The organism is Stackebrandtia albiflava (assembly GCF_007994225.1).
In the GTDB taxonomy this organism is placed as follows: domain Bacteria; phylum Actinomycetota; class Actinomycetes; order Mycobacteriales; family Micromonosporaceae; genus Stackebrandtia; species Stackebrandtia albiflava.
Map to the genome: position 1 here is coordinate 228,323 of NZ_VLLL01000005.1, position 457,867 is coordinate 686,189.

Annotated in this window: 431 protein-coding genes, 4 tRNA genes, 9 pseudogenes and 1 riboswitch (2 of these 445 cut by a window edge); of the genes and pseudogenes, 255 read left to right on the forward strand and 189 right to left on the reverse strand. The window is 70.6% G+C overall.

Translation table 11 applies throughout. The annotated features are described in order from the left end of the window. Both LX16_RS01870 and LX16_RS01875 read right to left on the reverse strand, forming a co-directional pair. Positions 1-506, reverse strand: the beginning of a protein-coding gene (locus tag LX16_RS01870; RefSeq protein ID WP_147132149.1) for a glycoside hydrolase family 36 protein. Its footprint begins 778 nt before the window's first position; 506 of the gene's 1,284 nt are visible here — the first part of the coding sequence; the start codon lies at positions 504-506; its stop codon lies off the left edge, out of view. A 290-nt stretch (positions 507-796) separates the two neighbouring features. Continuing rightward, on the reverse strand, positions 797-1,165 hold the full coding sequence (locus LX16_RS01875) for a DUF6188 family protein (protein WP_147132152.1): 369 nt from the start codon (positions 1,163-1,165) through the stop codon (positions 797-799). Positions 1,166-1,401: 236 nt separating this feature from the next. On the opposite strand from LX16_RS01875, the gene LX16_RS01880 reads away from it, so the two are divergent. Continuing rightward, entirely contained in the window at positions 1,402-1,911 is a 510-nt protein-coding gene (locus LX16_RS01880) for a DinB family protein (protein ID WP_158645449.1), read from the forward strand. A gap of 50 nt (positions 1,912-1,961) precedes the next feature. Further along, positions 1,962-2,372 carry a hypothetical protein gene (locus tag LX16_RS01885; RefSeq protein ID WP_147132157.1) on the forward strand — a complete coding sequence of 137 codons (411 nt, stop codon included), beginning with the start codon at positions 1,962-1,964 and terminating at the stop codon, positions 2,370-2,372. A gap of 11 nt (positions 2,373-2,383) precedes the next feature. On the opposite strand, the gene LX16_RS01890 is transcribed toward LX16_RS01885, so the two are convergent. Continuing rightward, positions 2,384-3,475: a DNA glycosylase AlkZ-like family protein gene (locus tag LX16_RS01890; protein ID WP_147132160.1), complete on the reverse strand. Its 1,092-nt coding sequence runs from the start codon at positions 3,473-3,475 to the stop codon at positions 2,384-2,386. A 72-nt stretch (positions 3,476-3,547) separates the two neighbouring features. Next, complete coding sequence (locus LX16_RS01895; protein WP_147132164.1) at positions 3,548-3,847, reverse strand: DUF427 domain-containing protein; 300 nt, start codon at positions 3,845-3,847, stop codon at positions 3,548-3,550. A gap of 139 nt (positions 3,848-3,986) precedes the next feature. Between LX16_RS01895 and LX16_RS01900 the strand changes: the two genes are divergently transcribed. Together LX16_RS01900 and LX16_RS01905 are read left to right on the forward strand one after the other, a co-directional pair. Further along, positions 3,987-7,004 carry an AfsR/SARP family transcriptional regulator gene (locus LX16_RS01900; RefSeq protein ID WP_147132167.1) on the forward strand — a complete coding sequence of 1,006 codons (3,018 nt, stop codon included), beginning with the start codon at positions 3,987-3,989 and terminating at the stop codon, positions 7,002-7,004. Positions 7,005-7,029: 25 nt separating this feature from the next. Then, complete coding sequence (locus tag LX16_RS01905; protein WP_147132170.1) at positions 7,030-9,990, forward strand: AfsR/SARP family transcriptional regulator; 2,961 nt, start codon at positions 7,030-7,032, stop codon at positions 9,988-9,990. Positions 9,991-9,996: 6 nt separating this feature from the next. On the opposite strand, the gene LX16_RS26985 is transcribed toward LX16_RS01905, so the two are convergent. The 3 genes from LX16_RS26985 to LX16_RS01920 all read right to left on the reverse strand — a co-directional run bounded on the left by LX16_RS26985 (position 9,997) and on the right by LX16_RS01920 (position 12,065). Then, positions 9,997-10,935, reverse strand: a complete 939-nt coding sequence (locus LX16_RS26985) for a hypothetical protein (protein ID WP_158645450.1) — start codon at positions 10,933-10,935, stop codon at positions 9,997-9,999. A 275-nt stretch (positions 10,936-11,210) separates the two neighbouring features. Next, positions 11,211-11,645, reverse strand: coding sequence for a GNAT family N-acetyltransferase (locus LX16_RS01915; protein WP_211354232.1), 435 nt, complete (start codon positions 11,643-11,645; stop codon positions 11,211-11,213). A gap of 45 nt (positions 11,646-11,690) precedes the next feature. Beyond that, positions 11,691-12,065 carry a VOC family protein gene (locus tag LX16_RS01920; protein WP_147132176.1) on the reverse strand — a complete coding sequence of 125 codons (375 nt, stop codon included), beginning with the start codon at positions 12,063-12,065 and terminating at the stop codon, positions 11,691-11,693. A gap of 168 nt (positions 12,066-12,233) precedes the next feature. Between LX16_RS01920 and LX16_RS01925 the strand changes: the two genes are divergently transcribed. From LX16_RS01925 to LX16_RS01935, 3 genes are all read left to right on the forward strand, one after another. Beyond that, on the forward strand, positions 12,234-12,734 hold the full coding sequence (locus tag LX16_RS01925; protein ID WP_147132179.1) for a SigE family RNA polymerase sigma factor: 501 nt from the start codon (positions 12,234-12,236) through the stop codon (positions 12,732-12,734). Then, positions 12,731-14,047 carry a hypothetical protein gene (locus tag LX16_RS01930; protein ID WP_147132184.1) on the forward strand — a complete coding sequence of 439 codons (1,317 nt, stop codon included), beginning with the start codon at positions 12,731-12,733 and terminating at the stop codon, positions 14,045-14,047. The genes LX16_RS01925 and LX16_RS01930 overlap by 4 nt, the downstream gene beginning before the upstream one ends. 103 nt (positions 14,048-14,150) lie before the next feature. Beyond that, entirely contained in the window at positions 14,151-14,726 is a 576-nt protein-coding gene (locus LX16_RS01935) for a hypothetical protein (protein ID WP_147132187.1), read from the forward strand. A gap of 69 nt (positions 14,727-14,795) precedes the next feature. On the opposite strand, the gene LX16_RS01940 is transcribed toward LX16_RS01935, so the two are convergent. The 7 genes from LX16_RS01940 to LX16_RS01970 all read right to left on the reverse strand — a co-directional run bounded on the left by LX16_RS01940 (position 14,796) and on the right by LX16_RS01970 (position 23,023). After that, the gene (locus tag LX16_RS01940) at positions 14,796-16,355 is read right to left on the reverse strand and encodes a DHA2 family efflux MFS transporter permease subunit (protein ID WP_147132190.1); all 1,560 of its coding nucleotides are present in this window, start codon (positions 16,353-16,355) and stop codon (positions 14,796-14,798) included. A gap of 410 nt (positions 16,356-16,765) precedes the next feature. Continuing rightward, positions 16,766-17,290 (reverse strand): YbaB/EbfC family nucleoid-associated protein, encoded by a 525-nt coding sequence (locus tag LX16_RS01945; RefSeq protein ID WP_147132193.1) that lies wholly within the window; start codon positions 17,288-17,290, stop codon positions 16,766-16,768. Between the two features lie 40 nt (positions 17,291-17,330). Then, positions 17,331-17,906: a hypothetical protein gene (locus LX16_RS01950; RefSeq protein ID WP_147132196.1), complete on the reverse strand. Its 576-nt coding sequence runs from the start codon at positions 17,904-17,906 to the stop codon at positions 17,331-17,333. A 114-nt stretch (positions 17,907-18,020) separates the two neighbouring features. Further along, positions 18,021-19,763, reverse strand: coding sequence for a hypothetical protein (locus tag LX16_RS26425; RefSeq protein ID WP_158645451.1), 1,743 nt, complete (start codon positions 19,761-19,763; stop codon positions 18,021-18,023). Positions 19,764-19,875: 112 nt separating this feature from the next. Beyond that, entirely contained in the window at positions 19,876-20,748 is an 873-nt protein-coding gene (locus LX16_RS01960; protein WP_147132199.1) for a carbohydrate ABC transporter permease, read from the reverse strand. Beyond that, positions 20,745-21,665: a carbohydrate ABC transporter permease gene (locus tag LX16_RS01965; RefSeq protein WP_147132203.1), complete on the reverse strand. Its 921-nt coding sequence runs from the start codon at positions 21,663-21,665 to the stop codon at positions 20,745-20,747. The genes LX16_RS01960 and LX16_RS01965 overlap by 4 nt, the downstream gene beginning before the upstream one ends. Then, entirely contained in the window at positions 21,650-23,023 is a 1,374-nt protein-coding gene (locus tag LX16_RS01970) for an ABC transporter substrate-binding protein (RefSeq protein ID WP_147132207.1), read from the reverse strand. Before LX16_RS01970 ends, LX16_RS01965 begins: the two co-directional genes overlap by 16 nt. A 190-nt stretch (positions 23,024-23,213) precedes the next feature. On the opposite strand from LX16_RS01970, the gene LX16_RS01975 reads away from it, so the two are divergent. From LX16_RS01975 to LX16_RS01990, 4 genes are all read left to right on the forward strand, one after another. Then, positions 23,214-23,573 carry a TraR/DksA family transcriptional regulator gene (locus LX16_RS01975; protein WP_147132210.1) on the forward strand — a complete coding sequence of 120 codons (360 nt, stop codon included), beginning with the start codon at positions 23,214-23,216 and terminating at the stop codon, positions 23,571-23,573. A 62-nt stretch (positions 23,574-23,635) separates the two neighbouring features. Further along, the gene (locus LX16_RS01980; RefSeq protein WP_147132213.1) at positions 23,636-24,826 is read left to right on the forward strand and encodes a zinc-dependent alcohol dehydrogenase; all 1,191 of its coding nucleotides are present in this window, start codon (positions 23,636-23,638) and stop codon (positions 24,824-24,826) included. Between the two features lie 59 nt (positions 24,827-24,885). Next, positions 24,886-25,866, forward strand: coding sequence for a glycosyltransferase (locus LX16_RS01985; protein WP_147132216.1), 981 nt, complete (start codon positions 24,886-24,888; stop codon positions 25,864-25,866). An 18-nt stretch (positions 25,867-25,884) separates the two neighbouring features. Then, positions 25,885-27,093: a glycosyltransferase gene (locus LX16_RS01990; RefSeq protein ID WP_147132219.1), complete on the forward strand. Its 1,209-nt coding sequence runs from the start codon at positions 25,885-25,887 to the stop codon at positions 27,091-27,093. Between the two features lie 213 nt (positions 27,094-27,306). Here the strand turns inward: LX16_RS01990 and LX16_RS01995 are convergent, their stop codons facing one another. Together LX16_RS01995 and LX16_RS02000 are read right to left on the reverse strand one after the other, a co-directional pair. Then, positions 27,307-28,206: a glycosyltransferase family 2 protein gene (locus LX16_RS01995; protein WP_147132223.1), complete on the reverse strand. Its 900-nt coding sequence runs from the start codon at positions 28,204-28,206 to the stop codon at positions 27,307-27,309. Beyond that, positions 28,203-29,102, reverse strand: coding sequence for a glycosyltransferase family 2 protein (locus LX16_RS02000; protein ID WP_147132226.1), 900 nt, complete (start codon positions 29,100-29,102; stop codon positions 28,203-28,205). The genes LX16_RS01995 and LX16_RS02000 overlap by 4 nt, the downstream gene beginning before the upstream one ends. A 130-nt stretch (positions 29,103-29,232) precedes the next feature. On the opposite strand from LX16_RS02000, the gene LX16_RS02005 reads away from it, so the two are divergent. The 7 genes from LX16_RS02005 to LX16_RS02035 are packed head-to-tail and all read left to right on the forward strand — an operon-like array spanning position 29,233 to position 36,969. Continuing rightward, positions 29,233-30,858 (forward strand): carbamoyltransferase family protein, encoded by a 1,626-nt coding sequence (locus LX16_RS02005; protein WP_147132229.1) that lies wholly within the window; start codon positions 29,233-29,235, stop codon positions 30,856-30,858. After that, positions 30,855-32,333: an HAD-IIIA family hydrolase gene (locus LX16_RS02010; protein WP_147132233.1), complete on the forward strand. Its 1,479-nt coding sequence runs from the start codon at positions 30,855-30,857 to the stop codon at positions 32,331-32,333. The genes LX16_RS02005 and LX16_RS02010 overlap by 4 nt, the downstream gene beginning before the upstream one ends. Positions 32,334-32,365: 32 nt before the next feature. Then, positions 32,366-33,376, forward strand: coding sequence for a glycosyltransferase family 9 protein (locus LX16_RS02015; protein WP_147136859.1), 1,011 nt, complete (start codon positions 32,366-32,368; stop codon positions 33,374-33,376). Continuing rightward, positions 33,373-33,954, forward strand: a complete 582-nt coding sequence (locus LX16_RS26845; RefSeq protein ID WP_170283838.1) for a D-sedoheptulose-7-phosphate isomerase — start codon at positions 33,373-33,375, stop codon at positions 33,952-33,954. The genes LX16_RS02015 and LX16_RS26845 overlap by 4 nt, the downstream gene beginning before the upstream one ends. Next, entirely contained in the window at positions 33,951-35,354 is a 1,404-nt protein-coding gene (locus LX16_RS02025) for a PfkB family carbohydrate kinase (protein ID WP_147132236.1), read from the forward strand. Before LX16_RS26845 ends, LX16_RS02025 begins: the two co-directional genes overlap by 4 nt. Continuing rightward, complete coding sequence (locus LX16_RS02030; protein ID WP_147132238.1) at positions 35,351-36,034, forward strand: SDR family oxidoreductase; 684 nt, start codon at positions 35,351-35,353, stop codon at positions 36,032-36,034. The genes LX16_RS02025 and LX16_RS02030 overlap by 4 nt, the downstream gene beginning before the upstream one ends. Then, entirely contained in the window at positions 36,025-36,969 is a 945-nt protein-coding gene (locus tag LX16_RS02035; RefSeq protein ID WP_147136862.1) for a glycosyltransferase family 9 protein, read from the forward strand. The genes LX16_RS02030 and LX16_RS02035 overlap by 10 nt, the downstream gene beginning before the upstream one ends. Before the next feature lie 30 nt (positions 36,970-36,999). On the opposite strand, the gene LX16_RS02040 is transcribed toward LX16_RS02035, so the two are convergent. The 3 genes from LX16_RS02040 to LX16_RS02050 form a co-directional block, all read right to left on the reverse strand. Continuing rightward, on the reverse strand, positions 37,000-37,773 hold the full coding sequence (locus tag LX16_RS02040) for a SigB/SigF/SigG family RNA polymerase sigma factor (protein ID WP_147132242.1): 774 nt from the start codon (positions 37,771-37,773) through the stop codon (positions 37,000-37,002). 169 nt (positions 37,774-37,942) lie between these two features. Continuing rightward, entirely contained in the window at positions 37,943-38,446 is a 504-nt protein-coding gene (locus tag LX16_RS02045) for a hemerythrin domain-containing protein (protein ID WP_147132245.1), read from the reverse strand. 50 nt (positions 38,447-38,496) lie between these two features. Next, positions 38,497-39,705: a hypothetical protein gene (locus LX16_RS02050; protein WP_147132248.1), complete on the reverse strand. Its 1,209-nt coding sequence runs from the start codon at positions 39,703-39,705 to the stop codon at positions 38,497-38,499. 213 nt (positions 39,706-39,918) lie between these two features. On the opposite strand from LX16_RS02050, the gene LX16_RS02055 reads away from it, so the two are divergent. The 5 genes from LX16_RS02055 to LX16_RS02075 all read left to right on the forward strand — a co-directional run bounded on the left by LX16_RS02055 (position 39,919) and on the right by LX16_RS02075 (position 46,345). Next, a complete protein-coding gene (locus LX16_RS02055) occupies positions 39,919-40,839 on the forward strand; it encodes an alpha/beta fold hydrolase (protein WP_147132251.1) in 921 nt (306 codons plus the stop codon). A gap of 571 nt (positions 40,840-41,410) precedes the next feature. After that, complete coding sequence (locus tag LX16_RS02060) at positions 41,411-42,100, forward strand: RICIN domain-containing protein (protein WP_147132254.1); 690 nt, start codon at positions 41,411-41,413, stop codon at positions 42,098-42,100. 312 nt (positions 42,101-42,412) lie between these two features. Next, positions 42,413-42,787 carry a hypothetical protein gene (locus tag LX16_RS02065; RefSeq protein WP_147132258.1) on the forward strand — a complete coding sequence of 125 codons (375 nt, stop codon included), beginning with the start codon at positions 42,413-42,415 and terminating at the stop codon, positions 42,785-42,787. Positions 42,788-42,995: 208 nt separating this feature from the next. Beyond that, positions 42,996-43,673, forward strand: a complete 678-nt coding sequence (locus LX16_RS02070) for a RibD family protein (protein WP_147132261.1) — start codon at positions 42,996-42,998, stop codon at positions 43,671-43,673. Between the two features lie 101 nt (positions 43,674-43,774). Further along, complete coding sequence (locus tag LX16_RS02075) at positions 43,775-46,345, forward strand: tetratricopeptide repeat protein (protein WP_147132264.1); 2,571 nt, start codon at positions 43,775-43,777, stop codon at positions 46,343-46,345. Here the strand turns inward: LX16_RS02075 and LX16_RS02080 are convergent. From LX16_RS02080 to LX16_RS02100, 5 genes are all read right to left on the reverse strand, one after another. Next, positions 46,302-47,603, reverse strand: coding sequence for an adenylosuccinate synthetase (locus LX16_RS02080; RefSeq protein WP_211354234.1), 1,302 nt, complete (start codon positions 47,601-47,603; stop codon positions 46,302-46,304). The two genes, LX16_RS02075 and LX16_RS02080, sit on opposite strands and share 44 nt — an antisense overlap. Next, positions 47,600-48,595: a hypothetical protein gene (locus LX16_RS02085; protein WP_147132267.1), complete on the reverse strand. Its 996-nt coding sequence runs from the start codon at positions 48,593-48,595 to the stop codon at positions 47,600-47,602. Before LX16_RS02085 ends, LX16_RS02080 begins: the two co-directional genes overlap by 4 nt. An 18-nt stretch (positions 48,596-48,613) precedes the next feature. Then, a complete protein-coding gene (locus LX16_RS02090) occupies positions 48,614-49,657 on the reverse strand; it encodes a molecular chaperone DnaJ (RefSeq protein WP_147132270.1) in 1,044 nt (347 codons plus the stop codon). Then, positions 49,654-50,430: an NUDIX hydrolase gene (locus LX16_RS02095; protein WP_147132274.1), complete on the reverse strand. Its 777-nt coding sequence runs from the start codon at positions 50,428-50,430 to the stop codon at positions 49,654-49,656. The genes LX16_RS02090 and LX16_RS02095 overlap by 4 nt, the downstream gene beginning before the upstream one ends. Before the next feature lie 76 nt (positions 50,431-50,506). Beyond that, positions 50,507-51,865: an MFS transporter gene (locus LX16_RS02100; RefSeq protein WP_147132277.1), complete on the reverse strand. Its 1,359-nt coding sequence runs from the start codon at positions 51,863-51,865 to the stop codon at positions 50,507-50,509. 143 nt (positions 51,866-52,008) lie between these two features. Between LX16_RS02100 and LX16_RS02105 the strand changes: the two genes are divergently transcribed. After that, positions 52,009-52,977 (forward strand): TIGR03557 family F420-dependent LLM class oxidoreductase, encoded by a 969-nt coding sequence (locus LX16_RS02105; RefSeq protein ID WP_147132280.1) that lies wholly within the window; start codon positions 52,009-52,011, stop codon positions 52,975-52,977. A gap of 59 nt (positions 52,978-53,036) precedes the next feature. Here the strand turns inward: LX16_RS02105 and LX16_RS02110 are convergent, their stop codons facing one another. The 3 genes from LX16_RS02110 to LX16_RS02120 form a co-directional block, all read right to left on the reverse strand. Next, positions 53,037-55,079 (reverse strand): CocE/NonD family hydrolase, encoded by a 2,043-nt coding sequence (locus LX16_RS02110; RefSeq protein ID WP_147132283.1) that lies wholly within the window; start codon positions 55,077-55,079, stop codon positions 53,037-53,039. Further along, on the reverse strand, positions 55,076-56,377 hold the full coding sequence (locus LX16_RS02115; protein WP_147132286.1) for an ATP-grasp domain-containing protein: 1,302 nt from the start codon (positions 56,375-56,377) through the stop codon (positions 55,076-55,078). The genes LX16_RS02110 and LX16_RS02115 overlap by 4 nt, the downstream gene beginning before the upstream one ends. Positions 56,378-56,610: 233 nt before the next feature. After that, positions 56,611-57,192, reverse strand: coding sequence for a TetR/AcrR family transcriptional regulator (locus LX16_RS02120; RefSeq protein WP_147132290.1), 582 nt, complete (start codon positions 57,190-57,192; stop codon positions 56,611-56,613). Positions 57,193-57,261: 69 nt separating this feature from the next. Between LX16_RS02120 and LX16_RS02125 the strand changes: the two genes are divergently transcribed. Beyond that, positions 57,262-58,746 carry an MFS transporter gene (locus LX16_RS02125; protein ID WP_147132293.1) on the forward strand — a complete coding sequence of 495 codons (1,485 nt, stop codon included), beginning with the start codon at positions 57,262-57,264 and terminating at the stop codon, positions 58,744-58,746. An 11-nt stretch (positions 58,747-58,757) separates the two neighbouring features. Here the strand turns inward: LX16_RS02125 and rnhA are convergent, their stop codons facing one another. Continuing rightward, positions 58,758-59,216 carry a ribonuclease HI gene (gene rnhA, locus LX16_RS02130; protein WP_147132296.1) on the reverse strand — a complete coding sequence of 153 codons (459 nt, stop codon included), beginning with the start codon at positions 59,214-59,216 and terminating at the stop codon, positions 58,758-58,760. Further along, on the reverse strand, positions 59,197-59,514 hold the full coding sequence (locus tag LX16_RS02135; RefSeq protein ID WP_147132299.1) for a hypothetical protein: 318 nt from the start codon (positions 59,512-59,514) through the stop codon (positions 59,197-59,199). Before LX16_RS02135 ends, rnhA begins: the two co-directional genes overlap by 20 nt. Before the next feature lie 209 nt (positions 59,515-59,723). On the opposite strand from LX16_RS02135, the gene LX16_RS02140 reads away from it, so the two are divergent. From LX16_RS02140 to LX16_RS02150, 3 genes are all read left to right on the forward strand, one after another. Then, entirely contained in the window at positions 59,724-60,635 is a 912-nt protein-coding gene (locus LX16_RS02140; protein WP_244615642.1) for a pseudouridine-5'-phosphate glycosidase, read from the forward strand. A 1-nt stretch (position 60,636) separates the two neighbouring features. Then, on the forward strand, positions 60,637-61,518 hold the full coding sequence (locus LX16_RS02145) for a carbohydrate kinase family protein (RefSeq protein WP_147132302.1): 882 nt from the start codon (positions 60,637-60,639) through the stop codon (positions 61,516-61,518). Positions 61,519-61,652: 134 nt separating this feature from the next. Then, a complete protein-coding gene (locus LX16_RS02150) occupies positions 61,653-61,859 on the forward strand; it encodes a hypothetical protein (RefSeq protein WP_147132305.1) in 207 nt (68 codons plus the stop codon). On the opposite strand, the gene LX16_RS02155 is transcribed toward LX16_RS02150, so the two are convergent. Further along, positions 61,839-62,846 carry a hypothetical protein gene (locus LX16_RS02155; RefSeq protein ID WP_147132308.1) on the reverse strand — a complete coding sequence of 336 codons (1,008 nt, stop codon included), beginning with the start codon at positions 62,844-62,846 and terminating at the stop codon, positions 61,839-61,841. The two genes, LX16_RS02150 and LX16_RS02155, sit on opposite strands and share 21 nt — an antisense overlap. Positions 62,847-63,159: 313 nt before the next feature. On the opposite strand from LX16_RS02155, the gene LX16_RS02160 reads away from it, so the two are divergent. Both LX16_RS02160 and LX16_RS02165 read left to right on the forward strand, forming a co-directional pair. Beyond that, a complete protein-coding gene (locus LX16_RS02160) occupies positions 63,160-63,933 on the forward strand; it encodes a YaaA family protein (RefSeq protein ID WP_147132311.1) in 774 nt (257 codons plus the stop codon). 58 nt (positions 63,934-63,991) lie between these two features. Then, positions 63,992-64,900 (forward strand): helix-turn-helix domain-containing protein, encoded by a 909-nt coding sequence (locus tag LX16_RS02165; protein ID WP_147132314.1) that lies wholly within the window; start codon positions 63,992-63,994, stop codon positions 64,898-64,900. 43 nt (positions 64,901-64,943) lie between these two features. Here LX16_RS02165 and LX16_RS26430 read toward each other — a convergent pair whose 3' ends face one another. Continuing rightward, positions 64,944-66,410: a DUF6923 family protein gene (locus tag LX16_RS26430; protein ID WP_158645452.1), complete on the reverse strand. Its 1,467-nt coding sequence runs from the start codon at positions 66,408-66,410 to the stop codon at positions 64,944-64,946. A gap of 127 nt (positions 66,411-66,537) precedes the next feature. On the opposite strand from LX16_RS26430, the gene LX16_RS02175 reads away from it, so the two are divergent. Both LX16_RS02175 and LX16_RS02180 read left to right on the forward strand, forming a co-directional pair. Beyond that, a complete protein-coding gene (locus tag LX16_RS02175) occupies positions 66,538-67,308 on the forward strand; it encodes a bestrophin-like domain (RefSeq protein ID WP_147132317.1) in 771 nt (256 codons plus the stop codon). Between the two features lie 89 nt (positions 67,309-67,397). Continuing rightward, a tRNA-His gene (locus LX16_RS02180) sits at positions 67,398-67,473 on the forward strand. A 45-nt stretch (positions 67,474-67,518) separates the two neighbouring features. On the opposite strand, the gene LX16_RS02185 is transcribed toward LX16_RS02180, so the two are convergent. Continuing rightward, positions 67,519-68,163 carry a transcriptional regulator gene (locus tag LX16_RS02185; protein ID WP_147132320.1) on the reverse strand — a complete coding sequence of 215 codons (645 nt, stop codon included), beginning with the start codon at positions 68,161-68,163 and terminating at the stop codon, positions 67,519-67,521. Continuing rightward, positions 68,160-68,555 carry a DNA-binding protein gene (locus LX16_RS02190; protein ID WP_147136871.1) on the reverse strand — a complete coding sequence of 132 codons (396 nt, stop codon included), beginning with the start codon at positions 68,553-68,555 and terminating at the stop codon, positions 68,160-68,162. Before LX16_RS02190 ends, LX16_RS02185 begins: the two co-directional genes overlap by 4 nt. Positions 68,556-68,614: 59 nt before the next feature. Between LX16_RS02190 and LX16_RS02195 the strand changes: the two genes are divergently transcribed. The 3 genes from LX16_RS02195 to LX16_RS02205 all read left to right on the forward strand — a co-directional run bounded on the left by LX16_RS02195 (position 68,615) and on the right by LX16_RS02205 (position 71,330). Next, positions 68,615-69,751 carry a PEP/pyruvate-binding domain-containing protein gene (locus tag LX16_RS02195; RefSeq protein WP_147132322.1) on the forward strand — a complete coding sequence of 379 codons (1,137 nt, stop codon included), beginning with the start codon at positions 68,615-68,617 and terminating at the stop codon, positions 69,749-69,751. A gap of 46 nt (positions 69,752-69,797) precedes the next feature. Next, positions 69,798-70,400 carry a histidine phosphatase family protein gene (locus LX16_RS02200; RefSeq protein WP_147132325.1) on the forward strand — a complete coding sequence of 201 codons (603 nt, stop codon included), beginning with the start codon at positions 69,798-69,800 and terminating at the stop codon, positions 70,398-70,400. A gap of 96 nt (positions 70,401-70,496) precedes the next feature. After that, complete coding sequence (locus LX16_RS02205; RefSeq protein WP_147132327.1) at positions 70,497-71,330, forward strand: SMP-30/gluconolactonase/LRE family protein; 834 nt, start codon at positions 70,497-70,499, stop codon at positions 71,328-71,330. 28 nt (positions 71,331-71,358) lie between these two features. Here the strand turns inward: LX16_RS02205 and LX16_RS02210 are convergent, their stop codons facing one another. Then, positions 71,359-71,640, reverse strand: coding sequence for a hypothetical protein (locus tag LX16_RS02210; protein WP_147132330.1), 282 nt, complete (start codon positions 71,638-71,640; stop codon positions 71,359-71,361). A gap of 125 nt (positions 71,641-71,765) precedes the next feature. On the opposite strand from LX16_RS02210, the gene LX16_RS02215 reads away from it, so the two are divergent. The 9 genes from LX16_RS02215 (at position 71,766) to LX16_RS02255 (ending at position 79,935) form a co-directional block, all read left to right on the forward strand. Then, positions 71,766-72,086: a hypothetical protein gene (locus tag LX16_RS02215; protein ID WP_147132333.1), complete on the forward strand. Its 321-nt coding sequence runs from the start codon at positions 71,766-71,768 to the stop codon at positions 72,084-72,086. A gap of 6 nt (positions 72,087-72,092) precedes the next feature. Further along, positions 72,093-73,742, forward strand: coding sequence for an alpha/beta hydrolase (locus tag LX16_RS02220; RefSeq protein ID WP_147132336.1), 1,650 nt, complete (start codon positions 72,093-72,095; stop codon positions 73,740-73,742). A 61-nt stretch (positions 73,743-73,803) separates the two neighbouring features. Then, complete coding sequence (locus LX16_RS02225; protein WP_147132338.1) at positions 73,804-74,274, forward strand: hypothetical protein; 471 nt, start codon at positions 73,804-73,806, stop codon at positions 74,272-74,274. A 254-nt stretch (positions 74,275-74,528) separates the two neighbouring features. Next, the gene (locus tag LX16_RS02230) at positions 74,529-74,879 is read left to right on the forward strand and encodes a YciI family protein (protein WP_147132340.1); all 351 of its coding nucleotides are present in this window, start codon (positions 74,529-74,531) and stop codon (positions 74,877-74,879) included. 34 nt (positions 74,880-74,913) lie between these two features. Further along, positions 74,914-76,152 (forward strand): RNA polymerase sigma factor, encoded by a 1,239-nt coding sequence (locus tag LX16_RS02235; RefSeq protein ID WP_147136874.1) that lies wholly within the window; start codon positions 74,914-74,916, stop codon positions 76,150-76,152. A gap of 198 nt (positions 76,153-76,350) precedes the next feature. Beyond that, a complete protein-coding gene (locus tag LX16_RS02240) occupies positions 76,351-77,337 on the forward strand; it encodes an aldo/keto reductase (RefSeq protein WP_147132343.1) in 987 nt (328 codons plus the stop codon). 51 nt (positions 77,338-77,388) lie between these two features. Beyond that, positions 77,389-78,363, forward strand: coding sequence for a hypothetical protein (locus LX16_RS02245; RefSeq protein WP_147132346.1), 975 nt, complete (start codon positions 77,389-77,391; stop codon positions 78,361-78,363). 85 nt (positions 78,364-78,448) lie between these two features. Further along, entirely contained in the window at positions 78,449-79,477 is a 1,029-nt protein-coding gene (locus tag LX16_RS02250; RefSeq protein WP_147132349.1) for a hypothetical protein, read from the forward strand. 68 nt (positions 79,478-79,545) lie between these two features. Continuing rightward, positions 79,546-79,935 (forward strand): cupin domain-containing protein, encoded by a 390-nt coding sequence (locus LX16_RS02255; protein WP_147132352.1) that lies wholly within the window; start codon positions 79,546-79,548, stop codon positions 79,933-79,935. 1,252 nt (positions 79,936-81,187) lie between these two features. Here LX16_RS02255 and LX16_RS02260 read toward each other — a convergent pair. Further along, positions 81,188-81,496, reverse strand: a complete 309-nt coding sequence (locus LX16_RS02260; RefSeq protein WP_147132354.1) for a hypothetical protein — start codon at positions 81,494-81,496, stop codon at positions 81,188-81,190. Between the two features lie 364 nt (positions 81,497-81,860). Here LX16_RS02260 and LX16_RS02265 point away from each other — a divergent pair, with 364 nt between their 5' ends. From LX16_RS02265 to LX16_RS02275, 3 genes are all read left to right on the forward strand, one after another. After that, complete coding sequence (locus LX16_RS02265; protein WP_147132357.1) at positions 81,861-82,685, forward strand: helix-turn-helix domain-containing protein; 825 nt, start codon at positions 81,861-81,863, stop codon at positions 82,683-82,685. Next, complete coding sequence (locus LX16_RS02270; RefSeq protein WP_147132361.1) at positions 82,682-82,852, forward strand: DUF397 domain-containing protein; 171 nt, start codon at positions 82,682-82,684, stop codon at positions 82,850-82,852. Before LX16_RS02265 ends, LX16_RS02270 begins: the two co-directional genes overlap by 4 nt. Before the next feature lie 194 nt (positions 82,853-83,046). After that, complete coding sequence (locus LX16_RS02275; protein WP_147132364.1) at positions 83,047-83,217, forward strand: DUF397 domain-containing protein; 171 nt, start codon at positions 83,047-83,049, stop codon at positions 83,215-83,217. 101 nt (positions 83,218-83,318) lie between these two features. Here the strand turns inward: LX16_RS02275 and LX16_RS02280 are convergent, their stop codons facing one another. Then, on the reverse strand, positions 83,319-83,687 hold the full coding sequence (locus LX16_RS02280) for a winged helix-turn-helix transcriptional regulator (protein ID WP_147132367.1): 369 nt from the start codon (positions 83,685-83,687) through the stop codon (positions 83,319-83,321). A gap of 98 nt (positions 83,688-83,785) precedes the next feature. Between LX16_RS02280 and LX16_RS02285 the strand changes: the two genes are divergently transcribed. From LX16_RS02285 to LX16_RS02295, 3 genes are all read left to right on the forward strand, one after another. Further along, positions 83,786-84,412, forward strand: coding sequence for an NAD(P)-dependent oxidoreductase (locus tag LX16_RS02285; RefSeq protein WP_147132370.1), 627 nt, complete (start codon positions 83,786-83,788; stop codon positions 84,410-84,412). 345 nt (positions 84,413-84,757) lie between these two features. Continuing rightward, entirely contained in the window at positions 84,758-85,312 is a 555-nt protein-coding gene (locus LX16_RS02290; RefSeq protein WP_147132373.1) for a dihydrofolate reductase family protein, read from the forward strand. Between the two features lie 90 nt (positions 85,313-85,402). Beyond that, positions 85,403-86,860 carry a DUF7782 domain-containing protein gene (locus LX16_RS02295; protein ID WP_147132375.1) on the forward strand — a complete coding sequence of 486 codons (1,458 nt, stop codon included), beginning with the start codon at positions 85,403-85,405 and terminating at the stop codon, positions 86,858-86,860. A gap of 52 nt (positions 86,861-86,912) precedes the next feature. Here the strand turns inward: LX16_RS02295 and LX16_RS02300 are convergent, their stop codons facing one another. Genes LX16_RS02300 through LX16_RS02310 form a run of 3 tightly spaced genes read right to left on the reverse strand, consistent with a single transcriptional unit; the run spans position 86,913 to position 88,708 of the window. After that, on the reverse strand, positions 86,913-87,689 hold the full coding sequence (locus tag LX16_RS02300) for an SRPBCC family protein (protein ID WP_147132378.1): 777 nt from the start codon (positions 87,687-87,689) through the stop codon (positions 86,913-86,915). Continuing rightward, a complete protein-coding gene (locus LX16_RS02305; RefSeq protein WP_147132381.1) occupies positions 87,682-88,101 on the reverse strand; it encodes a VOC family protein in 420 nt (139 codons plus the stop codon). Before LX16_RS02305 ends, LX16_RS02300 begins: the two co-directional genes overlap by 8 nt. A gap of 1 nt (position 88,102) precedes the next feature. Further along, positions 88,103-88,708: a winged helix-turn-helix domain-containing protein gene (locus tag LX16_RS02310; protein ID WP_147132385.1), complete on the reverse strand. Its 606-nt coding sequence runs from the start codon at positions 88,706-88,708 to the stop codon at positions 88,103-88,105. 110 nt (positions 88,709-88,818) lie between these two features. On the opposite strand from LX16_RS02310, the gene LX16_RS02315 reads away from it, so the two are divergent. Then, positions 88,819-89,418 carry a PadR family transcriptional regulator gene (locus tag LX16_RS02315; protein ID WP_147132388.1) on the forward strand — a complete coding sequence of 200 codons (600 nt, stop codon included), beginning with the start codon at positions 88,819-88,821 and terminating at the stop codon, positions 89,416-89,418. Between the two features lie 28 nt (positions 89,419-89,446). After that, positions 89,447-90,325 (forward strand): SDR family oxidoreductase, encoded by an 879-nt coding sequence (locus LX16_RS02320; protein WP_147132391.1) that lies wholly within the window; start codon positions 89,447-89,449, stop codon positions 90,323-90,325. Between the two features lie 10 nt (positions 90,326-90,335). On the opposite strand, the gene LX16_RS02325 is transcribed toward LX16_RS02320, so the two are convergent. After that, a complete protein-coding gene (locus tag LX16_RS02325) occupies positions 90,336-91,631 on the reverse strand; it encodes a serine hydrolase domain-containing protein (RefSeq protein ID WP_147132394.1) in 1,296 nt (431 codons plus the stop codon). Positions 91,632-91,777: 146 nt separating this feature from the next. Here LX16_RS02325 and LX16_RS02330 point away from each other — a divergent pair, with 146 nt between their 5' ends. The 6 genes from LX16_RS02330 to LX16_RS02355 all read left to right on the forward strand — a co-directional run bounded on the left by LX16_RS02330 (position 91,778) and on the right by LX16_RS02355 (position 96,880). Continuing rightward, positions 91,778-92,731 carry an ATP-binding cassette domain-containing protein gene (locus tag LX16_RS02330; RefSeq protein ID WP_147132397.1) on the forward strand — a complete coding sequence of 318 codons (954 nt, stop codon included), beginning with the start codon at positions 91,778-91,780 and terminating at the stop codon, positions 92,729-92,731. Between the two features lie 10 nt (positions 92,732-92,741). Beyond that, positions 92,742-93,497, forward strand: coding sequence for an ABC transporter permease (locus LX16_RS02335; RefSeq protein WP_147132402.1), 756 nt, complete (start codon positions 92,742-92,744; stop codon positions 93,495-93,497). Between the two features lie 83 nt (positions 93,498-93,580). Next, positions 93,581-93,874, forward strand: coding sequence for a DUF503 domain-containing protein (locus tag LX16_RS02340; protein WP_147132407.1), 294 nt, complete (start codon positions 93,581-93,583; stop codon positions 93,872-93,874). Between the two features lie 16 nt (positions 93,875-93,890). After that, entirely contained in the window at positions 93,891-94,334 is a 444-nt protein-coding gene (gene rbfA, locus LX16_RS02345) for a 30S ribosome-binding factor RbfA (protein WP_147132410.1), read from the forward strand. 216 nt (positions 94,335-94,550) lie between these two features. Beyond that, a complete protein-coding gene (locus tag LX16_RS02350) occupies positions 94,551-95,882 on the forward strand; it encodes an MATE family efflux transporter (RefSeq protein ID WP_147132413.1) in 1,332 nt (443 codons plus the stop codon). A 104-nt stretch (positions 95,883-95,986) separates the two neighbouring features. Then, positions 95,987-96,880 carry an arylamine N-acetyltransferase family protein gene (locus LX16_RS02355; protein ID WP_147132416.1) on the forward strand — a complete coding sequence of 298 codons (894 nt, stop codon included), beginning with the start codon at positions 95,987-95,989 and terminating at the stop codon, positions 96,878-96,880. Between the two features lie 44 nt (positions 96,881-96,924). Here LX16_RS02355 and LX16_RS02360 read toward each other — a convergent pair whose 3' ends face one another. Continuing rightward, positions 96,925-97,773, reverse strand: coding sequence for a P1 family peptidase (locus LX16_RS02360; RefSeq protein ID WP_147132419.1), 849 nt, complete (start codon positions 97,771-97,773; stop codon positions 96,925-96,927). A gap of 614 nt (positions 97,774-98,387) precedes the next feature. On the opposite strand from LX16_RS02360, the gene LX16_RS02365 reads away from it, so the two are divergent. After that, entirely contained in the window at positions 98,388-98,612 is a 225-nt protein-coding gene (locus LX16_RS02365) for a hypothetical protein (protein ID WP_147132422.1), read from the forward strand. Between the two features lie 48 nt (positions 98,613-98,660). Here the strand turns inward: LX16_RS02365 and LX16_RS02370 are convergent, their stop codons facing one another. From LX16_RS02370 to LX16_RS02380, 3 genes are all read right to left on the reverse strand, one after another. Further along, positions 98,661-101,855 carry a S41 family peptidase gene (locus tag LX16_RS02370; protein WP_147132425.1) on the reverse strand — a complete coding sequence of 1,065 codons (3,195 nt, stop codon included), beginning with the start codon at positions 101,853-101,855 and terminating at the stop codon, positions 98,661-98,663. A 210-nt stretch (positions 101,856-102,065) separates the two neighbouring features. Next, positions 102,066-102,137 (reverse strand) — tRNA-Gln (locus tag LX16_RS02375). An 88-nt stretch (positions 102,138-102,225) separates the two neighbouring features. After that, a complete protein-coding gene (locus tag LX16_RS02380; protein WP_147136877.1) occupies positions 102,226-102,912 on the reverse strand; it encodes an IclR family transcriptional regulator domain-containing protein in 687 nt (228 codons plus the stop codon). 64 nt (positions 102,913-102,976) lie between these two features. On the opposite strand from LX16_RS02380, the gene leuC reads away from it, so the two are divergent. From leuC to LX16_RS28080, 3 genes and pseudogenes are all read left to right on the forward strand, one after another. After that, positions 102,977-104,395 carry a 3-isopropylmalate dehydratase large subunit gene (gene leuC, locus LX16_RS02385; RefSeq protein ID WP_147132428.1) on the forward strand — a complete coding sequence of 473 codons (1,419 nt, stop codon included), beginning with the start codon at positions 102,977-102,979 and terminating at the stop codon, positions 104,393-104,395. A gap of 205 nt (positions 104,396-104,600) precedes the next feature. Further along, entirely contained in the window at positions 104,601-105,197 is a 597-nt protein-coding gene (gene leuD / locus LX16_RS02390) for a 3-isopropylmalate dehydratase small subunit (protein WP_147132433.1), read from the forward strand. Positions 105,198-105,368: 171 nt separating this feature from the next. Next, a pseudogene (locus LX16_RS28080) lies at positions 105,369-105,851 on the forward strand (HU family DNA-binding protein); the annotation flags it as partial. A 221-nt stretch (positions 105,852-106,072) separates the two neighbouring features. Here LX16_RS28080 and mraY read toward each other — a convergent pair. The 5 genes from mraY to LX16_RS26995 all read right to left on the reverse strand — a co-directional run bounded on the left by mraY (position 106,073) and on the right by LX16_RS26995 (position 109,697). Then, positions 106,073-107,149 carry a phospho-N-acetylmuramoyl-pentapeptide-transferase gene (mraY, locus tag LX16_RS02400; protein WP_147132436.1) on the reverse strand — a complete coding sequence of 359 codons (1,077 nt, stop codon included), beginning with the start codon at positions 107,147-107,149 and terminating at the stop codon, positions 106,073-106,075. A 477-nt stretch (positions 107,150-107,626) separates the two neighbouring features. Beyond that, positions 107,627-108,514, reverse strand: a complete 888-nt coding sequence (locus tag LX16_RS02405) for an NUDIX hydrolase (protein WP_158645453.1) — start codon at positions 108,512-108,514, stop codon at positions 107,627-107,629. Positions 108,515-108,518: 4 nt separating this feature from the next. Beyond that, entirely contained in the window at positions 108,519-108,770 is a 252-nt protein-coding gene (locus LX16_RS02410) for a cold-shock protein (protein ID WP_147132441.1), read from the reverse strand. Between the two features lie 55 nt (positions 108,771-108,825). Further along, complete coding sequence (gene cofC / locus LX16_RS02415; protein ID WP_345740709.1) at positions 108,826-109,494, reverse strand: 2-phospho-L-lactate guanylyltransferase; 669 nt, start codon at positions 109,492-109,494, stop codon at positions 108,826-108,828. Then, a complete protein-coding gene (locus LX16_RS26995) occupies positions 109,491-109,697 on the reverse strand; it encodes a hypothetical protein (protein WP_211354237.1) in 207 nt (68 codons plus the stop codon). Before LX16_RS26995 ends, cofC begins: the two co-directional genes overlap by 4 nt. Positions 109,698-109,933: 236 nt before the next feature. Here LX16_RS26995 and LX16_RS02420 point away from each other — a divergent pair, with 236 nt between their 5' ends. From LX16_RS02420 to LX16_RS02430, 3 genes are all read left to right on the forward strand, one after another. Then, entirely contained in the window at positions 109,934-110,590 is a 657-nt protein-coding gene (locus tag LX16_RS02420; RefSeq protein ID WP_147136885.1) for a 1-acyl-sn-glycerol-3-phosphate acyltransferase, read from the forward strand. A gap of 10 nt (positions 110,591-110,600) precedes the next feature. Then, entirely contained in the window at positions 110,601-111,581 is a 981-nt protein-coding gene (locus LX16_RS02425) for an NAD(P)H-dependent glycerol-3-phosphate dehydrogenase (protein ID WP_147136880.1), read from the forward strand. A 186-nt stretch (positions 111,582-111,767) separates the two neighbouring features. Further along, positions 111,768-112,865, forward strand: coding sequence for a D-alanine--D-alanine ligase family protein (locus LX16_RS02430; RefSeq protein WP_147132447.1), 1,098 nt, complete (start codon positions 111,768-111,770; stop codon positions 112,863-112,865). A gap of 103 nt (positions 112,866-112,968) precedes the next feature. Here LX16_RS02430 and LX16_RS02435 read toward each other — a convergent pair whose 3' ends face one another. The 3 genes from LX16_RS02435 to LX16_RS02445 all read right to left on the reverse strand — a co-directional run bounded on the left by LX16_RS02435 (position 112,969) and on the right by LX16_RS02445 (position 114,852). Then, complete coding sequence (locus LX16_RS02435; RefSeq protein WP_147132451.1) at positions 112,969-113,688, reverse strand: PadR family transcriptional regulator; 720 nt, start codon at positions 113,686-113,688, stop codon at positions 112,969-112,971. A gap of 153 nt (positions 113,689-113,841) precedes the next feature. Beyond that, positions 113,842-114,450, reverse strand: coding sequence for a DUF3515 family protein (locus LX16_RS02440; RefSeq protein ID WP_158645454.1), 609 nt, complete (start codon positions 114,448-114,450; stop codon positions 113,842-113,844). 168 nt (positions 114,451-114,618) lie between these two features. Next, positions 114,619-114,852: an Lrp/AsnC ligand binding domain-containing protein gene (locus LX16_RS02445; RefSeq protein ID WP_147132457.1), complete on the reverse strand. Its 234-nt coding sequence runs from the start codon at positions 114,850-114,852 to the stop codon at positions 114,619-114,621. Positions 114,853-115,241: 389 nt separating this feature from the next. Here LX16_RS02445 and LX16_RS02450 point away from each other — a divergent pair, with 389 nt between their 5' ends. After that, positions 115,242-116,198, forward strand: coding sequence for a thiamine-phosphate kinase (locus LX16_RS02450; protein WP_211354239.1), 957 nt, complete (start codon positions 115,242-115,244; stop codon positions 116,196-116,198). An 89-nt stretch (positions 116,199-116,287) separates the two neighbouring features. Here the strand turns inward: LX16_RS02450 and rpmB are convergent, their stop codons facing one another. Then, positions 116,288-116,482 (reverse strand): 50S ribosomal protein L28, encoded by a 195-nt coding sequence (gene rpmB / locus LX16_RS02455; RefSeq protein ID WP_147132463.1) that lies wholly within the window; start codon positions 116,480-116,482, stop codon positions 116,288-116,290. Positions 116,483-116,687: 205 nt separating this feature from the next. Here rpmB and LX16_RS02460 point away from each other — a divergent pair, with 205 nt between their 5' ends. After that, entirely contained in the window at positions 116,688-117,686 is a 999-nt protein-coding gene (locus LX16_RS02460) for a YrzE family protein (RefSeq protein WP_147132467.1), read from the forward strand. Between the two features lie 238 nt (positions 117,687-117,924). Here the strand turns inward: LX16_RS02460 and LX16_RS26435 are convergent, their stop codons facing one another. Beyond that, complete coding sequence (locus LX16_RS26435) at positions 117,925-118,416, reverse strand: hypothetical protein (protein ID WP_158645455.1); 492 nt, start codon at positions 118,414-118,416, stop codon at positions 117,925-117,927. Positions 118,417-118,485: 69 nt separating this feature from the next. Between LX16_RS26435 and LX16_RS26440 the strand changes: the two genes are divergently transcribed. The 10 genes from LX16_RS26440 to rnc all read left to right on the forward strand — a co-directional run bounded on the left by LX16_RS26440 (position 118,486) and on the right by rnc (position 127,196). Further along, a complete protein-coding gene (locus LX16_RS26440; protein WP_158645456.1) occupies positions 118,486-119,637 on the forward strand; it encodes a hypothetical protein in 1,152 nt (383 codons plus the stop codon). A gap of 135 nt (positions 119,638-119,772) precedes the next feature. Beyond that, positions 119,773-121,386 carry a DAK2 domain-containing protein gene (locus LX16_RS02470; protein ID WP_211354240.1) on the forward strand — a complete coding sequence of 538 codons (1,614 nt, stop codon included), beginning with the start codon at positions 119,773-119,775 and terminating at the stop codon, positions 121,384-121,386. Then, entirely contained in the window at positions 121,383-123,545 is a 2,163-nt protein-coding gene (gene recG / locus LX16_RS02475) for an ATP-dependent DNA helicase RecG (protein ID WP_147132470.1), read from the forward strand. The genes LX16_RS02470 and recG overlap by 4 nt, the downstream gene beginning before the upstream one ends. Before the next feature lie 4 nt (positions 123,546-123,549). Then, on the forward strand, positions 123,550-123,903 hold the full coding sequence (locus LX16_RS02480) for a DUF952 domain-containing protein (protein ID WP_147132473.1): 354 nt from the start codon (positions 123,550-123,552) through the stop codon (positions 123,901-123,903). Next, positions 123,900-124,466 (forward strand): 16S rRNA (guanine(966)-N(2))-methyltransferase RsmD, encoded by a 567-nt coding sequence (gene rsmD, locus LX16_RS02485; protein ID WP_147132476.1) that lies wholly within the window; start codon positions 123,900-123,902, stop codon positions 124,464-124,466. The genes LX16_RS02480 and rsmD overlap by 4 nt, the downstream gene beginning before the upstream one ends. A gap of 50 nt (positions 124,467-124,516) precedes the next feature. Continuing rightward, entirely contained in the window at positions 124,517-124,984 is a 468-nt protein-coding gene (gene coaD / locus LX16_RS02490; RefSeq protein ID WP_147136891.1) for a pantetheine-phosphate adenylyltransferase, read from the forward strand. 51 nt (positions 124,985-125,035) lie between these two features. Continuing rightward, on the forward strand, positions 125,036-125,539 hold the full coding sequence (locus LX16_RS02495; RefSeq protein ID WP_147132479.1) for a hypothetical protein: 504 nt from the start codon (positions 125,036-125,038) through the stop codon (positions 125,537-125,539). 93 nt (positions 125,540-125,632) lie between these two features. Further along, complete coding sequence (locus tag LX16_RS02500) at positions 125,633-126,187, forward strand: YceD family protein (RefSeq protein WP_211354242.1); 555 nt, start codon at positions 125,633-125,635, stop codon at positions 126,185-126,187. Positions 126,188-126,264: 77 nt separating this feature from the next. Continuing rightward, positions 126,265-126,438 carry a 50S ribosomal protein L32 gene (gene rpmF / locus LX16_RS02505; RefSeq protein WP_147132482.1) on the forward strand — a complete coding sequence of 58 codons (174 nt, stop codon included), beginning with the start codon at positions 126,265-126,267 and terminating at the stop codon, positions 126,436-126,438. Between the two features lie 17 nt (positions 126,439-126,455). Continuing rightward, positions 126,456-127,196, forward strand: coding sequence for a ribonuclease III (rnc, locus tag LX16_RS02510; protein WP_345740708.1), 741 nt, complete (start codon positions 126,456-126,458; stop codon positions 127,194-127,196). 80 nt (positions 127,197-127,276) lie between these two features. Here the strand turns inward: rnc and LX16_RS02515 are convergent, their stop codons facing one another. From LX16_RS02515 to LX16_RS02530, 4 genes are all read right to left on the reverse strand, one after another. Next, complete coding sequence (locus LX16_RS02515; RefSeq protein WP_147132488.1) at positions 127,277-128,338, reverse strand: DUF4349 domain-containing protein; 1,062 nt, start codon at positions 128,336-128,338, stop codon at positions 127,277-127,279. 68 nt (positions 128,339-128,406) lie between these two features. After that, the gene (gene mutM, locus LX16_RS02520; protein WP_147132491.1) at positions 128,407-129,258 is read right to left on the reverse strand and encodes a bifunctional DNA-formamidopyrimidine glycosylase/DNA-(apurinic or apyrimidinic site) lyase; all 852 of its coding nucleotides are present in this window, start codon (positions 129,256-129,258) and stop codon (positions 128,407-128,409) included. Positions 129,259-129,267: 9 nt separating this feature from the next. After that, the gene (locus LX16_RS02525; RefSeq protein ID WP_147132495.1) at positions 129,268-129,885 is read right to left on the reverse strand and encodes a response regulator transcription factor; all 618 of its coding nucleotides are present in this window, start codon (positions 129,883-129,885) and stop codon (positions 129,268-129,270) included. A 111-nt stretch (positions 129,886-129,996) separates the two neighbouring features. Continuing rightward, positions 129,997-130,614 (reverse strand): CAP domain-containing protein, encoded by a 618-nt coding sequence (locus tag LX16_RS02530; protein WP_147132499.1) that lies wholly within the window; start codon positions 130,612-130,614, stop codon positions 129,997-129,999. A 432-nt stretch (positions 130,615-131,046) separates the two neighbouring features. Here LX16_RS02530 and LX16_RS02535 point away from each other — a divergent pair, with 432 nt between their 5' ends. The 5 genes from LX16_RS02535 to LX16_RS02555 all read left to right on the forward strand — a co-directional run bounded on the left by LX16_RS02535 (position 131,047) and on the right by LX16_RS02555 (position 139,214). Continuing rightward, a complete protein-coding gene (locus LX16_RS02535) occupies positions 131,047-131,241 on the forward strand; it encodes a hypothetical protein (RefSeq protein ID WP_147132501.1) in 195 nt (64 codons plus the stop codon). Positions 131,242-131,393: 152 nt separating this feature from the next. Then, entirely contained in the window at positions 131,394-134,957 is a 3,564-nt protein-coding gene (gene smc, locus LX16_RS02540; RefSeq protein ID WP_147132504.1) for a chromosome segregation protein SMC, read from the forward strand. 127 nt (positions 134,958-135,084) lie between these two features. Then, positions 135,085-136,296: a signal recognition particle-docking protein FtsY gene (ftsY, locus tag LX16_RS02545; protein ID WP_147132507.1), complete on the forward strand. Its 1,212-nt coding sequence runs from the start codon at positions 135,085-135,087 to the stop codon at positions 136,294-136,296. A 208-nt stretch (positions 136,297-136,504) separates the two neighbouring features. Beyond that, positions 136,505-137,293, forward strand: a complete 789-nt coding sequence (locus tag LX16_RS02550) for an aminoglycoside phosphotransferase family protein (protein WP_147132510.1) — start codon at positions 136,505-136,507, stop codon at positions 137,291-137,293. 226 nt (positions 137,294-137,519) lie between these two features. Then, positions 137,520-139,214 carry a M14 family zinc carboxypeptidase gene (locus LX16_RS02555; protein ID WP_158645457.1) on the forward strand — a complete coding sequence of 565 codons (1,695 nt, stop codon included), beginning with the start codon at positions 137,520-137,522 and terminating at the stop codon, positions 139,212-139,214. Between the two features lie 39 nt (positions 139,215-139,253). Here the strand turns inward: LX16_RS02555 and LX16_RS02560 are convergent, their stop codons facing one another. Together LX16_RS02560 and LX16_RS02565 are read right to left on the reverse strand one after the other, a co-directional pair. Beyond that, positions 139,254-139,862, reverse strand: a complete 609-nt coding sequence (locus LX16_RS02560) for a LysE family translocator (RefSeq protein WP_147132513.1) — start codon at positions 139,860-139,862, stop codon at positions 139,254-139,256. 54 nt (positions 139,863-139,916) lie between these two features. Then, on the reverse strand, positions 139,917-140,660 hold the full coding sequence (locus LX16_RS02565; RefSeq protein WP_147132516.1) for a metallophosphoesterase: 744 nt from the start codon (positions 140,658-140,660) through the stop codon (positions 139,917-139,919). Between the two features lie 98 nt (positions 140,661-140,758). On the opposite strand from LX16_RS02565, the gene LX16_RS02570 reads away from it, so the two are divergent. After that, positions 140,759-141,340 carry a CGNR zinc finger domain-containing protein gene (locus LX16_RS02570; RefSeq protein WP_147132519.1) on the forward strand — a complete coding sequence of 194 codons (582 nt, stop codon included), beginning with the start codon at positions 140,759-140,761 and terminating at the stop codon, positions 141,338-141,340. Here the strand turns inward: LX16_RS02570 and LX16_RS02575 are convergent. Beyond that, on the reverse strand, positions 141,323-141,766 hold the full coding sequence (locus LX16_RS02575; protein WP_147132522.1) for a MarR family winged helix-turn-helix transcriptional regulator: 444 nt from the start codon (positions 141,764-141,766) through the stop codon (positions 141,323-141,325). The genes LX16_RS02570 and LX16_RS02575 overlap by 18 nt on opposite strands. An 83-nt stretch (positions 141,767-141,849) precedes the next feature. Between LX16_RS02575 and LX16_RS02580 the strand changes: the two genes are divergently transcribed. The 20 genes and pseudogenes from LX16_RS02580 to LX16_RS02675 all read left to right on the forward strand — a co-directional run bounded on the left by LX16_RS02580 (position 141,850) and on the right by LX16_RS02675 (position 159,469). After that, on the forward strand, positions 141,850-142,224 hold the full coding sequence (locus LX16_RS02580) for a cupin domain-containing protein (RefSeq protein WP_147132525.1): 375 nt from the start codon (positions 141,850-141,852) through the stop codon (positions 142,222-142,224). A 193-nt stretch (positions 142,225-142,417) separates the two neighbouring features. Next, complete coding sequence (locus tag LX16_RS02585) at positions 142,418-143,695, forward strand: ammonium transporter (protein WP_147132528.1); 1,278 nt, start codon at positions 142,418-142,420, stop codon at positions 143,693-143,695. Between the two features lie 210 nt (positions 143,696-143,905). Beyond that, on the forward strand, positions 143,906-145,537 hold the full coding sequence (gene abc-f, locus LX16_RS02590) for a ribosomal protection-like ABC-F family protein (RefSeq protein WP_147132531.1): 1,632 nt from the start codon (positions 143,906-143,908) through the stop codon (positions 145,535-145,537). Between the two features lie 193 nt (positions 145,538-145,730). Next, entirely contained in the window at positions 145,731-147,317 is a 1,587-nt protein-coding gene (gene ffh, locus LX16_RS02595) for a signal recognition particle protein (protein WP_147132535.1), read from the forward strand. A 260-nt stretch (positions 147,318-147,577) separates the two neighbouring features. Next, complete coding sequence (locus LX16_RS02600) at positions 147,578-148,657, forward strand: amidohydrolase family protein (RefSeq protein WP_147132538.1); 1,080 nt, start codon at positions 147,578-147,580, stop codon at positions 148,655-148,657. A 26-nt stretch (positions 148,658-148,683) separates the two neighbouring features. Further along, a complete protein-coding gene (locus tag LX16_RS02605) occupies positions 148,684-149,691 on the forward strand; it encodes a P1 family peptidase (RefSeq protein ID WP_211354243.1) in 1,008 nt (335 codons plus the stop codon). Between the two features lie 70 nt (positions 149,692-149,761). After that, positions 149,762-150,214: a DUF4190 domain-containing protein gene (locus tag LX16_RS02610; RefSeq protein ID WP_211354244.1), complete on the forward strand. Its 453-nt coding sequence runs from the start codon at positions 149,762-149,764 to the stop codon at positions 150,212-150,214. Positions 150,215-150,305: 91 nt separating this feature from the next. Next, on the forward strand, positions 150,306-151,712 hold the full coding sequence (gene proS, locus LX16_RS02615) for a proline--tRNA ligase (RefSeq protein ID WP_147132544.1): 1,407 nt from the start codon (positions 150,306-150,308) through the stop codon (positions 151,710-151,712). Positions 151,713-151,980: 268 nt separating this feature from the next. Further along, on the forward strand, positions 151,981-152,487 hold the full coding sequence (gene rpsP / locus LX16_RS02620; RefSeq protein WP_147132547.1) for a 30S ribosomal protein S16: 507 nt from the start codon (positions 151,981-151,983) through the stop codon (positions 152,485-152,487). A gap of 1 nt (position 152,488) precedes the next feature. Continuing rightward, a complete protein-coding gene (locus tag LX16_RS02625) occupies positions 152,489-152,716 on the forward strand; it encodes an RNA-binding protein (RefSeq protein ID WP_147132550.1) in 228 nt (75 codons plus the stop codon). 36 nt (positions 152,717-152,752) lie between these two features. Beyond that, positions 152,753-153,259: a ribosome maturation factor RimM gene (gene rimM, locus LX16_RS02630; RefSeq protein WP_345740707.1), complete on the forward strand. Its 507-nt coding sequence runs from the start codon at positions 152,753-152,755 to the stop codon at positions 153,257-153,259. 38 nt (positions 153,260-153,297) lie between these two features. Next, positions 153,298-154,068: a tRNA (guanosine(37)-N1)-methyltransferase TrmD gene (gene trmD, locus LX16_RS02635; RefSeq protein WP_147132556.1), complete on the forward strand. Its 771-nt coding sequence runs from the start codon at positions 153,298-153,300 to the stop codon at positions 154,066-154,068. Between the two features lie 154 nt (positions 154,069-154,222). Further along, positions 154,223-154,567, forward strand: coding sequence for a 50S ribosomal protein L19 (gene rplS / locus LX16_RS02640; protein WP_147132559.1), 345 nt, complete (start codon positions 154,223-154,225; stop codon positions 154,565-154,567). 131 nt (positions 154,568-154,698) lie between these two features. Further along, on the forward strand, positions 154,699-155,493 hold the full coding sequence (locus tag LX16_RS02645) for an alpha/beta fold hydrolase (protein WP_147132562.1): 795 nt from the start codon (positions 154,699-154,701) through the stop codon (positions 155,491-155,493). Positions 155,494-155,542: 49 nt separating this feature from the next. Next, positions 155,543-156,544 carry a signal peptidase I gene (lepB, locus tag LX16_RS02650; protein ID WP_147132565.1) on the forward strand — a complete coding sequence of 334 codons (1,002 nt, stop codon included), beginning with the start codon at positions 155,543-155,545 and terminating at the stop codon, positions 156,542-156,544. 31 nt (positions 156,545-156,575) lie between these two features. Continuing rightward, positions 156,576-157,205: a signal peptidase I gene (gene lepB / locus LX16_RS02655; RefSeq protein ID WP_345740706.1), complete on the forward strand. Its 630-nt coding sequence runs from the start codon at positions 156,576-156,578 to the stop codon at positions 157,203-157,205. A 50-nt stretch (positions 157,206-157,255) separates the two neighbouring features. Next, complete coding sequence (gene lepB / locus LX16_RS02660; protein WP_244615649.1) at positions 157,256-157,957, forward strand: signal peptidase I; 702 nt, start codon at positions 157,256-157,258, stop codon at positions 157,955-157,957. 9 nt (positions 157,958-157,966) lie between these two features. After that, positions 157,967-158,431, forward strand: coding sequence for an NUDIX hydrolase (locus tag LX16_RS02665; protein WP_211354246.1), 465 nt, complete (start codon positions 157,967-157,969; stop codon positions 158,429-158,431). Next, positions 158,416-159,096 (forward strand): annotated as a pseudogene (locus LX16_RS02670) (ribonuclease HII); the annotation flags it as partial. The gene LX16_RS02665 and the pseudogene LX16_RS02670, both read left to right, overlap by 16 nt. A gap of 49 nt (positions 159,097-159,145) precedes the next feature. Next, positions 159,146-159,469, forward strand: a complete 324-nt coding sequence (locus tag LX16_RS02675; RefSeq protein WP_147132574.1) for a DUF2469 domain-containing protein — start codon at positions 159,146-159,148, stop codon at positions 159,467-159,469. 25 nt (positions 159,470-159,494) lie between these two features. Here the strand turns inward: LX16_RS02675 and LX16_RS02680 are convergent, their stop codons facing one another. The 3 genes from LX16_RS02680 to LX16_RS02690 all read right to left on the reverse strand — a co-directional run bounded on the left by LX16_RS02680 (position 159,495) and on the right by LX16_RS02690 (position 162,598). Continuing rightward, complete coding sequence (locus LX16_RS02680; protein ID WP_147132577.1) at positions 159,495-160,637, reverse strand: DNA-processing protein DprA; 1,143 nt, start codon at positions 160,635-160,637, stop codon at positions 159,495-159,497. Positions 160,638-160,712: 75 nt separating this feature from the next. After that, positions 160,713-162,245, reverse strand: coding sequence for a YifB family Mg chelatase-like AAA ATPase (locus LX16_RS02685; protein WP_147132579.1), 1,533 nt, complete (start codon positions 162,243-162,245; stop codon positions 160,713-160,715). Further along, entirely contained in the window at positions 162,245-162,598 is a 354-nt protein-coding gene (locus tag LX16_RS02690) for a YraN family protein (protein WP_147132582.1), read from the reverse strand. The genes LX16_RS02685 and LX16_RS02690 overlap by 1 nt, the downstream gene beginning before the upstream one ends. Before the next feature lie 82 nt (positions 162,599-162,680). Here LX16_RS02690 and LX16_RS02695 point away from each other — a divergent pair, with 82 nt between their 5' ends. Further along, on the forward strand, positions 162,681-163,595 hold the full coding sequence (locus LX16_RS02695; protein ID WP_147132584.1) for a tyrosine recombinase XerC: 915 nt from the start codon (positions 162,681-162,683) through the stop codon (positions 163,593-163,595). A gap of 18 nt (positions 163,596-163,613) precedes the next feature. Then, positions 163,614-164,780 carry an aminotransferase class V-fold PLP-dependent enzyme gene (locus LX16_RS02700; protein ID WP_147132587.1) on the forward strand — a complete coding sequence of 389 codons (1,167 nt, stop codon included), beginning with the start codon at positions 163,614-163,616 and terminating at the stop codon, positions 164,778-164,780. A 123-nt stretch (positions 164,781-164,903) separates the two neighbouring features. Here the strand turns inward: LX16_RS02700 and LX16_RS28140 are convergent. Further along, positions 164,904-165,311, reverse strand: a pseudogene (locus LX16_RS28140) (M23 family metallopeptidase); the annotation flags it as partial. A 297-nt stretch (positions 165,312-165,608) separates the two neighbouring features. Here LX16_RS28140 and LX16_RS02710 point away from each other — a divergent pair. From LX16_RS02710 to LX16_RS28145, 8 genes and pseudogenes are all read left to right on the forward strand, one after another. Further along, positions 165,609-166,427, forward strand: a complete 819-nt coding sequence (locus LX16_RS02710) for a hypothetical protein (protein WP_147132590.1) — start codon at positions 165,609-165,611, stop codon at positions 166,425-166,427. Between the two features lie 283 nt (positions 166,428-166,710). After that, positions 166,711-167,559, forward strand: a complete 849-nt coding sequence (gene rpsB / locus LX16_RS02715) for a 30S ribosomal protein S2 (protein WP_147132593.1) — start codon at positions 166,711-166,713, stop codon at positions 167,557-167,559. Between the two features lie 65 nt (positions 167,560-167,624). Continuing rightward, the gene (gene tsf, locus LX16_RS02720; protein WP_147132596.1) at positions 167,625-168,437 is read left to right on the forward strand and encodes a translation elongation factor Ts; all 813 of its coding nucleotides are present in this window, start codon (positions 167,625-167,627) and stop codon (positions 168,435-168,437) included. A 173-nt stretch (positions 168,438-168,610) separates the two neighbouring features. Next, a complete protein-coding gene (gene pyrH / locus LX16_RS02725) occupies positions 168,611-169,348 on the forward strand; it encodes a UMP kinase (protein WP_147132599.1) in 738 nt (245 codons plus the stop codon). A 137-nt stretch (positions 169,349-169,485) separates the two neighbouring features. Further along, entirely contained in the window at positions 169,486-170,043 is a 558-nt protein-coding gene (gene frr / locus LX16_RS02730) for a ribosome recycling factor (protein WP_147136906.1), read from the forward strand. Next, entirely contained in the window at positions 170,043-171,041 is a 999-nt protein-coding gene (locus tag LX16_RS02735; RefSeq protein WP_147132602.1) for a phosphatidate cytidylyltransferase, read from the forward strand. The genes frr and LX16_RS02735 overlap by 1 nt, the downstream gene beginning before the upstream one ends. 79 nt (positions 171,042-171,120) lie before the next feature. After that, complete coding sequence (gene rlmN / locus LX16_RS02740) at positions 171,121-172,281, forward strand: dual-specificity RNA methyltransferase RlmN (RefSeq protein WP_425304413.1); 1,161 nt, start codon at positions 171,121-171,123, stop codon at positions 172,279-172,281. After that, positions 172,281-172,533 (forward strand): annotated as a pseudogene (locus LX16_RS28145) (DivIVA domain-containing protein); the annotation flags it as partial. The gene rlmN and the pseudogene LX16_RS28145, both read left to right, overlap by 1 nt. A gap of 1,697 nt (positions 172,534-174,230) precedes the next feature. On the opposite strand, the gene LX16_RS02750 reads toward LX16_RS28145, so the two are convergent. Beyond that, the gene (locus LX16_RS02750) at positions 174,231-174,455 is read right to left on the reverse strand and encodes a DUF2631 domain-containing protein (RefSeq protein ID WP_147132609.1); all 225 of its coding nucleotides are present in this window, start codon (positions 174,453-174,455) and stop codon (positions 174,231-174,233) included. Positions 174,456-174,679: 224 nt separating this feature from the next. Between LX16_RS02750 and LX16_RS02755 the strand changes: the two genes are divergently transcribed. After that, positions 174,680-176,233, forward strand: coding sequence for a Rieske 2Fe-2S domain-containing protein (locus LX16_RS02755; protein ID WP_147132612.1), 1,554 nt, complete (start codon positions 174,680-174,682; stop codon positions 176,231-176,233). A 190-nt stretch (positions 176,234-176,423) separates the two neighbouring features. Here the strand turns inward: LX16_RS02755 and LX16_RS02760 are convergent, their stop codons facing one another. Beyond that, positions 176,424-177,209 (reverse strand): TetR/AcrR family transcriptional regulator, encoded by a 786-nt coding sequence (locus LX16_RS02760; protein WP_158645458.1) that lies wholly within the window; start codon positions 177,207-177,209, stop codon positions 176,424-176,426. Between the two features lie 222 nt (positions 177,210-177,431). On the opposite strand from LX16_RS02760, the gene LX16_RS02765 reads away from it, so the two are divergent. After that, positions 177,432-179,600, forward strand: a complete 2,169-nt coding sequence (locus LX16_RS02765; RefSeq protein WP_147132619.1) for an MMPL family transporter — start codon at positions 177,432-177,434, stop codon at positions 179,598-179,600. Between the two features lie 7 nt (positions 179,601-179,607). Here LX16_RS02765 and LX16_RS02770 read toward each other — a convergent pair whose 3' ends face one another. Further along, positions 179,608-180,189, reverse strand: a complete 582-nt coding sequence (locus LX16_RS02770) for a GNAT family N-acetyltransferase (protein ID WP_147132622.1) — start codon at positions 180,187-180,189, stop codon at positions 179,608-179,610. 101 nt (positions 180,190-180,290) lie between these two features. Between LX16_RS02770 and LX16_RS02775 the strand changes: the two genes are divergently transcribed. From LX16_RS02775 to map, 8 genes are all read left to right on the forward strand, one after another. Next, a complete protein-coding gene (locus LX16_RS02775) occupies positions 180,291-180,773 on the forward strand; it encodes a DUF2231 domain-containing protein (protein ID WP_147132625.1) in 483 nt (160 codons plus the stop codon). Between the two features lie 80 nt (positions 180,774-180,853). After that, positions 180,854-181,699, forward strand: a complete 846-nt coding sequence (gene purU / locus LX16_RS02780) for a formyltetrahydrofolate deformylase (RefSeq protein ID WP_147132628.1) — start codon at positions 180,854-180,856, stop codon at positions 181,697-181,699. Positions 181,700-181,755: 56 nt separating this feature from the next. Next, on the forward strand, positions 181,756-182,940 hold the full coding sequence (gene dxr, locus LX16_RS02785) for a 1-deoxy-D-xylulose-5-phosphate reductoisomerase (protein ID WP_147136911.1): 1,185 nt from the start codon (positions 181,756-181,758) through the stop codon (positions 182,938-182,940). 39 nt (positions 182,941-182,979) lie between these two features. Then, complete coding sequence (locus LX16_RS02790) at positions 182,980-184,251, forward strand: M50 family metallopeptidase (RefSeq protein WP_147132631.1); 1,272 nt, start codon at positions 182,980-182,982, stop codon at positions 184,249-184,251. A gap of 10 nt (positions 184,252-184,261) precedes the next feature. Next, entirely contained in the window at positions 184,262-185,431 is a 1,170-nt protein-coding gene (gene ispG / locus LX16_RS02795) for a flavodoxin-dependent (E)-4-hydroxy-3-methylbut-2-enyl-diphosphate synthase (protein ID WP_147132634.1), read from the forward strand. A 374-nt stretch (positions 185,432-185,805) separates the two neighbouring features. Then, a complete protein-coding gene (locus LX16_RS02800) occupies positions 185,806-186,318 on the forward strand; it encodes a hypothetical protein (protein WP_147132637.1) in 513 nt (170 codons plus the stop codon). A gap of 413 nt (positions 186,319-186,731) precedes the next feature. After that, positions 186,732-187,301, forward strand: coding sequence for a pyridoxamine 5'-phosphate oxidase family protein (locus LX16_RS02805; protein WP_147132640.1), 570 nt, complete (start codon positions 186,732-186,734; stop codon positions 187,299-187,301). Between the two features lie 76 nt (positions 187,302-187,377). Further along, positions 187,378-188,274: a type I methionyl aminopeptidase gene (gene map, locus LX16_RS02810; RefSeq protein WP_147132643.1), complete on the forward strand. Its 897-nt coding sequence runs from the start codon at positions 187,378-187,380 to the stop codon at positions 188,272-188,274. Between the two features lie 167 nt (positions 188,275-188,441). Here map and LX16_RS02815 read toward each other — a convergent pair whose 3' ends face one another. The 5 genes from LX16_RS02815 to LX16_RS02835 all read right to left on the reverse strand — a co-directional run bounded on the left by LX16_RS02815 (position 188,442) and on the right by LX16_RS02835 (position 193,580). Beyond that, entirely contained in the window at positions 188,442-191,237 is a 2,796-nt protein-coding gene (locus LX16_RS02815) for an ABC transporter permease (RefSeq protein ID WP_147132646.1), read from the reverse strand. Beyond that, positions 191,234-191,950 (reverse strand): ABC transporter ATP-binding protein, encoded by a 717-nt coding sequence (locus tag LX16_RS02820; RefSeq protein ID WP_147132648.1) that lies wholly within the window; start codon positions 191,948-191,950, stop codon positions 191,234-191,236. Before LX16_RS02820 ends, LX16_RS02815 begins: the two co-directional genes overlap by 4 nt. Continuing rightward, a complete protein-coding gene (locus LX16_RS02825; RefSeq protein ID WP_147132653.1) occupies positions 191,947-192,540 on the reverse strand; it encodes a PadR family transcriptional regulator in 594 nt (197 codons plus the stop codon). Before LX16_RS02825 ends, LX16_RS02820 begins: the two co-directional genes overlap by 4 nt. Before the next feature lie 164 nt (positions 192,541-192,704). After that, positions 192,705-193,124, reverse strand: coding sequence for a ferritin-like domain-containing protein (locus LX16_RS02830; protein ID WP_147132655.1), 420 nt, complete (start codon positions 193,122-193,124; stop codon positions 192,705-192,707). Beyond that, on the reverse strand, positions 193,125-193,580 hold the full coding sequence (locus LX16_RS02835) for a hypothetical protein (protein ID WP_147132658.1): 456 nt from the start codon (positions 193,578-193,580) through the stop codon (positions 193,125-193,127). A gap of 118 nt (positions 193,581-193,698) precedes the next feature. Between LX16_RS02835 and rimP the strand changes: the two genes are divergently transcribed. The 5 genes from rimP (at position 193,699) to LX16_RS02860 (ending at position 199,196) form a co-directional block, all read left to right on the forward strand. Beyond that, positions 193,699-194,190, forward strand: coding sequence for a ribosome maturation factor RimP (gene rimP / locus LX16_RS02840; RefSeq protein ID WP_147132661.1), 492 nt, complete (start codon positions 193,699-193,701; stop codon positions 194,188-194,190). A gap of 3 nt (positions 194,191-194,193) precedes the next feature. Next, positions 194,194-195,216, forward strand: a complete 1,023-nt coding sequence (gene nusA / locus LX16_RS02845) for a transcription termination factor NusA (protein WP_147132664.1) — start codon at positions 194,194-194,196, stop codon at positions 195,214-195,216. Positions 195,217-195,230: 14 nt separating this feature from the next. Further along, positions 195,231-195,575: a YlxR family protein gene (locus LX16_RS02850; protein ID WP_147132667.1), complete on the forward strand. Its 345-nt coding sequence runs from the start codon at positions 195,231-195,233 to the stop codon at positions 195,573-195,575. 107 nt (positions 195,576-195,682) lie between these two features. After that, positions 195,683-198,613, forward strand: a complete 2,931-nt coding sequence (gene infB, locus LX16_RS02855; RefSeq protein ID WP_147132670.1) for a translation initiation factor IF-2 — start codon at positions 195,683-195,685, stop codon at positions 198,611-198,613. A 142-nt stretch (positions 198,614-198,755) separates the two neighbouring features. Beyond that, positions 198,756-199,196, forward strand: a complete 441-nt coding sequence (locus tag LX16_RS02860) for a hypothetical protein (RefSeq protein ID WP_147132673.1) — start codon at positions 198,756-198,758, stop codon at positions 199,194-199,196. 21 nt (positions 199,197-199,217) lie between these two features. Here LX16_RS02860 and orn read toward each other — a convergent pair whose 3' ends face one another. Continuing rightward, positions 199,218-199,817 (reverse strand): oligoribonuclease, encoded by a 600-nt coding sequence (orn, locus tag LX16_RS02865; protein WP_147132675.1) that lies wholly within the window; start codon positions 199,815-199,817, stop codon positions 199,218-199,220. A gap of 89 nt (positions 199,818-199,906) precedes the next feature. Between orn and LX16_RS02870 the strand changes: the two genes are divergently transcribed. From LX16_RS02870 to mscL, 3 genes are all read left to right on the forward strand, one after another. Then, entirely contained in the window at positions 199,907-200,788 is an 882-nt protein-coding gene (locus LX16_RS02870) for a MurR/RpiR family transcriptional regulator (protein ID WP_211354249.1), read from the forward strand. A 299-nt stretch (positions 200,789-201,087) separates the two neighbouring features. Continuing rightward, on the forward strand, positions 201,088-202,056 hold the full coding sequence (locus LX16_RS02875; RefSeq protein ID WP_147132677.1) for a sigma-70 family RNA polymerase sigma factor: 969 nt from the start codon (positions 201,088-201,090) through the stop codon (positions 202,054-202,056). A gap of 139 nt (positions 202,057-202,195) precedes the next feature. Next, on the forward strand, positions 202,196-202,591 hold the full coding sequence (gene mscL / locus LX16_RS02880; RefSeq protein WP_147132680.1) for a large conductance mechanosensitive channel protein MscL: 396 nt from the start codon (positions 202,196-202,198) through the stop codon (positions 202,589-202,591). A gap of 8 nt (positions 202,592-202,599) precedes the next feature. On the opposite strand, the gene LX16_RS02885 is transcribed toward mscL, so the two are convergent. Then, positions 202,600-203,400 carry a spermidine synthase gene (locus LX16_RS02885; protein ID WP_147132684.1) on the reverse strand — a complete coding sequence of 267 codons (801 nt, stop codon included), beginning with the start codon at positions 203,398-203,400 and terminating at the stop codon, positions 202,600-202,602. Between the two features lie 39 nt (positions 203,401-203,439). Continuing rightward, positions 203,440-204,081: a MerR family transcriptional regulator gene (locus tag LX16_RS02890; protein WP_158645459.1), complete on the reverse strand. Its 642-nt coding sequence runs from the start codon at positions 204,079-204,081 to the stop codon at positions 203,440-203,442. Positions 204,082-204,195: 114 nt separating this feature from the next. On the opposite strand from LX16_RS02890, the gene LX16_RS02895 reads away from it, so the two are divergent. The 3 genes from LX16_RS02895 (at position 204,196) to LX16_RS02905 (ending at position 207,839) form a co-directional block, all read left to right on the forward strand. Next, positions 204,196-205,155 carry a hypothetical protein gene (locus LX16_RS02895; protein ID WP_211354250.1) on the forward strand — a complete coding sequence of 320 codons (960 nt, stop codon included), beginning with the start codon at positions 204,196-204,198 and terminating at the stop codon, positions 205,153-205,155. A gap of 34 nt (positions 205,156-205,189) precedes the next feature. Continuing rightward, on the forward strand, positions 205,190-206,935 hold the full coding sequence (locus LX16_RS02900; RefSeq protein ID WP_147132691.1) for a heparinase II/III domain-containing protein: 1,746 nt from the start codon (positions 205,190-205,192) through the stop codon (positions 206,933-206,935). Positions 206,936-207,077: 142 nt separating this feature from the next. After that, positions 207,078-207,839, forward strand: a complete 762-nt coding sequence (locus tag LX16_RS02905) for an SDR family NAD(P)-dependent oxidoreductase (protein ID WP_147132693.1) — start codon at positions 207,078-207,080, stop codon at positions 207,837-207,839. Positions 207,840-207,927: 88 nt separating this feature from the next. Here the strand turns inward: LX16_RS02905 and LX16_RS27005 are convergent, their stop codons facing one another. Further along, the gene (locus LX16_RS27005) at positions 207,928-208,167 is read right to left on the reverse strand and encodes a ribosomal protein L7/L12 (RefSeq protein WP_158645460.1); all 240 of its coding nucleotides are present in this window, start codon (positions 208,165-208,167) and stop codon (positions 207,928-207,930) included. 141 nt (positions 208,168-208,308) lie between these two features. Here LX16_RS27005 and LX16_RS26445 point away from each other — a divergent pair, with 141 nt between their 5' ends. From LX16_RS26445 to LX16_RS02930, 4 genes are all read left to right on the forward strand, one after another. After that, a complete protein-coding gene (locus LX16_RS26445; protein ID WP_158645461.1) occupies positions 208,309-210,075 on the forward strand; it encodes a hypothetical protein in 1,767 nt (588 codons plus the stop codon). A gap of 151 nt (positions 210,076-210,226) precedes the next feature. Then, complete coding sequence (locus LX16_RS02920; RefSeq protein WP_147132698.1) at positions 210,227-210,709, forward strand: GNAT family N-acetyltransferase; 483 nt, start codon at positions 210,227-210,229, stop codon at positions 210,707-210,709. 383 nt (positions 210,710-211,092) lie between these two features. Continuing rightward, entirely contained in the window at positions 211,093-211,716 is a 624-nt protein-coding gene (locus LX16_RS02925) for a hypothetical protein (RefSeq protein WP_147132701.1), read from the forward strand. After that, positions 211,713-212,546, forward strand: a complete 834-nt coding sequence (locus LX16_RS02930; protein ID WP_147132704.1) for a class I SAM-dependent methyltransferase — start codon at positions 211,713-211,715, stop codon at positions 212,544-212,546. Before LX16_RS02925 ends, LX16_RS02930 begins: the two co-directional genes overlap by 4 nt. A gap of 204 nt (positions 212,547-212,750) precedes the next feature. Here the strand turns inward: LX16_RS02930 and LX16_RS02935 are convergent, their stop codons facing one another. From LX16_RS02935 to LX16_RS02955, 5 genes are all read right to left on the reverse strand, one after another. Continuing rightward, positions 212,751-213,302 (reverse strand): GNAT family N-acetyltransferase, encoded by a 552-nt coding sequence (locus tag LX16_RS02935; protein WP_147132707.1) that lies wholly within the window; start codon positions 213,300-213,302, stop codon positions 212,751-212,753. A gap of 54 nt (positions 213,303-213,356) precedes the next feature. Continuing rightward, on the reverse strand, positions 213,357-213,635 hold the full coding sequence (locus tag LX16_RS02940; protein ID WP_147132710.1) for a hypothetical protein: 279 nt from the start codon (positions 213,633-213,635) through the stop codon (positions 213,357-213,359). Between the two features lie 29 nt (positions 213,636-213,664). Continuing rightward, complete coding sequence (locus LX16_RS02945; RefSeq protein WP_147132713.1) at positions 213,665-214,018, reverse strand: hypothetical protein; 354 nt, start codon at positions 214,016-214,018, stop codon at positions 213,665-213,667. A 170-nt stretch (positions 214,019-214,188) separates the two neighbouring features. Further along, positions 214,189-214,264: transfer RNA gene (locus tag LX16_RS02950), tRNA-Arg, on the reverse strand. A gap of 180 nt (positions 214,265-214,444) precedes the next feature. Beyond that, positions 214,445-214,750, reverse strand: a complete 306-nt coding sequence (locus LX16_RS02955) for an RNHCP domain-containing protein (RefSeq protein WP_211354251.1) — start codon at positions 214,748-214,750, stop codon at positions 214,445-214,447. A 457-nt stretch (positions 214,751-215,207) separates the two neighbouring features. Between LX16_RS02955 and LX16_RS02960 the strand changes: the two genes are divergently transcribed. Continuing rightward, on the forward strand, positions 215,208-215,594 hold the full coding sequence (locus LX16_RS02960) for a DnaJ family domain-containing protein (protein WP_147132719.1): 387 nt from the start codon (positions 215,208-215,210) through the stop codon (positions 215,592-215,594). Between the two features lie 155 nt (positions 215,595-215,749). Here the strand turns inward: LX16_RS02960 and LX16_RS28150 are convergent. After that, positions 215,750-216,049, reverse strand: a pseudogene (locus LX16_RS28150) (single-stranded DNA-binding protein); the annotation flags it as partial. Positions 216,050-216,781: 732 nt separating this feature from the next. Here LX16_RS28150 and LX16_RS02970 point away from each other — a divergent pair. Beyond that, positions 216,782-217,390: a uridine kinase family protein gene (locus tag LX16_RS02970; protein WP_147132723.1), complete on the forward strand. Its 609-nt coding sequence runs from the start codon at positions 216,782-216,784 to the stop codon at positions 217,388-217,390. 101 nt (positions 217,391-217,491) lie between these two features. Here the strand turns inward: LX16_RS02970 and LX16_RS02975 are convergent, their stop codons facing one another. Beyond that, positions 217,492-218,856 (reverse strand): dipeptidase, encoded by a 1,365-nt coding sequence (locus LX16_RS02975; protein ID WP_211354252.1) that lies wholly within the window; start codon positions 218,854-218,856, stop codon positions 217,492-217,494. 120 nt (positions 218,857-218,976) lie between these two features. On the opposite strand from LX16_RS02975, the gene LX16_RS02980 reads away from it, so the two are divergent. Then, positions 218,977-219,717 (forward strand): SURF1 family cytochrome oxidase biogenesis protein, encoded by a 741-nt coding sequence (locus tag LX16_RS02980; RefSeq protein ID WP_158645462.1) that lies wholly within the window; start codon positions 218,977-218,979, stop codon positions 219,715-219,717. 42 nt (positions 219,718-219,759) lie between these two features. Then, on the forward strand, positions 219,760-221,115 hold the full coding sequence (locus LX16_RS02985; RefSeq protein ID WP_147132732.1) for a cobyrinic acid a,c-diamide synthase CobB: 1,356 nt from the start codon (positions 219,760-219,762) through the stop codon (positions 221,113-221,115). Between the two features lie 22 nt (positions 221,116-221,137). On the opposite strand, the gene LX16_RS02990 is transcribed toward LX16_RS02985, so the two are convergent. Both LX16_RS02990 and LX16_RS02995 read right to left on the reverse strand, forming a co-directional pair. Then, a complete protein-coding gene (locus tag LX16_RS02990; RefSeq protein WP_147132735.1) occupies positions 221,138-221,572 on the reverse strand; it encodes a hypothetical protein in 435 nt (144 codons plus the stop codon). Positions 221,573-221,716: 144 nt separating this feature from the next. Then, positions 221,717-223,873 (reverse strand): transglycosylase domain-containing protein, encoded by a 2,157-nt coding sequence (locus LX16_RS02995; RefSeq protein WP_147136920.1) that lies wholly within the window; start codon positions 223,871-223,873, stop codon positions 221,717-221,719. A gap of 313 nt (positions 223,874-224,186) precedes the next feature. Between LX16_RS02995 and cobA the strand changes: the two genes are divergently transcribed. After that, positions 224,187-225,590 carry a uroporphyrinogen-III C-methyltransferase gene (cobA, locus tag LX16_RS03000; RefSeq protein WP_147132738.1) on the forward strand — a complete coding sequence of 468 codons (1,404 nt, stop codon included), beginning with the start codon at positions 224,187-224,189 and terminating at the stop codon, positions 225,588-225,590. On the opposite strand, the gene LX16_RS03005 is transcribed toward cobA, so the two are convergent. The 5 genes from LX16_RS03005 to LX16_RS03025 form a co-directional block, all read right to left on the reverse strand. Then, positions 225,514-226,440 (reverse strand): carbohydrate ABC transporter permease, encoded by a 927-nt coding sequence (locus LX16_RS03005; protein WP_147132742.1) that lies wholly within the window; start codon positions 226,438-226,440, stop codon positions 225,514-225,516. The genes cobA and LX16_RS03005 overlap by 77 nt on opposite strands. Further along, positions 226,437-227,420 carry a carbohydrate ABC transporter permease gene (locus LX16_RS03010; protein ID WP_147132745.1) on the reverse strand — a complete coding sequence of 328 codons (984 nt, stop codon included), beginning with the start codon at positions 227,418-227,420 and terminating at the stop codon, positions 226,437-226,439. Before LX16_RS03010 ends, LX16_RS03005 begins: the two co-directional genes overlap by 4 nt. A 171-nt stretch (positions 227,421-227,591) precedes the next feature. Next, positions 227,592-228,950, reverse strand: a complete 1,359-nt coding sequence (locus LX16_RS03015; RefSeq protein ID WP_147132747.1) for an ABC transporter substrate-binding protein — start codon at positions 228,948-228,950, stop codon at positions 227,592-227,594. A gap of 288 nt (positions 228,951-229,238) precedes the next feature. Continuing rightward, the gene (gene otsB / locus LX16_RS03020) at positions 229,239-231,803 is read right to left on the reverse strand and encodes a trehalose-phosphatase (RefSeq protein WP_147132750.1); all 2,565 of its coding nucleotides are present in this window, start codon (positions 231,801-231,803) and stop codon (positions 229,239-229,241) included. 45 nt (positions 231,804-231,848) lie between these two features. After that, a complete protein-coding gene (locus LX16_RS03025; RefSeq protein ID WP_147132753.1) occupies positions 231,849-233,294 on the reverse strand; it encodes an alpha,alpha-trehalose-phosphate synthase (UDP-forming) in 1,446 nt (481 codons plus the stop codon). A gap of 444 nt (positions 233,295-233,738) precedes the next feature. On the opposite strand from LX16_RS03025, the gene ettA reads away from it, so the two are divergent. The 7 genes from ettA to LX16_RS03060 all read left to right on the forward strand — a co-directional run bounded on the left by ettA (position 233,739) and on the right by LX16_RS03060 (position 240,014). Then, positions 233,739-235,412, forward strand: coding sequence for an energy-dependent translational throttle protein EttA (ettA, locus tag LX16_RS03030; protein ID WP_147132756.1), 1,674 nt, complete (start codon positions 233,739-233,741; stop codon positions 235,410-235,412). Between the two features lie 154 nt (positions 235,413-235,566). Then, positions 235,567-235,968: an acyl-CoA thioesterase gene (locus tag LX16_RS03035; RefSeq protein ID WP_211354253.1), complete on the forward strand. Its 402-nt coding sequence runs from the start codon at positions 235,567-235,569 to the stop codon at positions 235,966-235,968. A 46-nt stretch (positions 235,969-236,014) separates the two neighbouring features. Then, positions 236,015-236,626, forward strand: a complete 612-nt coding sequence (locus LX16_RS03040; RefSeq protein WP_147132759.1) for a DUF8010 domain-containing protein — start codon at positions 236,015-236,017, stop codon at positions 236,624-236,626. Positions 236,627-236,745: 119 nt separating this feature from the next. Continuing rightward, entirely contained in the window at positions 236,746-237,177 is a 432-nt protein-coding gene (locus LX16_RS03045; protein ID WP_147132762.1) for a DUF6069 family protein, read from the forward strand. A gap of 129 nt (positions 237,178-237,306) precedes the next feature. After that, positions 237,307-238,434 carry a sensor histidine kinase gene (locus LX16_RS03050; protein ID WP_211354254.1) on the forward strand — a complete coding sequence of 376 codons (1,128 nt, stop codon included), beginning with the start codon at positions 237,307-237,309 and terminating at the stop codon, positions 238,432-238,434. Positions 238,435-238,463: 29 nt separating this feature from the next. Then, positions 238,464-239,069, forward strand: a complete 606-nt coding sequence (locus LX16_RS03055; RefSeq protein ID WP_211354255.1) for a response regulator transcription factor — start codon at positions 238,464-238,466, stop codon at positions 239,067-239,069. 279 nt (positions 239,070-239,348) lie between these two features. Then, positions 239,349-240,014: a type III secretion system chaperone family protein gene (locus LX16_RS03060; RefSeq protein WP_147132769.1), complete on the forward strand. Its 666-nt coding sequence runs from the start codon at positions 239,349-239,351 to the stop codon at positions 240,012-240,014. 156 nt (positions 240,015-240,170) lie between these two features. Here the strand turns inward: LX16_RS03060 and LX16_RS03065 are convergent, their stop codons facing one another. The 4 genes from LX16_RS03065 to LX16_RS03080 all read right to left on the reverse strand — a co-directional run bounded on the left by LX16_RS03065 (position 240,171) and on the right by LX16_RS03080 (position 244,988). Beyond that, entirely contained in the window at positions 240,171-241,640 is a 1,470-nt protein-coding gene (locus LX16_RS03065; protein WP_147132773.1) for a M1 family metallopeptidase, read from the reverse strand. A 337-nt stretch (positions 241,641-241,977) separates the two neighbouring features. Next, positions 241,978-242,436 (reverse strand): globin, encoded by a 459-nt coding sequence (locus LX16_RS03070; protein ID WP_147132776.1) that lies wholly within the window; start codon positions 242,434-242,436, stop codon positions 241,978-241,980. A 61-nt stretch (positions 242,437-242,497) separates the two neighbouring features. Next, positions 242,498-243,823, reverse strand: coding sequence for an MFS transporter (locus LX16_RS03075; protein ID WP_147132778.1), 1,326 nt, complete (start codon positions 243,821-243,823; stop codon positions 242,498-242,500). A 160-nt stretch (positions 243,824-243,983) separates the two neighbouring features. After that, a complete protein-coding gene (locus LX16_RS03080; RefSeq protein ID WP_244615657.1) occupies positions 243,984-244,988 on the reverse strand; it encodes a mechanosensitive ion channel family protein in 1,005 nt (334 codons plus the stop codon). Positions 244,989-245,141: 153 nt separating this feature from the next. Here LX16_RS03080 and LX16_RS03085 point away from each other — a divergent pair, with 153 nt between their 5' ends. The 5 genes from LX16_RS03085 (at position 245,142) to LX16_RS03105 (ending at position 249,508) form a co-directional block, all read left to right on the forward strand. After that, entirely contained in the window at positions 245,142-245,672 is a 531-nt protein-coding gene (locus LX16_RS03085) for an HNH endonuclease (protein WP_147132781.1), read from the forward strand. Positions 245,673-245,839: 167 nt separating this feature from the next. After that, complete coding sequence (gene sigK / locus LX16_RS03090) at positions 245,840-246,403, forward strand: ECF RNA polymerase sigma factor SigK (protein WP_244615658.1); 564 nt, start codon at positions 245,840-245,842, stop codon at positions 246,401-246,403. After that, complete coding sequence (locus LX16_RS03095) at positions 246,400-247,158, forward strand: anti-sigma factor (RefSeq protein WP_147136932.1); 759 nt, start codon at positions 246,400-246,402, stop codon at positions 247,156-247,158. Before sigK ends, LX16_RS03095 begins: the two co-directional genes overlap by 4 nt. A 133-nt stretch (positions 247,159-247,291) precedes the next feature. Then, positions 247,292-248,806, forward strand: coding sequence for a molybdopterin-dependent oxidoreductase (locus LX16_RS03100; protein WP_211354256.1), 1,515 nt, complete (start codon positions 247,292-247,294; stop codon positions 248,804-248,806). Between the two features lie 54 nt (positions 248,807-248,860). Then, positions 248,861-249,508, forward strand: a complete 648-nt coding sequence (locus tag LX16_RS03105; RefSeq protein WP_147132787.1) for a fasciclin domain-containing protein — start codon at positions 248,861-248,863, stop codon at positions 249,506-249,508. Positions 249,509-249,582: 74 nt separating this feature from the next. On the opposite strand, the gene LX16_RS03110 is transcribed toward LX16_RS03105, so the two are convergent. The 6 genes from LX16_RS03110 to LX16_RS03135 form a co-directional block, all read right to left on the reverse strand. Then, a complete protein-coding gene (locus LX16_RS03110) occupies positions 249,583-250,377 on the reverse strand; it encodes a hypothetical protein (RefSeq protein WP_211354257.1) in 795 nt (264 codons plus the stop codon). Between the two features lie 193 nt (positions 250,378-250,570). Continuing rightward, entirely contained in the window at positions 250,571-251,374 is an 804-nt protein-coding gene (locus LX16_RS03115; RefSeq protein WP_211354258.1) for a DUF1295 domain-containing protein, read from the reverse strand. Beyond that, positions 251,371-252,651, reverse strand: coding sequence for a class I SAM-dependent methyltransferase (locus LX16_RS03120; RefSeq protein WP_147136941.1), 1,281 nt, complete (start codon positions 252,649-252,651; stop codon positions 251,371-251,373). Before LX16_RS03120 ends, LX16_RS03115 begins: the two co-directional genes overlap by 4 nt. Next, complete coding sequence (locus LX16_RS03125) at positions 252,645-253,889, reverse strand: SAM-dependent methyltransferase (RefSeq protein WP_147132790.1); 1,245 nt, start codon at positions 253,887-253,889, stop codon at positions 252,645-252,647. The genes LX16_RS03120 and LX16_RS03125 overlap by 7 nt, the downstream gene beginning before the upstream one ends. After that, positions 253,886-254,620: a DUF1365 domain-containing protein gene (locus LX16_RS03130; RefSeq protein ID WP_147132793.1), complete on the reverse strand. Its 735-nt coding sequence runs from the start codon at positions 254,618-254,620 to the stop codon at positions 253,886-253,888. Before LX16_RS03130 ends, LX16_RS03125 begins: the two co-directional genes overlap by 4 nt. Then, positions 254,614-255,879 carry an NAD(P)/FAD-dependent oxidoreductase gene (locus LX16_RS03135; RefSeq protein ID WP_147132796.1) on the reverse strand — a complete coding sequence of 422 codons (1,266 nt, stop codon included), beginning with the start codon at positions 255,877-255,879 and terminating at the stop codon, positions 254,614-254,616. Before LX16_RS03135 ends, LX16_RS03130 begins: the two co-directional genes overlap by 7 nt. A gap of 195 nt (positions 255,880-256,074) precedes the next feature. Between LX16_RS03135 and LX16_RS28085 the strand changes: the two are divergent. Continuing rightward, a pseudogene (locus tag LX16_RS28085) lies at positions 256,075-256,632 on the forward strand (alpha/beta fold hydrolase); the annotation flags it as partial. A 62-nt stretch (positions 256,633-256,694) separates the two neighbouring features. Here LX16_RS28085 and kynU read toward each other — a convergent pair. Then, on the reverse strand, positions 256,695-257,960 hold the full coding sequence (kynU, locus tag LX16_RS03145) for a kynureninase (protein ID WP_147132799.1): 1,266 nt from the start codon (positions 257,958-257,960) through the stop codon (positions 256,695-256,697). Positions 257,961-258,261: 301 nt separating this feature from the next. Here kynU and ctaJ point away from each other — a divergent pair, with 301 nt between their 5' ends. The 8 genes and pseudogenes from ctaJ to LX16_RS03185 all read left to right on the forward strand — a co-directional run bounded on the left by ctaJ (position 258,262) and on the right by LX16_RS03185 (position 264,083). Next, positions 258,262-258,552, forward strand: a complete 291-nt coding sequence (gene ctaJ, locus LX16_RS03150) for an aa3-type cytochrome oxidase subunit CtaJ (RefSeq protein ID WP_147132802.1) — start codon at positions 258,262-258,264, stop codon at positions 258,550-258,552. Continuing rightward, entirely contained in the window at positions 258,539-258,958 is a 420-nt protein-coding gene (locus LX16_RS03155; RefSeq protein ID WP_147132805.1) for a DUF5130 family protein, read from the forward strand. Before ctaJ ends, LX16_RS03155 begins: the two co-directional genes overlap by 14 nt. 105 nt (positions 258,959-259,063) lie before the next feature. Continuing rightward, positions 259,064-260,104 (forward strand): annotated as a pseudogene (locus tag LX16_RS03160) (PhoH family protein); the annotation flags it as partial. Positions 260,105-260,130: 26 nt separating this feature from the next. After that, positions 260,131-260,601, forward strand: coding sequence for an rRNA maturation RNase YbeY (ybeY, locus tag LX16_RS03165; RefSeq protein ID WP_147132808.1), 471 nt, complete (start codon positions 260,131-260,133; stop codon positions 260,599-260,601). 6 nt (positions 260,602-260,607) lie between these two features. Beyond that, a complete protein-coding gene (locus LX16_RS03170) occupies positions 260,608-261,897 on the forward strand; it encodes a hemolysin family protein (protein WP_147132811.1) in 1,290 nt (429 codons plus the stop codon). Beyond that, positions 261,897-262,223 (forward strand): cytidine deaminase, encoded by a 327-nt coding sequence (locus LX16_RS03175; RefSeq protein WP_147132814.1) that lies wholly within the window; start codon positions 261,897-261,899, stop codon positions 262,221-262,223. Before LX16_RS03170 ends, LX16_RS03175 begins: the two co-directional genes overlap by 1 nt. Positions 262,224-262,252: 29 nt before the next feature. Continuing rightward, a complete protein-coding gene (gene era / locus LX16_RS03180; RefSeq protein ID WP_147132817.1) occupies positions 262,253-263,158 on the forward strand; it encodes a GTPase Era in 906 nt (301 codons plus the stop codon). 109 nt (positions 263,159-263,267) lie between these two features. Further along, on the forward strand, positions 263,268-264,083 hold the full coding sequence (locus tag LX16_RS03185; RefSeq protein WP_147132820.1) for a hypothetical protein: 816 nt from the start codon (positions 263,268-263,270) through the stop codon (positions 264,081-264,083). Between the two features lie 23 nt (positions 264,084-264,106). On the opposite strand, the gene LX16_RS03190 is transcribed toward LX16_RS03185, so the two are convergent. The 3 genes from LX16_RS03190 to LX16_RS03205 all read right to left on the reverse strand — a co-directional run bounded on the left by LX16_RS03190 (position 264,107) and on the right by LX16_RS03205 (position 267,817). Beyond that, positions 264,107-265,885, reverse strand: coding sequence for a chitinase (locus LX16_RS03190; RefSeq protein WP_147132823.1), 1,779 nt, complete (start codon positions 265,883-265,885; stop codon positions 264,107-264,109). 361 nt (positions 265,886-266,246) lie between these two features. Continuing rightward, a complete protein-coding gene (locus tag LX16_RS03200) occupies positions 266,247-266,825 on the reverse strand; it encodes a hypothetical protein (RefSeq protein WP_147132829.1) in 579 nt (192 codons plus the stop codon). Positions 266,826-267,118: 293 nt separating this feature from the next. Next, positions 267,119-267,817, reverse strand: a complete 699-nt coding sequence (locus LX16_RS03205) for a Crp/Fnr family transcriptional regulator (protein ID WP_147132833.1) — start codon at positions 267,815-267,817, stop codon at positions 267,119-267,121. A gap of 147 nt (positions 267,818-267,964) precedes the next feature. Between LX16_RS03205 and recO the strand changes: the two genes are divergently transcribed. From recO to LX16_RS03220, 3 genes are all read left to right on the forward strand, one after another. After that, on the forward strand, positions 267,965-268,759 hold the full coding sequence (gene recO, locus LX16_RS03210; RefSeq protein WP_147132836.1) for a DNA repair protein RecO: 795 nt from the start codon (positions 267,965-267,967) through the stop codon (positions 268,757-268,759). After that, positions 268,660-269,553 (forward strand): isoprenyl transferase, encoded by an 894-nt coding sequence (locus LX16_RS03215; protein WP_147132839.1) that lies wholly within the window; start codon positions 268,660-268,662, stop codon positions 269,551-269,553. Before recO ends, LX16_RS03215 begins: the two co-directional genes overlap by 100 nt. A 105-nt stretch (positions 269,554-269,658) precedes the next feature. Then, positions 269,659-270,213 carry a hypothetical protein gene (locus tag LX16_RS03220; RefSeq protein ID WP_147132841.1) on the forward strand — a complete coding sequence of 185 codons (555 nt, stop codon included), beginning with the start codon at positions 269,659-269,661 and terminating at the stop codon, positions 270,211-270,213. A gap of 34 nt (positions 270,214-270,247) precedes the next feature. On the opposite strand, the gene LX16_RS03225 is transcribed toward LX16_RS03220, so the two are convergent. Genes LX16_RS03225 through LX16_RS03235 form a run of 3 tightly spaced genes read right to left on the reverse strand, consistent with a single transcriptional unit; the run spans position 270,248 to position 273,069 of the window. Continuing rightward, the gene (locus LX16_RS03225) at positions 270,248-271,045 is read right to left on the reverse strand and encodes an energy-coupling factor transporter transmembrane component T family protein (RefSeq protein WP_147132844.1); all 798 of its coding nucleotides are present in this window, start codon (positions 271,043-271,045) and stop codon (positions 270,248-270,250) included. Continuing rightward, entirely contained in the window at positions 271,033-272,469 is a 1,437-nt protein-coding gene (locus LX16_RS03230) for an ABC transporter ATP-binding protein (protein WP_147132848.1), read from the reverse strand. Before LX16_RS03230 ends, LX16_RS03225 begins: the two co-directional genes overlap by 13 nt. Before the next feature lie 6 nt (positions 272,470-272,475). Then, on the reverse strand, positions 272,476-273,069 hold the full coding sequence (locus LX16_RS03235) for an ECF transporter S component (protein WP_147132850.1): 594 nt from the start codon (positions 273,067-273,069) through the stop codon (positions 272,476-272,478). A 38-nt stretch (positions 273,070-273,107) separates the two neighbouring features. After that, positions 273,108-273,208: riboswitch (TPP riboswitch) on the reverse strand. A 225-nt stretch (positions 273,209-273,433) separates the two neighbouring features. On the opposite strand from LX16_RS03235, the gene LX16_RS03240 reads away from it, so the two are divergent. The 5 genes from LX16_RS03240 to LX16_RS03260 all read left to right on the forward strand — a co-directional run bounded on the left by LX16_RS03240 (position 273,434) and on the right by LX16_RS03260 (position 276,833). After that, positions 273,434-274,393: a metal ABC transporter substrate-binding protein gene (locus LX16_RS03240; protein ID WP_170283840.1), complete on the forward strand. Its 960-nt coding sequence runs from the start codon at positions 273,434-273,436 to the stop codon at positions 274,391-274,393. After that, positions 274,393-275,187, forward strand: coding sequence for a metal ABC transporter ATP-binding protein (locus LX16_RS03245; protein WP_147136947.1), 795 nt, complete (start codon positions 274,393-274,395; stop codon positions 275,185-275,187). The genes LX16_RS03240 and LX16_RS03245 overlap by 1 nt, the downstream gene beginning before the upstream one ends. Further along, positions 275,136-275,990: a metal ABC transporter permease gene (locus tag LX16_RS03250; RefSeq protein ID WP_147132855.1), complete on the forward strand. Its 855-nt coding sequence runs from the start codon at positions 275,136-275,138 to the stop codon at positions 275,988-275,990. The genes LX16_RS03245 and LX16_RS03250 overlap by 52 nt, the downstream gene beginning before the upstream one ends. 163 nt (positions 275,991-276,153) lie before the next feature. Beyond that, entirely contained in the window at positions 276,154-276,438 is a 285-nt protein-coding gene (locus LX16_RS03255; RefSeq protein ID WP_147136949.1) for an ArsR/SmtB family transcription factor, read from the forward strand. After that, a complete protein-coding gene (locus LX16_RS03260) occupies positions 276,435-276,833 on the forward strand; it encodes a Fur family transcriptional regulator (RefSeq protein ID WP_147132857.1) in 399 nt (132 codons plus the stop codon). The genes LX16_RS03255 and LX16_RS03260 overlap by 4 nt, the downstream gene beginning before the upstream one ends. 26 nt (positions 276,834-276,859) lie before the next feature. Here the strand turns inward: LX16_RS03260 and LX16_RS03265 are convergent, their stop codons facing one another. After that, positions 276,860-277,186, reverse strand: a complete 327-nt coding sequence (locus LX16_RS03265) for a DUF6703 family protein (RefSeq protein WP_147132860.1) — start codon at positions 277,184-277,186, stop codon at positions 276,860-276,862. Between the two features lie 162 nt (positions 277,187-277,348). On the opposite strand from LX16_RS03265, the gene LX16_RS03270 reads away from it, so the two are divergent. The 3 genes from LX16_RS03270 (at position 277,349) to LX16_RS03280 (ending at position 280,059) form a co-directional block, all read left to right on the forward strand. Beyond that, the gene (locus LX16_RS03270; RefSeq protein ID WP_211354262.1) at positions 277,349-277,747 is read left to right on the forward strand and encodes an antibiotic biosynthesis monooxygenase family protein; all 399 of its coding nucleotides are present in this window, start codon (positions 277,349-277,351) and stop codon (positions 277,745-277,747) included. Further along, positions 277,744-278,478 (forward strand): hypothetical protein, encoded by a 735-nt coding sequence (locus tag LX16_RS03275; RefSeq protein WP_158645463.1) that lies wholly within the window; start codon positions 277,744-277,746, stop codon positions 278,476-278,478. The genes LX16_RS03270 and LX16_RS03275 overlap by 4 nt, the downstream gene beginning before the upstream one ends. A gap of 198 nt (positions 278,479-278,676) precedes the next feature. Then, entirely contained in the window at positions 278,677-280,059 is a 1,383-nt protein-coding gene (locus tag LX16_RS03280; protein ID WP_147132866.1) for a glycine--tRNA ligase, read from the forward strand. Between the two features lie 126 nt (positions 280,060-280,185). Here the strand turns inward: LX16_RS03280 and LX16_RS03285 are convergent, their stop codons facing one another. From LX16_RS03285 to LX16_RS03300, 4 genes are all read right to left on the reverse strand, one after another. Beyond that, entirely contained in the window at positions 280,186-280,497 is a 312-nt protein-coding gene (locus tag LX16_RS03285; protein WP_147132869.1) for a hypothetical protein, read from the reverse strand. A 217-nt stretch (positions 280,498-280,714) separates the two neighbouring features. Beyond that, complete coding sequence (locus LX16_RS03290; protein WP_147132872.1) at positions 280,715-281,137, reverse strand: hypothetical protein; 423 nt, start codon at positions 281,135-281,137, stop codon at positions 280,715-280,717. Between the two features lie 63 nt (positions 281,138-281,200). Next, positions 281,201-281,842 carry a DUF4241 domain-containing protein gene (locus tag LX16_RS03295; protein ID WP_147132875.1) on the reverse strand — a complete coding sequence of 214 codons (642 nt, stop codon included), beginning with the start codon at positions 281,840-281,842 and terminating at the stop codon, positions 281,201-281,203. 53 nt (positions 281,843-281,895) lie between these two features. Next, positions 281,896-282,543, reverse strand: coding sequence for a DUF4241 domain-containing protein (locus LX16_RS03300; RefSeq protein WP_147132879.1), 648 nt, complete (start codon positions 282,541-282,543; stop codon positions 281,896-281,898). A 206-nt stretch (positions 282,544-282,749) separates the two neighbouring features. On the opposite strand from LX16_RS03300, the gene dusB reads away from it, so the two are divergent. Next, on the forward strand, positions 282,750-283,946 hold the full coding sequence (gene dusB, locus LX16_RS03305; protein ID WP_147136955.1) for a tRNA dihydrouridine synthase DusB: 1,197 nt from the start codon (positions 282,750-282,752) through the stop codon (positions 283,944-283,946). Positions 283,947-283,984: 38 nt separating this feature from the next. Here dusB and LX16_RS03310 read toward each other — a convergent pair whose 3' ends face one another. From LX16_RS03310 to LX16_RS03325, 4 genes are read right to left on the reverse strand one after another with little or no spacing between them, the layout of a single operon-like run. Next, complete coding sequence (locus tag LX16_RS03310; RefSeq protein WP_147132883.1) at positions 283,985-285,475, reverse strand: condensation domain-containing protein; 1,491 nt, start codon at positions 285,473-285,475, stop codon at positions 283,985-283,987. Further along, positions 285,472-290,370 (reverse strand): non-ribosomal peptide synthetase, encoded by a 4,899-nt coding sequence (locus LX16_RS03315; RefSeq protein ID WP_147132886.1) that lies wholly within the window; start codon positions 290,368-290,370, stop codon positions 285,472-285,474. The genes LX16_RS03310 and LX16_RS03315 overlap by 4 nt, the downstream gene beginning before the upstream one ends. Before the next feature lie 27 nt (positions 290,371-290,397). Then, on the reverse strand, positions 290,398-295,989 hold the full coding sequence (locus LX16_RS03320; RefSeq protein WP_147132889.1) for a type I polyketide synthase: 5,592 nt from the start codon (positions 295,987-295,989) through the stop codon (positions 290,398-290,400). Next, entirely contained in the window at positions 295,986-297,305 is a 1,320-nt protein-coding gene (locus LX16_RS03325; RefSeq protein WP_147132892.1) for an MFS transporter, read from the reverse strand. Before LX16_RS03325 ends, LX16_RS03320 begins: the two co-directional genes overlap by 4 nt. Positions 297,306-297,489: 184 nt before the next feature. Here LX16_RS03325 and LX16_RS03330 point away from each other — a divergent pair, with 184 nt between their 5' ends. From LX16_RS03330 to LX16_RS03340, 3 genes are all read left to right on the forward strand, one after another. After that, the gene (locus tag LX16_RS03330) at positions 297,490-298,488 is read left to right on the forward strand and encodes an inositol-3-phosphate synthase (RefSeq protein WP_147132895.1); all 999 of its coding nucleotides are present in this window, start codon (positions 297,490-297,492) and stop codon (positions 298,486-298,488) included. A gap of 116 nt (positions 298,489-298,604) precedes the next feature. Continuing rightward, positions 298,605-299,861: a phospholipase D-like domain-containing protein gene (locus LX16_RS03335; RefSeq protein WP_147132897.1), complete on the forward strand. Its 1,257-nt coding sequence runs from the start codon at positions 298,605-298,607 to the stop codon at positions 299,859-299,861. Further along, the gene (locus LX16_RS03340; protein WP_147132900.1) at positions 299,858-300,991 is read left to right on the forward strand and encodes a phospholipase D-like domain-containing protein; all 1,134 of its coding nucleotides are present in this window, start codon (positions 299,858-299,860) and stop codon (positions 300,989-300,991) included. The genes LX16_RS03335 and LX16_RS03340 overlap by 4 nt, the downstream gene beginning before the upstream one ends. 145 nt (positions 300,992-301,136) lie before the next feature. Here LX16_RS03340 and LX16_RS03345 read toward each other — a convergent pair whose 3' ends face one another. Further along, the gene (locus LX16_RS03345) at positions 301,137-301,922 is read right to left on the reverse strand and encodes an aldo/keto reductase (protein ID WP_147132901.1); all 786 of its coding nucleotides are present in this window, start codon (positions 301,920-301,922) and stop codon (positions 301,137-301,139) included. A gap of 226 nt (positions 301,923-302,148) precedes the next feature. Between LX16_RS03345 and LX16_RS03350 the strand changes: the two genes are divergently transcribed. Further along, complete coding sequence (locus tag LX16_RS03350; RefSeq protein ID WP_147132904.1) at positions 302,149-302,562, forward strand: YchJ family protein; 414 nt, start codon at positions 302,149-302,151, stop codon at positions 302,560-302,562. Between the two features lie 6 nt (positions 302,563-302,568). Here the strand turns inward: LX16_RS03350 and LX16_RS03355 are convergent, their stop codons facing one another. After that, on the reverse strand, positions 302,569-303,210 hold the full coding sequence (locus tag LX16_RS03355; RefSeq protein ID WP_147132908.1) for an HhH-GDP family DNA glycosylase: 642 nt from the start codon (positions 303,208-303,210) through the stop codon (positions 302,569-302,571). Positions 303,211-303,482: 272 nt separating this feature from the next. Here LX16_RS03355 and LX16_RS03360 point away from each other — a divergent pair, with 272 nt between their 5' ends. Both LX16_RS03360 and LX16_RS03365 read left to right on the forward strand, forming a co-directional pair. Next, entirely contained in the window at positions 303,483-304,619 is a 1,137-nt protein-coding gene (locus tag LX16_RS03360; RefSeq protein WP_147132911.1) for a peptidoglycan-binding protein, read from the forward strand. Positions 304,620-304,774: 155 nt separating this feature from the next. After that, positions 304,775-305,254, forward strand: coding sequence for an NUDIX hydrolase (locus LX16_RS03365; RefSeq protein WP_147132913.1), 480 nt, complete (start codon positions 304,775-304,777; stop codon positions 305,252-305,254). On the opposite strand, the gene LX16_RS03370 is transcribed toward LX16_RS03365, so the two are convergent. The 3 genes from LX16_RS03370 to LX16_RS03380 all read right to left on the reverse strand — a co-directional run bounded on the left by LX16_RS03370 (position 305,248) and on the right by LX16_RS03380 (position 307,739). Further along, on the reverse strand, positions 305,248-305,814 hold the full coding sequence (locus LX16_RS03370) for a hypothetical protein (protein WP_147132916.1): 567 nt from the start codon (positions 305,812-305,814) through the stop codon (positions 305,248-305,250). The two genes, LX16_RS03365 and LX16_RS03370, sit on opposite strands and share 7 nt — an antisense overlap. A 79-nt stretch (positions 305,815-305,893) precedes the next feature. After that, the gene (locus LX16_RS03375; RefSeq protein WP_244615663.1) at positions 305,894-306,892 is read right to left on the reverse strand and encodes a glycerophosphodiester phosphodiesterase family protein; all 999 of its coding nucleotides are present in this window, start codon (positions 306,890-306,892) and stop codon (positions 305,894-305,896) included. Between the two features lie 46 nt (positions 306,893-306,938). After that, positions 306,939-307,739, reverse strand: coding sequence for an NPP1 family protein (locus tag LX16_RS03380; RefSeq protein WP_147132918.1), 801 nt, complete (start codon positions 307,737-307,739; stop codon positions 306,939-306,941). Positions 307,740-307,967: 228 nt separating this feature from the next. On the opposite strand from LX16_RS03380, the gene LX16_RS03385 reads away from it, so the two are divergent. From LX16_RS03385 to LX16_RS03395, 3 genes are read left to right on the forward strand one after another with little or no spacing between them, the layout of a single operon-like run. Beyond that, the gene (locus LX16_RS03385) at positions 307,968-308,474 is read left to right on the forward strand and encodes a SigE family RNA polymerase sigma factor (RefSeq protein ID WP_147132921.1); all 507 of its coding nucleotides are present in this window, start codon (positions 307,968-307,970) and stop codon (positions 308,472-308,474) included. Then, complete coding sequence (locus LX16_RS03390) at positions 308,471-309,106, forward strand: hypothetical protein (protein WP_147132924.1); 636 nt, start codon at positions 308,471-308,473, stop codon at positions 309,104-309,106. Before LX16_RS03385 ends, LX16_RS03390 begins: the two co-directional genes overlap by 4 nt. A 16-nt stretch (positions 309,107-309,122) precedes the next feature. Further along, on the forward strand, positions 309,123-310,253 hold the full coding sequence (locus LX16_RS03395; protein ID WP_211354263.1) for a serine hydrolase domain-containing protein: 1,131 nt from the start codon (positions 309,123-309,125) through the stop codon (positions 310,251-310,253). Between the two features lie 98 nt (positions 310,254-310,351). On the opposite strand, the pseudogene LX16_RS28155 reads toward LX16_RS03395, so the two are convergent. From LX16_RS28155 to LX16_RS03415, 4 genes and pseudogenes are all read right to left on the reverse strand, one after another. Next, positions 310,352-310,724: pseudogene (locus tag LX16_RS28155) on the reverse strand (type II toxin-antitoxin system VapC family toxin). Continuing rightward, positions 310,694-310,978: a type II toxin-antitoxin system Phd/YefM family antitoxin gene (locus LX16_RS03405; RefSeq protein WP_147132927.1), complete on the reverse strand. Its 285-nt coding sequence runs from the start codon at positions 310,976-310,978 to the stop codon at positions 310,694-310,696. The pseudogene LX16_RS28155 and the gene LX16_RS03405 overlap by 31 nt, the downstream one beginning before the upstream one ends. A gap of 125 nt (positions 310,979-311,103) precedes the next feature. Next, complete coding sequence (locus LX16_RS03410; RefSeq protein ID WP_147132930.1) at positions 311,104-311,568, reverse strand: hemerythrin domain-containing protein; 465 nt, start codon at positions 311,566-311,568, stop codon at positions 311,104-311,106. A gap of 274 nt (positions 311,569-311,842) precedes the next feature. Further along, on the reverse strand, positions 311,843-312,454 hold the full coding sequence (locus LX16_RS03415) for a TetR/AcrR family transcriptional regulator (RefSeq protein WP_147132933.1): 612 nt from the start codon (positions 312,452-312,454) through the stop codon (positions 311,843-311,845). A gap of 86 nt (positions 312,455-312,540) precedes the next feature. Between LX16_RS03415 and LX16_RS03420 the strand changes: the two genes are divergently transcribed. After that, on the forward strand, positions 312,541-313,002 hold the full coding sequence (locus tag LX16_RS03420; protein ID WP_147132936.1) for a DUF6463 family protein: 462 nt from the start codon (positions 312,541-312,543) through the stop codon (positions 313,000-313,002). Between the two features lie 505 nt (positions 313,003-313,507). Here LX16_RS03420 and LX16_RS03430 read toward each other — a convergent pair. Both LX16_RS03430 and LX16_RS03435 read right to left on the reverse strand, forming a co-directional pair. Beyond that, the gene (locus tag LX16_RS03430; RefSeq protein ID WP_147132942.1) at positions 313,508-313,981 is read right to left on the reverse strand and encodes a hypothetical protein; all 474 of its coding nucleotides are present in this window, start codon (positions 313,979-313,981) and stop codon (positions 313,508-313,510) included. Positions 313,982-314,276: 295 nt separating this feature from the next. Continuing rightward, positions 314,277-315,242: a trypsin-like serine peptidase gene (locus tag LX16_RS03435; RefSeq protein WP_147132944.1), complete on the reverse strand. Its 966-nt coding sequence runs from the start codon at positions 315,240-315,242 to the stop codon at positions 314,277-314,279. Between the two features lie 206 nt (positions 315,243-315,448). Between LX16_RS03435 and LX16_RS03440 the strand changes: the two genes are divergently transcribed. Genes LX16_RS03440 through LX16_RS03450 form a run of 3 tightly spaced genes read left to right on the forward strand, consistent with a single transcriptional unit; the run spans position 315,449 to position 317,523 of the window. Further along, positions 315,449-315,982: a DNA-binding protein gene (locus LX16_RS03440; RefSeq protein WP_147132947.1), complete on the forward strand. Its 534-nt coding sequence runs from the start codon at positions 315,449-315,451 to the stop codon at positions 315,980-315,982. Between the two features lie 42 nt (positions 315,983-316,024). Beyond that, a complete protein-coding gene (locus tag LX16_RS03445; RefSeq protein ID WP_147132950.1) occupies positions 316,025-316,528 on the forward strand; it encodes a tetratricopeptide repeat protein in 504 nt (167 codons plus the stop codon). A gap of 23 nt (positions 316,529-316,551) precedes the next feature. Beyond that, the gene (locus LX16_RS03450) at positions 316,552-317,523 is read left to right on the forward strand and encodes a serine/threonine-protein kinase (RefSeq protein WP_147132953.1); all 972 of its coding nucleotides are present in this window, start codon (positions 316,552-316,554) and stop codon (positions 317,521-317,523) included. 14 nt (positions 317,524-317,537) lie between these two features. Here LX16_RS03450 and LX16_RS03455 read toward each other — a convergent pair whose 3' ends face one another. Further along, a complete protein-coding gene (locus tag LX16_RS03455) occupies positions 317,538-319,364 on the reverse strand; it encodes a vWA domain-containing protein (RefSeq protein WP_147132956.1) in 1,827 nt (608 codons plus the stop codon). A 345-nt stretch (positions 319,365-319,709) separates the two neighbouring features. Here LX16_RS03455 and ppdK point away from each other — a divergent pair, with 345 nt between their 5' ends. Next, a complete protein-coding gene (gene ppdK, locus LX16_RS03460) occupies positions 319,710-322,352 on the forward strand; it encodes a pyruvate, phosphate dikinase (RefSeq protein WP_147132959.1) in 2,643 nt (880 codons plus the stop codon). Positions 322,353-322,438: 86 nt separating this feature from the next. Beyond that, positions 322,439-322,789, forward strand: a complete 351-nt coding sequence (locus LX16_RS03465; protein ID WP_147132962.1) for a VOC family protein — start codon at positions 322,439-322,441, stop codon at positions 322,787-322,789. A 54-nt stretch (positions 322,790-322,843) separates the two neighbouring features. On the opposite strand, the gene LX16_RS03470 is transcribed toward LX16_RS03465, so the two are convergent. Next, positions 322,844-324,985: a hypothetical protein gene (locus LX16_RS03470; protein ID WP_147132965.1), complete on the reverse strand. Its 2,142-nt coding sequence runs from the start codon at positions 324,983-324,985 to the stop codon at positions 322,844-322,846. A gap of 162 nt (positions 324,986-325,147) precedes the next feature. On the opposite strand from LX16_RS03470, the gene dnaG reads away from it, so the two are divergent. Genes dnaG through LX16_RS03495 form a run of 5 tightly spaced genes read left to right on the forward strand, consistent with a single transcriptional unit; the run spans position 325,148 to position 330,516 of the window. Next, positions 325,148-326,998 (forward strand): DNA primase, encoded by a 1,851-nt coding sequence (gene dnaG / locus LX16_RS03475; RefSeq protein WP_147132968.1) that lies wholly within the window; start codon positions 325,148-325,150, stop codon positions 326,996-326,998. A gap of 51 nt (positions 326,999-327,049) precedes the next feature. Then, positions 327,050-327,991, forward strand: a complete 942-nt coding sequence (locus LX16_RS03480; protein ID WP_147132971.1) for an ABC transporter ATP-binding protein — start codon at positions 327,050-327,052, stop codon at positions 327,989-327,991. Between the two features lie 8 nt (positions 327,992-327,999). Further along, positions 328,000-328,764: an ABC transporter permease gene (locus LX16_RS03485; protein WP_147132974.1), complete on the forward strand. Its 765-nt coding sequence runs from the start codon at positions 328,000-328,002 to the stop codon at positions 328,762-328,764. 49 nt (positions 328,765-328,813) lie between these two features. After that, positions 328,814-329,608 carry an ABC transporter permease gene (locus LX16_RS03490; protein WP_147132977.1) on the forward strand — a complete coding sequence of 265 codons (795 nt, stop codon included), beginning with the start codon at positions 328,814-328,816 and terminating at the stop codon, positions 329,606-329,608. 20 nt (positions 329,609-329,628) lie between these two features. Continuing rightward, a complete protein-coding gene (locus LX16_RS03495) occupies positions 329,629-330,516 on the forward strand; it encodes a ThuA domain-containing protein (protein ID WP_147132980.1) in 888 nt (295 codons plus the stop codon). 20 nt (positions 330,517-330,536) lie between these two features. Here the strand turns inward: LX16_RS03495 and LX16_RS03500 are convergent, their stop codons facing one another. Next, complete coding sequence (locus LX16_RS03500) at positions 330,537-330,956, reverse strand: hypothetical protein (RefSeq protein WP_147132983.1); 420 nt, start codon at positions 330,954-330,956, stop codon at positions 330,537-330,539. Positions 330,957-331,130: 174 nt separating this feature from the next. Here LX16_RS03500 and LX16_RS03505 point away from each other — a divergent pair. After that, a tRNA-Asn gene (locus LX16_RS03505) sits at positions 331,131-331,203 on the forward strand. A gap of 266 nt (positions 331,204-331,469) precedes the next feature. On the opposite strand, the gene LX16_RS03510 is transcribed toward LX16_RS03505, so the two are convergent. Continuing rightward, positions 331,470-331,715: a hypothetical protein gene (locus LX16_RS03510; RefSeq protein ID WP_147132985.1), complete on the reverse strand. Its 246-nt coding sequence runs from the start codon at positions 331,713-331,715 to the stop codon at positions 331,470-331,472. A gap of 130 nt (positions 331,716-331,845) precedes the next feature. Here LX16_RS03510 and LX16_RS03515 point away from each other — a divergent pair, with 130 nt between their 5' ends. Next, on the forward strand, positions 331,846-332,391 hold the full coding sequence (locus tag LX16_RS03515; RefSeq protein WP_147132988.1) for a DUF6368 family protein: 546 nt from the start codon (positions 331,846-331,848) through the stop codon (positions 332,389-332,391). An 11-nt stretch (positions 332,392-332,402) separates the two neighbouring features. On the opposite strand, the gene LX16_RS03520 is transcribed toward LX16_RS03515, so the two are convergent. Together LX16_RS03520 and LX16_RS03525 are read right to left on the reverse strand one after the other, a co-directional pair. Beyond that, positions 332,403-334,817, reverse strand: coding sequence for an Hsp70 family protein (locus LX16_RS03520; protein WP_147132991.1), 2,415 nt, complete (start codon positions 334,815-334,817; stop codon positions 332,403-332,405). A 77-nt stretch (positions 334,818-334,894) separates the two neighbouring features. Continuing rightward, positions 334,895-335,773 carry an NAD(P)-dependent oxidoreductase gene (locus tag LX16_RS03525; RefSeq protein ID WP_211354265.1) on the reverse strand — a complete coding sequence of 293 codons (879 nt, stop codon included), beginning with the start codon at positions 335,771-335,773 and terminating at the stop codon, positions 334,895-334,897. A gap of 94 nt (positions 335,774-335,867) precedes the next feature. Between LX16_RS03525 and LX16_RS03530 the strand changes: the two genes are divergently transcribed. The 6 genes from LX16_RS03530 (at position 335,868) to LX16_RS03555 (ending at position 342,762) form a co-directional block, all read left to right on the forward strand. Then, positions 335,868-339,008, forward strand: a complete 3,141-nt coding sequence (locus LX16_RS03530; RefSeq protein WP_147132996.1) for an AfsR/SARP family transcriptional regulator — start codon at positions 335,868-335,870, stop codon at positions 339,006-339,008. 155 nt (positions 339,009-339,163) lie between these two features. Beyond that, positions 339,164-339,829 carry a hypothetical protein gene (locus LX16_RS03535; protein ID WP_147132999.1) on the forward strand — a complete coding sequence of 222 codons (666 nt, stop codon included), beginning with the start codon at positions 339,164-339,166 and terminating at the stop codon, positions 339,827-339,829. Next, positions 339,826-340,506 carry a DUF4166 domain-containing protein gene (locus LX16_RS03540; RefSeq protein ID WP_147133002.1) on the forward strand — a complete coding sequence of 227 codons (681 nt, stop codon included), beginning with the start codon at positions 339,826-339,828 and terminating at the stop codon, positions 340,504-340,506. Before LX16_RS03535 ends, LX16_RS03540 begins: the two co-directional genes overlap by 4 nt. Further along, positions 340,503-341,120: a TetR/AcrR family transcriptional regulator gene (locus LX16_RS03545; RefSeq protein ID WP_147133005.1), complete on the forward strand. Its 618-nt coding sequence runs from the start codon at positions 340,503-340,505 to the stop codon at positions 341,118-341,120. Before LX16_RS03540 ends, LX16_RS03545 begins: the two co-directional genes overlap by 4 nt. Before the next feature lie 625 nt (positions 341,121-341,745). Then, positions 341,746-342,123, forward strand: coding sequence for a hypothetical protein (locus LX16_RS03550; protein WP_147133008.1), 378 nt, complete (start codon positions 341,746-341,748; stop codon positions 342,121-342,123). 87 nt (positions 342,124-342,210) lie between these two features. Beyond that, positions 342,211-342,762: a DUF6939 family protein gene (locus LX16_RS03555; protein ID WP_147133011.1), complete on the forward strand. Its 552-nt coding sequence runs from the start codon at positions 342,211-342,213 to the stop codon at positions 342,760-342,762. A 7-nt stretch (positions 342,763-342,769) separates the two neighbouring features. On the opposite strand, the gene LX16_RS03560 is transcribed toward LX16_RS03555, so the two are convergent. Beyond that, positions 342,770-344,299, reverse strand: a complete 1,530-nt coding sequence (locus tag LX16_RS03560) for a serine/threonine protein kinase (RefSeq protein ID WP_147133014.1) — start codon at positions 344,297-344,299, stop codon at positions 342,770-342,772. A gap of 422 nt (positions 344,300-344,721) precedes the next feature. Here LX16_RS03560 and LX16_RS03565 point away from each other — a divergent pair, with 422 nt between their 5' ends. Next, positions 344,722-344,955, forward strand: coding sequence for a hypothetical protein (locus tag LX16_RS03565; protein WP_147133017.1), 234 nt, complete (start codon positions 344,722-344,724; stop codon positions 344,953-344,955). An 84-nt stretch (positions 344,956-345,039) separates the two neighbouring features. Beyond that, complete coding sequence (locus tag LX16_RS03570; protein WP_147133020.1) at positions 345,040-345,996, forward strand: DUF389 domain-containing protein; 957 nt, start codon at positions 345,040-345,042, stop codon at positions 345,994-345,996. Positions 345,997-346,003: 7 nt separating this feature from the next. On the opposite strand, the gene LX16_RS03575 is transcribed toward LX16_RS03570, so the two are convergent. Then, positions 346,004-346,408 (reverse strand): RidA family protein, encoded by a 405-nt coding sequence (locus LX16_RS03575; RefSeq protein WP_147133022.1) that lies wholly within the window; start codon positions 346,406-346,408, stop codon positions 346,004-346,006. Positions 346,409-346,499: 91 nt separating this feature from the next. Between LX16_RS03575 and LX16_RS03580 the strand changes: the two genes are divergently transcribed. After that, on the forward strand, positions 346,500-347,708 hold the full coding sequence (locus LX16_RS03580; RefSeq protein WP_147133025.1) for an alanine racemase: 1,209 nt from the start codon (positions 346,500-346,502) through the stop codon (positions 347,706-347,708). Between the two features lie 4 nt (positions 347,709-347,712). Here LX16_RS03580 and LX16_RS03585 read toward each other — a convergent pair whose 3' ends face one another. Beyond that, positions 347,713-348,390, reverse strand: a complete 678-nt coding sequence (locus tag LX16_RS03585; protein ID WP_147133028.1) for an SWIM zinc finger family protein — start codon at positions 348,388-348,390, stop codon at positions 347,713-347,715. Continuing rightward, entirely contained in the window at positions 348,387-350,306 is a 1,920-nt protein-coding gene (locus LX16_RS03590) for a DEAD/DEAH box helicase (RefSeq protein ID WP_211354266.1), read from the reverse strand. Before LX16_RS03590 ends, LX16_RS03585 begins: the two co-directional genes overlap by 4 nt. 153 nt (positions 350,307-350,459) lie before the next feature. Between LX16_RS03590 and LX16_RS03595 the strand changes: the two genes are divergently transcribed. The 3 genes from LX16_RS03595 to LX16_RS03605 all read left to right on the forward strand — a co-directional run bounded on the left by LX16_RS03595 (position 350,460) and on the right by LX16_RS03605 (position 356,684). Continuing rightward, a complete protein-coding gene (locus LX16_RS03595; protein ID WP_147133031.1) occupies positions 350,460-351,806 on the forward strand; it encodes a peptidase C39 family protein in 1,347 nt (448 codons plus the stop codon). 172 nt (positions 351,807-351,978) lie between these two features. Further along, positions 351,979-353,796, forward strand: a complete 1,818-nt coding sequence (locus LX16_RS03600) for an HSP90 family protein (protein ID WP_147133034.1) — start codon at positions 351,979-351,981, stop codon at positions 353,794-353,796. Then, the gene (locus tag LX16_RS03605; RefSeq protein ID WP_147133037.1) at positions 353,793-356,684 is read left to right on the forward strand and encodes a hypothetical protein; all 2,892 of its coding nucleotides are present in this window, start codon (positions 353,793-353,795) and stop codon (positions 356,682-356,684) included. The genes LX16_RS03600 and LX16_RS03605 overlap by 4 nt, the downstream gene beginning before the upstream one ends. Before the next feature lie 44 nt (positions 356,685-356,728). Here the strand turns inward: LX16_RS03605 and LX16_RS03610 are convergent, their stop codons facing one another. From LX16_RS03610 to LX16_RS27845, 7 genes are read right to left on the reverse strand one after another with little or no spacing between them, the layout of a single operon-like run. Next, on the reverse strand, positions 356,729-357,403 hold the full coding sequence (locus LX16_RS03610) for a response regulator (protein WP_147133040.1): 675 nt from the start codon (positions 357,401-357,403) through the stop codon (positions 356,729-356,731). Then, positions 357,400-359,940, reverse strand: a complete 2,541-nt coding sequence (locus LX16_RS03615; RefSeq protein WP_147133042.1) for an ATP-binding protein — start codon at positions 359,938-359,940, stop codon at positions 357,400-357,402. Before LX16_RS03615 ends, LX16_RS03610 begins: the two co-directional genes overlap by 4 nt. 47 nt (positions 359,941-359,987) lie before the next feature. Next, positions 359,988-360,920 (reverse strand): potassium-transporting ATPase subunit C, encoded by a 933-nt coding sequence (locus LX16_RS03620; protein ID WP_147133045.1) that lies wholly within the window; start codon positions 360,918-360,920, stop codon positions 359,988-359,990. Further along, complete coding sequence (kdpB, locus tag LX16_RS03625; RefSeq protein ID WP_147133050.1) at positions 360,917-363,043, reverse strand: potassium-transporting ATPase subunit KdpB; 2,127 nt, start codon at positions 363,041-363,043, stop codon at positions 360,917-360,919. The genes LX16_RS03620 and kdpB overlap by 4 nt, the downstream gene beginning before the upstream one ends. 9 nt (positions 363,044-363,052) lie before the next feature. Beyond that, positions 363,053-364,711, reverse strand: a complete 1,659-nt coding sequence (gene kdpA / locus LX16_RS03630; protein ID WP_147133053.1) for a potassium-transporting ATPase subunit KdpA — start codon at positions 364,709-364,711, stop codon at positions 363,053-363,055. Next, positions 364,711-364,800 (reverse strand): K(+)-transporting ATPase subunit F, encoded by a 90-nt coding sequence (gene kdpF, locus LX16_RS03635; protein WP_147133057.1) that lies wholly within the window; start codon positions 364,798-364,800, stop codon positions 364,711-364,713. The genes kdpA and kdpF overlap by 1 nt, the downstream gene beginning before the upstream one ends. Continuing rightward, complete coding sequence (locus LX16_RS27845) at positions 364,797-364,925, reverse strand: hypothetical protein (RefSeq protein ID WP_280176789.1); 129 nt, start codon at positions 364,923-364,925, stop codon at positions 364,797-364,799. The genes kdpF and LX16_RS27845 overlap by 4 nt, the downstream gene beginning before the upstream one ends. Positions 364,926-365,080: 155 nt before the next feature. Here LX16_RS27845 and LX16_RS03640 point away from each other — a divergent pair, with 155 nt between their 5' ends. The 3 genes from LX16_RS03640 (at position 365,081) to LX16_RS03650 (ending at position 368,271) form a co-directional block, all read left to right on the forward strand. After that, the gene (locus tag LX16_RS03640) at positions 365,081-365,650 is read left to right on the forward strand and encodes a winged helix-turn-helix domain-containing protein (protein WP_158645464.1); all 570 of its coding nucleotides are present in this window, start codon (positions 365,081-365,083) and stop codon (positions 365,648-365,650) included. A 72-nt stretch (positions 365,651-365,722) separates the two neighbouring features. Further along, complete coding sequence (locus LX16_RS03645; RefSeq protein ID WP_147133063.1) at positions 365,723-367,012, forward strand: MFS transporter; 1,290 nt, start codon at positions 365,723-365,725, stop codon at positions 367,010-367,012. 62 nt (positions 367,013-367,074) lie between these two features. Beyond that, positions 367,075-368,271, forward strand: a complete 1,197-nt coding sequence (locus LX16_RS03650; protein WP_147133066.1) for a hypothetical protein — start codon at positions 367,075-367,077, stop codon at positions 368,269-368,271. Between the two features lie 6 nt (positions 368,272-368,277). Here the strand turns inward: LX16_RS03650 and LX16_RS03655 are convergent, their stop codons facing one another. Next, positions 368,278-368,871, reverse strand: a complete 594-nt coding sequence (locus tag LX16_RS03655; RefSeq protein ID WP_147133069.1) for a PadR family transcriptional regulator — start codon at positions 368,869-368,871, stop codon at positions 368,278-368,280. A 44-nt stretch (positions 368,872-368,915) separates the two neighbouring features. Here LX16_RS03655 and LX16_RS03660 point away from each other — a divergent pair, with 44 nt between their 5' ends. Continuing rightward, positions 368,916-369,488, forward strand: a complete 573-nt coding sequence (locus LX16_RS03660) for a peptide deformylase (protein ID WP_147133072.1) — start codon at positions 368,916-368,918, stop codon at positions 369,486-369,488. 27 nt (positions 369,489-369,515) lie between these two features. Here LX16_RS03660 and LX16_RS03665 read toward each other — a convergent pair. The 3 genes and pseudogenes from LX16_RS03665 to sigJ form a co-directional block, all read right to left on the reverse strand. Further along, a pseudogene (locus tag LX16_RS03665) lies at positions 369,516-370,055 on the reverse strand (nucleoside deaminase); the annotation flags it as partial. Further along, positions 370,055-371,353 carry an MFS transporter gene (locus LX16_RS03670; protein ID WP_147133075.1) on the reverse strand — a complete coding sequence of 433 codons (1,299 nt, stop codon included), beginning with the start codon at positions 371,351-371,353 and terminating at the stop codon, positions 370,055-370,057. The gene LX16_RS03670 and the pseudogene LX16_RS03665, both read right to left, overlap by 1 nt. Before the next feature lie 150 nt (positions 371,354-371,503). Beyond that, positions 371,504-372,466: an RNA polymerase sigma factor SigJ gene (gene sigJ, locus LX16_RS03675; RefSeq protein WP_147133078.1), complete on the reverse strand. Its 963-nt coding sequence runs from the start codon at positions 372,464-372,466 to the stop codon at positions 371,504-371,506. Positions 372,467-372,629: 163 nt separating this feature from the next. Between sigJ and LX16_RS03680 the strand changes: the two genes are divergently transcribed. The 3 genes from LX16_RS03680 (at position 372,630) to LX16_RS03690 (ending at position 374,300) form a co-directional block, all read left to right on the forward strand. Beyond that, positions 372,630-373,001, forward strand: a complete 372-nt coding sequence (locus LX16_RS03680; RefSeq protein WP_147133081.1) for a DoxX family protein — start codon at positions 372,630-372,632, stop codon at positions 372,999-373,001. Positions 373,002-373,066: 65 nt separating this feature from the next. Further along, on the forward strand, positions 373,067-373,504 hold the full coding sequence (locus LX16_RS03685; protein ID WP_147133083.1) for an ester cyclase: 438 nt from the start codon (positions 373,067-373,069) through the stop codon (positions 373,502-373,504). Between the two features lie 178 nt (positions 373,505-373,682). Beyond that, on the forward strand, positions 373,683-374,300 hold the full coding sequence (locus LX16_RS03690; protein ID WP_147133086.1) for a GNAT family N-acetyltransferase: 618 nt from the start codon (positions 373,683-373,685) through the stop codon (positions 374,298-374,300). Positions 374,301-374,324: 24 nt separating this feature from the next. Here the strand turns inward: LX16_RS03690 and LX16_RS03695 are convergent, their stop codons facing one another. Next, positions 374,325-375,674, reverse strand: coding sequence for an MFS transporter (locus tag LX16_RS03695; protein WP_147133089.1), 1,350 nt, complete (start codon positions 375,672-375,674; stop codon positions 374,325-374,327). 117 nt (positions 375,675-375,791) lie between these two features. Beyond that, entirely contained in the window at positions 375,792-376,148 is a 357-nt protein-coding gene (locus LX16_RS03700) for an ArsR/SmtB family transcription factor (protein ID WP_147133092.1), read from the reverse strand. 131 nt (positions 376,149-376,279) lie between these two features. Between LX16_RS03700 and LX16_RS03705 the strand changes: the two genes are divergently transcribed. Continuing rightward, positions 376,280-377,224 (forward strand): aldo/keto reductase, encoded by a 945-nt coding sequence (locus LX16_RS03705; protein WP_147133095.1) that lies wholly within the window; start codon positions 376,280-376,282, stop codon positions 377,222-377,224. Here the strand turns inward: LX16_RS03705 and LX16_RS03710 are convergent. The 7 genes from LX16_RS03710 to LX16_RS03740 all read right to left on the reverse strand — a co-directional run bounded on the left by LX16_RS03710 (position 377,205) and on the right by LX16_RS03740 (position 386,185). Then, positions 377,205-377,729, reverse strand: a complete 525-nt coding sequence (locus LX16_RS03710) for a hypothetical protein (protein ID WP_147133097.1) — start codon at positions 377,727-377,729, stop codon at positions 377,205-377,207. The two genes, LX16_RS03705 and LX16_RS03710, sit on opposite strands and share 20 nt — an antisense overlap. A gap of 56 nt (positions 377,730-377,785) precedes the next feature. Next, entirely contained in the window at positions 377,786-378,442 is a 657-nt protein-coding gene (locus LX16_RS03715; RefSeq protein ID WP_158645465.1) for a DUF998 domain-containing protein, read from the reverse strand. Between the two features lie 282 nt (positions 378,443-378,724). Then, on the reverse strand, positions 378,725-379,660 hold the full coding sequence (locus LX16_RS03720) for an EamA family transporter (RefSeq protein WP_147133103.1): 936 nt from the start codon (positions 379,658-379,660) through the stop codon (positions 378,725-378,727). Positions 379,661-379,706: 46 nt separating this feature from the next. After that, the gene (locus LX16_RS03725; RefSeq protein ID WP_211354267.1) at positions 379,707-380,438 is read right to left on the reverse strand and encodes a class I SAM-dependent methyltransferase; all 732 of its coding nucleotides are present in this window, start codon (positions 380,436-380,438) and stop codon (positions 379,707-379,709) included. A gap of 77 nt (positions 380,439-380,515) precedes the next feature. Next, positions 380,516-382,306, reverse strand: a complete 1,791-nt coding sequence (locus LX16_RS03730) for a serine hydrolase domain-containing protein (protein ID WP_147133106.1) — start codon at positions 382,304-382,306, stop codon at positions 380,516-380,518. A 258-nt stretch (positions 382,307-382,564) separates the two neighbouring features. Continuing rightward, complete coding sequence (locus LX16_RS03735) at positions 382,565-383,512, reverse strand: DMT family transporter (RefSeq protein ID WP_147133109.1); 948 nt, start codon at positions 383,510-383,512, stop codon at positions 382,565-382,567. A gap of 189 nt (positions 383,513-383,701) precedes the next feature. After that, positions 383,702-386,185, reverse strand: a complete 2,484-nt coding sequence (locus LX16_RS03740; protein WP_147133112.1) for a PEP/pyruvate-binding domain-containing protein — start codon at positions 386,183-386,185, stop codon at positions 383,702-383,704. A 255-nt stretch (positions 386,186-386,440) separates the two neighbouring features. On the opposite strand from LX16_RS03740, the gene larA reads away from it, so the two are divergent. Continuing rightward, positions 386,441-387,712 carry a nickel-dependent lactate racemase gene (gene larA, locus LX16_RS03745; protein ID WP_147133116.1) on the forward strand — a complete coding sequence of 424 codons (1,272 nt, stop codon included), beginning with the start codon at positions 386,441-386,443 and terminating at the stop codon, positions 387,710-387,712. A gap of 51 nt (positions 387,713-387,763) precedes the next feature. On the opposite strand, the gene LX16_RS03750 is transcribed toward larA, so the two are convergent. Next, positions 387,764-388,411 carry a cyclic nucleotide-binding domain-containing protein gene (locus tag LX16_RS03750; protein ID WP_147136971.1) on the reverse strand — a complete coding sequence of 216 codons (648 nt, stop codon included), beginning with the start codon at positions 388,409-388,411 and terminating at the stop codon, positions 387,764-387,766. A gap of 383 nt (positions 388,412-388,794) precedes the next feature. Between LX16_RS03750 and LX16_RS03755 the strand changes: the two genes are divergently transcribed. The 3 genes from LX16_RS03755 to LX16_RS03765 all read left to right on the forward strand — a co-directional run bounded on the left by LX16_RS03755 (position 388,795) and on the right by LX16_RS03765 (position 390,877). Next, positions 388,795-389,322: a polyadenylate-specific 3'-exoribonuclease AS gene (locus LX16_RS03755; protein WP_147133119.1), complete on the forward strand. Its 528-nt coding sequence runs from the start codon at positions 388,795-388,797 to the stop codon at positions 389,320-389,322. A gap of 70 nt (positions 389,323-389,392) precedes the next feature. Further along, complete coding sequence (locus LX16_RS03760) at positions 389,393-390,418, forward strand: 6-phosphofructokinase (RefSeq protein WP_147133122.1); 1,026 nt, start codon at positions 389,393-389,395, stop codon at positions 390,416-390,418. 57 nt (positions 390,419-390,475) lie between these two features. After that, positions 390,476-390,877, forward strand: a complete 402-nt coding sequence (locus tag LX16_RS03765) for a hypothetical protein (protein ID WP_147133125.1) — start codon at positions 390,476-390,478, stop codon at positions 390,875-390,877. Between the two features lie 3 nt (positions 390,878-390,880). Here LX16_RS03765 and LX16_RS03770 read toward each other — a convergent pair whose 3' ends face one another. Continuing rightward, the gene (locus LX16_RS03770) at positions 390,881-391,252 is read right to left on the reverse strand and encodes a hypothetical protein (RefSeq protein WP_147133128.1); all 372 of its coding nucleotides are present in this window, start codon (positions 391,250-391,252) and stop codon (positions 390,881-390,883) included. A 219-nt stretch (positions 391,253-391,471) separates the two neighbouring features. Between LX16_RS03770 and LX16_RS03775 the strand changes: the two genes are divergently transcribed. Next, entirely contained in the window at positions 391,472-391,984 is a 513-nt protein-coding gene (locus tag LX16_RS03775) for a GNAT family N-acetyltransferase (protein ID WP_147133131.1), read from the forward strand. A gap of 38 nt (positions 391,985-392,022) precedes the next feature. Here the strand turns inward: LX16_RS03775 and LX16_RS03780 are convergent, their stop codons facing one another. After that, positions 392,023-392,856, reverse strand: a complete 834-nt coding sequence (locus LX16_RS03780; protein WP_147133134.1) for a bifunctional 5,10-methylenetetrahydrofolate dehydrogenase/5,10-methenyltetrahydrofolate cyclohydrolase — start codon at positions 392,854-392,856, stop codon at positions 392,023-392,025. An 89-nt stretch (positions 392,857-392,945) separates the two neighbouring features. Then, a complete protein-coding gene (locus LX16_RS03785; RefSeq protein ID WP_147133138.1) occupies positions 392,946-393,572 on the reverse strand; it encodes a cyclodeaminase/cyclohydrolase family protein in 627 nt (208 codons plus the stop codon). 156 nt (positions 393,573-393,728) lie between these two features. Between LX16_RS03785 and LX16_RS03790 the strand changes: the two genes are divergently transcribed. Next, positions 393,729-395,123, forward strand: coding sequence for a class II 3-deoxy-7-phosphoheptulonate synthase (locus LX16_RS03790; protein ID WP_147133141.1), 1,395 nt, complete (start codon positions 393,729-393,731; stop codon positions 395,121-395,123). Positions 395,124-395,216: 93 nt separating this feature from the next. Further along, the gene (locus LX16_RS03795; RefSeq protein ID WP_147133145.1) at positions 395,217-395,612 is read left to right on the forward strand and encodes a hypothetical protein; all 396 of its coding nucleotides are present in this window, start codon (positions 395,217-395,219) and stop codon (positions 395,610-395,612) included. A 10-nt stretch (positions 395,613-395,622) separates the two neighbouring features. Here LX16_RS03795 and LX16_RS03800 read toward each other — a convergent pair whose 3' ends face one another. Continuing rightward, entirely contained in the window at positions 395,623-395,868 is a 246-nt protein-coding gene (locus tag LX16_RS03800) for a hypothetical protein (protein ID WP_147133150.1), read from the reverse strand. Between the two features lie 107 nt (positions 395,869-395,975). Between LX16_RS03800 and LX16_RS26450 the strand changes: the two genes are divergently transcribed. Both LX16_RS26450 and LX16_RS03805 read left to right on the forward strand, forming a co-directional pair. Beyond that, positions 395,976-396,152: a hypothetical protein gene (locus tag LX16_RS26450; protein ID WP_158645466.1), complete on the forward strand. Its 177-nt coding sequence runs from the start codon at positions 395,976-395,978 to the stop codon at positions 396,150-396,152. Positions 396,153-396,202: 50 nt separating this feature from the next. Continuing rightward, positions 396,203-397,213, forward strand: a complete 1,011-nt coding sequence (locus tag LX16_RS03805) for a threonine aldolase family protein (protein ID WP_147133152.1) — start codon at positions 396,203-396,205, stop codon at positions 397,211-397,213. A 9-nt stretch (positions 397,214-397,222) separates the two neighbouring features. Here the strand turns inward: LX16_RS03805 and LX16_RS03810 are convergent, their stop codons facing one another. Next, entirely contained in the window at positions 397,223-398,167 is a 945-nt protein-coding gene (locus tag LX16_RS03810; RefSeq protein WP_147133155.1) for an ABC transporter permease subunit, read from the reverse strand. Continuing rightward, positions 398,164-399,225: an ABC transporter ATP-binding protein gene (locus tag LX16_RS03815; protein ID WP_147133157.1), complete on the reverse strand. Its 1,062-nt coding sequence runs from the start codon at positions 399,223-399,225 to the stop codon at positions 398,164-398,166. The genes LX16_RS03810 and LX16_RS03815 overlap by 4 nt, the downstream gene beginning before the upstream one ends. Positions 399,226-399,377: 152 nt before the next feature. Between LX16_RS03815 and LX16_RS03820 the strand changes: the two genes are divergently transcribed. After that, entirely contained in the window at positions 399,378-399,563 is a 186-nt protein-coding gene (locus LX16_RS03820; protein WP_147133160.1) for a (2Fe-2S)-binding protein, read from the forward strand. A gap of 105 nt (positions 399,564-399,668) precedes the next feature. Next, positions 399,669-400,148 carry a bacterioferritin gene (gene bfr, locus LX16_RS03825; protein WP_147133164.1) on the forward strand — a complete coding sequence of 160 codons (480 nt, stop codon included), beginning with the start codon at positions 399,669-399,671 and terminating at the stop codon, positions 400,146-400,148. Positions 400,149-400,154: 6 nt separating this feature from the next. Here bfr and LX16_RS03830 read toward each other — a convergent pair whose 3' ends face one another. The 4 genes from LX16_RS03830 to LX16_RS03845 all read right to left on the reverse strand — a co-directional run bounded on the left by LX16_RS03830 (position 400,155) and on the right by LX16_RS03845 (position 404,961). Further along, the gene (locus LX16_RS03830; protein ID WP_211354270.1) at positions 400,155-401,993 is read right to left on the reverse strand and encodes a Stk1 family PASTA domain-containing Ser/Thr kinase; all 1,839 of its coding nucleotides are present in this window, start codon (positions 401,991-401,993) and stop codon (positions 400,155-400,157) included. A gap of 73 nt (positions 401,994-402,066) precedes the next feature. Then, the gene (locus LX16_RS03835) at positions 402,067-402,861 is read right to left on the reverse strand and encodes a class I SAM-dependent methyltransferase (RefSeq protein WP_147133167.1); all 795 of its coding nucleotides are present in this window, start codon (positions 402,859-402,861) and stop codon (positions 402,067-402,069) included. A 23-nt stretch (positions 402,862-402,884) separates the two neighbouring features. Next, positions 402,885-403,376 (reverse strand): hypothetical protein, encoded by a 492-nt coding sequence (locus LX16_RS03840; RefSeq protein WP_147133170.1) that lies wholly within the window; start codon positions 403,374-403,376, stop codon positions 402,885-402,887. A 523-nt stretch (positions 403,377-403,899) separates the two neighbouring features. Continuing rightward, positions 403,900-404,961, reverse strand: coding sequence for a polyprenyl synthetase family protein (locus LX16_RS03845; protein WP_147136977.1), 1,062 nt, complete (start codon positions 404,959-404,961; stop codon positions 403,900-403,902). A 107-nt stretch (positions 404,962-405,068) separates the two neighbouring features. On the opposite strand from LX16_RS03845, the gene metF reads away from it, so the two are divergent. Next, on the forward strand, positions 405,069-405,992 hold the full coding sequence (gene metF, locus LX16_RS03850) for a methylenetetrahydrofolate reductase [NAD(P)H] (RefSeq protein ID WP_244615664.1): 924 nt from the start codon (positions 405,069-405,071) through the stop codon (positions 405,990-405,992). Positions 405,993-406,083: 91 nt separating this feature from the next. Here metF and LX16_RS03855 read toward each other — a convergent pair whose 3' ends face one another. Further along, positions 406,084-406,809: a PepSY domain-containing protein gene (locus LX16_RS03855; protein ID WP_147133173.1), complete on the reverse strand. Its 726-nt coding sequence runs from the start codon at positions 406,807-406,809 to the stop codon at positions 406,084-406,086. A 121-nt stretch (positions 406,810-406,930) separates the two neighbouring features. Here LX16_RS03855 and LX16_RS03860 point away from each other — a divergent pair, with 121 nt between their 5' ends. The 3 genes from LX16_RS03860 to LX16_RS03870 all read left to right on the forward strand — a co-directional run bounded on the left by LX16_RS03860 (position 406,931) and on the right by LX16_RS03870 (position 409,941). Then, entirely contained in the window at positions 406,931-407,611 is a 681-nt protein-coding gene (locus tag LX16_RS03860) for a response regulator transcription factor (RefSeq protein ID WP_147133175.1), read from the forward strand. Beyond that, positions 407,604-409,115: a sensor histidine kinase gene (locus tag LX16_RS03865; protein WP_244615665.1), complete on the forward strand. Its 1,512-nt coding sequence runs from the start codon at positions 407,604-407,606 to the stop codon at positions 409,113-409,115. The genes LX16_RS03860 and LX16_RS03865 overlap by 8 nt, the downstream gene beginning before the upstream one ends. A 274-nt stretch (positions 409,116-409,389) precedes the next feature. Then, a complete protein-coding gene (locus LX16_RS03870; RefSeq protein ID WP_147133178.1) occupies positions 409,390-409,941 on the forward strand; it encodes a hypothetical protein in 552 nt (183 codons plus the stop codon). Positions 409,942-409,989: 48 nt separating this feature from the next. Here LX16_RS03870 and LX16_RS03875 read toward each other — a convergent pair whose 3' ends face one another. Continuing rightward, the gene (locus tag LX16_RS03875) at positions 409,990-410,346 is read right to left on the reverse strand and encodes an SgcJ/EcaC family oxidoreductase (RefSeq protein ID WP_147133181.1); all 357 of its coding nucleotides are present in this window, start codon (positions 410,344-410,346) and stop codon (positions 409,990-409,992) included. Positions 410,347-410,670: 324 nt separating this feature from the next. On the opposite strand from LX16_RS03875, the gene LX16_RS03880 reads away from it, so the two are divergent. The 6 genes from LX16_RS03880 (at position 410,671) to LX16_RS03910 (ending at position 419,427) form a co-directional block, all read left to right on the forward strand. Further along, positions 410,671-411,120 (forward strand): SAV_6107 family HEPN domain-containing protein, encoded by a 450-nt coding sequence (locus LX16_RS03880; protein ID WP_147136986.1) that lies wholly within the window; start codon positions 410,671-410,673, stop codon positions 411,118-411,120. Between the two features lie 361 nt (positions 411,121-411,481). Then, positions 411,482-412,219, forward strand: a complete 738-nt coding sequence (locus tag LX16_RS03885) for a hypothetical protein (RefSeq protein WP_147133184.1) — start codon at positions 411,482-411,484, stop codon at positions 412,217-412,219. A 1,088-nt stretch (positions 412,220-413,307) separates the two neighbouring features. Next, positions 413,308-416,670: an error-prone DNA polymerase gene (locus tag LX16_RS03895; RefSeq protein WP_425304414.1), complete on the forward strand. Its 3,363-nt coding sequence runs from the start codon at positions 413,308-413,310 to the stop codon at positions 416,668-416,670. Positions 416,671-416,858: 188 nt separating this feature from the next. Beyond that, on the forward strand, positions 416,859-417,821 hold the full coding sequence (locus LX16_RS03900; protein WP_147133193.1) for an ATP-binding protein: 963 nt from the start codon (positions 416,859-416,861) through the stop codon (positions 417,819-417,821). Between the two features lie 149 nt (positions 417,822-417,970). Next, on the forward strand, positions 417,971-418,363 hold the full coding sequence (locus tag LX16_RS03905; RefSeq protein ID WP_147133196.1) for an SCO5389 family protein: 393 nt from the start codon (positions 417,971-417,973) through the stop codon (positions 418,361-418,363). Positions 418,364-418,416: 53 nt separating this feature from the next. After that, complete coding sequence (locus tag LX16_RS03910) at positions 418,417-419,427, forward strand: LLM class flavin-dependent oxidoreductase (RefSeq protein ID WP_211354272.1); 1,011 nt, start codon at positions 418,417-418,419, stop codon at positions 419,425-419,427. Here the strand turns inward: LX16_RS03910 and LX16_RS03915 are convergent. Further along, entirely contained in the window at positions 419,402-420,289 is an 888-nt protein-coding gene (locus LX16_RS03915) for a TIGR01777 family oxidoreductase (protein WP_147133198.1), read from the reverse strand. The two genes, LX16_RS03910 and LX16_RS03915, sit on opposite strands and share 26 nt — an antisense overlap. Before the next feature lie 103 nt (positions 420,290-420,392). Between LX16_RS03915 and LX16_RS03920 the strand changes: the two genes are divergently transcribed. Further along, on the forward strand, positions 420,393-421,889 hold the full coding sequence (locus tag LX16_RS03920) for a multicopper oxidase family protein (RefSeq protein WP_147133201.1): 1,497 nt from the start codon (positions 420,393-420,395) through the stop codon (positions 421,887-421,889). A gap of 61 nt (positions 421,890-421,950) precedes the next feature. On the opposite strand, the gene LX16_RS27850 is transcribed toward LX16_RS03920, so the two are convergent. The 3 genes from LX16_RS27850 to lpdA form a co-directional block, all read right to left on the reverse strand. Continuing rightward, the gene (locus LX16_RS27850; protein WP_147133204.1) at positions 421,951-423,921 is read right to left on the reverse strand and encodes a glycoside hydrolase family 6 protein; all 1,971 of its coding nucleotides are present in this window, start codon (positions 423,919-423,921) and stop codon (positions 421,951-421,953) included. Positions 423,922-424,159: 238 nt separating this feature from the next. After that, complete coding sequence (gene sucB, locus LX16_RS03930) at positions 424,160-425,923, reverse strand: 2-oxoglutarate dehydrogenase, E2 component, dihydrolipoamide succinyltransferase (RefSeq protein ID WP_147133207.1); 1,764 nt, start codon at positions 425,921-425,923, stop codon at positions 424,160-424,162. Positions 425,924-425,946: 23 nt separating this feature from the next. Beyond that, on the reverse strand, positions 425,947-427,335 hold the full coding sequence (lpdA, locus tag LX16_RS03935) for a dihydrolipoyl dehydrogenase (protein WP_147133212.1): 1,389 nt from the start codon (positions 427,333-427,335) through the stop codon (positions 425,947-425,949). A gap of 179 nt (positions 427,336-427,514) precedes the next feature. Between lpdA and LX16_RS03940 the strand changes: the two genes are divergently transcribed. From LX16_RS03940 to LX16_RS03960, 5 genes are all read left to right on the forward strand, one after another. After that, positions 427,515-427,880: an oxidoreductase gene (locus LX16_RS03940; protein ID WP_425304415.1), complete on the forward strand. Its 366-nt coding sequence runs from the start codon at positions 427,515-427,517 to the stop codon at positions 427,878-427,880. A gap of 121 nt (positions 427,881-428,001) precedes the next feature. Further along, a complete protein-coding gene (locus tag LX16_RS03945) occupies positions 428,002-428,520 on the forward strand; it encodes a SigE family RNA polymerase sigma factor (protein WP_244615666.1) in 519 nt (172 codons plus the stop codon). Beyond that, complete coding sequence (locus LX16_RS03950) at positions 428,517-429,779, forward strand: hypothetical protein (protein WP_147133220.1); 1,263 nt, start codon at positions 428,517-428,519, stop codon at positions 429,777-429,779. Before LX16_RS03945 ends, LX16_RS03950 begins: the two co-directional genes overlap by 4 nt. Positions 429,780-429,976: 197 nt before the next feature. After that, entirely contained in the window at positions 429,977-430,459 is a 483-nt protein-coding gene (locus LX16_RS03955; RefSeq protein WP_147133223.1) for a SigE family RNA polymerase sigma factor, read from the forward strand. Next, entirely contained in the window at positions 430,456-431,691 is a 1,236-nt protein-coding gene (locus tag LX16_RS03960) for a hypothetical protein (protein WP_147133227.1), read from the forward strand. Before LX16_RS03955 ends, LX16_RS03960 begins: the two co-directional genes overlap by 4 nt. 40 nt (positions 431,692-431,731) lie before the next feature. Here the strand turns inward: LX16_RS03960 and LX16_RS03965 are convergent, their stop codons facing one another. The 7 genes from LX16_RS03965 to LX16_RS03995 all read right to left on the reverse strand — a co-directional run bounded on the left by LX16_RS03965 (position 431,732) and on the right by LX16_RS03995 (position 441,076). After that, positions 431,732-432,358, reverse strand: coding sequence for a TIGR03086 family metal-binding protein (locus tag LX16_RS03965; protein ID WP_147133230.1), 627 nt, complete (start codon positions 432,356-432,358; stop codon positions 431,732-431,734). A gap of 95 nt (positions 432,359-432,453) precedes the next feature. Further along, the gene (locus LX16_RS03970; protein ID WP_158645468.1) at positions 432,454-433,299 is read right to left on the reverse strand and encodes a class I SAM-dependent methyltransferase; all 846 of its coding nucleotides are present in this window, start codon (positions 433,297-433,299) and stop codon (positions 432,454-432,456) included. 68 nt (positions 433,300-433,367) lie between these two features. Then, complete coding sequence (locus LX16_RS03975; RefSeq protein ID WP_147133236.1) at positions 433,368-433,598, reverse strand: hypothetical protein; 231 nt, start codon at positions 433,596-433,598, stop codon at positions 433,368-433,370. A 262-nt stretch (positions 433,599-433,860) separates the two neighbouring features. Continuing rightward, positions 433,861-434,370 (reverse strand): O-acetyl-ADP-ribose deacetylase, encoded by a 510-nt coding sequence (locus LX16_RS03980; protein WP_147133238.1) that lies wholly within the window; start codon positions 434,368-434,370, stop codon positions 433,861-433,863. 12 nt (positions 434,371-434,382) lie between these two features. After that, positions 434,383-434,937 carry a GNAT family N-acetyltransferase gene (locus LX16_RS03985; RefSeq protein ID WP_147133240.1) on the reverse strand — a complete coding sequence of 185 codons (555 nt, stop codon included), beginning with the start codon at positions 434,935-434,937 and terminating at the stop codon, positions 434,383-434,385. Positions 434,938-434,959: 22 nt separating this feature from the next. Next, positions 434,960-439,369 (reverse strand): DEAD/DEAH box helicase, encoded by a 4,410-nt coding sequence (locus LX16_RS03990; protein WP_147133244.1) that lies wholly within the window; start codon positions 439,367-439,369, stop codon positions 434,960-434,962. Between the two features lie 21 nt (positions 439,370-439,390). Next, on the reverse strand, positions 439,391-441,076 hold the full coding sequence (locus LX16_RS03995; RefSeq protein ID WP_158645469.1) for an alkaline phosphatase D family protein: 1,686 nt from the start codon (positions 441,074-441,076) through the stop codon (positions 439,391-439,393). Between the two features lie 138 nt (positions 441,077-441,214). Between LX16_RS03995 and LX16_RS04000 the strand changes: the two genes are divergently transcribed. After that, positions 441,215-442,399, forward strand: a complete 1,185-nt coding sequence (locus tag LX16_RS04000; protein ID WP_280176799.1) for an MFS transporter — start codon at positions 441,215-441,217, stop codon at positions 442,397-442,399. Positions 442,400-442,403: 4 nt separating this feature from the next. Here LX16_RS04000 and leuE read toward each other — a convergent pair whose 3' ends face one another. Both leuE and LX16_RS04010 read right to left on the reverse strand, forming a co-directional pair. Beyond that, positions 442,404-443,051, reverse strand: coding sequence for a leucine efflux protein LeuE (gene leuE, locus LX16_RS04005; RefSeq protein ID WP_147133253.1), 648 nt, complete (start codon positions 443,049-443,051; stop codon positions 442,404-442,406). Between the two features lie 89 nt (positions 443,052-443,140). Then, on the reverse strand, positions 443,141-443,773 hold the full coding sequence (locus tag LX16_RS04010) for a pyridoxamine 5'-phosphate oxidase family protein (protein WP_147133256.1): 633 nt from the start codon (positions 443,771-443,773) through the stop codon (positions 443,141-443,143). 51 nt (positions 443,774-443,824) lie between these two features. Here LX16_RS04010 and LX16_RS04015 point away from each other — a divergent pair, with 51 nt between their 5' ends. The 6 genes from LX16_RS04015 (at position 443,825) to LX16_RS04040 (ending at position 449,301) form a co-directional block, all read left to right on the forward strand. Then, positions 443,825-445,135 carry an aminotransferase class I/II-fold pyridoxal phosphate-dependent enzyme gene (locus LX16_RS04015; protein WP_147133260.1) on the forward strand — a complete coding sequence of 437 codons (1,311 nt, stop codon included), beginning with the start codon at positions 443,825-443,827 and terminating at the stop codon, positions 445,133-445,135. 8 nt (positions 445,136-445,143) lie between these two features. Next, positions 445,144-446,412, forward strand: a complete 1,269-nt coding sequence (locus tag LX16_RS04020; RefSeq protein WP_211354273.1) for an MFS transporter — start codon at positions 445,144-445,146, stop codon at positions 446,410-446,412. After that, positions 446,409-446,609, forward strand: coding sequence for a DUF3046 domain-containing protein (locus LX16_RS04025; RefSeq protein WP_147133263.1), 201 nt, complete (start codon positions 446,409-446,411; stop codon positions 446,607-446,609). Before LX16_RS04020 ends, LX16_RS04025 begins: the two co-directional genes overlap by 4 nt. A gap of 161 nt (positions 446,610-446,770) precedes the next feature. Further along, complete coding sequence (recA, locus tag LX16_RS04030; protein ID WP_147136995.1) at positions 446,771-447,817, forward strand: recombinase RecA; 1,047 nt, start codon at positions 446,771-446,773, stop codon at positions 447,815-447,817. Between the two features lie 8 nt (positions 447,818-447,825). After that, positions 447,826-448,368, forward strand: a complete 543-nt coding sequence (locus LX16_RS04035) for a regulatory protein RecX (protein WP_147133266.1) — start codon at positions 447,826-447,828, stop codon at positions 448,366-448,368. A gap of 186 nt (positions 448,369-448,554) precedes the next feature. Then, a complete protein-coding gene (locus tag LX16_RS04040; RefSeq protein WP_147133271.1) occupies positions 448,555-449,301 on the forward strand; it encodes an NUDIX hydrolase in 747 nt (248 codons plus the stop codon). On the opposite strand, the gene LX16_RS04045 is transcribed toward LX16_RS04040, so the two are convergent. Further along, positions 449,277-450,563, reverse strand: a complete 1,287-nt coding sequence (locus LX16_RS04045) for a citrate synthase (RefSeq protein ID WP_147133275.1) — start codon at positions 450,561-450,563, stop codon at positions 449,277-449,279. The two genes, LX16_RS04040 and LX16_RS04045, sit on opposite strands and share 25 nt — an antisense overlap. A 145-nt stretch (positions 450,564-450,708) precedes the next feature. Further along, complete coding sequence (locus LX16_RS04050) at positions 450,709-451,695, reverse strand: cation diffusion facilitator family transporter (RefSeq protein ID WP_425304416.1); 987 nt, start codon at positions 451,693-451,695, stop codon at positions 450,709-450,711. Positions 451,696-451,811: 116 nt separating this feature from the next. On the opposite strand from LX16_RS04050, the gene LX16_RS04055 reads away from it, so the two are divergent. Then, entirely contained in the window at positions 451,812-452,225 is a 414-nt protein-coding gene (locus tag LX16_RS04055) for a DUF2203 domain-containing protein (RefSeq protein WP_147133277.1), read from the forward strand. Here LX16_RS04055 and LX16_RS04060 read toward each other — a convergent pair. Then, a complete protein-coding gene (locus LX16_RS04060; RefSeq protein ID WP_147133281.1) occupies positions 452,222-453,475 on the reverse strand; it encodes an MFS transporter in 1,254 nt (417 codons plus the stop codon). The two genes, LX16_RS04055 and LX16_RS04060, sit on opposite strands and share 4 nt — an antisense overlap. Positions 453,476-453,595: 120 nt before the next feature. Between LX16_RS04060 and LX16_RS04065 the strand changes: the two genes are divergently transcribed. Both LX16_RS04065 and miaB read left to right on the forward strand, forming a co-directional pair. Then, positions 453,596-454,087, forward strand: a complete 492-nt coding sequence (locus tag LX16_RS04065) for a DUF1990 domain-containing protein (protein ID WP_211354274.1) — start codon at positions 453,596-453,598, stop codon at positions 454,085-454,087. Between the two features lie 58 nt (positions 454,088-454,145). Then, positions 454,146-455,654 carry a tRNA (N6-isopentenyl adenosine(37)-C2)-methylthiotransferase MiaB gene (miaB, locus tag LX16_RS04070; protein ID WP_147133288.1) on the forward strand — a complete coding sequence of 503 codons (1,509 nt, stop codon included), beginning with the start codon at positions 454,146-454,148 and terminating at the stop codon, positions 455,652-455,654. Here miaB and LX16_RS04075 read toward each other — a convergent pair. Beyond that, on the reverse strand, positions 455,648-457,690 hold the full coding sequence (locus LX16_RS04075; protein WP_147133292.1) for a SpoIIE family protein phosphatase: 2,043 nt from the start codon (positions 457,688-457,690) through the stop codon (positions 455,648-455,650). The genes miaB and LX16_RS04075 overlap by 7 nt on opposite strands. Positions 457,691-457,798: 108 nt before the next feature. Next, a protein-coding gene (locus LX16_RS04080; protein ID WP_147133295.1) for a tyrosine-protein phosphatase crosses the window boundary here: on the reverse strand, positions 457,799-457,867 show its end. It continues 699 nt past the right edge of the window; 69 of the gene's 768 nt are visible here — the last part of the coding sequence; its start codon lies beyond the right edge, outside the window; the stop codon is at positions 457,799-457,801.

Genomic DNA, 457,867 nt, shown 5'->3' on the forward strand with positions numbered 1-457,867 from the left:
AGGCCGGCTTCGTCGAGGGCGTCCAGGTTCTCGACGACATCGGCCTCCGTGACCCGGGTGAAGTAGTGGTACCAGGAACACCACACCGTAGGCGGGGTCCGGAACGGACCGGCACCCGCCGCGGCGGCGAACCGGTCGCCGAAGTCGGTGAGCGCGGTGGCGATGTCGGGGGCCGTGGTGACGGCGACGGGTTCCCCGGAGGCGACGACGAGCGTTCCGCCGTCGAGTCGCGCGGTGACGGAAGGGATCCGGTCGGGGGATTCGGCGGCGAAGCAGGTCGTGGTGCCCGCGCCGTCGTCCACGACGAGCAGCCCCTCGCCCTGGAACCCGTGTGGGGGCTGGGGTCTGCCGATCCGGTAGTGCTGCCGGGCGGAGAGGTCGCCGCTCGCCCGCCACGAGGTGGCGTCGGCCGGGTACGTCGTGGACGGGCTCCAACTCTGCCAGCCGTGCTCGTACACCCGGGCGTGCACGGGATCGACGTCGAGCCGGGCGATCTCATCCACCATCGCGACAGTCTCACACGAGACGGCCGACATGCACGCCCCCGGCAGAGGCGGGCGGTCGAGGGGGCGGGGGCACCCCTGACGAGGTGTCGATCGTGAACAATGTCGGCTTGGTTGGCCGTACGACGATCGACATGCCTCGAATAAGCCCTGATGTCTCGATTTTTCGCGAGCTTTCAACCAACCAAGCCGGGCTTTCAACCAACCAAGCCGCGCTTTCCACCGATCAGGCCGTCGATCGGCGGGGCCGGGTGTCTCGGTCACGCCGCTCCGGCCCGGTGTCCGCCGGGCCGTCAGGCGGGTGCGTCCCAGTCGGTGAGCTCGCCGCCGGGGGTGGACACGAATCGTTGACCGCGCGGGCCGGTCACGTTCCACGCCTCGTGGTCCGGATCGGGTGGGGCGGTGACGGTGGCTCCCGTCGTGGTGGTGATGGTGAGGCCGTCCGTCTCGTCCATCCGGCTGGCCTGGATGGTCTCCCCGGTGAGGTTGGCCAACGCCGACGCGGCGTCGGAGGCGTCACCGCTGGATCGGAGTGTGCCGCCGTCGAGCGCGGTGTAGGCGAAACCGGACTCGATCGTGATGATCCACCCGCCGTCGGTGTGGATGGTCAACTGGCCGCCCCCGGTGACGCGGGTGATCTGCTGGCCGGTCAGGTCGGTCATGTGGTTCCTCCCGGTGTCGGCCGCCTCGGCGGTGACGGGTGTCGGGCCGCGGTCGCGTCGGCGTGCGTGCGGAACGGGGCCGTAGCCGTGAGGGTAACGCCCCGTGGCGCCGCCGCGCCGGGTTTCCCGGTGTCCCCGGCACCCGCGCGGGCCACCGTGTCGGGCGCGCGGGCCGTCCGGTTCGCCTGCTCCCGCACACGCGGGAAATCGTCACACCCGCGGGTTAGATTCCGGCCGTGACCTCATCGAGTGAACGACCCGCTGTGCCCCGGATCGCCGACGAACGCACGGCCCTGACGTCCCGGTTGGACTGGCTGCGGGCCACCGCGGTGGCCAAGGTCGCCGGATTGACCGAGGAACAGGGCCGCACCGCGGTGTCGCCGTCCGACATGACGCCGATGGGGCTGCTGCACCACATGACCGCGACCGAACGCTGGTGGTTCAGCATCGACTTCGCCGCGTCCCGGGAGGTGCCGCCGCCGTGGCCGGAGGACGAGCAGCACGACGGTTTCACGTTCCCCGACACCGCGACGGTGCCGGAACTCGTCGCCGCCTACGAGGCCGAGTGCGAACGTTCCCGCGCGGTGGTCGCCGCCACCCCCGGTCTCGACGCGGTGTCCCAGAGCCCCACCGAGCCGCCGTTCGACCTGCGGTATCTGCTCGTCCACATGATCGATGAGACGTCCCGGCACTGTGGCCACCTCGACTACATGCGCGAGGCGCTGGACGGCGGGAGAGGCTACTGAGGCCGCGTGAGTTTAGGCGTGGTGGTCCGGCGGGTAGTGATTGGCGCGTGATGACGAAGCAGGAGGACACCACCGGTTGCCGCGTGCCCGCGAACGGAGGGTCGTGGCGGGAACCGGTGTGGTTTCGGGCGATGGTGCGGCGTGCGGTGACCGACGTCCTGCGTGGGACCGCCGCCGTCACGGCCGTCGCCGCCGGGGGCGCGCTGATCGCCGCCGGAAGCCCGGTGACGGGCGCGATCGTCACCGTCACGGCCGCCTGGTTCGCGGCGGGTCCGTTCCGGCGGGTCCGGCCGTACCTGCGACGCGGCACCGCCGCGCCGACCCGGGCACCGGTGGCCGCACTGCCGGTCGGTGAGGCCGCCACGAGGGAACCCGCTGGCCGTCCGACCGTGCCGGACACGCCGGCGGAACTGGTCGAACGGCCGGTGCCGGTCGTGGCGTCCGAGGACACCGTGCGGTGAGGCGGCCGCCGTCAGCTCGGCGTTTCCACCTCCATGCCGAGCCAGCGGGCCAGTGCCTCGATCTCGGCGCCTATCTCGGCCGTCATGCGCGGGGTGAACTCGACGTCGCGGTGTAGCGCGTGCACCCGCAGTACCCCGGCCCTACGGTCGGCGGTGGCGTCGAGTTTGCCGACCATTCGGTCGCCGTACAGGACGGGCAGCGCGTAGTAACCCCAGCGTCGCTTCGCCACCGGCTTGTACATCTCCAGCTGGTACTCGTAGCCGAAGAGTTCCTTGAGACGGCCGCGGTCGTGGACCAGCCGGTCGAAAGGCGACAACAGCGCCGCCCGGCCCGTGAACGGACCGTCGAGCAGTGACGGATCGACCCGCCATTCGCCCTTGGTGCCGGCGACCACGGCACGTTCACCGACCTCGGCGACGTGAGCGGGTTCGCCGGGCAGTACCGCGGTGGTGGCCCGGGCGATTCCGAGGTAGCGAAGCCGGCGGCGGTTCCTGGCGACCCTCGCCTCGTCCGGTGGCAGCGCGGGCACGTCGGGATACACCCGCGACGCCAGATCCCACAGCCGTTCCCGGCCCTTCCTGCCCGCGACGGCGACCTCGCCGGCGGAGGTCAGGAACTCCAACATCTGGGTGACGTTCTTGTTGTCGGTCCAGCCGGTCGACCGCCACGGCTCCACGCAGGTGTCGGGAAGCGCGCGCGACGGCGAGGGACCGTTCTCCGCCAGCCGCCGCAGGATGTCGCGACGGCAGGCGTCGTTGGCGACCACCCAGGCGTGTTGCCGCCGCCGCCAGTCGGCCTCGCCCGGCCAGGCGGCCATGTCTCCACGGTGGAGGACCATGTCCTCGGCGGGCCGCAGCATGGCGCGGTACTCCACGAGGGAGCGGTCGGCGATCGCCTCGACCAGGTGCTCGCGCGAGTACGCGTCACCGAGCCGGCTCCACGCGACCAGATCGGCGCTGGGGGCGACGGCGGCGACCGGGTCGAGTTGCAGGAAGGACAGGTGCCGTACGACGTCGAGTAGCCCGGTGGTGTGGCGTTCACCGTCGAGGAGTTGGGCGCGGACGGCGATGCGCCGGGCATCGGTGGGGGAGAGTTCGTGCATGGCCACTTCCGGGTAGACGGTACGGACCGGTCACCCTAGAGCCGCCGTACGACATCGGGCCGGAGCCCGCCGTCACTCCACCCGGACCGACGGGTCGAACGCGACGTAGCCGCCGAAGTCCCGACCCACCCGTTCGAGCGCGGTGGGCATGGGTTCGGGGTAGCTCCACGCCGCGTCGCCGTAGAGTCTGTCGCCGACCCGTATCGACCAGTACTGGCATTCGCCCTTCCACGGGCAGAAGTACGGAGTGGGACTCTTCTCGAACCGGTCGCCGTCCGTCGCGGACGGCGGGAAGTACGAGTTGCCCTCGATCTCGATCACGTCGGCGTCGTCCGCCTCGGCCACCACCGTGCCGTCGAGTATCGCTCTCATCACCGTTCTCCGTTCGTGGGGCCGTCTCCGGCGCGTGTCTCGGACGATTCTCTCCCCCCGGCGGCCGTGCCGTGGCGGTTTCACCGCCGGGCGGTAGGTTGTGGTTGTCGTACCAGGTGACATACGAGGTGAGGGTGCCGTGGAGTTCCGCATTCTCGGGCCGCTGGAGGTGGAGGACGAGTCCGGGGCCGTAGAGGTGAGGGGAAGGCACCATCCCGGGCTGTTGGCGATGCTGACCCTGGACGCCGGACGTGTCGTGCCGATGAGCCGCCTGGTGGACGCGTTGTGGGACGAGAATCCTCCGGCGACGGCCCGCCGGCAGGTGCAGAACGCCATGGCGTCGCTGCGTCGTATTCCGGGCCTGCCGGTGGCGGCCGTCGGCGACGGGTACCGGCTCGACACCGACCGGGTCGACGCGTTGCGGTTCGCGGAGGCGGTGCGGGAGGCGGAGGGCCGGCGGGCGCGGGGGAGACCCGCCGAGGCGCACGAGTCGCTGTGCCGGGGGTTGGACCTGTGGCGGGGACCGGCACTGGCGGGGGTGCCGGGTGACCTGATCGCCTCCGGGGCGGCCAGGCTGGAGGAACGGCGGCTGGACGCCCTGGAGACCCGCATGGAACTGGAACTGGAACTGGGGCGGCCGGGGAGGGTCGTCGGGGAGGCGCGCGAGCTGCTGGACGCTAACCCGTACCGGCAGCGACTGGTGGGCCTGCTGATGCGCGCGCTGCACCACGGTGGACGCAGTGACGAGGCGCTGCGTGAGTTCGCGCGGCTGCGGCGTCGCCTGGCCGACGACCTCGGGATCGACCCGGTGAGTCCACTGCGGGCGCTGCACCGTGACATCCTCCGCGACGACGTCGACACGGCTCGGCGCACACCCGTACCCGCCACCGCCTCCGGTGTCCCGGCCCAGCTTCCGCACCTGGGTGGCTTCACCGGGCGGGTCGACGCCCTGTGGGCACTGGACGCGCTGCGCGACGACGCATCGGCCGCCGGGCTGGTGACCGTCACGGGCACCGGCGGCGTCGGCAAGACCGCGCTGGCCGTCGAATGGGCGCGCCGTAACGCCGACCGTTTCCCCGACGGGCAACTGTTCGTCGACCTGCGCGGCTTCGACGAGGCCGAACCGTTGAGCGCGCACGACGCCCTCAACCGCTTCCTTCGGGCACTCGGGCACCCGGAGGGGATGATCCCGGCCGACCTCGACGAGGCGGCCGCGCTGTACCGTTCGCTGCTGCGCGGCCGGACGATGCTGGTCGTGCTGGACAACGCGAACTCCGTGAACCAGGTGCGGCCGTTGCTTCCCGGTGTCGGCGGCTCGTTCACGCTGGTGACTGGAAGGAACGACCTGACGGGTCTCGTGGCGCTCGACGGCGCCCGGGTCGTCGACCTGGACGTCCTGTCGCACGAGGAGTCCCTGGCGCTTCTGGCGGGCTTCACCGGCGCTCGACGTATCCGGGACGAGGCCGCCGCCGCCGACCGGATCGCCGCGCTGTGCGGGCGGTTGCCCTTGGCGCTGCGGATAGTCGGCGCCCTGCTGGCGTCCGATCCGTCACGGCGGTTGGCGGACATGGCGGAGGAACTGGCCGATGAGGACCGGCTCGACCGGCTCGCCGTCCCCGGTGACCCGCGCGCGGCGGTGTCCCACAGTATCGAGTCGTCCCATCGGCGCCTGGACGCCGACACGAAGCGGCTGTTCCTGTCGTTGGGGGTGGTTCCCGCCGTCGGCCTCACGACCGGGTTGGCGCGGGCGGTCGACGGCGGAGACGCCGCCACTGTGGACGCCGGCCTCGACAGGTTGGCGGCGTCCCGGTTGTTGGAACGGCACGGGGACCGGTGGCGGTTCCACGACCTGGTGCGTTGCTACGCGAGCCGCCGCGCCGTCGCGGAACTGGATCCCGGCGAGCTCGACGCCGCCCGACGCCGGATGCTCGCCTGGTACGGGGAACCCGGCGGTGACCACGTCCACGAGGACGTCCTCGCGGTGGCGTCCGCGCTGCCGGGGCATCCGTGGGTGTGGCGGGCGGTGTCGGCGTTGCACCGGTCGGTGCATCAGGGCAGGGATCCGGTCGCGATCCGGCGGGCCGCCGAGGACGCGCTCTCCGTGGCGCGCCGGGAGGGCGACGCCGCGGGCCTGTCCGTCATGCACAACCTCGTCGCCGGTACCCACTGGGCGGAGCGACGACTCGACCTGGCCGAGGCGGAGACCCGGTCGGCGGTGCGGTGGGCGAGGGAGTCCCGCGACGACGTCCTGTTGAGCCGGCATCTGGGCAACATGGCGGAGTTCGCCCGCCTCCGGGGGGACAACTCCGAGGCCGCCCGGATCACCGCCGAGTCGCTGACCCTGGCCGAACGCACCGGCAGTCCACACGCGATCGCGGCGCGGCTGCTGAGACTGGGCGAGATCCACACCGCCATGGGCGAGTACCCGCAGGCGGAGGAGACGTTGCTGCGGGCGGTGCGCCTCGCCTCCACGCCGGGCCACCTCCCCGCCTCGCAACTACTCGCGCTGGGCGACCTGTATCTGGACCTCGGCAGGTACACCGAGGCCGAGCGGTGCGCGGAACGCGTCCTGGCGGGGGCGAGTTCCCGGCGGATGCACGCGCTGATACTCCGCGGCCGGATCCGGCGTGCCACCGGCGATCCGGCGGCCGGTTACGCCGACCTCGTCGGGGTGTACCGGGCGCGCCGGGAGAACCGGTACGTCGGCACCGTGGCGCGGCTGCTCGTGCCGTTGGCGTACTGCCTCGACGACCTGGACGACTCCGAGACCGCGTTGCGGTACGCGCGGGAATGTCTCGACGCGTGCCCGGGAGGGTGGCCCGCTGCGCGACCTGGCGGCGGCGCACCTGTTGCTCGCCACCGTCCACAACGGCCGGTCGGAGTGGGACGTCGCCGCCGGGCACGCGGAGTCGGCAGCGGAGCTGTACACGCGGATGCGGGAACCGTTGCGGGCGGGCCGGTCGTTCGCGGCGTGGGCCGACGCGCTCGCCGGGCTGGGCGACACCCCGGCGGCGGAACGCGCGCGACGCCGTGCCGCCGAGGTGTCCGCCGGGCCGGGCGTGACGTCGCCCGGGTCGCCGTCCGGCCCGGCCGCGGCCGTGGCACCGGCGGGCTGAGGCGAAATCCGTGGCCGGACGCCGTCGCACGGCCCGGTTAGATTGGAGACGGAGTCGGGAGTTTTCGTGGAGTTTCGTATCCTTGGGCCGCTGGAGGTGAGGGACGCGTCCGGCGTCGTACCGATCCCGGGGCGTCACCACCCGAAACTGCTGGCCATGCTGTTGCTGGACGCCGATCACGTGGTGCCGTTGTACCGCCTGGTGGAGGCCCTGTGGGACCAGGATCCGCCGGTCACCGCCCGCCGGCAGGCGCAGAACGCGATGGCGACGTTGCGAAGGCTGCTTCCGGGCCGGATCGAGTCCGTCGGGGAGGGTTACCGCCTGACACTGGCCACCGATCGGCTCGACGCGTCGGTGTTCACCACCCACGTCCGCGCGGCACGGCGGTTCACGGCGGCGGGACGGCACGCCGAGGCACACGAGAGGTTGTCGGCGGCGCTGGATCTGTGGCGGGGACCCGCGCTCGCCGGTATGAGCGGCCGGTTGCCGGAGTCGGCGGCCGAACGTTGGAACGAGGAGCGGCTGGTCGCGCAGGAGGCGCGGATGGCGGCGGAACTCGCCATGGGACAGCCGGGCAGGGTCGTCGGTGAGGCGCGCCGTCTTCTGGAGGCGCATCCGTACCGGCAGGGCCTCGCCGTCATGTCCATGCGGGCGCTGCACCAGAGTGGACGTACCGAGGAGGCGCTGGCGGTGTACCGCGGGGTCCGGAGACGGTTCGCGGCGGACCTCGGCATCGAACCGGGGCGGCCGCTGCGCGACCTGCACCGCGAGATCCTGCGACAGGGGCCCGAACCCGCCCGCCCGCCGGTGCCCGTGACGGCCGCCCCCACCGTGCCCATCCCGGCGCAGCTTCCGCAGGGCGGCGGCTTCACCGGCCGCGCGGACGAGTTGGCGGCCCTGGACGTGTCGTCGGCCGACGGCACCGGCCCGGTGGTGATCTCCGGGCCGGGCGGTGTCGGCAAGTCCGCGTTGGCCGTGGAGTGGGCGAGCCGCCACCTGGACCGCTTCCCGGACGGACAGTTGTTCGTGGACCTGCGCGGATACGACGAGGCCGAACCGCTCACCGCGCAGGACGCGCTGGACCGGTTCCTCCGTGCCCTCGGCCACCCGCCCGACGCCATCCCCACCGACGTCCAGGAGGCCGCCGCCCTGTTCAGGTCCCGTGTCAGCGAACGACGGATGCTGGTGCTGCTGGACAACGCCGCCTCGGTCGACCAGGTGCGGCCGCTGCTGCCGGGCGGCAGGGGCTGCCGGGTTCTGGTGACGAGCCGGGACCGGTTGGCGGGCCTGGTGGCGCTCGACGACGCCCGCGCGGTGTCGGTGCCGGTCATGGAGACCCGGGACTCCGTGGACATGCTGCGCCGGGTAGTGGGAGACGAACGGGTGGCGGCCGAGCCCGCCGCCGCGGCCCGGTTGGCCGAGTTGTGCGGTCACCTGCCGTTGGCGCTGCGCATCGCGGCGGCGAACCTGGCGGGCAACCGGCACCGGCGGCTCGGCGACCTGGTGGCGGAACTGGAGAACTCCGACCGGTTGGCGGTCCTGGCGATCGAAGGCGATCTGCGGGCGGCCGTACGCGCCAACCTGGACCTCTCGCACCGCGCGCTGACACCCGACGCCCGGGACCTGTTCTGCCGGTTGGGGATCGTGCCCGGTGAGGACTTCTCCCACCCGCTCGTCGTGGCGGTCTCGGGGCGTTCCGAGCCGGAGGCCGGGCCGCTGGTGGCGCGGCTGCTGAGCGGGCACCTGCTGGAGGAGTACCGCCCCGGCCGTTACCGCATGCACGACCTGGTGCGCCTGTACGCCGCCGACCGGGCGGACCGCGAACTGCCGCCCGACCGTCGCGCCGCCGTCGTCGACGCGGTCATCGACTGGCATCACGAACGCGCCTACGACCCGGGGGCCGCCGAGGCGCACAACATGCTGCGCGCGGCCGAGACGCTCGGCGACCATCCCCGTCTGTGGCGGCTGGTGTTCGCCATGCGGCAGGTCCTCAACGAGGGCAGGTCGCTCGCGCGGGTCAGGAAGGCCACCGAGAACGGCCTGGCCAACGCGGAACGGGCGGGAGACCGCGTCGGCGTGTTCCGGATGACCTCTCAACTCGCCAACGTGATGCGCAAGGAGGGCGACCTGGAGTCGGCGTTGCGTTGGGGGAGCCGGGCGGTACTGCTGTCACGCGGTATCGGTCCCAGGGAGGAGGCGGCGGCCAAGGGGAACCTGGGCGTGTACCTCTCCGGGGCGGGGCGGGCCGCCGAGGCGGAGAAGCTGTTGACCGAGGCCGTCGACCTCGCCGCGGCCACCGGCAACGTGCGGTCGCAGCTCATCTTCGTGAACACGCTCCTTCAGGTGTGCACGATGGTCGGTGCGTTCGACAAGGCGTATGCCTATCTCGCCGACGCCGACGCGGCGGACCTCGCCGAGGGCGGCCACTTCCAGGCCCGCCTGCGGATCTACCGGGGGACCCTCCTCACCGCCCAGTTCCGCACCGATGAGGCGCTGGAGGTGCTGGCGGAGGCCCACGCCATGGCGAAGGCGGCCGGGGACGGTTACCTGCAGGGCTGGTGCCTGGCGATGCAGGCCGAGAGCCACCGCCGTGCCGGGCGGCTCGACGTCGCCAGGCGGCTCTACCGGGAGGAACTGCGGTCGGGACGTTCGGCGGAACGGACCACGGTGGAGTTCGAGAGCCTCTGCGACCTCGCCGAGGTGGAGGCCGCCATGGGCGACTACGAGCAGGCCGCCGCACTGATGTCCGAGGCGGCGGTGTCCGGTCCCGCGCCGTCGGAGTCCGGCAGGGCCCAGTGGGACCTGATCCGGGCGATGATCCACAACGGACACTCTCGGCACCGGCCCGCACTGGAGTCGGCCACCTCGGCGCTGCGGCGCTACCGCGCCATGCCGTGGCTCATCAGGCAGGCCGACGCACTCCGAGTGCTGGCCGAGGCGCACGACGGCCTGGGAGACCACGAGGCGGCAGTGCGCTGCCGGGCGGAGGCCGAAGCGCTTGAGACCACGCCGCGCGAGCCGGACTAGTGCGGCTCACGACGACGCCTCGGCCAGTACCCCCATTCCGCCGTTGGCGAGGTCGAGCAGCACGTTGGTGAGCACCTCCGGCTTCGGGGCGACGGCCAGATCGCTGTACCGGACACTCAGGACCGCCCAGCCGACCAGGTTTCCGTTGCGGAAGGTCATCGCGACGTCGAGGTCACCTTCCGACTGGTCCTCCTTGATACCGACCTGCGCCTCGTCTCCCAGCGCGATGGGTTCGGGGGGCTGGTAGCCGTCGAACTGCCAGATGCCCTCGTACAGTTCCTCCGCCGTCGCCTGGTCGGCTTCGGCGTACATGAACAGGTCGAACACCCCGACCGGGTTGCGATCGTCGTGTTCGACGGCGCTCTGCCGAAGCTGCCCGCTGCACGAGAAACTGCCGGTGCCGTCGTCGTTGGTGTCGGTCTCGGCCTTCGGGTTGCCGTCCAGCGGCATGACCTGCTCCACCGGTGACAGGTCGAGGAGGACACAGATCTCCCAACTGTCGGGCTTGTCGATGAAGAACGTGGTGCCCGCCGGCACCGCGGCCACCGCCGGATCGTAGGAGGCCGGCCACGGGTTGGCGGGCTCGCCGGGGCCGCTGCCGGGGCCGAGCAGGAAGTACCAGCCGCCGACACCGCCCAGGCACAGCACCGCCAGGACGCCCGCGATCAGCCCGATGACCAGTCCGGCGCTCGACTTCTTCGGCGGCGGCGGCGGCCGGAAGCCGGGAGCCCCGGGAGGCGGCGGGGGACCCGCTCCCATGGGCGGCGGCGGGTGGCCCGGGCCGGGGCCCATGGGCGGCGGTGGGCCGTGAGGTGCCGGGTGGGGCGGTTGACCGCCGGGGCCGTACTGCTGTCCACCCATCACGGGGGGAGCGCTTCCGGGGTCGTACCGGAAGGCGGGGTCACCCGGTTCGGGCGGCGGCGGGTACGGCGGATGTGGGTTCACGGGACACCTGTGCGTTGCGGCGGGTGGGACGCCGCCGAGGATAACGACCGCGATACCGGATCCGGCACGAGAACCCGTGGCCGATCCGTGCACCGATCGTGCCGCCGCCGGTGATCATGATGAGGCCGTGTCCGGCCTTTCGTTGAGGGACAGTTCACAGGACGGGACACGGTGCGCTCAGCCCGGCGGTGGCACCTGGAACGGCCGGTGGTGAGGTACGGGGCGCTGGGGTGGACGGGACTCGCCCGTCCACCGTCCACCCCAGCATGGCCCCGTCACGCGGGATGGTCCGGCCAGGTGAGTGCCATCCACCGGTAGTGGTCCTCGGCGACGGGTGTGAAGCCGTACCGGCGGTACAGCTCCTCGGCGTCGTCGGTTGCCAGCAGTACGCGGCGCAGGCCGAGGCTCTCGCAGTCCGCCACGACGCGGTCCAACAGGATCCTCGACACGCCCCTTCCCCGCACCGTCCGGTCCACGTACACGTCGGACAGCCACGCGAAGGTCACCGAGTCCGTCACCAGGCGGGCGAAGCCGACCTGTCGCCCATCGGGACCGAACACGCTGTAGCAGCGCGAGTTCCGGACCAGGGCGGTGACCCGTTCCCGGCTCCGCCCGATCGCCCAGTAGGTGTCGGTCGACAGCCGGTCGTGGAGCCAGTCCAGGTCCACGGCCGCGGCGCCGAGCCGCAACGTGAAATCGTTCTGTGACACGGTGTCCAGCCTATGGCGACGGCGGATGTTCCGGTACCGGCGGTTTCAGCCGGTGCGTTCGGACCGGCCGCGTTCGACGCAGAACTCGTTGCCCTCCGGGTCGTGCATGGTCACCCAACCGCGGCCGTCGGGCAGGCGGTGGTCCTCGTGCACGGTGCCGCCCAACCCCAGGATCCGTTCCACCTCGTCGTCGCGGACGCGTTCGGTCGGCATCCAGTCGAAGTGGACCCGGTTCTTCACGGTCTTCGACTCCGGTACCCGGATGAACAGCAGGGACGGCACCGGATCGGGCGCCTCCAGCAACACCTCGTCGTCGCCCGGTTCGTCGATGTCGGAGATCGGCCATCCGGTCACCGCACTCCAGAAGGTGGCCAGCCGGTGGGGATCGGCGCTGTCGATGGTGACGTGTCGAAGGATCATGCCGCCGAAGGTAACGTGGCCGCCCCCGGGTGTCACCCCGGTTACGGCGGCCACCAGCCACCACCGTGGCCCTCGTCACGAGTGTCCGCCGCGAACCGGATCGAGGCGGCGATGCAACCGATTCCGCGCCGGCGGCCGTAGAGAGCGTGACGAAGACAGGAGTCGCCCATGACCCCCGAGCTCGAAGCCGAGTTTCGCGATTACGTCGCCGCTCGCCGTGAGTCGCTGCACCGCATGGCGTATCTGCTGTGCGGTGACTGGCACCGTGCCGAGGACGCCGTACAGACGTCGCTCGTCAAGCTCTACGCGGCGTGGAACCGGACGCGCCGTGAGACCGCGGGCGCATACGTGCGCAGGATCATCACGAACACCTTGATAGACGACAGCCGCCGGGGCTGGTTCCGGCGGGAACGCGTCACGCTCGCACCTCCGGAGAGCCCGGTGGAGACCGGGCACGACGACCGGCTCACCGCCCTGTCGGCGCTGTCCGCCCTGCCGCCGAGGCAGCGGGCCGTGCTGGTCCTGCGGTTCTGGGAGGACCTGTCGGTCGTGGAGACCGCCCGGATCCTCCGCTGTTCCACCGGAAACGTCAAGAGCCAGACCGCGCGGGGGCTCGAGGCGCTGCGCCGTCGCTACACGAGTGAAAGCCTTACAGGAGCCGTCAGATGAAGCCAGAGGAAGTGAAGAGCGTCTTCCACGACGCACTCGACCAGGTGACGCCGGTCGCCCGTTCCACCACCGACGACATCGTCGTCCACGGCCGCCGGAAGGTCCGGTGGCGGCGTACGCTCACCGCCGGTGTCACCGCCGCCGTGGTCGGCATAGGCGTGGTCGGTGTCGCCGTGGCGATGCCGACGGCGCCACCACCCGCCCCGGCGGGGGAGGCCGCCTCGGAGAACGCCACGACCGGGGAGTGCGCACCGGTGTCGGGTGTGGCCCCGGGCGAGCCGGATCCGGTCGCGAAGATGTACCAGGACGCCCTGGTCGCCGAGGCAGCCGAGTACTCGTTCCTCCTGCCGGAGTACTTCCTCGGCGACCCCCGCCACGACATGCCGGCCGAGGGCTTCGTCTACGACCCGGCGGCGTGCGGGTACGTGCTCGACACGGTGGCGGGTTTCGAAGGCGGACACCAGACCGACATGCTGGCCGCCTTCGTGGCCGTCTACGACCCGGCCGAGGGGGACGTCGCCGACCGGATGGCCGGAATCGCCGGTTGCGGCGAGATCGACGGTGAGTGCGAATGGGCGCAGGACGCCCCCGAGGACCGGCCCCGTCTCCTCGTGGACGAGGTGAGGCGGATCCAGGTCGACGAGGACGAGGGCGAACCGCAGCCCATCGACTTCCGTGCGACGCTGACGGCGCTGGAGGATGGCACGATACTCCACATCGAGGTGTCACCGCAGTTCGGTGAGGGCTTCGAGATCGGTCTCGACCACACGCAGTTGACGGCCATGCTGGCCGCCATCCCGGTGGGGGAGGAGGCCCCCGAGCTGCCCGGGATTCCCGGCTCCGAGAACCCCGACGACGAGACCCGGCTGATCGAACTCTTCCTGTCCGCGACCGTGGCCGAGATCCCGGGCGCCGAGTTGTCGGACACCGACATCACCTTCGAGGACACCGGTGAGGACGGCATCCGCGTCGCCTCCACGACGCTCACCGTGGACGGTGGCGAGGTCGTCGAGATCGACCTGTGGTCGGCGCCCATCGACGCCCCCGGCGACGGCGGAGCCACCGAGGAGCCCGCCCGGCACTACGCCTTCTGTGACGCGGTGCCCGGCACGGAATGCGTCTTCACGGCGATCGACGACATGACCGCCGGTATCCACAAGACGGTCCCGGGTGACGCCACCGAACTGTCCGCGTGGCGGTTCCGCGTCGACACCGCCTACAACTACGGGGTGATCGTCAGGTACGCCGACGCGTCGGGTACCCCGCCGATCGACTTCGCGCAGCTCGACGCCATCGTCGACCAGTTGAAGTGAACACTGCGGCGGTCGCCGGACGACCGCCGACGCCGCCCGCCGGGTTAACGGTCGTCGCACCGGCCACCCGGCGGGCACGGTCGCGCCACCCCACTACAGTGCCGTGTCCCGCAGGACGAAGGTGGAGACGATGGGTCTGGGAGTGACGGTGGGCCAGGTGATCGACCGGTTGGCCGCGCTGGAGGTGGTGGACGCGCCGGAGGCCGTCTCCCGGTTGAGATACGGCACGCCGGACGACGACCTGGGGTACTTCGGGCATGACACGGCGACGGCCGTGGTGGAGTTGCTGACGGCGATCGGCGTGGCGGTATCCGTCCACTGTAGTGATCTGGAGGTCGGTTCCGCGTACGAGGGCCTGGCACGGGACGTCACCGCGTGCACCGGGGGCGCGGTCGCCGTCACCGACGTGGAACTCGACTACCGCGACGGCCGGGACGGCCTACTGCGCTTCCGCCGCAACGGTGAGCCGTGCGAGTGGGAGGTCGACCACGAGGATCTCGAGTACTGCGACCTGTCGACCATCACGGAGCGCTTCGGCGAGTTCGATCCGCCCGACGCGCGACGGTGGTCGCTGGTCACGAATCGCGAGATCCACGACCGGTACTTCATCCTGGCCGAGCCCGAGGCGCTGGCCGCCATCGCCCGGGAGTACGGGCTCGACCTGTTGGGCTACGACTGACTCCAGCCCCGGCCCCGAACGGAACCGGCCGGACGCCGCGAGGACGTCCGGCCGGGATGAGTCACCGTTCTAGTGGATCAGGACCGGGGCCTTGACCTTGTCGTCGGAGTCGCCCGCATCCGGTCCGGGCTGCTCCAGCTTCTTCTTACGCAGGAACAACGCCGGGATCAGCGTCGCCAGGATCAGCCCCCACGCCACCCAGTAGGTGGACGCGAACGCGCCGGCGGCGTCGGCGAGTCCGGCGGCGACCCCCTCGGGGCCGAGCTGTTCGGCGATCCGGGGGTCCATCCGCGAGGCGATCGCACCCTCCGCCAACGGCGATTCGGTCAGGCCGTTGGTGAGCAGCACCGACATGATCGCCACACCGATGGAACTGGCGATCTGCTGGGTGATGTTCAACAGGGTCGAGCCGCGCGCCACCTTCTGGTCGGTGAGGGTGCGCAGCGCGGCCGTCATCAGCGGCATCATGGTGGCGCCCATGCCCAGGCCCAGCACGAACAGGCAGGACAGCAGGAAACCGTACGAGGAGTCCACGTCGATCTGGGTGAGCGGGAACATGCCCGCCGCGATCAGCGCGAGACCGACCGGCACGATCCGGCCCACCGGGAACCGGTCGCTGAGGGCTCCGGCGATCGGCATGGTCAGCATCGCGCCCAGGCCCTGCGGCGCGACGAGCAGTCCGGCGGTCAGCGTGTCCTCGCCGCGGATCTGCTGGAAGTAGGTCGGTACCAGCAGCAGGCCGCCGAAGAACGCCGCTCCGAACAGCGTCATCGTGATGACCGACACGGCGAGGTCCCGGTTGGCGAACAGGCGCAGGTCCAGCAGCGGGTGCTTGGGACGGAACGAGTACAGGACGAACGCCACGATCAGTACCAGGCCGGTCACCATCGGCACCCACACGCGGGTCGCGGTCATGGTGCCCTCTTCGGGGATGGTCGAGACGCCGAACAGGAACAACGCCAGACCGGGGGACATCAGCAGCATCCCGATGAAGTCGAACGACTCGGAACGGCGCGGGGAGTCCTTGGGGAGCGCGAAGAACGCGTACACCAGCGCGATGATTCCGATCGGCAGGTTGATCAGGAAGATCCAGTGCCAGGTGACGACGTCGATGAGCCAGCCGCCCAGGATGGGGCCGAGGATCGGCCCGAGCAGCATCGGCACGCCCATGATGGCCATGAGCCGGCCCATCCGCTGCGGTCCGGCGGCCTTGGTCATGATGGTCATGCCCAGCGGCATCAGCATGCCGCCTCCGAGGCCCTGCACCACCCGGTAGGCGATGAGCATGTTGATGCTGTCGGCGGCGGCGCACAGCACCGAGCCGCCGGTGAACAGGACCAGCGCGATCAGGTACAGGCGTTTGGTGCCGAACCGGTCGGCGGCCCAGCCGGTCAACGGGATGACGGTGGCGAGCGACAACGTGTACGCGGTCACGGTCCAGGCGACGTGCGCGTAGGAGATCGGGTCGTCCGGTGAACCCAGTTCGCTCTGGAACGTGGGCAGTGCGACGTTGACGACGGTGATGTCGAGAATCGACATGATCGCGCCGAGGACGACGACACCGGCGACCTTCAGCACTGCTCCGTCTAGTTTCGTATCGGCAGCCGCGCTGCGGGGGCTGTCCGTCATTGAGACTCCTGTGGCGGTGATCCGCAGGGGTAGGGGCCTGCGGGGTTGTTGATGCCGAGTGGGCCGACCCCCCTGGGCCGTCACTTGGCCGACGCGCGATCCCCGTCACGCGCCCGCTCTCGACAGGTGCCGTGCGATGGTAACCCGTCTCCGGGAGTCTGATACACGGTTTATCCTCGCAGCTCACGCGCGTGGAAACGGCTGTGCCGCAACGGTTCTGGCCGAATCGGACGGTAGAGTGCCGGACATGATCTCGGCCACAGTGGGCGCCGCGTGGGCGCGGGCGGCACGCCGTCCGTGGTGAACGCCGTGCGCGCGGTGGCGTGGTCATGCCGGAGGCGCCGGTGAGCTTGCTCACCGCCGGACGCGGAACGGCCCGCGACCATCGGTCGCGGGCCGTTCCGGTGGTGTCAGCGCAGGACGGGGGTGGTCCCGCCCAGTGTCTTGCTCTTGACCCGCCGCATCGTGCTGAAGTACTGCTGGTTGGCGAGCCGGATGGCGATGTTCACCTCGGAGAGGAACTTCTGCGCCGTGAGGGTCTGCAACGCGCCGGGACGGATCCGCACCCGCCACCGTTTGAGGCCCCGGGTCGCGACCCGGACGTTCGCGCCGGAGAATCCCTCCACCGGGTTGTCGTTGATCTCCTGGTACATCCGCCGCATGTCGCCGTTCCAGTGCTCACCCATCGACCACGGCTGCCGCGCGAACCGGTCGACGACCTTTCGGCGTCCCTCCTCCAAGCCCTGGGAGGCGCGATCCAGCGCCGCCGAGACCTCCGAGGCCAGTGTCTCGGCGTCGCGGTAGTCGGCGAACGCCTCCGGGTCCGCGAACGAGACCGTAGGTTGGCCGCGCCCCCTGATGAGGACGCGGATCCGCCGGTCGGGCGAGACGGCGCGGATCGTCATCTCGTTGAGGTGTCTGCCCAGTTGTCCCATTACCTCTCCTGCTCACTCCGTTTCGGTCGCGGTGGCCCGCTCAGACGGTGTCGCCGTCGTCGAGGACGCACCAGCGCTCCACCACCGGGACGGCCTCCAGGGTGGTCTTGCCTCCGTTGCTCTCCGCCCACTCGGGGGTGGGCGGCATGTCGATCGTCGTCTCCTCGGAGCGGTACTCGATGCCCTCCTCGTCGGCGACCGCCGCGGGGAGCATGACGTCGATCGTGTAGGGCCGGAACTGCGCCAGCGTCTCCTGCGCGGGCAGTTCGTCGGTGATCTCCTCGCCGTCGAAGAAGAACCGGAAGTCGGCGGTCACGTTCACCGCGACCAGGTCGGTCTCGTTGCGCCACTGCGCGTCGAAGACGATGTAGCCGTCGACCTCCTCCCACACGGCACTGCCGACGTAGGCGTTGGTGGTGATCGGTTCGTCGACTCCGGGTGCCTCGGCCCATTCCGCGCACTCGGCGGGCAGCCCCGCCGTGTCGGAGGGCGACGCCGAGCCGGTGGGGTCGTCGCCGGGTGTGTCGCCGGAACACGCCGACAGCAGCAGCAGCAGACCGACGACGGCACCGGTCGCCAGATGCCTCGCGGTGAAGAGGTGCGTCCTGCGGTTCACGCGGTCCGCCTTTCCGATGGGTTTCCGATGGAGGGTGACGGGGGACCGCGTACGGTACCACCGTCCGATGTGGCGGTGCGTGACCCGGTCGGGACCGGGTCACGCACCCGCCGATCAGCCTTCCAGTTCGACGAGCTCCTGGTAGATCGGGTCGAGCTTGGCGCGGGCCTCGCCGTCGGTCTGCGCGTAGTCGATCGCCGTGGCCTTGAGGGCCTCGGCCGCCGCGGTGTAGTTCTGCTGCGAGGTGGTCATCATCTCCTCGTAGGCGGCGTGGACGTCCAGCCACGGTTGGAGGGCGGCGCCGTTGCTCTGGCTGGCGTAGCTGGTGCCGCCGCTGTAGGGCGGCGTCTCGTAGACCGTTCGCTGCGTGGCCGCCGTCATGTCGCCGTCGGCGTCCCGGGTCGCCTGCCGGCCGTAGATGCTCGCGACCTCGGGCAGGTGGACCGTCGACGCCTTGAACAGTTCGTTGAGGTCGGCGGCGAACGCGGCGCCGTTGTCGCCGTTGGGGGTGGAGACCCCCATGCCGTCCCGGCTGCCGGGGGAGAAGCTGCCGTCGCCGAGACCCTTCGGGGCGAAGAACGACTGGTACTCGGTCAACTGGACCGTGTCGCCGAACGACGTCTCCAGGGAGGCGCCGGTGTTGGACTTGCTCTCGTCGACGCGGGACCGGTAGGCGGTCAGGACCTCGGCGAGCACCTGTTCGGTGTTGAGCACGGTGTCGACGAACGCCTGGATCTGGTTGTACCAGTTCCAGTAGATGTCGGAGACCTTGTCGCCCTCGATCTTGATCGGGTTGTTCTTCTTCTCCTCGTGGGCGGGGCTCTGGACGATGTTGGCCGCCAGGGCGGTGCCACCGGCGACGATGGTGGCGATGGCGGCGATCGGCGCGGTCGCCGGGGTGAAGGTGGAGGCACCCGCGACCATGGTCGCCACGCCCGCGACGCGGTTGAGCAACAGCGGCCAGTTGGTCTCGCCGCCGCCCCCACCGCCGTCGTGGAACGGGTACATCTCGAAGATGTCCTCGGCGTCGTACATCCGCATCGAGGACTCGGAACGGACGTTGGTGTAGGCCGATTCCAGGATCTCCACCGACTGGTGCAGCACCTTGGCGGTCATCGCCTGCCCGAGCAGGATCGACGGCCGCCGCTCCAGGTACGCCCACTTGAAGATCTGTGCGCCCCGGCCCTGCCAACCCTCCAGGAACCGGTCGGCCGTGCGGGCGTCCTCCCAGTTGTCGTTGGTGTTGAGCCGGTTGTTCAGGTCCTCGGAGAACTGCTCGGAGTCCGAGGTGGACACGTCGATGCTCGACAGTTCGTCGACGTCGCCGTCGGTGATCTGGCCGACCGGGACCAGGTCGTCCACGGCGAACTCCATCCGCATCCGGGGCGAGATGAAGCCGTGCTGCTGGAACGACCAGGCCGACTCGTAGGGCTTCTTGATGCCCTCGAACCAGCTGCGGATCTCGTTCCACTTGGGACTCTTGCGCTTGATGAAGACGTAGGGCGTGTCGTACGCGGCGCCGGAGAACTGGATGACGAGTTGACCGTCGCCGGTCTCGTACGCCGTACCCCCCGCCATGCCCTCCTGGCTGTTCGCGCCGGACGCCTGTCCGCCGCGCATGAAGTACTCCTTGGCCTCGGCCGGTGAACCGGAGAAGCCGCCCCGTTCGACGACCCACTCCCACGGGTACATGTCGTCTTCGTACACGTGGTGGTCGGTGCCGCCGTCATAGATGTCGCCACCCATGTCGAACTGGATGAAACGGTCGGTCACCAGGTCGATGATGGTGTCCAGATAGCTCATGTTCGAGGCGTTGGCCTCGTCCTGTGTGGGGACGTCCTCGTCAGGGATCGCCATCGGTGGTCGCTCCTGCATACGTGGTAGGGATCGTGATGCCGATTGGTAACCTAGCCCACCGGTACCACTCGGCTCCATATCGTTTCCGACCGGTCCGACAACCCGGTTGACCTCAGCGAACGCCGCCGCCCGCGGTGATCCCCCGGACGATGTGTCGCTGTGCTATGAAGAAGAGCACAACGACGGGCACGGTGGTGACCACACCGGCCGTGACGACGAGCTCCCAGTGCCACTGACCGCCGAAACCGAACTGGTCGAGCATCGCCTTCAAACCCCTCGGCACCGTGAAGGTGTCGCTGTCCCGCAGGTAGATGAGCGGCCGCATCAGGTCGGTCCAGACGGCCTGGAACTCGAAGACGGCCGTCACGACCAGCGCCGGCTTCGACAGCGGCAGCGCGATCCGCCGGAACAGGGTCCACGCGCTCGCACCGTCGACCGTCGCCGCCTCGAACACCGAGCGCGGCAGGCCCCGGAAGAACTGCCGCAGCAGGAACACGTAGAAGGCGCTGCCGAACAGGTTCTGCGCCCACAGCGGGGTCAGCGTGCCCACCTGGTCGAGCTGGTTCCAGATCAGGAACACCGGGATCATGGTGACCGCGCCGGGAAGCATCATCGAGCCCAGCAGCAGCCAGAACAGCAGGTCGCGTCCCGGGAACTCGTAGTAGGCGAAGCCCCACGCGACCAGGGTGCTGGTCAGGGTCACGCACACCGTCGCCAGGACCGTGACGAAGGCGGTGTTGGCCAGCCACAACGCCAACGGCGCCTCCTGCCAGACCGACAGGTAGTTGTCGAAGGTGAAGGTCTCCGGCAGGATGCGGTTGTCGAAGACCTCGCCCCGGGGTTTGAAGGACGCGCTGATCAGCCAGACGAACGGATAGACGAACGCCAGCGAGATCGCGGTCAACGCGATGCCGACCAGCCATCGGGCGACCCGCCGCCGGGGCCTCGCCGGTCGCCGTTCTCCGGCTGACGCGGATGCGGTCATCGGTCCCCCTCGTAGTGGACGAGTCGCCGGCTCACCACGAGCTGTACGGCGGTGATCACCGCGACGACCAGGAACAGCAGCCACGCCATCGCCGAGGCGTAACCCATGTGGAAGAACTCGAAACCCTGCTGGAACAGGTAGATGACGTAGAACAGCGCGGCGTCGTTGCCGTACGTGGAGTTCCCCGCCCCGAAGTACGCCGTGTACGCCTCGGTGAAGGTCTGGAAGGCGCCGATGGTGTTGACGACCACCACGAAGAACAGCGCGGGGCTGATCATAGGGACGGTGATCCGGGTCGTGCGGTACCAGCCGCTCGCGCCGTCGATGACCGCCGCGTCGTACAGCTCCTCGGGGACGGCGCGCAGCGCCGCCAGCAGGATGAGGACCGACGACCCGACCGTCCACAGGCTCATGAGGATCAGCCCGGGTTTCACCCACGCGGAGTCCGTCGTCCAGTTGGGACCGTCGATGCCGAACCAGCCGAGGAACTCGTTCAACGCGCCCTGCTGCCCGTTGAGCAACAACAGGACCAGCACACCGACGGCCACCGGCGGTGTCATCTTCGGCAGCAGGAAGGCGGTGCGGAACCATCCCGCCCCCCGGCCCGCGCGGTTGAGCAGCAGCGCCAGGGCCAGCGACACCAGTACGTACAGCGGCACCTGGACGACCGTGTACACGAAGGTGTTCCACAGCGCCAGGCCGACCTTCGGGTCCTCGAACATCCGCACGTAGTTGTCGAAGCCGACGAAGTTCGGATCGTTGACGACGTCGTAGTCGGTCAGGGACAGGTAGCCGCTGTACAGGACGGGCCAGGCGGTGAACACCGCGAAGCCGAGCAGCCAGGGTGCGATGAACAGCCACGGGGCCAGACGCGGGCGCACCGATCGGCGGCGCGCCGCCCTCACCGCTGCGCCCATTGCGCCCACGCCGTGTCCAGCGCCTCCTGGGCGACGGTCTGCGCCTCCCGCAACGCCTCGGCGGGGGCCGCCTCGCCGTTGAGGACCCGGTTCACGGCGTCCTGCCAGGCGGCCTCGAACTCGGCGTCGGCGGGATTGGCGGGGAGGCTGAACGTGTGCGCGTTCGCGGTGTAGGTGGCCGTCACCGCCTCGGCCCACACCGAGTCCGTCGTCTCGTCGACGAACCGGTCACGGATCTGCGCGTCCGCCTCGACGTTGCACGTGAGCAGGCCCGTGAACGGTTTCCCCTCCTCGGCGCGGGCGTCCGCGCGGGCCTGGGCGGCCGCCAGCCAGGTGTCGGTCGCGGTCATGGTCTTGAGGAACCGGCACGCCGCCTGCGGGTTCGCGCTGCCCTCCGGAATCGCCCACGCCGAGCCGGAGGCGAACGCCAGCGGCTCTCCCCGGCGGTCGCGGAAGGTGTCGAAGGCCAGCGGCGCGTCGGGTGACACGTCGTTGAGGATGTTGACGTACCACTGCTCGAACGGCATCGCGCCCAGCGAGCCGGAGGCGAACTGGTTGCCGGAACCGAAGAAGTCGGCCGAGTCCCGCAGCGCCTTGACCGCCCCGAATCCGCCCTGTTCCTCGTAGATCGCCACGGCGAACTCCAGCGCCTCGATCACCGCCGGGTCGTCCAGGTGGGCGGTACGGCCGTCGGCCGACAGCAGGTCCGCTCCGTTCGCCTTCGCCCACAGTGGAAGGAACTCGGGAAGTTTCGAGTCGAAGCCGATGACCGACAACCCGTCGTCCTCGGTGTGGTGCAGTTCCCGGTTGGCGGCGGTCACCGCCTCCCAGTCCGAGCCGTTGACGTCCGCGACGTCCAGGCCGGCCTCCGCCAACAGGTCGGCGTTGGCCATGGTGATCTGCACCTGGTTGAACTCCGGCACCCCGTACACCGAATCGCCGAACGACACCTGGGCCACGGCCGGTTCCCGGAACAGTCCGATGTCGATCCCCTCGCCGTCGAGGCAGTCGTCCAGCGGCATGATCGCGCCACGGCTGGCGAACGTGCCGATCTGGTCGCGGTTGGCGTAGATCAGGTCCGGTGGTTCGCCCGTCGACACCGCCGACATGAACTGCTGCACGTCGAGTTCGCCCTCCACGAGGGATACGTCGACGTCGGGCATGGCCTCGCCGGCGGCGTCGAGCCTGGTCTGGCCGATCTCGTCCTGCGCGGCGAAACCCATCACGTTCAACGCGCCGGCGACCGGGGAGTCGGCGTCGAAGTGGACGTCGGCGCCGTCGCGGTCGGCGATGCCCTGCGCGCATCCGGCGGCCAGCGACACCGCCAACACGGCGGACGGGAGAAGGGTGCGTGTCATCGAGGTGTCCTCTCCATCGAAGTGCCCGAGGGCGACGCAGAGCGGCCGAGTGACAGCGGTCGGTTGCCATTCGGGCTGTGAAAGCTGTATACCCGGTAGTGCGGCACGACACAACCCGTCGCATCCCGTTCCGCCGCCGCCCGCCGGTCGACGGCGGATGCCGGGAGCGGTGACCTGTAAGGAGACCCGCATGTCGAACCAGACAGGACCCCTCGACGCCCGAGAACACGAACAACTCCGCGCCAGGCTGCGGCGGGACGCCGCCCGACTGCGCGACCACCTCGCCGGTGTGGCGATGAGCCGGCGGCTCCGGTCGTCCACACCGCACCCGGAACGCGCCGACACCGACGAGGACCTGCGCGCCGCCCGCAACGCACTCCGCGTCCGGCGGGCACTGGACGGCACGCTCGCCGCGCTGCGCCGGATGGCCGACGACGAGTACGGCCGTTGCGTCCACTGCGGAGAACCCATGGAGGCCCGCCGCCTGCGGGTGGAACCCACCGTGACCGCCTGCCCCGACTGCGAGAGGCCGGACCGGGACCCGGTTTGACCCGGGGCGCCCCGGGTAGAGGACCCGGGACCGACGGGACGGGCGGAGAGGGGCCGGAGTCGATGAAAGCGGTGACGTGGCAGGGACGTGAGGACATCCGGGTCACCGAGGTCGCCGATCCGCGACTGCAGGAACCCACCGACGCCGTCATCCGGGTCACCTCGACCGCCGTCTGCGGCTCGGACCTGCACCTGTACAGCGTGCTCGGCATGTACCTCACACCCGGTGACGTCCTCGGGCACGAGGCGATGGGGATCGTCACCGAGGTCGGGCCGGAGGTCGTGAACCTGCGGCCCGGCGACCGGGTCGTGATCCCGTTCAACATCTCCTGCGGCCACTGCTGGATGTGCGACCGGGGCCTGATGTCGCAGTGCGAGACCACCCAGGTCCGGGACCAGGGCACCGGCGGCGCACTGTTCGGCTACACCTCCCTGTACGGGGCGGTCCCCGGCGGACAGGCCGAGTACCTGCGCGTCCCGCACGCCGGGTTCGGCCCGATCAAGATCCCGCAGGAGGGACCCGACGAGGACTACCTGTTCCTGTCCGACGTCCTGCCCACCGCCTGGCAGGGCGTCCGTTACGCAGGTGTGGAACCCGGAACCAACTGCCTGGTCGTCGGCCTGGGGCCGGTGGGGCAGATGGCGGCGCGGATCGCCCGTCACCTGGGTGCGGACCCCGTGGTCGCCGTGGACTCGGTACCCGAACGACTCGCCATGGCGCGTCGCCACGGCGTGGACGTCATCGACTCCGGTGAGGTCGACGACGTCGCCGCCGCCGTCCGGGACCGCACCCACGGCCGGGGCGCCGACGCGGTCGTGGAGGCGGTCGGCATGGAGGCGCACGGCGCGCCCGTGCAGGAGTTCGCGCAGAAGGCCGCCGGGATCCTGCCCGACCGGCTCGCGAAGTCCACGATGGAGAAGATGGGCGTCGACCGGATGGCCGCGTTGACGCTGTGCTTCGACGCGGTCAGGCGTGGTGGGACCGTCTCCATCCTCGGCGTCTACGGCGGACAGGCCGACCCGTTCCCGATGATGACCCTGTTCGACAAGCAGGTGACCATTCGGATGGGGCAGGCGAACGTCAAGCGCTGGATCGACGACATCATGCCGGTGCTGACTTGCCCCGGTGACCCGCTCGGTGTCCGTGACCTCACGACACACCGGGAACCGCTGACCAACGCCCCCGAGGCGTACCGCATGTTCCAGCGCAAGACCGACGGTTGCGTCAAGGTGGTGCTCAAACCCGGCGGCTGAAACCGGACTCGCCCGAGACGACCGGTTTGAAAACGTCCCGGCCGGGAAGTCACCGGGGCATGACAGGCACCGACGCCCCGCTGAACATCCTGATGTGGCACGTACACGGCTCCTGGAGCACGTCGTTCGTCCAGTCGTCACACCGTTGCCTCATCCCGGTGCTACCGGAGGGCGCGCCCTGGGGACTGGGCCGGGCGGGACGGCCGTGGCCGGACACCGCCGTCGAGGTCACCCCGGCGGAACTGGCCGACACGCCCGTGGACCTGGTGATACTCCAACGCCCCGAAGAGCTCGCGCTCGCGGAGCGCTGGCTGGGCCGTCGTCCCGGCATCGACGTCCCGGCCGTCTACGTCGAACACAACACGCCGGTCACGCCCACCGGCAGCCGCCACCCCGTCGCCGACCGCCGCGACATCCCGATCGCGCACGTCACCCACTTCAACCGGATGATGTGGGACAACGGCGACGCCCCGTGCGTCGTGGTGCCGCACGGCATCGTCGACCCCGGGTACCGCTACACCGGTGAGATCGCCCGGGCGGTGGCGCTCATCAACGAGCCGGTGCGGCGAAACCGGGTCACCGGCACCGACCTGCTGCCGCTGTTCGGGCAGGTCGCGCCGGTGGACGTGTTCGGCATCCACGTGGAGCGACTGGCCGACGATCCCGCCTTCGCCGCCGCCGGGGTCAACCCGGTCGCCGACCTCGGCCACGCCGAACTGCACCCGCAGATGGCGGCGCGGCGCGTCTACCTGCACACCGCCCGCTGGACCTCGCTCGGGCTGTCCCTGTTGGAGGCGATGACGCTGGGAATGCCCGTCGTGGCGGTGGCGTCCACCGAGGCCCCCATGTCGGTGCCGCCCGAGGCGGGTGCCGTGTCGGCCGACGTCTCGGTCCTCCAGGACCGGCTCTACAAACTCATCGCCGACCCCGACGCGGCCGTGGAGGCGGGCCGACACGCCCGGGACCACGCCCTGCGGCACTTCGGCCTACAGCAGTTCCTCACCAACTGGGACAACGTCATCGCCAAGGCAGTCCGGTAACCGCTCAGGAGGCAACGCATGCGCATCGCCATGGTCTCGGAACACGCCAGCCCGCTCGCCGCCCTGGGCGGTGAGGACGCCGGCGGCCAGAACCTGCACGTCGCGGAGCTGGCCGCCGCCATGGGCCGTCGTGGCCACGAGGTCGTCGTGTACACCCGCCGTGACGGCCTGCGGCTTCCCACCCGGGTGGTGGCCGGTTGTGGCGTCCACGTCGTACACGTCCCCGCGGGGCCCGCCGCCCCGGTGCCCAAGGACGAGCTGCCGCCGTACATGCCGGAGTTCGCCGAACGCCTGCGGGCGATGTGGCTGGCGGAGCCACCCGACGTCGTCCACTCGCACTTCTGGATGTCCGGAACGGCGGCGCTGGCCGCCGTGGAGGGCACCGGGATCCCGGTCGTCCACACCTTCCACGCGCTCGGCACCGTGAAACGCCGCCATCAGGGCGACTCCGACACGAGCCCCGCCGGCCGCGTCGACGAGGAACGCCGCATCGGCGGGGCGGTGGACGAGATCGTCGCCACCTGCTCCGACGAGCTGACCGAACTGGCGGCCATGGATGTCCCGCCGGAACGGGTCAGGGTGATCCCGTGCGGTGTGGACGTCGACCTGTTCGGGCCGGACGGGCCGACCGCGCCACGGCGGTCACGGCACCGGGTGGTGACGGTCGGGAGACTGGTGCCCCGCAAGGGCTTCGCCGACGTCATCGCGGCGATGCCGCACCTGCCCGGCGCCGAACTCATCGTGGCGGGGGGCTCCGCCACCGGCGAGACCGACGCCGAGACCGCGCGACTGCGGCGGGTGGCCCGCGACCTCGGCGTCGCCGACCGGGTCACACTGCCCGGCCCGGTGGACCGCGCGGACATGCCCGCCCTGCTGCGCTCGGCCGACGTGGTGGTGTGCGCCCCCTGGTACGAGCCGTTCGGCATCGTGCCGTTGGAGGCCATGGCGTGCGGGCGGCCCGTCGTGGCGTCGGCCGTCGGCGGACTCCTCGACACCGTGAGTGACGGCGTCACCGGACTCCACGTCCCGCCGCGCGACCCCGAGGCGGTGGCCGCGGCCGTCGCGGAACTGCTGCACGATCCCGACCGCGCCGACAAGTACGGTGACGCCGCCCGCCGCCGCGCCGTGGAGGGCTACACCTGGGACGGCGTCGCCGAGCGGACGCTGGCCGTGTACGCCGACGTCCTGGCCGCCCGCACCGCGCGGCCCCGGCAGGCCGCACGCTGACCCGCACTGACCCGCGCACCCGGACGGGCCGGTCACCGCACGCCGACGCGGTGACCGGCCCGTCCGGTGTGTCCGGCACCGGCACCGGCCCCGGCACCCGGTCCGCCGCGCCCCGAGCCGTGGAAGCCCCTGACGCCGACGCCATCCCGGCCGTGCGACGTCGAGGTCACCCGACCTCGACGTGCCGGATGCGAGGGACTTCGCGGCGCGCCCTCAGCCGACGTAGCGCCGGGCGACCGAGGCGCGTTGCGACGCCTCCAGGGAACGCACCCGCCGCTCCACGTGCGGTCGCAGCACCCGGCGGCTCGCCAACACCCAGGGAAGCCCGGCGAGCGCCGCCGCGGTCGCGCGGGCGGTGTCGGCGTCGCGGGGCGCCGACCGCACCACCCGGGCGCTGTGCCGCACCGCGACACCCGCCGGACGGCGCAGCCAACTCGTCCACAGTGTGTTCCGGATGCCGAGCCTCCGCCGTTCGGTGCTGTCGCGGCGAGTCGACGGCAGGTGGTGGACGATGACGTCCTCCGCCCAGCACATCCACCACCCGGCGGCGGCCAGGTCCAGCGCCAGCAGTTCCTCCTCACCTCCGAACCACAGCCGCGCGTGGAACCCGCCCACCGCCCGGAACGCCGACACCCGGAACACCGTCAGGCCCGCCATGATGCCCATCAACGCCGGGCCGGGCAGCCAGTCCGGTCCCGGGACCGGTGAGTACCGCAGTTCCGGGGTGATCGGGTCCTCCGCCAGGCCGGGCGCCACCAGGCACCGCCCGGTGACGGTGGCCAGGCCGGGGTGGGTGTCGAGCAGTTTCACCGCCCGGTCGATGGCGCCCGCCTGCCAGTGGGTGTCGTCGTCGCAGAACACGACGTACGGCGTCGTCACCCGCGACACCGCCAGGTTCCGGCCCAGCGAGCCCAGGTTCCGGTTCGCCCGGATGAGCGTCACCTGCGGGAACCGGCTCGCCACGGCGTCGCCGGTGCCGTCGCGTGAGGCGTTGTCGACGACGATCACCGGGCAGGTGTCGGGCAGGTCCACGGTGTGCGCGAGTGTCGCCAGCAGCTCGTCCCGGCGGTCGCGGGTGATGACCACGATCGTGGCGCGCGGTTGTGGGATCACGACGTCCCCCGCAGCAGGCCGATCTGGTCCTCCACGTGTGCCGGAAGCCTGCGGCGGTGCCGCATCGCGGCCGGAAGCCGGGTCACCGCGCCCGCCAGCGCGGGCAGCATCGCCGGGCGCCGGAGTCCGTGGACGGTGAGTCGCAGCATCCCCGCCGCGGCGGTGCCCGGCGAGCGCCGCATGCACCCGATCAGGGCGTTGTTGCGGGCCTCCAGCCGGTGACGCCGGATCGGCGCCATCCGTCGCTGCGACGGGTGGTGACGTGCCACGATCTCGGGCACGTGGCACAACCGCCACCCCCGCGCGGCCAGATCCCAGGCCAGCAGTGTCTCCTCCGCACCGAAGTGCAGCAGGCGTGAGAAGCCGCCCGCGTCGCGGAACGCCTCGACCCTGACGATCGCCGAGCAGGCGAGGAATCCCAGCACCGCCGGCCCCGGGTCGTCGGGTTGCCGCCGCAACGGGCTGGCGGCCATCGCGGCGACCACCGGGTCCGGTTCGCCGCGCTCACCGACCAGGGTGGTGGCCGCGATGAGGCCGAGCCGGGGGTGCGCCTTGAACAGTTCGGCGGCCCGGTCCAGTGAGCCGGGGTCCCACCAGGAGTCGTCGTCGCTGAACGCCACGTACGGCGTGGTGGCGGCGGCGACGCCCGCGTTGCGGGCTTCGGCGACCTGGTTGCGGGGCATCCGGATGAGCCGTACCCCCGGGTCGGCGAGCCGCCGGACCCGGACGACGGTGTGGTCCTCGGAGTCGTTGTCCACCACGATCACCGGTGGACTCGGAGTGAGTGCCCGCAGCCGGGTGACGGTGTTGACGAGTTCGTCCGCGCGGTTCCGGGTGGCGATGACCACGGACACCGGCGGTGACGGTTCGGCGGTGGAGTCGAAGTGATCGGTCATGCCCCGGCGACTACCCCGCCGCGACACCGATATGCCCGAGCGGGCGCGGAAAACTATGACGGTCGTAGTGTTTCACCGATCCGACCGTGGGTAGCGGAGCCGTGTAACGGCGCCCTCGCAGGAGGTTCGGATGCGGATTCTTGGTATCAACGCGGTGTTCCACGATCCCGCCGCGGCCTTGGTGGTGGACGGTGAGATCGTCGCCGCCGCCGAGGAGGAACGGTTCAGCCGGCGAAAACACGGCAAGTCGCCGGTCCCGTTCGCCGCGTGGGAACAGCCCGAGCAGGCCGCCGCGTGGTGTCTCCGGCAGGCGGGGATCACCGCCGCCGACCTCGACGCGGTCGGTTACTCCTACGACCCGGCGTTGGTGGATCACGACTCTCCCGGGCTCGATCCCGGGTGGGAACGGCTGCGCACCCGCTACGCCGAACGCGCCCCGCACTTCCTGCGCAGCGTCCTGCCGGGGCTGGACCCGGGCATCGTCCGGTTCGTGCGGCACCACGAGGCCCACGCCGCCTCGGCGGGCCTGGCCGCGCCCTTCGACGAGTGCGCCGTCATGGTGGCCGACGGCCGCGGTGAGAACGGGTCCTACCTGGCCGGTCAGTACCGCGACGGCAAACTGGAGCAGTTGGCCTTCGAGACGCTGCCGGACTCGCTGGGCCTGATGTACGAGGACCTCACGGCGCACCTGGGGTTCCGTAGGTCCAGCGACGAGTACAAGGTGATGGCGCTGGCCTCCTACGGCAAGCCGCGTTTCCTGCCGGAGCTGACCGAGGCGGTCCACCTGTCGGGCGAGGGCGGCTTCCGCACCCGCCCGATCGACTGGTCGCTGCTGGCACCCGCGCGGCGACCGGACGGCCGCATCACCGACGACCACGCCGACCTCGCCGCCAGCGTGCAGACCCGGCTGGAACAGGTGCTGCTGGAGTTGACGCACTGGCTGCACGGCGTCACCGGGTCACCGAACCTGACGCTGGCCGGGGGAGTGGCGCTCAACTGCGTCGCCAACACCCGGATCGCGTCGGAGGGACCGTTCGACCGGGTGTGGGTGCAGCCGGCCGCCGGTGACTCCGGTACCGCGCTGGGGGCGGCGCTGCACCTGGCCGCCGAACTGGGGGAGACCATCACCCCCATGGCCGGCGCCGACCTGGGAAGGTCGTGGAGCGACGACGAGATCGAACGCATCCTGCGCACCGCCCGGGTGCCCTACGAGCGGCCCGCCTCGCTGCCGGAGGCGGTGGCGGCGACACTGGCCGCCGACGGGGTCGTCGGCTGGTTCCAGGGCAGGGCCGAGTTCGGTCCCCGCGCCCTGGGGAACCGATCGCTGTTGGCGCATCCGGGCAAGGCCGACAACGTGGAACGCCTCAACGACGTCAAGGGCCGCGAGTCGTTCCGCCCGGTCGCGCCGATGGTGCTGGCCGACCGCGCGGCCGAGATCTTCACGCGCGGCCCGCTCCCGTCGCCGTACATGCTGTTCGTGCACGACATCCTTCCGCAGTGGCGCGACCGGATCCCCGCCGTCGCACACGTCGACGGCACCGCGCGGGTACAGACCGTCGACCCGGCGGCGCAGCCGCTCATGGCGGCCACGCTCGCCGAGTTCGAGTCCCGCACCGGTCTGCCGGTGCTGGTCAACACGAGTTTCAACACGGCCGGACGGCCCATGGTGGACAGTCCCGCCGACGCCCTGGAGTGCTTCGGGGCCGCGCCGATCGACATGCTCGCCATCGGCCCGTTCGTGGTGCGCCGCCCATGATCGAGTACACGGTGGTGATTCCGACGGTGGGCCGTCCCGGCCTGCCCGCTCTGCTGCACGCGGTCGCCGACGGCGGTGACCACGCCGCCCGCGAGATCGTCGTGGTCGACGACCGGCGCCGCGGCGACGACCTCGCCATGCCGGAGCTCAAGGTGCCGACCCGGCTGCTGCGCGGCGACGGCCGGGGGCCCGCGGCGGCGCGGAACCTCGGGTGGCGGCACGCGACCACGCCGTGGGTGGTGTTCCTCGACGACGACGTCGACATCGGACCCGACTGGCATCAACGGCTCTTCGAGGACCTCGCCGGACAGCCCGCCGAGGTGGGTGCCGTCACCGGCCGCATCCGGGTGCCGTTGCCGGAACGACGCCGCCCCACCGACGCCGAACGGGGCACCGCCGCACTGGAGTCGGCGCGGTGGATCACCGCCGACATCGCCTACCGGGTATCGGTCCTGGAGGCGGTGGGCGGCTTCGACGAACGGTTCCGCCGCGCGTTCCGGGAGGACGCCGACCTGGCGCTGCGGGTGTCGCGCGCGGGATACCGCGTCGAGGAGGGGCGGCGACTGACGTTCCACCCGCTCAAGCCCGAACGGGTCTTCGCCAGCGTCACCGCGCAGGCGGGCAACCACGCCAACGCGCTCATGCGCGCCAAGCACGGCCGCCGGTGGCGGCAGCGCATCGGTGAGGGCTCCGGGATGCTCGGACGGTACGTACTCACCACCGGACTCGGCCTCACCGCGCTGGTGGCGGCCCGACGGGCACCCCGGCTCGCGGTGGCGGCGGGGATCGGCTGGGCGGGACTGACCGCGCGGTTCGCCGCCGCCCGGATCAGGTCCGGCCCACGCGATCCCGCCGAGGTCGCCCGGATGGTCGTGTCCAGTGTGCTCATTCCGCCGGCGGCGGTGGGCGCCCGGTTGGCGGGGGAGCTGCGGTACCGCCGGCCCCGCCGGCCCGCCGCGATCCTGTTCGACCGGGACGACACGCTGATCGTGGACGTCCCCTACCTCTCCGACCCGACCGCGGTGACGCCGGTCGCGGGTGCCCGCGACCTGCTGGACCGGCTGCGCGCCGCCGGGATCAAGGTGGGCGTCGTGTCCAACCAGTCCGGTGTCGCCAAGGGCCTCATCAGCCGGGACCAGCTCGCCGCGGTGGAGGCCGCGGTGCGAGACGCGCTGGGGCCGTTCGACACCTGGCAGGTGTGCCCGCACGACGACGGCGACGGCTGCGACTGCCGCAAACCCGCGCCCGGCATGGTGCGGCGGGCCGCCGCCGACCTGGGGGTGGACCCGGCCGACTGCGTCGTCATCGGTGACACCGGTGCCGACGTCGCCGCCGCGGGCGCCGCCGGCGCGCGCGGAATCCTGGTGCCGACCGGCCGCACCCGGCCCGAGGAGGTGGAGTGGGCCGCCGAGTTCGCCCACGTCGCCTCCGACCTGCGGCACGCCGTCTCGATCGCCCTGGACGGTGGCGCGTGAACCGCAGGGTACTCGTGGTGCGCCTCGACAACATGGGCGACGTGCTGCTGGCCGGCCCGTGTGTGCGGGCCGTCGCCGCCGGTGCCGGATCCGTGGTGATGCTGGCGGGCCCGCACGGCGCCCGGGCGGCGGAACTGCTGCCCGGCGTGGACCGGGTGTACAGCTGGCGGGCGCCGTGGATCGACCTGGAGCCGCCTCGGGTGACCCGGCCGATGATCCTGGAACTGTCGGAACGGCTCCGCAGGCTGCGGTGTGACGCCGCGCTGATCCTGACGTCGTTCCACCAGTCGCCGCTGCCGACGGCGATGGTGCTGCGGATGGCGGGGATCCCGTGGATCGGCGCCGTCAGTGAGGACTACCCCGGTTCGCTGCTCGACCTGCGGCACCGGGTTCCCGACGACATTCCCGAACCGGAGCGGGCACTCGGCCTCGCCCGGGCCGCCGGATTCGACCTCCCCGAGGGAGACCACGGCGGCCTGAAGGTGCGGCGGCCGCTTCCGGACGTGACCCCGCTCGTCGGCGGGGAACCGTACACGGTGGTGCATCCGGGGGCGTCGGTACCGGCACGGCAGATGACCCCGGAGCGTTCGGCCCGGCTCGTCGCCGCGTTGACCGGGGCCGGTCACCGGATCGTGGTCACCGGTGCGCCCGGAGACGCCGTCCTCACCCGGCAGGTGGCGGGTGAACACGGTCTCGACCTCGGCGGTCGCACCGACCTGCCGCAGTTGGCGTCGGTACTGGCCGGCGCCCGCGCGGTGGTGGCGCCCAACACCGGACCGGCCCACCTGGCGGCCGCCGTCGGCACACCCGTGGTGAGCCTGTTCGCGCCCGTGGTGCCCGCCGAGCGGTGGGCGCCGTACCGGGTGCCGCACGTCCTGCTCGGCGACCGGACCGCGGCGTGCCGGGACAGTCGTGCCCGGCAGTGCCCCGTACCGGGGCATCCGTGCCTGGACGGCATCCCGGACGCGGAGGTGATCCGGGCCGTGGCGGAACTGACCTCCGCCGAGGACGCCGTCTCGAACCGAATGGAGTCAGTCGCATGACGAATCCGGATTCCACCGTGGAGGAACACTGGCGGGAGTTGTCCGCCACGATGACGCGCATGTTCGACTCGGCCGACACCGTGCGCCACTGGGGGCGCCACCTGGTGACCGTGTTGGGCGGCGGCGGCCGGCTGCTGGCCTGCGGCAACGGTGGAAGCGCCGCCGAGGCGCAGCACCTGACCGCCGAACTCGTCGGGCGGTTCAAGGACGACCGCGCGCCCTTCTCGGCGATCCCGTTGCACGCCGACACCTCCACGGTCACCGCCATCGTCAACGACTACGGCGACCAGGAGGTGTTCGCGCGGCAGGTGCAGGCCCACGGGCGGCCCGGTGACGTGCTCGTGGTCCTGTCCACCAGCGGACGGAGCCAGAACGCGGTCGCCGCCGCCAAGATCGGCCAGGAGTGCGGGTTGACGGTGTGGTCGCTGACCGGGCCGACGCCGAACCCGCTCGCGTCGGCCAGTCACGAGTACATCGCCGTGGAGACGACCAGCGTGCCGACCGTCCAGGAGGCACACCTGGCGATCATCCACGCGCTGTGCGCCGTCTTCGACGAGACCTTGAAGCAGGGATCATGAAGCCGCTCCTCATCATCGGTGACGCCCTCCTGGACGTGGACGTGGACGGCCCCTCGCACCGGTTGTCCCCGGAGGCGGCCGTTCCGGTGGTCGACGTCGCCGGACGACGCTGCCGCCCCGGCGGGGCCGGCCTCGCCGCCTGGCTCGCCGCCGGCTGCGGCCACGAGGTCGTGCTGTTGACGGCGTTGGGGAGCGACCCGGCGGGCCGGGAACTGCGCGCCCTGCTGTCGGACCGGGTCGAGATCCTGGACCTGGGCTGGCGCGGCACCACGATCACCAAGACGCGGGTCCACGCGGCGGGACTGCCGCAGGTACGACTCGACGAGGGGGCCGGCACGGTCAGCGCCGAGCCGCTGCCGCCGCGCACCGGCGACGTGGCGCGCGCCGCGGGCGCCGTCCTGGTCGCCGACTACGGGCACGGTGTCACGGCGCACCCGGAGGTGCGGGCGCTGGCCAGTGGTGCGGCGGACACCGTCCCGCTCGTGTGGGACCCGCATCCGCGTGGCACCGCGCCGGTTCCCGGGGCGACGGTCGTGTGCCCCAACCGGCGTGAGGCCGCGCACTTCCTGCCGGGCGAGGGCGACCCCGCCACTCGGGCGACCGGACTCCGCCGGTTGTGGAACGTCCGGGCCGTCGCCGTCACCGTGGGAGACGACGGCGCCTATCTCGCGCGCGACGACGCCGCCGCCGTCCACGTCCCGGTGCGCGGCCTGGTACCGCTGCGGCCCGACCTCGACACCTGCGGCGCCGGTGACCGCTTCGCGGTGGCCGCCGCCGGTGCCCTGCACAGTGGACGCGAGCTGGCCGACGCGGTGGCGCACGCGGTGGCCTCGGCGTCGGAGTTCGTCGCGGCCGGCGGCGCGGGAAGCGTCACCGTGTCGAGGACCGACATCCCCCTCCACCGGTTGACCGAGACCGCGGCGGACACCGACGGTCTCGCCCTCGCCGACCGGATCCGCCGGACCGGCGGCCGGCTCGTCGCCACCGGCGGCTGCTTCGACGTACTCCACCCCGGACACGTCGCCCTGCTCACCCGCGCGCGCGAGCTGGGCGACGCACTCGTGGTGTGCCTCAACTCGGACGAATCGGTGCGACAATTGAAGGGTCCCGACCGTCCGATCATCCCCGCCGAACACCGTGCGCGGCAACTGCAGGCGCTCAGACCGGTCGACGCGGTGACGATCTTCGCTCAACCGACCCCGGTGTCGGTCCTGGAGGCCATCCGGCCGGACGTCTGGGTCAAGGGCGGCGACTACGACGAGCGGACTCTGCCGGAGACCCCCGTGGTGCACCGGCACGGCGGACGGGTCGTCATCCTCCCGACCCTTGACGGCTACTCCACGACCGGTCTGCTCGGCCGCACCGCCGGCACCATCGAATACCAGGAGGAGTCCGTATGACGACAGGAAACGTCATCATCACCGGCGGCGCGTCGGGGCTCGGCGCGGCCACCGCCGACGCCGTCCACGAGGCCGGCGGCGTGCCGTTGGTCATCGACGTCAGGCAACCCGATTCCACCTACGAGTTCGTCAAGGCCGACCTGGCCGACGGCCGTGAGGCCGAACGTGCCGTGGAGGAGTTCGCGCGACGGCACGGCCGGATCGACGGCGTCTTCACCGCCGCCGGGATCGACGTGTGCGGTCGGCTGGAGGACGTGCCCGCGACCGACTGGGAACGGGTCGTCCAGGTGAACCTGCTGGGTACCGCCGCGGTCGTGCGCGCCGCGCTCCCCTACCTGATCGAGTCACACGGGACGGTAGTCACCTGCGCCTCCACACTGGGCATCAAGGCCGTCAGCGACGCCACCGCGTACTGCGCCGCCAAGTTCGGCGTCGTCGGGTTCACCCGGGCGCTGGCGGCGGAGACCGCGGGCAGTGTCGGTGTCACGCTGCTCATCCCCGGCGGGATGAGCACGGCGTTCTTCGACTCCCGGACCGAGCAGTACCGGCCACCGGCCGACGCGAAGCTCAACGACCCGGCGGCCGTGGCGCGCACGGTGCTGTTCGCGCTGGGGCAGCCGCCCGGCTGCGAGGTTCGTGAACTCGTGGTGTGTTCGTCGGAAGAGAGCTCCTGGCCGTGACCCGGCCGGTCCTGGTGTTGCGGGCACTGGGGGTCGGCGACCTGCTGACCGCCGTGCCCGCACTGCGTGCGCTACGGCGCGCCGCACCGGGCCGTCGCGTCCTGCTCGCCGCGCCGGAGGGGCTCGCGGAACTGGTCGCGATGATCGACGCCGTCGACGAACTGTGGCCCACCGCCGGGCTCGGCGCACTCCGCGCGCCCGCGCCCGTCCCGGAGCTGGCGGTGAACCTGCACGGCAGCGGCCCGCAGAGCATCGACGACCTGCGTGCGACCGGCGCGCCCGGGCTGTTGAGTCACCGGCATCCGGAACGTCCCGACGTGGACGGTCCGCCGTGGCGTGACGAGCTGCACGAGGTCGACCGGTGGTGCCGGCTGGTGGAGTACACCGGTGTCACCGCCGACCGGGGCGACCTGGGTCTTCCACCGGTCGCCCCGCACGCCGAGGCGGGTGCGATCGTCGTGCACCCGGGCGCGGCGTACCCCGCCCGGCGTTGGCCGGCGTCCCGGTTCCACCGGGTGGTGCGGGAACTGCACCGACGCGGGCACCGCGTCGTGGTGACGGGTGGCCCCTCCGAACGCGGGTTGGCGGCGGCGGTGGCGCGGGGCACCGGGCTCGGGGCCGGGCAGGTCCTGGCGGGCCGTACCGGACTGGCGGAGCTGGCGGCGGTGGTCGCTTCCGCTCGGTTGGTGATCTGCGGCGACACCGGGGTCGGGCATCTGGCGACGGCGTTCGGCACCCCGTCGGTGCTGTTGTTCGGCCCGACACCGCCGAAACGCTGGGGGCCGCCGCCGGAGCGGACCCGGCACCGGGTGATGTGGGCGGGTGACGTCGGCGACCCGCTCGGCGACCGGCCGGATCCGGGACTGCTGCTGCTCCACCCCGACCGGGTGCTGGCCGTGGTGGACGAGGTGTTGGCCTCGCCGGTGCCGCGCTGACGGGCCGGGCGCCCGGGCGGACGTCGAGCTTCAGTCGAAGCAGGAGCGCAGTCCGGCGAGGGTGCGGCGGATCAGGCGGGAGATGTGCATCTGGGAGACGCCCACCCGGCGGGCGATCTCGACCTGGCTCATGTTCTCGAAGTACCGCAGGTAGAGCACCCTGCGTTGCACCAGCGGCAGCTCCCGGAGCATCTTGCGCACGGTGAGCCTCGCCTCCACGGCGTCCAGGTCCCGGTCGTAGTCGCCGACCAGGTCGCCGAGTTCCCAGTCGCAGGAGGACTCCGACCGGGCCGCCTTGTTGATCGACCCGACGTTGTAGAGCTGGTCGGAGTGGCGGCCGAGCATGACCTCGGAACGCGACAACCCCACCTCGGCGGCGATGTCGTCGATGCTGGGAGTGTGCTTCAACCGTTGGGCGAGGGTCTCCTGGACGGCTCTGATCTGCAACCGCACCTCCTGGACCCGGCGCGGCACGCGCATCGCCCAGCCCTTGTCCCGGAAGTGGCGTTTCAGTTCGCCGTCGATCGTGGGTACCGCGAACGCGGCGAACGAGGTGCCCACGTCGGGGTCGTAGCGGTCGACGGCCTTGATGAGGCCGAGCCTGGCCACCTGTCGCAGGTCGTCGTTCGGTTCACCCGAACGGAAGTAGCGTGCCGCCAGCCGGTCGGCCAACGGCAGTCCCGCCTCGATCGCGGTCCGCCGCAACCGGGACCGCTGTCCGGGGTCCGTCGCGCGGCCCAGTGATCGCAGTGTGTCGTCGAGCGGAACCGATCGGCCGGACCGGTTACCGGCGCATGTCACCATGGAATCCCCCGTCAGTCCACGGTGGAACACCGTGTCTCGGTGGAGCCCGCTGCCCTGAGCCCCCGGCGGCACCCGTTCGGGCGACGCCACGGGGCAGCCTATCCACAGGCACGCCCGCTTCGGGCCGGTTTCGCCGGTTCCGGTGGGACGGTCCGGACCGTCCCACCGGTTACGCGTCGGCCTCCCGGACGGCTTCGGCGACCCGCTCCTTGATCGTCTCGGGCGGGTCGTCGCCCGTGTCGTCGGCGACACCGAGTCCCGCCGCCACCCGCGGTGCCAGGGCGGCCAGCTCGTCACTCCGGTACGCCTTCAACCGGGGGAACTCGTAGCGTTCCTCGTGGGCGGCGTGGCTCAGTACGGCGGTCCGCAGCGCCTTGAACGCCTGGGGGAACTCGTCGGACTCCGGGTCGACGTCGGCGAGCCGGCGCAGCAGCTCCTCGGCGCCCACCTCCTCCGCCACCCGGTCGGCCGCGACCTCGGCGGTGCCGTCCGACAACGACTCCGCGACCGGGTGGACGAGTTCCTCCTCCACCGTCTCGTGGACGGTCAACAGTCCCCGTAGTTCACGCCACGGTTCACCCCGGTCGGCGGGAGCCGCCTTGCTGATCCGGACGAACAGGTCGTCGATGCGGCCGTGCTGGTCGAGCAGCAGGTCCACGGAGTCCTCAGCCATGACGGTCTCCTCTCGCGCCGTGCGGGACGGATTCGGTGACGACGGTGGTGTCAGGCATGCGACGCGTCCGTCCGCAGGCTCTCGACCGGGTGCGGTCCCTCGGCCTCCACGCGGTACTCGTCTCCGAACACGCGCCGGTGTTCCTCGATGACGCGGTCGCTCGCCGGAGCCTCACCGGCCATCAGCCTCTCCTGCATCCGCTCGAAACGTTCGTGCGCCTCGGTGACGTACCCCGTCCCCAACGTCGTGAGGTCGATCTGGGTGGCCAACAGCTCCCGTAGCAGGGCCTTGTTGGGTTCGAACCGCACCGGTTCGGGCAGCGTCTCGGGAAGGATCGACGCCGGGTCCTTGTCCATCTGCTGCTTCATCAGCTCGCAGGCGGCCTGGAGTTGGGCCACCTCCATGTCCAGGTGCCGTTCCCAGATCGACTTGACGTGGGGATCGGTCTCCTGCTGCATGAAGGAGTAGTAGAGGTAGCACTCGTTGTACTCGTGGGTGACGAGCTGCTCCCACCAGGTCTCCGCCGGGTCCACCAGAGACTCGTAATGGGTGACGTGCTCCTCCTCGATCAGGGCGATCTCCTGGTAGAGCTGCCTGGCGATCGGCTCCATGTACTGGGGTCCGACGTTCATGTAGAAGTTCATGGTCTGCTGCTCGGCCGCCATGACGGTCAAGGCGTGGAGCCGCGAGATCGGTGCGGCGGACGACTTGTCGTAGGGCTCGCGCAGGTTGTCGACCGGGTCGCGGTGGTGTAGCGCGGTGGGGCGCCCGGGCATGACCTCCGTGAGGTCGTCCACCACCTTTCTCGCCTTCCGCCGCTCCACCATCTCGAACAGGTTCGCGTACCGGTACAGGTGGTCGAAGTCCTCCAGCACACCGAACTCGTACGCCTGCTTCAGGTACGGGTCGGGTTCCTGGCGGGACACCCACGCGGTGAGGTCCACGGCGACCTGCTCGTACGCGATGGTGGTCTCCAGCGGACTGGAGATCCCCGGCAGCAGCCAGTTCACGACCTTCTGCTGTTGGGCCTCCACGTAACGGATCCCGGCCAGTTTCGCCCGCACGTCCGGGTCGGTGCAGTGCCGGGCGAACTGGTGGCTGAAGAGGACGGCCTCGACCTCGATCCCGTTCATGGTGATGATGCGGCAGCGCGTGTAGGGGTCGGCGTCGATCGGGTCGATGGGGGCCACGTCGAGCTCCCGGAACGTGCGTACCTGCTTGTCGAGCGGTGTGCCCCTGTGGTCCAACGGGTTGAACATCCGGCCTCCATGGCGTCGCGGGTTTGCCGTGCTCGGCTACCCAGGGACGTGGCGCGCTAACGCGCGGCCGGGCGGTGATTTCGCGGGAGTGCCGGTGCCGGGGGTGCGGCGACGATGACGTGTCACGTGAGGTTCCTCCGGATCCGGGGAGACCTCAACCACCCCGTGGCCGGTCGCGGTGGATTCCGTCGCATCCGGCGGTCAAGATGACGTATGACCGACACACCGATCAGGCATGTGACCGTGGCCGACGGACACCGACTCGCGGTACGACGACGGGGCGACGGCGGCGTGCCGCTGCTGCTGGTTCACGGTTTTCCCTGCACCGGCCTGATCTGGTCCCACAACATCGGACCGCTGGCCGAGGCCGGATTCGACGTGGCGGCCCCGGACCTGCGCGGATACGGCGACTCCGACTTCGCGCCCGACGGCTTCTACGACTTCGCCGCCTTCAACCGGGACCTGATCGCGATGTGCGACGCGTTCGGGTGGGACCGCTTCGTGGTGGCCGGACACGACCTCGGCGCGATGATCGCCATCGACATGGCCAACCGGTACCCGGACCGGGTGGACCGCCTGGTGATCCTGGACGACTCCATGCCGGACCTGCCGGAGGAGTTCGCGGCGGCGGGCATCCCGTCCGGCACGCCCAAACCGGCGGTCTACGACTACCAGCGGCGGCAGGGCCGGCACGCCGACGAACTGGTCGCCGAACTGGCCACCCCTGCGCAACGGCGCCGCTACATCGCCGAGTTCTTCGGGCACCGGATGTGGTGCCCGCCCGACGCCTTCTCGGAGGCCGACCTGGAGGTGTTGACCGCCCCGTACGCGGACGCCGACCGGTTGCGGGCGTCGTTCGCCGACTACGAGGTCGTCATGGGCACCCGCCCGGTGTCGGCTCCGGAACTGGTCGACCGGCCGGTACGGCAACCCGCCCTGATGCTGATCGGCCCCGACCAGGTGACCGTGGGGGAGCCGTCGCACGTCGAACGACGGGCCGCGATCGCCTTCCCACGGCTGGTGGGACCGTTCTGGGTGCCCGGCTGCGGTCACTTCATGCCGTGGGAGAAACCCACGGTGGTCAACCGGGCGGTGGCCTCGTTCTGTGGCGACCTGTTGGGCCGCACCCCCTGATCGGGCCGTTCACGGCGACGTGGTCACCGGCCCGTCGGCGCACGGCCGACCGTATCCGGTTCGCTCTCGTCCTGTGGCACCCCCATGCCGCCGTTCACCGTCCCGGTCCCCGTTCCACGAAGACGACTCGCTACCGGGCGGCGCGGGCGCGCCGACGCGTCGATCCCGTGTGGACCGTTCCGGTGTCGTTCCGCACCACGGGCGGCCGTGTCTCGTCATTCCGCCCGGCGGGCGGGCCGTGGCGTTTCCTCCCCTTCGTTGTTCGGCCACCCGCCTCGGGCCCTGTGCATGCAGGCCGAGTGGCCGGAGGGCCGACTGCTTGACCCCACAAGGGACATGTACCCCGCCGTTGAACGGCGCAAACCCTCCCACGGTATGGCGGCAGTCGTCCGTCCGAGGTACCGCAACCGGCCCACCGGTGGCACGCCGGCGTCCACGGGCGCGGCCGGCCGGGACCGGGGTGTCGAGGGTGGCCGGTCGTTCGGTTGCGGTCCATCGGATGTCGTCGGCACCGCCCGCAATGGCAGAGTGGTGCTCCCCAGACGTGCCGCCGCGACGGGAAGGGTTGAGGATGACGGGTAACTGGCGTGGAGAGGACGCTCCCTCGACACCGGAGGTGATCCGGGCGCGAAGCCGGTCGGCACTCGACGCGTCGCGCGGTGGTGTGGCGGTGATCGTCGCCGTCGTGGTGGTCGCGGTCGTGCTGGTGGGTGCCCTGTTGTGGGTGACCTTCCAGGGCGACGACGCCACGATCGCCTCGGAGACCGACCCCGCCCCTTCGGAGGACGTCACCGAGTCCGCGCCACCGGCACCGCCCGGGGACGGCACCTACCAGATCCATCAGGCGGACGACGAGTGCCTGCGGATCTCCGGCAGCGGCGACGGGTACGAACGTCAGGTACTTGCCCGGGGTGCCTGTGACGGTGACGCGGCGTTGTTGACGCTGACCACCGGCACCGACGGGACCGTGACGATCGGCTTCGGGCTCCCCGACCTCGCCGGATCGTGCCTGCGGGTGGACGGTCCACAGGAGGGCGAGGAGGCGGGCATCGACTACTACGGCCCCGCCGAGTGCGATCCGGCCGATCCGCTTCAGCGGTTCACGCTGCTGCCCGCCGCCGACGGGACCGTGCGCCTGCAGTCGGTGGGCGAGCAGTGCATGGACGTGTACGAGGACTACGAGTTCACCGACGGAAAGGTCGTGGCCACCGCGAACTGTTCGGAGTCGGCGACCCAGCCGATGAGGTTCCGTCCGGTGTGACCCGCCGGTCCGGCCGATGACGCCTGACCGGTTCGGACGATGTCGCCTGACGCCTCGGCGTGGGATCGGGTGGGAGCGTCGGCCCGAGTGACCGACTCGGAGAGGACGCCCGTGTTTCGGAACGTCGTCCTCGATCGGGTTCACGTCAGTGGATCCGGCCCGCCAGCGGGTATCCTGGCCTCAGGGCTCGTCAGTGAACCCACCGTCCCACCGCGGCCGTCCCGGTCGGCGCGTAGGGACGCGGACTCACCGTCGCCGTGGGCGGGGATCGAGACGGGCCGAACTGAAGATGGACGAGCCCGGGGGGTGCCGATGTCCGAACTCGAACTGATCTCCACCGCCTTGGCCGCCGGAGCGGGCGCGATCGGATCCGGTCTGGTGGCGGGTGTCTCGGAGACGGCGTCGGCGGTGGTGGTCGACGCCTACCACCGGTTGAAGGCGTTGCTGGGTGGCGGCGTGGCGGACGAAGAACGGTCCGGTGAGATCCTGACCGCGGAGGAGACCGATCCCGGCGTCTGGGAGACAAGACTCCGGGCCGCCGGAGTCACAGTGGACGAAGAGGCGGTGGAGTTGGCGCGCCGGCTCCTGTCGCTGACCGGTCAGGCCGGGAAGTACCGGCTGGACCTCTCCGACGCCAAGGGCGTGCAGGTGGGGGACGGGAACACCCAGCACAACTCGTTCCACTGAACCGGCGGCCCCGCCGGGATCCGACCGGCCCGGGCACCGGAACCCCGGTGGCACAGCGGGAGTCGGCGGCGGATCGGCCGCCGGCCCGCCGTGGACGCCGACGAAGATCACAGGCGCGTCGCTGGCGGGTGACGGCTCCGGCCGGTCATGATGAGTGCGGGTGGTGTCGGCTGGGGAGTCCGATGCCACCCGTTCTCGAAGGAGTGACGTGAACCGGCCGTACGTACTGCTGTCGGCGGCGACGTCGTTGGACGGCTGCCTGGACGACACGACCGACCGGCGGCTCCTGTTGTCGAATCCCGCCGACTTCGCCGAGGTCGACGCCGAACGGGCGAGGGCCGACGCGGTACTCGTCGGCGCGGGCACGGTCCGGGCCGACGATCCACGACTGCTGGTCCGGTCGGCGGAGGCGCGGGCGCGGCGGCTGGCGGAGGGGCGGGCCGAGTCGCCTCTGAAGGTCACCGTGTCCCGGCGGGGCGACCTCGACCCCGACGCCGCCTTCTTCACCGCCGGCGACGTCGGGAAACTCGTCTACGTCACCGATCCCGAAGCCGCGGTGTCCGCCCGGGTGGCCGAGGCGGCGACCGTGGTGCGGGCCACCGGATGGCCGGGGGTCCTGTCCGACCTCGCGGCCAGGGGTGTCGCGCGCCTGATGGTGGAGGGCGGTGCCTCGGTGCACCGGCAACTGCTGGCGGCCGGGCTCGTCGACGAGTTGCGCCTCTCGGTGGCGCCGTTCCTCATCGGAGATCCCGAGGCGCCCCGGTTTCCCGGCACCGGCGACTTCCCGTACGGCCCGGACAGTCCGCTGCGGCTGGTGGAGTGCCGCGCACTGGGCGACATGGTGTCGTTGCGGTACATCGTGAACCGGACCGCCCTCAGCGGATAGACTGGACGGATCGTCACCTTGAGTGATCGGACGACTCCGACCTTCCGGTCGCCGCATGCGCCCGGTCGCCCTTCCCACCACTCGAACCGGCGGGGGTCATCATGGACCGGCCGAATGCCGTTCACGTCCACGGTGGTCAGTTCGGCAGCGGAAACCACCAGCACAACCACTACCACGTCGTCCGACCGGAACCCGACTGGCCGCTGCGGATCGGGGTCACCCCCGTGGTGGCGGACGGCTGGCAGTCCCGGGACACCGACGACCTGCTCGCCGCCGCCGAGGGCTGCGCCGTACTGACCGGCATGGGCGGGGTCGGCAAGACCCAGTCGGCGGCCCGCTACGCCGAACGGCGGTGGCGTGACGGGCTCGACCTGCTGGTGTGGGTCACCGACGCCGACCGCGACACCGTGTCGGCCGAGTACGCCCGGGCCTACGCCGCGGTGTCCGGCGAGAACGAACCCGACACCGCGGCCGCCGCCGCCCGGTTCCGCAACTGGCTCACCACCACGTCACGCCGTTGGCTGGTGGTACTGGACGACGTCGGCAGCCCGGCCGGCCTCAGTGGACTGTGGCCGCCCACGGCACCGGCCGGCATGACCGTGGTGACCACCCGGCGCACCGACGCCGCCTTCGGCGGCGGTGGCCGGCGGCTCCTGCCGGTGGGCATGTTCAGCGTCGCCGGAGCGCGGGCCTTCCTGGCGCGGCGGCTCGCGGCCGACCAGCTCACCGAGGCGGCCGAACTCGCCGAAGACCTCGGATACCTGCCGCTGGCGTTGTCGCACGTGTCCGCGTACCTGCGCGACCTGGACCTCGACTGCGCGGCGTACCGGGCCCGGTTCCACGACCACCGCCGCCGGCTCCCGGACCTGTTCCCCGACCGCGACTCGCTGCCCGACGACTACCCGACCACGGTCGCCGCCACCTGGTCGCTGTCGATAGAGGCGGCCGACCGGCTCCGCCCGGCCGGACTGGCCGGTGAACTCCTCGACCTGGCGTCGCTGCTGTACGAACACGGCATACCCGTCTCGGTCCTCACCTCGGCGCCGGTGCGGGCCGCGTGCGGCGGCGTCTCCGGCGCCGACGTCGTGGACGCCCTGCACAACCTGCGCCGCTTCCACCTCGCGGAGGTCGGCGACGCACGGGTCCGGCTGCACGCGCTGGTCGGCCGGGCGGTACGGGAACGGCTCGCCGGGGAACGACTCCACGCCCTGGCGCACCTGGCGGCGGACGCGCTCATGGCGGTGTGGCCCGACCTGTGCGTCACCGACCAGCACACCTTCGCGTGGCAGAACAACGCGGTGGCCCTCTACAGCGGTGTCGGCGACGTCCTACACCGTGCCCGCGACGGCACCGACGCACCGGCCGGGGTCCACCCGGTCGTGTTCCGGCTGGGGAGGCGGTTCGAGGCCGGCGGGTCCGACGTGGCGGTGGCGTTCTACCGCGACGTGGTGGCGCAGTGCCGGCGCGTCCAGGGCGCCGACCATCCCGACACCTGGCGCGCGCGACTGCGACTGGCGGCCGCGCACGAGAACGCGGGCGAACTGGACACCGCGCGCCGGGAACTCACCGGGCTCCTCACCCGGCAACGCGCCGTCCTCGGTGCCGACGCCGAGGCGACCCTGCGCACCAGGGGGGAGCTGGCCAGGGTGGCGGCCGGGTTGGGTGACGCGACGGCGGTCGCGGAGTTCGACGCGGTGTTGGCCGACGCGGAACGGGTGCTGGGTGCCGAGCACCTGTTGACACTGCTGATCCGGGGAAACCGTACCCACCTGTGGATCCGGCGTCGTGACTTCCGGCGGGCCGGTGAGGAGGCGGCGTCGTTGCCGGCCGACGTGGAACGGATACTGGGCCCCGACCACCTGCTCACCCTCGCCGTCAAGGAGAACGCGGCGTGGTTGAGCGGGGTCGGGAACCCGGACACCGCGATCCGGCTGCTCACCGACGTCCTGTCCGCCAGGAACCGGCTGCAGGGTCCCGATCACGTCGACGTGCTGACGCTGCGGGGCGGCCTGGTGTTCTGGCGCAGGGAGGCGGGTGACGTGTCCGGGGCGTTGGAGGACTCGATCCGGCTGGTCAACGACGACCTGCGGGTCCTCGGTGTACGGCACCCGGTCACGCTGGCGGCGTACGGGCTGACGATCCAGTTGATCGCCGACTCCGGCGACCACGCCCGCGCCGTCGAGCTGACCGCCGACTACCTGCCCGCCGTGACGCGCGTGCACGGTCCGGATTCGGCGGAGGTGTTCGCCGGGCGCGCCAAACTCGCGGAGTGGCGCGGCCTGGCCGGTGACACCGCAGCCGCGATATCGGAACTGACCGGGGTGCTGGCGGACCAGCGCAGGCTGCGCGGTGACGACGACCCGGCGACCCTGGCGATGCGCCTGGACCTGGCCGCCGCGCACTGGCGTGCGGGCGATCCGGCCTGTTCGCTGCGGGAGTACGAGTCGGTGTCGGCGGACGCCGAACGGACCCTGGGGCCCGACAACCAGATCACCGTCAACGCGCGCGTCGAGTACGGTTTCCGGCTCGCCTGGTCCGGCGACACCGAACGGGCCGTGGAACTGCTCGCCGAATCCGCCGCCGCCTACGACCGGTGGTACGGCGCGGGGAGTCCCACGGCCCGCGAGATCACACGGGAACTGTCCCGGTTGCGGAATCCGCTGGCGCGGTGACGGTCGAGACGACCCGTTTGGCGAGCCGGCCGGGACCGTGCGACGTCAGGGCCACCGGCACCCCCAGCGCCGCCGACACCTCGGCGGCCCGGTCACCGGAGAGGGGGTCGCGCAGCACCGGCCGCGCGGTGGACAGCCGCGCGGTGAGGCGCCGCTGCCGCTCGAGGTCGCGGTCGCCCGGCACCAGGTCGGTGAGGGTGCTCCCGTCCGGCATCCGGTAGGTGTCGCACATCCGGACCGGCGAGTCGGCGACGGTGTCGAGGTGGGTCACCGCGAGCGCGTCCACGCCACCGGTCACCGCGAGCGCGTAGCGGTGCGCGACCGCGTCGAAGTGTCCCGCCCGGAAGGCGCCCTGCCAGCGTCCGGTCGAGTTGTGCGGCTCAGGAAGTCGCGTCGACAGCTCCGGGTCCTCCGTCACCAGCGGGCCGGGGCCGTGCCGGGTGGTGTAGGCGCGCAACACCCCGAGCCGGAACGCCGTCGCGCCGCCGCCCGACTCCGCCAGGATCGCCGAGGCGTTGGCGGTGGTCGTGGTGGACCAGGTCGTGTACGGGTGGAAGCCGTGCCACTCGTCGAGCAGGACCCCCTGCGCGCCTTCGAACACCGCCGGTCCGTCCGCGAGCAGCCCGCTCACATGGGAACCGTCCACTATGCGCACGGTGGCGGCGAAGTCGGCCAGGACCGCCGCGACCCGGTCGACCTCGGGAACCGGTGTGGCCGGGTCGTGGGGGAGCCGCCCGGCCAATGCCGCCAGCTTCCGGCGCAGCCGGGCCGGGGCGCGGCAGTCACCGACGGTCGGCGCGTCCTGCGGGTACCGCAGCGCGTACCGGGCGGTCTCACCGATCCCCATCCCGCAGGACCCGTGGCGGTCCCGCCCCCGGGCGAGTTCCCGTGCCCGGTTGGCGGCCCGGTGCCAGGGCGTGGTGATGAGCGCGCGTTCGTCGACCGTGAGTCGCCGCCACGGATCCGCGACACCGCACGACGCCAGGTGGTCCGCCTCGGTGGCCAGCGCGAGCGGGTCGACCAGCATCCGGTCGGACAGGTGCGTGTGGACTCCCGGGACGAGGCTTCCCGCACCGAACTGCGCGAACGTGTGGTGGGTGCCGTCGGGCGTCACCACGTTGTGGGCGGCCTGGGCTCCGCCGTTGTACCGGATGACCGTCCGGTGGCCGCGCATCGCGCACAGCCAGTCCACGACGGTCCCCTTCCCGGCGTCGCCGAAACCCAGGTCCACCACGATGACGTGCGAGTCGCCGTTCACAGCCGGGTGTTCCCGCTCGGTGCCGACATGTCGCCTTCCAGTCCACCGGTGAGTTCGCCGTCGCCGGTGGAGACCCGGGCCGCCGCCAGCGGTGCCAGCGCCTTGCCGACCACGTCCGCCGAGTCGTAGCCGACGTCGGTGAGGTCGGCGAGGCCGGTGTCGAGGTCGATGGCCTGCTCGGCGAGTCCGATCGTCACCGCGATCGTCTCGCACGCGGCCGACAGGTCGTCGAGCAGGATCACGTTCTGTCCGAACAGGGACCGCCAGAACTCGATCAACTTCGGGTCACGGGCGTGGTAGGCGCCCTCCGGGATGATGTAGTACACCTCGAAGGCGCGTTGCAGCTCGCTGACGATCTGGGTCAGCGGGATGTCCTCGCGGACGTCGTCACCGATCACGTCCCGGATCTCGGCTGCCTTGACCTTGCCGTACGCCAGCTCGTCGCCGATGAGGAACAGGTAACCGCGGCGGCCCCGCTTCTCCAGGCAGTCCATCGAGGTGTGCCGGGCCATGAAGTACATCGCCAGTTCGTAGGACTCGGTCATCTGACCGCCGCCGCCGCCCTCCAGCAGGATGTTCCCGAGGTCGTCGTCCATGCGGTTGTCCGACTCGAACTGTCCGACCTGGAGCGGTGCCCGGTCGCAGGTGGCGTCGCCGACTCCGCCGAACATGATCTGCGGGTGTGCGACGTATCCCTTGCGCAGCAGCAGGCCGAACAGTCCGGGCAGTTTCTCCTGAAGGATCCGCGGCACGCTGCCCATCGATCCGGTCACGTCGAACAGGACCGAGATGGCCTGGGACGTCGGGTGTTCGTCGCTGTCGCGGCTCTCCCGGACGGTCACGCTTTTGGGGTTCAGGCTGTCGTGGACCTTCCAGTCGGCGCGGGGGACGTGCCGCATGTCGTCGGTGTAGGCGAAGGCACTCGCGCCGGTCTTGGCGCGGTAGCTCGCGGCGGCGGTGTAGACGTCGGTGGACCAGCGTCCGCTTCCCATGTCAGGTCTCCTGTCGTGTCATCGGGGGTCGGTGGGCAGGTGGAACGGCCGGAACCGGCGCGGCCCGTACAGCCGTGCCAGCAGGTCGTCGAACTCGGTGAGCAGCCGCCACGCGTCGTCGGGCCGGGCGGCCGGGGTGGTCTGGGTGCAGCCCCGCACGAAGTCGCGCATCGGGTCGGGCATCCGGTCTCCGATGAGCCGGGCCATCGTCCGGGTGGCGAGGTGGATGTCGGTGAAGGGGCCGGCGGGGCGGCGGCCAGGTACCTCCACCGGATACCAGTCGGTGTAGCGCGCGACCATCGCCGGTACGGCGGCACCGTCGAGCGCGGCGTAGCACCAGTCGACGATGATCACACCGTGCAGTTCGGGGTGGATCATCACGTGTTCGGGCAGTACCGCGCCGTGTACGACGCCCGCCCGGTGAGCGTGGCCGAGCCCCACGAGCAGGCGGCGCCACATCCAGGCGGCGTCGCGGGGATCGACGCCGCCTGGGTAGGCGGCGGCTACCTCGGTGAGGTCGTGGAAGCCGGTGAGGAGCGGAAGCAGGTTCCCGTGCCGTTCGGCGCCGTCGGTGTCGCGGTGACGGACCACTCCCCGCAGCCGGGGGACGTAGGCGGAGAACGCCGGGTCTCCCCGCTCGGCCAGCCGTTCCAGGGCCGCGGCCTCGCCGCGGATCAGGTCGTTGTCGGCCGGGTGCCTGGCGAGTTTGAGCACCGCGCCCCGGTCGCCGTCGTCGCGGCGCGTCCCGTAGAGGTTCGCCACGTCGCCGGTGGTGTGGGGGCGGCCGATCCGGTACCGGTCGCCGCCGGACCGGAACACCGGGCCGGTGTCGTCGCCCCGGTACCGCCGCCACAGTGACTCCAGCCGGGTGAAAGCCCGGTGGGCGTCGGCGGCGCGTGATTCGGGAGCACGGTCGGGGTGTACTCGTGCGGCGAGCCGCCGGTAGCGCCGTTCCGCCTCGGGGGTGGTCGCGCCGTGTCGTCCCGGTGCGCCGAACAACTGTTCCGGTCCGCTCGCGGTGTCGACGAGCGCGACCGCCTCCTGGAAGTCCCGGTCGGTCATGACTCCTCACCGGCCGGTCGCAGTAGGGCGGGGTGCAGTGACGTCGCGTCCCCCGCGCGGTAGAGCCGGGCGCGCCGGCCGCCCCGGCCGCCGCCCTGGGCGGTCAACCGGCCGGTGTCGACGACGAAACCGGGAACCGACAGGACCTTCCGGTGGAAGTTCGCCGCGTGCAGCGGAACGTTCCACAGTGCCTCGTACACCTCGCGGAGCCCTGCCATGGTGAACTCGGCGGGCAGGAACGCGGTCGCCAGCGCGGTGTACTCCAGTTTGGAGCGGGCGCGTTCCACGCCGTCGGCGAGGATCGCCGCGTGGTCGAAGGCCAGTGGGCGGGGTGTCGGTCCGCCCGTGCCGAAGCCCAGTTCCCGCAGCGGCACCCAGGCGGCCTCGGCCGCGTCGGTGCCGGGGCGGGGGTCGGGCAGGTCGGCGGCCAGCAGCAGGTAGGCGATCGACACCACGCGCATCCGGGGGTCGCGGGTGGGGGAGCCGTAGCCACCCAACTGTTCGATGTGGACGTCCGAGGGGAGCCGGGTCTCCTCGCCGAGTTCTCGCAGCGCGGCGGTGGCCAGGTCCTCGTCGGCGTGTACGAAACCGCCCGGCAGCGCCCACGCGCCCTGGAACGGTGGGACCCCGCGTCGGATCAGCAGTGCCACGGGGACGCCCTCGCGCATCGTCAGCGCCACGACGTCCACGGTCACCGCGACCGGCGGGAAGGCCGCCGGGTCGTACTCGGCGAGGAAGGTCTCCTCCGGGTCGGGCACCGCCGACACCTCCATTCTTCTCAGTTAGAGAAAATCTCGTTCTGAGAATAACTTAGCACCCGAATCGGCGCCCGGCAAGTACCGGGGTCGCTCAGTTCCGGATTCGCGCCGCCACCGGCGGCAACAGCAGGGCGACCGCGGCCGCCGCCCACAACGGGACCGCCACCACGGTCTGGGCCGCTCCCTGCGTGACCAGGGCCGCGACCGCACCGGCCGACACGGTCCCGGCGACGGCCGTCGCCACCGCCTCGCCGATCACCGCGGCACCCGCCGCGCCCACCGGGGTCACCCCGTCTTCGCGCGGTTCCACGATCTGGTTGATCGCGTCGAGATACGCCGTCCCCATCCCGACACCGGCGGCGGCCCAACCCGCCGCGTACCAACCGAGCCCCGAGGGCACCAGTCCGGCGGTCGCCGCCGCCGTCAGGGACAGGCCCGCGCACAACAACGCGGCCGACAGCCACGTCCTCGTCAGGAAGACCCGGCGACTCCGCGCGGGGAACCGGCCGGTCACCAGGCCCGCGACGGCCCAACCCAGGCTCCCCACGCCCAGCAGCACCCCGATCCGCCCGGCGTCGAACCGCAGCACGTCGTGCCCCACGATCGCCGTGATCGACTGCGCGCCGAAGTACACCGTGGACAACAGGAACAGCAGCGCCACCGCGCTCGGCCTGCCCCGGCGCAACCGTGCCGTCCCCGCCGGCAGCAGGCGTACCGCCGCCAGGCCGGTCACCAGGAGACCCGCCACCGCGCACCCTGCCGCCACCACTCCACCGGGTGCCGTCGCCATCGTGGACAGCAGCCCCACCCCGACCGCCAACAGCAGTCCGGAGTGGACGTCCCAGCGGCGGCGCGCGTCGGGCGGCTCGGCCGGCAGCCGTCTGGCCACACCCCACCGGGCCAGCAACAACAGCGGGAGGTAGAGGACCAGCGCCCAACGCCAGCCCAACGCCTCGGAGACCCACGCCGCGTACACCGGCCCCACGATCGACGTGACCAGCCACATCGCGGAGAAACCGGCCAGCACCAACTGACGCCACGCCCGGGGCAGTGCCGTCACCAGCGCACCCATCGACACGGTGGCCAGCGCACCGGCGGCCAGGCCCGTCACGAACCTGCCCCCGATGAACACCGCGACATGCGCGGCCACCGCCGATGTCACCGCCCCGGCCACCGTCACCGCGGTGAACCAGCCGAGCAGCCGCCCCGCCGGGAAACGCCCCAGCAGATACGTCCCCAACGGCATGGTCAGGAACATCGCCACCTGCGGCGCCGCCGTCACCACGCCGTACAGGCGTTGACCGTGCAACTCGGCGGCCATCAGGGGCGTCGTGACGGCCACGATCGCCGACTGGACACCCGCCAACGCCTCGACACCCAGCAACGCGAGGGCGAGCATCCCCGTCGCCGACCCGAACAGGGACCGCGGTGACGGGGGCGGAACGGTCATCGGCCCAGGCTAACGGGCCGGTACGACTCCGCCGCTCCCCTCGGCCGTGGAACCCGGAAACGGCGGTGACGCCGACACCCGCCGCGTAACGTGAGCCGAGAGCCCCCGGGGAGAAGCGGCGAGAACCCGACGAAAGGCACACCATGCGACTGGGCTACAAACTGGCGGCCGAGGCGTTCGGCCCGGCCGACCTCATCGACCAGGCGGTCCGCGCCGAACGGGCCGGCTTCGACTTCGCCGAGATGAGCGACCACTACCACCCCTGGCTGGACGTCCAGGGGCATTCCCCGTTCGCGTGGACGGTGTTGGGCGCCATCGCGGTCAAGACCGAACGGCTGGGGCTGGCGACCGGCGTCACCTGCCCGACCGTCCGCTACCACCCCGCGATCATCGCGCAGGCCGCCGCCACCCTCGGGCTGGTCAGCGGAGGCCGGTTCGTGCTCGGCCTGGGATCCGGGGAACGGCTCAACGAACACGTGGTGGGGCAGGGCTTCCCGGCCGTGGAGGAACGCCACGAGCTGTTCCGGGAGGCGCTGGAGATCATCCGGCTGTTGTGGCGCGGCGGCTACCGGTCCTATCGGGGCACACACCTGAAACTGGAGGACGCGCGCGTCTTCGACCTCCCCGAGACGCCGCCGCTGATCGCCGTCGCGGCGGGCGGCGCCCGCGCGGCCCGCATCGCCGGTGAACTCGGCGACGGACTGTTCACCACCGAGCCGCGCGCCGACCTCGTCGCGCACTATCGCGAGGCGGGCGGGAACGGCCCCAGGTACGCGGAGGTGGCCGTGGCCTGGGCGCCCGACGAGCAGACGGCGGTGCGGGCGGCCTGGGAGACCACCCGGTGGGCGGTCACGGGCTGGAAGGTCATGGCGGAACTGCCCAACCCGGTGAACTTCGAGGCCGCCGCGGCGACCGTCCGGGAGGACGACATCCGCGAGAAGCTGGCGTGCGGCCCCGACCCGCAGCGGTACATCGCGGCCGTGCAGGAGTACGTGGACGCCGGATACGACCACATCGTGCTCATGAACGCGGGGCCCGATCCGGCAGGGTTCATCGACTTCTTCCAGAGTGAACTGAACGGGCCGCTGCGCGAACTGACGCCGCGTTCCTGAGGCTGACCGCGCCCGCCGTCCCCTCGCGCAGCGGCACCACGCGAGGGGACGGCGGCGGTTCAGACCAGATCGCGGGGGATGGTGCGCCGCCAGTTCTGCGAGTGGATCCGGGGGTCGCCCCGGTCGGCGTCGAGTTCGTAGGCGTCCAACTGCGCGTTGACCATGAAGTCCTCGGGTGTGGAGGTCAACACGGTGCGGGTCACCACCTCGACGCGCCAGTCGTCGCGTTCGAAGCGGCGGATCGTGCGGGTCTCGCCCCGTACCGAGTTGACGTCGTTCCACCGGAAGCTGTACCACTCGTGGGTGGCGCGCCGCATCACGGTGTCGGTCTCGTCGATGCGGAAGCTGCCCTGGTCGTTGGCGACTTCGAGTGTGGAGACGTTGGTGGCGAGGTCACGGGTGACCCGCCAGTGGTGCCTTCCGGGTTCGAGGCGCGTCGTCTCCAGCTCGGGGGCGCCCTCGGGCTCGCCGAACGGCCGCAACCGGGCGTCGGACTCCTTGGGCGGCCGGATGGGCAGCGACAGTGTGCTGGCGCCGGCCGTGAACGTCAGTGTCGTCGCCTCGGGTGACGGCCAGGCCAGCGGCCAGTACGAGGTGGACACCGACAGCCGCAGCCGGTGTCCGGCCGGGATCGACTGGGCGATCGCGTTCATCTGCACGGTCACCGGGTACCGCCGCCCGGGTTCGAGCGGTTCGGGGTGTTCGCTGCCGTTCCGGTGCGTCAGGTTGAGCAGTCCGTAGGTGAAGCGGGTGGCCTCGCCGTTGGGTGCCACGTCGGAAAGCCGCACCGCGAGCATCGCGACCGGCTTGTCCGAGGCGACCTCGAACGACACCGCGGGCATCCCGAACAGCTCCATGGGTTCCCGGAGTGGCTCGGTCTCGTAGACCAGTGCGCCGCCGTCCTCCTCGCGCTGGTCGAACGGCAGGTCGGGGGTGGCCGCGTAGGACGCCCACTTGCCGGCGAACATCCCGACGCTCAACGGCGACTGCAACGTCACGTCGGTGCCGCCCGGTGCGTCGGAGGCCTCGGTCTGTTCGATCCCGTGCCGCCACAGCCGGTACACCCGGGTCTCGATGTCCGGTGAGGGCCATCGGTCCTCGGCGACCCAGCGACCCGGCCGGTCCTCATAGGACGGCTCGGGCGAGATGCTGTCCTGCATCCACGCCCGCAGCATCGGCTCGTCCATGATCCCGGTGTCCCGGCCCTTCAGCCAGTGGTCCCACCACCGGACCACCTCCTGGAGGAAACCGATCGCGGGACCGGGCACGCCGGTGTGCGGGTACTTGTGCCCCCACGGCCCTATCAGCCCCTTGCGGGGCACGTCCAGGTGACGCATCAACCGGAACACGGCGTTGGTGTAGCCGTCCGCCCAGCCGCCGACCGCCATCACGGGGATCCGGACGGCGGAGTAGTCCTCACACACCGACGCCGGCTTCCAGTAGTCGTCACGGCGTTGATGGCTCAACCAGGTCTCCAGCCACAGACCGCTGCCCTCCAGCCGTTCCCGCCACATCTCCCGCCAGCGGTCCCCGACGATCTCCGGATCCGGCGGCAGCGAGTTGAAGGCGAACATCACCGTCGCCTCCGACAGGTTGTCGGCGAGCAGGCAGCCGCCCATGTAGTGCATGTTGTCGACGTAGAGGTCGTCGGTGGCGGAGGCGCTGATGATCGCCTTGAGCGCGGGCGGCCGGCGGGCGGCCACCTGGAGGCTGTTGAACCCGCCCCACGAGATGCCCATCATCCCCACGTTGCCGTCGCACCACGGTTGCGCGGCCAGCCAGGCGATGACGTCCTCGGCGTCCTCGTGTTCCTGCGGCCGGTACTCGTCCACCAGGACGCCGTCGGAGTCGCCGCTGCCGCGCATGTCGACCCGCACGCTCGCGTACCCGTGCCCGGCGATGTACGGGTGGTTCACGGAGTCGCGGCCACGGGTGGCGTCGCGTTTCCGGTACGGGATGTACTCCAGGACCGCGGGCACCGGGGAGTCCTCGGCGTCCACCGGCAACCAGATGCGGGCGGCGAGGCGCGCCCCGTCGCGCATCGGGATGAACCGGTTCTCCACCACCCGGACCTCGTGCGGGAACTCCGTCACCGTCCTCATGCGGCCTCCCCCTCCTCGACCGGGGCGAATTCGAAGGGCAGCTCGGCCCGGATCCGGTCGTAACGTCTCACGAGCTGTTCCCGGTCGTCGGCTCCGATGTAGAGCTTGCCCAGGATGTAGCGGTAACTGTCCTGGTGGGGGAGGTCGGACAGCCGGTTGCCCTCGGCGACCTGCACGGTCACCGTGGTCTCGCCGTCCATGTCGCGGATGCGGCGGCGGTCGTCCTCGTCGGGGATCCGAGTGACCACCGCGTCCCGGTCGTGGAACACCATGCACTGCGAGGCGACCGCGAAGTCGCCCTTGCGGTGCGGCATGGACGGGTGCTCGCCCAGCGCGACGTCGATGGCGACCTCGTGGTTGGACACACCGTCCACCTTCGCGAACAGGTCGCTGTGGGACTGCGAGATGCGGGTGTTGACCTCGATGATCCACAGCTTGTCGGTCTTCTCGTCCCACATGTACTCGGCGTTGAAACAGCCGTTGTCGAAACCCACGTGGCGCAGGAACCGTTCGGTGGTGTCGATCATGCGTCGCTGCACCGATTCCGGCACGCTGTCCGCGGGGTAGTCGAGCCGGGCGAAACTGGTGCCGTCGGCGTCCTTGTGCATGTCGATCACGCCGTGCACCGCGAAGTCGCCGCGGAAGACGCTGCCCTCCGGCGCCACCTGGATGCCCGTGACGAACTGTTCGGCGAGACAGGTGTTGCCGTCGACGTCGCGCAGCTCCGCCGGAAGGTCGGCCATGGCCAGCACGTCGTTGAACGCGTCGCCGACCTGCGTGATCTCATCACGGATCTCGCCGATCGCCGCCTCGAACTGCGCGGCGTCGTGGATCTCGAAGCCCAGGTTCGACGAGTGGGACTTCACCGGTTTCACCCAGAACGGGAAGTCCACGTCCAGTTTGGACAAGGCGTCGTCGTCGAACGGGTCGAAGGCGGCGAACCTCGGGACGCACTCGGGGATCACGGCGCGCTGTTCCAGCCGGCTCCAGTACTTGTGCTCGCATTTCAGCAGGCTCGCCAGCGACGGTGCCGGAACGCCGTGTTCGGCGGCCAGCAGCGGGCCCAGGATGCTGGCGGGGAAGTCCCAGTGGGCGATGATCGCGTCGACGGGACCGTCGAACCGCCGCAGTTCCTCCCGGCCGCGCTCCAGCAGGGCGGGGAAGTCGATCTCGGGGTCCCGCACCACCGACTCGTAGTCCAGCAGGTTGTGGAACGCGTACTCGGACGCGCGGCGCACCGTCTCCAGTTCGCCGCGCTGTACGTCCGTCATGCCCAGAACGAAGATGTTCTTCTTCATCACCCGGTCCTCTCCGGTCGGGGGTGCACCGTGCGACCGGCCGGTGTCGGGACGGCCGATCAGACCCCCTGGTTACCCGGCCCCTCGGCGCGTTAACCGGCGGCGCGACCCGCCCGGCGGCGGCTCCGGGCAGACCGGGCGGGGACCAAGCGGGACGGGGTGGGGACCAAGCACGGCCCGGCGGGGACCAAGTGCGGCGGGGTGGGGACCAAGTGCCACGGGGGCGCAGCCGGCTACCCGGCCGTGGGCGCGTCCCGTGTCACCGCGCGCAGCGCGCCGACCACCTCGGCGCCGGTCGGTGCGGAGTCCGGGTCCAGCAACGCCTGTACGACGAACCCGACGATCATGGCGTGCAGTGTGGCGCCGAGTCCGCGTGCGGTCTCCTCGTCGACCCGATCGGGTTCCACACCCAGGGCCATGGCGGCCAGTTCCCGCCGCCCGATCCCGACGTCGCGGGCGAGCCTGTCCCGGATGTCGGGCACGAACAACGCCTGCGCGTACGCCTGGATGCTGGCCACCTGGAGTGAGCGGTCGGCGCGGACGTCGGCGAACAGTGTGTCCAGCAGCCGTTCGAGCCTGGCGGCGGGGTCGGCCGCGCGGGCGGCGTGGACCGCGGCCTCGATGGTGTCACCCCACTCGCTGACCAGTTCGAGTGTGGCGAGGCTCATGAGGTTGTCCTTCGAGCCGAAGTGATAGCCGATCGAGGCGAGGTTCGCGCCGGAGACGGCCGCGACGTCGCGGGCCGTGGTGCGGCTGTATCCCTTCTCCACCAGGCACTTCTTGGCTCCTGCGAGCAGATCGTCACGCTGTCCCATGGCGGAAGCCTAGCGTATCCGTACGCACGTACGTTTGCGGTTTAATCTGTACGTACGTATGATCGCTCCATGACCCGTGTCGACGAAGGCGTACGCGCCACCGGTAAGACCTGGCTGGGGCTGGTCGTCCTGCTCCTGCCCGCGCTGCTGATCTCCATGGACCTGTCGGTGTTGTTCGTGGCGGGCCCCGCCATCACACAGGCGCTCCAACCCACCGCGACGCAGTGGCTGTGGATGATGGACGTCTACGGATTCGTGTTGGCGGGAATGCTCGTCACCATGGGATCGCTCGGTGACCGGATCGGTCGCCGCCGACTGCTCCTCATCGGTGCCGCCGTGTTCGGCGCGGCCTCCCTCCTGACGTCGCTGGCGACCGAACCCGCCACCCTCATCGCCGCCCGCGCGCTGCTCGGCCTCGGCGGTGCGACCCTCGCGCCGGCCACCTTCGCGTTGATCCGCGAGATGTTCCGGGACGACGCCCAGCGCCGCGTCGCGATAGGCGCGTGGACGATCGCGTTCAGCGGCGGGGCCGTCGCCGGCCCGATCGTCGGCGGTTTGTTGCTGGCCCACTTCTGGTGGGGGGCGGTCTTCCTCGTGAACGTTCCCGTCATGGTCCTGCTGCTCGTCGCCGCTCCGCTGACCGTCCCCGAGGCCCGCGCGACCGGCCGGGCCCGCTTCGACCTCGCGGGCGCGGCACTGTCACTCGCGGGAGTACTGGGTGTGGTGTACGGAATGAAACACCTCGCCACCGACGGTTTCGGGACGGTGGCCGTCGGAGCCCTGCTGGCCGGTGCCGCGGGGCTGACGGGCTTCGTCCTGCGGCAACGTCGCGCCGCCCATCCGCTCATCGACATGTCGCTATTCCGTGACCCGGCGTTCGGCGGCGCGGTGACCGCCAACGCGGTCGTGTCCTTCGCGACCGCCGGACTCGGCCTGCTCGCGTTCACGTTCATGCAGACCGTCCACGGCGCCACCCCGTTGGAGGCCGCGCTGTGGGCGCTGCCCACGTTCGCCGGGACGATACTGGGAGCGGTGGCCGCCGGAGCCGTCACCGACCGGCTCCCCGCCGCCGTGCCGGTTCCGGCGGGCATGGTGATCGCGGCGCTCGGCTTCGCCGCCATCGCCACCATCACGCCGGAGGCGCCGGTGTGGCGGCTCGTCGCCGGTTACACCCTGCTGGCGGTCGGCATCGGAGTCACCGGGACGGTCGCGAACTCGGTCGTCCTCACCTCCGCGCCCGCCGACCGCGCCGGTGCCGCGTCCGGAGTGTCGGAGACCAGCACCGAACTCGGGGCCGCGCTGGGGATCGCGGTACTCGGCACCGTCGCCACCGGCGTCTACACCGGACGGATGACCGGCCACGACGGAGCCGGCACGGTCGCCGAGGCCGTCGCCACCGCCGAGACACTGCCCGGCCGCGCCGCCGACACCCTCCGCGACGCGGCCTTCGCCGCCTACACCTCCGGCGTCACCACCGCCGCCGCCACGGGTGCCGTCCTGGTGGTGGCGCTGGCCGTCCTCGTCACCGTGCTGATGCGTCGGTCACGACGGTGACGGCCCGGCGCTCACTCGACCGTGGCCGACAGTGCCTCGGCCATGCCGCGCGCCGCCAACCGGTCGGCCCGCTCGTTCTCGGCGTGTCCCGAATGGCCCTTGACCCACAGCCACTCCACCCGGTGGCGGGCGATCGCCGCGTCCAACCGCTGCCACAGGTCGACGTTCTTGACCGGCTTGCGATCCGAGGTCATCCAGCCGTTGCGCTTCCAGCGCGGCACCCAGGACGTGATGCCGTTCTTGACGTAGGTGCTGTCGGTGTGCAACCGCACCACGCACGGCCTGGTCAGGCTCTCCAGCGCCTCCGCCGGTGCCGTCAACTCCATCCGGTTGTTCGTGGTGTCGTCGGCGGACCCGCCGCACATTTCCCGCTCGTGCGCGCCGTAACGCAGCAGCGCACCCCAGCCTCCCGGGCCGGGATTCCCGCTGCAGGCGCCGTCGGTGTAGATGTCAACGATCTGATCGGCCACCGCCGAACGATACGGCACCGGCCCCCGCGACGGGCTGACCGCCTCCGAACACCGACGGCAGCCCGACCGCCACGGCCAGCCGGATCGCGCCGCAGTCGCACACCCGGTGGCTGACGGCCACGCCGTCACGCGGCCGACGCACGGTGACCGTCACCGCCATCGTGTGACGGCAGCCCCCGGAACCGGCCGGGCAGTCGCCGGACGGCGGAGCCGGCACCGCCGCCAACCGGTGGTGCAGGAGCGGGAAGGCCAGCACGACGAGACTGGCGACGGCTACGGCGACGGTGATGTCGAGCATGATGCGATCCAAACCGGTGCGGGGGCGTGCCGGGCGAAGGCGATGCTACGACCGCGGCCCCGGCACTGTCACTCGCCGGTTCGGCCGTGAATCGTCCGGCCGAACACCCGATCGGGCGATCCCCGTCTCACGGGACCGCCGCCGGGCGGGGTGGTCACGGCCCTGCGGGTAGGGTCGCAGCCGTCTCACCGCCGAACGAGGGAGAAACGGTGCCGCGGCTGAAGCTGTCCGAAGAGGTGTCCACCGCGTTGTCGACGGGCGCGCCCGTGGTGGCGTTGGAGTCGACGATCATCTCGCACGGCCTCCCCAGGCCCCGCAACCACCGGGTGGCGGTGGAGTTCGAGTCGATCCTGCGGGAGCGCGGCGTCGTCCCGGCCACCATCGCGGTCCTCGACGGCGTGCCCCACGTGGGCCTCACCCCGGAACAACTGGCCCGGATCGCCGAGGACGAGTCGCTGCGTAAGTTCGGGTACCGCGACCTCCCGCTGGCGGTGGCGACCGGCGCCTCGGGCGCCACCACGGTCTCGGGCACCGCGCATCTGGCCGCGGCGGCGGGGATCGGGGTGTTCGCCACCGGCGGTCTGGGAGGAGTCCACCGGGGCTGGACCACCGAACAGGACGAGTCCGCCGACCTCAACCTGCTGAGCCGTACCCGGATCACCGTGGTCTGCGCCGGCGTCAAGTCCATCCTGGACGTACCCGCCACACTGCAGCGCCTGGAGACCCTGAACGTGTCGGTGGCCGGTTACCGCACCGACGAGTTCCCCGGCTTCTACCTCACCGGCTCCGGCCAACCGGTCGACTGGCGGCTCGACGACCCGGAGCGGGTCGCGGCGGTCATGCGCGCCCAGCGGGACACCGACGGCCCGGAGACCGCCCTCATCGTCGCCAACCCGGTGGACGCCGCGGCGCAGCTCGACCCCGCCCTGCACGACCGGGTGCTGGCCGACGGTCTCGCCGCCGCCGAGTCGGCCGGAATCGTCGGCCAGGCCGTGACGCCGTTCCTGCTGGGCTACCTCGTCGAGCACACCGACGGCGCCTCGCTGGAGGCCAACCTCGCGGCGGTACGCGGCAACGTCGCACTGGCCGCCGGAATCGCGACCGCGTTCGCGGCGGCCTGACGTGCTGCTGGTCGTCGGGGACGTCGTCACCGACATCGTCGCGGTACCCGACACGCCCCTGGCCGCCGCCACCGACACGGCCGCCCGCATCCGCCGCACCCCCGGTGGTTCCGGCGCCAACACCGCCGCGTGGGCGGGACACCGGGGCGCGGCCGTGACCCTCCTCGGGCGGTGTGGTGACGAGGACGCGCCCTGGCACACCGAACTGCTCACCCGCCACGGTGTCCGCCCGGTGCTGCGGACGGATCCCGTGTTGCCCACCGCGACCGTCATCGCCGTCATCTCGCCGGACGGCGAACGCGCGATGATCACCGATCGCGGTGCGGGCGCCGCCCTGGGACTGGCGGACTGGTCCGACGACCTTCTGACGGGCGTCCGGCGCGTCCACCTCTCCGGCTACCTGTTGTTCGCCGGTCCCGGCCGGGAACTGGCCGGGCACGTCATCGCGTCGGCCCGTTCCCGGAACGTACCGGTCAGCCTGGATCCCGCCAGCACCGGATTCATCGAGGCGTTCGGCACCGACCGGTTCCTGGCCGAGACCGCCGGCGTGGACCTGCTCATGCCCAACGCCGACGAGGCGCGGTTGCTGTCCGGGGAGTCCGACGCCGAGAAGGCCGCCATCGCGCTGTCCGCCCGGTACCGGCAGGTCGCCGTCACCCTGGGCAGGGCCGGTGCGGTCCTGGCCGAGGCCGGCCGGGTGGTCGCCCGGCAGGACGCCACGACGGTGACGGTCACCGACTCGGTCGGCGCCGGAGACGCGTTCGCGGGCGGTTACCTCGCCGCACTCGCCGCCGGAGCCGCGCCCGGTGAGGCGATGGCCGCGGGCTGTGAGGCGGCGGCCTCGGCGGTGACCCTGGTCGGCGGCCGGCCGCCCGCTCCCTGATCGTTCCCGGCCCCGTGCCGGCGTCGCCGGCACCGGTTCCCGAGGCGCACCGGGGGTTCCCCGGGAGTGGTCACCCGTCCGGCGGCGGCGGGCGGCATCATGGAGGCGACCCCCGCCCCACAAGGAGCCCTCCGTTGAACGCGTTCTACGCCGTCGTCGGAATGGGAATGATGGTCGCGGCGATCTTCTGGATCGCCTCTCCGCGTTCCCGCGCCCGGATCAGACGGCTCGCACTGATCGCCGGCCTCATCGCGTTGGCGTTGGCCATCGCGTACAACTACTCGCAACGGGACGAGGCCGGAGCGGCCTCGTACGGCTGGTCAGATCCATGGGCCGGGTAGCGGTTCCCCGGCGTACTCGCGGTACCACAGTCCCTTGTAGCTGCGCCACGGTTCGGGCACCAGGGACGTCGGCGCGAAGATCCGTTCCAGCATGGTGCGGGCCTGCAGGAAGAAGTCCAAGCGGTCGGCCGGTTCGGCGATGTGCTCGGCGGGGCCGCCGGGCACCGACTGCAGGATGTTCAGCGACGGCCACACGGTCGTGTACTGCGCCAACGGAAGCAGCCTGTCCCGCATCACGTCGAGTGGTTCGTGGCCGACCGTGTAGGTGAACGAGGTGTTGTGGCCCCGGCCCCGCGCGGCGGCCAGCACCGTCTCGGCGGGCTCGGAGCGGTCGGCGTCGAGGAAGAGCGTGAACGGCGCGACCGTCTCGGCGAGCCGGGTCATGGCGTCCTCGGTGCACACCACCGACGACAGCAGGCCGATCCGGGCCGACATGTCGAGGCCGGACATGGCGGTGCGGAGCGCGGCCAGGTCGGCCAGGGCGGCGGCCTCGTCCCGGTAGGCCGAGGAGGTCACCGTCACCTCGTCCAGGTCGGCGAGCGTCGAACCGGGGGGCAGTGAGATCGCGAGATCGGCGAGCACCCGGGAGTAGGCCGCCTCGCTGGCCTGTGGATCCCCTTCGGCGTCACCGAACGGGTGGATCGTGGCGGCTCGACCGCCCGCGCGCAGGTAGCCGCTGACGGCGGTGTCGCCACGCAGGTCCGTCACCTCCGCGACCGGTGTCCCGTCGACGCGCAGTTCACCCTCGGACACCGTGAACGGCGAGGACGCCACACCCGTGGGCAGGACCAGTTGGTAGACCTCGTCCTCGGGCGGGCGCACCCGCATGCGCACCTTCGCTCCGGTGTCGCCGTGACCGTGCAGCCCGTGGATGTTCAGGGCGATCAACAGGGTCTCGCCCCAACCGACCTGGTGCCGGTGCGCGAGGTGCCGCCACTGGTGCACGGTCTCCGACGTCGTCGATGACGGCCCATCGGTGGGATTCACCGCTTTCGCCTCCTCCGTAGAACCTGCTGATTGTGCAATGCGCCCGCACGCCGCCGGGCGGCGCGGTACCCGTGGCGTCCGGTGCGCCACAGCGCCAGGGTACTTCGCCCCGGTGACGCCGCCGTCGCCCTGTCGAGCCTCGATTCCGGACGGTGGCGACGACGGCACCTTCCGTCATTTCCGTCCGACCCCTATGGGGCCGTCTTCGATCCCGCTGTCCTGCCGCGAGTCGCCCGGAACACCGCTCGCCACGCACCGGGATCGAGGGCGGCCATTAAGCTGATCGTTCACGCCGGTGGGGGAAGGGAGACACGTGCGCATCCTGCTGCCGCCCTCGGAGGGCAAGACACCACCCGCCGCCGGGCCGCCCGTCGACCTCGCCGGGTTCGGAGTCCCGGTGCCCGGGCGGGACACCGTACTGGACGCACTGGTCTCGCTGTGTCGCGCCGAGCCCGAACGTGCCGTGTCGCTGCTCAAGCTGAGTAAGGGCCAGGCGGCGGAGGTCACCCGGGACGCCGCGCTTCCGACGGCTCCGGCGGCACCCGCCGGGCAGGTCTACTCCGGCGTGCTGTTCGACGCGTTCGGCCTGGCCGCGCTTCCGGAACCGGCGCGCACCGTCGCCGCCGAGTCGGTGTGGATCTTCTCCGGACTGTGGGGAGTGGTCCGTCCGGACGACCTGATTCCGGCCTATCGGTGCCCCGGGACGGCCACTCTGCCGGGACTGGGCGACGAACGGCCGATGTCGGTGACGCGGTTCTGGCGGGACCGGCTCGCCGCCGTCCTCGATCCCCTGGTGGCCGACGAACTCGTCGTGGACCTGCGCTCTTACACGTATGTGGCGATGTGGCGTCCCCGGCGGGCGGTGGCGATCAGGGTGCTGCACGAACGCGAGGTGGCGGGGGAGCGGGTCCGCACCGTCGTCAGCCACTTCAACAAGGCGACCAAGGGCCGGCTGGCGGCGCGGCTGGTCACCGAGGGCGTCGTGTGCCGGGACGTCGCCGAGTTGACGGTCGCCTTGAAGGACCTCGGATACCGCGTGGAGCGCCACCCCTCCGGCGCCCTCGACATCATCGTCGAAGAACTGTGATGGGCGTCACGCGAAAGCCGCTGGACTCTCCAGCGACTGGAAGGTCGAGGCTTCATCCGTGAACGACCGAAACGACCTGTACACGATCGGGGAACTGGCACGCCGGACCGGACTGAGCGTCCGGAACATCCGGTTCTGGTCCGACTCGGGCATAGTCCCGCCCACCGACCGCACCGCCACGGGCTACCGGCTCTACGACGCCGAGGCCGTGGCGCGGTTGGACCTGGTGCGGACACTGCGTGAGCTCGGGATGGACCTGGCCACCGTCCACTCGGTACTCGAACGCCAGACCACCGTCGCCGATGTGGCGGCGGCGCACGTGCGGGCCCTGGACGCCGAGATCCGGACGCTACGGGTGCGCCGGGCGGTACTGGCGTCGGTCGCTCATCGAGGAAGCACCACCGAGGAGATGAGACTGATGCACAAACTCGCGAAACTGTCGGCGGCGGAACGACAGCGGATGATCGACGAATTCGTCACCAAGGTCTTCGAGGGCACCGACCCCGAAGCCCCCGGAGCCGGGATCGCCCAGGCGATGCGACAGATGCCGTCGGAACTGCCCGACGACCCCAGCCCCGAACAGGTCGACGCCTGGGTCGAACTGGCCGAACTGGTCGGGGATCCGGACTTCCAGGCGAGCTGCCGCGCAATGGCGGTCGCCGGCTCCGAGAACCCCGAGCCGCCGCAGGACGTCGACCACGCCCGGCTCATGGAACTGGTGACACCCGACGTGGTCGAGAACGTCGCGCCCGGCTCCGACGCCGCGCGCCGGATCGTCGACGAGTTGGACACCACCGGGCTCGACGCGCAGCGGCGGCGGGAACTGGCCGACCGGCTCGCGACCTTCACCGACCGCCGTGTCGAACGCTACTGGCAGTTGCTCGCGGTGCTCAACGGCTGGCCGCAACGCGAGAACAGCAGCGTCGCGCCGTTCGAGTGGTTCATCGCCGCGTTGCGCGCGTACTGATGCGGCACCGGCCGCCGTGAGGCGGCCGGTGCCCGGCCGGGCGTCAACGTCCGGCGCGTTTGGCGCCCGCCTTGACTCCGGCGGCCCCGGCGATCGCCAGGATCACCACGCCCACCGCGACCCAGCGGCGACGCGGTGTCGGATCCGACTCGGTCTCGGCGTGCGCCACCGGTTCGGGGCTTCCGGGCATCGGTGCCGGTGGCGGCGGGTCCTCCGTGGAGGGTGACGGATCGTCACTGCGGTCCGGCGACGGACTGGGATCGGGCGGAGTCGTCCGCGGCGACGGCGGCGGTGTCGCCACGGGTGCCGCCGCCGGAGACGTCGACTCGCTCGGGGAAGGCGCGGGATCCGACGGCGGCGGGCTCGGTGGTGCCGACGGTGATTCGCTGGGCGGCGGAGTCGGTGTCGGCGGCGGGGGAGTCGGTGAGGCCGACACCGGTGGTTCCGATGGCGAGGGAGGCGGACTGTGACTCGGGTCGGGCGACGGGCTGTGGCTGGGACCGGGTGTCGGGCTCGACGGTCCGGCGCTGGGCGACGGTGACGCACTCGGTGACGGCGACGGCGTCTCGGAGGGGGAGACGGACGGAGACGGTGACGCCGACGGTGAGACCGACGGCGACGCGGAGGGTGAACTCGGCCCGGGGCTCGGCGAGGGTGATGGTGAAGGCGGTGGCGCCGGGCAGGCGGCCGCGTCGGCGGAGGTGACGGCGTCCCAGTCCCCGTACTCGACCGCCCGCGGAGCCGGGTCGTCGATGCCCATGCGGTAGACGCGGGCCCGGCCGTCGACTCCGTTGAGCACGGCGTGCAGTTCCCGGTCGCCGGTGAGGAAGACGGCCCCCGCGAGTGAGCGGCGCGGCAGTCCGGTGATCACGCGCCGGGTCACCTGACCGGTGCCGGGATCGAGTCTCACCAGCGAATGCGTACGAGTGTCCACACCGTACAGGTAACGGCCGTCCGAGTCGACGTCGCCGAGGTTGAGGGCGTCGGCGGGTTCGGCGAGCCACCGGCGTTCCACGATCCGGCCCGGTTCCGCGTCGATGTCCACGCCGACGATCTCGAAGTGCGTCAACACCGTCAACAGGCCATTGTGGACGGTGCCGGCGAAGGCCCCGGCGAGGCCCGGCATCGGCCGCTTCACCCCGTGCAGCGCACCGAGGTCGGTGTAACGACCGTCGGGGGTGATCGAGGCGAGCCGGGGGAAACCCGGACCGGGCCGGTCGTCCTCCGGTCTCGCCAGCCCGTACAGCAGTCCGCGATCGGTGTCGTACCCCACGGCGTTGACGCGGGCGGGGAGGTCCGCCACGTCGGTCAGCTCGCCGGATCCGGTGTCTATCACCGACATGCGGTGACCGTCGGAGTCGGAGGGCCGCCAGGTCAGGAACGCCCCGTCGCGGCACACCGCCGGCTCCGCGACGGCCGAACCGGCGACCACCACGGCCGTCGCGACGACCCCCACCGCCAGTGCGACACCGCAACTCGCCCGAAAGCCGATAAACCGCCTGAAAGCCATAATGCCCATAAACTACTGCACGTCCGATGGCCGTCGCGGAACGTACGCGCGGCGTCGGGCGTCCGCACACCACGGTGGTCCGCCCGGCAGGAACCCACCGTGAGCCCACACTCTCAAAAGGACCCGAATGAACCCGTTGATCCTCGGGCTGTTGATCGTCGTCGTCGTCGCCGCCGTCGCCGGGGGCACCGCCGTCCTGCAACAGCGGTTCTCACCACCGCAGAATCGCGAGGGCTACAACGAGGTCGCCGGCAGCGTCTTCGAGATCGTGAGTGTCCTGTACGCCATCGTCCTGGCGTTCGTCCTGATCGCGGTGTGGGAACAGATGCAGGACGCGCAGGCGATGACCTACGAGGAGTCCGGCGCCCTCGTCGACGTCTACTGGGCCGCGCAGGACCTTCCCGACGAGAACCGGCAGGCCGTCGAGGCACTGTGCCTCGAGTACGCGAACTGGGTCATCGAGGAGGAGTGGCCCGCGATGGCCACGCAACGGGACACCGGCCTCGACGGTTGGGAGATGATCGACGAGATGCGCGGCCAGTTCAACCAGGCGATCGACGTGACCGACCAGACCAGTCTCGGTCTCAGCCAGGACGCCGAGGAGACCATCGCCGTGTTGTCGCAGTCCCGCACCGACCGGCTCAACACGGCGCAGAGCGGCCTGTCCGCCGTCATGTGGCTCGTGCTGATCGCCGGAGCACTGCTGATGTTCGGCATCCTGCTGTTGTTCGGCGTGCCGGGGCGGCTGGCGCACGTCATCGTCGTGGTGATCGCGGCCGCGATGGTGGCGCTGCTGCTGTTCTCCGTCTACGAGTTGGAGTACCCGTTCGCGCGGGGCGTGGCCGTCGAGGCGGACGCCTTCCGGTTGGCGTTGGAACGGATGAGCCACGTGCGTTGACGTGCCGACCGCGTCCGGTAAACCCGGTTGCGGGGGTGGTCCACGGAGAGTCTATGATTGGTCGTCGCCGTCGGTGAGACGGCACGATGGTGGGTGTAGCTCAGCTGGTAGAGCACCTGGTTGTGGTCCAGGATGTCGCGGGTTCGAGTCCCGTCACTCACCCCAGCGTGAAGCCCCGGCCGGATGGACCATCCGGCCGGGGCTTCTTCGTCATCCGGGCCCGGTCTCGGCCCTGCGGTCGATGCCGAGCGTGGCGACGAGGTCTTCGTGGAGTTGGAACCAGACCCGGTGGCAGGAGTCGACGTGCGTCTTGTCGACCCAGTCGGTCTGCCCGGCTCCGGCCCTGCGCAACGCGGAGTCGAACCGGCCCGCGTATCCGTCGAACCGCGACAGCACCTCGGTGAGCCGGGCGTTCAGCGGTCGCAGCGCGGTGCCGAGCGCGGCGAGTTCCCGTAGGACGCCCGCGTCGCGGGCGGGGTCGGTGTGGTCGTTGACCGCGAGGCGGTCGTCGGCGGTCGGGGCGATCTGCCAGTCGGTGACGGCCTCGACGAGACGCGCGTTCAAGGGCAGGAAGTCGCGGTGGACGGCGGCGACGGCCCCGGCCGGGTCCGCGACGGCGCGTTCGGCGGCGAGCTGCCGTTCGTTCTCGGTCTTGCCGTCGTCGGTGAGCGACCAGCCGTCGAGGTCGGCGAACGCCACGTGCTGTACCCATCCCCGCCGTTCCGCGTCGGCGAGTGTGTGCGCCGTGTCCCGGTCGTCGGCTCCGGCGTGCCGGGCGATCGCGGGCGCGGCCGCGAAACCGAGCAGCCTGACGGCGTGCAGTATCCGCAGGTGGGGTGTCGAGTGGTGGGTCACGGCTGGGCGTTCCGTCGCGTGGTGAGCCGGGTGAAGTACTGCTGACACGCCTGCGGGGAACGGAATCCGGTGGCCTCGGCGATCTGCGCCCAGGTGAGGCCGGCGCCACGGGCCAGGAACAGTAGTCCCGCCTCGATGCCCTCGACCTCGGCGCGCGCGGCCGGCAGCAGCGCCATCGCGTCGAGCAGGTCCTCCGGTGAGAGGTCGGCCGACCGCCAGACGGCGAACCGTGTGAGGTCGACGTCGGTCGGCGGCGCCGGTGCGGGGCGCCACGGGCGTGGTGGGAGGTCTCCCGCGCCGAGGTCCACCAGTCGTCGGCGTGCCTCGGTCTCCCGCTCCACCTGTGCGTGGGCGGCGCCGTCGGTCCTGTCGAGGTCGTACTTGCGTGTCATGTCGGCCATTCTGCTAGCATCAACGTTCTGTTGTCAATGTTTTGTTGATAGGCGGATCGATGTTGACACCCCTCTCACAAACCACGCGCGCTCGTTGCGGCGGCAAGGCCGCCACCCTGGCGACCCTCATGAACGCGGACGTGCCGGTACCGGACGGATTCGTCGTCCCCTTCGACGCCCGTACCGACGCCGTCGCCGACCGCATCGCGGAATCGCTCGCCCGCCTCGGAGACCCGCCGGTCGCGGTACGCTCGTCCGCCCTCGACGAGGACACCGAGGGCGCCTCTGCGGCCGGACAGTACGAGAGCAGCCTCGGCGTCCGTGGCGTCCGCGCCGTCTGCGAGGCGATCGCGGCATGCCGGGAGTCGGCGCACACCGCGCGCGTCGCGCAGTACCGGAGGCACACCGGGGGCACCCCGGCGGCGTCCGGAATGGCGGTTCTCGTGCAACGTCTCGTCGACGCCGACGTGTCCGGCGTGATGTTCACACCCCGCGACCCGACCGACGTCACCCGGATCGAGGCGTCCTGGGGGCTCGGTGAGAGCGTCGTCCGAGGCGCGGTCGACCCCGACTCCTACGAGGTCGCCCCCGACGGCACCACGAGATTCCTGCTGGGCGGCAAGGCCGTCCGGATCGACGCGAACGGTTCCGGCGCCACGGCGACCCGCCCGGTCACGGCGGAACTGCGACACGCACGCGCGCTGCACGACGACGACCTCGCCCGGCTGGTGGCGCTCGGGCGGCGTGTCGCGGACGTCGTCGGTGCACCCCAGGACATCGAGTGGGCCGTCGTGGACGGCGAACAGTGGATCCTGCAGTCCCGCCCCGTCACCGCGCCCCTGCCCGCGTTGCCGGTGGACGCGCCGACCGGCTCCGCGACGACCCTGACCGGAGCGCCCGGCTCACGCGGAACCGTCACCGCCACCGCCCGCGTCGTGCGCGGCCGCGACGACTTCCCCGCCGTCAGCCCCGGGGACGTCGTCGTCTGTCCCTACACCGATCCCGCGTGGACTCCACTGTTCACCGTGGCGTCCGCAGTGGTCACCGAGACCGGCGGGGTCCTCTCACACGCCGCCATCGTCGCCCGCGAGTACGGCATCCCCGCCGTGCTCGGCGTCACCGGGGCGACCACCCGCATCCGCACCGACGACCGCGTCACCGTCGACGGCGCCGCCGGCACCGTCACCGTCCTCTGATCGAACCCGGGAAGGGAGAACGGGCACCCCGCTGCCCGGCACACTCATGGCGACCAGACACCTCTACATCGCCCGGCACGGCGACGCCGACGCGCTCGGCGTCCTCACCGACACCGGCCGCGCCCAGGCCCGACTGCTCGGGAGACGCCTCGCCCACCTGCCCGTCGACGCCGTGTGGCACTCGCCGCTCCCGCGCGCCCGGGACACCGCCCGGGAGCTCGACATCTTCCTCGGCGGCACCGCACCCGTCGCCGAGGCCGCCGAACTGATCGACCACATCCCCTACGTCCCCACGCCCGAGGAGACCCCGCCGTCGTGGATCCCGTTCTTCGACGGTTACCGGCCCGAGGAGGCCGCCGCGGGCGACGACATCGCGCGAAGCCTCACCGCGCGGTTCGCCACCCCGCCGGATAAGGAGGAGGACGTCCACGAGATCGTGATCACCCACGCGTACCCGATCGCCTGGCTGGTCCGCGACGCGCTCGACGCGCCACCGGTGCGCTGGCTCGGCCTCAGCAGCGCCAACACCGGGCTGACCGTCATCGAGTACCGCCCCGGCGGCCCGCCCGGCATCGCCATGTACAACGACATGAGCCACCTCCCGCCGGAACTGCGCTGGACGGGATTCCCCGGCACACCACGCCCCTGACCGGTCGGGTACCCCGTTCCGGCCGTCGCCGACATCGCGGCACCCGCCGCGTGGCGCGTCCCCCGACCGTCACACCCGGTCCCTAGGGTGGAGCGCATGAGTACACCCGAGGTGTTGCTGGAAGGCGTGGTGTTCGGGGAGTCGCCGCGGTGGCACGACGGCCGGTTGTGGTTCTCCGACTGGGGAGCCAACCGGGTGATCACACTGGACGGTAAGGGCGGCCACGAGGTGGTGGCGTCGGTCCCGTCGTTCCCGATGTGCATCGACTTCCTGCCGGACGGCCGACTGTTGATCGTGGACTCGGCACGGCGGCGGCTGCTCCGCCGGGAGGCGGACGGCACGCTCGTCCCGCACGCCGACCTGTCGGGGGTGTCCGACAAGCCCTGGAACGACATCGTCGTCGACGCGCACGGCAACGCCTACGTCAACACGATCGGGTTCGACTTCCCCGACGGGGAGTACGCCCCCGGCGCGATCGTCCTCGTCACGCCCGACGGCGAGGTGCGTACGGTGGCCGGCGACCTGGCGTTCCCCAACGGCATGGCCGTCACACCCGACGGAGCGACGCTGGTGGTCGCGGAGTCCTACGGCGAACGGCTCACCGGCTTCGACATCGCGCCCGACGGTGGGCTCTCCGGCCGGCGCGTGTGGGCCGACACCCCCGGCGACCACCCGGACGGGATCTGCCTCGACGCCGAGGGCGCGGTCTGGTACGCCGACGTCGGCAACGCGCACTGCGTCCGGGTGCGTGCCGGGGGAGAGGTACTGGAGACACTGGACTGGGACCGCGGTGCGTTCGCCTGCGCGCTAAGCCGGGGCGAGGACCCACACCTGTACGTCGTCGGACAGCACTTCGGCGGCACCGACTCCGTGCCGAGCGGGCAGGTCGTCGCGTTCCCGGTATCGGTCCCGGGCGCCGGAAGGCCCTGAGCCGTCACGTCGGCCGGTACGGACCGGCTCACAACGGCCGGTCGACCGTCCCCGGTGGCGGCTGCGCCTGGTGCGGCGCCGGCGGTGGGGCCTGGAAGGGTGGCGGTGGGCCGCCGGAACCGGTGAGCCGGTGCAACTCCGCCACCGCCCACTGGGCCGTGGCCGTCGCCTGGCGCGCGGCCTTCGCGCTGCGCCGGGCGTTCACCAGGGCGACGATCGCCAGTACCAGGGCCGCGATCGCGACGGCTCCGAGGCCGGTGACCCACAGCCACGTCAGATCGGCTGATGCGTCGTTCGCATTGGTCTCCATGAGTCCCACCTTCATCCCCGTCAGAGTAACGGCTCACGCCGCTGCGGAAAACCTGCAACCTCGCGCTTCTAGTCTTCCGTGACCCGGCCTGACCGGACCGGGTGTCACGGCAGGAAACCCGGAGCATGGACTACATCAAGGTCAATCCCGAAGGACTGGAACGGTTCGCCGGCGAACTGCGCGCGTTCGGCGACGACATCGGAGCGACCCTCGACGGGCATCGCACCGCCGCGTCACCCGACGTCTCCGGGGTGCGTTCGGCGATCGTCCTCGGGCTGGTCACCGGTGCCTGGATCGACCACTGCCGGACCGTGGCCGCCCAGTACGACGAACTGGCCGGGATCTTCCAGAACGCCGCCGCGGCCTTCCGGCAGTCCGAGTCCGCGAACGCCCGCACGTGGGACAACGTGTTCCGGCTCGGCCGGGGCGCACGGCGCGGAAGGTGAGACGGCGTGGACTACGCCCAGTTGATGAACCTCGACTTCGGACGGTTGCAGGCCGCCGCCGACGCGTTGAAGAAGGCACACACCGACGCCGAGAAGTTCGCCGAGACCGCACGTGGCAAGGCGTCGAGGGTCGGTGGCGGATGGACGGGGCACGGCACGGAGAAACCACGCCAGGCGTTGTCGGTGCAGGAACCCCAACTGCTGCAGGCGGCCGAGGCGTTCCGGCGGTTGTCCGCGCTGACGACCGACCTGCGGAGCGGGCTCAAGGGATACCGGGACCGGCTCGCCGACTACGTCGCGGACATGAACTCCCGTGGCATCGTCAGGATCGACGGCTCGGGCACGGTCACCGTGGTCGACCGTAAACGTCACGCCCGACCCGAGACACGCGCCGCGGGCCTCGACGCCCAGACGGTGCGCCGGGAGATCGACGCGGTCATCGACGAGGCCAACGACTTCGACACCGACATGTTCGGCAGGATCCGGGGCGTCGACGCGCCCGGTGCGGCGGCGAACTTCGCCGGCGGGAAACCGGCGTTCACCCCACCGGCCGGGGCGGACCCCACGACCGTCCGAGACTGGTGGAACTCCCTGTCGGAGACCGACAAGGTCGACCTCATCACGTCGCAGCCCGACCACATCGGAGGGCTGGACGGGATTCCGGTCGTCGACCGGGACCGCGCGAACCGGCTCGTCCTGGATCGCGAACACCGCGAGGCCACCGACCTGGTGCGTGGCCTGGAACTCGAACAGGCGAAGCCCGGCGCGGACGAGTCGGCCGTCGGCAAGCAGATCAAGGCGGCCGAGAAGAAGATCGCCGCGATGCGGAACCTGTACCTCCGGCTCAACCCCGAGGACGCACCGAGAGGCGAGCGGCCTGCCACCGGCCACGACCTGCCCACCTATCTCCTCAAACTCGACACCGAGGGCAGGGGCCGGGCGATCGTCGCGCTGGGGAACCCCGACAACTCCGACAACGTGTTCACATACGTGCCGGGAACGTTCGCCCGACTCGACAAGGTCCCCAACGAACTCGCCAAACTCGACCGTGCCTTGAACCACGCGATCAAGGCGGACGGAGACGAGCAGACCGCGGCGATCCTGTGGCTCGGCTACGACGCGCCACAGAACCTGGTTACCCAGTCACCGAAACCGGATTACGCGAACGCCGCCGCCGGCGACCTGTCGAGGTTCGCGAAGGGCCTGCGGCTCACCCACGACACCGGGGCCGACTTCCGCAGCACCTTCCTGGGGCACTCCTACGGCACCACCGTGGTCGGGTTCACCGCCCGGGACAAGGGACTCGACGCCGACGCCGCGATCTTCGTCGGGAGTCCGGGCGTCGGCGTGGACCACGCGTCGCAACTCAGGCTCTCCCCGGACGAGGTGTACGCGTCCCGTGACGGGTTCGACCCGATATACGTGGCGCGGAACCACTTCGGTGCCGATCCGACCTCGCCGAGGTTCGGCGGCCGGACATTCCTCAGTAAGGTGCCGGGCGTGACCCGTCCCGGCCGGGGCCACACCGGGTACTTCGACGCGAACAACCCGGCGTTGGAGAACATCGGCAAGATCGTCGTCGGGGACGACGACATCACCGGTGACCGCCCGAAGCCGGGGAACGGCCCGGCCACGACATCACCGGCGCCCGGGTGACGGACGAGCCGCCCACCGTGTGGAATGAACCCGACAGACGCACGCCCGACAGGAGACCGTGATGCCCTCCCCGATCAGCGACGAGACAGAGGCGTACCGACGTGCCGAGGCGCACATCGACGCCTTCCGCACCGCGATCGACGTGCGGGCGCGGTTGGAGCCCGGCCTCCGCAACGCGGTCGCCTACGAACCCGAGGACCTCGGTTACGTCGAGTTCGACGAGGACGACGAGGACGACCTGCCGGTCAACGTCGAGGTCGTCTACGACCTGGTTCCGTCCTCCGCCGAGGGGGTCGAGGACTTCGACCGCAACCGTGGGTACTTCACCCGGCTGGCCGCCCGGCTTCGCGAAGACGGTTGGATCATCATCGTCGAGGAACGGGAGCCGCGCGCCGTGCTGACCGCCAGGCACCCACAGGACGACTTCCTGGTCACTCTCGAGGAGGGCAGGACCGGGAACCTGTGGATAACGGCGTCCTCCCCGCCGGTGACCGCGACCGGGATCACACCGCCGGAACCGCTGCTGTCCTGAACGCGCCCCTTCTGGGTGGCCGCAGGCCCATCGACACGCCTGAAATGCGCCTGTTTATCCGGATTCTTCCCGGCCCCAGACCACCCAAGCCGGGCCCCAGGCCACCCAAGGCGGATAGGTGGGTGGTGGGTCGGCGGGTACCGTCGCCGGATCGGGCGAGAAAAGTTTCGGGTGGGCTGTCGGTATGGCGGGGACCCGTTCGTCGTCATGGTGTACGGCAGGTCGTCGTACCACCCACAGACGGGAGCGAGAACGTGAAGTACATGCTGCTGATCCACGCCGGCGCCATCGAGGCCGACGGCACCCCCGAGGGCTGCGACGTCCAGGACTGGATGGCCTTCGACAAGGCGGTCCGCGACGCGGGCATCCTGGTGTCGGGTGAGTCGCTGGCGGACCTGGTCACCGCCACCACCGTGCGGGTCGCCGCGGACGGGGAACGCACCGTCGTCGACGGCCCGTTCGCCGAATCGCGCGAGGTCCTGGGCGGCTTCTACGTCATCGACGTACCGGACCTGGACACCGCCCTGGACTGGGCGGCCCGCTGCCCGGGATCGCGTGGCGGTGGCGCGGTCGTCGTGCGCCCGGTGGCCGATTTCGGTGCCTGACGCGACATCGTCGCCGGACCCGGAACACCGGCTCATGGAGTCGGTGTTCCGGGAGGAGCGCGGCAGGCTGCTGGCATCCCTGGTCCGCCGGTTCGGTGACCTGGACCTGGCGGAGGAGGTCGCCTCGGAGGCCGTGGAGACGGCACTGGTCCGGTGGCCGATCGACGGTGTGCCGTCGCGACCCGGCGCGTGGTTGTTGACGACGGCGCGCCGGAAGGCGGTGGACCGGTTGCGGCGCGACCGGGTCTACGCCGCGAAGCTGGCGGTCCTGCAGTGGGAGGCCGACCGGGAACCGCCCCCGCCCGGCCCCGACCCCGGCGCCGACCTGCCCGACGAACGGCTGCAGTTGTTCTTCACCTGCGCCCACCCGGCCCTGCCCGCCGACGCGCGGGGAGCCCTTACACTGCGGTACCTCGCCGGTCTCACCACCGCCGAGGTGGCCAGGGCGTACCTGCAACCGGCGGCGACGGTGTCGCGGCGGCTGGTGCGGGCCAAGCAGAAGATCCGCGACGCCCGGATTCCGTTCCGCGTCCCCGGTCCTGACGAGTTGCCGGGGCGGCTACCCGGTGTCCTCCAGGTGATCTACTCGCTGTTCACCGAGGGCCACACCGCCAGTTCCGGTACCCACCTGCAACGTCGCGAACTGGCGGACGAGGCGGTCCGGCTCGCGCGGATCCTGCACCGGCTGCTTCCGGCGGAGCGTGAGGTCGCCGGTCTGCTCGGGTTGCTGTTGTCGGTGCACGCCAGGCGCGACGCCCGGACCGGCCCCGACGGTGAACTGCTGCTGCTCGACGAGCAGGACCGGACGCGTTGGGACGGGCCGATGTCGGAGGAGGGCGCCGCCCTGGTGCGTACGGCGCTGTCGGGTCCGCCCGGGCCGTACGGCGTGCAGGCCGCCATCGCGGCGCTCCACAACGAGGCACCCGACGTCCCGGGTACCGACTGGCCGCAGATCGTCGCGCTCTACGACGTCCTGGCGGCGCTCGACCCGTCACCGGTCATCGGGCTCAACCGGGCGGTGGCCGTGGCGATGCGCGACGCCCCACAGGCCGGCCTGGAACTGCTCGACGGGTTGCCCGGCCGCGACAGGTTGCGCGACTACCCACCGTACGCGGTGGCGCGGGCCGATCTGTTGCAGCGGTTGGGAAGGCTCACCGAGGCCGCGGCCGCGTACCGGCGGGCGTTGGAACTGGCGGGCACCGACCCGGAGCGGGCGTTGCTGCGGCGGCGACTGGCGTCCGTCATCGAGTCGGTGCGTGAGGGCGAGGGGTGACGATCCCTTCGGGTGGTGGGTGACGCACGGGCCGGGGCGAACCGCTCCGGCCCGTTTCGTCGCCGGTCCCGGTCGCTCGGGGTGAGGCGGGTCGGACGACCGCGGGTCCGGCGGTAGCGCATCCGGTGACCTGCGGACTTGCGCTGGAGTGCACTCCAGGACGTAGCGTCGCGGCGTCAACGAACAAGGAGGATGACCGTGGAGTACACGAATCTGGGCCGGACGGCGTTGCGGGTGTCGCGGTTGTGCCTGGGCACCATGAACTTCGGCCCGTTCACCGACGAGGCCGACAGTCACGCCATCATGGACGCCGCCCGGGACGCCGGGTTGAACTTCTTCGACACGGCCAACGTCTACGGCCGGCACCTCGGACCCGGCGCCACCGAACGGATCATCGGCGACTGGTTCGCCAAGGGCGACGGCAGGCGTGAGGACACCGTGCTGGCGACGAAGGTCTACGGGCCGGTCGGTGAGGGACCGAACGGTCGTGGGTTGTCGGCGCGGCACATCGTGGCGGAGTGTGAGGCGTCGTTGCGGCGGTTGCGGACGGATCGGATCGATCTGTACCAGATGCATCACGTGGACCGGTCGGCGCCGTGGGCCGAGGTGTGGCAGGCGATGGACATGTTGGTGGCGCAGGGCAAGGTGCTGTACGTGGGTTCCAGCAACTTCGCAGGCTGGCACATCGCCGCCGCCCAGGAGGCCGCCGACCGCCGCAACAGCCTCGGACTGGTCAGCGAACAGTGCATCTACAACCTGTTGGTCCGGCACGCCGAACTCGACGTGCTGCCGGCCGCCGAACACTACGGTCTGGGCGTCATCCCGTGGTCGCCGCTGCACAGCGGTGCCCTGGGTGGGGCGTTGCGGAAGCTCGCCGACGGTACGGCCGAGCGCAGCGCCGCCCCGCCCGCCGACGGTCTCGTCCGCGACCACCGGGAACGACTCACCGAGTGGGAGGCGTTCTGTGACGAACTGGGCCTGCCGCCCGCGCACGTGGCGATGGCGTGGTTGTTGTCCCGGCCGGCGGTGACGGCACCCATCGTGGGGCCGCGCACCATGACGCACCTGACCGACGCGTTCGCTTGTCTCGACATCACCCTGGACGAGGCGACCCTCGCCCGGCTGGACGAGATCTTCCCGCCGATCGGCAAGGGCGGACCGTCCCCGGAGGCGTGGGCGTGGTGATCGCCCGGCCGGTTGTGGAGTTTGTGTAATCGCGTCGCCGAGCATTAGCGAATGCGAATATCACGAATCGGGTGGCCGGGCCTGGTGGCGGGCTTCGCCCTCCTGGCCACCCTTCTCACACCCACCGCAGGTTTCGGCGGTGATGTGCGATCCGATACGCAACCCGCCGGAATGAACAACTTCACCGTGGCGGTCGGCCGGGTCGATCCCGGCGTCCGCACCAACTGGCAACGATTGGCGACCTACCGGTTCGGCACCGACGGCACCGTCACCGAACAACACTGGCACTGGACGCAGTCGCGGCGCGTGAAGCGCAGCTACACCGGTGTCCAGGCGAGCGACTGCCCGGCACGGGACTGCAACATCCAGACCGCCAACGGATTCCAGTCGAGCTCGGCTCCCAAGCAGTTGACGGGGCGGTACACCGTCACCGGAGACGTGCTGCGCGTCGAGTGGACCGGCGACCAGTGGGAGGAGTGGCGGGTGAGTCAGCCCATCGCGGGCAAGCTCGCCGAACTCACCTTCCTGCGCAGCAACTTCGGCGCCACCCACGGCTACGGTTTCGGTTCCCGGGCGAGCCTGTCCGACCGTGCCACGACGGCTGAGCTGGCGGCGATCGACCACACCGACCTGATCCACGAGTTCCGGTTCTGGAAGACCGACTCCAACGGCCGGCCGTACCTCGACTCCGGTGGCGGCTCGCCGTTCTGGATGACCGACTGGGAACGCTGCGGTGCGGGGCGTTGCCTCAGCGGCGAGAGCGCCACACCCACCGAGTACTACGTGGCGGCACCCAACAAGTCCACCGTGGACCGGCGGGACACCCTGTGGCACTGGCGCCGCGCCCTGGCCGACGGCCGCGGCGAGTACTGCTACACCGGGAACTCGCACGTCAAGCCGATGCTCCAGATCATCGACTCGGACGGGAACTTCCACGGCTGGGTCGGTGTGGAGGCGTCACTGAGCCAGACCAGCTCCGGAACGAACTCCGACGACGTGGGCGTGTTCAAGATCGCCCGGTACTGACGTCGGCACGCCGCCGCACCGCGACGGGTGCGGCGGCGTGCGATCATCGCGCCATGACCCACCGAGAAACGCGTCCGTACCCCCGATGACGGAAAAGCCCGGCGAACCCGGATCGCTGTACGACATCGCACTGAGGTGGCATCGGGCGAACCCCCGCGCACCGCTTCCCGACGACGCCGAGCCCGACGGCGGATGCGGTTTCGTGCGCCGTGGGAAGGGTTCCCCGCCGGGCGTGGCGGCGGCCGAAGCCCTCGACCGCCACTTCGCCGACCCGGCCGCGACCCCGGCGGATCTGGACCACGCCGTGCATCTGGCCGCCGACGCCCAGGTGCACGGCAACGCGCACGTCACCGCGGCGGCCGAACGCGCCGATCCCGGCCGCGCTCACGAGACCGGCCGGTGGCTGGTGCGGCACAGTGGACACCTCTGCGGCGTCAACACCGGGATCGTGCTGCTCGGCACGGCACGTGACCCGGCGGACATACCACTGATCAGAACGGTCGGGCTCTACTCCGACGGTTGCGCGGCCCTGGCGGTGGCCACGCTGAGCCGGATCCGGAACGGCCATGACGCGATTCTCTGGCTGGCGGAACGGTTGACCGGCTGGGGAAGGTCGTACGCGGTCGGGGCGCTGTGCCGTCGCGCGGGTACGTACCGGGACTGGCTGCTGCGGTCGGCCTGCCCCGACGTGTTGGACGGCTACTACGCGGGGGAGGTCGCCACGGCCGCCCACCTGCACGCGGCCGTCACGGCCCCGGTCGTCGACGACGAACTGTTGGACCACACCGGAATGCTGTTGCGAACCATGTCCGGCTGTCACGGCATGGGCATGACCCTGACCGGCTATCCGCCCGCCGCCGAGGTGCTGCGCCACTATCTCCGGCACGTCGCGGAGCGACCGCCGACGGTGGGCCGTTACGTGGTGCTGGCCGACCTGTGGCGGCGTGGCGCTTCCGGGCGCGCGGTGGACCTCGCCGTGATCGACCCGGCACTGCCCGGGATGGTCCGTGATGTGCTGGACCGTCCCGAGTGGTGGGAGACGTATCGGCAGGCCCGGGACGAGGGTGACACGCATGCGGAGTGGTTGGCGACGACCGGTTGGCGAGGCCCGTGAGCCGACCCGTCGCGGCATCCCGGTCTCGTATGATCGGACGCTCCGCAGCCCCGACGACGGGAGTCCCCGTGCAGTTCTTCCGGTTCGACCGCGCCGAAAGGGTCATCGACCGCTTCGACAGCGCCGGCGCCACCGCCACCCGTGTCGCCGGTGGCGACGGCCGGTTCCAACTCACCTGCCTGTCGATCGCCCCTGGCGGGACGATCGGGGAGCACTCGGCCCCGGTACGGCAACTCCTCCTCGTGGTCGCCGGTGACGGCTGGGTCGCCGGACCTGACGGGCGACGGGTCGCGATCGCGGCGGGTACCGGTGTCCAGTGGGAGCCGGGCGAGGACCACACCTCGGGCAGCGAGACGGGGATGACGATGTTGGCCCTGGAGGGACCGTCAGTCGAGACCCACCCCGCCGACCAGCCCCCCGGCGCACAGATCCGTTGCGCTAAGGGTGACGGCCAGTAGTCGTCAGCGTCGTCGGCGATGCCCTTCTCGTGAATGTCCCAGACGATCACGGCACCCCTGTTCGGGGTGAATACCGGGGTGACAAGCGGAAGCGGGTCGCGTTCCCGGTGCCCGGGTGGGGCCAATCCCAATCGCCCCACATGATCGGTGAGTTCTTGGTGTCGAGCTCGCTCGCCTTGATGAGGAGCTGCTCATGTAGATCCTCGTCAGTGGTGACGGGGAAGTATTCGATTCCGTTGTAGATTCGGGCCATTCGCGAGTCGTCTCTTATTCTTCGTCTTCGAACGCTTCTTCGACACATGGCTCAGCCCAGGCTGCATATGTAAAGACCATTCGAATATCGACTCCCCTCGCCACGGTCATCAACCAGCGGACGCCGGACTCTCGGTGTATACCTGACCGAATATTTCAAGCCTTCAATGTCAACCAGCGCGAGTCGATCATCTCCCGAACCAGCGTCGAACGTCTGCAACACCTGCAGACTCCACCCGGCACTCGACGCAGGTGACACCACACCTCCAGAGCTCTCTCCCGGTCATGAAGCCGTAGTGTCACGCCACCTACTGCGGCGAATATCTCAATCGGGTCACGGCGACTATCGACCTGCAGCACTGCTGAACCCCATAATTCCAGATTTTCAACCCAATGGGTTATCGGACTGCCACCAGTTCATTCTGCCTGCCGTCTTCCACAGGTACACAAAGACTGCCCGGTAGCAGTGGCAGAGCGATTCGTCGCTCCCAGGCATGTCCTACAAGAGGGTCGAATTCCTTCGATGACGACAGCGTACCCCCGACCCGCCGGGGACGATCGTGCATAGGGCTCGTCCGCTCCGATCTCGTCGGCGACACCTCTTGCACCGACAGAGTGCAAGAGCTCGACTGCCTCCTGCCCATCGGATCTGGCTTTTCGCATCGCCGCCACCACTTCATCGACCTGGCGGGTGACCTCCGGGATCGCCGCTTGAAACATCTTCGATGTTCGCCACGCGGACTCCCTTCGCATACTCACTCCTGGCTTCATGACACACGGTGGTCTTTGTGAGTGGGCCGCCCCGGGGGTCGGGAGGTTCACCGGGGCGGCCCGTGGTGTCACGTGGGGGATGTGACACCGGAACGCGACGGCCCCACCGCCGTCGCGCCGTCGGGAAGGTCTCGGAAGGCGACGAATCCCGCACCGCCACAGGTGTCGCAGTCGTCGCGGCGTCGTGGACGGCACTCCGGGCACGTGACGGTCGGTGTCGTCACCGGGGTCACGTCGTGACCTCGCGCGCGGCATCCCAGCGTTCGTACACGTCCACCGCGCCGTGCTCGATCTCGTGACGCCACTCCGGCGGATTGTTCACCCACGCCGCGCCCCAGCGCGGCTCCGGGAAGTGGCTCGGGCACGAGATGGTCAGGATCAACGCCCGGACGCCGCACCGCCGCCCCCACACCCGGATGGTGTGCGCGGCGGTCGGCGCGGAGGTCACCGTGATCACCTGCTGCGCGTACACCGACCAGAACGTCCCGAACACCGTCAGCCCCGCCCACGTGACCTCCGGTACCGGCGCCGTGCTCATTCCCACCACCGCCGTTGCTTCACGGTGCGGCACGGCCACTCGCCGCCACATTCCCGGCACCTCTCGCCGCGGATCAGATCGGGGAAGTGCGGCTTCGTGTCACCATGTGAAATCGGCTCACGGACACGACGCGCACCTACCGTGCCGTCACCGGTTATCCTGTCTCTGCCGTCCATGGAGTCCTCCAAGCAAAGTGGATGGTGTGGAGAGCCGGGCGCGATGCAGCCGCACCCGGCTCTCGTCGTGTGGGCCGATGAGGCAGCCCACATACCGACCGTAAGCGACATGGGACACCGCTGTGAAGTGGACTCGCTACGCGCGTTATGCTGTAAGCGTTTCATTACGCACTTTCTGCGGAGAGCCCATGTCTACTGAGGCCCCCACCATCGCGCGACTCGCACTCGGACAGATTCTCGTGAGCCTGCGGGAGTCTGCGGGGATGGACCACACCGACGTCGCCGAAGAACTAGATGTCCACCCGGATACTGTGCGGCGCTGGGAGATCGGACAGCACAGCGTCAAGCGCCATGCCGTCAAGACACTCGCGGACCTGTACGGCGCGAGTTCTACCCAGCTCAGCCGGATGTACACCCTCGCCAAGCAGGGCAAAGAGCGTGGTGCGGTCGAGCGGTACCCGGGCGGTGCGAGTCCCGAGTTCCGCATCTTCGCGGACTTCGAGCCCACCGCCACTGAGATCCTGTCGTACGAGCCGGAGTACATCCCGGGCCTGCTCCAGACCCCCGACTACCTGCGTGCGGTACACGCGGCGCAGCTACCGGAGCTGACACCGAAGCCGGAAGCCGTTCATGAGCTTCGCGCCGACCGGTACGACCGCATGTTCGGCCGGCGCGACATGCCGACAATGCGGTTCGCGATCGGTTTCGCGGCCATGCTGTACCTCCAGGAGCTAACCCCGGCCGCACTCGCCGGGCAAGTCACGCGACTGCGGGAGGCCGGTGCCCTCCCCACCGTCGAAGTCCGTGTCGTGACCGGGATGCACTCCGGCATGAATGGCGGGTTCACCTTGATGACCCCCAACAGCGGACTCCTCGGCGCCAACAGGTTTGCTTACATCGAGGCCCAGGACGTGTGCCGCTACACCGAAGCGGCAGACGACGTCGCGTTGTATGACAGGATTTTCGCCTCGGTGTGGGACCGAGCCGAACCATTGGAGGATTACCTGAAATGACAGCCGGAAAGTGGCGTAAGTCCACCCGCAGCCAGGGCAGCGGGAACAACTGCGTTGAGGTCCGCTTGAGTGGTTCCGTGGAAGTGCGGGACAGTAAGGCCCCCGCCGTGGGGAGTCTCGCGGTCGATCGTGCCGAGTTCGCCGCCCTGCTGCGTTCGGTGGGATAACAGCGGCTCAACCGCTACGCATCCAACAGCCGTCCCGGTTCCGACCGGGGCGGCGTTTCGTTATAGACCGGGAAAGTCCGCAGCCGACCGGTTCGTCATCCGGAACCGCGTGGCACTGCGGAGGTTTCGCCTCCACCGACGTAATGTCGAGCTAGGACGACATCTCGGCTACCCGTTGACCGGAGGTTAGTTCAATGGCGACTGCGAAGTGGCGGAAGTCGACCCGCAGCGGTAACAGCGGTGGCAACTGTGTCGAGGTCCGCTTGAATGGTCCCGTGGAAGTGCGGGACAGTAAGGCCCCCGCCCTCGGGAGCCTCGCGATCGAGCGCGCCGAGTTCGCCGCCCTGCTGCGCTCGGTTGGGTAGAAGCGGCTCAACCGCCGATGCCCGCGAACAACGGTCGCCTCGGTTCCCCGATCGGGGCGGCGTTCCGTTGTGCGACCGTGCCGTGGCCGTGGACCGCGCGGTCACGGGGCCGTGTACTGCTCGCGGGCGTCGAGTAGCTCGTCCCAGTGCTCCGCGGCCCACGCGCACGCCACCGCCAGCGGCTCCAGCATGGAACGGCCGAGCGGCGACAACGCGTACTCCACACCCCGCTTCGGGTCGGCGTGGACCGTGCGCACGACCAGGCCGTCGCGTTCCAACCTGCGGAGCGACTGCGTGAGGACCTTCGGGGTGACGCGGTGAAGCGGAACGCGCAGCTCGGAGAACCGGCGCGGACCGCCTTCCAGACAACGGAGGACCAGGGCCGCCCACTTGTCCCCGAACCGGAAGGGCAGCAGCGTGGACGGGCACAGTTCGTCGAACAGGTCCGGCGGCAGCGGTGGTCGCGTCATACGTGCTCCTGGTTCGCCCGAGCGGGTCTCGGTACCCGGAAGGTAACCGCCCCTGCGGATACGTTTCCCCGAACATCGAGCCAACAGGAGGTATTCCGATGGGTAGGTACGTGGTTTTCGGGGCCGGCGGTCGCGCCGGGCGGCAGGTCGTCGCCGAGGCCCGGAGGCGAGGGCACGAGGTCACCGCGGTGGTCCGCGATTCGTCCCGCTACGGCGGCGTGACGGACGACGGCGTGCGGGTGGCCGCCGGGGACGTCACCGACGCGGCGGACGTCACCGCACTCGCGTCCGGGCACGACGCCGCGATCAACACGGCGGCGCTGGTCTCCCCGGAGACGTTCTTCGTCAGTGCCGCGAGGTCTCTCGTCAAGGGCCTGCACCAGGCGGGGGTGGAACGGCTCGTCACGGTTGGGCTCAGCACGCTCCTGCCCGACCCCGAAGGCACCCGCCTGGTGGACACGCCCGACTTCCCCGCCGAGTACCGGTCGTTCTCGCTGGCGCACGCCGCCGGCCTCGACGTCCTCCGCGCCGAGGGTGGCTCGCTGGACTGGGTGTACATCAGTCCGGTCGGCGACTTCGACCACGACGGGGAGCGCACCGGCCGGTTCGAGATCCGCGAGCAGGTCGACATGGCGGCGCGTATCTCGTACCAGGACTTCGCGATCGTGCTGCTCGACGAGGCCGAGACCCCCACCCGGCACCGCGCCCACCTGGCCGTGACCTGACCGCCCGGCACCGTCCGTTACTGGCCCGCTTGGTCCCCGCCCGGTCGTGCTTGGTCCCCGCCCCGTTGATCGTTCGCGCCTGTTCTGTCCTCGTACAGCGCTTTCTGTCGTGATCTGCCGGGGACCAAGTGCGCGATACCGGGGACCAAGTGCAACGGCGGGGACCAAGCGCGCAACGGCGGGGACCAAGCGCGCAACGGCGGGGACCGGGCAGGGAAGCCGTGTGTGCTTCGTCTGGTGTGGAGGGCCGCTTTCACGCCGGACGCCGGGGCGCCCCGAGAAACCGAGCCGCCGCGAATCGAACACGTGTCGCAGTGGACTTCTCGGCACCCGTAAGCTCTGCCCATGGGCGTTCTCCGATACTCCATCAACACCACACTGGACGGCTGCTGCGACCACGAGGCCGTCGTCCCCGACGAGTCCCTGCACCGGCACTCGACCGAGACGATCGGGCGCGCGGACGCGCTCCTGTTCGGGCGTGTCATCTACGGGATGATGGAGGCGGCATGGCGCCTTCCCGAGTCCGGTGAACCGCCGGAGTGGATGGAGCCGTGGATGGTCCCGTTCGCGCGGACCATCGACGCCAAGCCGAAGTACGTCGTCTCCAACACCCTCGAAGGCGTCGACTGGAACGCGCGACTGGTGGAGGGCGATCTCGCCGAGGCCGTCCGCGCCCTCAAGTCCGAGTACGACAGCCTCTACACCGGCGGCGTGACCCTTCCGCGCGCCCTCGCCGAACTCGACCTGATCGACGAGTACGAGTTCGTCATCCACCCCCGCCTCGCGGGTCGCGGCCCCACCCCGTTCGCGGGCCTGACCGTCCCCGTCGATCTGGTCCCCACCACCCGGTTCGACCTCGACTGCGGCGCCGTGGTGAGCCGCTACGCACCGAAACGCTGACCCGCTCCGCCGCCCTCGACGACGACCGAGGCACCGGCCGGCGGCCCGCCCGTGCGGGATCCGGCCGGCACGGTTTGTGATGATCGGGCGATGCAGACCTTGCTGGAACCCGCCGACGTCGCGCTACTGCGGACGGCGCTGCTCACCGCCGACTACACCGCGACGGGCGTGACGGCCCGGCTCGGTCCCGCCGCCGAGGCCGCGATGGCACGTGGTGACCACCGCGCGGCGCTGGCCGCGACCGACGAGGACGATCCGCAGGCGGTGCTCATCCGACTGTTCTGCTGTGGACAGACGGAGTCCGAGGCGGCGGTCACGGCGGCCGTCCGCCCGCTGCCGCCGGAGACCGCGCTGGCCTCCGGCCTGCTGGTGCGGGAGCCCGACGGGCTGCGCGCCGGTCTTCACCTCGCCGTCCACGGCGACGGTTGGCTGCTCGCCGACCTGCCGGACTGGCTGGGCGGGACCGTGGCGGGGGAGCACGTCCTGGGCGCGGCGGGCGCCTCGCACTCCCTGACCGGTTACCTGCTGCGCCGCCCGGTGGGCACCGCCCTGGACCTCGGCACCGGCGGCGGAGTGCTCGCCCTGGAACTGTCCCGGCACGCGGAGACCGTCACCGCCACCGACATCTCCGCCCGCGCCCTCGGTTTCGCCGCCGTCAACGCCGCCCTCAACGGTGTGGAGTGGCGGCTGCGCGAAGGCGACATGATCGCACCCGTCGAGGGCGAACGGTTCGACCAGGTGGTGAGCAACCCGCCGTTCATCATCGGTCCGGCCCGCACCGACTACACCTACCGGGATTCCGGCCGCGACGGCGACGGTGTGTGCGCCGAACTGGCGCGGGCGGCGCCACGACTGCTGAACCCCGGCGGAACCCTGCAGTTCCTCGCGAACTGGCTGCACGTCGAGGGGACGCCGTGGCGGGACCGCGTCGCGGGCTGGTTCGCGGATTCCGGGTGTGACGTGTGGGCGATCCAACGGGACGCGGTGGATCCGCTCGACTACGTGCGCATCTGGCAGCGGGACTCCGGGGAGACCGATCCCGACCGCCTGGCGGCGTGGCTCGACTGGTTCGACGCGAACCGGGTCGAGGCGGTCGGGTTCGGTGTGGTCAACGCGCGCCTGCGGGAGTCCGGGACGCCGGTGGTGTCCTGTGAGGACATCCGGTCGCGTCCGGGAGGCGACCCGGCCGGACTGGTCGCCGGGTGGTTCGACCGGGCGGAGTGGTCGGGGGAGCGGGGTCTACCCGAACTGCTCGAAACCCGGCTGCGGGTCGCCGACGGGGTGATGCTGGAACAGGCCGCCACGGCGACGCCCGAGGGCTGGGAGGTGGAGCGGCAAATGTTGACCGACACCGCCGGATGGAACCGGCGGGAGGAGATCGACCCGCTGCTGGTGTCGTTCCTGGGCGGCTGCACCGGCACCGTTCCGATGCGTACCCAGATCGGCCTGCTCGCGCAGGCGCACGAGGCCCCCGAGGCGTTGCTCGCGGCGGGACTGACGCCGGTCGTGTCCGGACTGATCCAACGGGGTTTCCTGGAAGTGGTGTGAACCGGTGCGGCGCGGCGGTTCCACCGGACCGGCCGCGCCACACCGGTGACGTTCAGGACGGTGGATCCGCCGGGAACAACCGCCCGAGCCACTGCTGCCAGACCTCCGTCCACTCCGGACCGTCTCGCTCGTCGCCGTAGTGGTAGTGGAACGCGTTGACCATCCCCCACGCCTCCCCGCCGTGCCCACCGAACCGGTACATCGAGGTGTCGGTGCGGATTCCCAACGTCGTGTCGGGCGCGTAGACGTCCACCACGCCCCGGATCGGCTCGACGCCGTCGGGGGTCAGGTTCACCGATTCGCCCGTCGACAGCTCGCGGGATGTTCCCAATGCGGTGTGGAACCGGTCCCACACGGCCTTCCGGTCGAGTTCGGTGAAGGCCATGGCCAGCGCGTTGACCGCCGGCGCGGGCGCGAAGTACCTCAGATACGAGGTCAGGTTGTGGAAGAACAGGTCCCAACCGCGCGAGTGGTACTCGGTCTCCCAGTCCTCGCCCAGGATGCCCGACTGCACGAGCCGCAGTACCGTTCCGCCGCCGTCGCGCGACTCCACCAGGAACTCCAGGGTCTCGGTGGGGTTGCCCGCCTCGCCGCCGAAGACCACGCGGTGCGGTGGATCCCAGGCGCGCACCCGGCCCTCGGAGGTGTTGCCGGAGCCGAAGTCCGCAGTGGACCGCGTCTCGTCCTGTGGGTCCACGTGATGCGGAACGAACCAGGTCGACAGGCCGGAACCGGTGGACACGGCATGCCAGACCTCCTCGACCGTCGCGTCCAGTTCCAGCCGTTTCTCGAGACTGTGCGGCTCCGGTTCGGGTCGCGGTTCAGGCATCCCCGGTGACCTCCATCAGGCCGATCAGGTTGCCGCAGGTGTCGTCCAGCACGGCCTGCCTACCGCCCGGCACGTCCTGCGGTTCGCCCTGGAACTCGACACCGAGACCGCGCAGCCGCGCGTACTCGGCGTCGACGTCGTCCACGAAGAACAGCGTGTAGGGGATGCCGGCCTCGTGCAGCGTGCGCTGGTACACCCGGGCGGCCGGTTCACCGTTGATCTGTATACCCGGGTTGCCGTTGGGTTCCAGCAGCAGTTCCACCCCGTCGGTGTCCTCCGGTGAGGTGACGGTGAGCCAGCGGGCGCCACCGGCGGGCACGTCGTTCTTGACGACGAAACCGAGTTTCCCGGTGTAGAAGTCGTGTGCCTTGGCCTGGTCGTCGACCAGCACGTTGGTGATGAGAATACGCATGTCACTCCTCTTTGTCGTTGTCGTCACCGGACGGCGGCACCGGGTGCAGCGCCACGATGATCCGATGTGTCCGCCCACCGGGTGCGGTGTCGGTGTGGTACCGGCCGACCAGGGTCGTCACCGTCTCGGCGAGTTCCCTGGCGAACGCCGCCCGTTCGGCCGCGCTCGCGAACCGCACCTCACCGTCGATGGTGAAGGTGGCGAGTCTTCTGCGGGTCCGCGCCGCGCCGGTGATGAGCGACCCGACCTCGTGGACGAGTCGCGACGCCACCGCCAACAGCCACCGCGCGGACAGTCGGTCCGGTGACCGCTCGGGATCGGGGCTCATGCCGCCCATGACCTCCGGGGAGATCACGTACTCCCGCGCGGTGGCCCGCAGGAGACGTTCGGTGAAGTTGCCCGCGCGGCGTTCCTCGACCAGTTCGATCAGGCCGTGGGCCTCCAGCGCCCGCAGGTGGTAGTTGACCTTCTGGCGGGCGATGCCGAGCCGCCTGGCGAGCGCCGCGGCGGTCGCCGGTTCGGTCAGTTCCGCCAGCAGGGCGGCGCGTGCCGGGTCGAGCGAGGCCTCGGCGGCGGCCGGGTCGTTGATGACGGCGACTTCATCCATAAGCCCAGCATGGTCGCGAAAAATAAAATTGTCAAGGCAATGGTGACCCGGGTCACGCACCCGACCGGCATAGGCTGTACGACGACGGTTCATACGGTGAGAGGGCGGACATGTCGGCCACGCGCCTGATGGTGTTGGGCGTCGTGCGGATTCACGGCACGGCGCACGGCTACCTCGTGCAGAACGAGCTGCTGGCCTGGAACGCCCACGAATGGGCGAACATCAAGTGGGGATCGCTCTACCACGCCCTCAAGCAGATGACCAAGCAGGGACTCCTGACCGCCCAGGACGCCGGCGACGGCTCCTGGCGGGTCGACTACACCATCACGCCCGCCGGCGACGTGGAGTTCCTGCGGTTGCTGCGCAGCGCGCTCGCCCACCCGGAGCACCGGCCCGACGCGCTCGCCGCCGCACTCGGCTTCTTCACGGCGTTGCCACGCGCGGAGGTGATCGAACTGCTACGCAGCCGGGTGGCCGCCCTGGAGTCCGAAAGGGATGTCAAGGCGAAACAGTCACGGCAGGCGGCGGAACGGCCCTCCCAGGTGGGGCACATCAGTGAACTGTTCGGACTCTGGGTCCACGCCGCCGACAGCGGTATCGCCTGGACCAGGTCCCTCATCGACCGGCTGGAACGGGGCGACTGGACCATGGCCGACGACGACCCCCACGCCTTCGGCACCCCCGGTTCGGGGCGACGCGGCACCACCTGACGACGGCCGGTGCGGTAGAACCGTGACCATGGAATCGCATCCCCTGTCCGGTAAGACGGCGTTGATAACCGGAGTGTCACGCCGCGCGGGCATCGGATTCGCCATCGCCCGCAGGCTCATCGACGCCGGTGCCAGCGTCTTCGTCCAGCACCACGCCGCCCACGACGGTGAACAACCCTGGGGCGCCGACGATCTCGACGCGGTCCGCGCCGAACTCCGCGGCGGACTGCGGCCCGGCGCCCGATTCGGAGACGCGCACGCCGAACTCGCCGACCCCGCCGCGCCGGCCGCCCTCGTCTCGGCGGCGGCCGAACTGACCGGTGGACTCGACATCCTGGTATGCAACCACGCCAACAGCGGCGGCGACGGCTCCATCTTCGACATGACACCCGAACGGCTCGACGCCCACTGGCAGGTCAACACCCGATCGACCCTCCTGCTGACCCGGCACTTCGCCGAGCGGTACGCGCCACTCGGCGACGGGGCCGGCCCTGCGAGGCCGGGGGAGCGGGCCGAGACCGGTGGTCCTCTCGACGAACACCGCACCGGGCGCGTCGTCTGGCTCACCTCCGGTCAACAGGACGGTCCGATGCGTGGTGAGGTCGCCTACGCCACCGGCAAGGCCGCGCTGGCAGGGATCACCGCCACCGTCGCCGCCGAACTGCTGGAACGCGGCGTCATCCTCAACACCGTCAACCCCGGCCCGGTCAACACCGGATACCTGGATCCGGAGACGACCGACCGCGACCTGACCGAGGTCACGGAGCTGATCGCCCGGACCCCGTTCGGCCGGTTCGGCGCCCCCGACGACCCGGCGCGACTCATCGCGTGGCTGGTCTCCGACGACGGCCGCTGGATCGTCGGCCAGGTCCTCAAGTCCGACGGCGGCTTCGACCTCTGGCGATGATCCTGCGTGGTCACACCCGGGTGGCGGTGGATTCGGTGCCGAACTGCCTGATCGTCATGGTGGTGGCCCGGCCCGACGAGTCGAGGTCGAACTCCAGTTCGGTGCGGACCGCGTCCACCGACACGTGACGTAGACCGTGGACGGTCAACGTCAGGGCCGCACCGTCCCCGACGGTGATGGTGGGTGCCTTGGCGTCGTCGCCGCCGTCGCGGGGCCAGTCGATCCGCACGTTCCGGCCGTCCGGCAGCCGCCAGTCCCCGCCGTACCGGTGACGCCAGTCGTCGAGGGTCCGGACTCCCCGCGAACGCGTCGTCTCCTCCGCGGTGTGGGGCCAACCGGTCTCGCGCATCGCGGTGTCCTTCACCCGCGTCAACATGTCGATCGAGGTGTCGTCGTTGTGCATGACCGCGACCGCGTACGGACCGGTGCGCGACGCGGTGACGAAGCAGGTGAATCCGTGGTTGTCGCCGCCGTGGCCGAACCGGGGCAGGACGGGGTCCGGCTCCAGGAACAGGCCCAGCCCCAATGGGGCGGCCTGCTCGGTGAGCATCTCGCGCGCCAGCGCGGTCGGCAACAGCTCCCCGTCCCCCTCGGCCGCGTCGCGGATCGCCGACACGAACCGGATCAGGTCCTCGGCGGTGCACCACATCCCGGCGGCGGCCTGTTCGGGATAACGGTGCCCCCCACCGGCCACCGGCCGGCCGTCGACGTGGGCGACCGCGGTGGAGTCCGAATCCGGATGGTATGTCGCGGTGAACATCCCGGCGGGCCGGAACACCAGTTCGTCGGCGAGATCGGCGAAGGGCGCGCCGGTGACGTCCTCCATGAGCTGTTGCACCACCGTGTAACCGCCACCGGAGTACTTGAACGTGAGGCCCGGGATGCCGGCGACCCTGACGGGCCCGGTGTTGGCCGGGTCGGCGCCGTCGAGGATCTGCGGGAGGGTGGGCAGCGGCAGACCGGGGGCGTAGCCGGGGAACCCGTGCACGGTCAGCCCGGCCGAGTGGCTGAGAAGCTGGCGGAGCGTGAACGGGACGTGGGTCTCGGACGGCGGACGCCAGGACCGCAGATACGTGGTGACGTCACGGTCCAGCGCTATGACGTCGTCGGCGACGAGCCGCAGCGCGGCGGCCGCGGCGACCGCCTTACTGATCGACGCGGCCTGGAACCTGGTGCCGGGACGGCCTCCGACGGTCGTGGAGGCGATTCCGGTGGAGTCCCGCACCGCCACGGACGCGACCGGAGGAGTGGTCCCCGGTTCGGCTTCCTCGTACAGTGCGGTCAGCTTCTTCAAGGGTGATGTCATATAGACATCATAGCGACGGCGGGCCGTTTGCGCACACCGCGCGGGATTTCGCAAGGCATCCACTAAAGTTTTGGTATTCAAGTTTGTGCAGTTGCCGTCGATGGACTAGCCTCGGATGGCACTCAAACTTGAATAGGAGGCTCGGAATGATCCACACCCGAGGTCTGGCACGGGACTTCCGCGCGAAGAAGGAAGTCGTCAAGGCGGTCAAGGGCATCGACATCGACGTGTCACCGGGGGAACTGGTCGCCTTCCTGGGGCCCAACGGCGCCGGCAAGTCCACCACGCTTCGGATGCTGACCACGTCGTTGCGGCCCACCCGCGGCACCGCCACGGTGGCCGGACACGACGTCCTGGCGGCACCGGTCGAGGTCCGCCGCGCGATCGGCTACATCGGACAGGGCAACGGCGTCAGCCACAACCACCGCATAGTCGACGAACTGGTCGACCACGGCCGGTTCTACGGCATGACCGGACGCGACGCCAGACGGCGTGCCGCCGAACTCCTGGAACTCCTGGGGCTGGCGGGCATGGCCAAACGCTCGATCGGCACCCTCTCCGGCGGACAGCGCCGCCGTGCCGACATCGCGCTGGGACTGATGCACCGCCCCGCGCTGCTCTTCCTGGACGAGCCCTCCACGGGACTCGATCCGCAGAACCGCGCCAACCTGGCCGAGGAGATCGTCCGGCTGCGGGCGGAACTGGGCATGACGATCTTCCTGACCACCCACTACCTGGAGGAGGCCGACCAACTCGCCGAACGGGTGCTGATCATCGACGACGGCGAGGTCATCGCCGCCGGAAGCCCCGCCGAACTCAAGGCGACCCTGGCGGGTGACCGCATCACCCTCGGGATGGCCGACGAGGTCGCCGCCAAGTCCGCCGCGGCGCTGCTGGAGGGCTCCGCGCGCGAGACCACCGTCAGCGGCGCGACCGTGATCCTGACCGTGGAGAACGGCGAGTCGGCACTGCCCCGCACCCTGCGCGCGCTCGACGCCGCCGACCTGCCCGCCGACACCGCGAAGCTGCGGATCCCCACCCTCGACGACGTGTTCCTGTCCCTCACCGGCCGCACCCTCCGTGACGCCGACGCCGCCTGAAAGGAAACCCGTGTCCTTCTTCTCCGACACCGCGAAGGTCTTCGTCCGCGAATCCCGTCCGATCTTCTACGACCCCTTCACCCCGGTGTTCTCACTGGCGCAACCACTCGTGTTCCTCGCGTTGCTGGGGCCGCTGGTGGCCGCGACCCCCGGGATCCCCGGCGAGTCGCCGTGGCAGTGGTTCGTGCCCGGGATCGTCGTGATGGTGTCGCTGTTCGGCACCTCCATGACCGGCTCCAACCTCCAGTACGAGATGACCACCGGATCGCACGAGCGCATCATGGTGGCGCCGCTCAACCGGGCGGCCATCATGACGGGCAAGGCGTTGAAGGAGATCGCCCCGCTGGTCGTCCAGGGCGCCATCATCGTGCTCGTGATGCTGCCGTTCGGTTTCCGGCTCTACCCGCTGGGCGCGCTACTGGGCCTGGCGATCCTCGCCGTCCTGGGGATCGGGCTCGGGGCGCTGTCGTACGCGCTGGCGCTGGCCTCGCAGGGCAAGGAGTGGCTGTTCTGGGGAGTGCAGCAGACACTGCTGTTCCCGCTGCTGATCCTGTCGGGCATGATGCTGCCGCTCGAACAGGGGCCGGCCTGGATGCGGGCCGTCTCGACGGTCAACCCGCTCACCTACATCGTCGAGGCCGAACGCACGCTGTTCGCCGGTGAATACGCCTGGGACGTCGTCGGACCCGGTGTCGTCGCCGCCGTCGCCACCGCCGCCGTCGGCCTGACGGTGGGCATTCTGACGATGCGCCGCCAGACCGTCTGACCCCGTGCGCGGCGCCCGTCCGCCGGGCGTCGCGCACGTATATCGATTTCGGCGTTCCGGCATCCGGGGCGTACGCTGTAGCCGTGTATACCGGTACCGCCATCTTCGACGTGCTTCTGCCGGGTGATTCACGCTCGCTGAAAGCCAAGCGTTCCTATGTCAGGCCGATCGTGGCCGCGCTACGCAGGCTGGAGGTCTCCGCCGCCGAGGTCGGCGGTGAGGACCTGCACGGGCGCAGCGAGGTCGGCGTCGCGGTGGTGTCCGGAGAACACTCGCACGTCCAGGAAGTGCTGGACGCCTGCGAAAAGCTGGTGGCGGGCCGCCCGGAGATTGAGCTGCTCAGTGTCCGCAGGCGGGTCTTCGGCCAGGAGGACTAGGAAGAGGTGGGTCACGATGACTGACGCGGCAAAGGCACGCAGAATGACCGGGCGGCTCAAGGAGCTGACGGCCACGGCCATTCGCCAGCACGTGAAGGACCCACGTCTGGGCATGGTCACCATCACCGACGCCCGGCTGACCCCGGACTTCCGGGAGGCGACGATCTTCTACACCGTGTTCGGTGACGACGACGCGCACAAGTCCGCCGCGGCCGCACTCGACAGCGCCAAGGGGCTGCTGCGTACCCGCGTCGGGCGCGCGCTCGGCCTGCGGCACTCGCCGTCGCTGACCTTCGTCGCCGACCGGTTGCCCGACCAGGCCAACCACATCGACGACCTGCTGGCGCGGGCCGCCGACGCCGACGCCCGGGTCCACCAGATCGCCGCGGGCGCGCGCTACGCGGGTGAGGCCAACCCGTACAAGACGACCGAGGACGACGAGGACCCCGACGTCCGCTGACCGAGGTCGAACGAGAGGCCGGACGGGCCGGGTGGGACGTACCACCCGGCCCGTCCGCGTGAGCCCGCGATCTCCCGAAGTCCCCGGACACGGTCGGACGACGCCCGGAGCCACCCGGATCCGGCGGGATGCCGGTTCCGGGACGACGACGGCCGAGAGTCCCGCGTAAGGGGCGTAACTGTTGTCGACCATTACGGTCTGTGGCAGGATGGCCCGGTGACCACCCCCGCCCCCGCGCACTCACCGGCCGGCCTGCGCCGTATCACCGCCCTCGCGATCCCCGCCCTGGTGGTACTGGCCGCCGAACCGCTCTACATCCTCGTCGACACCGCCGTCGTCGGGCACCTCGGCCGGATACCGCTGGCGGCCCTCGCCCTGGGCGGCGGTGTGATGTCGGTCGCCGGGTGGATCGGCGTCGTGCTCGCCTACGGGACCACCGGACGGGTCGCCCGCCGTTTCGGAGCGGGGCAACGCGCGGAGGCCGTCGCCGAGGGCGTCCAGGGCTCCTGGCTGGCGGTGCTCGGCGGAGCCGTCATGATCGCCGTCGTCCAGTTGTTCGCCGGGCCGCTCACCCGCGCCCTCGCCGGCGGTGGAGCCGAGGGCGCCGAGATCGCCGCGGCGGCCGAGAGCTGGTTGCGGATCGCGGTGTTCGGCGCCCCGTTCCTGCTGCTGGCGATGGCCGGGCAGGGCTGGATGCGGGGCGTGCAGGACACCAGGCGCCCCATGTACATCGTGCTGGCCGCCAGCATCGGTTCGGCGATACTGGCACCGATCCTGGTGTACCCCGTCGGTCTGGGCCTCATCGGCTCGGCGATCGCCAACGTCGTGGCCCAGGCGGTGTCGGGCACCCTCTTCATCCGCGCCCTGGCCGTCGAGGGCGTGTCACTCCGCCCGCGCTGGAACGTCGTGCGACGGCAACTCTCACTCAGCCGTGACCTGGTCATCCGGGGCGGCGCCTTCCAACTGTGCTTCATCTCCGCCGCCGCGGTCGCCGCCCGCTTCGGCGCCGCCGCGCTGGCCGCCCACCAGATCGGGTTGCAGTTGTGGTTCTTCGCCGCCCTGGCGTTGGACGCCGTCGCGATCGCCGCGCAGGCGTTGATCGGGGCGGAACTCGGCGGCGGCGACATCGCGCGCGCCAAGGACACCGCGCGCCGGATCGGCTGGATCGGCCTGGGATACGGCGTCTTCTTCGCCGTCCTGGTCGGTATCGGCGCCCCGTTCCTGCCCGGCCTGTTCTCACCCGATCCCGAGGTGGCTGATCAGGCGGCGGTGCTGTGGCCGTGGTTCATCGGGCTGCTGCCCGTCGCCGGGGTGGTGTTCGCGCTCGACGGCGTGTTCATCGGCGCCGGTGACGTGGCGTTCATGCGGAACATGACGGTGCTGGCCGCGCTGGTCGGCTTCCTGCCGCTGATCTGGTTGACCTACGCCTTCGACGCCGGACTGGGCGGCATCTGGGCCGGGCTCTCGGCCTTCATCGTCGTCCGGTTGCTGGCACTGTTGTGGCGGTTGCGATCGGGGACGTGGGCGATCGCCGGCGCCGAACGCTGAACCGGAGTCCGTCCACCGAGACCGGGAACACGCTCCGGCCGGGAAGCCGCCGACCCGCTCGGGACTTGTTCGGGATACACCCGAACCGTTCGAGAGTGGGAACCATGACAGACGTGAACCATCCGCCGCGCGGCGTCGCCGCACTCCACCCCGGACTCGCCGGTGGCGCCGCCGACCCGGTGCGCTACCTGGCGCGGACCGGCCATCCCGAACCGGCGCGCGCCGACACGGCCACGCTGCGGTCCCTGCAGGCCGCCCACATGTCGGCGATACCGTTCGAGAACCTGGCCATACCGCTGGGAGCCGGCGTCGACGTGGACCCCGCCGCGATCACCGCGAAACTGGTGGACCGCCGCCGGGGCGGTTACTGCTACGAGCACAACCTGCTGTTCGGCGGGGTCCTGGAACGGCTGGGCTACAAGGTGAGCCTGCTGGGCGCGCGGGTGCGGATGGGCAGTGAGAAGGTCCGGCCCGTCAGCCACGCCGCACTTCTGGTCGAAGTGGACGGTGAACCCCTGCTCACCGACGTCGGCTTCGGAGCGGACGGGCTGCGCGCCCCGATGCCGCTCCGGGACGGGGAGGTCGTCGAACAGGACGGTTGGCGATACCGGCTCGACCACGTCGACGGGGAATGGCTGCTGAGCTCGTGGCGACCGGAGGGTTGGCTCACCCTCTACGGCTTCTCCCACCGGCCTCAGTACCCGGTGGACTACGAGGTGTACAACCACTACACCGCGACCCACCCGTCCTCGGTGTTCGTGGGACGCCTGGTGGCACAACGTTCGACCCCCTCGACGCGGTACAGCCTGGTGAACACGACCTTCGCCACCGTGAACCCTCGGTTCGAGAGGAGCGAGGAACAGGTGGCGCCGGACCGGATTCCCGGCCTGCTGCGCGAGGTGTTCGGGATCGAGTTGGACGACGAGGAGTCGGCCGTCCTGGTCGGTGTGGCGGAACGGCTCGCCGCCGCCCGCCCGGAGGTGGTGGATCAGGCGTGAAACCGCCCGCCCGGTCAGCGACGGCCAGCCGGTTCCCGGCCCGTTCAGCCGGAGTCGGCCGCCGCCCGGATGGCGCGGGACACGGCGACGACCGCGGTCGCCCGCACGACGTCGACGTCGGCCTCGCGTCGCCCGGTGGCGGCGGCGATGAACGCGTCACCGTCGGCGGTGGTGTGGGGCGGCGAGATCGTCCGGGCGAGGCCGTCGTGGCTCCCCTGCGCGACCAGTAGGCAACCGGTCTTGTCGAGGCGGGCGTCGGTCACCACGATTCCGATGACGGTGTTGCCGAACTGGCGCCGTGGTGGGATCTCCAGTACGGCCGCCATGCCGTCGCCGTCGTGGTCTACGTCGCCGACCGCGTTCACCGCCACGATCGCCGTCACGGCGGCCGCGTCGGTGGCCACGGTGGCGATTCCGAGTCCGGCAGGCCGGGTGCCCTCGGGGCCGCGCAGTTTGCCGACGGTGGCGCCGGTGCCGGCGCCGATCCGGCCTGCCTGGAACGGTTCCCCGGTGGCGGCCAGGCACGCGGCGTACCCCTGCTCGGGACCCGGCCGGACCGAGGCGTCCCCGACGGTGAGGTCGAACAGGCCGAGGGCGGGCACGATGGGCACCGGTCCGGCGGGGGTGACGACTCCGCGGCCGCGCTCCTCGCAGTAGCGCATCACGCCGTCCGCCGAGGCGAGCCCGAACGCCGAGCCGCCGGTGAGGACGGCGGCGTCGACGTGGGCGACGGTGCGATGTGGAGCGAGCAGTGCCAGTTCCCGGGTGGCGGGCGCGCCACCGCGCACCTCGGCCGACGCGGTGGTTTCCTCCGGGAACAGGACGACCGTGCAGCCGGTGCGGGCCACCGGGTCCGTCCAATGGCCGACACGCACTCCGGGGAAGTGGGACATGCCGCCAGCTTAGAACCCGGCTCCGCCGTTCGCCGTTCGCCGTGGCGGGCCCGGGGCAACCCGTCTGGCCCACTCCGTCGAAGCCGGGCGACATCGATGTGGAGACGGCCGGACCGACGCCGCGGTCCGCCGGCTTCGTCGAATGTTTCCCAGATTCCGGGAAAACTTAGGCAACATTCGGGACCGGCGTTAGTGTGGTGGCGATGCGTTACGTATTCATCCTTCCCAGCCGCGGCGGGACCTGACCGACAGGCCGACTCCCCGCCGCGGTGTCGACCGTGTCGGTCCACCGTCTCGACGGTGCGGGGAGTCGATGACGAAACTCCGGTGATCCCGGTTCGGCTCTCCGCGATGACGACTTCGAAACTTCACGCGAGGAGTACCACCATGTCTCAGTACACCGCCACCACCGAAACGACCGCCCGCTCCGAGGATGAGGCCCGCGAGGAGGCGCGCCGGGCACTGCAGGAGTCGATGAACCGCCGGCAGTAGGCGTGTGTCCGTCTGTCCACCACGGACTTATGCATTGACGTCACTCGATCCGCATGGGATACTCCGTAGGCGCGGAAACGGAACCGCGCCAACGGGAATCGTTTACACGGAACGAGAGACACATGCGTACGATCACACGACTGTCCCATGCCGTCGGAGACCGCATCCTCAACCGGCTGGTGCCCGCCGCGACAGCGGGCGCCTGCTGCGACCTGTTCGGCAAGTGCAACTGGACCACCGACGGCTGCGGATGCAGTGGTGGATACCAGTACATGCGCGAGGTCTGTGTCACCTGCGACTGCAAACTGCGGTATTCGGCGTGCTACCGGACCAGCGCGTTCTGCTGACCGAGACCGACGGCCGCCACCGGAGAACCGGTGGCGGCCGTCGCCGTGTCAGCGGGGTGGCAGTGTGCCGGGCTTCAGGTTCGGCCGGGCGCTCAGCCGAGGCCGCTGGTCACCGTGACGTTCCACGAGTGCCAGCGCCTCCTCGATGCCGCGCCGCAACTGCGGATCCACCCCGGCGGCGTGGTCCTGCGGGGCGAAGTACACCTCGATGTCGGGGTCCACACCGTGGTTCTCCAACCCGTACCCGACGTCGTCGAGGTGCATCGCGACCTCCGGCTGGGTCACGAGGGTGTTGTCCGCGAGGAAGTGGCGCGGGTTGATGCCGACCGTTCCGCCCCAGGTGCGGGTGCCGATGAGCGGGCCCAGCCCCCGCGACCGGAAGTGATGGCTTCCCAGGTCGCCGTCGGATCCGGCGCTCTCGTTGATCAACGCGACCATCGCCGACGACTGTGATCCCTCCGGGTACCGGAACGGTTCGGAGTGGCGGCCGACCATGAACCCGGAACGCGGGCGGGCCAACCGGTCCAGCACCTGCGAGGAGATGTGGCCGCCGCCGTTGTATCGCAGGTCCACGACCAGTCCCGGCCTGGCCTCCTCCGTCAGGATGTTGCGGATGAACTCCGACCATCCCCCGGTCATCATGTCGGGGATGTGGATGTAGCCGAGCAGCCCGCCGCTCGCCTCGTGCACCAGCCGCCGGTTGGCCTCCACCCATTCCCGGTACCGCAACGCCCTCTCGTCGGTGAGCGCCTTGACCTTCACGCGGCGCGGCGAGTCGGAACCGGTCTGGACGGTGAGCCAGACCTCCCTGCCGCCCAGGTCGGCCAGTCGTTCACCCGGCGACGCCTGCGGACCCACCGGCAGGCCGTCGACGGCCAGCAGGGTGTCGCCCTCCCGCACGTCGACGCCGGGACGGTTCAACGGCGAGGTGCGTTGCGGCGCCCAGCGGTCGCCGGCGAGGATCCGCGCGAACCGGTACCCGCCGGTCTGCGGGTCCACGGCGTAGTCGACGCCGAGGAATCCCTGCCGGTACGCGGGTCCCCTGCGGTGGTCCCCGAACATCTCGTAGGCGTGGGAGTTGCCCAGTTCGCCCTGCATCTCCCACAACAGGTCCGAGAACTCCGCGCGGCTGCGGACCCGCGTCGCCAACGGCGCGTATCGCCGGTAGACGTCGTCCCAGTCGTTGCCGCCGAAGTCGTCGAGCCAGAAGTGTTCCCGTTCCAGCCGCCACGCCTCCGCGAAGAGCTGCGGCCATTCGAGGTCCGGTCGTACCGACACCCTCACACGGTCGAGGTCCACCAGACCCGACTTGCGGCCCGGTTCGTCGCCTTCGGCCTTGTCGCCGGCCTTGAGCACCCGGAGCCGGTCTCCGGAGCGGCAGAGCAGCGTGGACGTGTCGGAGGACAGCCACATGTCGCCGACGTCGTCGGCGAGCCGTTCGGTCTCGCCGGTGACCAGGTCGACGCTCTGGAGGGTCCCGTCCCCCTTGGTGCCGCGCGAGAAGATGGCGTCGGAGCCGAGCGGTTTGTCCGGGTGGGACAGTACGAGGGCCTTGCCCGCGATGCCCAGCACCCGGGTGTACCTGCCGGGCGGCAGGTCGAAGGGGACGACCCGGTGGGCCAGGTCGCGGGTGTCGATCCGGAAGTCCTCCGGGGACGTGTCGTCGGCCGGTTCCCCGAGGAACGGTGCGGGAACGTCGGCGCGGAGCGCGACCGCGTAGGGACGGGAACCCCACATCAGGGTCATGCCGAAGTCGATGTGTTGGTAACCGACCTCGAATTCGCGGTGGCCTATGAAATAGAGGTATCGCCCGCCCGGATCGAAGGACGGCTTCTCGTCGACGCGAACCCGTTCGGCGGCAAGGGTGATCTCACCGGTGACGAGTTCCAGTACGACGAGTTCGTTGTTCTCCTCGGAGACGCCCGAGTCGTTGCGGTCGATCGGCCGGGTGTAGGCGAGCCACCTCCCGTCGGGGGAGAAGGTCACGTCGGCGATGTCGCCGAACCGGCTGGAGTCCAGTTCGGACAGAACCGGGTCGTCGCCGGACAGGTCCAACAGCAGCAGTGCCCCGGAGTGGTCGACGACGGCGAGCGCGGCCTCGGTCGGGGACGGCGTCAGGGACACCGGCCGCCTGTCGCCCATCACCTCGATCACGCGGGGCGGCGCCGAACCGTCGTGGGACAGTTCCACCAGCACCTCCGACCGTTCCTCGTCGGATGCCGCCGCGACGAGCCGTCGCCCGCCGGCCAGCCAGGTGGGGAGCCGGTAGGCACGTGCGTCGGGATCGCCGTGCTGCCACACCGCGCCGTCGAACGGCGGGAACGTGAACAGCTTCGCGCGGGTCTCGATCGTCACCTGCGAACCGTCGGGTGTGAGGGTGGCGGTGTGCAGGTACTCCGCGGCGTCCACGTACCGGCGTGCGCGCTGCGTGTGGCTCGACGGGATACTGATGTCGAGGGCGCGGGACCCCTCGGCGGCGGGGTCGAGGACGTGGAGCGTACCGCCGCAGTGGTACACGAGCCGGGTGCCGTCTCCACCGAGTCCGCGCGCGTAGTGGTCGGTGTGGTCGGTGTGCCGCCGCAGGTCGGTGCCGTCGGGAAGGTACGAGTAGACGTTCCCCACACCCTCGTGGTCGGACAGGAAGTACACCCTGCCGTCGATGATCTGCGGGTTCTCCACGAAGCCGTGGGGGGAGGTCATCAGGCGGTATTCGCCGTTGCCCTCGGCGTCGATCCAGAGCTGTCCGGCGGTGCCGCCGCGGTAGCGCTTCTGGTAGGCGGCGCTACGGGTGGGGTGGCCACGGGAGATGACCGACAGTCCCGACGGGTCGGTCTGCCAGGAGAGTGCCCGGCCGAGCGGTAGGCGTTCCGGCAGTCCGCCTTCCGGCGTCACACGCCACAGGCTGAGGTCGCGGCCGTGGGGCGCCTCGGCGTTGGAGGCGTATCGCAGTGCGTCGTCGGATTCCCAGTCCACCCAACCGATCGCGGCCGCCTGGTGGGTGATCCTGACCGCGGGACCTCCGGCGAGTTCGCGGACGAAGAGGTCGGGTGCGCCGTCCTCCTCCGCCACGTACGCGATCCGGCGCCCGTCCGGGGATACGGCGGGATGCGCCACTGCGGCGAGCCCGTTGGTGATGCGGTGGGCCGTGCCGCCGTCGGCGGACACCTGCCACAGGTCGTCCTCCGCGACGAAGACGACGGTGTCGTGGTGGATGGTCGGGAATCTCGGGTACCCGTCGGTCATGTGGAAGTCTCCAAGCGAGTGTGAAACGGGTATTTCACATTAACACCGACTGCGGCGTGGATCACTCGCTCCGGCGGCCGGAGTGGAGGGACGGACCGGGTACGCGCAGTTGAGGGGATCGGAAGACCGTGAGACCTGTGAGCACGTTCACACGCGAGTGCCCGAACGGGAAATGATGACGCCCCGGCCGAAACGACCGGGGCGGTGATGCTGGGGTACCAGGACTCGAACCTAGACTAACTGGGCCAGAACCAGTCGGGCTGCCAATTACCCCATACCCCATGGGAAGCGCGGTGCGCCGGGTGTGAACTCTACCGGATCCCCGAGGAGGTCGGCAAAGGGGTATGGGGTGGCGGTCCGGGCGCCGGGGTCAGCGGCCGGAAAGCCGCTGGCCGGCGCGGATCACGGCCATCGCCAGCCGGTCGCCCGGTCGCCGCCCGAGTCGTTCTATCGGACCGGACACCGAGATGGCCGCCACCACCCTGCCGGTGCGATCCCGCACCGGTGCCGAGACGGACGCCACGCCGGCCTCGCGTTCGGCGACACTCTGCGCGTAACCGCGCCTGCGCACCTCGGTGAGCGCCTGCGCGGTGAAACGGCACCGCGGCAGCAACGGCAGCACCGCCTCCGGCGGTTCCCACGCCAACAACACCTGTGCGCCCGAGCCCGCCGACATGGGCAGCACCGACCCGACCGGCACGGTGTCCCGTAGGCCGCTGTTGCGTTCGGCGGCGGCGACGCAGATGCGTTCGTCCGCGCGGCGCCGGTAGAGCTGGGCGCTTTCGCCCGTCTGGTCGCGTAGCAACCGCAGCACGGGTTCGGCGGCGGCGAGCAGCACGTCGGGCGCGGCGTCCGCCAGTTCCGCCAGCCGGGGACCCGGCCGCCAGCGGTTCTCGTGGTCGCGGATCAGGAGCCGGTGTGTCTCAAGGGCCTGAGCGAGCCGGTGCGCCGTCGCGCGCGGGAGGCCGGAACGTTCCACCAGTTCCGCGAGGCTCGCGCCCTCCATGCAGGCGGTGAGGATCAACATGGCCTTGTCGAGCACGCCGACACCGCTGATACTGTTTCCCATGAACTGAAATGTACCTCCCACAATTCGGGAAGTCTAGGAAGGGTGAGCAGTGATGCCCACGACGACACCGGCGACCATGGCGGAGAAGGTGTGGCGCAGCCACACCGTGCGTATGCGTGACGGCGAACCGGATCTGCTCTACATCGACCTCCACCTCGTCCACGAGGTCACCAGCCCGCAGGCGTTCGACGGGTTGCGCAACGCCGGCCGCAAGGTACGGCGCCCCGACCTGACGATCGCCACGGAGGACCACAACACCCCCACCGACAACCTGCTCACCATCTCCGATCCGGTGTCGCGCACCCAGATCGAGGCCCTGCGCCGCAACTGCGAGGAGTTCGGGGTCAGACTGCACCCGTTGGGAGACGCCGAGCAGGGCGTCGTGCACGTGGTCGGTCCGCAACTGGGCCTGACACAGCCCGGGATGACGGTGGTGTGCGGTGACTCCCACACCAGCACCCACGGCGCGTTCGGGGCCCTGGCCTTCGGCATCGGCACCAGCGAGGTGGAACACGTCCTCGCCACACAGACCCTGCCGCAACAGCGACCGAAGACGATGGCCGTGACCGTGGACGGTGTGCTGCCGGAGGGCGTGTCGGCCAAGGACCTGATCCTGGCCGTCATCGCGGAGGCCGGCACCGGAGGTGGACGCGGCCACATCGTGGAGTACCGGGGATCCGCGATCCGGGCACTGTCGATGGAGGCGCGAATGACGGTGTGCAACATGTCGATCGAATGGGGCGCCAAGGCCGGGATGATCGCACCCGACGACACGACCTTCGCGTATCTCAAGGGCCGCCCGCACGCACCCGAGGGCGCCGAGTGGGACGAGGCGGTGGCGTACTGGCGGAGCCTGGCCACCGATCCGGGAGCCGAGTTCGACGCCGAGATCCGCATCGACGCCTCGACGCTCGCGCCCTTCGTCACCTGGGGCACCAACCCCGGCCAGGGCGTGCCGTTGTCGTCGGCCGTCCCCGATCCGGCGGGCTTCACCGATCCGGCGGCGCGGTCGGCGGCCGAACGCGCCCTGGAGTACATGGCGCTGAGTCCCGGTACGCCCATGCGGGACGTCTCCGTGGACGTCGTCTTCCTGGGTTCCTGCACCAACGGGCGCATCGAGGACCTGCGTGCCGCGGCGGAGGTCATGCGCGGCCGCCGGGTGTCGCCGGGCGTGCGGATGCTCGTGGTTCCCGGGTCCGCCCGGGTGCGCGCGGAAGCCGAATCCGAGGGCCTGCACGAGGTGTTCACACAGGCGGGCGCGGAATGGCGGTTCGCGGGCTGCTCGATGTGCCTGGGAATGAACCCGGACCAGCTGTCGCCGGGCGCCCGCGCGGCCTCGACGTCCAATCGCAACTTCGAGGGAAGGCAGGGCCGGGGCGGTCGCACCCATCTGGTGTCACCGCAGGTGGCCGCCGCGACGGCGGTGGTGGGGCGGCTCGCCGCACCCGCCGACCTCGCGGCCGCGGCCTGACCTCCGCCTCCGGCCGCCCACCCGGATGCCGGAGACCGGATCCCCGCCGGGCGCGGCGGATCCGCGCCTCGTGCTCGGCACGCCCCGACGGCGGCACGGGCCGGCGCGGGGGAGGGGTTCACGCGCCGCACACCGGATCTGCCACCGAAAGCCGTGGCGTGCGATCCGTCCCGACAGTTCACCACCGATCCAGGAGCAGACCGACATGGAGACCTTCACCGTTCACACCGGACGCGCCGCGCCGCTGCGTCGTTCCAACGTGGATACCGACCAGATCATCCCCGCCGTGTACCTCAAGCGGGTGACGCGTACCGGCTTCGCCGACGGCCTGTTCGCCGCCTGGCGTGACGACCCGGATTTCGTTCTCAATCGGAATGCACATGCGGATTCCACCATTCTGGTGGCCGGAACCGAATTCGGCACCGGGTCGTCGCGGGAACACGCTGTGTGGGCATTGCAGGATTACGGATTCCGTGCCGTGATCGCGCCGCGATTCGGCGACATCTTCCGTGGCAACGCGCTCAAGGGCGGGCTGCTGCCGGTCGAACTGGATCAGGCCGACGTCGAGTGGTTGTGGGACGCGCTGGACGCCGATCCCACCCTCGAAATCACCGTGGACCTGGTACGACGCCGAGTGAGTGCGGGTGAACGGGACTGGGGGTTCGCACTGGACGATCACAGTCGTTGGCGCCTCATGGAGGGCCTGGACGACATCGATCTGACCTTGCGCGATGAGTCGCAAATCACGGCATTCGAAACGGAGCGTCCGCAGTGGCTCCCGAGGACCCTTCAGGGGCGCTAAGCGGCACGGGTTTGTTGCCCTGACAGTGATCCTCAAGCGTGGCCGGCAAAAAAACTTTGCGACACAACGACTCTTTCTCTCTGATATGGTTGCGCGCGCGTTCAAATCGGCATAACGTGCGGTTTACGGTTCATCAGAACCATTAGATGTGTTGTCGGGAGGGAAAGTCTCGTGAATAAGGCCGAGTTCATCGATGCGCTCGTGGAGCATCTGGGTGACCGGAAGACTGCTCTGAAGGCGCTCGACGCGATGCTGGAGGAAATCCAGCGGGCGGTCTCCAAAGGGGAAAAGGTCTCCTTCGCCGGATTCGGTGTCTTCGAGAAGCGCCAGCGTGCGGCACGCATGGCGCGCAATCCGCGCACCGGTGAGGCCGTGCGGGTGAAGAAGACAGTGGTTCCCGCGTTCCGCCCTGGCCAGGGCTTCAAGGAACTGGTCACCGGAGAGAAGAAGCTGCCGAAGAAGACGGCGAAGAAGAGCACCGCGAAGAAGACCACGGCCAAGAAGACCGCTCCTGCGAAGAAGGCGACCACTCGCAAGGCGGCGACCACTCAGAAGGCCGTTCGGACCGCCTCGAAGTCCGCCTCCAAGGCGGTCACCAAGCGGGTCGGTGCGACGAAGAAGACCGCTGCGAAGAAGACGGCCAAGAAGACCACCCGTAAGCGTTAGTCCATAACGGTTACCCGGTCCAGCCCTCTTGCGGCGACAGCGAAGTGGTGAAATAAGGCGGGCGCTCTCAAATGTGAGAGCGCCCGCCTTAGCGGTTTCATGTTTTGTTTCCGTGTCGCGCGTGGGACCCGCATTACCTATCCGGTATTCGGATATCCGAGGGAGTCGATATCACCGCAGTGGCCGGAATGAATTCGTACGTAATCCGGTCAGCCGAATTCGCCGCCGACGGTGAAGAACAAAGCCACGCCCAGCCCCACGGCGATGACCGCCAGCACCCAGAACCGGGTCACGATGGTGACCTCACTCCAGCCGGCCATTTCGAAATGGTGATGCAGCGGCGTCATCCGGAACACCCGCACACCGGTCGTCTTGAACGAGATGTACTGGATGATGCGGGACATCGTGACCACCACGAACAGCCCACACATGATCGGCAACAGCAGCACGGTGTGCGTCGCCATCGCCATGCCGGCGATCAGCGTCCCCAACCCGAGTGCGCCGACGTCGCCCATGATGATCTGCGCGGGCGAGGTGTTCCACCACAGGAATCCGATGAGGGCTCCCGTGATCGCCCCGGCGACCAAGGCGATCTCCAGCGGGTCGTGCACCGCGTAGCAGCCGGGCGTGTCGGCGTCGGCACACCAGTGCCGGTACTGCCAGAACGCGATCAGCAGATACCCACTGGTCACCGCCGCCGCCGCGCCCCCGGCGAGGCCGTCGAGGCCGTCGGTCAGGTTCACCGCGTTGGACGTCGCCGCCACCATCAACACGAACAGCGCCACCGCACCGATCTTGCCGATGTGCGCCCACGGGAGATCCCTGGCGATCGACAGGTACTCGCTGCCCACCGTGTCACCGGCCTCGTTGGGCAGATACAGCGCGAGCGTTCCCAGCCCCACGCCCACCACGAGCTGACCGAGGATCTTGTACCGCCCGGCGAGACCGCCCGGCGTCTTCTTCCACACCTTCAACAGGTCGTCCAGGAGGCCGATCACGCCACCGCCGACCAACAGGCCCAACAGGATCAGGCCGGTGAGACTCGGACGGTGCTCGGTACCGCCCAGCAGGTACATCATCAGATGGACCAACCCGTACGCCAGCAGGGTCGCCAGGATGAAGATCAGCCCGCCCATGGTGGGTGTGCGCTGCTTGCCCTGGTTGCTCGCCAACCCGAGTTCGTTGCGAATCGGTTGACTGGCCTTCCGCAACACTCGGATGGCCAACGGTGAGATGAAGATGGCGATGACGAAGGCGGCGAACGCGCCTACGTATACCGAAGGCATATGGGGCTCCTAGACAGGCACCCACGCCACCACACGGCGAGACGGCGACGCGGCGGACGGAACACCGGCGGCGCCGGCGCACCGTTCGGACGGGCGCGGCCGCGCCCTCGTCGTTCCCCTTCGGCGAAGCGCCCGCGCCGGTGTCACCGGACGCCTGCCGGATCTCGGGCGGTTCCGCCTGGCTTCACGAGCCGGGAACGAATCGGGGACGAGGCCGCCCACGCGACCTGTTGAGGTGACGGGACGGCGTATTTGTACGGGTCGGCTGACCACCGTAGACGGCGCCGAACTCGCCGCGCCGCCGACCCGGCCGGTGATCGCACGTCCGGAACCACATCGGGACCGTGTGTGAAGAGGCTGTCTTCGATCCTGCTGTTCTGCTGCGCGTCGCCCGGTCGCACCACGTCCGCGGTATGCGACACGGCGACCGCCCGGCGGTGATGCGCCGGATCCGAGCCGCCGACCGCCTTCCGGGGGTCAGAGACGTTCGGCCGCGACCAGTTCCTTGTCCGCGAACGACAGTGCCCACACGCCGCCCGGCGGCGTGTGCACGTCCGCCAGCGGCACGTCGTCGGTGTCGGCCAGGATCGCCAAGGTGTCCGCGATGACCGGCGCCTGGCTACACACGACCGCGCCCCCGGCGAGCGCGAGTTCACGCAACCGGGTGGCCGCGCGCTCCGGGTGACGCGGATGCATCTCGGCGTCGAACACCGATTCACCCGTCACCGGCACACCCAGCGCGGTGGCCGTCGGGGTCACGCTGGCGACGCACCGCCTCGGCGACGCCGACACCACCCGCGGCGAGTCGAACAACGTCAACAGCTCCACCAGTTCCGCCGACCGGGCCACCCCGGCGGCCGTCAACGGTCGTGCCGCGTCCGCGCCGGGATACGACTCCGGCTCGGCCGCCGCGTGCCGCAGCAACAGGATCGTCGCGGTGACCGGGGGCGTGCCGGAGAACGCCGCCATCGCGGCGCGGTCCCGGGGCCTGGTCAACAGCCGCTCCGCCTCCGGAAGGGACAACCACCGCTGTTGGGACACCTCGTCACAGACCACGAACCCCGCGCGTGGATCGCGGGCACGCATCGACCAGAAGTCGACCGTCTTGGTGATGTCCCCGTCGGGATGCGACAACCGGTAGGTCGCGCGCGTCAGATAACGCTGCGGGACCGGTGACAGGCCGGTCTCCTCCGCGACCTCGCGGCACGCCCCGAGCAGCCGGTGTTCTCCGGCGGCGAGCTTCCCCTTGGGAAGCGACCAGTTCCCCGGACTGGGACGGTAGACCCCGACGACCTCGATACCCGAATCGCCGTTACGCCACAACACCCCACCGGCGGCATGAACCTGTTTCGGCTGGTTGTCCACACCGTCACGGTAGCCGTTGGCCCCCGGGATTGGCGATAGTCGAGGGGATCGAATCGGCGCGACGCATTGTCGGAATGTTGATAGACGAGACGGTTCCCGTGTCGTCCACCGACAAATTCAACCGCTGCCCGAGCCGCAGCAGTCGCAGACCGGACGCGTCGAAGGCGTCGGAGCCGAACCGGACCTCGGTTCCATTGTCGAGGAACACCGAGCCGGAGCGCTCCTGCGGATCGAACGTCGCCACGGTCCCCTGCATCCCGGCAGCATAACGTGGAACGCCCGGCGCGCGGGGGTGCGGCCGTCGCACCGGGTCACGCCGAAGCCGGTCCCGCCTCCTCGTGGCGGCCGGCCAGGGATCGGGTGCCGACCGCCGCCAGGGCCGCGGTCGTGTGCCGGCCCAGGCCGATCCGCGCGGCGTCGTCGAGGTCGGCAAGTTCGTCGACGTCGCGGCGCAGTCCCGGCCAGTCGCCGGTCAGTTCGGTCGCGCCCTCGCGATGCCGTGCGGCGGACGCGGTTCCGAACCGGGGCCTCGGCAACGACGCACCACCGGTCAACAGGACCGTTCCGGTTCCGGCGGTGTCGGCGACGAACGCGGCCGGGCGTCGCGCGGCCAGGTGGAGTGCGGCGGCGAGTTCGGTGCCGCGCAGTGCGGGCAGGTCACCGGTCAGGACCGCCACCGGGCCGTGGAAACGCGCGGCGGCGAACCGGATCGCGGCGTTCAGGCCGGGCAGCGGGCCGTCGGGGATCACCGACAGGCCGAGGTCCCGCCCCGCCCCGGCCACCCGGGGGTCGTCGGTCACCAGATGCACGGCGCCGGCCTCAGCCGCGGCGGTCGCGGTGTCCAGCGCGAAGGCCAGGGCGACCTCGGAACGGATCGCCGGGGGCAGCGCGAGCCGGCTCTTGGCGCGCGCCAGCGACTTGACGGGTATCAGGACCGTCCAGTCGGTCCGGTGGGCGCCGGGGGAACCGGAGACGGTCAGCGGATCGCCTTGCGCGACGTTCCGCCGCCGACCTTGTTCCGCAGCTTGCTGAAGCCCCACAGGGCCAGCCCGACGGCGGCGGCGCCGATCGCCAGGTAGAAGACCCAACCGAGCAGCCAGGACACCACGTTCAACACGACGATCCCGACCAGGACCAGGCCGATGATCGGCAACGCGATCCAGGCCAGCAACTTGAGGTTCACGGGGACTCCTTGATCGGCGGTGTGACGGTAGTGATGACTCCATGATGACATCATTCGCGGGTCGCCGCCATGGGGGACAACCCTGATTCGGTGCCAGTAGGGTGCTGTGAACAGTTGTGGAGGTGAAGGTGACCCCCGATCGAGGCCCGTCCGACGCCAAGTACTGGTTCCGCCGCCGCGGCGGAGACCGTACCGGCTTCTGGCTGCGCACCGCCGTGTGCGTCGTCAAGCCGACCATGCTGCTGATGAACCGCCGGGAGTGGAGCGGTATGCGCCACATCCCGTTGACCGGTGGCGCCATCCTGGCGTGCAACCACATCTCGCAGGCCGACCCCCTCTCCGTCGCGCACTACGTCTACAACTCGGGGCGCAATCCGCACTTCCTGGCCAAGGACGGCGTGTTCAAACTGCCCGTCTTCGGGCCGTGGATCAAGGCGACCGGCCAGATCCCCGTCTACCGGGGCGGGGCGGACGCCGTCAAGTCGCTGTACGCGGCGATCGAGGCGGTCCGCGACGGGCAGGTGGTGACGTTCTACCCCGAGGGCACGACCACGCGGGAGCCCGACCTGTGGCCCATGCGGGGCCGCACCGGCATCGCCCGCCTCGCGTTGGAGACCGGGGTGCCGGTGATACCCGTCACGGTGTGGGGACCGCACCACATCTACAACCCGGTCACCCGCCGGGTCCGGTTGCGCCCCCGTACGGCGGTCAACGTCACCGCCGGCGAACCGGTGGACCTGTCGCGGTGGCAGGGGATGGAACCGTCCGCCGCGGTGCTCAACGAGGTGACCGACGCGGTCATGACGCGGCTGCGCGACCAACTGGCCCGGATCCGCGGTGAGGTCCCACCGCCGCTGTACGACCCCAAGGCGACCGTTCGAGAGGATTCCTGACTTGACACACATGGCCGTTCTGGGAGCCGGATCCTGGGGCACCTGCTTCGCCAAGATCCTCGCGGACGCCGGTGCGCCGGTGCGGTTGCTGGCCCGCAGGGCCGAGGTGGTGCGCGCCGTCAACGAGTCCCACGAGAACCCCGACTACCTTCCCGGCCTCCGGCTGCCCGACACCGTCACCGCGACCCTCGACCCCGAGGAGGCGCTGGACGGTGCCGACCTGGTCGCGTTGTCGGTGCCGAGTCAGACGTTGCGGGAGAACCTGGCCGGCTGGCGTCCGCTGTTGACCCCCGACATGACGTTGATCAGCCTCATGAAGGGCATCGAACTCGGAACGACCAAACGGATGAGCGAGGTGATCCGCGAGGTCGGCGGCGTCCCGGCCGACCAGGTCGCGGTGGTGACCGGCCCCAACCTGGCGCCCGAGATCGCGCAGGAGCAGTTGACCGCGGCCGTCGTCGCCTGCACCGACGAGGAGCGCGCCCGGCGGGTCCAGCAGGCGGTGACCACCCGGTACTTCCGTCCCTACACCAACCCCGACGTCATCGGCTGCGAGCTGGGCGGTGCGGTCAAGAACGTCATCGGGCTGGCGTACGGCATGGCCGCCGGAATGGGCATGGGCGACAACACCAAGGCCACCCTGATCACCCGGGGCCTCGCCGAGACGCAGCGGCTGGGCGTCAAGCTGGGCGCCGACCCGCTCACCTTCGCGGGCCTGGCGGGCCTGGGGGACCTGGTCGCCACCTGCAACGCGGGACGCAACCGCACCTTCGGCGAACAGCTCGGCCGGGGACGCAGCATGGCGGAGGCGCAGGCGATCACCCGGCAGACCGTCGAGGGGGTCAAGAGCTGCCGGTCCATCCGGGATCTGGCCCGGGCCAACGACGTGGAGATGCCGATCACCGAACAGGTGGAGCGGGTCTGCCACGAGGGCGTACCGGTTCGCGAGGCCGTCGCGGTTTTGATGGCGCGGCAGACCAAGCCGGAATAGAGTGAGGGCCTGTCTTCGGGCCTCGGCCGTGGTGCGGTGGGAAACGGATTCGAGGACGCGCGCCTCCACCGATTCGCGGGTCCCGGGACACGACGACCGGCCGGAACGCGGCCGGTGTGGCCGCGCCGCCGACGGGCCCGGCCACCGCCTCCTCACGACGACCCGACTATCACTAGGGTGGCAGCGATGACCAAGAAGATCAGAGTGGCCGTGGTCCTGGGCGGACGCAGTGTGGAGCACGCCGTGTCGTGCGCGAGCGGCGACGGCGTGATGAACGCCCTCGACGCCGGGGAGTTCGAGGTCGTGCCGGTCGGCATCACCCAGGAGGGGCAGTGGGTCTCGGTGGATCCCGACGCCGCCAAGCTGGCCATCGGTGACGGCCAGCTTCCCCAGATCACGGCCGACTCCGGCCTTTCGGTCGCCGTCGCCCAGAACCCGGAGGCGCCCCGCCTCCTGGTCACCGACACCGCCGGCGGTACCTCGGTGCTGGCGGAGGTGGACGTGGTCTTTCCTGTCCTGCACGGCGCGTACGGCGAGGACGGCACCCTTCAGGGCCTGCTGGACATGGCGGGCCTGGCCTACGTCGGTTCGGGTGTGTTGTCGTCGGCGGTCGCGATGGACAAGGAGTTCACCAAGCGGCTGCTGGCCGCGGACGGTATCCCGGTCGGCGACTACGTCGTACTGCGGGCGGGCCGTGAACTGACGGCGGACGAACGTGACCGCCTCGGCCTGCCGGTCTTCGTGAAGCCGGCCAGGGCCGGATCGAGCCTCGGGATCACCCGGGTCACCGACTGGGCGGACCTGCCGGACGCCGTCGAGGCCGCCCGCCGGATCGACCCGAAGGTGCTCGTGGAGGCCGCGTTGACCGATGTCCGTGAACTCGAATGCGGCGTCCTGGCCGACGAGGACGGTGGCCCGCCGCAGACGACTCCGCCGTTCGAGGTGTTGGAGGCCGGCGCCGAGGGCTGGTTCGACTTCGACGCCAAGTACCTGGCGGGCGAGTCGCCCTACGACTTCGCGCCCGAGCTGCCCCCGGGGGTGGCCGAGCGGGCCCGGGAACTGGCGGTGCGGGTGTTCACGCTCCTCGACTGCTCGGACCTGGCCCGGGTGGACTTCTTCCTGCGCGAGGACGGCGAGTTGCTGGTGAACGAGATCAACACCATGCCGGGACTGACCCCCAAGTCGGCGGTGCCGCAGGCGTGGGCGGAGGCGGGCGTCGACTATCCCGCCCTGGTCGGGCGGTTGGTGCGGATGGCCGCCCGCCGTGGCCCCGGCCTCCGCTGACCAAACCTCGTACGCGGCTTGGTTGGCCGTACGACCGGATTCCGCGCCGGAAACCGGCGAGTAAGCGTTTTCCCGTCGTCGTATGACCAACCAAGCCGATCGGTCAGGCGTCGTCGTCCCGGTCGTCGTCGCCGTCGGCGAGGATCTGGTACAGGGCGCGCCGGGTGTCGTTCAGGACCTTCTTGGCGCGGGCGACCTGCGCCGGCGCCCCGGACTGGGCGACCTGCATGAGCGCGGCCGACGACTGGGCCGCCAACTCGAAGAGCTCCCACACCGAGTCGTCGACCTTCGGGATCATCGACTCCCACGGCGCGTTGACCTCGTCCGAGTGTTCGGCCACATGGGTGCGGCCGGCCTCGGTGAGCTCGTACACCGTCTTGCGGCCCTCGCCGACCGGCTGCACGAGTTCCTCGTCGGAGAGCTGTTGCAGCGCCGGATAGACCGCGCCCGGACTGGGGCGCCAGGCGCCCTGGCTACGTTCTCCGATCTCCTGGATGATCTGGTAGCCGTTGTGGGGGCCCTCGTTGAGCAGGGCCAGGATGGCGGCGCGCACGTCGCCGCGCCGGGCCTTGCGGCCCCGGCGGCCCCCGCCGGGCGGGAAGGGCGGCATGGGCGGAAGCGGCGGGACCGGTGGGATCTGCGCGCCCCACGGACCTCCGAAACCGAAGCCGCCGCCGCCCCAGCCGCCACGGTGACCACGGTGGCGGCGGCCCCGGCGCTCCTCACCGGAGTGGTGCATGCGGAACGGCGGGATCGCGCCGAACCGGGGGACGTCGAACGGCATCGGGCGGGGTCCCTGCCACGCGAACGAAGCGGAGTTCATATCTGATTCCTATCTCTGACGCATCGATGACTGTCATCGATGCGTCAAAGATATATCGCTAACGCGCCGACGGCAAGGCCAATACGGAAACAGCGTGAATCCGCCGGTCAGCCCGCCCTGCCGGGGCCGGTCACGGCGTCGCGAACGGGTGGGTCACCCACTGCAACCGGTGGGGACACCCTCCTCGGCAGCCGGAACCTTCGCCGCGACCGCCTTCGACAACGCCTGCACGGCCTGACCCGGGCTGTCCAGCCCGGCGGGCACGGTCACCTCGACCGGCTGGCGCCGGTCGACCGTGGTCCACACGCTGGCGTCCTTGGACTCGGCCACCGACCAACACGTCTCGCCCAACCGGTACACCTGGGCGTCGACGGCCACCTCGACCGGCTCCACGCCACAGACCATGGTCACCGCCGGGTCACCCCACGCCGCGCCCACCTCGGCGGCACCGTCACCACCGGTGACGGGACGCTGCGGTTGCTCCAAGACCTCGGCCGGCACCTCGGTCACCAGCGCCCGGCACACCTCGAACTCGTCCTCCGTCATGTCGGGGACGGTCAACTCGACCGGCTCGGTCATCACCGGCCCCGCATCGGGAACCGCGCCGTCCTCCGCCGCCGACCCGATCAGGCTGAACGCGCCGATCCCCGCCAACACGGTCACCGGCACCGCGACCAGGGTCGCGATCCTGGCGGCACGACGCCGCTCCGGGTCGGTCCCCGACGGCCGCGCCGTGGACTCGTCGTCTCGATTCTCGGCCACCGCAGCGAGCTCCTTAGAGGCTGTCTCCACACCTGCCGTGCGCCGCCGGTCGGCGCCCGGCGGCGTGGCGCGAAGCGGGCTGCGCACCACCCGGGTGCGCGCCACGCCTCGGCATCACGGACGCACTCGACCGGGCACCGCTCCCGACGGACGAGATCCGACGCGGTCCTACAGATGGACCACCGAACACGTCAACGTGCGGGTGATACCCGATACCTGCTGCACTTTACTGACCACCATCTTGCCCAGTTCGTCGACGGTGTGCGCCTCCGTGAGCACGACCACGTCGTACGGCCCGGTCACGGAGTCGACCCTCGCGACCCCGTCGATCTCCTTGATGGCCATGGCCACATCGCGGGCTTTCCCGACCTCGGTCTGGATGAGAATGTAAGCCTGCACCACGACGACGACTCCTCTGCTGTCGAACGGGTCGCGGTCCGTCGCACTGGCCCGACGCGGCCGACCCGGTTGCGCGTGCCCGGCCCGCGACGACGACGTCACCCACGGCACGAACCGGCACTCGAAGCCCGCCCTCGCCCCACCGTCCCGTGGCGCGTCTTCCCTTCGACGCTCCGCGAGGCGTCGAAGGCCGCCGCGCGCCACACCGGTACGCGAGGACTCCTCCGCCCGCGAACACACTCGACCGGAACACCACTGGCGACGGACGAGGTACGAAGACAGATCTCTAGTTCATCGCATTCCCGGGCCGGAAGCAACCCGTCACCCGGCAAAACCCGCGTCGTCGGCCGTGTGCTCGCGGCAATCCGGAGGCCATGGGCGAGACTAGCCGGGTGGAACGTGAAGAGAGCGCCCTGGCCCAGGCGGGCGAATTCGGGTTCATCGCCAGACTGACCGACCGGCTCGCGCAGGGCCCCGGAGTCCTGCTCGGGCCGGGCGACGACGCCGCGGTGATCACCGCCGGCGACCGCCGGGTCGTCGCCAGTACCGACATGCTCGTGGAGGGCCGCCACTTCCGCCGCGACTGGTCGAGCGGGCTCGACGTCGGGCACAAGGCCGCCGCCGCCAACCTCGCCGACATCGCGGCGATGGGTGGACGCGGCACCGCCCTGCTGGTGGGGATGTGCGTTCCCGACGACCTTCCGCTCGGCTGGGCGGAGGACCTGGCCGACGGACTGGCCGCCGAGGCCGCCAAGGTCGACGCCTCCGTGGTGGGGGGTGACACGGTGAGCGGACCCACCCTCACGATCTCGGTCACCGCGCTGGGGGAGTTGCAGGGCCGCGCCCCCGTCACCCGCGACCACGCCCGGCCCGGCGACGTCCTCGCCGTCGCCGGCCGGCTCGGCTGGGCCGCGGCGGGCACCACGATCCTGTCGCGCGGTTTCCGGTCACCGGGCGCACTGGTGTCGGCGCACCGCAGGCCGCAGGTGCCGTACCCCGCCGGGCCGGTCGCCGCGGTCCTGGGCGCCACCGCCATGATCGACGTCTCGGACGGCCTCCTGGCCGACCTCGGACACATCAGCGCGCGTTCCCAGGTGGCGGTGGACGTCGACCGCGCCGCGCTGGAGATACCCGACCAGATGCGCGACGCCGGGCACGCCCTGGGCGTCGACCCCTACCAGTGGGCGCTCGCCGGCGGGGAGGACCACGCGCTCGTCGCGACGTTCCCTCCGGGTACCGAACTGGGACCGGAATGGCGGGTCATCGGCAGGGTGGAGGCCGGCACCGGGGTCACCGTGGACGGGCTCGGATACGCCGGTCAACCCGGTTGGGACCACGGCCGTTCCTGACCCGGGCACGACGAAGCGCCGCCGGTGGGTGAACCACTCGGCGGCGCGGAAGTCGCACATCGCCACCCGGACGGGCCGGGTGCGAGTCCTCAGACGCGGGAGACCTTTCCGGCCTTCAGGCAGGAGGTGCACACCTTGACGCGCTTGAGGTTGTCACCGGAACCGGTGGAGGCGCGCACGCTCTGGAGGTTCGGGTTCCACCGACGGTTGGTCTTCTTCTTCGACCACGGAACGTTGTGGCCGAAACCTGGGCCCTTGCCGCAGACGTCGCACTTGCGGGACATGATGCTCGCACTCCTGAACTGATGAACTCTTGCGCCGCCACGCCCGGTCGGCGGACAACCGGGCAAGCTTAGCCGATGGCCTCGCACCTGCTGGAACTGGTACCGGCGGCGGGATGGATCCGAACGACGGTTGCCGGTCGTTGCGGACGCCCATACCCTCGAATCGCATGCCCCGACCCGACACCGACTCTGCGAGAGTAACCCCATGACGTACCCCCCACCCCCACCGGGCGGACCGACCGGCCCGGCGGGAGACCCGTATCAACAGCCTCCCGTCGACGCCACCGGTTGGCAACCGCCACCCGGCGCACCGATGTCGGGTGTCCCCTCGTCGGGGCAGCCGTTCCACACGCAGCAGTACCCGCAGCAACCCGCCCCCGGCGATCCGTACGCGTCGCCGCAGTACGACCAGTTCGGTCAGCCGGTCTCCGGCGCGCCCGGGCAACCGTGGCCGGGCGCGCCGGTGCCGCCACCCGCCCGTTCCGGGTCCAAGGGCTGGCTCTGGGGGGCGCTCGCGGGTGTCGTGGTGATCGCCCTCGTGGTGGCCGGTGTGCTCATCTTCACCTCCGACGACGAGACTCAGCCGCTCGCCGATCCCACCGGCACCCCGTCGGCGGAACCCTCCGAGGACGACTCGCAGACCGGCACCGACCCCGCCGACCTGCTGGTGGACCCCGACACCGGACTCGGCTACGCCAAGATGGGCGAACCGTGGGCGGATCCCGGCGCGCAGTTCGCGTTGGCCGGCTTCCGCAGCACCACCGGCGAGATGCTGACCGTCATCGACCAGCCCGACTACGGCTGGGTGGCCATCTTCATCGTCGGTGAACTGAACGTCAACGAGGTCGGCTTCACCGGACCGGACACACTGGAGTCGTCCGTCACCGAACTGGCCGCCATCACCGACGCCACCAACTACTCGGCGCCCCCGGACTGGACCGAACCGCTCGACGGATTCGCGCGCGACGCCGAACCGGTCGTCGAGGAGATCGAGATCGGCGGTTTCCAGGGCGTCGTCTCCACCTACCACCTGTCGTGGGACGACGACCGCCTCCCCGAGGAGACCGGGGAGACCGTCATCCTCGGTGTCATCGACCTCGGCGACGGACGCGCCGCCGGATTCTCCATCAGCCTTCCCGACTCGGTCCCCCAGGAGCAGGTGGACCAGGTCGAGGCGGCCCTCGAATCGCTTCAGTTCGCCTGACCCGTGTGGTGGTACCGGTTCCACCGTCGTGGAGGAACCGGTACCACCGGGCGACGTGACATGATGAGACACGTCGGCCGGCACCCGGCGCGGTCGCGGCGGTCCGACGGACGACCGGACGAGTCCGGACGGCGGAGCGACCGTGACATTCGGCGGTGGCGCACTCGAATCGTCCGCCCCACGCCGTACCCTGCTATGAGTACGTTCTCTCCTCGACCGTCTTCACGGCCGTGAGCTCTCATGTGAAAGTTGATCGATGACCTACCCCCCGCAGCAACCGGAAGACGGCTGGGCCACGCACGGTCAGCAGCCAGGGCAGCCGGACGGGCAGTACCAGGCCGATCCGCCCGGCGAGGCGCCGCACCCGCAGTACGGCGGGCAACAGCCCTACGCCCACCCGCAGGGGCAGGAGGGATACGGGGCCCAGCCCGGTTACGACCAGGCCCAGTACGGCCAGCAGCCGGGCCACCCGCAGCAGTACGGGCAGCAGCCGGGATACGACCAGGCCCAGTACGGCCAGCAGCCGGGCCACCAGCAGCAGTACGGGCAGCAGCCCGGTTACGACCAGGCCCAGTACGGGCAGCAGCCGGGATACGACCAGGGCCAGTACGGGCAGCAGCCCGGTCACCCGCAGCAGTACGGGCAGCAGCCCGGCTACCCACCACAACCGTACGGTCCCGGACAGCCGCAGCCCGGTCACGAGCAGTACCCGGCACCCGACTACGGACACGCCGATCCACATGAAGAACCCCCCACGGACCAGACCCAATCACTGCTGGACAACTCCGACCAGACACAGGTGATCGGCCGTCCCGTCCCTCAACAGCAGGCCCCCCAGGACGAGACCGCGCCACAATACGACCAGGAGCCGGTCCAGCCGTTCGCGCCCGCCCACGACCCCACGAACCCGGCCTCCGCGCAGCCCTACCAGGTCGGCCCCGCGCCGGGCCAGCCGTACCAGGCGCCGGTCTCGGTGCAGCCGGCTTCCGGACAGCCGTACCACGCTCCGGCCTCCGGACAGCCGTACCACGCGCCGGCCTCCGGGCAGCCCTACCAGGCTCCGGCCTCCGGGCAGCCGCAGTACGCACCGCCCGGCGTTCCCGAGTCCCCGTTCGCGGCGGCACCGACCCCCACGCACCTGCCCACCCCGGTCAGCGCCTCGCCCACCTCCGCGCAGCCGTGGGCCGGCGGGGTGGTCCCGCAGTTCACTCCCAAGCGGAGCAAGGGCGTGCCCGGCTGGATCTACGTGGTCGGGGCGATCGTGGTGGTCGCCGCGCTCGCCGTCGGCGCGGTGTTCTTCTTCGGTATGCCGGGCACCGGTACCAGTGCCGACGAAGGCGACCCGACCCCCTCGACGCAGGCGTCCGAGGAACCCGTGCCCGAGGGCGGCGGCGAACTCCTCACCGACTCCGAGACCGGTCTGGGATACCTCTCGCTGCCCACACCGTGGGCGCCGTTGGCCGACAACGCCGACTTCGCGGGTGTCCCCGGTCTCGCCGAGGTCACCGGCCAGTACTGCGTCACCGAGGAACCGAACGGTGACAACCGGGGCTGGACGGGCGTGGTCGCGGTCGGCGCGCTGGACACCGGCGCGGTCGAGTACACCGGCGCCGACGCGATGCGCAACACCGTCGTCGCGTTGGGCGAGACCGTGGACGCCGGATACTGGAAGGACCCGGCCGACCCCGACGCCGACCTCGCGGAACTGGCCCGCGCCGGTGACGCGACGTTCCAGTACCTGCGCATCGACGGCCGCCGCGCCATCATGATGACCTACCAGGTCACCTGGGCCGCCGACTCCACCCAGGAGACCGGCGCCACCGTCACCGTCGGCATCGTGGACCTCGGTGGCGGCGACGCCGCGGCGTTCTTCGCGCAGGTCCCCGGTTCCGTGGCCGAGGAACAGGGACCGGCGGTGGACGCCGCCCTGCTGACCCTGCAGTTCGGCTGACCCGGATCGCTTAGAAGGCCCGGTCCCGTCACGGGGGCCGGGCCTTCGCCGTGCCGGAACGACCGGACGGCAACCGGTTCCGTGTCACGTCGGTCCCAGTGGCTAAGCTGACCAACCGTGCGGGAGGTGGCTGCGGTGAGCGACGGCGACGGTCTGGCCCGGTTGGACGCCGAGGCGATCCGACGGTGGTACCGCGCGACCCTCGCCGCGTTCGAAAGACACCGCCGTGACATCGACCGGTTGAACGTCTTCCCGGTGCCCGACGGCGACACCGGCACCAACCTCGCCGCCACCATGACCGCCGCCTGCGAACGGCTCGACGCCGGTACCGACCCGGCGACCGTGGCCATCCACGCCGCGCAGGGCGCGCTCCTGGGCGCGCGCGGCAACTCCGGGGTCATCCTGGCGCAACTGCTGCGCGGCCTGGCCGACAGTTGGCGGACCGGACCACTCGACGCCGCCGCCCTGGCGAGCGGACTCCGTCACGCCGCGACCGCCGCCGCCGAGGCGGTGGCCGCCCCCGCGGAGGGGACCATCCTGACCGTGGCGCACGCTGCGGCGGCCACCGCCCACCACCACCGGGATGCGGCACTGCCCAGGGCCGCGACGGCGGTCGCCGACGCGGCCGTCGCCGCGGTGGCCGCGACCGTGGAGCAACTGCCCGCGCTGACCCGTGCTGGGGTCGTCGACGCCGGTGGGCTCGGCTTGGCGCTCATGCTCGACACCCTCGCCGAGACGGTGACCGGTGACCGTCGCGACGACGCCGAGGGCCTGTTGACACAGGGCCGCCGTGCCGGTCGGGCCGGGGGTGTCGTGGTGCCGCGGGAATCCGGTTCCTCCCGGTTCGGGTTCGAGGTGCAGTACCTGCTGGACACCGACCCCGACTCGATCGAACGGCTGCGCGCCGTACTGGTCGAACTCGGCGACTCGCTGGTCGTGGTGGGCGCGGCGGCGGTGGAGCCCGGGGCGACCCGCACCTGGAACGTCCACGTCCACGTCAACGACGTCGGGGCGGCGGTGGAGGCGGGAATCCGGTTGGGAACCCTTCACCGCCTGTCGGTCACCCGGTTCGCGGACGAGTCCCCGCCACCTCCGCCGGCGGCGCCCGCCGGTCGCGGCTGCGTCGTGGTCACCGACGGCCCCGGGCTGGTTCCGACGCTGTTGCGGGAGGGGGCGCGGCCGGTGATCGGCGCCGACGACGACATCGGGGCGGCGTTGCGGGCCACCGGCGCCGCCGACGTCGTGGTGCTGGCCGGCGCGGACCGGTTGCGGGCCGCCGAGACCGCGGCCGCGGCCGCCAGGTCGGACGGCTTCCGGGTGGCGGTCGTCCCGATCAGGTCGGCGGTTCAGGCGTTGGCCGCCCTGGCGGTGCGGGACGCCGGCCGGCGCTTCGACGACGACGTGATCGCCATGGCCGAGGCCGCCGCCTCCTGCCGGGCGGTGACCGTGACGGTCGCGGAGTCGGCGGCCCTGACCACCGTGGGACGTTGTGAACCCGGTGACCTCCTCGTCCTCGCCGACGACGAGGTGGTGCTGGTGGGGCGCGACCCCGTGGCGGTACTCACCGGCCTGGCCGACCGGCTGTGCGCGGCGGGTGCCGAGCTGTTGACGTTGGTGCGCGGCGCCGACCTGCCGCCGGACGCGGAGTCGGCCCTGACCCGGCACCTCGCCGGGAACTGGCCACTGGTGGAGTCCCAGTGGTTCGACGGAGGGCACTGCCGTGATCTACTGTGGATCGGAGCCGAATGAGAGCCACACTGGACGGAAAGCTGCGCGACGTCGTCGGTGCCCGGACCGCGACCGCGCTCCACGAACACCTCGGCATGACGACGGTGGGGGACCTGCTGCACCACTACCCCTTCCGGTACGCGCAGCGCGGCGACCGCGCCGACCTCAACGCACTCCAGATCGGTGAGCAGGCGACCGTCGTCGCCAAGGTCCGCGCCGTCACCACCAAGCCGATGCGCCACCGGCGCGGAAGCATGCTGGAGGCCGTCGTCTCCGACGACGACGGCAACACCCTCACGTTGACGTTCTTCAACCAGCCCTGGCAGGCCCGCCACCTCAAGGCGGGCAGATGGGGGCTCTTCGCCGGGAAGGTCACCGAGTTCCGGGGACGACGACAACTGAACAGCCCGGACTTCCGGATGCTGGGCGACTCCGACGACGAGGACGCGGGCGAACTCGTCGAGGAGTTCGCCGGCGCGCTCATCCCGGTGTACCGGGCCACCGGTAAGGTCCCCACCTGGACCATCGCCAAGTGCGTACGGACCGCACTCGACGTGCTCGCCGAGCCGCCGGACCCGCTGCCGGAGGCACTGCGGGACGCGCGGTCGCTGATGGGCTACGGTCGCGCACTGCACGCCATCCACCGCCCGGAGTCCACCGAGGTGCTGTACGCCGCCAAGAAGCGCCTCAAGTGGCAGGAGGCGTTCCTGCTCCAGACCACACTCGTGCAACGGAAGCAGCGGGCCGCCGCCAGCCCGGCGGTCCCACGGCCCGGCCGCCCCGACGGCCTGCTCGCGGCCTTCGACGCCGCCCTGCCGTTCACGCTGACCGAGGGACAGCGCCGGGTCGGCGACGAACTCGCGGCCGACCTGGCGCGTGCCCACCCCATGCACCGCCTGCTCCAGGGCGACGTCGGCAGTGGCAAGACCATGGTGTCGCTGCGCGCGATGCTCCAGGTCGTCGACTCCGGCGGCCAGGCCGCGATGCTGGCACCGACCGAGGTCCTGGCCGCCCAGCACCACAAGACGATCACGCGCCAGCTCGGTGACCTGGCCCGGGGTGGCGAACTCAGCGCACCCGACACCGCCACCCGGTTGACACTCCTCACCGGCTCCCTGGGCGCGGCGGCCCGTCGCGAGGCGGCGGCCGCGATCGCGGACGGCACGGCCGGAATCGTCATCGGCACACACGCGCTGCTCTACGAGGGCGTCGACTTCCACGACCTCGGCCTGGTGGTCGTCGACGAACAGCACCGATTCGGCGTCGAGCAGCGGGACGCGTTGCGGGCCAAGGCCGGCACACCCCCGCACGTCCTGGTCATGACCGCCACTCCGATCCCCCGGACGGTCGCCATGACGGTGTACGGGGACCTGGAGACCAGCCGCCTCACCGAACTCCCCGCCGGCCGCACCCCCATCACGACCCACGTCGTCCCCGGCGGCGACGGACGGTGGATCGCCCGCGCCTGGCAGCGGATGACCGAGGAGGTGCGCGCCGGACGCCAGGCGTACGTGGTGTGCCCGAGGATCGGCGACGACGAGGGCGCCGACGGTGACGCCGACCGCCGACCGCCGCTGGCGGTCGAGGACGTCGCCCCCGAACTGGCCGCCGGGCCGCTGGCGGGCCTGCGGGTGGAGATGCTGCACGGCAGGTTGGCGCCCGACGTCAAGGACCGGGTGATGTCCCGTTACGCCGCCGGAGAGATCGACGTCCTGGTCGCCACGACCGTGGTCGAGGTCGGTGTCGACGTCCCCAACGCGACGATGATGGTGATCCTCGACGCCGACCGGTTCGGGGTGTCGCAGTTGCACCAATTGCGCGGCCGGGTGGGTCGTGGCGGGCACCCCGGGCTGTGCCTGCTGGTCAGTGAGGCGGCCGCCGACAGCCCCTCCGGTGAACGCCTCGCCGCCGTCGCCTCCACCACCGACGGTTTCCGGCTCGCCGAACTCGACCTGGAGCAGCGCCGCGAGGGCGACGTCCTGGGTGAGGCGCAGTCCGGCGCACGTTCCCACGTGCGGCTGCTATCCCTGTTGCGTGACGCCGAACTCATCGGGCAGGCTCGGGAGGCGGCGGCCACGGTCATCGACGGGGACCCGGACCTGACCGGTCATCCGTTGCTGGCCGCCGCCGTCGCCGCGCTGGTCGACGACGAGCGCGCCGAGTACCTGGAGAAGAGCTGACGGCATGACGATCCTGCATTTCTGTACCGAGGCCGACTGGAACGCCGCCGCCCCGACCGGGTGGTATCGCCACGAGTCGCTGGCGAAGGAGGGGTTCATCCACTTCTCCGATCCGTACCAGGTGCACCTGCCCGCGGACTACATGATGCGCGGCCGCACCGACCTGGTGCTGCTGGAGGTCGATGAGAACGCGGTGGGCGCGGAGGTCCGCTACGAGCCCGCCGACCCCGCCGATCCGGACTCGATGCGGTTCCCCCACCTGTACGGGCCGCTGGAGACCTCCGCGGTGGTGGCGGTCCACCCGTTCCCTCCCGGCCCCGACGGCCGGTTCACACTGCCGCCGGAAGTCGCGCGGTGACCCGGATCATCGCGGGTGAGCACCGCGGTCGCCGGCTGGCCACCCCGGCCGGCGACCGCACCCGCCCCACCTCCGACCGGGTGCGGGAGGCGTTGTTCGGCGCGCTACAGGCCACCGGCGGCATCGAGGACGCCGCCGTACTCGACCTGTACGCCGGTTCCGGCGCGGTCGGGTTGGAGGCGGTCTCCCGTGGTGCCGCCCACGTCCTGATGGTCGAGGCGCACCCGGGCACCGCGCGGGTCATCCGGCGCAACATCGCGACCCTGTCCGCCGGCGACCGGGCGGAGGTGCTGGTCGCCGAACTGCCCCAGGCGGTGCGCCGGCCCGCACCCCGGCCCTTCGACCTGGTGTTCGCCGATCCGCCGTACGCGTTGCCGGACACCGGATTGGCGGAGGTGCTGGCGGCCCTGGCCGCCAACGGCTGGCTCGCCGAGGACGCCGACGTGATCGTGGAGAGGTCGAGCCGTTCCGGGGAACCGGCCTGGCCGCCGGACGTCACCGGAACGCGCAGCCGCCGTTACGGTGAATCGACGCTTTGGTACGGTCGCGCCTTGTGGACCTGACACAGCGCCCCGTGGCGGACCCCGCCGGCCCCCCGTCCGCTCGACGTGCCCTGTGCCCGGGCTCGTTCGACCCGGTGACGAACGGCCACCTCGACATCATCAACCGCGCCGCGAAGCTGTACGACGAGCTGTTCGTCGCGGTGTTCGTCAACCCCTCCAAGGCCGGACTGTTCAGTCTGGACGAACGGATGGAGATGCTGGCGGAGGTCACCGGTCACCTCCCGAACGTGTCGGTGACCTCGTTCCAGGGGTTGACGGTGGACTTCTGCCGCACACACGGCGTCGGCATCATCGTCAAGGGCGTGCGCGCGGTCTCCGACTTCGACTACGAACTCCAGATGGCGCAGATGAACTACGGACTCGAGGGCGTGGAGACGTTGTTCATGCCCACCAATCCGCTTTACTCGTTCCTGTCGTCGAGTCTCGTGAAGGACGTCGCCAAGTGGGGCGGCGACATCGACGGGCACGTCCCCGCGCCGGTCGCGGCCAGGTTGGTCGCCAGAATGGGTGGGGAATAGCGCAGAATGACGGGGTGGGATCAGACCCACGCGAATGGAATGGAGTATCGGGTGGGGCCATTGGATCGTATCGAGGACATCGTGGCGTACGTCGAGGCCGCGAAGGCCGTCCCGATGTCCCGGGGGTGCCGGATCGACCGCGGCGAGATGATCGCGATGCTGGAGGAGCTCCGCGCGGAACTCCCCGGTGAACTGCGTCGCGCCGACGCCATGCTCGCCGAACGGGACAAGATAATCGACGCCGGTCAGCGTGAGGCCGAGCGCATCATTGCCGAGGCCGAGACCGAGCACGCCCGGCTCGTCTCCGGCCACGAGGTAACCGTGTCCGCCGAGCACGAGGGCAACCGGATCGTCCAGGAGGCCAGGGCGGAGGCTCAGCGGCTGCGCGACGAGGTCGACGAGTACGTCGACACCACGCTGGCGAACTTCGAGCAGTTCCTACAGCGCGCACTGGCGGGCGTGGAACGAGGCCGCGACAAGATGCACGCGCTGCGTGAGATCGGCTCGTTCGCGCCCACGAGTGAGGAAGACGACAGGCCGCTGCCGAGCATCTGACCGGGTCCCGGGCCAGACTTGACCCTGGACGACGAGGGGTGCCCGCCTCAGGTAACCTCTATCGTCGGCCTGTACGGGCTGAGATTCGAAGTGATGACGATGCAGAAGACACCTCCTCCACTGGACCCGAAGGCACCGCTGGTCGCCGACGCGCGGACCATGTCGCGTGCCCCGGGCACGACCAAGGAGTGGTCGGCCGACGTCCCGCTCACCGAGAACCTCGGCCTGGACATGATCGCCATCCCGGCGGGTGAGGTGCTGTCACTGCGGCTGCGCCTGACCTCGGTCTCCGAGGGCATCCTCGTGACCGGTACGGTGAGCGCCCCGGTCCGCGGTGAATGCGGCCGGTGCCTGACGGCGATCGAGGACACGCTGGAAGTCGACGTGACGGAACTGTACGCCTTCGAGGGCAGTACCACCGCGGAGACGACCGACGAGGACGAGGTCATGCGGCTCCGAGACGACCTGATCGACCTGGAGCCGTTGGTGCGGGACGCACTGGTGTTCGCGATGCCGAACACACCGCTGTGCCGCCCCGACTGTCCCGGACTGTGCCCCGACTGCGGCACACCCTGGGACGAACTGCCCGACGACCACGGTCACGAGATCGTGGACCCGCGTTGGGCGCAACTGAAGAAACTGCTGTAGGAAGTCCAGGCCCTCGGGCCGGCGCCGGTGGACACCGGTGACCGGCAGGATGGCCCTCTAGCATTCGGAGTGAGAACGTGGCCGTCCCGAAGCGCCGCATGTCGCGGAGCAACACCCGTAGCCGCCGTGCCAACTGGAAGGCCGCGCCGGTGACCACCTCGGCGTGCCCGCAGTGCCGGTCGCCGAAGCTGCCCCACGCCGCCTGCGGCGTATGCGGCACCTACAAGGGCCGTCAGATCCTCGACGTCTGATCCCGGTCCGGCTCGTGGTGCGTGACGAAACCGGTTCACACGGTGATGTGAGCGTCGCCCACTTCGGCGCGGCGCTCGACGTGGTGCTCGACGCCGACCTGCTGAGGTTGGCGTTGACGCACCGTTCGTACGCGTACGAACGCGGTGGCCTTCCGACGAACGAGCGCCTGGAGTTCCTGGGGGACTCGGTGCTCGGGCTGGTCGTCACCTCGACGCTGTACCGCAAGTACCCGGACCTGCCGGAGGGGCAACTCGCCAGGCTGCGCGCCAGCGTGGTCAACATGCGGGCGCTCGCGGGGGTGGCACGGGCACTGGGACCGGGCGGTGTCGGACCGCACCTGCTGCTGGGCAAGGGCGAGGAGTCCTCCGGAGGCAGGGACAAGAACAGCATCCTCGCCGACTCGGTGGAGGCGCTGCTGGGCGCCATCTACCTCCAACACGGCATCGACGTCGCCTCCCGGGTCGTGCACCAGTTGTTCGACCCGCTGCTGGAGGTGGCCGCGCGTCGCGGCGCCGCCCTGGACTGGAAGACCAGTCTCCAGGAGTTGACCTCGGGAGCGGGGCTGGGCGTCCCCGACTACCGCATCTCCGAGACCGGTCCCGACCACGCCAAGCGGTTCACCGCGTGGGCGGTGGTGGGCGGCGAGGAGTTCGGTGAGGGGACCGGCGGCAGCAAGAAGGAGGCCGAGCAGATCGCGGCCGAGGCCGCCTGGCGCACCATCAGTAACCGGCTGGGGGCCGCGGATCCGCCGCGTTGACCCCGCCGTCACGTCTTTCACGGCCCGGGATCGTTCACCGATCCCGGGCCGTTCGGCCGTCCGGACCCGGGGGAGGACCGTCAACGCGGCGGCGTGGGGGGTGCCGGTGGTGACGGCGGACCGTCGGAGCCGGACGCCGGCGGAGTGGCGGGCGCCGGGGCGGCGGCCACCGGCTCCGGACGGGGTGCGGACGGAGCGACCCCGCCGGGACCCACCGGTGCTACGGCGGTGGGCGTGGCGGAAGCCGCGCGGCGGCGGCGCGCCCGGCGCAGCAGCCACCACCACAGCAGTCCCGTCGGTACGCCGAACGCCACCAGGAACGGGGTCAGCACCCCCAGCACGGTGACCAATCCGGTCAGGAACCCGAGGAAGCCGCTCCATCCGACCGCCAGGCCCTCCCAGAACCCGTCGGGGCCGGACTCGACCGGGGTCCTGGTGTCCGGCGGCGACACGGTCAAGGTGATCGTGGCGTACCCGACCTGTTCGGCCAGGTCCCGCTGCCGCGCCAGCAGGCTCGCCAGTTCGGTCTCGCGGGTGGTCAGCTCGTCCTCCAGCAACACGATCTGGTCGAGGTCCTGCGCGCCGTCGAGCAGTTCCCTGACACGCTCCACACTGGCCCGTTTGGTGGCGATCTGGCTTTCGAGGTCCACGACGGTACCGGTCGTGTCGACGGTGGCGACGTTGCGGGACAGTTCGGTTCCCAGTTCCGCCAACGAGGTCAGCACGGTCTCGAACCGGTCGGCCGGGACCTTGAGGACGAGGGACGCCCACACGTGGTGGGGGTCCAGGCCCCGTTCGTCCGCGGCGACGAAGCCGCCCGCGTCGGTCACGAGGTCCGTGGCGTCGTCCGCCAGCCCTGCGGGATCGTCGGACTCCACCGACAATCCGGCGGTGTAGACGATCTGGCGGTCGGCCGACACGTCCACGGGGGTGTCCGACGGTTCGGCGTCGGCCTCTGCGCCGGACACGTCGGCGGGTGCGGCGGCGCCGTCACCGCCTTCGTCTCCCGCGGAACCGCAGCCCGCCAACAGGACGGCGGCCAACACGACGGGTACGAGGGATCTCCGGAGGAGTCGCATGAGTAGGCCCTTCCACTCGGGTTGTCCGTCCATGGTGGCCGGGCCGGTGCGCGGTGCCGTCACGATGATGTGTCCGCACCATAACGGTATGAATCGTTATCGATATCTCAGTGCGTCAGTGCGTCAGTGCGTCAGGGCGTCATGTGGGCGGGTGGCTGGCAACGGGGGCAGTAGAACGACGAGCGGTTGGTGAACTTCTCACGCACCACGGCCGTTCCGCACCGGCGGCACGGCAGTCCCTCCCGCCCGTACACCTCCAGCGAACGATCGAAGTATCCCGATTCGCCGTTGACCTTGACGTACAGCGAGTCGAAGGACGTGCCGCCCTGCGCCAACGCCGCGTCGAACACGTCGCGCAGATGCCCGAGCATCGCCGTCACCTGATCCGCGGTCAGCGACTCGGTGGGCCGGCCACCGTGGACCATCGTGCGCCACAGCGTCTCGTCGGCGTAGATGTTCCCGACCCCGGAGATCAACGACTGGTCCAGCAGTGCCCGTTTCACCTCGCTGCGCCTGGTCCGCAGTGCCGCACTGAACGCGGCGGCGTCGAACAGCGGATCGTAGACGTCGCGGGCGATGTGGGCGATCTGCCCCGGCAACTCGGCACCGTCGACGCTGACCAGCATCTCACCGAAGGTGCGCTGGTCGACGAACCGCAGCTCGGTGTCGCCCTCGGTGAAACCGAGCCTCACCCGCAGGTGTGGCCCGTCCGGCGCGGCGGGCGGTTGGATCAACAGCTGCCCCGACATCCCCAGATGGCACAACAGGGCGTCGCCGGTGTCCAGCGGAAGCCACATGAACTTGCCGCGCCGCCGGGCACCGGTCACGATCGCACCCGTCAGGCGCTCGGCGAAGTCCACCGGGCCGGCCAGGTGCCGACGCACCGCCCGCGGGTGGCGCACCTCCACGGTGGCGATCTCGCGGCCGGTCACCCATTCGGCGACTCCCCGTCGCACGGTCTCCACCTCGGGCAGTTCTGGCATGTCATGACGTTACTCAATCGGCTCCCCGTCACCGGCGGGGACGTCCAGCCCCCGCGACAGCACGAACGCCGCCGCCGCCATCCGGGAGTGGACCTCCAGCTTCGCCAACACCTTCTGCACGTGGGACCGCACCGTGGCCGGTGTGATGCCCAGCCGCGCCGCCATCGCCCTGGTCGACATCCCCGCGACGATGCCCGCCAGGATGTCGCGCTCCCTCCCGGTCAACCGGTTCACCACCGCCTGCGCGTCCTCCGCCGTGTCGGGTGTCAACGACGCGCGCAGTAGCAGGGGATCCACGTACTGCTGCCCGGCGCGGATGCGGTCCACCGCGCGGACCAGCAGGTCCATTCCGGCGTTCCACCGTGCCACGCCGATCGCGCCCAGGGCCACCGCCTCCCGCAGCACCCGTCCGTCGGTGCGGTCGGTCAGCAACAGGAGCGGCGGGAGGGGGACCGGACGTGCGGCGGCGAGGCACGCGGCGTCCACCACGTCCATCACGTACAGGGTGTCCCGCCGTGGCCGGGCCGGCGGTTCGACGGTGACCGTGACGTCGTCGCCCCGGTCGCGCAGCACCGCGGCGAGGCGCGCCGCGAACACCTCGGCGGGATCGCACAGGACGACACGCATGCCACCACCCCCGGCATCACTGTGTTGTGGACGGTGCCATTCTCGCGATGTGCCAGCTCAGGCGCCACCTTCCAGTCGGATGTCCGACAGGGGGCGCCGGTCGGGCGGTGGTCACTCGCGGCCGAACACCTGTGTCCACACCAGACTGCCGTCGTCGTCGCGGGCGACTCCCATGCCGACCGCCTCGGCGTCGCAGTCGAGCAGGTTCGCCCGGTGCCCCGGCGAGTCCATCCAGCCCCGGATGACGTCGGCGGCCGTGGCGTAGCCCTTGGCGATGTTCTCGCTCATGGCGTGGTCGTAGCCCTCCTGCGAGGCCCGGTCGGTGAAGGTGCGCCCGTCCTGCGACGTGTGGTCGAAGTAGCCGTTCTCGGCCATGTCCCGGGAGTGCCCGACGGCCGCGTCCGTCAACTGTGGATTCTCCGTCACGGCGCCGCATCCGGCGGCCTCGCGTTCCAGGCTCGTCAACCGCACCGCCTCGTCCGCCAGTGAGGCGAGCGAACCGTCCTCCTCCGGCGGCGTCGACGTCCCGTCGACCGGATCGGACGACTCGGACGGTTCCGGTTCCGGGGACTCCGACTCGGCGGGCTGCGTCACCACGCCCGGCGCGGCCTCCGAAGTCGACTCGGTGGGAGGGCTCGGCGCCTCGGACGACTCCGACACCGTCTCGGTCGCCGGAGCCCGGCCGGGAAGCTCCGCCACCGCCAGGCCCGCGCCCGTCAGCACCGTCACCGGGAGCGCCACCAGTACCGCCCACCGCCACCGCGGAGTCCGCGCGCGATGGGAGCCGACCCGGCTCGGCCCGGGTCGGTCCGCTTCTCTCGATCGAGGACCATGCATGTCCTCGGGAGCATACCGATGTTCTCTTCATCACTCAACCTGCGACGGAAAACCGGTCGCACAGGGTAAAGTGGCCGATGAAGCCGCGATGAGGAGACGGGGGTCGCCGCCCGGAGTCAACTGCTCGTCTGGAAAGCTTGACGGCAGCAGTTGTGAGGCGCAGGATGAATGTGTCGCAGAGTCGGCACGACGACATCTGCCTCTCATATCGCCCGGGGCAACTGGCTCATCGAGGCGACACAATACAAATGACAGCATGTGACATGCGAAGCTGCGGGGCACGTCTCCAGCGTCGCCTCAGCTACGCGCTCGCAAGGAGAAACCATGGCGAAGGCCCTTTACGGCTACGTCGGGCACTCACCGGACCGCCGGATGCTCGACGAAGTCACCCGACTGCGTGCCAAGGTACAGAGCCTCGAGTTCGAGGTGACCAGGCTGCGTGCCGACAACGATCGGCTCGCCGCTGAGGTCGCCTCGGCGGAGGAGATGGCCCGGCTGTCCGAGCCGGCGCTGACCTAGCACCTCTCACGCACATACCGCGCGCCGGCCCCTTCGTCGGCGCGCATCGTCGTGTCTGGGCCGGTCACGCCTGTAACCGTGTGGGGCTGCGGTGGCCAACGGGTACGCTGCGTGGTGTTCGAGAACGTCCTGATCGTCCACGGGGAGCCCGCGTGTACTTGAAGAGCCTGACGTTGAAGGGTTTCAAGTCCTTCGCGTCCGCCACCACGCTCCGCTTCGAACCGGGTATCACGTGCGTGGTCGGTCCCAACGGCTCCGGCAAGTCCAACGTCGTCGACGCCATCGCCTGGGTCCTCGGCGAACAGGGCGCCAAGGCACTGCGCGGCGGCAAGATGGAGGACGTCATCTTCGCCGGCACCACCGGCCGGGCACCGCTGGGCCGCGCGGAGGTCACGCTCACCATCGACAACTCCGACGGCGCCCTGCCCATCGAGTACTCCGAGGTCTCGATCACCCGCCGGATGTTCCGCTCCGGCGAGGGCGAGTACGAGATCAACGGCGACCGGTGCCGGCTGCTGGACGTCCAGGAACTCCTCTCCGACTCCGGGATCGGCCGCGAGATGCACGTCCTGGTGGGCCAGGGCAAACTCGACTCCTACCTGCACGCCCGCCCCGAGGACCGCCGCGCCTTCATCGAGGAGGCCGCCGGGGTCCTCAAACACCGCAAACGCAAGGAGAAGGCCCTCCGCAAACTGGAGGCGATGGAGGCGAACCTCCACCGGGTCACCGACCTCACGGCCGAACTGCGCCGCCAGCTCAAACCGCTCGGCCGGCAGGCCGAACTGGCCCGCCGCGCCGCCGGAATCCAGGCGGACCTGCGCGACGCCAGGCTCCGGCTGCTCGCCGACGACCTCTTCCAGCTCCGCGGTACCCTCGCCCGGGAACTCGCCGACGAGAACTCCGCGCGCGCCCGTCGCGCCCGCATCGAGGAGACGCACGCCGAGACCACCGCGCAGCTCACCGCGCTGGAGTCCGAACTGGCCGCCGACGCGCCCGCACTGGCCCGCGCCCAGGAGACTTGGTACCGACTGTCGGCATTGCAGGAACGGCTGCGCTCCACCGGCCAGCTCGCCGCCGAACGGGTCCGGTACCTCAGTGAGGAGACCGGTGAGGAACGCGGCGGCCGTGACCCCGAGCAGCTGGAGGAGGAGGCCGTCCGGGTCCGCGAGCAGGAGGCCGAACTGCGGGAGGCGTTGGACGCCGACCAGGAGCGGCTGTCGGCGGCCGTCGAACAGCGCCAGGAGATCGAGCAGGCGCTGACGGACGCCGAACGGGAACTGGTCGCCGCCGTCAAGGCGGTCGCCGCGCGGCGCGAGGGGCTCGCCAAACTCACCGGCGAGGTGGGGGCGCTCCGCACCCGGGCGCAGGCGGGCGCCGACGAGATCGCGCGTGTCGCCACCTCGCTCACCCAGGCGAGGGAACGTGCCGAGACCGCCAAGGCGGAACTGGCGACCGCACGCGAGGACTCCGAGGTCGCCGAGGCGGGTGACGCCGACCTGGAGGAACGCGTCCAGTCCGCCAGGGAGTCGCTGGACGCCGCCACCGCGCGGGTGTCGGAGCTGGTCGCCGCCGAACGCGCCGCGCACGCCGACGCCACCCAGTGGAAGGCCCGCGAGGAGGCGTTGTCGCTCGGCCTGCGCCGCAAGGACGGGGCGGGCGCCCTGCTCGGCAAGGCCGACGAGGTCCCCGGCCTGCTGGGGAGCGTGGCGGCGCTGCTGACGGTGCAGATCGGGCACGAGGCGGCCATGGCGGCCGCCCTGGGACGCCTCGCCGACGCCGTGGTCGTCCGGGACGGCGACGGCGCGCAGGCGGCGCTGGAACTGCTCAAGACCGACGACGCCGGCCAGGCGAGCCTGCTGATCGCCGACACCACCGGTCCCGGTCCGCGGCCCGACGTCGCCCTGCCGGAGGGAGCCCGGTGGGCCGCCGACCTGGTGACCGCCCCGGGTGAACTGGCCGCCACGGTGGCGCGGGCGCTCACGGGCGTCGTCATCGTCGCCGACCTTCCGCAGGCCCGTGACCTGGCCGGACGGCACCCGGAACTGACCGCCGTCACCCGTGACGGTGACGTGTTCGGCGGCGGGTGGGCGGCCGGCGGCTCGAACGCCGCCCAGAGCTTCATCGAGGTGCAGGCCGCCGTCGACGAGGCCAGGGACCGTCGCGCCGAGTCCGAGGCCCGTGCCGAATCGGTGCAGGCGCAGCTCGACGGCGCACGCCAGGAGGAGGAGGCCCGGCGCGCCACGCTGAAGTCCGTCTCCGCGATGCGCAAGGACATAGAGGCCCGCCGCAACGCCGTCGCCCGGCGGCTCGCCCAGTTGGAGGCGCAGGCGGAGTCGGCCGAGGGCGAGGTCGCCCGGCTGGCCGCCGCGAAGGTGCGGGCCGAGGAGGCGCGCGACGCAGACCTCGCCGGCCTGGCCGAACTGGAGGAGCGGCTGCGGCTGGCCGAGGACGCCCCCGAGGACGACGAACCCTCCACCACCGAACGCGACCGGTTGTCGATCGGCCTGCAGCAGGCGCGCCAGAACGAGATGGAGACCCGGCTGTCGGTCCGTACCGCCGAGGAGCGGGTCGCGGCACTGTCGGGGCGCGCCGAGGCGCTCACCCGGCAGGCCGCCAACGAACGCCAGGCGCGGCAGCGGGCGGAGGTGCGCAAGGCGGCCCGGCAACGGGGCGCCGCCATCGCCGCGAAGGTCGCCGAAGGCGTCGAACTGGCCCTCGACCGGATCGCGCGTTCGCTGACCGCCGCCGCCTCGGAACGCGACGCCGCCCAACAGGCCAAGAACGCGCGGGAGGCGGCGCTCACCGACGTCCGGCAACGCGCCAGGGAGCAGGCGGCGGAGCTGGAACGGCTCACCAGCGCCGTCCACCGCGACGAGGTCGCCCGCGCCGAACAACGGCTGCGGATCGAACAGTTGGAGGGCCGCGCCGCCGAGGAGTTCGGCATCGACGTGGACACCCTCATCGCGGAGTACGGCCCCGACCAGCCGGTACCGCCGACCGCCGCCGACATCGCGAAGTCGGAGGAGGAGGGCCGCCCCGAACCACTGCCGGCGCCGTTCGAGCGCGCGGTGCAGGAGAAGCGCGCCGCACGCGGTGAACGGGAGCTGAAACTGCTCGGCAAGGTCAACCCGCTGGCGCTGGAGGAGTTCGCCGCGTTGGAGGAGCGGTACAAGTTCCTGGCCGAGCAGCTCGAAGACCTCAACCGCACGCGCAAGGACCTGCTCACCGTCGTCAAGGACGTGGACGACCGGATCCTGGCGGTGTTCACCGAGGCGTACCACGACACCGCCGCCGAGTTCGAGAAGGTGTTCTCCGTGGTCTTCCCCGGTGGGGAGGGCCGGCTCCTGCTCACCGAACCGGACAACATGCTCACCACCGGGATCGAGGTGGAGGCCCGGCCTCCGGGGAAGAAGGTCAAGCGGTTGTCCCTGCTGTCCGGCGGGGAGCGGTCGTTGACCGCCCTGGCGTTGCTGTGCGCGATCTTCCGGGCCCGGCCCAGCCCGTTCTACCTCATGGACGAGGTCGAGGCGGCGCTCGACGACGTGAACCTCGGCCGGTTGCTGACCCTGCTCCAGCAGTTGCGGGGCACGTCGCAGTTGTTGGTCATCACGCACCAGAAACGCACGATGGAGATCGCCGACGCCCTCTACGGCGTCACGATGCGCGGTGGCGTGACCCAGGTGATCAGCCAGAAGCTCGAACCCGTCGACGCCTGATCGCGGCCTCGCCGACCGGCGGCCCCCCTGCTTCGCAACGCCCCGCGGCGGGTGTTCCGGCGGGTGGCTCGACGGGGAGGTGCCAGTACAGTGGGGTGGCTCGACGCACCTACAGGAGGGTTTCGGAATGGAGAACTGGCAGCTCTGGCTGGTCATCGCCGCGGTGGTGCTGCTGGCCGCGGTCGCGGGAGTGCTGGTCGTGCGGTCCCGCCGCGCGGGTCGCGCGGTACCGCCGTCCCGGCAGCCGGAGGCGCCGGAGGCCCGGGAGGCGACCCCGATCGCGGAGGCGCCCACCCGGCCGGAGGCCGAGGCGCCCGCCCCGGTCGAGGCCGAAGCCGAGCCGGAGCCCACGCCCGCGATCGAGGTGCCGGAACCGACCGCGGGTCGCCTGGTGCGGTTGCGTGCCAAACTCTCCCGCTCCCAGAACGTGCTCGGGCGGGGCCTGTTGACCCTGCTGTCGCGCGACCACCTCGACGAGGACGCCTGGGAGGAGGTCGAGGAGCTCCTGATCTCGGCCGACGTCGGCCTGGAACCGACCGGCAGGATCGTCGAACGCCTCCGCGAGCGGACGAGGGTGCTGGGCACCCGCACGCCCGAGCAGTTGCGGGTCCTGTTGAGCGAGGAGCTGACCGAGGCGCTGTCGGTCGACGCGGAACGGTCCCTCAACGTGCGGCGCGACGGCGACCGCCCCTCCGTCGTGCTGGTCGTGGGCGTCAACGGTGCCGGTAAGACGACCACCTGCGGAAAGATCGCCCGGGTGCTCATCGCCGACGGCAACCGGGTCCTGCTGGGCGCGGCCGACACCTTCCGGGCCGCCGCCGCGGACCAGTTGGAGACCTGGGCGCAGCGGGTGGGTTCCGAGGTGGTGCGAGGACCCGAGGGCGCCGACCCGGCCAGCGTCGCCTTCGACTCGGTGAAGCGGGGTATCGAGGCGGGCGTCGACGCCGTCCTGGTGGACACCGCCGGACGCCTCCAGAACAAGGCCGGCCTGATGGACGAGCTCGGCAAGGTCAAGCGGGTCATCGAGAAGCACGGGCCGGTGGACGAGACCCTGCTGGTCTTGGACGCCACCACCGGTCAGAACGGTCTGGAGCAGGCCCGGGTGTTCACCGAGGTGTGCGACGTGACCGGGGTGGTGCTCACCAAACTGGACGGCACCGCCAAGGGCGGGATCGTGATCGCGGTTCAGCGCAGGTTGAACGTTCCGGTTAAGCTCATCGGACTGGGCGAGGGTCCCGACGACCTCGCGCCGTTCGACGTGACCCAGTTCGTCGACGCGCTGCTCGGTGACGGTGATGCGGCGTCTGGCGGTTCCAAGTCCAGGCAGCCGGTGGCTTAGGGCGCGGCCGGTAAGGCCGGGTCCGTGACGCGGGCACCCCTCGTGTCCGTCAAGTGAGCGTGGCGTTGAGTGGGATGCTCGGCAGGGTGGTACGGCGTGGGCACGCCGACGGTTGGCCACGCCCGGCCGTGGGTATCGAGGCGGCGTCAGACAGTTCACCAGCCGGACACACCCGACATGTTTCTAGACGCCTTGGCAGGTTCAAGTGGTGACGGATCAGGAGATCCCGCTGCACGGCGGGAACACCAGCACGGTCGTGCGGTTGGGCGACACGGTGCGCCGCAACACGGGTCCGTGGACTCCGGCGGTGCACGCCCTGCTGCGTCACCTCGACGCGGCGGGTTTCACGGGCGCGCCCAAGGCGCTGGGCGTCGACGAGCACGGCCGCGAGGTCCTGTCCTATCTGGAGGGTGAATGCGGCAAGTATCCGCTCGCCCCGCACTGGACGACCGACGAAGCGCTGAACACCGTGGCCACGATGCTGCGGATGTACCACGACTCGCAGTACGGATTCCGCACTCCGCCCGGCGCGGTGTGGCGCTCCTTCGGGCCGCCGCCGCCGGACACCGAGGTGGTGTGTCACCACGACGCGGCTCCCCACAACGTCATCTGGCGGCCGGACGGGACGCTCGCGCTCATCGACTTCGACCTGGCGTCACCGGGTGCCCGGATATACGACGTCGCCTACGCGGCCTGGACGTGGGTCCCGTTGTTCTCGGACCGGGACTCGTACACGCTCGGCTGGAAGCATCCCGACCGGCCTCGCAGGCTCAGGCTGTTCGCCGACGCCTACGGCCTGTCGCCGCGTGACCGGGCCAGGTTCATCCGGGTCATCCGCAAACGGATCGTCGACCACGTGGAGGGCATTCGGCGCATGGCGGGGCAGGGCGATCCCGCGTTCGTGCGCATCGTCCGCAAGGGACACCTGCGGCGGCCGTTGCGGGACCTGAAGATGCTCGACCACGAGCGGTACATCCTGGACCACGCGCTGCGGTAGGGTTCCGCGTCCGGTTCGGGCGCGGCCGTGGGCGCGTGGTGCGCGTGTCTTCCGATTCTGTACGCCTGCCCGGGCGGCACCGCCTGTATCCCGGAACGTTCCGCCATTGACTGAACGGCATTGCGACATGTAACTATGTCAATACGTGTGGCGAGGTCACCCCCGCCGCCGCCCGGGACCCGTCCCACCGGCCGGGTCCGCCGTTCATCCCCGAAGGAGCGAGCCGATGAGATCGAGATGCCGTGCCCTGGCCTTGATCGTCGCCACGGCCATGCTGTCGATGCTGCCCGGCATGGTCGACAGCCCGCCGGCGAACGCCGACCCCGGCGTGTTTGCCACCGAACCCGTCACCTGGAGGGTGACGACCTCACCCGTGCAGGTCACCGAACTACTCGACGCCGGTTTCGACGTCGCCGAATACCGCGACGGCGACGCCTTCGTGCTCGGGGACGCCGCCGTCGCGGAACGGTTGCGCGACCGCGGACTGCGACCCCGGTTCCACGACACCGTGTACAAGGAGGTGGCCGACGTGACCACCGCCGAGGACACCTTCTACGGCGGGTACCGCACCGCCGCCGCGCACCTGGCGCACCTCGACACCGTCGCCGCCGCGCACCCCGACCTGGCCACCGTGTACGACATCGGAGACTCCTGGCGCAAGACCGTCGGTCAGGGCGGCCACGACATAAAGGCGATCTGCATCACCGCCCGCCAGCCGGGCGACTGCCAACTGTCGCCGAGCTCCGCCAAGCCGCGCTTCTCGATCATCTCGCAGATCCACGCCCGTGAGATCGCCACCGGCGAGCTGACCTACCGGTGGATCGACCACCTCGTGAACGGATACGGCACCGACACCGAGATCACCGAACTCCTCGACACCACCGAGGTGTGGGTGGTACCGATCGCCAACCCCGACGGCGTCGACCTGGTCGCCGCCGGAGGCGACCGGCCGGTCCTCCACCGCAAGAACGCCAACACCAGCCACGGTTCCTGCTCCGGAACCGGAAGGGGCGTCGACCTCAACCGCAACCACACCTTCAAGTGGGGCGGTGCCTCCAGCAGTCCGTGCGCCGAGACCTACCAGGGACCCCGTGGCGCCTCCGAGCCCGAGGTCGTCGCCCTGGAGCAGTTCTTCGCCAAGATCCACCCCGACCAGCGCGGCCCGGCCGACACCGACCCCGCCCCCGCGGACACCCGGGACACGATGATCTCGTTGCACGCCTACGGCAACTACGTCATCCACCCGTGGGGTTGGACCGCCAACCAGATGGCGCCCAACGCCGCCGCCCTGCGGGCACTGGGCACCGACATGGCGCAGTACAACGGTTATCGCGTCGGTACGGCTCCCCAGACCGTCGGCTACACCGCGACGGGATCCACCGACGACTTCGTGTACGGCGCGTTCGGCGTCGCGGGCTACACCTTCGAGGTCGGTTCGTCGTGGGGCACCTGCGGGGGCTTCCTCCCCGCCTACTCGTGTGTGGACGGCACCTTCTGGCCCGCCAACCGGGACGCCTTCATGACCGCCGCGCAGGCCGCCGACTCGCCGTACTCCGACGGCGATCCCGGTCAGCCGGGCGACTGCGTGGGGGCCGCCACGACCTCGGTCCCGTTGGCCGACCGGGCGACGACCGAGTCGCCGGTCACGGTCGCCTGCGAACGCTCCGCGACCTCCGCCGCAGCGGTCACCGTGGACATCACCCACACCTACCGTGGTGACCTCCGCATCGACCTGGTGGCACCGGACGGATCGGTGTACCCGTTGAAGTCCTCCAGCGCGTGGGACGGCGCCGACGACGTCCGGGCCACCTATCCGGTGGACCTGTCGGCCGAAGCCGCCGGCGGCACCTGGACGTTGCGGGTCGCCGACGTGTACTCCGGCGACACCGGCACCCTGAACTCCTGGTCCGTGACGCTGTGACCCCGCGCCCCGGGCCGTGCGCGGCCCGGGGCGCGCCGGTCAGTGCGCCAGCGCCGAACGCACCCCCAGCGCGACCAGCAGGAGCCCACCGGCACGACGCACCCCACCGGTGAAACCGCGCAACCGGCGGGAACGCCCGGCCGACCTCACCGCCACCGCCCACAGCGTCAACCAGGGCGTCAACAGCAGGACGTGCAGGCCCGCCAGGAGGAACGCCGCCGCGGCGGCCGACTCGCCCGGTGCCAGGAACTGCACCGGCAGGGTCAGGTACACCATCGCCGCCTTCGGGTTGGCGACATTGCCGAACAGTGCCTGGAGGAACACGTTGCGGCGGGCGGGTGCGGTCGTGGCGGCCGGTCTCGGCGGGCGCGTGACCACGAGCCACAGTCCCAGGCCCACGAGGTAGACGGCGCCGACGACCCGCACCACCGCGAGTGCGGTCGCCGACGCCGCCACCAGCGCGGACAGCCCCAGGGCGGCGAGCCCGGCGTGGACGAACAGGCCGGTCGCGGTCCCGAGCATCACCGCCAGGACCTCTCGCCGTCCGGCGGTGGCGGCGTACTGGGCGACGAGTACGGCGCTGGTGCCGGGTGCGAGGACTATGGGGACCAGCGCGAGCGTCAGGCCCGCCACCAGGTGCCAGGACATGTGGACTCCCATCGGAGGTCTGCGCCGGAGTGTCGTCCGTGCGCGCGGGACCGGTCAGCCGACCTCGACGAACCGGACGTGGCTGGTGATCCGGGAGTCGGCGTGCCTGATGTGGAACGTCACGGCGGGGGGAGCCTCCCGGTCGATCGGCCCGCCGGCGTGGAAGTCGAGGTGGACGGTGGAGGTGACGCCGGGGGCGACCAGTACCGGCAGTCGGCCCAGCACGGTGAACGCGGGGGTGTGGGCGTGGCCGCAGAGCACCGCCGCCACCTGCGGATGCCGGTTGAGGACGGTGACGAGCGCGTCGCCGTTCCGTAGCCGCATCCCGTCGACGAAGCCGACTCCGAGCGGGACCGGCGGATGGTGGAAGCACACGTACGCGGGTGTCGTGGGCGCCGCCGAGAGCGTGGCGTCGAGCCACGCCAGCGTGGTCTCGTCGAGTTCACCGTCGTCCTCACCGGGGATGACGGAGTCGCACAGCAGGAAACGCACCCCGCCCGCCTCGTGCACCCGGTTGACGGGCGCGTCGCCCTCGTCCAGGCCGAGTAGTCCCCGCCGGTACGGGCCGCGCACGTCGTGGTTGCCGGGGCAGTGGAGTACGGGGGCGGGCATGTCGGCGAAGAGGCCGGCGGCCTGTGCGTACTCGGCGGCGAGTCCGTGTTCGGCGATGTCTCCGGTGACCAGTACCGCGTCCGAGCGCGGTGCCGCCCTGTTCAGATAGTCGACGACGGCTTCGGCGCGACGGAGGCTGCGCGGGTCGTGGATGTGCAGGTCGCTGATGTGCGCGGTCACGTGCATCGGTTCACCTAACGGTTAATGAGTGCGTTCGCGTGAGAACCTAGCAGGTGTCGACGTGCCCTAACGGCAGAGGGTCGATCAATCGTTAGGATGAGGGGATGACGGAGGACCTACTGGCGATGGCGCTCGCCGGCACCGTGCACGGCGACGGAGCCGGCGGGGTGACCGACGACCTCGTGGACCTCGCCGGTCTCGACCGGTGGCTGGCGCGGTGGTGCCCCGGACTGACGGCGGACGCGACGGCGCTGCACCGGGTGCGCAGGTCCCGCCGCGCGGTACGCCTGCTGCTGTCCGAGGCCACGGGTGCCCCCGCCACCCGGGTGGACGACGACGGCAGCCCCGTCGACTCGGCCTGGGCGCGGCAGGTGCTCAACGCCGACGCCGCGCGGGTCGCCCGCATCCACCGACTGGAGGTCGACGGCGACCGGCTGGTGCTGCGGGACGACTGGACCGCCGGCTCCGCGCTCGACAGGTTCGCCGCGGGACTCGCGGCCTCGGCGATGGGGCTGCTCACCGGTCCGGAACGTGACCGGATCCGGGCGTGTGCGGCACCTCGTTGTGTCCGGTACTTCCTGGCGTCGCACGGTCGGCAGGCGTTCTGCAAACCGGCGTGCAGCAATCGGGCGCGCGCGGCCCGGCACTACCGGCGTCACCGGTCCCCGTCACCAGATCGGCCTTAGCCTCCCGGCGGGGGCGACCCGGCCCAGCGAGTCCAGCAGAGTGCCGACGGCCTCGGCGCCGAGCGTCTGCCGCCATTGACCGACCAGCTCGGCGGCGGCCTGGTCGGCGGCACGTGTCGCGGCGACGCCCCGGGCGGTGAGTGTCACGATCTTCGCCCGCCCGTCCCTGGGATCGGGTTCCCGCCTGACGTAACCCTTGCGACTCAGCTCGTCGACCAACTGGCTGGCGGCCTGTTTCGTGACGCCCATGTGCGCCGCCAACTCGCTGATCCCCGCGTCTCCGGCGGCGATCCGGGCGAAGACGAACCCGTGCGCTGGGCGCAGGTCGTCGAATCCGGCGGCCCGGGTGCGCGCGTCGATGCCGTCCACCAGTCCACGTGCGGCCGCCAGCACCACCACGGCCAGCGCCAGGTTCTCGGTCTCCATATCGGCATTGTCCCATTGGTCAAGCTGCTTGACTTTTTGATACGGTCAAGTGGCTTGACCAATTCTCCTGAAGGGATCACACCATGCCGATAATCCCCGCCGACGCCGCACGGGTACACCACGCACACGGCGGTACCTGGACCTCCTACGTCTCACCCGGCCTGGGGAGCGACGACCTGTGCGCGTGGCGGATCACGCTCCCGGCCGGCGCCACCGGCGTCCCCCACCGGGTCAACCACGAGGAGGTGCTGCTGGTCCTCACCGGTGAACTCCGCTACGAGGAGGGCGGCGACGCCTCCACCGCCCGGCCCGGCGACGTCATCCGCATCCCCGCGGACACCCCCGTGAACCTGGCGAACCCCGGCGACACGCCCGCCACCGCCTGGGTCACCACCCGCAGCGGACTCGTCGGCACCTTCCCCGACGGCAGCCGGGTCACTCCGGAGTGGACCCGCTGAGACCGGTGGCCGCGCCCGGGTCCGGGCGCGGCCACCCGAGTCCGACCTCCGTTCACCGTTCCGTAACGGGAATAGACACCGACGTAACCCGTCGCGCCCACGGCCGAAACACCCCGGGTGCAGGCTGAGTCCACGGTGGGCGACGCCGCCTCACCGTACGAACCCCGGACGGTATGAGAACGAAGGAGGCGGCATGCCCATAGACTCCGGCAACACCGCGTGGGTCCTGGCGTCGGCGGCCATGGTCCTGCTCATGACCCCCGGCCTGGCACTGTTCTACGGTGGACTGACCCGGGCCAAGAGCGTCGTCAACATGATGATGAAGAGCTTGGCCGCGCTGGGAATCGTCAGCGTGTCCTGGGTGCTGGTCGGCTACAGTCTCGCCTTCACCGAGGGGAACCCGGTCGTCGGCGGACTGTCCGAGTTCGGACTGCGCGGTGTCGTCCACACCGTCAGCGACGCCGGGCTTCCCGACATCGCCTTCGCCGGTTTCCAACTCATGTTCGCCGTCATCACCGTGGCCCTGATCAGCGGCGCGGTCGCCGACCGGATGAGATTCCAGGCGTGGCTGGTCTTCACGGCCGTCTGGTCCGTCGTCGTGTACTTCCCCGTCGCGCACTGGGTGTGGGGTGGCGGCTTCATCGGTGCCGAAGGGCTGGGAGCGCTCGACTTCGCGGGCGGGACCGCCGTCCACGTCAACGCCGGAGCCGCCGCACTCGCCCTGGCGGTGGTGATCGGCAGGCGGATCGGCTGGCCCGGTGGCCAGACCTTCACACCCCACAACCTCCCGCTCGTCATGCTCGGCACCGGCCTGCTGTGGTTCGGCTGGTTCGGGTTCAACGCCGGTTCCCAACTGGCCGCCGACGGCGTCGCCGGGTTGGCCGTGCTGAACACGCAGGTCGCCACCGGGGCCGCCATCCTCGGCTGGCTGCTGGTGGAACGCCTGCGCGGCAACCGGCCGTCCGTCCTGGGAGCCTGTTCGGGCGCAGTCGCCGGCCTGGTGGCCGTCACCCCCGCGTGCGCCTACGTCGAACCCCTGGGCGCGGTGGCCCTCGGCCTGGTCGCCGGAGCGGTGTGCCCGCTCGCGGTCGCCCTGAAACACCGCCTCGGATACGACGACTCGCTCGACGTGGTCGGAATCCACCTCGTCGCAGGGGCACTCGGTTCGGTGCTCATCGGCCTGTTCGCCACTCCGGACCTCGCCGGACGCGCCGGACTGTTCTACGGCGGGGGCCTCGGCCTGCTCGGGGTGCAGGCGGCGGCCGTGGCGTTGGTCGGCGGGTTCTCGTTCGGCGTGGCGCTGGTGATCGGCCTGGCACTCCGGTACACCGTCGGGATCCGGGTGTCGCCCGAGGTCGAGCTGGCGGGAATCGACTCCGGCGAGCACGCGGAGTCCGCCTACGACCTGCCGCTCAACGGAACCGGGACGGACGTCGCCGGACGCGCCCGAGGTCCCGCGCTAGTCGACTGAGTCGACCCCGGCGGGGCGCCCACGACGCGGTGGGCGCCCCGTCTGCGTGTCCGGGGTGTGTGTCGGCTCACAACGAGACGCGGCGTCTTGTGTTCTCCGGATCCGCCGCTATGATGAGACGAGACGTTTCGTCTCGTATGAATCGAAGGAGCACACCTGACCACCACACCGCGAACCGCGACCACCGTCACCCCGGACCCGAGGAGGACCATGCGCACTCGATCGACACTCGCCGACACCCAGCTCGCCCTGGCCGAGGTCACCAGGCGCTACGGCGACCGACTCGTCCTCGACCGGGTGACCCTCGCCGTCACACCGGGGGAGAGGGTCGGCGTCATCGGCGACAACGGTTCGGGCAAGTCCACCCTGCTGCGCCTGATGGCGGGGATCGACACACCCGACAACGGCACCGTCACCGTCGCCGCCCCCGGGGGAGTGGGACACCTCGCGCAGACACTCGGCCTACCCGGCCACGCCACCGTGCGAGACGCCGTCGACCTGGCACTGGCCGACCTGCGCGCCCTGGAACGCCGGATGACCGACGCCGGACTGCGGCTGCGCCACGACGACTCGCCCGAGGCACTCGCGCACTACGCCGCGCTGGTCGCCGAGTTCGAGGCCCGCGACGGCTACCGTGCCGACCTCGAGGTGGACATCGCGCTGGCCGGTCTGGGACGGGAACCGTTCGCCCCCGACCGGCGACTGGACACACTCTCCGGCGGCGAACGCGCCCGGCTCGCCCTCGCCGCGACCCTGGCCGCCTCCCCCGAACTGCTGCTGCTCGACGAACCGACGAACGACCTCGACGACGCCGCCGTCGCGTGGCTGGAGAACCGGCTGCGCGACCACCGGGGCACCCTGGTGGCCGTCAGCCACGACCGCGCCTTCCTCGACGCGGTCACGACGGCGGTGCTGGAGGTCGACTCCGACCGGCGCACCGTGCGGCGCTTCGGCACCGGTTACGCCGGATACCTGCGGGCGAAGGAGGCGGAACGCCAGGCACGACTGCGCGAACACGCCCGATGGCGGGACGAGGTCTCCCGGCACACCGCGCTGCTGGACGCCAACGCCGGACGGCTCGCCGGAATCCCCCGCAAGGCGCCCGCCGCGTTCAGCGGAGCCGGCGCCTTTCGGGCCAGATCCCGCGCGCACGGCGCCATGGGCAGGATCCGCAACGCCGCCGAACGGCTGGAACGCCTCCACCGGGACCCGGTCCCGCCGCCGCCGGAACCGCTGCGGTTCACCGGGCGGGTCGCCGCCTCCGCGCCGGACGGCGCCGAGGTGGTGAGGGTGTCCGGCCTGCGGGTCGCCGGGCGGCTGTGGCTCGACGGGCTCGTCGTGAAGGCGGGTGAACGTCTCCTGGTCACCGGCGACAACGGCGCGGGCAAGTCCACCCTGATGGCGGTGCTGGCCGGGGAACTCGCCCCCGACTCCGGGACCGTGACGGTGACCGGCCGTACCGGGCTGCTCCGGCAGGACGACCCGGTCGTGGCGACCCACGCCACCCTGCTGGAGGCGTTCGCCGCCGGACGTCCCGGCCCCGCCGACGCACACACCGACACACTGCGGGGGCTCGGGCTGTTCCGGGAGCGGGAACTGACACGACGGGTGTGCGACCTGTCCGTCGGGCAGCGTCGCCGGCTCGAACTCGCCCGGCTGGTAAGTCGTCCCGCCGACCTGTTGCTGCTCGACGAACCGACCAACCACCTGTCACCGGTCCTGGTCGAACAACTCGAAGCCGCACTGGCCGACTTCACGGGCGCGGTGATCGTCGTGACCCACGACCGCCGGATGCGCCGGGGCCACCACGGCCCCCGGCTCCACCTGACGCCGACCGGCTGAGGGCGCGGGCGTCCGTCCGGGGGACCTTGATCCCCGCGAACGGGCGCCCGCCGGAACGTGCCGGTACCGCAGCGCAGTCGCCGAAGCCGAAGCCGGGTCGTTAAGCTCGTAGTGTCTGTGCTCCCGTCCGTGCTACCCACGGCGACGAGGCAAGCCGACGTGACCAGGTTTCCGCTGTACACAAGGATTATTCGTGTTTGACTCGTTGTCCGAGCGCCTCTCCGGCATCTTCGACTCGCTGCGCGGCAAGGGCCGTCTCAGCGACGCCGACATCGACGCCACCGCCCGGCAGATCCGGATGGCCCTGCTGGAAGCCGACGTCGCCTTGCCGGTGGTCAAGGCGTTCATCCACCGCGTCAAGGAACGCTGCCGCGGCGTCGAGGTCTCCAAGGCGCTCAACCCCGCCCAGCAGGTCGTCAAGATCGTCAACGAGGAACTCGTCGCCATCCTGGGCGGTGAGACGCGCCGGCTCGAATTCGCCAAGCAGCCGCCGACCGTGATCATGCTCGCCGGTCTGCAGGGCGCCGGTAAGACCACCCTCGCCGGGAAGCTCGCCAAATGGCTGCGCGACCAGAACCACCAGCCGCTGCTGGTCGCCGCCGACCTGCAACGCCCCAACGCGGTGCAGCAGCTCCAGGTCCTCGGCGAACGCGCCGGAGTCGAGGTCTACGCGCCCGAACCGGGCAGCGGAGTGGGCGACCCGGTGCAGGTCGCCCGGGAGTCCCTCGCGCACGCCACCCGCCACGCACGCGACATCGTGATCATCGACACCGCCGGTCGACTCGGCATCGACGAGGAGATGATGGCGCAGGCCCGCGCCATCCGCGACGCCACCGAACCCGACGAGACCCTGTTCGTCATCGACGCCATGATCGGTCAGGACGCCGTCGCGACCGCCGAGGCGTTCCGCGACGGAGTCGGGATCACCGGTGTCGTCCTGTCCAAGCTCGACGGCGACGCCCGCGGTGGTGCGGCCCTGTCGGTCCGGGAGGTCACCGGGCAGCCGATCATGTTCGCCAGCGTCGGCGAGAAACTGGAGGACTTCGACGTCTTCCACCCCGAACGCATGGCCTCCCGCATCCTCGGGATGGGCGACGTCCTCACCCTGATCGAACAGGCCGAGCAGGCGTTCGAGGACGACCAGAAGGAGAGGATGACCAAGAAGCTGCTCGGCGGCGACGGCTTCACCCTCGACGACTTCCTCGAACAGCTCATCGCGATACGCAAGATGGGGCCGATCGCGAACCTGATGGGCATGATGCCCGGCATGAACCAGATGAAGGACCAGATCGCCGAGATCGACGACAAGCATCTGGACAAGGTCACCGCCGTCATCCGCTCCATGACCCCGGACGAACGGAACGACCCCAAGATCATCAAGGGGTCCCGGCGCACCCGCATCGCCAACGGATCCGGCACCACCGTCAACGACGTCAACCAGATCCTGACCCGGTTCACCGAGGCGCAGAAGATGATGAAGCAGATGGGCGGCATGATGGGCCTGCCCGGTGGCCGCCGCAAGGCCACCAAGTCGCCGAACATCAAGCGCAAGAACAAGAAGGGCAAGGTCGTCACCCGCAAGGCCCGCGGCGGCGGCGGTGGACTGCCGGGCCTGCCCGGCGGCCTGGGCGGCCAGCTCCCCGGCCAGGCACCCGGCCAACCACCCGCAGGGTTCGACCCCTCCGCGTTGCAAGGCGGCGGCGCCTTCGACGTGCCCGACCTCGACTTCGGCCAGCTCGCCGGGAAGAAGCCGAAGAAACCCAAGAAGCGGAAGAAGTGACCGGCGCGGTGGGGTGTGGAGCCCCACCGCACCCCGGCCGCCGGTGACACCGTCGCGCGGCGGTGACTCGGCCGCTCTCCGGCCGGTGGCACGCCCCACCCCGACCAGGGGGCGGACCGGCCCACGGCACGAAGCATGACAAAACGGGCCTAACCGTGTCAATCGGTTATTCAGCGGGCGTTCAGCCTCCGCCGCCGGGTCGCGTGACTCCCGCCTCGGGGGCGTGCGGGTGCCCGCCGGACACGCCTTAGGCTGACCGCGTGAACCCGGCGCAGGCATTGCACGTCAGGGCCGTCTGGCTGCCCGACGACACCACCCGAGACATCTACATCCACGGCGACCGCCTGACCTTCACACCGATACCCGGCGCACAGACCGTCGCCACCGGCGGCTACGCGCTGCCCGGCCTGGTGGACGCCCACTGCCACATAGGCATCAAGCCCGGATCGATCCCCATCGAAGACCTCGACGAGGCCCGGGAGTTCGCCCGCATCGACCGGGACGCCGGAGTACTCGCCATCCGCGACGCCGGATCCCCGTACCCGTACCCGGAACTCGACGACGAACCCGACCTGCCGCGCCTGGTGAGGGCCGGCAGGCACCTCGCGCCGCCGCGGCGCTACCTGCGCGGCATCGCCGTCGAGTGCACCCCCGAGGAGCTGCCCGCCCGGGCCGCCGAACAGGCGGCACTCGGCAACGGCTGGGTCAAACTCGTGGCCGACTGGATCGACCGCGGCGAGGGCGACCTCGGACCCACCTACGACGCCGACGTGCTCGCCGCCGCGGTCCAGGCCGCCCACGCCGCCGGCGCCCGGGTCGCCGTACACACCTTCTCGGAGACCGCGGTGGCCGCCGTCGTCCGCGCCGGCGTGGACTCCGTCGAACACGGCACCGGCCTGTCCCGCGACCTCATCGACGAGATGGCGCGGCGCGGCACCGCCCTGGTGCCCACGATGATCAACATCGCCACCTTCGACGACATCGCCGCGCACGCCGATCCCAAGTTCCCGGTGTACGCCGCGCACATGCGCCGGTTGAAGCGGGAGTTCCCCGAGGTGGTCCGTGCCGCCCACGACGCCGGAGTCCCGATCTTCGTCGGCACCGACGCCGGCGGCGGCATCGACCACGGTCTCGCCGCCGAGGAGATGCTGCTGCTCCACGAACAGGCCGGGATGTCCGCCCACGAGGTGCTGGCGGCCGCGAGCTGGCGCGCCCGGGAGTGGCTCGGCTTCGGGGACCGGCTCGGTGACCTGGTGGTGTTCGACCGAGACCCCAGGCTGGACCTCCGCGCCGTACGTACGCCGTCCCGCATCGTCCTGCGCGGTGCGGTGATCCGGTGAACTCCGTCGGAAAGGGGACCACGACCGTGACCACGCGTGCGCGCGACCTCGGCATACTGGCCGTGCCCGGCACCACCGGCCCGCACGGCGCGATCACCGACGTGCCGGGCGTCCTCGTCGGCCACACCACGGTGCGACGGCCACCCGACGTCCACACCGGAGTCACCGCGATCGTGCCGCGCGGCATCGGACCCGCCTCACCGATCCCGGCGGGCATCTCGGTCGGAAACGGCTTCGGCAAACTGATCGGCGCCACCCAGGTCACCGAACTCGGCCGGCTGGAGTCACCGATCGTGCTCACCGCGACGCTGTCGGCCTTCCGCGCCGCCGACGCCCTGGTCAGTTGGCTCGTCCGCGAACCCGCCTTCGGCGACGTCACCACCTTCAACCCGGTGGTGGGGGAGTGCAACGACGGTTACCTCTCCGACATCCGCGCCCGACCGGTCACCGAGGAACACGTGCTCGCCGCGGTCGGCGGGGCGAACGACGGGCCGGTCGCCATGGGATCGGTGGGAGCCGGCACCGGCACCGGCGCACTCGGGTTCAAGGCCGGGATCGGTTCGGCGAGCAGGATCGTCGAGATCGAGGGCACCACCGTGACCCTGGGTGGACTCGTCCAGGCCAACTTCGGCGGCGTACTGCGGGTACTCGGCCGCCCGGTCCCGCCACCGCCGCATACCCCACGACCACCCGACACCGGCTCCTGCATGCTCGTACTGGCGACCGACGCGCCGCTGGAGTCCAGGCAGCTCAACCGGTTGGCGAACCGCGCGGTGTTCGGACTGGGCCGGGTCGGCGCCTCGTACAGCCACGGCAGCGGCGACTACGGCCTGGCGTTCTCGACCGGAACGGGCACGCCACCACCGGACTCCGCGCTCGATCCGCTGTTCGCAGCCGCCCTCGACGTGGTCGAGGAGATGGTGCTCGATTCGCTGCTGGCCGCCGCCACCACCGTCGGCCGCCTCGGCCGGACGCTTCCGGGACTGACCACCTCGCCCGACTGGCGCGGCCTCGTCGCCGACGTCGCCCGGTGACGCGGACCGAGCTGTCGGCCGACTCCCGGGGCGACCGGTGATTCGCCCATGACCAGTAGCATTGGCCGATGTGACCTACGATCCCTACGGTAATCAGCCGCCGCACGACCCGTACGGCAGTTCGCCGCCCCCACAGACCCCGCATTCCGGTGCTCCCGGTTACTACCAGGACCCGAAAGGCCAGTACGACCCGTACCAGGGGCAGTACACCGCGCCGCCGTACATGCAACAGCCCATGGGATACCAGGCGCCGCAGAACGGTCTCGGCATCGCCGCGATGGTGCTGGGAATCGTGTCCATCCCCGCGTTGTGCCTCTGCTACGCCGGCGTGCCCACGGCGATCCTCGCGATCATCTTCGGTGCGGTCGGCGTCTCCAAGGCGAGCAGGGGGGAGGCCACCAACAAGGGGATGGCGCTCGCCGGCATCATCCTCGGCTGCGCGACCTTCCTGGTCCTGATCCTGTGGGTCGTGTTGGTCCTGGTGTTCGGATACGCCGACTTCAACTACTACAACGAGTTCTGACCGGGGCGTCCGCCGCCCGCCGCGCCGGGCGGCGGCGCCGCGTGGAAACGGAGTGTCGGCCGGGCACGGTCGCGCACTATGATCTGCGGTTATGGCAAAAGTGCTCACACCTCGGAACGAGGATTTCCCCCGCTGGTACCAAGACGTCGTCGCCAAGGCCGAGCTGGCCGAGAACGGCCCGGTCAAAGGTCAGCAGGTGATCCGACCGACGGGGTTCGCACTGTGGGAGCGGATGGTCTCCGAAATGGACGACCGGATCAAGGACACCGGCACCGAGAACGCCTCCTTCCCGCTGCTCATCCCCCAGAGCTACATGCAACGCGAGGCCGAGCACGTGGAGGGCTTCGCGCCCGAGCTGTGGACGGTCACCCACGCCGGCGGCAAGCAGCTGGAGGAGCCCGTCGTGGTGCGGCCCACGTCGGAGACGGTCATCGGCGAGTACATGGCCAAGTGGGTGCAGTCGTACCGGGATCTGCCGCTGCTGCTCAACCAGTGGTGCAACGTGATGCGTTACGAACTGCGCACCCGGTTGTTCCTGCGCTCCTCGGAGTTCCTGTGGCAGGAGGGCCACACCGCCCACGCCACCTATGAGGACGCTCACGCCTTCACACTGCGCATCCTGCACGAGGTGTACGCCGACTTCATGGAGAACGTACTCGCGTTGCCGGTGTTGACCGGCCTCAAGACGGCCGCCGAACGGTTCGCGGGCGCGTTGAACACCTTCGCCTGCGAGGCGATGATGCGCGACGGCAAGGCGCTCCAGATGGGCACCTCGCACGAGCTCGGCCAGAACTTCGCCAAGGCGTTCGACATCCAGTACCTCGGCTCCGACGGCAAGCAGCACCACTGCTGGACGACGTCGTGGGGAACGTCCACCCGTATGGTGGGCGGCCTGATCATGGGGCACGGTGACGACTCGGGTCTGCGCGTGCCCCCCAGGCTGGCCCCCGTGCAGGCGTACGTGATGACCGTGAAGGCGGGCGACGGAGTCGGTGAGGCCGCCGCCGCGTTGCACGCCGGCCTGCGTGACGCCGGTGTCCGGTCCCGCCTCGACGACCGCACCGACGTGCCGTTCGGTCGCCGCGCGGTCGACGCCGAACTCAAGGGCTACCCCGTTCGTATCGAGGTCGGACCCCGTGACCTCGCCGAGGGCAAGGCCGTGCTGGTGCGCCGCGTCGACGGTTCCAAGACGCCGGTCGGGCTCGACTCGGTGACCGAGGCCGTGACGCAGGCGCTGGAAGCCGACCAGCAGGCCCTCTATGACGAGGCGCTGCGTTTCCGCTCCGACAACACCACCGACGTCGGCACCCTGGCCGAGGCCGTCGAGGCCGCCGGCACCGGGTTCGCCCGGCTGGCGTGGTCGGAGTGCGGCCTGGAGGGCGAGGCCAAGGCCGCCGAACAGGGCGTCACGGTCCGCTGCCTGCAACGGGCCGACGGCACCGTCCCCGACTCCGACCAGGAGCCGGACCTGGTGGCCGTCCTGGCGCGGGCCTACTGAGTCCCCCGTCTCGCACGTGCCCCCGCCGCACCGGTGCGGCGGGGGCACGTGCGTCATCGGCGGTTCCGCGCCGACACGGAGCGCCACGTCGATGCGCGGTACCGGGAGGCGTCGGTTAGCATGGGTGGCTGGTAAACGTCCTCGCGGTCCACGGCGCCCTCTCAACGACGTGGCGTGAGGCTGTCGTCCTCGGCATCGGCACCGTCATAACCCCACGTGGCGGTGTGGCGATGCGCCATGCAACACACTTACAGGAGCCGTAAAGACAGTGGCAGTTAAGATCCGACTTCTGCGGATGGGCAAGATCCGCCACCCGCAGTACCGCATCGTCGTCGCCGACTCCCGCACCAAGCGGGACGGCCGGGCGATCGAATTCGTGGGGCTGTACCACCCCAAGGAGGAGCCCTCGCGCATCGAGGTCAAGTCCGACCGGGTGCAGTACTGGCTGAGCGTCGGCGCGCAGCCGTCCGACCCGGTCAAGGCCATCCTCTCCAAGACCGGTGACTGGCAGAAGTTCAAGGGCCTGCCCGCCCCGGAGCCGTTGAAGGTCGCCGCGGCGAAGCCCGACAAGGGTGCGCTGTACGAGGCCGAGGCCAAGGCCGCCGGTGTCGACGCCGAGGAGAAGAAGGCCGAGACGCCGAAGAAGAAGACCGCCAAGAAGGCCGAGGCCAAGGTCGAGGCGACCGACGCCCCCGCCGAGGTCAAGGAGTCGGCCGAGAAGGAAGTCAAGGCCGACGAGGCCGCCGCCACCGCCGAGTCGCCCAAGGAGTCCTGACGTGCTGCGGCCCGCACTGGAACATCTCGTCAAAGGCATCGTGACCCACCCCGACGATGTGCGTGTCCGTATGCTGAACGAACGTCGCGGCAAGCGACTGGAAGTTCGGGTCCACCCGGAAGACCTCGGTACCGTGATCGGCCGTGGTGGCCGCACCGTCAAGGCGTTGCGCCAGGTGGTCGGTTCCATCGGCGGGCGCGGCATCCGCGTCGAGGTCCTCGACAACTGAGCTGCGGGACATCGGTATAGGAGCACTGGTCTCTTGCTGCTCGTCATCGGCCGGATAGTCCGGCCCCATGGGATTCGCGGCGACCTGATCTGCGAGGTCAGGACCGACGAACCCGAGGAGCGTTTCGTCGCCGGGTCGGTGGTGCACACCGACCCGGCTTCGGCCGGACCGCTCCGCATCGAATCCGTCCGCTGGTACCAGGGGCGACTCCTGCTGACCTTCGACGGCGTCGCCGACCGGGACACCGCCGAGGCGCTCCGGGGCGTCCTGTTGTGCGTCGACAGCGCCAACGTCCCCCCGCCGGAGGACCCGGAGGAGTTCCGCGACCACGACCTGGTCGGCCTGCGCGTCGAGACCGAGACCGGTGAGACCGTCGGCACCGTCGCGCGCATCGAACACGGGCCCGCCCACGACACCCTCGTCGTCGACCGGTCGGAAGCCAAGCCGGCGCTCATCCCGTTCATCCACGCGATGGTCCCGGTCGTCGACGTGCCCGGTGGCCGGATGGTCGTCACACTGCCCGAGGGGTTGCTGGACCTGTGACCGCCGGTCCCGTGCCCACCGATCCGCCGAGGCCCCGTATGCGCGTCGACGTGGTCACGGTGTTCCCGCAGTACCTCGCGCCGTTGGAGCTGTCGCTCATCGGCCGTGCCCGGCAACGGGGCATCCTGGACGTCGCCGTCCACGACCTGCGCGACTGGACGCACGACGTCCACCGCACCGTCGACGACAGCCCCGCCGGAGGCGGCGCCGGCATGATCATGCGTCCCGAACCGTGGGGGGAGGCGTTCGACGCGCTCGCCGACCCCGCGAACCCCCCGCGCCTACTGGTACCCAGCCCCGCCGGCGTGCCGTTCCGGCAGGCCATGGCGGTGGAGCTGGCCGCCGAACCACACCTCATGTTCGCGTGCGGCCGGTACGAGGGCATCGATCAACGTGTCATCGACCACGCCGCCGCGCACATGCCGGTCACCGAGGTCTCGCTCGGCGACTACGTGCTGTTCGGCGGGGAGGTGGCGGTACTCGTGATCCTGGAGGCCGTGACCAGGCTCATCCCCGGTGTCCTCGGCAACGCGCAGTCGTTGGACGACGAATCACACAACGCCGGACTGCTGGAGTCGCCCTCCTACACCAAACCCGCCGTCTGGCGAGGCCGCGAGGTGCCGGAGGTACTGTTGTCGGGCCACCACGCGCGTATCGAGCGGTGGCGGCGGGACCAGTCGCTGTTGCGGACCGCACGGCGGCGCCCGGAACTGCTGGCGGGCCTACCGCCGGACGCCTTGGACGCCGCGGACCGCGCCACCCTGGAGGGGGCCGGGTTCGCGGTACCGCCACCCGGTGTGGCAGAGTAGTGAGGTTGCCGCGCGCGGCACACCAGCTACCGTGTCCCGGATCCGCCGGTACACGGCCGGGGACGGACCGCGACGCGCGAAGACCACGAGACCATGAGTACGACTGTCGCGCATCAACGGGTGCGCGCCGCGAAGCTGCGAGGAATTAACCGCCATGAACACGCTGGACGCTTTGGACGCCGTTTCCGTACGGGCGGACATTCCCGATTTCCGGGCCGGTGACACCGTCAAGGTCAACGTGCGGGTTGTCGAGGGCAGCCGGTCGCGTATCCAGGTCTTCCAGGGCGTGGTCATCCGCCGCCAGGGCTCCGGCCTGCGTGAGACCTTCACGGTCCGCAAGATGAGCTCGGGCATCGGCATCGAGCGCACCTTCCCGCTCAACAGCCCGGTCATCGACCGCATCGAGGTCGCGACCCGCGGCGACGTCCGCCGGGCCAAGCTGTACTACCTGCGCAACCTGCGCGGCAAGGCCGCCAAGATCAAGGAACTGCGCGACTAGAGTCCCGCACCGGAACCACCGCCCCGTGCGGTGGAGGTGTGTGACACCGTGACCTCACGTCGAAGGCCGACCCGTCGTGGTCGGCCTTTCGTCGTGTCACCGACGTCGCCCGCCGCTGCTAGCCTGCCCGGATGCGCCTCAACTACGCCGCCTTCGGGACCGGTATCCCGGTGATCGCCGTCCACGGCTGGACCGCCGACCACCGGTTGATGACCGGTTGCCTGGAACCCCTGTTCACCGACCGGCCGGGCTACCACCGCGTCTACCCCGACCTGCCCGGTATGGGCGGCAGCCCGATCGGGGACGTCGCGTGCAGCGACGACATGCTCGACGCCGTCGACGAATTCGTCACCACCGAATTGGGCGACGACCCGTTCCTGTTGGTCGGTGACTCCTACGGCGGCTACATCGCCCGCGGCCTCGCCGCGCGGCGGGGCACCCAGGTGACCGGGTTGGCGCTGATCTGTCCCATCGGGTATCCCGAACGGTCACGTCGTACGCTGCCCGACCCCGACGTGCTGGTCAGGACGCCGGGCCTCCTCGACGGGCTCGACGACGGCGAGGCGGCCGAATACGCCGCGATCGCCGTGGTCCAGGACCCCGAGACACTGCGACGGTTCCAAGCCGAGGCGTGGCCGGGCATCCGGATCGCCGACATGGCGGCACTGGACCGGGTCTCGGCGCGTTACGCCTTGGCCGAGCCGCCGGAATCCGGCGAGCCGTTCACCCGCCCCGCGGTGGTGTTCGCCGGCCGGCAGGACGCCGTCACCGGCTACGACGACTTCTACCGCCTCCTCGACCACTACCCCAGGGCCACGTTCGCGGTGTTGGACCGCGCCGGCCACAACCTCCAGATCGAACAGCCCGTCCTGTTCAAGGCGCTCATGGCGGAATGGCTCGACCGGGTCGCCGAGTCCATGGAGTGAGCGGACGGTGACTTCCCCGCAGTACGCGCTGCCGTTAAGCTCAGCCCCCATGAACGCCCCCCGGCCCCGTGACGTCGCACCGCCCCGCAGGGGGGCGGCGGTCACGGTCAGCAGGCTGCGCCGCATCCGGTCGCATCGACGCAGGCACCTTCCGCTGCTGGTGGAGCTGCCGCTGCTGCTCCTGGTGGCGTTCTGCGCGGCGGTCCTGCTCCGCAGCTTCGTCGTCCAGTCGTTCGACATCCCCTCCGGTTCGATGGAGATGACGTTGCAGGTCGGTGACCGGGTGGTGGTGAACAAGCTGGTCTACGCGCTGCGTGAACCGCAACGCGGCGAGGTCGTGGTGTTCAAGGGGACCGACCGGTGGGCCTCGGAGGTGCGGATGCCCACCGACACGACCCTCCTGGAGGACGTCGGACGGGTACTGGGCGACCTGATCGGCATCGCGGCCCCCGACGAGAAGGACCTGATCAAACGGATCATCGGGATACCGGGGGACACCGTCTCCTGCTGCGACGACGCGGGGCGGGTGGTGGTCAACGGCGTGTCGCTGGACGAGTCGGAGTACCTGTACGACGACGCCGCCCTGGAGGCCGACCCGGCCGCCAACGACTGCCTGTCCCGCCGGTTCGGGCCGGTCCACGTGCCACCCGGTCACGTCTTCGTGATGGGGGACCACCGCGGAGACTCCAAGGACTCCCGCTGCCAGGGCTTCGTGCCCGTCGAGAACTTCATCGGCCGCGCGATAGCGGTGGTGTGGCCCGAGGACCACTGGCGCGCCCTGGAGATCCCGGCGGCGTTCGCGGCCGTTCCGCCCGGCGACGCCGACGGCGCCCCGGTCGACACGGCGGCCGGGACCCCGAACCCGGTGGTGCCGCTCATCCCGCCGCTGCTGCCGCTGCCGTCGCGCCGGCGACGTGGCCCTGAAACCAGGCGAATACGTAGAGACGTCGATGAGTCACGTTCCGTCGAAGTAGACTCCGGTGGTGATCGACGACGAACCCGCTTCGGCCGCCGACGACAACCACACCGGTCGCCCTGCCGAGGCCAGTGAAGACGAGAAGAAGAGGTCGTTCTGGAAGGAACTGCCCGTCCTGCTGGTCATCGCGATCGTGGTGGCGCTGGTGGTGCGGACCTTCGTCCTCCAGTCGTTCTGGATCCCGTCGGGGTCCATGGAGCACACCCTGGAACGCGGCGACCGGGTCCTGGTCAACAAGCTGGTCTACGAGTTCACCGATCCCGAACGCGGTGACGTCATCGTGTTCAAGGCGCCGATGGAGTGGCGGAGCAACCCCGAGGACGAGGACTTCATCAAACGGGTCATCGCCGTGGGCGGCGACACCGTGTCCTACAGCCGCGACGAGGGTCGCCTGTCGGTCAACGGCCGGGCACTCGACGAGTCGGCGTACCTGTACCACGACCCGGTCAGCGGTGCCGCCGACCTGCCCAGCAAGGACGGGTACGAGTTCACCGTGATCGTCCCCGAGGGCCGGCTGTGGGTGATGGGCGACCACCGCTCGGCGTCCGGAGACTCACGGGAGAACTACATCAGGTCCGGCCGGGACGTCTCCTCGGCGACCATCCCGGTCGACTCGGTCGTCGGTCACGCCTTCGTCGTGATGTGGCCGTTCGAGCGGTTCCACTGGTTGACCGTTCCCGAGACCTTCGACGCGGTCCCGGCGTCCCGGTCGGAGCGGTCGGCGTCTCGCGACTGACGCCTATGGGCCACCCGGTCGTGTGGTGAGGGCACGTAAGCTCAATGACTGTGATCGACGACGAAGCCAAGGCGGCCCGACCGGCCGACGAGACCGACACGACCGACGACGAGGGCAAGAAGAAGAAGGGTTCGTTCTGGAAGGAACTGCCCATCCTGCTGGTCATCGCCGTCGTCGTGGCGCTGGTGGTGAGGTCCTTCGTCGTGCAGTCGTTCTGGATCCCCTCCGGTTCCATGGAGAACACCCTGCAACTCGACGACTACGTCCTGGCCAACAAGCTGGAGTACACCTTCGGTGAGCCGGAACGCGGCGAGGTCGTGGTGTTCCAGGCGCCGATGGAGTGGCGCAGCGACCCGGCGGAGGAGGACTTCATCAAGCGGGTCATCGCCGTGGGCGGCGACACCGTGTCCTACAGCGCGGAGGACCGGGTCATCACCGTCAACGGGTACCCGCTCGACGAGACCGAGTACCTCTACACCGACCCGTACACCGGTGTTCAGCAGTCACCCAGCAAGGACGACGAGGAGTTCACCGTCACGGTCCCGGAGGGCCGGTTGTGGGTGATGGGGGACCACCGATGGGCGTCCGGCGACTCACGTGAACGGTACGTGCGTTCCGGTGGCGACGTCATGGCCGCGACCATCCCCGTCGAGAACGCCATCGGACGCGCCTTCGTACTCATCTGGCCGCTCGACCGGTGGGACTGGCTGGGCATCCCGGACACCTTCGACGGTGTCCCCGACCCCGCGTAGGCGACGCCCGTGGACGTGAAGGTGCATGAACGGCGGGCCGGCCGGGTGCTGCTTCTCGACCGGGACGGCCGCGTGCTGCTGTTCCGGGGCTGCGACCCGCGTCACCCGGACGACAAGTTCTGGTTCACCGCCGGAGGAGGCGTCGAACCCGGGGAGGACGACGCCCGGGCGGCCTGTCGGGAACTCGCCGAGGAGACCGGTATCCCGGTCGCGCCCGCCGACCTGACCGGGCCGGTCCACGAGACCACCGAGGAGTTCTGGTACGACGGCCGCCGGTACCGGCAACGTCAGGTGTTCTTCTTGCTGCGGCGGGACGCCCCGACGATAGACATGTCCGGGCTCCGGGCCGACGAGGTCGGGGTGATGGACCGGTTCGCGTGGTGGAGCGCCGAGGAGCTGCGCGCCACCAGGGAGGTGTACTACCCGGTGGAGTTGCCGGACGTACTGGACGGATTGCCATGCAGTCCCCACTGAACCCCAGGCGCGCCAGGATCCGGCGGGAGCCGGACATGTACACCCTGGAGGAGACGCTCCGCAGGCACGGTTTCGCCCACATCGCCGGTGCCGACGAGGCCGGGCGCGGTGCGTGCGCCGGACCGCTGGTCGTGGCGGCGGTGATCCTCCCCGAGGGCAGGCGGGGGCGGGTCCCCGGCCTGGCCGACTCCAAACTCCTCACCCCGCAGGCCAGGGAGGAGGTCTACGAGGAGGTCCTCGCGCGTGCGCTGGCGCACACCGTCGTGGTGATCCCGGCGACCGAGGTCGACGCCAAGGGACTGGGGGTGTGCAACCTCGCCGGTATGCGGCGGGCCTTCGCACGGCTGCGTCCCGCCGCGCAGTACGTGCTGACCGACGGGTTCCCCGTCCCCGGTGTGCCCGTCCCCGGCCTCGGCGTGTGGAAGGGCGACCGCGTCGCCGCGTGCGTGTCGGCGGCCGGTGTCCTGGCCAAGGTGACCAGGGACCGCATGATGACCGAGCTCCACCGCCGCTTCGACATGTACGGTTTCGACGAGCACAAGGGGTACTCGACCCCCGCCCACCAGGCGGCGCTGCTCGCCCACGGGCCGTGCCCGGAGCATCGTCGCAGCTACGCCAACGTCGCGGCGGTCTCCGGCGTGGCCCGAGCTGCCGAACCGGTGGCGACGGCGCATCATGGGTAACAATTGAGCAAGCGGAGGCGGAGGATGACTGTTGAGCGCTGAGGATCTCGAAAAGTACGAAACCGAGATGGAGTTGCAGCTCTACCGGGAGTACCGCGACATCGTGCGTCAGTTTTCCTACGTGGTGGAGACCGAGCGGCGCTTCTACCTGACCAACCACGTGGAGATGCACGTCCGCAACACCGACGGTGAGACCTTCTTCGAGGTCGAGATGTCCGACGCCTGGGTGTGGGACATGTACCGTCCGGCCAGGTTCGTGAAGAACGTCAAGGTCATGACGTTCAAGGACGTCAACATCGAGGAACTGGACAAGCCGGAGATCGAGCTGCCGACCGAGGGAGGGTTCGGTGCCTGAACCGAGGACGTCCCCGACGGTCGTGTCAGATCCGTTCGGGTAGCCGATAACGTCCCTCCTCACACCTGGCCAGGCCGGCGGCCACCAACGCCGGAAGGACGCGTTGCGCGGCGGCGGCCGAGACCCCGGCCTGCGCGGCTATCCGTTCGACCGTGGCCGGGGCCGACCGCGGCACCGAATCGAGGACGCGGGCGGCGACCTCACCGAGCCGGTCACGAGGGCGCTGCTCCCGCGCGGGAGCCGGAGCGAGCGCGGTGTCGCAGCCGCCCAGATCCTCCACGACGTCGGCGGCCCGGGTCACGATCCGCACCGGGTGATGGCCACGGGCGAGTTGGTGCACCCCGGCCGACGCCCGGGAGTTGACCGGCCCGGGGACCACCATCACCGGCCGGTCCAACTCGGCGGCCAGCCGCGCGGTGTGCCTGGCTCCACTGCGGAGTCCCGCCTCCACCACCACGGTGCCGCGCGGCATCGCCGCGATGACCCGGTTGCGGACCAGGAACCGGAATCGGCGTGGCGTCGCACCGGGCGGCCACTCGCTCACCAGCAGCCCGTTGCGGCGTATCCGGTCGAACAGCGGGAGCAGACGCGCCGGGTACTCGCGATCGACACCGCCCGCCAACACGCACACGGTTCCACCCCCGGCGGCGAGCGCCCCGGTGTGCGCGGCCGCGTCGATGCCGTAGGCACCGCCCGAGACGACCGTCCAGCCCTGCCGGGTCAGTCCGTAACCGAACTCGGTGGCGACGTGGCGGCCGTACTCGGTGCAGACCCGGGCGCCGACCACGGCCACCGAGCGGTCGGTCAGTTCCGCGAGGTGGCCCTCGCCCCGCACCCACAGGCACAGTGGTGGACGGGTGTGGGGGTCGGACTCGTCGTAGAGCCCCGCCAGGTCGGCGACCCGGGCGGGCCACTCGGGGTCCAGTGGTGTCACGGGCCTGGCTCCGCACGCCTCGGCCGCGGGTAGGACCGACCGCACCAGCTCGTCCGGATCCCGGTCGCCGAGGCGTTGTCGCGCGGCGGCGGCGAGTCCGGCGTCGGACGCGCCGGACACGAGCCGGTGCAGTGCGTCGGCGGGACCGAACCTGGCGACGTCGTCGCCCACCAGTGCGTTCCCCGGTTCGTACAACATGGACAGTGCGACGAGTGCGCGGTGTTCCGGTGTCATGGGATCCTCCAGGATCGTCGGTCGGTCGGTCGGATTGGGCGGTCGGTCGGGTCGGGTGGGCGGGTTCTCACGTACTCAGCGGGGCGGGTCGTGGCCCGTCCGTAGGGCGGCGGCCTCGGCGACGTCCTCCCCGGTGGGGTGGCCGTGGCCCGCCAGGTCGGCGATGCTCCACGCCAGGCGCAGGACGCGGTCGTAACCGCGGGCGGTCAGCAGCCCGGTCTCGGCCATCCGGTCGGCCGGTCGCGTCACGCGCGGCGGCAACCGGAACGGGGCCGCGCGGAGCCGGGGACCGGGAACCTCCCGGTTGCACCGCCACGTCTCACCGGTGGCGCGCCAACGTGCCGTCGCTGCCTCCCGTGCCGCCGCGACCCGGGCGGTCACGCTGCCGGAGTCGTTCCGGGACGGCTCGGCGGTGAGGATGGCGGAGACGGGGACCGGCCGCAGTTCCAACCGGATGTCGATCCTGTCCATCAACGGACCCGACAGCCTCCCCAGGTAGCGACGCCGCACCGCCGGGCCGCAACGGCAGTCGGCCGGTTCGGTGGCGGCACAGGGGCACGGATTGGCGGCCAACACCAACTGCACCCGCGCGGGGAAGCGTGCCGATCCCCCCGACCGGCACACCAGCACCTCGTCGGCCTCCAGGGGCTGACGCAGCGCGTCGAGCACCTCGCGGCGGAACTCGGGAGCCTCGTCGAGGAAGAGCACCCCGTGGTGGGCGAGCGACATCGCGCCGGGCCGCAGCCGGTGGCCGCCACCGCCGACCATCGCGGGCATCGTCGCGGTGTGGTGGGGCGCCGAGTACGGCGGACGGCGGATCAGGCCGCCCGACTCCGGCAGTAGACCCGCCACCGAGTGGACCGCCGTCACCTCCAGTGCCTGACCGGCGTCGAGCGGTGGCAGCAGCCCGGGGAGCCGTTCGGCGAGCATCGACTTTCCGGTGCCGGGCGGCCCCGCCATGAAGACGTGGTGCCCGCCGGCGGCGGCGATCTCCAGGGCCCGTTTCGGTGTCTCCTGTCCCACGACGTCGGCGAGGTCGGGGTGCCGTGGGGGAGCCGGTGGATCCGGTGCGTCACCCGGGGTGTGGAGGTCGGCGGTACCGCGCAGCCACGCGATGAGCTGGCGCAGGTCGTCCACGCCGTGTACCGACAATCCGGGCACCACGGCGGCCTCGGTCAGGTTGGCGGTGGGCACGACGGCGTATCGCAGGCCGTCGTGCCCGGCGGCCGTCAGGCACGGCAGCATGCCCGGCATGGGGCGGACGACGCCGTTGAGTCCGAGTTCGCCCAGCAGTACGTGCCCTTCGCAGCGTTGCAACGGTGCGACCCCGGTGGCGGCCAGGATCGCCGCGGCGATGGCCAGATCACCGCCCGGCCCCGACTTCGGCACCCCGGCGGGCAGCAGGTTGACCACGGTGTATCCGTCGGGCCACGGAACGCCGGAGTTCTCGAACGCGGCGCGTACCCGCACCCGGGCCTGTTCCTGTGTCTTGTCGGGGAGGCCGGTGACGACCAGTTGTGAGGGACCGTGGCCGATGTGCGCCTCGACGGTGACCACCTGGCCGGCCAGTCCCGTCAGGCAGACGGTGTGCGTGGTGCTGTACGGCATCACAGCACCGCCGGGCGGTGGTCGAGCAGTGCCCGAGTGCCGGTGATCGTCACGCAGATGACGTCGAACCGCCGCCCGGTCGCCCATCCCGGCCGCGGGTAGACCTGGGCGAGCCGTCGGATACGTGCCGCCTTCGCCGGTCCGACCGCCGACATGGGCGTTCCGAACCGTACCGACCTGCGGGTCTTGACCTCGCAGAAGACCAGGAGCCGACCGCTGCGGGCGACGATGTCGAGTTCGCCGCGCCGCGAACGCCAGTTCCGGCACAGGATCCGCATGCCGTCGCGGCGGAGGTGGGCGCACGCCAGATCCTCGCCGCGCCGCCCGAGGGACGACCGGTCACCGGGAGTCACGGTGCGGTCCTTCCGCGGGGCGGAGGCGTCCGGTCGACGGTGAACCGGTGACACCCGGCCGGGTGGGCGGGACAATGGGGTGATGTCGTCGCGTGAACTCCCACCGGAACCGGCCGACGCAGTGGAGCGGTTCGCGACCCACCTGCGAGACGAGGCGGGTCGTTCTCCGCACACCGTCCGCGCGTACCGCGCCGACGTGGTCTCGATGTTGACCTTCGCGGCGGAACGGGGCGTCGCCAGAGTGTCCGATTTGGACCTGTCGGTGTTGCGAGCCTGGTTGGCGGCCCGGCGTGCCGCCGGGAGTGCTCGTGCCACCCTGGCCCGTCAGGTGTCGGCGGCGCGGGTCTTCACCGACTGGGCGGTACGGCGCGGGCTCGCGGACACCGACGTGGGCGCGCGGCTCACCGGGCCGGCCGTCCGCCGCAACCCCCCGTCGGTGTTGCGGCCCGACCAGGCGGAGGCGTTGCTGGCGGTGGCCGCTGCCGACACCTCGCCGGTGGCCCTGCGGGACGCCGCGGTCTTGGAGACGTTGTACGCCACGGGCATCCGGGTGAGCGAACTCTGCGGGCTCGACGTCTCCGACGTGGACTTCGCACGGCGGCTCGTCCGGGTGTTGGGGAAGGGGGCCAGGGAACGGTCGGTCCCCTTCGGTGCGCCGGCGGAGCGGGCCATGCGCGTGTATCTGCAGACGGCCCGGGGTGAACTGTGCCGGTCCGCCACCGAATCCGCGATGTTCCTGGGTGTCCGTGGCGGCAGGCTGCATCCCAGCTCGGTCCGCCGGCTGCTGGATCGGCGGCAGACCGCCGCCGGAGGACCCGCGGTGACGCCCCACGATCTGCGGCACAGCGCGGCGACTCATCTTCTGGAAGGAGGCGCGGATCTGCGAAGTGTGCAAGAGTTGCTTGGGCACGCCTCGATCGACAGCACTCAGATCTACACCCATGTGACCGCCGAGCGGTTGCGAGGGGCGTTCGATCAGGCGCATCCGCGAGCCTGAGTGAGCCGGAGGAGGCACATGAACCTGCCACGACCGCCCCAGCCGATCCCCGGAGCACGATCGTTGTTCTCCCTCGATCCGCGGATGGCCCACCTGAACCACGGATCGCTGGGGGCGGTACCGTTCCCCGTCCAGCACGCGCAACGTCTCCTGATGGACGAGGCGGAACGGGATCCCCGTGCGTTCGCCGCGCAGGTGCCCACCCGGCTCCGGTTGGCGAGGGAGGCCGTGTGTCCGACGATCGGCGCCGACGCCGACCTGACCGCCTTCGTCACCAACACCACCACCGGTGTCGCCCTGGCCCTGCACTCGCTCGACCTGTCGAGCGGCGATGAGATCGTCACGACCGACCACGGTTACCCGTCGATCGACTTCAACGTGGCCGCCTACACGCGTTCGCGCGGTGTGGTGCACCGGGTGGCCCCGGTGCCGTTGGACGCTTCCGACGACGAGGTGGTCGACGCGGTCCTGGCGGCCGTCACCGCGCGCACCCGTCTGGTGATCCTCGACCACATCACGTCCGCCACCGCGCGGTTGTTCCCGGTGGCGCGGGTGTCGGCGACGCTGCGGGACCGCGGTGTTCCGCTGCTGGTGGACGCCGCCCACGTCCCGGGGCACATCCCGGCCGACGTGGCCGCGGTGGGCGCCGACTTCTGGATCGGAAACGTCCACAAGTGGGCGTTCGCGCCGCGCGGCACCGCGCTGTTCAGCGTCGCGCCGCACCGGCGGGAACGGATCCGGCCGCTGGTGGAGTCCTACGGGCAGGCGTCGGGTTTCCCGGAGTCGGTGGAGTTCCACGGCACCGACGGCTACACCGGTTGGATCGCCTCGCCCGCCGGGCCGGCGATCCTGTCGCAACTCGGCCTGGAACGGGTGTGGCGGCACAACTCCGAACTCGCCGCGTACGGGCAGGCGGTCATCGCCAAGGCGCTCAACACGGATCCCGCCGACCTCGGGCGGCCGAGTCCGTTGGCGATGCGGTTGATTCCGCTTCCCGAGGGCGTGGCGACGACGCAGGAGGCGGCACTGGCGCTGTGGCAGCGGATCCGTGACCGCCTGCGCACCGAGACGGCGGTGAACTGCTGGAACGGTCGTGGCGTGTTGCGCATCGCCGCTCACGTCCACAACGGTGCCGAACAGTACGAACGGCTCGCCGACGGCCTCCCCGGCCTGCTCGCCGAGTAGCGCCACGGTCGGCTGACCGGGCCGGGGCAGCAGCCGTATCCGTCCGTACCCCAGTAGCCACAGTGGATTGCGGTATCCGCCCGGCCCCCGCAGGCCCCAGTGTAGGCAGGCGTCGACCGGGCAACCGGGATGACCGGCCGCGAGTGAGCCGATCCGGGTGCCGGTCTCGACCGCCGTACCCGGGTCGGCCGGGTCGGTGACCGGCTCGTAGGTCGTGCGCAGGCCGGAGTCGTGGAGGACCGTGACGACCGTCCGGCCAGCGACCGGGCCGGCGAAGGTCACCCGGCCGGGTCCGGCGGCCAGGACGGGTCGGCCGGGTGCCGCCGCGAGATCCACGCCCCGGTGTCCCGGGCTCCACGGATGCCTGCCGGGTGCGTAGTCGCGCACGACCGTGGTCGGCCGCAGCGGCCAGTCGAACGCCGGTGCGCGCGGTTCGCCGGCCGGAACGGGCGCGGCGCCGGAGGCGAGCGATCCGGCGCCCAGCGCGAGGACGAGGGTGGCGGTGGCCAGGAGGCCGATCGATGTGGACATGAGAAGAATGCTGGTCGCCGCGCCCGTCCGTCGGCAAATCCGGCGCGGGCGGGCTGTGGACGACGCCCCTGTTGTGGAAAACCCACAGTGGACTCCTTGACGGCGGATGTGACTCCCGTCATAGTCGTCCCGGGTGCGTTCGGCCCGTGACGACACGGCCAGTCATACCCCCCGGTGACGCGGCTCTCCTCCCGCACCCCACCGGCGAACCCCACTCGTCACCGTGGCCCGCCTGCCGTACGGTGCCACAGTCGGGCGGGGCACCGGTACAGCACTTCCCCCATAAGGAGACCTCAAGTGGCGGAACGCCAGAACTACCCAGACAGCAGCGGCGGCCGTTGGGACGCACCACTGCCGAACCGTCGACCGGAACCGGCGGAACGCCCCGGTTTCGTCGACCGCACCGAGCCGATGGGCCGTCCGGACCGGCCCCAACCGGCCAACGACGTCTCGCTCGACGAGCTGATGGCCTCCCGGTCGCGGCGCACCCCCTTCCCCGAACAGGCGGCACCGGTCTCGGGCCCGCAGTGGCAGGGCGGGATGGAGCCCGACGCGCTCCACGGCGACCCCGAACTGGCCGCCGCGGCGGGCGTGGACGCCTACCGGCCGCAGTCGCCGGTCAGTGGACAACCCGTCTCCGGCGGCCATCCCGAACCCGCCGGTCAGCAGTACGGCGCGATGGACGAACCGACCCGGCTGCACAACCCCGTCACGCAGCAGGCCGCCCCGCCGCCCCACCCCGCGCCGCCGCCGGTCCCCGCCCAGGCGGGCGGCCAGAACCGGCGTGGCTACCCCGAACAGGTGGCCGAGGGCGTGTACCGGCGCAGCCGCCCCGGCCTGGGAGTCCTCCTCGCGGTCGTCGCGGTCGCCATGATCGCGCTCGTCGGCGGGATGCTGATCGCGACCGTCGGCGGTACCGGTCTCGCCAACCCCTCCGCGGTGGTGTCGGCGGCCCTGGCGTTCGCGGGCATCCCGCTGACGGCCTGGGGCCTCTACCCCCTGCTGGGCATGGGCTCCCAGGCGGGCCCGGACCACTACAGCGCACTGCTGCGGGCGCCCTACGTCCATCTGCTCACCGGGCTCGTGCTCCTGGTGGCGGCGGGCCTGGCGGCCTGATCCCACCGTCCCACCGGTGAGGGCGACGCCGACGAGACCACGGCGGCACACCGCGTACACTGGTGCACCGGCGGCCACCGACGGTGGCCGACTATCGCGTGCGCGTTTCACCGTCGCTCCCCGCGGGGCGTGAACGGTGCGGCGGCCTTCCCGGTCCGGATCCGTCCGGTATCTCACGGCCGTCGGCGAACGGGCACCAGGCGCGGGAGCGATTGCCCCGCGAACAACCAGGAGGCACACGTCACCGTGCGGCGACGTGTGCGTGAAGAAAGGAAACCAGGCAGTGCCTGTTGTCAGTATGCGTCAGCTGCTCGAGAGCGGCGTGCACTTCGGCCACCAGACCCGTCGCTGGAACCCGAAGATGAAGCGCTTCATCCTCACCGAGCGCAACGGCATCTACGTGATCGACCTGCGTCAGACCCTCGACTACATCGAGAAGGCGTACGACTACGTCAAGAACACCGTCGCCGAAGGCGGCTCGGTGATGTTCGTGGGCACCAAGAAGCAGGCCCAGGAGGCCATCGAGGAGCAGGCCCGCCGTGTCGGGATGCCCTACGTGAACTACCGCTGGCTCGGCGGCATGCTCACCAACTTCCAGACCATCTTCAAGCGGCTGCAGCGGCTCAAGGAACTCGAGATCCTGGAGCAGTCCGGCAACCCGAAGGAGGGCCGGACCAAGAAGGAACTCCTGCAGCTCATGCGGGAGAAGGACAAGCTGGCCCGCACCCTGGGCGGCCTCCGCGACATGACGAAGCTCCCCAACGCCATCTGGGTGGTCGACACCAAGAAGGAGCACATCGCCGTCGACGAGGCGCGCAAGCTCGGCATCCCGGTCATCGCGGTGCTGGACACCAACTGCGACCCCGACGAGGTCGATTTCCCCGTCCCCGGTAACGACGACGCGATCCGGTCGGCCGCGCTGCTGACCCGTGTCATCGCGGACGCGGTCGCGGACGGCCTGATCGCCCGCGCCGGCTCCGCCAAGGGCGACGACGAGAAGCCCGGCACGGCGGGCGGTTCCTCCGAGGAGCCGCTGGCCGAGTGGGAGCGGGAGCTGCTGGAGAAGTCCGACTCCGCCCCCGCCCCGGCCGCCGAAGCCCCGGCCGCCGAGGCTCCGGCTTCGGAGTCCTGATCGTCGCCCCGGCACGCCGTACGGCGTGCCGGGCCCAATCGTCAACACCGTCGAGGAAAGAGGAAATGGCCACAATCACCGCCGCCGACATCAAGCGGCTCCGGGAGCTGACCGGTGCCGGAATGATGGACGTCAAGAAGGCCCTGACCGACGCCGACGGCGACTTCGATGCCGCCGTGGAGGCACTGCGCATCAAGGGCGCCAAGGACGTCGGCAAGCGCGCCGGTCGTACCGCCGCCAACGGTCTGGTCGCCCAGTCGGGCACCGCCCTGCTGGAACTCAACTGCGAGACCGACTTCGTCGCCAAGAACGGCGCCTTCATCGAGCTCGCCCAGTCGCTCGTCGAGCACGTCGCGGCCACCCGGCCCGCCGACGTCCCCGCGTTGCTGGCCAGTGAGCTGAACGGCAAGTCCGTCGCCGACCTGCTGGCGGAGGAGTCGGCCAAGATCGGCGAGAAGCTGGTGCTCAACCGGATCGCGGTGCTGGAGGGCGACGTCGCCGTCTACATGCACCGCAAGGCCGAGGACCTGCCGCCGCAGGTCGGCGTGATGGTCGCCTACAACGGTGATGCCGAGGCCGCCCGCGGCGTCGGCATGCAGATCGCCGCCATGCGACCGAAGTACCTGACCCGTGACGAGGTCCCCGCCGACGTCGTCGAGGCCGAGCGCCGTGTCGCCGAGCAGACCGCCCGCGAGGAGGGCAAGCCGGAGCAGGCGATCGAGAAGATCGTGACCGGCAAGGTCAACGCCTACTACAAGGACTTCGTGCTGCTGGAGCAGATGTCGGTGTCCGAGAACAAGAAGACCGTCACCCAGGTCCTGGAGGCCGCGGGCACGACCGTCACCGCGTTCGCCCGTTTCGAGGTCGGACAGGAGTAGTCCGCCGCGGACGCGGCCCGTCGGGCCCCGCTGATACGGTTCTTCGGGCCGTCGGCGGGGCGGCCGACCGGCGTCCGTGCGGAGTGCGGAGTGAACGAGGGGGTCATCGGATGGCGCGATCCACCGATGACCCCCTCGTTTCGCGCGTACCGAGCCAGACACAGAAGGGGTTGATGACCATGGCCGAGACCACACGGCACCGATACCGCAGAGTGGTTCTGAAACTGTCGGGCGAGGTGTTCGGCGGCGGCGCCGTCGGAGTGGACCCCGACGTGGTGGCGGGGATCGCGGGGCAGATCGCGCAGGCCGCCCGCACCGGGGTCCAGATCGCCGCCGTGGTCGGCGGGGGCAACTTCTTCCGGGGCGCGGAGTTGCAGCGTCGCGGCATGGAACGTACCCGCGCCGACTACATGGGCATGCTGGGCACGGTCATGAACTGCCTGGCGCTGCAGGACTTCCTGGAGAAGGAGGGAGTCGACACCCGCGTCCAGACCGCCATCACGATGGCGCAGGTCGCCGAGGCCTACATCCCGCGCCGGGCGATGCGCCACCTGGAGAAGGGCCGGGTGGTCATCTTCGGTGCGGGCGCCGGGATGCCGTACTTCTCCACCGACACCGTCTCCGCGCAGCGCGCGCTGGAGATCAAGGCCGACGCGGTCCTGATGAGCAAGAACGGCGTGGACGCCGTCTACACCGCCGACCCCCGGGTCGACCCCACCGCGCAGCGGCTGGAGACCGTGACGTTCGAGGAGGCGCTGTTGCGTCGCCTCCAGGTCGTCGACCAGGCCGCTTTCAGCCTCTGCCAGGAGAACCGGCTTCCCATGCTGGTGTTCGGCGCCGAGGGCGAGGACTCGATCCTGCGTGCCCTCAACGGCGACGAGATCGGCACCCTGATCACCTCGGCGGGTTAGGCCACCCGGCCACCGTATCGAGTGGTGCGCGAGCGGGCAGCCGTCACACTCACCACGCCCACATGACAACATGGCAGTCATCACCGACCGTTGACCGGCGTTCTCGCCGCCTTACCGCCAGAATGTGAGATGTGACCGTGATCGAGGAGACACTCTTCGAAGCCGAGGAAAAGATGGAGGGCTCGATCGAGCACGCCAAGGAGGAGTTCGCCGCGATCCGTACCGGACGCGCCTCCGCGGCGATGTTCTCCAAGATCCTCGTGGACTACTACGGTTCACCGACTCCGTTGCCCCAGTTGGCCTCCATCGGGGTGCCGGAGCCGCGCATGGTGATCATCAAACCGTATGACGCGTCGCAGGCCGACGCGTTGGAACGCGCCATCCGCGACTCCGACCTGGGCGTCAACCCCAACAACGAGGGCACCCAGCTGCGCCTGGTGCTTCCGCAGATGACCGAGGAACGCCGCCGCGAGATGATAAAGGTCGCCCGGCAGAAGGGTGAGGAGTCCAAGGTCGCGGTGCGCAACGTGCGCCGCAAGGCCAAGGAGGAGCTCGACCGGCTGGTCCGGGACGGCGAGGTGGGCGAGGACGAGGGACGTCGGGCGGAGAAGGAGCTGGACGAGCTGACCCAGCGCCACGTCAAGTCGATCGACGAACTCGTGTCGCACAAAGAAGCCGAACTCCTCGAAATCTGATGAACCGCCACGACACCCCGCCGGCCGGGTCCCCTCGCCGGCGTTTCGCCGCGCCCGGTGAAGCCGGGCCTCGCGGGCCGGAGGGCCACGAGGGCGACCACTACGACCCCGCACCGCCTCCCCCCGGTGAGCCGGCCGCAGACGGCACGGTCTCCGATCCGGCGGAGCCGCCCGCGACACGCCCGAGCCGGGCGGGCCGCAATCTACCGGTCGCCATCGGGGTCGGTCTGGGCCTGGGGGCGCTGGTACTGGCGTCCCTGTTGATCTATCGACAGGTCTTCCTCATCGTGGTGGTGCTCGCCGTCGCGGTGGGCATCTGGGAACTCGCCACGGCCATGCGCAAGGCCGACATCCGGGTCCCGGTGTGGCCCCTGGTGGGGTGTGGCGTCGGAATGCTGGCGCTCACCTGGTTCGCGGGGGCGCCGATGCTGGTCGTGGGACTCGGTGTCACGGTGGCGTTCCTGGTGGTGTGGCGGCTGGCGGACGGCGCCACCGGCTATCACGTCGACGTCCCCGCGGCGACGCTCGTGGCGACCTACATCCCGTTCCTGGGCGGCTTCGCGGTACTCATGGTGGTGCCCGACGACGGGCACCTGCGGATCATCGTGACCCTGGCGGTGGTGGTCCTGTCCGACACCGGTGGATATGTCGCCGGTGTCCTGTTCGGACGGCATCCGATGGCGCCCCGGATCAGCCCGAAGAAGTCCTGGGAGGGCATGGCCGGCTCGCTGGCGGCCTGCGCGATCGGAGGCGCCGTCCTGCTGTGGGTGACGTTCGACGTCGCGTGGTGGCAGGGGGCGCTGTTCGGTGTGACGCTTGCGGTGGCGGCGACCCTGGGCGACCTGACCGAGTCGCTGATGAAGCGCGACCTCGGTGTCAAGGACATGAGCAACCTCATTCCCGGACACGGCGGGCTCATGGACCGGTTGGACTCGATCCTGCTGGTGCTGCCCGTCGCCTATGCCTGGCTGGCATACCTGGCTCCGGTGTCGGCATGAGGTGGCCGCCGTTGCGAGTTTCGGCACCTATCGGGCGTCGGTCGGTGTGGCGGCGTGTAAGACTTGGCTGGACATGACGATGCCAGCCTTGAACCTCAATCCCGTCCGGGCCAACCGGAGTATGCCTCCGAAACACCTGGCCGACCTCAGCCTCGCCGAACGCCGTGAGGCCGTGGTCGCGTTGGGGCAACCCGCTTTCCGTGCGAACCAGCTCTCCCACCACTACTTCGCCAGACGGGTCACCGACGTCGCCGAGATGACGGATCTGCCGGCATCGGTCCGGGAGGGCCTGGCCGCCGAGCTGTTCCCCCGGTTGCTGACCACGGTGCGGGCGGCCGAATGCGACGACGGGGCGACCCGCAAGACGTTGTGGCGGCTCCATGACGGATCGCTGGTGGAGAGCGTTCTCATGGGGTACACCGACCGTGCGACGGTGTGCGTCTCCTCACAGGCCGGGTGTGGTATGGCGTGTCCCTTCTGCGCCACCGGGCAGGCCGGGTTGACACGTAACATGTCCACGGCCGAGATCGTTGAACAGATCGTCAGCGCCGCCCGGACGTCCGAGGCGGCGGGGTTGGGCCGGTTGTCCCACGTCGTGTTCATGGGCATGGGGGAACCACTGGCCAACTACTCGCGGGTGGTGGCGGCACTGCGGCGGGTGACCTCGCCGGCCCCGGAGGGGCTCGGTCTGTCGGCACGGCACATCACGGTGTCGACCGTCGGGCTGGTTCCGGCCATTCGGAGGTTGACGGAAGAAGATCTGTCGGTGACGCTGGCAGTGTCCCTGCACGCTCCCGACGACGAGCTCCGGGACGAACTGGTACCGATCAACAACCGATGGAAGGTCGCGGAAGTGCTTGACGCCGCATGGCAGTATGCGAAGCGCACCGGGCGACGGGTCTCCATCGAATACGCGATGATCCGCGACGTGAACGACCAACCATGGCGTGCCGATCTGCTCGGCCGGTTGTTGAGAGGAAAGCTTGCGCATGTCAATCTGATTCCCCTGAACCCGACTCCGGGTAGCCGTTGGGACGCCAGTCCGAAACCGGTGGAACGGGAGTTCGTGGCACGGCTGCGGGCGGCGGGTGTGCCGACCACGGTCCGTGACACCCGTGGCCGGGAGATAGACGGCGCATGCGGGCAGCTCGCGGCCTCGGAGCAGGTTGCGCAGCCGCAGGGCGGCACGGAACAATTGGCCCACGTACGACGGGGCGATTCACGGAAGGTGGCTTTGTAGTGGCCAATCATGGTGATCGGTTCAGACGACGGGCACTGAGTCGCGGGTACAAGGTCGACGAGGTCGACGCTTTCCTTGACAGGGTCGAGGCGACGTTGGCGGGCGAACCGATGGGTTCCCCGGTTCCGTCGCAAGAAGTCGACGACGTGGTGTTCCGAGTCCGGTTCGGTGGCTATGACGAATGGCAGGTCGACGTCTACCTGGACCGGGTCGCAAGGCAGTTGAGCGAGCTGGAGGAGCGGGGCGTCCTGGGCAGGGCTCCGTCGCCGGAGTTCGTCAACGGCCCGCAACGCCACGACGACATGCCGGGCCGGGGCGACGACATGCGCGACATGCCGCCGCGCGACCGTGACATGCCGCCGCCGCGCGAGCACGGCCCGCGTGACATGCCTCCGAGGGACATGCCTCCCAGGGACATGCCGCCGCCGCGCGAGCACGGTCCGCGTGACATGCCTCCGAGGGACATGCCGCCACGTGACATGCCGCCGCCCCGTGAACACGGTCCGCGCGACATGCGTGACGCGCCCATGGGCGCGCGGGAGATGTCGCCGCCCGGGCGGGAGCCGGGTCGCGACCGCCACGCCATGCACGCCGAGCCGTCCACGCCGCCCCCCACGAGCCGGCGTCCGGAACCGCCTCGGGGCCGCCCGGAACGCGGTGCGCCACCGGTCGTCGAGGACGACGGCGAGAGCTTCGCGCACCTGCGTGCCGACGACGGGGAGGGTTTCGGCCACCTGGCGCCGCGCATCGACGACGACGACCCGTTCGGTGGCCGGCCGACACGTCGGCACCACACCCCGCCGGCCGGTTTCGACCGGCGCGGCGAGGAGCGGCCACCGCCCGGTGCCGACCGTTTCGACGGACCACCGGCGGACCGTTTCGACGGCCCGCCGCCCGGTGCCGACCGCTTCGACGCGCCGCCGCCGGACCGCTTCGAACCTCCGACCGAGCGTTTCGAGGCGCCACCGCCGGAGCGTTTCGAGCCGGGACCCGACCGTCCCGCGGGTGGTCCGCCGCACGAGCGGTTCGCGCCGCCGCAGGAGCGTCGTTTCCCGCCCGAACCCGAACCGTTCGGCGCCAGGGACGGCGGCAGGCCCCCTGCCGCGGCACCGCCGCCGCCCGCGTGGGGTGCCGAGCCGGGCCCGGGTTTCGAACGTCCCACGCCGCCGCGCGGCTTCGACGACGACATGACCCGGCCGATCAGGCGACCGGTGGAGGAGCCGGAGGTCGACTCACAGTTGACCCAGCGGTTGCGCCGGGGTACCGACGACCGTTTCGCGCCGCCCGCCCAGCGCGGTGAGCCGGTCGGGCCGCCGCCCGGTGTGGACCCGACGCCGCCTCGTGGCGTGGACCCCGGTGCGACGATGCCGCACCCGGTGGTGCCGCAGCCCAGCCGCCCGGCGTCGCCTTACGGTGACCAGCCGCCGTACGGGGAGCAGCCCGGATACGGTGAGCCGCGCACGGTTCCGCCGGTGTCGGGACCGCCGGGTGAGCCCGCCGGCGCCAAGGTCGATTATGGACGCAGGAACCCGTATGAGGGCCGTGGTGTCTTCGACGGTCCCGGCCGTCACGGCCGCGAGGAGATGACGACCGAACTGCGGACCTCCGACTCCCCGTTCACGCCACAGGACCTCCAGCGGTTGGAGCAGTTGCGCGGCGCGTTCCAGCCCCGCCGCTTCGGCAGCGGGTACGACCCGGCCCAGGTGGATCGGATCTTCGACGCGATGTCCGCCAACATGACGGGACGTTCCCCGGTTCCGGTGAGCGACAAGGAGCTGGACACCAGCCAGTTCAGTCTCGTGCAGCGCGGTTACTTCGAGGCCGAGGTGGACGCGGCACTGCGCGAGGTGCGGGACATCTTCGCCAAGCGCGGCATGGTCCGCTGAGACGACGACACGAGTGAGGCCCCGGACGACCGTCCGGGGCCTCACTCGTCGTCTGGGACGGGACTACTCGCGGAGACCGTTGCGGACCATCACCCAGTCGGTGATGATCGCCAGGGCGATGACGATGGCGAAGCCGCCCAGCCACAGGTCTTCCACGCGCCCCTCGTGGTTGCCGTACAGGTAGGCCACCATGGTGATGATCGCCGCGATGCCCACGGTGTAGGCCAGTTTGCGGTTGGTGGGTTTGCGCTGGTCCGGTGACGTCACCGGTTCGTCGTGACCTGCCACTGTCCTTCGACCTTTCGCGTGGTGGATCCGTTGGGCTCGCGGTTAGTGTCCCATGGCCGTACCGTCGCGCCGTGGCGACCTGCGAGACCCGGTTCACACCGGAGCGACCCGGTCTCATCGGCCACTCGGGCGCAGCGCGACGCGGGACCCGGTTCACCAGGCGGGTAAGGTCGGGGCGCGGGGCAATTCCACGTTCTCACTAGAACCGAAGGGCGAGAATCGACGTGCGGATCACAGGTTGCGGACACGCGAGCATGCGTATCGAGACGGCGGCGGGGAGCATCCTGTGCGACCCGTGGGTCAACCCGGCCTACTTCGCCTCCTGGTTCCCGTTCCCCGACAACTCCGGACTGGACTGGAAGTCGCTGGGGGACTGCGACTACCTGTACGTGTCGCACCTGCACCGCGACCACTTCGACGAGATCAACCTGCGGGAGAACGTCTCCAAGGAGACGACGGTCCTGTTGCCGGAGTACCCCACGTCGGAGTTGGAGGACGAGCTGCGGGAACTGGGGTTCACGAAGTTCATCCACACGGTGTCCGGCGAGGTGACCGAACTGCCCGGCGGCGTGAAGGTCATGATCCAGGCCCTGACGTCGCCCACCGACGGCCCCATCGGCGACTCGTCGATCTGGGTGGAGGACGCCGACGGTGTCCGGCTGCTGAACCAGAACGATGCCCGGCCCACCGACCTGTCCGACTTCACCAGGCTGGGCCACATCCACGCGCACCTCCTGCAGTTCTCCGGGGCGATCTGGTATCCGATGGTGTACCAGCTTCCGGAGGCCGCGAAGCGTGCCTTCGGCAAGCAGAAACGGGACCGGCAGTTCGACCGGTCGCTGCGTTACATCGACGACGCCAAGGCGTCGCACGTGTTCCCGATCGCCGGCCCACCGTGCTTCCTCGACGAGTCACTGTGGCGGTTCAACGACATCTTCGGCGACGAGGGCAACATCTTCCCCGACCAGCAGGTCTACGCCGACTACCTGGCCGAGAACGGACACGACAACAGCGTGATCCTGTTGCCGGGCACGGTCACCGAGGTCACCCTGGACGGGTGCACTGTGACGCATCCGGTCGCCGACGTGCGTGAGTTCTTCGCGGACAAGGAGACCCACCTCCGGGAGTACGCGGCCCGGCAACGGCCCGTCATCGAGGCGGCGAAGCGCTCCTGGGAGCACCCGGAGATCGACGTGTTCACCGAGTTGAAGAAGCGGTTCGAGCCGTTGTTGGCGGAGGCGGAGTTCATCGCCGCGGGGATCAACGGCCCCGTCCGGTTCGACCTGACCGCGCCCGACTCCGACGAGGTCGTCGACAGCATCGTCTTCGACTTCACCGACCGCGAGATCCGTCGCTTCCGCGACGAGAAGTGCCGTTACCGCTTCACGACGGAGCGGCGGCACATCGAGCACCTCCTGCACATCGACGAGATCGACTGGGTCAACTCGCTGTTCCTGTCGTGCCGGTTCTCCGCCGCGCGCATCGGCCAGTACAACGAGTTCGTGTACACGTTCTTCAAGTGTCTGTCGGAGGAACGCCTCAACTACGCGGAGGGCTGGTACGCCGAACAGAAGCCCGACGAGGAGAACATCTCCCTGCAGGGTTGGACGGTGCAGCGGCGGTGCCCGCACCTCAAGGCGGACCTGTCCAGGTTCGGCAAGGTCGAGGACGGCGTGCTCACCTGCCAGATGCATGGCTGGAAGTGGAATCTGGACTCGGGCAAGTGCCTGACCAGTGTGGGGCATGACATCCGCGCGGCGAAGCAAGCGGATGCGTGAGGTCCTGTCGCGCGGCGAAGCAAGCGGATGCGTGAGGTCCTGTCGCGCGGCGAAGCAGGCGGATGCGTGAGGTCCTGCCGTCCCGTGAGGCAGGCGGATGCGTGAGGTCCTGTCGCGCGGCGAAGCAGGCGGATGCGTGAGGTCCTGTCGTGCCGCGAGGGACGACTGAACCGCTGAGCGTCCCGGGCGGTCAGTCCGCCCGGGACGCGGTGAACTCTGTCAGGTTCAGTCCGAGTTGCCCGGCCATGTCGTGCAACTCGGCGTCGAGCAGTGCCTCGGCCTCCTGCACGACGGGAAGTTGACCGAAGACCTCCATCGCCACCAGGCCGTAGAGCCGTATCCAGAACGAGTGGAAGGCGTAGCCGAACTCGATCGGCACGTCGGCGCCGATCGCCGTGGCGCACCGCTGGATCTCCTCGCGCAGTCCCGGGGTCATCGGGGGCGGTTGCGGTGTCCGCAGTGTGAATCCGCGTTCGGCGTCGGACTGGTGGAACACCTTGTGGAACATGTCGCCGAAGACCTGGCTGAACCGGCGCATCGACGCGTACGGTTCCTGTTCGGGATCGAGGTCGCGGCTGTGGCAGCCGGGCCCGGCGATGACGGCGCCCGGCACGAGGCTGGCGAACATGAGGGTGAACTCCGGCCGGTGCCGCACCGCCCACAGCCGGAAGCCGCGTGCCGCGGTGAGGAGCCTGCCGATCATGTCGGTCTCGGGGAGGGTGTCGCACCGGGCGACCATGAATCGGCGCAGTTCGTCGTACAGGTCGGCGCACAGCGCGGTGACGAGCGCGTCGAGACCGGGGAAGTAGCGGTACAGGGCGGGAGCGGACATGCCCATGGTGCGGGCGATGGCGCGCAGCGATATCGCCGCCGGTCCGGCCGTGGTGAGTTGGTCACGGGCCACCGCCTTGATCTGGGCGATCGTGTCGGCGCGTTGCTGATCGCGACGACTTGGTGGCGATGTGACGGATTCCACTGCGTTTTCCTGTCCGATATCGGGCATTCCGGTTGTCGAAGTTAACGCCGCTAGCGATAGTTAACGGTGTTCGCGCACGCGGACTGGTCTTCATCCTATAACCCCTCAAGGCGCGACCGGCCGATCCGGACGCACGCCACACGGTGCCGCCGCCCCGGCGGACGCACCCGGCGACCGCGGTACCCGACGGGCCACGGCGCGCGCCGTTAGGAGCTGATTCGAGTGTTCGCATGGTGGGGGCGGGCAGTCGCCCGCCTCAGGTGGGTGGTCCTGGCCGCCGCGGTGGCCGTGGTCGGCGTCGGCGCCACGTGGGGCAGCGGAGTCTTCGACTCGCTGGCCGACGGCGGCTTCTACAACCCCGAGAGTCCCAGCCACAAGGCCGAACAACGCATCGAGGAGGAGTTCGGCCGGCAGGCCGTGGACGTCGTCGCGCTGTACGAATCGGACGACATGGTCGTGACCGACCCCGCGTTCACCGAAGCCGTCACGGACGTCGCCGCCGCCATGGGTGACCGGCCCGAGGTCGAGTCGGTGCTCTCGTACTACGACACGCAGTCTCCCGGCTTCGTCTCCGAGGACGGACACGCCACGTACATCGCCGTGACCCTCACCGGCGACGACGACGCCGAACGGGCGGAACAGTACGAGGCCATCCGCGACCACCTCGACGCCGAAGGGCTCACCACCTCGATCGGCGGCCAGTCCGCGATCTTCGACGACGTCAACACGCAGACGCAGGAGGACATCGTCACCGCCGAGATGTTCTCACTGCCTGTCCTGCTGATCCTGATGGTCGTCATCTTCGGAAGCCTGGTCGCGGCGACGACGCCGCTCCTGGTGGGGGTGTTGGCCATCATGGGCGGTTTCATCATCACCAGGCTGCTCACCTACGTCACCGACGTGTCGGTGTTCGCCATCAACGTCATCACCATCATCGGGCTGGGCCTGGCGATCGACTACGCCCTGTTCGTGGTCAACCGGTTCCGGGAGGAACTCGCGGCGGGCCGCACCACACACGAGGCGATCGTGCGCACCATGACCACCGCGGGCCGGACCGTCATGGTCTCCGGACTCACCATCATCCTGTCACTGGCCGGGCTGCTGCTGTTCCCGCTGCCGTTCCTGCACGGGATCGCGTACGGCGGGATGGCGGCGGTGGCCGTGGCCATGCTCGGCTCCCTCACCATGCTCCCCGCGTTGTTGGCGGTACTCGGACACCGGGTGGACGCCGTCCGGATGCCCTGGCGCCGGAAGAGGGCCGCGACGGTACGCACCGACCACGGCTTCTGGTCCCGGTTCGGCGGCAGCGTCATGCGCCGGCCCGCCGTCTACATCTTCGGCGTCGTGGCGGTACTGGTCGCCCTCGCCACCCCGTTCCTCCACGCGAGCTTCGGCACCGTCGACGAGACGGTCCTGCCCGAGGGCACCGAGAGCCGCGTCGTCAGCGAACGGCTGGAGGCCGACTTCCCCGGCGGTGACCTCGGCACACTCGACGTCCTGGTGACCGGAACCGATCAGGCGGCCGTCTCCGAACTCGTCGCCACCATCGACGACCTCGACGACGTCGAGACGGTCACCCCGACCGAGGGCTCCGAGGACGCCGCCGTGCTCCGGGTCGCCTTCGACGCCGACCCGCAGAGCGACGCCGCCCGCGAACTGGCCGGCACGATCGACGACCTGGCGGTACCCGGCGGCGGCGAGATCGCCGTCACGGGCCTGCCCGCCCAACTCGACGACCAGTTCCGCGACATCGGCGAGCGGCTGCCGTGGCTGGCGCTGTACGTCTCCGTCGTGACGCTGCTCCTGCTGTTCCTGGCGTTCGGCTCCGTCCTGTTGCCGCTCAAGGCGATCCTCATGAACGTGGTGTCGATCGGCGCGTCCTTCGGCATCATCGTGTGGATATTCCAGGACGGTCACCTGTCCGAACTGCTCGGCTTCACGGCCACCGGGTACCTGGAACCCTCCAACCTGCTGTTGATGGTCGTGCTGTTGTTCGGTCTGTCCACCGACTACGAGGTGTTCCTGCTGTCACGTGTCCGAGAGGAGTGGGACCGCACGGGTGACAACACCACCGCCGTCCTCACCGGACTGCAACGCACCGGTGGCATCATCACCTCGGCCGCGCTGCTGCTCATCGTGGTGGTGGGGGCGTTCGCGGCCGGCGGCATCGTCTTCCTCAAGATGATCGGCGTCGGAATGGCGGTGGCGATCTTCATCGACGCGACCCTCGTGCGGATGTTGCTGGTGCCCGCGACCATGCGGGTACTGGGACGCGCCAACTGGTGGGCACCGGCGTTCCTCAACCGGTTCTACGCCCGCTACGGCGTCAAGGAGGGCGACGAGGCCGTAGCCGCCGAACGCGAACCCGAACTCGTCGGCGCCGACCGCTGACCCGTGCTCAACCGGTCTCGGCATCGGGGAAACCCCGGTGCCGAGACCATTCGGGAGCCAGGATCGACATCCACACCGAGTCGTACCGGCGGCCCTCCCAACACAGGGCGTCCCGTTCGACGCCCTCCGCGACGAAGCCGACCTTCTCGTAGGCGCGGCGCGCCCGCGGATTGAACGCGAAAACGGTGAGCCCGATCCGGTGCAGCCCGAGCCGCTCGAAGCCGTACCCCACGATCAGCCTGGTCGCCTCGGCACCCAGACCGCGCCCACGCCCGGCCTCACCCAGCAGGATCCGGAAGTTGCACCGGCCGTCCTCGGGAGACCAGTCGTTGAGGACGACCTCGCCGACGCACTCGCCGGTGGCGAGGTCCACGACCGCCAGGTCGAGCCGGTCGGTGGTCTGCGCGCGGGTCGCCACCCACTCCCGCGCCCGCGCGGCGGTGATCTCGCCGTGGGAACCGGTCAGCCGCGCGACCTCCGGTTCCGACGTCGCCCGCCACAGTCCTTCGAAGTGTTCCTCCGACATCGGTTCCAGGCGCACCAGCGCACCGGCCAGCGTCGGTTTCACGGAGAAGTCGGCCTCGGTCATGTCACCACCCTGACGGGCCGTCGTCTCGGGGGCAATCGGGAATCCGTGAGTCGAAACGGCCGACGCCGGGTAACCACATTCCGACCAAGGAGGCGATACGTATGCGCAGCCGATTCCGGGCCGCGGGACACGCGGTCCATCCGATGCTCATCGTGTTCCCACTCGGACTGCTCGCCACCGCGGTGATCTTCGACGTCCTCCGGCTCATCACCGGGAACGAGGCGTTCGCCGTGGTCGCGGCCTACACGATGGCCGCCGGGATCATCGGTGGTCTCGCCGCCGGTGTGACCGGCCTCGTCGACTGGCTCGCGATCCCCGCCGGGACACGCGCCAAACGTGTCGGTGCCGTCCACGGGGCCGGCAACCTGCTGGTGCTGGCGTTGTTCGCCGTGAGCTGGCTGCTGCGGCTCGGCGGCGACGACTGGGTGCCGGGCGCGTGGGCGATGATCCTGGGCTTCGCGGGTGCCGCGCTGGCCGGTGTGACCGCCTGGCTCGGCGGGGAACTGGTGGAACGACTCGGCGTGAGCGTGGACGACGGTGCGCGGCTCGACGCCCCGAGTTCACTCCGGGCCCCACACGCCTGACATCCGGGCCCCACGCGCCTGACCCTCCCGGGTCACGGCCTCGTCACACATCGACGTCCGTCGGTGGGGATAATGGCGCGATGACCCGCGAATACGTCCTGACGCTGTCCTGCCCCGACCGGGTCGGCGTGGTACACGCCGTGTCCGGTTTCCTGGCCGAACGGCAGGGCAACATCCTCGACAGCCAGCAGTTCAGGGACCCCGGCAGCGGCCGGTTCTTCATGCGGGTCCACTTCCGGGCGGACACACCACTGGACCGTCTGCGGGTGGAGTTCGCCGAACCGGCCGCCCGGGCGGCCATGGACTGGCAGTTGCACGACATGGCGGTCAAGCCGCGCGTGATGGTGCTGGCGTCCCGGCAGGGGCACTGCCTCAACGACCTGCTGTACCGGTTCCGCACCGGCGCGCTCCACGGCGACCTGGTCACGGTCGCCTCCAACCACGCCGACTGGGCCGGACTCACCGAGGCCGGCGGAGTGCCGTTCCGGCACCTGCCGGTGACGCCCGAAACCCGTCCCCAACAGGAACAACGACTGTTGGAACTGGTCACCGAACACCGCATCGACGTCGTGGTCCTGGCCAGGTACATGCAGATCCTCTCCGAGGGGTTCTGCGCCAAACTGCCCGGCCAGATCATCAACATCCACCACTCCTTCCTCCCCAGCTTCAAGGGCGCCAAGCCCTACCACCAGGCGTACGACCGGGGCGTGAAACTGATCGGCGCGACAGCCCACTACGTCACCGCCGACCTCGACGAGGGACCCATCATCGAACAGGAGACCGCGCGGGTCGACCACGCCATGACGCCCGAACGCCTCGCTGCGGCGGGCCGGGACCTGGAGTCGGTCGTGTTGGCACGCGGGCTCGCCTGGCATCTGGACCACCGGGTCCTGCTCAACGGCGACCGCACCGTGGTGTTCCGGTAGCCGTCATCGACCACACGACACCGGCGGGGGACAATACGACGGTGACCCAGCGCGAGATCGTGATACTCGGATCCACCGGTTCCATCGGTACCCAGGCAATCGACGTCATCACCCGGAACCCCGACCGGCTGAAGGTGGTGGGCATCGGCGCGGGCGGCGCCAATCCCGCGCTGTTGGCGGAGCAGGCGCTGGCGCTCGAGGTGGAGGTCGTCGCCGTGGCCCGCGCCGGTGCGGCACAGGACATCCAGTTGGCGTTCTACGCCGCAGCCGAACGACGCGGCTACACCCGGGGCGAGTTCCGGATTCCCAAGATCCTGGCCGGGCCGCAGGCGATGACCGAACTCGCGGGCTGGCGGGCAGACGTGGTGCTCAACGGCATGACGGGCTCCATCGGGCTGGAACCGACGCTCGCGGCGCTTCGCGCCGGTCGCACGCTCGCCCTGGCGAACAAGGAGTCGCTGGTGGCCGGTGGGCCGCTGGTGCGGGCGGTGGCCGCGCCCGGGCAGATCGTGCCCGTCGACAGCGAACACGCGGCGCTCGCCCACTGTCTGCGCGGTGGGCGCGCCGAGGAGGTGCGCCGCCTGATCGTCACCGCGACCGGCGGGCCGTTCCGGGGGCGCGGCCGCGCCGAACTGGCCGAGGTCACCGTCGCACAGGCCCTGCGCCACCCCACCTGGTCCATGGGACCGGTGGTGACGATCAACAGCGCCACGATGGTCAACAAGAGCCTGGAGGTCATCGAGGCCCACGAACTGTTCGGCACGCCCTACGACGACATCGTGGTCATGCTGCACCCGCAGTCCTACCTGCATTCGATGGTGGAGTTCCGGGACGGCTCGACCCTGGCGCAGGTGAGCCCACCGGACATGCGCCTGGCGATCGCCCAGGCCCTGACCTGGCCCGACCGGGTCCCCGACGTCGCGCCGCCGGTCGACTGGTCGAAGGCCCACACCTGGGAACTCCTGCCGATGGACGACGAGGCGTTCCCCGCGGTCGGCCTGGCCAGGGAGGCCGGGAAGGCCGGCCGTTGTCTGCCCGCGGTGTACAACGCCGCGAACGAGGAGTGCGTCGCCGCGTTCACCGAAGGGCGGTTGCCGTTCCTGGGCATCGTCGACACCCTGGCGGAGGTTCTGGCGGCTATGCCGGGCTTCGCCGAACCGGGTACCGTCGATGAGGTGCTCGCGGCCGAACGGTGGGCGCGAGAGGCGGCGCGCCAACGCATCGCCGAGGTGGGACGATGAGCCGGCTACGGCTTTGTGGAGAGCTAAGGGGTACGAAGGTTGGCTTACGTCGTCGGGGTGATCCTGTTCGCCCTCGGAATTCTGATCTCGGTGAGTCTGCACGAGGCGGGCCACATGGGCACCGCGAAGCTGTTCGGGATGCGGGTGACCAGGTTCTTCGTCGGGTTCGGTCCCACGCTGTGGTCGTTCCGCAAGGGCGAGACCGAATACGGCATCAAGGGCATCCCGCTGGGCGGTTTCGTCAAGATCACCGGGATGACCGAGCAGGAGGAGGCCGAGGAGCCCACCCCGCCGGACCAGCAGCACCGGGTCTTCTACCGCAAGCCGCTGTGGCAGCGCACCGTCGTGCTGTCGGCGGGTTCGGTGGTCCACTTCATCCTGGGGTTCCTGATCCTGTGGATCCTGGTGTCGTTCGTGTCGGCGACCAACCCCGCCTACGCGGAGGAGCTGACCCAGGGCACCCGGATCCAGGTGCTCGAATGCCTCGACCCGCAGGAGTGCACCGAGGAGGACGAGCCCTCCCCGTCGGTGGAGGCCGGACTGCGCACCGGTGACGTCCTGCTGGCCGTCAACGGCGTCGAGGTGGCGGGCCGGGAGTGCGTCATCGACGGCACCGACCAGCCGCCCACCGCCTGGGGCTGCGTGGTGAACGAGATCCGCGGCCTCCCCGCCGACCAGGCCGCCGACTTCCGCGTCGAGCGGGACGGCACGACCACCGACGTGGCCGTCACCCCCCGGAACGTGACCCTGACCGGTGAGGACGGCGAGGCGATCGAGGTCGCGCAGGTCGGCATCGGGCAGTACGTCGACCCGTCGATCTCACCCACCGTCACGTACGGGCCGATCGAGGGCGTCGGTGCCGCCGCCGACATGACCGGCGAGATGGCCGTGATGATGGGCGAGGCGATCCTCCGCATCCCCGAGAAGGTCCCGGCGCTGTGGGAGGCCATCTGGGGCGGGGAACGCGACGAGGAGACCCCGGTGAGCGTGGTCGGCGCGAGCCGGTTGGGCGGCGAGATGGTCGCCAACGACGCCTGGGTCATGTTCTTCATGCTGCTGGCGACACTGAACTACTTCGTGGGCGTGTTCAACCTGCTGCCCCTGCTGCCGATGGACGGCGGTCACATCGCGATCGCCTGGTTCGAGCGCGCCCGCTCCTGGCTGGCCCGGAAGCGCTCCAAGCCCGACCCGGGGCGGGTCGACTACGCCAAGCTGCTTCCGTTGACCTACACGGTCCTGGTGGTGATGGTCGGCTTCACGTTGCTCACCGTCACCGCGGACATCGTCAATCCAATCGTGATCTTCAAGTAAGTGGGGATGTATGACCTCCGTCAACCTCGGTATCCCGCAGGCGCCGCCGCCGGCGGTGGCCACCCGTAAACCGACCCGCACGCTCGACGTCGGCGGCGTCCTGGTGGGCGGTGGCGCCCCCGTCAGCGTCCAGTCGATGACGACGACGGTGACCGCCGACGTCAACGCGACCCTGCAGCAGATCGCCGAGCTGACCGCGGCGGGCTGCCAGATCGTCCGGGTCGCGGTGCCCAGTCAGGACGACGCCGAGGCCCTGCCGATCATCGCGAAGAAGTCGAAGATCCCGGTCATCGCGGACATCCACTTCCAGCCGAAGTACGTGTTCGCCGCCATCGACGCCGGTTGCGCGGCGGTGCGCGTCAACCCGGGCAACATCAAGAAGTTCGACGACAAGATCGCCGAGATCGCCAAGGCGGCCTCGCAGGCGGGCACTCCGATCCGCATCGGCGTCAACGCCGGTTCGCTCGACCCCCGGCTGCTCACCAAGTACGGCAAGCCGACGGCGGAGGCCCTGGTGGAGTCGGCGCTGTGGGAGTGCTCGCTGTTCGAGGAGCACGGCTTCCGGGACATCAAGATCTCGGTCAAGCACCACGACCCCGTCGTGATGATCCGGGCGTACCGGTTGCTGTCGCAGCAGTGCGACTACCCGCTGCACCTGGGCGTCACCGAGGCCGGCCCGGCGTTCCAGGGGACCGTGAAGTCGGCGGTCGCCTTCGGCGCCCTGCTGTCGGAGGGCATCGGCGACACCATCCGGGTGTCCCTGTCGGCGCCGCCGGTGGAGGAGGTCAAGGTCGGCACCGCCATCCTGGAGTCCCTGGGACTGCGGGAACGCGGCCTGGAGATCGTGTCGTGTCCCTCGTGTGGCCGCGCCCAGGTGGACGTGTACAAGCTGGCCGAGGAGGTCACGGCGGGCCTGGACGGCCTGCCGGTGCCGCTGCGGGTGGCCGTCATGGGTTGTGTCGTCAACGGCCCCGGCGAGGCGCGGGAGGCCGACCTCGGTGTCGCCTCCGGTAACGGGAAGGGCCAGATCTTCGTCAAGGGCGAGGTGATCAAGACCGTCCCCGAGTCCCAGATCGTGGAGACCCTGATCACCGAGGCACTGCGGATCGCGGAGGAGATGGGTGCCGAGCTGCCGGAGGAGCTGCGGGAGCTGAGCGGCCCCGTCGTCGAGGTGCACTGACCCCACAACGAGAACGGCCGGGGGACACCCCGGCCGTTTCGTCGTCTTCGGCCGGAAACCGTTGTGGCGCAAAGGCGTCAGGTTTTCGCCCCTAGCGTCGGCCAGCCGACAGCATTCGATGGCGGGGCGTGCTGTGATGAACACGCGACCGCCGGTCGCCGGCCGCGATGGTCACCTCGAGTTCACCGGCGTGCGACGCCGGCCCCGGCAGGGGCGGCAGCGCCGGTCGGCGGCGTCCGATTCGTAAGAATTGTGGCGCTATCGACCTGAACACGCACTATCGCAGGCCGTCATCGCAATAATGACTCCTGTACGGAGGGGTTAACGACCCGGCCGGCAGATGGTCACGGTCAATTCGAGGGGAGCCACCGAAAATGGGCAGGATCGTCCGGGAACTGGGCGAAGGGGTGACCAAGTACTACTGGTACCCCGGTCAGAAGTCGGACTGGATCAAGACGGCCATCGCGATCGGCGCGGGCGGTCTGACGTTCGCACTCGTGTACCTCATCACCGGCAACAGCCTCATCGCGGCGACGGTCAGCGCGTCCGTCACCACGGGTATCTGCGGCGCCTTCCTCGGGCGGCGTGATATCACCGCGCTGGAGGAGTTCCACGACCTGGCCGCGGAACGCCGCGCGGCGATGGTCGACAGTGGACGAGCCGCCTGGCGCGGCACCGTCCAGGGTTTCGTCTGCGCCGCCGCGGCCGTGTTCGTGCTGAACATGCCGCAGATCGGGTTTCTGGCGGACTGGGCGTTGCCGGTCGTGCCCGCCGTCATCGGTGCGCTCGCGCACACCGGTGGCATGGTGTACGAGCGGATGACGCGCGTCGGCAGGGGCACCACGGCGGACGCCGGTGTCTCCAAGGAGCTGGAACCGGCCGGTTGAGCCTCTCACCTCTTCCCCCGGTACCCGCGCACCGCGACGGCCGACCGCCGAACCGCGGACCCCGTAACACGGCGGACACACCCGTCCGCGAACGAGACCGCCCCACGTGGGCACACCGTCCGACCACACCAACGACCCCGTGCCGTAGAACTGAGGCACGGGGTCGGTGTGTTTACGAGCCGGCGCGAAGCGACTGCCGCGGGCCTGTGTTGGGCAGGCCGGGCGCTCGACCGTGATGGGTGTGTCGTGCACGGGAGCGCGCTCCACGCCGGCTCGGTATGGGGAGGTCTGGAGTTGTGGTGTGTCCTTCAGGATGCCGCGCGGGAACCCGGAGTGCAAGGGGATTCACCTCTCAATACGCTTGTGACGCATAACATCTTGATGTAGATCGATGCGTATTCCAGAATTACGCGATGGGAACCGTTTACCCGGAGATCACCGAACGGCTGGCCGAGTTCATCGAGGCACAACCGGTGTTCTTCGTCGGTACCGCCCCGGCGGAGTCCGACGGCCATGTCAACGTGTCTCCCAAGGGGATGTCCGGTACGTTCCGGATCCTCGCGCCCGATCGGGTGGCCTATCTGGACTGGGGCGGCAGCGGTATCGAGGGAACCGCCCACATGCGACAGAACGGCCGGGTCTGCGTCATGTTCTGCTCCTTCACCCGGCAGCCCAAGATCCTCCGGTTGCACGGCCTCGGGCGGCCGGTGTTCCCCGACCAACCCGAGTTCGCCCCGTTGCTGGCCCGGTTCGACGACCCCGTCACCCACGGCCTCCGCGCCATCGTCGACATCACGGTCACCCGGGTCTCCGACTCCTGCGGCTACGCCGTCCCGCTCATGGAGTACCAGGGCGACCGGACAATGCTGATCGACCTGAACGCCCGCCGGACCAGGGCCGAGATCGCCGAACGCCGCACCAGGACCAACGAGTACAGCGTCGACGGCCTCCCCGGACTCGCGGGCCACCTGCCCCGCCCCTGAACCCGCCGGGCCACCCGGGCGGCAGCGGTTCCGCCACGGCATCGGCCGCGTCCCACCCACCGATAAGCTGGCCACCATGACTGTTCGTGCCCCGCTACGTCCCGGAGTTCAGACCCCTCGACGGGAGGTGCCGGCCCACATCGTGCGGCCGGAGTACGTCGGACGTCCCCAGCCGAAACCGTTCACCGGTTCACACGTCAAGGACCCCGACACCATCGCGCGCATGCGCCGCGCCGGCCGACTGGCCGCCGACGCGTTGGTGGAGGCCGGCCGGCACGCCGCACCGGGCGTCACCACCGACGAGATCGACCGGGTGGTGCACGAGTACCTGTGCGACCACGGCGCCTACCCCTCCACACTCGGATACAAGGGCTTCTGGAAGTCCTGCTGCACCTCGCTCAACGAGGTCATCTGCCACGGGATACCCGACAGCACCGTGTTGGAGGACGGCGACATCCTCAACGTCGACATCACCGCCTACCTCGACGGCGTCCACGGCGACAACAACGCCACCTTCCTGGTGGGTGACGTCGACGAGGAGGCCCGGCTGCTGGTGGAACGCACCTACGCCGCCACCATGCGCGGCATAAAGGCGATCGCGCCCGGCCGGCAGATCAACGTCATCGGCCGAGTCATCGAGGCGTACGCCAAACGGTTCGGATACGGCGTCGTCCGTGACTTCACCGGCCACGGCATCGGCGAGTCGTTCCACTCCGGGCTGCACGTGCTGCACTACGACAATCCGGTGCACAAGGTCGAGATGGAGCCCGGGATGACCTTCACCGTGGAACCCATGATCAACCTCGGCACGTACGACCACGACATGTGGGACGACGGTTGGACCGCCGTCACCAAGGACCGCAGGTGGTCGGCGCAGTTCGAACACACCGTGCTGGTGACCGACGACGGCTACGAGATCCTCACCATGCCCACCGAGGGGCCGTCGGCCGGGACACCGGAGAAGTTCCGCTAGCACCGGCCACCACCTACGGGGTGCGTCCTCCGGTGCCGGGACGTTTCCCGAACCCGACACCGGAAAGCCGGGTGACCGTCACGGTCACCCGGCTCTCCCGCGTCCCGGGCCTGACCCACCCGGACGACTCGGCCGGGGACGGTGCGCGGCACCGCCCGGCCCCTCCGTCAGCCCGTCCGCCGCTCGCTCGGCAACCGCGAACGGGTCAACAACCCCGCCCCCACCATGGCGACCACCGGCACCGCGACCATCGCCACGGCGACGTTGAGCCACGGGATGTCCATCGGATACAGGTTCACCAGGGGGTAGGCCAGGGCGTAGCGGGTGTTCAGCGCCGCCATCGCGGCGATGCTGGCACCCACACCGGCGACGACACCGAGTGTCACGCCGATCATGGAGATCACCCCCGCCTGGAACAGGCTCAGCTTCCGGCGGGTCGCCGGCGACGCCCCGATCGCGGCCAGTGTGGTGAGGTCGCGGCGGGACTCGGCGGCCGCCAGCGCGGTGGCCACCGCCGTGGCCGCCAGCGCCAGGATGCCGGTGACGATCGCGACCAGCAGCGGCAATGTGGCCACCGACACCGGTTCGTCGTCGCCGCCGACGAACTCCGGGTACACCTGGACGAGATCGTCACCGGTGCCGTTCATCCAGTCGGTGTAACCGGCGGCGGCGATCGCCTGATCGAACCGGTTCTCCTCGGCGCGGGTCGTCGTGCGCTCCAACGTCCCGGCCAGGGTCGTCTCGCCCCTGTCCCGGAGTCCCAGCGCGGCCGCCGCCGCGTCGCTGAACAGGACGTGCTCGGTGCGGTGCGTGTCGGTCTTGCCTTCCGACAGGCCGAATCCGGGAACGGTGACGCTCTCGCGGACCTCGTGGTCGGTGCCGTCGGGCCCGACGTCCCGCACCTCCAGCGTCACGGTGCCGTCCACGACGAGGTCGGGGTCCTGCACGATCGCGCCGCCCTCGCGTATCACCCGCTGCGCCTCGGCGAGTGCGTCACCGGTGAGGCCGGTGAACGCCGCCACCGCCTCGGGTGAGATGCGGTACGACCCGTACATGGTGTTGCCGGAGGTCTCCTGCCGGGACGTGCAGTGCGGATTCCCGGCCGCCTCGGCCTGTTCGGTCTCGTCGAGGTCGTACCGGCCGTCGAACGGGCACGCTGTCTCGGCGGGTTGGACCGCGGCGGGCACGCACATCGCATCCGCGCCGGCGGCTTGGCATTCCAGGCCGTGTGCCTGGTGTACGGCGGTGACCGGTAGGTGCCCGGTCATGAAGCCGGTGACGTCCTCTATCGCCCGGTCGGTGGCCGCCACCGCCTCCTCCGTGGGGGGAACGCCGAGCTCGCCGATCCGGTACACGGTCACCAGTGGTGTTCCGGGGGGTGGTCCACCTCCGTCGTCGGCCGCGTAGCGGGCGCGATCCCCGACGTAGAACATCGTGGCGGCCAGTCCCATGGCGACCACCGCCATCACCGCCGAGATCGCCGGGGCCGCCGAGGCGCGGTTGCGACCGGCGTCCCGCAGCGCGATGCGGGGTGACACCGGCAGGAACCGTCCCAGGCGGCTGATCAGGCCGACCAGGGCGGGGGTGCACAGCACGAGTCCCAGTTCCAGGAACGCGACCCCGCCCAGCAGCAACGCCGACTGCGCGGCTAGGGTGCCCGCCACACCGGCGGCCAGACCCGCGGCCACCAACAGCAGGCCCAGCAGCAGCCAACGCCTGCGCGACCGTGTCGCCCCACGCCGTCCGGAGAACGCCGCCACCACGTCCTGGCGGGCCGTGGTGAACGCGGGCACGACGGCGGCCAGCAGACCGGTGACGACGCCGACGGCGGCCAGCGGGAGGATCAGCTCGGGGAAGACGCCGAAGCCGGTGGAGCGGCGACCCACCAACTGCTCGACGATCGGCAGGCTCAACCGTGCCGCCGCCACGCCCAACGCGATTCCGGCGAAGGTGGCCACGCCTCCCATGACGACGCCACCGGCCAGGACGACCCGCCGGATCTGGGCGGGCGTGGCGCCGTTGGCGCTCAGGAGCGCGAACTCCCGGGTGCGGCGCTTGGCGCCGATGGCGAACGCCGGTCCCGCCAGGAGCACGATCTCCAGGACGACCATGCCCACCGCGAAGGTGACCAGCATCAGCTCCTCGGCCGGAAGGGCGTCGGGGGTCCCGTACCGCTGTGTGAACGGCGACGGCGGCGGGTCGGCCACGACCTGCGCCGACAGGACCGACACACCGAGTCCGTTCAGTTCCCGGACCCGGTCCCAGCCGATGCCTTCGGGCGTGTCCACGTACCAGGCGACGTGTTCGCCCTCGAAGGTGTCCGGTGGCACGACCGCGAACTCCGCGTGGAGGTCGCCCGGTTCCTCCACGATCGCCGCGACGACCGGCTCCCGGCCGAGATCCGGCAGTTCGAGGGTGTCGCCCACCTCCACTTCGAGGAACTCCGCCGCCGCGACCGAGAGCGCGATCTCGTTCCCGGTGGGGACGTCCCCGTCGAGGACGGAGTACCGGCCGGTCATGGCCGGGTCGGACATGACGACTCCGTCGAGCCTCAACCGGTCGATGCCGTCCGGTGTGGTGACCGTGGTCCGTCCGGAGGTCACCTCGACCAGCCGGGCGCCCTCGGGCAGTACCGCCGTCAGTTCGGCGGTCGTGGCGGTCTCGGCGCGGTAGGCGTCCTCCGACACGGCCGCGTCGTCGACCGGTTGGGACCACTCGATGTTCAGCGGATCCTGGATGATCGGGACCCGGTAGTCCCATTGGACGATCGCGTCGGCGGAGCCGAGGATCCGTTCGGCGGTCTCCGTGTCGGAGGACTGGAGACTGTCGATGACGGCGGCACCGAAGCCGACCGTCAGCACGGGCAGCCCCAACAGTGCCAGCACGAGCGCCGAGCGGCCCTTGGTGCGCTGCGCGTCGCGGCGGGCGAGCCGCAGCGCCAGCCGGAGGGATGACAGGCTCACCGGCCCGCCTCCAGGAGGCTGTCGGCGTCGGGCAGCGGGGCCGAGGCGTCGACGATCGATCCGTCGCGTAGGAAGATGACCCGGTCGGCCCAACCGGCGTGGCGGGCGTCGTGGGTGACCAGGACGCCCGCCGCGCCGTTGTCGCACCGGGAGCGCAGCAGTTTCAGCACCGCCTCGCCGGTCTGGGAGTCGAGTGCGCCGGTGGGTTCGTCGGCGAGGATCAACCGGCGCCGCCCGACCACCGCCCGGGCGATGGCGACGCGTTGCTGTTGGCCGCCCGACATGTCGTCGGGGAACCGGTCGGCGAGGTCCTCGATGCCCACTTCGGACAGCGACTCCACGGCGGTCCCGCGTGCTTTGCGCACCGACATCCCGTCCAGTTCGAGTGGCAGCGCCACGTTCTCGGCGGCGGTGAGGCTGGGGATCAGGTTGAAGTCCTGGAACACGTAACCGATCGACCGCCGCCGCAGCCGCGCGAGGGCGCGCCGGGACAGCCCGCCCAGGACGACGCCCTCGACCTCGACGGTTCCCCGGGTGGGGGAGTCCAGGCCGCCGGCGAGGTTCAGGAGCGTGGACTTGCCGGATCCGGACGGCCCCATCACCGCGACCAGCTCGCCGGGCGGTACGGAGAAGTCGACGCCGCGCAACGCGTGCACGGTGGCGTCACCGGCGCCGTGGGTGCGGTGGACGCCGGTCAGTGAGATGACGGTCATGTGGTGGTGTTCTCCGTGGCGGGAAGCGGGGTGGACTCGGAGGGCGCGGTGTCGGCCGAGGGTGCCGGCGGGGGCGTCCCGGCGCGGCGGATCAGGCTCGCCTCGCAGTGGTCGAGCCAGCGGACCTCGGCCTCGGCGCGGAAGATCATCGAGTCGAGGATGAGCAGCCACGCGGTGTCGGCGGCCGGGCTCTGGTTCTTCAGCCGGGTGTACTCCTGGAGCGCGCGTATCGTCGCGATCCGTTGGGCCTGCACCACCGCGGAGATGTCCACTCCCGGCGTCGTCAGCGCCAGCGCGAGTTTGATCGCCAGCTCGTCGCGCGGCCGGTCGTTGCCCGAGACGGGGGTGGAGAACCACACCGAGAGGGCGGCGCGTCCGGCGTCGGTGATCGCGTAGGGGCGTTGTCCCTGTTGGTTCTCCGGCAGCGCGCGCACCAGGTGGTCGCGTTCCAGCCGCGTCAGGGTGGTGTAGACCTGCCCGATGTTCAGCGGCCAGGTGGAACCGGTGGACTCCTCGAACGCGCTCCGCAGCTGGTATCCGTAGGCGGGGCCGCGTTCCAGCAACGCGAGCAGGCCGTGTTTGACGCTCATCTCGGGAGGTCCTCCAGTGCATACCGGGTATTGGGGGATGTCGCAGACATCATGCCTACCAGGTAGGCATTCCGCAATAGTGCGGCCGTAACACTGGCCGAAGGGTTGATGGGGTACGGGCTGTCGGGTGGTGGCGGAGGGCCGACCGGCGGTGTGTCGCGCGGCTACGTCCGGCCCGGAAACGCCACAGTGGATGGAGTGACGCCCGTCATGCGCCGCCACCGCGCCGCCGAGATCGCCGTCGCCGCCAATGCCTCCACGGCGATCCGCCGCGCCTCCTCGGTGGAGTCGGGCAGGACCGAACGCCACGCGGCGGCACAACGTTCCTCCAGCCGCCCGATGAGGTCGCGCGCCGACGCCGCGTCCACCGGTTCCACCGGGAGCGTGTAGGCCGGCTGCGCCGCCGGGACCTCCTGTCCCCGCTCCGCGAGCCACGTCATGACGGCGTCGCGCCGGTCACGGTGGGCCTGTTCGGCCCGCACCGCCAGATCCCGTTCGGCCCCGGTCAGGTGGGGACCGGCGTCGCCGTACCCGAAGATCGCCTCGTACTCGCAGATCAGTCCGGGAGTCAGGTCGTCGGCCATCTAGAGCTCTCCCAACACGTCGACGTGGCTGGCACGGCAGGCGGCGATCTCCCCGAGCAGCACCACGTACTCGGGTAGCGCCGCGACACACGCCTCCAACGCCTGGTCGTAACCCGCCTGCTCCTGTTCGATGAGCGTGCCCACCACCGGATCGCCGACGACGGCGTCACCGGCGGGAGGGTCGGTGCCCACCAGCTTCGCGAGAGCCTCCGCGTGGGCGGCGTGGTCGTCGCGCAGCATCTCCAGAGTGGCCTCGTGCCCGGCCCCGGCGTCGATGGCCGCCTGCAGGCCGGCCATCTGGTCGGCGGCGGTCCGCAGGACGGGAAGGAGCGCGCCGGTGTTGTCGATGATCGGTGTGGAGTCGGTGCGGACCAGGCCGCAACCGCTCAAGGTGGCGATGCCCGCCCCCCACAGGACGGCACGTCGGGTATGACCGGACAATTGCGAGTGAGGCACCGATCAAGTCTGCCAGGCGCGGTTCGCCGTCGGCGGCACGCCCGCAGCGCGCCGCCCACCGGCACGGTCGGATACCCTCGGCCGTGACGAGCGAACGGCGAACTTGGGGGTGTCAACGGTGAGCGACTCGATCCGTGATCGGGTGAGGGCGGTGGTGGAGTCCACGCTGGCCGATGAGGGCTACGACCTGGAGGAGCTGAAGGTCTCCCAGGCCGGCCGCCGGACCCTGGTGCGGGTACTCGTCGGCCGGGACGGTCCCACCGACCTCGACGCCATCGCCGCGGTCTCGCGGTCGCTGTCCAAGGCGCTCGACGAGGCCGAGGAGACCGGCGGCCCGTTCGCGGCCGGCTCCTACACCCTGGAGGTGTCCTCACCCGGGGTCGATCGTCCGTTGAAGCTGCCCCGCCACTGGCGGCGTAACATCGGCAGGCTGGTGGAGGTGCCGGTGGGGGACGAGACCGTCACCGGACGCATCGAGGCCACCGACGAGACGACGGTGACGCTGCGCACGACGGACGGCGCGCGCACGGTAGCGTACGGTGAGCTCGGCGCGGGGCGCATTCAACTGGAATTCTCCCGCCCGGCGGGCGACGACGAAAAGGAGGGGTGAGCGATGCACATCGATCTGGTGGCACTGCGGTCACTGGAACGAGAGCGCGACATCCCGTTCCACACGATCATCAACGCGATAGAGAGCGCCCTGCTGACCGCCTACCGGCACACGCCGGGCGCGAATCCGGCCGCGCGGGTCGACATCAACCGGGACACCGGTGCGGCCACCGTGTACGCCCGGGAGTTCGACGCGGAGGGCAACCTGACCCGGGAGTGGGACGACACCCCGGCCGACTTCGGCCGGATCGCCGCCATGACCGCGAAACAGGTCATCATGCAGCGGCTCCGGGAGGCCACCGACGACGTCAACTTCGGCGAGTACGCCGGAATGGAGGGCGACATCGTCACCGGCGTCGTCCAGGCCGACCAGGCGCGGGCCGAGAAGGGCATCGTGGTGGTCGACCTCGGCAAGATCGAGGCGGTCCTCCCGCAGATCGAGCAGGTCCCCGGCGAGGACTACCCCCACGGCCGGCGGCTGCGCGCGTCGGTGGTGCAGGTGTCCCGTGGCGCCCGCGGTCCCCAGATCACCCTGTCCCGTACCCACCCCAACCTGGTGCGCAAGCTGTTCGCCATGGAGGTCCCCGAGATCGCGGACGGCTCGGTGGAGATCGCCGCCGTCGCCCGCGAGGCGGGACACCGCACCAAGATCGCCGTGCGTGCGACGGTGCCCGACCTCAACGCCAAGGGCGCGTGCATCGGCCCGATGGGTTCCCGGGTGCGCGCCGTGATGAGCGAACTCGACGGCGAGAAGATCGACATCATCGACTACTCCGACGACCCGGCCCGGTTCGTGGGCAACGCGTTGTCGCCCGCCAAGGTCATCCGGACCCAGATCATCGACCCCGACGACCGGGTGGCGCGAGTCACGGTGCCGGATTTCCAGCTCTCGCTCGCGATCGGCAGGGAGGGGCAGAACGCCAGGCTGGCGGCCCGGTTGACGGGCTGGCGTATCGACATCAAGTCCGACGCCGCGGCCGATTCCCCACCCGAATCCGAGGTGGGAGCGGGCGGCGTCGGCGCCTAGGGGTAGTATTTCCAGTGGTCCGTCGCGCAGATGTCATCCGCACGTGTGTGGGTTGCCGTTCTCGTGCGTCGGCCACCGAGTTGCTGCGTGTCGTCGCCGAGTTCGACGCCGACGCTACGGGGTATCGGTTGGTCCCTGACCCGCCGCGCAGACTGCCTGGCCGAGGCGCGCATCTCCACCCCGATGCGGCCTGTCTCACACAGGCCCTGAGAAGGCGCGCCTTCGGGCGGGCTCTGCGGCTGTCGGTGGCGGTGGACTCCACCGCGCTGGAACGTTATGTGACGAGCAGGCGGGACCCGGCCGCTCGGGAAATCGATGGCGCTCACAACGGTGAGCGCCCGCGAAAGCAAGGTAGGTAGACCGGACATGAGCACACGATGAAGTCGTCAGTTCAATGACCAGGCATCAAGTGCATACATGAGGTCGGCGGGCCGATGCCCGCACCGACCTCAAGATGAGGAGTGCAGTGGCAGGCAAGGCCCGCGTACACGAACTCGCCAAGGAGTTCGGTGTAACGAGCAAGATCGTGCTCGCCAAACTCACCGACATGGGTGAGTTCGTCAAGTCGGCGTCGAGCACGGTGGAAGCGCCGGTGGCGCGACGGTTGCGAGACGAGTTCGCAGCCGGATCCTCCGGTGCGACGAAGACGGAGAAGCCCGCCGAGACGGCGGCACCCGCGGCACCGGCCGCGGCGAAGCCCGGAGTGACCGCCAAGCCCGGTCCCCGGCCGAAGATGCCCGGGAAACCGGGACCCGCGAAGAAGCCGGACACCGCCAAGAAGGGCGGACCGGCGAAGCGTCGCCCGATCCCGGGACCGCCGGCTCCGGCGACCAAACCGGCCAGCGCCCACGACATCGAGATCGCCGCCACCCAGGCCAGGGCGGAGGCGTTGAAGAAGCAGCAGGAGGCGGCGGTCAAGGCCGCCGAGGAGGCGCGCCGCAGGCGTGCCGACGGCGACTCCGGCGGTGACACCGCCGAGCGTCGCAGCGCGCCCCGTCCGGGGCCGAAGCCCGGTCCCCGACCGGGCGGGAACAACCCGTTCGGTGTGACCGGCGGCGCCGCCAAGACCCGGCCCGGTGGAGCTCCGGCTCCCAAGCCCGGCCCGCGTCCCGGCCCGTCCTCGGACCGTGGCGGCGACCGTCCCGGTGGCCCCCGTCCCAGCCCGTCGAACATGCCTCCCCGTCCCAGCCCGTCGATGATGCCGTCGTCGCGCCCGGGACCGGGTGGCGGCCGTGGTGGACCCGGCGGTGGCCGTGGTCCCGGTGGTGGCGGCGGTGGTCGCGGTGGCGGCCGTGGCGGACCCGGTGGCGGCGGCGGTGGCGGCAACTACCGCGGTGGCGGCGGTTACCGTGGCGGCGGCGGTGGCGCCGGTGCTCCCGCCGGTGCCGGTGGTGGAACTGGTGCGCCCGGAGGATTCCGTGGCGGCGGCGGTCGCCCCGGTGGCGGTGCGCGCAGCCGCGGCGGTAACGCCGCAGGTGCGTTCGGCCGTCCCGGTGGACGCCCGGCGCGGGGACGCAAGTCCAAGCGGCAGCGCAGAGCGGAGTTCGACAACCTGTCGGCCCCGACCATGGGTTCGGGCGCGCCGCGCGGCCAGGGACAGACCGTCAAGCTGCCCCGTGGCGCGTCGCTGTCGGACTTCGCCGACAAGATCAACGCCAACCCGGGCTCGCTGGTCCAGGAGATGTTCAACCTCGGCGAGATGGTCACCGCGACCCAGTCCTGCTCCGACGACACCCTGCTGCTGCTGGGTGAACACCTCGGCTTCGACGTGCAGATCGTCAGCCCCGAGGAGGAGGACCGCGAGCTGCTCGCCAAGTTCGGCATCGACCTGGAGGACGAGGCCGAGCAGGGCGAGGCGATGCCGCGTCCGCCGGTGGTGACCGTCATGGGTCACGTCGACCACGGTAAGACCAAACTGCTGGACGCCATCCGGCGTACCAACAAGGTCGACACCGAGGCCGGCGGCATCACCCAGCACATCGGTGCCTACCAGGTCCACGTCGAACACGAGGGCGCCGACCGCGCGATCACGTTCATCGACACCCCCGGTCACGAGGCGTTCACCGCCATGCGTGCCCGTGGTGCGAACGTGACCGACATCGTGGTCCTCGTCGTCGCCGCCGACGACGGCGTGATGCCTCAGACCATCGAGGCCCTCAACCACGCCAAGGCGGCCGACGCGCCGGTCGTGGTCGCGGTCAACAAGATCGACAAGCCCGGTGCCAACCCGGCCAAGGTGCGTCAGCAATTGACCGAGTACGGCCTGGTCGCCGAGGAGTACGGCGGCGAGACGATGTTCGTCGACGTGGCCGCCAAGCCCGGCACGAACATCGACCAGCTGCTGGAGGCGATCCTGCTGACGGCCGACGCGTCGCTGGAGCTGACGGCGCCGGTGGAGGGCCACGCACAGGGCATCGCGATCGAGGCGCACCTCGACAAGGGCCGCGGCCCCGTCGCGAGTGTCCTCGTCCAGAAGGGCACCCTGCGGGTCGGCGACTCGATCGTCGCCGGTGGCGCCCACGGTCGTGTCCGGGCGATGCTGGACGAGTTCGGCCAGCGCGTCAAGGAGGCGCCGCCGTCGCGTCCGGTGCAGGTGCAGGGTCTGACGGCGGTACCGGGAGCCGGTGACACGTTCCTGGCCGCCGACGACGACCGCACTGTGCGGCAGATCGCGGAGCAGCGGCAGGCACGCCGCCGCGCGGCGGTCCAGGCCGCCAGGGTCGGTCGTGCGACGCTGGAGACGCTCATGGAGCGGATCGCCGAGGGTGAGCGGGCGACGCTGTCGCTCATCATCAAGGGTGACGGCTCCGGTTCGGTGGAGGCCCTGGAAGAGGCCCTGGTCAAGCTGGACATCCCCGAAGAGGTGCAACTGCGCATCATCCACCGGGGCGTCGGCGCCATCACCGAGAACGACGTCAACCTGGCGAGTGCGTCCTCGGACTCGACAGCGACGATCATCGCCTTCAACGTCCGGGCCGAGGGCCGGGTCAAGGAGATGGCGGCGCGCGAGAACGTCGACATCCGCTACTACACGGTGATCTACCAGGCGATCGAGGAGATCGAGGCGGCCCTCAAGGGCATGCTGAAGCCGGAGTACGAGGAGGTCGAGCTGGGCACCGCGGAGATCCGCGAGGTCTACCGCTCCTCCAAGTTCGGCAACATCGCCGGTTCGATCGTGCGTACCGGCCTCATCAAGCGCAACGCCAAGGCACGCCTGGTGCGCGACGGTGCGGTCGTGGCCGACAACCTGGAGATCGCGTCGCTGCGACGCTTCAAGGACGACGCCACCGAGGTCCGCGAGGGCTTCGAGTGCGGTATCACCTTGAAGAACTACAACAACGTCGAAGTCGGCGACATGATCGAGACCTGGGAGATGCGGGAGAAGCCCCGCACCTGATCCACGGTCGATCTGAACGACACCGGGCCGGACGGACCACCGTCCGGCCCGGTGTCGTTCGTCCGCACCGGTGGCCGGCGGCGGCCGGTGTTGGGCTAGCCTCACGGGCACAGCCCACGCCGCCCCGTCCGGAAGGATCCCGATGGACCGCAATCCGCTGTTTCGTGCCACCGTCAAGGCGGTCGCGCTGGGGGACGCCGAGGAGGCGATCCGGTTGGAGGACCGGATCGAGCCCGCCGACCGCGAGGCGTACCACCTCTACGTGACGGCGGTGTTCGCGGCCCTGGTGCAGCACCACTTCGCGGAGGACAGTTCACACGCCGCGATCCTGAAGTTCGTGGGGAGGCTCCGCAAGGCCAACACCGAGGCCACCCCGCCGCTGCGGCCGCTGATGCTGGAGGGGCTGATCCGGGTCGTGTTCGGGGAGGAGCACTTCCTGGCGGAGATCCCACTGGCGGAGCAGCTGCGTAGTCAGTTCCTCGTCATCAACACGCTCGTGGTGGAGTCCGACGAACTGAGCGGACAGCTGGACGAGGTCCTCACCGCCGCCGAGGATCTGGCCGCGCACTGGGCGAAGGCCTGAGCGTCGCCGGGCGGGCGTCGGTCACTCGCCGGTCAGTTCGGCGGCTATCGCGCCGGCCTCGGTGACGTCGGGCCCCGGCAGCGGGACGAAGACGGTGCGGCGGTAGTACTCCAGCTCCCGGATGCTCTCCCGGATGTCGGCGAGCGCCCGGTGCGCCATACCCTTGGCGGGCTGTCCGAAGTAGACACGTGGGTACCAGCGCCTGGTCAACTCCTTGACCGACGACACGTCGATCATCCGGTAATGCAGGTGCGCGTTCAACATCGGCATGTCACGGGCGATGAAACCCCGGTCGGTGGCGATGGAGTTGCCACACAGCGGCGCGCTCCGGGGCTCCGGAACGTGCTTGCGGACGTGCTCCAGCACCGCCGCCTCCGCCTCGGCCACCGTGAGCGTCGCCCGCCTGACCTCCTCGGTCAGGCCCGACTTCGCGTGCATGTCCCGTACCACGGGGAGCATCCCGTCCAGCACCTCGTCCTCGGCGTGGATCACCAGGTCCAACCCCGAGTCGACCGGCCGCAGGTCGGCGTCCGTGACCAACACGGCGATCTCGATCAAGGCGTCCCGGTCCAGGTCCAGCCCGGTCATCTCGCAGTCGATCCACACCAAACGATCAGTCACGTCGTTCACCCTAGAACCCCACGGCCCGCCGGGCCGCCACCGGGTCACCGTGCCGTGCGGATTCACCCGGTGGCGCGTAACGTCTATGCGTGTCCACTCCATCTCCGCAACCGGCCAACCTGCTGACGGTCGTCAACGGCGTCCTGCCCTCGTTGACGGCGGCCGAGGCCCGGGTCGCCCAGGTCGTCCTGCGTGATCCCGGCGCCGTGGCCGAACTCACCATCACCGCACTCGCCGAGGCCGCCGACACCTCCGAGGCCACCGTGATCCGGTTCTGCCGGTCGCTCGGGTTGGACGGTCACCGGCAGCTGCGACTACGTGCCGCCCAGACCGCCGCCCGGGAGGAGACCGGCACCGACCGCCGGGTCGCCGGCGGCGACATCCCCGTCGGCGCCGACATGCGCCGCATCATCGAGACGGTCGCCTACGCCGACTCCCACGCCGTCCAGGACACCGTGCACTCCCTGGACGCCGACGTGTGCGCGCAGGTGGTCGAGCTGCTGTCCCGGGCCGGGCGGGTGGACGTCTACGGCGCGGGCGCGTCCGGGTTCGTCGCCGCCGACCTCGCGCAGAAGCTCCACCGCATCGGGCACACCGTGTTCAGTTGGGCCGACGTGCACGCCGGGCTCACCGGCGCGGCACTGCTCGGCACCGACGACGTCGCCGTGGGCATCTCCCACACCGGTAAGACCTCCGACACCGTGGACTTCCTCAGTTGTGCCCAACGGCGCGGCGCCCACACCGTCGCGCTCACCAACCATCCACGGTCACCGATCGCCGCGGTCGCCGACCACGTCCTGGTGACCGCGGCCCGGGAGACCACGTTCCGGTCCGGGGCCACCGCTAGCCGCATCGCCCAATTGACCGTCATCGACTGTCTGTTCGTCGGCGTCGCGGCGCGAGACGGACAGAAGGCCACTGAGGCGCTCGCCACAACCGCGGCCGCGGTCGCAGGTCGCAGGCGTACCTGACCCACCGTGATCGAGGCCCTATCGAGATCACCTCTCAACCTTCAGCCGCTATGGGGCGTGTATTCGTGTGTGGGAGGTCCGCAATGTCGCGACTGACCGGCATGCGTGATCGTGGTCTCAGCGCGGCCATGTTCACCGGGGCAAACCATCTCATTTCCGAACTTTCGGCGGTGCGGTCGTTGGCAACCGGCTGATATTGGTGACGTTGTGACGTCGGTCGCGGAATCAACGCACCGGATCGGCTGTTGTGACAGTCGTACCGCCCGGTGCGGTGGGGGACGAGAAGGCTGGAGGAGACCTTGAGCGTAGAAACGACGACTGCCATTCGGACCGATGAGGTGGCCGAGGAGCGCGACCTGGTCGGTGTGTACCTGCACGAGATCTCGAAGACCCCGCTCCTCGACGCGGCGGCCGAGGTGGATCTCGCGAAGGCCGTGGAGGCGGGCCTTTACGCGCAGCGTCTGATCGCGGAGGGGCGGATCCCGCAGGGGGCCTCCGGCGTGGAACTCGAACGACTGGTCCTCGACGGCCAGCGGGCCAAGGAACAGTTCATCAAGGCCAACCTCCGGCTCGTGGTGTCGATCGCCAGGCGTTACGTGCGAAGCGGCATGCCGATGCTGGACCTGATCCAGGAGGGGAACACCGGCCTGGTCCGGGCCGTGGAGAAGTTCGACTACCAGCGTGGCTTCAAGTTCTCGACCTACGCGACGTGGTGGATCCGCCAGGCGATCTCGCGGGCCATCGCGCAGCAGGAGCGCACCGTGCGACTGCCGGTGCACCTGGTGGAGGACGTGAACCGGATGCGCAACACCGCGCGCCAGTTGACCAGGGAGCTGGGAGCCGATCCCGAGCCCGAGCAGATCGCCAACGCCCTCGGCGTGACCGTGGAACGTGTCAACGAACTGATCCGCTGGTCCCAGGACACCGTCTCACTGGACACGCCGATCGGCGACGACGGCGACACCAACCTGGGGGACCTGGTCGCGGACTCCGACGAGCCGACGCCCGAGGACGTCGTGATCGCCGGCCTGGAACGCGAGCGCATCGACATGATGCTGGGCCACCTGGACGAACGGTCCGCCGGGATCGTGAAGGCCCGCTACGGGCTGGAGGACGGCCGGGAGCACTCCCTCACGGAGGTCGCCCACCGGTTCGCCCTGTCCCGTGAGCGGATCCGCCAACTGGAGATCCAGGCGCTCGCCCGGCTGAAGGAGCTGGCCAGCGACGGGGGATTCAACAACGAGAGCCGTGTCGGCGCGGTCGTGTGACGACCGCTCCGAGCCGCCGCCCCGGTCCGAAAGGACCGGGGCGGCGTCGTATGTGACGGCCCCATTACCACACGCGCCGTCCCGAGGCGGCGGATAAGCCCGGATCGACCGGAACACCCGATATGAGAACCTGTTCGCCATGCTGAGAGGTTTCAAGGACTTCCTGATGCGCGGCAACGTGGTCGAGCTGGCGGTCGCCGTGGTGATGGGTGCCGCGCTGACCGCGCTGGTCACCTCACTGACGACCGCCTTCATCGAGCCGCTGATCAAACTGGTCACCGGTGGGGCGCAGGTGGGCGGGGAGTTTACCGTCAACGGTGTCGTCTTCCCGTACTCGGTGTTCGTCAACGGCGTCATCACGTTCTTCCTGACCGCCGCGGCCGTGTACTTCGTGATCGTCCTGCCGATGAACAAGATCATGGAGCGGTTGAAGAAGAAGGAGGAGGAACCCACCCCCGCCGAGGCCGAGGAGATCGCCCTGCTCCGCCAGATCCTCACCGAACTGCGCACCCATCGCACCGGCCCGGCCGAATAGCGCCGGCCTCAGCCGAACAGTCCCCCCGGCGGGCGCGGCGAGGGAGTCGCGGTCGCGTCGGTGGTGGGGCGGGTTCCGGCCAGGAAGTCCCGCAGTTCGGCCCCGTGGAGCACCCGGTACGGGAAGTGCGCGCCGGCGGCGCGGCGAGCCAGGTCCGCGACCGGAAGCGGCCCGTTCCCACCGAACAGCAGGATGTTCCCGAAGCGGCGCCCGTGCCGCACCCCCGGTTCGATCATGACGCAGGAGTCGTCGAACACCTCCGCCACGGCCGCGGCCATGCCCTTGCAGAAGCGCAGGTCGCGGCCGTCGCAGATGTTCGCGGCGAAGTGACCGTGGGGGCGTAGGACCCGGGCCGCCTGGGTCAGGAACTCCACCGTCGTGACGTGCGCGGGCACCGACGGCCCGTCGAACACGTCGGCGATGACGAGGTCGTAGCAGTCGTCGGGCGCGGCGGTCAACTCCCGCCGGGCGTCGCCGAGCCGGATCTTCACCTTGACGCCCTTGTCCAGCGGCGCCTCCTGACGAACCAGCCGCACGATCTCGGCCGAGGACTCGACGGCCTGTTGATACGAGCGGGGCCGGGTCGCCGCGACGTACCGCGCCACGGCGAGACCTCCGGCGCCCAGGTGAAGGACCCGCAGCGGTGCGCGTGGTGGTGCGGCGGCGTCTATGAGGAACGACAGGTGCTGCGTGTACTCGTCGACGAGGCGGCTCGGGTCGTCGAGGTCTATCGTCGTCTGGCTGGTGCCTCCCACCGACAGGGTGACGCATCCCGGCATGCCGGGGGTGCCCGCGATTCCGATCTCCACACCCGCAAGTCTGCCGCACCGGCCGGGGAGGGCCGCGTCTCAGTCGTCCCGCTTCGTACGGCCGAACCGGCGCAGCGAGGTGTCCTCGTGGACGATGATGCGCAGCGCGTTGATGACGGCGGCACCGATGAAGGTGCCCACGATCGCGCCTTCGACGGCCTGGTCCTTGTCGCCGCGCGCGATCGCCCACTCGGCCTCGCGCCGTGCCAGCGGTTCGACGGTCTCGACGTAGAACGCCAGTAGCCGGTCGACGTCGTCGGCTCCCAGCCGGTACAGCGCGGCGACGGCCTGCGTCAGGGCGACCATCTTGTGGGAGTCGGCCGAGACGAGCCAGCCGCGTTCCTCCGTCAGCCGGGAGACCCTCTCGTGGGCCGCCTCGACGTCGGGGGAGTCGGCCGACTGGCGGTCGGGGAGGGCCGCGGCGATCGCGGTGCCCAGTGCCTGGTTGAGGTCCACGTCGTCCTTGTCGATGGCGGTGAGGACGTCTCCGACGGCGGCGATCGACAGGCCGCCGACGTCGAGGAGGGCGCGGATGAGCCGCAGGCGGCGGACGTGGGCCTCGGTGTAGTCGGCCTGGTTGACGGCGGTGCGTTCACCGGGGGGGAGCAGGCCCGACCGCAGGTAGTACTTGATGCTGGGAACCGGTACCCCGGACGTGCGGCTGAGCTCTGCGATGCGCAATGGTCCTCCTTCGATCACGACGTTCACCTGCCACTATAGCGGCAACGGATAGCCGTTCTATCTGATATGCCTCCGGGTGTTGCGTGAGTGGCGGGCGTGATGGATAGTAGAACTATGGATAACAGCAAGCGCAACTATCTATCTCTGTCCCGCCTACACCCTCCGCTGCTCTTCGTGGTGGCGCTGATGGGGTTGCTCGCGGTCGTCTCCCTCGCCGGAGTCCTGTTCGACGACCGGATCCTGTTCGGCGTGCCGATCTGGGAGAAGCCGCTGAAGTTCTCGCTCTCCTTCATGCTCTACGGCGGCGTGATCGCGGCCCTCATCCCGCTGATGACCCGCCACCGCCGGCTCGCCGGGGCGTTCGGCTGGGTCATCGCCGTGAGTTGGCTGGCGGAGATGGGGCTCATCACCATGCAGGTGGTGCGCGGGACCTCCAGCCACTTCAACGGCGCGACCGAATTCGACGGCATGGTGTTCACGTTGATGGGCGTCAGCATCGCGGTGCTGTGGTTCGCGAACCTCGGACTGGCGGTGCTGTCGTGGATCTACCGGTTCGGCGACCGGGCGGTCACCTGGTCGATCCGGGCGGGCGTCGTGGTGTCGATGGCGGGCGCCCTCGTCGGCGGCATGATGATCGGCCCCCGCGACAATCTCGCGGAGGACATGATCGGCGCGCACAGCGTCGGCGTGCCCGACGGGGGAGAGGTCATACCGTTCCTCGGCTGGAGCGCCACCGGCGGCGACCTCCGCATCGGTCACTTCGTCGGCCTGCACGCGCTGCAGGTCCTGCCGTTGCTGGCGCTGTGGCTGGGACACCGGGCGGCCCGGGGCTCGCGGTGGCTCGCCGACGAGCGGTCCCGCCTGCGGGTCGTCGGGGTCGCCACCTTGGCGTACGTCGGCCTCACGGTCCTGGTGATCTGGCAGGCGATGCGCGCCGAGCCCCTGTTGCGGCCCAGCGGCCTTGTGATCGCCGCCGCGCTCGGCCTCGTCGCGGCGACGGCGGCGGGGGTGTGGTGGGCGGTGAGGACGCCCCGGCGGTCAAGGGCGCTGGTGTCGGAGGGTGTGACGGAGTAGGGTAAGCAAACGCTTGCCAATCTCGGGAGGACCCGTGTACCGCTACGCCGCGATCCAACAGGCCACCGCCGAGGCCCCACCCGCCTCCGCCCCCTACACCCGCGACGACCTCCGCACGGCCTCCCGGGATCCCCGGCTGGCGCCCCTCGTCGACACGATCCGCGAGGCGGCGCGCCGGGCCGAACCCCTACCCGACCTGCCCTACCGCCTGTTCCGCACCTACCCCCACACCGGCGACCGCGCCCGCTACGAGAACCGGTACTTCGCCCGGCGGGGCGCACTCAACGCCGCCGCGATCACGGCGATGATCGACGGCGGCGCCGAGGACCTCGCCCACCTCCAGGACGTGGTGTGGGAGATCTGCAACGAGTTCAGTTGGGCGGTCCCCGCGCACCACCGCTTCAACACCACCCTCGATCTGGGCTACGACAGGTGCATCGACCTGTTCGCCTCCGAGACCGCCCACACGCTCGCCGAGATCATCGCGGTGCTCGGCGACGAGATGGACGACGCCGTCACCCGCCGGGTCCGCGACGAGGTGGAGCGGCGCGTACTGTCACCGTTCCTCGACGACCCCCGGCCACGATGGTGGGAGACCTCCCTCAACAACTGGGCGGCGGTGTGCGGCGGGGCCGTCGGGATGGCCGGTCTGGCACTGGAGAACGACCCGCTGCGGCTCGCCGCCCTCATCGAGCGGGTGCAGCGCACCATGGAGTACTTCCTGGCCGGCTTCGGCCCCGACGGCGGCTGTGTCGAGGGGATGGACTACTGGGTCTACGGATACGGCTACTTCACCTACTACGCCGAGGCGCTGCGCCACCGGACCGGGCTCGACCTGCTGGCCGACACCGGACACATCGCCCGGTTCCCCGCCGCCGTCGACTTCGGCGGCGGGAACTGCGTCAGCTTCTCCGACGGCTCCGACAACGTGGTGCCGCCCACCGGCCTGATGTCACGGCTCGCGGCCAGACTGTCGGCTCCGATGCCCCACATCACCCGATTGTCCGAGTTCGGTGACGACCACTGCCACCGATGGGGGCACCTGTCCCGGACGCTGCTGTGGACCGACCCCGGCGTCGTCGGGCGCCCGGCGCCGACCGGCACGGTGTGGCTGGCGGACCTGGCCTGGCTCATCGCGCGGGGAGCCGGCGACGGCACCCCCGTCGCGCTGGCGGCCAAGGGCGGCCACAACGACGAGCCGCACAACCACCTCGACCTGGGATCCTTCCTGCTCGCCGTGGACGGCGAACAGCTCCTCGCCGACCTGGGCGCCGGCGTGTACGACAAGGACTACTTCGGAGAGCGGCGATACGAGGCCCTGCACACCTCCGCCCGCGGCCACTCGGTACCGGTCATCGGGGGCGTCACCCAGCGGCCCGGTCCCGACTCGCGCGCCCGGATCCTCGAGCAGCGCACGGACGGCGACGCGGTGTCCCTGGCGCTCGACCTGTCCTCCGCGTACGACGGCGCGGGATTCCGGCGACGCTTCGACTGGGACGGCGGGGGAATACTCCGGTTGGCCGACGAGTTCGACGACCCCGGCGTGCCCCTGGTCGAGACGTTCATCAGCCGGCACCGGCCATCGACGGCCGAGGGCCGGGTCGAGTGGCACGGGGCACGCGGCGTCGCCCGGATGGAGTTCACCGGCGACTGGACGGCCACGGTCGAGGAGATCGCCACCCGCGACCACCACGCGCGGCCCGAGACCGTCTACCGCCTCGACCTGACGGGCCTGACCGCGCCACGGCACGAGTTCCACTTCACCGTCACCCCGTCGTGAGGCCCGGTCCCGCTCCGCACCCGGACGACGCGGTGTCGCGGGAAAACGACGTCGGTGTCCCGCGTCGTTTTCCCGCCGGTTCACACCCTCACACGGGTGGACTCTTGCATCGGTCAACGCAGAACCGAGCAGAGGAGCCGACATGTCCGACCGATTCGAGTCAAAAGTAGTCGTCATCACGGGAGGCACCAGCGGCATGGGACTGGCGGTCGCGCGCCGCATCGCCGCGGAGGCGGGCACCGTCGTCCTCGCCGGGCGTCGTGACGACGTCGGCGAGAAGGCCGCCGCGAGCATCCGCGAGACCGGCGGGGCCGCAGAGTTCGTCGCCACCGACGTCACCGACGAGCGGCAGGTGGAGGCGCTGGTGTCCACGACCGTCGCACGGTTCGGCGGGCTGCACGCCGCCTTCAACAACGCGGGTGGGATGACCGGCTTCGGTCCGGTCGCCGACCTCGCCACCGACGCCTGGCACCACGACGTCGCGGTGAATCTCCACAGTGTCTACTACGGCCTCAAGTACCAGATCCCCGCCATCGTCGCCTCGGGCGGCGGCGCGGTCGTCAACCACGCCTCCAACCTCGGCGTGGTCGGCATGGCGGGGGTCGCCGCGTACACCGCCGCCAAGCACGGCGTCGTCGGCCTGACCCGCAGCGTCGCACTGGAGACCGCGCAGGCGGGTGTGCGGGTCAACGCCATCGCCACGGGCGCGGTGGAGACGCCGTTGTTCGGTGCGACCACGGGCGCGACGCAGGAGGGCCGTGACTTCGTTCGCGACCTGTTGCCGATGGGCCGGATAGCCGAGCCGGAGGAGATCGCCGGCCTGGTCGCCTTCCTGCTCAGCGACGAGGCGTCGTTCATGACCGGTGCCGCCGTCGCGGTGGACGGTGGTCACACGGCGGGCTGACGCCCGGCCGCCGACGACGGCACGCCGTCCGGAGGTGGTCGGAGCGGCCGGGGTGTGGACACTCCGGCCGCTCCCCGATTCGCCGTGGTCACCGGGGACCGTGTCGTTCCATGGCCTCCACCGCCTCCTTGGCCTCCTTGAGGCCGACGCGGGTGATCTCCCGGTACACCTTGATCGCCTGAATCTTCCGGCCGGCCGCGACGAGCCGGAGGACCGGGTCCATCGTGGTGTCCCGGGTCTGCGGAATCGGTATCTCCAGATGCCGGTACAGGCCCTCCACGAGTTCTTCGAGCCTGCTCAGCCGGTGATGGACCTCGTATGCGTTCACGACAGCAGGGTAGTCGCGGGCCGCAATCGCCGTCACGGGGTCATGACGAAGGACGTCGATGTCTGCCATACTTTGCAAAACGTTTGGCATCGTATGCCCCGCCCGCAACGACGCGACCACCGCGCCCCCAGGAGGAACCACATGGTCGGTTATCAGCAGCTGCGAGAGACCGTGCCGGACCCGCTGGTCGACTTCGCCGACCAGGCACGCCGCCTCGCCACCGAGCTCGAACAGTTCGGCAGTGACATCGACGCCCAGAAGGGCATTCTCTCGACCGTGTGGGCCGGCATCGACGCGGTCGCCGCGATGACCAGCCTCGCGGAACACTCCGACGAGTACCGCCGTGTCTCCACCGCGTTCCGAGAAGTCGACGACATCGTCATCAACCTCGCCAACGGGGTCAAGGCGGCCAGGCAGGTCCTGGAGTCCGCCATCGCCATGGTCCCCTCCATCCCGGGATCCATCAGCGCGAACGGCACCATCACCATCAACTACGCCGCCCTGGGACCGAACCCGGCACCGGCCGCCGTGGCGGCGGCACAGCAACGGGCACAGGAGGTGCACGGACACCTCACCCAGGCGATCCGGATGGCCACCGAGTCCGACCAGGCGGCACAGTCCGCACTGGCCCGGCTGCTCGGCGGAGACACCACCGGCACACAGACCCTCTCCACCGAGACCGCGACCGGGGAACCGGCCGACACGACCACACCGGCCGACGGCGCGACCGAACCCGGCGACACCGCCCCCGACGACGCCACCGGCGGGCAGGACGACACCGGCACACCCGTGCCGCCGCCCACCGGCACGGTTCCCGGCACCGGCGGGGACGGCGCCACCGGCGACGGTTCCGGATCGGGCGGTTCGGGCTCCGGCGGATCCGGCTCGGGTTCCGGTTCCGGGCAGCAGGGGTCGGGCGACGGTTCCGGTGACAAGCCGAAGCCCTCGGGCGAACGCAGCGACCGCGAACTGTGGGGCGACATCCTCGACGGGCTCGGCCAGGCGATCTCCGGACAGGACGGTGTCGGCACCGGCGAACGCTCCGACATGCAGATCATCGGCGACATCATCGAAGCCGTCGGTGAGGCCCTCGCCGGAGACGAGGCCGGCGGGACACCACCGGACGCCACGATCCCGCCGCCGACCACCATCCCGGCGCCCGAACCCACCACCCCCGGCACCGGTGATCCGGCACCCGGCGGCGGACAGCCCGGTGGCGGTGACGGTGCTCCCGCGCCGGAACCGGGTACCGGTACCCCCGGCGGTGGCGACGGTGGTCAGGGTGGCCAACCCGGTGGCGGTGACGGTGCTCCCGCGCCGGAACCGGGTACCGGTACCCCCGGCGGCGGTGACGGTGGTCAGGGAGGACAACCCGGTGACGGCGGCTCCGGTGGCGACTCACCGGGCGGCGGTGACTCGGGAGGTGACGGCGACGGCGACGGTTCCGGAGAGCCGGCACCCGGTGACGGCGTGGTGCCGCCCGTCGGTGACCTGAGCCAGGCGCAGATGAACAACGCGGTCCGCATCATCGAGATCGGTGAACAGCTCGGCATCAGCGAGAAGGGGCAGGCGATCGCCCTGGCCACCGCGATGCAGGAGAGCAGTTTCCGCAACCTCGCGAACGACTCGGTCCCGGCGTCCCTGGGCATCCCGAACGAGGGTGTCGGCAGCGACCACGACTCCGTCGGGATGTTCCAACAGCGTCCCAGCCAGGGCTGGGGCACGGTGGAACAGTGCATGGACGTCGAGTACGCCACGACGAAGTTCTACACCGAACTGCTCAGGGTCGACGGCTGGGAGAACATGTCCATCGCCGAGGCGGCGCAGACGGTGCAGGTGTCGGCCCACCCGGACGCGTACGCGCGCTGGGAGGGACTGGCCTACGACATCCTGGAACAGGTGGACTGACCGGGCCGGGTGCGGCCGGGCTCCTCCGGCCGGCCGCACCCGCTCAGAGCTCCTGAATCGTCGCCGCCTGAGCGTTCCGAGTCGGACGGTTCGATGCTCAGGAGCTCTTAATCGCTGGCCGGTCCTCCCGCGGCTCCGTAGGGTGCGTCCCATGATCCAGTTGGAGGTCCTTCGCGCCGACCACTCGGCCCCGCTGTACGAGTTCGAGTCGCGCAACAGGGAGTACTTCGCGCGCACGGTGCCCGACCGCGGTGACGCCTTCTTCGCCGAGTTCGACCGCATGTTCGCGGACCGGCTGGCGGAGCAGGAGACCGGCACGATCCGGATGCACGTCGTCGTCGAGGACGGCGAGATCGTCGGCCGGGTGAACCTGGTGGACGTCGCCGACGGAACGGCGGAGCTGGGATACCGGATCGGTGAGTCGGCGTCGGGCCGAGGCGTGGCCACGGCGGCTGTCAAGAAGGTCGTGGAGGTCGCGGCGACCGAACTGGGCCTCTCCGAACTGCGCGCCGAGACCACGGTGGACAACCCGGCGTCGCAGGCGGTCCTCAAACGCGCCGGATTCACACCGGTCGGTGAGACCACCTTGGAGGGCCGCCCCGCGATCCGGTACGCACGGCCGCTGCGTCCGTAAGCCTGAGACGCGGTGCCGGTCCGAAGCCGCGCGGCGTCGTCACGGCGCGGCCACCGCTGGGGGTTGAACCGCGTCACCCGTAGGACCTCCGGGCCGGCGGAGATCGGACCGCAGGCCACCTCCAGGTCCGTGAGGGAGTTCCTCGACCCGCAGGGCGACCGGCTCCGTCGGGGGTCGGAAGCTCGCGTTCACCGACCATTCCAAGGTCGCCGACAGGTGAAACGTCTCCATGCCGCCGGTCATGCCCGGCACGCCCTCCCGACGGCGATCGCATCGCCGGTACTCCCACGGTGGTAGCCGGAAGTGACGCTCGCCGGGTGATGCGCCCGGCCCTCTCGACGAGGCACGATCGGTCGCACACCGACGAGAGGGGAACACAGGCGATGCTGTTCATCGAACTGCTCGTGCCACCTGGCAGGTACACGACGGAACAATGCGGCGAACTGGCGGCCGGCCTGACCGCCTCCCGCGTCCTCACCTCCGACGAGGAGACCGCCGCCGCGACCGACCCGGGCGTACTCGACCTCTACGAGTCGCTCACCGATGTCGTGGTCCGTGAACCGGTGGCGTGGACCGGCGCGGGCCGCCCGGTGAACGCCGACGGCCCGGCCCGGTTCCTTGTCACCCTCCACGTGGGCGCATGGGCCAAGGAGACCGCCGCGCACCTGATCGCATCGGTCACCCGCCGGATCACCGAGTTCGCGAGGGGACACGGCGACGCCGCACCACACGTCCGGGTACAGGTCCGCGGCGTCCCGGACGGGATGTACGGACTGGACGGAAGGGTCGTGACCTCCTCGGACTTCGGCGACATGATCGCCGAGGCCAAGACCCGTACCGATACCGAGGCACCCGAGGGGATGCTGGTGGACCCCACCTGCGGCGCCCTCGTCACGATCGAGGAGGCCGTGACGCTGGAACGCGACGGCGTCACCTACGGATTCTGCTGCCCGGGTTGCCGTGGCAGGTATGCCAGGCGGCTCGACAGGGCCGGTGACACCGGATGACCACGCCTCGCGCCGCCGACCCCGAGCAGTACACCGTCTGGAACGGTGAGGACGGCCGGATGTGGCGGGAACACCGCCACCGGCTCGACGCCATGGCCGAAGGGGCGAACGGGCCGCTGTTCGACGCCGCCGCCGTCGCGCCCGGCGAACACGTACTCGACGTCGGCTGCGGCACCGGTCAGACCACCCGGCTGGCGGCACGCCGCGCCGCACCGGGACACGTCTGCGGCGTCGACCTGTCGGGGCCGTTGCTGGCGCAGGCACGACAGGACGCCCGGGGAATCGACAACGTCGAATTCGTCCACGCCGACGCGCAACTCCACCCGTTTCCCAGGGGGCGGTTCGACGTCGTCATCAGCCGCGCGGGCGTCATGTTCTTCGCCGACCCGGTCGCCGCCTTCGGCAACATCCGGCACGCCATGCGAAGCGGCGGGCGCCTGGCGTTCGTGTGCCACCGGGACGCCCCCGGACCGGCCCGCGACCTGTTCGCGGCCGTCGCAGGGCACCTCCCGATGTGGGACCACACCACGGGACCGGCGGACCTGGTCGACTTCACCGATCCGGCTCGGATCCGCGGCGTGCTCACCGACGCCGGTTTCTCCGAGGTGGACACCTCCGCCGTGGAGTACCGCAGCGAGTGGGGGAGCGACGTCACCGAGACCGTGAGGTTCCTCTTCGACAACCAGCTCCGTGCCCTCGTCGCGGATGCCCCACCGGCGGCCGTCCGTGACGCCGAACTGGCGGCGGCGCGGGTGTTGACCGGTTGTCGCCGCGACGGACGGATCGAAGTCCCCGCCCCCGGGTGGCTGGTCACCGCGGTCAACCCGTGACCGGCTTCTCGTGGTTCTCCGCTCAGAGGCTGTCTTTGAACCTCGTTCGTGGCGAGCGGCGGTCCGGTCGAGTGGATCGCAAGGCGGAGGGCGCAATGCCTTAGAAGGTCCGTGCGTACCGGTGTTGTACGCAGGACCTTCGACAACGCCGCGAGGCGCCGACCGGTCGTCGCGCAGTAGAACAGCAGGTGTGAAGACAGCCTCTCAGAGCCGGACGGCCGCGTAGAGCGCCATGTCCCGGCGGCGGCCGTCGATCACCTGGTGACTCCGAAGCAGCCCCTCCCGGGCGTATCCGGCGCGTTCGGCGGTCCGGATGGACGCGACGTTCCACGGTTCGATGTACAGGGCTATCCGGAACAGCCCGGGAACGGTCCACCCGAAGGCGGTGAGCGCCGTCAGGGCGGCGGCCGCGTGACCCTTTCCCCGTGACGAGGGTGCGACGGAGTAACCGGCGGTGGCCCGTCCCTCCGGCAGCTCACGAAGCCACAGTCCACAATGACCCAGTGCGGCGTCGGTGGCGGCGTCGGCGATCGTGAAGGAGAAGCCCGCGCCGGAGGCGTGCCGCTCCTGTTGCCGGCGCACCCAGTCGAGGGCGTCCTCCCGGCCGGCGTCCGCCGGAAGTGAGCCGATCGTCGGCACGTACGGGTCGGTCGCCAGTTCCCGGGCCATCGCCGCGTCGTCCTCCCGCACCCGCCGGAGGACGACGCCGTCGTGCGACGGCGGTGTGGCCGGCCAGGCGGGCAGTGGAGCGCTCACGGTCGGGTACCTCCTGCTGTCTCCGGTGTGGGGGACCGGCGGATGCGCCGGTCCTCAGAACAACGTCGGTTGCGCGGGTGACGAGTCCTCTCCCGGCGCCGCGGTCGACAGACACAGTCGGCACGTGACGGGCGCCGCCGTCGGTTCGAGGCCGGAGAGTTCCCCGCCGTACACGCCGGAATGGCAACGCAACCCGGGCCAGTCGTGCCCGAGCACGCTGACCGGTTCGACCAGATGGACCCGCCCCGACCGGGAGCGGGCGTGCAGGCCGTCGAACGCCCGGGTGCGAGCGGTGGCGAGCGCGGCGAGATGGTCGCGCGTGGTCTGGTCCATGCACCCAGTGTGCCGGTGGGGGGTGACGGTCAACCGGCCGGTGGGAACCACGCCTCCTGGGTCTGCGGATCCCAGAGAACCAGCCCGAACTCCGCGGCGAGGTCCTTCATCACCGCGACCGCCTCGTCGCCCGCCACGGAATGGCGTAGCTGAACGACGACGTGATCGATCCCGGCGGCCAGCGGCGTCGACGCCCACGGGGAGTCGACGGGCCGGCCGGGGTGGTCTGGGAACCGGTGGCGCAGCCGTTCGTGGAACCCGACGATCCGCGCGTCGAGATCGCCCTCGGCGTGGACGCCCGCCGTGCACCGTGCGAACTTCGCACGGACCGTCGTGGCGTCGGCGGCGTCGTCCATCGCCAGAACCGCCAGATCGAAACTCATGTCCCTCCTCGTCTCGGAGTGGCCGGCGATCTTTCGCCACCGTCGTCCGGTAACCCGGCGGCGGGCATCGGAACGGGGGATCCGGGGTAGCGGGAGCGGCCGTTCGTTCTCGTATCAGACGGCGTACGGGCGCCGTCGATCGACGCTTCGTCTGGGGCCGTGGGGCCGCATGGCGCGCCCGGCAGGGATCGAACCTGCGACCTTGGGATTAGAAGTCCCCTGCTCTATCCGCTGAGCTACGAGCGCAAATCGCGGGCACACAGTTATGAGTGCCCATGAAAGACTATCGCCTGCCCGGGCGTGGCTGCGACCGGTTGACGGGTTCGTGGCGTCGCATACGGTCACCTCGGTGCCCGCGGGACGGACCGGTGTGAATGCGGGCGACGGTGATGCGGACGGCGGACACTCGGCCGCCGCCCGCACACGTCACAGACGCAGTATCGCGAGCAGGTCGTCCGGCTGGACGGTGTCGCGTGCTATGCGATTGACCGAGACGGTGCCGCACACACGGCATCGGAACTCGATCTGCAACCCTTTGCCGGGCTTGTCGCGTAGCCGGATCGGGTCCATGACCCCGCCGCAGTCGGCCGCCCGGTCTCCGGGTCGGTCGTCCACGTGCCGGGAGCACAGACAGAACGGGCAGTGATTCCGGTATCCGCCGTTGCTGACCGGACGTATCCGGGCACCACAGTGCAGGCAGTCGAAACCGGTGTTCTCGTCGCGTCGGCTCACCCGATGTCCTGGGAATCGAAGGAATGATTCGATTCGGGACATCCGGGGTTCGGTTAGCTCTCACCCGCCGGCGACGCCGGCGGGCCACCAGGCTCGTACAGGGCAGGGACCGATTCACCGCCTGAGCGATTACTTCCCGCTCCGGCTTCACGACGACGATCACCCGTCGCCGATCCGGACCACGACCGGCGTTGTGGATTTGTACCGGCCACTGTCACCCGGCTTTCCCAGGTGCCGCGGGTAGGTGTGGGTCCTGACTCACTGGCTGCGGCGTCCACCCCCGAGTCATCGGATGAGCGAGACACGTGTCACACGCATGCGACTCCTCTCCACGACCGGACGCCGCCACCAGGCGCGACTACAGGAAACCAACCCGATCCCCGTGTCGTCCATCCGATTTCGCGCGGCGGCGGCCGATAGACTCGTCGCACGGACCCACCGGCGAAGGCAGGCGGAGATGAGCGATCGTTTCGAATCCCTGATCGACAAGCAGATCCGGGAGGCCCAGGAACGCGGTGAATTCGACAACCTCCCCGGCGCCGGCAAGCCCCTGCCGGACCACAACGAGCTCCACGACGAGAACTGGTGGCTCAAGAGCCTCATCCGGCGGGAGGGCCTGAGCGGGCTACTGCCCGCCACCCTCGCGCTTAGGCGCGAGATCCAGGACGTCCCCGCCGAGGCCGCCAAGCTGTCGTCGGAGAGTGCCGTCAGGAGGCTCGTCGACTCGGTGAACGGGCGGGTGTCGCTGGCGCAGCGCGGCATGCTGGACGGGCCGCCGGTCCACGTCATCCCGCTGGACCCCGACCGGGTCGTCGCCGAGTGGCGCGACGCCCGATCGGGTTGAGCCGGTAACGACACCGCCGCCAGGCCGGACTCGACGTCGCTGACGATCGCGTCGAACTCCGGGTTCCGCGAGCCGCCCCCGATACCCGGTGTGGTGCGTCCCCGGCGCGTGAACCGGGTGACGCCCCGCGACAGGTCGTGTCCCACCGCGTGCGCGTTGACCTCGTACACGTACCGGGCGGTGCCGTTGTCGTCGGTGAACCGGCGTGAGAACAGTCTTCCGCGCAGGATCACCGGGTCACCCACCGAGAGCGAGTCGAAGACGTTGTCGGCGAGCGTCCGCCAGCACGAGACCTTCACGAACAGCTCGTCACCGTCGATCCACTTGTCGTGCTGCCTGTCGTATCGCCGCGACGTGGACGCGATGCGGAACTCCGTGAGCGTGCCCGAACCGGGCTCCCGGCGGGTGGGCTTGGTGGCGACGTTTCCGACCAGCGTGACCAGCGTGTCGTACATGATTCCTCCGAAACGGTCGAGTTCACCGGAGATGTCGTCCGGTGCTGCCGCTCAGATTCCCCGTAGGTGGGCACCCGGGGCAATCACGACGACGGTGGCCTGTGGATAACCCACGGTTTGTGGAAAACCCCGCGTGACAACCCGCCGCACGACGACCCGGAGAGCTCGGGGGCCGCCACTCCTCCTCCCCATGGCGTCGAGCCTATGGCCGAGACCGCACACTCCGCCACGCGAGCCGACCGGGCCTGTGGACGACCGACCGGTTGTGGACGACGCCCGGGCGTCGGCGTGACACCGGGAATTACAGTGACCGTGACCCGGCCGGACGAGACGATTCCCGGACACCCGTCTCGTCGTCGGCACCTCTTCCGCGAGTTCGTCGGCGTGGTACCGGCCGGGAGCGTTCCGGCGGAATCCCGCGCCGGCGTTCGCCACGCCGAGCGCGGAGGACCGGCCCGGCTCCACGGCACGGCGGCGATTCGAGGAGGACGTCACGAACCCGGTCCACCGGCCCGGAGACCACGGGCGCGAACACGGCGTGAGAGGGGAGGAACACCGTCCACGCGCGAGAACCGCGGATCTGGCGGACGGGGAGACGATACGGATCGGGGTGCCCGGGCCTCGGCGAACCGGTGCACAGGCACCCCGAACCACTTGCTGACCCACATATAGGAATAGTGGTTGCCGCCCGGAACTGTCAAGGCGCGGCATGACTGTTGTTACAGGGATGTTATGCGGATCGAATCCTTTAGGGAACTGTCAGAGGACATTATGGACCGACCGGCGCGGCTGGCCGGTGTACGGATGGTGGCGGTGGACGGCCCGGCCGGCTCGGGCAAGACGTCCTTCGCCGACCGGCTCGCGGCGGCCTTCGTCCGGGGCGTGGCGGTGGCGGTACTGCACGCCGACGACCTGTACGACGGGTGGCAGCACCCCACCGGCTTCGACGCCCGGCTGCGGGAGTGGATCGTGGAACCGTGGCGTACCGGCCGCCCCGCCGCCTACCGGGTCTACGACTGGCACGCCGGCGAGTTCGGGGCCGAGTGGGTGAGACTGCCGCGCCCGGACGTGCTCATCGTGGAGGGTGTGTCCACCGGTGGTCGGCGATGGCGGAACCTGTTGAGTCACCTGGTGTACGTGGAGGCCGAGTCACGGTTGCGACTGGAACGGGGCCTGGCCCGGGACGGCCGGGAACTGCTTCCGCACCTGCTGCGCTGGCGGGAGGACGAGTCGGAGTACTTCGCGGCCGACCGCACCGCCGCGCGCGCCGACCTGGTCGTCGACGGTGCTCCGGAGGTGGAGCACGACCGGGAGCGTGAGTTCGTCGTGGCCCGGGGCTGAACCGGAGGGTTCGGCCCCGGGCCACGACTGAGAGCTCCTGAATTGTCGCCGCCTGAGCGTTCCGAGCCGGACGGTTCAATGGTTCAGGAGCTCTGAACCTGTCAGGGACGCCACGCCGCGGCGACGTTGCGCAGCAGCAGCGCCTCGGCGTGGCACACCCGCGCGAACTCGCCCAGGTGCAGGCTCTCGTTGGGGCCGTGGGCCCGCGCGTCCGGGTCCTCGACACCGGTGACGAGGATGGCCGCCTGCGGGAACATCTCCTGGAAGGTGGCGATGAACGGGATGGAGCCGCCGACACCCATGTCCACGGGGGAGACACCGTCCCAGGCTTCGGTGAACGCCGCCCGCGCCGCGTCGAACATCGGCCCGGTCGCGTCGATCACGCAGGGGTTTCCACCCTGGTCGAGCGTCACGTCCAGTTGCGCGCCCCACGGCACCCGTGCCTCCAGGTGACGCTTCAGCGCCTCGAACGCGGCCTTGTCGTTGTCGCCCGGCGCGAGCCGGATGCTCAACTTCGCGCGGGCCGACGGCTGGAGGGCGTTCGCGGACTCGCGGGCGCCCGGCGCGTCGATGCCCAGCACCGTCGCGGTCGGCTTGCTCCAGATCCGCTCCACGAGCCGCCCGGTGCCGATGAACTCGACACCCTCCAACATCCCCGACTCGTCGCGCAACCGCTGCTCCGGCATGTCGAGCGGCGCCGCCTCACCCCGCACCAGACCCTCGACCACGACGTCGCCGTTCTCGTCGTGGAGCGTCGCCAGCAACCTGCACAGCGCCGTCAGCGCGTCCGGGACCGGCCCGCCGAACATCCCCGAGTGCACCGCCTGCCGCAGTGTCCGGACCTCCACGTAGGCGTTGACGAGACCACGCAGCGAGGTCGTCAGCCCCGGTGTCCCGACGTCCCAGTTGCCGGAGTCTGCGATCACGATGACGTCGGCGGCCAGCAGGTCCCGGTGCTCGGCGATCAGCACCTCCAGGGAGTCGGAACCGAACTCCTCCTCGCCCTCGACGAAGACCGTCACGCCCACCGGCAGGTCGTCACCGAACGCCCGCAACGCCGCCACGTGCGCCATGACACCGGCCTTGTCGTCGGCCGCGCCGCGACCGTACAACCGGCCGTCCCGCTCGACCGCCACGAATGGGTCCGGCTGCTCCCACGCGGCCGGGTCGCCGGCGGGCTGCACGTCGTGATGGGCGTACAGGAGCACCGTGGGCGCGCCGGGGGGTGCGGGCCTGCGGCCGATGACCGCCGGCTGGCCGGTCTTCCCGCTCGGCCCCACCGCGGTGACGATGCGCACATCCGGCATCCCGGCGCCGCGCAGCAACTCCGCGACGGCCTCCGCACTGGTGGCCACGTGACTGTGGTCGAAACCGTCGAAGGCGACGGAGGGGATGGTGACCAGGCGTTCCAGGTCGGCGCGGACACCCGGCATGACCGCCTCGACGGCGGCGCGAAGATCTGACATGCGCCTCATCGTAGTGTCCGGGCACGGTGGCGCCGAATCGGACGAACCGGCCGGGAAGGCGCCCTCACACGACCGTCGGCCGCCTCGCCGCTCCCCGACCGGAGCTCTAGACTGGCCGCCGTGGTGAGCCGTTACCGTTTCCTGTTCTCGCTGCGCTGGCTGGGCCTGTTCGCGTTGGCGGCGGTGCTCGTGGGCGCGTGCGTGTGGCTGGGGACCTGGCAGCACGACCGCTATGAGAGCCGCGCCACCACGAACGACCGGATCGCCGAGGCCGCCGACGCGGAACCGGCGCCGGTGGCGGAGCTGGCCGCCGCCGGGGAACCCCTCGACTCCTCGCACGAGTGGAGCATGGTCTCCGCCGAGGGCGTCTACGACCCCGAGGGCGAGGTCCTGATCCGCAACCGCAGTGTCGAGGGCCAGACCGGGTACGAGGTCGTCACGCCGCTGGTGTTGGCGGACGGCACCGCGGTCCTCGTCGACCGCGGTTGGGTGCCGCCGTCGGAGGAGGGCGCCACCGCGCTGCCCGACGTCCCCCCGCCCCCCGCCGGGACCGTCACGGTCACCGGCAGGCTGCGCGCCTCGGAGGGCACCGTCAGCGGCTTCACCCGGGTCGACGGCGTCATGCAGGCCCGCACCGTCAGCGTCGACCAGATCGCCGACGAGACCGGCCTGACCCTGCTGCCCGGGTACATCACCGAGACCGAGCCCCGCGACGGCCTCGTGGCGATCCCGGTGGTGGAGGAACGTTCCTGGCAGAACTTCGCCTACGCGTACCAGTGGTGGCTGTTCGGCGCGATGATCCCGGTCGGCCTGGTGCTGCTGGCCCGCCGAGACGCCCGAACCGTTGCCGCCCAGGGTTAACCTGATCCTTTCCCCGACACCCCGGTTCGTAGAGGAGCCGTCATGACCGACGTGCCGCGCCTTGTCGTATCCGCTCCCTCGTCCGGTCACGGCAAGACCGCCGTGGCCGCGGGCCTGTTGGCGGCACTGTCCGCGCGTGAACTGCGCGGCGCCGGTTTCAAGGCCGGACCCGACCACGTGGACGCCGGCTATCTCGGCATGGCGTGCGGCAGGGTCGGCCGCAACCTGGACGCCCGGTTGACCGGGCAACAGAAGATCGCGGGACTGTTCGCGCACGGCAGCCGGGGGGCCGACATCGCCGTCGTCGAGGGGAACCTCGGCCTGTTCGACAGCCCGTCCATGAACCGCCGCGCGCACAGCACCGCGCAGCTCGCGCAGTCGCTGCGCGCCCCCGTGGTGTTGGTGGTGGACGCCGCGTCGAGCGGCCAGTCGGTGGCGGCGCTGGTGGAGGGCTTCCGCAACCACGACGAACTGCTGTGGCTGGCGGGCGTCATCCTCACCAAGGTCGGTTCCGACCGGCACGAGCAGATCCTCCGCGAGGCGCTCGCCGAGTCCGACATAACGGTGTTGGGGGCGCTGCGCCGCCACGACCTTCCGGCGCTACCCGCCCGGCACCACGGCCTGGTCCCCGTCGTGGACCGCTCGATGGAGGCCCTGCGGGCCATCCGGCGGCTCGGTGAGGTCGTGCTGGAACGCGTGGACCTCGACCGGTTGCTGTCGGTGGCGCGTTCCGCGCCCCGCCTGTCCGGGCCCGCGTGGTCGCCGGAGGAGGTGCTCGCGGAGGCGGGGGTGGTGCCCCCGGCGGACCCGCCGCTGGTCGCGGTGGCAGGCGGGAGCTTCTTCACCTACTCGTACGCGGAGAACGTGGAGCTGCTGCAGGCCGCGGGGGCGCAGGTCGCGGTGGTCGACCCGTTGCGGGACGAGCTCCTGCCCGAGGGGGCTCGCGCGCTGGTCTTCGGGGGCGGGTTCCCCGAGTGGTACGTCGACGAACTGTCGAGCAACGTCGGCATGAGCCGGCAGGTGAGGGAACTCGCCGCCGGCAACGCACCCGTCGTCGCGGAGTCGTCGGGGTACATCTGGTTGGCCGAGGAGCTGGACGGCCGTCCGATGAGCGGGGCGCTCGCGGCGGCGGCCCGCACCGTCGACCAGGCCGTCCTGGGATACCGGGTCGCGACCGCGCACGCCGACAGTGTCCTTTGCCCGGCCGGGGTGCAGGTCATCGGCCACAAGAGCCACCGCACCCAGGTGTCGCCGCGCGCCGGCGACACACCGGCGTGGGAACTGCCCGACGGCCGGACCGAGGGGTACGTGCAGGGCAACGTGCACGCCTCCTACCTGAGCCTCCACTGGGCGCAACACCCCAGGATGGCGGCGCGGCTCGTCTCCCACATCGACTGACGCGGGCCACGATCCCGGCGGGTCAGAGGCCCGGCAGGAACCACGCGGCGAGCCACCACACGCCGAGCGCCACGACCGGCAGGCACACCACGATCCCGGCCACCGCCACCGGTTTGCCCCGCCGGTTCCCGACACAACCGAAGATCGCCAGGGCGAGCCCGGCCAGACCCATCGGCAGCGCGATGAGATGCCGGAAACCCGTCATGTCGAACGGGAGGAACGGCACACCGCACCCGAACAGGCCGACGGCCATCGCCACGATCCCCGGCCAGGCGCCGCCGGGGCGGCCGGTCGGTACGGTGCCGCCGGGGTGGAACGGGCCCGGAGCGGCCGGTGGATAACCCGGCGGTGGGGGACCGGTCGGCACGGTGCCGCCGGAGCGGAACGGTGCCGGAGCGGCCGGATACGGCGGCGGTGCCGCCTCCGGGACGGGTTCGGACGGTGGACCGAGGGACATGGCGACTTCCTCACGGGGGCGGCGGACGCGGATTGCCTACCCGCATCCTTACAGTCCGGTCCCCGCCCGGTGTGGTGAGGTGCCGCGCCCGGACACGACACCGGCCCGGCGGATGTCGGGCCGCCGGGCCGGTGTACGTGACGGTCAGTGCACGACCGAGCCCTTGGGCGGCGTGAACTTCTGTTCGGGTTGGCCCTTCAACGCGGCCCGCAACGTGACGGCCGCGGTGTCGATGGGTTTCTGTGAGTTGCCGTCGCCGACGGCGTTGAACGGGTTGTCCGGGTCGGCGATGAAGGACGCGACCGCCAGTTCGGGCGTGAAGCCGACGAACCAGGCCGCCCGGGTCGAGTCGGTGGTACCGGTCTTGCCGGCCACGGGACGGCCCACGTCGTTGTAGAAGCCGGGGGCGGTGGACCAGCTTCCGCAACCACCCTTGGCGGCCTTGTACCCGGTCACGCACCGGGCGGCGTCGGTCGCCGCGCGCGCCACCTGCGCGTCCACCTCACGGTGGCAGTCGGGGGCGGCTTCCGGAAGGTCCCTGCCCTGCTGGTCGACGGCCTTGAGGATCGGAGTCGGTTCGCAGTAGATCCCCTCGGCGGCGACCGTCGCGTACGCGCCGGCCATCTCCAGGGGAGTGGTGTCGGCGACGCCGAGTGTGAACGCGCCCCAACCGGCCGACCGTTCCGGGTCGGCGAAGTAGGCGTCGGTGGAGCTACGCCAGTGCAGGCCGAGCCGTTCGGCCATCTTGACGGCCTTGTCGGCTCCCACCCGCTGGATCAACTGCGCGAAGTAGGTGTTGACGGACTTCCCGAAGCCCGACCACATCGTCTGGGTGCCGGTCATGGCGCCGCTCGCGTTGGAGGGGCACCACACGCCGCCGCAGGAGGCGGGACCCGACGCCACCGGATACTGGGTCCGGACCCGGTGCGGGGAGTAGATCTTGGTGTCCAGCGGCATGCCCTCCTCCAGCGCGGCGAGCATCGTGAACATCTTGAACGTCGAACCCGCCTGGTAACCGGCCATGGAACCGCCGCCCAGCAACGCGTTCACCGTGTTGGGGTAGTTGCCCTTCATCCCCTTGCCCGCCGCGACCGGATGCGAGTGGGTGCCGTTGCCGGACTGGTCGATGTCGAAGTTGCGGTTCACCGCCATCGCCTTCACCCGTCCCGTCCCGGCCTCCACGGCGACCACGCCGTGCGCGAACCGGCTGTCCTTGGACTGGGTCTCCACCACCCGGTCGTACACCTTCTCCTGCACGTTGGGTTCCACCGAGGTGATGATGGTGTAGCCGCCGCGCCGCAGGTTGTTCTCCCGGTCGCGCGGCGTCTCCCCGAACTGGGGTTGGGCACGCCACCAGTGCCGGACGAAGTCGCAGAAGAAGCCGTACATCTTGGCCTGCTTCGACAGGTCCATGCAGGAGTTCGACGGCTGGGAGAGGTCCAGTTCGATCGGTTTGGCCTTGGTCTTCTCGGCCTGCTCGGTGGAGACGTACCCCAACCCGGCCATCCGGTCGATCACCCAGTTGCGCCGCTTGGTGGCCATGGTCTTGTCGGACGCGGCGGGGTCGTAGGCCGACGGCGCCTGGATCAGGCCCGCCAGCGTGGCCGCCTGCGTGAGCGTGAGGTCCTTGGGGGACTTGGAGAAGTACACGTAGCTCGCGGCGTAGATGCCGTACGCGCGGTGACCGAAGTACACCTGGTTGAGGTACCTCTCCAGGATCTCGTTCTTGGTCAACTGCTCTTCGGTGGCCATCGCCAACCGCATCTCACGCACCTTGCGCGAGGCGGTCTGCTCGGTCACGGCGAGCACCTCCTCGGAGGTCTCGGCGTTGAGGCGGAGCGCACCGCGCACGTACTGCATCGTCAGGGTCGAGGCGCCCTGTTCGACCTCGCCGCTGCGCCGGTTGGCGGCGGCGGCCCGCAGGATGCCCTTCATGTCCACGCCGTTGTGGCTGTAGAACCGGGCGTCCTCGGCGGCGATCACCGCCTTCTGCATGATCGGCGCCACCTCGTCGAGGGGGACGTTGCGCCGGAACTCGTCGAAGAACTGCGAGATCAGGGTCGTGCCGTCGGCCGCGTACACGTAACTGGTTTGCGGCGGGTCGCTCTCACCGAGCTTGACCGACAACCGGTCGATCGAGTCCAGGCCGGCCTTGGCCGACACACCCCCCAGCGCCACCACCGGGAAGACCAGCAGTGCGACCAACAGTCCCGCCAGGACACCCAGCTTCAGCACCGATCGCAGGCCGGTGGCCGCCCTGGTCGCCTTCTCCCGGGTCCCGTGCCGGAACAGGTTCGTCATCGCCGTCTCGCGCTCTTCGCCGTCGCCGCGCGCACCCCGCTTCCACCCCATGACTATCGACCGTAAGGCACCGGTTACCCGGTTGGGCGCGGACTTGCCCAAAAAGCCGGCCACCGGGCCGCCGGTCGCCCGTGGACGGACGGCCGGGACGTCACCGCGACCGGTGGCGGCCGGTGGGCCGTTCCGGTCACGGCGACACCAGCACGGCCGTCGGGAACCGCGACGGCGCCGTGTGCGGTCTCTCCGGCCACGCCTTAGGGTTGCTCCGGCGTCGCCGCCGACCGAGCCGGCGCCACCGTCACAGGAGGGCGCGATGTATCCACTCGGACTGCGGCTGACCGGCCGCCGGGTACTGATGGCGGGGGGCGGCCGTGTCGCGTTGCGGCGCGTGCCCCGGCTGCTCGAGGCCGGTGCCGACGTGCTGTTGGTGGCGCCGCACGCCCACACCTCCCTGCAGGCGCTCGCGGAGTCGGGCGCGTTGCGGTGGGAGCGGCGTGGTTTCACGCCCTCCGACCTGGCGGGAGCCTGGTTGGCGGTGGTCGCCACCGACGACCCCGAGGTGAACGAGGAGATCTCCTCCCTCGCCGAGGACGCCCGCATCTTCTGCGTCCGCGCCGACGACGCCGCCGCGGCGTCGGCCTGGACCCCGGCCGTGACCCGCCACGACCGGTTGACGGTGGCGGCGTTCGCCGACGGTGACCCCCGGCGGGCCGCCGCGCTGCGTGACGGGATCGCCGCGCGGTGGGAGGCGGGCGAGTTGACCGCGCCCCGGTTCCGGCGGAGTGGCCCGACCGGTGAGGTGACACTGGTCGGTGGTGGCCCCGGCGACCCCGACCTGATCACGGTGGCCGGTCGACGGGCGTTGCGCACCGCCGACGTCGTCATCGCCGACCGGCTCGCGCCGGGGGAGTTGCTGGAGGACCTGGCCGACGACGTGGAGGTCGTCGACGCCGCGAAGATCCCCTACGGACGCCAACTCGACCAGGCGGAGATCATCCGCGTCATGCTGGACCGGGCCGCCGCCGGTAAGCGGGTGGTCCGGCTCAAGGGCGGCGACGGGTTCGTCTTCGGGCGCGGCGGTGAGGAGATGGACGCCGCGGTGGCGGCGGGCATCCCCGTGCGGGTCGTCCCCGGGGTGTCGAGCGCGTTGGCGGCACCGGCGCTGGTGGGGGTCCCGGTGACCGAACGGGGGCTGGTCCACGAGTTCACGGTGGTGAGCGGTCATCTGGCCCCGGACGACCCCGGCAGCCTGGTCGACTGGGACCGGCTGGGCGCGGGTTCGGGGACGATCGTGCTGTTGATGGCGGTCCGTCGGCTGGGGGCGATCGCGGCCAGGCTGGTGGAGGCGGGGCGTGACCCGGGCACCCCCGTGGTGGCGGTGATGGACGCCGCCTCGGCGCGTCAGCGGGAGTGGCGTGGGACGCTCGCGGACCTGCCCGATCCCGGCGTGACGTCACCTGCGGTCGTGGTCGTCGGTGAGGTCGCCCGGCGGCGGACCCCGTCGCGGGACTTAGCGGCCGTCTCCCGGCCCTCGTGCGTGCCGACCGGGCGACGCGCAGCGGAACAGCAGGATCAAGGGCGGCCTCGTAGACGACGAAGGGCGCGGCGTTCACCGCCGCGCCCTTCGTCAGGTCGAAGGATCAGCCCTTCACACCGCCGGCCAACAGGCCGCGGACGAAGTACCGCTGCAGTGTCAGGAACACCGCGACGGGGATGATGATCGACACGAAAGCGCCCGCCGTGAGGCGCTGCCACTCACCGCCGCGACTTCCCGCCATGTCGGCGAGTCTCGCCGTGAGCGGACTGGTCTCCGAACCGGAGGCGAACACCAGAGCCACGAGCAGGTCGTTCCAGACCCACAGGAACTGGAAGATCGCCAGGGACGCGAGTGCGGGGGTGATCAGCGGGAGCACGATCTTGCGGAAGATCGCGCCGTGGCTGGCCCCGTCCACGCGGGCCGACTCGATGACCGAGCCCGGCAGCTCCGACATGAAGTTGTGCAGCAGGAACACCGACAACGGCAGGCCGAACGCGGTGTGCGCGAACCACACCTGCACGAACTTCCACTCGCCTTCGAGGTCCCACGCCGGCATGAGGGTGAACCCTCCGACGTCGACGCCCTGCGAGAAGAAGCTCAGCAACGGTACGAGCGCCATCTGCAGCGGCACCACCTGGAGCGCGAAGATGCCGACGAACAGCCAGTCGCGGCCCTTGAACTCCACCCAGGACAGCGCGTACGCGGCCAGGGCGGCGAACGCGATGGGGAACAGTACCGACGGGATGGTGATGACCAGCGAGTTGATGAACGCCTCGGCGAGCCGTCCGCTCGACCCGCTGCCGTACAGGACCTCGTTGTAGTTCTCGATGGTGAAGTTCGGCTGCGAGAAGAAGGTCCACCATCCGGTGGTCTTGATCTCCTCCTCGGGCCGGAACGACGACAGCAGCAGACCGAAGGTGGGCGTGGTCCACAACAGGGCGATGACGATGGCGGTCAGGCTCGCCCACGGCCGGGAGAACCGCTTCCTCGCCCGCTTTGCCAGCACTACTGGTTCCACTCTGTTACTCATCGGACCTCTTTGCGCTGCCGCAGGTTGCGGACTTGGTAGACCACGATCGGGATGACCAGGAGGAACAGCACCACCGCGAGCGCGGCGCCCCGGCCGGTCTGCTGACCGGGGAACGACTGGGCGTACATCTCGTACGCCAGGACGCTGGTGCCGTTACGGCCGCCGGTCATGGTCCGGACGATGTCGAACAGCTTCAGGGAGGCGATCGACATGGTCACGAGCACCACGATGATGGCCGGCCGGATGGAGGGCACGGTGACCTTCCAGAACATCTGCCAGGCGTTGACGCCGTCCAGGCGGGCCGCCTCGATGATCTCGGACGGGACGCCCTTGATCGCCGCCGACAGCACCACGGTCGCGAATCCGGCCTGGATCCACACCATGACCGCGATGAGGAACAGGTTGTTCCAGAACGGCATGGTGAGCCAGTGCTGGGTGGCGCCCTCGCCGAACAGCCACACCATGAACTGGTTGAGCAACCCGATCTGGTCGCCGATCTGCTTGTAGTCGTAGACGAACTTCCAGATGATGGCCGCGCCGACGAACGAGATCGCCATCGGGAGGAACACCAGGGTCTTGGCCAGCTTCTCCAGCCTGGTCTGGTCGATGATGACCGCGTAGACCAGGCCGACCGCGGTGGCGACCAACGGCACGAGGACCACCCACAGGGCGCTGTTGCGTACCACCCCGAGGATCTGGGGATCGGTGAAGATCCACACGTAGTTGTCGAGTCCGACGAAGCCCTCGCCACGGCTGTCGCCCAACGACAGAACGGTCGTGCGGATGGCAGGCACGACGAGGCCGATCGAGACGAGTACGAGCGTCGGGATCAGGAACACCAGACCGGCCGTGAGGCTCTTGGGCCGGTGCGGAACGATGTTGCCGACGTACAGGACACCGAGTACCACCAGCAGGAACGCCAGGACACCGACACCGAGTACGACGAACTTGGGGATCTGGTCGAGAAAGTCGAAAGTCATAGTCTCCTCCGGGAGACAGCGGTGGCCCCGGCGGTCGGGATGACGCCGGAACGACGCAGGCCCGGCATACCGGTGTGTATGCCGGGCCTGCGGCAGTCGCGGTGGTCGGGCGTCCCGGTCACCAGGCGTCGAGGCCGGTGGGGCCGGGCGCCGGAGCCGTCATACCGCTGTTCAGCTCTCCCAGGTCTCCTCGATCGCGTCGAGGGCGTCACCGGTCGATTTGCCGTTGATCCACTGGGTCATCTCGTCGAAGAACGAGTCGGAGCCGACGTGGCCGGGCATCAGGTCGGAGGCGTCGAACCGGAACTCGGCGCCCTCGTCGTGGAACAGCTCGACGGTCAGCTGCATCATCGGGTCGGCGGCGTTGGCCGGGTCCGCGTCGGCGTGGGCGGAGGCCCAGGCGCCGGTCTTCATGCGGGCGTTGGCGAACAGGCCGCTGGCCAGGTACTGGCGGACCGCGTCGACCTCTTCGGCCTCACGGAACGCGGCGACGAACTCGCCGCCGCCCAGCAGCGGCTTGTCGTCGGCGGTGTTGCCGGGCAGGTAGAAGGCGAACACGTCGCCCTCGGGGCCCACCTCGGTGCCGTCGGGCCACTGGGCGCTGTAGAACGACGCCTGCCGGTGCAGGGCGCAGGTGCCGTCCAGGATGGGCAGGCCGCCCTCTTCGAACGAGACACCGGTCATGGAGCCGACGTCACCGTAGCCGCCGTTCATGTAGTCCTCGTTCTTGAGGATGCTGCCGGCCTTGTCGACCGCGTCGGCGACCTTGGAGTCGTTGAACGGCAGCTCGTGCGACACCCACTGGTCGTAGACGTCGCCGCCGTGCTCGCGCAGCATCATGTCCTCGACCCAGTCGGTGACGGGCCAGCCGGTGGCCTCACCGGAGTCGATGCCGGCGCACCACGGCTTGGCGCCCTCGGTGCCGGCCAGGTCTGCCGCGATGGTGTCGGACAGCTTGATGAGGTCGTCCCAGGTCTCGGGGACGGTGTAGCCGTTGTCCTTGAACAGCTTGGGCGAGTACCACACCAGGGACTTCAGGTTGGCGCTCATCGGCTGGGCGTAGAGGGTCCCGTCGAAGGTGCCGTACTGCAGCCAGTCCTCGCTCCACCCGGCGGCCGCGCGTTCGGCCAGGGCGTCGGAGGCCGGCACCATGTCGTCCTTGTACCGCGCCATCAGGCCCGGCTGCGGGAAGAAGGCGATGTCGGGTGCGTCACCGCCGGTGACGCGGACTTCGATCTGGGCCTCGAAGTCGTTGCTGCCCTCGTACTGGATCTGGATGCCGGTGCATTCCACAAACGGCGCCCACGCCTGTTCGAAGGCGTCGCCTTCGGCGTCCGTGATGGGGGTGTATATCGAGACCGCCGGCTTCTCCTCGGTGAAGTCGCCGAACTCCTCGTAGGTGGCGCAGTCTAGTTCCTCTTCAGACAGTCCACTGTCTTCCGACGGTGCGCCGCAGGCCGTCACGACCATGGCCGCGCACATACCTGCGCCGGTCAGCGCCGCGAAACGCCGTCTTCTTTGGATCGTCATTAATCCGGATCTCTCCTCGTCGGCACCGGCCATGGGGGTTCGGGGCGGCACGGTGCGGGGGTAGTCGTCCGGGCCGGGCACAGCGCACGGCGCGGACACTCTCGCAAGAGTGGTGCGCGCCATGCTAATTGTCAATACGCCGTTATCAAAAGGTTACGGCGGCGTATGCGTATCGATTTATTTTTATGTATCGGAAATGTTGCCGGGTGGTGCGTTGTGGAATGTGTGATATCCGGTGAATGAACACCGCCCCGGGCGTGATACCCGGGGCGGTGGCGTCGTCGGCGGTTACTCGGCGCCTTCGAGCAGCAGCGCGCACTTGATCAACCCGAGGTGCGAGTACGCCTGCGGGTGGTTGCCCAGGGCACGCTCCGCCAACGGGTCCCACTCCTCGGCGAGCAACCCGGTCGGACCCGCGCAGTCGAGGATCTGCTGGTACAGCTCCCGCGCGTCGGAGACCCGCCCGATCAGCAGATACGCCTGCGCCAGCCAGGCGGCACACAGGATGAAGCCGCCCTCGGTTCCGGGCAGGCCGTCGTCCTTCAGGTACCGGTACACCGTCGGGCCGCTGCGCAGGCCCGCCTCGATCGTGTTGACCGTCTTGACGAACCGCGGGTCGTCCGGCGGCAGCAGCCCGGAGATGCCGACCCACAGGCTCGCCGCGTCCAGGTCGGCGTCACCGTAGGCGGCGGTGTACGCGCCCACGTCCTCGTTCCAGCCCTTCTCGACGATGTCCGCCGCGATGGTGTCCCGCAGCCCGCGCCACGACGACTTCGCCGGCATGCCGTACTTCTCCGACAACCGGATCGCGTGGTCGATCGTGCTCCAGCACATCACCTTGGAGTACACGTGGTGGCGCGGCGCCTGCCGCTCCTCCCACACCCCGTGGTCGGCCTCGTGCCAACGGCGCTCCACCGCCTCGGCCATCGAGGTGATCACCCGGGTCTCGAAGTCGGTCAGGCCGCCGCGCCGATCGGCGACCGCCGCGACCAGGTCCGCGACCGGCCCGAACACGTCCAACTGCACCTGCCGGTTCGCGGCGTTCGACACGCGCACCGGCCGGGAGCCGGCGTAGCCGGGCAGCGAGTCGATGATCGCCTCGGGCCCTAGCGGCTGTCCGTCGATGGTGTACAACGGGGCGAGCCGCTCGGGGTGTCCACCGGTCCGTTCCACGACACCGGCCACCCACGAGAAGAAGTTCTCCGCCTCGTGAATCGAACCCAGGTCGACCAGCGCGCGCGCCGTCATGGAGGCGTCCCGCAGCCACGTGAACCGGTAGTCCCAGTTGCGGACGCCGCCCAGGTGCTCCGGAAGCGAGGTGGTCGCCGCCGCCAGGATCCCGCCGGTCGGTTCGTAGCACAGGCCCTTCAACGTCAGGGCGCTGCGCGCGACCATCTCGGTGTCGGCCGCGGGCAGTTGCAGGCTCGCCACCCACTCCCGGTACGGCTCCTCGGTCCGCCTGCGGCGTTCCGCCACGGAGGTCTCCACCACGCGGGTGTCGTCGGAGCCGCACAGCAGTTGCAGGACGACCGGCTCGGACTCCGTCAACCGGATCTCCGCCACCGCGACGTCCTGGTCACCCTCGGACGACACCTGCCACTCCACGCCGGGGGAGTGCAGCCGCATCGGCTCGTTGTCGCCCATGACCACCAGGCCGTCCTCCACCGGCTCCAGCCGGACCGGGGACTGCCCGAAGTCGGGACGCGGCGCGAACTCCACCCGGGCCGGAACCCGGCCGCTCAGCTCCCTGACCAGCACCGTGGTGTGGAGGTCGCCGGACCGGCGGGGCGCCGCGTCCAGCCAGTCGGTGACCGTCAGGCCCGCCCACTTCGTCTCGACCGTCATGGTGCCCTTGACGTACCGCTGCCCCTGCGGCAGGCCGCCCGCCACCGGGGCCACCGAGAAGTGACCGGCGGGCGTACCGCCCAGCAGCGACGCGAACAGCGATCCGGAATCCGGCCGGGGGTGGCACAGCCAGTTGATCCGGCCGTCCGGAGTCATCAGGGCGCAGTTGGCGCCGTCGGAGAGCATCGAGTGACGCTCGATCGGTTGGGCGTCCTCGCCGTGCAGCCAACTGCGTCGGATGTCCAGCAGGGTCGCCAGCAACTGGGCGACCTCCATGGTGTCCTTCACGCGGTACTGCGCGCGGCTGTCGCCGTCGCCGACGCGGACGGCGACGTCCGGGCCGTGCAGGTGGGCGAAGGCGTTCTCGTCGGTGACGTCGTCGCCGAGGAACAGCACCGCCGAGGCGCCGAGTTGCTGCCGAAGCGTGTCGAGCGCGTGCCCCTTGTGGGTGGTGACCACCGACAGGTCCAGCACCTCCTTGCCCTCGGTCACCTGGACGTCCTGCCAGGCCGCCGGACCGGTGCGGACCTCCTTCACCACCTCCGCGGCCACGTCGCGGTCGGCCTCGCGGGTGTGCAGGGCCGCACCGGCGGGCTTGAGCTCCAACCGGACCCCGTCGCGGCCGTCGGCGATCGCGGTGAGCGCCTCGATGAGCTTGTTGCGCAGCCCCACCTGTTCGGCCGACAACGCGTGCACGAAACCGATGTCGAACTCCGAACCGTGCGAGCCCACCAGGTGGACCTCCGACGGCAGCCGGGACAGCGCCGCGAGGTCACGCAACGCCCGGCCCGATATCACCGCCGTCTTGGTGTTCGGCAGACCGGCGAGGGCGCGCAGCGCCGTCACCGACTCCGGCCTGGGAGCCGCGGCGGACGGATCGGTCACGATCGGAGCCAGCGTGCCGTCGTAATCGCAGGCGATCAGCAGCTGGGGAGCCCGCGCCAACCTCGCCAACGCCGACTTCAACGCCGGGTCGAACGTGGGTGCGGGAGGAACGATGTGGCTCATAGACGAGTTCCCAGGAGGATGTCAGGCCGATGAACGGCGGTACAGTCAATCGGACGTTTCGCGCATATTGTCGGAATCGTACGCGGTCGCGGTCTCGGGCACCCCGAGGGCGGTGAGGAAACCGCGCGCCCAATGTTTCACATCATGTCCACGCAGATAACGTCGCATCGCCTTCATCCGGCGGCGCCGATCCTCGACGGGCGCGCGGATCGCCGTGAGCATTCCGGACTTCACCGCGTCGAGGTCGTGCGGGTTGACCAGGAACGCCTGCCTCAGGTCGGCCGCCGCCCCCGCGAACTCCGACAGGACGAGGGCGCCGTCGTTCTCCAACCGGGTCGCGACGTACTCCTTGGCGACCAGGTTCATGCCGTCGCGCAGCGGCGTCACCACCATGACGTCGGCGATGCGGTACAGCGCCGCCAGCTCCCGGCGGTTGTACGACTGGTGGAGGTAGTGGACCGCGGGGACGCCCACCCGGCCGTAGTCGCCGTTGATGCGGCCGACCTCGCGCTCCACGGTGCGGCGCAACGCCCGGTAGTGCTCGACCCGCTCCCGGGACGGTGTCGCCACCTGCACCATCACCACGTCCGGCACCGACAGTTCCCCGTCGGAGAGCAGCTCGCGGAACGCCTTGATGCGCTGTTCGATGCCCTTGGTGTAGTCGAGCCGGTCGACTCCGAGGATGACGTGCCGGGGTTCGCCCAGCTCACGGCGCAGTTCGGCGGCGCGGTCCTTCACGACGTCGGTACCGGCGACGGCCTCGGTCTCGGTGACGTCGATCGAGATCGGGAAGGACTCGGCCAGCACCTCCCGGCCGTCCTCGGCCACGACCCGGTGCCCGCGTGGCCGCAGGTCGAGGAGTTGCCGGGTGAGCCGGAGGAAGTTCTGGGCGGCTCCCGGGCTCTGGAACCCCACCACGTCCGCGCCGAGCAGTCCCCGCAGCACCTCGAGCCGGTTGGGGAGCTGCATGAAGAGTTCGGTGGGCGGGAACGGGATGTGCAGGAAGAACCCGATGCGCACGTCGGGCCGCAGCTTCCGCAACATCGCCGGCACCAGTTGCAGCTGGTAGTCCTGGACCCACACCAGTGCGTCCCGGCCGGCCTCCTCGGCGGCCCGCTCGGCGAACCGCCGGTTCACCCGCTCGTAGGAGCGCCACCAGTGCCGGTGGAACGCCGGTTGTTCGACCGCGTCGTGGTAGAGCGGCCACAGCGTCGCGTTGGAGAAGCCCTCGTAGTAGTCGCGCAGTTCCTCACCGGTCAACGACACCGGTGACAGGCGCATCCCGTCGAGCGTGAACGGCTCCGGTGCCGCGCCCTCGTCGCCGCTCCACCCCACCCAGGTGCCCGCCTCGGCGCGAAGCACCGGTTGCAACGCGGTGACCAGGCCACCGGGGCTGCGACGCCACCGGGTCTCCCCGTCGGGTGTCGTCAACCGGTCCACGGGCAGCCGGTTCGCGACTACCAGGAACGAACTCTCGGCGGATTCAGGCATCGTGATCCCTTCCAAGATCTAGAGCTCCTGAATCATCGAACTGTCCGGCTCGGAACGCTCAGGCGGCGACTGGCGGCGTTGTCGGGCCTCCTGCGTACAACACCGGTACGCAGGAGGCCCTCCGCCTTGCCATTCATCCACCTGATGCGTCCCTCCCTGATCAGACGTCGATAATCCAGGAGCTCTTAGGCGGTCCGGAGCAAGCCTACGGCTCGGAACCGTTCGCGTGACCCGTGCGCGACTTCCGGTCGTCGCGCCCGGGCCGGGAATTTCCGTCACCGTCGGACTGCTTTACCCCCGGCGGCGCGCGGGGCGTCGCCCGGACCGCGACACGCCGTGGGCGCTGCGATCTGCGGCATGGCCCGGTGACCCGATGCCGGGGCGGCGTCCGCGCTTGCGAAGATGTCAGCGGTCTGTGCAATTCGTTTCAACCGAGGGATGCTTGTGGCCCAGTTCATTTACACCATGGAAAGAGCGCGGCGCGCCCACGGGGACAAGGTGGTCCTCGACAATGTCACGCTGTACTTCCTGCCGGGTGCCAAGATCGGCGTGGTGGGGCCCAACGGCGCCGGTAAGTCCAGCCTGCTGAAGATCATGGCCGGGCAGGACCACGTCACCAACGGCGAGGCCAAGCTGATGCCCGGCTACACCGTCGGGATGCTCGCCCAGGAGCCGCCGCTGGACGAGTCGAAGACGGTCCTCGGGAACATCGAGGCCGCCGTCGGCGACACCAAGGCGAAACTCGCCCGGTTCAACGAGATCGCCGAGCAGATGGCCACCGACTACACCGACGAGCTGATGGCCGAGATGGGCCGGCTCCAGGAGGAACTCGACCACCTGGACGCCTGGGACCTCGACTCCAAGCTCGAACAGGCGATGGACGCGCTGCGCTGCCCGCCCGGCGACGAACCCGTCACGCACCTCTCCGGAGGTGAGCGCCGCCGCGTCGCGCTGTGCAAGCTGCTCCTCGAACAGCCCGACCTGCTGCTGCTGGACGAGCCCACCAACCACCTGGACGCCGAGAGCGTCCTGTGGCTGGAACAGCACCTGGCCGCCTACCCCGGCACCGTCGTCGCCATCACCCACGACCGGTACTTCCTCGACCACGTCGCCGAGTGGATCCTGGAGCTCGACCGCGGCCGGACCCACATCTACGAGGGCAACTACTCCACGTACCTGGAGAAGAAGGCCGAACGGATGGCCGTGGAGGGACGCAAGGACGCCAAGCTCCGCAAGCGGCTCCAGGGCGAGCTGGAATGGGTGCGCTCCAACGCCAAGGCCCGCCAGACGAAGTCGAAGGCGCGACTCGACCGGTACGAGGAGATGGCCAACGAGGCCGACAAGACCCGCAAGCTCGACTTCGAGGAGATCCAGATCCCGCCGGGACCCCGGTTGGGCAACACGGTCATCGAGGTCGACAACCTCGTGAAGGGCTTCGACGGCCGCACCCTCATCGACGGTCTGAGCTTCAGCCTGCCCCGCAACGGCATCGTCGGCATCATCGGGCCCAACGGCGTCGGCAAGACGACCCTGTTCAAGACGATCGTCGGCCTGGAGAAACCCGACTCCGGGACGGTCAAGGTCGGTGAGACGGTCCAGCTGTCCTACGTCGACCAGAGCCGTGAGGGACTCGACGGGTCCAAGACCCTGTGGGAGGTCGTCTCCGACGGCCTCGACTACCTCATGGTCGGCAAGGTCGAGATGCCCTCCCGTGCCTACGTCGCGGCGTTCGGCTTCAAGGGACCGGACCAGCAGAAGCCGACCAAGGTGCTGTCCGGCGGTGAACGCAACCGGCTCAACCTGGCGCTGACCCTCAAGCAGGGCGGCAACGTGCTGCTGCTGGACGAGCCCACCAACGACCTGGACGTCGAGACCCTGTCGTCGTTGGAGAACGCACTCCTGGAGTTCCCCGGCTGCGCCGTGGTCATCTCCCACGACCGGATGTTCCTCGACCGCGTCGCCACGCACATCCTGGCGTGGGAGGGCGACGAGGACGCGCCGCGGTGGTTCTGGTTCGAGGGCAACTTCGAGGCGTACGAGAAGAACAAGATCGAACGGCTCGGCCCCGAGGCCGCCAAACCGCACCGCGTCACCCACCGCAAGCTCACCCGCGACTGATCGCCCGGCCGGTGGCGCGACCGCGCCACCGGCCGTTCATCCGCTCCGGTGGCGCAGGCGCCACCGACAGTGCATTAGCTCCGGTGGCCGCGCCACCGGCAATGCTTCCGCTCCGGTGGCCGCGCCACCGGAGTCGTCCGACGAGGAGGATCCCGTGGCCAGATTCCCGTACGAATGCCCGCTGCGGTGGTCCGACATGGACGCCTTCGGGCACGTCAACAACGCGCGCTTCCTCACCCTGTACGAGGAGGCCCGAGTGGCGCTCATGTTCACCGCCGCCAAGGAGACCGGTATGGGCTCCTTCGAGGGCGGGGTCGTGATCGCCCGGCACGAGATCGACTACCTGCGCCCGGTCGACCACGGCGACGTGGTCAGGATCGAACTGTGGGTCGAGGAGATCCGGAACTCGTCGTTCACCATGGCGTACGAGATGTTCGCCGACGGTGTGGTCGCGAGCCGCGCCCGATCGGTGCTGGTCCCGTACGACCTGGCGGCCGGCCGGTCCCGCCGGGTCACCGACGCCGAACGCGCCTACCTGGCGACCTGGCAGGATTGAGGGATCCGCGTCATCGGACCGTCCGACAGTTCAGGAGCTCGACACCATGCTCAGCACCGCCGCACCCGGTGACCTTCGGACCTTCCTGGCGAGGCTGCGGCGGCTGGATCCCGCCGCCCTGGTGAGGATCCGGCCGGAACCGGACGGCGGCGTCAGGTTGTGGACGGTGCTGCCGTTCCACGTACTGGCGACCCGCGCCATGCCGGGCCGGACCCCCGGCGACGTCACCGTCCGCGCCGCCGACCTGTGGGACGGACTGACGAGCGACACCGTTCCCACCCGGTACGACGGCCAGTGGCGCGGCATGCTTCCCGACCCGGCGGCTCCCGTCATCGAGGAACTGACCGCCGCGGAGTGCCAGCGCATCGGCCGGCAGGCCGCCGAGAGTCTGGACCGGGCGCGGGACCGGGCGCGGCGGGAGGGCAGGGCCGTGGGGGAGCGACGGCTGCGAGACACCCTCCTCGACCACACCGCGTTCACCGTCGCCACCGGCTCCGAACGCCACACCGTCAGGCTGCGGCTCGTGATCGGATTGCTCCGCATGGGTTTCGCCCCGGAAGGACCGGTGGCCGTCCGCAGATCGGGCGACCGGATCGGCCTCGAAGGCGTGCACGGGGCCGTGTGGAACCCGTCCGCCGGGTTGCGGATGCTGACCTGAGCGACCGCCCCGACCGGTCCGTTTGTCACACCGGATCACCCACATTCGGGTCTACCTGCGAGTACACCTCCGCCGTAACGTCGTAACCGAAGACAACGGACGACACAGTGGAGGATTCGATGACCGCGACCGCGACGACCACCGGACTCACCGGGACGCCGCGCCGGCGTTGGCCGGTGTGGATACTCACGCTCACCGCCGCGACCGCCCTGCCCCTGCTGATCTGGGCGGTCACCGACCCGATCGCCGGTCACCCGCTCGTCGCCGAATCCGGCGGCACGGTGTTCCACGTCGACGCGGGCACCATCCCGATCGGTGCCGCCGTCACCACCGCCTGCGGCCTCGGTGTCGCAGCCGTCCTCAACCGCACCGCCCGGCCCGCCCGGAACTGGGTGATCACCGCGGCCACCGTGACCGTGCTGTCGCTGCCGAGCACCCTGGGTGGCACCACCGCGCTCACCGTCGCCGTCCTCATGCTCATGCACCTGGTGGTGGGGGCCGTGGCCCTCGTCGGTGGACTGCGACTGCTCGCACGGCTCGGGCGGCTATGAGCCTCGTACACCGCATCGAGGCCGGGGCTCGCCTACACCGACGTGTCCCGTCTCCACCGCCGCCGACCGTTCGGTGTCGCGATACCGTTCATCGCGGGACACGCGCAACACCGAGGTGAGGAAATGTCGATGTCCGACCCGTGCGCCGACCCGCGCCGAGGCGTGTTCACCCGCCGCATGCCGGCGTGGGGCGGATACGGACCCGGCTTCTGGGCGACCGTGATCTGGGCGCCGTTGGTGTCACTCGACCCGATTCTGGACGTTCCCGCCCACGTGCCCGCCTGGCCCGCCGCACTCGCCTGCCTGACCGTGCTCGCCGCCTTCACGACGGCCGTCGCCGCCGCGTACCGCACCTCCCGCAGCGGGACGGTCGTCGCCGCCCTGACCGTCCAGACGGTGGTGACGTTCCTCGCGGCGGGGCTGTACGGCGACCACTGGTACGCGCTGTTCACCCTGCTCGCCCTGGCGTACGGGGCCGTCGTCCCGCCGCGGCTCGCACCCCGGGCGCTGGCGGTGCTCGTCGTGTGCGCCGCCGCGCTCGTGCTGTTCGTGGCGGGCGACGCCGCCCGGTCGTGGACGACGGCCCTGGTCACCTTCCTCACCGGGTTCGGCACCTTCACCTTCCACCGGCTGCTCACCGTCATCGCGGAGCTCGACGCGACCCGGGACGAGCTCGCCCGCACGGCGGTGGACGAGGAACGGCTGCGCTTCGCGCGGGACCTGCACGACCTGCTCGGCCACACCCTGTCCGTCATCGTGGTCAAGGCCCAGGTGACGAGGCGACTGCTGCCGGAGAGGCCCGGCGCCGCCGCCGACCACGCCACCGACATCGAGGACATCGGACGACATGCCCTGGAAGAGGTGCGGGAGGCCGTCTCGGGATACCGCGAGGCCGACACCGGCCGGGAACTCGACCGTGCCCGCATCGCGTTGGACGCCGCCGGGATAACGCTTCGCGTGCACTCCCGCCCGCAGGCACTGCCGCCCGCCGTGGACGCCCTGTTCGGGTGGGTGGTGCGGGAGGGCGTCACGAACGTGATCCGCCACTCCGGAGCCCGGCACTGCGACATCGGCTTCCACACCGTCCGCGACGGTGCCCGCGTCACCGTCGACGACGACGGGCACGGCGGCGCGCCGGGTAGGGGCGCCGGCCTTCGCGGCCTGACCGAACGCACCGCCGAGACCGGTGGGAGACTGCACGTCGGCCGTTCCCGCCGGGGGTTCCACCTGTCCGTCGAGGTACCACTGCCCACCTGAGCCACGACACCACCGCAGGAGGCGCACCCGTGATCCGGATCCTGATCGCCGAGGACCAGGCGATGATGCGTGGAGCGTTGACGGTGCTGCTCAACCTGGAACCCGACATGGAGGTGGTGGCCGAGGTGTCCGACGGCGACGGCATCCTCGACGCCGTCGCCCGCACCACACCCGACGTGGCGCTCCTCGACATCGAACTGCCGGGCATGAGCGGACTGGAGGCGTGCCGTCGGATCGGACTGGAGCATCCCGACTGTCGTCGCGTGATCGTCACCACCTTCGGGCGGCCGGGATACCTACGGCGGGCGATGGAGGCCGGAGCCCGGGGCTTCCTCGTCAAGGACCGGCCGGTGGACGGACTGGCACGCGCGATCCGGGCCGTCGTGGCCGGTGAGACGGTCGTCGACCCCGACCTGGCGTCGGCGGCGTTGCGCGCCGGGGGCAGCCCCCTCACCGACCGGGAACGCGACGTCCTGGTGGCGGCCGAGGACGGCGCCACCGTCGCCGAGATCGCGGACCGTCTCCACCTGGCGCAGAACACCGTGCGCAACTACCTGTCGGCCGCAATCGGCAAGACCGCGACCCGCAACCGGTCGGCCGCTGCGCGGGTGGCCAGGGACCGCGGTTGGCTGTGACACGACGCCGCACCCCATCGGAGGGCGCCGGCGCGACGTCCGTCACCCCCACCGCCGGACCGCTAACGGATCGCCTTCCGGCACGCATCGACCGTTCAGTTCCACCCCTCCGCCGTTCGAACGAATTCGATGGACCGACCGGGGCGATATCCCTTCCGGGACCTGGTGTCCGACCGCTACCTCGGAGTAGTTTTCACGTCACGTGACCATCCGGCGCGACCCGCGGCACGGCCCGAATCGATGCCGCGGACGCAGCCGACAACGGGAGGGCAGCATCACATGGCTTGGTGGTGGAAACGGAACACGCGCACGACGGCGACTGGTGGGACAGAACAGCCGTCGGAGCTGGACGCACCCCGTCCGGCTCAGGCGCCGCCGATACCGGCACCCCGCCCCGCCGCGGACGCCCAGGATCCGGCCGACCCCGCCGATCGCTGGGACATCATCAAACAGGACCTCATCGAACTGGACCCCGACTTCTTCGGCGACCTCGACCAGCTCGCCGAGGAGGACCGGCTCAGCGGTGAATCCCGCGACCTGACCGACGAACGCCTCACCGAGTCGCTTCGCAGGTTGTCGATCCGGTACCTCGTGGACGAGAGCGGCGCACTGCTGGCGATGTGGGAACGCCACGTCATGCAGATCCGCCGGGAGGGGCCGCAGGGCGAGATCCTGGTACTGCGCGCCCGCGCGTACGCGACCCTGCCGGTGGAGTTCGAGCCGCGCGGCCTCTCGGCCGTCAACGAATGGAACCGCACCCGCCGCTTCCTGAAGGGGTACATCGGCGAGGCCACCGAGTCCGGTGGGCTGCCGCTGTACGGCGAGACGCAGATCCCGCTCCGCCCCGGTCTCACCGACGCCCTGTTGGACGAGTTCATCGACTGCGCCGCCGCCGTCTCCGGAGCGTACGTCGACTGGCTGCACGACGAAGGCGGAGTCCTGTGACCCGCCACGACGACCACATGTGATCCCCCCCGTCGGAACCGCCCCGGCCGCGCCCCTTGCTGCCGGGGCGGTTCCATGCCCGGGAACCGCGGACCCGGATCACGACGGGACCGCCGGGGTCCCGGATCCGGTGGCGGTCTCACCGCACGGTGACCGTCAGGGTGCCTCCACGGGTGGGGTCCGTTCGGAGTCCAGCCACTCGTCGAGGAAGTCGGTCAGGTCCTCGCCGGTGTGCGAGTCGACGAACGACACGAAGTCGTCCCGGGTCGCGGACCGGTTGTCGAACTCCTCGACCCAGGCGCGCAGTAGCGCGTCCACGGCGTCCGCACCGCCGATCTCGGCGCGGAGTGCGTACAGCATCAGCGCCGGGCAGACGTACGAGTTGGACGAGGCGAACGCCTGCGGGTCGGGCTCCCCCGGGGGGCCGTACGCCATGCGCAGGTACTCGTCGTCCTCGATCCACCCCTCGATCACCTCGGCCTCGGTCGTGTGGCCCTGGTCGACGTTCCACATCTGCTCGACGTAGGTCGCCGCCCCCTCGTTCAACCACAGGTGGGACCAGTCCTGCGGAGTCACCGCGTTGCCGAACCACTGGTGCGCGAGCTCGTGCACCACGACACCGGCGATGTAACCGTCGTCGACTCCGGGCCAGTTGACCATGTCACCGGAGAAGGTGATCATCTCCTGTGTCTCCATCGCGGACTCGCCACCCACCAGGACGACCCCCGCCGAGTCGAACGGATACGGTCCGTACCGTTCCGTCAGCCACTCGATCATCTCGGGCATGGCGTCGAGGATCGGTGCGAAACCGGCGTACTGCGGCGGGATCCAGACCGTGATGGGCAGCCCGTCCGGACCGGTCATCTCCGTCATCTCGTACCGGTCCACGGCGATGGTGGTGAGATAGCTGGCGACCGGCTCGTCGGACGTCCAATGGAAGGTGTTCCCCTCCCTGCCCGCGAAACTCCCGCTGGCCACACCGGCGAACCCCTCGGGAACGGTGAGCCGGATGTCGTACAGCGCCTCGTCCGAGGGGTGATCGTTCACGGGATACCAGGTCAACGCCCCGAAAGGCTCCTGGAACGACCACAGGGCGCCGGTCGCAGGGTCGGTGGAGGCGCCGATCCCCATCGACATGTCCCCACGTTCGGCGGGCGCCGGAACCGTCTCGGGAGAACCCGCGTACTCGACCACCACGGTCACCCGCCGGTCGGCCACCACGGGCGCGGCGATCGTCAGGTCGTACTGCTCCTGGGTGAAATCGGCGGGCTCACCGTCGACGGTCACCTGCGACACCCTCATTCCGGCGGCCAGGTCCACGGCGAGTTCGTCCCCGTCGGCCACCGGGCGCACGGTCAACGTCGCCTCACCCGTCAGCGTGAGCGTCTCGGGTTCGTACCCCAGGTCGAGGCCGTAGTGGAGCACGTCGATCGACGCGTTGCCGAACTCCGGATAGAACGGGTCGGTGACGGGCTCGCTGCGGCCCAGGTCCAGGTCCGCTGGAACCTCCTGCTCCGCCTCGGGGGACTCGCCCTCCACGAGTGGGGCGGAGGTCACGCCGCAACCGGAAGCCAGCAGCCCGACGGTCAACGCACCGGCGAGACCGCCGCGCAAACGAGGAGTCATGGGCGCTGATTGTAGTCACCCGTCGCCTTCCGGCCTCTCACACGCAAGCCGGCGAGAAGTGGCCGGCGGCCCCCGTCGGTGAACGCCCTCGACGCCGGCGGAACCGCTCACCGACCGGGTCGGTTGCGGACTGTTGACCAGGCGGTGCTGCCGGTTCCTGGTCGGTCTTGCGGACTGTTGACCAGGCGGTGCTGCCGGTTCCTGGTCGGTCTTGCGGACTGTTGACCAGGCGGTGCTGCCGGTTCCCGGTCAGTCCTCCGGACTGTTGACCAGGCGGTGCCTCCGGTTCCCGGTCAGTCCTCCGGACTATTGACCAGGCGGTGCCTCCGGTTCCCGGTCAGTCCTCCGGACTATTGACCAGGAACTGCGCCGCGCGGGCCAGGTACTCCCACAGGATGGCGTCCAGCTCCGGCGACAGGTTCAGGGAGTCCACGGCGGTGCGCATGTGGGTGAGCCAGGCGTCACGGGCGGCGGGGCCGATGCGGAAACCGGCGTGACGCATCCGAAGCCGGGGGTGCCCGCGCTGCTCGGAGTACGTGTGAGGGCCGCCCCAATACTGTTCGAGGAACATCCGCAGCCGTTCGGCGGCCGGTCCCAGATCCTCCTCCGGGTACATCGGCCGCAGCAGCGGATCCTGCGCGACGCCCTCGTAGAACACGTCGACCAGTTTCCGGAAGGTCTCGGAGCCGCCGACGGCCTCGTAGAAGTTGTCGGGCGGCGGGGCGGTGGTGCGCAACGGGATCCCCGCCGGCGGTGGGCCGGCGGTCGTGGTGTTCCCGGTGCCTTCTGCGGACATATTCATATGGTGCCAAGCTCCCCCGGCGGATCGGTACACAACGCGTCTGGAGTCACAACGACTATGTCGCCGGACCGGCGTCTCCGGACGCCACGGTCGGGCGATCGGGCGTGGTGGCCGGCTCCGTCTTCTCGCCCTGCGCCACCGCGTCGTCGAATTCCCGGCTCGAAGGCCAGCGCCACAACAGTAGTATCACCACCGCGGTACCGGCCAGCCCCCATACGCCCACGCTCTGGGAGACCCCGAGCGAGGACTGCGCCAGCGCGCCCGCCCCGATGATGCCGATACCCTGCACCAACGACATTCCGGTCTGCATGACGCTGAAGGCGCGGGCACGGTATCCGTCGGGGACGGTACGTACGAATATCGCGTTCAACGGCGCGAGTGACGCCGCAGTGAGATTGCACACCATCGCCATGAGGACGGCCCACGGCCACGCCGGTTCCAGCAGGGCGGGAACGAGACTCAGTGGCGCGAGCAACACCAGCGGCCGGATGAGGCGTTGCCGCACCGACGGCCGCACGAACCGCGTGAACACGATCGACGACACCATCGCGGCGGCGGGGGCGGCGGTCATGAGCAACGCCAGGACGATCGGTCCGCCGCCCAGTTCGTCCGCCCACGGGACCGCGGAGCCCTCCGGAACGATGGTGAACCCGAGGGTGGTGAACACGACGAGCGCGATGGTCCGCAGCACTCGGTTGCCGAACACCAGGGCGAACCCCTCGCCGGTCTCGCGGAGCAGGCCCTTCCGTTGGGTGGCGTCGCCCTCGGCCGCGCGGTGGCGGACGAAGGCCAACAACAGCAGCCCCGACACCGCGAACACCACCGCGTTGATGGACAGGGCGATCCGGGGATTCACGGCCGCGAGGATTCCGCCGACGAAGTAGCCGGTCAACTGCGCGGTCTGGTTCAAGGTGAGATATATGGACAACGCCAGGGTGAGGGCTTCACCGCTGACGAGCTTGGGCAACAGTGCCGACCGTGACGCCTGGTACGCCGGCTCCACCATCGCGGAGGTGAACATGAGGACCAACATCAACGGCAACGGCATACCGGGTATGGCCATGATCCCGATGAGGACCATGCGGATGAAGTCCGCGGTCACCATGACCGAGCGATACGGCAGCCGGTCGGCCAGTGCCGCGAGCAGTTGGGCCGGCCCCAGATACGGCGCGTAACTGATGGCGAAGGCCGCCATCGCCAGCAGTGGCGACTGGCTGGTGTTCCACACCAACGACGCCACCGCGACGCGCGCCAGCATGCTGCTGGCCTTGGACAACGCGTACGACCCGAAGAGTGCCCTGGTCTCTCGGCCGGCCAGCACTTCCCGGTACGTCGCCGGGCGTTCCTCCTGCGGCCGCGGGGGCTGCGGTTTCTCGGTCACCGCGGGGGCGTCCTTCCCGTGGAATACCGCACAGGTCGTCCGTGCGTCCCCATAGTGTGCCCGATCGTATGAGGTCGAGGCTAGACCGGATGGCTAAATCGTTGGTATCGCGTGACCTGATCGATAACCCACCGTGTCCGTCCGAGCCTGGTGTGGCGATTCAGGGCGGCGGCTGGGTCGTCTTGCGGACGTAGACCCGGCTGTCGGCGATCGCGTCGGCGATCCCCGCCTCCCGCAGGTGGTGGCTGATGCGTCGCCGCAGCTCCCGGCCGAGCGCCCATTGGCTTCCGGAGTCGGCCTTCACGACGACCCGGAACACGGTCGCCTCCACGTTGATGTCGACGACGCCCTGCACGTCGGGTGCCTCCAGCACCGCCTCTCCGAAAGCGGGGTCGTCGTCGAGGCCCTCGACCGCCTCCGAGATGACCCGCCCGGCGGCGTCGATGTCGACGTTGGACGCCAACGGGATGTCGAGGATGACGTTCGCCCAGCTCTGGCTCCGGTTCCCGACCCGGATGATCTCGCCGTTGCGGACGTACCACAGTGTGCCGTGCATGTCGCGGATCGTCGTGACCCGCAGGCCCACGACCTCGACGGTGCCGCTCGCCTCGCCCAGGTCCACCAGGTCGCCGACGCCGTACTGGTCCTCCATGATCATGAAGACGCCGGAGATGACGTCCTTGACGAGCGCCTGAGCCCCGAAGCCGATCGCGAGACCGACCACACCCGCACTGGCCAGCAGCGGCCCCAGGTTCACGTTGAACTCCGCCAGGATGAGCATGAACATGATCGCGTAGACCAGCCACGTCACCAGGCTCCGCAACACCGACCCGATCGTGCTCGCGCGTGCCCGGCGCCGGTCGCCCATCAACGCCAGGGCGTCGGTGTCGGCCATCAGGTTGGGGATCCGCTCCCGGAACGGCTTCAGGATCGCGGGGACCTTCCCGGGCTCGCGGGGCCGGGTCAACCGCTTGATCGCCCGGTTGACGAGCCCCCTCACCAGCAGGCACACCGCGACGATGATCAGGATGCGCATCGGCTTGACGAGCAGCCAGTCGCTGCTCTCGGCCAGCCACGCCTGGCCCGTCATGTCCCACAGCAGTTGGCAGGCGGTGCCCGCGTCCGTGGCGCACGCCGGTGGTGAAGATGTCAGAGCTTCCAGCACGCCGCCTTTCCTACCCCATCCCCGCCGGACGCCACACCCGGACCGCGTCGGCGGGACCCTCGACACCGCCGCCGGGATTCCGGTCGTTAAACGTACGTGCGATCCGGCCTGTGATAGGGGAGACTTGAGGAGGTTCGACGACGAGGAGGCGCGATGACCGCGACACTGTCACAGCCCGTCACCGGCGTTTCCCACAGCGCGCTGGTGCTCAATGCGACCTACGAACCGCTGTGTGTGGTTCCGGTGCGGCGAGCCGCCGTGCTGCTGCTGTCGGACAAGGCGGAGACCGTCACGATCGGGGACGGCTTCCTGCGCAGTGCCCGGCACACCATACCGGTCCCCTCCGTCGTCCGGCTGAACCGGTACGTCAAGGTCGCGCGGCGCCGCAACGTGAGCCTGACCCGTCGGGCGGTGTTCGCCCGCGACGGCTGGCGGTGCGTGTACTGCGAAGGCCCCGCGGAGACCATCGACCACGTGATGCCGCGTAGCCGCGGCGGCGCGCACATCTGGGAGAACGTGGTCGCCTCCTGCGCCCGGTGCAATCACAAGAAGAACGACCGCACACTCACCGAGCTGGGCTGGCGTCTCAAGGTGCCGCCGGCGGCACCGAAGAACCCACTGTGGTGCGTGCTGGGTCACCGCACCCCCGACCCCCGGTGGGCGGTCTGGTTAACTGCCGCCTGACAGGTCGTCGGGACGGTCCGTCACGGGCACACCGCGACGGACCGATTCACCCCTACACCGACCCATCCGCCGCCCGGCCCGCGACGAATACCGGATGAGTGTCGTCGTCGTTTGGGGTTGGAATGATTCGGGATGCCGCAGGGTCCTCACCACGCCGGAGACCGCGTGTGGTGACGGACTCCGTCCGCGCGGACGTGGACGACCATCTCAAGGAGGCGGCGCTGGGCGACGAGGCCGCGTTCGCGCGGTTGTACGACCTCGTCGCGCCGAGGGTCTACGGCCTGTCGCTGCGGGTGCTGCGTGACCCGGCGCAGGCCGAGGAGGTTTGCCAGGAGGTGTTCCTGGAGGTCTGGCGCAAGGCCGCCCGGTTCGACCCCGCCAGGGGATCGGCGACGACCTGGATCCTCACCCTGACCCACCGGCGGGCGGTCGATCGGGTCCGGTCGGCACAGTCGGCGGTCGACCGGGAGCGCCGCTCGGCCGCCGCCACCGGCGAGGTGGAGTACGACGAGGTGGCCGAGACCGTCACCGACCGGCTGGAGTACCGCCAGGTGCGGCGGTGCCTGGACCGGCTCACCGAGATACAGCGTCAGGCGATAACACTCGCCTTCTACGGTGGACACACCTACCGTCAGGTCGGTGACCTGCTCGGTGCGGCACTGCCGACCGTCAAGACCAGGATCCGGGACGGCCTGATCAGGCTGCGAGACTGCTTGGAGGTGGCCCGGTGACCACCGAGGTGCACACACTGATCGGGCCCTACGCGCTGCACGCGCTCGACGAGGAGGAGCGCGACCTGGTCGAGCGGCACATCGCGGAGTGCGAGTCCTGCGCCCTCGAACTGCGGGAGCTGCGCGCGACCGCCGCCCGACTGGCCGACTTCACGATCGTCGACCCGCCCCAACGACTGCGCACGCAGGTGCTCGGGGCGGTCCGCCGCACTCGGCAACTCGCCCCCGGCCCCGCCCGGCCGCCGGCGGGGCGGACCCGGGACGGCGCGTCCGTCCGCCGGTTCGCCGGCCGGCGGCGCGTCTTCGTCACCGCCGCCGCCATCGTGGTGATGGCCCTGGTCAGTAGCCTGGTCACCTTCGCGGTGATGCAGGGCCGCGTGGACCAACAGCGGGCGGAACAGGCCCGGCAGGAGCAGATGGAGGCGGTGTTGACCGCCTCCGACGCCGACTTCACCCGCCGCACCGCCGAGGGCGGCGGCACCGTGTCCATGGTGTCCTCCGAATCACTGGACCAGGCGGTCGTGATCCTGACCGACCTGGCCCCGATATCCGACGAGCAGTCGTACCAACTGTGGTTGGTCCACGGCGACCGCCAGGTCTCGGCGGGTGTGGTCCCCGCCGGGCACAACACCGCCATGCGGTTGGTCACCGGTATCTCCGGCGCCGACGTCCTGGGGGTCACGGCCGAACCGGCCGGCGGGTCCGAGACACCCACCCTTCCGATGGTCGCCGACCTGGCGATGCCCACCGACTGACGGGCTCCGCGCCGCCGGGCCGCGACCGCACACGTGTGCGGTCGCGGCCCGGCTCTCGGTCGATTCGTGGAGAACATCCCGAAAGATCCGTGATCCGACCCATCCGCCCGGCGGCCCGCCCCGAATACCGGGTGTGAGGGAACGATGGATCGCCGCGGCGGCCGGTATCGGTTGCGCGGCCGTCGCCGTCGCCACCGGGAGCCTGGTGGCACTGGCCACCGGCCGCGCCACGTCGCCGGTCGTGGCGGTGGGCGCCGCGGTCGTCGACGTGACACCCGAACCGGTGAAGGACTTCGCGATCCGGATGTTCGGGGAGGCCGACAAGGCGGCCCTGCTCATCGGTATCGGTGTCCTGCTGGTGTTGATCGCGGCGGGCATCGGTCTCCTCGCACAGCGTCGTCCGTGGCCGGGGTACATCGGGCTGGCGTCGTTCGGGCTGTTGGGCGCGGTGGCGGCCTGGGGCAGGCCGGGAGCGCAGTGGTGGTGGGCACTGCCCTCGCTCGTCGGTGCCCTGGCCGCGGCCGGCGCGTTGTGGTTTCTGCTCCGGCGTCCCCTCGACGCCGACCCGGAGGATTCCGTCCGGCTGCCGCCGGGGCGGCGGGTGGACCGGCGCGGTGTGTTGTTCGCGTTCGCCGCCGCCGGCGCAGCGGGGGTGGCCGGTGTCGGTCTGAGCGGGCGCGACGGCGTCTCCGAGGCCCGTGCGGCGATCCGGCTTCCGGCACCCGCGTCACCCGGACCGGCCGGCACCGGTCTCGACATTCCGGGCCTGACTCCGTACATCACGCCGAAGGCCGACTTCTACCGCGTCGACACCGCACTCGTGATTCCGCGACTGCATCCCGAGGACTACGTACTGGAGATCGGCGGACGGGTGGCGCGGCCGTTGCGGCTGTCCTACGCGGACCTGCTCGACCGGCCCCTGATCGAACGTGAGATCACGCTCTCCTGTGTGTCCAACCAGGTCGGCGGGGACCTGGCGGGCAACGCCGCCTGGCTCGGCGTTCCGCTGGCCGACCTGCTCGATGAGGCGCGCCCCGAGTCCGGCGCCGACCAGGTAGTGGGTCACTCCGCCGACGGTTGGACCTGCGGCACCCCCACGGCGGTCTGCCGCGACGGGCGTGACGCGATGCTCGCGGTCGGCATGAACGGTGAACCGCTGCCACTGGAACGCGGCTTCCCGGTCCGCATGATCGTGCCCGGCCTGTACGGCTACGTGTCGGCCACCAAATGGCTGGTGAGGTTGGAACTGTCCTCGTTCGACGACTTCGACCCGTACTGGGTCAGGCGGGACTGGGCGGCCGAGGCCCCCGTCAAGACGTTCTCGCGTATCGACACGCCGAAACCCCTGTCGACCGTCGGCGGCGGCGAGGCGACCGTGGCGGGAGTCGCCTGGGCGCAGCACAGGGGAATCGCCGAGGTGGAGGTCCGCGTCGACGAGGGCGCCTGGCAGACCGCCGAACTCGCACCCGTGGTCTCGGCCGACACCTGGCGGCAGTGGCGCTGGCGGTGGACCGGCATCACCCCCGGCCGCCACACCCTGCAGGTGCGCGCCACCGACAACACCGGGCAGACCCAACCCGAGGAGCGCGTGCCGCCGTTCCCCGACGGCGCCACCGGCCGGCACTCGGTGGTGATCACCGCGTCATAGACCACCGCCACTGGCGGTGACCGATGTAACGAAGGTTCAGAGAGGAAACACATCATGTTCAGCAACCGCAGGACCCGATTCGCCGCCGCGGCGGGAACCATCGGCCTCGCCCTGGTCCTGACCGCCTGTAGCGGTGGCGAGGACGACGCCACCGCCGAGGACTCGACCGACACCGGTGTGGAGGAGACCACCGCCGCCGAGGACGACGGCATGGACGCCGCGGCCCCGTTCGGCCCGGCGTGTGAATCGATCCCGAAGGACGGTGAGGGCAGCTTCGACGGCATGGCCGACGACCCGGTCGCGACCGCCGCGAGCAACAACCCGGCGCTGTCGACGCTGGTCGCGGCGGTGACCGCCGCGGAACTCGGTGACACGCTCAACTCGGCGGAGAACATCACGGTGTTCGCGCCGACCGACGACGCGTTCGACAAGATCCCGGAGGAGGACCTCAACGCGCTGTTGGAGGACAAGGACATGCTCACCCAGGTGTTGACGTACCACGTGGTGGGCCAGAGCCTGACTCCCGAGGCGCTGGGCACCGAAGGGCCGTTCACCACGTTGCAGGGTGAGCAGGTCGAGGTCTCCGGCTCCGGTGAGGACTTCACCGTCAACGGTGAGTCCAAGGTGGTGTGCGGCAACGTGCCGACCGCCAACGCGACCGTGTACATCGTCGACACCGTGCTGATGCCGCCGGCCGAGTAGGCCCACCGCTCCACGAGATGGATTCCGGGCCCCCGCCGCCGACACGCGGCGGGGGCCCGCTGCCGTGCGCGGAGTCAGCCGAGCTGTCCGATCACGGTCATCAACGCGAGGGTCGCCACGGCCACCCCCACCCAACGGGACACGACCGCCGCGCGCGGGCGCGGGCCCTCCCGAAGTACCCGGACCCCCAGCGGTAGCAGTGCCACCGTCAATCCGGCCAGGTACACGAGCGACCAGGGGGTCGTGCCCTTCAACACCCCGATCGGCATCCCCACCATGAGCGCCATGGCGACGGCCGGGACCGGGCCGAACACCCGGGTGCGCCAGGCGCCCAGCGCGAGCACGAGCCAACCGGCCATGCAGGCCACGTTGAACGTCGAGTACATCTGGAAGTCGGTGTAGGTCTGTTCCATCAGGCGGGTCGCCGTCTCGGCGCCCACCGCGTCGACCATCCGGAAGGCCATGTCGTCCATGCCGGTGTGGTAGGCGCGGGCGAACAGGCCCGCCGACGTCAGCAGCCATCCCCACAGCGCCCAACCGGGACTGCGCGCGGCGATCCGGACCGCCAGCAACGTCACCGCCGGGAACAGCAGCAGGTTCCCCATCGCGAACAGGGTGTAGGCGACGGTCATCCGCACGGGCTGTTCCGCGAACGCGGCGAGCTGCGCCGGGAAGAAGAAGTAGTGGTCCACTCGCAGCAACGCGCCCGCAGCCATCAGCAGGGGTCCGGCGATCAGGCACACCCCGGCGACCCGGCGCCCCGGGAACTCCGGGAGACCGTCCACCGGTAGGACGCGCCGGAGGCGGGCGCCGAATCGTGAGAGCGGCTCGGGATCGGTCGGTGTGGAGTGACGTGTCGATTCGATCATCACGCCGAGTCTGCCCAGGATGTCCGGCGGCCGCGTCGGAGCGAGGTCGTCACTTCGGCGTCAGACCCCGGTATGACCTCAATGAGCGGCTTGGTCGGCCGGAACGTGCGCGTGACGGGGCGCACGTTGGAAAACAAGTGCTTGCCCGACCGTTCCGGCCGTCCTATGACCACCCGAGCTGAAGACGTCGGGGTCAGGACCGTCTAGGAGGTAGCGGTATGAACCCGCTGGTCCGCCGGATGTAGTCGGCGTAACCCGGCCTGGTCCGTGACATGTGGGCGTCCATCAACGGTCTACCCGTCTTGGCCGCCAGGAAGTAGGTCATCACCAGCGGCGACAGCACGGTGGCCGCACCCGGGAGACCTCCGGCGGCGATCAGGAACAGCCCCCACCACACGCAGGCGTCACCGAAGTAGTTCGGGTGCCGGCTGTACCGCCACAGGCCCGAGTCGAGGACCCGGCCACGGTTCGCCGGATCGGAGCGGAACCGGGCGAGCTGGTGGTCCGACACCGCCTCGAAACCGAACCCGACCAGCCACACCGCCGCCCCGGCGTACAGCCATCCGTCGACGTCCGAGGCGTCGTACTGGGCGACCTGCACCGGCAGCGAGATGAACCAGATCAGCCCGGCTTGCAGCAGGTAGACCATCCGCAGCGCATACCAGGTCCGATCACCGGGTGCCTTGGCGAGCAGCCGCTCGTACCTGGGATCCTCGCCGTGGCCGCGACTGCGCCACCCGATGTGGACCGCCAACCTGATGCCCCACACCACCGTCGCCGCGGTGACCACCCAACGCCGCACCGGATCCCCATGACCCTCCGACAGGTACAGCCCGGTCACCGCGATCGCGGCGAAGCCCAGGCCCCAGGCCACGTCCACCACCCGATGCCGCTGCCGGGCGGTGCCCACCGCGAACGCGATCACGCCGACCGTCAACGCCACCGCCAGGCACACCGCGGCGTTGACCGCCAACGCCTGCCACACGGTATGGTTCACCGCGCGCCCACCGCCGTCCACTCCGGAGTCGACGGCATCCCACTCCGGCCGTCCGTGTCGGGACGGACCGCCAGAATCTGGTCCACGCCCATCCTGCCCTCCTCGAACGCCAACGCGCCCCCGATCAGGTACAGCCGCCACACCCGGGCCGTCGGTTCGCCCACCAGCGACACCGCCTCTCGCCAGCGCTCCTCCAGCGTCTCCAGCCAGCAGCGGACCGTCGTGACGTAGTGCTCCCGCAACGACTGCACCTCTCGGACCTCCAGACCGGGCCGCTCCAGCAGGTCCACCGTCTGCCCGACCGGTCGCATGTGCATGTCGGGGGCGATGTAGGACTCGATGAACGCGCCGCCGCCGGGCGCGTCGGCCCCGCGTGACATCTGCTGCACCAGCAACCTGCCGCCCGGTTCCAGAAGAGACCACAGACGCGCCGCGAACGCCGGATAACCGTTCCCGCCGACGTGCTCGCCCATCTCGATGGTCGAGATCGCCTCGTATCGGGCTCCCGCCAGGTCGCGGTAGTCCGACAACCGGAAGTCGATCCGATCGGACAGTCCCAGTTCCTCCGCGCGGGCCACCGCGAACTCGTACTGCTGCAGCGACAGCGTCACGGCCGTCACCTCCGCGCCGTGATGCTCGGCGGCGTGCATCGCCAGCGCGCCCCAGCCGCACCCGACGTCGAGCATCCGGGTGCCCCGGCGCAGCCCGAGCTTGCGGCACACCAACTCCAGCTTGTCGTACTGCGCCTCCGCCAGGCCGTACCCGCCTCCGCCGCCGGTCCAGTAACCGCAGGAGTACACCATGCGCGGATCCAGGATCAGTCGGTAGAAGTCGTTGGACAGGTCGTAGTGGAACCCGACGGCGGCCCGGTCGCGGTCCCGGCTGTGCAGACGCCCGGTCATCACCGCCTGCGGGTCCGGTGCGGGCGGCGGCGCACCGAGCACCCCGTACCGCAGGGCCAGTCGCAGTGCCGCCGCGACGTGCCGTGGCCGGACCCGGGGACGACCGCCGGAGTACCGGACCGCCCGCCACACCGCCGGGAACACCTCCGCCAGGTCGCCGACCACGTCGATCTCACCCAGGATGTACGCCTGTGCGGCGCCCAACTCGCCGGGCCGCCACAGTAGGCGCCGCAGCGCCGTCGGTGTGGTGATCCGCAGTGTCGGCAGACCGGAGTCGCCGGCCCGGCTGCCGTCCCACGCCTCGAACGCGACCGGCAGTTCGGTGCCCACCACGCGGGTGACCAGTGTGCGCAACCGTTCGGCGAGGTTCACGATCCCGTCCTCTCCATGACGAACTGGCAGACGTTCAGGTAGCCGCTGCGGAAACCGGCCTCGGAGTACGCGAGGTACAGCCGCCAGGTCCGCCGGAAGGTCTCGTCGAAACCGAGCCGATCCACTTGTGCGGCCCGGTCGTCGAAGCGTTCCCGCCACAGCCGCAACGTCTCGGCGTAGTCCGGTCCGAAGCGGAACGTGTCGGTGACCCGCAGCCCGGTGTGCCCGGCGGCGACCCGCCGCACCGCCTCCTCGGACGGGATCAACCCGCCCGGGAAGATGTACTTCTGGATCCAGGTGTGCGTGCGGCGGGTGGCCCGCATCCGCTGGTGCGGCATCGTGATCGCCTGCAGGCCGACCCGGCCTCCCTCGGCGAGCACCCGGTCCAGGACGCCGAAGTACTCCGGCCAGTAGTCGTGACCCACCGCCTCGATCATCTCGACGCTCGCCACGGCGTCGTACCGCCGTGCGTCCGGCAGTTCCCGGTAGTCGCGCAACCGTACCGTCACCCGGTCGGACAGGCCGGCGGCGGCGATCCGCTCGCGCGCCAGTCCGAGTTGTCGCCGGGACAGGGTGATGCTGTCGACGACGGCGCCGCGCGCCGCCGCCCGGATCGCCAGTTCGCCCCAGCCGGTGCCGATCTCCAACACCCGGCTGCCTGAGGCCACGTGCAGTGCGTCCAACAACCGGTCGATCTTGCGGTGCTGTGCCGCCGCGAGCCCGTCCCACGACGGCGGCTCACCGTCGAACCACGCCGAGGAGTACGTCATCGTGTCGTCCAGGAACTGCGCGAACAGTTCGTTCGACAGGTCGTAGTGGTGGGACACGTTCCGCAGTGACCCGTCCGGGGTGTTGCGTTCGGCGGCCGGCGACGCGGCGGCGTGGAACCGGCGCAACGAATGGAACGGGCGCGGCACCAGGGTCTCGGCGTTCGCGGCCAACCTGGTCAGCAACGCCACCAGGTCAGGGCTGTCCCACTCACCCGCCTGATAGGACTCGCCGAAACCGATGAGGCCGCCGACACCCAGCCTGCGTAGGAACGGCTCCGGCCGGTGCAGGATCAATCGCGGCCGGTCGTCGGCGCCCGGTGGGGCACCGGGACACACCACGTCCAACCGGTGCCGCGCGGCGACGCGGCGCAGCAGCGCCGCCGCGACCTTCGCACGCCACCGTGACGGCGGCACCCGGTGCAGGTCCGGCCACCGGGTCGGCCCGGCGAGGCGGTCGTCGACTGAGGTCACTGTGAACCCTCCTGAGGAGACGGGGGAGACGGACGTGGTGTCACGGGAAGGCCGCGCAGGTAGAGCCGGACGCCGTGGAACCGGATCGCAGCCGAGACCCGCCACGTCTCCAACGGGAACCGGACGGCCATCGTGAACAGTCGCCGGGGTGTCACCGCGAACCGGCGGCCGGTGACCGTCGCCGTCAACGCGGGCGCGCCGTCCCGTAGCAGTGTCACCGCCAGGCCGAGCCGTTCACCCGGCTCCGGCAGCAGCAAGCGGTACCGGCCCGACACCGTGAAGAACGGCGACACGTGGAACCGCTTGTCGGTGGTCGCGTGGCCACGCGCGTCGGGTCGCAACAGGTAGACGTGCCGATCGCCGTAGGTGTTGTGGACCTCGGCGATCACACAACGCAGCCGATCAGACTCGTCGTGGCACCAGTAAACGGTCAGCGGGTTGAAGACGTGCCCCCAGGCGCGGGCGTTCGCCAGCATCCACACCCGGCCGTCGCCGATGTCGATTCCGGCCGCTGCGCACCGGGCGACCGCGTTGTCGCGCAGCGACGCACCGGGGTCGCCCACGTGGTCGGAGGAGGGGAAACGCGCCAGCCGACGCAACGGCCACGGCAACCGTGGTGGCGCCGCGGTGTCTATCAACCACAGGTAGCCGCGATGCCGCAGCCGGTACGGCACCGGGCCGAACCTGGTGTGCCGCACCTCGGTGCGGTACAGGCCCGCCGTGGTCACCATGTGGCCCCCAGGCGTTCCGCCGCCGCCACACCGGACCGGCAGCCGTCCTCGTGGAATCCCCAGCCGTGGTACGCCCCCGCGAACGTCGTCACCGCGGTGTTCAGGCCGGGCAGCCGGCGCTGCGCCCGTACCGCCTCGGCCGTGTAGATCGGGTGCCGGTAGTCCATCCTGGCGAGCACGTGCGAACCGGGCACCGTCTCCGGTCCCAGGGTCACCACGAAATCGGAGGCGGCGCGAAGCCGGTGCAACCGGTTGAGGTGGTACGAGACCCGGACCGCGGAACCACCCGGGTCGCACGACACCTGGTGGTAGTTCCAGGAACCGCGCGCCCCGGTGAACCTGGGCAACCGGCTCGCGTCGGTGTGCAGCACCGTCGGATTGTGTGAATACCGGAACCGGGACAACACGTCCCGCTCGTCGGCGGTGGGGTCGGCCAGCATCGCCAGGGCCTGGTCTGCATGGCAGGCCAACACCACGGCGTCGAAGCGGGACTCGCCACCGTCCCCGTCGGTGATCACCGCCCCGTCCCCGACCCGGCGCACCGCCCGCACCGGCGTCAGGGTCCGCACGTCGGGCAACGCCTTGACGATCGCGTCCACATAGGTGCGAGACCCGCCCGTCACCGTGCGCCAGCGCGGCGAACCGCCGACGGACAGCATGCCGTGGTTCGAGAGGAACCGGAACAGGTACGTCGCCGGATAGCCCAATGCCTCGCCCGGCCCGCACGACCACACCGCCGACACCAGCGGCACCGCGAAATGCCGTACGAAGTACTCGTCGAATCCCCCGTCCCGCAGGAACTCCCCGACACTGCGCTCCTCATCACCGTCGCCTCGCGCCAGCGACCGCCGCGCCGACCGGTGAAACCGCGGCACCTGCCACAGCATCGACAGGAACCGCCGGGACGTCAGATTCCTCGGAGAGGCGAACAGGCCACGTGGCCCCCGGGCACCGCAGTACTCCAGCCCGCAACCGTCGCACCGCACCGACATGCTCATCTCGGTCGGCTGGGTGGCGACGCCGAGTTCATCGAACAACCGGCACAGCAGCGGGTAGTTCCGCCGGTTGTGGACCAGGAACCCGCTGTCGACCGCCAGTGCCCCGGTGGCGTCGGCGACGTCGTGGGTGTGGGCGTGACCACCGCAGCGGTCGGAGGCCTCGAAGACCGTGACCTCGGCCGACCGTCGCAACAGATACGCGGCCGTCAGCCCCGACACGCCCGCACCGACGACCGCGATCGCGCGTCCATGACCACCCATGCGAGATGAACCTCCTACCGGCCGGTGTGTGCTACCGGTATTCGGAGTCGTGCCCGAGTGGGATTGGAGAGGCGTACGACCAATCCGCGGCCACCGCCAGAACGAATCACGGACGTGGCCCGACCCGTCGCCGAGACCTTCGCACCCCGCATCGAGGTGGTGCCGTCACCACCGACCGACGCGCCACCGGCACTGGTGGCGATCCTTTTGCACGGTGGCACCCCGCGGAGCCACGCCACCGCCGCCCGGTGGCGGCTGACCTATCTGCGCGTCCGTTGGCTCGGCGGCGCACTCGGGCGGCTCGTCACCGCCGGTGACGTCGCCCTGTGGCGGCTCCGGTACCGCTACCGGGGCTGGAATCCACCCGCGCTGCCGGCGGTCGGTGACGCCCACTGGGCGGTCCGGGAGTCCGCCCGCCGCCATCCCGGTGCGCCGGTCGTGCTGATCGGACACTCCATGGGCGCCCGTGCGGCACTCCGCGCCGCCGGTATGCCGCAGGTGACGGCCGTCTGCGCCTTGGCGCCATGGCTTCCCGACGGTGAACCGGTGGCTGGCTTGCGCGGCCGACGGGTACTCGTCGCGCACGGTGACCGTGACCGGATGACCGACCCCCGCGGTTCCCGCCTTTACGCCCGCCGCGCCGCCGCGCGAGGCGTCGACATCCGGTACATGTCCGTCACCGGTGACGGACACGCCATGCTCCGCCGCCCCGGCGTCTGGCACCGGTTGGTGGCCGACTTCGTCGAGACGGAACGGGCGATCACGGGGTTACGCAGGCCGGCTCCCCGAGCCGAACCTCCGGCCCCATTGCGCCGTCAGGTCACCCGGCCCGGGTCCGCCGGGTATGCCACATGCGCCTCCGTCGAGACGATCTCGGCCATGCGGTCGATCGCGTCCCGCACCTCGGTGTATCCGTTGTACAGCGGTGCGAATCCCAGCCGGATCCGCTCCGGGGTGCGGTAGTCGGGGATCACACCCGCCTCCCGCATCGCCTGGCTGATCTGCCACGCCTGCGGATGCCGCACCGTCAGGTGCCCACCACGGCGGAGCGGGTCGGCGGGGGAGGCCAGCGTGAACCCCAGCGGTGTCAGCCGGGCCGCCACCAGGCGCGCGGCGTACTCCCCGAGTCGCATCGACTTCTCCCGGATCGCCGGCATCCCGGCCTCCGCGATGAGTTCGGTCGCCGCCAGTACCCCCGCCACTCCGACGACTCCGGGTGTTCCCACCGCGAACCGGCCCACGCCCGTCTGGGGCCGGTACCCGGCGTCCATGTCGAACTGGTCGGCCTGCGAGAACCAGCCCCAGATCGGTTGCCGCAGCCTGTCGTGCAGGTCCTCGCGGACGTACAGGAACGCCGGGGCGCCCGGTCCCGCGTTGACGTGTTTGTAGGTGCAGCCCACCGCCAGGTCCACGTCGCAGTCCCGCAGCGCCACGTCCACCGACCCGACCGAATGGCACAGGTCCCACAGCACCAGCGCCCCGGCGTCGTGGGCCACGTCGGTGATCTCCGTCATGTCCGCGAGCGCACCCGACCGGTAGGCCACATGCGACAGGCTCACCAGCGCGGTGTCACCTCCCACCGCTTCGGCCACCGCCTGCGGGTCCACGCCCGTGTCGATGTCGGTCTCCACCGTCCGCAGTTCGCCGCCGTACTGCTCGGCCACCCCCTGGAGCACGTACCGGTCGGTGGGGAAGTTGTCGTCGTCGGTGACGATGACCCGGCGGCCGGGCGGGGCCGCCGCCAGCGCCGCCGCCGCCAGTTTGTAGAGGTTGACGCTCGTGGAGTCCGACACCAGCACCTCGCCCGGCCGGGCGCCCAGGGCCGCCCCGGCGAGCCGGTCACCGGCACGTGCGGGCAGGTCGATCCAGTGGTCCCAGCCCTTGATGAGCGAGTGCGGCCACTGGCCGTCGATGATGTCGCGCATCGCCGCCTGCACCGACCGGGGCGGTCTGCCCAGCGAGTTCCCGTCCAGGTAGATCACGCCCGCGTTGTCGAGGCTGAACCGGGCGCGGAAGCCGGCGAGCGGATCGGCCGCGTCCCACACGGTCGGGTCCGCCTCGGCGTGGATGTCGTCGAACATGACCCCATGATGCCCGCCCCGGGACTCGCCGGTGGCCCGCGTCCCGTCCACGCGACCCGCCCGAGGGTGACGCCGACCTGTCGGCGCCCCGGGACGCGGCCTCGGATAACGTAACCCCGTTAACAGGCGCGCGGCATCCCGCCGTGGCGGCCGAGGCGGTTCGGTAGCCTGCATGTCTGCGACGGCACGGCCGGACCGGGCTCCTCGGTCCGCGACGGCGACGCCAGGCGGCTCATCGGCGACGACGCCGGGCCGGCCCGCCGCCGCCGGTGACGAACCCAATCGACCGATGAAGGCGGACATGACGGTTCTGGAAACGCTGCTGATATTCGTCGGCGCACCCCTCGCGGTTATCGCCGTGATTACCGGACTGGTGTACGGCACCAGTGGAGGCCGCAACAAGCGGTACCGCCCCGGCCGCGACTACGAGTTCGCCCCGGTGTGGTTCCTGGCCCGCCCCGGCGACGTGTCCATCGCGGGTGCCGCCGAGTACGTCGCGGCCTCCGAGGCCGGTGAAGGTCCCAAGGCACTGGAGAGCTCGGCGTCCGCACCGCGCGCCGGAGTAAAGGGAGGCGCAAGTGGCAACTGGTGAGGTCGCGGTCAAGCCCGCGGGTGTCCCCGAGGCCGTCGAGGGGGACGTCCTCGACGGACCGTTCAACGTACGTCAGCTCCTGCGCATCGACGAGGCGCTGACCGCCGCCGACCGCCGCACCGGCCTGACATTCAGCGTCTACGTCGGCCCGCTGCACGAACCCACCGCCGGTGCGGCCCGGGGCCTGCACGACCGGTTGCCGGTTCCCGCCGACAGCGTCCTGATCGCGGTGTCGCCCGAGCAGCGCAAGTTGGAGATCGTGACCGGCGAGAACGTCGCCAAGCGTATCCCCGACCGCAACGCGGCCCTGGCGGCGCTGTCGATGACGGCGGCGTTCGGTGGGGGCGACCTCACCCGTGGCATCGTCGACGGACTCCGCATGCTCGCCGACCAGGCGTCGTCCTAAACCTGCTTACCGATGTGGGCCGGATGGCTATAACATTGCCGCACACGCCGTGGCACCGGTCGCGGCACGGAATGGTGAGAGCGGGTGGCGAACGGCCTTCGGGCCATGCCTATGTCTGACGCATCGTCTTCCGCCGGGTCCGCCCGGCCACAAGCCAAGATCACAGTCGGCGATCCGCGGACGATGGTCAGCCTGCTCGGCTCGGCCGACGAGAACCTGCGGTTCATCGAACGCAGCGTCCGCGCCGACGTGCACGTGCGGGGCGACACGATCACCCTCACCGGTGCCCCCAAGGACATCGCCGAGGGTGAGCGGTTGTTCTACGAGCTGATCGCGCTCATCAACCGGGGTGAGGAGATCAGTGTGGACACCGTCCGGCGTACCGCGGGGATCCTCGCCTCCGGCGACGAGACCAGCGCCTCGGACATGCTCACCCAGAACATCGTCTCCCGTCGTGGCCGCGGTATCCGGCCCAAGACCATCGGCCAGAAGCGTTACGTCGACGCGATCGACAACCACACGATCGTCTTCGGTATCGGCCCCGCCGGTACCGGTAAGACGTACCTGGCCATGGCCAAGGCGGTCCAGGCGCTTCAGGCGAAGCAGATCAACCGGATCATCCTGACCCGTCCGGCCGTGGAGGCCGGTGAGCGGCTCGGTTACCTTCCGGGGACCCTGTTCGAGAAGATCGACCCCTATCTGCGACCGCTGTACGACGCGTTGCACGACATGATCGACCCGGACTCGATCCCCCGCCTCATCGAGTCGGGAACCATCGAAGTAGCTCCATTGGCCTATATGCGCGGCCGGACGCTGAACGACGCGTTCATCATCCTCGACGAGGCCCAGAACACCACCGCCGAGCAGATGAAGATGTTCCTGACCCGGCTCGGCTTCGGGTCGAAGGTCGTCGTCACCGGTGACGTCACACAGGTCGACCTGCCCGGCGGCGCGACCAGTGGCCTGCGCATCGTCCGGCAGATCCTGGAGGGCGTCGACGACCTGCACTTCGCCCAGCTCGGCAGCGGCGACGTCGTGCGGCACCAGCTGGTGGCCGACATCGTCGACGCCTACGCCAAGTGGGACGCCGGACAACGCGGTGAACAGGGCGACGGGGACCGGGGTGGCCGGAAACCGTCTCGGCGACGCTTACGAGGGGTATTCGACACACCGTGTCAATTGAGATATCGAACGAGTCCGGCGTCACGGTGGACACCGACGCGATCTGCGGTGTCGCCCGGCACGCGCTCGGCCGGCTCGGGGTCCACCCGATGGCCGACCTGTCGATTCTCGTCGTCGACGAGCCGTACATGACCGAACTGAACCGGCGGTGGATGGGTTCCGACGGTCCGACCGACGTCCTGTCGTTCCCCATGGACGAGTTGTCGGTGGGGCGGGGACCCTCCAACGACGAGGAGCCGGTGGGGGAGACCATGCTCGGCGACGTCGTGCTGTGCCCCACCGTGGCCGCCAGACAGGCGGAGACGGCGGGACACACCACCGCCGACGAGCTGGAGATGCTCACCGTGCACGGGGTGCTTCACATCCTCGGATACGACCACGCCGAACCCGACGAGGCCAAACAGATGTTCGGCCTTCAGAAGTCGCTTCTGGACACTTGGCGGGGAGAACGGACCACTTAGCGAGCCATGTCTTCTCAAGCCCTGCTCGGCATCGCCGCCGCCCTGGTGGTGTTCGCCGGGCTGGCCGCCATGACCGACGCCGCGATATCCCGGATCTCCCCGGCCCGTGCCGCCGAACTGGTCCGCGACGAGGCGCGCGGGGCGGCGTCCCTCCAGCACATCCTCACCGATCTCCCCAGGTACGTGAACCTGCTCATCCTGCTGCGGCTGGTGTGCGAGCTCACCGCGACCGTCCTGGTCGCGGTGACCACCTTCGGCGCCTGGGGCGCGGACTGGCCGGCGTCGCTCACCACGGCCGGGGTGATGACCCTGGTCAGCTTCGTCATCATCGGTGTCGGCCCGCGCACCGTGGGCCGGCAGCACGCCTACCCCGTGGCGCTGGCCAGTGCCGGGGTGGTGCGCTGGCTGGGCACCGCCCTGGCCCCGTTGACCAGGCTGCTGATCCTGGTCGGCAACGCCGTGACCCCCGGGAGGGGCTTCCGGGAGGGGCCGTTCGCCACCCAGACCGAACTGCGGGAACTGGTCGACATCGCCGAGCAGCGCGGCGAGGTGGAACACGGCGAACGCGAGATGATCCACTCGGTGTTCGCGCTCGGCGACACGACGGTGCGCGAGGTGATGGTCCCCCGCACCGAGATGGTGTGGATCGAGTCGGGCAAGGGCGCCGGGCAGGCGCTGACCCTGGCACTCCGTTCCGGGTTCTCCCGCATACCGGTGATCGGTGAGGACATCGACGACGTGCAGGGCGTGGTGTACCTCAAGGACCTGATACGCCGCACCCGCGGCGGCGACGACCCCCCGGTGGCGGACGTCATGCGCCACGCCGCGTTCGTCCCGGAGTCGAAACCGGTGGACGACCTGCTGCGGGAGATGCAGGCCGCCCGCATCCACATCGCGATCGTGGTCGACGAGTACGGCGGTACGGCCGGACTGGTCACGATCGAGGACATCCTGGAGGAGATCGTCGGCGAGATCACCGACGAGTACGACGTGGAGCGGCCGCACGTGGAGGAACTGCCGGACGGTTCGGCGCGGGTCACCGCACGGCTGTCACTGGAGGACCTGGCGGAACTGTGCGACGTCGAGATCCCCGAGGGCGACGTGGAGACGGTGGCGGGCCTCATGGCGCAGACCCTCGGCAAGGTGCCGATCCCGGGCGCGCGGGCGGTCGTGCACGGTCTGGAGCTGACCGCCGAGGGCACCGCAGGCAGGCGCAACCGCATCGACACCGTCCTCGTGCGGCGACTGGAGCCGGCGGTGACGGTGGAGGAAACCGACAACGGAAGGGACGGCTGATGGAGCTGACGGCGGAGGACGAGAAGCTGGTGACCCTGGCCAGGTCCGCAGCCGCGCGGATCGGCGCCCCCCAGGGCGCGGCGGTACGCGACGACGACGGCCGCACCTACGCGGCGGCCTCGGTGCGGTTGCCGAGCCTGCGACTGACGGCGCTGCAGCTCGCGGTGGCGCAGGCCGTCGGCGCGGGCGCGGAGGCGTTGGAGGCGGCGGCGGTCGTCGCCGAGGACGGCGCCGACGAGGCGGGCCTGGCGGCGGTGCGGGACGTGACGGCCACCGCGCCGGTATACCAGGTGACGGGGGACGGGATTTCCCAGGTGAGCGGGTGACGGGTTCGACGGACGGGGACAATGGGCGTATGGATGAGACTTCAGCGCCCTACCGTGCCGGGTTCGCGTGCTTCGTGGGGCGGCCCAACGCCGGTAAGTCCACGCTGACGAACGCCATCATCGGCTCCAAGATCGCCATCACCTCGAACCGACCGCAGACGACGCGGCACGTGGTCCGGGGAATCCTCCACCGGCCCGATTCGCAGTTGATCCTGGTCGACACCCCCGGTTTCCACCGCCCCCGGACCCTCCTGGGTGAGCGGTTGAACGATCAGGTCCGCCAGACCTGGAGCGAGGTGGACGTCATCGGCCTGTGCATACCGGCCGACGAGAAGCTGGGACCGGGCGACCGGTTCATCTCCCGCGAGATCGCCGGGCTCAAGGCCAAGGTGGTCGCGGTGGTCACCAAGACCGACCTGGTGAACCGCGCGACCCTGGTGCGGCAGTTGACGGCGGTGAACGAGATGGGCGACTTCGCCGACATCGTTCCGGTCAGCGCGGTGGCGGGGGAGCAGTTGGACACCCTGGTCGAGGTGCTGTCCTCGCATCTTCCCGAATCCCCGCAGTTGTACCCGGACGACATGATCTCCGACGAACCGGAACGGGTGATGATCGCCGAACTGGTGCGTGAGGCGGCGCTCGAAGGCGTGCGTGAGGAGTTGCCGCACTCGATCGCGGTGCTCATCGAGGACATCCAGGACGAGGAGACCGAGGACGGCCCCCGCAAGAAGGTCTTCGCCGAGATCTATGTGGAGCGTTCCTCCCAGAAGGCCATCGTGATCGGCAAGGGCGGTGCGCGGCTGCGGGTGGTGGGTACGCGGGCGCGCAAGGAGATCGCCAAGCTGCTGGGTGCCCGGGTGTATCTCGACCTGCACGTGCGGGTGGCGAAGGACTGGCAGCGCAACCCGAAGTACCTGCAGCGCCTGGGTTTCTGACCGTCACCCCGCCGTGTCCCGGCGGGCGCGCGGGGACGGCGTGGCGGGGCTGAGGCATCCTTGCATGGTGCTGGGCATGGGAGATTCGCGACGAGGTGCCGACCGACCGATGGAGTCCGTAGTGGATGGTGACCCGTCGGGGCGGCCGATGGAACTGCCCGCTCTGGACGAGTTGCGGCGGGGCTCGTCGGCGTTGTCCGTACTGGACCGGGTGCTGTATCCGCCGTCGTCGGACGAGTCCGCCGGTGACGAACCCTCGGTGCTGCGACGGCAGATCACCGCGGTGTCGCTGCGGATCGTGGCCGACGCCACGCGGCTCGAACCGTCCATCCCGAGCGCCTGCATCGAGCCCCACGCGACGGGGGAGGACTACTGGCCGGACCGGTTCGCGGAACTGGCCGATCGGGTCGCCTGCGCCGTCGAGGAGGCGGCGCTCACGGCGAGGGTGTTGGCGCAGTGCGCCCGGGTCCCGGCGGGACTCGACCGGCTGGTGTCGGTCATGGCCGCGACGGCCACCGCCGAACTGATCATGATCGACGGCGTCGAGGCGGCCGTGCGGTCACACCTCGTGGAGGCCGCCGAGTGCGCGGACCTGGCGTGGTGTGCCGCGCACAGCCGGTTGACCGACTGTCCGACGTGGCGGCGGCGCCGCGTCGCCGACAGCGAACGCGCCATCCTGATCGCGTTGCGCCGCTACCTGATCCCCGAGCAGCCGGGCGGCCCCGATCCGTCGGTGACGGTGCCGGTCGAGGCCGCCGATCCGCCGGGCCGGCCGGTTAAGGAGGGACCGGCGGACCGGTTGGCGGTTCCGGCGCCCATGTTGGAGCTCGTGAGCCGACTGCTCCGCGACGGACGATGGCCGACCGATTCGCAGCGGCGCATCGCCGCCGAGACCCGGCACCGGTTGTCCGGTTACACCGATTGATCCGGCCCGGTCCGCCGGTCTGGTCAGGGCAGCGAGTCGAGGTAGGGGCGGTGGCTGTTCTGGAACTCCCAGCCGTAGTAGCGGTCCCAGTTGATGGACCAGGTCATCAGCCCTCGCAACGCCGGTGACGTGCCGCCCCGGAGTGTGTAACCGCCGCAGTTCGTCCCCTTGACGAGGCAGTCGAGGGCCTGATGCACCTGGGCGGGCGGGGTGTGGCCGTTTCCGGCGCTCACGGCGGCGGGGAGGCCGACCGCGATCTGGTCCTCGCGCAGGCCGGGGAAGGTGTGGCCGGTGTTGGCGACGGTGAAACCGGCCTTGACCATGTCGGCCATGGCGATGTGGAAGTCGGCTCCACCCATTGTGTGCCACCGGCCGTCCAGGCCCATGACGGGGCCGGAGTTGTAGTGCTGGACCTGAAGGACGTTCAGGGCGTCGCGCATGGCGTGTATGACCGGCAGGTACGCGCCGGTGCGGTTGTCGCCGGTTCCGGTGCCACCGTAGAACTGGTGGCCCACCTGGACGAAGAACGTCTCCGGTGCCATGGTGAGGACGAAGTCGTCGCCGTACCGGTTCTTCAGGGTGCGCAGCGCCGAGATGAGGTTCACGACGACCGGTGTCGTGGGGTTGCGGAAGTCGGTGTCGCCGGGGTTCAGGTACAGCGAGTGGCCCTCGAAGTCGATGTCGAGGCCGTCGAGTCCGTACCGGTCGATGATGGCGGAGACGGACTGGACGAACTTGTCGCGGGCGGCGGTGGTGGTGAGTTGGACCTGGCCGTTGGCGCCGCCGATGGAGATCAGCACCTTCTTGCCCTGTGCCTGTCGTGCGGCGATCGCGGCGGTGAACTCCGCCTCGGTCTCCACGCCGGGGCATTCGGACACCGGGCAGAGCTGGAACCGGATGTCTCCGGAGGTCGGCGTGGTGGGTTCCCCGAACGCGAGGTTGACGATGTCCCACTCGGCGGGCACCTCGGACATCGGCACGTAACCCGATCCGTTGGCGAAGCTGCTGTGCAGGTAGCCGATCAGCGCGTGGCGGGGGATGCCGGTGTCGGCGCAGCCGAGCGTGGTGGCGGTGACGGGGGCGGACCGGGCGGATTTCCCGGCGTCGTTGTACGCGGTGACCCGGTAGGTGTGGCTGGTGCAGGCGGCGAGTCCGGTGAGGGCGACGGACGTTCCGGGGACGGTCGCCACCAGGGTGTCGCCCTCGTGGACGCGGTACCCGGTGACCTCGCCCTGGACCGGGCTCCACCGCAGGGTCAGGCCGGAGTCGGTGACCTCGTGGACGGTCGGTGTTCCGGGGGCACGCGGGACCCCCGGTTCCTGTGGGCCGCCGTCGGGACCGTCGAGTACGACGTCGTCGGCGTGGTAGGTGCCCGCGCCGTACCAGCCGTGCAGGTAGACCTCCGCGCTCGTCTGGGTGGCGCCGGTGGTGAACGTGACGGTGAGCGCGGTGAAGGACTGGGGCGAGTTCGTCCACGTCGACGCGCCTCCGGTGACTCCGAGGTAGACCGGTGCGCCTCTCACCCATGCCGAGAGGGTGTAGGCGGTGCCGGGTTGTACCGGGACGGTCTGTCGGCAGCCGGCGTGGCTCGTGGCGGTCGCGGTGGCTGCCAGGGCGTGGCCGCCGTCGTGGACGGGCGTGGTGACGACGGTGCCGGCGGTGCCGCAGTCCCAGCCGGTCAGGTCGCCGGTCTCGAACCCGGGGTTGTCCAGTCGGTTGGCGGCGTGGGCGACTCCGGGTGTGAGGACGCCGGCGATCAGGGCGAGGGCCGCCATGGTGATGAGGAGGAGGGGCCGTTTCATGACTGCTCCGGTCGGATGCGGGCCGGGGTCGGTCGGCGGAGGCCGGCGACGTCGGGAGGGGCGTTCACCGAACGGTAAACAATCTAATCAGATATGTCAATCCCTGGAATTCCCGCCGGGCCGGTGGGCGATGCGGCGCGCGTCCTCGACCGCGTCACGTCTCCCGTCTTGTCCCATGGGGGTCAGCGCACGGACCACCTACTGGAGGGCACCGTGAAGGACCGGACCCGCGTCGTGGTCGTCGGAGCCGGATACACCGGGATGATGACGACCATCCGGCTCGCCCGCCGCACCCGAGCACGCGCCGGGGTACGCCGCCGTCACCTACCGGATTCCGAGAGCCGGTGGCGGCGGGCATCGGCTACGGGCCCAGGTCAACCCCGACAAGCTCACCGGTGTCCGGCCCCACTCTGACCCCCGCCCCCCGATGACTCCCTCGAGACCCGGCCACGATCCAGCGCCTTGCGGCGGCGTCGAAGTCGGAGATGTGCGGTGTCGGGTGTTCCGCGCCTGAACGGGACAGCGCGCACCGAATCAGGTCGATGTCCTCTTGGTCCTTCGTTCGATTCAAGTGACACTTGTAGTCCAGCACATGGTGCAGTTTGGCGAATCTATAGCCCTCTACTATGGTCGAATCGTCGATCATGTCGTCGATCCGTCGGGTATCCCACGCGGGTGAGGTCCAGCCATCGGAGACCTCGATGAAATCGCCCCAGAACCGCAAGATCTTATGGGTGCCGTGCGTCGATGCGAACTGGTCCCTCGGATCACCGAACCGCAGTTGTGCTTGGGTCCAGGCGGAACCGCGGGCGACCACATCGAGATCGTTGATGGTGGTCTTAAGCCCGTACAGCAACATCGGCGCGCTGCCGAAGATGACGAAATGGTCCCTGCACAGTCCGAGATCGTCGAAGATCTCCAGCAGCATCCGGAAGGTCATCGGGGTGTAGTGTCCGGCTCCGTCGGCGCCGGAGGCGTCGGGGGCTGTCCGCTGCGATAGGCCTTCAGGACCTGAGGGCGGTTCCTCGGGTCCGTGTCCTGAAGCGAATACCTCAGGCGTTCGGAGCGCGCCTTCTCGCGGGCCACAGTCGTCTCGTATTCGATGCGTGCCCGGATGATCGTGGCCCGATGCCGTAGCCAGGATCGTACGATCACGGCGGTGATCGGCCCGGCTATGGCGAGGAGCTGCAAATAGGGGGGTAGATTCCTTAACATCGCGGCCTCCCGTCAGTGTCACGCCGACGACCTCATCTCGAGCGCGGCGATGTTCTGGACCGCATCGAGATCTCTGATGATGAGCAGCCGCCGTCCCGTCTCGACGATCTGCCGGGCTTTGAACCGTTTCAGGCTCTGTGCGACGGATTCCCTCGACATTCCGGCAAGGCCGGCGATGTCGAGCTGGCCGATGTTCTGGAACCGCAGGCCGCCGGAGTCGTCGACCCCCATGCCGGACGCCTTCAGTTCCAGGAGTGCCTTGGCGATCCGTTGATCCGTGCTCAGTGCCGATTCGACACGTCTGTCGGTCAGTGCCGCGCGCTGCCTCTCGGCGTTCCGGTACAACGACAGGACGACGCGGGGGTTCTGGTCGAGGAATTCGAGCCACACCGACCCGGGGATGTACAGTGCCTCGACGTCCGTGACAGCGACGATGTCGGCCGTGCGCTTCGCCTCGGTGATCACGGCCATCTCGCCCACGACGCCCCGTGGTCCCGTCAGGCCGACGATCCGTGGAACCGCCCGCTCCGGGGTGGTCTGCGAAGGATCCGGTCGTACAGCCTTGACGAAACCCTGCCTGAGGTACAGGACGAAGTCGCTGTCGTCCCCTTGCCGGATGAGGACCGTGTTTGCGGGATACCCGATGAGGTGACTCACCTGTTCCAGGGCGACTTCGTCCTCGGGCCTCAGGATCGATCGGGCTGTGACATCTTTCACAGATGAAAGTGTATCAGTACACGTAGGAAAATGTAATGAGGCGAGCCGTAGGGGTCGCCATTACACAAAAGTATCCGGCCCCGCCCTGCTCCGGCCCCGTTCGGGTGGGGGATGGGCGGTGTCGGGGGAGGCGGGCAGAATGGGAGGGTGGCGGGTATGCAGCGGAGGTTCTTCAGAGACGACGCCCTGGTGCTGCGTACCTACAAACTCGGCGAGGCCGACCACATAGTGTCGTTGTTCGGGCGGCGGTCCGGGCGTATGCGGGCGGTCGCCAAGGGCGTCCGCCGCACCAGCTCCAAGTTCGGTGCCCGCCTGTCGCCGTTCGGGCACGTCGACCTCCAGCTCATCGAGGGACGCAACCTGCACACCGTCACCCAGGTGGTCGGGGTAGACCTTTACGGCAGGCGCATCGCCGAGGACTACCAGCGCTACACGGCCGCGTGCGCCATCAGCGAGACGGCCGAACGGCTCACCCCGGAGGACCACGAACCGTCGTTGCGGGTGTTCCAACTGACGCTGGGTGCGTTCCGCGCCCTGGCCGACGGCGCGTATCCGCCGCCGCTGGTACTGGACGCCTACCTGCTGCGGTCGATGCGGGTGTCGGGATGGGCCCCGGCGCTGACCGAGTGCGCGGTGTGCGGCCTGCCCGGGGAGCACCGGGCGTTCTCGGTCGCCGCCGGGGGCTGCGTGTGCCGGAACTGCCGTCCGGCCGGCTCCACCCACCCGTCACCGGAGGCGTTCTCCCTCATGCGCGCCTTGACCTCCGGCGACTGGCGGACCGCCACCGCCACCGCGCAGCAGGCCCGCAACGAGGCCAGCGGCCTGGTCGCCGCGCACCTCCAATGGCATCTGGAACGATCGGTGCGTTCGTTGTCCTACGTGCAGCGCACCGAACTCCGTCCGGTCGCGGCACCCGTCGCCGAAAGCGTGGAGAAGCGTTGAGCCGTTTCCGTCCCCCGTCCCCCCACCCGTCGGGCGCGCGTCCGCCCGCGATCCCCCGAGACCTGGTCCCCCGGCACGTCGCGCTGGTGATGGACGGTAACGGCCGGTGGGCCAAACAGCGTGGGAAACCGCGCACCTTCGGTCACGAGCAGGGTGAGTCCTCACTGTTCGACGTCATCGAGGGCGCGATAGAGCTCGGCGTCAAGACCGTCTCGGCGTACGCCTTCTCGACCGAGAACTGGCGCCGGTCGCCCGACGAGGTGCGTTGGCTCATGGGTTTCAACCGGGACGTCATCCACCGGCGGCGGGACGAACTGTCGGCCATGGGAGTGCGGATCAGATGGGCGGGCCGGCGGCCCAAACTGTGGCGCAGCGTGTTGAAGGAGCTGCTGGTCGCCGAGGAGATGTCGCGGAACAACGACGTGATCACCCTCCAGTTCTGTGTCAACTACGGCGGCCGGGCCGAGATCACCGACGCGGCGGCGGCCATCGCCCGTGACGCGGTGGCGGGGCGGATCAATCCCGACAAGTTGACCGAGAAGACCTTCGCGAAGTACCTGTACAACCCCGGACTGCCCGATGTGGACCTGTTCCTGAGGTGTTCGGGTGAGCAGCGCACCTCCAACTTCCTCGCCTGGCAGGCGACCTACGCGGAACTGGTGTTCATGGACGTGCTCTGGCCGGACTTCGACCGGCGTCACCTGTGGCGCGCCTGCGAGATGTACGCCTCCCGGGACCGGCGGTACGGTGGCGCGATCCCCAACCCCGTGGTGGAGACCGAGCCCACCGGTTGAGCCCCTTCCGGACACTCGGAGTCGCCTCGTCGGCACGGAGTGTTGACAGGGGGTTCTAACCTGCTCGGCGGGCGGCTGGGGAGCCGCCGTCGAGAGGGGGAAGACATGAACACACGTGGCATCGAGGGCCGTGTCCCGGGGAGCGGTGGAGCGACGCCGCGGCGTCGCGGCACGGCCGACGGTTGCGGAGGCGGATCCGGTCAACGCCGCAGGATCCGGGACGGGGACCGTCCCGGTGGCCGGGAGACCCGCCGTCCCGTGACGGGGCCGCCGGGTTCCCGGCGGCCGACGAACCGGTCGCCCCGCGCCGGCCGGACGCTCCGTGCCGCGGCGATCGGGGTCGCGGTGGCGCTGACGGCCACGACGGGACCCGCCTGGTCGGCCGGTACCGCGGACTCCGACGACGGCGCGGTGTGCGAGACGCGGCACGTCGAGGTCGACGAGGCGACCGCCGACGTGAGGACCGCGCCGGAACCCACCGCGCAGGTGCTGTTCACCGCCTCGCGGGGTGAACGGTTCCGGTGCGGCGCGGTGACCATGGGCGGAGCCCACTCGCTGTGCGGAGCCGACGGGTACGAGGTCTGGATGGTCATCACCGACTACGAGCGGTTCGATCTGTACCTTCCCACGTCGTGCCTGACGGACGTGTGGCCCGAGTAGCGGTGACGGACGGGCGCCCTGCCGGGCGCCCGTCTCACCACAGTGGCCGGTAGACGCCCAGGCCGATCGACGTCCACAGCACCACCGCGCAACCGGCGGCGACCCCGGCCAGCATCCAGCGGTCGGCGGCGTCGACGCGCACCCGGCGGACACCGGTGCGCGGGACACCGGAGTCGAACCCCCGGGCGTCCATCGCCGTCGCCAATCGGGTGCCCTTGCGGATCGCCGCCACCAGCAGGCCGAACGTCGTGGACGCGAACAACCGCGCACCGGTCACCGGGTTGCCACCGGAGTCCATTCCCCGTGCCCGCCGCGCCATGCGGATCATGTGCCACTCCTCGGCCAGCAACGGCATGAGCCGCAGGGCCGCCAGGGCGCCGATCGCGAACCGGTCCGAGACACGCAACTGCCGTACCAGTGAGTCCGCCAGCTCGGTGGGGTCGGTCGTGGCCATGATCAGCACCCCGGGCACCGCCACCGCCGCCACCCGCAGTCCCAGGGCGGCACCGGTCTCCAGCGAGGAGGCGGTCACCAGGACCGGCCCGAACTCCACGAGCGTGCGGCCGGTCTTGTCCGCCGCGAAGACCGCGCTCATCACCACCACCGCGGCCGCCGCCGGGACCAGGAACCGCAACCGGTGGGCGAACCGCCCAACCCTCACGCCGGTGAGGGGGAGCAGCGCGAGGACCGGCAGCAGGACCAGCGCGGGGGTCAACGGATCCAGTGAGGACAGCACGGTGAGGGACAGCAGTGTCGCCACGGCGAGTTTCACCACCGGGTTGCGGCGGGCGATGAACGCCCCGGGATCCGCGACGGGAGTCAGGCCGAGCACAGTTCCCCCTCCACCATGGACAACCGGCGGTCGGCGACCGCGGTGACGAAGTCGGTGTCGTGACTGACGACCAGGATGCCGGTGCCCGAGTCGCGCAGCCCGGCGATGAGGTCGGTCAGTTCCCGCCAGGTGCGGCGGTCCTGGCCGAACGTCGGCTCGTCGAACACCAGCACGGCCGGTGCGGTGGCGAGTGCGGTGGCGACCGACAGCCGCCGCGCCTCACCTCCGGACAGACTGAACGGGTTCGCCTCCGCCAGGTGTTCCAACCGGAGCCGTTCCAGTAGTTCGGTGGTGCGGGCGGCGATCCGGGCGGGCGGGTCGGCGTGACGTCGTGGGCGCAGGTTCAACTCGTCGCGGACCCGCGAGGTGACGAACTGGTGTTCCGGGTTCTGGAACACCGAACCGATCCGGGCCGCCAGTGGTGCGGCCCGCCACCGGTGCAGCGGACGGCGGTCTCCGGTGGAGTACACCGCGCCGGTGCCGGGTGTGGACAGCCCGCCCACCAGGCGCGCCAGGGTGCTCTTGCCGGAGCCGTTCGCGCCGGTGACGGCGACGAGTTCGGCGGCGTGGATCCGCAGATCGGTCGGTGCCAGTGCCGCCCGGTCGGCGTCGGGGTGACGCAGCCCGACCCGTTGCGCCGTCACGAGTGCGGGGCCGGTGCCGGGGCTTCGCCGGGGCCGGTCGACGGGGGTGCCCGGCACCCACACCCCTTGGGCGGCGAGCCGTTCGCCGTGCCGGTGCAGCACCTCGGCGGCGGGTCCGTCGGCCAGTACACCTCCGTCGGCGCCCAGCACCACCACCCGGTCGACGAGTGGAAGCGCCTCGGCGACCCGGTGTTCGACCAGGACCATCGTCGTGTCGGGATTCTCCGTCAGCACACCGGAGATCGCCTCCCGGACCAGCGCCGCGCCGGCGGGGTCGAGGTTGGCGGTCGGTTCGTCCAACAGGAGAAGGCGGGGGCCGGTGGCGATGGCCCCCGCCAGGACCAGGCGCTGCTGTTCCCCACCGGACAGCGCGTGTGTCGCGCGGTCGGCGGGATACGGGAAGCCCACGGTGTCCAGTGCGCGCCGGACCGCGGCCGGGATGCCCGCGGGGTCGGCTCCGCGGTTCTCCAGGCCGAAGGCCACGTCGTCACCCGCGCGCGCCATGACGAGTTGCGTCTGCGGATCCTGGAACACCACGCCGATCCGGTCGCGCGCGTCACGCGCGGCCCGGCCGTCGACGGTGACGTGGCCGGTCTGCTCCCCGGAGTCGTCGGGGAGCAGACCGGCCATCGCGGTCAACAGGGTGCTCTTGCCGGACCCGGAGGCGCCCAGCAGCAACACCCGTTCGCCGGAGTCGATGCGCAGGTCGACGCCGGACACGGCCGGACGCCGCCGGCCGGCGTGCCGCCAGCCGAAGCCGCGTAGTTCGACCTTCGCCACGACGACTCAGACGGCCATCCGGTCCCGGCCGGCGCCGAACCGGTCGAGGACACCGGTGTTCGCCAGCGCCGAGGTCAGCAGGTGGGAGCCGAGTCCCGCGATCAGCACACACGAGGCGGTGCCGATCAGTACGAACGGGAGTTGGAACGCGGTGAACGAGAGGGTGGGGTAGTAGACGACACAGTCCCAGATGGTGGCGGTGAGACCGGTGAGGAGGCCGCCGAACAGGGCGGTGACCAGGTTCCAGCGGCGGTAACCGCCGGCGAGGAACGCCACCTCCCCGGCGAGGCCCTGCGCGAGTCCCTGCCACACCGTCGCCAGGCCCCAGAAGGCGCCCAGCAGCGCGGAGATGGTCGCCGCGAGCCCTTCGGTGAAGACGGCCGCGCCGGGTTTGCGCAGGATCAGCGGCGCCAGGACCGCCGGCATCAGCCAAAGGCCGTAGACCAGCGCCTTCAGCGGGGGATAGAACGCCAGGGCGACCTCGATGCTCTCCCACACGAAGCCCCAGGCCCAGAAGACGACACCGAAGGCGACGGCCAGCACCGCCGCCACCACGATGTCCACCGTGCGCCACCGGTTTCCGGCGGATCTCGTCGTCATTGTCTGACCTCCCTGGTCGATGTGGGCACAGACAGGGAGAGTGAGGGTTTTCGACTTCCTACACCGGTACTAACCGGATCAGGTTCGAGGGTCTGCGATGTCGCACTCTCAGCCCGTGGGGGCTCCCCTGTCGCTTTGCGCCGACCTTAGCACCGTGGACGGCCCCGTAGGTGGCCACGGATCCGGTGATCTTGGTCAACCCGGGCACGGCTGCCTCCGCTTCCGGTGGGCATGGGAGTCCTTCGGATGCGACGTCGTTGCGGTCGTACCGGCGCGAAGCCGGTGAGGGCGACGGTAGGAGGGGCATCGGCGACGACCCATGCGTTGTTGACAATGATTGTCAATACCGGGCATGGTTGGTGGCATGACCACACCCCTGACCCGGCGGCTGGCCGGAATCACCGTGGCCGGTGTGACCGCCCTCGCCCTGGCCGCCTGCGGAGGAACCGACGAGGCCTCCGACGCCGACGTGACCGCCGTCGCCTCGTTCTACCCGCTCCAGTTCGTCACCGAGCGGATCGGCGGTGACCACGTGGCCGTGCAGAGCCTCACCGCCGCCGGCGCCGAACCCCACGACCTCACGCTCGCCCCGCAGCAGGTCGCCGACCTCATCGACGCCGACCTCGTGATCTACCTGGCCGGTTTCCAGCCCGCCGTGGACGAGGCGATCACCGAACACGCGCCCGACAAGGCGCTCGACGTCGCCACCGCCACCGAACTGATCGAGGGCCACTCGCACGAACACGGTGAGGAGGGTGAGCACGCCGAGGAGGGGCACGAGGGGCACCATCACGACGAGTCGGGCCTCGACCCGCACGTGTGGCTCGACCCGACCAAGCTGGCCGAGATCGCCGAGGCGGTCGCCGACCGGCTGGCGGAGACCGACCCGGCCAACGAGTCCCACTACCGCGCCGAGGCCGGCACACTCGTCGACGAGCTCACCGCGCTGGACCAGCGCTACCAGGACGGTCTCGCCGAATGCCGCAGTCGCGACATCGTCACCTCCCACGCCGCCTTCGGCTACCTCGCGGACCGATACGACCTGCACCAGGTGGCGGTCTCCGGGCTCACGCCCGACGCCGCGCCGACGTCCGAGGCATTCCGCCAGGTCACCGACTACGTCGAGGAGCACGGGGTCACCACCGTGTTCTACGAGACCCTGGTGTCGCCCGACGTGGCGGAGACCATCGCGGCCGAGACCGGTGCCGACACCGCCGTCCTGGACCCGATCGAGGGCCTGGCCGAGGGCAGCACCGAGGACTACTTCTCCATCATGGACGCCAACCTGGCGACCCTGGTCACCGCACTCGGATGTGAATCGTGATCGTCGACGTGAAGTCGGCGGTCGTCGGGTACGACGACCGGCCGGTGCTGCGCGGAGTCGACCTGTCCGTGGAACCGGGAGAGGCGGTAGCCCTGTTGGGCGCCAACGGTTCCGGAAAGTCCACTCTGGTGAGGGCGGCCCTGGGGCTGGTGCCGTTGTCGGCGGGCACCGCCGCCCTGTTCGGCGTCCCCGTCGCGCGGTTCCGGCAGTGGAGGCGCATCGGATACGTGCCGCAGCGCCTGGGAGCCGGAGGAGGCGTGCCCGCCACGGTCGCCGAGGTCGTCGCCGCGGGAAGACTCGCCCACCGGCGGATCCCGTGGCCCGCCGGTGCGAAGGACCGCCGGATCGTGGCGGAGGCCCTGGAGGCGGTCGGGCTCGCCGACCGCGCGGGCGATGCGGTCGGCACCCTCTCCGGCGGCCAGCAGCAGCGGGTGCTCATCGCGCGCGCACTCGCGACGCGACCGGACCTGCTCGTCATGGACGAACCGACGGCGGGCGTGGACGCGGCGAACCAGGAACTGTTCGCCACCCTGTTGGCGGACCGGCTCGCACACGGTTGCGGAGTCCTGCTCGTCGCCCACGAACTCGGCCCGGTGGCGTCACTGATCCACCGGTGCGTCGTACTGTCCCACGGGGAGGTCGCACGCGACGTCACCGCCGCGGAGGCGAGGGCCACCCGCGACCCGGCCGGTGACCACCCCCACGATCCGGCCCACCATCACGACATGTGGAGTGCCGCGTTATGGAGATCTTCACCTACGGCTTCATGCTCCAGGCCCTGGCCGGAGCGTTGATCGTCGGGGTCGCCGCACCCGCGGTCGGGGTCTTCCTGGTGCAGAAGCGGATGGCGCTCATCGGCGACGGCCTCGGCCACGTCGCGTTGACCGGCGTCGCCGTGGGGTTCCTCACCAACACGTCTCCCCTGTGGACGACACTGCTGGTGACCGCGCTGGGGGCCGTCGCCGTGGAGTGGATCCGCGGCAGGGGACGCGCCAGCGGCGACGTGGCCCTGGCACTGCTGTTCTACGGCGGCATCGCCGGCGGGGTCTTCGTGACCTCGCTGGCGTCGGGGAAGACGAACGCCAACCTGACCGAGTACCTGTTCGGCGACCTCATGTCGACCACGGTGCAGGACCTGTGGGTCATCGGCATCCTGGGCGCCGTCGTCGTCACCGCGATGCTGCTGCTGCGGCCCTGGCTGGCCGCGATCTGCCACGACGAGGAGCACGCCGTCGTGGCCGGACTACCGGTCCGTACCCTGAACCTGCTCCTGGCCGTCACGACCGCCGTCACCGTCTCGGTGGCGATGCGGGCCGTCGGGCTGCTGCTGATCAGCGCGCTGCTGGTGGTCCCCGTCGTGACCGCCCAACAGTTCACCAGGGGATTCGCCGTCACCATGTACGCGGCCATGGGCCTGGGCCTGCTGTCGTCGGGGGCCGGAGTCGTGACCGCCGGGCTGCTCGACGTCCCGCCGGGCGCCGCCGTGGTGCTGACGGCCGTGGGGATGTTCGTGGTGCTCGCCGTCGCGCGCGGGGTGCTGACGGCGGTGCGCCGCAGACACCACCGTTCACCGCTGGGGGCGGCCCGCGCGGGCTGACGTGGACACTCCGAGCCTCGCCGCCGGTTCCGTTTCGCCGGGGGGCGATACGGTTAGAGCGGGTCAGCCGAGCCCGGCCGTCCACCCGACGCCGGACCGGTGCCGACCCCGCCGTGGCCTTCCGGTGCCCGGCGGCGAGCTGGAGGAGACCGACATCAGGACGATGACCGACTACCAGGCGGCGGGCGAGCTGCTTCGGGCACTGGCGGCTCCCATGCGAATCGCCATCGTCACCGAGCTGGCCGGCGGCGCCAAGTGCGTCCACGAGATCGTGGAGGCGCTGGCCGCCCCCCAACCGTTGATATCCCAACACCTGCGGGTGCTGCGGGGTGCCGGTGTGGTGCGCGGCGAGCGTCGTGGCCGGGAGATCGCCTACACGCTGACCGACGACCACATCGCGCACATCGTGGCAGACGCCATTCATCACGCAGGGGAAGGGCATTCATGAACGACACCCCGACGATGACCAGGAGCACCCGGCAACGGACCGCCGTCATGGAGTTGCTCGCCGACGTGGACGAGTTCCGCAGCGCGCAGGAACTCCACACCATGCTGCGGGAACGCGGGACCAAGGTCGGGCTCACCACCGTGTACCGCACGCTCCAGGCCCTCGCCGACGCGCAGACCATCGACGTGATGCGGATGCCCTCCGGTGAGCACCTCTACCGCAGTTGTAGTTCGGGACACCACCACCACCTGGTGTGCCGCGACTGCGGCCGCACCGTCGAGGTCGACGGGCCGGCGGTGGAACGCTGGGCCGACGCCGTCGCGGCCGAGAACGGCTTCTCGGACGTGTCCCACACCCTGGAGATATTCGGCCGCTGCGCCGACTGCGCCGGCTGAGGCCGGGCACACCGCGCGGCGGCGGCTCACAGGAAGAGCTTGCCGACTCCCAGAACGGCCAGCGCCAACACCACGAGGACCCGGGCCAGTCGACTGGCCCGGGCGGTGTGGCGCGGCCACGTCGCGAACACCAGATACCCGGCCGCCCCGGCCAGGACGAGTGTCAGTACCGCTCCCGCCTTGCCCGGCGTCATCAGGATCGCCACGGTGATGACCAGGACCGACAGGAACACCGCCACCTTCGGCAGCCCCTCCAGCCACAGCAGCAGTCGTTGTGGGCCGTCGGGTGCCGGGGCGTCGGACGGCCCGATGTCGTCGGCGTGCCCCCGGGACGTACTGGAATCACTGGTCACGGCGGATAACTTCCCATCCGGTCATCGGGTCGGCGGCTGCCTACACAGTAACCGCTTCGGCCGGGAACGTCCTCCCGCGGGCGGCGGAGACGACGGCGCGACCGGTTCGGGAGCCCCCGGCTCACGCGTGGCGGGACGGCCCGCTCCGGTAGCGTCATGGCCATGTCGTCCACCGTCGAACCCACCGGTGTCATGGTGGTGAACCGCTTCATCGAACCCGACGCCGACGCGGCCGAGTTCCGGGAGTCGGCGCGGGCCGCCCTGGCGGCCCTGGCGGACCGGCCCGGATTCGTGCGGGGACGGTTCGCCGGCAGCCTCGACGAACCCGACTGCCTGACACTGGTGACCGAGTGGGAATCCGTCGGCGCGTACCGTCGTGCCCTCTCCGCATACGATGTCAAGATGTTCGCCACGCCGTTGCTGGCCCGGGCACGACCCGAGCCCTCCGCGTTCGAGGTGCTGTTGTCGGCCGAGGGCGGCGTCATCGCCGAACACGACTCCGATCGGGCGCCGGGAATCGGACACCGCGACGGTGAACCCGGCGATCCGGCGGCCCGATGAACCGGCCCGTCGAACCCGGCCCGTCGTCCTCGTCCCCCGGGACGCCCCCGGATCCGGTCCGGGAACCGGACACGCCGGAACCTGCTCCGGAGCCGCCGATCACCGCCACCTCACACGGTGGCGGCCCCGCGCTCGGACCGCCGCAGACGGCCACACCACCGGCGGACGGGCCCGCCCCGGCGGCGGGTCCGCCGTTCACACCGGAGTCGGCCCCGGTGACCGATCCGGCGCGGGTGCCCGACGCACCGGTGTCGGCGCCGCGTCACCTGGGCACCCGCGTGCCGTTCGCGGCGCCGCCGCGTGACCGCGACCGCAACCGCCTGACGTTGCTGATCGTCCTCGCCGCGGTGGCGGCCGTCCTGTTGTGCGGTGGCGGCATCGCGGGCGGCGTGGTGGCCTTGACGGCCGCGAACGAGGAGATCATGGACCGCACCCGGGAGACCGCCGCCCGGTTCATGGACGCGATCGTCGCCGGTGAGCTCGAGGACGCCTACTCGCAGACCTGCGAACAACTCCGGGACGACCTCACCGCCTCGGAGTTCGCCTCGGAGTGGCGGCCGATGGGCGTGTCGGCCTATGAACTGCGCCCGGCCACCGACGCCATGGACGGTTCCCTCCTGGTGCCGGTCGAGGCGCAGCGGCGTTCGGGCCCACCGGTCACAATCACGTTGACAATCGTCATGGGTCAGCAGAGCATGGAGATGGAGGTCTGCGGCTGGCGGAGTGACTGAGCTGGGACGACCGGTCGATATGACGGCTCCCCGCTGAGGTCATCCGGTGGCGCCAAGTAGGCTTGTCCATCGGTCGCGGCGATCCCCGGACGGGGATCGGCGGCCACGCACCGCCTGGTTCCGCCAGCGTGCTCACTGCCTGGCCTGTTCACCTGGCAGTCCCAAGACCGACCGCCAGCCGGATGGAAGATTCTCACCGTGTCAATCGACAGTATCGATGCTCTCGTCAGTCTCTGCAAACGCCGTGGTTTCGTGTTCCCCTCCAGTGAGATCTACGGTGGTAGTCGCTCTGCCTGGGATTACGGACCGCTCGGTGTGGAGCTGAAGGAGAACGTGCGCCGCCAGTGGTGGAAGACCATGGTGCAGCAGCGCGACGATGTGGTCGGGATCGACTCGGCGGTGGTGCTCAACCGCCAGGTGTGGGAGACGTCGGGCCACGTCCGGGAGTTCACCGACCCGTTGACCGAGTGCCAGTCGTGCCACAAGCGCTACCGCGCCGACCACCTCGTCGAGGCGTACGAGGCCAAGCACGGCCGGGAACCGGCCAACGGCCTCGCCGACCTGGTGTGCGCCAACTGCGGCACCCGTGGCGCGTTCTCGGAACCGAAGATGTTCAACGGTCTCATGAAGACCTACCTCGGCCCGGTCGACGACGAGGAGAACCTGCACTTCCTGCGGCCCGAGACCGCCCAGGGCATCTTCGTCAACTTCAAGAACGTGGAGACCAGCGCGCGCCGGAAGCCGCCGTTCGGCATCGCGCAGACCGGTAAGTCGTTCCGCAACGAGATCACACCGGGCAACTTCATATTCCGTACCCGCGAGTTCGAGCAGATGGAGATGGAGTTCTTCGTCGAACCCGGCTCGGACGAGGAGTGGCACGAGTACTGGATCAACGAGCGTTGGAACTGGTACCTCGACCTGGGCCTGTCCGAGAAGAACCTCCGCCGGTACGAGCACCCCAAGGACAAGTTGTCCCACTACGCCAAGCGCACCGTGGACATCGAGTACCGGTTCGGTTTCAGCGCCCGCGACTTCGAGGAGCTGGAGGGCATCGCCAACCGCACGGACTACGACCTGTCGGTGCACTCGGCCGGTTCCGGTGTGGACCTGTCCTACTTCGACCAGGCCAAGGGCGAGCGCTGGACCCCGTACGTGATCGAGCCGGCGGCGGGCCTGACCCGTTCCGTGCTGGCGTTTCTGGTCGAGGCGTACGACGTGGACGAGGCCCCCAACACCAAGGGCGGCGTCGACAAGCGGACGGTCCTGCGGTTCGACCCGCGCCTGGCGCCGGTGAAGGTCGCGGTGCTGCCGCTGTCGCGCAACGAGAAGCTGTCGCCGAAGGCGCGTGAGCTGGCGTCGGACCTGCGCAAGCGCTGGATGGTCGACTTCGACGACGCGGGTGCCATCGGGCGGCGTTACCGCCGGGCCGACGAGATCGGTACGCCGTTCTGCGTGACGGTGGACTTCGACACCCTGGACGACGACGCGGTGACCGTGCGGGACCGCGACTCGATGAAGCAGGAACGGGTCGGGCTGTCCCAGGTGGAGCGCTACCTGATCGAGCGGCTGCCGGGCTGCTGATCGGACACGAGTGAGGGGCCGTACCCGGATCGACGGGTACGGCCCCTCACGTCTCCGGTCGCGGTGCGCCGCGTCAAGCCGGACGGGCCGCTTCGGCGACCGGACGGGTGGTCCGTCTCGTGGTGGTCAGTCCACCGCGGAGATCACGATGCCGGGAGCGACCCATCCCTCGTACTCGGCGGGCAACGGCGCGGTGGTGCCGACACGGAGCCGGGTGCGGCTGACCGAGGTCCACAGCGCCGCGGGGCTGTCGGGTACCGACACCGTGTCCGGCACCGGGTCGGTGGACGGCGTGATGACGGCCTCGCCGGGCGGGGCGGCGGATTCCGCGGCGCGGGCCGCGAGGATGGCGGCGCCGAGGATCGCGGCCTCCACGGCCGCGTGGGCCTCGGTGGTGAGTACGGGCGGATGACTGTCGTGGCGACGGGTCTGTGGCATCTGTCGTGAGCTCCTTCCGCACAACCAACGCGCCGACCGGGGGTCGAGTTGCGGCCTTCCGGCGGTTTCACCCCAACGTACGTCCGGGCCGGCACCCGGTCATCCCGGTTTCGTGCCGCACGCCGACGATACCGCCGGGCGTGGTGTGGGACCCGCGGCTTCCCCGAATCGGGGACCGGCGTGTCGACGGTCCGCCACCGGGACGGAAGTGGCGGGGTCAGCCCGTCGCGCGGCGGTACACGATCTCGAAGTCGCGCCGCCACTCGCCGTCGGTGTCGAGCTCGTACCCGCCTTCGATCGTGTCACCGTCGTCGGAGAACCGGCCGGTGAAGCGCTGCGCGAAGCCGGGGACGTCTCGCCACAGCCGCCATTCGCGCCCGTCGAACGTCATCCGGTAGATCCGGTGCACGCCACGCGAGTCGGAGTAGCACTGGGTGTACTCGCCGGTGGTCTCGTCCGCCCCGATGATCAGGACGCCCTGCGGCCAGCCCTCGGCGTCCACTCGCGACTCCTGCCGCATGAAGGCACCGCCCTCGATCCAGGAGAAGTCGGTGTACGCCTCGGTGGCGGGCATGCCCGGGACCGAGAGGTTCCAGCGTCCGATGAACGGTTCGAGGCGGGTCAGCATCGGATGGGTCATGGCGAGTCCCCTCGTCGGCGTGTGACCGTCAGGGTAGCCGCCGGGTGGGACGTTCCGGGCGGGTCAGGGCTCGGGTACGACCATGAAGTCGATGACGTACCCGGTGAAGCGCTCGGTGTCGTCGAAGCAGGCGAAGACGGGGTAGACGCCGTCGCCCCAGCCGGATCCCACGGCGACCACGTTGGCGCCCTCGGTGCCGTCGACCACGGTCTCGACGATTCCGGGAACGGGGTCGGTGCGGCCCGGGCGGACGCCGAAGGTCTGTGAGGTACGGCGTTCGTCCCAGGTGGACAGTGCGTCCAGCGCCGTCACGTCCGACACCGCGACGCGTCCGGTGTCGACGGTGAGCCCGACGTACTCGGTGTCGCCCAGGTCGGCGAGGCTCTCCGGGGCGCCGGTGAGTTCCCACCGGGCGACGGGTGCGTCGTGGACGAGCAGTTGGAGGGCGGCGACCCTGCGGTCCATCTCGTCGCCGTTGCGGCGGCGGGACGCCACCCAGGCGATCAGCGGGTACTTGCCCGGTTCCAGTGGGGTCGGAAGCCGGCGTGAGGCTCCGCCCAACGGGTCGGCGACGGCGACGTGTCCGGTGGGGACGACCGCGTCCGGCAGGTCCCGTCGCTCGATCACGTACTCGACCGTCCCGGGTGCCATACGGTACGTGCTGCCGGGTGTCAGCAGTCGTGGGATGTTGGGATGGTAAGGCATCGAGGCAGTTTAGGGGTACGGCGAGACGGTGCCGAACGCCGGATCCCCTTGACTCACAACGTGGGTACGACCATGAAGTCGATGACGTAGCCGGTGAAGCGCTCGGTGTCGTCGAAGCAGGCGAAGACGGGGTAGACGCCGTCGCCCCAGCCGGATCCGACGATGACGACGTTGGCGCCGGTGTCGTGGTCGGTGACGGCGGAGGCCGAGCCCGGCACCCCGGGCACCTCCGGTGCCTCCGGCATGAACACGTCCTCCACGTCCTCCTCGTCCCAGCCGTGGAGCGCGCGCAGCGCGACCACGTCGGACAGTGCGGCGCAGCCGGCGTCGACGGGGAAGCCGGTGAACTCCGACTCGCCGAGCGAGGCGGTCCGCGCGGCGTCGCCGTCGAGTCTCCAGTGGTGGATCGGGGCGTCGTGGACCCGCATCTGGAGGGCGGTCACCCGGTGGCCGTACTCCACGCCGTCGCGGACCGTCGAGGCGACCCACGCCACCAGCGGGTACCGGCCGGGCGGCACCCGGAACTCCAGCGGCTCGGCGTCTCCGCAGCTCACGAGCGGGTCACAGGCCGCCACACGTCCCGACGGCAGCACCGCGTCGGGCAGCGCGTGTGGCCGCACGACGTAGTGGTACCCGGCGTCGGGGTCGGGGTGCTCGGATCCGGGGATGAGGAGCCCGGCCAGATCGGGGTGATACGGCATCGGATCAGTGTAGGGAAGCGACGCCGCGACCGCCGGTACGACGGAACCACGGTATATCGCACCCGAGGTGTCTGTGCCGGGGAGAAGACCCGGTGCCGACGGACCCGCGACGGGTCGCGGTGCCCCGGTCGGGCGCGCATCACGTGCCCGGGCCGTTCTCCGTCCCACGCCGCTGTGTCATCGTTGACGGCGTGACCACGACGCTGATGCTGGGGAGATACCCCGTCGATCCGCCGGTGGTGCTGGCTCCCATGGCCGGCATCACGAACGTCGCGTACCGGCGGCTGTGCGCGGAGCAGGGCGCCGGCGTCTACACCTGCGAGATGGTGATGACCCGGGCGTTGATCGAACGCAACCCCAAGACGACCCGGATGATCGCGTTCGGGGAGACCGAGCGGCCCCGCAGCCTCCAGCTCTACGGCGTCGACCCGGTGACGGTGCGCAAGGCCGTCGAGATGATCGTCGCGGAGGACCTGGCCGACCACGTCGACATGAACTTCGGTTGCAGCGTGCCCAAGGTCACCCGCAAGGGCGGCGGGTCCGCGTTGCCCTACAAGCGGCGCCTGTTCGGCCAGATCGTGTCGGCCGCCGTGGAGGCCGCCGCCCCCTCGGGGATCCCCGTGACGGTCAAGATGCGCAAGGGCATCGACGACGACCACCTCACCTTCGTGGAGGCGGGCCTGAGGGCACAGGACGCCGGCGCGACCTGGGTCGCCCTGCACGCGCGCACCGCCGCGCAGCGGTACTCGGGTGCCGCCGACTGGGAGTCGATCGCCGCCCTGAAACAGGCACTCGACATCCCCGTCCTCGGCAACGGCGACATCTGGGAGGCATCCGACGCGCTCCGCATGGTCGACGAGACCGGTTGTGACGGGGTGGTGGTCGGTCGTGGCTGTCTGGGGAGGCCGTGGCTGTTCCGCGACCTGGAGTCGGCGTTCACGGCCCGCCGCGACGGCGGTTCGGGGGAGGTGCGGCCGGTGTTGCCGACGCTGCGGGAGGTCGCGGCGATGATGGCCCGGCACGCCGCCCTGTTGGTCGACTGGTACGCCGGGGCCGGCGCCCCGGTCCCGGAGGGGCGGACCCTCCGGCCCGAACGGCGCCGCAACATCTCGGCGGAGGAGCACGGTTGCGCGGACTTCCGCAAACACGTGGCGTGGTACCTCAAGGGTTTCAGTGTCGGCGGGGAGCAGCGCCGGGCGTTGGCGATGGTGTCCTCACTGGCCGAACTGGAGGACGGGTTGGCACGGCTCGACCTCGACCAGCGGTTCCCGACCGGCATCCTCGGTCAACCGCGCGGCCGCACCAACACGCCCGCCAAGGTCCACCTGCCGGACGGGTGGCTGGCCGACCCCGACGACGACACGGTCCCCGCCGCCGCCGAGGTCGAACACTCCGGGGGTTAGCGACCGTCTTCGGTCCTCGCGGGATCGAAGACGGCCGCTCAGCGCGAGTCGCCGCCGGTGGCCGCCTGGGTGAGCAGTGTCGTGAACCGGGTGATCCAGTGGGCCACGGTGTCGGCGTCGAACACGTCGGTGGAGTACTCCAGCCAGCCGCGGAGTCCCGACGGCCCGGTCGTCATGAAGCAGTAGAAGTCCATCCTGGCGGCGCCCTGTGGGGCGTCGGAGGCGGATTCGATGTCGAGACCGGGTACTTCGGGGGTGGCCTCGAACCCGTCCAGCAGCGTGAACAGGGCGTGCGGGAAGTCGGGGCGGGGCCGGGCGTCCGGCGGTAGTTCGGACAGCAGCACGCTCAGCGGCAACCCCTGGTGGTCCATGGCCTCGAAGACGCGGTGGCCCACCTGGTCGACGAGGTCGGCGAAGTCGTCGGCCTCGGCCAGCCGCACGCGGATGGGGACCCGTTCCGACAGCATCCCGACCACGTCGGCGTGACGTGGATCGGACCGGTTGGCGTAGGACACCGGCAGCACCACCTCCGACTGCCCGGTGAACTCGGCGAGCATGACCGCGTAGGCCGTCAGCATGACGATGTAGAGGGTGGTCTGGTGGTGGCGTGCGGTGGCGCGCAGCCCGGCCAGGACCTCGGCGGGGACGCCGAACTCGTGGATGGCGCCCTCGCCGGAGAGTCGTTCCGGTCGGGGCCGGTCGTACGCGAACTCCGGGCGCAGCGGTGCGCCGTCGAGTTCGGTGCGCCAGTAGTCGGCGATCTCCGCGAGGTGTCCGTCGGCTATCGCGCGGCGGCGGTCGCGGGCGTAGTCGGCCAGGTCGGTGGTCACGTCGGGGAGTTCCGGGGTTCCTCCGTCCCGGAACGCCCGGTAGGCGTGCATGAGTTCGGCCTGCAGCCGCGCCATCGCCGTTCCGTCCACTATGGCGTGGTGTAGGCGCCACAGCAGGACGTGCCGCTCGGGTTCCAGCCGCCACAGCCGCAATGACCACAGTGGAGCCTCGGTGAGGGGCAGGTCGCGTTCCACGGCGGCCCGGCACAGCCGTTCGAGCTCGGTGGTGCGGTCGGGTTCGGGCAGTACGGTCAGGTCGGTGAACTCGGGCGCGGCGTCCCACGGTTCCAGGACCTCGATGACGGGGTCGTCGGGGTCGTCGGGCAGGGCGGTGAAGCGGGTGCGCAGCGCGGCGTGCCGGGCGTGCCACCAGCCGACGGCCTCGGTGAACGCGGCGACGTCGAAGGGCCCGGTGATGTGCCAGCGTTGCGCGAGCGTGTACACCACGGGGTTCCTGTTCCGGCGGGCCTTGCGCCACACCTCCGCCTGGACGTGGGAGGACGGTGCGCGGTGGGCCACCCGCCCCTGCGGGTCGGTGTCACGCAGCCACGCCAGCAGCGCGGCCTTGTCGTCGCGGAGCGCGGCGAGACGGTCGTCGGTGAAGTCGGACTCCGGTGCGTCGTAACGGAGCAGGTCGCCGTCGGCGTGGACCTGGACGTCGTCCAGTGACAGCCGCCGGATCGGGTGGACGGCGTTCACACCGACCCCCTGACCCGGCCGGTGCCCGCGGTGGTCTCGGGGCGCGGTGCGGCGTCGCCGAGCCGCGCGGCCATGGCGGCCACCGTGGGGGCGCGGAAGAAGTCCAGCAGGGGGTACGGGTCCCCGGTGGTGTGCCGGATCTTCGCGACGAGCCGGGCCGCCGCCAGGGAGTCACCGCCCAGGTCGAAGAACGACGTCTCCGGGTCTATGTGCGCGATGTCGAGTTCGGCGCGCCACAACGTGATGACCTCCGTTTCGCGGCCGGTGGGTTCCCGGCGCGGTGCCAGTTCGGGGGCCGCCGCCTCCGGTAGCCGTGTCCGGTCCAGTTTGCCGTTGGGATTGAGGGGCAGGCGGGGTAGGAACGCGAACCTGCGGGGGATCATGTGGTCCGGGAGGCGCCGCCGCAGTCGTTCGATGAGGGTGCGGGGTTCCACGGGGTCGGCGGTGGCGACGTGTGCGACGAGTTCCGGTGGGTCGCCTTCGCCGAGGACGGCGGCGTCGTCGATGCCGGGCAGGGCGCGCAGTGCGGCGGCGACCTCGCCGGGTTCGACCCGATAGCCGCGGATCTGCACCTGGTCGTCGTTGCGGCCCAGGAACTCCAGTTCGCCCCGGTGGTTCCAGCGTGCCAGGTCGCCGGTGCGGTAAAGGAGTTCACCGGCGGTGGTGGTGGTGAACCGCTCGGCGGTGAGTTCGGGCCGGTTGAGGTATCCGGAGGTGACCCCGGTGCCGCCGATGTACAGCTCGCCGGTGACGCCGGGCGACACCTGTTCGCCGTCCTCGTCGAGGAGGCGGACGCGGTATCCGGGCAGTGGACGGCCGATCGGTATCACCTCGGCGCCCGGCGGAACGGTGGCGTGGGTGGCGAGGATGGTGGCCTCGGCGGGGCCGTAGCCGTTGACGAGCGCGAACGGCGCGGTGGGCCGGGGGGCGACCCGCAGTGCCGAGCCCGCCGTGGTGATGACGCGGGTCGGCAGCCGGTCGGATTCTGGGAGTGACACCACTCCCTCGGCCAGGACGGTGGGAAGCCACACGACCTCGATGCGTTGTTCGGTGAGCCACCGTGTCATGGCGACGGGGTCGTGCCGGGCCTCCTCGGTGGGGACGACGAGTGTCGCCCCGGCCGTCAGCGCCGACCAGATCTCCATGATGCTCAGGTCGAATCCGAGCGATCCGGTCGTGGTGGTGCGGGTGCCGGTGGTCAGGCCGGTGCGTCCGATGTACCACTGGCAGACGTTGTCGACCGCGTGGTGTGCGATCGGTACGGGTTTGGGGCGGCCGGTGGATCCGGACGTGAAGAGCAGGAACGCGGTGTCGGAGGCCAGCCCCGGTACGGGGGTGGGTTCGGGTGCGTCGGTGGGGTGTGTCGGGCGGCCGAACTCGTCGAGCCGCCAGGTGGCCACGCCGTCGGGGGCGGGGGTGTCGGCGTCGGTGAGGAGGACGGTGGCGCCGCCGTCGAGGAGCATGACGCGCATGCGTTCGGCGGGTTGGGAGTGGTCGATCGGCAGGCACACGCCGCCGCGGCGGAACACCGCGAGTTGGGCGACCAGGAGCGCCGGTCCGCGTGGCAGCCGCATCGCCACGACGGGTTGTTCACCGAGTGGCGCGAGTCGTTCGGCGAGCGCGTCGGCGAGGACGTCGAGGTCGTGGTAGCTGAGGGCCGTCTCGGCGGTCTCCATGGCCAGCAGGTCGGGTTGTTCGGTGGCGTGCCGGGCGACGTGGCGCCACGGGGGTGGCCCGTCGGGGGCGGCGGGTGGCCCGGTCTGCCAGCCGTCGAGTACGGCGCGGTCGGGTTCGGGTAGGGCGGTGACGGCGCGCAGTGGCGCCTCGGGCCGGTCGAGGGCGTGCCGCAGGACGGACTCGAACTGGCGGATGAACCGGTGGACGGTGGTCTCGTCGAACAGGCGGGTGTTGTACTCGGCGTGGACGCGGACGCCGTCGGGGAGGTTGCCCAGGTAGAGGGTGAGGTCGTAGATCGCGCGGTCGGGGACGGCGTCCAGGACGGTCGCCTCGACGCCGGGCAGGTTCAGGTCGAACACCTCCTCGTTCTCGAACACGACCAGCACCTGGAAGAGGGGGGTGCGGCTGGTGTCGCGGGGCGGCCGGACGGTGTCGAGGATGCGTTCGAAGGGGACGCCGCCGTGCTGGTAGGCGTCCATGGTGGTGTCCCGCACGCGTTCCAGCAGGTCGGTGAAGTTCTCGTCGGGGTCGCTGGTGATCCGTAGTGGGACGGTGTTGAGCATGGCGCCGATGAGTCGTTCGGTCTCTCCCGGCCGGTCGGCGAGGGCGGCGCCGATGACGGCCTCCCGCTGTCCGGTGATGCGGGACAGGGCGGCGGCGAACCCGGTGAGCAGTGTCATGAACATGGTGGACCGGTGCCGGCGTGAGAACTCGCGGGCCTGTTCGCTGAGGTCCTTGGGGAGGTAGCCGACGACCGACGCGCCGGTCGGTGCGAGCACGGCGGGCCTGGGCCGGTCGGTGGGCAGGGCCAGTACCGGCAGGTCGCCGGCGAGCGTGCGCGCCCAGTAGGCCAGGTCGGTGGTGTGGTCGGCGTCGAGGCGTTGCCTTCTGGCGTGGGTGAAGTAGTCGACGGGGAGTTCGGGCAGACGCGGGTCTTCGCCGGCGATGTGTGCCCGGTACAGCTCCGACACCTCCGCGGCGAGGATGTAGCCGGACACGGTGTCGATGACGGCGTGGTGTGCGTTGAGGAACAGCACGTGGTGGTCGGGTGCGAATCGCAGCAGCCGGGGCCGGAACAGCGGGCCCTGGGCGACGTCGAAGCGGTGGGCGCTCTCGGCGGCCATGGTGCGGGCGACGACGTCGGTCTCGGATTCACCGGTGTGGTCGATGACGGGCATGCGGATGGCCGAGCCGTCACCGGCGACCTGTACGGGGCTGCCGTCCCGCAACCGGATGGTGCTGCGGAGGGTGACGTGGCGTCGGGCGAGTGACCGCAGCGCGTCCTCCAGCGCGGCGGCGTCGAGTTCGCCGCGCAGCCTGACGGCGCGGACCTCGTTGTAGGTGCTCTCTTCGGGGAAGAGCTGTTCGGCGAGCCAGAACCGTTCCTGCGCGTAGGTGAGCGGCGCGGAATCCGGCTCCGGTGGGGCCGCCGGTGCCGGGGGAAGTGGCGTGGCCTCGGAACGCGGTGCCGGTGCCGTCGCCGTCGTGGCGGGGGCGGTGCGGGCGTTCCGGAATCGCCTGCGCAGCCGGTCGAGGTGCGGCAGTCCGGCCACGGCGTCGGCCGGGTCGAGTCCGAAGTCGAGGAAGGCGGCGATCTCGTCGACTCCGGCGTCGATCAGTTGGTCGACGATGTGGGAGCAGCCGTCGACGGTGCCGATGAGCGCCCGGGATTCGCAGTACCGCTGGAACGCCTGCTCCAGCAGGAACTCCATGTCTTCCTCGGGTGTGGTGGCGACGTCGATGGACATGCCGAGGCTGTTGACGGCCTGGCCGAGCAGTCCCAGCGACGAACGCATGTACCGCGTGAACGGTCCCAGTGCCTGTCGCCGGACGGTCGCCTCGTCGTCGCCGAGGTAGGTGTGCAGCAGTACGACGACGCGGCCCCCGGCGGGGTCGAGTCCGGCGTCGGCGCGGGCCTGCCGGTACGACCGGACGCGTTCGGCGAGCTGCGGGATGGACTGGGTCATGAGGTTGGTGACGATGCCGATGCCGGCTTCGGCGGCGAGCCGGTAGGAGTCGGGGTTGCCGACGACGGCGGCGTACAGCGGCGGCATCTGCTGGATCGGGCGCGGGTACAGCCGGATGTCGATGTCGTCGCCGCTGCCGGAGGTCGCGGTGATCGCCTCGCCCCGCCACAGGCGGCGCAGGTCGTCGAGCTGTTCGTACATCGAGTCGCGGTGCCGGCCGTAGCGTTCGGGGAAGAGCGCGAAGTCGTTGGCGTGCCAGCCGCTGGCTACGCAGATGCCGGCGCGGCCCCCGGAGAGGTTGTCCACGACGGACCACTCCTCGGCGACGCGGACGGTCTGGTGGAGCGGCAGCACGACGGATCCGGCGTGGAGCCGGATCCGTGAGGTCTCGCGGGCCAGTGCGGCGGCCAGGACCGAGGGGTTGGGGAACAGGCCGCCGAAGGAGTGGAAGTGTCGTTCGGGCAGCCAGGCGGCGTGGAAGCCGTGGCGGTCGGCGAAGCGGGTGGCGTCGACGATGAACCGGTACTTCTCGTCGGCGGCCTCGTCGCGCGGGTAGTCGCCGAAGAAGTACACGCTGAAGTCGGGTCCGGTGTGTTCGCCGTCCTCGATGTACTCGTCGCCGTCGCCGTCGCCGTCGCCGTCGCCGTCGGTGTCGCGGCCGGTGGGTGTCGCCGGCGGCGTGGGGGACGGTTCGTCGAGTCCGCCCGCGACGAGGTCGGCGATGCGGCCGAGCAGCCGCACCTGGGCGGCGGCCACGGCGGGGTCGGTGCCCGGCCGTTCGGTGTCGCGCGCGACGAGTTCGGCTATCCCGGCGAGCAACCGGGTGGGCGTGGTGGTGGGCAGCCCGGTGGCGGCAGGCACGGCCGGAGGCGGCGGCGGGGGAACGTCGGCCGGTGCGGCCGGTGGTGCGGGTGGCGTTGTCGGCGGCGCGGTCACGGGTGCGGCGGGCGCGGTGGTCGTGGTCGGCGCGGTGGGCGCCGCTTCGGGAGAGGTGGTACCGGTGGCGCGGTCGGCCACCAGGCGGGCCAGTCGGGCGGGGGTGTCGGCGTCGGAGAACAGCTCCCGCATCGACACCCGCACCCCCGTCTCGCGTTCGAGGTGACGGGTGAGGCTCACCAGCAGGAGTGAGTCGGCGCCCAGATCGAGGAAGCCGGTGTCGCCGGTGATCTCCTCGGCCGGACGGCCCAGTTGCTCGGCGACCACGGCGACGACTCGCCGTTCTAGCTGCGCGCGGTGCGTGTCATCGGACAAGGCGGCTCCTTCGTCGAAACGGGACGGTCACGGTGAGGTGGTGTCGTGGTCGATCCAGTGCCGCACCCGATGGAACGGGTGGGTGGGCAGCGGGACTCGGCGGCCTCCGGCGGCGAGGCGGCGCCAGTCCACCGGTACGCCGGCGCAGTGCAGCCGTCCGGCGGCGGCGGTCATCGCGCCGGGATCGCCGGCGGCGAGCCATTCCGCGGAGGGCAGGTTGCGACGGCCGATGCCGGTCAGCACCGGCTCGGGGCCGATCTCCACGAAACGGTGGGCGTCGTCGGTGCCGGCGGTGTCGAGCACCAGGTCCCATCGGGCGGTCCGGCGCGTCTGCGACACCAGGTCCGCCACGTCGGGTGTGGTGCCCGGTGGCAGCAGCCGACCGTCCACACAGGTGATCAGCGGGATCCGGGTGGGGGAGAAGGTCTCGCCGCGCAACCCGGCGGCGAAGTCGTCGAGCATCCCGTCCAGCAGCCGGGAGTGGAACGCCCGCCGCACCGGCAACCGGGTGGTGGGTACGTCGCGGCGGGACAGCAGCCCCGCCGCGGCGTCGATACCGGCCTCGTCTCCGGCGATCACGAACTCCCTGGCGCCGTTGACGACCGCGAGGTCGAGTTCGTCGACGACGGCGAGGACCGCGTCGACGGTCCGGCGGTCGGCGCGTACCGCGAGCATGCCGCCCTCGGGGGTGCGCCGGGCGGTCAACGCACCCCGCAGCGCCGTCACCCTGACTCCGGTCTCGGCGTCCATGGCGCCCGCCGCGTGCCAGGCGGCGTACTCGCCAACGCTGTGCCCGGCGACGATGCCCGGCGCCACTCCCAGGGCACGCCACGCCGCGAGGGTGGCAGCCTGGAACGTGAACATCGCGGGCTGGACCAGTGCGGTCGTCACCGGACGGTCGTCGGGGGTCAGCAGTGCCGCCGTCAGATCCGGGTCCGGACAGGCCGTGACGCACCGGTCCACGATGTCGGCGAAGTCGCGGGAGTGGTCGTAGAGGGAGCGGGCGAACCCGTTGCGCAGCGCGCCCTGTCCACTGAAGACGAATGCCGGCGGGCCCGGTCGTCCGGCGGAGTCGGTCGCGGTGGCGCGGGTGAGTGCGGCGGCCAGTTCGGCGGCGGTGTCGGCGAACACGGCGATCCGGTGCCTGCGGTGAGGTCGTCCCAGTGCCGTGGTGGTGAACACGTCGGACACGTCGGGGGCGTCGGGTTCCCGCAGTCGCGCGGCGAGTCCGTCGGCGAGCTCCCGCAGTGCCTCGGGCGTGTGACCGGTCAGGATCGCCCCGCCCGGAGCCCGGCGCGGGTGTGCGACGGGGGCGGGCGCCTCCTGTACGACGACGTGCGCGTTGGTGCCTCCCACTCCGAGGGCCTGGACCGCGGCGGTGCGCGGGTGCGGACCGGCGGGCCAGTCGGCGGCGTCGGTGCCGACGTGGAACGGTCCCGGCGCGATCGCCGGGTTGAGCCGCCGGAAGTGGATCTGCGGCGGGATCGTGCGGTGCCGCAACATGAGTATCACCTTGATCAGCCCGGCCATGCCCGCGCAGGCGTCGAGGTGCCCGATGTTGGCCTTGACCGAGCCGAGCCGGACCCGGTAGGGGGTGCCACCGGAACGGCGGGAGTCGTACGCCTCGGTGAGGGCACGCACCTCGACCGGGTCGCCGAGCCGGGTGCCGGTTCCGTGCGCCTCCACGTAGCCGACCTGTTCGGCGGTGACGCCCGCCGCGTCCATGGCGGCGGTGATCGCCGCGACCTGGCCGGACACGCTCGGTGCGGTGAAGCCGACCTTGTCGCCGCCGTCGTTGTTGACCGCGGTGCCCGCGACCACGGCGTGGACGGTGTCGCCGTCGGCGACGGCCCGGTCGAGGCGTTTCAACACCACGACCGCGACGCCGTTTCCGCCGACCGTGCCGTCGGCGTCGGCGTCGAAGCTGCGGCAGCGGCCGGTGGGGGACATCATGGTGCCCTCGACGCAGGTGTACCCGGTGGTCGCGGGTATGTGCAGGGACGCGGCCCCCGCCAACGCGACGTCGGTGTCACCGGCCTGCAGGGCGCGGACGGCCTGGTGCACCGCCACGAGCCCGGTGGAGCAGGCGGTCTGCACGGTGACGGCCGGACCGGTCAGTCCCAGCCGGTACGCGACCCGGGTGGCCAGGAAGTCGGGCCGGTTGCCGATGGCGATCTGCATGGCGGCGACCGGATCGGTGCTCAGACGGGCCAGATTGGACGACAGGTAGTCGTGTCCGGCGTACAGGTTCATGCCGCATCCGGCGTACAGTCCGACGCGTTCGCCGGCTCCGGCGCGACCGGCGTCCTCCAGGGCCTGTTGGCACACTTCGAGGAAGATCCGTTGCTGCGGGTCGGTGAGGGCGGCCTCGGCGGCGGGGACGCCGAACAGGTCGGCGTCGAACTCGGCGACGGCCTCGGGTGAACCCTCACCGAGGGTGCCGCTCACCGGGACGTAGTCGGGGTTCCGGTACACGTGCGTGGGTATCCCGGCGGCCGCCAGTGTCTCGTCGTCGAACCGCCGAATACTGTCCACACCGGACAGGATGTTGGTCCAGTACCGGTCGAGGTCGTCGGCGCCGGGGAACCGGGCCGCCATACCGATCACGGCTATCCGGTCGTCGGTCGTCACGTCCGGAGCGGTGACGGTCACGGCGTCACCGGCGCGGCCGGTGCCGGTCAGTTCCGCGACCAGGCCGTCGAGGTCGCCGTGCCGAAGCAGCGTCGTGGTGTCGACGTCGTGGCCGGTCCTGGCGGTGAGCGCCTCGGCCAGCGCGGGAAGCCGGACCGAGTCCACTCCCTGTTCGTACAGCGGCCGGTCCAGGTCGAGGTCGTGACCGTAGACGTCGCGGCAGGCGGCCAGCACGTGTGCCCGCACCCGCCGGTGGTCCCCGGTGGGGTTCCCGGCCGGGTCGGCGGCGGGTTCCTCGGCCGGGGCCGCGGCGCTGTCACCGGCGAGGTCCGCTGGGGCCGCGTCGACGGTGTCGAGGACGGCCGCACGGGAAGCCGACGCGGCGGGATCGTGGCCGAGCGACGGCGCCGGTGCGGCGGCCTCCTCGTCGGCCGGTGCCTCGGTCCCGATCACGGCGGCCTGCGAGGCACTCGGCGCGGGGTCCCCGGCCGGTGCCACCGGGGTGGGAACGTCGTCGGAGGGTGCCGCGTGCGTCGTCGTCACCTCGGCCGTGTCGGGGGCCGGAGCGGCCGCCTCGTCGAGTGGTGACCGTGCCCGCCGCAACGAAGCCCGGACGGCGACCGCGAATCCCGGTGTGTCCTCGGTGTCCGCCGGAGTGGACGATTCGGGTTCTACCTCGGTTCGCGCCGCCTCGGCGGGCGCGGAGGTGGCGTCCTCGGTGGTCGCCACCGGCGCGGGGGCCTCGTCGGTGGTGGCCGGCGCGTTCTCGGGGACTCGTGGCGTCGGCGGCCCGGGCGGCATCTCCTCCACCATGGACGGAGTCGTATCGGCGGCCGGAGCGACGGAATCGGCCGTGGCGGTGACCTCGGTCGCCGCGGGAGCCGTGGTGTCCGGTGCCGCGTGGGGCCGCGGCTCGATGGCCGGAGACGGTGCCGCCTCGGCGGTCGCGGCGGGTTCGGGGACCGTGGGCGTGACCGGTGCCTGCTGTGCCGGTCGTGATGGTGCCGGGGTGGCCGTGGTCGCGGTCTCCGCCGGGGTGGCCGCGTCGGGTGTCGGCGGCGTCTCCGGTTCCATGGCGTCGGGGGATGCCGGGGCCGGGTCGCCGGTCCGCCGTGGGATGTGTGCCCACGACGGGTTCGCCGCCGTCCATTCGTCGTGCGGTGGCGGTGCGGCGGCGGCCGGCGCCGGTGTCTGTGGGGGTGTCGGCGCGGGTTCCGGCGCGGGCTTCCGGGTCCGCCAGGTCACCGGCGCGGCCGGCTCCGCCGCTGGAGCGGCCGCCGGCGGCGTGCGGGGTGCCGCCGGTGGCCGTGGCGGATTCGGGTCGGCCGGCGGCCTTGCGCCCCCGGGGGCCAGGTCCGTCAACCGCCGCCGGATGACGGCGCGCTGGATCTTGCCGCTTCCGGTCACGGGGAACTCGTGTTCCGGCACGGCGATGACGATCGCGGCGGTCAGTCCGAGGCGCTGTGCCACCCGGGCGCGGGCCGCGTCGATGAGTGCGGTCGGTTCGGCGGCGGCGCCGGGTTCGACGGGGACGAACACCACCGTCAGGGTCTCGGTGCCTCGTGCCGCGTCCGGGACTCCGACCGCCGCGACCCGGTCGGCGCGGATTCCCGGGACCTCGGCCACGACGGATTCGATCCGGTGACAGTCGTGGTTGTCGCCGTTGAGGATGATGACGTCCTTCTGCCTGCCGGTGATGGTGAGCCGCCCGTCCAACAGCATCGCCATGTCGCCGGTGCGCAGCCAGCCGTCCGAGGTGAACGCCTCCCGGTCGGCCTGCGGGTCGCCGGCGTGTCCGCACGTGACCCTGCCCGAGCGCACCTGCAGGGCGCCGATCTCGCCCTCGGGGAGCGTGCCGCCGTCGGGACCGGTGACCCGGAACTCCGCCCCGGGTGAGGGTTCACCGACGCCGACCAGCCTGCGGTCACCCACCAGGACGGTCGCGTGTGGATGGTCGTAGCGGCCGAAGGCGATGGCGGTGGTGGTCTCGGTCATCCCCCAGCACGGCCGGAACACGCCGGGCGTCAGGCCGGTCGGGGCGACGTCGGCGAGGAACGTGTCCATGACCTCGGGCAGGATCTGCTCACCGCCGCTGACGAGCGTCTTCACCGCCGACAGGTCCACGTCGGGCAGGCCGCGGCGGGCGATCGCGTCACTCACCAGCCGGTACCCGAAGTTGGGTGACCAGGTGTGGTGCGCCCCCAGCGCTGCGGTGTCGGTGAGCCACCGCAGCGGGTCGGCCAGGATGCGACCGGTCGGGGAGTGCCAGTTCGTGGCCGCCAGGTAGACCGGTGCCACGTGGTACAGCAGCAGTGCGCCACTGTGGTCGAGCGGGAGCCAGTTGAAGCAACCGTCCCCGACGGCCATGCCGAGCTGGCGACGGGCACCCGCTCCCAGTTCGCGGAGCCCCCGGTCGGTCAGGCCGATCACCTTGGGACGTCCGGTGCTGCCCGACGACATCAGGTACATGACGGGCTCGCCGGGACGTTCGGTGGCCGTGGTGGTGTCGGCGGCGTGGTCGCTGAGTTCGGCCAGCGGAAGCAATACCGCGTCGGTGAGTCTTCCGGCCGGGGAGTTCGCCACGTCGTCGACCAGGATCGGGGGACGCTCCAACGCCTCCCAGGCGTGACGCAGCCGTTCGACGTGGGGCTCCCACCGTTCCGGCGTCTCCGGGACGGTGGCCACCAGTGGACGGATCCCGCCCAGCAGGCAGCCCCACATGGCGATCAGGTGCTCGTGGACGCCGTCGACCTGAAGGATCACGGTGTCGCCCGGATCGAGTCCGGCGGCCCGCAGGCCCGACAACAGGCGGCGTGCCCGGTATAGGAACACCGGATAAGGCAGCAGTGTGGACCGTCCCTGTGACGACACCGCGCCGACTCCGGCCTCCGGTGCCACCCGCGCGGCGCGGACCAGTGCCGCCGCGATGCCGGGCGGGTCGTCGGGTTCCCACTGCAGCGGCTCGCCGGTGACGATGTATCCGGTCATGTCGAAATCTCGGCTTTCTCGGTTTCGCGGCGTCGCCGGGGGAGCCGGGTCAGCCTCGCCAGCAGGAACAGTCCCACGCAGATCGCCATGCCGTGCATGACGGTCACCAACAGCCAGGGCGGCAGCCACCCGAGCAGGGCCGCGGCCACGAGCATGCCGCCGCCGAGTCCGGTGGTCTCGGCCACCGAGACGAGCCCGAACAGTTTCGCCCGCCGGTCGTCGGAGACGGTCTGGAGCCGGCTGAGGAACGCCGTCTCGGTGTAGCCGTCGGCGACTCCCGTCAGCAGCGCGACCGGGATCAGCAGCCAGGAGTCGATACCGCTGAACACGGTGATGAACCCGGCCGACATCAGCACCGCCGACACCGCGAAGCCCAGTTCGCCCGGTTCCCCGCCCCGCCGGTTCACCCAGCGCACCAGGACCTGTTGGGCGAGGATGTTGCCGACCGCCCAGCACACCCAGAACCCGCTGAGGAACAGCGCGGGTTCGGACGGGTGGGTCTGGGCGGCGTGGACCGGCAGACCCACGACGTGCGACGCCGACCCGAATCCCTCGGCGACGCGCACCGCGATCATCATTCCCAGGACCGGGACGGCGGCCGACACCGCCAGTGAGCCGAGGGACGTCCTGCCCGCCGGAGTGGCCGGACTCGCGTCGCCGCCGGGCCCGGGACCGGTGAGGATCGGAAGCCGGGCGAGGTTGACCGCCGACACCAGGCAGCACACCGCACTCACACCGAACACCGCCCGGAAGTCACCCCAGGCCACGATGACACCGGCGGCGCCCATACCGGCCACCGTGGACATCGACCGGGCGGTGACGAGCATCGCGTTGCCCCGTACGCGGTCCTGCTTGCCGACGAGGTCGGGCATTCCGGCGCGCAGGCACACGTTGTAGAGCGTCGACGCGACGCCGAAGGCGGCACCGGCCGTGTACAGGGCGACCACGGCCACCGGGCCGGGGGCCAGGGCCAGTCCCACCAGTGCCGCCGCGAGCACGAGGTCCATGGTGATCATGACCCGCTTGGGGCGGAACCGGGCGAGGAGGCGGTCGGAGACGAATCCGGCGGAGAAACCGGCGGCCAGGCGCACCGCCAGGACCAGGCCGGTGTGCAGCGGACTGCCGGTGACGACGTACGCGTACAGGCCCATCGCGACGATGTTGAGGTACGCGCCGAACGCCCACACGGAGTAACCGGCGAGCAGCCACCGGAAACGGGACACTAGCGCGCGCCCGTGGGCGGGGTCGAGGGTCGCGGGGCGACCAGGTGATTGGGGGTCCGGCCGGTGCGGTGCGGCGTCAAGGGCATCGGTCATCCACCATCGTGATCACGGAGGTTTTCTTCATTATTCACATCACACCCCGTACAGCCTCGGCACACCGTTGCGGCACAACGGGCAGGAAGATCAATCTATCGAAATCCACACCTTCAACGATGTGACGGCGGGCACGTCGGGGGTGGCGCGTACCATTCAGCGCCCCGATGCGAAAGGCGGCGAAGTGGTCATCAGAGTGGGCGTGGTGGGGGTGGGGAACTGCGCGTCCTCCCTCGTGCAGGGGGTCGAGTACTACCGGAAGGACCCCGGCGCGGCGGGCCTGGCGGCACCCGAGTGCGACGGCCATCTGGTGTCCGATGTGGAGTTCTCGGCGGCGTTCGACGTCGACGAGGGGAAGATCGGCCGCGACCTGTCCGAGGCCATCTACGTGGCGCCCAACAACTCGCACCGGTTCGCCGACGTTCCGCACCTGTCGGTTCCCGTCGACGAGGGCGTCCTCGCCGACGGTGTGGCCGACTCGGTCGCAGGGCGGTTCACCGCGCGGGGCACCGCCACCGTCTCCCGGATCGCGGACCGGTTGACGGCCACCGGCACCCGGATACTGGTGAACCTCCTGCCGGTGGGAGCGCAGCGCGCCACCGAGACCTACGCGGAGGCGGCGCTGCTGGCCGGCTGCGGGTTCGTCAACTGCATGCCCGCCACGCTGGCGCGTGACCCGGGCTGGGCCACGCGGTTCGCCGACGCCGGGGTGCCGCTCGTCGGTGACGACCTCAGCAGCGGATTCGGGGCCACGGTGGTGCACCGCGCCGTGCTGGACGCCCTGGCGGCCGGCGGAGTGCGGCTACGGCAGACGTTCCAGCTCAACCACGGCGGCAACATGGACTTCCTCACCATGCAGGACCCCGAACGGCTACGCACCAAACAGGACTCGAAGTCCTCCGGCATGCATCGCGGCGGGTCGGCCGCCGCCACCCACGTCGGCGCGCAGTACGTGCCGTTCCTCGCCGACACCAAGGTGGCCTACATCCGGGTAGACGCGGTCGGCTTCGGAGGCACTCCCGTGGAGGTCGAACTGAAGATGAGCGTCGAGGACTCTCCGAGCGCGGCGGGCAACGTGCTGGACGCGATCCGGCGTACCGCCGCCGCGATGGACCGCCGGGAGTCCGGAGTGCTGGCCGAGGTGTCGGCCGCGTTCATGAAGGCCCCGGGCGGCCGGTTCTGAGCGGGCGGTTTGTGCCGATTTTATAGATTCGCATCTTTCGTCACCCGTCCCCGTCGTGGCACAGTGACGGCGAGTGGCCGCGAGCCGCTCGCCGATCCCACGCGACAGGAGACACCATGTCCCCACGGTGGCGGCGCCCCGGGCGCCTGACAGCAATCACGATCGCCCTGGCGGCCACCGTCGCCGCCGGGCAACCCGCCACGGCCGAGGAGGTGCGGCCCCAGGACGCGGTGGAGGGCGCGTACACCGTCTTCAACCGGCCCGGCCCCGACGGCACCCCCGACTACGCGGTCGAGGAGCACTTCATAGACCTCGTCGAGGCGACCCCCGCCGGGGCGCAGATCCACGGCGCGATGTTCAGCTGGACCAGGGTCGGGGTCGCCGAGGCGTTGGCCGATGCACAGGCCCGCGGCGTCGAGGTCAGCCTCGCCGTCGACAAGGAGGGGTCGGGCGGGACCACCAACACCGATCCGGGCAACCAGGCGATCGCCACGTTGAAGGCCGCCGGGTTCACCCGTCTCACCTTCTGCGAGGGCGACGGTGACTCCTCGCGCCAACAGACCGGCTGCATCGCCGACCGCGACTACTCCATCAACCACCAGAAACTGTTCTCGTTCTCCCAGACCGGTGACCTCACCGACGTCGTGTGGGTGTCGTCGCAGAACTGGACCAACAGCCAGAACAACCAGTACAACAACGCCGTGGTGATACACGGCGACGCCGAACTCCACGACTTCTTCGTCCGGCACTTCGACAACATGCTCGACCAGCGCAAGGACAACGACTACTTCAACTCCCCGGACGGCTACTACCGCACCGAGGACAAGAGCGTCACCGTGTACTTCTCGCCGCGCGCCGACTCCACCGGCGGCAACGGCACCGAGGCCCGGACCGACACCGTCGCACTGATACTGGGCTACATCAAGACACAGCAGGGATCCTGCACACTGGACGTCGCGCACGCCAGCTTCACCGACGCCCGCATCGCCGTCGCCGACCAGCTCGTACGCATCGCCCGGCTCGGCTGCGACATCCGAGTCGTATACGGCAGCATGGGATCACGCGTGTTCGCCAAGCTCGACGCCCAGTCCGGCATCAGCCTCAAGCGCTACCACGACGAGTCCCCCGGCAACGTGGCGACCGTGAGCGTGCACTCGAAGTACATCGCCTTCTCCGGCACCTACAACGGAAAGCCCGGCCGCGACATCGTGTTCACCGGCTCGCACAACCTGACCGGGCCGGCGCTGCGCAACCACGACGAGATCCTGGTGAAGGTGGAGATACCGCAGGCCACCGACGGCTACGCACAGAACTTCGAGACCCTGTGGACCAACGCGGTGTGCAGCCACCCGAGCTCGGGTAGCTGCCCGTGACACGCCTCCGCCGGCCGGTGACCGTGGCGCTGACGGTGATGCTCGCCGGCTTCCTGGTGGCCCCGGCGACCGCCGCCACGACGGACTCCTCCGGCTGCACCCACACCGGCCGTTACACCGTCTGCACCACCGATCCGCGCGTCCACGCCGACGGCAAGGACCTGACGATCGTCGAAGAGATCCAGCGTCGGATCGACGCCACCGACGAGGGCGCCGCGATCCGTGTCGCGATGTACGAGTGGGACCTCGACCGGGTGTCACGCGACCTGGTCGACGCGAAGGCACGCGGCGTGGACGTGCGGGTCGTCATCGGCACCAACGACGACCGTCCCGACCGCAACGACGAGAACATCGCCATACTGCGCTCCGGCGGCATCCCGGTCACACAGTGTGCGGACGCCTGCCTGCCCAACGGCGACGGTGTGCGCGCCGGTGCGATGCACAACAAGTTCTTCCTGATCTCCGACGCCTCCGGCGACACCGTGGTGCAGACCTCGTCGAACCTGACGGTCGGCCAGGTCATGAAGCACCAGAATTTGTTGGCCACCACCGGAGACGCCGGCCTGTACGACTACTACCTCGGTTACTGGAACCGGTTGAGCGCGCGAAGTTGGACCTACGGCGGCGTGACCTGGCAGGACGCCGACCGGTCCCGCAAGGGCGATCACGACCTGTCGAAGGCGTACCTGTTCCCGATGACCTCCGGTGATCCCGTCGTGGCGGTCCTCGACAACGTCACCGCCTGCCGCACCGAGAACGAGGACGACCGGATATGGGTGGCGCATTCGCTGTTCGAACGCGCCGACGTCCGCGCGCGACTGGTCGAACTGGACACCATGGGATGCGACGTCAAGGTGGTGGTCGGCAACACCGACGACGAGGCATGGCTACAGCAGCCGTTGCCCGGCGGCCGACTGGATTCGGGCAAGGTCCGCGCACTTCCCGGTCAGCACAACAAGTTCATCGTCGTCGACGCCCACTACGCCGGAGAGTGGCGGAAGGTGGTGTTCACCGGTTCCCACAACGCCACCGGTAACTCGCTACGCAACGCCGACGACGTCATGCTGCGGGTCATCGAGTCCTCGGTCGTGAACGTCTACATCCACTACTTCCGGGACCTGTACCTGTGACCGGGTGTCGCCGCGGTGCGCGACGCCCGGTCCGGAGCCGGTGACAACCCGGCCGGGACGCGGAAGGGGATCGGTCCACTTCTCAGGGGCCTCGTGCCGGGACGGTGACCGGGCGCGGGCCGGCCGGTCGCGCGGGGGTTCCGGCTCAGAACTCCTCGTGGACGTCGGGGTCGCCGCCCTGCCGCCCGGTCTCCAGCGCCGACAGCTCCACGACCTCGTCCTCGTCGAGCACGAAGTCCCACACGTCGAGGTTGAGGCGCTGCCGGTGCGGGTCGCGGGACTTGGGGATCGGCACCACGCCCAGCTGGACCTCCCAGCGCAACACGACCTGGGCGGGTGTGACCGAGTGCCGGTCGGCGACGCGGACGATCGTGGGGTCGTCGAGGACGTCGCCGCGTCCCAACGGGCTCCACGCCTGCGTCACGATGTCCATGGAGCGGTGCACCTCCCGCATCTCCGCCTGGTTGAACCGCGGATGGAGTTCGACCTGGTTGACGACCGGGACGGTGCCGGTCTCCTCGACGAGCCGGCGCAGGTGCTTCGCGCCGAAGTTCGACACCCCCACCGAACGGACGAGACCGTCGTCGCGCAGCCTCGACATGGCACGGAACGAGTCGACGTACTTGTAGAGGCGGGGCAGCGGCCAGTGGATCAGGTACAGGTCCACGTAGTCGGTGCCGAGCCGGTTGCGGGCCGCCTCGAACGAGGCCAGCGTCTCGTCGTAACCGTGATCGGCTCCGGGCAGTTTTGTGACGACGAACAGTTCCCCGCGTGGAACACCGCTGTCCCGGATCGCCTGGCCGACCCCCGGCTCGTTGCCGTACCGGGTCGCGGTGTCGATGAGCCGGTAACCGGACGCGATGGCGGACATCACCGCCGTGTGGGCCTCGTCGTTGGCCATGGGGTAGGTGCCCAGCCCCAGGGCGGGCATGCTGTGACCGTCGTTGAGTGGAATGGCCGGTGTCACCTTCGTCCCCCCCGTTCGCCGCTGTCCCGACTCACCGTATGCCGGTGGCCCCGCCTCGGGTGCCCGTTCCCGATACCCGCCTCGGGTGGCCTGGAGTCGACCGCGAACGGACGAACAGGCGGTTTACGGGCACGTCCGCGGGCCTGTGACCACCCGAGTCGGACGGAAGGAGGAGGGGGAGAATACCGGGATGTCACGACGCCGCGCCCGGAACCGGGCCGAACCCGCCTGCCCCTGCGGTACGCCGCGCCCGTACCCGGGTTGCTGTGGCCGGTTCCACGCCGGTGAGCAGACGCCGGCGACTCCGGAGGAGCTGATGCGGTCGCGCTATTCGGCGTTCGTGGTGCGCGACGCCGGGTATCTGCGGCGCACCTGGGACGAGTCGACGTGTCCGGCCGTCATCGACCTGTCCGACGACGTCGACTGGCTCGGTCTCGACATCGTCGACGCCCCGGCCCCCGGCCCGTTCCACAACACGGCGACCGTGGCGTTCGTCGCGCGCTACCGGCGTGCCGGTGCGCGTTCCGCCATGGCCGAGACGAGCCTGTTCCGCCGGACGGCCGGGGGCTGGCGCTACGTCCGTCCGGTGGTCACCACCGACTGAACACTGTCACGCCGCGCGGAGCACGTCGTCGGTCACGTCCTTCGACAGCGCGGCGCGTACGCAGCCGGCGACCAGTTCCGGCAGTTGCGCCGGTGCGACGTATCCGGCCAACCGGCCGGGAGTCTTCGGAAGACCCAACCGGTTCGCGCCCTGGGCGGTCTTGCCGTCGACGTAGGGCGCCAGTTCGCTCCAGACCCCCTGCACCTCACGGCAGAAGATCGCCGCGCCGGTCGGGCCGATGCCGGGCACCTCCTCCAGCAGCGCCGTCACACCCTCACGGCCGCCCGCCTCGTCGCGCAGCCGTCGCAGGTCTCCGTGCCAGCGGTCGAGGACCAGTGTGGCGCCGTCGCCCAGCATGGTGGCGGTGCGTTCGTCGTAGCGGCGGTAGTGGCCCCTGCCGAGGGCGTCGACGCGCTGACGCCACGTCGCGTCACGCATCGCCTGCGGGGTACGGTATCCCGCCTTGAACAGTTCACGCGCGGCGTCCACGGCCGTGGACGCGCGGATGCGCGCGGACAACAATGTGGACAGTACTAGTAGCTGGTACAGCGGCATCGGGGTGTCCTTCAAACGGATCCCCGCCTCTTGGGCGTACGTCTCGCCGTGCCGGTCGAGCAGTGTGCGTACGACCTGTCGCCTGTTCGCCATGTGATCCTCCCTGGACCTCTCGGTCTTCCCGACTGCTGTGCGGCCACACCGGGGATCCTGTCGAGCCTATCGGTCCCGGTGCCGAGACCCGGTATTTCGGCCGCTCATCGGCGTGGTCGGAAAACTCCACCTCCCCGATTCGTTCTGGAGCCCGTTGACAGCGGGATCCCGAAGCCAATAGCCTTATTTGCAATCATTAATCCAACGCCGGAAGCGGCGGGATTCCGCCGCCACGGCCGGATCGGGTCCGTGGACCCGGTGAGGAGTTCCCCATGAGACGAATCCGGGCCGCGACGGCGGCGGCCGCGATGGCCTTGGCCGGCATGGTGGTCGTCGGTCCCGCACAGGCCGAGGAGACGACCACCGCCGCACCGGCCGCCGTGCCGACCGCCGACGCGCTGCGCGACGCCGTCGCCGGTTGCGACCGCGAACTCACCTCCGGCCGTTACGCCGAGAACGCGGGCGGCAGTGCCACCATCCCGGTGTGCGCCACCGGTAGCGCGGTGCACTGGAAGGCCGACTTCGACGTCGACTGCGACGGGCAGCGCACCGCCGAGTGCAACGAGAACACCGACCCCTGGTTCCAACCGCAGACGGCCTTCAGGCAGTCGGACGGGAAGTACCTAAACTCCGCCACGCTGCCGCACGTCGTGGTGCCGATGGCGAGTTCCCGTTGGGACTACCGCAGTGCCGGGATCACCGGCGGTACCGTCGCCGCGGTCGTATACCAGGACACCGTCGTGTACGCGGTCGTCGGTGACGTCGGACCGGCCGGCGCCATCGGTGAGGGCTCGTACGCCCTGGCCGAGGCACTGGGCATCAACCCCGACCCGCACTACGGCGGCATCTCCGGCAAGGTGGTCGACTTCATCCTGTTCCCGGGAGTCACCGCCTCGCCGATCGAAGACCACGACGACGCCGTCTCCGAAGGCGGGCAGGCGGCCACCGCGTTCCTTAACGGATGCGGCCGGTACGGCTTCTCGTCCTACCCGGCACTGGAGACCGGCGACTCGGGGGCGGAGGTGTCCGCCGCCCAATGCCTGCTGGACGATCTCGGGTTCCCGGTGGACGGCGGCCCGACCGGCGAGTTCGACGCCGCGACCGCCGCGGCGGTGACAGGGTTCCAGGCCGACCGCGACCTGCCCCAGAACGGCCGGATCGACTCGCACACCTGGACGGCGATGCTGTCGCACGGCACGACTCCGCTGTTGCGGGAGGGATCCACCGGTGCGGCGGTCGTGCGGTTGCAGCGGGCGTTGACCGCGGCGCTCGGTGAACCGTTGGGCCAGGACGGCATTTTCGGGCCGCTCACCGAACAGGCCGTCATCGACTACCAGAACTCCGCGGGTCTGGACGACGACGGCATCGTGGGACCGCTGACCTGGGCGGCACTGCAACGCGGCGACTGACACCGGGTTCGATCGTCTCGACGCGGGCGTCCCCGGACTCCGGTGGGCGCCCGCGTCACGGGGCCGTGCCGGACGACGACCACGACGCCGGTGGCCCTCCCCGGTCGTCGGCGAAACCCGGTCCCCGCAGGCCGGTGTTCTGGCAGTATCGGCGTGTGGCGACACGCAGCGCGGGAATCCTGTTGTACCGGCGCCGCGACGACGTGGAAGTCCTCATCGGACACATGGGCGGACCGTGGTGGACCCGGCGCGACCACCGTGCCTGGTCGATCCCCAAGGGGGAGTACACGGCGGGCGAGGAGCCGTTGGCGGCCGCCCGGCGTGAGTTCCAGGAGGAACTGGGCGTTCCGGTCCCCGCCGGGCCGGTCACCCCGCTGGGTGAGATCCGGCAGTCCGGCGGCAAACACGTCACGGTGTGGGCGATCGACGGTGAGATCGACGAGAAGGCGGTCCGGTTCGGGGAGTTCGAGATGGAATGGCCACCCGGTTCCGGTACGACCCGTCGCTTCCCCGAGCTGGACAGGATCGCCTGGACCGATCTGCCGACCGCCGCCGAGCGACTGGTGGCGGCACAGGCCGCGTTCCTGGACCGGCTGCGGGCCGCCCTGGCCGCGGCTGGCGACCGTTCTCAGTGACATTGCCAGAGGAACAACCCCTGGGTGAGGTCCTTGCGAACGAAGCCGTATCCCATCCCGGCGTCACCGAAGTTGATCTCGTAGCCGGGCAGGTAGGAGGTGAGCTGGAACAGGAAGAGCCAGTCGTCGCCCGGAGACTCGTCGTGCTGGATCCACCACGGTGACCCGCCGATCCGGTCCGCCAGGTCACGTTCGCCGGTCACCGACTCCACCGCCACGTCGGCGCCGATCGTGGGGCCGGTGGCCGACTCCACGACCGTCAGGAACGGCGGGATCTCGGTGTGGCCGCCCTGCAGCAGCAGCGCGTTCTCCCCGGCGTCGGGTTCCCAGGTGTCGTCGGCGTCGGTGGACATGAACAGATAGGCCATCCGCAGGTCCGGCGTGGGGAGCCGGAACTGTCCGAGGAACTCCATCGGTTCGTCCTCACCCGCCGACACCGGCCAGGACGGGGTGTCGAGCCAGCACGGTTGCCCGCCGAGTTTGGTGACCGGCTCGGTGATCGGACCGGGTGCGGCCGACAGCCGCAGTCCCGTCTCGGGAATGGATTCCAATGTCGTCATCGCGGCACCGTACCCGGCGGGTGCCACGTTCCCCGCCCACGCCGGACGGCGGGCGCCCCAAGCCGGTCACGGTCCGGTCTCACGCGCAGGGGTCGGCTCCGGGGATCCCCGGTCGTTCGAGACCGCGCGAATCCAGAACATCCTCCAACAGGGTGGGCAGCGCGGGCATGAGCGCGTCCGCGCACGCGTCGAGCAGCCGGTTGTAGGTCGCCGCGTCCTCGGGTGCGGTTCCCGAGAACCACACGTGGACGGCGTAACCGTCGGCGTGCGCACGGGCGATGAAACCCGGGGTGGCCACCGGGATGAGACCGCTCAACGTCACCGGGATCTGTAGCGCGACGGTGCCCTCGATCGGGCGAGCACCGGTGAAGAGGTAGGCCGCGACACCGGCGGACCCGGGCGCGACCGGCACCTGTGGCGCCAGTTCGTGGAACTCGGCCACCGCCAGGTCGTTGAAGGACGAGACGATGACGTCGGTGCGTCCGACCTCGTTGAGGAAGGCGGCCAGCAGCCGCGCGTGGTGTAGGTACGAACCGACGTCCAGCGTGCCGGTGCCCTTGATCTCGACGTTGATCGGCGTGTCGGGGAAACGCGCGAACACCTCCGACAGCAGTGGGATTCCGAAGTCGTCGGGCGAGTATCCGGCGGGTGGTTCCCGGTCACCGGTGCGCACTCCGCGAAGTGGATAGGAGTCCGGTGGCAGGCCCGGCTCGGCTCCGGTGCCCGGCACGAAGTGGTGGGCGGCGTCGAGTGACGACGCCTCGGCGGCGGTGAGGTCCGATATCCGGCCGGTGCCGTCGGTGGTGGCGTCCACCGTGGCATCGTGGAGCACCACCAACCTGTCGTCGGCGGTGGCGTGGACGTCCAGTTCGATCATGTCGGCACCGAGCGCGGCCGCCCGCGTGAAGGCGTACATGGTGTTCTGTGGCGCCTCCCGTTCGCCTCCGGAGTGGGCCATGTTCATGATCCGCATGTCGAGCCAGGGATTGTCGATCGGCGCGGCGACCGCCGGCACGGGCGTGGCGACGGTGGCGACCATCGCGGCCAGGGCGGCGGCGATGAGGAATCGGTGTGGCACAGGATCTCCGATCGGGTGGGCGGACGTTGACGTGGACCGGCCGTCGTCAGCCGTATGGATCGAAGTCGATGCCGGGCGGCATCGCCTCGGCGAGGTTGTGGCCGAAGGCGGCGTCGGAGATCCCCAGCGAGGCGGATCCGAAGTCGGCCGCGGTCAGGATGTCGCGGACGCCGGTGGGGAAGTGGTTCCAGCCCACCAGGTCCGGGAAGCGCCAGGTGCCGTGGTGGTTCTCCGGCGTCTCGGTGGCGCTCGCGAGCCGGAAGCAGTGCGTGGACGGGCCGTCCTTGTGGTAGACGATCCTGGGATGGGTGCCCTGCCAGGTGACGGCCGTGCGGGGGTGGACCGTGTAGTCGCCGTGGGCGGAGGTCGCGACGTACTGCGCGATCCCGTCGCGCACCCACACCACCACGTGTTCGATGTCGTGCCGGTGCCCGAACGGGTCCCAGCCCGGGATCACCTGGTCCTTCTCGAAGTACAGGTCGTAGAGGTGCGCGCACCAGCCGCTGTCGTCGCATCTACTGCGGACGTAGGAGTTCGTGTTGTCCAGATCGGACCGGTCGCGGCAGCCGCCGTCGAGTGCACCGGACGGGTTCAGCCCCGGGTTGAGGGTCCCGTCGGGTCCTACGGCCGGCGTGGGGTAGCAGCCGTCGGTGTCGTAGTCGAAGGCCGGTTGCCATCTGGCCTGTTCGGCGTCGGACGCGGCGGGCAGCGCGGGCGGTGGTGCGGCGTGGGCGGGGGCCGCGGTGACGGCCAGGAGCGTGCCCGCGATCACGACCACGGTCGCCCATGCCCGCGCGCGGTGATGGATGGAGCGGGAACGGGGGCGGTGCGGCGCCACTGTTCGCATGGGGGGCCTTTCGCGTGGCGGCGTGGAGTCGTCACAGTATGGCGGTCGGCGCTCACCGAATGCAATAGCGGCATGCATATATGTGGATCCCAGAGCCGTCTCGGGTCCTCGTCCGCCGCACAACGGAACAGCGGGATCGAAGGCGGCCTCTGAACTGTCCGGTCGGTCCGGTACACGAATCGGGCCGCCCACCGCGTCTTCGACAGTGAACACCGACCGTGGAGCGAGATGGACGACTTCGACGAATACGTGCGCACCGCCGGGGCCGCCCTGCTGCGGTTCGCCTTCCTGCTGTGCGGTGACGCCCACCGGGCGGAGGACCTGGTGCAGGAGGCACTCGCCCGCTGCCACCGCCGATGGCGCGCCATCGAACGGCGGGCCGGAGTGGACACCTACGTCCGCAAGGCGATCCTGCGGCAGTACCTCTCCTGGTACCGCCTCCGGTCCGCCACCGAACGGGTCGTGGACCGATTCGACGACCGGGGCGGCGGTGAGGACACCGCGCAACGCGTCGTCGACCGGGACGCCATGGTGCGACTGCTGGCCGACCTACCGCGACGACAGCGCGCCGTCCTGGTCCTGCGGTACTACGAGGACGTGCCGGACGACCGGATAGCCGAACTGCTCGGTTGCGCGCCCGCGACCGTCCGGGTGCACGCCCGGCGCGGACTCGACGGACTCCGCCGCAACCCCGAGATGTCGAACGGTTTCCCGACCACCGAGGTACGGACATGAACAACGAGGACCTGGACGTCGCCCTGCGCGAGGCGCTGCACCGGCAGGCCGGATACGCCCCCGTCCCCCACGGCCTGGCCGAGACCGTCCGGTACCGCAGCCGGCGACGGGCGATACGCGACCGGATAGCCGTCGCCTGCCTGGCGGCCGTGCTGGTGTGCGGCGCCGCCGTGGGTGTGGGGGTCACGATGCGGCCGGAACCGTCCGTCGCCGCCGCGTTCGGCAGTGACGAGGTCGCGGTGTGCGTCGCGCTCACCGACGGCCGGGTCACCACCGTGACGCTCACCGAACGCCGCGACGGGGATACCGTCGACACCGAACAGTCGGACTCCACCGACGGCACGGTCGCACTGCGGCACACGGCGCGCGGCGGCGAGTTCCCCGTCACGGTCGAGGTCGTGCCACTTCGGACGGTGGAGACCGCCTGGGAACGCGGGGAACCGACCACGGTCGGCACCCGGACCGCCCGGCTCACGACCACCGACTCGGGCGCGCTGCTCCTCATGACCGACCTCGACATCGCCGGGCTCGTCATCGTCGTCGAGACCGGTGAACCGGCACCCACCGAGGCCCGACTCCTGGCGTGGGTCGAGTCCTTCTCCGTCCACACCGACCCGGCCGCCTGCGCCTGACCCACGAGGAGACACCGTGAACGCATACGACCGACGACGATTCCTGCGACGGGCCGCTCTCGCGGTGGCCGCCGGTGGCATGGCGGCGGCCGGGGGCGCGTTGGGGTACCGCGCCTTCGCCGCGGCCGGGCGGGACACCGGTGACGCCGTGGCGATGCTGCTGGCCGAGCGGGTGCCCCGTGGCGCGGCGGTGACGGTCCTGGCGGCGGACGCCGACGGTCCGGTCTACTCGGCCGGTTTCGGAGAGTCGGACCGGGCGGCGGGCACCCCCGCCGGTACCGCGACCGTCTACGACATCGGATCCGTCACCAAACAGTTCACCGCCGCCGCGATCATGCGGCTCGTCGCCTCGGGTGAGATCGACACCGGTGAACCGGTGCGGCGCCTGCTGCCCGGGCTTCCGGAGGACAAGGGCGCCATCACCGTCCACCAACTGCTCACCCACACCTCCGGCCTGGTGGACTCCCTGGGGGACGACTACGCGCCCCTCACCCGGGACGGCCTGATCGCCGAGGTGGCGGCCTCGGCGCCGCTCGCGCCGCCGGGGGAGCGGTACGCGTACTCCAACGTCGGGTACGGCCTTCTGGCGGCGATCGTCGAGACGGCCACTTCGATGTCCTATGAGGAGTATCTGTCCGCCGAGTTGTTCACGCCGGCCGGGATGCGGCACACGGGATACCTGCTACCGGAGTGGGACCGGCGGAGTGTCGCGGTGGAGTACGCGCCGGACGGTTCCCCGCTGGGCCGCCCCGACGAACGCGGCTGGGACACCGACGGGCCGTACTGGAACCTGCGCGGCAACGGCGGCCTGTTGAGCACCGCCGAGGACATGCTGCGCTGGCACCACGCCCTCGACGGAGGTGAACTCCTGCCCCCCGAAGCGGTGCGCCCGCTGTTCACTCCCCACGTGGCGGAGGACGACTCCGGCACCTCGCACTACGGATACGGCTGGGTGGTCGCCGACGTCGACGGCGTCACGGTCGCCTGGCACAACGGTGGGAACGGTTCCTCATACGCCGAGGTGCTGCGGGTGCCCGGTGGCCCGTTCGTGTTCTGGGCGACGAACACCGCCGTCCGGTCGGGTGAGTGGAACATGGAGGAGGCGGACCTGGCGAACGGGATCGGAGAGTTGTTGCTGAAAGGGTGATCCGTGGCGGCGTGTGCGCCGGCGGGGTGCGGCGCACACGCCGGGTCAGGCCAACGGCCCCAGCAGGCGCGTCGTGTCGAATCCGCCCTTCTGAAGGATCAGGGGGGCATGACGGCGACGTCGTACTTCGGAACGTGTCCGTCGGCGGAGACCAGCGTCAGCTTCTCGCATTGAGCCTGTGCTATCAGCAGGCGGTCGAAGGGATCCCGGTGTATCGCGGGAAGACGATCTGCGGTGATCGTATGACGATGACGCACCAGCAGTCATGAAAGTCCGCGTCAGCGATGATCTCAGCGAGGTCGGGCGGTGCGTCGAGCCTTCCCATCGATTGCGTGATCGTGATCTCCCAGAGGCTCGCTGGGCTCACATAGACCTCCAGTTCGTTCTGCAGGAGATCCCGGACGCCGGGGGAGAGCCGGGGGCACCGCCTAACCACCAGATCAGGACGTGAGTGTCCAGGAGAAGCCGCATTCACTCAGCCCGAAGTCTCGTGCGATCACGTTGTTCGTGGCGGGGGCGTCCCAATCGTCCGCCATGTTGACCCGACCCCGGAGCGAGCCGTATCCGCGTCGGTTGGCACGTGGTGGAAGCGGCACCACTTTCGCGAACGGCCGACCGGCGCGGCTGATGGTGATCTCCTCGCCGTGTTCGACCCGTTCCACGATCTTCGAGAAATGGGTCTTGGCCTCGTGGATGTTGTACTGAGCAGAGGATGACGCCGACATGTCGCTCCCCCAGACTAGTTGGCTTAGTCCACCCTACTCGCTCATATCCGCCGCACGGTGTGCATCCGTCGGCGTCCGACGGACCCACGGCGTGTGCGCCGGCCGGGTGCGGCGCACACGCCGGGTCAGGCCAACGGCCCCAGCAGGCGCGTCGTGTCGAATTCGCCCTCGATCCCGTCGAGGACGCTGAGCAGCTTGCTCTCCTCGTAACGGAAGTGCGTCTCCATCACCGCCTCGATCCCGTCGAGGTGGCGGTGGGCCTCCTCGGGGGTGATACCGGCCGCCACGGCCTTCTCCAGTCCTCCGATCAGGTGGTCGATCATGTTGTGGTCCTGGGTCAAAGCGGCGATCACGGGCCTGAGGTCGGGGCGTGCCCGGACGATCAGCGGGAACAGTTCCCGGTCCTCGCTGCGGTGGTGGCCGGTGAGCGCGCTGCAGAACCCGCGGCAGTACAACAGCAGGTCTCGTGACGCGTCCTCGAACTCGTCGCCCTCGTCGAGCGCCGTACGCGCCAATGCCAGCGCCCGGCGGAGTCTGCGATGGACCTCGCGCAGTTCCGCGCCCAGGGCGGTCAACCGGTCATCGGTCACCGCGCACCACCTCCGAGACGCCGTCGGGCGGGTACGTGCGCATGGACGCCGGGACCGGACGGCCGGATACCCGGGATCCGCGGCCCTTGTGAGGAATGTGGAATGTGGTCGATGTGAGTGGAGATGGCCGAGGCCACCTTTCGGTTCGGCGCCTCCATGCCTGACGCGGTCCGCCACCGGCACGCGACGCTGACGGCGATTTTAAGTGCATCCGGCCGCGTGAGTCGATATGAGCCGGCTCATACGCCGTGGCGTATCCGCGCTTCGCCGACGCTCACCGTGCGCCTCTGGACGCGGTGTCCGACGGGTGGGTGGACGAGGGGCCACCGAGCCCGGCCAGCAGCGCGCGCACGGTCCCTCCGACGGTGTCGAGGTCGACGGCGTCGGGATCCACCCGCCACTGGGCGTGGATCCCGATGACGGTGCCCACGAGCAGTACGGCCAGGGCGTCCGGGTCGGCTCCGTGGGGGAGTGTCCGGTCGGGGATGTGCGCCCGCACCTGCCGTCGAAGCGCGTCGTGCAACCGGGCGAAGTGGCGCCGCACGGGCGACCCGACCTCCACCGCCTCCGCCAGCAGCGTGATGAACAGCCGGGTGGCGGGCAGTCGCACGAACTCGGTCAGCCGGTCCAGGGGGTCGCCGCCGGTGGCCGCGCCGGGTGCGGTGACCTCGGTCAGCAACGCGTCGACCCGGCCGTCGACCACCGCCTCCAGCAGCCCGAGTTTGTTGCCGAAGTGCCACGGTATGGAGCCCCGGCTGATCCCCGCGCGCTCGGCGACGTCCACGATGCTGGTCTGCCGGTAACCCTTCTGCGCGAACAGTTCCGCCGCGGCCGAGATGAGCAGGCGGCGACTCTCCTGAGTCCTCTCGGTGCGAAGCGTGGCCATGCCGAAGTCTAGCGCGATGTGCTGGTCGACATGCCGACGGTCGTCCGGTACTTTCTATGTCGGCTGACATAGAAATGGAGGGCCAGTTGTCATTCACGAGACCGGGCACGACGGGGCGGGACGCCCGCGCCGTCACGGCCACACGATGGGCGGGATGGCTCTGCATGGCCGTCGCCGCCGGGCACACCGCGCTGGTGACGGCGATGACCTGGCCGCACTGGCCGGGTTGGCTCTCCGGAGAACTGTGGTGGGCCGTCGGCTCCGGAGAGCACCTCGACTCCGCGCTGGCCTTCTGGAGCGTTCCGGGCGGCTTCGTGGTTCCACTGGTCCTGGTCGGCCTCACGGCGTTGCGATCGGCCCGGGACGGGCGGACCCTGCCCGGCCACGTCGGGGTGATCATGCTGGTGTGGGCCGCCTTCGGCTCCTACGTCGCCTTCCCCACGGGGTTCCCGCTGTTGTTCGCGCCCGCCGTCCTCATCCTGTTCGCCGCCCGGCAGGACCGAGCAGTCGCCGCAACCCCCGAACCGGTCGTCCACCACGACGGCTGAACCACTCTCATGGCCGGGGCGTCGGGCCGCCGGACGGGACCCGGCCCCGCGCGGAACCGATCGCGCGAGGCCGGCGTGACGGCGTCAGCCCTGGACGTCGTTGTAGAGGTTCTGGGCCTCGGCACCGAAGTGGGCGAGCATGAAGATGTCGGGACTTAATCGGTTGCCTTTGGATGACCGGTTCCGGCATGGTCGATCCAAACGGTTCGGGTTTCGTCGTCGATGATGTACCAGATCCGGCCCCCTGCGGTCACCTCATACTGCCAACGCTCGCACGGGCGGCCCTTCCAGGTGGTCCGGCCCAGATCACCTTTGAGCGGGTGCTGACGTGCCGGATCTGTGCGTGAACGTGGACTCTCCCGTATGGCGTCATGTGCACGCCGAAGGTTTCCGGGCGATTGGCGTGCGAGTTCCTCCCAGCCGACCACTGCGGTGGTCTTGGCGTATTTGACGTCGAACTCGTGGCCGACGGGTGGCGGTGCGACACGATCCCCCCTCTTCGGACTCACGAGTCCGCCTCCGGAATCGCCACGGGCCCCAAGTCGCCTTCCGGCTCGGAGGTGATGAGGGCGAGCAGCTGTGGATCGGCGTAGACCTCGGCCGAGTGGCGCCACTGTTCGAGCAGAATCGCCAGCGGCGCGAGATTACGCAGTGACGCCGAACCCTGTGCGACCACGATGATCTCGCTGAGCATTTCTTCAAGGTCGGAATCCGGCAGGAATGCGGCCCAGGGCAGTGCTTCGGGAAGTGCCGCCCTGATGGCGCTCCTCGCGCCGGTTCGGGCGATGCTCGCCAGCAGTCGTGCGGTGAAATCGATGACCGCGCCATCGCGATCGAGTTGGTCGGCGTTGGTCAGGGCCAGATCGTCTGCGCCGCGACGACGTAGGCGGATGGCGCGTACTGCGTCCAACCGAGCGGCCGTTGCGGCCGGATGGTGCAGGAACTCGCTGAACGGCAGCTCCTCATATGCTGCTTCCATGACTTCCACACTACCGTGGAAGTCATGAGGGCCGCAAGCGATGAGCCTGGTGACGGCTCATAGTGTGGCCGGTTTGCTTGCGGCGGTGCGAAGGTCCCCCATTGTCAGGTGTTCGGCCGCCTCACGCCGTTCCTCTTCGACGTCGCGTACCTGAATGAACACCATGAATCATGGTCTGGCGATGCGCATCGCATGCTGGACGACACCATTCATTCTGAGAAGGCCGATGTCGGGCAGGTGATCGGCCCTGTCCACCTGCAGGGCGGACAGGGCCGAAGCTCGATGTACCGGCAGATCAGGCGGCTGAAACCTCGTTGTAGAGGTTCTGGGCCTCGGCACCGAAGTAGGGGCCGAACATGTACCCGGGCAGGAACACGTAGCCGAAGCTGTTCACGGACGCCTGCTGGCCGGTGCCGGTGGCCTCGTCGAAGTTGACGAACCACGGCCCGCCGCTGGAGCCGCCGGTCATGTCGCAGGACATGCCGTGGTCGTCGGTGAGCAGGAAGTCCCGGATCGTGCTGCCGGAGCAGTAGATGAACTTCTCACCGTCGTAGGGGTCGGCGGCCGGGAAGCCGAAGGTGTACATCGACAGGTTGTACGGCTGGTTGAAGGCGACGCCCTGCCCGCCGACGACGTCGGTGAGGTTCTGGCCGTTGAGCGGGTTCACCACGGCCGCGCCGACGTCGTAGTTCATGTCCTCGCTTGCGACCCACTGAGGGGTGGCGGCGGTGGACGCGGCGGTCCAGGTGCCGTAGGGACGCTGTCCGTCGTGGTATCCCGGGACGAACACCCAGTTCGTGTGCCAGGAGCCCTGGTATTTCACGCAGTGGCCGGCGGTCAGGACCGTGTTGCCGTTGTCGCTGGTGACGGCGTTGCCGGAGCAGGAGGCGTTGCGGCCGTCCATGGTGAAGAAGACCCGTCCGGCGGTGGTGACCACGTCACCGCCACCGGTCCACTCGCCTCCGGTGTTGGGGATCGCCGTGGTGTCCACAGGGGAGTCCGTGGCCTCGACGACCTCGGGCGCGCCCTTGGCGACGTCCGCCGACACCTCGGAGGGTTCGACGGTGAGCAGGTCGAGCGGGGTGGCCTCCCGCATGCGTTCCGGTGTCCAGTAGGCGGCCACGTCGGCCTGTTCCTGGACGGTCACGGCGGCGGCCCGGATCGTGTCCGGGGTGCCGGGATCGGCCAGTGCGGCGCCGGGGACCGCACCGACCAGGGCGACGCCGAGTGCCGACAGGAGGGTTGCTCGCAGTGTTCGCATTCGGTTTCTCTCTTTCCATTCGGCGCACTTGGGGGCACACCGGTAGATATTGAGATATGACGATGAATGAGTCTAGAGAATCCGTGACGATCGCGCTACCCGTAGTGGCGTGAGGTTTCCCGGGTGCTCCCGAACCGGTGGTGCCGAATCGGTGTATCGTGACGCCGCGCGGTCGGCCGGAGCCGGACCGCTGGACGGGAGGCGGCATGACCGGGTCAGACGACATCACCGAGCGCAACCGGCGTCAGCAGACCGAACTGTACGGTGAGCCTCTGGGAGTACTCCTGACCAGACTCGCCAAGCAGCTCGACCTCAACCAGGCCCGAATCGCCAAGATCCTCGGCCTGTCGGCGCCCATGTTGTCCCAGTTGATGAGCGGACAGCGCATCAAGATCGGCAATCCCGCCGCCGTGCAACGCCTACAGGCGATGATCGGACTCGCCACCGAGGTCGCCGAGTACCGGGTCGGCCCCGAGCAGATCGCCGCCCGGCTGGCCGAGATCGGCACCCAGTCTGGTTCGCTGACCCCGCCCACCGGGCACGGCCTCCCGCCCGGCCCCGTCATGGTCCGGTCCGTCCAGTCGTTGCTGCGCGCCGTCGCCGGGGCACCCGAGATCCTCTCCGCCGCAGACCTTCTGGAGGAACGGCACCCGGAGCTGGCGACGTTCCTGCGCGTCTACGGGGCCGGCCGCACGACCGACGCCGTCGCCCACTACACCGCCCACCAGCACCTGCTGTGAGCCCCGCTCCGGCAGCCACCGCCGTCGGCCTAACCTTGCCGGGTGAACATCGCCGAATGGGAAGACCGGATCGACGACCTCTGGCGACGGGCCGGTGAACTGACCCCCGAGCGGCTCCTGTCGGAGATCGCCGCGCTGACCGCCGAATGCCCCCACGCCGACGGCACCGCGGATTTCGAGCGGGCCGGTGCACACGACCACCTCGACGACCCCGACACGGCGATACCGCTGTACCGGGCGGCGTTGCGGGACGGCCTGACCGGCGACCGCCACCGTTTCGCGGTGATCCAACTGGCCTCGTCACTGCGCAACGTGGGGAGTGCGGCCGAGGGCGTGGACCTGCTGACCGCCGAGCTCGACCGGCGAAGCGACGAGTACGACGACGCGGTGCGCGCCTTCCTCTCGTTGGCGCTCATCGACCTGGGCAGGGGACGCGAGGCCGTCGCCACCGCGCTGACCGCGCTGCGGCCCCACCTGCCCGCCTACGGCCGCGCGCTCGGCGAGTACATCGCACTGCTGGACGGGGAACCGGAGACCGCCGACTGACCCGGTCGGGCACAATCCGGGGGATGGAACTGTTCGCCGGGCGCTATCTGCTGGTCGATCCGATCGGCGAGGGCGGCATGGGATCGGTGTGGCGTGCCTGGGACGCCCGCCGGCGCCGTTACGTCGCGGCCAAACTGCTGCACCCCTCCGACGCCGGAACCCTGCTGCGGTTCGTGCGGGAACAGGGCCTGCGGATCGTCCATCCCCACGTGGTGGCACCCGACGGCTGGGCGGGTGACGACGCCCTGGTACTGCTCACCATGGACCTGGTCGGCGGTGGCACACTCCACCAGCTCATCGGTGACCACGGTGCGCTTCCGGTCTCGTACGCGGCCGTGCTCGTCGACCAACTGTTGAGCGCGCTCGCTGAGGTCCACGCCCACGGCGTCGTGCACCGCGACGTCAAACCCGCCAACCTGCTGCTGGAGCCGACGGGCCGGGGCGCGCCGGTGCTCCGGTTGTCGGACTTCGGAATCTCGCAGGTCCTCGGGCAGCCCCGGCTCACCGAACTGGCGGCGGTCATGGGCACCTACGGATACCTGTCGCCCGAGGCGATGGCGGGCGAGGATCCGCACCCCTCACACGACCTCTACGCCGCGGCGGTGGTCGCCCACCAGATCCTCACCGGTGAGGCGCCGCCCCCGGAGGGTGTCGTGATGGACGACGCCCCACCGCCGGACGTGCCGGGACCGGTCTGGGACCTCCTCGGACGGATGCTGTCGGCCGACCCCGCGCAGCGCCCCGCCGACGCCGCCACGGCACGCGACGGGTGGCGGGCAGCTGTCGCCGGTGTGCCGCCGCCCGAACCGGACGCCGACGACCCGGTCGAGGTGTTCGATCAACTCGGTCCACTGCCGACCGGATTCGGCCCCGCCGGACCACTCCCCGCTCCGGTCGCCGACCGGCGGCGGCGCGCCGCCGGGATCGCCGCACTGGTCGTCGGGGCGTTGGGCGCCGTCGTCGCGGTGACCTCGGCGGTGCTTTTGGTGGTGTGACGCGCCTTCGGAGGTCAGATGTCGTCACGCCGGAGCAGCCGCATACCCGTCACGCCGCCCGCGACGGCCAGGGCCGCGCCACCGACCAGACCGGCCCATAGCAGGGACCGGTCGAACCCGGCCTTCGCCGGTGGTGAACCGTCCGACGCGGGCCACACCGCCAACTGTTCGGCGGGCGTGCCGGTCTCCGTCTCCCGGTACCGCGGCGCACCGGACTGTTCACCCAGGACCTCCACCTCCAGGACCACCGTGACCGCCAGTCCCGGCGCGGCGGTGTCGGGCTCCCACCGGACACCCACGTGGTGGTGCCCGGCGAGCGACGCCGCCGCCACCTCCGGGGTCGCGGACTCCCGGTTGAGGTACCGGACCGGCGCGGTGAAGCCGCCGAAGGCGGCGGTCTCGCCGTCGTAGTGTCCCTCGGAGGCGGCGTCCGGGGAGCTCACGAGTGACCCCACCGGGTTGCGTACCGTGGTCGACACCCAGCCGCCGGTCCCGAGCAGTTCACGATCGGCCTCGGACAGATCCGGCATGGTGAGGCGATAGGCGAGCCGGCGTCCCCACTCCACCGGGACCCGCCAGTACAACTCGTCACCGGGACGCAGCACGTCGGAGTAGACGCCGGTGCCGATCACCGGGGCCGCCTCCAGCGACTCCGCGCCGACCGAGGCGACGGGCGTCCCCCCGGTCCGTGGTGACGCCTCCGCCACCGAGTCGACCGGAGCGGGCAGGCCGGACCGGTTCGGCACGGCCGGCTCCAGTACCAGTGTCAGGTCCAAGGGTGCGGCCGTCGTCCGGCGGGACAGGCCGTCGTCGTGCACCTCGACGACGTATCGTCCCGCCGCCCCGCACTCACCGCGTGGCGCGTCGGCGCTCCACGCGACGGAGACGGCCGCGGTCGCCGGAAGCGCGCCACCACCCGGGGTCTCGCGTCTGTCGGTGTGGCGGGCGCACGCGGTCGCCGACTCGTTGCGCACCACCACGCCCACACCGTTGCTCGCCGACGCGCCGTGTGGCGCGCGCAGCCCGACCGAGGCCGCCACGTGGGCCGTCGCCCCTTCGGGGAGCGTGAACGCGTAGTGCAGCCCCGTTTCGTCCGCGGGCAACACGTCGACGTACCGCCCGGGAGGCAGCGTCGGCGGGTCGAGGCCGTCGACGGAACCCGACACCGGAAGGCGGCCGGTGTCCCAGCGGGACCACGCCTGCCCGACGGCACGGTGCAGTACCGCCCCCAGCGACTCGGCGTCGGGCGCGTCGTGGAACCTGCCGCCGCCGGCGGCGGCCAGCCGCATCAGCGTCGCGCGGTCGGAGGCGTCGGCGCGGAACGCCACCACGTCGACCCGGACGCCCGGTGAGGCGGCCGCGACGGCGGCCGCCGTGTCCACCGGGTCCCCTCCACAGTCGTCACCGCCGCCGGTCAGCAGCAGCACCGTGGTGGATCCGGTCGCCGCCTCGGCGGCGAGGCGGAGCGTGTCCGAGACCGGCCGGCCGCCGCCCACCGCGACGGCGTCGAGCTCACCGGCGCCGGGTTCCACCGGCGACATGGGACGCACCACGTCGCCGGTATCGCAACCGGTCCCCGAACCCATGGCGCGCAACGCCAGCTCGGCCGACCGGGGAGCGTCCTCCACCGCGCCGGCGACCGCGGTGGTGACCGCGTCCCACGCCGACCCGGTGGCTCCCGCCGTCTCGGTCATGGCCGCGGAGTTGTCCACGGCGACGACCACTCGGCCGGGTACCTCGGACTCCGCGCGGGCCGTGCCGGACACGCCGGCCACGCAGGCCGCCGCGGCGACCACGGCCAGGGCAGTGCCCGCCGTCCGGCGCCACGCCGAAGGGATCACGTGCGGCTCCCGCCTCTGATGGGGTGTGACTGATCGAGTCCATCATGACGAGTCGCCCGCGTGTCGTGCGCCGTGCCCGGGCCGCCATTCGGTGAACCGTCGCCCTGCGCTGCGCGGCGGTGCGCGCAAATCCGGATTCACGCGCGCCGCTGCGCGAATCATGGTGGGCTAGACGACATATGGCTTCTGTTCAGGGCGGGTAACGGATAAGAGTTGTCCGGTTATCCCAGGTCGCGGGAAGCGGTGCTCTTGGACGGCCACAGCAGAGTCGCTGACGGCGGGCCGGCCCACGAATCCCACCGGTGCCCCCGCGCCTGTGCATCTCAGACGATTGGAGGTCCGACGTTGACCACTTTCGTATACGACTTCACCCACGGTGACAAGGACCAGAAGGACCTGCTGGGCGGCAAGGGCGCCAACCTGGCCGAGATGACCCGGCTCGGCCTCCCGGTGCCACCGGGATTCACCATCACCACCGAAGCCTGCCGCGCCTACCTGACCGACGGTGAACTGCCGGGGGCCGTCTTCGGTCAGGTCGACGAACGGTTGGCCGAGTTGGAGACGGCGATGGGGCGTGAACTCGGCGACGAGGCCGACCCCCTCCTGGTGTCGGTGCGGTCGGGGGCCAAGTTCTCCATGCCCGGCATGATGGACACCGTCCTCAACGTCGGTCTCACCGACGCCACGGTCGCGGGACTGGCCGCCCAGGCCGGCGACGAGCGGTTCGCCTGGGACTCCTACCGGCGACTGATCCAGATGTTCGGCAAGACCGTCATGGACGTCCCCGGCGACGTGTTCGAACAGGCCATCGACGCGGCGATGCGGGACGCGGGCGTGGCCGAGGAGGTCGACCTGGACGCCGCCGCGCTGCGAGACCTGGTGGACCGGTTCAAGTCCCTGGTACGCGACGCCACCGGCGAGGAGTTCCCACAGGACCCGCGTCGTCAACTGTGGGCCGCCATCGAGGCGGTGTTCCGGTCCTGGAACTCCGAACGCGCCCGCCTGTACCGGCGCACCGAACGCATCCCCGACGACCTGGGCACCGCCGTGAACGTCGTCGGCATGGTCTTCGGGAACCTGGGACCCGACTCCGGGACCGGGGTCGCCTTCACCCGTGACCCCGCGACCGGGGTGCGCGGCGCCTACGGCGACTACCTGCCCAACGCCCAGGGCGAGGACGTGGTCGCGGGCATCCGCAACACCGTCCCGTTGACGACCCTGGCCGAACTGGACTCCGAGGCCTACCACGCCCTCCTGCACAGCATGGACGTCCTGGAACGCCACTACCGGGACCTGTGCGACATCGAGTTCACCATCGAACGCGGCAGACTGTGGCTGCTGCAGACCCGCGTCGGGAAACGCACCGCCGCCGCGGCGTTCATCATCGCCTCGGCACTGGTCGAGGAGGGGGTGATCGACCTCGACGAGGCACTGTGCCGGGTGTCGGGCGAACAGCTCTCCCGGCTGATGTTCCCCGCGTTCGACACCGCCGACGCCCCGGAGCCGGTCGTGACCGGGATCCCGGCGGCACCCGGGGCCGCCGTGGGCGCCGCGGTCTTCGACTCGGCGCGGGCGGCGGCGCTGGCCGCCGAGGGCACCAGGGTGGTCCTGGTCCGCAGGGAGACCAATCCGGACGACCTGCCCGGAATGATCGCCGCCGAGGGGATCCTGACGTCACGGGGCGGCAAGACCTCGCACGCCGCCGTCGTCGCCCGGGGCATGGGGACCACCTGCGTGTGCGGCGCCGACTCCCTCACCGTGGGCACCGACCGGTTCACGACCGCCGACGGCACCGTGGTGAAGGAGGGCGACATCGTGTCGGTGGACGGCGACTCCGGAGCCGTGTACCTGGGGGAGGTCGCCGTCAAGCCGTCCCCGGTGGTCTCGTACTTCGAGTCGGGGGAGGTGCCGCTCGGCGACCCCCTGGTGTCGGCCGTCGACCGCCTGATGAGGCACGCCGACGAGGCCGCGGGCCTCGCGGTGCGCGCCAACGCCGACACCGGCGAGGACGCCGCACGCGCGCGTCGTTTCGGGGCCATCGGCATCGGCCTGTGCCGCACCGAGCACATGTTCCTCGGCGAACGCCGGAAGCTGGTGGAGCGGCTGGTCCTGTCGGAATCCGACGCGGACCGTGACGCGGTCCTCGACGAACTGCTGACGATGCAGCGCGACGACTTCGCCCGGATCCTGTCGGCGATGGACGGCCTGCCAGTCACCATCCGGCTGCTCGACCCGCCGCTCCACGAGTTCCTGCCGTCGCTGACGGACCTGGAGGTCGCCGACGCGACGGGTGACGCCGACCCGGCGCTGCTGGCGGCGGTGCGGCGCATGCACGAACAGAACCCGATGCTGGGCCTGCGCGGTGTCCGGTTGGGACTGGTCATCCCCGGCCTGTACGAGATGCAGGTCAGGGCCATCGCCATGGCCGCCAGGCAGTTGCGGGCCGACGGCGGCGACCCCCGGCCGGAGATCATGATCCCCCTGGTGGCCGACGCCGCGGAGCTGGCCCTGGTGCGGGCCGCGACCGAGGCGGTGCTCGCCGAGGTGGGCGAGTCGGCCCCGGTCGGCACCATGATCGAGGTGCCGCGTGCGGCCGTCACCGCCTCGGAGATCGCCGCGCACGCCGACTTCTTCTCGTTCGGGACCAACGACCTGACCCAGATGGGCTGGGGCTTCTCGCGGGACGACGTCGAGGGCGCGTTCTTCTCCCGGTATCTCGACCTCGGTGTCTTCCCCGTGTCACCGTTCGCGGTGCTCGACACCGCCGGCGTCGGGCGGCTGATCGACATCGCGGTGTCCGAGGGCCGGGCCGCGCGATCCGGCCTCCATCTGGGCGTGTGCGGCGAACACGGCGGCGACCCCGACTCGGTGCGCTTCTTCCACCGCGTCGGACTGGACTATGTGTCCTGTTCGCCGTTCCGGGTTCCGGTGGCGCGCTTGGCCACCGGACAGGCGGCGGTGGCGGAATCCTCGTCGGACAGCCGATAGTTGACCCGGCCCGGAATTTCCGGTACTGATGAGTTCCCACCCGACGCGGTCGCGGGGTGGACGCCCCCCGACGTGAGGAGTCCGATGTGGCTAGTCGCTGGCACGCTACGGTGATCGACGCGCGGGACCCCAAACGACTGGCCCGTTGGTGGGCCGAGGTGCTCGGATTCCGGGTGTCCTACGAGGACACCCATGTGACCGCGATCGCCGGCGACCGGGAACCGGGGCTGTCGTTCGTCTCGGCGTCCGGTGACAAGAAGGCGAGGAACCGCATCCACCTCGACATCGACCCCGACGACCAGAACGCCGAGGTCGAACGGCTGGTGGACATGGGCGCCCGCCGTGTCGACGACGGACGGCACCGCACCTCCTGGATAGTGCTGGCCGACCCGGAGGGCAACGAGTTCTGCGTCCTGGGTCGCCGCGACGCCGACTGACGGCCGTGGCCCCGGCGAGTCCGACTCACCGGGGCCACGTCACGACTGGAACGCTCACACGTTGTCGGCCGTCACCGAGACCATGAACGGGGAGCCCTCGGGCTCGTAGACTCCGCCGTACTCGAAGGCGTTGTCGGGCAGGTCGACGTCGTCACCGGCGGCCAACCGGCCGTCCCCGTGGCGGAACACGTGCAGGCCGCCCGCGAAGTCGGCGATCGCCACCACCCGCACCGTGCTGCCCGCGTCGGCGTTCCCCAACACCGCGTCCTGCGCGCAGATCGGGTCGGCCACCCGCGCGTCCCGCAGGGTCTGCACCACTCCCGGGTCCTCGATGTCGGCGCGCAGCCACGACACCGAACGGTCGGTACGCGAGGTCACGACGAGCCGGTCACCGCCGGGACTCCACGACAGGCAGCTCGCGGCCCCCGGCAGCTCCACCGTCGCCGCCTGCGAGACGGCCGACGGATCGGTCACCTCGAACGTCGCGACCGTCCCGTCGCCGAGCGCCACGTAGGCGGTGGTTCCCCACGCCGCCACCGCGGTCGGCGGAGCCGTCATCTCCGAGGTCCCCACACTGGCGGGGGAGAGGTCCGGCGCGACCTCGAACACCTGCGGCCACGCCTCGGCCTTGGCGCCCGGCGACGCGTACCCGGCCGGATCACCCTCGAAGTAGACCGCGGCGAACCCGGACAGCAACGGCGTCAGATCGACCCACTCCACCTGCTGCTCGGCCCGCGAGGACACGATCGCGAAGCCCGTCGTCGCCACGTCCTCGGCGTAAGCCGCGCGGCCGTCCGGATCCGACAGGTCGGCGGTCGTGCGGTCCGGCGCCCCACCCGGATGATCGGTGGCGACCGCCACCGACGTAGGCGCCTTCATCGCGGTCAGCTCCACGAACCCCAGCAGCTTCGCGAACCCGAAGTGTCCCGGATTCGGCAGCCCGGGGTAGGTCGCGGGCCAGCTCGACCCGTAGGTCCCCGGCGTGTCCGCCAACGCGACGACCGCGATCCGGCCGCGGACCTCCGCCACGTCCCAGACCGTGATCAGGGCGAACTCGTTGCCGGGCGTGACGGCGACCGCGGTGGGGACCTGACCCTCCGGAAGGATCACGCACGTGCCGCCCTGCGCACCGGACACACCGGTCGTCGCGACCGCGCCGGAGGCGAACACGGTCACCGCGTGGGCCGCCGGGCCGGCGCCCTGTGACCGGGCCATCGCCACGGGCCTGCCGAGTTCGTGGCCGTCGAGGCATTCACCGGTCGTCCGCTCGGTCAGTTCCAGTTCCGGACGATCGGTCGAGTACCGGCCACCCGGGCGGGGTGCGTACCCCAGCGTGGTGTCGGTCGTCTCGGCGACGGTGACGTGATCGACGCCCGGCCCGTCGGCGGCGACGTACCCCAACTGGCCCTGCAGGTTCTGCGGCCGCAACGGGGACGACCCGTCACCGACCTGGTAGAGCCGGTCGATGCCGTCCCCCAGGTCCAGTTCCCGCGTCTCGGGCTGGTCCGCCGATGGCGCCTCGGTGTTGCCGGTGGCGGCGGGGCCGTAGCGCCACTCGATCCAGGCGTCACCGCCCGCGGACTCCGCCAGATCGGCGTACTTGAGCGGGTCGACCTCGCCGTCGGAGGTCAGCAGCGGGTCCGTCGGACCGGAGTCGTTCTCGGTCTGCGACGGCGCCGACTCGTCGTCGGGGACGAAACTGCCCCCGGCCATGATGACGATGACCACGATGAGACCGATCGCGATCGCCCCGCCGATGCCGTAGATCGTCATGCGGACGCCCCGGCCGTGGGTCAACGGGGCCGCCGGAGCCGGCTCCGGGGTGGGTTCGGGCTCGGGTGCGGCCGCCTCGGGCGCCGGTTCGGTGGGGCGCCGGGGCACGTAACCACTGAACGGCGGATCGTCGACCGGGTCCCGGAACCGGGGCGCCGGTGGGTCGGACGGCCGGTCGTAGGACGGATAGTGCGGGGCCGCGGCGGGTTCGGGATACCCGTGCGGGTCCGGCGCCTGCGGGGGGTACTCCTGCGGAGTGCGTGGCGACGGCAGGCCCCCGGTACGGCCGGAGTCCGTTGTGGAGGTGCCGTGGGAGGGAATGTCGCGGTAGGGCGTCTGAGGTCGCGCGGTGGGCTCGTTGTGCCATGGCGGTGGCGGCCACTGCGGCGGATACTCGTCGTGCTCGGGCGTGTGGTCCGGCATGGTTCGGCAGCCTAGCCGATGCCGGATCGCCGGTGCCAGGGGCGATTTGCCCTGGGAACAGGCCGATTGTGGTATGCCGTCGCACTCATCGGCGGAGCCGCCCCGGAGCCCCCCGACCCGGCGGGGGATGATGGACGCGACGGTGTCTTTCGGAGGTGACAGGTGGCCGGGCGAATCCGCAGTGAGGATGTCGCGTTGGTGCGGGAACGGGTGTCGGTCGCGGATGTGATCGGCGAACACGTCACGCTCAAATCGGCCGGTGGCGGGAACCTCAAGGGCCTGTGCCCGTTCCACGACGAACGCACCCCCAGCTTCAACGTGACCCCGTCACGTGGTTTCTGGCACTGCTTCGGGTGCGGTGCGGGCGGTGACGCGATCTCCTTCCTCACCCAGCTCGAACACCTCAGCTTCGCCGAGGCCGTCGAACGGCTCGCCTCCAAGGCCGGGATCACCCTGCACTACGAGACCGCCGACGGCCACGCGGCCAGGTCGGCGGGTAAACCCGGCCAGCGGCAACGGCTGCTCGCCGCCCACGCGGAGGCCGCCCGGTTCTACGCCGAACAGCTCACCTCCCCCGACGCCCAGCCCGCGCGCCGGTTCCTCGCCGAACGGGGCTTCGACCAGCAGGCCGCCCAGGACTACGGGTGCGGGTTCGCCCCCGACGCGTGGGACGCCCTGACCCGGCACCTGCGGACGAAGGGCTTCACCAACGACGAGCTGACCGTCGGAGGACTGGCCAAACCCGCCAGGTCCGGGTCGCTCATCGACCGGTTCCGCCGCCGCCTGGTGTGGCCGATCCACGACATCGGCGGCGACGTCATCGGCTTCGGCGCCCGGAAGCTCTTCGACGACGACAACGGCCCGAAGTACCTCAACACCCCGGAGACGCCGCTCTACAAGAAGTCGCAGGTGCTGTACGGCATCCACCGCGCCAAACGCGAGATCGCCAAGCAGAGCCAGGTGGTGATCGTCGAGGGCTACACCGACGTGATGGCCTGCCAGCTCGCCGGTGAGACCACCGCCGTGGCCACCTGCGGCACCGCCTTCGGCCCGGAGCACATCACCGTGCTGCGGCGGTTGCTCATGGACACCGACGAGTTCGCCGGGAAGATCGTCTTCACCTTCGACGGCGACGAGGCCGGTCAACGCGCCGCACTGAAGGCGTTCTCCGACGAACAGCGCTTCATGGCGCAGACCTTCATCGCCGTGTCGCCCGGCGGCATGGACCCCTGCGAGCTGCGGATGGCCTCCGGCGACGCCGCCGTCCGCGACCTCATCGCCGGACGGGAACACCTCGTCGACTTCGCGATCCGCAGCATCCTCGCCAAACACGACCTCGACAGCGTCGAGGGCAGGGTCGCCGCCCTGCGGGCCGCCGCACCGTTGGTCGCCAAGATCAAGGACCGGTCGCTGCGTCCCGGCTACACCCAGCGGCTCGCCGGGCGGCTCGGCGAGGACGTCGACATGGTCCGCAAGTGGGTGCAGGCCGCCGGGCGCGGTGAGGCGCCTCCGGCGAACCCGGCCGCCCCCGCCCGGGTTCCGGGGCCGCAGCGGACGGCCGAACGCGAGGCGTTGAAGCTGGCGATCCAACTTCCCGACCTGGCGGGCCCCTACTTCGACGCCGTCGAGGCCGAGTACTACCAGGACCCCGTCCACGTCGCCGTCCGCGACGCCGTCACCAAGGCGGGCGGCGCGTCGGCGGCCCCCGGCGGCCCCAACTGGATCGCCGCGGTCACCGGCGCCTGCGACGACCTGGCCGCCGCGGCCCTGGTCGCGGAACTGGCGGTGGAACCGCCCAGGGTCACCGGGGAACCGGACGCCTTCTACGTCAACACCACGATGGCCACGGTTCAGCGTCCCACGGTGGAGCGCCAGGTCCACGGCCTGAAGTCCCGGCTGCAACGCATCAACCCGCAGACCGACGGCGAGGAGTACATGCGGATCTTCGGGGAACTGGTCACCCTGGAGCAGCGGCTCCGCGGGTTGAGGGAACAGGTCTCGCGGGGCGTGTGACCCGGCGCATAACCTGTTGCGCTTGTCGTACCCGGCGACTACCTTCCCGGTGTGTCCGACGACAGTCCACTCATCTCCGCCCGGAACCTGGTCAAACGCTACGGTGACGCCACCGCCGTCGCCGGCGTCGACCTCACGGTCTCCCGTGGTGAGGCGTTCGGTTTCCTGGGACCGAACGGTGCCGGCAAGTCCACCACGATGCGCATGATCGGCTGTGTCTCCGAGCCGACCTCCGGGGAACTGAAGGTCCTCGGCATGGACACCGTGACCGAGGGGGACCGGATCCGTGCGCGACTGGGCGTCGTGCCGCAGGAGGACACCCTCGACACCGAGTTGACAGTGTTCGAGAACCTCGTCATCTACGCGCGGTACTTCGGCATCAAGTACGGGGTCGCCAGGGAACGCGCCCGCGAGCTGCTGGAGTTCGTGCGGCTGTCCGACCGTGCCGACAAACTCGTCGAGTCGCTGTCGGGCGGTATGAAACGCCGCCTGACGATCGCGCGGGCACTGGTCAACGAACCCGACGTGATCATGCTGGACGAGCCCACCACCGGCCTGGACCCGCAGGCCCGGCACCTGGTGTGGGAACGGCTCTTCCAGTTGAAGCAGCGCGGCATCACCATCATCCTGACCACGCACTACATGGACGAGGCCGAACAGCTGTGCGACCGGCTGGTGATCATGGACGGCGGCAGGATTGCCTCGGAGGGCTCGCCACGCCAACTCATCGACCGTCACGTCACCCGTGAGGTCGTCGAGTTGCGGTTCAACGGCAGCCACACCGACGAGCTGGCCGAGATCGCCGGCAAGCTCGACGGCATCGCGGGACAACTGGAACCGCTGCCCGACCGCATCCTGCTGTACGCCGACAACGCCGAGGTCGCGGTCGCCGAGGTCCACGCCCGCGGACTGACCCCGTCCAGTGTGTTGGAACGGCGGGCCACCCTCGAAGACGTCTTCCTGCGGCTCACCGGCCGCACCCTGATCGAATAGGCGGCGGTATGACCAACGCGTTCCACGCGTTCGAACACTGGATGCTCCAGTACCGCAGGGTCTGGCACGGCACGGTGTTCTCCGGCTTCGTGATGCCGGTCCTGTTCATGCTGGGGATCGGGCTGGGAGTCGGCGCGTACATCGACGACACCGCCGCCATCGGCGGCGTCAGCTACGCCGCGTTCATCGCACCCGGCCTGCTCGCCTCCACCGCCATGCAGATCACCGTCGGTGAGATGACCTGGCCGGTGTTCGGGGCACTGCGGTGGGGCGCGCAGTACAAGGCGATGCAGGCGTCGCCGCTGCGCCCGGTCGACATGCTCAACGGGCACCTGCTGTACGGCCTGCTGCGCGGCCTGATCTCGGCGGTGGTGTTCCTGATCGTCATGGCGTTCTTCGGCGTCGTGTCGTCCGGTTGGGCGCCTCTGGCGGTCGTCCCGGCGATGCTCACCGCGTTCAGCCTCATCGGGTTCATGTACGCCTACGCCGTCAGTATCGACTCCGAGATGGGCCTGTCGATCGTGCAGCGGTTCGTGATCGTGCCGATCACCCTGTTCTCGGGTGTCTTCTTCCCGCTGAGCCAGTTGCCGCAGTACCTCCAGCCGGTCGCGTGGCTGTCGCCGCTGTGGCACGGTGCGGAACTGTCCCGCTGGGCGGTCTCGGGAACCGCGACGCCGTGGTTCTGGCCGCTGCACGCGGTCTACCTGATCGTGCTGGGCGTGGCCGGATGGTGGCTGGCCTCGCGGCGCCTGGCGAAGCGGCTGACGATCTGATGCCCACCCGCAGCGTTCCACCGACCCGAAGCGACCGAGAGGCCGACCGATGACCGTGCTGACCGTTCAGTGGCTGCGGTTGCGCAGCCTGCGACCAGGGCGGCTGGTCGAGCGGAACTTCTTCGTGCACCGCCGCGCCTGGCTGCTGATGGCGACCGGCCTGCTCGAACCGCTGTTCTACCTGCTCGGCCTGGGCATCGGAGTGGGCACCCTGGTGGGTGACATCGAGGTCGCCGGCCGGACCTTCGACTACGCGACCTACGTCGCCCCCGCGATGCTCGCCAACGCCGCCATGATCGCGGCGATATCCGAGAGCACCTTCAACGTCTTCGGCAAGCTGAAGTTCGCCAAGCTCTACGACGGCATCACCGCGACCCCGATGCGGCCGATGGACATCGCCCTCGGTGAGGGGGCGTGGGCCGTCCTGCGGGGTGTGGTGTACGTGATCGCGTTCATCGTCGTGATGGCGGCGTTCGGGATGGTGGACTCGGCGTGGGCGGTCCTGGCCCTGCCCGCGGCGGTCCTGTTGAGTTGTTCCTTCGTCGGGATCGGCCTGACCCTGACGACGTTCTTCAAGAACTGGACCGACTTCGACTGGGTGATGGCGATCGTGTTCGTGATGTTCTTCTTCTCGGGGACCTTCGCGCCGATCGAGACCTACCCGACCCTGCTGCAGTGGCTGGTCTACCTGTCGCCGCTCTACCACGGCATCGAGTTGACCCGTGGCGTCATGCTCGGCATGTTCGACTGGATGATGATCGCCAACGTCGCGTACCTGCTGGCGATCACCGTCGCCGGGATCGCCGTCGCGTCCAGGCGGATGGGTCGGCTGCTCTACAAGTAGCCGCCCGGTAGGTTGTGCCCATGCGGAACACTTGGCGGCGTGCGGTCGCGACCACGATGGCGGTCGCCGCGCTGATCGTGGCGGTGCCCGCGCCGGTCACCGCCGCGGCCACCACCGTCCGGGTGCTGTTGTACACCGGCACCCAGTGGCCACACCCCGCGACCGAGGAGGCGATCAGCTTCATCGAGATGACCGGTCGGCGGCACGGGTTCGAGGTCACGACCACGGGCGCGGCCTCGGAGTTCACGGTGCCCCGCCTGGCCGGTTACGACGTCGTGATGTGGCTGCACAACCAGGGCGACACCCTGAACGCGGAGCAGCGCGGGGCCTTCGAGGACTGGTACCGCGCCGGTGGCGGTTTCGTGGGCGTGCACGCGGCGGCCTACGCCGAACCGGACTGGGCGTATTTCGACGAACTGCTGGGCGCCCGGCCCAGAGCGGGGGAACGGGACGAACCCTCGGCCAAGACCATCACGGTGAACGTGGAGCACCAGTCGACCCGCGACATGCCCGCGGAGTGGACCGAGCAGGAGGACCAGTGGTACCGCTTCGACCGTGATCCGGCGGAGAACACCGGTACCGAGATCCTGGCGACGGTCGCCGCCGAGACCGGCGACGCCCGTCGTCCGGTCGCCTGGTGCCGTGACTTCGACGGCGGCCGGACCTGGTACACGGCGCTGGGGCACCGGGTGAAGTCCTTCGAGGACGGCGACTACATGCGGATGCTGCGCGGCGGGGTGTGGTGGGCGGCGGGCCTGGACGCCGAACCCCTGGTCCAAGACCGCGACGCCGCCCCGGCGTGGCCGTATCCGTTGTCGTTCCTGGTGTGGATAGCGGCCGTCGCCGTGGGCGGCTCGTTGGCGGTGATGCGTCTCAACCGCCGTGAGGCGTCTGCCGGTGCCGCCTGAGCGGCCGGCGGTGGTACGTGTCAGGTGCGTCCGGTGCCCCGCGTGGCGGCCGTCGTGGGCGACGCCGAGGCCGCGGACGTGCCCGACGTGCTGGACTTACCCGAGGTGGCGGACTTACCCGAGGCGGCGGACGTACCCGACTTCGACGGGGAGTTGACGCCGGCCTTCTCCCAGTACTGCGGGTTGGGGTCGAGACCGCCCTTGTCGTGGGTGTCGTCGCCGAACAGCTTGTGCCCCAGGTTGCTCTGCATCAGCCGGTCCTTCGAGGCGTCGGCGATGTGTTCGGCCTGTTCCTTGAGGGTGGCCGTGGTGTTGTGCACGGTCGGGTTCTCCCTGATCCGCCGGACCACGTCCATGATCTGCTCGTAACGCTCGCGCCCCGCCTTGGCGCCGAGAACGTAACCCGCGGCCAGCCCCGCCGCGAACATCAATTTGCGCATCTCTTCACGCCTCCTGTATCAGTGTCTGCCCGCTCATTCTGCCGGGCACGACCTCCGTTTACCCGATGGCGCGCGAAACGCACCATGCCGGTTCGCGTGTTTCCCGAAACCCCGTTGCGACCCACCCTAGGGGTTGCTGTACTCTTAGCCAGTCCGAACGGGCGGGAACTTCCTTCCCCAATAGCTCAATTGGCAGAGCAGCCGGCTGTTAACCGGCAGGTTCTTGGTTCGAGTCCAAGTTGGGGAGCTCTTTCACTCTCACATTCCGTTCCTCTGTCGCGGAATCGCTTTTTCACCCACACCGATCGTCGGCGGGATTCCGATTCGACGGTGTCTCCGTCGCACCGACCGTCCGGTCGGAGCCCTCGTACCACGCCTCACCTCGGCGATACGCGCGTCGACCGGGCAGCCGCGGCGTGCACCGCCCGGACGTCGGGTCCGGTCATGCCGGACTCGGCGGTCACGCCGTGCGATGCCGGTCGGGTCGGTGTCCCCGGGCCGCGGCGGCGGGACTCACTGGGGCAGTTGGTCGTACGGTTCGATCAGCAGATCGACGACGTCCCGCACCGTCGCGTCGTCGTAGCGGCCGTCGGACGCCAGGTCCATGAGGCGGTGCGCGACGGCCCGCTTCGCGGCGCAGTCCGACAGGACGAAGGCGGACATCGGATAGGCGTCCGGATCGGCGCCCATGATGGCCCGCACCCGGTGCTCCACCGCGTCGGCGGCCTCCACCAGGCGTCGGCAGTCTGCTTCGTTCACGATCGCCTCCCAGCCGTGTGGTCGCCACACTAGAGCCCCGGGCGGGCATCCCGGCCCCGCCACGCCGCACCCGTGGTGAAGGGCCGACGGGATCCGCGGGCCGGAAGGACGGGCGCGTTAGGCTCCCGGAGTGGCCGGACCGGTGTTGTCGATCGAACTCGCCGAGACGATGCCGGATCGGGACGTCGACCGGCTCCGCGCGGTACTGCGGGGTCGCGCGCATCGTTTCGCCGAACGGCGGCTCGGGGACTTCGCGCTGGTGTTGCTGCCCGCCGATTCGGGCGTCGACGGCACGGGCGACATGGACGAGGGCCGTCCGTTCGACGTCCACCTCATGGGTGCCGGCATCGGCGACGAGGAGCTGTTCCACGCCGAGCACGACGTCGGGCTCGACTGGGTCACGCACATCGGCTTCGTCCCGGTCAACGCCGTCAACGTGAGCGCCGCGTGCAACAGCCGGGTCGACCACGTCCTCAACGCGCTGTTGACGGCGGCGATCATGGACGTGATCGGTGGTGTGGCGTACGCCGAACTCCTCGACGCACAGGTACCGATCGTCGCAGGTCTGCCGGAGGCCCCCGTCGTGGTCACCGAGTCGGATTCGGCGGTGGCCCTGGGCGGTGCCGGGTTCCTCCGGGCCTGGGCGGCGCACCCGGGTTTCCGGCTCCTGAAGTGAGACCGCCGTCCTCAGACCGGGTCCATCGACCAGGTGAAGACGGTGAAGCCGATGAAGCTGGCCACGGCGAAGACCAGCCTGCCGCCGACGGTCTCGGCGGCGACCGCGGTGGGGGTGGAGTAGAAGCCCAGTTCCCCGATCGGGTGTGACGCCAGGACGTCGCCGGTCTCGGTGTCCCAGACGTAGACCAGTTCGCCGTCGTCCGCCGACACCGCGACGGTGCGGTCGTCCCAGGTGGCCGCGTCCAGGGCGGTCAGGAAGGTGGAGTGCGCGGTGAACTCCAGGACCGTGTCGGGACCGTCCCACACCTGCACGGGCGCTCCCGGAACGGCGGTGACGATGCGCCCCTCGGGGGTGGCCGCGGCCGAGACCTCCCAGGCGGCCTCGGGCACGTCACCCGCCGGACGGGCCGTCTCGATCAGGTCTCCGGTCGCCACGTCGCGTACCTCCACGACCGTCCGGTCCGGTTCATCGCCGTCGATCCCGGCGAGTGCCACGGTGGCTCCGTCGCCGGCGGTCGAGACGTGGAGGGAACCGGTGTCCACCGGTGCGGTCCACCGTGCGACGAGTTCTCCGTCGGAGATCCGCCAGACCAGCACCTCCGTGTACCGTTCGTCGTCGAAACCGTAGCTGGAGGCGCCGACCACGACGGGCTCGCCGTCCGCCTCACCCGTGTCGATCATGGACACCGTCCCCATGTCCGGCACCTGGATGTCACGGATCTCGGTGCCGTCGAGTGGATCCCACACCAGGATCTCGGTGCCCCAGCCGATCGACACCATCACCGGGGCTCCGTCGATCACGGCGGACTCGATGTCGGTGATGCTGTCGTGAGTCTGGTCGTGTCCGTCGAAGTCGCTGACGGGGTTGCCGGTCGCGGCGTCCCACACCCGGATCGGGTCGGTGTGCGCGCCCGAGGCCACGACGGGACGGCCTTCCAGTTCGATGATCTCCAGTGCCTCGATGGACCAGTCGTGCCGCACGTAGGTGGTGTCGGGACTTCCCGGCGGGGGTTCGGGGGACTCCGACGCGGTTCCGCCCGGCGGCGTCGTGACGGAGTCGCCGGACGCTTCGGGTTCGTCCTCACCGACGAACCAGCCGGGGGCGAACACGACCAGGACGGTGAGGACGACGACGGCCACGACGACCGCCGCCAGCCGTGCGTGGCCGGCGCGGTCCGCTGTGGACTCATCGTCGGGTGAGGGGGCGTCGTGCGTGACGGAGGTGGTGGCGGCCTCCTCGTCGGCCGGTGCGCCGTCGTACGTCGCGGACGCCGCCGACCGGTCCGTGACCACGGAGGACACCGGCGGCCCCGAGACGGGTGTGGGCGGCACCGACGTGGTCTCCACCGGCGGTGCGCCGGTCACCTCCAGCGTCCCGTACGCGACCACCTGATCGATCTGATCGACCACCACGGGCGCGGATCCCAAGGCACGGTGAAGCATCGTCGCCACCAGCGGCATCCGGCTGGAACCACCCACCAGGAACACCCCGGCGACCGTCTCGGACGGTTGCCCGCCCCCCTCCACCAGCGCCCGGACCACCTCGACCGCACGCGCCAGCATCGGGCGCGTCAAGTCCTCCAACTCGTCCCTGGTCAGGTGTACGTCCACTTCGAACAGCGGCAGGTGCAGGTCGGTGGTCGTCTGGCGCGACAGCCGTTCCTTCGCGGCCCTGACGTCCGCCATGAACGTGTGCCACATCCGGCGCTCGCCGGGCGTCTCGGGGCGCAGCAGCCGCCGCCACAGTTCGGGCCGGTCGTGGCGTCGGCGGAGCATGTCGACGACGGCGGCGTCCACGTCGACGCCGCCGAGGTCGTCCAGGCCGTCCACCGCCAGCACCTCGAACCCGTCGTCGGTGCGGCGCACCACGCTCGCGTCGAAGGTGCCGCCGCCGAAGTCGTACACCACGACACGGGCTCCGGCCGGGACGTCGCGTTCGAGGTGCCGGGTGAAGTAGGTGGCGGCGGCGACCGGTTCTGGTACCAGCGACGGTTCCGGCAATCCTGCGGCGAGCGTCGCCTCACGGAGCACGTCGCGACGGGCGGGTCCCCACGCGGCCGGGTGGGACAGCGTCACGGCGGCCGGAGGACCGCCGAGCACTTGAACGCATTCGAGCCGTACTCGGTCCAGCACCGCCGCGAACAGCTCCACGACCGGCACGTCGCGTTCCCCGAGGAGCACACTGCCGTCGTCCACGCGGCGTTTCGGATGGGGTTCCAGTGCCGCCGGGTTCCGCCGGGCGGCGTCGACCGCGTCCCGCCCCGTCGACAGCGTGCCGTCGTCGCCGGCGTACACGGCCGAGGGCAGCAACGGCGAGGAGTCGAAGAGCAGGGTCTCGACGCGGCCGTCCACTCGCCGCAACACCGCCACGGTGTGGGACGTTCCGAAGTCGACGCCGAGATGGGAGCGGGGGGCACTGTCCACCGGCCGATCCTAACGACGCGCGTCGACACGACCCCGGGAGCGTCGTGGCCGCCCCTCGTGCGGGCGGCCACGACGGTTCAGCGCTCCGGTGGGCGCCTGATGACGGTGTAGAGGCTGGTCCAGCTCAGGTCTCCGTATCCGGCGGCCCTGGCCCAGTCGTAGTGGGCCTTCACGGCACCGGGCAGCCCCGTGTCGATTCCGGCGTCCCGGCTGGCGGCGAGGACGTGATCGGCCGAGGCACCCATCATGGTGACGTTCGCGCCGTCGTCGGTGTGCACGCCGGAGACGATGGCCCGTGCGGCCGGGTCCAGGAAGGCACCGGCGAGCGCGAGCGTCTCCGCCGCGTACGGCGCCAACTCGGTCGCCTCGACTCCGGCCGAGTCCAGCAGCGCCGCCGCGTGGGCGAAGCCGTTCAACATCGTCAGGAAGACGTCCAGTTCGGCCTGGTACCACAGTTGGGCGACCCCGTGGTCCTCGCCGCGGTAGTCGGGCCGGCCGATGACGGCGAGCGTGTCGTGGTGCGCGTCCAGCAGTCGGCGGGGGCCGCTGTAGTGGACGCGGGCGGCCTCGGTGCCGACCATCGGCGCGGGCACCATGACACCCCCGACCAGTAGGTCGGCGCCACGGTCGGCGAGCCATCGGGCGGCCTCCCGTGTCCGGGCGGGGGAGTCGGAACTCAGATTGACGACGGTCCGGCCGGCGAGCGCGTCTCCCACGGTGTCCAGGACGGAGTACATGGCGTCGTAGTCGGTGAGGCTGAGGATGACCAGCTCCGCCGACGTGACCGCCTCGGCCGGGGAGGCGGCCCGCACCGCGCCCCGGCCGACCAGCGCGTCCGCGCGGGACGGTGTGCGGTTCCATACGGTCACCCGGTGTCCACGGGACAGGAGGGCGCCGACCATCGCGCGTCCCATCGGGCCGAGGCCGATGAACGCGACGGGTTCGGGTGTGTTCACGTGTGTCTCCTTCTCAGTTCGTCGAGTGGTTCGACCCTGTATCTCGGTGCTGACGGATCGCTGCCGGTCCGCTGAGGGTGGGTACCGTTTCGGCATGCGGTTCGGGGTGCTGGGTCCACTGGCGGTGTGGCGGGAGACGGGTGAGATCGTCGCCGTGCCCGAACGCAAGGTGCGGATGCTGTTGGCGGCGTTGCTGACCGCGCCGGGCACGGTCGTGGCCGCCGACCGGTTGATCGACTGGCTGTGGGAGGACGCCCCGCCGCGCAGGGCGGAGAACTCGCTGCAGGGCAAGGTCTCCCAACTACGCAGGGCGCTGGGAGACGCCGCGTGGGTGGAGTACCGGCCGCCGGGCTACCTGCTGCGCGCCCCCGCCGCGTCGGTGGACGCGCACGAGTTCACCGAGGGACTGCGCCGGTTGCCCGTGGCGGCCGACGCCAGGGCCGCGCGCCTGTCGGAGCTGTGCGCGTTGTGGCGTGGCGAGCCGTACGCCGACTTCCCCGACGCGCGCTTCAACCGGGGGATCACCGTCGCGTTGCGTGAGGCGTGGGCGACCGCCCGGGAGCTGCTGGCGGAGGCCCGCCTGGACCTCGGAGAGGCCGAACGGTCGATCCCCGGGCTCCGCGAACTGGCCGAGGCGCATCCCCGCCGGGAACGGGTGCAGGCGTTGTTGATGCGGGCACTGCACCACGCGGGCAGGACCGCCGACGCCTTGGAGGGCTTCGCCCGTTTCCGGGAACGCCTGGCGGAGGAACTGGGAACCGACCCCGGTCCCGAACTGGCCGAGCTGCACCGGGCGATCCTCCGTGGCGAGACGGTGGGACCGCGCCGGCCCGCGGCGTCCCGGGGCGGCGTTCCGGCGCCGGTGGACGCACTGATCGGCCGGGAGGACGCGGCGGCCGAGGTGGGCCGGCTGCTCACCGCGCACCGGCTGGTCACACTGACCGGCCCCGGGGGCGTCGGCAAGACGCGGCTGGCGGCGGCGGTGGCACGTGCGGTCGAAGCACGTCACCTTGACGGCGTCCGGCTGGTGGAGTTGGCGCCGTTGCCGCCCGGTGCGGACGAGGACGGGGTGGCGGAGGCGGTCCTGGCGGCTCTGGGCGTGGGGGAACACGTGCCGGGGGGACCGTTCCCGGACGGTGCGCCACCGGTCCGGCGACTGCTGGGCGCCGTCGCGGACCGGTCCCAACTGCTGGTGTGGGACAACTGCGAGCACGTGGTGGAGCCGGTCGCCCGCCTGGCGGCCCGGCTGCTGGCGGCGGCTCCCGAGGTGAGGGTCCTCGCCACGAGCCGGGAGCCGTTGGCGGTCTCCGGGGAGGCGGTCTGGCCGGTGCCGCCGTTGCGTCTGCCCGGCGCGGCGGAGCCGGTGGCGGAGTCGAGCGCGGTGGCGTTGTTCACGGCGAGGGTGCGGGCGGCCATGCCCGGGTTCCACCTCACCGACGAGGACGCGCCGGTGGTGGCGGAGATCTGTCGTCGTCTCGACGGTCTCCCGCTGGCGTTGGAACTGGCGGCGCCCCGCGTGAGGGTGCTCGGGGTGCGCAAACTGCTGGAGCGGTTGTCGGACCGGTTCGAGGTCCTGACCGGCGGTTACCGGGACGCGCCGGAGCGGCAGCGGACCCTGCGGGCACTGATCGACTGGAGTCATTCGCTCCTGACACCGGTGGAACGCACCGTCTTCCGCCGCTTGTCGGCGCATGTGGACGGTTGCACGCTGGAGGCCGCCGAGACGGTGTGCGCGGGCGGCGGAGTGTCCCCCGGGGACGTCCTTCCCACCCTGTCGCGGCTCGTCGACCGTTCGATGGTCGTGGTGTCCCACCAGGGGGCCGAGCCGCGTTACCGGATGCTGGAGTCGATCGCCGCCTACGCGCAGGACAGGCTGGCGGCGGCGGGGGAGGTCGAGGCGTGCCGGGCCGCCCGCACGGCGCACCTCACCCGGCTGGCGGAACGGGCGCGGCTGCACGGTACCGGCCAGTGCGAGTGGCTGTCCGTCCTGGACGCGGAGGCCGCCGACATCCGGGACACCCTGGAGACGGCGGCACCGGCGGACACCCTACGGCTCGCCGACGCCCTGCGGTGGTACTGGTTCCTGCGTGGCCGGTACACGGAGGCCGAGCGGGTTCTGGCGGCGCTGTCCCGGGACGCCGATCCGGCGGACCCGGTGGCGGCCCGCGCGGCGGCGTGGTCCTGGGGTTTCCGGCGGCTACGGGACGGTTCCGGAGACGACACCGGAGAGCCGTGGCGGGACCCGGCGGTGGCCGAGGACGGGCGCACGCTGTGGTTTCTGGCGTTCGTGGCCCATTCGCTCGTGGACTACCGGACCTCGGCCGAGCTGCTGGCGAGGGCCGAACCGCTGCTGCGTCGCGCCGGTGACGAGTGGGGTGTCGCCGCGGTGGCCGGCGTGCGGGCCGTCCACCTGTTCGGCGCGGGCCGGTTGCCGGAGGCCGAACGTGAGGCAGGTGACGCCATGGCCGTCTTCGCCCGCGCCGGCGACGGTTGGGGGACGCTGCAGGCGACCTACCCGTTGGCGGCGATCGCGGAGGTGCGGGGCGACTACGCCGAGGCGGTGCGGCTGAACCGGACGGGTGTGGAGATCGCCGGGGAGCTGTCACTGCACCGCGACCACGTCGACCGGCTGTGCGGGCTGGCGCGGATGGCGCTGTTGGCGGGCGACCTCCCGGAGTCGATGCGTCTGCACCGGGAGACCGCGCGGCTCGCCGAACGGTTCGGGTACCGCAACGGGGTGGTGTCGGCGGAGATCGGCCTGGGCCTGACTCATCGCCGGGCCGGTGAGTTCCCGGAGGCGGAGCGCTACCTCCATCGGGTTCTGGGCTGGGGCAGGGACGCCGACTTCCCGCCGATCACCACCTTGATGCTCGCCGAACTCGGGTTCGTCGCCGAGCTCCGCGGTGACGCGGACACCGCGCTCCGACGGCATGCGGAGGGATTGGCGGAGGCGGAGCGGTCGGGCGACCGGCGGGCGACCGCGCTCGCCCTGGAGGGGACGGCCGGTGCCCGGCTGTGCGGCGGCGACGCCCGTGCCGCGGCCGTCCTGTTGGGAACGGCGTCGGCGTTGCGCGAGTCGGTCGGCGCGGTGTTGCCCGAGGCGGAACGCGGCGACGTGGACCGCATCTCACGCGGCGCCCGTGAATCGCTGGGGGAGGCCGGTTTCGCGGCGGCGTTCGCCGAGGGTCGTGCGCACGCCCCCGACGACCTCGGTCTCACCGTCCCCGTCCCCTGACCGACCGGTCCACGGTGTATCCCGGCCGCAGGGCCGGATTGACGCTCCCACGGGGCTGACTCGTTCAACCGTGTGCACGGGGGCGCCGTGCCCATTGTTTGAGCGTGTGCTTAAATCGACGCATAAGAATTTGAGCGACTGCTCAAGGAGGTCCGATGATCTATGTGGAGACGCTGGTGCGGGCGTCCATGGAAGACCTCTGGGACGCGACACAGTCCCCACGGCTGCATCAGAGCTGGGACGTCCGCTTCACGCGGATCACCTACCTACCGAGGCGGCCCGGTGAGCCGCAGCGCTTCAGGTATGAGGTGCGTCCACTGCCCCTCATGGTCATCGGTGGTGTGGGGGTCACGACAGCGGAACGTCACCACGGAGACGGCACCCGAACCTCGGCACTACGTTTCGCCTCCGGCCACCCGTTGTCGCCGATCCGCTCCGGTTCCGGCTACTGGCGTTACGTTCCGTGCGACGGGGGTATCCGGTTCCTCACCGGCTACCGCTACGACGGCTGGGCGTGGTCCCGTCCTCTCATGGGATGGGCGACCGCGTGGTCGTTCGATCGCCTACGACTGTGGTTGGAGACGGGGAGGAGCCCTCGGCGACTCCTGGTGAGTGCGATCACGGAGGTCGTCGCCCGAACGGCGGTCTCGGCGGCCGTCGCATGGTGGCTGCCGACCTGGTGTGCCCTCCTCGTGACCGCCGCCCTGGTGCTGATTCCACCGTTGCGAGGAACCCCTGCCGCCCGACGGTGCCGTCGCAGACCTCCCGACTCAGTCGCACGACGTCCCCCTGAAATCCTCGATGATCTGGAGGAGACATGACCTCGATGTTTCAACGCGTCATGGGCGCGGACTTCCACCGGCTCCATCCGGAGTTGAGACGCCGATTCGGAATCGGGCTGCAGAACCGGCGGGCGTGCGTGGGCACCGGCACCATGAGCCGGATCTGGCATGCGCCCGGCTTCACGCGGCCGTTCCTCTGGCTGGGCTCACGGCGTCACATCCTGGTGCCCGCGACAGGCGTGAACGTCCCCTTCGAGATCGAGAACTACCCCTACCGTGATTCGTTCGGCAGGGAGGCCGTCAGTTTCGTGCGCACCTTCGCGTTGCCACAGGGCGAGCGTCGTTTCGACGCGACGATGGTCCGTCACCCGGACCGCGACGTCATCCTCGACTACCTCGGTACACACCAGCATCTGGCCGTCGACCTGCGGTTCACGGCAGAGGACACGGGATCACTGCGTATAACCTCGGAAACGCAGGTGTTCCTGGAGGGGCCGGTGCGGCTCCCCGTTCCCCGGATCATCACCGGAACGGCGACCGTGCGCGAGTCCTTCGACGACGAGGCCCTCGTGTTCCGGGTACAGGTCGAAGTCGTCAACCGCTGGTTCGGGCCGTTGTTCGGATATGAGGGTTCCTTCACGGCGCGCTACGTCGATGTCGACGCGGAGGGGGTGCCCGATACGGTGAAGCCCCACCGTGAGGAGGCCCGCTGTTGACCGATACCCGCACCAGGTTGGTGGAAGGAACCCTGGAGGCATTGCGCACTCAGGGCATCGCCGGTGTCTCCGCCCGCGGCATTGCCAAGATCGCGGGGGTCAACCAGGCACTGGTCTTCTACCACTTCGGCAGTCTCCACGAACTGCTTGCGACCGCGTGCCGCCACAGTGCCGAACAGCGTGTGGCGCACTATCGGGCTCGATTCCGGAAGGTCGAATCGCTGCCGGAGCTTCTGGCGTTGGGGCGGGAGATACACGCCGGGGAACGAGCGGCCGGCAACGTGGCGGTGTTGGCCCAGTTGTTGGCGGGCAGCCAGAACGACTCGGCGTTGGCCGCTCCCACCGCATCGGGTCTGACGCTGTGGACGGTGGAGATCGCCCAAGTGCTGGAACGCGTACTCGGGGATTCCCCGTTCACGGCGATCATGCCGGTCAAGGATCTCGCGCACGTGATCGCGGCGGCGTTCGTCGGGTTGGAGCTGTTCGAGGGGGTCGATCCCGAATCGACCGGTTCGGCCATGGATTCGTTGGCCCGGCTGGGCGAGTTGTTCGTCATGCTCGACGGGCCGCTGGCACGCACCGCACTGAGGCGGAAGGTGAGGAGGCTGGCCTGAGCCGGAACCGGTCGGTGTCGGCTCGAATTCGGGTGCGGCGACCTGCCGGGTTTGCTGGCGCAAATGGCCACGGGGTTGTGCGAATGGGCGGCTGTTCCTACCATGCATCTACCGGGTCGGGTTGCTCCGAGCTGCTTGGGAACCCCGCGGTACGCGACGAGAGATCGGCATCCGCTCCGTAGATGGGCCGTGACAGGTAGGGTCACGGCCCATCGCCCTGTCCCGGGCCCGACATCGCGCCACGGCCCGACTCCACACCGCCTGCGCCCCACGCGGCTCCGGGCCGCCACAATCCACATAGGTGCGAGTTCGTCGGTGAAGACCGTCGGCGCGCGACAGGCCGGGCCTCGGTCGTCGCGGTGGCCCGGGTGGCCAGGGCGCAGCGCACCGCCCTCGCCGCGGGCCGTCGAACGGTTCCGGAACACGGCGGGAAGGCCCGGTTCCGGCGGCGCCACAACCGGATAACGTTTACATTTGCGGAATCATCGATATGGTGTCTTTATGGACGACTGTTTCCGTCCGATCGGCCGTGCATCGCGTCCGAATGTTGATGATTCCGCCTGTCACGTTCAGTAGCGTGAATCCGGGTCCGGCACACCCTCCAGTCAGCATCCATGGAGAGAGAATGTCCCGCATTCGACGGGCGGCTGCCGTGGCGACGGCCGCCGCCATCACCCTTTCCGCATGTGGCACCAACCCGGAGGAGGACGCCCTGACGCAGGCGGTGTCGGAGTACGTCGTCGCCTACACCTCGGGCGACGTGCTCTCGGCGTACGCCATGCTGTCCGACCGATGCAAGGAACAGATCTCGGTGGAGACCTTCGAAGTGCTGGTCAAGGGAGCCGCCGACCAGTACGGCACCCGCGAGGTCCTGGAGATCACCGTGGACAGCATCCGGAGTGACCGCGGAAAGGTCACCTACGACGTGGGTGTCACGGCCCTGTCGAAGTCCGAACAGAACTGGCTTCGTGTCGGCGACACGTGGCGGTGGGACGCCTGCTGACACCGACACCGATCCGACCGGCCTCTCCGCCGGAGAACGCGCCGACGGAGGGGCCGGGGTGTCACACCGGGGCGGCACGATACCGGCATGCCGATCTCCGTGGAGAGCCGTCGCCGGCGCGTCGCCGGCATCATGCGTGACCATCCCGGTGCCGAGATCCTGGACGTCACCTCGAAGGGCCCCGATCCCTGGGTGCGTCTGAGTCCGTTCTACCCGCACGGCGGGATACCGGTACCCATGTCGCCGGGCGTGACGGGCGCCTCCGTGGAGGGCGTGTGGCAGGCGTTGAAGGTCTTCGCGAACGCCGACGTCGATCTCGCCACGCTCGCGGTCACCGGGATGAAGGGGCTCAAACGCACGGTCCGCCGATACGGTCCGGTCCTGGGGCACCGCGCGGGAGTGGCCGGCACCGAACTGCTCGACTACCGCCGGGCCCGGCGCGACATATACCTGCCGGCCTACCGGTGGATGCTGGAGCACCGGGCGCGTGCCGAGGTCGCGCGGCTCGCCGCCCTCGCCGCGCGGCGGCCCGTGGTCCTGTTGGACTACAACACCAACGGCGACGTCGACGACCTGTCGCGGCCGCTGTCGCACGCCGCCTTGATCGCCCGTCACGTCGACGGCGCGTGGCCGGCGTGACCTCCGGTCAGGGGGTGGCGGCGGCCGCGTCGGTGAGCCACTGCTGGTTCGCGTCCTCGGTGCAGTCCTGCCCCTGCGGGCTGGCCTCTCCGATCGCGAGACAGTAGTTGCTGTTGTTGACGCTCTGAATCCGCCACACGTCGGTTCCCGCGCGGGTCTCGACCCAGGTGAGTCTCCACGCCGTGTCGAGTCCGCAGTCGCCCGCCGAGACGTCTTCGTCGCCGTAACGCCAGTTGAGGCAGACGCCGTCCTCGGATTCCAGGGCGATCTGGTAGACGCCCTCGGTGGTGCCGGGCAGGAACTCGAACCGGTCACCCGACTCGCAGTCGGTGAGTACGGAGCTCCGGAACATCAGGAAGTACTCGACGCCGATGCACTGGCCACTGTGGGCGTTCTCGATCGTCGAGGTCGACGGATCGTCGGGGCCGGTGGGGCTGGGGGACGGTGACGGCGAACTCGGCGACGGGCTCGGTCCCGCGTCGTCCGTCGGCCCGGTGTCCCCTCGGCCACCCAGCCACACGACCGTGACGGTCGCCGCGACCAACAGCACCACGCCGAGTGTGGCGGCCACCGCCAGCATGGTCCGGCGGCGCAGCAGTTCCGCGACCGACCGTTCCGGTTCCGGTTCGGGCTCGGCGTACTCGATGACACTGGTCGGAGGCGGTGGCACGTGGCCGTGCCCGACCGACATGACGCGGGTCGACCGGTGCGGCGCGGCTTCGGCGGCCCGGCAGGCGGCGGCGAACTCCGCGGCGTCACCGAAGCGCTCACCCGGCTGCTTGGCCAGGGCGCGCGACACCACGCCCGCGACCGCCGGGGGCACGCCCTCGGGCAGCGGCGGTGGCGGCGAACCGAGTTGGGCGGCCATGACCGAGGCCGCCGATTCGCCGTGGAAGGGCGGCACCGCGGTCAGGCACTCGTAACCGACGACACCGAGCGAGTAGACGTCGGAGGCGGGGGTGAGCGGCTCGTTGCGCAACTGTTCGGGCGAGGCGTACTCGACGGTGCCCACGACCGTGCCGGCACTGGTCAACGCCGCGTGGCCCCTGGTGCGCGCGATGCCGAAGTCGATCACCGTGACCCTGCCCGCCGCGTCGACCAAGATGTTGGCCGGTTTCAGGTCGCGGTGGATGATCCCGGCGCCGTGAGCGGCGTGCAGGGCGGTCGCCGCCTGGGCCATGACGGACATGACCGCCTCGGGGGCCATCGGTCCCGACGCCGCCAGCACCTCGGCCAGGGTCCGCCCGTCGATCAGTTCCATCACCAGGTACGACAGTGGCGCCCCGTCCTCGCCGCGCTCCTCGCACACGTCGTACAGGTCGATCAGGCCCGGGGCGTTGAGCGCGGCCAGCGTCCGCGCCTCCTGCAGGAAACGCCGCCGGAACGCCGGGTCGGAGGCCAGCGCCGCGTGCAGCACCTTGATGGCCACCGACCGGTGCAGGACGAGGTCGTCGGCCCGCCACACCTCGCCCATGCCTCCCGCGGCTATCCGCGCGGTGAGCCGGTAGCGGTCCTTGAGCACCTGACCGTTTCGCATCGTCGCCTTCCTCGAACCCGGAATCACGATTATGCAGGGTGGTGGCGACGTCGCCACGGCACATGCCGGACGTCACCGCCGGGGCCGTGACCGGTGTCTCTCCGCCCGCGGAGGATGCGGCCCGGGCCGCGGCGGCGGGCGGGCCGGTGTGGTGGCGGGGCGAGGCCCGGGCGGTCTCCCGTCGGGTCGCCACCGGAGAACGATCGTCCACAACGGATGGCGGGACACCCGTTCGTGGTTCCGGCGGTAAACGGCCTCGCGATTCCGTGCGCACCGGCGTTAAGCTGGAATCGGTACCGCCGCAACGGGGACGGCGCACCGTCTCATCACAGCCCTCCGTCATGGACGGTGATCCCCGCCAGGCGGTTCCGGCCCGCCCCCGGGCGGGCGGCTCCGATCGCGACGAGACGAGGAGTTTCGCGATGAAGCGTGAACCGGTACTCATCATCATGTCCGTCCTGGCGGCGCTCCAGGTGTTCGTGGGAGGCGCGGCCTTCTCCGAGCTGGTGAGCGTGCGCGTCGCCGGCCTGCTGGCGCTGTCGGTGGCGGCGTTGCAGGTCGGGATGCAGTTCTACGTGCGGGGCCGGGTCGCGCCCGTTCCCGCGCCGGAGCCCGTGGAGGCGGTCGCACCCGCGCCCGCGCCCGAGACGCCCTGACCGCGTCGGCCGCCCGCGTCGCGACCAGGCTGCGGGCGCCGCAATCCCGGCTGACGTCCCACCGGATGCCGTACGGTGTTCGTCGTGCTGCATCTGCGGGTAGTGTCGCCGGCCGACCGCACCGAGGCGGTGTGCCGCGCACTGGACGAATACGACGGCGTCACGAACGTCGTCGTGCTCACCGGCGCGGCACGCAGGCCCGTGGGCGACGTCGTCCTGTGTGACGTCAACCGGGAGACCGCCAACCAGGTGCTCGACGTGTTCGATTCGCTCGGCGTGAGCGTGCGGGGCTCGGTCACCGCCGAGCGGATCGACCTGAGCCTGTCCCGCAACACCGCGTTCTCGGCGTCGTCCGACGACAGCGAGGCGGTGGTGTGGCAGGAGTTCCGGCAACGCGTGGTCGAACTCAGCCGGCTCAACTGGTCGTTCCTCGCGTTCCTCGTCATCGCCGTGCTCATCGCCGCGATCGGCATCATGCAGGACTCGTCGATCCTGATCGTCGGCGCGATGGTGCTCGGTCCCGAGTTCGGTCCCATCGCGGCGTTGTGCCTGGCGGTGATGCGCGGCAGGATCGGCGGCGCATGGACCGCCCTGCGTACCCTCCTCGTCGGCTATCTCACGGCGATGCTGGTGACCTTGGTGGCCACCTGGTTGCTGAGCCTGCCCGGCTGGGTGGACTCGGAGTGGCTCGACGTGTCCGGCCGCGCCACCGAGTTCATCCTCAAACCCGACCGGTGGTCGTTCACCGTCGCGCTGCTGGCCGGTGTCGCCGGGGTCCTGTCGCTGACCTCCGACAAGTCCAGTGCGCTGGTCGGCGTGTTCATCTCGGTGACGACGGTTCCGGCGGCCGCCTACGCCGCCCTGGCCGCGGCGTTGTCCCATTGGGACGAGGTGGGGCCGTCGATGCTGCAACTCGGGCTCAACCTGACCGGGATGTGCGTGTCCGGTCTCATCACCCTGTTCGTGCTGCGTGCCGTGTGGGGGCACGCGGGACTGGGCAGCCGCATCGGCCGGGCCCACTCCCGTGGAATGGGGACGTGAGGCCGGTTCAGTCGAGGACGGCCAGCGCGTCGATCTCCACCAGCATCTCCTCACGCGGCAGGCCGGTGAAGACCGTCGTGCGGCACGGCAGCACACCGTCGCCGACCCGCGCGCCGACGAACTCGCCGTAGGCGTCGTTCATGGCGGCGAAGTCGTCGCGGGTCGTGAGGTACACGCGCAACATGACGACGTCGGCGAACCCCGCGCCGCCCGCCGCCAGGATGGCCTCCACGTTCTGCAGGGTCCGGATCGTCTGCGCGCCGACGTCACCGGGGTGCAGGTACTCGTTGCTGACCGGATCGACCGGTCCCTGGCCCGACACCTGGAGGACGGGGCCCTTGCGGACGCCCTGTGAGAAGGTGTGCGCGGGAGCGGGGGCGTCGGTGGTCGAGATCGCGATCTTGTCAGCCATATCGGTAACATACCTTGCTGAATTCCGGCCCGTCCCCGTCCGCGTCACGTGCGTGAATCGGTTCGGGCCGCGTCCCCACACCGGAGGAACCATGCTCGCAGACGCCGTCGACCGCATCTACGACGAACGGTCGGGTTGGTGGCACAAGGCGGTGCCGGATTCGGGATCCGCCTCGACCATCCGGGAGTGGCTGGCGGGCCGGCCCACCCTGGACTCGCTCGCGACACCCGTGATGACCCTCGACGAGTCGGCGCTGGCGCACAACGTCGCCGCCATGGCCGACTGGTGCCGCGACGCCGGGCTGGGCCACATGCCGCACGGCAAGACGACGATGGCGCCTCAGTTGTGGCTGCGCCAGTTGTCGGCCGGGGCCGAGGGGATCACGCTGGCCAACGCCCCGCAGTTGCGGGTCGCCCGCGCGTTCGGCGTCCCGAGGGTGTTGCTGGCCAACGAACTGGTGCACCCGGTCCATCTGGCCTGGCTCGCCGACTGGCTCACCGAGGGCGGTGACGTCACGTGCCTGGTCGACTCCCACGAGGGTGTCGCGCGCGCGGACGAGGCGATGCGCGAACGCGGAGTGCGGCTTCCGGTGTGCGTGGAGCTGGGAGCCCCCGGCGCACGCGGTGGCGTCCGTGACGTCGAGACGGCGTTGGAACTCGCCGAGGCCGTCCGGCGGGCGCCGGGACTGCGGTTGGCGGGCGTGGGCGGGTACGAGGGCAGCCTCGCCCACGACGACGCCCCCGAGTCGATCGCGGCCGTGGACCGGTTCCTCGGCGACCTGGCACGGCTCCACCGGGCGATCGACTGGCCCGACGTGCCCGTGGTCACCGCAGGCGGCAGCGAGTACTTCGACCAGGTCGCCGCCGCGCTGGCGCCGTTGGCGGAGGAGGGCGCCCACGTGGTGCTGCGCGCCGGGTCCTACATCACCCACGACGACGGCTTGTACGCCGGCATGACCCCCGCCGCCCGGTCCCGATCGGGCCCCGATCTGCGGGCGGCGCTGCGGGTGTACGGCACGGTCGTCTCGATGCCGGAGCCCGGCCTGGCCCTGTTGGACGTCGGACGGCGGGACGTCTCCTTCGACGCGGGGATGCCGATCGCCCTCGACCACCCGGACGCGGCCGTGGTCGACCTCAACGACCAGCACGCGCACCTGCGTGGCGACGTCGCCGCCCTGAGCGTCGGCGACGTCGTTCGGCTCGGGATCTCGCATCCCTGCACCGCGTTCGACAAGTGGAGCCTCATCCCGGTCGTCGACGCCGGAGGCGCCGTGGTCGACGTGGTCCGCACCTACTTCTGACCGCTCAACCCCGCAGGACGCCCAGTTCCTGCTCCAGGGCCGCCAGTCCGTCACCCGCCCGGTAGAACTCCTCCGGTGACGAGTCGGGAAGCGGTCCGAAGCCGGGTTCGGCCTCGGGCGGGGTGGCGGCGGCGATGTGGCGGCGCACGCCCTCCAACAGCGTGTCGCGGTCGCCGCCGCGCAGGTTCACCAACAGGAACGGGTCGTCGTCGAAGCACACCGCGAAACCGTGTTGCACCGCGATGACGTGCAGGCAGATGCGGCCACGGTCCCGACACGGGCACTCGGCGGTCAACTCGCCGGGCGCCGGGAACAGCGTCGCGCCCACGGTCGCGGCGAGTTGCCGGTCCACGTCGGACGGCAGCCGGTCCTCCCGCAGCTCGGCGAGGTTGCGCCACTGCCGCCCCAGCGCCTCGGTGACGTCGTCCCAGCGCGAAGCCGTGAACACCGGCAGCCGCACCGTGACCCCGAAGGTGCGGGGCGGCTGGTCGACCCAGGCGGACAGTTCACCGGGGGCCACGTGCAGCATGTCCACGTCGCCGGCGGTCACGAGGCTGCGGGCCTTGGGTAGCCGGGAGTCGGGATAGCGAAGCCCCAGTTGTTCCAATGTGCGCAGCCAGCTCTTCCCCCACCAGGAGCGCCCGAACTTGGCCACCCCCCGGCCGACGTGCCGTTCGGTCATTCCGCCACCTCCGCTTCGGACAGTAGGACCAGCTTGCGCAACTCCGCGTCGTCGAGGCGGGTGATCCAGTCCTCGCCGGTACCGGTTATCGCCTCGGCGATCGACCGCTTGCGTTCCAACAGGTCGGCGATGCGTTCCTCCAGGGTGCCGCCCGTGACGAGCTTGTAGACGTCGACGGGTTTGTCCTGGCCGATGCGGTGGGCGCGGTCGGTCGCCTGGTCCTCCACGGCCGGGTTCCACCAGCGGTCGTAGTGCAGGACGTGCGAGGCCGCGGTCAGGTTGAGACCGGTGCCGCCGGCCTTGAGGCTGACGATCAGGATGGGCGGGGGATCGTCTCCGTTCTGGAACCGGGCCACCATCACGTCCCGGTCGGGCTGTCTCACTCCACCGTGGAGGAACGGGACCTCCGGCAGCGCCAGCCGTTCGGCCAGGTGTCTCGCCAGCAGTTCGCCCATGACGCGGTACTGGGTGAACACCAACGACTGCGCGCCCTCCGACACCGCCTCGGCCAGCATCTCGGTGGCACGGTCCAACTTGCCGGAGCGTCCCCGGAGCGGACCGTCCTGTTTGAGGTGTTGTGCCGGGTGGTTGCAGATCTGCTTGAGCTCGGTGAGCAGCTTCAGGATCCTGCCGTGCCGCTCGATCCCGGCGCCGAAGCCGGTGTCCCAGGCGCGTGACACCGCCGTCCGGTACAGGCTCGCCTGCTCGGAGGTCAGGCTGCACGCCACGATCGACTCCTGTTTCGCGGGGAGGTCGGTGGCGACGTCGGCCTTGAGGCGGCGCAACAGGTACGGTGCGACCAGCTCCCGCAGCCGCCCGGCGGCGCCGGTGTCGCCGCGCTGTTCGACGGGCTCCGCGAACCGCTTGGCGAACGCCTTGGTGGTGCCCAGCAGCCCGGGGTTGGTGTAATCCATGATGGACCACAGTTCGGTGAGCCGGTTCTCCACCGGTGTACCGGTCAGCGCCAACCTGACGGCCGCCGGTATGCGCCGGGCCGCCTTCGCCGTCTGCGACGTGTGGTTCTTGATCTGTTGGGCCTCGTCCATCACCGCGACGTCCCAGTCCTGGTCGGCGAGCATGGTGATGTCACGCAGCAGCAGGCTGTAACTGGTGACGACCACGGAACCGGCGGGGAAGGCGCCGCCGGTGGCGCGGTCGGTTCCGTGGTGCCGCACGACCGGCAGGCCCGGCGCGAATCGGTGCAGCTCGCGTGCCCAGTTGCCCACCACGGACGTCGGGCACACCACCAGGTGCGGCCGGTCGCCCGGGCGCCCGGCGAGCAGCGCGATCGTCTGGAGGGTCTTGCCCAGGCCCATGTCGTCGGCCAGCACCCCGCCGGTACGCGCGGCGGCGATGGCGCGGAGCCAGCCGACGCCCTCCAGTTGGTAGGGCCGGAGCGTCGCCGACACCCTCACCTCGGCGGGCGCGGCGGCCGGGACCTCCCGCAGCCGGTCGGGCCGGCCATGCGGCCGGGCGAAGGTGCGGTGTGTGTCCCGCAGGAAGGTCCGCAGCAGTGGGCCGGGGCGCCACACGGTCTCGCCGTCCCGGCTGATCGGATTGGCCGCCGGCGGCAACAGTTCGGCGAGCCGGTCGAGTTGTGACCCGTCACGATGTCCCATCGCGATGAGTCCGGCGGTGCGCCACGCGCGCAGCGAGTCACTGCTCTGCCTTCCGACGGCGAGCGAGGTCAACGCGGGAAGCCCCTGGTCCAGTGGCACCAGCCGGACCGGCAGGTGTGTCACGGTGAGCCGGTCGTCCTCGGGAACGACGCACCGGAGGCGGCCGGGCGCGCCCTCGGGCAGGCCGCGCCTGCGTGCCGCCTCGGCGGGATCGGGCGGTCCCCACCAGACGAGCACACCGGGCTCGGAGGGGTCCGGATCGGGGCAAAAGGTGACCTGCAACGCGGTGGGCCGCAATTCAATACCTTTCGATAGCCGGACGGGGCGCGAAAGATTAACGTACCCGCTCACCTGTATGCAAATTATGGAACTTACCTTTATGAATGGTCGGTGAATCCGCTGTGATTTGAATAACCATTGATACTCATGTCTACTGTTGAGGGAAAGTCCATGAGCAGTTCCATGTCACGCCGCTCCGTCCTGACCGCCGGTCTGGCGGCGACATCCACTGTGTTTGCCGCCGGGACCGCCGTGGCACGGGAGGAAGAGGCAGCATTGAACGGTCGGCGTACCGACGAGGGAATCGAATTCCACGCGTGGTCGGGTCGAGGTGACTGGCAGCGGGGCGAACGCGCCGGGGTGGAGGTGGTGTCCCGGCCGCGGAGCGGCATCCGCATCGACGAGCCGGTGGAGACGATCGACTACACCGATCCGCACACCGGCACCACCCAGTCGTGGGAGATCGCCACCTGGACCTCGCCCGAGCACCGCGGCCGCGTGGCGGCCGGTGAACTGATCCCGTCCTGGAACGCCGCCACCCCGGCGGGCACGTTCGTGCAGATCGACCTGCGCGCGCGTTACCAGGACGACACGCACAGCCCCTGGTTCGTCATGGGACGTTGGGCCTCCGGCGACGGCGACATGATCCGCACCTCGGTGAACCGGCAGGGCGACCCCCGGTCCACCATCTACACCGACACGTTCTCCGTCGACGACCCCGCGACCACCCGCGTCGTCGGTTACCGCCTGCGCGTGGTGCTGCACCGGCTCGCGGGCACCGACGTGACCCCGACGGTGTGGCGGGTCGGCGCGATGGCCTCGCACGTCCCCGACCGCTTCGAGGTCCCCGCGACCGTGCCCGGCGTGGCCACGGGCGTGGAGTTGGAGGTCCCCCGGTACTCCCAGAGCGTCCACTCGGGTCAGTACCCCGAGTACGGTGGCGGGGGACAGGCGTGGTGCAGCCCGACCTCCTCGCAGATGGTGCTGGAGTTCTTCGGCCGGACCGTCGCCCCCGAGGACCTGGCCTGGGTGAACCCCGACTACGACGACCCGCAGATATGCCACGCCGCCCGGTACACCTTCGACGCCGCCTACGACGGCTGCGGCAACTGGCCGTTCAACGCCGCCTACGCGGCGACGTTCCACGACATGGACGCGGTCATCACCAGGATGGGCAGCCTCGCCGACGTGGAGGCGCTGATCGCCGCCGGTTTCCCCGTGATCACCTCGCAGTCGTTCCTGGAGGAGGAACTGCCCGGGGCGGGGTACGGTACGGCCGGTCACCTCATGGTCGTCATCGGTTTCACCGAGGACGGCGACGTCATCGCCAACGACCCGGCCTCACCGAGCAACGAGGCGGTGCGCCGGGTGTACGACCGACGCGCCTTCGAGAACATCTTCCTGCGCACCAGGCGCAAGGCCGCCGACGGCAGCATCGCGGGCGGATCGGGCGGCGTCTGCTACCTGTTCAAGCCCCGTGACCGCGAGTGGCCGCGCCACCTGCGGATCGGTTGCTGACGCCGCCGGACGACCGGTGACCACCGTCCCGGTCCTCCGGCCGCGACGCCGACCCCCCGACGGCCGTGGGGAACACCACGAGTAGCATGTGGATCCCTGTTCCCCCGGCCGCCGGCCGCCGACCCCGCCTCGACACTCACCACCGGCACGGCCGAGGTCGTGGGCCACCATGATGACTGAATCCCAAGGAAGCCGCGCGTTCCAGGTCGATCTACGCGGCCTGGTCGACCTGCTGTCGCACCACCTCTACTCCAGTCCCCGCGTGTACATCCGGGAACTGCTCCAGAACGGCGTGGACGCCGTCACCGCCCGGCGTGCCATCGACGCCGACGCGCCCGGCACCGTGCTCATCACGGCCGTCTCGGACGGCATCCGGATCGACGACTCCGGCATCGGGCTGACCGAGGCCGAGGTCCACGACCTGTTGGCGACGATCGGGCGCAGTTCCAAACGCGACGGACTCGCCGCCGCCCGGCAGGACTTCCTGGGGCGGTTCGGCATCGGGCTGCTCGCGTGCTTCATGGTCGCCGCCGAGATACGGGTCGTGTCGCGGTCGGCCCGCACCCCCGACGCCGCGACCGTCGAGTGGCGGGCCTCGGACGACGGCTCCTACACCGTCACCGGGGCGCGGACTCCCCGCGCCGAACCGGGTACCACCGTGTTCCTCAAGGCGCGACCGGACGCCGCGGAGTGGCTGGCCGCCGACCGGGTCCGGGAGCTCGCCGCCGACTTCGGGTCGCTCCTGCCGTTCGACGTCGGTTTCGCCGTGGAGGGCGCGGAACCCGAGCCGATCACCGACCGGCCTCCGGTATGGGAGCGGCCCCATCCCAGCCCGACGGCCCGCCGGATCGCGCTCAACGCGTACTGCGAGCGGACGCTGGGCTTCACACCCCTGGACGTGGTGGACCTGACCGTCCCGGTGGCGGGGGTGCGCGGCGTCGGTTTCATCCACCCGCACGCGACGTCACCGGCGCAGCGGACCCGCAACCGGGTGTACCTCAAGGGGATGCTGCTGACCGACCGCGCGGAGGACCTGCTGCCCGACTGGGCGTTCTTCATGGCGTGCGTCGTCGACACCGACTCGCTGCGCCCCACCGCGTCCCGGGAGAACCTCTACGACGACGAGATGCTGGCGACCGTGCGGGACGCCCTGGGCGGGCGGGTCCGCTCCTGGCTGACGTCGTTGGCGGCGGGTGACCCGGCCCGGCTGGTGGAGTTCCTCGGCGTCCACCACCTCGGCGTCAAGGCGCTCGCCCGGCACGACGACGCGCTGCTGTCGCTGCTGCTGCCGTGGCTGCCGTTCGAGACCAGCGAGGGCGGCGTCGGCCTCGCCGAGTTCGCCCGCAGGCACCCCACGCTGTACGTCACCCGGACCGTCGAGGAGTTCCGCCAGGTCGCGCCGATCGCGGCGGCCCAAGGCATCGGAGTGGTGAACGGCGGCTACACCTACGACGGTGACCTGGTGGCGGCCCTGCCCAGGGTGATGCCGGGGGTGACCGTGTCGGCGCTGGACCCCGACGTGGTGACGGCGAGCCTGGACCTGGTGGACCCCGACGTCGAGCTCGCCATGTCGGGATTCCTGACCATCGCCCGGGCACGGCTCGACGCCGCCGGGGTCGACGTCGCGTTGCGGGCGTTCCACCCCGTCGGGCTGCCGGCGCTGTTCCTGGACGACCGCGCCGCCCGGTTCGAGCGGGACCGGGCCGAGGCGGCGTCCGACGCCGACGACCTGTGGAGCGGAATCCTCGGGGCGCTGCAGCAGAGCGGTCCGCGCGCCAGACTGGTCCTCAACCACCGCAACCCGCTCGTCTCCCGGATCGCCGGCCTCGGCAACCCGGACCTGATCGGGACCGCCGTCGAGTCGTTGTACGGACAGGCGCTGTTGATGGCGCAACGGCCGTTGCGCCAGGCCGACCTCGCACTGTTGAACCGTTCCTTCCTGGGACTCCTGGAGTGGGTCACCGGTGACCACCGAGAGGCCGGCCAATGACACCACCCACAGTGGAGACCATCCGTCGCGCGATGGCCGACAACCGCGGCATGCCCAACGGCGAGGCGCGGAACGCGCACGCCGAGTCCATCGTGGATCAGGCGGACGCCCTGGGAGACCAGCCGACCGTCACCGAGGCGCTCATCACCCTCATCGAGGCGTACGAGTACAGCGCCGAGAGCCACAAGCTGCTGGTGCCGTTCGCGCGACTGCTGCGCCGGTACGACACCGCCCCGGAGCACTACGACGACGAGGACGTCAGCGGACTGTTCTGGTACTTCAAATGGGCGACCGGCGGCATGCTCGACAATCCCGACGTGCCCCTCGCCGCCGTCGAACACTGGCTGGCCGAGATGCGGCGCCGATACACGCAGGCCGGGTACGGCATGCACGCCGTCCTCAAGGAGGAGTGGTGGATCGCCGACCACGTGGGCGACACCGCACGCGCGGGCCGCGCGTTCACCGAATGGCGAAGCACCGAACGCGACCGGATGAGCGACTGCCTGGCGTGTGACCACAACGCCGTGGGCGAACACCTCTCCCACCGGAGCGACGCCGAGGCCCTGGAGGCGTGGCGTCCGGTGCTGGAGGGCGACCTGCGCTGCGCCGAGGAACCGCACCGCATCCTCGCCGACTCGCTGCTGCCGCTGACCCGGCTCGGCCGGGTCGAGGAGGCCCGGGCCAACCACCTCCGGGGATACCGCATGGTCCGCGGCGACGACAGCCTGGCGACGTCGGTGGCGATGCACATCGAGTTCTGCGCGCTCACCGGCAACGAGGCCCGCGCCCTGGAGATCCTGGCCGAACACCGCCGCCACATCGACGGCATCCGGAACGCCGGATCCCGTCGCCGGTTCCTGGAGGGCGTCGCCGTGCTGCTCGGCCGCCTGACCGACTCCGGCCGGGGCGACGTGGCGGTCCCCGGTCCCGGCGACGAGGACTGGACCGCCGCGCGCCTGCGCGACGTCGTCCTGGCCGACCTGGAGGAGCTGTGGCGGCGCTTCGACGCCCGCAACGGCAGCGACTCGGTGTCGGGGGCGGGCCGGGCGCGCCTGGCGGTCCCACCGTTCGCGGAGCCCCTGCCGCTCGGCGTCACCACCGCGACGCCCGCCACCATGCCGGTCACCGCCGCGGCGCCGCCGGTGACGGCCGAACCGCCCGCCCGCGCGGAGGACCTGCCCGCGTTGATCGCCGAGGCGACCGCCCTCACCGAGGCCGAGTCACCCGACGCGCGAGACGCCTGGCTGCGGATCGACCGGCTCGCCACCGGCGCCGGCGTCCCCCTGGAACCGCTCGCCGAGGCCGCCGCCATCTCGGCGCGCGGCCGCGACCTCGTTCTCACCGACCTGGACACCGCCCTGGCGCTGTGGCGCCGGGCGGCCGAGCTGTACACCGACAACGGACGACCGGACATGGCGACGATCCGGGAGACGTGGATCCTGACGGCCCAGGCGTTGCATGACGAGCCCGTCCTGGCCGATGTGGACGAACTGTTGCGGTCGGTGCGGCGGTCGCACGAGACGGGAACCACTCCCGGCCGAGTCCTCGCCATCGTGTTGGTCAGCCGCGCACTCCTGGAGGTCACCGCCGCGACACACGACTCCTCACCGGAACGGCTGACGGAGACCCTGCACCGGCTCGCGGAGTGGCAGGCCGAGCTGCCGGGCGGGGAGGACGACCGTCCGTCGATTCGCCGGCACCTGGAACTGATGTTCATGCGCGCCCAGGTCCTGCACCTGCTGGGTGACGCCGAGGAACTGCACCGGACCGGCCTCGCGGCGTGGGAACTGGCGGTGCGCATCGAGGACGGCTCCGAACAGGTGCGCGCGGCGGCCCTCATCGTCGGCCGGGTGTTCGCGGAGTCCGGTGCCGAGGAGGCGATCCGGATCGCGAGCACGGCCCTGGCCGCCGACACCCGGCACGAACACCCCCACCAGGTCGCCGAACTGCACCTCGCGTCGGCCCAGATCAGGATGAGCCTGGCCGAGTGGGATCCGGCTCTCTCGCACGCCCGTGACGCCGGTGACCGGTACGAACGGGTCGGCAACGACGCGGCGGCGGCGTTCTCCCGTCACCTCGTCGGCGTGGCCTACCTGGAGAAGGACCGGCCCGCCGAGGCCGCGACGGTGTTGGAGTCGGTACTGCCCGAACTGGACGCCTCCGAACCGGAGGCGGCGTTCAACGCCCGCAACGCCCTGTGCCGGGCGCTGCTGGAGCTCGAGGAACCGCAGGCCGCCGCGGAGGTCGCCGCCGTCGCGGCCGCGGCCTGCAAGGACGACCCGGAACCCTCCCGGTACGCGCACTTCGCGTCGATGGCGGCCGAGGCACTGCTGGCCGCGGGCGAGACCGAGGCCGCGGCGGCGGCCGCCGGGGAGGCCGCTCGGGCGTGGCGACAGGCGGGGCACCTGCCGAACGTGGCGAAGCTGGGGCGGTTGCACGCCGGTGCCGCCACCGACGAGGCCACGGCCTCCCGGGAACTGCTCGCCGTCGTCGAGGAGTTGACGACGGCCCTGGTCGATCCCGAGCAGCCGTCGGAGAACCTGACGATCCTGCACCGGGAGCGGGGCCTGACCTATCGGGAGGCCGCGCACGTCCTGTGGCGGCGTCTCGACGAGGACGAGTCGACCGACCTCGACGGGCGTGGTGAGGTACTGCGGCGCAGCCGTGAGGCGTACCGGGACTTCGAGGCCGCCGGCGACGTCGTGACGTTGCGATGGCTCGACGCCGACCTGGTGTGGCAGCTCGCCGAGGCGGGCGACGCGGCGGGGGCGGCGGCACACGCGGCGTCGGCACTCGACAGGTGGGGCACCGAATCCGGCGTCGAGGACGTGCGGGCGCGGTTGGAGTTCGCCCGCGACGCGGTGGCCGGGACCGGTGCCGACGCCTGAGGAACGGCCTCCGTCGCGACGGGCGGCCGTGCCGGGTGTGGCCGTCACGGCCGGTAGCGGTACCCCATGCCCGGTTCGGTGAGCAGGTGGACCGGGCGGGACGGGTTGTCCTCCAGTTTGCGGCGCAACTGGGCGAGGTACTGCCGGAGGTAGTTCGTCTCCCGGTCGTACCGGGGACCCCACACCTGGTGCAGCAGTTGACGTTGGCTCACCAGCCGGCCCGGATTCCGCAGCAGGATCTCCAGAAGCTGCCACTCGGTCTTGGTCAACCGCACCTGTTCACCGGCCCGGGTGACGGTCCGGGCCGCCAGGTCCACGACGCTCGATCCGATCCGGAACACCGACTCGGCGTCCCCGCCGTGGCCGCGCCGGGCCGCCACCCGCACCCGGGCGAGCAGTTCGGCGATGTCGAACGGCTTCGTGATGTAGTCGTCGGCGCCCGAGTCCAGCGCCCGGACCTTCTGCGCGCTGTCGGCGCGGCCCGACAGCACCAGGATCGGCACGGTGGTCCAGCCCCGCAGCCCCGACACCACGTCCACGCCGTCCACGTCGGGCAGTCCCAGGTCGAGGATCACCACGTCCGGGGGTTGCGCGCTGGCGGCACGGATGCCCGACGCGCCGTCGGCGGCGACGGCCACGTGGTAGCCGTGTGCCGCGAGGTTGATGCGCATCGCGCGCAGGATCTGCGGATCGTCGTCAATCACCAGGATCCTGGTCAACTCGTCTCCTCCCGTTCGGCCTGCGGCAGGCTCAACACCATGGTGAGACCGCCGCCGGGCGTCGCCTCCGGTGACAGGGTGCCGCCCATGGCCTCCGCCAGTCCCCGCGACAGCGCCAGGCCGAGGCCCACGCCGACCGAGTTGTCGCGGTCGCCCAACCGTTGGAACGGGGTGAACATGGTCTCGTGCGCGTCGTCGGGGACACCCGGTCCGTGATCCACGACGCGCAACTCCACCCTGCCCAGGTGAGCGCTCGCCGTCACCGACACCGGTTCGCCGGGACTGTACCGCAGTGCGTTGCCGATGAGGTTGACCAGAATCCGCTCCAGCAGGCCGGGGTCGGCCGACACCTCGGGCAGGTCGTCGGTGATGGCGACCTCCACGTGGCGCGCCGCCTCACCGAGCTCGTCGAGCGCCGGTGGCACCGCGTCCTCCAGGCCGATCGGCACGGCCGTGACGCCCAACGCGCCGGCCTGGAGCCGGCTCATGTCGAGCAGGTTGGCGACCAGCCTCGCGAGCCGGTCGAGTGACTCGTCGGCGGTGGCCAGCAATTCGGCACGTTGCGCGGGACTGAACCGGTCGGAGGCCCCCCGAAGCCCCGCCACCGACGCCTTCGCCGACGCCAACGGCGTGCGGAGGTCGTGGGACACGGCCGCCAGCAGGGCGGTGCGCATCCGGTCCGCCTCGGTCAGCGGCCTGATCGCCGCCGCCTGGTCGGCGAGCCGTCGCTGTTTCAGGGCCGCGGCGGCCTGCAGGGCGAACGCCTCGACGATCCGTCGGTCCGCGGCCTCCAGCGCCCGCCCGGTGAGTGCCAACGCCAGGTCCTCCCCGATCGGGATGTCGGTGTGGGCGGCGCCGGGCGTCGAGGCCGGCGGACCGATCGCGGCGACGACCTGCCAGCACCGGGAGTCGTTGCGGCTGTCGGGGCCGTCGTGTCCCGGGCGTCGTTCCAGGAGCGTCACCGACGTCAACCGGAACGTGTCGGTGAGCTGTTGCAGCAGTGCGGGAAGCGGGTCGTCGCCCCGCAGCACGCTGCCGGCCAGGTTGGCGAGGATCTGCGCCTCCGTGGTCGCGCGCGCGGCCTGCCGGGCACGGTCGGCCGAGATGTGGACGACGGTCGCCCCCGCTATGGCGACGACGATGAACACCAGCAGGGCGAGCAACTGCTCCTGTTGGGAGACCGCCAGGTGGTGGCGCGGCTCGGTGAAGAAGAAGTTGACCATCGCGAAGCCGCCGACCGCCGCCGCGACGGCGGGCCAGATCCCGCCGGTGAGCGCGATCGCCATGACGGCGGCGAGGACGGTGAGCATGACGCTGGTCAGTGAGAGGTCGTCGCGCCACGGCACCAGGCTCAGGATCAGGGCCGGGAGGGCGGTCACCGTGAGGACGAAACCGGCGATGCGCCGGTGGCGGCTCAGCGCGCCCCGGCCGCCGGTGCCCCGCCGGCCCACCGCGACCTTCTCGTGCGGCACCAGGTGGACGTCGATGCTGCCGGACCTGGCCGACACCGTGACGCCGACACCGGGGGAGAGCGAACGGGCGAGCCGCCCGCGCCGTGACGCGCCCAGGACGAGCTGGGTGGCGTTGACGCCGCGCGCGAAGTCGAGCAACGCCTCCGGCACGTCGTCGCCGATGACCTGGTGGTAGGTGCCGCCGACGCTCTCCGTCAGTGCCCGCTGCCGGGCGAGGTTGTGGGTGTCGCCTCCGGTGGCCGACAGGCCGTCGCCGCCGGCGATGTGCACGACCTGCAGGTCGGCTCCGCCGCTGCGGGCGGCGATGCGGGTGGCCCGCCGGATGAGGGTGTCGCCCTCGGCGCCGCCCGACAACGCGACGACGACGCGTTCCCGCGCCGCCCAGGTGGCGTCGATGTCGCGATCGCGGCGGTACTTGGTGAGCTGGGCCTCCACCTTGTCCGCCAGCCACAACAGCGCCAGTTCCCGCAGCGCCGTGAGGTTCCCGACCCGGAAGTAGTTGGCCAGCGCGGCGTCGACCTTCTCGGGCGGGTAGACGTTGCCGTGGACCATCCGCCGACGCAGTGCCTCGGGGGTCATGTCGGTCAGTTCGACCTGGTCGGCGCGCCGCACCACCTCGTCGGGCAGGGTCTCGGCCTGTGTCACGCCGGTGATGTCGGCGACCACGTCGTTGAGGGATTCGAGGTGCTGGATGTTGACGGTCGAGATGACGTCTATCCCGGCCTCGAGGACGTCCTCGACGTCCTGCCAGCGTTTCCCGTTGCGGGAACCGGGCGGGTTCGTGTGGGCGAGTTCGTCGATCACCGCGACCGAGGGGCGGCGGTGGATCAGCGCGTCGACGTCGAACTCCTCGAACCGCCTGCCCCGGTACTCCGCGGTGCGGCGGGGCATCACCTCCAGCCCGACGAGCCGCGCCTCGGTCGCGGGACGCCGGTGGGTCTCGACGAAACCCACCACCACGTCGGTACCGCGCGCGGCCCGGCGGTGCGCCTCGGCCAGCGCGGCGTAGGTCTTGCCGACGCCGGGGGCGGCTCCCAGGTAGATTCGCAGCTTTCCGCGTGCCATGCTCCCAAGGATGCGCCGCCGCCCGGCGTCTCCGCCGGGTTCGGCGGTCATCGGCCCGCCGATGTGACCGGGTGGTCACGATCCAGTGCCAGGTTCAACGTGACGACGTTGACGCCCGGATCCCCCAGTACCCACAGGGACCGGCCGGTGGTGTGGGCGTCGATCAGCGCGTTCACCACCCCCTCGGGGACGCCGCGTTCGGCCGCGACCCGGGGGGCCTGGAGCCGGGCGTACTCGACGCTGATGTGCGGGTCGAGACCGGAGGCGGAGGCGGCGACCGCGTCGGCCGGCACCACCGGATCGGCGGGTGCGTCCCCCGCCACCGGCACCGGCACCGCGCCGGAGTGGTCTTCGCCGTAGACGGCGCACTCGACGGTGACGCCCCGGTACTCCGTGATGAACGGCTCGGTGACCGTGTCGCAGGACTCGTTGAGGCTGACGACCCGCGTCACGGTGCCGCGGACGCCTTCGGAGTGGTACACGCCCAGCACCGCGCCGACGGCGGAGCCGCCGCTCTCGGCGCAGTAGGGTCGGGAACCGTCGACGTTCTCCAGCCGCCCCACCTCGAAACTGCGAGAGCACACCCGGGTGAGCAGGCTCATCGAGGCGTTCTCGTCGCCCTCCCAGCCGAGCTCCGGGTCGGGCAGCGTGTCGACGACGTGCTCGGGGCCGAGGTTCGACGCCGCGGTCGCGGTGGGGTCGTAGGGTGCCCCGGTGTCGTCGGCCGCCATGGACGGCCGGGACTGGAAGTACGTCACGATCGGCTCGCCCGCCGCGTCGGTGAACGACTGTCCGATCAGTTCCGAACCGACGACCTCGCCGTCGGCGTCGGTGATCAACGAGCCGGCCGCGTTGTCACGCAGCCCGGGGAGTTGGGCGACGAGCGTGACGCCGAGCGGGTAGGCGACGCCGAGCACGACGGTCATGGCCAGCAGCGCGCGCAGCGCCGCCAGGTGTGAGGAGAACGCGCCACGTTTCATGAGGTGATCCCGGGGATGAGAGAGACGAGCAGGTCGATGGCCTTGATGCCGAGGAACGGCGCGACGACACCGCCCAGGCCGTACACGAACAGGTTGCGGCGCAGCATCGAGACCGCGGTGGCGGGCCGATACCGCACACCGCGCAGCGCCAACGGGACCAACGCGATGATGATCAACGCGTTGAAGACGACCGCCGATATGATCGCCGACTCCGGGCTCGACAGCCGCATGATGTTGAGCGCGTCCAGGCCGGGGTGGACCACGGCGAAGATCGCGGGGATGATCGCGAAGTACTTCGCGATGTCGTTGGCGATGGAGAACGTGGTCAGCGCGCCCCGGGTCATCAGGAGCTGCTTGCCGATCGCGACTATCTCGATGAGTTTGGTCGGGTCGGAGTCGAGGTCCACCATGTTCCCGGCCTCCTTGGCGGCCGAGGTCCCGGTGTTCATCGCCAGGCCCACGTCGGCCTGCGCCAGGGCCGGCGCGTCGTTGGTGCCGTCTCCGGTCATGGCGACGAGCCTTCCCCGGCGCTGCTCGGCGCGGATCAGCTCCAGCTTGTCCTCCGGGGTGGCTTCGGCGATGAAGTCGTCCACGCCCGCCTCGGCGGCGATGGCCGCCGCGGTGCGGGGGTTGTCGCCGGTCACCATGACGGTGCGGATCCCCATGGCGCGCAGGGTGTCGAACCGCTCGGTCATGCCGTCCTTGACGACGTCCTTCAGGTGTACGACGCCCAGTACCCTCGCCGGTTCGTCGCCGGTGCAGACCGCGACGAGCAACGGCGTGCCGCCCTCGTCGCTGATCCGGCCCACCAGTTCCGGTACCCGCGGATCGACGTCGCCGCCTCCGGCCGCCGTCCACGCCGTCATCGCGGCGGCCGCGCCCTTCCTGACGCCGGTCGTGACGCCGTCGGGGGAGACCACGTCGACACCGCTCATCCGCGACTGCGCCGTGAACGGCACCGGCGTGACACCCGACGACTCCGGTGGCACCACACCGTACGCCTCGCGCGCGAAGTCCACGATGGAGCGCCCCTCCGGGGTCTCGTCGGCCAGGCTCGCCGACAGCGCCGCCTCCGCCAGTTCCCGGCCGGCCACGCCCGGCAGCGGCAGGAACGCCGAGGCGCGGCGGTTGCCGTGGGTGACGGTGCCGGTCTTGTCGAGCAGCAGCGTGTCGACATCCCCGGCGGCCTCCACGGCGCGGCCGGACATCGCCAGTACGTTGCGCTGCACCAACCGGTCCATGCCGGCGATGCCGATCGCCGACAACAGCGCCCCGATCGTGGTGGGGATCAGGCACACCAGTAGCGACACCAGTACGATCCCGGTGACTCCGCCGGCGTCCAGCACCCCGTTGTCGAGGGCGGGTGACGCCGCCTTGGCGTAGATCGCGGCCGGTTGGATCGTCACCACCGCGAGGAGGAAGACGATCGTCATCGCGGCCAGCAGGATGTTCAGGGCGATCTCGTTGGGGGTGCGCTGCCGTGAGGCGCCCTCTACCAGGGCGATCATCCGGTCCATGAAGCCCTTCCCCGACTCGGCGGTCACCTCGACGACCACCCAGTCCGACAACACGCGGGTTCCGCCGGTCACGGCGCTGCGGTCACCGCCGGACTCCCGGATAACCGGCGCGGACTCGCCGGTGATGGCCGACTCGTCGACGCTGGCGATACCGATCACGACGTCGCCGTCGGCGGGGATGACCTGTCCCGCCTCGACCAGGACGAGGTCGCCGTTCCGCAGTGCGGTGGCGGGCACCTCCTCGACGGGTGCGCCGTCCGGCCCGGTGAACCCGGCCGCGTCCGTGGTGAGCCGGTGCGCCGTGGTCTCGGTGCGGGTCCTGCGGAGGCCGGCCGCCTGCGCCTTGCCACGTCCCTCCGCGATGGCCTCGGCGAGGGCGGCGAAACCCACCGTCAGCCACAGCCAGACGGTGATCACCCACGCGAAGACCGAGGGATCGGCCACCGCCAGTACGGTCGTGAACGCCGCGCCGAGTTCCACGATGAACATGACGGGATTCCGCCACAGCGACAACGGATTGAGTTTGCGGAACGCCGAGGGGGCCGCGTCACGCCACTGCCGCGGGTCGAGGACGCCGGATGCGGCGACCGTGGTGGATGGAGACATCGATACTCCCTAGAGGGCCTCGGCCAGTGGGCCGAGCGCCAGGACGGGCAGGAAGGTCAGGGCGACGAGGACGATCGTCACGGCGCCGACCATTCCCACGAAGAGGGGTGTGGTGGTGGGGAAGGTGCCGGAGGTCGCCGGGACGGAACGTGCCGTGGCGAGCGACCCGGCCAGGGCCAGTACCAGGATCATCGGCAGGAACCTGCCCAGCAGCATGCAGATCCCCAGCACCGTGTTGAGCCACGGGGTGTCGGCGCCCAGCCCCGCGAAGGCCGAACCGTTGTTGTTGCTCGCGGAGGTGAACGCGTACAGCAGTTCCGACCAGCCGTGCGGGCCGGACTCCTGGATGGCCGCGTGGTTACCGGGGACGGCGATCGTCGTCGCCAGGGCGAGCAGCAGGATCGCCGGGGTCGTCAGGAAGTACAGCGACGCGAGTTTGATCTGCCGGGCGCCGATCTTCTTCCCGAGGTACTCGGGGGTGCGGCCGACCATGAGACCGGCCACGAACACCGTGATCACGGCCAGCACCAGCATGCCGTACAGCCCGGACCCGACCCCGCCGGGAGCGACCTCTCCGACGGCCATGTTGAGGATCAGCATCCCGCCACCGCCCGCGGAGTACGAGTCGTGGAAGGAGTTGACCGATCCGGTGGAGGTCAGTGTGGTCGCGGCGGCGAAGACCGCCGAGTCGCCCACTCCGAACCGGACGTCGCGGCCCTCCATCGAGGAGCCGAGCGCGGTGGGGACCGTTCCCGGACCGGCGAGTTCCAGCAGGACGACGGCGGTGGTGCTCAGCAGCGCCAGGCCCGCCATCACCGCCAGGATCGCGCGGCCCTGTGCGGGGTTGCCGACCATCCGTCCGAAGACCCGCGGCATCGAGAACGGGATCATCAGGATGAGCAGGACCTGGACCAGGTTCGTCCAGTTCGTCGGGTTCTCGAAGGGATGCGCGGAGTTGACGTTGTGGTAGCCGCCGCCGTTGGTGCCGAGGTTCTTGATCGCCTCCTGGCTGGCGACGGCTCCGCCGGTGATCTGCTGCGGGTCTCCCGTGACGCCGGCGGCGGTCACGGTGTCGGTGAGGTTCTGTACGGCGCCACCGGCGATCAGGACGATCGCGCCGATCACGCTCAACGGCAGCAGGACCCACAGGGTCACCCGGGTCACGTCGACCCAGAAGTTGCCGAGCCGGTCGGTGGTGCGGCGTGCGAAGCCCCGTACCAGCACCAGGGCGACCGCGATTCCCACCGCGGCCGACAGGAAGTTCTGCACCGCCAGTCCGGCGGTCTGGACCAGGTGTCCCATCGTGGACTCACCGGAGTAGGACTGCCAGTTGGTGTTGGTGACGAAACTGACGGCGGTGTTCCACGCCACCGCGGGGTCGACGGCGTCGAAGCCCTTGTCGCCGGGGAGGAGGTGTTGGAGGCGTTGCAGACCGAACAGCGCGACGACTCCGACCGCCGAGAAGGCCAGGACGCTGCGGGCGTATCCGGCCCAGGTCTGTTCGGTGTCGGGCCGCACTCCGATGAGCCGGTACAGGCCGCGTTCCACCGCGAGGTGTCGCTCGCGGGTGGTGACGCGGTGGATGTGGTCGCCCAGTGGGCGGCAGGCCAGGACGAGTGCCGCGATGAGGATCGCGACGAATCCGAGGGTGGGGAGTCCGGCGGCCATCAGAACCGCTCCGGCCGGATCAGGGCCGCCACGAGCAGCACCACCAGACCGGCGGCGATGACGCCGCCGACGACGTTGACGACGGTCACAGCTTCTCCACCGCCTTGACCGCGGCGGCCAGGACCGCGAACAGCGCGACGGTCAAGGCGAGATGGGCGATGTCGGGCATGTGTTCTCCTCGTGGGTGTCGGTCCGCCGCGATCCGGCGGCTCACGGCGAGTCAATTCCGGGGAGCGGGGACCGACAAGCTTCCTGACGGGGCGGGTACGGGGGCGTGGGCCGTCTTGACGGCTTGTTGACGGCGAGGTGTCTGCACCGACTGCAAAGAGATGTTTGCAAAAATCTGTTTGCGGTATTAGGCTCGATCACGTGAAATCGGTGAGACGGGTCGCCGACCCGCAGACGCTCAAGGCCCTCGCCCACCCGCTGCGGGTCAGGCTCCTCGGCTCACTGCGCACCGACGGGCCGCAGACCGCGAGCGAGCTCGGGCGCCGGTTCGACGAGAGTTCCGGCAGCACCAGCTACCACCTGAGGGTGCTCGCCGCACACGACTTCATCGAGGAGGACCCGGAGCAGCCCAACGCACGCGACCGCCGCTGGCGGGCACGCCACGACTACACCGCGTGGCGTAACCGGGACTTCGACGACGACCCGGTCGGTTCGGAGGCCGCCCGGTTCATGCGGCGGCGGCAGTTGGACAACGTGGTCGCCGCGACCGAACGGTTCGAGTCCGAACGGGCCGAGTGGGGCCCCGACTGGGACGACGCCTCGGGCCACTCCGACTACGCGGTCAGGCTGCGCCCGGAGGCCGCCGCGGAGTTGCGCCGGAGGTTCAAGGAGCTCGTCGACTCGTACGCCGACGACACCGCGACCTCCGAGGACGCCGAGATCGTCCGGATCTACCTGGCGGCCTTCCCGGTCCGCGACACCCGTTACTGACCACATCGCCTCCACCGCCCGGGCCCGACGATCCGGTGCCCACGCCGGCGGCCGCGAAGAACAGGACTCCTCATGCCCGTCGCCGACCCCGCCGCGCTCTCACGCCGGTTCGTCCTCGTCACGGCGTTGACCTGGCTGCCGCTGGGCATCGGAATGGCCCCGATGATGTTGCTGATGACGTTCCGGGGCATCGACCTGGCCACCATCGGACTGATCATGGTGCTGCAGAGCGTCGTGGTGACGGTCCTCGAACTCCCCACCGGTGGACTGGCCGACGTCATCGGGCGGCGCGGGGTGTTGATCGCCTCGGCGATCCTCGGGCTCGCGGGTTTCTGTTGGCTGGCCGTGGCCACCCGGCCGTGGGAGTTCGTCGCGGTCGTCGTGCTCCGGGGCGCCTCCCGGGCGCTGTCCTCGGGTCCCGCCGAAGCCTGGTACGTCGACGCGGTCCAGGCCGCCGACCGGGACGGCGACATCCGGCGCGGCCTGGCCCACGGGCAGACGGCGATGGGGCTGAGCCTGGGCTGCGGAACCCTGCTGGGCGGCGCCGTCCCGCTCGTCGTCCCCGCCGACGCCGCCGTGCCACCGCTCGCGGCACCGATGCTGCTGTCGGCGGTGTGCTACCTCGCGCTGCTGGCCGCGGTGTGGCGCGGTATGGCCGAGGCACCGCGAGACACCGCACCGCCCCGGCCGGCGGCGCTGCTTCGGGACGTCCCCCGCACGATCGCGGCGGGACTGCGGCTCGGGTTCCGGAGTTCCGCACTGGCCCGGCTGCTCATGACCTTCGCGGTCCTCGGTTTCGCACTCAACGCGGTCGAGATCCTGACCCCGGTCCGGCTCGCGGAGTTGACGGGCGACGGTGCCGAGGCGGCCGCGGTGTACGGCGTCATCACCGCGATCGGATTCGCCGCCTCGGCGGCCGGCGCGATGTCGAGCCCGGCCGTCACCCGGCTCTTCGGCGACCCGCACCGGACGGCCGTGGTGGGAACGGCGGCCGGTGGCGCGGGGATGGCGCTGCTCTTCCTCACCGAGTGGGTCGTCGGGATGCCGGGAGTCGGGTTGATCGCCGGGTGTTACCTGGTGTTCTTCCTGGCGGGTGGAATGCGTGGCCCGGTCCAGTCGGAGCTGATCCACCGTGAGGTGACCGCGTCGGAACGGGCCACCGTGGTGTCCATCCAGTCGTTGCTGTTGCAGGGCGGTGGCGCGGTCAGTTCACTGCTGCTGCCGTGGTTGGTGACGATGTGGTCCATCCCGGGGGCGCTGCTGTTGTCGGGCGTGGCGCTGTCGTGCTCGGCGGTCCTGTTCGCCGCCCCGCGTCACCGGGCGCGGCGAGAGGCCGAACGGTCGGCGGCGTCGGCGATGTGACGTGTGTCGACGCGAGCCGCTCCGCCGCCCAAACCGATTTGTGCGCGGTCTAGATTGCCCTCGTGCTGAGGTTGCTCGTCGCGTTGTCCGCGGGTCTGTTGGTCGGGTCGGTCGGTTACGGGTCTCTCACCGGAGACCCGGGTGTGAGCTGGTTGTGGGGAGTGTCCCTGACACTGGTGATCCTCTCGGGCAGCCTGGTGGTGGTGGGGAGGAGCCTTCGCGGCACCGCGGTCCCGGGATCCGCCGAGCTTGCCGAACTGTTGCGCCGCAACGGTGGCGCCCCCGCCCGCGTCGACCGGATCACCCGGACGGGCCTGACGGTGAACGACCGGCCGATGTGCGAGCTCTCGGTGACGGTCGCCCCGCCCGGCGAGGACGCCTACCGCACCACCACCAGACTCCTCCTCGATCCGGTGGAACTGCCCGCGTTCCAGCCGGGCGCGGTCGTTGCGGTGGCGCGCCGGTCGCGGGAGCGTCCCGAGGTGTGGGTGGTCCGTGAACCCGACGCCGGAGCGGCGGCCGTGATGGACGGCGCCGACCGCATTCCACCCGCCGCCCGGGTGCCGGAACGGCCCGCCGACTACACCTCGGTCCCCGGGCCGGGTGCTCGGCGTCCGTTGATCCCGCTCGGGCGACGGGGACGGCCGTGGCGGATCGCGGCGTACGCGGTGGTGTTCCTCTCCGGACTGGCGATGGTCGTGGGACCTCACGCGGCCGAGGCGGGCCGCGCGGTGGCCGCCCTCGGCGCGGACGTCGACTACGACGACTTCGTGTACGGCGACCGCCAGGGTGAGGCGGTGGAGGCGTTGGCGGCGGCGGCCGGCGGCGACCTGTTCGTGGAACTGCACTTCTTCGACGACGGCATGGTGTTCGCGACCGCCCCGACCGCGCCCGGCGCGACGACGGTCGACGACTTCATGTACCGGTACGGCGACGCGGAACGGGAGGGGCCGTCGACGATCCAGCCCGAGGACCTCGGGTCGGTGCTGTTCGACGCATCCGATGTGGACTTCTCCGGTGTCCCCGACCTCGCGGCAGAGACCCGGCGCCTCACGGGGATCACGTCGCCGGCCTCGACGTCGGTACACGTGTCCCGGGAGACCCCCGACCCGGAGACCGGCGAGCCCGGCCCCGTGCTGGTCTCGGTCTCGGTCGACGACGCCTACCACGACGGCTCGGTCACGTTCACCGTCGCCGGTGACGTGAGGACGATGGGGGGCGGCGTTCCCGGCTCGGAGGCCGCGGAGTACGCCGACTGACCATGCTCAGTCCGTCGACGTCGCCTCCGGTCGCGGGGTGTCCCCGGTCTCCCGGTGCGCGGTGCCGGCCAGGCGTTCGACGGTGGCCAGGACCTTCTCGTGCCAGGCGATCTCGGTGTGGACGCGCATGGTGGCGTGCTCGACGATGAGGTCGTCGGTGGGGCTCTGGTCCGGCCAGCGCCGGTCCCGTTCGTGGTCGAAACGGGAGGCGTGCGCCCGGAGTGCGGCTATCCGGTCCAACAGGTAGCCGCGCAGCAGTTCGGGTGGCAGGTCTCCGCTGACGGCCAGCGCCAGGTCGAAGGGATCGGGCCGGATCCCCACGTCGCTCAACGCCTCGTCCCGCAGCGCCTTCAACTCCCGGTCGCCCTCGGGGGTGATCTCGTAGACGGTCCTCGCGGGAAGCGCGCCGTCGCGTTCGGTGCGCAGCGGCCGGATGAGTCCCTCGGCCTCCAACCGGTGCAGCGCGCCGTACAGCGAACCCGGTTTCACCTGCGACCACAGTTCGGCCCGGTCCAGTCTGGCGTCGCGGCGGAGCTGGTGGCCGTGCATGGGTCCGCGTTTGGAGAGGGCGCCGAGGATGAACAACCGGGTGGGATTCATACACCAGTTTTACCCGACTACTCGCTTTTGAGTACTCTCGTGGCGTGAGTATCAAACCCATTCTCATCGCCGGCGACCCCCGCCTGGCCACGCCCGCGGTGCCCGTGACCGAGTTCGACGCCGATCTCGCGCAGTTCGTCGAGGATCTGTTCGAGACCAACACGGCCGCCAACGGCGCCGGGCTGGCCGCCAACCAGGTCGGCGACCCGCGCGCGGTGTTCGTGTACGACCTGACCGATGACAACGGGACTCACCGCGGCTACGTCGTCAACCCGCAGATCGAGTTGAAGGAGCCGCCCTCACGCGAGATGCCGGACCCCGACGACGACATCGAGGGGTGTCTTTCGGTGCCGGGGGAGAACTTCCCGACGCGGCGAGCCGACTGGGCCCGGGTGACCGGTGTGGACGTGGAGGGCCGACCGGTCACCGTCACCGGCACGGGATATCTGGCCCGCTGTTTCCAGCACGAGGTCGACCACCTGTCGGGCCTGCTCTACCTCGACAGGCTCGTGGGACGGTACGAGCGCGCCGCCCGCAAGATGATCAAACGCCGCCGGTGGACGGAACCGGGCAACAGTTGGCTCCCCGGCCGGGACGCCGATCCGTTCGGCTGGTGACCGACCGACCGACCGGAGCTCTAAGTCGGTGATCCCGAACCGGCGGGCGTGCAGCGCCCGGACCGGCGCCGTCAGTTCCTCCGCCGGACCCCGGGTGTGGAGCAGCGGGGCCACCGCGGTCACCGGAAGCGGGTTCACCGGTCCGGCCGCCACACCCCAGTTCCGCAGCCACTCGGTGAGTTGTGCGGCGGACACCGCGTAGACGACCGGTCCCAACCCCACCCAGGCGTGGGCGGCGCTGCACATCGGACAGTGTTCGCCCGAGGTGTACACGGTGGACGCCCGGCGCTCCGGCTCGGACATGTGCGCGGCGGCCCAGCGTGCGATCGAGAACTCCGGGTGGCGGGTGGCGTCACCGGCGCCGACCCGGTTGCGGTCCTCGAACCGGACGGTTCCCGCCGCGTCGACCAGGAGCGAGCCGAACGGCTCGTCTCCGGCCTCCAGGGCCTCCCGCGCCAGCGCCACACATCGCCGTAGGTGTCGCAGGTCGGTGTCGGTCAACTCGGATCCACTCGGTTTTCGCACGACCGTGAGCCTAGAGGGCCTCCGAGGCGATCGGGCCGGCATCAGGCGGCACGCACCGGCGTGGCGGTGTTCTCGCGCCCGCTGTACCGGCCGAGCGCGGGAACCCGGACCGCCAGTGCCGCGAGGGCCACCACCAGCAGCACCCCCGCCGTGACCGTGGTGGCCACGACACCGACCGACTCCGCGATCGCACCGAGGACGACGGTGCTCAACGGCATCACGCCGATCGCGAGTTCCTGGAGGCCCAACGCGCGGCCGTGGACGGCCGGCTCGGTGGTCATCAACAGCAGCGTCGTCTGCAGGACCCCGAACGCGGCACTGAACAGTCCGATGAGCCCGGCCAGCAGGAACGACAGCGGCACGTTCTGCGACAGGGCGAACAGCGACCAGGTGGCCCCCCACGCGGCGGTCCCGCCGATGAACAGCGCACCCTTGAACCGGAAGTCACCCAGGCCCGCGATGACGAGTGACCCGACGAGCCCGCCCAGGCCGCAACAGGTCAACAGCGCACCGAGCCCCGCCGCGTCGAGCCGGAGCGACTCCTCCGCGAACACCGGCATGAACGACTGGAACACCGGCCAGATCAGGGTGTTGGCGGCGAGCGTGACCGCCAGGACCGCCACCGCGAGCCGATTGCGGCCGATACTGCGGAAACCGTCGATCACCATGCGGTGCGCCGCCTTGGGTGGGGCGGCCGGACGTTCCCGCCGGCCCTGTCCACGCAACGGGAGCAACAGCAGGAACGACACCACGTACCAGCCGGTGGAGATCCACAGCGCCGCCGGAGCGCCGAGCGCGGAGATCATGGCGCCGCCGAACGCCGGCCCGACGATCTGGGTCATGTTGATGGCCATCGAGTTGAGGGCGTTGGCGTTGCTGAGCCGTTCCCGGCCCACCAGGTCCAGGACCAGTGACGCACGCGCGGGTTGCGACGGGGACTGCGCCATTCCGATCGCCAGCCCGGCGATCAGCAGTGCCCAGTACGGCAGCATGTCCAGTGTGGCCAGAGTGGCTGCGGCCCCCAGGGCGGCGGCCGCCCAGCCGCAGGTGGTCAACAGCAGGTTCACCCGGTCGTACCGGTCGGCGAGTGCGCCGGTGAGGGGCCCCAGCAGCATCGGCGCCAGGCGCACCGAGGTGAACGCCGCGACCAGGAACTCCGAACGGGTCGTCTCGTACACGAGCCACCCGAAGACGAGGGTCTGTGTCCAGGCGCCGCCGAAGAAGAACAGGTTCGAGAACCACAGCCTGCGGAACGGCCGGTTGCCCCGCAGGGAGGCGAACACGTCGGTCGCCCCGGGGCGGCGGGTGGCGGGGTGGGGGGACTCGTCGGCGTGCCGCACCGGTGTCTCGGCTCCTTCGGCGGGTGGTGACGGAGCCCGGGGGAGGCCCCGGCGGCCGAAGTGAGGCGGCCGCCCGCGGAATGGTATACCAATAACTCGGCGCCGCCGCCGCGCCGATCCCCGGCGGTGACACCGCCGACCATCCGCCTCTCAGACCGTGGGAGGGTCCTCGGGCGCGACCGGCCAACGGCGGAGCTTGTCGGGATTGCGCACCGCCCAGATGTGCCGGATCCGGTCCCCCACGACGTCGAACGCGAACACCGTCACGGTGACCCCTCGGAAACGCATCGCCAGCCCCGGACCGCCGTTGACCGGGCACTCGCGTACCTCCACGCCCGCGGGCATCGCCGCGGCGATGGCGGCATAGTGCCGGGCGACGGCCTCCGCCCCCCGGATCGGAGAAGCCGCGGCGGGGGTGACACCGCCTCCGTCCGCCACCGCCTCGGCATCGGGGTCGAGGACTCCGAGGAGGGCGTCGAGGTCTTGAGACCGCCACGCCCTCCTGAACGCCCGCACCGTCTCCGACTGCCGGGCGGGCGGCGTCGGTGGCCGCTCGCGTGCGCGAGCCCGCCGCCGGGCCGACGACGCCAACTGGCGGCACGCCGCCGGAGTCCGTCCCACGATGCCGGCGACCTCCGGAAAGGTGTACCCGTAGACGTCGTGGAGGATCAACGAGACCCGTTCCGCCGGGGTCATCGATTCGAGCGTGACGAGGAACGCCATCGTCACGGACTCGTCCAGGGTCACCCGGTCGGCCGGATCGGCGGCGTCGCCGATCCGTTCCCCGGTGGCGCCCAGCCCCGCGGCGTCCGGCAGGGGCTCGGGGATCCACTCACCGACGTACCGCTCCCTGCGCACCCGCGCCGAACCGAGCTGATCGAGGCAGATGCGGCCCGCCACGGTGGTCAGCCAGGCACCGGGCGACCGGATCCCGTCGCGCCGGTGCGACGGCATGGCGTACCAGCGGGTGAAGGTCTCCTGAACGGCGTCCTCGGCCTCGGCGAGTGAACCCAGCAACCGGTAGGCCAGGTTCATCAGGTGCCGCCGCTCGCCCATGACGGTGTCCGGATCGGCGTCGCGGCCCGGCACGCTCCGGGCGTCTCCCTCGGTCATCGTGTCGTCGTCCTCCTCATCGGTTCACCTTCTACGACGAAACACCCCACGGAACCGTCAGGTGACGCACGCCGCCTGACAGTCCGGGCCGCCGTCTCGTCGTACGGGTGTCCCTCGAAGCGTCGTGATCCCGACGACGACCAACCGACGAGAGGAGGACGTGATGGACATCGTGATCTGGTCGGTCACCGCCGTACTCGCCCTGGGGTTCCTCGCCTCCGGCACCGTGAAGCTCGTCAGCTCCCCGCAACGGCTCGTCGCCGCCGGCTATCGGTGGGCGGCGGACTTCCCACCGGCGTCGATCAAGTGCATCGGCCTGGCGGAGACCGCGGGCGCCGTCGGGCTCGTCCTGCCCGCCGTGATCGACATCCGGCACCTCGGCGCGGTCGCGGCGGCGGGACTGGCGGTGTTGATGGCCGGCGCGGTCGTCACCCACCTCCGACGCGGCGAGCGGGCACAGGCCGCGGTGCCCGCCGTACTCGCCGTCCTCACCGCAGTGGTCGCGGCGCTCCGCTTCGGGCCGTTCCCGCAGTGACCGGCGACGGCGACCGGGTACCGGCGCCCGCGAAGTCCTATCCACCATGATCAAAGGAGAATCCCATGTCGACAGAGAACGGGGCCGCCAGACGCGCCCTCTACCGCCTGTTCCAGGAGGCCGGCAGCAGCGGCGACCTCGACTCCATCGAGCGGGCCGTGGACGAGGCGTTCACGCCGGACGCGGTGTTCCACACCCCGGTGCCGACGGACGTGCCCGCATCGGTGGCGGTGAAACGGGTCTGGCAGATGCTGTTGCGCGCCTTCCCCGACATCCGCGTCGAGGTCCAGGACGTGATCGGTGAGGGAGACAGGATGGTCTTCCGGAACACGGTCACCGCGACCCACCGTGGCGAGTACCGGGGCATCGCGCCCACCGGCAGGTCGGTCGAGTACGAGGAGATCTTCATCGTCCGGCTGGCCGGTGACCGGATCGCGGAGATCTGGGGAGTCGTCGACGTCTACTCCCAACTCCGGCAACTCGGCGCGATCCCCTCACCGTGACGACGACTCCCGCCGCATCGGGGATCCCGGTGCGGCGGGAGCCGCCGCGCTCCGAACCGGCCCCGCGGCGTTGAGTACGACCGGAGAACCCCGCGAGCCCCCGGGAGGGGGCGAACATGGAGGGGGCGTCCGCCCTCGCGGCCGGCGTCGAGACGGCTGCTTGGACGGAGGGTGAATCATGACGCGAGACCACCGGAACGGCGCGGTCGTGCTGCGGGAGTTCGTCGAGACCGACGTGGCGGGCATCGCCCGCGTCATCGGGGACCCGCGAGTGACCCGGTGGCTCTCGTTCGACGCGAGACCACCGGAGGCGGCCCACGCCCTGGTGGTGGGCGCGATCGAGGCCGCGGCACGGGACGGCGACTCACGGGTCGAGCACTACTTCGCAGTCGATGTGCCGGAACGGGGAACCGACCCGGTCGGCTTCGTGCGGTTGGGACTGTCGGGGGTGCGGGCCGCGAAACTGGGGTACGCGATCGCGGCGAGCTGCCAGGGCCGGGGCTACGCCACCGAAGCGGTGAGGCAGGCGCTCGGCTTCGCCTTCGGCGCCTTGGGGCTCCATCGGGTCAGTGTCGCGATCGGGCCCGACAACCTCGCCTCCATGCGGGTCGCGGCCAAGGCCGGTTTCGTTCCCGAGGGACGCATCCGGGACCACGTCTTCACCAACGGCGCGTGGCGGGACTCCATCCTCTACGGACTGCTGCGGCCCGACTGGGAGGCGGTGTCGCGCACCGAACCGTCGTCGGCGCCCGAGCCCGGCCCCCCGAGCTGGAACGCCGATCCGGGTATTCCGTAGCGGCGGCGTGCCCGGCGGGGGTGGTCACGATCGGTTCGCCGCCGGTTTCGGCCACCGCCGGTGGCGGTGGTCGATGACGTAGTCATGGGTGTGCCGGTGGCCGTGGGCGGTGGGGTGGGCGTCGGCGAGATGTGGGTCGTCGGCCGACAGGTCGACGTGGGTGTGGGCGAGTGCCGGGGGGTCTTCGGCGGGTTGCAGGACCGCGGCGGTGATCGCGGCGGCGGCGGCGATGCCGGTTGCGGTCGCCGCCGCGATCGTCGAGGACGTGGCGGCAAGCCACCCCACGACCGGGTACGTGATCAGCCAGCAGGCGTGGGACAGTGAGAACTGTGCGGCGAAGGCGGCGGGCAGGTCCGCCGGTGCCGCCGACCGCCGGACGAGTCGGCCCGCCGAGGTGAGGACGACGGCGGTGAACGCGCCCAGCAGAGTCCACAGTGCCGCCAGTGTCGGCCGCGACCACGCGCCGAACGCCAGGCCCACGGTCAGCACGAGCAGTGTCGCCGCGAGACCGAACGCAGCCCCGGGAAGGAGTCGCCGGTCGGTCCGGTTCTCGGGAATCCGAGGCAGGAGCAACGCGACGACCATGGACCCTGCGCCGTAGGCGCCCAAGGTGACGGCGACGTCGGTGTCGTCGCCCCGCAGGTGGTCGCGGACGAGTCCCACGGTGTCGACGACGACCACGGCACCGGCGGCGGCCACCGCCATGTGCCACGCGAGTAGGGCGCGCAGTCGCGGCGTCGCCAGGTACAACCGGAGGCCGTACGTGGTCCTGGCGAATACGCCGCCGGGCCGCTCCACCACCTCCGGCCTGGGGATCACGACCGAGGCGACCAGGAGTGCCGAGGCGACGAATCCGATGCCGGTGCCGGTGAACAATCGGCCGTAGGGGACCAGCGCCAGCAGGCCCGCGGCCAGGACGGGGCTGACGAGGCTTTCCAGGTCGTATGCCAGCCGTGACAGGGACAGCGCCCTGGTGTAGTCGTCCCGGTGCGGGAGGATCTGCGGGACGGTCGCCTGGAACGCGGGTGTGAACGTGGCGGAGGCCGCCTGCAGCACGAAGACCAACACATACACCTGCCACACCTGTTCCACCAGCGGCAATGCCGACACCACCCCCGCCCGGGCCAGATCCATGGCCACCAGGAGGGCGCGCCGGGGAACGCGGTCGGCCAGTGCGGTCACGACCGGCGCGATCACCACGTAGGCGACCATCTTGATGGCCAACGCGGTACCCAGTACCGCCGACGCGTCACCGGCGGCGAGATCGTAGGCCAGTAGGCCGAGCGCCACGGTCGCCAGGCCGGTACCCAGTAGCGCGATCACCTGAGCCGTGAACAGGCGGCGGTAGGCGCGATTACGCAACACATCCCACATCGGGGCGGCATTCCCTCACGGACACGGGGATCGAGGACCCGCTTACCGTACCTTACGTGTGCGCAATTGCGCACACATCGAGTATGGATGTTCGTACGCGAACGGACCGGGCGTCGATCAGGCGTGCCAGGACTCACCCGTCACCTGGTGATCGGCGTGGTTGAGCGCCTCGACCACGAGTCGGCGCAGATGCCCGTCCCGCAACGAGTACACCGCCCGCCGACCGTCCTTTCGCGAGCGGACCAGGCCCGCCAACCGCAACTTCGCCAGATGCTGACTCACCGCCGGACGCGCCGCACCACTGGCCTCGGTCAACTCGGAGACGTCGGCCTCGCCACCCGCCAGCAGCCACAACACGTGCAACCGGGTCTGATCGGCCAGCAACGCGAACACCCCCGCCGCCACCGCCAACTGCTCGCCACCCGGTGGCGGATGCGGCGCGTCGGCAGATGCCACACGTTCGCGATCAGACATGGCTCCATCGTAGGCGGCTCCCCACCTCACCCGGGACGAGGCGGACGCGGGGCGGGAGGGGACGAAGGTGTTCACCTCGTCGGTGACCGGGATACCGGGGCGGTCCCGGTACGTCGGGTACGGTCGGCGGCATGCGTTATCAAGCACTGGGAAACTCGGGTCTGCAGGTGTCGGTCGTCGGTCTGGGCTGCAACAACTTCGGAGGCCGCCTGGACCTCGACGCGACCACGCGGGTCGTGGACGCGGCCATCGAGGAGGGCATCACGCTGTTCGACACCGCCGACATCTACGGCGGCAGTGAATCGGAGGTGTTGCTGGGCAAGGCCTTGAAGGGCCGCCGCGACCAGGTCGTGCTGGCGACCAAGTTCGGCCACCACAGCTACGACATGGGATACGGACCGGCAGCCGGCGCCAAGGGCGGCCGCGCCTACATCCGCCGCGCCGTGGAGGCATCGCTCCGCCGGCTCGACACCGACCACATCGACCTCTACCAGATCCACACGCCCGACCCGGAGACTCCGATCGCGGAGACCCTGGCGGCACTGCACGAGCTGGTACTGGAGGGCAAGGTCCGCTACATCGGGCACTCCAACTTCACCGGTTGGCAGATCGCGCAGGCCGACCACGTGGCCGCCGAACTCGGTGCCACACCGTTCATCTCGGCGCAGAACCACTGGTCACTGCTGGAACGCGACGCCGAGACCGAAGTGGTCCCCGCCTCGCTGGAGTACGGACTCGGTGTGCTGCCGTACTTCCCGTTGGCCAACGGCCTGTTGACCGGCAAGGTGCGGCGCGGCGCCGAACCACCGGAGGGGTCGCGACTGGCCACCCGCGAGGGTTACATCACCGAGGACAAGCTCGATCGGGTCGAGTCCCTGATCGCGTGGGCCGAGAAGAACGGCGTCTCGATCCTCGACGTGGCCATCGGGGGTCTGGCCGCCCAGCCCGGTTGCGGATCGGTGATCGCCGGAGCCACCAAGCCGGAGCAGGTCAAGGCCAACGCCGCCGCCGGCGACTGGATCCCCACCGACGACCAGCTCGACGAGATCGACGAGATCATGCCGGTCCGTCGCTGACCGCCCGTGGCGCACCGCCTCTCCGGCGGTGCGCCGACGCGCGCAACCCCCAATAGAGCAACAGTGCGGGAACGGGGAGCACGACGAGCGAACCCCACAGTCTCGGCCACGGCGCGACGGTGTCCGCGTCGGTGGGATCACCGGCGGTGAAGTGGACGGTGAGAACGCCGCCGACCGGCGTGTCGGAGTCACGGAGCCATACGGCATGCCGGTCACCGGCGTGATCGAACTCGGCCCGCACCTCCCGCACCTCGCGTTCCACGGCCGTCATGGTGGCCGGCAGCGTCACGAGCCGTTCGGCGGTCACCGTCGCGGTGGCGGAGGCGGGGTCGAGAACCCGCGTGACGGCCGCGAACAGCATCGGCGCCATCGTCCACGACAACACGACGGCACCGGCCAGGAACAGCCCGGCGACGCCGAACCACGCCCTGCCGGGGTACGGGTCGGAGCGGCGGCCGGACGTCCGGCCACGCCGGGACGGAACGGATTCCGGCTCACGGGGCATGGCCCAGTGTATGACGGCGTGTCACCGTCGGGAAAGCCTTGACGTCGAGGTCCGGTTCAGTTCTCGGCCGTCGTGTTCTCCACGGCCTCGGGTACGGCGGCGGCGAGCGTCCACCCTCCTAGGGCCAGGACCACCAGGACCTCCGTGAGGGTCAGCAGCCGTTCGGCGAGACCCAGGGGCACGATCCGCCACCACGCGAGGTCGGTGGCGACGCTGATGAACACCGCACCGACGATCGGGACGAACCACAGCATGCTCACCAGTGCGAGCCCCCCGGTGCGTCGCGCCCACGTCCGCCACCGGTCGTCCCCGCGCCACGGCCGTGCCAGCAGCACCCCCGCGACGGGCAGGGCGATGAACGCCGTCAGGCTCGACAGTTGATGGATGTAACCCGAAGTGGACGGACCCTGTGACCAGTCGTGCTTCTCGAACACCACCACGAGTACCAGGCCGGCGCTCCACAGGCCCAGGGCCAGCAGGCCGCCGGACATCCGGTGCGCGAGACGCTGCCTGACCATGGCGGTCCCGACCGCCAGCGAACCGAAGGCGAGCGCCAGGACGGCGAGATGGAACGGCCAGGCGAGCGGTCCCTGCGCGTACTCGCTGATGGTGCGGGTGACGGGACTACGCGGCCAGTTCCACGTCCACGCGTCCAGTGCCGCGATGACCAGGACCGACGCCACGACAGACCACAGACCGACCAGTGCGAGCATGCGCGTCGTGCGGACCGAGCGGTCCAGACCGGGGCTTTCGGCGATCGAAGTGGACAGTGGAGCCTCCTGTCGACACAGAGGGGACGCAACGAATCTAGCCAACCGGGGACGCGCCCGCCCATTCGGCGGATGAGACCCCGGCCACCCTGCGCCGTGCCGGATCACTGTGACGACCGGTCGGGCCGAGTCGTCGGGCGGACTCCAACCACCCCGGACCCGGCCCCGGCGTACCGGGGTGGTGGGGATCGGCATCCGAGCCACGACCGCCACCCGGGGCTCCGGTCAACCGGCGGCCCGCACCGGATCGGGTTCGCGCGTCGCGACGGCCCGCTGCGCGGTGAACACACCGGCCACCACCAGCAACCCGCCGAACATCTGCCAACCGGTCAACCGCTCGCCCAACAGGATCCACGCCGCGACGGCGGCGACCACCACCTCGGTGTACGCCATCCCACCGGCGACCGCCGCCGACAACATCCGCAACGCCGGGAGCCCGCACGCGTAGGCCGACGCGGTACTGACCACGAGTGCGGCCAGTACGACCCAGCCGGGCGGTGACCAACCGGCCATCGCGACACCACCGTCCAGCAACGACCAGTCGGTCCGCCACGGCTGCGCGAACGGGGCGAGGGCCAGAATCCCCACTCCGAAACCGGCGGCCAACAGCACCGGCGTCCCGACCTGCGCGGTCAGCCGTTCCCCGGCGAGGAAGTACCCGGCCTGGCACGCCGCCGCGGCGGCACCCGCCAACAGCCCCAGGGTGTCGAGCCGGAGACCCGCCCAGACCTCCACGACGAACGCCAGACCGGCCAGGCTCAGCAGCGCCCCGGCGACGGCGGTGTGCGGCAACCGGACACGCCGGATCCACCGGATCCACGCCACGACCAGGATCGGACCCGTGAACTCCAGCAGCAACGCGACACCGACCGGAAGCCTCGCCACCGCCAGGAAGTAGAACAACTGCACTCCCGCGATCGCCGTGAGACCGAAACCGATCAGCGGGAACAGCGGCGGCCTGCGCCGTTCCGCGATCATGCGGCGGGCGGCCGGGATCGCGGCGACCATGAGGATCAGCCCGGTGCCGGTCACCCGCAGCCAGGTGACCTCCACGGCGGACATCCCGGCCGCGATGAGGGACTTCGCGAACGGGCCGCAGACTCCGAAGAACAGTGACGCCGCCAGGATGAGTACCACCCCGGTCGATGCCGATCGGCGCATTGACGGCTCCTGACGTACGCGCGGGAAGGGGACGAGTCGGTGCGGGTCACTCCGCCACGGCGACGGTGATGATCTGCGGGCTCGTCGGGGTGAGCGGCGAACGGTCGAAGTCGCCGTACTGTTCGGTGATGATCAGGCCCGCGTCGGACAGCAGCCCGGCGAGTTCTCCGGTCTCCACGAAGCGCAACCGTCCCTCGACGGTGCGCGGCTCCTCCCAACCCGTCCGGTGGAACGTGGTGGCCAGCGACAGGACGCCGTCGACGGGCTCACCGGCGTCGTGGGAGATCGTCACCTCGTCACCGTCGGGCGTCGTCACCGTCACGGCGTTGCGCGGCGTCCACGACCGCCACGCCATAGTGGCGGGATTGAGCGTGTCGAAGACGAAGCGGCCCCCGGTGCGCAACGCCGCGCGGATCGCCCGGAGGGACGCGGTGAGCTCGGCCTCCTCGATCAACTCCTGGAAGACGTGATTGCTCATGATCGCCAGATCGAACTCCGACCGCCACCCGATCGAGGCGGTGTCCGAGACGTGCCATTCGACGTCGTCGCGTACCCGGGCGCGACGCAACATCGCCTCGGCGGGGTCGAAACCGCACAGGCGTCCCCCGTGGCCCGCCGCCCGGGCACGTCGCAGGACGGCTCCGGTGCCGCACCCCGCGTCCAGGACCCGGTCCGCGGACATCACGGTGGACAGGAAGAACTCGTCGCTCACGCCCCACGGGTTGAGCGGTTCGTACATCTCGGCCAGCCATGCGAAGTCGTACCCGGTCTCGGTCACCCCGAGAGTCTCGCGGACACCTCGACCCCGCCGCCACCCCGTCCGGGCGTCGGCTACGTCACAGGTCGACGGCGGCCTCACACGAACGGGGGACCGGTCATCTCGTACTCGAACAACACCGCGGCGGTGATCGACAGCGCGACCGCCACGATCGTGAGACCGGCCCTGCCGGCCGGCCGCCACCACCGTCGGCACCAGGCGGCCACGGCGAAGCCCGCCACGGCCACCGCGAAGGCACCGACCAGCGTCGCGATCACCATCAACACCTTCACCGAGAACGCCCCGGTGACCATCGCCTCGGAGGCCGCCGCCGGGTCGGCCGTCAGCGACGCGAACCCGTACAGCAACAAGCCGACCAGTACACCGGCCGCCGTCGCCGACAGTCTCGCCAGCCGGGCCCCGATGGGATGGCGTTCCCCGCGCCGCCGGGCGATCAACGCGGCCACCGGGAACCACAGTGCCGCGACCACGCCCGTCAGACCGGCTCCCAGCAGCAGCCACAGATGCAGGGCGGGCGACCGCCACCATCCCACCCGCTGGTACACCTGGCTCTGGTCCAGTGAGCCGGTCAGCACGCCGTCGGGTCCGAACGCGATCGTGGCGGTGCCGTCGACCTCCTGAAACAGGTCGGGTCCGATGGGACGCCACCGCTGGGTGGTGGCGTCGGCCCTGCTCGACAGGGTGATACCCGAGGTGATCAGACCGCCGTCGCCGGTCGCGACGACCGACACCGGTGGGGAGCCGAGGAACTGCGCGCGCAGCACACTGTCACCGGGAAGCCGGGTGGAGAGGTAGTCGCCGGCGAGGTGGCCGGAGTCCGTGTCCCGTACCGTCTCGGCCTCCCCGGTGTCGGGGGCGGGGATCGCCGAGGCCACCGCGGCGGCGAGGCCCCGGATGTCGAAGTCGCCGTTCCCGTCGCCGTTCACCACGACGAACACGCCCAGTTCCACCTCCGGGAACAGGGTGACGGCGGAATGGAACCCCGGGACGTCACCCGACTTGAACAGGCTGCGGTGGCCCGCCGTGGTGCCCTCCTCGTACATGAACGTCAATCCCGGCGCGTCGGGGTGGGTGCGGAACTGTCCTGTCGTCATGCCCGTGGTGGCGGTGTCTCCCAGGACGGGCACGTCGGAGAGCTGGTCGATCATGAACCGCCCCATGTCGGTCGCGGTGGTGAGTTGGCCGGGGCCGGTCGGAGCCCACGGGTGGGCGAGTGCCGGTACCACGGTCTGGCCGCCCGCGCCGTCCGGACGGTGGCCGGTGGCGGTGGTGGCGGCGAGGCCCGGCGGGGCGGGTTGCGCGGCCGAGGTGTGCGACATCCCCAGCGGGGTGAAGACCTCGCGTTCCACCAGTGCCGGGTAGTCGAGTCCGGCGGCCTCGGCGGCGATGTGTCCGGCCAGCGCGACGCCGTAGTTGTCGTATGCGATCACCTCCCCGGGCGGGTTCACCCGGTCGGGCTGCCAGGCCGCCAGGGATTCCGCGAGATCCGGCAACCGGGCCGGGTCCGGGTCGGCGGATCCGAACAGGCCGTAGTCGGGGTCGAAGCCGCCGGTGTGGGTGAGCAGGTGTCTCAGGGTGACCGGCCTGCCGGAATGGGTGTCGTGGATGTGGAACGACGTCAGGTAGTCGTTCACGTCGCGGTCCAGGTCGAGCGCACCCGCCTCCACCAGCCGCAGTACCGCCGCGGTGGTGAACAGTTTGGCCGTGGAGCCCGCGAAGAAGGCCGTCCGGGCCGGATCGACGGCCTCGCCCTCGACGGTGGCGTCGCCGTACCCGGCCGACACGACCTCCTCGCCGCCGTGGACCACCGACACGGCCGCGCCCGGTATGTCGGCGTCCGCCAACGCCTCGGTCACCCAGTCGGTCACCGTTCGCGGTGACACGGTGGGTTCGGAGTCGGGCGCCGGTTCTGCGGCGGCCGGTACCGCGATCAGGCCCAGGGGCGGTCGCGAACAGGATCACGACACATGACGCGATTCGGCGGTACACGGTGGACTCCTCGATGGACGACCCGGGTGGACACCGCCGGATCGGCGGACGCACCCGGAGGGGACGTGCTGTCAGTGTCCCCCCCGACCGAGGCGCTCCACAGTAGGCGAGACCCCCCGATCCGAGGGGGGTTTCCCCTACCGTTTCGGCCGGTGCCGCCCGGAGGCGCCCAGCCGCAGCGTCAACGTCGCCAGGCCCGCCACGACCAGTGCGACACCGGCCCACGAGACCGGGCCGAGCCGTTCGCCGACCACCAGCACACCGAGCACGGTCGCCACCACGGTCTCGCACACGCTCAACGTGGTTCCGGCGCTGGCCCCGACCCGCCGGATCCCGGCGCCGAACAACAGGTACGCCAGGAACATCGGCACGACGGCCAGGTAGCCGACCACCAGCCACCCCGCCCGGGACGTCAGGAGGTCACCCGAGGTCACCGCCAGTACCGGGAGCAGCAGTACCGCACCCAGCCCGAACATCGCGCCCATCACGGACCGGGACGGCCGCCCCGGTCGCATGAGGCGGGTCGCCAGATACGTGTAGCCGGCATAGGAGGCGGCGGCCACCAGTGCGAGCAGCACCCCCGGCAGGACCCGGCCGGTCGCCGCGGGGGTCTCGGCTCCCGCCCCGACCAACAGCCCGCAGCCGAGGACGGTCGCGGCGGTGGCGACGACCCAGCGCCCGGACAGGCGGGTGCCGTCACCCAGCCACTCGAACAGTGCCGCGAACACCGGAGAGGCGCCGATGCTCACCACCGTGCCGATCGCGACACCGGCCATCGACATCGACGTGTAGAACGTCAGGGGGTACACGGCCACACAGACGGCTCCCGCCACGGCGAGCCGCAGATGGCGGCGGGAGGCGGTGAGGACGCGCAGGCTGGGCCGCGCGCAGGTCAGAAACAGCAACAGGCCGCCGAGACCCATGGTGGCGGCCCCGATCGCCAGAGGTGAGGTGCCCGGCGGGGCGAAGGTGGCGCTGGTACCGGTGGTTCCCCACAGCAGGCCGGCCGCCAGGACCAGGGCGGCGCCCGATCCGGTGCGGCGGGTGGAGTGGTGGGAGCGCGAGAGCGAGACGTCTGTGGACATGTGATGTGAGCCCTGTCGTGGGAAGACGGATCGGGGCGGAACGCCCCACGGCCGGCGGATGGGCGCGCGGGGCCGGCGACCGGTCGGTGTCCCCGCGAGTGGCCGGGGTGGACCGGTCGCGGCCCGTTCCGGGCGCCCTATTCGGCCGGCGGGCCGAGATCCGTGTTCCAGTGGTACATCGGGGCCACCCTATCCCAGCGGGCGCGGCGTCCCCGTCGGCGTGGTGATCGACACCGCACCGCGATCGCCGTCGACGGTGACGAGCTGTCCGTCGCGGAGCGTCCGCGTGGCACCGGCGGCGCCGAGCACCGCCGGGATGCCGTACTCGCGGGCGACGATGGCGGCGTGCGACATGGCGGCGCCGGTGTCCACCACGACCGCCGCCGCCCGGGCGAACAGCGGTGTCCACGCGGGATTCGTGTACGGGGCCACCAGGATCTCGCCGGGACGCAGCCTGTCGAACCCGTCGGGACCGGTGACGACCCTGACCGGGCCGGTCGCCGTGCCCGCCGACGCGCCGACACCGGAGACCGCCGCGTCGGCGGACCGCCGTCTCGTCGGGAGACGGCGGTCGAACAGCGGGGTGTCGGCGAGTCGTTCCCGCAGCGCGGTGCGGCGGGCGACGAGCTCGCGGACCGCGGCCGGTTCCGGCATGCCGCCGGAGGCGTCGTGCAGTTCCTCCATCCGCAGGTGGAACACCTGGGCCGGTGAGTCGAGCGCGCCGGCGGCCGTCAGCCGGTCGCCGTACTCGCGAAGGACCCGCCGCATCACGGGCATCGCCATCGTGGCGTAGTAGTGGGTGTCCTCTCGGAAACGTACGAAGTCCCCGGCCCGTCGTGCCTGCCGCTCCAACAGCCGCCGGAACGGACGCCATCGCGCCAGCGGATGCCCGAAGACCGCGCGTCGTGCCTCGGCGGTCCCCGATCCGTTCGCCGTCACCGCGTCGCCGGCGGCCATCCCCTTGAGGATGGCCAGGACGATGCCGGGATCGTCGCGCCAGGTGGGTTGGCTGATGAACAGCAGCAGCGACTCGCGGTGCCCGTACCGCCGCAGGAAGTCGGCGAGTCGGTCGCGTAGACGGCGCCCGGCGTCGGATCGGTCCAGCAGATCCGGTATCCGGTCGACGGGTTCCCGCCGGAACAGTTCGGACAGCGCGGGATCGGTGCGGATCAGGTGGGCGAGCTCCTCCAGGGCGCGGTTGGTCTCGGAGGTCTTCGTCTCGACACCCGAGATCAGGGCGATGCCCTGGCGTCGTAGGCCCAGCGGTGTCAACGTCAGGAGGAATCGCGCGGCGGCGAGGAGCCCGCGGGGCAGGAACCGGCCGCGCAACCGCATGATCTCGTTGAACAGCGGCAGAGCCGCCCGCATCCGGTCGGCCAACGCCGCGTAGTCCACCGTGGTCAGATCGAGGGCGAGTTCCGACTCGACCGTCGCGAGGAACCGCAGCAGTGCGGGGTCGTCCCGCAGTCCCTCCGGTGGATACTCCTCGCCACGTGCGGCGTTGCGCAGCAACCGGAACGGCGTCGACGGGGAGAGAGCGGGTGCGGGCGGGTCGATCGACACGGCGACGCCGTCGCGTTCGTGCAGGAGGTCGCGCAGCGGTGGGAATCGGATTCCGGCGCTGGCCGCGAACGCCGCGACGCCTTCGAGGTTCACGGCGATCCACGCGGTGACGTCCATGGGATACGGACGGATCGGCAGGAGTTCACCGAACACGGTGAGCCCGACGCGGCGGCGCGGGCCGATCCGGCGCGGCGGGGCGGGCAGCGCGGTGATCGGACGGGCCTGGACGAGTTGGAACCGGTCGCCCACCAGCGTCCACTCGACGTCCTGGGGCGCCCCGAAGTGCTCCTGCACCCGCCGGCCCAGCGCGGTGAGCCGCCTGATCCGGCGCCGGGAGAGTACCGGGGTGCCGTCGTGGTCACCGGCGACCTCCTCGGTACCGCCTCCGGCACGGGGACGCACCACGACCTCCCGCCGACCGGGCACCGACGACCGCAGGCGACCGGTCCTGCCGGTCACGACGTAGTGGTCGGGTGTGACCGCCCCCGACACGACGGCCTCTCCGAGGCCGGGGCTGGCGTCGATGACGGTGTGGCCGCGCTCGCCGGTGACCGGATCGGCGGTGAACATGACCCCGGCGGCGTCGGCGGGCACCATCCGTTGGACCACCACGGCGATCGCCAGTCCGGTCGGGTCCACGTCGCGTTCGCGCCGGTACTCGGTGACCCGGTCGGACCACAGCGAGGCCCAGCAGGCGAGGACGGCCTCCATCAACGCCTCCTCACCGACGACGTTGAGGAAGCTGTCGTGCTGTCCGGCGAAGGCGGCCCCGGCCAGGTCTTCGGCGGTACCGGAGGACCGCACCGCGACGGGTCCGCCGCCGAGCGCCGCGTACGCCGCCAGGATGTCGTCCCTGACGTCGGCGGACGGTCGCGCGGCGGCGACGGCGGCGCGGAGTGCCGCCGGGTCCGCGAAGCCGGTCACGGTGATCCCGTTGTGGTGCAGGGTTTCGCGGTAGGCGGTGGTGGTCACCACGAAACCGGGCGGCACCGGTACGCCGGCGGCCAGGAGTTCACCCAGGTTCGCGGCCTTGCCGCCGGTGAGCGGCGCGGTGTCGGCGCGTGCCTCGGTCAGGGGGAGGGTGTGCGGGGCGGTGGCGAAAGGCGGCATGACCGGCTCCTGCGACATATCTCATCGGATGTTGAATTCCACGATACCCCCGTGCGGCCGGCGCGGCTGGACCGGTCGACTCCCGTTGGCGGAGGCCGTCTCTCGTGTGCGGTCACCACGGTTCCGATGGCGACGCGGGTCGCGTACCCGCCGTCATCCGACAGCACCGCGACGCGCGCGGTGCCATGATGATTCCGAGGACGGCCGAGCGGTCTTCCCGGCCGTGAGGCCGGCCGACGGAACAGGAGGAACGGTATGCGCGTGAGGCTCGCGTACGGCGAGACCGGCCTGCCGGTCGATCTCCCCGCAGGCCGTACCACCGTCGTGGAACCCGGATACCTGCCGCGCGTCGCCGACCCGGCGGAGACACTGCGGAACGCGCTGCGTGAACCGGTCGCCGGGCCGCCGCTGCGGGAGCTGGTCTCACCGGGACAGACCGTCGCCGTCTCGATGTGCGACGGCACCCGGCCGCAGCCGCGTCACCTGATGATCCCGGCCATCCTGGACGAGCTCGACGGCGTCGTCGACGTGGACGACGTGACGATCCTGGTGGCGACGGGCACCCACCGGGCGAACACGCCCGAGGAGATCGCCGACATGCTCGGCCCCGGACTGGCCGCCGCCGTCCGGGTGGTCAATCACGACGCCCGCGACGCCGACTCCCTGGTATGGCGGGGGGAACACGGCAACCGGGTACCCGTCTGGCTGAACCGGCACTGGGTGGAGGCCGACGTCCGGATCACCACCGGTTTCGTCGAACCGCACTTCTTCGCCGGATTCTCGGGCGGACCGAAACTGGTGGCACCGGGCCTGGCGGGCCTGGAGACCGTGTTGACCCTCCACGATGCCGCCCGCATCGGTCACCCGTCGGCGACCTGGGGGATATGCGAGGGCAACCCCGTCCACGACGACATCCGCGCCGTCACGGCGGCCGTGGGTGACGTGGCGTTCGGATTGGACGTCCTCCTCAACCGGGACAAGGAGATCGTCGCCGCGTTCGGAGGCAGCATCTTCCAGATGCACGCCGAGGCCAGGCGCGCCGCACGGGAACTCGCCATGCGCCCGGTTCCGGAACCCTTCGACGTCGTGGTGACCACGAACTCCGGGTTCCCACTGGACCAGAACCTCTACCAGTGCAGCAAGGGCCTGTCCGCCGCGGCCACGGTCGTCAAGCCGGGCGGCACGATCGTCTGCGCCGCCGAGTGCCGCGACGGTTTCCCCGACCACGGCGACTTCCGGCGGGTGTTGACCTCCGCCCCCTCACCACGCGCCCTGCTGGCCGACATCGAGAGCCGCCCCACCACCCTTCCCGACCAGTGGCAGGTGCAGGTGCAGGCCAAGATCCAGTCGAAGGCACGGGTCATCATGCACACCGGCCACCTGACGCCCGCGGAACTGGCGGAGGCGCATCTGGAGTACACCGCCGACATCGCCACCACCGTCGCCGACCTGTTGCTGCACGCCGGACCCGACGCCCGGGTGTGTGTGCTCCCGGAGGGACCGCAGACGATCCCGTACCTGGCGTGAACCGGGCGCCCGCCGGCACCCGCGCTGGCGCGCCGGTTCCACCGGCACCGGTCAGGGCAGGTCGTCGAGGCCGGCACGCCGCCGCAGCGCCGGGATGTCGGTGACCACGATGCGACGGCCCTCGGTGCGCAACCAGCCTCGGAGGGCGAACGTGCCGATGGCCTGGTTGACGCTCTGCCGTGAACCTCCCGCCAGCTCCGCCAGCTGGGTCTGGTTGAGCTCGATGGTCACCATGGGGGCGCTGGTGTGGCCGGTCAACCGGACCAGCGCCTTGGCCACCCTCGCCGGAAGGTCGAGGAACACGTGGTCCGAGTTCTGTTCGGTGAGCCGGCGCACGATCCCACCCATCGTGCGCATCACCGCGTCGAGCATGCTGGGGCTGGCGTGGACCATCTCCAGGAACGTCGTGCGTGCCACGGCGACCGCCATCGTGTCCTCCAGCGCCTCGGCCGAGGCCGACCGTGCCGCACCGTCCAGCAGGGACACCTCACCGAGGACGTCGGGCGCGCGCACCACGTGCAGCATCGCCCGCTCCCCGGTGGGCGCGGTGCGGAACACCGCCACGGCACCGGTGCGGACCATGATCAGCGACTCTCCCGGGTCCCCCTCCACGAAGAGCAGTTGTCCTCGCCGGTATTGCCGTGGGATCGCCGCGGCGGCGATTCGCTTTCGGGCATCGACATCCAGGCCGGTGAACATGGTGACACCGGCCAGTAGATCGTCAGACGCACGAGCGTCCACGTTCCACCCCCTAACCCCCTCAAGGGACCGCTTTGCGTGGGTACCTGTAGATCATGGCTGGCTTTCGCGGCGATGTACACCCCTGCAATCGGATGTGCGACAGTGCTTCGACCGTTGAGCGGTCATCCTGAAGCCGGCGGCGATGCCTCCCCAAGCCGAGATTCGATCCAGTTTATATCCTGATGTCCGTTTTGCCTTCTTCGGTGCATCCCCTCGGCCGCCGACAGGGGTGCATTGCCAGCATGGCGTACCGTCACATCCCGGCGTGGCCGACCCGTGGCGTGTCATCCCCAAGACGAACCATTCGAGCGATTCGGTTCTCAACTGAAAGGTCAATCGCGTTGGTGTACCGATATTTCTACGACTGTGAGTTCATCGAGGACGGCGTCACCATCGACCTGGTGTCGATCGGGGTGGTGGACGAGCGGGGGCGGGAGTTCTACGCGGTGTCCACCGAGTTCGACGAGTCCAAGGCGATCCCGTGGGTGCGGCAGAACGTCCTCGCCAAACTGCCCACCATCAGCGACCGGTCGTGGCGGTCGCGGCGGGACATCCGCGACGAGCTGTACGAGTTCCTGGTGGAACCGATCCGGGGTGTCACCGGAGGCGGCATCGAGCTGTGGGCCTGGTACGCCGCCTACGATCACGTGGCGCTCGCACAGCTGTGGGGGCCCATGCCGGCGTTGCCGCGCGCGATCCCGCGCATGACGAAGGACCTGCGCCAGTTGTGGGACGACCTCGGACGTCCCGAACTGCCCAAGGCGCCCGAGGACCAGCACTCCGCGCTCGCCGACGCCCGGCACAACCTGGCGAGATGGCACGCCATGGCGTCGACGCGCACCTCCGACGGCACGGGGGGCCGGGTATAAGCTGCCTCACGACAGGCAGAGACAACGGGGTCTTGTGCCATCGACTGGTACAGATATATGGAGTGTGCACATGCGCATTGGCGTACTCACCGGTGGCGGGGACTGCCCCGGTCTCAACGCCGTCATCCGTGCGGTGGTCCGCAAGGGAGTGGCCGAGTACGGCCACGAGTTCATCGGATTCCGGGACGGCTGGCGCGGGCCGCTCGAAGGCAAGACGATGCCGTTGGGCATCCCCGAGGTACGGGGGATCCTGCCCCGGGGCGGCACGATCCTGCGGTCCTCCCGGACCAACCCGTTCAAGGTCGACGGCGGTGTCGAGAAGGTCAAGGCCAACCTGGCCGACCTGGGTGTGGACGCGCTCGTCGCCATCGGCGGTGAGGACACCCTCGGCGTGGCGAAGAAGCTGACCGACCTCGACGTCCCGGTCGTGGGCGTGCCCAAGACGATCGACAACGACCTGGGCGCCACCGACTACACCTTCGGGTTCGACACCGCGGTCAACATCGCGACCGAGGCCATCGACCGGCTGCACACCACCGCCGAGAGCCACCACCGGTGTGTCGTGGTGGAGGTCATGGGCCGCCACGCGGGTTGGATCGCGCTGCACTCCGGCCTCGCCGGCGGCGCCAACGTCATCCTGGTCCCCGAACGCCGGTTCTCGGTCTCCGAGGTCGTCGGCTGGGTGGAGTCCCGGTTCCGCACCGACTACTCGCCGATCGTCGTCGTCGCGGAGGGCGCCCAGCCCGCCGAGGGCGAGATGGTCACGCAGAACGCCGAACTCGACGCCTTCGGGCACGTCCGGCTCGGCGGTATCGGGCAGTGGCTGTCCGACCAGATCGAGAAGGCGACCGGCAAGGAGTCCCGCGCCGTCGTACTCGGGCACGTCCAGCGCGGCGGGACGCCCACCGCGTTCGACCGGGTACTGGCGACCCGCTTCGGCCTTCACGCCATCGACGCCGTGCACGAGGGCGACTACGGGAAGATGGTCGCGCTGCGCGGTACCGACATCGTCCGCGTGCCGCTGGCGGAGGCCACCGCGGAACTGAAGACGGTGCCGGATCACCGCCTCGACGAGGCGTCGGTGTTCTTCGGGTGATCACACCGTTACACGTCGTCACTGCGGCACGCATGGTTCGTTTAACCGTGCGTGCCGTTGTCATCTGTCATGCCGGTCGTGATGCCCGACCTGGCCAACTTCAGTCTGCACAAGATCGTCTACGACGTCGACTTCGACGACGTCGCGGTGCCTGGCCTGTGCGGGGCCTTCTACCGGTGCCCGGACGGTGACCGCATCCTGTCCGTCGGCATCTACATGGCCGACGGCGTGGAGTCGTTCCGTGCGTGGGGATACGTGGATGAGCCCCACTGCGCCTACCACGCGGTGGTGTCCGCCGACGGTTCGTGGGACGGGCCGTACGCCGGTTGCCCGGAGGTGGAGGTGCTCACCGAGGCGGGGCGGGTGACCGGAGTGGCACTCACGACCCGCAGGCACGAGTACATCGTGCCGGTGTCGAGGACGCGCCACCGCCTCGGGCGCGCCCTCACCTCGGTGTGAGCCTCAGCGGACGGCCGGCCGCCCGGCGGTGTGGGCGGCCCTGCCGGCGCGCCGCACGTACCAGATGGACGTCACCGTGGACGTGACGCCGACCAACAGTGCCACCGCGTGCAGCACCGGATCCGCGATCGGGACGAAGGCGAAGACCGCCGCCGGTATCTGGACGACACCGATCAACGCCAGGAGTGCGCCGCGCCGCCCGGGACCCCACAGGTACGCCGTCCACAGGGGAGACGTCACCATGACCAGGGTCAGCACGTCCAGAGCGGTGTGCAGCCACGGATCGGCGACCCGGTCGTGAGCGTAGGCGTATGCGGGAGTGGACGCGGCGACCGCCGTGACGACGGCGCCGAGGATGACGATGAGTCTGCGCATGCCGGACCTCCTCGGTGCAGAGACGTCTCCGACGCTAGTGAGCCCCGCGGAACGACACTGTCGGGTAACCGGCACTTCGCGGGAATGGCACGAATGAGTGCGTCGCGTGGCCGGGGCGGAAAGTCGGATGACAACCGCGCCCGAAGGCGGTGGAATGGACCCCACCGGTCTCGCCGGTGACACCGCACCGCCGCCGCGCGGTCCGACATCTGGAGGAACATGGCCGACACCGATACCGACATCCTCGTCCGAGGCGAGCGACCGGAGGACGTCGCGGGAATACGCGCGGTCAACCTGGCCGCCTTCCCGACCGCACACGAGGCCGACCTGGTGGACGCCCTGCGTGCCGACCCTGCCTGGATCCCGGAGTTCTCCAGGGTCGCCGTACGCTCCGGCGAGGTCGTCGCCTTCGCGGTGTTGACCAGGTGCCTGATCGGCACCGTGCCGGCCCTCGCGCTCGGGCCGGTGGCCGTGCTGCCCCGCCTACAGCGAAGCGGCCTGGGGGGAGTGGTGACCAGGTCGGCGCTCGACGCCGCCCGTGTGGCCGGCGAGTCGACGGTGGTCGTGCTCGGGCACCCGGAGTACTACCCCCGGTTCGGTTTCGAGATCGCCTCCCGTCACGGGGTGTCGGTGCCGTTCGAGGCACCGGAGGAGGCGGTCATGGTCGCGTCCCTCGACGACGGGACACCACCACGCGGCGAAGTCCGTTACGCCCCGCCGTTCGGAGTGTGAGACGTCGGGGTGCGCCTCGGCGCACCCCGACGTCCGCCTCAGCCTCCGGCTGCCTGCACCGTGTGACGCATCAACAGCATCGTGGTCACCGGTCCCACCCCGCCGGGCACCGGTGTGAGGGCCGACGCGACGTCCGCGGCCGACTCGGCGTCCACGTCGCCGACCAGGCCGCCGTCGTCGGTGGGATTGGTGCCCACGTCGACGACCACGGCGCCGGGTTTGACGAAGTCACCGGTCACCATCCGCGCCCTGCCGACGGCCGCGACGAGGACGTCGGCGCGCGCGCAGACCGCCGCCAGGTCCTCGGTGCGCGAGTGGCACACCGTCACCGTGGCGTTCTCGGCGAGCAGCAGCAAGGCCGCGGGCTTGCCCACCACGGTCGACCGTCCGATGACGACGGCGTGGCGGCCCGTCAGCGGCGTCTCCTCGCGACGCAGGATCTCCAGCACGGCGGCCGCCGTCGCCGGAGCGAAGGTCGGCAGTCCGGCGGCGAGCCTTCCGAGGCCGGCGGGGTTGGCACCGTCCACGTCCTTGTCCACTGCGATGTGCGAGCCGACGTCGGCCAGGGTCAGGCCGTCCGGAAGCGGCGTCTGGCATATGACGCCGTGCACCGAGTCGTCGGCCGACAACGTGTCGAGCAGCGCGGTCAGGCTCTCGGCCGTCGGGTCGGTGAGCCGTTCGGTGCGGCACCTCACGCCCACCTTGGCGGCGGTGCGCTCGATCGACCTGACGTACCAGGCGGTCGCCTCGTCGTCGGTGGGGACGACCACCGCCAACGTCGGTGTGACGCCGTCCGCCGTCAGCTTCGCCGCGGCGGCGGTGACCTCGGCCGCGATGGTCTTGGCGATCGCGCGCCCGTCAATGTTTCGCATTACCGGCATGTTAGTCGCGTGGGATCGGTCTCAGACCGGCCACTCACGACCGCGACGGCGTGTCGCGCGACCGTCCGCGGGTTGCCGAGTCAGGAGCCCCGGATCCGGGTGGCGACGTGTTCGGAGATCGCACCCGCGGTGAGCAGCGCGTCCTGGTACCGGGCGATGCCGGCGGCCAGTTCGGCCCGGTGACCCTCGTCGGTGATCGCCGCCCGGTTGACTTCGACGTTGAGGATCGCCGACCGCAGTGCCGCACCCGCGGAGTCCACCGCCACGGCGACGTCGGACAGCACGTTGACGTTGGCGCCGTCGAGGATGCGTCCCGCCAGTGCGATGACGTCGGCGGCGGTCGCGGCGATGCGCATGGGGACGTCGGCGGCGCCGTGCAGGGCGTCCTGGACGGCGGCCTTCCGGGCGGCCTTCTCCTCGTCGGTCGTCTTGGGCAGCCCGTAGGCGGCCATGACTGCGTCGAAGGCGGTGGCGTCCTCGGCGGCCAGGCCGACCAGCCGGGTGCGCAGCTCCTCGGCCCGGGAACGCACGTCGACCATGGTCAACTCGTGTTCGGCGTACTTCGGTTTACCGATGGTCAGGTTGCACACCATCGACACCAGTGCGGCGCCTATCGCGGCGTTGACGGCGGCGGCGGCACCGCCACCCGGTGTGGAGGACTTCGACGCGAGCGCGGTGAGCCAGTCTTCGACGGTCTGATCGTTCATGCACGTTCCTCCCCAGGAGTGGACGATGACGACGATATCGGTTGACGCGCGGGCGGCCGCCGCAGCATGCCGTGTGGGCACTCTCACCCGTCCTGCCAGGTGAGACGGCCGTGGTGGCGGTGAGGCGGGACGGGGACACACCGTAAGCTTGCTGGTGTGAATCAGGAATGGCATCAACTGCGCAATCCGGGCCTGATACCCGGAGGTCACGATCCGGCCGCCGCACAGCAGCGCGCCGAGCAGCTTGGGCTGGACCGATGGCGGGAGTTTCCCCGCGACCAGATGCCGCCGTGGCCGGACTATTCCGAGGTCGAGCAGGTCTGTGAGGTCCTCGACACCGTTCCGCCCATCGTGGCCCCCTACGAGGTCGACGCGTTGCGTTCCCAGCTCGCCGAGGTGTGCGCCGGCCGGGCGTTCCTGTTGCAGGGCGGCGACTGCGCCGAGACCTTCGCCGACAACACCGAATCGCACCTGGTCGCCAACGCCCGGACCCTTCTCCAGATGGCGGTGGTCCTGACCTACGGCGCGAGCATGCCGGTGGTGAAGGTCGGCCGGGTCGCCGGGCAGTACACCAAGCCGCGCTCGGCGGACGTCGACGCGCTCGGCCTGCCGGTGTACCGCGGAGACATGATCAACTCCTTGGAGGCGACGCCCGAGGCACGGGTCGCCGACCCGCAGCGGATGATCCGCGCCTACGCCAACGCGGCGGCGGCCATGAACATGCTCCGCGCCTACCTGTCGGGGGGTATCGCCGACCTGCGCGCCGTGCACGAGTGGAATCGCAACTTCGTCCGGCAGTCCCCGGCGGGGGAGCGTTACGAGGCGATCGGCCGGGAGATCGACCGTGCGCTGGCGTTCATGTCGGCCTGCGGTGTCGACGACGACGCGCTGCACTCGGTGACGGTGTACGCCAGCCACGAGGCGTTGGCCCTGGAGTACGACCGTGCGTTGACCCGGGTGAGCGACGACCGCGCGTACGGCCTGTCCGGACACTTCCTGTGGGTCGGTGAACGCACGCGCAGGCTCGACGGCGCGCACATCGACTACATCTCCCGCATCGACAACCCGATCGGGGTGAAGCTGGGCGCCACCACGTCGCCGGACTGGGCGTTGGAGGCGTGCGAGAAGCTCAACCCGGACAACATCCCGGGACGGCTGACGCTGATCACCCGGCTGGGCAACCAGCGGATCCGTGACGCGTTGCCGCCGATCGTGGAGAAGGTGCACGCGGCCGGCCGCGAGGTGGTCTGGCAGTGCGATCCCATGCACGGCAACACCCACGAGTCCTCCAACGGCTACAAGACCCGGCATTTCGACCGGGTCGTGGACGAGGTACTGGGCTTCTTCGAGGTGCACCGGGCGATCGGCACCCACCCCGGCGGCATCCACATCGAACTGACCGGTGAGGACGTCACGGAGTGTCTCGGCGGCGCCCAGGCGTTGGAGGACGAGCACCTGTCGCAACGGTACGAGACCGCCTGCGATCCCCGCCTGAACACGCAGCAGTCGCTGGAACTGGCGTTCCTGGTGGCGGAGATGCTGCGCCACTGACGGCATGCCGACGAACCCCGCCCGGGCCGCCGGGCGGGGTTCGTCGCGTCAAGGCCACTTGACGTCAAGGTGGCTTGACGTTATCGTCGGCGGATGACGACACCCGAGGAACTCGACACCCGGCACACCCTGCTCACGGCGGTCGCCCGCTTCGAGGAACTGCGCACCCGTGACTCCCTGGCGCCCAGGCCCGACGAGACCGCGTCGCCCGGCGACCCCGAACCGCTGACGGCTTCGGAGGCGCTGGACCTGTTGGCCCTCGGGGAGACGATCGCCCGCAAGGCCGGGTACGGGCGACAACTGTCGGTGCGTACCGCCCGGGCCGCGGGCGCGTCCTGGTCCGAGATCGGCGCGGCGCTGGGCACCAGCAAGCAGGCCGCCTGGGAGTCGCACTCCCGCTGGCTCGACGAACAGGCCGCCGCCTACCGGCGCGACGGCGATCCGCGTGAGTCCCCGGCCGATCCGGGGCCGGACGCCGCACCGCGGTGAGCCGGTCCGGTCAGGCGGTCTCCAGCCACCCGTCGTAGGCGGAGGCCAGATCCGCCAGCCACTCCCGCTCGTCCTCGGCGCGGGGATCGTGGAGCGGGACGAGCCACTGCGCGTCCTCCGCGTCGTCCTCGCCCGCGAGCGACTCCCGGACCACGCGGATCCGGTCGTCCGGGCCGTACCGGTCGCTCACGGCCCGGGCGACCGACTCCGCCGAGGCGCGTTCGGGGAACACCAGGAGATAACCCTCGTCCGTCATCCACTGATTGTGGCAAGTCCGGCTGACCGAAACCGCCGCCGGGAGCAATTGATATGTATCGATTCCATCGTTAGGATCGCGAAAGCGCCTCCTGAAAGGAATCCGCCATGTCCACCGTCACCCGCGCATTCGACCGAATCCTGGACCGGCTCGCCCCGCGACGCGCCGCCTCCGCGAGCAACACCGACAAGTGCTACTGCCAGTGCAGCGACGCGTGCTTCTTCTGCTGCCCGTGGGGCGCGGGCTACCAGTGCAACGTCGCCATGGGTGATCAGTGCATGTGACGCACCACCCGGACTCGGGCGTCCCTCACCGGGCGTCCTAGTCTCACCCCATGCTGGTTGATCTGCGATCCGACACCGTCACCCGCCCCACCGCCGCCATGCGAGAGGCGATGTTCGACGCCGAGCTGGGCGACGACGTGTACGGCGAGGACCCCACGGTCAACGCCCTGGAGGCCGAGGTCGCCGCACTCCTCGGCCACGAGGCCGGTGTGTTCACACCGAGCGGATCCATGGCCAACCAGATCGGCCTGCAACTCCTCGTGCCGCCGGGCGGTGAACTGCTCGTCGACTCCGAGTCCCACATCCTCGCCCACGAGGGCGGCGCGGCGGCGGCCATCGGCGGCATCTCCACCCAGAGCTGGCCCTCCACCGCCGGCAGGCTCGACGTCGACGTGGTCGGCCGTCACGTACGCGAGTCCGTCGCCTACCACACCGTCGCGACCCGGGCGATCGCCGTGGAGAACACCCACAACCGAGGCGGCGGCACCGTCCTGGCGATCGAGGAACTGCGGCGGCTGCGGCGGCTCGCGGACGAGAGGGGACTCCTCCTCCACCTCGACGGTGCCCGGTTGTGGAACGCGCACGTCGCCTCCGGGGTTCCACTGGCCGAGTACGGCCGCCTCTTCGACACCGTGTCGCTCTGCTTCTCCAAGGGCCTGGGCGCGCCGGTCGGCTCCATCCTCGTCTCCAGTGCCGAGAACGTCGCGCGGGCACGGGCGCTGCGTAAGCGGATGGGCGGCGGGATGCGCCAGATCGGCTTCCTCGCCGCCGCGGCCCGCCACGCCGTCCACCACCACGTGGACCGGCTCGCCGCCGACCACGCCCGCGCCCGGCGGCTGGCCGAGGCGCTCGCGCACCGGGGTCTCACCGACCCCGGCCGCGTCGAGACCAACATCGTCCTGTTGCGGCACCCCGGACTGGCCGCGCTCGCCGCCGACGCCGCCGAACAGGGCGTCCTCATCTCGGTGTTGAGCAGTGACGGGGGCCGGCTGCTCACCCACCTCGACGTGGACGACGACGGCGTCGACCACGCGATCAAGGTCCTCGGCGAACTGGCGTGACCCGACCGGTCAGTTCGCGTCCTGCCGCTGGAACCGGACCGCCGCCACGGCCGTGACGACCGCCGTCACCACGATGAGAACCAGGCCGCCCAGCCAGCCCGGCGTCGTCTCCACGACGGTGTAGTCGGGTCGCATCGTGTCGAGTCCGTCGTTGATCCACGCCACCAGGTAGGTGGACAGGATCAGATCGTCGATGGAGGCCCCGATCACCAGTGACATCAACTGGCCGCCGTACTCGACCAGGATCAGGTAGGCGATGACGACGGCGATCCCGGTGACCGTGCGCCGCCCGATCATCGCGAACGCCACCCCCAGGACCGTCGCCAACACCACGACGAGGAACAGCCGCCCGGCCAGGTCGAATGTGGCCGCCCACCAGGTGGGCGTCAGGTCGCCGACGAGCCCCCTGGTGGCCGAGATCGCCCACAGTGCTCCGAGGTGCACCAGCGTGTAGCCCCACGTCACCACCGACACCATCGACACGGCGGCGCCCGTCTTCGCCGCGAAGACCTTCCCACGGCGCGGCTGCCACAGCAGGAGGTTCGTCATCCCACCCGAGGTCCACTCCGCGCCGATGAAGGACCCGGCCGTGAGCAGGCCGCAGAACGCGAAGACCACGAACAGGAAGGACAACTGGTCTGCGGCGTCCTCGGAGAAGACGACCACACCCGGCAGGAACTGGGAGGCGTCGATCTCGTACCCCGACGTCAGATGTCCGCAGTCCCGGGCGGGATCGGACGACTGCACCGCGCACTCGTCGTACTCCCCGGCCAGCTCCTCACGGCTCTCCCGTGCCTGCGTCTCCGCGGTCGACACCTCTTCGGCCGTGGGGGAGTGGGAACTCATGGTCAGGCCGCTGAGCGACAGCAGCATGAACCCGATCGCGACGAGGACGAGGACCTGGTTGCTGCGGCGGCTCGCGAACCGCCGCAGTTCCACGACGAAGAGTTTCACGATTCGGCTCCCTCGCTCACCGTGACGGTGAGTTCTCGTTCGTCCGGGGTGGACCGTGCCGCCGGGGGCAACAGTGAATGGTCTATCTGCGGGTACCTGCCGTCCACCGGGGCGGTCCCGGTGAGGCGTAGGAACACCGTCTCGAGGTCCGCGGCCTGCCGTGTCAGGCCGGAGAGGTGGATCCCTTTGTCCGACAGCAGTCGCGTGACGGCGGCCGGGGACTCCGCACCCGACACCTCGACCCGCTCGGCCCGTCCCGAGATCGCCAGTCCCGCCCTCCGCAACACCTCGGCGGCACGGGCGCCCTCGGCGGCGTCGGCGAGTGTCACCGTGACCGAGTCGGAGGTGTGGGCCGCCACGATGTCGGCCACCCGCCCGTGTGTCACACGGCGGCCCCGCGACACGATGGTCATCGTGTCGCAGAGCTGCTCCACCTCCGACAGGAGGTGTGAGGACACCAGCAGCGTCATCCCGTCGGCGGCCAGGCCGCGCATCATCTCCCGCATCTCGCGGATCCCCGCCGGGTCCATCCCGTTGGTGGGTTCGTCGAGGATGAGCAGGTCGGGGTCCTTGAGCAGCGCCGAGGCGACCGCGAGTCGCTGACGCATCCCCAGCGAGTAGCCCTTGACCGGCTCGTCGGCCCGGTCGCGCAGGCCGACCGCGGTCAACACCTCCTCCACCCGCACGTCCGGGAGGCCGATGGTGCCCGCCAGGAGCGACAGCGTCAGCCGGGCGGTGAAACTGCCGAAGAACCGGGGGCTCTCCACGACCGCGCCGATCCGGTCGCTCAGTTCCGGCAGGCATTGCGGAACCGGCCGCCCGAAGACGCGCATCCGGCCGTGGTCGGCGGCGGCGAGCCCCAACAGGATGCGCAGGGTGGTGGTCTTGCCCGAACCGTTGGGGCCGAGGAAGCCGTGGATCTGTCCTCGGTGCACCACCATGTCGAGTCCGTCGAGCGCGGTGGTGCCGGGGCGGCGGATCGACCGGTACCTCTTGCGCAGGCCGGTGATCTCGATGACGGGGGAGGGTGGCGTCGTATCGACGTGTGTAACGGACATCACCTCATTGACGCGGTACGGGGGTGGCTCGGTTGCGCCGGAGCCCCCGCGAACGGCCCGCCGTCCCCGGCTCTTCGGAGGATTGCCGCGAAACGGACCCGCCGGATACCTTAGGTGAGCCTTCGTAAGGCAAGGCTTACCTAGGAGGGTTGGTGTACGTCTGCATCTGCAACCGTGTCCCCGAGAGCGAGGTCCACGAGTGCATCCGCGCCGGCGCCCGCACGGAGGAGGCGGTCGGCGACGCGTGTGAGGCGGGAACCGGTTGCGGCACCTGCCTGGACCGCATCGCCGACATGCTCGAGGCCCACTACGGTTCTCCCGCGCTCTCGCAGGGTTGACGGTCCTGACGTTAGCCAAGCCTGCCCTATATTAGGGTTTCCTGGCGCGATGTCCCTTTTCCGGGTTTTGTAGCGTTCCGCCACACACCGGAGAAGGGAAACGTCATGCGAGGCGACGAACGCGTCATCGAGTTCCTGAACGAGCAGCTCACCGCCGAGCTGACCGCCATCAACCAGTACTTCCTGCACGCCAAGATGCAGGAGAACTGGGGTTACACCAAGCTCGCCGCCCACACGCGCGCCGAGTCGATCGACGAGATGCGGCACGCCGAGGTGCTGACCGACCGCATCCTGTTCCTCGAAGACCTCCCGAACTACCAGCGGCTGTTCCACCTCCGCATCGGCCAGACCGTACCGGAACAGTTCTCCTGCGACATGGAGATCGAGAAGGAGGCCGTCGACCGGTTGCGTCGCGGCATCGAGCACATGCGCTCGGTCGGGGACGTGACGTCCGCGAAGATCTTCGAGGCGATCCTCGCCGACGAAGAAGGCCACATCGACTACCTGGAGACCCAGCTCGACCTCATCGAGAAGCTCGGCGAACCGCTGTACCTGCAGTCGCTCATCGCCCAGCCGTCCGACTGAGCGGTCTCACCGCGCGACGATCGTCACACGGGCACCCCGGGGCAGGGACCTCCCGGCTTCGGGGTCCTGCCGCACGACCCGCCCGTCCGCGTCACCCCGCACCACCACCTCGAAACCCGCCTCGGTCAGCGTCTCGAGCGCCGATGCGACCGATTCCCCGACCACGTCGGGGACCGGCACCGGCGCCGGTCCCCGGCTCACGGTCAACCGCACGCCGGTATCCAGGGCCACGCCCGTCCCCGGCGGCGGGGACTGACCCAGCACACGGCCCGCCGGAACGGTCGGCGAGTACCGTCGCTCCACCTCGGGCCGGAGCCCCTCACCACGGACCGCGCGCAGGGCGTCGGCCTCGTCGGTACCGGTGACGTCCGGGACCCGGGCGGGAACCGGCCCGCGACTCACCGTCAGGCCCACGACCGTGCCGGGATGCACCACCCGGCCGCCCGGTGGATCGCTGTCGATCACCTCTCCCTCGGCGTGACCGTCGTGCCACCGCCGTTCCACCACCTCCGCGGCCAGCTGCAGATCCGCCAGCAGACGTTCGGCCTCGGCCAGTGACAACCCGCGCAGACCGGGGACCTCGTGCCGCTCCGGCCCCCGGGACACCGTCACGGTGATGACCCCGTCCCTGGGCATCCGTTCGCCCGGATCCGGGTCCTGGGCCAACACGCGCGACTCGGGGACCGACTGGCTGAACCGCGGAGCGGTGAACTCCACCGCCATCCCGTACGCGGCCGCGATCCCCTCCACCTCGGCGGCGTCCCGGTTCAGCAGCGACGGCGCCTGCGTGTACCGGCCGTCGGCGAGCCACCAGCCGCCCGCCCCCACCAGTGCCAGCAGCACCGCCACCATCACGAACTGCCCGAACAGGCCCCGACCGGCCGTGTCACCGCTCCGCCACGAGGCACGCCGCTGCCTCGGCGGTCTCACGACGCGCGTGGGAGGCGACACCCGCCGTGCCGCCCCGACCGGGCGGCCGCGGACGCCGCGCAGCGCCCGGCCGAACGACAGGGCGTCCGGCGGACGCGCGGCGGGGTCACGGCGGGTACACCGCAGGATCAGCGCATCGAGGTCGGCGGGCAACCCGGGTCGCAGCGAACCCGCCGCCGGCACGACCCGTTCCACGTGCATGGCGGCGACCGCGTCGGGATCGGGACCGTCGAACGGCACCCGGCCGGTCACCATCTCGAACAACACGACACCGGCGGAGTACACGTCCGCGCGGGCGGTGACTCGGCCCCCCGTCAGCAGCTCCGGCGGCACGTACGCGACGGTGGCCAGCAACGGTCCCTCACCCGTCGCGTCGGATCCCGCCTGGACGGCGTGCGCGAGCCCGAAGTCGGCGACCTTCACGGTCAGCTCGTCGCCGTCGCCGGTGATGAGGATGTTCTCCGGTTTCACGTCCCGGTGGACGAGGCCGCAACGGTGCGCCGCCGCCAGCCCCGCGAGCACCTGGTCGGTGATGCGCAGCGCCTCCGCCACCGGCAGCCTGCGCCTGGCGTTCAACACGTCGCGCAGCGTCCTGCCCGCGACGTACTCCATGACCACATAGGGCAGACCGTCGTGGCATCCCTGATCGAAGACGGCGACGACGTTGGGATGCGACAACCGGGCGACGGTCTTCGCCTCCCGGGCGAACCCCGCCGCGAACCTCGGATCGCCGGCGTGCCGGTCGTCGATGATCTTCAAGGCGACCCGGCGTTCCAGCCGCTCGTCCTCGGCCAGGAACACCCGGGCCATCCCGCCGACCGCGATCGGCTCCAGTACGCGGTAACGGTCGTCGACGAGCCGCCCGATCAACGGGCCGGCCGGTCCGACCTCGATGTCGACCGGTTCGTCCCCCACGAACTCGGATTCTACGAGCGGTGACGCCGCAAACCCGCCAATCCGGACGATCCGGCAGGTCCGGCCCCGGTGCTCAGCTCCGCAACGGCCGGCGCGCCGTCAGGATCCCCACCCGGTTGGTGAAGCGGAAGACGCCGGTGCGTGCGACCTCGGACCGCACCCGCGCCGTGAACTCCGCCATCGCCGCGTCGAAACCGGCGTCGGACAGGCCGGACAGCGCGCGGGTCGATTCCTGATACGCCACCACCGGCCGCCAGTCCGGCACCACCGTCTCACCCGGGAAGTCGTGCCGCGTCACCGACTCGAAGTGATCGGCGGCCAGTACCGCCATGCCCGACAGGTCCAGCGGGGACTCCCTCCGCCACTCTCCGCCGGTGGCGTGGACGCAGTCCCGCCACAACCCCTCCACCTCGGCCCGGTCTCCGCCGTCCTGGGCGACGATCACCACGAGACCGTCGTCGGTCAGGACCCTCGCCAGCTCCGCCACGGCGAGTCGCGGCCGGGGCACGTGGTAGAGCATGTGGACGGCCAGACACCCGGCCACCACACCGTCCGCCACGGGCAACGCCTCGGCGTCGGCGACGACCGCCGGGGGACCGGTGTGACCGGCCATGCCGTGCGAGAGGTCGAGGCCGATCACCGTGCGGTCCGGATGACGATCGCGGAGCGCACGAGTGTGCACCCCCGACCCGCTGCCGACGTCGAGCAGCGTGCCGGGAGGCGCCGTCGCCAGACGTGCGGCCACCTCGCCGACGAGATCCAGTGGTGGCCTGCGGAACCGGTACACGGCCCGGCGTGTCTCCAGATTGGAGGGATCGGGGTAGGCCCGTTCCCGCAGTGGCCTCCTGGCCGTGAACGGGGACGTCATCGCGACAGCCTAGCGGGGGCGCGTCACGGGGTGCCCGACGACGGATCGGTCGGAGAACCCGAACCGCCCGGCGAAGGAGACGCCGACGGAGACTGCGACGGCGAGCCCGACGGCGTCTCGCTGGGGCTCGTCGCACTCGGATCCGGTTCGGGCGACTCGCTCGGGGTCTCCTCCGGCAGCGGAGGCACGGGCGACTCCGTCGCGGGTGCCGAGGAGGACGCCGATTCGGAGGCGGACGGGCTTTCCGACCCGGAGTCGCGGGTCTTCCCGCGTCCGTCGGGGGCCGCGCCGTGTTGTTCGGCCAGCCCGGCCGGGTCGAGCGGATCACCGTCCGCGTCGGCCGCCTGTCCACCCGGCGCCGTCGGACCACTCCACAGCCCCGACGTCGACCAGGCGGCGGTCGCCATCACGACGACCGCGACCACGACGATCAGATAGAGCCTGGCGCGCCGGGAACGGCGGAGATCGTACGCCAGCGAGCGTGCGAGGCCGGCGATCTCACGATCAAGTCTCATGATTCCCCTCAACGCGGCGGGCGCGCTCTCCCCGGGCACCCCACCGCCATCATCGACAGTGCGACGACCGGGCGGGCACGGGACGGCCCACGCCGTCACCACCGACACCCGTAGTCGTCGCGCGGTTACCGGTTCAACGACATGGGCGCCCGTTGGGTCACTGCCGATCGCCGCGCCATCGGCGAACCGATCGCCCGGGTCACCGGGGCTCGTCCGATCGGGCTACCCCGGAAGACGGAAAACGGCCCGGTTCCCGCGAAACCGGTGACACTCGTGCCGGCCTCGCCTAAGGGGCCGTCTTCGGGCCTCGTTCGTCGCGAGCGGTGTTCCGGTCGAGTGGGTTCGCGAGGCGGAGGGGCCATCGCTCTTGAAGGTCCGTGCGTACCGGTGTGGTACGTACCGCTTCGCAGCGGCACCGCCTCCGGCAACGCCGCGAGACGTCGGCCGGGCGACGGGCAGCAGAACAGCGGGACCGAAGACGGCCTTCGAGGTCACGGACTCCCGCGCGTCACGTGGCGCGGGTTCACAACGACCGGCGGACGGCGGCCTCCGCGAGTTCGGCCAGGACCACTGCCGCCTCGTCTTCGATCAGGTCCTTGCCGGACCGCAGTGCGGCGGCCGACTGCTCGGCCAACCGGTCGATGCGCTGCTCGGTGACCGCCAACGCGCCGGTCTCGGTGATCAGCGACCGTAGCGCCTCGATACCGCCGTCGGTGAGTTCGGCGTCGCCGAGGGATCCGTCGAGCAGCGCCCGGCCGGCCCGGTTGGCCGCCTGGTAGGCGTGCGCGACCAGGAAGGTGTGTTTGCCCTCCCGCAGGTCGTCACCGGCGGGCTTGCCGGTCTGAGCCGGGTCGCCGAACACGCCCAGCACGTCGTCGCGCAACTGGAACGCCTCGCCCAGTGGCAGGCCGTAGGCGGAGTACGTCCTGCGCACACGCGGGTCGTCACCGGCGAGGGCGGCTCCCATCAACAGGGGCCGTTCCACCGTGTACTTGGCGGACTTGTACCTGGCGACCTTCTGCGCGCGGTCGATCGTGTTGTCGCGCTGCGCCTGGGTGAGTACGTCCAGATACTGGCCGGCGCTGACCTCGGTGCGCATGGCGTCGAAGTCGTTCCGGGCGGCCGCAAGAGCGGGCCACGGCATGCCCGCTCCGGTGAACATCTCGTCCGACCAGGTCATGCAGAGATCACCCAACAGGATCGCCGCGCACATCCCGAAACCGTCACCGTCGCCGGACCACCCCGCCGACGCGTGTGCCGACGCGAAACGACGGTGCACCGACGGTCCACCCCGCCGGGTGTCGGAATCGTCCATCAGGTCGTCGTGCATGAGTGCCGACGCCTGAAGCAGTTCCAGTGACGCCACGCACGCCACCACCTCGTCCCCGTCCGTGCCGCCCGCGCCCCGGTAGCCCCAGTAGGCGAAGGCGGGCCGGATGCGCTTGCCGCCACCCAGCACGAACGCCTCGGCGGTGTCCGCGACCGCGGTCAACTCGCCGTCGATCCCGGTCAACCGGTCACGTTGGCGTCGTAGGAATCGAGTGAGGGCGTCTTCCACACGGGCACCCAGGTCCGCGTGATCGATCGGGGATCGCACACGCCGAAGGTACGCGGTCGGCCGCTCGTCCCACCTGCTGGGTTCGGGCAACGTGAGCGGGTCGACGGCGGACACGTCCGGATAGGCTGAGGACTGTGACCCTTGGTACCGAATCGACGATGCCCGGCGGAGCGCCGGCCATCATAGAGCTGCTGCGCACCGGTGAACCGGTGTTCTCCTTCGAGTTCTTCCCGCCCAAGAGCGCCAAGGCCGAGCAGGTGCTCTGGACCGCGATCCGGGAACTGGAGTCGTTGCAGCCCTCGTTCGTGTCGGTGACCTACGGTGCCGGCGGGTCCAACCGCAGCATGACGGTCGAGACCACGGACCGGATCGCCACCGAGACGACCCTGTTGCCGATGGCGCACTGTACCGCCGTGGACCACTCGGTGTCGGAACTGCGCAATCTGATCGGTCACTTCGCCTCCGGTGGCGTCCGTAACATCCTCGCGCTGCGCGGCGATCCTCCCGGGGACCCGCAGGCCGACTGGGTCGCCCACCCCGACGGCGTGAACCACGCCTACGAGCTGGTGGAGTTGATCAAGTCATCCGGCGACTTCTGCGTCGGCGTCGCGGCGTTCCCGGAGAAGCATCCCCGCAGCCCCGACTGGGAGACCTGCACTCGTCACTTCATCGACAAGTGCCGCGCCGGGGCCGATTTCGCCATCACGCAGTTCTTCTTCGACTGGCGGGACTGGGTGAGGCTGCGGGACGCCACCGCCGCCGCGGGCCTCGACACGCCCGTGATCCCGGGCGTCATGCCGGTCACCAGCGTCAAGCAGATCGAGACATTCGCGAAACTGTCGGGCGCGGTCTTCCCCGCCGCCCTGGCGGAACGGTTGCACGCGGTGGCCGACGATCCGGTGGCCATCCGCGCCATCGGCGTGGAGGTGGCCACCACCTTGAGTGAGAAACTGCTGGCCGAGGGCGCACCCGGCATCCACTTCATCACGCTGAACAAGTCCACCGCCACCCGCGAGGTGTGGCGGAATCTGCGCGTACCTGCGAGAATGTCCGGTTGACCGGCCCGCCTGCTCAGGCGGCCCGGCCAACCGGTTCCGGTTCGCTCCGGTCGAACGGTGGGGCGTGGCAGCGCCCCACCGTCAACACCGGTCAGTCGTCGTCACCGTCGTCGTCGTTGTCGTCACCGTGGTCGTCATCGTCATCGTCATCGTCGTCGTCATCCCGGTCGTCGTCGTCATCGGTGCCGTAGTCGTCGTTGACGCTGATGACGGAACCGTCGAGCGCGTTGATCTCGACGTACTTCCAGGTGCCGTCCTCGGCCGCGACCTCGACCTCCCAGACCGGGGCGTTGTCGTCGCCGTCCAGTTCCATGTCGACGACCACACCCGGCACCTTGGCCAACGCCGTCTGGGCGGCCTGGTCCACGGTCACGGTCGCGGCCGAAGCCGTGGCCGCGTCGTCCCGGCCGTCGTCGTCGGCGTCGTCGTCACGTTCGTGGCTTCGCACCTCACCGGTGACGGCGTCGACGGTGATCTCGTGTTCGGTGTCGGGGCCGACCAGGTCGACCTCCCACTCCGGCGAGTCGTCGTCCAGCTCCACCGAGATCACCACGGCGTCGGGGGCCTCGGCGAGAGCCGTCTGCGCCGCGGTGGTCGCCGAGACCTCGGTGGCCGTCGCGGTGGTGCCGTCGTCGTCACCACCGTCGTCGTCACGGTCGTCACCGTCGTCGTCGAGCCGGGTGTCGGTGTCCGAGGTCTCGGCGGAGTCGTCACCGGAGAACGAGGCGGTGGCGACCGCCGCGCTGCCCAGGAGCAGGGCACCGGCGGTTCCCGCGATGATCCAGGTCCGCCGACTGGTGAGGAGGGACTTCTTCATGGGTTCGTCCTTTCGATTCGGGCTGACGGATTCACCATGCCGCACCGTTCCTGAACCCAGCCTTAAGTCACCTGAAGTCGGCTTCAGGTTGCTCGGACGAGGGTGTGTCAGTCTGGTTGACATGCGGTTGCTGATCGTGGAGGACGAGAAACGCCTGGCCAAGGTCGTGGCATCCGGTCTCACCGCCGAGGGGTACGCGGTCGACGTCGCCCACGACGGCGAGGAGGGCCTCGCCATGGCGCGTGCGGGTACGTACAGCGTGATCATCCTCGACATCATGCTGCCCAGGATGAACGGCTACCAGGTGTGCGAGGCGCTGCGCAAGGAGGGCGACGAGACGCCGGTCCTGATGCTCACGGCGATGGACGGCGAGTACGACGAGGCGGAGGGGCTCGACATCGGGGCCGACGACTACCTGACCAAGCCGTTCTCGTTCCTGGTGCTTCAGGCGAGGATCCGCGCGCTGCTGCGCCGTCGCGGTGGCGGCATGGCGCCTCCGGTGTGGCGGTTCGGCGACCTGACCGTGGATCCCGGCACCCGCCGCTGTTCCCGTGGCGGAGTCGACATCCCGGTCACCGCCAAGGAGTTCGCGGTGCTCGCGTTCCTCGCGAGCCGGGCCGGAGAGGTGGTCTCCAAGACCGAGATCCTGGAGAACGTGTGGGATTTCGCCTACGACGGAGACGTCAACATCGTCGAGGTGTACATCAGCAACCTGCGCCGCAAGCTCGACGCGCCGTTCCGGCGATCGGCGATCACCACGCTGCGCGGTGCGGGCTACCGGTTGGCGGCCGACGGTGGCTGACCGGGGCGGGTGGCGGATCGGTTCCGTCAGGGCGCGCACCACCATGGCCGCCACCTTCGTGGTGGCGCTGGCGCTGGTCGCGGTGGGTGCGTTCGTGGTCTCGTTGCTACGCGACAACCTCTTCCACCGTGAGGAGCTCACCGCCGAGATGAACGCCCGCAGCGTCGCCGGGCAGTTGGCGGCCGGCACGTCGACGGCTGTCCTGGAACTGCCGGTCGACGACCCGGAGGAGTTGATCCAGGTGGTCGCCGCGGACGGTGAGGTGCTCTCGGCCAGTCCGTCACTGGCCGGGCGGCCGTCGCTGCTGCCGCCGCCGGAGGACGTGGAACCGTCCCCGTCCCCCTCTCCGTCGGACACCCCGTCCACCGATGACGACGACGATGACGATGATGACGACGACGACTTCGACGACGACACCCCGCCGCCGCCCGTCGACCAGGGCAAGGTCGGCGGCGGAGTGGCGTTCGAGACCGTGACCGTCGAGGGTCTGGCGGACGAGTACCTGGTGGCGACACTCACGGCGACCAGTCCGTCGGGGGAGCGGATGGTCGTGTACTCCGCCGCCTCGCTGGCCGCGCAGCAGGAGACCGTCGACGGGGTGGTCACCTCGATGTGGCTCGGCCTGCCCGCCGTCCTGCTGGTGGTGGCCATGGTCACCTGGCTGGTCACCGGAAGGGCACTCAGGCCCGTCGCGGCGATCCGCGCCGAACTCGCCGAGATCACCGCCGGGGACCTGTCCCGGCGGGTCCCGGTGCCGTCGGCCCGCGACGAGATCCACGATCTGGCGGTCACCACGAACGCCACGCTGGCGGCGCTGGACGCCGCGGTGTCGCAGCAGCGCCGTTTCATCGCCGACGCCTCACACGAGCTGCGTAGTCCGTTGGCTATCCTGCGGGCGCAGTTGGAGGTGGCGGCGTCACATCCGGAGCTGTTGGACCTGCCCGCCACCCTGGGCGACGTGGTGCGGTTGCAGAGTCTCGCCACCGACCTGCTGCTGTTGGCGCGGCTCGACGCCGGCGAGAAGCCGCTCGGCGGGACGATCGACCTGTCGGATCTGGTCCGGGAGGAGATCGCCCGGCGCGCGGCGACGGACAGGTTGCCGGTCCGGCTGGACGTCGCCGACGACGTGACGGTTCCCGGGGTCCGCAACCACGTGGTCCGGCTGTTGGCGAACCTGGTGGACAACGCCCAGCACCACTCCGCCACCGCCGTGTGGGTGGGTCTGGCCGGGGAGCGCGGGTACGCCGTGCTCCGCGTCGCCGACGACGGTCCCGGTATCCCCGACTCCGACCGGGACCGGGTGTTCGACAGGTTCGTGCGGCTCGACGAGTCCCGTAGCCGTGACGAGGGCGGCGCCGGTCTCGGATTGGCGATCGTGAAGGACGTGGTGGCCGGACACCACGGCCGGATCACGCTGGGGCGGGCGCCGCAGGGCGGTGCCGAGTTCACCGTCCGGCTCCCCACGACCCCGCCCGACACCGACCCCTCACGCCCCTCGGGTTGAGCGCCCGGGGCTTGTCGGCGGTATCGCGGTGTCCGCCCTGTGACGGACACCGTGTCGACGCCTCGACGGAAAGCCCACTGTGGTGCGCCATGGACTGTCCACATCGGTCTGTCGTGTGTTGCGGAATGGTCCGCCGCTTCGTGCCGTGGGCGCCGGGAGCGGCCACCGATGGTGGACGAGGCTGGATTCACGGCGGCGGTTTTGGTAAGCATGTGTGGTGAGTGGACAATCCTCCGGTACCCGTACACCCGGCCGGTCGCGGAGCCGGTCGCCGGTGACTCCGACGTCGGTGACCGTGGTCGGCCTGGTCGCCGGTGTGATCACGCCGTTCATCGCGCAGGCCGGCGGCCTCTGGCTCGTCCCGGCCGCGGTGTCGGTCGCCGTCGTCGTCGCCTGCGATCGGTGGTATCCCTCGGTCGCCCGGCGCTTCGGGGATCCCACCCGCCGTGTGCTGGTGTTCGTCCCGTTGTCGGCGAGACTGGTGGAGGTGGCGTGGCTGTACGGCTTCCATCGTCTGGGGGTGCCCACCGGTGTCCTCATCGGAGCCGGCGCGGTGACGATTCTGCACGAGTACCTTCGCGCCAGGGGGCAGATCGCGGGACTCCGGGAGGTCGCGCTCTCGACGCTGGGGGAGCGGTCCTCCCGCCTCTGGTCCGCGCTGGCCGGGTACGGCGTGGCGGCGGTGGTGTCGGTGACCGGTACCGCCATCGCCCCGGGGATGGTGACCGGTGTGGCCACCATCGCCGCGATCGCCTGGCTGCTGCTGGGCGTGCTCGGGTTGGTGCAGTTGATGATCGTCGTGTCGGCGGCGCTGCGGGGCCGGTGACGGGGTTCAGGTGTCTTGCACCCCGGTGTTCTGGCACGCCGTCAGCAGTCACCTGCCGTCCTCTTCGGACATGACGTACAGGGGGCTGTTCGGAGCGCCCAGTTCCGCGCCCTCCGCGTCGTAGTACTGGGCGATCACCTTCACCGCGGCCACGTCCGGCCGGATGAACCGGACGTCCTCGACGCGGTAGCTGACGGTGGTGTCGCCCATCGCTCCGGGGAGTACCCGCCGGGTGAACTCGGCGATGGCGTCGCGGCCGTACAGCCGCCTGCCGTGGGCGGTGGTCCATACCGCGTCCTCGCGGAACAGGCGGATGAACTCCTCGGGGGATTCGTTGCGCTGGCTGCGTTCCACGGCCGCGACCACCTCGGTGACGGCCTTGACGCGTTCGGTCTCGTCATGCATGGAAGTAAACTACACCGATTAGTTTCCTCGGTGCCTCCGTCGCGTCGTGGCGTTGCTCTCAGTTCGGGCGACGACACGCCGTGCCGGGTTCGAACGGCGTCGTGACCTGGGAATTCGTCGATCATTCGAACAAATATCCGAGATCCACTTGCGGACCGCCGGGCGGCGGGGTTTACTATCGAGGTGTTCGAACGGACGTTCGTAAGATCATTTGTTCGAACACCCGTGACGAGCCGTCGTCCGTCTTCCCACCGACCCCGGACGGGCGACGGCTTCGATCGGAAACCATCACATCGCCGCAGAGGGGAAGAAATGTTGGCGACCATGACCGCGGAGGCGGCTCCGCCGCTACGCCAGAGATCCTCCGAGGAGGAACTGCCGGCCATCCCGGCGCAGAGCATGCCCAACCGCTCACCGTTGGAACTGCTCATCATGGCCAGACAGGGTCTGGCCGAAGCCGCCGAGGAGGCTCGCGACGGCCAGCGTTACGCGGCCGCCCATCTCGCGGCGCTGCGCGCCGCCGCCGCGGTCCTGGCGATCCGGGCGCGCCCGGTCACCGGGCAGCGAAACCAGGTGACCAACGTGTGGGGCCTGCTGGTACGGGTGGCCCCGGAACTGCGGGAGTGGGCGGAGTTCTTCGCCGTCACCGCCCGGAAGCGCACCGTCGCTCAATCCGGTGTGCCCCAGGTGGTCACCGCCCGCGAGGCGGACGACCTGCTCAGAGACGCAGACCATTTCGTGACCGTGGTGACCGAGCTGATCGGCCTGCGATGACGACCCACCGGCGGTGATCGGGCCTCCTGCCCCCTTCTCCGCCACACACCACCACGACGGCCGACGCGACGGCGCCGGTGACACCGGGTGACCTGCCGACACCCGGTGAGGCAACCGCCGGCCCGTTCGCGCCCTCGCGGTGGACGACGGCGGGAGGCGCGGTACCTGCCATTGAACCGCCCTCCCGCCGTACCGCACGGGTTCACGGGAGAAGAACCGTCGTCCGGTGACACCGCTCGATCCTGGAACCACGACGTCGAACGGGTACCGGGCCGGTGTACGGAACGCGCCCGGCCGGCACGACCGGCCACCCGGGCCGTCCGTCCCCCGTTTCGATGAAGGGGACAGGTGAGAAGCCCGGATGGCCGGCTCGTCAGTGCTGCGGTCGCCCGTGGCGGCCATGTTGCGGCCCGCCAGCGAACTCGCGGGGCCGCCGGGGCTTCCCGTCCACCGGGATCTGGCGGATCTCCTGCCGTGGCCTCGGCTGCGGCCCGGAACCATCATCGGCGTGACCAGCCGGGCACCGGCCGGATTGACCTCGGTCGTCTTGGCGTTGCTGACCGAGGCGTCACAGGCCGGTGCCTGGTGCGCCCTGGTGGGAGCCCGCGAGGTGTCGCCGCACGCCGCCGCGCACGTCGGTGTCGCCCTGTCCCGTCTGGCCCTCGTCCCCGATCCCGGAGATCGTGACGACCAGGTCACCGGAGCGCTGTTGGAGGGCCTGGACGTGGTGGCCGTGCGCACCGGTAGACCGGTGAGTCGCAGGACCGCGGCGCGGTTGGCGGGCAAGGCACGTAACCGCGGTGGGGTGCTCGTCCCGTTCGGGCCGGCGGCGACGGACTGGCCCGACGCCGACGCCCGGCTCGACGTGATCGGGGCGAGATGGTACGGCCTCGACACGGGAAGAGGACTGTTGCGCCACTGTCGACTGACGGTGGCCGCGACCGTCCACGGCAGACGGAGAGAGGCCACGGTGTGGCCGTACGGCCGCCCGGCGGCGGCCGAGCGGACGGCCCCGGTGATCTCACTGTTCAACCGACGCGACGTCAAGGGAGGAGACCCGGGTGCGGGTCATGGTCGTACGGTGTCCCGACTGGGATGAGACCGAACCGTTCGAACCGGTGGTGGTCGCCGTGGAGGCGCACGCCGCCGGGGTGGAGATCCTTCGACCCGGCCTGCTGGCCTTCGCGGCCGGAGGCCCGGCGGCCTATCACGGCGGTGAGCAGGCGGTGGCGGAGCGGGTGATCGACGAGGTCGCGGAGTCGTGCGGCGTCGAATGCGGGGTCGGTGTGGCCGACAGTCTGTTCGCCGCCTACCTGGCCGCCCATCGCGGCACCGTGGTGCCCGAGGGCGGCACCTCCGACTATCTCCGCGACCTGGACGTGTCGGCTCTGGGGCGTCCGGAACTCACCTCGGTGTTGCGCAGGCTCGGAATCCACACGTTGGGGGCCTTCGCCGCGTTGCCCGCCGCCTCGGTGGCCGACAGGTTCGGCGCGGACGCCGCATTCGCCCGGCGACTGGCGGCCGGGGAGGACCCCCGGCCACCGGTACCCCGTACGGCACCACCGGACCTCACCGTGACGGTCGACTGCGATCCGCCACTGGAGAGGGTGGACGTGGCCGCCTTCACCGCCCGTGCCCTGGCAGTGCAGTCGCACCGGTTGCTGGCCGCCCACGGCCTGGCCTGTTCCCGCCTCCTCGTGTCCGCCACGACCGGTGGTGGCGCGGAGGTCTCCCGGGTGTGGCGGCACGACGGGGCGCTCACCGCCGACGGTGTCGCGGACCGGGTGAGGTGGCAGTTGGACGGCTGGCTCACCGGCGGGTTGACCGACGGCACCGGGATCGTCCGGTTGAGCCTGGCACCGGACGGCCTGTTGCCGCAGGGTGAGGCCCAGCCGGGGTTGTGGGGCGGGGACGGTTCGGCGGAGGCGCGTGCCGCCCGGGCACTGGTACGGGTACAGGGACTGCTGGGAGCCGAAGGGGTGGTGACCGCGGTTCCCGACGGTGGACGGGCCGCCGCCGAACGGTTCACCCTGGTGCCGTGGGGTGAGCCGCGCGAACCCGGCGCCCGGCACGGTCGTCCCTGGCCCGGCGCGCTTCCGGGGCCGGGACCGACACTGTGGAGCGAACCGCCCGCCCCGGTGTCGGTGCGGGACGCGGCCGGTGATCCGGTCGAGGTCACCGGCCGGTATCTGGTGTCCGCGCCTCCCGCGACCGTGCAATGGGGACGGAACCCTCCGGTGGGGGTGGCCGAGTGGGCCGGCCCCTGGCCGGTGTCGGAACGGTGGTGGCGGGACGACGCGCGCCGTTACGCCCGGATCCAGGTCCGGCTGGTCGACGACCGCGCCGTGCTGTTGTTCGTCGAGAACGGCCGCTGGTACCTGGAGGGCAGCTATGACTGAGTACGCCGAACTGCACTGCCACTCGCACTTCAGTTTCGCAGACGGGGCGGACTCGCCGCGCCGCCTGGTTGCCGAGGCCGCCCGGCTGGGGCTCTCCGGGCTGGCGATCACCGACCACGACGGCTACTACGGTGTCGCGCAGTTCGCGGAGGCGGCGGGTGAGGTCGGCATGCCGACGGTGTTCGGTGCCGAGTTGAACCTGAATCTCGCGGCCGAACGCACCGGGACACCCGATCCGGGCGGTGACCATCTCGTGGTGTTGGCCCGCAATCCGGTCGGGTACCGCCGGTTGTCGCGGGCGATGACGCAGGCTCAGCTCAACGGGCGTAAGGGGAAGCCGGTCTACCAGTTGGAGCGGCTGGCCGAGTTGGCCGGTGGGCACTGGCTGGTGTTGACCGGTTGCCGGCACGGCCTGGTCCCCGCGGCCCTGGAGTCGGGTGGCGTGGACGCCGCCGCCGCCGAGCTGGAGCGGCTGCTCGACCTGTTCGGGCGGCGGAACCTGGCGGTCGAACTCATCCACCACGACGTGCCCGGAGACGACGACCGCATCGACGCGTTGGCGGAGCTGGCACGCCGCTACCGGGTTCCCACCGTCGCCACCAACAACGTGCATTACGCGACTCCGGCGCGGCAGCGGTTGGCACACGTGTTGTCGGCCACCCGGGCGCGCCGGACCCTGGACGAGTTGGACGGCTGGCTGCCCGCCGCGGCCACGGCCCATCTGCGAAGTCCCGAGGAGATGGCGGCGCGGTTCGCCCCGTACCCGGACGCGGTCGCCAGGGCGGCCGAGTTCGCGGCGGAGTGCGCCTTCGACCTGGCGTTGCTCACCCCGCAGCTTCCGGCCTTCCGGGTGCCACCGATCCACGACGAGTTCTCCTACCTGGCGCATCGCACGCTGGAGGGGGCGCTCGACAGGTACGGGCCACCCGGTGAGGAGAGGGTGCCGGGTGCGTACGCGCAGCTGGACAGGGAGCTGCGCGTGATCGACGAGATGGGGTTCGCCGGCTACTTCCTCATCGTGGCCGACATAGTGGACTTCTGCCGCAAGCGGGGGATCATGTGCCAGGGGCGGGGGTCGGCGGCGAACTCGGCGGTCTGCTACGCACTGGGTATCACCAATGTGGACGCAGTGGGGTACGGGCTGCTGTTCGAACGGTTCCTGTCACCGGACCGGGACGGCCCGCCCGACATCGACCTCGACATCGAGTCGGGGCGCCGGGAGGAGGCGATCCAGCACGTCTACGACCGGTACGGCAGGCTCAACGCCGCCCAGGTCGCCAACGTCGTCTCCTACCGGCCGAGGTCGGCGGTGCGCGACGTCGCCAAGGCCCTCGGGTACCCGCACGGTCAGGCGCAGGTGTGGAGCAGGCAGCTCGACCGGTGGGGGAGCGCCCGCGACTCCGAGGTCACCGAGATCCCCGCACAGGTGGTGGAACTGGCCGACGAACTGCTCACGACGCCACGTCATCTGGGACTGCACCCCGGCGGCATGGTGATCTGCGACCGGCCGGTGGCGGAGGTGTGCCCGGTGGAGTGGGCGCGGGCGAGGGGTCGCAGCGTGTTGCAGTGGGACAAGGACGACTGTGCCGCGGCGGGGCTCGTCAAGTTCGACCTGCTGGGGCTGGGGATGCTGTCGGCGTTGCAGTACGCGCTTCGGATGATCGCCGAGCACCACGGCGTGTCGGTGGACATCGCCAAACTGCCGCCCGAGGACACCGACGTCTACGACATGTTGTGCGCGGCGGACACGGTCGGGGTGTTCCAGGTGGAGTCCCGCGCCCAGATGGGAACCCTTCCCCGGTTGCGTCCCCGGGAGTTCTACGACCTCGTGGTGGAGGTGGCGCTGATCCGGCCCGGTCCCATCCAGGGCGGTTCGGTGCACCCGTATCTGCGTCGGCGGGAGGAGAAGCGCAGACACGGTTCGGAGTCGTGGAAACGGAAGGTGCACCCGTTGCTGTACCGCGCCCTGGGGAAGACCTACGGCGTTCCGTTGTTCCAGGAGCAGTTGATGCAGATGGCGATCGACGCCGCGGGCTTCGACGCCGCCGGGGCGGACCAGCTGAGGCGCGCGATGGGGTCGAAACGCTCCGCCGAGCGGATGGAACGGCTCAAGGACCGGCTGTACCGGGGGATGGCGGAACGGGGCATCACCGGTGCGGCGGCCGACGAGGTCTATCAGCAGTTGGCGGGGTTCGCCGACTTCGGGTTCCCCGAAAGCCACGCCATGAGTTTCGCCTACATCGTCTACGCCAGCGCGTGGCTGAAGTGCCACTATCCGGCGGCCTTCACCGCCTCCCTGCTCAACGCGCAGCCGATGGGTTTCTACTCGGTGAACACCCTGGTGGCCGACGCCCGCCGGCACGGCGTCGTGGTCCGTCGGCCCGACGTCAACCGGAGCGAGGTGGCGGCCACTCTGGAGCCCTGTGCGGAGGCTCCGGTGCATCCGGTCCTGGCCACGGCCGAGATCAGGTTGGGGCTGTCGCAGGTACGTGGGCTCAACACCGCGACGGCCGAACGCATCGTCGCGGGACGGCCCTACACCGACATGGCCGATCTGGCGCGACGGGCGGGGCTGACCTCCGCCCACTTGGAGGCGTTGGCCACCGCGGACGCCTTCGCCGGGTTCGGACTGGATCGCCGGGCCGCGTTGTGGCAGGCGGGCGTGGCCGCCCGGGAGCGGCCGGACATGTTGCGGGGCACGGCGATCGGCGGTGAGGCGCCGACGCTGCCGGGGATGAGCCGGGTGGAGTTGGCGGGCGCCGACCACTGGGCGATCCGGTTGTCGCCGGACTCGCATCCGGTGGAGTTCGCCAGGGAGTCGTTGCGCGCCGTCGGTGTCGTGTCGATCGAGTCGCTGTGGGAGCGGGAACACGGCACCCGGCTGTGGGTGGCCGGGTTGGTGACGCATCGGCAACGACCGTCCACCGCGCGCGGGGTCACCTTCCTGAACCTGGAGGACGAGACCGGGATGTTGAACGTCATATGTTCGGAGGGACTGTGGCGGCGATACCGGCGGCTGGCGCGGACGGCGACGGCGCTACGGGTGCGCGGCCGGTTGGAGGGGGTGCCGGGGGTGATCAACCTGGTGGCGGAGCGGTTGGAGCCGTTGGATCTCCAGATCAGGCCCACCGCGTCGCGCGATTTCCGTTGAGCGCCGGCCGGAAGGGTCGTGTGGACCGGCCGTGACCCGCCCGGCCGAGGCGGCCGGTCGAAGTGGTCAGTCGGCATCCGGCGTGTCCCGTTGACATCCGGCTCCGGTCATAATGAAATCGAGATGCATTTTCATTAAGCCCGTGCCGGGTCGGTCCGGTGCGGGTGACGACCGTGGAGGAGACAGTCTTGAAGATCGCGTTCGTCGGCAAGGGCGGGAGTGGGAAGACGACCATGGCGTCGTTGTTCGCGCGGCGTGCCGTCGACACCGGCCATCGGGTGCTCGCCATCGACGCCGACATCAACCAGCACCTGGCCGCCGCCCTCGGCGTTCCGGAGTCGGTCGCGATCGGCCTGCCGCTGTTGGGCGACCGGCTGCCCGAGATCAAGGAGTACCTGCGGGGCGACAATCCCCGCATCTCCTCGCCGGAGGCCATGGTCAAGACCACCCCGCCCGGCCGGGGTTCCCGTCTGCTGAGCCTGGCGGAGGACGATCCGCTGCTGTCCCGGGTGACGACCGAGGTGGCCGGGCTGCGGTTGGCCGTGACGGGCGGTTTCGCCGAGGGCGATCTGGGAGTCGCCTGCTATCACTCCAAAGTGGGTGCCGTGGAGCTGATTCTCAACCACCTGGTGGACGACGCGGGGGAGTACGTCGTCGTGGACATGGTCGCCGGCGCGGAGGCGTTCGCGTCCGGCCTGTTCACGCGCTTCGACCGGACCTTCCTGGTGTGTGAGCCCACCATGCGCAGCGTGGGGGTGTACCGGCAGTACGCCGGATACGCCGCCGACTACGACGTGGCGATCTCGGTGATCGGCAACAAGGTGGACGACGCGGAGGACGTCGAGTTCCTGCGGGAGCACGTCGGCGCGGCGTTGTTCGGCTGGTGTGGCCGTTCCGGTTACGTCAAGGCCGCCGAGCGCGGCGAGCCGGGACCGGTCACGGCGCTCGAACCGGAGAACCTGGCGTTGATCGACCAGGCGCGTGAGCTGGTCGACAACGGTCGCAGGGACTGGGACAAGTTCACCCGGCAGGCGAGACTCTTCCACCGGCGCAACGCCGAGGCGTGGGGCAACGACCGCGCGGGCACGGACCTGGCCGACCAGATCGATTCCGACTTCGTCATGGGGCCGCGGTCCGTCGTGGTCTCGTGACGGCGTGGGGTCGGGCCGGGGCCGCCGTCCTCGGGTCGATGTCCACGAGAAGTGACGCACCCGTTCCGGGTTGTGTCCGATTGGCGACAGAGCCCGATCGGCCGATTGGGGAGTATCGCCATATCTTCCATCGAAAAGGAGAAATATCCATGTCTCTCGATGTTTCCGCCGATCTGTTGGAGAAGGCCGAACGCGGCGAGGTCGACGACGCCGAGTTCGTCGACTGTGTACGCACCTCGCTCCCGTTCGCGTGGAGCCTGATCAGCCGGGTAGTGGGCGACCTGAAGGCCGGGGACGCCGACTTCGCCGACAACGTCACGCCGCCACCGGACGAGACCGCTCGCGGCCAACTGCTGCGCGCCCTCGCCTCCGACGCCATCCGTGGGGGCCTGGAACGCCACTTCGGCGTCAAACTCGCCTTCCAGAACTGCCACCGGGTCGCGGCCTTCCGCCTCGGCGCCGTCGACGGTGACCGCTACCGTCGCTTCATCTCTCCCGTCGGACAACTGCGCAACCAGTCGCCCGAACTGCGCGACTGCTGAACCACCGGTGGCGGCCCGGAACCCGGGCCGCCACCCGGACGACGGAGGCACCCGTGCACTGCGACCTCTTCCTGGTGGGCGACGCCGTCCACACCCCCGCCGCCGGTGTTCCGGCGGCGATACTCGAATACTCCACACTCGCCGAGAAATGCGGTTTCGGCGGTGTGTGGCTCGCCGAACACCACTTCATCCGATACGGCGGCGCACCCTCCGCCACGGTCATGGCCTCGGCCGTACTGTCCGCCACCGAGCGTCTGAGGGTCGGGACCGCCGCGTGCGTGCTGTCCCACCGGCATCCGGTGGCGCTGGGGGAGGAGGCGGTCATGTTGGACGGCCTCTCCGGCGGCCGGTTCCGGCTCGGCGTCGCCCGTGGCGGCGACTGGGTGGAGCTGGAGGTCTTCGGCGCGGGGCGGGATCGGTACGCACACGGGTTCCCCGAATCCCTCGACCTGCTGCTCGAATGGCTCTCCGGCGCCACGGAGGTCGGCGCGTCGGGCCGGTTCTTCCGCTTCCGGCCGGTACGGGTGCCCGCCGCCCCCGCGAACGGGCTCGGCGTGTGGGTCGCGGCGACCTCGCCGGCGAGCGTCGACCCGGCGGCGAGGCGGGGACTACCCCTGCTGTTGGGGGTGCACGCCACCGACGAGGAGAAGGCGGCCCTCGTCCGCCGTTGGCGGCGGGTCGCCGAACAGCACGGACACGACCCCACCACCGCCGACCACACCGCCGTGTACCTGGCGTACCCGGCCGACAGCGACCGCGTGGCCCGGCGGCGGCTGCGGGAGCCGATGACCGAATGGCTCACGACCGGAGTCGGCGACTACCGCAGGCTGGACGGTTCCAGGGTCACCACCGCGCAGGACGAGTACGTCGACCGGCTCATCGCCACCCACCCGGTGGGAACGGTGGAGACGGCTGCGGCACGGCTCGCCGAGGCGAGGGAGGTCACCGGCATCGACCGGGTCATGTTGATGGTCGAGGGAGCGGGTTCCACCGCGGAGGTGGCCGAGAACATCGCCCGGATCGGTGCGGAACTGCTTCCTATCGTGAGCCCACCGCCCAGTTGACCGCCTCCTCGACGGTCCGGTGGCGGAACCGGAAGCCGGCGTCGTTCAACACCGCGGGATCGATCTTCCCGCCGCGGAGCAGTTCGACGGCCGCCTCCCCGATGACCAGCTTCAAGGCGAAGGGCGGGACGGTCCACGGGGCGGGCCGGCGCATCGCGTCCGCCATGGCCCGGGTCAGATCCGCGTTGGTGGCCGGAGTCGGGCCGACCAGGTTCGCCGGACCGGTCACCTCCGAGTCGATGAGGAACTGCACGGCCTGGATCCAGTCGAGCAGCGATATCCACGGGAAGTACTGCCGCCCGGAGCCGAACCGGCCGCCGAGTCCGTAGCGGAACACCGGGACCAGCCGCTTGATCATCTCCGAATCCGCCGACAGCACGTGCCCGGTGCGCAGCGTGATCACCCGGGCTCCCGCCTTTGCCGCCGGGGTGGTGGCGGCCTCCCACTCACGGCAGTTCCGTCCCAGGTAGTCGTCGGCGGCCGGGTCGGTCTCGTCGGCGAGCCGGTCTCGGGTGTCGCCGTACCAGCCGACCGCCGACGCGTTGACCAGCAACGGGACGCCCGTCTCGGCGACCCCCTCGGCCAGCGCCCGGGTCGGGACGACCCGGCTTCGGGTGATCAACTCCTTGTAGGCGGGATTCCAGCGCCGGTCGGCGATGCCCGCGCCACCCAGGTTGACGACGGCGTCGGCGCCGCGCAGCAGCGGCGCCGTGGACTCACCGCCGTACGGATCCCATTCCCGGTCGTCGGGTGAATCGCTCGGTCGGCGTACCAGTTGGACGACGTGATGTCCTCGGTTGCGCAGCCTACGGATCAGGTGACGGCCGAGCAGACCCGAGCCGCCCGCGATGACGATCTTCATGGTCGTCGATTGTCCCAGTCGTGTTCCATGTCCGCTCGCGACGGACGGCGCACAGTCTATATGTAGACTGGGTATATATAGCGAGCCTTGATATGGAGGATTCATGCCGACGACTCCGACCCGTCGTGCCGTGCTCAAGGCGGCGGGGCTGTTGTCGGCCACCGCCGCCCTGTCCGGCACGGTGGCCGCCTGTGGTACTCCCGTCGACACCGCCGGCCGGGTGGACTTCACCCGACCGCTTCCGATTCCGCCCCTCATGGACGCCGAGACCGACGGAGCCGGCCGGAAGGTGTTCAGGATCACCGCGCAGGCCGGTAGCGCCGAACTCCTTCCCGGCACCCGGACGGACACGTTCGGATACAACGGCGACGTCCTCGGGCCGACGCTTCGCGCTCGCCGTGGTGACGAGGTCTCGGTCGTGGTGACGAATCGACTGGACGTGCCGACCAGTGTGCACTGGCACGGCATGCACCTTCCCGCCGTCGCGGACGGAGGTCCGCACCAGCCGATCGCCCCCGGCGCCGAATGGCGACCGAACTGGTATGTCGACCAACCCGCCGCCACACTCTGGTACCACCCACATCCGCACGGCGAGACCGAGAGGCAGGTCTACCGCGGCCTGGCCGGGATGTTCATCCTGGACGACGACGAGGCCGACCGGTTGCCACTGCCCCGGGACTACGGCGTCGACGACATCCCGCTCGTGGTGCAGGACAAGCGCTTCGACGACTCCGGAGCCCTCGACGAATCGGGGAGGGCCGAGGCCGGTCTCCTCGGTGACACCGTGCTCGTCAACGGCGTTTCGGGGCCGTATCTCGATGTGTCGACCCGGCTGGTCCGGTTGCGTCTCCTGAACGGTTCCACCGCGCGCACTTACCTGTTCGGGTTCACCGACGGTCGCCGGTTCGCCGTCGTGGGCAGTGACGGAGGACTGTTCGCCGCCCCACACCACACCGACCGGATCATGTTGTCGCCGGCCGAACGCGCCGAACTGGTCGTAGAGATGACACCCGGTGAACGGGTCGTCATGCGTTCCTTCCCTCCGGATCCGGACGGGGAGCGGTTCGGCGATTCGGGCGGAGAACAGGACACTCTCGACATCGTCGAACTCCGTGCCGCCGACGCGCTCGACGAGTCCCCGGAACTGCCCGACAGGCTGGTCGACGTTCCGGCCCCGGATCCGGCGGTGGCCGTGACGACCCGGCTGTTCGAGTTGCAGGGCAAGCGGATCAACGGACAGCGGATGGACATGGGACGGATCGACGAAGTCGTTCTCGTCGACTCCGTGGAGATCTGGGAGATACACAACGACCACGGCCAATACCACAACTTCCACGTGCACGACGTGCAGTTCCGAGTTCTCGACGTCGACGGCGAGCCACCGCCGCCGGAACTCGCCGGTTGGAAGGACACCGTGTTCATGCCCCGGCACGGCCGGAAACGGCTCCTCCTGCGATTCGCGGACTATGCCGATCCGGCCATGCCGTACATGTACCACTGTCATCTGTTGCGTCACGAGGACGAGGGGATGATGGGACAGTTCGTGGTCGTCGCGCCCGGCCAGGAGCCCGAGCTCTCCGGGCACGGTGACCACGACTGACACGCGCCGCGACCGGCGAAGCGTGCTACGCCGGTCGCGGCATCAGGCAGGGACTCGGTCGTTACAACGGCGGGTACGCGTTGGCCAGCAGCTCGGCGAACTGCGCCGGGAACCAGTCACCCGACAGGGGTGCGTCGGGCAGCGCGCCGGACATGTTGAACCCGTTGCGGGCGTTGCCCGGGTACGTCGGGTCGCACATCCGGTCGAAGCCCTTGCCGTCGGGGTTGGGGATCTCCTCGCTGGAGCCGTCCGACTCGCCCGGCGGCTTCGCCCAGATGTAGGCGTCGATGCCGGGTTCGGGCGCGGTCTGCGGGCGTTCACCGAGACCGGCACCCGACTGGTTGCACCAGTTGCCGAGGTGGATCCGCTGGTCGTAGCGACCGCCGTCGACGTAGGCGTTGACGTCGGTCATCGGTCCCGGTCCGGTCGGACGTGCGTCACCGCCCCAGCCGTTGCGGGAGGTGTCGATGAGCATGCCGACGTCCGGGTTGAACCCGGCCGAGACGGCCTCCAGACGGAACGCCTGCGCGAAGCTCAACTCGTCCACGTAGCGGTTCCAGTCGATCCAGTCCGACTGACGGACGGTGGTGCCGTTCACCGTGTCGCCGATCGCGAAGTGGTCCTCCTTCAACGCACCGTAGTTGGCGGTGTTGGCGATGAACCCGTGTACGTCGTCGACGGTGCTGCCGGCCGAGGTGGCGGCCTGGTGGAACAGGTCGGCGGACGGTCCGAAGTTGTCGTCCCAGCCGATCCAGCCGTGGTGACCGGCGTCGATGTAGTTGTACACGTTGGGGACGGCGCCGAGCTGTGCCAGCGCGTAGCCGACGCCCTCGACGTAGTTCCCGTTGGCCTTCATGACGTCGCACTCGGGTGTGGCGGTCGGGCGTGGGGTGACGTTGGTGATCAGGTTGGGCAGTGAGTCGATCTCGATGACCGTGACGATCCGCAGGTCCGCGTAGGCCGGGTCCGAGAGGATGTCGGCGATCGGGTCGATGTACTCGTGCTTGTACCGGTCGATCTCGTGCGGTTCCAGCTCACCGTTGGACGCCAGCGCCGCGCAGTCGCGACCGGGCAGGTTGTAGATCACGACCTGGAACACCAGTTCGCCGCCGGCGGCCTGCGCCACCGCAGTGTCGAGGTGCGCGGCCAGTCCGCGGGCGGTCGAGGTGCCCTCGATCGCGGCGATCCGGTCCATCCACACCGCCGTGGGCTGGTCGGCGATGGCGTCGCCTCCCGGTTCGGCGGCGGCCTTGGCGGACCAGTCGGGGTTGACGTACACGTCGGCGCCGACGTACGGGTTGTCCACCCGGTCGCCCGGCGGGTCTCCGCCGCCGTCTCCGACCGTCACAGAGACCGGCGTCGACGTGGTCGTGTCACCGGAGTCGTCGTGGGCGACGGCGGTGAGGCGGTGGCCGCCGTCGCCGGGGGCGGCCCATTGGAGGGAATAGGGCGAGGTGGTGTCGGAGCCCAGCAGGGTGTCCCCGGCGTAGAAGTCCACAGAGGTCACGGATCCGTCCGGATCCGAGGCGTCGGCGGCCAGCGCGATCGGTTGCCCGGCGGCGAAGTTCGCGCCGTTGGAGGGTTGGGTCAGCGACACGGTCGGGGGCAGGTTGCCGCCCCCGGAGTCGTTGCAGGTGACGCCGTTGAGCGTGAAGTCGGTGGGCGGGTCGTTGGTGCCGGAGTAGGTGCCGTTGAACCCGATGGTGGTCGATTGGCCGGTGCCGAGCGAGCCGTTGTAACCGAGGTCGCCGGCGGTGACCCGGTCGCCCTGTTGGTTCCAGTCGGCGCTCCAGCCGTTGGTGACACGCTGGTCGCCGGGGAAGCCGAAGCTCAGCTCCCAGCCGGACAGCGCCGCGTCGTTGTTGGTGATGGTGATTCCCGCCGTGAAGCCGCCGCCCCAGTCGTTCACCTGGTAGTCGACCGTGCAGCCGGTGGCCGCGTGGGCGGGGGTGCCGACGAGGAGGACCGCGGCGCCGACCGCCGCTCCTACGGCGGCACGCGCGATGGCCTTCACAGGCCGTCTCTTTCGCATGGGTAACTCGTTTCCTCGACCCGATCCCACTGGTGGATCGGGTGCCGGGCATTTTGGGAGCGCTCCCATGGCATTGATGATTACCGATGTGTTACCGGGTTGTCAAGGCGTGGTGGCAATCCGTGTTCGGACGGCCCGTTCTCCGCCGTGCCGGCCGTGAGATCCCGGACGGGACCGTGGCACACACGAAAAGGGGCGCCCACTCCCGGGAGTGGGCGCCCCTTTCAGGCTCTGAGGACTACAGGCCCAACTGGCCTTCGAAGTCGGCCGCCTCCAGCCGTTCCTTGACCGCCGTCAGATAACGCGCCGCGTCGGCGCCGTCGATCAGCCGGTGGTCGTAGGACAGCGCGAGGTACACCATGGACCGCGGCGCGATGACCTCACCGAGATCCGGGTCGTTCACCACGACTGCGCGCTTGACCACGGCACCCGTACCCAGCATCGCCGACTGCGGGGCGTTGACGATCGGGGTGTCGAACAGCGCGCCACGCGAACCCGTGTTGGTCAACGTGAACGTCCCGCCCGCGATGTCGTCCGGGACGAGCTTGTTGTCCCGGGTGCGCTGCGCGAGCTCGGCGATCCGCTTCGCGAGGCCGCCCAGGTTCAGGTCGCCCGCGTTGTGGATCACCGGGGCGATCAGGCCCTTGTCGGTGTCCACGGCCAGGCCGAGGTTCTCCGACGCCGGGTAGGTGATCGTGCCGGCCTCCATGTCGATGGACGCGTTGATCTGGGGGTAGCGCTGCAACGCCTCCACGGCGGCCATCGCGAAGAACGGCAGGAACGACAGCTTCACGCCGTGCCGCTCCAGGAACGCGTCCTTCTTGGCGGCACGCAGTTGCGCCACCTTCGTGACGTCCACCTCGACGACCGTGGTCAACTGCGCCTGGCTGTGCAGGGCGTTGAACGTGTTGTTGGCGATGGCACGACGCAACCGGGAGATCTTCTCGGTCCGGCCCCGCAGCGGACTGGGCGCCGACGGCTGGGAGGGCGCCGCGGACGGCTTGGCGGCGGGTGCGGCCGGCGCCGACTTCGACGCCGCCTTCTCCGCCGCGTCGAGGACGTCCTGCTTACGGATCCGTCCACCGACACCGGTTCCGGTCAGCGTCGAGAGGTCGACGTTCTTCTCGTTGGCCAGCTTGCGCACCAACGGGGTCACGTAGACGCTCGATCCGGACTGCGCGGCACCGGTGTCCGTGGCCGGTGCGGTCGCGGGGGGTTCGGCCTTCTCGGGCCGGTCGGCCTTCTGCTCGGCCTGCCGTTGCTGCACGGCCTCGGTCCGGGCCGGCTCCGCCTGCGGCTCGGGCTTCGGTTCCGGCTTGGGTTCCGGCTTCGGCTCGGCCTTGGGTTCGGGCTTCGACTCCGGCTTCGGGGCGGCCTGCGCTCCGCTCTCACCCACCACGGCCAACGCGGCGCCCACCTCGGCGGTCTCGTCCTCGGCGACCTTGATCTCCAGAAGCGTTCCCGCCACCGGAGAGGGGATCTCGGTGTCGACCTTGTCGGTGGAGACCTCGACCAGCGGCTCGTCGACCTCGACGGTGTCGCCCACCGACTTGAGCCAGCGGGTGATGGTGCCCTCCGTCACGGACTCGCCGAGCGCCGGCATCGGAACCTCGGTACCGGAGGCGTCACCGGAGGACCGGGACTCCTGCTGCTCGGCCTTCGGAGCCGGTTCCGGCTCGCTCTCCGGCTCCGGTTCCGGCTCGTCCCGGGACTCTTCCGCCGCGGCCGCACCGCCGGAGTCGCCGCCGGACGCCCCCGACTCGCCTTCCTCGCTGATCACCGCGAGCTCGCCGCCGACGTCGACGGTGTCGTCCTCTGCCGCGACGATCCGGGTCAGCACACCGGCCGCGGGGGACGGGATCTCGGTGTCGACCTTGTCGGTCGAGACCTCCAGGAGCGGCTCGTCGACCTCGACTCGCTCACCTTCCTGCTTCAACCATCGGGTGATGGTTCCCTCTGTGACGCTTTCGCCGAGGGCGGGCATGGTTACCGATACCGGCATGTCTTGACTGCTCCTGTGGTGAGTTAGGCGTGTGCGTGCAGCGGCTTGCCCGCGAGAGCCAGGTGTGCCTCTCCGAGCGCCTCGTTCTGAGTCGGGTGCATGTGAATCAACTGCGCGACGTCCGAGGGGAACGCCTCCCAGTTGTAGATGAGCTGGCCCTCGCCGATCTGCTCACCCATCCGGCTGCCGACCATGTGAACGCCGACCACCGGTCCATCCTTCACCGACACCAGCTTGACGAAGCCCTGGGTCTTGAGGATGTTGCTCTTGCCGTTGCCGGCGAGGTTGTAGTTGTACGTCTTGATCGCGTCGTCGCCGTACTTCTCGCGCGCCTTGTCCTCGTTGAGGCCGACGGAGGCGACCTCCGGCTCGGTGTAGGTGACACGCGGGATGCCCGCCTCGTCGATCGGGGTCGGGTTGAGACCCGCGATGTGCTCGGCGACGAAGATGCCGTGGCCGAAGCCGCGGTGCGCGAGCTGCACACCGGGCACGATGTCACCCACCGCGTACACGTTCGGCAGGTTGGTCTGCAGGTACTCGTCGGTCAGGACGAAGCCCCTGTCCATCTTCACGCCCTGCTCCTCGTAGCCCATCCCGGAGGTGCTGGGGCCACGGCCGACCGCCACCAGGAGGAGGTCCGCCTCCAGCGTGTCACCCCCGGCGATGGTCAGCGACACACCCGTGTCGGTGGCCTTGACCGACTCGAACGGCTTGCCGGTCTTGAACTTGATGCCCCGCTTGCGGAACGCGCGCTCCAGCATCTTGGACGAGTCGGCGTCCTCGGCGGCCAGCAGCCGCGGCAGCGCCTCGACGATGGTGACGTCCACACCGAGCGACTTCCAGGCGCTGGCGAACTCCGCGCCGATGACACCGCCGCCGAGGACGATCGCGCTCTCCGGGAGGGCGTCGAGCTTCAGGGCGTGTTCGGAGGTGACGATCCGCTTGCCGTCGACGTCGATGCCCGGCAGCGACTTGGCGTAGGAACCGGTGGCCAGCACGATGTTGCGGCCGGTGACCTGCTTGCCGTCGACGTCGATGGTGTTGGGGCCCACCAGCTTGCCGGTGCCCTCGATGACCGTGATCGCCTTGTTGGCGTTGATCATCCCGGACAGGCCCTTGTACAGCTTCGCGACGACGCCGTCCTTGTAGCTGTTGACACCGGCCATGTCGATGCCGGTCAGTTCGGCCTTGACACCGAACTGCGCGCTCTCCCGGGCGGAGTCGGCGACCTCACCGGCGTGCAGCAACGCCTTGGTGGGAATGCAGCCGGTGTGCAGGCAGGTGCCCCCCAGCTTGTCCTTCTCGATGAGGGCCACGGTCAGATCCAACTGGGCCGCGCGCAGGGCGCAGGCGTAACCGGCGCTGCCGCTGCCCAGGATCACGACGTCGTAGCCCGTGTTCGGGTCGCTCACGAAAACTCCCATGTCATTCTTGTCGACAGTCAAGGGTCATCCTCGCACTTGCCGGGCCCGGATTGTGGCCAGACCCTTAGCTTGCGTGCGCCCCACCATTCAACCTCGCCGCCAACGCGCCCGCACGGCGCCCGTGCTGTGCCCCCGAACACATCGACGCATATGGTTACGGTCGTAGAATCGCAGTAGGGATCACATGTGAACGGAGGCGTCAGTTGTCCTGGTTTCGCCGCAAGAGGCGCGCCTCCACTGCCAAGAACCGATTCGACACCACCCACCTGGAGGAGTTCCACGCCACTCGCCACGGCGTGGAAGCCTATGTGGAGCCCGCCACCACGGTGACGGAGACTACGGTGATGCTCATCGCCCACGACGGCGAATGGACCCGCCGACGGGTCGACGGCGTGGCCGCCGCGTTCCGGTTGGGCTCGCGCCTGGGCATACCCGTCTACGAGGTGGCCAAGGTCGGCTACCCGCAGCGCATGCGCGACTACAACGCCCGGCGCAAACTCATGGAGAGGCGCGACCGCGACCTCCCGGCATGACACCCAGGCTCCTCGGGCCTCGCGTCTAAGCGGTTGAGAGTGTGCCGGTCCGGCACACCCGCCCCTTGGAGGTGGTTGGATGTCGCAGGCGCTTGAAGCGCGAACCCGCGACGGAGTACCCATGACGTCACAGGCCCGAACGGCGACGGCGGGCCGCCGCGCCGAGTTCTCGGCGTTCGTGTCGGCGCACAGCCCGTCACTGCTGCGCGCCGCCTTCCTGCTCACCGGTGACCAGCATCTCGCCGAGGACCTGGTGCAGGACGCCCTGGCCCGCACCTACCGTGCCTGGAACCGGTTGGACAGGGCCGGCAACGCCGCCGCGTACACCCGCAAGGTCATGTACCACCTACAGGTGAGTTGGTGGCGGCGGCGCAAGGTCGCCGAGACCCTCACCGACGCGGTGCCGCACCGGGCCGCGCGCGGCCGGGACGTGGCGTTGGAAGTCACCATGCACCACGCGCTGCTGAAGTTGACGCCCGCGCAGCGCGCCGCGATCGTTCTGCGGTTCTTCGAGGACCGCACCGAAGTCGAGACCGCCCGGATCCTGGGCTGTTCGCAATCGACCGTCAAGACCCGGACCCGGCGCGGCCTGGAGAAGCTGCGCGGTCTCGCTCCCGAACTGGAGGGGATGTTGTCATGACCGATGAGTTCCGTGAACTGCTGCACCGGCGCGCCGACGGCGTGAAGTCGGCCCCGCTCGCCGAACCGGCGATGACCGCCGGTCGCCGCCTCGGATACGTCCGCGACTCGGTGGCCGGTGTCGCCGCGGTGGCGGTCGCGGCCGGACTGGTCGGCGGATACCTCGTCCTCGATCCCGCCACCGGGGGTGCTCCCACCGCCGAGGACGGGGCGGTGTTGCCCGCCGTGCCGACCGACGCGGTCGCCGGGGAGATCGGCCGGTGGACCGCGCTCCCCGAGACCCTGGTCTACGGCAACAACGGCCTGGGCTCCGACCAGGCGGCCAGCCTGGTGACCGGTGACACCTACGAGACGCTGCCGTTGCCGTACTTCACCGACGACGACGGCGGCGACGTCGAGCACACACCGTGGTTCGTCTCGCCCAACGGAATGAACGTGGCCTCGGCCACCGAGGAGGGGCTGTCGATCGGGAGGCTCGACGCCGAGGCCGACACCCTGGTGCACGAGAGCGCGACCCTGTGCGGCCTGATCAACTGGTCGCCCGACTCCTCGCGCGTGGTGGTCTCCGACTGCGCAGGTGACACCGTCGACCTCATCCTGGTGGACGCGGTGTCCGGCGCGGTCAACCGACTCGCCACCGACCTGCCGGTGGAGGGCGAGGACTCCGACTGGGTCACCGCGATCTGGAACGCCGACGGCAGCCGCCTGATCTGGGGCAACACGCCACTCGGCTTCACCATCGCCGACGCCGACGGCAGCGACCCCGAGCCCTTCGACGCCGGTGTCCTCCCGAACGCGGCGGAGATCCTGGACCAACACACCATCGACACCAAGCTGTTGCCCGGTGAGGCCGAGAACCCGCGCACCCGGATCACCGCGGTCTCCGCCGACGGGAACCTGGTCTGCCACGACGTCACCTACGGCGATCCCACCGGTTACCACGCGATGGACCGGGTCAGCGGCCACATCGAGCCGGGCTGCAACTACCTGCTCGACGTGTCGACCGGTCAGCGGATCGAGTTCCCGGAGGTCGACGGCGAGGGCTACACCAAGATCGTCGGATTGAGCGCCTTCGGCGAGGTGATCACCCGCACCCTGACCGACCCGGCCGATTCCGGACCCGGATACGGCACCGTCTACCGGACCGACCTGTGGAACGCCGAGGGCGAGAAGATCGACTCCCTCGTCGAGCCGCAGTACTACGAGGACGGTGGCAAGGGACGGGTCATGCTGAACGTCCTGTGGGGATACACGAGCTGATCCATCACGACCGGGCGGGGCATCCGAAGGGGTGCCCCGCCCTCGTCGTGTCCGGACATCGTCCGTTCGGCCCACGTGCACCAGGTGCGGTCGGCACGTCTTCCCCGGTGACGATCACACGGCTACCGTGGGAGGTGCCCTTGAGAACGCAGGCCGTCGAGCCTCGCGCCCAGAGACCATCCGTACCAGACGATCCCGTGGACGAGTTCCGGCAGTTCGTCGCCGGTCACGCCGCCGCACTGCTGCGGTCGGCGTACCTGCTGACGGGCGACAGGCAGCTCGCCGAGGACCTGGTACAGGACGCGCTGGCGCGGACCCACATGGCGTGGCACAGGCTCAAGGACGTCGGCAACGCGTCCGCCTACGCCCGGAAGGTCATGTACCACCTACAGGTGAGCTGGTGGCGGCGGCGCAGAGTCGCCGAGACACTCACCGACACCGCACCGGTCATCGCCGCACCCGGTCGGGACACCGCCCTCGAACTCTCGGTGCGGGCGGCGTTGCTGAAGTTGACCGCGGGTCAACGGGCGGTGATCGTGTTGCGGTTCTTCGAGGACCTGACGGAGGCCGAGACGGCGAAGGCCCTCGGCGTATCGAAGTCCACAGTGCATTTCAAGAGCGAGGCGGCGTTCCGGCGGCTCGCCAGACTGGTTCCGGAACTGGAAGGAGAACGGGGATGAATCGACGACTCTCCCAGGTCCTGCGCGACGGCACCGTGGACCTGACGGTTCCGGACTTCGCCGACGTCGTCATCGCCCGCAGCGGCCGAATGCGCCGATCCCGGCGGCTGTCGGCGGTCGCGGCGGCCACCGCCCTGGTGGTGGGCGTCGTCGGCGCCACCTTCACCGTCAGGGCGTTGACCGATCCGGGTGATCCCGGTGGGACCCTCGCGGGACAGTTCCAGTACACCACCGAACCCACCGGCGCGGTCGCGAGCGAACTCACGGAGTGGACGGCACTGCCCGACCGGCTGGTGTACGCCAACTACGACACCAATCCGCCCGCGACGGCCACCGTGGTGACCCCCGACGCGGTGGAATCGGTCGTACTGCCGTACCCGGCCACCGGGCCCGGTGACCTGTACTGGAAGGCGTCACCCAACGGCCGTAACCTGGCCGCGGTCACGCCCGAGGGCCTGCACGTCGGTGCCCTCGACGAGACCGCCGATCCACTGGTCTATCCGGCGACGACGCTGTGCACGCCGTTCACCTGGTCGCCGGATTCGGCGAAACTGGTCATCGGTGACTGCGCCGACGAGTCGATCTCGCTCGTCGTGGTCGATGCGATCAGCGGGTCGGTCACCGTGATCGACACCGCGATGCCGTCGGTGCCGCCCGATTCGAGCCACCAGGTCTCAGCACTGTGGACGGCCGACGCCGGGAACATGGTGTGGGGCAACACGGCGCAGGGGTACGTCATCGCCGACGCAGACGGCACCGATCCCCGGCCCTTCGACGCCGGCGGGCTGCCCACCGACCCCGCCGAGATCTACCCGGCCGAACTGTTGGAGGTCCGCGACGCCGACGGTCCACCCAGGAGCGTCATCTCGGCGATCTCCGCCGACGGGTCCCGGGTGTGCCACGAGGTGTGGTTCGGCGACGACCCGATGATGCCCGAGCCGTTGCCGCCGATGGGTGAGGAGGCCGGCTGTAACTATCTGCTGGACGTCCCCACCGGCCGGGCCGTCGATCTGGGTGACGCGTGGTACACGGCGGTCATCGGAATCAGTGCGCACGGCCAGATCCTCACCCGGAGTGTGGTGGGCAAGACCGACGAGGCGAAGCTGGTGGAACTGCGGGACGCGAACGGCCGGGTGATCGACGGCTTCGCCGAGACCGTCGTCCCGGGCGGCGACGGTCAGGCCAAGGGGAGTCAGAACATGTTGATGACCCTGTACGGCCACACGGACTGACCGAACCGGTGGGGTCACTCACGGGTGGCCCCACCGCGCGTCAGTCGGTCTGTACCGTCTCGTCGCCGGTGGACGACGGCGACCAGTCCGGGGAACGGCCCAGCATGGCGAGTATCCGGGGGAGGGGGGCGGCGTCGTCCGGCTGCGGGACGCCCGGCCGGAACGCGGCGTTCGGTTGCAGCCGACCGGGACCGTCCGGCACCGCCCGGGCCACCTTCAGCACCGCGGCGGTGAGGTCGTCGTCGAACTCCACCGGGACGCCGATCGACACCGCGACGTCCCAGCCGTGAACCATGGTGTCGAGCAGGTGGAAGCCGACCGCCTGCTGTGGCGGAAACGGTCGTTCCCGCGAGAACTCGGCGAGCCACCAGCCGCGCGTGGCGGCGTCGGGTTGGGCGAACGCCTGCAACAGGTCGGCGGACACCGCGCGGTGGTCACCGGCGGGGTCCTGGCCGACCGGCCAGTCGGCCCACACGTCCAAGGTCGGCCCGGTGCCCCGCGCCGCCGCAGCGAAACCACGGTTCTGTCCGATCATGTGGGCGAGTAGCTGGCGCAGATCCCAACCGGCACAAGGTGTCGGAACATCCAAGAGGTCTGCCGTCACCTTGTCGACAATGGAGTCGGTCACTTCGGTGGTGCGGCGATGGAATTCAAGTAGGTCGATCACCGGCTCATGGTACCGGCGGTCGTGGGCGGCGGCGGTGCCCCGAGACGGTCATCGACCGCGACCGGCCACGCCGCCGCCCACGCGCGCCTCCGACCTCAGACGGCGGGTTTGCGGCCGATGTGGACGCTCTCGGCGGCGAGGTAGAACAGGTCCTCCCGGTGCCCGAGCCACACCTCGTCGTCGGGGTCCAGCAGCCTCCGCCACACCGCCAGGTCGGCCGGTTCGATGAACTCCTCCGACCACTCCACCTGTTTGGCCAGGCCCCGAAGCACGTGGTCGAGGTCGGCGCCCTCCAGGGGCGCGGGCTTGTCGAACAGTACGTTGCGGGTGTGGATGTCGACGAGCCCGGCGTTGCGCAGCCCGATCGGCCAGCCGTACGGCATCGGTGAGGCGTCGGCCATCCGGCGCCGGTAGTTCTCGTGCTTGGCGGCGGCGAGTCGGTGCTGGATCCCCGGTTCGCCCACCCCCAGATAGGCGGGCAGGTTCGCGACCGTAGTGCCGCCCTCCGCGACGGCCAGGACGCCGTCCTCCGCCAGGACCGCGGCCAACGTCCGCAACGCGGCCTGTTCGTCGTCGGCGTGGTGCAGCGCGCCACGCGCCCAGATCAGGTCCGGTGCGCCCCCGGCCTGTTCACGGATCCGCGTCGCGTCGTCCTCGAACGAGGCGACCGCGAACGTGATCGCGGGATGCTCCTGCGCGGCCCGCGCGAAGACCTCGGCGTGGGCGTCGACACCGGCGATCCGGGTGGTCAGGTCCCGGCGCGTGGCCTCGGTGTGCAACGCCACCGCCATCCCCGCGCCGCCGCAACCGAAGTCGACGGCCAGCCGATCGCCGTCGCGCAGCAGTTCCCGGGCCATCAACCGGTAGAAGTCGGCGTCGCCGTGCGCACCGGAGGCCAGGTGAGCGGCCTCCGCGGCCCAGTCGAATCCCTCGTCGGACATGTCCATCCCTTCATTCACGACGGCGGCCCGCGACCGTGAGTACGGTCGCGGGCCGTTCCACGATCGGATCAACCGCTCTTGCGGTTGGTGAATTCCTTGTGACCGGCGATCTTGACGTCCTTGGGAGTGAAACCGGAACGGTCCACGCCGTGCTGCACGCCCTTGACCTTGTTCTTGCCCTTGTTGCGCTTGGCGGCGCGGCGCTCCGCCCGGTTCATGGGCTCCGGTTGTTCCTCCGTCGCGTCGGTGTCCGACTGCGGGGGTTCGTGGTCCTCGGTGAGGTCGTGGGTGTCGTTCATGGTGGTTCTCCTCGAAACTGAGCGGGCGCGTGACCGTCACCGGATACGCCCGGGAGGTTGACAACGGCGTGAATCGGTCGGAACGTCCACCACGGGGGAGACGGTCCGTCCTGCGCTCAGATCATCCACATGCTGCGAACCCTAGCAGCCGCCCGCGCGACCGGCACCTCGGATACGCGCTTCGGCGGCCCGATCGCCGGCACCGCGAACGACATGCGGGCCGCCGACCTGCGAAGACGCCCACGGCCGTGTGACGCGCGGCTCAGCCCGCCAGCGCCCGTTCCGCCGACTCCGCGGCCTCCGGAGTGAACATGACCAACCGGGCCACCGCGACCTCGGTGACCGCCGCGCGCAACTCCGCGACCGCCTGGGCGACCGCGTCGTCGACCGGCCAGCCGTAGATGCCCGCCGAGATCAGCGGGAACGCCACGGACCGGGCACCCAACTCGTCCGCGACCGCCAGGCTCCGCCGATAGCAGGACCGCAGCAGCTCCGAGCGGTCCTCGGTGGGGGAGTACACCGGGCCGACCGTGTGGACGACCCACTTCGCGGGCAGCCTGCCCGCCGTCGTGGCGACCGCGTCTCCGGTCGCCAGCCCACCGCCCAGGTGCCCGGCCCGCAGCCTGCGGCATTCGGCCAGGATCTCCGGACCGCCGGCACGGTGGATCGCACCGTCCACACCGCCACCGCCCAACAGGGACGAGTTGGCCGCGTTGACGACGGCGTCGACGTGTTCCCGAGTGATGTCGCCTCGGACGCTCTCGATTCGCACGCGGTCACCCTCTCACACCGCGCCGTCCGGCTCCCCCGGCGCGGCGTCCCGCCACTCGCGGGCGAGCAGCCCGTAGACCTCGGAGTCCCGCCAGCCGTCCCGCAGCCGCATCGTCTCCCGCAGCAGGCCCTCCCGGCGCATCCCCAACCGCCGCAGTACCGCCGCCGAGGCGGTGTTCCGGGGATCGCAGGTTCCGTAGACACGGTGCAGCCGCAGCGCGTCGAACCCGACGCGCAGCAGTTCACGACCGATCCCGGTCCCCAGGCCGACGCCCCAGTGGTCCGGATGCACCAGGTACTGGATTTCGCCCTGACGGTGTACCCGGTCCCGGATCCGCAGCTCACCGGAACCGATCACCTCACCGTGCCACTCGGCGACGTAGACCCGGCGGACCGGCGGCTCGGCGAGCCAGGCGGTGGCGGCCACGGTGGTGAACCGTCGCGAGTCCTCCTCGGTGTTGGGGCCCCACGCCTGGTACCGGCACACTTCGGGGCGGCTGCCCCACGAGTGGACCGCACGCCAGTCTTCGATCCCCATCGGACGCAGCCGCAACGCGGTGTTCGCCATCGTGTGAGTATGCGCCCGGGCGTCACGCCAGGCGCAACCCCCGGGGCGTCACGCGGAAACCGGCGTCCGTCAGGGGCTCCACGACCTCGGACTCGTGAACCGGCGCACCGTCGACCTGTTCGACGGAGAGCTTCGGCAGCCGCAGGTCCTCGGCGGCCCGGGCGAGTGCCCGCCCCGCCTGCCGGTGGACGGCCGGGTCGTCGGTGAACAACAGCAGCGACCGTCCGCCGCGTTCCACGAACCACGCGAGTTCCCCGTCGCACAACACCACGAGCGCACCGGCCTTGCGGCCCGGACGGTGCCCGGTGGCGCCGGACGGCCACGGTCGTCCGGCACCGAAGGGGTTGGCCGGGTCGGTCGCCGCCAGCACGACCGCGCCCTGTGCCTCGGTGGCGCGCAACGCGTCGACCGCGGCGGTCTCGGCGAACTGGGCCGCGCCCGCGCCCGACACGAAGTATCCCCGGCGGACACCGCCGCGCGCCTCCAGCGCCGACAGCACCGGGTACAGCCCCGCGAACCCGGCGGACCGTCCCGCCGGGGCACCGCCGACCACCACGCCGTGCCGGTCCAACAGGGCCGAGGTGGTGGCGAGCGCGCGTTCGGTCGGGTCGGTCTCCACCTGCGGCAGCCGGTACCAGCGGCCCGAGGCGGCGGGCGGGGCCGGGGCGGCGAGGCGGCGGGCCGCGCGGAGCCGACCGGTCCGGCCCCGTCCCGCCGCGGAGCCCGGCGAACCCGCCGGCCGGGAACCACCGGCCAGTCGCGACCGCAACGGTCCGAGTGTGTCGTTGGAGATCCAACCGCCCCACAGCAGGTCCCACAGCACCACGAGCAGTCCGGAGTCGTCGGTGACGTCGGCCAGCTCCTCGGCCAGTCCGCGGAAGAACCGTGCCTCACCCAGTGCGGAGAGGACCGTGCGGTGGAGGTCGGTGGGTGCCGCCGACTCGTCCGGAACCGGGAGCAGCAGGGCGGCGGCGTCGGCGTACGCGAGGTGTACCCAGCCGTCGTTGCCGGGCAGCGCACCGCCACCCGTCCACACCAGGTCGCCCGATCCGGTGAGTTCATCGAGCCACGCCGGTGCGTAACCGGAGACGCGCGACGGCAGCATCAGGCTCTCCAGGGCCGACGCGGGCAGGGCCACCCCCTGGAGCCGTTCGACGGCCTCGGCGACCGCGTCCACGCCGGTGGACTTCCCGCCGATCCCCTGCCACCTCGACAGGAAGGCGGTGTACCGGGCGGCGGACACCGGCGCGATCTCGGCGCGCAGCGCCGCCAAGGTCTTGCGGCGCAACAACCTGAGGACCTCGACGCCGCACCATTGCAGCGGTGCGGTGGGCGTGTCGTCGCCGGTGAACCGGCCGTGCGTCACCACGGCGTCGGCGTCGAGCCGGTGCAGTGCCGCGGTCACCTGGGACTCGGGTAGGCCGAAACGGCCGGCGGCGTCCGACGCCGCGAACGGTCCCCGGCACCGGGCGTACCGGGCGAGGAGGTCGTCCAACGGGCGCCGCAGGCTCACCAGCAGGGCGTCGGGTACCCGGTCGTCCACCTCCACGCCTAGTGCCTGACGGTATCGGCCGGCGTCCTCCACCGCGATCCACCGCGCCTCTCCGGCGATCCGCACCGCGACCGCGCGACCGGTCTCGGCGAGGGTCTCGACGTCGGCGGCCGCGATGCCCCGTGAGGTGAACTCGCCGGTCGAGAGGTCGCCCAGGACCCGGAGCAGTTCGGCGGCGTCCTCCGGGCCGGAGAGTTCCCGGCCGTCACGCCACTGGAGCCAGCGTTCCGCCTCGGCGACGACCGCGGGGTCTAGTGCCCGGTGCTCCTCGCCGAGAAGGCTGTCCAACAGCCCGGAGTTGAGCGCCGCGACCCGGCGTTCGGCCAGTGGCTGGTCGTCGCCGTACAGGTTCGCGGCGACGTAGGACGACAACATGCTCTGCGCGAACGGGGACGGCTTCTCGGTCACCGTCTCGACGCCGCGCACCCGCCCGTCGGCGAGGCCCGCCATCAGTCCGGTGAGCTCGGGGATGTCGAAGTACTCCTCCAGGCACTCGCGTGCCGCCTCGGCGGTGATGGGGAAGTCGTCGAACTCCCGCGCGACCGCGAAGAGCTGCCCGGCCCGCTGCCGTTGCTGCCACAACGGTTGGCGGCGTTGCACCGCGCGGCGGGGGAGCAGCAGCGCCCGGGCGGCGCACTCCCGGAACCGGGCCGCGAACAGCGCCGAGGTGGGGAGTTCGTCGGTGACGATGCGGCGGACGTCGTCGGGCGCGAAGCCCAGCAGGGAGAGCCCCGGCGGGTCGGGCATGTCGGGCAGCCGCGCCATGATGCCGTCGTCCAGAGCCAACACGTGCGGGTCGATGCCGTAGGCGTCGCGCAGCCGCGCGGCGATCGCCAACGCCCACGGACGGTTCACCCGCGCCCCCAGTACACAGTGGATGACGAGGCGCCAGTCCCCGAGCTCGTCGCGGAACCGTTCCAGCACCACCGTGCGGTCGTCGACGACCTCCCCGGCATGGGCGCGCTGCGCCGCCACGTAACCGGTCACGTTGTCCACGGCCGCCGGATTCAGCCCGGCGCCCTCGGCCCACGACCGGTCCATCTCCCGGATACGCCGGCCGATCGCCCGCCCCAACTCGGCGGGCCTGCCGAGGTCCTCGCCCTTCCAGAACGGCATCCGCGCCGCCTGCCCCGGAGCGGGCGACACCAGCACCCTGTCCGGTGTGATCTCCTCGATGCGCCACGACGTCGCACCCAGCGTGAACACGTCCCCGACCCGGGACTCGTACACCATCTCCTCTTCGAGCTCACCCACCCGTGAACCCCGGCCGCCCGACGACAGGAACACGCCGTACATGCCCCGATCCGGAATCGTCCCCGCGTTCTGCACCGCCACCCGCTGCGCCCCCGGCCGCGCGGTCAGCCTGCCCGCCACCCTGTCCCACACCAGCTTCGGCCGCAGGCCCGAGAACCCCGTCGAGGGATACCGGCCGGACAACATGTCGAGGACCGCGTGGAACGCGGTGTCGGTGAGCCCGGCGAACGGCGCCGCGCGGCGCACGCACTCCGCGAGCCTCTCCACCGGCCAGTCGTCCATCGACACCATCGCCACGATCTGCTGCGCCAGCACGTCCACCGGGTTGCGGGGCGGTCGCATCGTCTCCAGGTCGGCGGTCACGATCCGGTCGGCCGTCACCGCGGCCGCCAGCAGGTCGCTGCGGTGCGTCGGCAGCACCACGCCGCGCGACACCGCGCCGACCTGGTGACCGGCACGTCCCACCCGTTGCATCCCCGCCGCGACGCTCGGCGGAGCACCCACCTGGACCACCAGGTCCACCGCGCCCATGTCGATACCCAGTTCGAGACTGGACGTCGCCACCACCGCCGCCAGTTCCCCGTTCTTCAACGCCGACTCGACCTCCAGGCGCTCCTCCCGGGACATCGAGCCGTGATGGGCGCGGGCCACCACGGTGGGCGCCCCCGCCGCCTGCGCGGACTGGGCCATCATCGCCGCCGGCGCCGCCCGTGACGGCAGTGGCGCACCGACCGCCAGTTCGTTGATCCGCGCGCACAACCGTTCCGTCAACAGCCGCGAATTGGCGAAGACGATCGTCGAACGGTGTCCGCGGATGAGTTCCAGGAGCCGGCGGCCGATCGACGGCCACACCGAGGGCTGGCCCTGTTCGTCCACGTCGTCGAGGTTCGCGAGGTCGGCGACGGTCACCTCCACCGCCAGCTCGACGGTCTTGTCGGAGGGAGGTCGCACGACGGTGACCGGACGCGAACCGCCCAGGAATCGCGCCGTGGCCTCGACCGGTCGCACCGTCGCCGACAGGCCGATCCGCTGGGCGGGTGCCGGCAGCAACGCGTCCAACCGTTCCAGGCTCAACGCCAGGTGGGCGCCGCGTTTGGTCGCCGACACCGCGTGCACCTCGTCGACGATGACCGTCTCGACTCCCCGCAACGCGTCGCGCGCCGCCGACGTCAGCAGCAGGTACAGCGACTCCGGAGTGGTGATCAGGATGTCCGACGGGGACCTCGCGAACGCCCGGCGCTGCTGCGCGGGCGTGTCCCCGGTCCGCATCGCCACCGTCACGTCGGGGGTCGCGACCCCCCGGCGCCGCGCCGTCTCCGCGATGCCCTCCAGCGGGCGGCGCAGATTGCGTTCCACGTCATAGGCGAGCGCCTTGAGCGGGCTGATGTACAACACCCGGCAGCGTTCCCCGGGATCCGCCGGCCGAGACCGGTGCGACAGGCCGTCGAGCGACCACAGGAACGCCGCGAGGGTCTTGCCGGAACCGGTGGGCGCCACGACGAGGGTGTCCTCACCCGAGGCGATCGCCTCCCAGGCCGCCGCCTGCGCGGGGGTGACGGCGTCGAAGGTCTCGTGGAACCACTCCCGGGTGGCCGAGGTGAACCGGTCGAGCGGATCGCTGGTCATGGCCTCGATACTGCCCGCCGACTACGACACACCGGCACCGCTTCGCCCAACCCGCTCCCGCAGGCGGCGCAGCCGCGGCCGTTTCCGGCCGCCGAGCTCCTGCCGGGCCATCACCGCGAGCCAGGGATCGTCCCAGTTGGGGTTCTTGCCGCTGGTGTGCCAGTGCACCACGGTGTCCTCCCCGTCGAACTCCAACGTCGCCATGGAGTTGCTGAACCACGGGCCACGGCTCATCCGCCACCCGAACCGGCTCTTGCGGACCCCCGCCGTGAGCGCCAGGGCCCGGCCGAGGAGGCCCGCGACGACGGTCTGCGCCACGGCGTTGGCGACCCTCATCACCATGTTCAGCGGATTGCGGATGGGGGAGCACACCACCTGGTAGACCGAGCCCCGGGAGCGGCGGATGCGCGCGTGGGCCAGATACGAGTAGTGGACGTCGCCCGACAGGAACACGATGTTGGCCGGCGGCGTGCCGTGTTCACCCCGGATGATCGCCGTCACCAGGGCCGCCATGTCGTCGAAGCTGCGGCGGAACGCGCTCCAGTGCTCCAGGTCGATGGTCTGGCGCAGCCACTCGGCGAAACGTGCCGCGCGTCGCCCCCACACCCCGTCGCTGAGCGCCTCGTTCCAGCTCTCCACGTAGTGGACGCCGCTGGGAAGCAGTACCGGCAACGAGGAGCCGACGAACAGGTGGGAGAACTCGCCCCGGGTGGCGTCGACGAACCACTCCCACTCGGCGTCGTCGATCATGCGGCGGTCACCGGGCGTCAGGGTCCGGGCGCACCGGGAGTCCAGCATGATCAGCCTGGAGTCGCCGAAGTCCCGTAGGTAACTCCACCGGTACCCGGACGGGTCCTGATCGCACTCCCACGCGAACCGGTCCAGTTCGTCACCGTGGTCCCCGGTGGGGCCGAGCAACCGCATCATCGGGTCGGCGGCGCGCTCGGCGGGCGAGAGGTTGCCGGCGTGCTGGTACACCCAGTACGCGCCGATCCCGGCCGTCACCCGGCGCCGCCACCAGGACTCGGTGCGCATCTCGTCCTGCCACGTCTGCGAGGTGTTCCAGTCGTCGCGCAGGTCGTGGTCGTCGAAGATCATCATCACCGGCACCGTGGACATGAGCCACCGCACCTCCGGGTCACTCCACGCCACCCGGTACAGCTCGGCGTACTCCTCGAAGTCGAGGACCTCGTGACCGGGCGGTTCGGTGACGTCACGCCGTTCCCGGATGAACCGGCGGACCGCCTCGGGGGGCTCGTCTGCGTAGACCTGGTCGCCCAGCAGGGCGAGGGAGTCCGGCCACGGCGCCGCCTCCGGCCGCCGCATCTGCAGCGCGTAGGCACGCAGCATGTCCACGCCGTGGGTGAGGACGTACGCCGGTTCGTGCGGAACGCTGGTGCGGCAGGATCCGAACAGCAGCCGCCGGGTGCCCGGACCGTCGTGCAGGGTGCGGATCACACTGGGCGGCACCGAGGCGCCTTCGACCGGCCAGACGGTCCGGCCGTCGAGATCGACGCCGTAGACGGTCGTCGAACCGGGCGACAGGCCGGTGACGTCGACGAGGGCGTAGTGGTGCCCGTGCACCGTGAACGTGTCGGCCTCGTGCCCCGACACGGTCACCCGGCACGGCCGGTCGGTCTCCACCCAGATCGTCGCCGAGGTCTGGTCGACGTGACGAAGCACCGGGCCCAACACCAGTTCCGCCATGGGGGTTCCCTCCGGTCCGGCGCGAAGTGCCGGACCAGGATAGCGGGGTCTCCCGCCGGCCGGGTCGCGCGGCGGCAGGCGCTTGCCGACCTGCGGTAGCATCCACTCCCGCTCCCGGGAGGCCCCTTGCCCACCACCATGCGAGGACTCCTCGCCGATCGCCCATACCGTTGGTACGCCTTCGTTCTCGTGCTCACCGGTATGTCCGGATCCGCCGGGATGCCACTGATGTCACTGTTCCTCATCCAGGAGCTCGGTGCCTCACTGGAGGAGGCGGCCATGACCACTGTGGCCGGACTGCTGGGCGTGGCCGTCAACCTCGTCATCGGCCGCCGATCCGACCGGTGGCGCAGCCGCATACCCGTCATGTGCGCCTCGGCGGCCGTCATGGCCACCGGATGGGCGCTGGTCGGCTTCACCGACGTGTTCTGGCTCGCCCTACTGGTGTACGCCGCCCTCCTGTCGGCCCCCTACGGGGTCCTCAACGCCCAGATATTCGCCGGTCTCGCCGACGTCATGGCCGCGCGCGACGAACCCAGGCCGTCCACGGTGAACTCCACGCTTCGCGGCGGCTACTCCTTCGGTTTCATGATCGGCCCAGTGTTGAGCACCGCCCTGGCCTCGGTCGCGGGAATCCGCGCCGCCTTCGCGGTCGCGGCGGTCGCGTACGCGGGCGTCGCGATACTGGCACTGTTCCTCGACTCGACCAGGCCCGCCGCCACGACGGCCGGTCCCCGGTCCCGCGGCGGCGGCAACCTGCCGCTCACGCTCTTCGCAGTGGGCACCTGCCTGGTCATCGTGGGGGACATGTTGCGCGGTGTCTACCTGCCGGTGTACGTCGTGGAGGAACTGCACCACAGCACGTTCGTGTTCGGTGTCCTCATCGCGGCGGTGGCGGGCGCGGAGGTCGTGGTGTTCCCACTCGTGGGCATGGCCGCCGACCGGTTCGGGATCCGGCGGATCATCGCCGTCGCCCTGGCCGTGGGGGTGTGCGGATACGCCGTCCTCGCGACCAGCACGCAGTTGTGGCAGGTGGTGGTGTTCCACGTCTTCCAGGTGTTCCTGTTCGCGGCGACCATCGCACTCGGGCTGAGTTACGCGCAACGACTGGTACCGGGACGCCCCGGCACCGCCTCGGCCGCCTTCTTCAGCGCGCAGACCGCCGCCAAACCGGTGAGCGGACTCCTCGGCGCCGTCGCCGTCGCGGGCCTGGGACTGCCCGGCCTGTTCTGGTTGCCCGCAGTCCTGTGCGCGCTCTGCCTGGCGGCGTTCACCGCGGCCTCGCTGCGCGCCCGGAGCCGACCGGTGCCGCAACCGGGTTGAGCAGTCAGACCCCGGTGGACAACCGTGCCGCGAAACCGATCATGACGGCGCCCACCGCGCCGGTGCCGAGTGACGCCAGGGCCTTGCGCCGCCGGAACGCCGTCGCCAGCGCGTTCCCGCTGAAGATCAACGCGGTGAGGTAACCGAAGCTGCACACCTGGACGATGACGCCCAGCAGCGCGAAACTCACCGCCGGATACGGGTACGACGGGTCCACGAACTGCACGAAGAACGCCACGAAGAACAGGATCGCCTTGGGGTTGAGCAGGCTGGCGACCAGTGCCCGCCGGAACGGCCGTTCACCGGTCGTCACCGGGGCCGTGTCCTCCACGACGACCTCGGTGTGGCGGTCCCGCCAGGTGCGCACCCCGTCGCGCAGCAGCATGACGCCCAGATAGCCGAGGTACGCCACGCCCGCCCACCGGATGACGTCGAACAACACCGGCGACGCCTGAAGGAGCGAGGCGACTCCGGCGGCCGAGGCGATCATCAGGATGGTGTCGCCGAGGAACACGCCGCCGGCGGCGCGGTATCCGTCCCGGACACCACGACGGGCCGACACCGACAACACGTACAGCGAATTCGGCCCCGGCAACAGGATGACCAGCACCGTGGCGATGACGTACGCCCACAGGTCGGTGACTCCCAACACGCGAAACTCCTCACGAGACGAGCGACGAGACCGAGTGTGGCTCGTGATCCGGTGGACGGCCACCGACCGCCCGGAATGTGGACGGACGGTCAGCGCATCAGGTACGAAGGCGCCGGTTCGGTGCAGAACTCGTCGGGAACCGGGCGGCCCGCCACCACCGGCAGCGGCAGTTCACCCGCCCAGTACGGCAGCCCGGTGTCGGCGGGGTCCTCGTTCGGTCCGCCGGTACGCACCTTCACCGACACCTCCGTCAACGGCAGCGCCAAGACGGCCGTCTGTGCCAGCTCCTTGGCGGTGGGCGGGCGGCTGTCGCCCGAACGGCCCGGCGCGAGGGCGTCGACGAGCCCCGCCAACGCCCGCAGCCGTTCCTCCGGGTCGGTGACCGGTTCGGCGCGCCCGTGTGCCATGACGCAGCGGTAGTTGACCGAGTGGTGGAACCAGGAGCGACTGAACACGATCCCGTCGTGGATGGTGACCGTCACGCACACGTCGATGCCGTCGCGACCGGACAGGAACGCCCGGCTTCCCGTGGAACCGTGGATGTAGAGGGTGTCGTCGATGCGGCAGTACGCCGTCGGCAGGACTCGCGGACCGTCGTCGAACTGATAGCCGACGTGGCAGATCAGCGCGGCGTCCAGGATCGAGTAGGCGAGTTCGCGGTCGTAACGCAGTTTCTCGGGCGAACGCAGCGACGTCGTGCGGGCGGTGGGGGTGAAGGCCATGGGACATCCCGGTACTCGTTCCGAACATTGTGCTAGTACAATCCTGTGACTGTGGCAGAACATTATCAGATCACCGGTGCGGGCGCCGCCGACATAACCGCCAGCGTCGAGGCCGGCGTCCGGGACGGCCACCTGCTGCCCGGCGCCGCCCTCCCACCCGTGCGACGGCTCGCCGCCGAACTGGGCGTCGCCACCGCCACCGTCGCCAACGCCTACCGCACGCTGCGGCAACGCGGTGTCATCGAGACCGCCGGACGGCACGGCACCCGGGTCCGGCACCGCTCCGCGCTGCTCCACCGCGGCCCCCAACCACTGCCCGCCGGAACACTCGACCTCTCCAACGGCGAACCCGATCCGTCCCTCCTGCCCGACCTCACCGCCGCACTCGCCGCCGTGCACCCCGCACCCGGCGGTTACGCCGACGCCGGCCCGTGTCCCGGACTGCTCGACATCGCGCGCGACCGCCTCGCCCGCGACGGTGTGACCGGAGCCCTCACCGTCACCGGTGGCGCACTCGACGGGATCGACCGGGTACTGTCCGCCCACCTGCGACCCGGCGACGCCGTCGGGATCGAGGACCCGTGCTGGGCCAACCTCCGCGACCTCGTCGCCGCGCTCGGCATGCACCCGTACCCGATGCCCGTCGACCGCGAGGGACCCACCGCCGAGGGGCTCGCCGACGCACTACGCGGCGGCGCCCGCGCGGTGATCCTCACCAGCCGAGCCCACAACCCCACCGGCGCCGACATCTCCGCCGCACGGGCACTCCGGCTGCGGGCGCTGCTCGAACGACACCCCGACACCCTCGTCATCGAGGACGACCACTGGGCGGAACTCTCCACCCGGCCACTCCACCCCGTGGCCGACGCCGCCACGCACTGGCTGTTCCTGCGTTCGGTGTCGAAGCCGTACGGCCCGGACCTGCGACTGGCCGTCGCCTGCGGAGACCACGACACCGTCACCCGGTTGGAGGGGCGGATGCGGCTCGGCTCCGGCTGGGTCTCCACGGTCCTGCAACAGGTGGTGGCCGCCCTGATGAACGACCCCGCCGCCGCCCGGACCATCCGGAACGCCTCGCGCACCTACCGCGACCGCAGGCAGGCGCTCATCGCCGCCCTGGCCGCCCGGGGCGTGCCCGCGATCGGCGACAGCGGCCTGAACGTCTGGATCCCGGTCACCGACGAAACCACCACCGTCACCGCCCTCCGCGATCGCGGTTACGCTGTCGCCGCCGGAGCCGCCCACCGACTACAGTCGCCACCCGGCGTCCGCGTGACCGTCACGAACCTGCCCGACCACCGGCTCGGCGACCTCGCCGACGCGATCGCCGCCGGACTCCGACCCCACCGCAGCCGCGCATAGGAAACCCAGTGACCCCCACATACCCACCCCCCGACGTCGCCCGCATCCAGACCCGCACGTTGACCCTGCTGTTCGTCACCCAGATCCTCGGCGGCGTCGGTGTCGCCGTCGGCATCGCCGTCGGTGCGCTACTCCTCGAAGACCTCACCGGCACCTCCGCACTCGCCGGACTCGGCCAGAGCAGCGCCGTCATCGGAGGCGCACTGTTGGCGATCCCGATCGTCCGGGTCACCGGCGCACGCGGCCGCCGCCACGGACTCGTCCTCGCCTACGCCAGCGGCGTCGTCGGCGCACTCCTGGTCGCGGGCGCCCTCTACCTGCGCTCGGCGCCGCTGGCGTTCGTCGGCATGTTCCTGCTCGGCGGCGGTACCGCGGCCAACCTCCAGGCCCGGTACGCCGCCGCCGACCTCGCCGCACCCGCCCGCCGCGCCCGGCAACTCTCGATCGTCGTATGGGCCACCACTATCGGCGCCGTCACCGGCCCCAGCCTCGCCCCCCTGGCCGACGACACGCTGCGCGAGCAGTTGAGCGGTCCCCGGTACGCCGGCCCCTTCCTCGCCAGCGCCGTCGGCTTCGCACTGGCAGCCGTACTGCTGTGGACCTTCCTGCGGCCGGACCCGCTCCGGATCGCCAGGAGCCTGACCGACACCGGGGAGGCCGCCCCCAGGGCCAGCGTCGGACAGGGCTGGCGTGAGTTCAGGCGCAACCGCACCGCCCGGCTCGGCGTGCTCGCCGTCGCGCTGGGACACCTCGTCATGGTCGCGGTCATGGCGATGACCCCGATCCACATCAAGCACGGGATGACCGACCCCGACCAGGTCACCACCGTCGTGGGCGTCGTCCTCAGCCTCCACATCGCCGGGATGTACGCCCTGTCCCCGGTGGCGGGGCTGCTGGCGGACCGGTGGGGACAGCGGCCGGTCATCCTGCTGGGCATCGCGCTGCTGGTCGCCGCCTGCGCCACCGCGGGCACCGCGGGGCACGACCACACCCGCCTGGCCGTGGGTCTGGTCCTGTTGGGACTCGGCTGGTCGTGCACGATGGTCGCGGGTTCGGCGATGTTGACCGGCGCCGTCCCGACCGATCGGCGTCCGGGCCTGCAGGGGCTCTCCGACCTGACGATGGGTATCGCGGGTGCGTTGGCGGGCGCCCTGTCGGGGTTCGTCGTCGAACTGGCGGGGTATCCGTGGCTGGCACTCCTGGCGGCGATCACCGTGCTACCGGTCACCGTCCTGGTCTGGAGAGCCCGGGACACCGGAAAGGGAGGTACATCATGAGGCTCACCGACTTCTGGGAGAACATGCGCGAGACCTTCGGCGAGGAGTACGCCTCCAGCGTCGCGCAGGACCAGGTGCTCCCCGAACTCGACGGGCGCAGCGTCAACGAGGCGTTGCGCGACACCGACGCCAAGGAGGTCTGGATGGCCGTGTGCCGTGCATACGGCGACCGCGTCCCGGCGAGGATCCGGCGATGACCGGGCCGTCACCTGGCCGCGATTAGAACGTTAGTTCGGGTAGGGTGATGTTCGATCGCCGGCCCGGTGACGTCACCCGGGGCATGTCGCACCCGCGGTCTAACGTGACCGGCATGGCTAAGACACCCAGCAAGAAGACCACCACCACGGGAGGGGCGGGCATGGCCGCACCAGACAAAGCCAAGGCGCTGGATCTCGCGCTGGCGCAGATCGACAAGCAGTTCGGCAAGGGCGCCGTGATGCGCCTGGGCGAACGGCCCAAGTCCGACGTGCGGGCCATCCCGACCGGTTCCATCGCCCTGGACGTGGCACTCGGCATCGGCGGCCTGCCCCGGGGCCGCATCATCGAGATCTACGGCCCGGAGTCGAGCGGTAAGACGACCCTTGCGCTGCACGCCATCGCGAACGCGCAGGCCGACGGCGGCATCGTGGCCATCGTGGACGCCGAGCACGCGTTGGACCCGGAGTACGCCAAGGCGCTCGGCGTGGACACCGACGCCCTGCTCGTGTCGCAGCCCGACACCGGTGAGCAGGCGCTCGAGATCACCGACATGTTGATCCGCTCCGGCGCGGTCGACCTGATCGTCATCGACTCGGTGGCCGCGCTGGTGCCGCGCGCCGAGATCGAGGGCGAGATGGGTGACAGCCACGTGGGTCTCCAGGCCCGCCTGATGAGCCAGGCGCTGCGGAAGATCACCGGTGGCCTCAACAACTCCGGCACCACCGCGATCTTCATCAACCAGCTCCGCGAGAAGGTCGGCGTCATGTTCGGCAGTCCCGAGACCACCTCGGGTGGGCGGGCGTTGAAGTTCTACGCGTCGGTCCGGTTGGACATCCGCCGGATCGAGACCATGAAGGACGCCGGCGAGGCGGTCGGTAACCGCACGCGCGTCAAGGTCGTCAAGAACAAGGTCAGCAGCCCCTTCCGGCAGGCGGAGTTCGACATCCTGTACGGGCAGGGCATCAGCCGTGAGGGCTCGCTCATCGACGTGGGCGTGGAGCAGGGCATCGTCCGCAAGTCGGGCGCCTGGTACACCTACGAGGGCGACCAGCTCGGTCAGGGCAAGGAGAAGGTCAGGGCGTTCCTGAAGGAGAACCCCGACCTGGCCAACGAGATCGAGAAGAAGATCAAGGAGAAGCTCGGCGTCGGCAGCCAGGCGCAGGACGCGTCCACCGTCGAGGTCGAAGAGCCGCCGGTCGACTTCTGATCCGCCGGATGGACGAGACACGTGATCCCGCCGAGCAGGCCAGGCAGATCTGCCTGCGCCTGCTGGCGGTGCGGCCCCGCACTTACATCGAACTCGCCGACGCGTTGGCGAAACGGGGTGTCTCCGACGACGTGATCGGTGACGTGCTCGATCGTTACCGGGACGTCGGCATGGTCGACGACGCGGCGTTCGCCCGGGCGTGGGTGTCGAGCAGGCACCGCAGCCGGAAGCTGTCGCGGCGCGCACTGTCGAACGAGCTGCGCCGCAAAGGCGTCGACACCGAACTGGTCGACGAGGCGTTGGAGCAGCTCGACGAGGACGACGAACGGGCCGCCGCCCGTGAACTGGCGGCGCGGCGCCTGCGGGGCATGGGCGCGGTGCCGCCGGAGGCGGTGTTCCGCCGCCTGGTGGGGATGCTGGCCCGCAAGGGTTACCCGGCGGGCGTTGCGGTGGGGGTGGTCAAGGAGGTGATGGCCGAACGTGATTCGGCCATGGCCGAGCTGGCCGAGCAGATCGATCCGGACGCGATGATCGAGGACGGCACCGTCTGAGGCGCGGCGGGTGTCGGATCCCGACATCGTGTCCGTCCAGCGGTGTTCCCGGGCCGGAGAACGGCGGTGCGGCGTCCGCGACGGCTTCCCATACGACCTCCCGACTGTTAATGTCATGCCTACAGTAAAGCGGTGGGTGCGATGGCCACCCGATCGCCGTTTTTCCCGGGCCGGAGGTGAGGATGCATGTCCCACGACCACACCGCACCACCGACCGCGTCGGTCGCCGTGGACACGGTGATCCTGACCGTGCCCGCCGACGAACTCGTCGTACTCCTAGTCCGCCGGGCCAACCCGCCGTACCAGGGGGAGTGGGCACTGCCCGGCGGATTCCTGGAGGCCGACGAGGACCTCGACGACGCGGCGGCACGTGAACTGCGGGAGGAGACCGGGCTGCGCCCCGGGGAGGTGCATCTGGAGCAGTTCCGCGGCTACGGCGCGCCCGGCCGGGATCCGCGCGGCAGGGTCGTGAGCATCGCCTACCTCGCCCTGGTGCCCAGTCCACCCACGGCCACCGCCGGAGGCGACGCCGCCGACGTGGGCTGGCTACCGGTGGCCGAGGTCCTGGCGGGCGGCACCGGCACCGCCTTCGACCACCGGACGATCGTCGAGGACGCGGTCGAACACGCCAGGCGCATGTTGGAACACACCACCGTCGCGGCGGCGTTCTGCCCGCCGGAGTTCACGATCTCCCAGTTGCGGCGGGTGTACGAGATCGTGTGGGGCGAGACCCTCGATCCCGGCAACTTCCACCGGAAGGTCACCCGCATCCCCGACTTCCTGGTCGCGACCGGGGAGTCGACGACCCGTGACGGCGGCCGACCGGCGGCGCTGTTCCGCCGGGGCACGGCCACCCGGCTGCAACCGCCGCTGTACCGTGCCGTCGACCGGTCGGCCTCCGCCCGTGGTCAGCGCCGGTCCACCGGCAGGTAGTCACGCGAGGTGGCGCCGGTGTAGATCTGGCGCGGGCGCCCGATCTTCGTGGCCGGGTCGGCGATCATCTCCCGCCACTGGGCGATCCAGCCGGGCAGCCGTCCCAATGCGAACAGCACGGTGAACATGGGGGTCGGGAAGCCCATCGCCTTGTAGATGAGGCCGGTGTAGAAGTCGACGTTGGGGTACAACCTGCGCTCGATGAAGTAGTCGTCGGCCAGCGCGATCTCCTCCAGTTGCATCGCCAGGTCGAGCAGTGGATCGGGCCGCTCCATCCGGTCGATGACCCGGCGGGCGGCCTCCTTGACCAGGGCGGCGCGGGGGTCGTAGTTCTTGTAGACCCGGTGTCCGAAGCCCATGAGCCGCACCCCGTCGGCCTTGTCCTTCACCCGCCGCACGAAAGCGGGGATGTCGCCGCCGTCGGCCCGGATGCCGGACAACATGCGCAGCACCGCGCTGTTGGCACCACCGTGGAGCGGTCCGAACAGGGCGTTGACCCCGGCGGACACGGAGGCGAACAGGTTGGCGTGGCTGGAACCGACCATCCGCACCGTCGACGTCGAGCAGTTCTGCTCGTGGTCGGCGTGCAGTATGAACAGCAGATCGAGGACCCTGGCGATCTCGGGGTCGACCTCGTACGGCGTGGTGGGCATGCCGAACGTCATCCGGAGGAAGTTCTCGACGTAGTCGAGGGAGTTGTCGGGGTACATCGGCGGCATGCCGATCGACTTCTTGTACGCGTACGCGGCGATCGTGGGCACCTTGGCGAGCAGCCTGACGGTGGACGCCTCGACGTGGTCGTCGTCGAACGGGTCGAGGCTGTCCTGGTAGAAGGTGGACAGTGCGCTGACACCGGAGGACAACACCGCCATCGGGTGCGCGTCGCGGGGGAAGCCGTCGAAGAAGCGGCGCATCTCCTCGTGGACGAGTGTGTGGATGCGCAACCGCCCCGAGAACTCCGACAGTTGCCGGGCGGTCGGCAGCTCGCCGTAGATGAGCAGGTACGACACCTCGATGAAGGTGGACTTCTCGGCGAGTTGTTCGATCGGGTACCCGCGATAGCGCAGGATGCCGGCGTCGCCGTCGATGTAGGTGATGGCGGATTCGCACGCCGCGGTGTTGACGAAGCCGACGTCGAGTGTGACGTGTCCGGTCTTGCCGAGCAGGCCGCTGACGTCGTAGCCGCCGGGTCCCTCCGTCGCCTCCCGTACGGGCAGGTCGAGTCGGGTGTCGCCGTGTGCGAGCCTGGCGTGGTCTGCCATGGTCTGTTCTCCCGAGGTAGCCGTTGGTGGGCCGCCGGTGTGGCCGCGTGTGGATTGTGCACTTTAGCGGCCGGCTGCCCGCCTGTTTCGGCGATGGTAGTGGCCGGGGGCCGGGGATTGCGCCGTTTGCCCTCGTGTCCGGCGGTCACCGTGGCCGGTTCGGCCCCGGGGACGGGTCGAGGAACACGTAGTCGATGGACGGGATGCGTTCCCGCAACCGGTTCTCGGCGGCGTCGGAGGCCGCCTCGATGGCGGCGCCCGTCGCGGTGTCGGTGAAGTCGACCTTCGCCGCGACGAATATGGAGTCCGGTCCCAGGTGGAGGATGTAGAGCTCGTCCACTGCGCGAACCGTGTCGGTGGCGAGCAGTTCGTCGCGCACCATGCTCTGGAGCCGGGGAGGCACCGCCTGGCCTATCAGCAGCGAGGTGTTGGCGGCGGCCAGGACGATCGCGACGGCGATCAGCAGCAGCCCGATCAGCACCGACGCGACGCCGTCGTAACGGGCGTCGCCGGTGATCTCGGTGAGCGCCAGGCCGGCCGCGGCGAGGACCAGGCCGATCAGGGCGGCGGTGTCCTCCAGGACCACCGCCTTGACGGTCGTGTCCGGGGTGTGCCGCAGGTAGGTGACCATGTCGGTGCGCCACCGCCGCGCCGAGCGCCGGGACTGCCGCACCGCCCGGATCAGGGAGATCGCCTCCAGGACGAAGGACACGCCCAGCACCAGATAGGACACCAGGTAGTCGCCGGGGGCCTCGGCGCCGAGGATCTCCCCGACGCCGTGGGTGATGGAGAAGCCGCCTCCGATGACGAAGGTGAAGGTCGCCGCCAGGAACGCCCAGAAGTACGCCTCGCGGCCGTACCCGAGGGGATGGCGGGAGTCGGGTCGGCGGGCGCCCCGCCGCAACGCGACGAACAGGAACACCTCGGTCGCGGTGTCGGCCACCGAGTGGGCCGACTCCGACAGCATCGCGGCCGAGCCGCTGAACACCCCGGCGACGGCCTTGGCCACGGCTATCGACAGGTTCATGGCACCCGCCAGCAGGACCGTGCCGACGCTCTCCTGTGTGCCGCCGTCCGGTCGCGCCGTCGTGTCGTCGCCCACCGGATCCCCCTCCCGTGCCGGTGTGTGCAGATTAGAGCCTGCCGGGCCGGCCCGGATGGCGTCCGGGAGGAATGGGTAACCGGCCGTTCCCGGGGATTCCCGGGGATCCCCGGTGTGGCGCACCGATGAGGTGAGAGGGTAGGCCGATGGAGTTGGACGACGAGTTGGGTTTCGGCGGCACCGAGCGTGTCTTCACCCTGGAGGAGGCCCGGGACCTGATGCCGGAGGTCCTGGAGCGGGCCGGGCTCATCGTGCGGATGCGGGCCGACCTGGCCGAACTCGCCTTGGCGATCAACACGGAGGACGACTCCCACGCCGGTGGCATCGCCGAGGCGAAGGCGTTGGAGGCGCACCTGAACGAGGCGATCTCGTGGTTCGCCTCCCACGGCATCGAGGTCAAGGGGATCGCGCCGCTGCTGATCGACTTCCCGTCCCGGTGGGAGGGCATGGACGTGCGACTGTGCTGGGTGGAGGGTGAGACCGACCTGGCGTGGTACCACCGCAGTGAACTGGGTTTCGCGGGGCGGCGGCCGTTGCGGGCGGGTGAGTCCTCCGGTTAGGCCGCCGTGACTTGGCGGGTGGCGGGCAGGGCGCGCAGCGTGCGAAGCGGTGAGGCCACGATCCACAGGGCGGACACCGTGACACCGGCCGCGACGATCCACAGCGTGACGCGCACGTCGGTGAGGGTCGCCACGACTCCGCCCAGAAGGCTGCCGATCGGCATCACACCCCAGATCATGAAGTTCATCGTGGCGCCGACCCGGCCGTGGAGCCCGGGCGGGCACATCAACTGCCGCGTGGTCACCGACAGGATGTGGTTGGTGACGATGGCCGCGCACAGCAGCAGGTTCCCGGTGATCCACCACGCGGTCTCCCAGCCGGGGCGGGTCAGCGGGGTCATCGCGAAACCCACCGCGTAGCAGGCGGCGGCCGCGCACAGGACCCGTGCCCCGCCGAACCGGGCGGCGAGACGGTGCGTGAGCGGCCCGGCGACGAGCGCTCCCAGTAGTCCCGACATGCCGACGAGCCCGACGGCGGCCGGTCCCAGGCCGATCCACTCGACGAGGAACACGACCGTCACCGCCGCGTGCATGGACTGGAACAGCATGGTGCAGGCGGAGTATCCGGCCAACGCCCGCAGCACCGGCTGGGAGGCGACGAACCGCAGCCCCTCGACGACGTCGCGGCCCAGGTGACGGCGTTCCACCGTGGGCGGCTGTTCGCGGTGACGGATCCGGCGCAGCCACACGGCCGACCAGAGGTAACCGGCCGCGTCGATCGCGAGGGCCACCGGTGCCGTGAGGGCCTGGATGAGCAGCCCGCCGGCCCCGTTGGCCAGAACGGCGGCGACCGAGGTGTTGGTGGCCAGTTTCGCGTTGGCCGAGACGAGGTCGCCGTCGGCGACGAGGCGGGGGAGGTAGGTGGTCGCCGCGACGGTGAAGAAGACGGTGGCGATCCCGGTGACGAAGGCGACGACGTACAACTGGGTCATCGTCAGGACTCCGAGGAACGCCGCCGCCGGAATGGAGGCGACCAGCGCGAACCGGGCGATGTCGGTGCCGATCATGACGGGGCGGCAGCGCATCCGGTCGATCCACGCCCCGGCGAGCAGGCCGAGCAGAAGGGACCCGAGGGTCTCCAGCGTGTGGAGCAGCGCGACCTCGAAGGCGGTGGCGTCGAGGTGGAGGAGCGCGAGCATCGGCAGTGCGAGCATGCCGATCCGGGTCCCCACGGCGCTGAGCGCGTCGGCGAGCCACAGGCGACGGAAGTCGGCGTGGCGGCGCAGCAGGCCACGGGGCTGAGAGGTCATCGGCGCACCTTCACGGGAGGGACGGCGGTCGAGACTACTCCGCCCCGCCGCTCGTAGTTGAGTCGGGTCGACTCAACCCGGCGCAGATCCGATCCGGCCGTGACCCGATACCCTTCCGCTGTGGACTACACCTACACGCCGGTCGGTGTCACCCGCTCCGACCGGCCCGCCCCGGGACTGCGCCGGCTGAGTCACCGCGCGCGGCTCCGCGGCGACTTCGAGGCCGCCGCCGAGGTGGTCATGACCTGGGAGATGCACCGGCGGGCGGGGTTGCGCCCCCGCGCGGACGCACCCCGCGCCGAGCCCGGCGTGTCGGTGGTCTGCCGGCTGGGGCCGCTGCGGGCGCCGTGCCGGGTGGTGTGGACCGTCACCGAACCCGACCGGATCGGCTTCGGCTACGGCACCCTGCCGGGACACCCCGAGGCCGGCGAGGAGAGCTTCACGGTGTCTCGCGACCCCGACGGCACCGTCTGGTTCACCGTCATCGCCTACAGCCGCCCCGCGCGCTGGTTCACCAGACTCGCCGGACCGGTGGTACCCCTGGCCCAACGCCTGGCCATGTACGCGTACGCCCGGGCCGTCGAGACCGGGGCACGGGCCGCCACCGCCTGACACCTCGGGCCAACTCGCCTGCACCGGCGGCGAGGGTCGGGGCTAGGCTGGATCCGCTATGCCTACCACCACCACACCCACCCGGTCCGGTTCGCGCACATACCGCGTGACCACGTACGGCTGCCAGATGAACGTCCACGACTCCGAGCGGATCGGTGGACTCCTGGAGGACGCCGGCTACGTCGCCGCCGCCGAGGACACCCAGCCGGACGTCGTCGTGTTCAACACCTGCGCCGTCCGGGAGAACGCGGACAACCGCCTGTACGGAAACCTCGGCCACCTGCGGCCGGTCAAGGACGCCAACCCGGGCATGCAGATCGCCGTCGGCGGTTGCCTCGCCCAGAAGGACCGGGGCGACATCGTGTCCCGTGCGCCGTGGGTGGACGTGGTGTTCGGCACGCACAACATCGGGTCGCTGCCGGTCCTGCTGGAACGCGCCCGGCACAACGCGCGCGCCGAGGTGGAGATCCTGGAGTCCCTGGAGGTCTTCCCCTCCACGCTGCCGACCAGGCGCGAGTCCACCTACGCGGGTTGGGTGTCGATCTCGGTGGGCTGCAACAACACCTGCACGTTCTGCATCGTCCCCAGCCTGCGCGGCAAGGAGAAGGACCGCCGCCCCGGCGAGATCCTGGCCGAGGTGCGCGCGCTGGTGGATCAGGGCGTCAGCGAGGTCACGCTACTGGGGCAGAACGTCAACTCCTACGGCGTCGAGTTCGGCGACCGGCTCGCCTTCGGCAAGTTGCTGCGCGCCTGCGGCGACATCGAGGGACTGGAACGGGTCCGGTTCACCAGCCCCCACCCGAAGGACTTCACCGACGACGTCATCGCCGCCATGGCGGAGACCCCCAACGTCTGCCATCAGCTCCACATGCCGTTGCAGTCCGGTTCCGACCGGGTCCTCAAGGCGATGCGGCGCTCCTACCGCCAGGACCGGTACCTCGGGATCATCGACAAGGTCCGCGCGGCGATGCCCGACGCCGCCATCACCACCGACATCATCGTGGGGTTCCCCGGTGAGACCGAGGAGGACTTCCAGGCCACCCTGGACGTGGTACGGCGCGCCCGGTTCTCCTCCGCGTTCACGTTCCAGTACTCCATCCGCCCCGGCACGCCCGCCGCCACGATGCCCGACCAGGTTCCCAAGGCCGTCGTCAAGGACCGGTACGAGAGGCTCATCGCGGTGCAGGAGGAGATCTCCTGGGCCGAGAACCGGCGACTGATCGGCCGTGAGGTCGAGGTCCTGGTGTCGGTCGGAGAGGGCCGCAAGGACTCCGCCACCGGCCGCATGTCGGGTCGGGCGCGCGACGGCCGGCTGGTCCACTTCGACGCCTCCGGCATGTCGGTGCGTCCCGGTGACGTGGTCACCACCGTGATAACACAGGCCGCGCCCCACCACCTCATCGCCGACGACCTGCCCACCGATCACCGATTCACGGCCGCCGGCGACGCGTGGGAGGCCGGGAACCGGCCGAAGCTGCCCGGCGTGTCTCTCGGGATGCCGGGCGTGGGCCTGCCGGTGGGGCCGCCGCCCACCGACGACGGCGGCGCCTGCTGCGGCGGTCACTGACCGGCGGCGCGCGGCGGCCGGAGGTGGGGGCTGAGCCCCTTGAACTCGGCCAGCAGTACCGTCCGGTCGTCCTCGCTGCTGGGGGACTCGGCCATCAACTGGTCGCACAGCTCACCGGCCGGGCGCCTGGTGCGCATCAACCGCACCAGGTGCTCCACGCCCTCGTCGAACTTGGTGGAACGGCTCTCCACCAGGCCGTCGGTGTACAACAGCAACCGGGTTCCCGGGGGAGTCGCCATCGCCGTCGACTGGTACTCGGCGCCCGGCAGGGCGCCCAGCAGCGGACCGCCCGCGATCTCCTTCGCCTGCGGCGGCTGGTCAGGTAGTGAGAGGACCGGCGGGGGATGGCCCGCGCTCGCCATCGCGCACCAGTGCTCGACCGGGTCGTACAACACGTACACGCAGGTCGCGGTGACGTCACCGCTGAAGTCCATCGCCAGGTCGTTGAGTCTCGTCAGCAGCATCGCCGGATCCAGGCCGATGGAGGCGAGACTGCGCACCGCCGTGCGGTAGTGGCCCATGGCGGCGGCGGAGTGGATGCCGTGGCCGGCGACGTCGCCCACCACCATCGCGATCCGTCTACCCGGAAGCACCACGGTGTCGAACCAGTCGCCGGCGGCCCGCAGGTTGGCCCGGTTCGGCTGGTACCGATAGGTCAGGCGTGCCTCGGCCAGGTCGGGGAGACGCTGCGGCAGCAGACTCAGTTGCAGGGTCAGCGCGGCCTGCTTCTCGTCGCGGTACAGCCGGGAGTTGTCGATGCTGAGCGCGGTCCGGTTGGCGATCTCCTGGACGAGCAGGAGGTCGTCGTCGTCGTACGGCCCCCTGCCGACCAGCCGGATGCAGGTCAACACCCCGAGAGTGACGTCCCGGGCGCGCAACGGTGCGACGATGACGGACGCCAGCCCCGCGGCGTCGGCGGCGTCGCGGCGTTCGCCGGTGAGCGCCATCGACTCCGAGAGCAGCGGATCGTTGGACAGTTGTGGCTGGTTCGAGTTCAGCACCTGGGCGAAGGCGTTGGTCTCGGCGGCCCGGCGCGGGCTGGCGACGCGGAGGATCTTCTCGGTGTGGGTCGAGGTCTCCCGCGCCGCACCGCCGATCCGCGACACCAGGGTCTCCTCGTCGATGAAGTCGTCGGGTTCCTCGCCGGAGATGACGGTGTGGACCACGTCGACCATCACGATGTCGGCGTAGTCGGTGACCAGCAGCTCGGCGAGGTCCTGGGCGGTCTCGCGGAAGTCCAGCGTGTTGCCGACCTTCGCGCCGACCGCGCTCAGCAACGCCAGCCGGTCCCGGTTGCGCCCGTCGTCCAGCGTGGGGTGTTGACTCTCGGTCACGTCCATGACGACACCGCACAGCCCGAACGGCCGCCCGGGCGTGTCGGTCAACCGGTACCAGGAGACCGCCCACACGGTCGAGGCGTCCGGGGCGGTGGAGGGGTGACCGGGGATGTGGAGGTCCTGCACCGGTTCGCCCGTCTCCATGACGGCACGCAGCAGCGCCCGGTAGGTCGCCATGTCGGGTGACTCGATCACCTCTTCGATCGGCCGGCCGAGATGGTCGATGACCGGGCGCCGGTTGATCCTCGCCAGCGCCTCGTTGAGCGCGACGAACCGGAGCTGGTTGTCGAGGATCGCGAAGCCGAACGTCGCCTGTCGGAAGAACGCGTTCAGCAGCCCCAGGCCCATCTCGGTCTCGCGGCTCTCGGCCACGTCGATGCCCAGCACCAGGGTGGCCGGCGGCCCGCTCGGTTGCGGGATCGGATGCCGGTACGTGATGACGGCGCGGGTACTGCCGTCGGCCCGCCGGATCTGGTGCACCTCGGGATGGCCGGTCGGCTTGCCGATCGGGTAGTCCTTGCCGTCCGCGGCGGCGGTGCTCAGGATTACCTGGATGTCGCGCCCGACGACGTCACTGCGGCGAAAGCCGGTCAGCTCCTCGGCCGCGGAGCCGAAGTAGCTGATCCGGCGGTCGGCGTCGACGACGATCGTGGCGATCGTCAGGTCCCCGGAGAACATCGCGCCGAATGACTGGCTCATCCGATGTCCTCACCGTCCCACGGCAGGCTGCGTACCCCCATCCGTGCATGATATGCGGCATACGCCCGTTTCGTCGCGCCTTGTCGCCCCGCCGACGGGCCGCGTGGGTCAGTCGAGCAGCTTCTCCCTCAACCGCTCCACGTCGTGGAAGCCGATGGCGTAGGCGTACTCCTCGAT

What these genes read in the sequence shown, in the direction of transcription:
- LX16_RS03860 (WP_147133175.1), top strand. Translation starts at nt 406,931, where the DNA reads ATGCGGTTGCTGATCGTGGAGGACGAGAAACGCCTGGCCAAGGTCGTG.
- LX16_RS03360 (WP_147132911.1), top strand. Translation starts at nt 303,483, where the DNA reads ATGAGACGAATCCGGGCCGCGACGGCGGCGGCCGCGATGGCCTTGGCC.
- LX16_RS02090 (WP_147132270.1), bottom strand. Translation starts at nt 49,657, where the DNA reads ATGACCGACCGGGACTTCCAGGAGGCGGTCGCGCTCGTCGACACCGCG.
- LX16_RS03070 (WP_147132776.1), bottom strand. Translation starts at nt 242,436, where the DNA reads ATGTCCGCAGAAGGCACCGGGAACACCACGACCGCCGGCCCACCGCCG.
- LX16_RS03855 (WP_147133173.1), bottom strand. Translation starts at nt 406,809, where the DNA reads ATGAAGAAGTCCCTCCTCACCAGTCGGCGGACCTGGATCATCGCGGGA.
- LX16_RS02570 (WP_147132519.1), top strand. Translation starts at nt 140,759, where the DNA reads ATGACGGAGGACCTACTGGCGATGGCGCTCGCCGGCACCGTGCACGGC.
- abc-f (WP_147132531.1), top strand. Translation starts at nt 143,906, where the DNA reads ATGCGCACTCGATCGACACTCGCCGACACCCAGCTCGCCCTGGCCGAG.
- LX16_RS03495 (WP_147132980.1), top strand. Translation starts at nt 329,629, where the DNA reads ATGCGGAACACTTGGCGGCGTGCGGTCGCGACCACGATGGCGGTCGCC.
- miaB (WP_147133288.1), top strand. Translation starts at nt 454,146, where the DNA reads ATGCCTACCACCACCACACCCACCCGGTCCGGTTCGCGCACATACCGC.
- LX16_RS02460 (WP_147132467.1), top strand. Translation starts at nt 116,688, where the DNA reads ATGACGTACCCCCCACCCCCACCGGGCGGACCGACCGGCCCGGCGGGA.
- LX16_RS02050 (WP_147132248.1), bottom strand. Translation starts at nt 39,705, where the DNA reads ATGTTCAACCCGTTGGACCACAGGGGCACACCGCTCGACAAGCAGGTA.
- LX16_RS02305 (WP_147132381.1), bottom strand. Translation starts at nt 88,101, where the DNA reads ATGCGTATTCTCATCACCAACGTGCTGGTCGACGACCAGGCCAAGGCA.
- LX16_RS02110 (WP_147132283.1), bottom strand. Translation starts at nt 55,079, where the DNA reads ATGAGGACGGTGACGGAGTTCCCGCACGAGGTCCGGGTGGTGGAGAAC.
- LX16_RS03220 (WP_147132841.1), top strand. Translation starts at nt 269,659, where the DNA reads ATGAACACACGTGGCATCGAGGGCCGTGTCCCGGGGAGCGGTGGAGCG.
- recG (WP_147132470.1), top strand. Translation starts at nt 121,383, where the DNA reads ATGAGAGCCACACTGGACGGAAAGCTGCGCGACGTCGTCGGTGCCCGG.
- LX16_RS01985 (WP_147132216.1), top strand. Translation starts at nt 24,886, where the DNA reads ATGACAGGCACCGACGCCCCGCTGAACATCCTGATGTGGCACGTACAC.
- LX16_RS02575 (WP_147132522.1), bottom strand. Translation starts at nt 141,766, where the DNA reads ATGGAGACCGAGAACCTGGCGCTGGCCGTGGTGGTGCTGGCGGCCGCA.
- LX16_RS03175 (WP_147132814.1), top strand. Translation starts at nt 261,897, where the DNA reads ATGGAGCTGACGGCGGAGGACGAGAAGCTGGTGACCCTGGCCAGGTCC.
- kdpA (WP_147133053.1), bottom strand. Translation starts at nt 364,711, where the DNA reads ATGGCCGCCGGACTCCCCACCCTCGGATTCGTCGCGATCCTCATCGCG.
- LX16_RS03710 (WP_147133097.1), bottom strand. Translation starts at nt 377,729, where the DNA reads ATGCCCCGTGAGCCGGAATCCGTTCCGTCCCGGCGTGGCCGGACGTCC.
- LX16_RS02560 (WP_147132513.1), bottom strand. Translation starts at nt 139,862, where the DNA reads ATGTCCTGGCACCTGGTGGCGGGCCTGACGCTCGCGCTGGTCCCCATA.
- LX16_RS02285 (WP_147132370.1), top strand. Translation starts at nt 83,786, where the DNA reads ATGGGTAGGTACGTGGTTTTCGGGGCCGGCGGTCGCGCCGGGCGGCAG.
- LX16_RS03415 (WP_147132933.1), bottom strand. Translation starts at nt 312,454, where the DNA reads ATGGCCACGCTTCGCACCGAGAGGACTCAGGAGAGTCGCCGCCTGCTC.
- LX16_RS02250 (WP_147132349.1), top strand. Translation starts at nt 78,449, where the DNA reads ATGACGGAAAAGCCCGGCGAACCCGGATCGCTGTACGACATCGCACTG.
- LX16_RS02990 (WP_147132735.1), bottom strand. Translation starts at nt 221,572, where the DNA reads ATGTCCCTCGGTCCACCGTCCGAACCCGTCCCGGAGGCGGCACCGCCG.
- LX16_RS02210 (WP_147132330.1), bottom strand. Translation starts at nt 71,640, where the DNA reads ATGGAGACCAATGCGAACGACGCATCAGCCGATCTGACGTGGCTGTGG.
- LX16_RS03250 (WP_147132855.1), top strand. Translation starts at nt 275,136, where the DNA reads ATGGAGATCTTCACCTACGGCTTCATGCTCCAGGCCCTGGCCGGAGCG.
- LX16_RS03320 (WP_147132889.1), bottom strand. Translation starts at nt 295,989, where the DNA reads ATGACCGGATACATCGTCACCGGCGAGCCGCTGCAGTGGGAACCCGAC.
- trmD (WP_147132556.1), top strand. Translation starts at nt 153,298, where the DNA reads ATGCGCGTCGACGTGGTCACGGTGTTCCCGCAGTACCTCGCGCCGTTG.
- mscL (WP_147132680.1), top strand. Translation starts at nt 202,196, where the DNA reads ATGCTGAGAGGTTTCAAGGACTTCCTGATGCGCGGCAACGTGGTCGAG.
- LX16_RS02265 (WP_147132357.1), top strand. Translation starts at nt 81,861, where the DNA reads ATGTCTACTGAGGCCCCCACCATCGCGCGACTCGCACTCGGACAGATT.
- LX16_RS03560 (WP_147133014.1), bottom strand. Translation starts at nt 344,299, where the DNA reads ATGCGAAACGGTCAGGTGCTCAAGGACCGCTACCGGCTCACCGCGCGG.
- LX16_RS03770 (WP_147133128.1), bottom strand. Translation starts at nt 391,252, where the DNA reads ATGCGCAGACTCATCGTCATCCTCGGCGCCGTCGTCACGGCGGTCGCC.
- LX16_RS02290 (WP_147132373.1), top strand. Translation starts at nt 84,758, where the DNA reads ATGGGCGTTCTCCGATACTCCATCAACACCACACTGGACGGCTGCTGC.
- LX16_RS02095 (WP_147132274.1), bottom strand. Translation starts at nt 50,430, where the DNA reads ATGGAGGTGTCGGCGGTGCCCGACCCGGAGGAGACCTTCCTCGCCGAG.
- LX16_RS03010 (WP_147132745.1), bottom strand. Translation starts at nt 227,420, where the DNA reads ATGACTTTCGACTTTCTCGACCAGATCCCCAAGTTCGTCGTACTCGGT.
- LX16_RS03470 (WP_147132965.1), bottom strand. Translation starts at nt 324,985, where the DNA reads ATGCCGGACCACACGCCCGAGCACGACGAGTATCCGCCGCAGTGGCCG.
- LX16_RS03530 (WP_147132996.1), top strand. Translation starts at nt 335,868, where the DNA reads ATGCGGTTCGGGGTGCTGGGTCCACTGGCGGTGTGGCGGGAGACGGGT.
- LX16_RS01925 (WP_147132179.1), top strand. Translation starts at nt 12,234, where the DNA reads ATGACCCCCGAGCTCGAAGCCGAGTTTCGCGATTACGTCGCCGCTCGC.
- LX16_RS03920 (WP_147133201.1), top strand. Translation starts at nt 420,393, where the DNA reads ATGCCGACGACTCCGACCCGTCGTGCCGTGCTCAAGGCGGCGGGGCTG.
- pyrH (WP_147132599.1), top strand. Translation starts at nt 168,611, where the DNA reads ATGACCATGGCCGAGACCACACGGCACCGATACCGCAGAGTGGTTCTG.
- LX16_RS03990 (WP_147133244.1), bottom strand. Translation starts at nt 439,369, where the DNA reads ATGACCAGCGATCCGCTCGACCGGTTCACCTCGGCCACCCGGGAGTGG.
- LX16_RS02360 (WP_147132419.1), bottom strand. Translation starts at nt 97,773, where the DNA reads ATGTCCCACTTCCCCGGAGTGCGTGTCGGCCATTGGACGGACCCGGTG.
- LX16_RS04075 (WP_147133292.1), bottom strand. Translation starts at nt 457,690, where the DNA reads ATGAGCCAGTCATTCGGCGCGATGTTCTCCGGGGACCTGACGATCGCC.
- LX16_RS02695 (WP_147132584.1), top strand. Translation starts at nt 162,681, where the DNA reads ATGTCGTCGCGTGAACTCCCACCGGAACCGGCCGACGCAGTGGAGCGG.
- LX16_RS02190 (WP_147136871.1), bottom strand. Translation starts at nt 68,555, where the DNA reads ATGACACGCAAGTACGACCTCGACAGGACCGACGGCGCCGCCCACGCA.
- LX16_RS03300 (WP_147132879.1), bottom strand. Translation starts at nt 282,543, where the DNA reads ATGCCGTATCACCCCGATCTGGCCGGGCTCCTCATCCCCGGATCCGAG.
- LX16_RS02270 (WP_147132361.1), top strand. Translation starts at nt 82,682, where the DNA reads ATGACAGCCGGAAAGTGGCGTAAGTCCACCCGCAGCCAGGGCAGCGGG.
- LX16_RS02585 (WP_147132528.1), top strand. Translation starts at nt 142,418, where the DNA reads ATGCCCATAGACTCCGGCAACACCGCGTGGGTCCTGGCGTCGGCGGCC.
- LX16_RS03815 (WP_147133157.1), bottom strand. Translation starts at nt 399,225, where the DNA reads ATGTCCGTTACACACGTCGATACGACGCCACCCTCCCCCGTCATCGAG.
- LX16_RS03975 (WP_147133236.1), bottom strand. Translation starts at nt 433,598, where the DNA reads ATGAACGACACCCACGACCTCACCGAGGACCACGAACCCCCGCAGTCG.
- lepB (WP_147132565.1), top strand. Translation starts at nt 155,543, where the DNA reads ATGAACGCCCCCCGGCCCCGTGACGTCGCACCGCCCCGCAGGGGGGCG.
- LX16_RS03335 (WP_147132897.1), top strand. Translation starts at nt 298,605, where the DNA reads ATGTCCCCACGGTGGCGGCGCCCCGGGCGCCTGACAGCAATCACGATC.
- LX16_RS03945 (WP_244615666.1), top strand. Translation starts at nt 428,002, where the DNA reads ATGACGTCACAGGCCCGAACGGCGACGGCGGGCCGCCGCGCCGAGTTC.
- LX16_RS02820 (WP_147132648.1), bottom strand. Translation starts at nt 191,950, where the DNA reads ATGACCGTCATCTCACTGACCGGCGTCCACCGCACCCACGGCGCCGGT.
- mutM (WP_147132491.1), bottom strand. Translation starts at nt 129,258, where the DNA reads ATGCCAGAACTGCCCGAGGTGGAGACCGTGCGACGGGGAGTCGCCGAA.
- LX16_RS02800 (WP_147132637.1), top strand. Translation starts at nt 185,806, where the DNA reads ATGGGCAGGATCGTCCGGGAACTGGGCGAAGGGGTGACCAAGTACTAC.
- LX16_RS04060 (WP_147133281.1), bottom strand. Translation starts at nt 453,475, where the DNA reads ATGACCTCTCAGCCCCGTGGCCTGCTGCGCCGCCACGCCGACTTCCGT.
- LX16_RS02225 (WP_147132338.1), top strand. Translation starts at nt 73,804, where the DNA reads ATGCCCTCCCCGATCAGCGACGAGACAGAGGCGTACCGACGTGCCGAG.
- LX16_RS03485 (WP_147132974.1), top strand. Translation starts at nt 328,000, where the DNA reads ATGACCAACGCGTTCCACGCGTTCGAACACTGGATGCTCCAGTACCGC.
- LX16_RS02580 (WP_147132525.1), top strand. Translation starts at nt 141,850, where the DNA reads ATGCCGATAATCCCCGCCGACGCCGCACGGGTACACCACGCACACGGC.
- era (WP_147132817.1), top strand. Translation starts at nt 262,253, where the DNA reads ATGGATGAGACTTCAGCGCCCTACCGTGCCGGGTTCGCGTGCTTCGTG.
- LX16_RS02125 (WP_147132293.1), top strand. Translation starts at nt 57,262, where the DNA reads ATGACCCGTGTCGACGAAGGCGTACGCGCCACCGGTAAGACCTGGCTG.
- LX16_RS02945 (WP_147132713.1), bottom strand. Translation starts at nt 214,018, where the DNA reads ATGAGTTTCGATCTGGCGGTTCTGGCGATGGACGACGCCGCCGACGCC.
- LX16_RS01965 (WP_147132203.1), bottom strand. Translation starts at nt 21,665, where the DNA reads ATGGGCGCAGCGGTGAGGGCGGCGCGCCGCCGATCGGTGCGCCCGCGT.
- purU (WP_147132628.1), top strand. Translation starts at nt 180,854, where the DNA reads ATGACCCGCGAATACGTCCTGACGCTGTCCTGCCCCGACCGGGTCGGC.
- LX16_RS03535 (WP_147132999.1), top strand. Translation starts at nt 339,164, where the DNA reads ATGATCTATGTGGAGACGCTGGTGCGGGCGTCCATGGAAGACCTCTGG.
- LX16_RS02045 (WP_147132245.1), bottom strand. Translation starts at nt 38,446, where the DNA reads ATGGCTGAGGACTCCGTGGACCTGCTGCTCGACCAGCACGGCCGCATC.
- LX16_RS03605 (WP_147133037.1), top strand. Translation starts at nt 353,793, where the DNA reads ATGACACCACCCACAGTGGAGACCATCCGTCGCGCGATGGCCGACAAC.
- LX16_RS03255 (WP_147136949.1), top strand. Translation starts at nt 276,154, where the DNA reads ATGACCGACTACCAGGCGGCGGGCGAGCTGCTTCGGGCACTGGCGGCT.
- LX16_RS03875 (WP_147133181.1), bottom strand. Translation starts at nt 410,346, where the DNA reads ATGCATGACGAGACCGAACGCGTCAAGGCCGTCACCGAGGTGGTCGCG.
- LX16_RS02135 (WP_147132299.1), bottom strand. Translation starts at nt 59,514, where the DNA reads ATGCTCGACATCACCGTCGCCGTAGCCGTCGCCAGTCTCGTCGTGCTG.
- LX16_RS03370 (WP_147132916.1), bottom strand. Translation starts at nt 305,814, where the DNA reads ATGACGACATTGGAATCCATTCCCGAGACGGGACTGCGGCTGTCGGCC.
- ctaJ (WP_147132802.1), top strand. Translation starts at nt 258,262, where the DNA reads ATGACGGTTCTGGAAACGCTGCTGATATTCGTCGGCGCACCCCTCGCG.
- LX16_RS01875 (WP_147132152.1), bottom strand. Translation starts at nt 1,165, where the DNA reads ATGACCGACCTGACCGGCCAGCAGATCACCCGCGTCACCGGGGGCGGC.
- LX16_RS03325 (WP_147132892.1), bottom strand. Translation starts at nt 297,305, where the DNA reads ATGACCGATGCCCTTGACGCCGCACCGCACCGGCCGGACCCCCAATCA.
- LX16_RS03215 (WP_147132839.1), top strand. Translation starts at nt 268,660, where the DNA reads ATGGCATCTGGAACGATCGGTGCGTTCGTTGTCCTACGTGCAGCGCAC.
- LX16_RS03385 (WP_147132921.1), top strand. Translation starts at nt 307,968, where the DNA reads ATGGACGACTTCGACGAATACGTGCGCACCGCCGGGGCCGCCCTGCTG.
- LX16_RS02960 (WP_147132719.1), top strand. Translation starts at nt 215,208, where the DNA reads ATGAGCGATCGTTTCGAATCCCTGATCGACAAGCAGATCCGGGAGGCC.
- LX16_RS02770 (WP_147132622.1), bottom strand. Translation starts at nt 180,189, where the DNA reads ATGACCGAGGCCGACTTCTCCGTGAAACCGACGCTGGCCGGTGCGCTG.
- LX16_RS03700 (WP_147133092.1), bottom strand. Translation starts at nt 376,148, where the DNA reads ATGTCTGATCGCGAACGTGTGGCATCTGCCGACGCGCCGCATCCGCCA.
- LX16_RS02825 (WP_147132653.1), bottom strand. Translation starts at nt 192,540, where the DNA reads ATGAGCGTCAAACACGGCCTGCTCGCGTTGCTGGAACGCGGCCCCGCC.
- LX16_RS04000 (WP_280176799.1), top strand. Translation starts at nt 441,215, where the DNA reads ATGCGAGGACTCCTCGCCGATCGCCCATACCGTTGGTACGCCTTCGTT.
- LX16_RS03575 (WP_147133022.1), bottom strand. Translation starts at nt 346,408, where the DNA reads ATGGCTGACAAGATCGCGATCTCGACCACCGACGCCCCCGCTCCCGCG.
- LX16_RS02295 (WP_147132375.1), top strand. Translation starts at nt 85,403, where the DNA reads ATGCAGACCTTGCTGGAACCCGCCGACGTCGCGCTACTGCGGACGGCG.
- LX16_RS02005 (WP_147132229.1), top strand. Translation starts at nt 29,233, where the DNA reads ATGCGGATTCTTGGTATCAACGCGGTGTTCCACGATCCCGCCGCGGCC.
- LX16_RS02075 (WP_147132264.1), top strand. Translation starts at nt 43,775, where the DNA reads ATGGACCGGCCGAATGCCGTTCACGTCCACGGTGGTCAGTTCGGCAGC.
- LX16_RS03760 (WP_147133122.1), top strand. Translation starts at nt 389,393, where the DNA reads ATGCGCATTGGCGTACTCACCGGTGGCGGGGACTGCCCCGGTCTCAAC.
- LX16_RS02645 (WP_147132562.1), top strand. Translation starts at nt 154,699, where the DNA reads ATGCGCCTCAACTACGCCGCCTTCGGGACCGGTATCCCGGTGATCGCC.
- LX16_RS01945 (WP_147132193.1), bottom strand. Translation starts at nt 17,290, where the DNA reads ATGGGACAACTGGGCAGACACCTCAACGAGATGACGATCCGCGCCGTC.
- LX16_RS03200 (WP_147132829.1), bottom strand. Translation starts at nt 266,825, where the DNA reads ATGACCTTCCGGATGCTGCTGGAGATCTTCGACGATCTCGGACTGTGC.
- LX16_RS02195 (WP_147132322.1), top strand. Translation starts at nt 68,615, where the DNA reads ATGTTGACACCCCTCTCACAAACCACGCGCGCTCGTTGCGGCGGCAAG.
- LX16_RS02830 (WP_147132655.1), bottom strand. Translation starts at nt 193,124, where the DNA reads ATGGCCGACGACCTGACTCCCGGACTGATCTGCGAGTACGAGGCGATC.
- LX16_RS01960 (WP_147132199.1), bottom strand. Translation starts at nt 20,748, where the DNA reads ATGACCGCATCCGCGTCAGCCGGAGAACGGCGACCGGCGAGGCCCCGG.
- nusA (WP_147132664.1), top strand. Translation starts at nt 194,194, where the DNA reads ATGCACATCGATCTGGTGGCACTGCGGTCACTGGAACGAGAGCGCGAC.
- LX16_RS02775 (WP_147132625.1), top strand. Translation starts at nt 180,291, where the DNA reads ATGCGCAGCCGATTCCGGGCCGCGGGACACGCGGTCCATCCGATGCTC.
- LX16_RS03170 (WP_147132811.1), top strand. Translation starts at nt 260,608, where the DNA reads ATGTCTTCTCAAGCCCTGCTCGGCATCGCCGCCGCCCTGGTGGTGTTC.
- LX16_RS03025 (WP_147132753.1), bottom strand. Translation starts at nt 233,294, where the DNA reads ATGCCTGAATCCGCCGAGAGTTCGTTCCTGGTAGTCGCGAACCGGCTG.
- LX16_RS04045 (WP_147133275.1), bottom strand. Translation starts at nt 450,563, where the DNA reads ATGGCAGACCACGCCAGGCTCGCACACGGCGACACCCGACTCGACCTG.
- LX16_RS03680 (WP_147133081.1), top strand. Translation starts at nt 372,630, where the DNA reads ATGGACATCGTGATCTGGTCGGTCACCGCCGTACTCGCCCTGGGGTTC.
- LX16_RS01895 (WP_147132164.1), bottom strand. Translation starts at nt 3,847, where the DNA reads ATGAGAGCGATACTCGACGGCACGGTGGTGGCCGAGGCGGACGACGCC.
- LX16_RS02930 (WP_147132704.1), top strand. Translation starts at nt 211,713, where the DNA reads ATGACCACGCCTCGCGCCGCCGACCCCGAGCAGTACACCGTCTGGAAC.
- proS (WP_147132544.1), top strand. Translation starts at nt 150,306, where the DNA reads ATGGCAAAAGTGCTCACACCTCGGAACGAGGATTTCCCCCGCTGGTAC.
- LX16_RS03050 (WP_211354254.1), top strand. Translation starts at nt 237,307, where the DNA reads ATGTCCGACCCGTGCGCCGACCCGCGCCGAGGCGTGTTCACCCGCCGC.
- LX16_RS02030 (WP_147132238.1), top strand. Translation starts at nt 35,351, where the DNA reads ATGACGACAGGAAACGTCATCATCACCGGCGGCGCGTCGGGGCTCGGC.
- LX16_RS02905 (WP_147132693.1), top strand. Translation starts at nt 207,078, where the DNA reads ATGTCCGACCGATTCGAGTCAAAAGTAGTCGTCATCACGGGAGGCACC.
- LX16_RS02000 (WP_147132226.1), bottom strand. Translation starts at nt 29,102, where the DNA reads ATGACCGATCACTTCGACTCCACCGCCGAACCGTCACCGCCGGTGTCC.
- LX16_RS02735 (WP_147132602.1), top strand. Translation starts at nt 170,043, where the DNA reads ATGAACCGCCACGACACCCCGCCGGCCGGGTCCCCTCGCCGGCGTTTC.
- LX16_RS03840 (WP_147133170.1), bottom strand. Translation starts at nt 403,376, where the DNA reads ATGAGACTTGATCGTGAGATCGCCGGCCTCGCACGCTCGCTGGCGTAC.
- LX16_RS02420 (WP_147136885.1), top strand. Translation starts at nt 109,934, where the DNA reads ATGCTGCTGATGAACCGCCGGGAGTGGAGCGGTATGCGCCACATCCCG.
- LX16_RS03435 (WP_147132944.1), bottom strand. Translation starts at nt 315,242, where the DNA reads ATGCGAACACTGCGAGCAACCCTCCTGTCGGCACTCGGCGTCGCCCTG.
- LX16_RS02060 (WP_147132254.1), top strand. Translation starts at nt 41,411, where the DNA reads ATGACGGGTAACTGGCGTGGAGAGGACGCTCCCTCGACACCGGAGGTG.
- LX16_RS02055 (WP_147132251.1), top strand. Translation starts at nt 39,919, where the DNA reads ATGACCGACACACCGATCAGGCATGTGACCGTGGCCGACGGACACCGA.
- LX16_RS02565 (WP_147132516.1), bottom strand. Translation starts at nt 140,660, where the DNA reads ATGCACGTGACCGCGCACATCAGCGACCTGCACATCCACGACCCGCGC.
- LX16_RS03185 (WP_147132820.1), top strand. Translation starts at nt 263,268, where the DNA reads ATGGAGTCCGTAGTGGATGGTGACCCGTCGGGGCGGCCGATGGAACTG.
- LX16_RS02995 (WP_147136920.1), bottom strand. Translation starts at nt 223,873, where the DNA reads ATGACGAACCTGTTCCGGCACGGGACCCGGGAGAAGGCGACCAGGGCG.
- LX16_RS03085 (WP_147132781.1), top strand. Translation starts at nt 245,142, where the DNA reads ATGACCGCGACACTGTCACAGCCCGTCACCGGCGTTTCCCACAGCGCG.
- LX16_RS03390 (WP_147132924.1), top strand. Translation starts at nt 308,471, where the DNA reads ATGAACAACGAGGACCTGGACGTCGCCCTGCGCGAGGCGCTGCACCGG.
- LX16_RS02115 (WP_147132286.1), bottom strand. Translation starts at nt 56,377, where the DNA reads ATGAAGAAGAACATCTTCGTTCTGGGCATGACGGACGTACAGCGCGGC.
- LX16_RS03040 (WP_147132759.1), top strand. Translation starts at nt 236,015, where the DNA reads ATGCTCAGCACCGCCGCACCCGGTGACCTTCGGACCTTCCTGGCGAGG.
- LX16_RS01890 (WP_147132160.1), bottom strand. Translation starts at nt 3,475, where the DNA reads ATGCACGAACTCTCCCCCACCGATGCCCGGCGCATCGCCGTCCGCGCC.
- LX16_RS03565 (WP_147133017.1), top strand. Translation starts at nt 344,722, where the DNA reads ATGAAGCGTGAACCGGTACTCATCATCATGTCCGTCCTGGCGGCGCTC.
- LX16_RS03275 (WP_158645463.1), top strand. Translation starts at nt 277,744, where the DNA reads ATGAACCGGCCCGTCGAACCCGGCCCGTCGTCCTCGTCCCCCGGGACG.
- LX16_RS03555 (WP_147133011.1), top strand. Translation starts at nt 342,211, where the DNA reads ATGCCGATCTCCGTGGAGAGCCGTCGCCGGCGCGTCGCCGGCATCATG.
- LX16_RS03620 (WP_147133045.1), bottom strand. Translation starts at nt 360,920, where the DNA reads ATGAAACGTGGCGCGTTCTCCTCACACCTGGCGGCGCTGCGCGCGCTG.
- LX16_RS02260 (WP_147132354.1), bottom strand. Translation starts at nt 81,496, where the DNA reads ATGAGCACGGCGCCGGTACCGGAGGTCACGTGGGCGGGGCTGACGGTG.
- LX16_RS03190 (WP_147132823.1), bottom strand. Translation starts at nt 265,885, where the DNA reads ATGAAACGGCCCCTCCTCCTCATCACCATGGCGGCCCTCGCCCTGATC.
- LX16_RS03350 (WP_147132904.1), top strand. Translation starts at nt 302,149, where the DNA reads ATGTCACGACGCCGCGCCCGGAACCGGGCCGAACCCGCCTGCCCCTGC.
- LX16_RS03285 (WP_147132869.1), bottom strand. Translation starts at nt 280,497, where the DNA reads ATGCCACAGACCCGTCGCCACGACAGTCATCCGCCCGTACTCACCACC.
- LX16_RS03690 (WP_147133086.1), top strand. Translation starts at nt 373,683, where the DNA reads ATGACGCGAGACCACCGGAACGGCGCGGTCGTGCTGCGGGAGTTCGTC.
- LX16_RS03355 (WP_147132908.1), bottom strand. Translation starts at nt 303,210, where the DNA reads ATGGCGAACAGGCGACAGGTCGTACGCACACTGCTCGACCGGCACGGC.
- LX16_RS02430 (WP_147132447.1), top strand. Translation starts at nt 111,768, where the DNA reads ATGACCAAGAAGATCAGAGTGGCCGTGGTCCTGGGCGGACGCAGTGTG.
- LX16_RS02555 (WP_158645457.1), top strand. Translation starts at nt 137,520, where the DNA reads ATGAGATCGAGATGCCGTGCCCTGGCCTTGATCGTCGCCACGGCCATG.
- LX16_RS03995 (WP_158645469.1), bottom strand. Translation starts at nt 441,076, where the DNA reads ATGGCGGAACTGGTGTTGGGCCCGGTGCTTCGTCACGTCGACCAGACC.
- LX16_RS03585 (WP_147133028.1), bottom strand. Translation starts at nt 348,390, where the DNA reads ATGACCGAACGGCACGTCGGCCGGGGGGTGGCCAAGTTCGGGCGCTCC.
- LX16_RS03960 (WP_147133227.1), top strand. Translation starts at nt 430,456, where the DNA reads ATGAATCGACGACTCTCCCAGGTCCTGCGCGACGGCACCGTGGACCTG.
- LX16_RS02215 (WP_147132333.1), top strand. Translation starts at nt 71,766, where the DNA reads ATGGACTACATCAAGGTCAATCCCGAAGGACTGGAACGGTTCGCCGGC.
- LX16_RS03005 (WP_147132742.1), bottom strand. Translation starts at nt 226,440, where the DNA reads ATGAGTAACAGAGTGGAACCAGTAGTGCTGGCAAAGCGGGCGAGGAAG.
- LX16_RS02040 (WP_147132242.1), bottom strand. Translation starts at nt 37,773, where the DNA reads ATGGTGACATGCGCCGGTAACCGGTCCGGCCGATCGGTTCCGCTCGAC.
- rpmB (WP_147132463.1), bottom strand. Translation starts at nt 116,482, where the DNA reads ATGTCCCGCAAGTGCGACGTCTGCGGCAAGGGCCCAGGTTTCGGCCAC.
- LX16_RS02680 (WP_147132577.1), bottom strand. Translation starts at nt 160,637, where the DNA reads ATGACACCGGAACACCGCGCACTCGTCGCACTGTCCATGTTGTACGAA.
- LX16_RS03970 (WP_158645468.1), bottom strand. Translation starts at nt 433,299, where the DNA reads ATGTCCGACGAGGGATTCGACTGGGCCGCGGAGGCCGCTCACCTGGCC.
- map (WP_147132643.1), top strand. Translation starts at nt 187,378, where the DNA reads ATGACTGTTCGTGCCCCGCTACGTCCCGGAGTTCAGACCCCTCGACGG.
- recA (WP_147136995.1), top strand. Translation starts at nt 446,771, where the DNA reads ATGGCCGCACCAGACAAAGCCAAGGCGCTGGATCTCGCGCTGGCGCAG.
- LX16_RS01885 (WP_147132157.1), top strand. Translation starts at nt 1,962, where the DNA reads ATGACGAAGCAGGAGGACACCACCGGTTGCCGCGTGCCCGCGAACGGA.
- LX16_RS02895 (WP_211354250.1), top strand. Translation starts at nt 204,196, where the DNA reads ATGGATAACAGCAAGCGCAACTATCTATCTCTGTCCCGCCTACACCCT.
- LX16_RS03795 (WP_147133145.1), top strand. Translation starts at nt 395,217, where the DNA reads ATGACGACACCCGAGGAACTCGACACCCGGCACACCCTGCTCACGGCG.
- LX16_RS03345 (WP_147132901.1), bottom strand. Translation starts at nt 301,922, where the DNA reads ATGCCCGCCCTGGGGCTGGGCACCTACCCCATGGCCAACGACGAGGCC.
- LX16_RS02355 (WP_147132416.1), top strand. Translation starts at nt 95,987, where the DNA reads ATGACAGACGTGAACCATCCGCCGCGCGGCGTCGCCGCACTCCACCCC.
- LX16_RS02425 (WP_147136880.1), top strand. Translation starts at nt 110,601, where the DNA reads ATGGCCGTTCTGGGAGCCGGATCCTGGGGCACCTGCTTCGCCAAGATC.
- LX16_RS01980 (WP_147132213.1), top strand. Translation starts at nt 23,636, where the DNA reads ATGAAAGCGGTGACGTGGCAGGGACGTGAGGACATCCGGGTCACCGAG.
- LX16_RS02300 (WP_147132378.1), bottom strand. Translation starts at nt 87,689, where the DNA reads ATGCCTGAACCGCGACCCGAACCGGAGCCGCACAGTCTCGAGAAACGG.
- LX16_RS02925 (WP_147132701.1), top strand. Translation starts at nt 211,093, where the DNA reads ATGCTGTTCATCGAACTGCTCGTGCCACCTGGCAGGTACACGACGGAA.
- otsB (WP_147132750.1), bottom strand. Translation starts at nt 231,803, where the DNA reads ATGAGCCACATCGTTCCTCCCGCACCCACGTTCGACCCGGCGTTGAAG.
- LX16_RS03440 (WP_147132947.1), top strand. Translation starts at nt 315,449, where the DNA reads ATGACCGGGTCAGACGACATCACCGAGCGCAACCGGCGTCAGCAGACC.
- LX16_RS02310 (WP_147132385.1), bottom strand. Translation starts at nt 88,708, where the DNA reads ATGGATGAAGTCGCCGTCATCAACGACCCGGCCGCCGCCGAGGCCTCG.
- LX16_RS03705 (WP_147133095.1), top strand. Translation starts at nt 376,280, where the DNA reads ATGCGTTATCAAGCACTGGGAAACTCGGGTCTGCAGGTGTCGGTCGTC.
- LX16_RS02365 (WP_147132422.1), top strand. Translation starts at nt 98,388, where the DNA reads ATGCGTACGATCACACGACTGTCCCATGCCGTCGGAGACCGCATCCTC.
- LX16_RS01940 (WP_147132190.1), bottom strand. Translation starts at nt 16,355, where the DNA reads ATGACGGACAGCCCCCGCAGCGCGGCTGCCGATACGAAACTAGACGGA.
- LX16_RS02975 (WP_211354252.1), bottom strand. Translation starts at nt 218,856, where the DNA reads ATGTCAGATCTTCGCGCCGCCGTCGAGGCGGTCATGCCGGGTGTCCGC.
- LX16_RS03985 (WP_147133240.1), bottom strand. Translation starts at nt 434,937, where the DNA reads ATGGCGAACACCGCGTTGCGGCTGCGTCCGATGGGGATCGAAGACTGG.
- LX16_RS02015 (WP_147136859.1), top strand. Translation starts at nt 32,366, where the DNA reads ATGGGCGACGTGCTGCTGGCCGGCCCGTGTGTGCGGGCCGTCGCCGCC.
- sigJ (WP_147133078.1), bottom strand. Translation starts at nt 372,466, where the DNA reads ATGACCGAGGGAGACGCCCGGAGCGTGCCGGGCCGCGACGCCGATCCG.
- LX16_RS02985 (WP_147132732.1), top strand. Translation starts at nt 219,760, where the DNA reads ATGACCGACGTGCCGCGCCTTGTCGTATCCGCTCCCTCGTCCGGTCAC.
- sucB (WP_147133207.1), bottom strand. Translation starts at nt 425,923, where the DNA reads ATGCCGGTATCGGTAACCATGCCCGCCCTCGGCGAAAGCGTCACAGAG.
- LX16_RS03260 (WP_147132857.1), top strand. Translation starts at nt 276,435, where the DNA reads ATGAACGACACCCCGACGATGACCAGGAGCACCCGGCAACGGACCGCC.
- LX16_RS03915 (WP_147133198.1), bottom strand. Translation starts at nt 420,289, where the DNA reads ATGAAGATCGTCATCGCGGGCGGCTCGGGTCTGCTCGGCCGTCACCTG.
- ftsY (WP_147132507.1), top strand. Translation starts at nt 135,085, where the DNA reads ATGGAGAACTGGCAGCTCTGGCTGGTCATCGCCGCGGTGGTGCTGCTG.
- LX16_RS03905 (WP_147133196.1), top strand. Translation starts at nt 417,971, where the DNA reads ATGTCTCTCGATGTTTCCGCCGATCTGTTGGAGAAGGCCGAACGCGGC.
- leuC (WP_147132428.1), top strand. Translation starts at nt 102,977, where the DNA reads ATGCCCACGACGACACCGGCGACCATGGCGGAGAAGGTGTGGCGCAGC.
- LX16_RS02410 (WP_147132441.1), bottom strand. Translation starts at nt 108,770, where the DNA reads ATGCAGGGGACCGTGGCGACGTTCGATCCGCAGGAGCGCTCCGGCTCG.
- LX16_RS02105 (WP_147132280.1), top strand. Translation starts at nt 52,009, where the DNA reads ATGCGACTGGGCTACAAACTGGCGGCCGAGGCGTTCGGCCCGGCCGAC.
- LX16_RS02275 (WP_147132364.1), top strand. Translation starts at nt 83,047, where the DNA reads ATGGCGACTGCGAAGTGGCGGAAGTCGACCCGCAGCGGTAACAGCGGT.
- LX16_RS01930 (WP_147132184.1), top strand. Translation starts at nt 12,731, where the DNA reads ATGAAGCCAGAGGAAGTGAAGAGCGTCTTCCACGACGCACTCGACCAG.
- LX16_RS02435 (WP_147132451.1), bottom strand. Translation starts at nt 113,688, where the DNA reads ATGAACTCCGCTTCGTTCGCGTGGCAGGGACCCCGCCCGATGCCGTTC.
- LX16_RS26425 (WP_158645451.1), bottom strand. Translation starts at nt 19,763, where the DNA reads ATGGCGATCCCTGACGAGGACGTCCCCACACAGGACGAGGCCAACGCC.
- dusB (WP_147136955.1), top strand. Translation starts at nt 282,750, where the DNA reads ATGCTGGGGAGATACCCCGTCGATCCGCCGGTGGTGCTGGCTCCCATG.
- LX16_RS02025 (WP_147132236.1), top strand. Translation starts at nt 33,951, where the DNA reads ATGAAGCCGCTCCTCATCATCGGTGACGCCCTCCTGGACGTGGACGTG.
- LX16_RS27850 (WP_147133204.1), bottom strand. Translation starts at nt 423,921, where the DNA reads ATGCGAAAGAGACGGCCTGTGAAGGCCATCGCGCGTGCCGCCGTAGGA.
- LX16_RS03015 (WP_147132747.1), bottom strand. Translation starts at nt 228,950, where the DNA reads ATGACGATCCAAAGAAGACGGCGTTTCGCGGCGCTGACCGGCGCAGGT.
- LX16_RS03735 (WP_147133109.1), bottom strand. Translation starts at nt 383,512, where the DNA reads ATGTCCACAGACGTCTCGCTCTCGCGCTCCCACCACTCCACCCGCCGC.
- LX16_RS03685 (WP_147133083.1), top strand. Translation starts at nt 373,067, where the DNA reads ATGTCGACAGAGAACGGGGCCGCCAGACGCGCCCTCTACCGCCTGTTC.
- LX16_RS03550 (WP_147133008.1), top strand. Translation starts at nt 341,746, where the DNA reads ATGTCCCGCATTCGACGGGCGGCTGCCGTGGCGACGGCCGCCGCCATC.
- LX16_RS03655 (WP_147133069.1), bottom strand. Translation starts at nt 368,871, where the DNA reads ATGAATCCCACCCGGTTGTTCATCCTCGGCGCCCTCTCCAAACGCGGA.
- LX16_RS03780 (WP_147133134.1), bottom strand. Translation starts at nt 392,856, where the DNA reads ATGCGAAACATTGACGGGCGCGCGATCGCCAAGACCATCGCGGCCGAG.
- LX16_RS03130 (WP_147132793.1), bottom strand. Translation starts at nt 254,620, where the DNA reads ATGGTGACCACGGCGGGCCTGTACCGCACCGAGGTGCGGCACACCAGG.
- LX16_RS02100 (WP_147132277.1), bottom strand. Translation starts at nt 51,865, where the DNA reads ATGACCGTTCCGCCCCCGTCACCGCGGTCCCTGTTCGGGTCGGCGACG.
- LX16_RS02175 (WP_147132317.1), top strand. Translation starts at nt 66,538, where the DNA reads ATGAACCCGTTGATCCTCGGGCTGTTGATCGTCGTCGTCGTCGCCGCC.
- LX16_RS02065 (WP_147132258.1), top strand. Translation starts at nt 42,413, where the DNA reads ATGTCCGAACTCGAACTGATCTCCACCGCCTTGGCCGCCGGAGCGGGC.
- LX16_RS02700 (WP_147132587.1), top strand. Translation starts at nt 163,614, where the DNA reads ATGAACCTGCCACGACCGCCCCAGCCGATCCCCGGAGCACGATCGTTG.
- LX16_RS03885 (WP_147133184.1), top strand. Translation starts at nt 411,482, where the DNA reads ATGGCCGGCTCGTCAGTGCTGCGGTCGCCCGTGGCGGCCATGTTGCGG.
- LX16_RS03490 (WP_147132977.1), top strand. Translation starts at nt 328,814, where the DNA reads ATGACCGTGCTGACCGTTCAGTGGCTGCGGTTGCGCAGCCTGCGACCA.
- cobA (WP_147132738.1), top strand. Translation starts at nt 224,187, where the DNA reads ATGTATCCACTCGGACTGCGGCTGACCGGCCGCCGGGTACTGATGGCG.
- LX16_RS03430 (WP_147132942.1), bottom strand. Translation starts at nt 313,981, where the DNA reads ATGGAAGCAGCATATGAGGAGCTGCCGTTCAGCGAGTTCCTGCACCAT.
- LX16_RS02200 (WP_147132325.1), top strand. Translation starts at nt 69,798, where the DNA reads ATGGCGACCAGACACCTCTACATCGCCCGGCACGGCGACGCCGACGCG.
- LX16_RS04025 (WP_147133263.1), top strand. Translation starts at nt 446,409, where the DNA reads ATGAGGCTCACCGACTTCTGGGAGAACATGCGCGAGACCTTCGGCGAG.
- LX16_RS02330 (WP_147132397.1), top strand. Translation starts at nt 91,778, where the DNA reads ATGATCCACACCCGAGGTCTGGCACGGGACTTCCGCGCGAAGAAGGAA.
- LX16_RS26450 (WP_158645466.1), top strand. Translation starts at nt 395,976, where the DNA reads ATGTCCACCGTCACCCGCGCATTCGACCGAATCCTGGACCGGCTCGCC.
- LX16_RS02315 (WP_147132388.1), top strand. Translation starts at nt 88,819, where the DNA reads ATGTCGGCCACGCGCCTGATGGTGTTGGGCGTCGTGCGGATTCACGGC.
- LX16_RS03380 (WP_147132918.1), bottom strand. Translation starts at nt 307,739, where the DNA reads ATGCGAACAGTGGCGCCGCACCGCCCCCGTTCCCGCTCCATCCATCAC.
- LX16_RS02235 (WP_147136874.1), top strand. Translation starts at nt 74,914, where the DNA reads ATGGAGTCGGTGTTCCGGGAGGAGCGCGGCAGGCTGCTGGCATCCCTG.
- LX16_RS02500 (WP_211354242.1), top strand. Translation starts at nt 125,633, where the DNA reads ATGACGATGCAGAAGACACCTCCTCCACTGGACCCGAAGGCACCGCTG.
- LX16_RS03405 (WP_147132927.1), bottom strand. Translation starts at nt 310,978, where the DNA reads ATGTCGGCGTCATCCTCTGCTCAGTACAACATCCACGAGGCCAAGACC.
- LX16_RS02085 (WP_147132267.1), bottom strand. Translation starts at nt 48,595, where the DNA reads ATGGGAAGCGGACGCTGGTCCACCGACGTCTACACCGCCGCCGCGAGC.
- LX16_RS02370 (WP_147132425.1), bottom strand. Translation starts at nt 101,855, where the DNA reads ATGACCGACGGGTACCCGAGATTCCCGACCATCCACCACGACACCGTC.
- LX16_RS03800 (WP_147133150.1), bottom strand. Translation starts at nt 395,868, where the DNA reads ATGACGGACGAGGGTTATCTCCTGGTGTTCCCCGAACGCGCCTCGGCG.
- LX16_RS03720 (WP_147133103.1), bottom strand. Translation starts at nt 379,660, where the DNA reads ATGCGCCGATCGGCATCGACCGGGGTGGTACTCATCCTGGCGGCGTCA.
- LX16_RS01990 (WP_147132219.1), top strand. Translation starts at nt 25,885, where the DNA reads ATGCGCATCGCCATGGTCTCGGAACACGCCAGCCCGCTCGCCGCCCTG.
- LX16_RS02010 (WP_147132233.1), top strand. Translation starts at nt 30,855, where the DNA reads ATGATCGAGTACACGGTGGTGATTCCGACGGTGGGCCGTCCCGGCCTG.
- LX16_RS01975 (WP_147132210.1), top strand. Translation starts at nt 23,214, where the DNA reads ATGTCGAACCAGACAGGACCCCTCGACGCCCGAGAACACGAACAACTC.
- LX16_RS04040 (WP_147133271.1), top strand. Translation starts at nt 448,555, where the DNA reads ATGTCCCACGACCACACCGCACCACCGACCGCGTCGGTCGCCGTGGAC.
- LX16_RS02940 (WP_147132710.1), bottom strand. Translation starts at nt 213,635, where the DNA reads ATGGACCAGACCACGCGCGACCATCTCGCCGCGCTCGCCACCGCTCGC.
- LX16_RS02280 (WP_147132367.1), bottom strand. Translation starts at nt 83,687, where the DNA reads ATGACGCGACCACCGCTGCCGCCGGACCTGTTCGACGAACTGTGCCCG.
- mraY (WP_147132436.1), bottom strand. Translation starts at nt 107,149, where the DNA reads ATGCCTTCGGTATACGTAGGCGCGTTCGCCGCCTTCGTCATCGCCATC.
- LX16_RS02480 (WP_147132473.1), top strand. Translation starts at nt 123,550, where the DNA reads ATGACGATCCTGCATTTCTGTACCGAGGCCGACTGGAACGCCGCCGCC.
- LX16_RS02535 (WP_147132501.1), top strand. Translation starts at nt 131,047, where the DNA reads ATGGCGAAGGCCCTTTACGGCTACGTCGGGCACTCACCGGACCGCCGG.
- LX16_RS03290 (WP_147132872.1), bottom strand. Translation starts at nt 281,137, where the DNA reads ATGACCCATCCGATGCTGACCCGCCTCGAACCGTTCATCGGACGCTGG.
- LX16_RS02325 (WP_147132394.1), bottom strand. Translation starts at nt 91,631, where the DNA reads ATGACATCACCCTTGAAGAAGCTGACCGCACTGTACGAGGAAGCCGAA.
- LX16_RS01920 (WP_147132176.1), bottom strand. Translation starts at nt 12,065, where the DNA reads ATGATCCTTCGACACGTCACCATCGACAGCGCCGATCCCCACCGGCTG.
- rplS (WP_147132559.1), top strand. Translation starts at nt 154,223, where the DNA reads ATGAACACGCTGGACGCTTTGGACGCCGTTTCCGTACGGGCGGACATT.
- LX16_RS03105 (WP_147132787.1), top strand. Translation starts at nt 248,861, where the DNA reads ATGTTCAGCAACCGCAGGACCCGATTCGCCGCCGCGGCGGGAACCATC.
- LX16_RS04035 (WP_147133266.1), top strand. Translation starts at nt 447,826, where the DNA reads ATGGACGAGACACGTGATCCCGCCGAGCAGGCCAGGCAGATCTGCCTG.
- LX16_RS03045 (WP_147132762.1), top strand. Translation starts at nt 236,746, where the DNA reads ATGACCGCGACCGCGACGACCACCGGACTCACCGGGACGCCGCGCCGG.
- LX16_RS03695 (WP_147133089.1), bottom strand. Translation starts at nt 375,674, where the DNA reads ATGTGGGATGTGTTGCGTAATCGCGCCTACCGCCGCCTGTTCACGGCT.
- LX16_RS03615 (WP_147133042.1), bottom strand. Translation starts at nt 359,940, where the DNA reads ATGGCACGCGGAAAGCTGCGAATCTACCTGGGAGCCGCCCCCGGCGTC.
- LX16_RS03950 (WP_147133220.1), top strand. Translation starts at nt 428,517, where the DNA reads ATGACCGATGAGTTCCGTGAACTGCTGCACCGGCGCGCCGACGGCGTG.
- LX16_RS04010 (WP_147133256.1), bottom strand. Translation starts at nt 443,773, where the DNA reads ATGGCCTTCACCCCCACCGCCCGCACGACGTCGCTGCGTTCGCCCGAG.
- LX16_RS26845 (WP_170283838.1), top strand. Translation starts at nt 33,373, where the DNA reads ATGACGAATCCGGATTCCACCGTGGAGGAACACTGGCGGGAGTTGTCC.
- ispG (WP_147132634.1), top strand. Translation starts at nt 184,262, where the DNA reads ATGACCTCCGTCAACCTCGGTATCCCGCAGGCGCCGCCGCCGGCGGTG.
- LX16_RS03060 (WP_147132769.1), top strand. Translation starts at nt 239,349, where the DNA reads ATGGCTTGGTGGTGGAAACGGAACACGCGCACGACGGCGACTGGTGGG.
- LX16_RS03110 (WP_211354257.1), bottom strand. Translation starts at nt 250,377, where the DNA reads ATGATCGAATCGACACGTCACTCCACACCGACCGATCCCGAGCCGCTC.
- larA (WP_147133116.1), top strand. Translation starts at nt 386,441, where the DNA reads ATGCGCGTGAGGCTCGCGTACGGCGAGACCGGCCTGCCGGTCGATCTC.
- LX16_RS02205 (WP_147132327.1), top strand. Translation starts at nt 70,497, where the DNA reads ATGAGTACACCCGAGGTGTTGCTGGAAGGCGTGGTGTTCGGGGAGTCG.
- LX16_RS03750 (WP_147136971.1), bottom strand. Translation starts at nt 388,411, where the DNA reads ATGTTCACCGGCCTGGATGTCGATGCCCGAAAGCGAATCGCCGCCGCG.
- rbfA (WP_147132410.1), top strand. Translation starts at nt 93,891, where the DNA reads ATGACTGACGCGGCAAAGGCACGCAGAATGACCGGGCGGCTCAAGGAG.
- LX16_RS03240 (WP_170283840.1), top strand. Translation starts at nt 273,434, where the DNA reads ATGACCACACCCCTGACCCGGCGGCTGGCCGGAATCACCGTGGCCGGT.
- LX16_RS03295 (WP_147132875.1), bottom strand. Translation starts at nt 281,842, where the DNA reads ATGCCTTACCATCCCAACATCCCACGACTGCTGACACCCGGCAGCACG.
- LX16_RS02970 (WP_147132723.1), top strand. Translation starts at nt 216,782, where the DNA reads ATGCGGATCGAATCCTTTAGGGAACTGTCAGAGGACATTATGGACCGA.
- tsf (WP_147132596.1), top strand. Translation starts at nt 167,625, where the DNA reads ATGGCCACAATCACCGCCGCCGACATCAAGCGGCTCCGGGAGCTGACC.
- LX16_RS03785 (WP_147133138.1), bottom strand. Translation starts at nt 393,572, where the DNA reads ATGAACGATCAGACCGTCGAAGACTGGCTCACCGCGCTCGCGTCGAAG.
- LX16_RS01970 (WP_147132207.1), bottom strand. Translation starts at nt 23,023, where the DNA reads ATGACACGCACCCTTCTCCCGTCCGCCGTGTTGGCGGTGTCGCTGGCC.
- LX16_RS03775 (WP_147133131.1), top strand. Translation starts at nt 391,472, where the DNA reads ATGGCCGACACCGATACCGACATCCTCGTCCGAGGCGAGCGACCGGAG.
- leuD (WP_147132433.1), top strand. Translation starts at nt 104,601, where the DNA reads ATGGAGACCTTCACCGTTCACACCGGACGCGCCGCGCCGCTGCGTCGT.
- LX16_RS02120 (WP_147132290.1), bottom strand. Translation starts at nt 57,192, where the DNA reads ATGGGACAGCGTGACGATCTGCTCGCAGGAGCCAAGAAGTGCCTGGTG.
- LX16_RS03600 (WP_147133034.1), top strand. Translation starts at nt 351,979, where the DNA reads ATGACTGAATCCCAAGGAAGCCGCGCGTTCCAGGTCGATCTACGCGGC.
- LX16_RS03135 (WP_147132796.1), bottom strand. Translation starts at nt 255,879, where the DNA reads ATGGGTGGTCATGGACGCGCGATCGCGGTCGTCGGTGCGGGCGTGTCG.
- LX16_RS02245 (WP_147132346.1), top strand. Translation starts at nt 77,389, where the DNA reads ATGCGAATATCACGAATCGGGTGGCCGGGCCTGGTGGCGGGCTTCGCC.
- LX16_RS02525 (WP_147132495.1), bottom strand. Translation starts at nt 129,885, where the DNA reads ATGCGTGTCGTCCTGTGCGATCCCGCCGAGGTGTTCGCGGCGCGCCTC.
- kdpB (WP_147133050.1), bottom strand. Translation starts at nt 363,043, where the DNA reads ATGTCTCCATCCACCACGGTCGCCGCATCCGGCGTCCTCGACCCGCGG.
- LX16_RS03835 (WP_147133167.1), bottom strand. Translation starts at nt 402,861, where the DNA reads ATGACGTCCCCGTTCACGGCCAGGAGGCCACTGCGGGAACGGGCCTAC.
- LX16_RS03580 (WP_147133025.1), top strand. Translation starts at nt 346,500, where the DNA reads ATGCTCGCAGACGCCGTCGACCGCATCTACGACGAACGGTCGGGTTGG.
- LX16_RS03740 (WP_147133112.1), bottom strand. Translation starts at nt 386,185, where the DNA reads ATGCCGCCTTTCGCCACCGCCCCGCACACCCTCCCCCTGACCGAGGCA.
- LX16_RS26430 (WP_158645452.1), bottom strand. Translation starts at nt 66,410, where the DNA reads ATGGCTTTCAGGCGGTTTATCGGCTTTCGGGCGAGTTGCGGTGTCGCA.
- LX16_RS26445 (WP_158645461.1), top strand. Translation starts at nt 208,309, where the DNA reads ATGGTCGGTTATCAGCAGCTGCGAGAGACCGTGCCGGACCCGCTGGTC.
- LX16_RS03645 (WP_147133063.1), top strand. Translation starts at nt 365,723, where the DNA reads ATGCCCGTCGCCGACCCCGCCGCGCTCTCACGCCGGTTCGTCCTCGTC.
- LX16_RS03500 (WP_147132983.1), bottom strand. Translation starts at nt 330,956, where the DNA reads ATGCGCAAATTGATGTTCGCGGCGGGGCTGGCCGCGGGTTACGTTCTC.
- LX16_RS03595 (WP_147133031.1), top strand. Translation starts at nt 350,460, where the DNA reads ATGAGCAGTTCCATGTCACGCCGCTCCGTCCTGACCGCCGGTCTGGCG.
- LX16_RS02860 (WP_147132673.1), top strand. Translation starts at nt 198,756, where the DNA reads ATGGACCGCAATCCGCTGTTTCGTGCCACCGTCAAGGCGGTCGCGCTG.
- LX16_RS04055 (WP_147133277.1), top strand. Translation starts at nt 451,812, where the DNA reads ATGGAGTTGGACGACGAGTTGGGTTTCGGCGGCACCGAGCGTGTCTTC.
- LX16_RS03715 (WP_158645465.1), bottom strand. Translation starts at nt 378,442, where the DNA reads ATGCTCGCACTGGTCGGTCTGTGGTCTGTCGTGGCGTCGGTCCTGGTC.
- LX16_RS03065 (WP_147132773.1), bottom strand. Translation starts at nt 241,640, where the DNA reads ATGACTCCTCGTTTGCGCGGCGGTCTCGCCGGTGCGTTGACCGTCGGG.
- LX16_RS03805 (WP_147133152.1), top strand. Translation starts at nt 396,203, where the DNA reads ATGCTGGTTGATCTGCGATCCGACACCGTCACCCGCCCCACCGCCGCC.
- LX16_RS02805 (WP_147132640.1), top strand. Translation starts at nt 186,732, where the DNA reads ATGGGAACCGTTTACCCGGAGATCACCGAACGGCTGGCCGAGTTCATC.
- LX16_RS02920 (WP_147132698.1), top strand. Translation starts at nt 210,227, where the DNA reads ATGATCCAGTTGGAGGTCCTTCGCGCCGACCACTCGGCCCCGCTGTAC.
- LX16_RS03880 (WP_147136986.1), top strand. Translation starts at nt 410,671, where the DNA reads ATGACCGCGGAGGCGGCTCCGCCGCTACGCCAGAGATCCTCCGAGGAG.
- LX16_RS03235 (WP_147132850.1), bottom strand. Translation starts at nt 273,069, where the DNA reads ATGACGACGAGATCCGCCGGAAACCGGTGGCGCACGGTGGACATCGTG.
- rlmN (WP_425304413.1), top strand. Translation starts at nt 171,121, where the DNA reads ATGCCAGCCTTGAACCTCAATCCCGTCCGGGCCAACCGGAGTATGCCT.
- LX16_RS03540 (WP_147133002.1), top strand. Translation starts at nt 339,826, where the DNA reads ATGACCTCGATGTTTCAACGCGTCATGGGCGCGGACTTCCACCGGCTC.
- LX16_RS03270 (WP_211354262.1), top strand. Translation starts at nt 277,349, where the DNA reads ATGTCGTCCACCGTCGAACCCACCGGTGTCATGGTGGTGAACCGCTTC.
- LX16_RS02685 (WP_147132579.1), bottom strand. Translation starts at nt 162,245, where the DNA reads ATGCCGTACAGCACCACGCACACCGTCTGCCTGACGGGACTGGCCGGC.
- kynU (WP_147132799.1), bottom strand. Translation starts at nt 257,960, where the DNA reads ATGTTCGACGACATCCACGCCGAGGCGGACCCGACCGTGTGGGACGCG.
- LX16_RS02320 (WP_147132391.1), top strand. Translation starts at nt 89,447, where the DNA reads ATGGAATCGCATCCCCTGTCCGGTAAGACGGCGTTGATAACCGGAGTG.
- bfr (WP_147133164.1), top strand. Translation starts at nt 399,669, where the DNA reads ATGCGAGGCGACGAACGCGTCATCGAGTTCCTGAACGAGCAGCTCACC.
- LX16_RS03450 (WP_147132953.1), top strand. Translation starts at nt 316,552, where the DNA reads ATGGAACTGTTCGCCGGGCGCTATCTGCTGGTCGATCCGATCGGCGAG.